The 451,460-nt window shown below is 66.1% G+C and carries 432 protein-coding genes, 4 tRNA genes, 2 pseudogenes and 3 riboswitches (1 of these 441 running past the window's edge); of the genes and pseudogenes, 198 read left to right on the top strand and 240 right to left on the bottom strand.

The genetic code is table 11. From position 1 onward, the window contains the following. A protein-coding gene (locus tag LFT44_RS02190; RefSeq protein WP_236800846.1) for a tripartite tricarboxylate transporter permease crosses the window boundary here: on the top strand, positions 1-1,432 show its 3' portion. 107 nt of this gene lie to the left of the window's left edge; only the last 1,432 of its 1,539 coding nucleotides appear in the window; its start codon lies off the left edge, out of view; it ends in the stop codon at positions 1,430-1,432. 36 nt (positions 1,433-1,468) lie between these two features. Beyond that, positions 1,469-1,861 (top strand): universal stress protein, encoded by a 393-nt coding sequence (locus tag LFT44_RS02185; RefSeq protein ID WP_236800845.1) that lies wholly within the window; start codon positions 1,469-1,471, stop codon positions 1,859-1,861. A 1-nt stretch (position 1,862) separates the two neighbouring features. Here LFT44_RS02185 and LFT44_RS02180 read toward each other — a convergent pair whose 3' ends face one another. Then, positions 1,863-2,753: a fumarylacetoacetate hydrolase family protein gene (locus tag LFT44_RS02180; protein ID WP_236800843.1), complete on the bottom strand. Its 891-nt coding sequence runs from the start codon at positions 2,751-2,753 to the stop codon at positions 1,863-1,865. A 192-nt stretch (positions 2,754-2,945) separates the two neighbouring features. Here LFT44_RS02180 and LFT44_RS02175 point away from each other — a divergent pair, with 192 nt between their 5' ends. Beyond that, positions 2,946-3,206, top strand: coding sequence for a hypothetical protein (locus LFT44_RS02175; protein ID WP_236800842.1), 261 nt, complete (start codon positions 2,946-2,948; stop codon positions 3,204-3,206). A 132-nt stretch (positions 3,207-3,338) separates the two neighbouring features. On the opposite strand, the gene LFT44_RS02170 is transcribed toward LFT44_RS02175, so the two are convergent. The 5 genes from LFT44_RS02170 to LFT44_RS02150 form a co-directional block, all read right to left on the bottom strand. Beyond that, entirely contained in the window at positions 3,339-3,584 is a 246-nt protein-coding gene (locus LFT44_RS02170; RefSeq protein WP_236800841.1) for a hypothetical protein, read from the bottom strand. 162 nt (positions 3,585-3,746) lie between these two features. Then, complete coding sequence (gene hutH, locus LFT44_RS02165; protein ID WP_236800840.1) at positions 3,747-5,339, bottom strand: histidine ammonia-lyase; 1,593 nt, start codon at positions 5,337-5,339, stop codon at positions 3,747-3,749. Positions 5,340-5,430: 91 nt separating this feature from the next. Continuing rightward, a complete protein-coding gene (locus tag LFT44_RS02160) occupies positions 5,431-7,137 on the bottom strand; it encodes a urocanate hydratase (RefSeq protein ID WP_236800839.1) in 1,707 nt (568 codons plus the stop codon). 125 nt (positions 7,138-7,262) lie between these two features. Continuing rightward, on the bottom strand, positions 7,263-8,105 hold the full coding sequence (locus tag LFT44_RS02155) for an IclR family transcriptional regulator (RefSeq protein WP_236800838.1): 843 nt from the start codon (positions 8,103-8,105) through the stop codon (positions 7,263-7,265). 138 nt (positions 8,106-8,243) lie between these two features. Then, positions 8,244-9,689, bottom strand: coding sequence for a hypothetical protein (locus LFT44_RS02150; protein WP_236800837.1), 1,446 nt, complete (start codon positions 9,687-9,689; stop codon positions 8,244-8,246). A gap of 421 nt (positions 9,690-10,110) precedes the next feature. On the opposite strand from LFT44_RS02150, the gene LFT44_RS02145 reads away from it, so the two are divergent. Beyond that, positions 10,111-11,622 carry an amino acid permease gene (locus tag LFT44_RS02145; RefSeq protein ID WP_442863759.1) on the top strand — a complete coding sequence of 504 codons (1,512 nt, stop codon included), beginning with the start codon at positions 10,111-10,113 and terminating at the stop codon, positions 11,620-11,622. Between the two features lie 34 nt (positions 11,623-11,656). Here LFT44_RS02145 and LFT44_RS02140 read toward each other — a convergent pair whose 3' ends face one another. The 3 genes from LFT44_RS02140 to LFT44_RS02130 form a co-directional block, all read right to left on the bottom strand. After that, a complete protein-coding gene (locus LFT44_RS02140) occupies positions 11,657-12,586 on the bottom strand; it encodes a hydroxymethylglutaryl-CoA lyase (RefSeq protein ID WP_236800835.1) in 930 nt (309 codons plus the stop codon). Continuing rightward, positions 12,586-13,908 (bottom strand): CaiB/BaiF CoA transferase family protein, encoded by a 1,323-nt coding sequence (locus LFT44_RS02135; protein ID WP_236800833.1) that lies wholly within the window; start codon positions 13,906-13,908, stop codon positions 12,586-12,588. Before LFT44_RS02135 ends, LFT44_RS02140 begins: the two co-directional genes overlap by 1 nt. A gap of 140 nt (positions 13,909-14,048) precedes the next feature. Next, the gene (locus tag LFT44_RS02130; protein WP_236800831.1) at positions 14,049-14,822 is read right to left on the bottom strand and encodes an IclR family transcriptional regulator; all 774 of its coding nucleotides are present in this window, start codon (positions 14,820-14,822) and stop codon (positions 14,049-14,051) included. 230 nt (positions 14,823-15,052) lie between these two features. Between LFT44_RS02130 and LFT44_RS02125 the strand changes: the two genes are divergently transcribed. The 3 genes from LFT44_RS02125 (at position 15,053) to LFT44_RS02115 (ending at position 17,904) form a co-directional block, all read left to right on the top strand. Further along, positions 15,053-15,892, top strand: coding sequence for an ABC transporter ATP-binding protein (locus LFT44_RS02125; RefSeq protein WP_236800830.1), 840 nt, complete (start codon positions 15,053-15,055; stop codon positions 15,890-15,892). Continuing rightward, entirely contained in the window at positions 15,889-16,755 is an 867-nt protein-coding gene (locus LFT44_RS02120; protein WP_236800829.1) for an ABC transporter permease, read from the top strand. Before LFT44_RS02125 ends, LFT44_RS02120 begins: the two co-directional genes overlap by 4 nt. 66 nt (positions 16,756-16,821) lie before the next feature. After that, complete coding sequence (locus LFT44_RS02115; protein WP_236800828.1) at positions 16,822-17,904, top strand: ABC transporter substrate-binding protein; 1,083 nt, start codon at positions 16,822-16,824, stop codon at positions 17,902-17,904. Between the two features lie 95 nt (positions 17,905-17,999). Here LFT44_RS02115 and LFT44_RS02110 read toward each other — a convergent pair whose 3' ends face one another. Then, positions 18,000-18,863 (bottom strand): SDR family oxidoreductase, encoded by an 864-nt coding sequence (locus LFT44_RS02110; RefSeq protein WP_236800827.1) that lies wholly within the window; start codon positions 18,861-18,863, stop codon positions 18,000-18,002. Between the two features lie 119 nt (positions 18,864-18,982). Here LFT44_RS02110 and LFT44_RS02105 point away from each other — a divergent pair, with 119 nt between their 5' ends. Then, entirely contained in the window at positions 18,983-19,357 is a 375-nt protein-coding gene (locus LFT44_RS02105; protein WP_236800826.1) for a winged helix-turn-helix transcriptional regulator, read from the top strand. A 166-nt stretch (positions 19,358-19,523) separates the two neighbouring features. Next, the gene (locus LFT44_RS02100; protein WP_236800825.1) at positions 19,524-19,787 is read left to right on the top strand and encodes a hypothetical protein; all 264 of its coding nucleotides are present in this window, start codon (positions 19,524-19,526) and stop codon (positions 19,785-19,787) included. An 18-nt stretch (positions 19,788-19,805) separates the two neighbouring features. Here LFT44_RS02100 and LFT44_RS02095 read toward each other — a convergent pair whose 3' ends face one another. Together LFT44_RS02095 and LFT44_RS02090 are read right to left on the bottom strand one after the other, a co-directional pair. Then, positions 19,806-20,555: a 3-hydroxybutyrate dehydrogenase gene (locus LFT44_RS02095; RefSeq protein ID WP_236800824.1), complete on the bottom strand. Its 750-nt coding sequence runs from the start codon at positions 20,553-20,555 to the stop codon at positions 19,806-19,808. A 124-nt stretch (positions 20,556-20,679) separates the two neighbouring features. Beyond that, the gene (locus LFT44_RS02090; RefSeq protein WP_236800822.1) at positions 20,680-22,059 is read right to left on the bottom strand and encodes an MFS transporter; all 1,380 of its coding nucleotides are present in this window, start codon (positions 22,057-22,059) and stop codon (positions 20,680-20,682) included. 127 nt (positions 22,060-22,186) lie between these two features. On the opposite strand from LFT44_RS02090, the gene LFT44_RS02085 reads away from it, so the two are divergent. After that, positions 22,187-23,104, top strand: coding sequence for a LysR family transcriptional regulator (locus LFT44_RS02085; RefSeq protein WP_236800821.1), 918 nt, complete (start codon positions 22,187-22,189; stop codon positions 23,102-23,104). Between the two features lie 28 nt (positions 23,105-23,132). Here the strand turns inward: LFT44_RS02085 and LFT44_RS02080 are convergent, their stop codons facing one another. The 11 genes from LFT44_RS02080 to LFT44_RS02030 all read right to left on the bottom strand — a co-directional run bounded on the left by LFT44_RS02080 (position 23,133) and on the right by LFT44_RS02030 (position 35,297). Further along, positions 23,133-24,062, bottom strand: a complete 930-nt coding sequence (locus tag LFT44_RS02080; protein WP_236800819.1) for a spermidine synthase — start codon at positions 24,060-24,062, stop codon at positions 23,133-23,135. Positions 24,063-24,137: 75 nt separating this feature from the next. Continuing rightward, complete coding sequence (gene rfaE2 / locus LFT44_RS02075; RefSeq protein ID WP_236800818.1) at positions 24,138-25,673, bottom strand: D-glycero-beta-D-manno-heptose 1-phosphate adenylyltransferase; 1,536 nt, start codon at positions 25,671-25,673, stop codon at positions 24,138-24,140. Then, positions 25,670-27,121, bottom strand: coding sequence for an aldehyde dehydrogenase family protein (locus LFT44_RS02070; RefSeq protein ID WP_236800817.1), 1,452 nt, complete (start codon positions 27,119-27,121; stop codon positions 25,670-25,672). Before LFT44_RS02070 ends, rfaE2 begins: the two co-directional genes overlap by 4 nt. A gap of 100 nt (positions 27,122-27,221) precedes the next feature. Next, complete coding sequence (locus tag LFT44_RS02065) at positions 27,222-27,938, bottom strand: SDR family oxidoreductase (protein WP_142131363.1); 717 nt, start codon at positions 27,936-27,938, stop codon at positions 27,222-27,224. Positions 27,939-27,984: 46 nt separating this feature from the next. Beyond that, positions 27,985-29,382, bottom strand: a complete 1,398-nt coding sequence (locus LFT44_RS02060; protein ID WP_236800816.1) for a PfkB family carbohydrate kinase — start codon at positions 29,380-29,382, stop codon at positions 27,985-27,987. Beyond that, on the bottom strand, positions 29,379-30,029 hold the full coding sequence (locus tag LFT44_RS02055) for a D-sedoheptulose-7-phosphate isomerase (RefSeq protein WP_442863778.1): 651 nt from the start codon (positions 30,027-30,029) through the stop codon (positions 29,379-29,381). Before LFT44_RS02055 ends, LFT44_RS02060 begins: the two co-directional genes overlap by 4 nt. Before the next feature lie 71 nt (positions 30,030-30,100). Further along, entirely contained in the window at positions 30,101-31,375 is a 1,275-nt protein-coding gene (locus LFT44_RS02050; RefSeq protein WP_236800815.1) for a glycosyltransferase, read from the bottom strand. Next, complete coding sequence (locus LFT44_RS02045) at positions 31,372-32,406, bottom strand: glycosyltransferase (protein ID WP_236800814.1); 1,035 nt, start codon at positions 32,404-32,406, stop codon at positions 31,372-31,374. Before LFT44_RS02045 ends, LFT44_RS02050 begins: the two co-directional genes overlap by 4 nt. Further along, entirely contained in the window at positions 32,403-33,491 is a 1,089-nt protein-coding gene (locus LFT44_RS02040; protein ID WP_236800813.1) for a glycosyltransferase family 9 protein, read from the bottom strand. The genes LFT44_RS02045 and LFT44_RS02040 overlap by 4 nt, the downstream gene beginning before the upstream one ends. After that, complete coding sequence (locus LFT44_RS02035) at positions 33,491-34,027, bottom strand: D-glycero-alpha-D-manno-heptose-1,7-bisphosphate 7-phosphatase (protein ID WP_236800812.1); 537 nt, start codon at positions 34,025-34,027, stop codon at positions 33,491-33,493. Before LFT44_RS02035 ends, LFT44_RS02040 begins: the two co-directional genes overlap by 1 nt. 313 nt (positions 34,028-34,340) lie before the next feature. After that, the gene (locus LFT44_RS02030) at positions 34,341-35,297 is read right to left on the bottom strand and encodes a sigma-70 family RNA polymerase sigma factor (protein WP_236800811.1); all 957 of its coding nucleotides are present in this window, start codon (positions 35,295-35,297) and stop codon (positions 34,341-34,343) included. Between the two features lie 147 nt (positions 35,298-35,444). Here LFT44_RS02030 and LFT44_RS02025 point away from each other — a divergent pair, with 147 nt between their 5' ends. Further along, positions 35,445-36,485, top strand: a complete 1,041-nt coding sequence (locus tag LFT44_RS02025) for an NAD-dependent epimerase/dehydratase family protein (RefSeq protein WP_236800809.1) — start codon at positions 35,445-35,447, stop codon at positions 36,483-36,485. A 51-nt stretch (positions 36,486-36,536) separates the two neighbouring features. Here LFT44_RS02025 and LFT44_RS02020 read toward each other — a convergent pair whose 3' ends face one another. Next, complete coding sequence (locus LFT44_RS02020) at positions 36,537-37,184, bottom strand: hypothetical protein (RefSeq protein ID WP_236800808.1); 648 nt, start codon at positions 37,182-37,184, stop codon at positions 36,537-36,539. A gap of 185 nt (positions 37,185-37,369) precedes the next feature. On the opposite strand from LFT44_RS02020, the gene LFT44_RS02015 reads away from it, so the two are divergent. From LFT44_RS02015 to LFT44_RS01995, 5 genes are all read left to right on the top strand, one after another. Next, positions 37,370-38,374 carry a hypothetical protein gene (locus tag LFT44_RS02015; protein WP_236800807.1) on the top strand — a complete coding sequence of 335 codons (1,005 nt, stop codon included), beginning with the start codon at positions 37,370-37,372 and terminating at the stop codon, positions 38,372-38,374. Next, a complete protein-coding gene (locus tag LFT44_RS02010; protein WP_236800420.1) occupies positions 38,374-38,805 on the top strand; it encodes a phage holin family protein in 432 nt (143 codons plus the stop codon). The genes LFT44_RS02015 and LFT44_RS02010 overlap by 1 nt, the downstream gene beginning before the upstream one ends. Then, positions 38,802-39,464: a DUF3618 domain-containing protein gene (locus LFT44_RS02005; RefSeq protein ID WP_236800806.1), complete on the top strand. Its 663-nt coding sequence runs from the start codon at positions 38,802-38,804 to the stop codon at positions 39,462-39,464. The genes LFT44_RS02010 and LFT44_RS02005 overlap by 4 nt, the downstream gene beginning before the upstream one ends. 104 nt (positions 39,465-39,568) lie before the next feature. Further along, a complete protein-coding gene (locus LFT44_RS02000; RefSeq protein ID WP_236800805.1) occupies positions 39,569-40,804 on the top strand; it encodes a YihY/virulence factor BrkB family protein in 1,236 nt (411 codons plus the stop codon). Between the two features lie 349 nt (positions 40,805-41,153). Beyond that, entirely contained in the window at positions 41,154-41,411 is a 258-nt protein-coding gene (locus LFT44_RS01995; RefSeq protein WP_236800804.1) for a hypothetical protein, read from the top strand. A 111-nt stretch (positions 41,412-41,522) separates the two neighbouring features. Here the strand turns inward: LFT44_RS01995 and LFT44_RS01990 are convergent, their stop codons facing one another. The 5 genes from LFT44_RS01990 to LFT44_RS01970 form a co-directional block, all read right to left on the bottom strand. Then, on the bottom strand, positions 41,523-42,317 hold the full coding sequence (locus LFT44_RS01990; RefSeq protein WP_236800803.1) for a glycosyltransferase: 795 nt from the start codon (positions 42,315-42,317) through the stop codon (positions 41,523-41,525). After that, positions 42,314-43,693: a bifunctional PIG-L family deacetylase/class I SAM-dependent methyltransferase gene (locus tag LFT44_RS01985; protein ID WP_236800802.1), complete on the bottom strand. Its 1,380-nt coding sequence runs from the start codon at positions 43,691-43,693 to the stop codon at positions 42,314-42,316. Before LFT44_RS01985 ends, LFT44_RS01990 begins: the two co-directional genes overlap by 4 nt. Further along, a complete protein-coding gene (locus LFT44_RS01980; protein WP_442863662.1) occupies positions 43,687-44,775 on the bottom strand; it encodes a hypothetical protein in 1,089 nt (362 codons plus the stop codon). The genes LFT44_RS01985 and LFT44_RS01980 overlap by 7 nt, the downstream gene beginning before the upstream one ends. 62 nt (positions 44,776-44,837) lie before the next feature. Continuing rightward, positions 44,838-45,521, bottom strand: a complete 684-nt coding sequence (locus tag LFT44_RS01975) for an O-methyltransferase (protein ID WP_236800801.1) — start codon at positions 45,519-45,521, stop codon at positions 44,838-44,840. Between the two features lie 61 nt (positions 45,522-45,582). Further along, on the bottom strand, positions 45,583-45,906 hold the full coding sequence (locus LFT44_RS01970) for a thiamine-binding protein (protein ID WP_236800800.1): 324 nt from the start codon (positions 45,904-45,906) through the stop codon (positions 45,583-45,585). A 122-nt stretch (positions 45,907-46,028) separates the two neighbouring features. Here LFT44_RS01970 and LFT44_RS01965 point away from each other — a divergent pair, with 122 nt between their 5' ends. From LFT44_RS01965 to LFT44_RS01955, 3 genes are all read left to right on the top strand, one after another. Continuing rightward, positions 46,029-46,652, top strand: coding sequence for a TetR/AcrR family transcriptional regulator (locus tag LFT44_RS01965; RefSeq protein ID WP_236800799.1), 624 nt, complete (start codon positions 46,029-46,031; stop codon positions 46,650-46,652). A 181-nt stretch (positions 46,653-46,833) separates the two neighbouring features. After that, entirely contained in the window at positions 46,834-47,058 is a 225-nt protein-coding gene (locus tag LFT44_RS01960) for a hypothetical protein (protein WP_236800798.1), read from the top strand. Between the two features lie 95 nt (positions 47,059-47,153). After that, positions 47,154-47,498 carry a hypothetical protein gene (locus tag LFT44_RS01955; protein ID WP_236800797.1) on the top strand — a complete coding sequence of 115 codons (345 nt, stop codon included), beginning with the start codon at positions 47,154-47,156 and terminating at the stop codon, positions 47,496-47,498. A gap of 95 nt (positions 47,499-47,593) precedes the next feature. On the opposite strand, the gene LFT44_RS01950 is transcribed toward LFT44_RS01955, so the two are convergent. The 6 genes from LFT44_RS01950 to LFT44_RS01925 all read right to left on the bottom strand — a co-directional run bounded on the left by LFT44_RS01950 (position 47,594) and on the right by LFT44_RS01925 (position 52,062). Next, positions 47,594-47,851 (bottom strand): hypothetical protein, encoded by a 258-nt coding sequence (locus LFT44_RS01950; protein WP_236800796.1) that lies wholly within the window; start codon positions 47,849-47,851, stop codon positions 47,594-47,596. 113 nt (positions 47,852-47,964) lie between these two features. Beyond that, positions 47,965-48,276: an AzlD domain-containing protein gene (locus LFT44_RS01945; protein ID WP_236800795.1), complete on the bottom strand. Its 312-nt coding sequence runs from the start codon at positions 48,274-48,276 to the stop codon at positions 47,965-47,967. Continuing rightward, positions 48,273-49,061: an AzlC family ABC transporter permease gene (locus tag LFT44_RS01940; RefSeq protein WP_236800794.1), complete on the bottom strand. Its 789-nt coding sequence runs from the start codon at positions 49,059-49,061 to the stop codon at positions 48,273-48,275. Before LFT44_RS01940 ends, LFT44_RS01945 begins: the two co-directional genes overlap by 4 nt. Further along, positions 49,058-49,564, bottom strand: coding sequence for a DoxX family protein (locus LFT44_RS01935; protein WP_236802758.1), 507 nt, complete (start codon positions 49,562-49,564; stop codon positions 49,058-49,060). The genes LFT44_RS01940 and LFT44_RS01935 overlap by 4 nt, the downstream gene beginning before the upstream one ends. A 246-nt stretch (positions 49,565-49,810) precedes the next feature. Continuing rightward, on the bottom strand, positions 49,811-51,154 hold the full coding sequence (locus LFT44_RS01930; protein ID WP_236800793.1) for a CoA transferase: 1,344 nt from the start codon (positions 51,152-51,154) through the stop codon (positions 49,811-49,813). 8 nt (positions 51,155-51,162) lie between these two features. Next, a complete protein-coding gene (locus tag LFT44_RS01925) occupies positions 51,163-52,062 on the bottom strand; it encodes a glycerophosphodiester phosphodiesterase (protein WP_236800792.1) in 900 nt (299 codons plus the stop codon). 49 nt (positions 52,063-52,111) lie between these two features. Between LFT44_RS01925 and LFT44_RS01920 the strand changes: the two genes are divergently transcribed. Both LFT44_RS01920 and LFT44_RS01915 read left to right on the top strand, forming a co-directional pair. Further along, positions 52,112-53,473: a DUF445 domain-containing protein gene (locus LFT44_RS01920; RefSeq protein ID WP_236800791.1), complete on the top strand. Its 1,362-nt coding sequence runs from the start codon at positions 52,112-52,114 to the stop codon at positions 53,471-53,473. A 208-nt stretch (positions 53,474-53,681) separates the two neighbouring features. Next, positions 53,682-55,415, top strand: a complete 1,734-nt coding sequence (locus LFT44_RS01915) for an HNH endonuclease signature motif containing protein (protein ID WP_236800790.1) — start codon at positions 53,682-53,684, stop codon at positions 55,413-55,415. Between the two features lie 90 nt (positions 55,416-55,505). Here LFT44_RS01915 and LFT44_RS01910 read toward each other — a convergent pair whose 3' ends face one another. From LFT44_RS01910 to cycA, 5 genes are all read right to left on the bottom strand, one after another. Continuing rightward, entirely contained in the window at positions 55,506-56,252 is a 747-nt protein-coding gene (locus tag LFT44_RS01910; RefSeq protein ID WP_236800788.1) for a LamB/YcsF family protein, read from the bottom strand. Next, positions 56,236-57,045 carry a hypothetical protein gene (locus LFT44_RS01905; protein ID WP_236802756.1) on the bottom strand — a complete coding sequence of 270 codons (810 nt, stop codon included), beginning with the start codon at positions 57,043-57,045 and terminating at the stop codon, positions 56,236-56,238. Before LFT44_RS01905 ends, LFT44_RS01910 begins: the two co-directional genes overlap by 17 nt. A gap of 124 nt (positions 57,046-57,169) precedes the next feature. Then, positions 57,170-58,003, bottom strand: a complete 834-nt coding sequence (locus LFT44_RS01900) for a methylenetetrahydrofolate reductase (RefSeq protein ID WP_236800787.1) — start codon at positions 58,001-58,003, stop codon at positions 57,170-57,172. A gap of 153 nt (positions 58,004-58,156) precedes the next feature. Beyond that, positions 58,157-58,256: riboswitch (glycine riboswitch) on the bottom strand. 91 nt (positions 58,257-58,347) lie between these two features. After that, positions 58,348-59,274, bottom strand: coding sequence for a formyltetrahydrofolate deformylase (gene purU / locus LFT44_RS01895; protein ID WP_373462140.1), 927 nt, complete (start codon positions 59,272-59,274; stop codon positions 58,348-58,350). Further along, positions 59,271-60,782 (bottom strand): D-serine/D-alanine/glycine transporter, encoded by a 1,512-nt coding sequence (gene cycA, locus LFT44_RS01890; protein ID WP_236800786.1) that lies wholly within the window; start codon positions 60,780-60,782, stop codon positions 59,271-59,273. The genes purU and cycA overlap by 4 nt, the downstream gene beginning before the upstream one ends. Positions 60,783-60,935: 153 nt before the next feature. Next, a riboswitch (glycine riboswitch) is annotated at positions 60,936-61,033 on the bottom strand. A 317-nt stretch (positions 61,034-61,350) separates the two neighbouring features. Continuing rightward, positions 61,351-61,450: riboswitch (glycine riboswitch) on the top strand. A 153-nt stretch (positions 61,451-61,603) separates the two neighbouring features. Here cycA and gcvP point away from each other — a divergent pair. From gcvP to lipA, 6 genes are all read left to right on the top strand, one after another. Next, the gene (gcvP, locus tag LFT44_RS01885; RefSeq protein WP_236800785.1) at positions 61,604-64,468 is read left to right on the top strand and encodes an aminomethyl-transferring glycine dehydrogenase; all 2,865 of its coding nucleotides are present in this window, start codon (positions 61,604-61,606) and stop codon (positions 64,466-64,468) included. A 9-nt stretch (positions 64,469-64,477) separates the two neighbouring features. Continuing rightward, positions 64,478-65,590 carry a glycine cleavage system aminomethyltransferase GcvT gene (gene gcvT / locus LFT44_RS01880; protein WP_236800784.1) on the top strand — a complete coding sequence of 371 codons (1,113 nt, stop codon included), beginning with the start codon at positions 64,478-64,480 and terminating at the stop codon, positions 65,588-65,590. A gap of 45 nt (positions 65,591-65,635) precedes the next feature. Then, complete coding sequence (gene gcvH, locus LFT44_RS01875; protein WP_236800783.1) at positions 65,636-66,019, top strand: glycine cleavage system protein GcvH; 384 nt, start codon at positions 65,636-65,638, stop codon at positions 66,017-66,019. Further along, a complete protein-coding gene (gene glyA, locus LFT44_RS01870; protein ID WP_272910878.1) occupies positions 66,016-67,338 on the top strand; it encodes a serine hydroxymethyltransferase in 1,323 nt (440 codons plus the stop codon). The genes gcvH and glyA overlap by 4 nt, the downstream gene beginning before the upstream one ends. A 291-nt stretch (positions 67,339-67,629) precedes the next feature. Continuing rightward, a complete protein-coding gene (locus LFT44_RS01865) occupies positions 67,630-69,072 on the top strand; it encodes an L-serine ammonia-lyase (RefSeq protein ID WP_236800782.1) in 1,443 nt (480 codons plus the stop codon). 46 nt (positions 69,073-69,118) lie between these two features. Next, the gene (lipA, locus tag LFT44_RS01860) at positions 69,119-70,132 is read left to right on the top strand and encodes a lipoyl synthase (RefSeq protein ID WP_236800780.1); all 1,014 of its coding nucleotides are present in this window, start codon (positions 69,119-69,121) and stop codon (positions 70,130-70,132) included. 9 nt (positions 70,133-70,141) lie between these two features. Here lipA and LFT44_RS01855 read toward each other — a convergent pair whose 3' ends face one another. The 3 genes from LFT44_RS01855 to LFT44_RS01845 all read right to left on the bottom strand — a co-directional run bounded on the left by LFT44_RS01855 (position 70,142) and on the right by LFT44_RS01845 (position 74,171). After that, complete coding sequence (locus LFT44_RS01855; protein ID WP_236800779.1) at positions 70,142-72,487, bottom strand: glycoside hydrolase family 65 protein; 2,346 nt, start codon at positions 72,485-72,487, stop codon at positions 70,142-70,144. 128 nt (positions 72,488-72,615) lie between these two features. Then, positions 72,616-73,353, bottom strand: coding sequence for an HAD family hydrolase (locus tag LFT44_RS01850; protein WP_236800778.1), 738 nt, complete (start codon positions 73,351-73,353; stop codon positions 72,616-72,618). 200 nt (positions 73,354-73,553) lie between these two features. Continuing rightward, entirely contained in the window at positions 73,554-74,171 is a 618-nt protein-coding gene (locus LFT44_RS01845) for an alpha/beta hydrolase (RefSeq protein ID WP_236800777.1), read from the bottom strand. Positions 74,172-74,342: 171 nt separating this feature from the next. Here LFT44_RS01845 and LFT44_RS01840 point away from each other — a divergent pair, with 171 nt between their 5' ends. From LFT44_RS01840 to LFT44_RS01820, 5 genes are all read left to right on the top strand, one after another. Next, complete coding sequence (locus tag LFT44_RS01840) at positions 74,343-74,600, top strand: DUF6458 family protein (protein ID WP_236800775.1); 258 nt, start codon at positions 74,343-74,345, stop codon at positions 74,598-74,600. A 307-nt stretch (positions 74,601-74,907) separates the two neighbouring features. After that, complete coding sequence (locus LFT44_RS01835; RefSeq protein WP_236800774.1) at positions 74,908-75,714, top strand: DeoR/GlpR family DNA-binding transcription regulator; 807 nt, start codon at positions 74,908-74,910, stop codon at positions 75,712-75,714. After that, the gene (locus LFT44_RS01830) at positions 75,711-76,733 is read left to right on the top strand and encodes a 1-phosphofructokinase family hexose kinase (RefSeq protein WP_236800772.1); all 1,023 of its coding nucleotides are present in this window, start codon (positions 75,711-75,713) and stop codon (positions 76,731-76,733) included. Before LFT44_RS01835 ends, LFT44_RS01830 begins: the two co-directional genes overlap by 4 nt. Before the next feature lie 2 nt (positions 76,734-76,735). After that, positions 76,736-78,829, top strand: coding sequence for a PTS fructose transporter subunit IIABC (locus tag LFT44_RS01825; protein WP_236800771.1), 2,094 nt, complete (start codon positions 76,736-76,738; stop codon positions 78,827-78,829). A 66-nt stretch (positions 78,830-78,895) separates the two neighbouring features. Then, entirely contained in the window at positions 78,896-79,174 is a 279-nt protein-coding gene (locus tag LFT44_RS01820) for an HPr family phosphocarrier protein (protein WP_015935750.1), read from the top strand. Between the two features lie 172 nt (positions 79,175-79,346). Here LFT44_RS01820 and LFT44_RS01815 read toward each other — a convergent pair whose 3' ends face one another. From LFT44_RS01815 to ku, 3 genes are all read right to left on the bottom strand, one after another. Further along, a complete protein-coding gene (locus tag LFT44_RS01815) occupies positions 79,347-79,799 on the bottom strand; it encodes an SRPBCC domain-containing protein (RefSeq protein ID WP_236800770.1) in 453 nt (150 codons plus the stop codon). A gap of 3 nt (positions 79,800-79,802) precedes the next feature. Further along, positions 79,803-80,645 carry a class I SAM-dependent methyltransferase gene (locus tag LFT44_RS01810; protein ID WP_236800769.1) on the bottom strand — a complete coding sequence of 281 codons (843 nt, stop codon included), beginning with the start codon at positions 80,643-80,645 and terminating at the stop codon, positions 79,803-79,805. Positions 80,646-80,788: 143 nt separating this feature from the next. Further along, entirely contained in the window at positions 80,789-81,955 is a 1,167-nt protein-coding gene (gene ku, locus LFT44_RS01805; protein WP_236800768.1) for a non-homologous end joining protein Ku, read from the bottom strand. Between the two features lie 40 nt (positions 81,956-81,995). Here ku and LFT44_RS01800 point away from each other — a divergent pair, with 40 nt between their 5' ends. Continuing rightward, positions 81,996-84,557: an ATP-dependent DNA ligase gene (locus LFT44_RS01800; RefSeq protein ID WP_236800767.1), complete on the top strand. Its 2,562-nt coding sequence runs from the start codon at positions 81,996-81,998 to the stop codon at positions 84,555-84,557. 158 nt (positions 84,558-84,715) lie between these two features. On the opposite strand, the gene LFT44_RS01795 is transcribed toward LFT44_RS01800, so the two are convergent. Next, positions 84,716-84,973, bottom strand: a complete 258-nt coding sequence (locus LFT44_RS01795; protein ID WP_236800766.1) for a hypothetical protein — start codon at positions 84,971-84,973, stop codon at positions 84,716-84,718. 435 nt (positions 84,974-85,408) lie between these two features. Between LFT44_RS01795 and LFT44_RS01790 the strand changes: the two genes are divergently transcribed. Together LFT44_RS01790 and LFT44_RS01785 are read left to right on the top strand one after the other, a co-directional pair. Beyond that, complete coding sequence (locus tag LFT44_RS01790; protein ID WP_236800764.1) at positions 85,409-86,998, top strand: MFS transporter; 1,590 nt, start codon at positions 85,409-85,411, stop codon at positions 86,996-86,998. A 270-nt stretch (positions 86,999-87,268) separates the two neighbouring features. Beyond that, entirely contained in the window at positions 87,269-88,405 is a 1,137-nt protein-coding gene (locus tag LFT44_RS01785) for an FUSC family protein (protein WP_236800763.1), read from the top strand. Here LFT44_RS01785 and LFT44_RS01780 read toward each other — a convergent pair. Further along, positions 88,373-89,146: an SDR family NAD(P)-dependent oxidoreductase gene (locus LFT44_RS01780; protein WP_236800762.1), complete on the bottom strand. Its 774-nt coding sequence runs from the start codon at positions 89,144-89,146 to the stop codon at positions 88,373-88,375. The two genes, LFT44_RS01785 and LFT44_RS01780, sit on opposite strands and share 33 nt — an antisense overlap. Before the next feature lie 324 nt (positions 89,147-89,470). On the opposite strand from LFT44_RS01780, the gene LFT44_RS01775 reads away from it, so the two are divergent. Further along, positions 89,471-89,794 carry a hypothetical protein gene (locus LFT44_RS01775; RefSeq protein ID WP_236800761.1) on the top strand — a complete coding sequence of 108 codons (324 nt, stop codon included), beginning with the start codon at positions 89,471-89,473 and terminating at the stop codon, positions 89,792-89,794. Between the two features lie 142 nt (positions 89,795-89,936). Here the strand turns inward: LFT44_RS01775 and LFT44_RS01770 are convergent, their stop codons facing one another. The 8 genes from LFT44_RS01770 to LFT44_RS01735 form a co-directional block, all read right to left on the bottom strand. Further along, complete coding sequence (locus tag LFT44_RS01770; RefSeq protein WP_236800760.1) at positions 89,937-90,902, bottom strand: NAD(P)/FAD-dependent oxidoreductase; 966 nt, start codon at positions 90,900-90,902, stop codon at positions 89,937-89,939. Positions 90,903-91,011: 109 nt separating this feature from the next. After that, the gene (locus tag LFT44_RS01765; RefSeq protein WP_236800759.1) at positions 91,012-91,344 is read right to left on the bottom strand and encodes a GNAT family N-acetyltransferase; all 333 of its coding nucleotides are present in this window, start codon (positions 91,342-91,344) and stop codon (positions 91,012-91,014) included. Positions 91,345-91,359: 15 nt separating this feature from the next. Beyond that, positions 91,360-92,634 carry an acyltransferase family protein gene (locus LFT44_RS01760; RefSeq protein ID WP_236800758.1) on the bottom strand — a complete coding sequence of 425 codons (1,275 nt, stop codon included), beginning with the start codon at positions 92,632-92,634 and terminating at the stop codon, positions 91,360-91,362. A gap of 119 nt (positions 92,635-92,753) precedes the next feature. Continuing rightward, positions 92,754-93,158 carry a DUF1304 domain-containing protein gene (locus tag LFT44_RS01755; RefSeq protein ID WP_236800757.1) on the bottom strand — a complete coding sequence of 135 codons (405 nt, stop codon included), beginning with the start codon at positions 93,156-93,158 and terminating at the stop codon, positions 92,754-92,756. A 116-nt stretch (positions 93,159-93,274) separates the two neighbouring features. Next, positions 93,275-94,126, bottom strand: a complete 852-nt coding sequence (locus LFT44_RS01750; RefSeq protein ID WP_236800756.1) for a class II fructose-bisphosphate aldolase — start codon at positions 94,124-94,126, stop codon at positions 93,275-93,277. After that, the gene (locus LFT44_RS01745; RefSeq protein ID WP_236800755.1) at positions 94,126-95,589 is read right to left on the bottom strand and encodes a GntP family transporter; all 1,464 of its coding nucleotides are present in this window, start codon (positions 95,587-95,589) and stop codon (positions 94,126-94,128) included. Before LFT44_RS01745 ends, LFT44_RS01750 begins: the two co-directional genes overlap by 1 nt. A gap of 187 nt (positions 95,590-95,776) precedes the next feature. Continuing rightward, a complete protein-coding gene (locus tag LFT44_RS01740) occupies positions 95,777-96,676 on the bottom strand; it encodes an NAD(P)-dependent oxidoreductase (RefSeq protein ID WP_236800753.1) in 900 nt (299 codons plus the stop codon). 39 nt (positions 96,677-96,715) lie between these two features. Beyond that, entirely contained in the window at positions 96,716-98,206 is a 1,491-nt protein-coding gene (locus LFT44_RS01735) for a four-carbon acid sugar kinase family protein (protein WP_236800752.1), read from the bottom strand. A gap of 168 nt (positions 98,207-98,374) precedes the next feature. On the opposite strand from LFT44_RS01735, the gene LFT44_RS01730 reads away from it, so the two are divergent. Beyond that, positions 98,375-99,079, top strand: coding sequence for a FadR/GntR family transcriptional regulator (locus LFT44_RS01730; RefSeq protein ID WP_236800750.1), 705 nt, complete (start codon positions 98,375-98,377; stop codon positions 99,077-99,079). A 132-nt stretch (positions 99,080-99,211) separates the two neighbouring features. Continuing rightward, positions 99,212-99,424, top strand: a complete 213-nt coding sequence (locus LFT44_RS01725) for a dodecin (protein WP_236800749.1) — start codon at positions 99,212-99,214, stop codon at positions 99,422-99,424. Positions 99,425-99,498: 74 nt separating this feature from the next. Here the strand turns inward: LFT44_RS01725 and LFT44_RS01720 are convergent, their stop codons facing one another. Then, the gene (locus tag LFT44_RS01720) at positions 99,499-99,705 is read right to left on the bottom strand and encodes a hypothetical protein (protein WP_056331347.1); all 207 of its coding nucleotides are present in this window, start codon (positions 99,703-99,705) and stop codon (positions 99,499-99,501) included. A gap of 151 nt (positions 99,706-99,856) precedes the next feature. Continuing rightward, positions 99,857-100,756, bottom strand: coding sequence for a helix-turn-helix domain-containing protein (locus LFT44_RS01715; protein WP_236800748.1), 900 nt, complete (start codon positions 100,754-100,756; stop codon positions 99,857-99,859). Positions 100,757-100,977: 221 nt separating this feature from the next. Between LFT44_RS01715 and LFT44_RS01710 the strand changes: the two genes are divergently transcribed. From LFT44_RS01710 to LFT44_RS01670, 9 genes are all read left to right on the top strand, one after another. Beyond that, positions 100,978-101,799 (top strand): aldo/keto reductase, encoded by an 822-nt coding sequence (locus LFT44_RS01710; protein WP_236800746.1) that lies wholly within the window; start codon positions 100,978-100,980, stop codon positions 101,797-101,799. A 53-nt stretch (positions 101,800-101,852) separates the two neighbouring features. Further along, positions 101,853-102,824, top strand: coding sequence for an aldo/keto reductase (locus LFT44_RS01705; RefSeq protein ID WP_236800745.1), 972 nt, complete (start codon positions 101,853-101,855; stop codon positions 102,822-102,824). Next, positions 102,818-103,840 (top strand): NAD-dependent epimerase/dehydratase family protein, encoded by a 1,023-nt coding sequence (locus LFT44_RS01700; RefSeq protein WP_236800744.1) that lies wholly within the window; start codon positions 102,818-102,820, stop codon positions 103,838-103,840. Before LFT44_RS01705 ends, LFT44_RS01700 begins: the two co-directional genes overlap by 7 nt. Positions 103,841-103,922: 82 nt before the next feature. Next, positions 103,923-104,648, top strand: coding sequence for a TetR/AcrR family transcriptional regulator (locus tag LFT44_RS01695; protein ID WP_236800743.1), 726 nt, complete (start codon positions 103,923-103,925; stop codon positions 104,646-104,648). A 134-nt stretch (positions 104,649-104,782) separates the two neighbouring features. After that, a complete protein-coding gene (locus LFT44_RS01690) occupies positions 104,783-106,039 on the top strand; it encodes an acyl-CoA dehydrogenase family protein (protein ID WP_236800741.1) in 1,257 nt (418 codons plus the stop codon). A gap of 30 nt (positions 106,040-106,069) precedes the next feature. Continuing rightward, complete coding sequence (locus LFT44_RS01685; RefSeq protein WP_236800740.1) at positions 106,070-107,266, top strand: acetyl-CoA C-acetyltransferase; 1,197 nt, start codon at positions 106,070-106,072, stop codon at positions 107,264-107,266. 24 nt (positions 107,267-107,290) lie between these two features. Beyond that, positions 107,291-108,847, top strand: coding sequence for a long-chain-fatty-acid--CoA ligase (locus LFT44_RS01680; RefSeq protein ID WP_236800739.1), 1,557 nt, complete (start codon positions 107,291-107,293; stop codon positions 108,845-108,847). 266 nt (positions 108,848-109,113) lie between these two features. Beyond that, positions 109,114-111,675 carry a rhamnogalacturonan lyase gene (locus LFT44_RS01675; protein ID WP_236800738.1) on the top strand — a complete coding sequence of 854 codons (2,562 nt, stop codon included), beginning with the start codon at positions 109,114-109,116 and terminating at the stop codon, positions 111,673-111,675. Between the two features lie 35 nt (positions 111,676-111,710). Next, on the top strand, positions 111,711-112,544 hold the full coding sequence (locus LFT44_RS01670; protein ID WP_236800737.1) for an aldo/keto reductase: 834 nt from the start codon (positions 111,711-111,713) through the stop codon (positions 112,542-112,544). Between the two features lie 57 nt (positions 112,545-112,601). On the opposite strand, the gene LFT44_RS01665 is transcribed toward LFT44_RS01670, so the two are convergent. Beyond that, a complete protein-coding gene (locus LFT44_RS01665; RefSeq protein ID WP_236798899.1) occupies positions 112,602-113,930 on the bottom strand; it encodes an ISL3 family transposase in 1,329 nt (442 codons plus the stop codon). A 199-nt stretch (positions 113,931-114,129) separates the two neighbouring features. On the opposite strand from LFT44_RS01665, the gene LFT44_RS01660 reads away from it, so the two are divergent. The 3 genes from LFT44_RS01660 (at position 114,130) to LFT44_RS01650 (ending at position 117,165) form a co-directional block, all read left to right on the top strand. Further along, positions 114,130-114,396 carry a GlsB/YeaQ/YmgE family stress response membrane protein gene (locus LFT44_RS01660; RefSeq protein WP_142131436.1) on the top strand — a complete coding sequence of 89 codons (267 nt, stop codon included), beginning with the start codon at positions 114,130-114,132 and terminating at the stop codon, positions 114,394-114,396. Positions 114,397-114,522: 126 nt separating this feature from the next. Beyond that, positions 114,523-114,939 carry a YtxH domain-containing protein gene (locus LFT44_RS01655; protein ID WP_236800736.1) on the top strand — a complete coding sequence of 139 codons (417 nt, stop codon included), beginning with the start codon at positions 114,523-114,525 and terminating at the stop codon, positions 114,937-114,939. Positions 114,940-115,167: 228 nt separating this feature from the next. Further along, positions 115,168-117,165, top strand: a complete 1,998-nt coding sequence (locus tag LFT44_RS01650) for an HNH endonuclease signature motif containing protein (protein ID WP_236800734.1) — start codon at positions 115,168-115,170, stop codon at positions 117,163-117,165. A gap of 293 nt (positions 117,166-117,458) precedes the next feature. Here the strand turns inward: LFT44_RS01650 and LFT44_RS01645 are convergent, their stop codons facing one another. Then, positions 117,459-118,214: a putative protein N(5)-glutamine methyltransferase gene (locus LFT44_RS01645; protein ID WP_236800732.1), complete on the bottom strand. Its 756-nt coding sequence runs from the start codon at positions 118,212-118,214 to the stop codon at positions 117,459-117,461. Positions 118,215-118,497: 283 nt separating this feature from the next. Here LFT44_RS01645 and LFT44_RS01640 point away from each other — a divergent pair, with 283 nt between their 5' ends. Together LFT44_RS01640 and LFT44_RS01635 are read left to right on the top strand one after the other, a co-directional pair. After that, the gene (locus tag LFT44_RS01640; protein WP_236800731.1) at positions 118,498-119,574 is read left to right on the top strand and encodes a lactonase family protein; all 1,077 of its coding nucleotides are present in this window, start codon (positions 118,498-118,500) and stop codon (positions 119,572-119,574) included. 229 nt (positions 119,575-119,803) lie between these two features. Then, a complete protein-coding gene (locus tag LFT44_RS01635; protein WP_236800727.1) occupies positions 119,804-122,926 on the top strand; it encodes an alpha-amylase family glycosyl hydrolase in 3,123 nt (1,040 codons plus the stop codon). An 84-nt stretch (positions 122,927-123,010) separates the two neighbouring features. On the opposite strand, the gene malQ is transcribed toward LFT44_RS01635, so the two are convergent. Together malQ and LFT44_RS01625 are read right to left on the bottom strand one after the other, a co-directional pair. Next, entirely contained in the window at positions 123,011-125,233 is a 2,223-nt protein-coding gene (gene malQ, locus LFT44_RS01630) for a 4-alpha-glucanotransferase (RefSeq protein ID WP_236800725.1), read from the bottom strand. Positions 125,234-125,428: 195 nt separating this feature from the next. Beyond that, positions 125,429-126,163: a GAF and ANTAR domain-containing protein gene (locus tag LFT44_RS01625; protein WP_236800723.1), complete on the bottom strand. Its 735-nt coding sequence runs from the start codon at positions 126,161-126,163 to the stop codon at positions 125,429-125,431. 177 nt (positions 126,164-126,340) lie between these two features. Here LFT44_RS01625 and LFT44_RS01620 point away from each other — a divergent pair, with 177 nt between their 5' ends. The 3 genes from LFT44_RS01620 (at position 126,341) to LFT44_RS01610 (ending at position 128,433) form a co-directional block, all read left to right on the top strand. After that, on the top strand, positions 126,341-127,384 hold the full coding sequence (locus LFT44_RS01620) for an aldo/keto reductase (RefSeq protein ID WP_236800722.1): 1,044 nt from the start codon (positions 126,341-126,343) through the stop codon (positions 127,382-127,384). A 119-nt stretch (positions 127,385-127,503) separates the two neighbouring features. Then, the gene (locus LFT44_RS01615; protein WP_236800721.1) at positions 127,504-128,028 is read left to right on the top strand and encodes a DUF488 domain-containing protein; all 525 of its coding nucleotides are present in this window, start codon (positions 127,504-127,506) and stop codon (positions 128,026-128,028) included. A 108-nt stretch (positions 128,029-128,136) separates the two neighbouring features. Next, positions 128,137-128,433, top strand: coding sequence for a DUF3040 domain-containing protein (locus tag LFT44_RS01610; RefSeq protein WP_236800720.1), 297 nt, complete (start codon positions 128,137-128,139; stop codon positions 128,431-128,433). Here LFT44_RS01610 and LFT44_RS01605 read toward each other — a convergent pair. Together LFT44_RS01605 and LFT44_RS01600 are read right to left on the bottom strand one after the other, a co-directional pair. Continuing rightward, complete coding sequence (locus LFT44_RS01605) at positions 128,344-129,393, bottom strand: DMT family transporter (protein WP_236800719.1); 1,050 nt, start codon at positions 129,391-129,393, stop codon at positions 128,344-128,346. The two genes, LFT44_RS01610 and LFT44_RS01605, sit on opposite strands and share 90 nt — an antisense overlap. Continuing rightward, entirely contained in the window at positions 129,390-130,010 is a 621-nt protein-coding gene (locus LFT44_RS01600) for a TetR/AcrR family transcriptional regulator (RefSeq protein ID WP_236800718.1), read from the bottom strand. Before LFT44_RS01600 ends, LFT44_RS01605 begins: the two co-directional genes overlap by 4 nt. Before the next feature lie 211 nt (positions 130,011-130,221). Between LFT44_RS01600 and LFT44_RS01595 the strand changes: the two genes are divergently transcribed. Together LFT44_RS01595 and LFT44_RS01590 are read left to right on the top strand one after the other, a co-directional pair. Beyond that, complete coding sequence (locus LFT44_RS01595; protein ID WP_018772148.1) at positions 130,222-130,521, top strand: DUF4193 domain-containing protein; 300 nt, start codon at positions 130,222-130,224, stop codon at positions 130,519-130,521. Between the two features lie 66 nt (positions 130,522-130,587). Next, positions 130,588-131,370: a MerR family transcriptional regulator gene (locus LFT44_RS01590; protein ID WP_236800717.1), complete on the top strand. Its 783-nt coding sequence runs from the start codon at positions 130,588-130,590 to the stop codon at positions 131,368-131,370. A 9-nt stretch (positions 131,371-131,379) separates the two neighbouring features. Here LFT44_RS01590 and LFT44_RS01585 read toward each other — a convergent pair whose 3' ends face one another. The 3 genes from LFT44_RS01585 to LFT44_RS01575 form a co-directional block, all read right to left on the bottom strand. Further along, a complete protein-coding gene (locus tag LFT44_RS01585) occupies positions 131,380-131,862 on the bottom strand; it encodes a hypothetical protein (protein WP_236800715.1) in 483 nt (160 codons plus the stop codon). Then, entirely contained in the window at positions 131,859-134,324 is a 2,466-nt protein-coding gene (locus tag LFT44_RS01580) for a molybdopterin oxidoreductase family protein (RefSeq protein ID WP_236800714.1), read from the bottom strand. The genes LFT44_RS01585 and LFT44_RS01580 overlap by 4 nt, the downstream gene beginning before the upstream one ends. Before the next feature lie 123 nt (positions 134,325-134,447). Further along, entirely contained in the window at positions 134,448-135,479 is a 1,032-nt protein-coding gene (locus tag LFT44_RS01575) for a bile acid:sodium symporter family protein (protein WP_236800713.1), read from the bottom strand. A 184-nt stretch (positions 135,480-135,663) separates the two neighbouring features. On the opposite strand from LFT44_RS01575, the gene LFT44_RS01570 reads away from it, so the two are divergent. Further along, on the top strand, positions 135,664-136,131 hold the full coding sequence (locus LFT44_RS01570; RefSeq protein ID WP_236802988.1) for a MarR family winged helix-turn-helix transcriptional regulator: 468 nt from the start codon (positions 135,664-135,666) through the stop codon (positions 136,129-136,131). A 31-nt stretch (positions 136,132-136,162) separates the two neighbouring features. Here LFT44_RS01570 and LFT44_RS01565 read toward each other — a convergent pair whose 3' ends face one another. The 8 genes from LFT44_RS01565 to LFT44_RS01530 form a co-directional block, all read right to left on the bottom strand. Further along, positions 136,163-136,987 (bottom strand): class I SAM-dependent methyltransferase, encoded by an 825-nt coding sequence (locus LFT44_RS01565; RefSeq protein ID WP_236800712.1) that lies wholly within the window; start codon positions 136,985-136,987, stop codon positions 136,163-136,165. 45 nt (positions 136,988-137,032) lie between these two features. Beyond that, positions 137,033-138,262, bottom strand: a complete 1,230-nt coding sequence (gene manD, locus LFT44_RS01560) for a D-mannonate dehydratase ManD (protein WP_236800711.1) — start codon at positions 138,260-138,262, stop codon at positions 137,033-137,035. Between the two features lie 57 nt (positions 138,263-138,319). Next, positions 138,320-139,360, bottom strand: a complete 1,041-nt coding sequence (locus tag LFT44_RS01555; RefSeq protein ID WP_236800710.1) for a sugar kinase — start codon at positions 139,358-139,360, stop codon at positions 138,320-138,322. Next, complete coding sequence (locus tag LFT44_RS01550; RefSeq protein WP_236800708.1) at positions 139,357-140,034, bottom strand: bifunctional 4-hydroxy-2-oxoglutarate aldolase/2-dehydro-3-deoxy-phosphogluconate aldolase; 678 nt, start codon at positions 140,032-140,034, stop codon at positions 139,357-139,359. The genes LFT44_RS01555 and LFT44_RS01550 overlap by 4 nt, the downstream gene beginning before the upstream one ends. 5 nt (positions 140,035-140,039) lie before the next feature. Continuing rightward, the gene (dgoD, locus tag LFT44_RS01545; protein ID WP_142131464.1) at positions 140,040-141,188 is read right to left on the bottom strand and encodes a galactonate dehydratase; all 1,149 of its coding nucleotides are present in this window, start codon (positions 141,186-141,188) and stop codon (positions 140,040-140,042) included. 10 nt (positions 141,189-141,198) lie between these two features. Next, positions 141,199-142,077, bottom strand: coding sequence for a carbohydrate ABC transporter permease (locus LFT44_RS01540; RefSeq protein WP_236800706.1), 879 nt, complete (start codon positions 142,075-142,077; stop codon positions 141,199-141,201). Continuing rightward, positions 142,074-143,027 carry a carbohydrate ABC transporter permease gene (locus tag LFT44_RS01535; RefSeq protein ID WP_236800704.1) on the bottom strand — a complete coding sequence of 318 codons (954 nt, stop codon included), beginning with the start codon at positions 143,025-143,027 and terminating at the stop codon, positions 142,074-142,076. Before LFT44_RS01535 ends, LFT44_RS01540 begins: the two co-directional genes overlap by 4 nt. 99 nt (positions 143,028-143,126) lie before the next feature. Further along, positions 143,127-144,425 carry an ABC transporter substrate-binding protein gene (locus LFT44_RS01530; RefSeq protein ID WP_236800702.1) on the bottom strand — a complete coding sequence of 433 codons (1,299 nt, stop codon included), beginning with the start codon at positions 144,423-144,425 and terminating at the stop codon, positions 143,127-143,129. A gap of 138 nt (positions 144,426-144,563) precedes the next feature. On the opposite strand from LFT44_RS01530, the gene LFT44_RS01525 reads away from it, so the two are divergent. Beyond that, entirely contained in the window at positions 144,564-145,313 is a 750-nt protein-coding gene (locus LFT44_RS01525; protein ID WP_236800700.1) for a FadR/GntR family transcriptional regulator, read from the top strand. A gap of 55 nt (positions 145,314-145,368) precedes the next feature. Here the strand turns inward: LFT44_RS01525 and LFT44_RS01520 are convergent, their stop codons facing one another. The 4 genes from LFT44_RS01520 to LFT44_RS01505 form a co-directional block, all read right to left on the bottom strand. After that, positions 145,369-145,833 carry a phage tail protein gene (locus LFT44_RS01520; protein WP_236800698.1) on the bottom strand — a complete coding sequence of 155 codons (465 nt, stop codon included), beginning with the start codon at positions 145,831-145,833 and terminating at the stop codon, positions 145,369-145,371. A gap of 62 nt (positions 145,834-145,895) precedes the next feature. Then, the gene (locus tag LFT44_RS01515; RefSeq protein ID WP_236800696.1) at positions 145,896-146,474 is read right to left on the bottom strand and encodes a hemerythrin domain-containing protein; all 579 of its coding nucleotides are present in this window, start codon (positions 146,472-146,474) and stop codon (positions 145,896-145,898) included. Between the two features lie 140 nt (positions 146,475-146,614). Then, complete coding sequence (locus LFT44_RS01510) at positions 146,615-147,052, bottom strand: universal stress protein (protein ID WP_236800694.1); 438 nt, start codon at positions 147,050-147,052, stop codon at positions 146,615-146,617. Positions 147,053-147,088: 36 nt separating this feature from the next. Continuing rightward, complete coding sequence (locus tag LFT44_RS01505) at positions 147,089-147,373, bottom strand: hypothetical protein (RefSeq protein WP_236800692.1); 285 nt, start codon at positions 147,371-147,373, stop codon at positions 147,089-147,091. Positions 147,374-147,566: 193 nt separating this feature from the next. On the opposite strand from LFT44_RS01505, the gene LFT44_RS01500 reads away from it, so the two are divergent. Further along, the gene (locus LFT44_RS01500) at positions 147,567-147,902 is read left to right on the top strand and encodes a hypothetical protein (protein WP_236800691.1); all 336 of its coding nucleotides are present in this window, start codon (positions 147,567-147,569) and stop codon (positions 147,900-147,902) included. Here LFT44_RS01500 and LFT44_RS01495 read toward each other — a convergent pair. After that, on the bottom strand, positions 147,887-148,639 hold the full coding sequence (locus LFT44_RS01495; RefSeq protein ID WP_236800689.1) for a GAF and ANTAR domain-containing protein: 753 nt from the start codon (positions 148,637-148,639) through the stop codon (positions 147,887-147,889). The genes LFT44_RS01500 and LFT44_RS01495 overlap by 16 nt on opposite strands. Positions 148,640-148,739: 100 nt before the next feature. Between LFT44_RS01495 and LFT44_RS01490 the strand changes: the two genes are divergently transcribed. After that, positions 148,740-150,299, top strand: a complete 1,560-nt coding sequence (locus tag LFT44_RS01490) for a carboxylesterase/lipase family protein (RefSeq protein ID WP_236800687.1) — start codon at positions 148,740-148,742, stop codon at positions 150,297-150,299. Here LFT44_RS01490 and LFT44_RS01485 read toward each other — a convergent pair. The 6 genes from LFT44_RS01485 to LFT44_RS01460 form a co-directional block, all read right to left on the bottom strand. After that, a complete protein-coding gene (locus tag LFT44_RS01485) occupies positions 150,277-150,717 on the bottom strand; it encodes an SRPBCC family protein (protein ID WP_236800685.1) in 441 nt (146 codons plus the stop codon). The genes LFT44_RS01490 and LFT44_RS01485 overlap by 23 nt on opposite strands. Positions 150,718-150,769: 52 nt before the next feature. Next, a complete protein-coding gene (locus LFT44_RS01480; RefSeq protein WP_236800684.1) occupies positions 150,770-151,018 on the bottom strand; it encodes a hypothetical protein in 249 nt (82 codons plus the stop codon). Positions 151,019-151,040: 22 nt separating this feature from the next. Continuing rightward, positions 151,041-151,532 (bottom strand): RpiB/LacA/LacB family sugar-phosphate isomerase, encoded by a 492-nt coding sequence (locus LFT44_RS01475; RefSeq protein ID WP_272910844.1) that lies wholly within the window; start codon positions 151,530-151,532, stop codon positions 151,041-151,043. Then, positions 151,532-152,323 carry a DAK2 domain-containing protein gene (locus LFT44_RS01470; protein WP_373462172.1) on the bottom strand — a complete coding sequence of 264 codons (792 nt, stop codon included), beginning with the start codon at positions 152,321-152,323 and terminating at the stop codon, positions 151,532-151,534. Before LFT44_RS01470 ends, LFT44_RS01475 begins: the two co-directional genes overlap by 1 nt. A gap of 134 nt (positions 152,324-152,457) precedes the next feature. Further along, positions 152,458-153,231, bottom strand: coding sequence for an SDR family NAD(P)-dependent oxidoreductase (locus tag LFT44_RS01465; RefSeq protein WP_236800682.1), 774 nt, complete (start codon positions 153,229-153,231; stop codon positions 152,458-152,460). A 147-nt stretch (positions 153,232-153,378) separates the two neighbouring features. After that, the gene (locus LFT44_RS01460; protein ID WP_236802987.1) at positions 153,379-154,203 is read right to left on the bottom strand and encodes a sugar phosphate isomerase/epimerase family protein; all 825 of its coding nucleotides are present in this window, start codon (positions 154,201-154,203) and stop codon (positions 153,379-153,381) included. A gap of 185 nt (positions 154,204-154,388) precedes the next feature. Between LFT44_RS01460 and LFT44_RS01455 the strand changes: the two genes are divergently transcribed. From LFT44_RS01455 to LFT44_RS01435, 5 genes are all read left to right on the top strand, one after another. Further along, positions 154,389-155,726 (top strand): MFS transporter, encoded by a 1,338-nt coding sequence (locus LFT44_RS01455; protein WP_236800681.1) that lies wholly within the window; start codon positions 154,389-154,391, stop codon positions 155,724-155,726. 36 nt (positions 155,727-155,762) lie between these two features. Further along, on the top strand, positions 155,763-156,674 hold the full coding sequence (locus LFT44_RS01450; RefSeq protein WP_236800680.1) for a transketolase: 912 nt from the start codon (positions 155,763-155,765) through the stop codon (positions 156,672-156,674). Beyond that, positions 156,671-157,702 (top strand): transketolase family protein, encoded by a 1,032-nt coding sequence (locus LFT44_RS01445; RefSeq protein WP_236800678.1) that lies wholly within the window; start codon positions 156,671-156,673, stop codon positions 157,700-157,702. Before LFT44_RS01450 ends, LFT44_RS01445 begins: the two co-directional genes overlap by 4 nt. 120 nt (positions 157,703-157,822) lie before the next feature. After that, positions 157,823-158,482, top strand: a complete 660-nt coding sequence (locus LFT44_RS01440) for a GntR family transcriptional regulator (protein ID WP_236802986.1) — start codon at positions 157,823-157,825, stop codon at positions 158,480-158,482. A 93-nt stretch (positions 158,483-158,575) separates the two neighbouring features. Further along, positions 158,576-159,025: a transferase gene (locus LFT44_RS01435; RefSeq protein WP_236800676.1), complete on the top strand. Its 450-nt coding sequence runs from the start codon at positions 158,576-158,578 to the stop codon at positions 159,023-159,025. 54 nt (positions 159,026-159,079) lie between these two features. On the opposite strand, the gene LFT44_RS01430 is transcribed toward LFT44_RS01435, so the two are convergent. The 5 genes from LFT44_RS01430 to LFT44_RS01410 are packed head-to-tail and all read right to left on the bottom strand — an operon-like array spanning position 159,080 to position 164,799. Beyond that, positions 159,080-160,132, bottom strand: a complete 1,053-nt coding sequence (locus LFT44_RS01430) for a LacI family DNA-binding transcriptional regulator (protein ID WP_236800674.1) — start codon at positions 160,130-160,132, stop codon at positions 159,080-159,082. Then, complete coding sequence (locus LFT44_RS01425) at positions 160,132-161,604, bottom strand: glycoside hydrolase family 1 protein (RefSeq protein WP_236800673.1); 1,473 nt, start codon at positions 161,602-161,604, stop codon at positions 160,132-160,134. The genes LFT44_RS01430 and LFT44_RS01425 overlap by 1 nt, the downstream gene beginning before the upstream one ends. Then, the gene (locus LFT44_RS01420) at positions 161,601-162,515 is read right to left on the bottom strand and encodes a carbohydrate ABC transporter permease (protein ID WP_236800672.1); all 915 of its coding nucleotides are present in this window, start codon (positions 162,513-162,515) and stop codon (positions 161,601-161,603) included. Before LFT44_RS01420 ends, LFT44_RS01425 begins: the two co-directional genes overlap by 4 nt. Beyond that, positions 162,512-163,504, bottom strand: a complete 993-nt coding sequence (locus LFT44_RS01415; RefSeq protein WP_236800671.1) for a carbohydrate ABC transporter permease — start codon at positions 163,502-163,504, stop codon at positions 162,512-162,514. The genes LFT44_RS01420 and LFT44_RS01415 overlap by 4 nt, the downstream gene beginning before the upstream one ends. Positions 163,505-163,506: 2 nt before the next feature. Then, complete coding sequence (locus LFT44_RS01410; protein ID WP_236800670.1) at positions 163,507-164,799, bottom strand: ABC transporter substrate-binding protein; 1,293 nt, start codon at positions 164,797-164,799, stop codon at positions 163,507-163,509. 296 nt (positions 164,800-165,095) lie between these two features. Between LFT44_RS01410 and LFT44_RS01405 the strand changes: the two genes are divergently transcribed. Further along, positions 165,096-167,030, top strand: coding sequence for an adenylyl cyclase (locus LFT44_RS01405; protein ID WP_236800669.1), 1,935 nt, complete (start codon positions 165,096-165,098; stop codon positions 167,028-167,030). Between the two features lie 69 nt (positions 167,031-167,099). Here the strand turns inward: LFT44_RS01405 and LFT44_RS01400 are convergent, their stop codons facing one another. The 12 genes from LFT44_RS01400 to arfA all read right to left on the bottom strand — a co-directional run bounded on the left by LFT44_RS01400 (position 167,100) and on the right by arfA (position 177,432). Next, complete coding sequence (locus LFT44_RS01400) at positions 167,100-168,158, bottom strand: HoxN/HupN/NixA family nickel/cobalt transporter (protein ID WP_236800667.1); 1,059 nt, start codon at positions 168,156-168,158, stop codon at positions 167,100-167,102. Further along, a complete protein-coding gene (locus LFT44_RS01395; RefSeq protein ID WP_442863788.1) occupies positions 168,158-168,988 on the bottom strand; it encodes an urease accessory protein UreD in 831 nt (276 codons plus the stop codon). Before LFT44_RS01395 ends, LFT44_RS01400 begins: the two co-directional genes overlap by 1 nt. Positions 168,989-169,140: 152 nt before the next feature. Then, positions 169,141-169,755, bottom strand: a complete 615-nt coding sequence (ureG, locus tag LFT44_RS01390) for an urease accessory protein UreG (RefSeq protein WP_236800665.1) — start codon at positions 169,753-169,755, stop codon at positions 169,141-169,143. 24 nt (positions 169,756-169,779) lie between these two features. Beyond that, a complete protein-coding gene (locus LFT44_RS01385) occupies positions 169,780-170,448 on the bottom strand; it encodes an urease accessory protein UreF (protein WP_236800663.1) in 669 nt (222 codons plus the stop codon). Between the two features lie 144 nt (positions 170,449-170,592). Next, positions 170,593-171,078, bottom strand: coding sequence for an urease accessory protein UreE (gene ureE / locus LFT44_RS01380; RefSeq protein WP_236800661.1), 486 nt, complete (start codon positions 171,076-171,078; stop codon positions 170,593-170,595). 33 nt (positions 171,079-171,111) lie between these two features. Continuing rightward, positions 171,112-172,842, bottom strand: a complete 1,731-nt coding sequence (gene ureC / locus LFT44_RS01375; protein WP_236800660.1) for an urease subunit alpha — start codon at positions 172,840-172,842, stop codon at positions 171,112-171,114. Next, on the bottom strand, positions 172,839-173,192 hold the full coding sequence (locus LFT44_RS01370) for an urease subunit beta (RefSeq protein ID WP_236800659.1): 354 nt from the start codon (positions 173,190-173,192) through the stop codon (positions 172,839-172,841). Before LFT44_RS01370 ends, ureC begins: the two co-directional genes overlap by 4 nt. Before the next feature lie 11 nt (positions 173,193-173,203). Next, positions 173,204-173,506, bottom strand: coding sequence for an urease subunit gamma (locus LFT44_RS01365; RefSeq protein WP_236800658.1), 303 nt, complete (start codon positions 173,504-173,506; stop codon positions 173,204-173,206). Between the two features lie 94 nt (positions 173,507-173,600). Then, the gene (locus LFT44_RS01360; RefSeq protein ID WP_236800657.1) at positions 173,601-174,158 is read right to left on the bottom strand and encodes a cysteine hydrolase family protein; all 558 of its coding nucleotides are present in this window, start codon (positions 174,156-174,158) and stop codon (positions 173,601-173,603) included. A 97-nt stretch (positions 174,159-174,255) separates the two neighbouring features. Further along, positions 174,256-175,260 (bottom strand): LacI family DNA-binding transcriptional regulator, encoded by a 1,005-nt coding sequence (locus tag LFT44_RS01355; protein ID WP_236800656.1) that lies wholly within the window; start codon positions 175,258-175,260, stop codon positions 174,256-174,258. Next, positions 175,260-175,847: an HhH-GPD-type base excision DNA repair protein gene (locus LFT44_RS01350; RefSeq protein WP_236800654.1), complete on the bottom strand. Its 588-nt coding sequence runs from the start codon at positions 175,845-175,847 to the stop codon at positions 175,260-175,262. Before LFT44_RS01350 ends, LFT44_RS01355 begins: the two co-directional genes overlap by 1 nt. Before the next feature lie 58 nt (positions 175,848-175,905). Beyond that, on the bottom strand, positions 175,906-177,432 hold the full coding sequence (gene arfA / locus LFT44_RS01345) for an arabinosylfuranosidase ArfA (protein WP_236800652.1): 1,527 nt from the start codon (positions 177,430-177,432) through the stop codon (positions 175,906-175,908). Between the two features lie 470 nt (positions 177,433-177,902). Here arfA and LFT44_RS01340 point away from each other — a divergent pair, with 470 nt between their 5' ends. Further along, positions 177,903-178,691, top strand: a complete 789-nt coding sequence (locus tag LFT44_RS01340; protein WP_236800651.1) for an ANTAR domain-containing response regulator — start codon at positions 177,903-177,905, stop codon at positions 178,689-178,691. 106 nt (positions 178,692-178,797) lie between these two features. After that, positions 178,798-179,274 (top strand): hypothetical protein, encoded by a 477-nt coding sequence (locus tag LFT44_RS01335; protein ID WP_236800650.1) that lies wholly within the window; start codon positions 178,798-178,800, stop codon positions 179,272-179,274. Here the strand turns inward: LFT44_RS01335 and LFT44_RS01330 are convergent. The 5 genes from LFT44_RS01330 to LFT44_RS01310 all read right to left on the bottom strand — a co-directional run bounded on the left by LFT44_RS01330 (position 179,264) and on the right by LFT44_RS01310 (position 183,511). Continuing rightward, entirely contained in the window at positions 179,264-180,073 is an 810-nt protein-coding gene (locus tag LFT44_RS01330; protein WP_236800649.1) for an anti-sigma factor, read from the bottom strand. The two genes, LFT44_RS01335 and LFT44_RS01330, sit on opposite strands and share 11 nt — an antisense overlap. Continuing rightward, positions 180,060-180,674, bottom strand: coding sequence for an RNA polymerase sigma factor (locus LFT44_RS01325; protein WP_442863787.1), 615 nt, complete (start codon positions 180,672-180,674; stop codon positions 180,060-180,062). Before LFT44_RS01325 ends, LFT44_RS01330 begins: the two co-directional genes overlap by 14 nt. A gap of 29 nt (positions 180,675-180,703) precedes the next feature. Next, positions 180,704-181,432 carry a class F sortase gene (locus LFT44_RS01320; protein ID WP_236800647.1) on the bottom strand — a complete coding sequence of 243 codons (729 nt, stop codon included), beginning with the start codon at positions 181,430-181,432 and terminating at the stop codon, positions 180,704-180,706. Positions 181,433-181,543: 111 nt separating this feature from the next. Beyond that, a complete protein-coding gene (locus tag LFT44_RS01315; protein WP_236800645.1) occupies positions 181,544-182,380 on the bottom strand; it encodes a DUF4397 domain-containing protein in 837 nt (278 codons plus the stop codon). Between the two features lie 111 nt (positions 182,381-182,491). After that, positions 182,492-183,511 carry a LacI family DNA-binding transcriptional regulator gene (locus tag LFT44_RS01310; RefSeq protein WP_236800643.1) on the bottom strand — a complete coding sequence of 340 codons (1,020 nt, stop codon included), beginning with the start codon at positions 183,509-183,511 and terminating at the stop codon, positions 182,492-182,494. Between the two features lie 148 nt (positions 183,512-183,659). Between LFT44_RS01310 and LFT44_RS01305 the strand changes: the two genes are divergently transcribed. Together LFT44_RS01305 and LFT44_RS22060 are read left to right on the top strand one after the other, a co-directional pair. Beyond that, entirely contained in the window at positions 183,660-184,001 is a 342-nt protein-coding gene (locus tag LFT44_RS01305; protein ID WP_236800641.1) for a YciI family protein, read from the top strand. A gap of 389 nt (positions 184,002-184,390) precedes the next feature. Then, a complete protein-coding gene (locus LFT44_RS22060; RefSeq protein ID WP_336885564.1) occupies positions 184,391-184,636 on the top strand; it encodes a M23 family metallopeptidase in 246 nt (81 codons plus the stop codon). Between the two features lie 292 nt (positions 184,637-184,928). Here the strand turns inward: LFT44_RS22060 and LFT44_RS01295 are convergent. Beyond that, positions 184,929-185,001 (bottom strand) — tRNA-Lys (locus LFT44_RS01295). Between the two features lie 210 nt (positions 185,002-185,211). On the opposite strand from LFT44_RS01295, the gene LFT44_RS01290 reads away from it, so the two are divergent. The 4 genes from LFT44_RS01290 to LFT44_RS01275 all read left to right on the top strand — a co-directional run bounded on the left by LFT44_RS01290 (position 185,212) and on the right by LFT44_RS01275 (position 188,403). Then, complete coding sequence (locus LFT44_RS01290) at positions 185,212-185,871, top strand: hypothetical protein (protein ID WP_236800640.1); 660 nt, start codon at positions 185,212-185,214, stop codon at positions 185,869-185,871. Between the two features lie 314 nt (positions 185,872-186,185). Continuing rightward, positions 186,186-186,803: a DUF47 domain-containing protein gene (locus LFT44_RS01285; RefSeq protein ID WP_236800639.1), complete on the top strand. Its 618-nt coding sequence runs from the start codon at positions 186,186-186,188 to the stop codon at positions 186,801-186,803. 1 nt (position 186,804) lies between these two features. Beyond that, positions 186,805-187,815 carry an inorganic phosphate transporter gene (locus LFT44_RS01280; RefSeq protein ID WP_236800638.1) on the top strand — a complete coding sequence of 337 codons (1,011 nt, stop codon included), beginning with the start codon at positions 186,805-186,807 and terminating at the stop codon, positions 187,813-187,815. A 180-nt stretch (positions 187,816-187,995) separates the two neighbouring features. Further along, positions 187,996-188,403, top strand: coding sequence for a hypothetical protein (locus tag LFT44_RS01275; protein WP_236800637.1), 408 nt, complete (start codon positions 187,996-187,998; stop codon positions 188,401-188,403). Positions 188,404-188,416: 13 nt separating this feature from the next. Here LFT44_RS01275 and LFT44_RS01270 read toward each other — a convergent pair whose 3' ends face one another. From LFT44_RS01270 to pstS, 5 genes are all read right to left on the bottom strand, one after another. After that, entirely contained in the window at positions 188,417-188,875 is a 459-nt protein-coding gene (locus LFT44_RS01270; RefSeq protein WP_236800636.1) for a hypothetical protein, read from the bottom strand. 91 nt (positions 188,876-188,966) lie between these two features. Then, on the bottom strand, positions 188,967-189,746 hold the full coding sequence (gene pstB / locus LFT44_RS01265; RefSeq protein ID WP_018770927.1) for a phosphate ABC transporter ATP-binding protein PstB: 780 nt from the start codon (positions 189,744-189,746) through the stop codon (positions 188,967-188,969). A gap of 71 nt (positions 189,747-189,817) precedes the next feature. Continuing rightward, on the bottom strand, positions 189,818-190,930 hold the full coding sequence (gene pstA / locus LFT44_RS01260) for a phosphate ABC transporter permease PstA (RefSeq protein WP_236800635.1): 1,113 nt from the start codon (positions 190,928-190,930) through the stop codon (positions 189,818-189,820). Then, the gene (gene pstC, locus LFT44_RS01255; protein WP_236800634.1) at positions 190,931-191,863 is read right to left on the bottom strand and encodes a phosphate ABC transporter permease subunit PstC; all 933 of its coding nucleotides are present in this window, start codon (positions 191,861-191,863) and stop codon (positions 190,931-190,933) included. Between the two features lie 103 nt (positions 191,864-191,966). Beyond that, complete coding sequence (gene pstS, locus LFT44_RS01250) at positions 191,967-193,088, bottom strand: phosphate ABC transporter substrate-binding protein PstS (protein ID WP_236800633.1); 1,122 nt, start codon at positions 193,086-193,088, stop codon at positions 191,967-191,969. Between the two features lie 250 nt (positions 193,089-193,338). On the opposite strand from pstS, the gene LFT44_RS01245 reads away from it, so the two are divergent. The 3 genes from LFT44_RS01245 (at position 193,339) to LFT44_RS01235 (ending at position 197,708) form a co-directional block, all read left to right on the top strand. Continuing rightward, on the top strand, positions 193,339-194,466 hold the full coding sequence (locus LFT44_RS01245; RefSeq protein ID WP_236800632.1) for an FUSC family protein: 1,128 nt from the start codon (positions 193,339-193,341) through the stop codon (positions 194,464-194,466). Positions 194,467-194,495: 29 nt separating this feature from the next. Beyond that, positions 194,496-195,869, top strand: coding sequence for a DNA repair protein RadA (gene radA, locus LFT44_RS01240; protein ID WP_236800631.1), 1,374 nt, complete (start codon positions 194,496-194,498; stop codon positions 195,867-195,869). 132 nt (positions 195,870-196,001) lie between these two features. After that, positions 196,002-197,708 (top strand): sensor histidine kinase, encoded by a 1,707-nt coding sequence (locus LFT44_RS01235; RefSeq protein WP_236800630.1) that lies wholly within the window; start codon positions 196,002-196,004, stop codon positions 197,706-197,708. 50 nt (positions 197,709-197,758) lie between these two features. On the opposite strand, the gene LFT44_RS01230 is transcribed toward LFT44_RS01235, so the two are convergent. Further along, complete coding sequence (locus LFT44_RS01230; protein ID WP_236800629.1) at positions 197,759-197,995, bottom strand: hypothetical protein; 237 nt, start codon at positions 197,993-197,995, stop codon at positions 197,759-197,761. A gap of 117 nt (positions 197,996-198,112) precedes the next feature. Here LFT44_RS01230 and LFT44_RS01225 point away from each other — a divergent pair, with 117 nt between their 5' ends. After that, positions 198,113-198,616: an NUDIX domain-containing protein gene (locus tag LFT44_RS01225; RefSeq protein WP_236800628.1), complete on the top strand. Its 504-nt coding sequence runs from the start codon at positions 198,113-198,115 to the stop codon at positions 198,614-198,616. Positions 198,617-198,673: 57 nt separating this feature from the next. Here the strand turns inward: LFT44_RS01225 and LFT44_RS01220 are convergent, their stop codons facing one another. Beyond that, entirely contained in the window at positions 198,674-199,909 is a 1,236-nt protein-coding gene (locus tag LFT44_RS01220; RefSeq protein WP_236802984.1) for a beta-ketoacyl-[acyl-carrier-protein] synthase family protein, read from the bottom strand. Between the two features lie 10 nt (positions 199,910-199,919). Further along, positions 199,920-201,533: a peptide chain release factor 3 gene (locus LFT44_RS01215; RefSeq protein WP_236800627.1), complete on the bottom strand. Its 1,614-nt coding sequence runs from the start codon at positions 201,531-201,533 to the stop codon at positions 199,920-199,922. A gap of 195 nt (positions 201,534-201,728) precedes the next feature. Between LFT44_RS01215 and LFT44_RS01210 the strand changes: the two genes are divergently transcribed. The 4 genes from LFT44_RS01210 to disA all read left to right on the top strand — a co-directional run bounded on the left by LFT44_RS01210 (position 201,729) and on the right by disA (position 205,139). Continuing rightward, the gene (locus LFT44_RS01210) at positions 201,729-201,959 is read left to right on the top strand and encodes a hypothetical protein (protein ID WP_236800626.1); all 231 of its coding nucleotides are present in this window, start codon (positions 201,729-201,731) and stop codon (positions 201,957-201,959) included. 60 nt (positions 201,960-202,019) lie between these two features. Beyond that, positions 202,020-202,535 carry a 2'-5' RNA ligase family protein gene (locus LFT44_RS01205; protein ID WP_236800625.1) on the top strand — a complete coding sequence of 172 codons (516 nt, stop codon included), beginning with the start codon at positions 202,020-202,022 and terminating at the stop codon, positions 202,533-202,535. Positions 202,536-202,725: 190 nt separating this feature from the next. After that, the gene (locus LFT44_RS01200; RefSeq protein ID WP_236800624.1) at positions 202,726-203,910 is read left to right on the top strand and encodes an acyltransferase family protein; all 1,185 of its coding nucleotides are present in this window, start codon (positions 202,726-202,728) and stop codon (positions 203,908-203,910) included. 152 nt (positions 203,911-204,062) lie between these two features. After that, positions 204,063-205,139, top strand: a complete 1,077-nt coding sequence (disA, locus tag LFT44_RS01195; RefSeq protein WP_236800623.1) for a DNA integrity scanning diadenylate cyclase DisA — start codon at positions 204,063-204,065, stop codon at positions 205,137-205,139. 93 nt (positions 205,140-205,232) lie between these two features. Here disA and LFT44_RS01190 read toward each other — a convergent pair whose 3' ends face one another. Continuing rightward, positions 205,233-205,928 (bottom strand): hypothetical protein, encoded by a 696-nt coding sequence (locus tag LFT44_RS01190; RefSeq protein ID WP_236800621.1) that lies wholly within the window; start codon positions 205,926-205,928, stop codon positions 205,233-205,235. A 256-nt stretch (positions 205,929-206,184) separates the two neighbouring features. Between LFT44_RS01190 and LFT44_RS01185 the strand changes: the two genes are divergently transcribed. Together LFT44_RS01185 and LFT44_RS01180 are read left to right on the top strand one after the other, a co-directional pair. Continuing rightward, complete coding sequence (locus LFT44_RS01185) at positions 206,185-207,021, top strand: A/G-specific adenine glycosylase (protein ID WP_272910843.1); 837 nt, start codon at positions 206,185-206,187, stop codon at positions 207,019-207,021. Between the two features lie 58 nt (positions 207,022-207,079). Then, positions 207,080-207,511, top strand: coding sequence for a DUF3592 domain-containing protein (locus LFT44_RS01180; protein ID WP_236800619.1), 432 nt, complete (start codon positions 207,080-207,082; stop codon positions 207,509-207,511). Between the two features lie 30 nt (positions 207,512-207,541). Here the strand turns inward: LFT44_RS01180 and LFT44_RS01175 are convergent, their stop codons facing one another. The 7 genes from LFT44_RS01175 to LFT44_RS01145 all read right to left on the bottom strand — a co-directional run bounded on the left by LFT44_RS01175 (position 207,542) and on the right by LFT44_RS01145 (position 215,960). Next, the gene (locus LFT44_RS01175) at positions 207,542-207,715 is read right to left on the bottom strand and encodes a hypothetical protein (RefSeq protein ID WP_236800618.1); all 174 of its coding nucleotides are present in this window, start codon (positions 207,713-207,715) and stop codon (positions 207,542-207,544) included. Positions 207,716-207,750: 35 nt separating this feature from the next. Beyond that, entirely contained in the window at positions 207,751-208,491 is a 741-nt protein-coding gene (gene dhaM / locus LFT44_RS01170; RefSeq protein ID WP_236800617.1) for a dihydroxyacetone kinase phosphoryl donor subunit DhaM, read from the bottom strand. Then, a complete protein-coding gene (dhaL, locus tag LFT44_RS01165; protein WP_236802982.1) occupies positions 208,488-209,120 on the bottom strand; it encodes a dihydroxyacetone kinase subunit DhaL in 633 nt (210 codons plus the stop codon). The genes dhaM and dhaL overlap by 4 nt, the downstream gene beginning before the upstream one ends. Before the next feature lie 2 nt (positions 209,121-209,122). Next, positions 209,123-210,124, bottom strand: coding sequence for a dihydroxyacetone kinase subunit DhaK (gene dhaK / locus LFT44_RS01160; protein WP_236800616.1), 1,002 nt, complete (start codon positions 210,122-210,124; stop codon positions 209,123-209,125). A gap of 248 nt (positions 210,125-210,372) precedes the next feature. After that, complete coding sequence (locus tag LFT44_RS01155; RefSeq protein WP_236800615.1) at positions 210,373-210,882, bottom strand: amino-acid N-acetyltransferase; 510 nt, start codon at positions 210,880-210,882, stop codon at positions 210,373-210,375. A gap of 101 nt (positions 210,883-210,983) precedes the next feature. After that, complete coding sequence (locus LFT44_RS01150; protein WP_236800614.1) at positions 210,984-213,107, bottom strand: S9 family peptidase; 2,124 nt, start codon at positions 213,105-213,107, stop codon at positions 210,984-210,986. A gap of 360 nt (positions 213,108-213,467) precedes the next feature. Beyond that, on the bottom strand, positions 213,468-215,960 hold the full coding sequence (locus tag LFT44_RS01145; protein WP_236800613.1) for an ATP-dependent Clp protease ATP-binding subunit: 2,493 nt from the start codon (positions 215,958-215,960) through the stop codon (positions 213,468-213,470). Positions 215,961-216,233: 273 nt separating this feature from the next. Here LFT44_RS01145 and LFT44_RS01140 point away from each other — a divergent pair, with 273 nt between their 5' ends. After that, entirely contained in the window at positions 216,234-216,809 is a 576-nt protein-coding gene (locus tag LFT44_RS01140) for a hypothetical protein (protein ID WP_236800611.1), read from the top strand. A gap of 128 nt (positions 216,810-216,937) precedes the next feature. On the opposite strand, the gene LFT44_RS01135 is transcribed toward LFT44_RS01140, so the two are convergent. From LFT44_RS01135 to lysS, 3 genes are all read right to left on the bottom strand, one after another. Then, positions 216,938-217,270 (bottom strand): histone-like nucleoid-structuring protein Lsr2, encoded by a 333-nt coding sequence (locus tag LFT44_RS01135; RefSeq protein WP_236800609.1) that lies wholly within the window; start codon positions 217,268-217,270, stop codon positions 216,938-216,940. A 139-nt stretch (positions 217,271-217,409) separates the two neighbouring features. Then, positions 217,410-217,583 carry a hypothetical protein gene (locus tag LFT44_RS01130; protein WP_236800608.1) on the bottom strand — a complete coding sequence of 58 codons (174 nt, stop codon included), beginning with the start codon at positions 217,581-217,583 and terminating at the stop codon, positions 217,410-217,412. Positions 217,584-217,585: 2 nt separating this feature from the next. Continuing rightward, positions 217,586-219,124: a lysine--tRNA ligase gene (gene lysS, locus LFT44_RS01125; RefSeq protein ID WP_236800605.1), complete on the bottom strand. Its 1,539-nt coding sequence runs from the start codon at positions 219,122-219,124 to the stop codon at positions 217,586-217,588. Between the two features lie 68 nt (positions 219,125-219,192). Between lysS and LFT44_RS01120 the strand changes: the two genes are divergently transcribed. After that, the gene (locus tag LFT44_RS01120) at positions 219,193-220,125 is read left to right on the top strand and encodes an alpha/beta fold hydrolase (protein WP_236800603.1); all 933 of its coding nucleotides are present in this window, start codon (positions 219,193-219,195) and stop codon (positions 220,123-220,125) included. Here the strand turns inward: LFT44_RS01120 and atzF are convergent. From atzF to LFT44_RS01095, 5 genes are read right to left on the bottom strand one after another with little or no spacing between them, the layout of a single operon-like run. Continuing rightward, positions 220,103-221,965, bottom strand: a complete 1,863-nt coding sequence (gene atzF, locus LFT44_RS01115; RefSeq protein WP_236800601.1) for an allophanate hydrolase — start codon at positions 221,963-221,965, stop codon at positions 220,103-220,105. The genes LFT44_RS01120 and atzF overlap by 23 nt on opposite strands. Continuing rightward, positions 221,962-225,687 (bottom strand): urea carboxylase, encoded by a 3,726-nt coding sequence (gene uca / locus LFT44_RS01110; RefSeq protein WP_236800599.1) that lies wholly within the window; start codon positions 225,685-225,687, stop codon positions 221,962-221,964. Before uca ends, atzF begins: the two co-directional genes overlap by 4 nt. Then, on the bottom strand, positions 225,684-226,361 hold the full coding sequence (locus LFT44_RS01105; protein ID WP_236800597.1) for an urea amidolyase associated protein UAAP2: 678 nt from the start codon (positions 226,359-226,361) through the stop codon (positions 225,684-225,686). Before LFT44_RS01105 ends, uca begins: the two co-directional genes overlap by 4 nt. Beyond that, on the bottom strand, positions 226,358-227,233 hold the full coding sequence (locus tag LFT44_RS01100; RefSeq protein WP_236800596.1) for an urea amidolyase associated protein UAAP1: 876 nt from the start codon (positions 227,231-227,233) through the stop codon (positions 226,358-226,360). Before LFT44_RS01100 ends, LFT44_RS01105 begins: the two co-directional genes overlap by 4 nt. A gap of 43 nt (positions 227,234-227,276) precedes the next feature. Further along, positions 227,277-228,779 (bottom strand): amino acid permease, encoded by a 1,503-nt coding sequence (locus LFT44_RS01095; RefSeq protein WP_236800594.1) that lies wholly within the window; start codon positions 228,777-228,779, stop codon positions 227,277-227,279. 239 nt (positions 228,780-229,018) lie between these two features. On the opposite strand from LFT44_RS01095, the gene LFT44_RS01090 reads away from it, so the two are divergent. Further along, positions 229,019-229,690, top strand: coding sequence for a TetR/AcrR family transcriptional regulator (locus LFT44_RS01090; RefSeq protein WP_236800592.1), 672 nt, complete (start codon positions 229,019-229,021; stop codon positions 229,688-229,690). 58 nt (positions 229,691-229,748) lie between these two features. Further along, positions 229,749-230,585, top strand: coding sequence for an alpha/beta fold hydrolase (locus LFT44_RS01085; protein ID WP_236800590.1), 837 nt, complete (start codon positions 229,749-229,751; stop codon positions 230,583-230,585). A gap of 78 nt (positions 230,586-230,663) precedes the next feature. Here the strand turns inward: LFT44_RS01085 and LFT44_RS01080 are convergent, their stop codons facing one another. Further along, complete coding sequence (locus tag LFT44_RS01080; protein WP_236800589.1) at positions 230,664-232,178, bottom strand: DHA2 family efflux MFS transporter permease subunit; 1,515 nt, start codon at positions 232,176-232,178, stop codon at positions 230,664-230,666. 122 nt (positions 232,179-232,300) lie between these two features. Beyond that, positions 232,301-232,867, bottom strand: coding sequence for a type 1 glutamine amidotransferase domain-containing protein (locus LFT44_RS01075; protein ID WP_236800587.1), 567 nt, complete (start codon positions 232,865-232,867; stop codon positions 232,301-232,303). A gap of 331 nt (positions 232,868-233,198) precedes the next feature. On the opposite strand from LFT44_RS01075, the gene LFT44_RS01070 reads away from it, so the two are divergent. Beyond that, the gene (locus LFT44_RS01070; protein ID WP_236800585.1) at positions 233,199-234,668 is read left to right on the top strand and encodes an HNH endonuclease signature motif containing protein; all 1,470 of its coding nucleotides are present in this window, start codon (positions 233,199-233,201) and stop codon (positions 234,666-234,668) included. Positions 234,669-234,701: 33 nt separating this feature from the next. On the opposite strand, the gene LFT44_RS01065 is transcribed toward LFT44_RS01070, so the two are convergent. Then, positions 234,702-235,349: a TetR/AcrR family transcriptional regulator gene (locus LFT44_RS01065; protein ID WP_236802981.1), complete on the bottom strand. Its 648-nt coding sequence runs from the start codon at positions 235,347-235,349 to the stop codon at positions 234,702-234,704. Positions 235,350-235,478: 129 nt separating this feature from the next. Here LFT44_RS01065 and LFT44_RS01060 point away from each other — a divergent pair, with 129 nt between their 5' ends. Further along, entirely contained in the window at positions 235,479-235,826 is a 348-nt protein-coding gene (locus LFT44_RS01060) for a hypothetical protein (RefSeq protein ID WP_236800584.1), read from the top strand. A gap of 7 nt (positions 235,827-235,833) precedes the next feature. Here the strand turns inward: LFT44_RS01060 and LFT44_RS01055 are convergent, their stop codons facing one another. From LFT44_RS01055 to dacB, 14 genes are all read right to left on the bottom strand, one after another. Further along, positions 235,834-236,754 carry a 4-phosphopantoate--beta-alanine ligase gene (locus LFT44_RS01055; protein ID WP_236800581.1) on the bottom strand — a complete coding sequence of 307 codons (921 nt, stop codon included), beginning with the start codon at positions 236,752-236,754 and terminating at the stop codon, positions 235,834-235,836. After that, complete coding sequence (locus tag LFT44_RS01050) at positions 236,755-237,648, bottom strand: Rossmann-like and DUF2520 domain-containing protein (protein WP_236800580.1); 894 nt, start codon at positions 237,646-237,648, stop codon at positions 236,755-236,757. Next, positions 237,641-239,254 (bottom strand): PH domain-containing protein, encoded by a 1,614-nt coding sequence (locus LFT44_RS01045; RefSeq protein ID WP_236800579.1) that lies wholly within the window; start codon positions 239,252-239,254, stop codon positions 237,641-237,643. Before LFT44_RS01045 ends, LFT44_RS01050 begins: the two co-directional genes overlap by 8 nt. Positions 239,255-239,286: 32 nt before the next feature. Then, complete coding sequence (locus LFT44_RS01040; protein WP_236800578.1) at positions 239,287-239,799, bottom strand: PH domain-containing protein; 513 nt, start codon at positions 239,797-239,799, stop codon at positions 239,287-239,289. Next, positions 239,780-240,325: a DUF3180 domain-containing protein gene (locus LFT44_RS01035; protein ID WP_236800577.1), complete on the bottom strand. Its 546-nt coding sequence runs from the start codon at positions 240,323-240,325 to the stop codon at positions 239,780-239,782. Before LFT44_RS01035 ends, LFT44_RS01040 begins: the two co-directional genes overlap by 20 nt. Further along, the gene (gene folK, locus LFT44_RS01030; protein WP_236800575.1) at positions 240,322-240,867 is read right to left on the bottom strand and encodes a 2-amino-4-hydroxy-6-hydroxymethyldihydropteridine diphosphokinase; all 546 of its coding nucleotides are present in this window, start codon (positions 240,865-240,867) and stop codon (positions 240,322-240,324) included. Before folK ends, LFT44_RS01035 begins: the two co-directional genes overlap by 4 nt. After that, complete coding sequence (gene folB / locus LFT44_RS01025) at positions 240,864-241,256, bottom strand: dihydroneopterin aldolase (protein WP_236800573.1); 393 nt, start codon at positions 241,254-241,256, stop codon at positions 240,864-240,866. Before folB ends, folK begins: the two co-directional genes overlap by 4 nt. 13 nt (positions 241,257-241,269) lie before the next feature. Then, positions 241,270-242,208: a dihydropteroate synthase gene (gene folP / locus LFT44_RS01020; RefSeq protein ID WP_236800571.1), complete on the bottom strand. Its 939-nt coding sequence runs from the start codon at positions 242,206-242,208 to the stop codon at positions 241,270-241,272. A gap of 10 nt (positions 242,209-242,218) precedes the next feature. Further along, a complete protein-coding gene (gene folE / locus LFT44_RS01015; protein ID WP_236800570.1) occupies positions 242,219-242,863 on the bottom strand; it encodes a GTP cyclohydrolase I FolE in 645 nt (214 codons plus the stop codon). 9 nt (positions 242,864-242,872) lie between these two features. Continuing rightward, complete coding sequence (gene ftsH, locus LFT44_RS01010; protein WP_159634414.1) at positions 242,873-244,936, bottom strand: ATP-dependent zinc metalloprotease FtsH; 2,064 nt, start codon at positions 244,934-244,936, stop codon at positions 242,873-242,875. Between the two features lie 185 nt (positions 244,937-245,121). Next, entirely contained in the window at positions 245,122-245,673 is a 552-nt protein-coding gene (gene hpt, locus LFT44_RS01005; protein ID WP_102977004.1) for a hypoxanthine phosphoribosyltransferase, read from the bottom strand. A gap of 30 nt (positions 245,674-245,703) precedes the next feature. Next, positions 245,704-246,762 (bottom strand): tRNA lysidine(34) synthetase TilS, encoded by a 1,059-nt coding sequence (gene tilS / locus LFT44_RS01000; protein WP_236802980.1) that lies wholly within the window; start codon positions 246,760-246,762, stop codon positions 245,704-245,706. Between the two features lie 105 nt (positions 246,763-246,867). Then, positions 246,868-248,043, bottom strand: a complete 1,176-nt coding sequence (locus LFT44_RS00995; RefSeq protein ID WP_236800568.1) for a zinc-dependent metalloprotease — start codon at positions 248,041-248,043, stop codon at positions 246,868-246,870. A gap of 90 nt (positions 248,044-248,133) precedes the next feature. Beyond that, positions 248,134-249,630 (bottom strand): D-alanyl-D-alanine carboxypeptidase/D-alanyl-D-alanine endopeptidase, encoded by a 1,497-nt coding sequence (gene dacB, locus LFT44_RS00990; protein ID WP_236800567.1) that lies wholly within the window; start codon positions 249,628-249,630, stop codon positions 248,134-248,136. A gap of 156 nt (positions 249,631-249,786) precedes the next feature. On the opposite strand from dacB, the gene LFT44_RS00985 reads away from it, so the two are divergent. The 3 genes from LFT44_RS00985 (at position 249,787) to LFT44_RS00975 (ending at position 252,505) form a co-directional block, all read left to right on the top strand. Further along, positions 249,787-250,275: an inorganic diphosphatase gene (locus LFT44_RS00985; protein ID WP_236800566.1), complete on the top strand. Its 489-nt coding sequence runs from the start codon at positions 249,787-249,789 to the stop codon at positions 250,273-250,275. A gap of 87 nt (positions 250,276-250,362) precedes the next feature. After that, positions 250,363-251,706, top strand: a complete 1,344-nt coding sequence (locus tag LFT44_RS00980; RefSeq protein WP_236800565.1) for a carboxylesterase family protein — start codon at positions 250,363-250,365, stop codon at positions 251,704-251,706. Between the two features lie 7 nt (positions 251,707-251,713). Then, on the top strand, positions 251,714-252,505 hold the full coding sequence (locus tag LFT44_RS00975) for a DUF429 domain-containing protein (protein WP_236802979.1): 792 nt from the start codon (positions 251,714-251,716) through the stop codon (positions 252,503-252,505). Between the two features lie 8 nt (positions 252,506-252,513). Here the strand turns inward: LFT44_RS00975 and LFT44_RS00970 are convergent, their stop codons facing one another. Beyond that, the gene (locus tag LFT44_RS00970) at positions 252,514-254,940 is read right to left on the bottom strand and encodes a phosphoketolase family protein (protein WP_236800564.1); all 2,427 of its coding nucleotides are present in this window, start codon (positions 254,938-254,940) and stop codon (positions 252,514-252,516) included. A gap of 185 nt (positions 254,941-255,125) precedes the next feature. Between LFT44_RS00970 and LFT44_RS00965 the strand changes: the two genes are divergently transcribed. Together LFT44_RS00965 and LFT44_RS00960 are read left to right on the top strand one after the other, a co-directional pair. Further along, complete coding sequence (locus LFT44_RS00965; RefSeq protein WP_236800563.1) at positions 255,126-257,363, top strand: catalase; 2,238 nt, start codon at positions 255,126-255,128, stop codon at positions 257,361-257,363. 152 nt (positions 257,364-257,515) lie between these two features. Continuing rightward, the gene (locus LFT44_RS00960) at positions 257,516-258,115 is read left to right on the top strand and encodes a hypothetical protein (protein WP_236800561.1); all 600 of its coding nucleotides are present in this window, start codon (positions 257,516-257,518) and stop codon (positions 258,113-258,115) included. Between the two features lie 52 nt (positions 258,116-258,167). Here LFT44_RS00960 and LFT44_RS00955 read toward each other — a convergent pair whose 3' ends face one another. Together LFT44_RS00955 and LFT44_RS00950 are read right to left on the bottom strand one after the other, a co-directional pair. Further along, positions 258,168-258,752: a histidine phosphatase family protein gene (locus LFT44_RS00955; RefSeq protein WP_236800559.1), complete on the bottom strand. Its 585-nt coding sequence runs from the start codon at positions 258,750-258,752 to the stop codon at positions 258,168-258,170. A 67-nt stretch (positions 258,753-258,819) separates the two neighbouring features. Continuing rightward, on the bottom strand, positions 258,820-259,707 hold the full coding sequence (locus LFT44_RS00950; protein ID WP_236800558.1) for an HAD family hydrolase: 888 nt from the start codon (positions 259,705-259,707) through the stop codon (positions 258,820-258,822). 275 nt (positions 259,708-259,982) lie between these two features. Here LFT44_RS00950 and LFT44_RS00945 point away from each other — a divergent pair, with 275 nt between their 5' ends. Beyond that, positions 259,983-260,978 (top strand): hypothetical protein, encoded by a 996-nt coding sequence (locus LFT44_RS00945; protein WP_236800557.1) that lies wholly within the window; start codon positions 259,983-259,985, stop codon positions 260,976-260,978. Positions 260,979-261,066: 88 nt separating this feature from the next. Here LFT44_RS00945 and serS read toward each other — a convergent pair whose 3' ends face one another. Then, complete coding sequence (gene serS, locus LFT44_RS00940; RefSeq protein WP_236800556.1) at positions 261,067-262,347, bottom strand: serine--tRNA ligase; 1,281 nt, start codon at positions 262,345-262,347, stop codon at positions 261,067-261,069. 88 nt (positions 262,348-262,435) lie between these two features. Here serS and LFT44_RS00935 point away from each other — a divergent pair, with 88 nt between their 5' ends. After that, positions 262,436-263,515: a diacylglycerol/lipid kinase family protein gene (locus LFT44_RS00935; protein WP_236800555.1), complete on the top strand. Its 1,080-nt coding sequence runs from the start codon at positions 262,436-262,438 to the stop codon at positions 263,513-263,515. A 58-nt stretch (positions 263,516-263,573) separates the two neighbouring features. Here the strand turns inward: LFT44_RS00935 and LFT44_RS00930 are convergent, their stop codons facing one another. The 3 genes from LFT44_RS00930 to LFT44_RS00920 form a co-directional block, all read right to left on the bottom strand. After that, positions 263,574-263,798 (bottom strand): hypothetical protein, encoded by a 225-nt coding sequence (locus LFT44_RS00930; protein ID WP_236800554.1) that lies wholly within the window; start codon positions 263,796-263,798, stop codon positions 263,574-263,576. Between the two features lie 94 nt (positions 263,799-263,892). Then, positions 263,893-264,873: a prephenate dehydratase gene (gene pheA / locus LFT44_RS00925; RefSeq protein WP_236800553.1), complete on the bottom strand. Its 981-nt coding sequence runs from the start codon at positions 264,871-264,873 to the stop codon at positions 263,893-263,895. Further along, entirely contained in the window at positions 264,873-265,199 is a 327-nt protein-coding gene (locus LFT44_RS00920; RefSeq protein ID WP_142131663.1) for a rhodanese-like domain-containing protein, read from the bottom strand. The genes pheA and LFT44_RS00920 overlap by 1 nt, the downstream gene beginning before the upstream one ends. Positions 265,200-265,401: 202 nt before the next feature. Here LFT44_RS00920 and LFT44_RS00915 point away from each other — a divergent pair, with 202 nt between their 5' ends. From LFT44_RS00915 to LFT44_RS00895, 5 genes are all read left to right on the top strand, one after another. Then, positions 265,402-266,808 (top strand): amidase, encoded by a 1,407-nt coding sequence (locus tag LFT44_RS00915; protein WP_236800552.1) that lies wholly within the window; start codon positions 265,402-265,404, stop codon positions 266,806-266,808. Between the two features lie 143 nt (positions 266,809-266,951). Continuing rightward, positions 266,952-267,179 (top strand): hypothetical protein, encoded by a 228-nt coding sequence (locus LFT44_RS00910; RefSeq protein ID WP_236800551.1) that lies wholly within the window; start codon positions 266,952-266,954, stop codon positions 267,177-267,179. A 79-nt stretch (positions 267,180-267,258) separates the two neighbouring features. Further along, on the top strand, positions 267,259-267,477 hold the full coding sequence (locus LFT44_RS00905) for a hypothetical protein (RefSeq protein WP_236800550.1): 219 nt from the start codon (positions 267,259-267,261) through the stop codon (positions 267,475-267,477). 212 nt (positions 267,478-267,689) lie between these two features. Continuing rightward, on the top strand, positions 267,690-268,166 hold the full coding sequence (locus tag LFT44_RS00900) for a LapA family protein (RefSeq protein WP_236800549.1): 477 nt from the start codon (positions 267,690-267,692) through the stop codon (positions 268,164-268,166). A 48-nt stretch (positions 268,167-268,214) separates the two neighbouring features. Beyond that, the gene (locus LFT44_RS00895) at positions 268,215-268,799 is read left to right on the top strand and encodes a dihydrofolate reductase family protein (RefSeq protein WP_236800548.1); all 585 of its coding nucleotides are present in this window, start codon (positions 268,215-268,217) and stop codon (positions 268,797-268,799) included. Positions 268,800-268,871: 72 nt separating this feature from the next. On the opposite strand, the gene LFT44_RS00890 is transcribed toward LFT44_RS00895, so the two are convergent. From LFT44_RS00890 to LFT44_RS00880, 3 genes are read right to left on the bottom strand one after another with little or no spacing between them, the layout of a single operon-like run. Continuing rightward, positions 268,872-270,389 (bottom strand): acetyl-CoA carboxylase carboxyltransferase subunit alpha/beta, encoded by a 1,518-nt coding sequence (locus tag LFT44_RS00890; RefSeq protein ID WP_236800547.1) that lies wholly within the window; start codon positions 270,387-270,389, stop codon positions 268,872-268,874. Position 270,390: 1 nt separating this feature from the next. Beyond that, a complete protein-coding gene (locus LFT44_RS00885; RefSeq protein WP_236800546.1) occupies positions 270,391-271,614 on the bottom strand; it encodes a CaiB/BaiF CoA transferase family protein in 1,224 nt (407 codons plus the stop codon). Between the two features lie 49 nt (positions 271,615-271,663). After that, positions 271,664-273,034 (bottom strand): SLC13 family permease, encoded by a 1,371-nt coding sequence (locus tag LFT44_RS00880; RefSeq protein ID WP_236800545.1) that lies wholly within the window; start codon positions 273,032-273,034, stop codon positions 271,664-271,666. A 134-nt stretch (positions 273,035-273,168) separates the two neighbouring features. On the opposite strand from LFT44_RS00880, the gene LFT44_RS00875 reads away from it, so the two are divergent. Then, entirely contained in the window at positions 273,169-273,867 is a 699-nt protein-coding gene (locus tag LFT44_RS00875) for a FadR/GntR family transcriptional regulator (protein ID WP_236800544.1), read from the top strand. Positions 273,868-273,902: 35 nt separating this feature from the next. Here LFT44_RS00875 and LFT44_RS00870 read toward each other — a convergent pair whose 3' ends face one another. Further along, on the bottom strand, positions 273,903-274,379 hold the full coding sequence (locus tag LFT44_RS00870) for a DUF4190 domain-containing protein (protein WP_236800543.1): 477 nt from the start codon (positions 274,377-274,379) through the stop codon (positions 273,903-273,905). 34 nt (positions 274,380-274,413) lie between these two features. Then, positions 274,414-274,986 (bottom strand): LysE/ArgO family amino acid transporter, encoded by a 573-nt coding sequence (locus LFT44_RS00865; protein WP_236800542.1) that lies wholly within the window; start codon positions 274,984-274,986, stop codon positions 274,414-274,416. 94 nt (positions 274,987-275,080) lie between these two features. Here LFT44_RS00865 and LFT44_RS00860 point away from each other — a divergent pair, with 94 nt between their 5' ends. Continuing rightward, complete coding sequence (locus tag LFT44_RS00860; RefSeq protein WP_236800541.1) at positions 275,081-276,007, top strand: LysR family transcriptional regulator ArgP; 927 nt, start codon at positions 275,081-275,083, stop codon at positions 276,005-276,007. Here LFT44_RS00860 and LFT44_RS00855 read toward each other — a convergent pair. Beyond that, entirely contained in the window at positions 275,967-276,815 is an 849-nt protein-coding gene (locus LFT44_RS00855) for a nuclease-related domain-containing protein (protein WP_236800540.1), read from the bottom strand. The genes LFT44_RS00860 and LFT44_RS00855 overlap by 41 nt on opposite strands. A 355-nt stretch (positions 276,816-277,170) precedes the next feature. Here LFT44_RS00855 and pgm point away from each other — a divergent pair, with 355 nt between their 5' ends. Next, entirely contained in the window at positions 277,171-278,835 is a 1,665-nt protein-coding gene (gene pgm, locus LFT44_RS00850) for a phosphoglucomutase (alpha-D-glucose-1,6-bisphosphate-dependent) (protein ID WP_236800539.1), read from the top strand. Here pgm and LFT44_RS00845 read toward each other — a convergent pair. Together LFT44_RS00845 and LFT44_RS00840 are read right to left on the bottom strand one after the other, a co-directional pair. Beyond that, a complete protein-coding gene (locus tag LFT44_RS00845; protein ID WP_236802978.1) occupies positions 278,832-279,374 on the bottom strand; it encodes a 2'-5' RNA ligase family protein in 543 nt (180 codons plus the stop codon). The genes pgm and LFT44_RS00845 overlap by 4 nt on opposite strands. 173 nt (positions 279,375-279,547) lie before the next feature. After that, positions 279,548-280,153, bottom strand: coding sequence for a malonic semialdehyde reductase (locus tag LFT44_RS00840; RefSeq protein WP_236800538.1), 606 nt, complete (start codon positions 280,151-280,153; stop codon positions 279,548-279,550). Positions 280,154-280,353: 200 nt separating this feature from the next. Between LFT44_RS00840 and LFT44_RS00835 the strand changes: the two genes are divergently transcribed. Then, entirely contained in the window at positions 280,354-281,706 is a 1,353-nt protein-coding gene (locus tag LFT44_RS00835) for a uracil-xanthine permease family protein (RefSeq protein ID WP_236800537.1), read from the top strand. A gap of 36 nt (positions 281,707-281,742) precedes the next feature. Here LFT44_RS00835 and LFT44_RS00830 read toward each other — a convergent pair whose 3' ends face one another. Together LFT44_RS00830 and LFT44_RS00825 are read right to left on the bottom strand one after the other, a co-directional pair. Further along, positions 281,743-282,651: an SGNH/GDSL hydrolase family protein gene (locus LFT44_RS00830; protein ID WP_236800536.1), complete on the bottom strand. Its 909-nt coding sequence runs from the start codon at positions 282,649-282,651 to the stop codon at positions 281,743-281,745. After that, positions 282,648-283,532, bottom strand: a complete 885-nt coding sequence (locus LFT44_RS00825; RefSeq protein ID WP_236800535.1) for a GAF domain-containing protein — start codon at positions 283,530-283,532, stop codon at positions 282,648-282,650. The genes LFT44_RS00830 and LFT44_RS00825 overlap by 4 nt, the downstream gene beginning before the upstream one ends. Positions 283,533-283,810: 278 nt before the next feature. Between LFT44_RS00825 and treS the strand changes: the two genes are divergently transcribed. Then, entirely contained in the window at positions 283,811-286,087 is a 2,277-nt protein-coding gene (gene treS, locus LFT44_RS00820) for a maltose alpha-D-glucosyltransferase (protein ID WP_236800534.1), read from the top strand. A 30-nt stretch (positions 286,088-286,117) separates the two neighbouring features. Here the strand turns inward: treS and LFT44_RS00815 are convergent, their stop codons facing one another. Continuing rightward, positions 286,118-287,335, bottom strand: coding sequence for an ROK family transcriptional regulator (locus LFT44_RS00815; RefSeq protein WP_236800533.1), 1,218 nt, complete (start codon positions 287,333-287,335; stop codon positions 286,118-286,120). Positions 287,336-287,527: 192 nt separating this feature from the next. Here LFT44_RS00815 and LFT44_RS00810 point away from each other — a divergent pair, with 192 nt between their 5' ends. The 10 genes from LFT44_RS00810 to LFT44_RS00765 all read left to right on the top strand — a co-directional run bounded on the left by LFT44_RS00810 (position 287,528) and on the right by LFT44_RS00765 (position 297,808). Further along, positions 287,528-288,625 carry a Gfo/Idh/MocA family protein gene (locus tag LFT44_RS00810; protein WP_236800532.1) on the top strand — a complete coding sequence of 366 codons (1,098 nt, stop codon included), beginning with the start codon at positions 287,528-287,530 and terminating at the stop codon, positions 288,623-288,625. Next, complete coding sequence (locus LFT44_RS00805) at positions 288,622-289,452, top strand: hypothetical protein (RefSeq protein WP_236800531.1); 831 nt, start codon at positions 288,622-288,624, stop codon at positions 289,450-289,452. Before LFT44_RS00810 ends, LFT44_RS00805 begins: the two co-directional genes overlap by 4 nt. 120 nt (positions 289,453-289,572) lie before the next feature. Continuing rightward, a complete protein-coding gene (locus tag LFT44_RS00800; protein ID WP_236800530.1) occupies positions 289,573-290,901 on the top strand; it encodes an ABC transporter substrate-binding protein in 1,329 nt (442 codons plus the stop codon). Between the two features lie 12 nt (positions 290,902-290,913). Continuing rightward, on the top strand, positions 290,914-291,876 hold the full coding sequence (locus LFT44_RS00795) for a carbohydrate ABC transporter permease (RefSeq protein WP_236800529.1): 963 nt from the start codon (positions 290,914-290,916) through the stop codon (positions 291,874-291,876). Further along, positions 291,876-292,766 carry a carbohydrate ABC transporter permease gene (locus LFT44_RS00790; protein ID WP_236800528.1) on the top strand — a complete coding sequence of 297 codons (891 nt, stop codon included), beginning with the start codon at positions 291,876-291,878 and terminating at the stop codon, positions 292,764-292,766. Before LFT44_RS00795 ends, LFT44_RS00790 begins: the two co-directional genes overlap by 1 nt. 42 nt (positions 292,767-292,808) lie before the next feature. Further along, positions 292,809-293,555, top strand: coding sequence for a sugar phosphate isomerase/epimerase family protein (locus tag LFT44_RS00785; RefSeq protein ID WP_236800527.1), 747 nt, complete (start codon positions 292,809-292,811; stop codon positions 293,553-293,555). After that, positions 293,552-294,670 (top strand): Gfo/Idh/MocA family protein, encoded by a 1,119-nt coding sequence (locus LFT44_RS00780; protein ID WP_236800526.1) that lies wholly within the window; start codon positions 293,552-293,554, stop codon positions 294,668-294,670. The genes LFT44_RS00785 and LFT44_RS00780 overlap by 4 nt, the downstream gene beginning before the upstream one ends. Before the next feature lie 46 nt (positions 294,671-294,716). Further along, on the top strand, positions 294,717-295,910 hold the full coding sequence (locus LFT44_RS00775) for a Gfo/Idh/MocA family protein (RefSeq protein ID WP_236800525.1): 1,194 nt from the start codon (positions 294,717-294,719) through the stop codon (positions 295,908-295,910). Between the two features lie 26 nt (positions 295,911-295,936). Continuing rightward, the gene (locus LFT44_RS00770) at positions 295,937-296,938 is read left to right on the top strand and encodes a sugar phosphate isomerase/epimerase family protein (protein WP_236800524.1); all 1,002 of its coding nucleotides are present in this window, start codon (positions 295,937-295,939) and stop codon (positions 296,936-296,938) included. A 3-nt stretch (positions 296,939-296,941) separates the two neighbouring features. Next, positions 296,942-297,808: a TolB family protein gene (locus LFT44_RS00765; RefSeq protein ID WP_236800523.1), complete on the top strand. Its 867-nt coding sequence runs from the start codon at positions 296,942-296,944 to the stop codon at positions 297,806-297,808. Here the strand turns inward: LFT44_RS00765 and LFT44_RS00760 are convergent. The 3 genes from LFT44_RS00760 to LFT44_RS00750 form a co-directional block, all read right to left on the bottom strand. Beyond that, a complete protein-coding gene (locus LFT44_RS00760) occupies positions 297,805-298,677 on the bottom strand; it encodes a glycosyltransferase (protein ID WP_236800522.1) in 873 nt (290 codons plus the stop codon). The two genes, LFT44_RS00765 and LFT44_RS00760, sit on opposite strands and share 4 nt — an antisense overlap. A 241-nt stretch (positions 298,678-298,918) precedes the next feature. Continuing rightward, the gene (locus LFT44_RS00755) at positions 298,919-299,281 is read right to left on the bottom strand and encodes a hypothetical protein (RefSeq protein ID WP_236800521.1); all 363 of its coding nucleotides are present in this window, start codon (positions 299,279-299,281) and stop codon (positions 298,919-298,921) included. Between the two features lie 53 nt (positions 299,282-299,334). Further along, the gene (locus tag LFT44_RS00750; protein ID WP_236800520.1) at positions 299,335-300,234 is read right to left on the bottom strand and encodes an SDR family oxidoreductase; all 900 of its coding nucleotides are present in this window, start codon (positions 300,232-300,234) and stop codon (positions 299,335-299,337) included. Between the two features lie 220 nt (positions 300,235-300,454). Between LFT44_RS00750 and LFT44_RS00745 the strand changes: the two genes are divergently transcribed. From LFT44_RS00745 to LFT44_RS00735, 3 genes are read left to right on the top strand one after another with little or no spacing between them, the layout of a single operon-like run. Continuing rightward, positions 300,455-300,979, top strand: a complete 525-nt coding sequence (locus LFT44_RS00745) for a DUF6328 family protein (RefSeq protein WP_236800519.1) — start codon at positions 300,455-300,457, stop codon at positions 300,977-300,979. 3 nt (positions 300,980-300,982) lie between these two features. Then, positions 300,983-301,645 (top strand): DUF6766 family protein, encoded by a 663-nt coding sequence (locus LFT44_RS00740; protein WP_236800518.1) that lies wholly within the window; start codon positions 300,983-300,985, stop codon positions 301,643-301,645. A gap of 56 nt (positions 301,646-301,701) precedes the next feature. Further along, positions 301,702-302,052 carry an LPXTG cell wall anchor domain-containing protein gene (locus tag LFT44_RS00735; protein WP_236800517.1) on the top strand — a complete coding sequence of 117 codons (351 nt, stop codon included), beginning with the start codon at positions 301,702-301,704 and terminating at the stop codon, positions 302,050-302,052. Here the strand turns inward: LFT44_RS00735 and LFT44_RS00730 are convergent. From LFT44_RS00730 to LFT44_RS00710, 5 genes are all read right to left on the bottom strand, one after another. Next, the gene (locus tag LFT44_RS00730) at positions 302,049-303,170 is read right to left on the bottom strand and encodes a glycerate kinase (protein WP_236800516.1); all 1,122 of its coding nucleotides are present in this window, start codon (positions 303,168-303,170) and stop codon (positions 302,049-302,051) included. The two genes, LFT44_RS00735 and LFT44_RS00730, sit on opposite strands and share 4 nt — an antisense overlap. Before the next feature lie 74 nt (positions 303,171-303,244). Next, the gene (locus tag LFT44_RS00725; protein WP_236800515.1) at positions 303,245-304,054 is read right to left on the bottom strand and encodes an SDR family oxidoreductase; all 810 of its coding nucleotides are present in this window, start codon (positions 304,052-304,054) and stop codon (positions 303,245-303,247) included. A 99-nt stretch (positions 304,055-304,153) separates the two neighbouring features. Beyond that, entirely contained in the window at positions 304,154-304,600 is a 447-nt protein-coding gene (locus LFT44_RS00720; protein ID WP_236800514.1) for a hypothetical protein, read from the bottom strand. Between the two features lie 89 nt (positions 304,601-304,689). Continuing rightward, entirely contained in the window at positions 304,690-305,139 is a 450-nt protein-coding gene (locus tag LFT44_RS00715; RefSeq protein WP_236800513.1) for a hypothetical protein, read from the bottom strand. 175 nt (positions 305,140-305,314) lie between these two features. Then, positions 305,315-306,091, bottom strand: coding sequence for a class I SAM-dependent methyltransferase (locus LFT44_RS00710; protein ID WP_236802977.1), 777 nt, complete (start codon positions 306,089-306,091; stop codon positions 305,315-305,317). Positions 306,092-306,317: 226 nt separating this feature from the next. Between LFT44_RS00710 and LFT44_RS00705 the strand changes: the two genes are divergently transcribed. From LFT44_RS00705 to LFT44_RS00695, 3 genes are all read left to right on the top strand, one after another. Further along, entirely contained in the window at positions 306,318-307,973 is a 1,656-nt protein-coding gene (locus LFT44_RS00705) for an ATP-binding protein (RefSeq protein ID WP_236800512.1), read from the top strand. A gap of 19 nt (positions 307,974-307,992) precedes the next feature. Further along, positions 307,993-309,540 (top strand): putative bifunctional diguanylate cyclase/phosphodiesterase, encoded by a 1,548-nt coding sequence (locus tag LFT44_RS00700; RefSeq protein WP_236800511.1) that lies wholly within the window; start codon positions 307,993-307,995, stop codon positions 309,538-309,540. A gap of 171 nt (positions 309,541-309,711) precedes the next feature. Beyond that, positions 309,712-310,773, top strand: a complete 1,062-nt coding sequence (locus LFT44_RS00695) for an EAL domain-containing protein (RefSeq protein ID WP_236800510.1) — start codon at positions 309,712-309,714, stop codon at positions 310,771-310,773. Between the two features lie 54 nt (positions 310,774-310,827). On the opposite strand, the gene LFT44_RS00690 is transcribed toward LFT44_RS00695, so the two are convergent. Next, complete coding sequence (locus LFT44_RS00690) at positions 310,828-311,064, bottom strand: DUF6480 family protein (RefSeq protein WP_236800509.1); 237 nt, start codon at positions 311,062-311,064, stop codon at positions 310,828-310,830. 135 nt (positions 311,065-311,199) lie between these two features. On the opposite strand from LFT44_RS00690, the gene LFT44_RS00685 reads away from it, so the two are divergent. After that, a complete protein-coding gene (locus tag LFT44_RS00685; protein ID WP_236800508.1) occupies positions 311,200-311,568 on the top strand; it encodes a hypothetical protein in 369 nt (122 codons plus the stop codon). Between the two features lie 33 nt (positions 311,569-311,601). Here LFT44_RS00685 and LFT44_RS00680 read toward each other — a convergent pair whose 3' ends face one another. The 4 genes from LFT44_RS00680 to LFT44_RS00665 all read right to left on the bottom strand — a co-directional run bounded on the left by LFT44_RS00680 (position 311,602) and on the right by LFT44_RS00665 (position 314,341). Further along, complete coding sequence (locus LFT44_RS00680; protein WP_236800507.1) at positions 311,602-312,429, bottom strand: glycerophosphodiester phosphodiesterase; 828 nt, start codon at positions 312,427-312,429, stop codon at positions 311,602-311,604. A 46-nt stretch (positions 312,430-312,475) separates the two neighbouring features. Beyond that, the gene (locus tag LFT44_RS00675; RefSeq protein ID WP_236800506.1) at positions 312,476-312,724 is read right to left on the bottom strand and encodes a hypothetical protein; all 249 of its coding nucleotides are present in this window, start codon (positions 312,722-312,724) and stop codon (positions 312,476-312,478) included. 121 nt (positions 312,725-312,845) lie between these two features. Next, positions 312,846-313,664, bottom strand: coding sequence for an HAD family hydrolase (locus LFT44_RS00670; protein WP_236800505.1), 819 nt, complete (start codon positions 313,662-313,664; stop codon positions 312,846-312,848). A gap of 119 nt (positions 313,665-313,783) precedes the next feature. Then, positions 313,784-314,341: a hypothetical protein gene (locus tag LFT44_RS00665; RefSeq protein ID WP_236800504.1), complete on the bottom strand. Its 558-nt coding sequence runs from the start codon at positions 314,339-314,341 to the stop codon at positions 313,784-313,786. A 137-nt stretch (positions 314,342-314,478) separates the two neighbouring features. Here LFT44_RS00665 and LFT44_RS00660 point away from each other — a divergent pair, with 137 nt between their 5' ends. Together LFT44_RS00660 and LFT44_RS00655 are read left to right on the top strand one after the other, a co-directional pair. Continuing rightward, entirely contained in the window at positions 314,479-314,910 is a 432-nt protein-coding gene (locus tag LFT44_RS00660; protein ID WP_236800503.1) for a LexA family protein, read from the top strand. 23 nt (positions 314,911-314,933) lie between these two features. Beyond that, positions 314,934-316,232: a Y-family DNA polymerase gene (locus tag LFT44_RS00655; RefSeq protein WP_236800502.1), complete on the top strand. Its 1,299-nt coding sequence runs from the start codon at positions 314,934-314,936 to the stop codon at positions 316,230-316,232. Between the two features lie 83 nt (positions 316,233-316,315). Here LFT44_RS00655 and LFT44_RS00650 read toward each other — a convergent pair whose 3' ends face one another. Further along, positions 316,316-316,462, bottom strand: a complete 147-nt coding sequence (locus LFT44_RS00650) for a lmo0937 family membrane protein (protein WP_236800501.1) — start codon at positions 316,460-316,462, stop codon at positions 316,316-316,318. A gap of 290 nt (positions 316,463-316,752) precedes the next feature. Here LFT44_RS00650 and LFT44_RS00645 point away from each other — a divergent pair, with 290 nt between their 5' ends. Continuing rightward, a complete protein-coding gene (locus LFT44_RS00645) occupies positions 316,753-317,931 on the top strand; it encodes an ABC transporter substrate-binding protein (protein WP_236800500.1) in 1,179 nt (392 codons plus the stop codon). 426 nt (positions 317,932-318,357) lie between these two features. Beyond that, complete coding sequence (locus tag LFT44_RS00640; RefSeq protein ID WP_236800499.1) at positions 318,358-319,140, top strand: matrixin family metalloprotease; 783 nt, start codon at positions 318,358-318,360, stop codon at positions 319,138-319,140. A gap of 87 nt (positions 319,141-319,227) precedes the next feature. Here LFT44_RS00640 and LFT44_RS00635 read toward each other — a convergent pair whose 3' ends face one another. Next, positions 319,228-320,184 carry a carbohydrate kinase family protein gene (locus LFT44_RS00635; protein ID WP_236800498.1) on the bottom strand — a complete coding sequence of 319 codons (957 nt, stop codon included), beginning with the start codon at positions 320,182-320,184 and terminating at the stop codon, positions 319,228-319,230. 42 nt (positions 320,185-320,226) lie between these two features. Then, a pseudogene (locus LFT44_RS00630) lies at positions 320,227-321,017 on the bottom strand (alpha/beta hydrolase). A gap of 146 nt (positions 321,018-321,163) precedes the next feature. Between LFT44_RS00630 and LFT44_RS00625 the strand changes: the two are divergent. From LFT44_RS00625 to LFT44_RS00610, 4 genes are all read left to right on the top strand, one after another. Then, positions 321,164-321,811: a cyclodeaminase/cyclohydrolase family protein gene (locus LFT44_RS00625; protein ID WP_236800497.1), complete on the top strand. Its 648-nt coding sequence runs from the start codon at positions 321,164-321,166 to the stop codon at positions 321,809-321,811. A 400-nt stretch (positions 321,812-322,211) separates the two neighbouring features. After that, complete coding sequence (locus tag LFT44_RS00620) at positions 322,212-322,865, top strand: hypothetical protein (RefSeq protein ID WP_236800496.1); 654 nt, start codon at positions 322,212-322,214, stop codon at positions 322,863-322,865. Between the two features lie 90 nt (positions 322,866-322,955). Next, the gene (locus LFT44_RS00615; protein ID WP_236800495.1) at positions 322,956-323,189 is read left to right on the top strand and encodes a hypothetical protein; all 234 of its coding nucleotides are present in this window, start codon (positions 322,956-322,958) and stop codon (positions 323,187-323,189) included. Positions 323,190-323,282: 93 nt separating this feature from the next. Further along, complete coding sequence (locus LFT44_RS00610) at positions 323,283-324,023, top strand: SDR family NAD(P)-dependent oxidoreductase (protein WP_236800494.1); 741 nt, start codon at positions 323,283-323,285, stop codon at positions 324,021-324,023. Between the two features lie 124 nt (positions 324,024-324,147). On the opposite strand, the gene LFT44_RS00605 is transcribed toward LFT44_RS00610, so the two are convergent. The 3 genes from LFT44_RS00605 to uriH are packed head-to-tail and all read right to left on the bottom strand — an operon-like array spanning position 324,148 to position 327,665. Next, complete coding sequence (locus tag LFT44_RS00605) at positions 324,148-325,110, bottom strand: ribokinase (protein ID WP_236800493.1); 963 nt, start codon at positions 325,108-325,110, stop codon at positions 324,148-324,150. Then, complete coding sequence (uriT, locus tag LFT44_RS00600; RefSeq protein ID WP_236800492.1) at positions 325,107-326,543, bottom strand: uridine transporter UriT; 1,437 nt, start codon at positions 326,541-326,543, stop codon at positions 325,107-325,109. The genes LFT44_RS00605 and uriT overlap by 4 nt, the downstream gene beginning before the upstream one ends. Next, a complete protein-coding gene (gene uriH / locus LFT44_RS00595; protein ID WP_236800491.1) occupies positions 326,544-327,665 on the bottom strand; it encodes a uridine-preferring nucleoside hydrolase UriH in 1,122 nt (373 codons plus the stop codon). A gap of 218 nt (positions 327,666-327,883) precedes the next feature. Between uriH and LFT44_RS00590 the strand changes: the two genes are divergently transcribed. From LFT44_RS00590 to LFT44_RS00535, 12 genes are all read left to right on the top strand, one after another. Continuing rightward, positions 327,884-328,873 (top strand): LacI family DNA-binding transcriptional regulator, encoded by a 990-nt coding sequence (locus LFT44_RS00590; protein ID WP_442863701.1) that lies wholly within the window; start codon positions 327,884-327,886, stop codon positions 328,871-328,873. A gap of 47 nt (positions 328,874-328,920) precedes the next feature. After that, entirely contained in the window at positions 328,921-330,027 is a 1,107-nt protein-coding gene (locus tag LFT44_RS00585; protein ID WP_236800489.1) for a GTP pyrophosphokinase, read from the top strand. Then, complete coding sequence (locus LFT44_RS00580) at positions 330,028-331,008, top strand: hypothetical protein (protein WP_236800488.1); 981 nt, start codon at positions 330,028-330,030, stop codon at positions 331,006-331,008. 259 nt (positions 331,009-331,267) lie between these two features. Next, positions 331,268-333,418 carry an amylo-alpha-1,6-glucosidase gene (locus LFT44_RS00575; RefSeq protein WP_236800487.1) on the top strand — a complete coding sequence of 717 codons (2,151 nt, stop codon included), beginning with the start codon at positions 331,268-331,270 and terminating at the stop codon, positions 333,416-333,418. A gap of 108 nt (positions 333,419-333,526) precedes the next feature. Beyond that, positions 333,527-334,579: a D-2-hydroxyacid dehydrogenase gene (locus LFT44_RS00570; protein ID WP_236800486.1), complete on the top strand. Its 1,053-nt coding sequence runs from the start codon at positions 333,527-333,529 to the stop codon at positions 334,577-334,579. 12 nt (positions 334,580-334,591) lie between these two features. Further along, positions 334,592-335,329, top strand: a complete 738-nt coding sequence (locus LFT44_RS00565; protein ID WP_236800485.1) for a fumarylacetoacetate hydrolase family protein — start codon at positions 334,592-334,594, stop codon at positions 335,327-335,329. A gap of 86 nt (positions 335,330-335,415) precedes the next feature. Beyond that, on the top strand, positions 335,416-336,213 hold the full coding sequence (locus LFT44_RS00560) for an IclR family transcriptional regulator (RefSeq protein WP_236800484.1): 798 nt from the start codon (positions 335,416-335,418) through the stop codon (positions 336,211-336,213). Between the two features lie 156 nt (positions 336,214-336,369). Next, positions 336,370-337,719 carry an MFS transporter gene (locus LFT44_RS00555; RefSeq protein ID WP_236800483.1) on the top strand — a complete coding sequence of 450 codons (1,350 nt, stop codon included), beginning with the start codon at positions 336,370-336,372 and terminating at the stop codon, positions 337,717-337,719. A gap of 71 nt (positions 337,720-337,790) precedes the next feature. Next, entirely contained in the window at positions 337,791-338,645 is an 855-nt protein-coding gene (locus LFT44_RS00550; protein ID WP_236802976.1) for an NAD(P)-dependent oxidoreductase, read from the top strand. Positions 338,646-338,703: 58 nt separating this feature from the next. After that, entirely contained in the window at positions 338,704-339,480 is a 777-nt protein-coding gene (locus LFT44_RS00545) for an SDR family oxidoreductase (RefSeq protein WP_236800482.1), read from the top strand. 1 nt (position 339,481) lies between these two features. Continuing rightward, positions 339,482-340,540, top strand: a complete 1,059-nt coding sequence (locus tag LFT44_RS00540; protein WP_236800481.1) for an L-idonate 5-dehydrogenase — start codon at positions 339,482-339,484, stop codon at positions 340,538-340,540. Between the two features lie 139 nt (positions 340,541-340,679). Then, on the top strand, positions 340,680-341,315 hold the full coding sequence (locus LFT44_RS00535; RefSeq protein WP_236800480.1) for an ANTAR domain-containing protein: 636 nt from the start codon (positions 340,680-340,682) through the stop codon (positions 341,313-341,315). Positions 341,316-341,335: 20 nt separating this feature from the next. Here the strand turns inward: LFT44_RS00535 and LFT44_RS00530 are convergent, their stop codons facing one another. From LFT44_RS00530 to LFT44_RS00510, 5 genes are all read right to left on the bottom strand, one after another. Further along, the gene (locus tag LFT44_RS00530) at positions 341,336-342,223 is read right to left on the bottom strand and encodes a helix-turn-helix transcriptional regulator (RefSeq protein WP_236800479.1); all 888 of its coding nucleotides are present in this window, start codon (positions 342,221-342,223) and stop codon (positions 341,336-341,338) included. A 30-nt stretch (positions 342,224-342,253) separates the two neighbouring features. After that, a complete protein-coding gene (locus LFT44_RS00525) occupies positions 342,254-344,593 on the bottom strand; it encodes a beta-galactosidase (RefSeq protein WP_236800478.1) in 2,340 nt (779 codons plus the stop codon). A gap of 12 nt (positions 344,594-344,605) precedes the next feature. Beyond that, entirely contained in the window at positions 344,606-345,925 is a 1,320-nt protein-coding gene (locus tag LFT44_RS00520) for a cellulase-like family protein (protein ID WP_236800477.1), read from the bottom strand. Then, on the bottom strand, positions 345,922-349,248 hold the full coding sequence (locus LFT44_RS00515; protein WP_236800476.1) for a DUF5107 domain-containing protein: 3,327 nt from the start codon (positions 349,246-349,248) through the stop codon (positions 345,922-345,924). Before LFT44_RS00515 ends, LFT44_RS00520 begins: the two co-directional genes overlap by 4 nt. A gap of 121 nt (positions 349,249-349,369) precedes the next feature. Then, complete coding sequence (locus tag LFT44_RS00510; protein WP_236800475.1) at positions 349,370-349,759, bottom strand: CBU_0592 family membrane protein; 390 nt, start codon at positions 349,757-349,759, stop codon at positions 349,370-349,372. Between the two features lie 220 nt (positions 349,760-349,979). On the opposite strand from LFT44_RS00510, the gene LFT44_RS00505 reads away from it, so the two are divergent. From LFT44_RS00505 to LFT44_RS00495, 3 genes are all read left to right on the top strand, one after another. Further along, the gene (locus LFT44_RS00505; RefSeq protein WP_236800474.1) at positions 349,980-350,429 is read left to right on the top strand and encodes a helix-turn-helix transcriptional regulator; all 450 of its coding nucleotides are present in this window, start codon (positions 349,980-349,982) and stop codon (positions 350,427-350,429) included. After that, the gene (locus LFT44_RS00500; protein ID WP_236800473.1) at positions 350,426-350,845 is read left to right on the top strand and encodes a VOC family protein; all 420 of its coding nucleotides are present in this window, start codon (positions 350,426-350,428) and stop codon (positions 350,843-350,845) included. Before LFT44_RS00505 ends, LFT44_RS00500 begins: the two co-directional genes overlap by 4 nt. A gap of 111 nt (positions 350,846-350,956) precedes the next feature. Further along, positions 350,957-353,326 carry an ATP-binding cassette domain-containing protein gene (locus LFT44_RS00495; protein ID WP_236802975.1) on the top strand — a complete coding sequence of 790 codons (2,370 nt, stop codon included), beginning with the start codon at positions 350,957-350,959 and terminating at the stop codon, positions 353,324-353,326. On the opposite strand, the gene LFT44_RS00490 is transcribed toward LFT44_RS00495, so the two are convergent. Further along, positions 353,323-354,285, bottom strand: coding sequence for an alpha/beta hydrolase (locus LFT44_RS00490; protein WP_236800472.1), 963 nt, complete (start codon positions 354,283-354,285; stop codon positions 353,323-353,325). The genes LFT44_RS00495 and LFT44_RS00490 overlap by 4 nt on opposite strands. A 105-nt stretch (positions 354,286-354,390) precedes the next feature. Between LFT44_RS00490 and LFT44_RS00485 the strand changes: the two genes are divergently transcribed. Continuing rightward, positions 354,391-354,972: an MOSC domain-containing protein gene (locus tag LFT44_RS00485; RefSeq protein WP_236800471.1), complete on the top strand. Its 582-nt coding sequence runs from the start codon at positions 354,391-354,393 to the stop codon at positions 354,970-354,972. A 243-nt stretch (positions 354,973-355,215) separates the two neighbouring features. After that, entirely contained in the window at positions 355,216-356,199 is a 984-nt protein-coding gene (locus LFT44_RS00480; protein ID WP_236800470.1) for a trypsin-like serine peptidase, read from the top strand. A gap of 136 nt (positions 356,200-356,335) precedes the next feature. On the opposite strand, the gene LFT44_RS00475 is transcribed toward LFT44_RS00480, so the two are convergent. The 8 genes from LFT44_RS00475 to LFT44_RS00440 all read right to left on the bottom strand — a co-directional run bounded on the left by LFT44_RS00475 (position 356,336) and on the right by LFT44_RS00440 (position 363,555). Beyond that, on the bottom strand, positions 356,336-357,316 hold the full coding sequence (locus tag LFT44_RS00475) for a cyclase family protein (RefSeq protein WP_236800469.1): 981 nt from the start codon (positions 357,314-357,316) through the stop codon (positions 356,336-356,338). Beyond that, positions 357,313-357,570, bottom strand: a complete 258-nt coding sequence (locus LFT44_RS00470) for a hypothetical protein (protein WP_236800468.1) — start codon at positions 357,568-357,570, stop codon at positions 357,313-357,315. Before LFT44_RS00470 ends, LFT44_RS00475 begins: the two co-directional genes overlap by 4 nt. Before the next feature lie 9 nt (positions 357,571-357,579). Next, the gene (locus LFT44_RS00465) at positions 357,580-358,917 is read right to left on the bottom strand and encodes a TRAP transporter large permease subunit (protein ID WP_236800467.1); all 1,338 of its coding nucleotides are present in this window, start codon (positions 358,915-358,917) and stop codon (positions 357,580-357,582) included. 79 nt (positions 358,918-358,996) lie between these two features. Continuing rightward, positions 358,997-359,776 carry an NAD(P)-dependent oxidoreductase gene (locus tag LFT44_RS00460; protein ID WP_236800466.1) on the bottom strand — a complete coding sequence of 260 codons (780 nt, stop codon included), beginning with the start codon at positions 359,774-359,776 and terminating at the stop codon, positions 358,997-358,999. Between the two features lie 37 nt (positions 359,777-359,813). Then, positions 359,814-360,443, bottom strand: coding sequence for a methyltransferase (locus tag LFT44_RS00455; RefSeq protein WP_236800465.1), 630 nt, complete (start codon positions 360,441-360,443; stop codon positions 359,814-359,816). Positions 360,444-360,474: 31 nt separating this feature from the next. Then, positions 360,475-361,488: a tripartite tricarboxylate transporter substrate binding protein gene (locus LFT44_RS00450; protein WP_236800464.1), complete on the bottom strand. Its 1,014-nt coding sequence runs from the start codon at positions 361,486-361,488 to the stop codon at positions 360,475-360,477. A gap of 58 nt (positions 361,489-361,546) precedes the next feature. Next, the gene (locus tag LFT44_RS00445; protein ID WP_236800463.1) at positions 361,547-363,049 is read right to left on the bottom strand and encodes a tripartite tricarboxylate transporter permease; all 1,503 of its coding nucleotides are present in this window, start codon (positions 363,047-363,049) and stop codon (positions 361,547-361,549) included. A gap of 2 nt (positions 363,050-363,051) precedes the next feature. Further along, positions 363,052-363,555, bottom strand: coding sequence for a tripartite tricarboxylate transporter TctB family protein (locus LFT44_RS00440; protein ID WP_236800462.1), 504 nt, complete (start codon positions 363,553-363,555; stop codon positions 363,052-363,054). A gap of 121 nt (positions 363,556-363,676) precedes the next feature. Here LFT44_RS00440 and LFT44_RS00435 point away from each other — a divergent pair, with 121 nt between their 5' ends. Then, positions 363,677-364,477, top strand: coding sequence for an IclR family transcriptional regulator (locus LFT44_RS00435; RefSeq protein WP_236800461.1), 801 nt, complete (start codon positions 363,677-363,679; stop codon positions 364,475-364,477). Between the two features lie 232 nt (positions 364,478-364,709). On the opposite strand, the gene LFT44_RS00430 is transcribed toward LFT44_RS00435, so the two are convergent. Continuing rightward, a complete protein-coding gene (locus LFT44_RS00430) occupies positions 364,710-366,089 on the bottom strand; it encodes an MFS transporter (protein WP_236800460.1) in 1,380 nt (459 codons plus the stop codon). Positions 366,090-366,308: 219 nt separating this feature from the next. Beyond that, positions 366,309-367,181 (bottom strand): NAD(P)-dependent oxidoreductase, encoded by an 873-nt coding sequence (locus LFT44_RS00425; RefSeq protein WP_236800459.1) that lies wholly within the window; start codon positions 367,179-367,181, stop codon positions 366,309-366,311. Positions 367,182-367,299: 118 nt separating this feature from the next. On the opposite strand from LFT44_RS00425, the gene LFT44_RS00420 reads away from it, so the two are divergent. Next, positions 367,300-367,560, top strand: a complete 261-nt coding sequence (locus LFT44_RS00420; protein ID WP_236800458.1) for a DUF3072 domain-containing protein — start codon at positions 367,300-367,302, stop codon at positions 367,558-367,560. A gap of 146 nt (positions 367,561-367,706) precedes the next feature. Here LFT44_RS00420 and LFT44_RS00415 read toward each other — a convergent pair whose 3' ends face one another. After that, a complete protein-coding gene (locus LFT44_RS00415; protein WP_236800457.1) occupies positions 367,707-367,910 on the bottom strand; it encodes a hypothetical protein in 204 nt (67 codons plus the stop codon). Positions 367,911-368,215: 305 nt separating this feature from the next. On the opposite strand from LFT44_RS00415, the gene LFT44_RS00410 reads away from it, so the two are divergent. Together LFT44_RS00410 and LFT44_RS00405 are read left to right on the top strand one after the other, a co-directional pair. Further along, positions 368,216-369,559, top strand: a complete 1,344-nt coding sequence (locus LFT44_RS00410) for a glycosyltransferase 87 family protein (protein WP_442863660.1) — start codon at positions 368,216-368,218, stop codon at positions 369,557-369,559. Between the two features lie 28 nt (positions 369,560-369,587). Next, positions 369,588-370,844, top strand: a complete 1,257-nt coding sequence (locus LFT44_RS00405) for a DUF2029 domain-containing protein (RefSeq protein WP_236800456.1) — start codon at positions 369,588-369,590, stop codon at positions 370,842-370,844. Here LFT44_RS00405 and mptB read toward each other — a convergent pair. Next, positions 370,841-372,472 carry a polyprenol phosphomannose-dependent alpha 1,6 mannosyltransferase MptB gene (mptB, locus tag LFT44_RS00400; RefSeq protein WP_236800455.1) on the bottom strand — a complete coding sequence of 544 codons (1,632 nt, stop codon included), beginning with the start codon at positions 372,470-372,472 and terminating at the stop codon, positions 370,841-370,843. The genes LFT44_RS00405 and mptB overlap by 4 nt on opposite strands. Positions 372,473-372,642: 170 nt before the next feature. Between mptB and LFT44_RS00395 the strand changes: the two genes are divergently transcribed. Next, the gene (locus LFT44_RS00395) at positions 372,643-374,226 is read left to right on the top strand and encodes a SulP family inorganic anion transporter (RefSeq protein ID WP_442863758.1); all 1,584 of its coding nucleotides are present in this window, start codon (positions 372,643-372,645) and stop codon (positions 374,224-374,226) included. Positions 374,227-374,300: 74 nt separating this feature from the next. Here the strand turns inward: LFT44_RS00395 and LFT44_RS00390 are convergent, their stop codons facing one another. From LFT44_RS00390 to LFT44_RS00370, 5 genes are all read right to left on the bottom strand, one after another. Further along, positions 374,301-375,422, bottom strand: a complete 1,122-nt coding sequence (locus tag LFT44_RS00390) for an NAD(P)/FAD-dependent oxidoreductase (protein ID WP_236800453.1) — start codon at positions 375,420-375,422, stop codon at positions 374,301-374,303. A 73-nt stretch (positions 375,423-375,495) separates the two neighbouring features. Next, positions 375,496-376,539, bottom strand: a complete 1,044-nt coding sequence (locus tag LFT44_RS00385; RefSeq protein ID WP_236800452.1) for a Gfo/Idh/MocA family protein — start codon at positions 376,537-376,539, stop codon at positions 375,496-375,498. Further along, positions 376,539-377,315 carry an amino acid ABC transporter ATP-binding protein gene (locus LFT44_RS00380; protein WP_272910877.1) on the bottom strand — a complete coding sequence of 259 codons (777 nt, stop codon included), beginning with the start codon at positions 377,313-377,315 and terminating at the stop codon, positions 376,539-376,541. The genes LFT44_RS00385 and LFT44_RS00380 overlap by 1 nt, the downstream gene beginning before the upstream one ends. Further along, a complete protein-coding gene (locus LFT44_RS00375; protein ID WP_236800451.1) occupies positions 377,312-378,100 on the bottom strand; it encodes an amino acid ABC transporter permease in 789 nt (262 codons plus the stop codon). The genes LFT44_RS00380 and LFT44_RS00375 overlap by 4 nt, the downstream gene beginning before the upstream one ends. Before the next feature lie 110 nt (positions 378,101-378,210). After that, on the bottom strand, positions 378,211-379,074 hold the full coding sequence (locus LFT44_RS00370) for an ABC transporter substrate-binding protein (RefSeq protein WP_236800450.1): 864 nt from the start codon (positions 379,072-379,074) through the stop codon (positions 378,211-378,213). Positions 379,075-379,246: 172 nt separating this feature from the next. On the opposite strand from LFT44_RS00370, the gene LFT44_RS00365 reads away from it, so the two are divergent. Further along, a complete protein-coding gene (locus LFT44_RS00365) occupies positions 379,247-380,350 on the top strand; it encodes a LacI family DNA-binding transcriptional regulator (protein ID WP_236800449.1) in 1,104 nt (367 codons plus the stop codon). Positions 380,351-380,383: 33 nt separating this feature from the next. Here the strand turns inward: LFT44_RS00365 and LFT44_RS00360 are convergent, their stop codons facing one another. Further along, positions 380,384-381,109, bottom strand: a complete 726-nt coding sequence (locus LFT44_RS00360) for a polysaccharide deacetylase family protein (protein WP_236800448.1) — start codon at positions 381,107-381,109, stop codon at positions 380,384-380,386. Positions 381,110-381,229: 120 nt separating this feature from the next. Then, the gene (locus LFT44_RS00355; protein ID WP_236800447.1) at positions 381,230-382,258 is read right to left on the bottom strand and encodes a LacI family DNA-binding transcriptional regulator; all 1,029 of its coding nucleotides are present in this window, start codon (positions 382,256-382,258) and stop codon (positions 381,230-381,232) included. A gap of 186 nt (positions 382,259-382,444) precedes the next feature. On the opposite strand from LFT44_RS00355, the gene LFT44_RS00350 reads away from it, so the two are divergent. After that, positions 382,445-383,611 carry an endo-1,4-beta-xylanase gene (locus tag LFT44_RS00350; protein ID WP_236800446.1) on the top strand — a complete coding sequence of 389 codons (1,167 nt, stop codon included), beginning with the start codon at positions 382,445-382,447 and terminating at the stop codon, positions 383,609-383,611. Between the two features lie 199 nt (positions 383,612-383,810). On the opposite strand, the gene LFT44_RS00345 is transcribed toward LFT44_RS00350, so the two are convergent. Both LFT44_RS00345 and LFT44_RS00340 read right to left on the bottom strand, forming a co-directional pair. Continuing rightward, complete coding sequence (locus tag LFT44_RS00345) at positions 383,811-385,019, bottom strand: mandelate racemase/muconate lactonizing enzyme family protein (RefSeq protein WP_236800445.1); 1,209 nt, start codon at positions 385,017-385,019, stop codon at positions 383,811-383,813. A 42-nt stretch (positions 385,020-385,061) separates the two neighbouring features. After that, entirely contained in the window at positions 385,062-386,105 is a 1,044-nt protein-coding gene (locus tag LFT44_RS00340) for a LacI family DNA-binding transcriptional regulator (RefSeq protein WP_236800444.1), read from the bottom strand. Between the two features lie 236 nt (positions 386,106-386,341). On the opposite strand from LFT44_RS00340, the gene LFT44_RS00335 reads away from it, so the two are divergent. The 8 genes from LFT44_RS00335 to LFT44_RS00300 all read left to right on the top strand — a co-directional run bounded on the left by LFT44_RS00335 (position 386,342) and on the right by LFT44_RS00300 (position 394,742). After that, complete coding sequence (locus LFT44_RS00335; RefSeq protein ID WP_236800443.1) at positions 386,342-387,670, top strand: extracellular solute-binding protein; 1,329 nt, start codon at positions 386,342-386,344, stop codon at positions 387,668-387,670. Continuing rightward, a complete protein-coding gene (locus tag LFT44_RS00330; RefSeq protein WP_236800442.1) occupies positions 387,667-388,602 on the top strand; it encodes a carbohydrate ABC transporter permease in 936 nt (311 codons plus the stop codon). Before LFT44_RS00335 ends, LFT44_RS00330 begins: the two co-directional genes overlap by 4 nt. 1 nt (position 388,603) lies before the next feature. Continuing rightward, positions 388,604-389,509 (top strand): carbohydrate ABC transporter permease, encoded by a 906-nt coding sequence (locus tag LFT44_RS00325; RefSeq protein WP_236800441.1) that lies wholly within the window; start codon positions 388,604-388,606, stop codon positions 389,507-389,509. Between the two features lie 31 nt (positions 389,510-389,540). Then, positions 389,541-390,731 carry a Gfo/Idh/MocA family protein gene (locus LFT44_RS00320; protein ID WP_236800440.1) on the top strand — a complete coding sequence of 397 codons (1,191 nt, stop codon included), beginning with the start codon at positions 389,541-389,543 and terminating at the stop codon, positions 390,729-390,731. Positions 390,732-390,764: 33 nt separating this feature from the next. After that, positions 390,765-391,769 (top strand): sugar phosphate isomerase/epimerase family protein, encoded by a 1,005-nt coding sequence (locus LFT44_RS00315; RefSeq protein WP_236800439.1) that lies wholly within the window; start codon positions 390,765-390,767, stop codon positions 391,767-391,769. Positions 391,770-391,815: 46 nt separating this feature from the next. Then, entirely contained in the window at positions 391,816-392,514 is a 699-nt protein-coding gene (locus tag LFT44_RS00310; protein ID WP_236800438.1) for a ThuA domain-containing protein, read from the top strand. After that, positions 392,499-393,614, top strand: coding sequence for a Gfo/Idh/MocA family protein (locus tag LFT44_RS00305; RefSeq protein ID WP_236800437.1), 1,116 nt, complete (start codon positions 392,499-392,501; stop codon positions 393,612-393,614). Before LFT44_RS00310 ends, LFT44_RS00305 begins: the two co-directional genes overlap by 16 nt. Before the next feature lie 150 nt (positions 393,615-393,764). Then, entirely contained in the window at positions 393,765-394,742 is a 978-nt protein-coding gene (locus LFT44_RS00300) for an IS481 family transposase (protein WP_236800436.1), read from the top strand. Here the strand turns inward: LFT44_RS00300 and LFT44_RS00295 are convergent. Continuing rightward, the gene (locus tag LFT44_RS00295) at positions 394,739-395,890 is read right to left on the bottom strand and encodes a GGDEF domain-containing protein (protein WP_236800435.1); all 1,152 of its coding nucleotides are present in this window, start codon (positions 395,888-395,890) and stop codon (positions 394,739-394,741) included. The two genes, LFT44_RS00300 and LFT44_RS00295, sit on opposite strands and share 4 nt — an antisense overlap. Before the next feature lie 147 nt (positions 395,891-396,037). Here LFT44_RS00295 and LFT44_RS00290 point away from each other — a divergent pair, with 147 nt between their 5' ends. From LFT44_RS00290 to LFT44_RS00230, 13 genes and pseudogenes are all read left to right on the top strand, one after another. Further along, positions 396,038-396,274, top strand: coding sequence for a zinc-ribbon domain-containing protein (locus LFT44_RS00290; protein ID WP_236800434.1), 237 nt, complete (start codon positions 396,038-396,040; stop codon positions 396,272-396,274). A gap of 126 nt (positions 396,275-396,400) precedes the next feature. Then, on the top strand, positions 396,401-397,762 hold the full coding sequence (locus LFT44_RS00285; RefSeq protein ID WP_236800433.1) for a hemolysin family protein: 1,362 nt from the start codon (positions 396,401-396,403) through the stop codon (positions 397,760-397,762). Continuing rightward, positions 397,755-398,795, top strand: coding sequence for a hemolysin family protein (locus tag LFT44_RS00280; RefSeq protein ID WP_236800432.1), 1,041 nt, complete (start codon positions 397,755-397,757; stop codon positions 398,793-398,795). The genes LFT44_RS00285 and LFT44_RS00280 overlap by 8 nt, the downstream gene beginning before the upstream one ends. 295 nt (positions 398,796-399,090) lie before the next feature. Further along, positions 399,091-400,250, top strand: a pseudogene (gene rsgA, locus LFT44_RS00275) (ribosome small subunit-dependent GTPase A). Positions 400,251-400,293: 43 nt separating this feature from the next. Then, positions 400,294-401,010, top strand: coding sequence for an alpha/beta fold hydrolase (locus tag LFT44_RS00270; RefSeq protein ID WP_236800431.1), 717 nt, complete (start codon positions 400,294-400,296; stop codon positions 401,008-401,010). Between the two features lie 42 nt (positions 401,011-401,052). Beyond that, complete coding sequence (locus LFT44_RS00265; protein ID WP_236800430.1) at positions 401,053-402,156, top strand: agmatine deiminase family protein; 1,104 nt, start codon at positions 401,053-401,055, stop codon at positions 402,154-402,156. Continuing rightward, on the top strand, positions 402,153-403,925 hold the full coding sequence (locus LFT44_RS00260; RefSeq protein WP_236800429.1) for an amidase: 1,773 nt from the start codon (positions 402,153-402,155) through the stop codon (positions 403,923-403,925). Before LFT44_RS00265 ends, LFT44_RS00260 begins: the two co-directional genes overlap by 4 nt. A gap of 30 nt (positions 403,926-403,955) precedes the next feature. After that, a complete protein-coding gene (locus LFT44_RS00255) occupies positions 403,956-404,846 on the top strand; it encodes a pentapeptide repeat-containing protein (RefSeq protein WP_236800428.1) in 891 nt (296 codons plus the stop codon). 59 nt (positions 404,847-404,905) lie between these two features. Then, complete coding sequence (locus LFT44_RS00250) at positions 404,906-406,156, top strand: D-arabinono-1,4-lactone oxidase (protein WP_236800427.1); 1,251 nt, start codon at positions 404,906-404,908, stop codon at positions 406,154-406,156. A gap of 63 nt (positions 406,157-406,219) precedes the next feature. Beyond that, positions 406,220-406,564 (top strand): hypothetical protein, encoded by a 345-nt coding sequence (locus LFT44_RS00245; RefSeq protein WP_236800426.1) that lies wholly within the window; start codon positions 406,220-406,222, stop codon positions 406,562-406,564. A gap of 105 nt (positions 406,565-406,669) precedes the next feature. Next, positions 406,670-406,885: a hypothetical protein gene (locus tag LFT44_RS00240; RefSeq protein WP_236800425.1), complete on the top strand. Its 216-nt coding sequence runs from the start codon at positions 406,670-406,672 to the stop codon at positions 406,883-406,885. Further along, a complete protein-coding gene (locus LFT44_RS00235) occupies positions 406,882-408,018 on the top strand; it encodes a baeRF2 domain-containing protein (protein WP_236800424.1) in 1,137 nt (378 codons plus the stop codon). Before LFT44_RS00240 ends, LFT44_RS00235 begins: the two co-directional genes overlap by 4 nt. Positions 408,019-408,064: 46 nt before the next feature. Further along, positions 408,065-408,352, top strand: a complete 288-nt coding sequence (locus LFT44_RS00230; protein WP_236800423.1) for a hypothetical protein — start codon at positions 408,065-408,067, stop codon at positions 408,350-408,352. Positions 408,353-408,421: 69 nt separating this feature from the next. On the opposite strand, the gene LFT44_RS00225 is transcribed toward LFT44_RS00230, so the two are convergent. Further along, on the bottom strand, positions 408,422-408,955 hold the full coding sequence (locus LFT44_RS00225) for a MarR family winged helix-turn-helix transcriptional regulator (RefSeq protein WP_236800422.1): 534 nt from the start codon (positions 408,953-408,955) through the stop codon (positions 408,422-408,424). A 273-nt stretch (positions 408,956-409,228) separates the two neighbouring features. Here LFT44_RS00225 and LFT44_RS00220 point away from each other — a divergent pair, with 273 nt between their 5' ends. Genes LFT44_RS00220 through LFT44_RS00210 form a run of 3 tightly spaced genes read left to right on the top strand, consistent with a single transcriptional unit; the run spans position 409,229 to position 411,209 of the window. Next, positions 409,229-410,119 carry a hypothetical protein gene (locus LFT44_RS00220; protein WP_236800421.1) on the top strand — a complete coding sequence of 297 codons (891 nt, stop codon included), beginning with the start codon at positions 409,229-409,231 and terminating at the stop codon, positions 410,117-410,119. After that, positions 410,119-410,550, top strand: a complete 432-nt coding sequence (locus tag LFT44_RS00215) for a phage holin family protein (protein WP_236800420.1) — start codon at positions 410,119-410,121, stop codon at positions 410,548-410,550. Before LFT44_RS00220 ends, LFT44_RS00215 begins: the two co-directional genes overlap by 1 nt. Then, positions 410,547-411,209 carry a DUF3618 domain-containing protein gene (locus tag LFT44_RS00210; RefSeq protein ID WP_236800419.1) on the top strand — a complete coding sequence of 221 codons (663 nt, stop codon included), beginning with the start codon at positions 410,547-410,549 and terminating at the stop codon, positions 411,207-411,209. Before LFT44_RS00215 ends, LFT44_RS00210 begins: the two co-directional genes overlap by 4 nt. A gap of 96 nt (positions 411,210-411,305) precedes the next feature. Here the strand turns inward: LFT44_RS00210 and LFT44_RS00205 are convergent, their stop codons facing one another. After that, entirely contained in the window at positions 411,306-412,091 is a 786-nt protein-coding gene (locus tag LFT44_RS00205) for a LysR family substrate-binding domain-containing protein (RefSeq protein WP_373993138.1), read from the bottom strand. Between LFT44_RS00205 and LFT44_RS00200 the strand changes: the two genes are divergently transcribed. Further along, entirely contained in the window at positions 412,090-412,494 is a 405-nt protein-coding gene (locus LFT44_RS00200; RefSeq protein ID WP_236800417.1) for a DUF5997 family protein, read from the top strand. The two genes, LFT44_RS00205 and LFT44_RS00200, sit on opposite strands and share 2 nt — an antisense overlap. Before the next feature lie 90 nt (positions 412,495-412,584). Here LFT44_RS00200 and LFT44_RS00195 read toward each other — a convergent pair whose 3' ends face one another. Continuing rightward, positions 412,585-412,965 (bottom strand): VOC family protein, encoded by a 381-nt coding sequence (locus LFT44_RS00195; RefSeq protein ID WP_236800416.1) that lies wholly within the window; start codon positions 412,963-412,965, stop codon positions 412,585-412,587. A gap of 161 nt (positions 412,966-413,126) precedes the next feature. Between LFT44_RS00195 and LFT44_RS00190 the strand changes: the two genes are divergently transcribed. Both LFT44_RS00190 and LFT44_RS00185 read left to right on the top strand, forming a co-directional pair. Next, entirely contained in the window at positions 413,127-413,756 is a 630-nt protein-coding gene (locus tag LFT44_RS00190; protein WP_236800415.1) for a hypothetical protein, read from the top strand. A 54-nt stretch (positions 413,757-413,810) separates the two neighbouring features. Beyond that, entirely contained in the window at positions 413,811-414,419 is a 609-nt protein-coding gene (locus tag LFT44_RS00185; protein WP_236800414.1) for a DUF6919 domain-containing protein, read from the top strand. Positions 414,420-414,445: 26 nt separating this feature from the next. Here the strand turns inward: LFT44_RS00185 and LFT44_RS00180 are convergent, their stop codons facing one another. Both LFT44_RS00180 and LFT44_RS00175 read right to left on the bottom strand, forming a co-directional pair. Beyond that, entirely contained in the window at positions 414,446-414,928 is a 483-nt protein-coding gene (locus LFT44_RS00180) for a pyridoxamine 5'-phosphate oxidase family protein (protein ID WP_236800413.1), read from the bottom strand. A gap of 62 nt (positions 414,929-414,990) precedes the next feature. After that, positions 414,991-416,385, bottom strand: a complete 1,395-nt coding sequence (locus tag LFT44_RS00175) for a flavin monoamine oxidase family protein (RefSeq protein WP_236802972.1) — start codon at positions 416,383-416,385, stop codon at positions 414,991-414,993. Between the two features lie 135 nt (positions 416,386-416,520). On the opposite strand from LFT44_RS00175, the gene LFT44_RS00170 reads away from it, so the two are divergent. Further along, positions 416,521-417,243 (top strand): TetR/AcrR family transcriptional regulator, encoded by a 723-nt coding sequence (locus LFT44_RS00170; protein WP_236800412.1) that lies wholly within the window; start codon positions 416,521-416,523, stop codon positions 417,241-417,243. A 3-nt stretch (positions 417,244-417,246) separates the two neighbouring features. Here LFT44_RS00170 and rlmN read toward each other — a convergent pair whose 3' ends face one another. After that, complete coding sequence (rlmN, locus tag LFT44_RS00165) at positions 417,247-418,482, bottom strand: 23S rRNA (adenine(2503)-C(2))-methyltransferase RlmN (RefSeq protein ID WP_236800411.1); 1,236 nt, start codon at positions 418,480-418,482, stop codon at positions 417,247-417,249. 149 nt (positions 418,483-418,631) lie between these two features. Here rlmN and LFT44_RS00160 point away from each other — a divergent pair, with 149 nt between their 5' ends. Beyond that, positions 418,632-419,759, top strand: coding sequence for an L-talarate/galactarate dehydratase (locus LFT44_RS00160; protein WP_236800410.1), 1,128 nt, complete (start codon positions 418,632-418,634; stop codon positions 419,757-419,759). Between the two features lie 23 nt (positions 419,760-419,782). After that, complete coding sequence (locus LFT44_RS00155) at positions 419,783-420,487, top strand: FadR/GntR family transcriptional regulator (RefSeq protein ID WP_236800409.1); 705 nt, start codon at positions 419,783-419,785, stop codon at positions 420,485-420,487. Positions 420,488-420,661: 174 nt separating this feature from the next. Here LFT44_RS00155 and LFT44_RS00150 read toward each other — a convergent pair. Next, positions 420,662-420,744: transfer RNA gene (locus LFT44_RS00150), tRNA-Leu, on the bottom strand. 395 nt (positions 420,745-421,139) lie between these two features. Here LFT44_RS00150 and LFT44_RS00145 point away from each other — a divergent pair. The 7 genes from LFT44_RS00145 to pknB are packed head-to-tail and all read left to right on the top strand — an operon-like array spanning position 421,140 to position 430,681. After that, positions 421,140-421,880 (top strand): FhaA domain-containing protein, encoded by a 741-nt coding sequence (locus LFT44_RS00145; RefSeq protein ID WP_236800408.1) that lies wholly within the window; start codon positions 421,140-421,142, stop codon positions 421,878-421,880. Further along, complete coding sequence (locus LFT44_RS00140) at positions 421,877-422,359, top strand: FHA domain-containing protein FhaB/FipA (RefSeq protein ID WP_236800407.1); 483 nt, start codon at positions 421,877-421,879, stop codon at positions 422,357-422,359. Before LFT44_RS00145 ends, LFT44_RS00140 begins: the two co-directional genes overlap by 4 nt. 2 nt (positions 422,360-422,361) lie before the next feature. Continuing rightward, positions 422,362-424,077 carry a PP2C family protein-serine/threonine phosphatase gene (locus LFT44_RS00135; protein WP_442863659.1) on the top strand — a complete coding sequence of 572 codons (1,716 nt, stop codon included), beginning with the start codon at positions 422,362-422,364 and terminating at the stop codon, positions 424,075-424,077. Continuing rightward, positions 424,074-425,471, top strand: a complete 1,398-nt coding sequence (locus LFT44_RS00130) for an FtsW/RodA/SpoVE family cell cycle protein (RefSeq protein WP_236800406.1) — start codon at positions 424,074-424,076, stop codon at positions 425,469-425,471. Before LFT44_RS00135 ends, LFT44_RS00130 begins: the two co-directional genes overlap by 4 nt. Beyond that, positions 425,468-426,928, top strand: a complete 1,461-nt coding sequence (locus LFT44_RS00125; protein ID WP_236800405.1) for a peptidoglycan D,D-transpeptidase FtsI family protein — start codon at positions 425,468-425,470, stop codon at positions 426,926-426,928. Before LFT44_RS00130 ends, LFT44_RS00125 begins: the two co-directional genes overlap by 4 nt. Continuing rightward, complete coding sequence (locus tag LFT44_RS00120) at positions 426,925-428,679, top strand: serine/threonine-protein kinase (protein WP_236800404.1); 1,755 nt, start codon at positions 426,925-426,927, stop codon at positions 428,677-428,679. Before LFT44_RS00125 ends, LFT44_RS00120 begins: the two co-directional genes overlap by 4 nt. A 16-nt stretch (positions 428,680-428,695) precedes the next feature. Further along, positions 428,696-430,681 (top strand): Stk1 family PASTA domain-containing Ser/Thr kinase, encoded by a 1,986-nt coding sequence (pknB, locus tag LFT44_RS00115; RefSeq protein ID WP_272910818.1) that lies wholly within the window; start codon positions 428,696-428,698, stop codon positions 430,679-430,681. Between the two features lie 27 nt (positions 430,682-430,708). On the opposite strand, the gene LFT44_RS00110 is transcribed toward pknB, so the two are convergent. Genes LFT44_RS00110 through LFT44_RS00100 form a run of 3 tightly spaced genes read right to left on the bottom strand, consistent with a single transcriptional unit; the run spans position 430,709 to position 432,314 of the window. Beyond that, positions 430,709-431,350: an aminodeoxychorismate/anthranilate synthase component II gene (locus LFT44_RS00110; RefSeq protein WP_236800403.1), complete on the bottom strand. Its 642-nt coding sequence runs from the start codon at positions 431,348-431,350 to the stop codon at positions 430,709-430,711. Beyond that, positions 431,347-431,517 (bottom strand): hypothetical protein, encoded by a 171-nt coding sequence (locus tag LFT44_RS00105; protein ID WP_236800402.1) that lies wholly within the window; start codon positions 431,515-431,517, stop codon positions 431,347-431,349. Before LFT44_RS00105 ends, LFT44_RS00110 begins: the two co-directional genes overlap by 4 nt. Positions 431,518-431,519: 2 nt before the next feature. Then, positions 431,520-432,314, bottom strand: a complete 795-nt coding sequence (locus LFT44_RS00100; RefSeq protein WP_236800401.1) for a class E sortase — start codon at positions 432,312-432,314, stop codon at positions 431,520-431,522. Between the two features lie 192 nt (positions 432,315-432,506). Between LFT44_RS00100 and LFT44_RS00095 the strand changes: the two genes are divergently transcribed. Next, entirely contained in the window at positions 432,507-432,758 is a 252-nt protein-coding gene (locus LFT44_RS00095; protein ID WP_236800400.1) for a cell division protein CrgA, read from the top strand. A 52-nt stretch (positions 432,759-432,810) separates the two neighbouring features. Further along, a complete protein-coding gene (locus tag LFT44_RS00090) occupies positions 432,811-433,395 on the top strand; it encodes a DNA-3-methyladenine glycosylase I (RefSeq protein WP_442863658.1) in 585 nt (194 codons plus the stop codon). Between the two features lie 265 nt (positions 433,396-433,660). Here LFT44_RS00090 and LFT44_RS00085 read toward each other — a convergent pair whose 3' ends face one another. The 3 genes from LFT44_RS00085 to LFT44_RS00075 all read right to left on the bottom strand — a co-directional run bounded on the left by LFT44_RS00085 (position 433,661) and on the right by LFT44_RS00075 (position 436,097). Then, a complete protein-coding gene (locus LFT44_RS00085; protein ID WP_236800399.1) occupies positions 433,661-434,128 on the bottom strand; it encodes a carboxymuconolactone decarboxylase family protein in 468 nt (155 codons plus the stop codon). Positions 434,129-434,663: 535 nt separating this feature from the next. After that, a complete protein-coding gene (locus tag LFT44_RS00080) occupies positions 434,664-435,542 on the bottom strand; it encodes a rhomboid family intramembrane serine protease (protein ID WP_236800398.1) in 879 nt (292 codons plus the stop codon). Between the two features lie 9 nt (positions 435,543-435,551). Continuing rightward, the gene (locus tag LFT44_RS00075; RefSeq protein WP_236800397.1) at positions 435,552-436,097 is read right to left on the bottom strand and encodes a peptidylprolyl isomerase; all 546 of its coding nucleotides are present in this window, start codon (positions 436,095-436,097) and stop codon (positions 435,552-435,554) included. Between the two features lie 155 nt (positions 436,098-436,252). Between LFT44_RS00075 and LFT44_RS00070 the strand changes: the two genes are divergently transcribed. Together LFT44_RS00070 and LFT44_RS00065 are read left to right on the top strand one after the other, a co-directional pair. Then, a complete protein-coding gene (locus LFT44_RS00070; protein WP_236800396.1) occupies positions 436,253-437,194 on the top strand; it encodes a hypothetical protein in 942 nt (313 codons plus the stop codon). Between the two features lie 137 nt (positions 437,195-437,331). Next, positions 437,332-438,207 (top strand): glycosyltransferase, encoded by an 876-nt coding sequence (locus LFT44_RS00065; protein WP_236800395.1) that lies wholly within the window; start codon positions 437,332-437,334, stop codon positions 438,205-438,207. Positions 438,208-438,210: 3 nt separating this feature from the next. Here LFT44_RS00065 and LFT44_RS00060 read toward each other — a convergent pair whose 3' ends face one another. From LFT44_RS00060 to dnaA, 12 genes are all read right to left on the bottom strand, one after another. Continuing rightward, complete coding sequence (locus LFT44_RS00060) at positions 438,211-439,149, bottom strand: DMT family transporter (RefSeq protein WP_236800394.1); 939 nt, start codon at positions 439,147-439,149, stop codon at positions 438,211-438,213. 83 nt (positions 439,150-439,232) lie between these two features. Then, positions 439,233-439,308 (bottom strand) — tRNA-Ala (locus LFT44_RS00055). A 71-nt stretch (positions 439,309-439,379) separates the two neighbouring features. Further along, positions 439,380-439,496 carry a DLW-39 family protein gene (locus LFT44_RS00050; protein WP_229748488.1) on the bottom strand — a complete coding sequence of 39 codons (117 nt, stop codon included), beginning with the start codon at positions 439,494-439,496 and terminating at the stop codon, positions 439,380-439,382. Positions 439,497-439,566: 70 nt separating this feature from the next. After that, positions 439,567-439,640, bottom strand: a tRNA-Ile gene (locus LFT44_RS00045). 97 nt (positions 439,641-439,737) lie between these two features. After that, positions 439,738-440,409, bottom strand: a complete 672-nt coding sequence (locus LFT44_RS00040) for a DUF3566 domain-containing protein (protein ID WP_236800393.1) — start codon at positions 440,407-440,409, stop codon at positions 439,738-439,740. Continuing rightward, entirely contained in the window at positions 440,402-443,080 is a 2,679-nt protein-coding gene (gene gyrA / locus LFT44_RS00035) for a DNA gyrase subunit A (RefSeq protein WP_236800392.1), read from the bottom strand. The genes LFT44_RS00040 and gyrA overlap by 8 nt, the downstream gene beginning before the upstream one ends. A 55-nt stretch (positions 443,081-443,135) precedes the next feature. Beyond that, positions 443,136-445,223, bottom strand: a complete 2,088-nt coding sequence (gene gyrB, locus LFT44_RS00030; RefSeq protein ID WP_272910817.1) for a DNA topoisomerase (ATP-hydrolyzing) subunit B — start codon at positions 445,221-445,223, stop codon at positions 443,136-443,138. A gap of 379 nt (positions 445,224-445,602) precedes the next feature. Beyond that, positions 445,603-446,157, bottom strand: coding sequence for a DUF721 domain-containing protein (locus LFT44_RS00025; protein ID WP_236800391.1), 555 nt, complete (start codon positions 446,155-446,157; stop codon positions 445,603-445,605). Then, positions 446,147-447,352: a DNA replication/repair protein RecF gene (recF, locus tag LFT44_RS00020; RefSeq protein ID WP_236800390.1), complete on the bottom strand. Its 1,206-nt coding sequence runs from the start codon at positions 447,350-447,352 to the stop codon at positions 446,147-446,149. The genes LFT44_RS00025 and recF overlap by 11 nt, the downstream gene beginning before the upstream one ends. Before the next feature lie 45 nt (positions 447,353-447,397). Beyond that, entirely contained in the window at positions 447,398-448,282 is an 885-nt protein-coding gene (gnd, locus tag LFT44_RS00015; protein WP_236800389.1) for a phosphogluconate dehydrogenase (NAD(+)-dependent, decarboxylating), read from the bottom strand. Positions 448,283-448,375: 93 nt separating this feature from the next. Next, positions 448,376-449,500, bottom strand: coding sequence for a DNA polymerase III subunit beta (gene dnaN / locus LFT44_RS00010; protein ID WP_236800388.1), 1,125 nt, complete (start codon positions 449,498-449,500; stop codon positions 448,376-448,378). A 538-nt stretch (positions 449,501-450,038) separates the two neighbouring features. After that, on the bottom strand, positions 450,039-451,460 hold the full coding sequence (gene dnaA, locus LFT44_RS00005; protein WP_018769876.1) for a chromosomal replication initiator protein DnaA: 1,422 nt from the start codon (positions 451,458-451,460) through the stop codon (positions 450,039-450,041).

Below are 451,460 nucleotides of genomic sequence, written 5' to 3'. Positions count from 1 at the left end.
CCCCGGCCTCGGCCCGGCCATGACCGTCGCCCTGCTGCTTCCGGTCACCTACGCCCTGGAACCCACCAGCGCCTTCATCATGTTCGCCGGCATCTACTACGGCGGCATGTACGGCGGCTCCACCACCTCCATCCTGCTCAACACCCCCGGTGAATCGTCCTCCGTGGTCACCGCCATTGAAGGCAACAAGATGGCCAAAGCAGGGCGGGCGGCACAGGCGCTTGCGACGGCGGCCATCGGCTCGTTCGTTGCCGGCACCATCGGCACCGCGCTGCTGGCCGTCTGCGCACCAATTGTGGTGAAGTTCGCCGTTAGCCTGGGCGCCCCCAGCTACTTCGCCATCATGGTCCTGGCCCTGCTGGCCGTCACCGCCGTGCTCGGTTCGTCGCGGCTGCGCGGCTTCGCCTCCCTGGGTCTTGGCCTGGCCATCGGCCTGGTGGGCATGGACTCGGTCACCGGACAGCGCCGCCTGACGTTCGGCCAGCCGCTCCTGGCGGACGGCCTGGACATCGTGGTGGTGGCCGTGGCCATCTTCGCCGTGGGCGAGGCCCTCTGGGTGGCGGCGCACCTGCGCCGGACCCCGATGCACATTATTCCGGTGGGCCAGCCGTGGATGGGCAAGAAGGACTGGCAGCGGTCATGGAAACCGTGGCTGCGCGGCACGGTCTTCGGGTTCCCTTTCGGCGCGCTGCCCGCCGGCGGCGCCGAGATTCCCACCTTCTTGTCCTACGTCACCGAAAAGCGCCTGACCAAGCACCCGGAGGAATTCGGGAAGGGCGCCATCGAGGGCGTGGCCGGTCCGGAAGCTGCCAACAACGCCGCAGCAGCCGGTACGCTGACCCCCATGCTGGCACTGGGCCTGCCTACCAACGCAACGGCCGCCGTCATGCTTGCAGCTTTCACCAGCTACGGCATCCAGCCCGGCCCGCAGCTGTTCGAAAGCGAAGGGCCCCTGGTGTGGGCGCTGATCGCCAGCCTGTTCATCGGCAACCTGCTGCTGCTCCTGATCAACCTGCCGCTTGCCCCGCTCTGGGCCAAGTTGCTGCAGCTCCCGCGGCCGTACCTGTATGCAGGCATCCTGTTCTTCGCCACGCTGGGCGCCTACTCGGTGAACCTGCAGGCGTTCGACCTGGTGCTCCTGCTGGTGCTGGGCGCGCTCGGGTTCATGATGCGGCGCTTCGGGCTGCCCGTGCTGCCGCTGATCCTCGGCGTGATCCTGGGCCCGCGGATCGAAGGCCAGCTCCGCAAGACCCTTCAGCTGAGCGCGGGCGATCCGGCAGGGCTCTTCAGTGAGCCGATCGCCGTCGTCATCTACGTCATCATCGCCCTCATCCTGCTGTGGCCCTTTGCGTACAAGCTGATCCGGCGCAGCCGGGCGGAGCGCAAGCCCCTGGTTCCGGCCAATTCCGGCGCCGCGGACTACAGTGACTGAACAGCCGCCCAACCACCAGCAGAAAAGGAGACGAGCATGACCGTCGTTGTGGGATACGTCCCCACCCCTGAAGGCGAAGCTGCCTTGACCCAGGCCATCACCGAAGCCCGAAAGAACAACACCACCCTGGTGCTGATCAACTCCTCGAAGGGCGAGGCAGCGGTGGACAGCCGTTTCGCGCCCGAAGGCGAGATCCAGGACATTGAGCAGCGGTTGGCCAGCCAGGGCATCCAGTACCTGGTCAAGCGGCCCGTTCGGGGCCACGACGCCGCGGCCGAGGTGCTGGACGCCGCCGAAGAACACAAAGCCGAACTGATCGTGATTGGCCTGCGCCGCCGCACCCCCGTGGGCAAGCTGATCATGGGCAGCACGTCCCAGCGCATCCTGCTGGAGGCGGACTGCCCGGTCCTGGCCGTCAAGGCCGGGTGAGTCAGGCCAGTTGGGCTTTAGTGGCCGCCGGCGTCCGGAACAACTCCTGGCGCTGGCGGCCCAGGCCCTCCACCTCTACTTCCACCACGTCGCCCGGCTGGAGGTAGGGGAAACGGCCGCTGAGGGCCACGCCCTGCGGAGTTCCGGTGAGGATCACGTCGCCCGGTTCCAACCGCATGTACTGGCTGCAGTGGTGAACCAGTGTGGCGGCGTCAAAGATGAGTTCAGCCGAGGTGGAATCCTGCCGCGGGTCGCCATTCACCCAGCTGCGCAGCCGCAGGTTTCCGCCGTCGATCTCATCTGCCGGAACCAGCCACGGCCCCAGGGGCGTTGACCCGGGAAGCGACTTGCCCTTGGTCCACTGCCCGGCGGCCCCGGGCAACTGGTACTCACGCTCGGAGTAATCGTTGGCCGTGACGTAACCGGCAATGCAGCCTGCCGCTTCGTCAGTGGAGTGGAGGTAGCTGGCTTCCCTCCCGATAACGATGCCCAGTTCCACTTCCCAGTCGTACTGGGTGGAGCGCGGGGGCATCGGGGCGGGGTCGCAGGGGCCGGTGACGGTATTGCTTGGCTTGAGGAACACGACGGGTATGGTGGGCGGCTCTGCCCCGGATTCCGCGGCGTGGGCGGCGTAGTTCATTCCGATTCCCACCACGGAGCCCGGCCGGGCCACCGGTGAACCGATGCGGAGCACAGCGGCGTCTTTGATCTCCGGCAGCTCCCCCGACTCCAGCGCCTTCCGGGCCTTGTCCAGGCCGCCGGAACCAAGGAATGCTGCGTCCACATCCCGCGTTACGGGCAGCAGGCTGAAGTACCGGTCGGTTCCGTCCGGAGAGGAAACCAGCACGGCGGGCTGCTCACTGCCGATATCGCCCAAGCGCATGATCTTCATACCGAATTCTCCTCAAGGTCTTGGTGGGACTTCCGGGCCGTGGAGGGCCATCTCCATGGTCCTTGATCGCCCTCCGGCACCGCGAATGAACGGTTTATGACCGGCAGCCAAAGGACGGACATCTGACATCTATCCGGAGCAGCCGGTAGAATGTTGGAGCCATCTTGGCACGAAACACAGAAAGTTCAGTACATGACTACAGCCACTTTGGAGCGCACCCCCGCCGCTGCCGAGACCACCGAAGGGCCTGCTCCGCGGTCCATCAGCCTGGAGTTCTCCAGCGCCAGGGAGGTCCACGCCGGACTCGAAGAAGCCGTCGCCCAGCTGATCGAGGTTGCGGCAAAGGACGCCGCCTGCGGCATCCTTGTTACCAGGCTGCACCCTGGAAGCTACACGGTAGCCCTGGATGAAACGGTACCCTTCGGCGAAACCTACGAGTCCTTCGCCGCCTGATCCAGGCCTGATCACTTACGCGTCGGCGGCCGCCGGCGCCTCCATCCCCGCCGCCTCCATCAAGGGGCGGCGGGAGCAAAAAATCCCCGCACGCCGTCTGGGCAGTGCGGGGATTTTTCGCTGCTGGCGGGACTACCCGCGGCGAACCTGGACGCCGTCGGACTTCAGGAAAAGCTCCTTCTCCGCCGGACCTGACGGGCCGGCGGGAACCAGCCAAAGGACGTTGCCGCTCTGCGATACCTCTTCCACTTCCCCGGCTGCCACCACATGCGCATGCTTGATGATCTCGACGCGGTCCCCGGCCTGGAGTGACTTCCAGTTGGACACAACAGCGGAATGGGCATTGCGCCTCGACAGGACTGCCCCACGTGCTTTCATTTGAACTTCTACCCCTTTGTATCGTTCTGCTGCCACAGCTTCTTTGATGTGACTTTCACTACACCTTCAGTTCTACTACACTCCCGGCGCCACGGCAGGCCATGGCGCCGGAAATTCCGCCTTTCGGACGGGAGTGCGGCAGGGGCTGAAGATCCTTCGGCGTCAGGCGAGGGGTCCGACGGCGGATTCGGCCGCCCGGAGCACGTCCCCTGAGGCCACCAGCCGGTCAGCCGCTTCCAGTTCGGGGGACAGGAACCTGTCGGTCCCCGGTCCCTCCACCACTTCCCGGAGGGCGGCCACGACGGCGGCCCCTGCAGGTCCTGGTGTCAGGACCCCTCCTGACAGCTGGGTCCGGATGTCCAGGGCCCGGGCCGAGGTCACCAGTTCGATGGCCAGGACCCTGCGCAGGTTCTCCACCGCCTTCCGCAGTTTCCGTGCGGCGTGCCATCCCATGGACACGTGGTCCTCCTGCATGGCGGAGCTCGGGATCGAGTCCACGGATGCCGGAACGGCAAGCCGTTTGTTGTCCGAGACCAGGCCGGCCTGGGTGTACTGGGCGATCATGAGCCCGGAGTCCACCCCCGGATCCGCGGCGAGGAAGGCGGGCAGGCCGTGCGAGCGGGCGGGATCCAGCATCCGGTCCGTGCGGCGTTCTGCAATGGAGGACAAGTCTGCAACGGCGATGGCCAGGTAGTCCAGGACGTAGGCCACCGGTGCGCCGTGGAAGTTGCCGTTCGAGCTGACCCGGCCGTCGGGCAGCACCACCGGGTTGTCGATGGCTGCCGCCAGCTCGCGGGTGGCCACCAGCTCCGCGTGGTCCACGGTGTCACGCACAGCGCCGGCCACCTGCGGGGCGCAGCGCAGCGAGTAGGCGTCCTGCACCCGGGAGTCCCCCACCTTATGCGAGGCGACGATCGGCGAAGCCGAAAGCACGCGCAACATGTTGTCCGCGCTGGCCGCCTGGCCGGGATGCGGCCGGAGGGCGGCGTGCAGCTCGGGCAGGAATACCTGGTCGGTGCCCAGCAGCGCCTCGACGCTGAGCGCGGCGGTAATGTCCGCCGTCGTGAGCAACTGCCGGAGGTCCGCGATGGCCATCAAGAGCATGCCCAGCATGCCCTCCGTGCCGTTGACCAATGCCAGCCCCTCCTTTTCGGCGAGGGTGACCGGCTCGATGCCGTGCTCTGCAAGCAGCTCAGCGACAGGCCGCTCTCCCCGCCCGCCGTACGTGACGCCGTCGGGCCCTTCCGCTTCGCCTTCACCCATCAAGACCAGCGCACAGTGCGACAGCGGGGCGAGGTCCCCGGAACAGCCCAGGGACCCGAACTCGCGGACGATGGGAGTGATGCCGGCGTTGAGGACGTCCACCATGGTCTGCAGGACCACCGGGCGGACACCGGTACGGCCGGAAGCGAGAGTCTTGGCGCGCAGGAACATGATGCCGCGGACCACCTCACGTTCCACCGCCGGGCCCATGCCTGCCGCGTGGCTGCGGATCAGGGACTTCTGCAGCTGGGTGCGCAATTCGTTGGGGATGTGCCGGTTGGCCAGGGCGCCGAACCCGGTGGAAATGCCGTAGGCGGGGATGTCACTGGAGGCGAGGTCATCGATATGGGCCCGGACCTTGGCGACGGTCGCCAAGGTTTCGGGCGCGATGGTCACCTTGGCGTCGTGGCGCGCGACGGCGAGCACATCCCCGGGTGTGACGCCCGCCGGGCCAAGGGTCACGGTGAGCGGTTCGTGGGTAGTCAGGGTCATGATTCCTACTTTTTGTGGGCTTATGGGGATCGATTGCTCCGCACCTGTCGTTTTCGGAGTCCATAACGACAGGTACGGAGCAATCGATGGGCTATTTGGTCGCGGAAGGCTCTTGCATGGGGATGCGGACGCCGCGTTCCTTGGCGACGTCGAGGGCTCGCTCATAGCCGGCGTCGGCGTGGCGGATGACGCCCATGCCGGGGTCATTGGTGAGGAGGCGCTCAAGCTTCTGCGCGGCGAGGTCGGTGCCGTCGGCCACGGAGACCTGGCCGGCGTGGATGGAGCGGCCGATGCCTACGCCGCCGCCGTGGTGCAGGGACACCCAGGTGGCGCCGGAGGCGGTGTTGAGCAGGGCGTTCAGCAGCGGCCAGTCGGCGATGGCGTCCGAACCGTCCGCCATGGCCTCGGTCTCGCGGTACGGGGAGGCGACGGAACCCGAATCCAGGTGGTCGCGGCCGATCACGATGGGGGCCTTGACCTTGCCGTCCTTGACCAGCTGGTTGAAGAGCAGGCCGGCCTTGTGCCGTTCGCCATAGCCCAGCCAGCAGATGCGTGCCGGGAGTCCTTCGAACTCCACCCGCTCCTGGGCGGCGTCGATCCAGCGGTGCAGGTGCTTGTTTTCCGGGAAGAGTTCCTTGATAGCGTCGTCGGTGACGCGGATGTCTTCGGGGTCGCCGGAGAGGGCAACCCAGCGGAACGGGCCGAGCCCCTCGCAGAACAGCGGCCTGATGTAGGCCGGGACGAAGCCGGGGAACTCGAAGGCACGGTCGTAGCCGCCTTTGCGGGCTTCGTCGCGGATCGAGTTTCCGTAGTCAAAGACCTCGGCGCCGGCATCCTGGAACTCCACCATGGCCTGGACGTGCTTGGCCATCGATGCCTGGGCCTTCTTGGTGAAGCCTTCCGGATCGGATTCAGCCTCGCGGTGCCATTCCGCAACTGAGATGCCCTCGGGCAGGTAGGACAGGGGGTCATGGGCGGAGGTCTGGTCGGTAACGATGTCCACCGTCAGTTCGCCGGCCTTGTGGCGGCGCAGGATCTCGGGGAAGACCTCGGCAGCGTTGCCAACATAGCCCACGGACCAGCCGCGGCGCTCCTCCTTGGCCTTGAGCACCTTGGTGATGGCGGCGTCGAGGTCTGTTTCCACCTCGTCCAGGTAGCGCTTGCCGGCGCGGCGGCGGAGGCGGGACTCGTCGACGTCGACAATCAGGCAGGCGCCCTCGTTCAGGGTGACGGCGAGCGGCTGGGCCCCGCCCATGCCGCCGCAGCCGCCGGTGAGGGTCAGCGTGCCGGCAAGGGTGCCGTTCTCGTCTCCGGTCAGCTTGCGGGCGATCGCCGCGAAGGTTTCGAAGGTGCCCTGCAGGATGCCCTGGGTGCCAATGTAGATCCAGGAGCCTGCGGTCATTTGGCCGTACATCATCAGGCCCTCTGCCTCGAGGCGGCGGAACTCGGGCCAGGTGGCCCAGTCGCCCACCAGGTTGGAGTTGGCCAGGAGCACGCGGGGGGCCCATTCATTGGTGCGGAAGACGCCGACGGGCTTGCCGGACTGGACCAGGAGGGTTTCGTCCTTTTCCATGGTTTCCAGGGTGCGGGTGATGGCGTCGAAGGCGGCCCACGAGCGAACGGCGCGACCTGTGCCGCCGTAGACCACCAGGTCATCTGGGCGTTCTGCCACTTCGGGATCCAGGTTGTTCATCAGCATGCGCAACGGCGCTTCAGTCTGCCACGACTTTGCGGTGAGCTCGGTGCCGCGGGCTGCTTTGACCGGGCGGGCACCGGTGGTGAAATCGGCGGGTGCCATGGTGGGCTCCTTCGGGTGGTGTCTGTTGGAGGAAAGAAGTTCTGTATCAACTAAAGCCTCTGGAAGAGCACCGTCACAGGGCTTTTGACCCTGCGGTGTCCGGTATTCCAGACGACCCCCGAAGGCTATTTGACGGGGCGTCCGTGGATCCGGGCGGAGAGCTCATCCGCAACCTTCTGGACGTGGGCGGCCAGCACCGCCCACTCCTCCGCGGGCAGCTTGTCCTCCAGGAAGGTCACGGCAACGGCGGCTGTCGGCCAGCCCAGGTGATCGGTGACCGCTGCGGCGATGGAGCCGAAGCCGGGTGTCACTTCGCCGTGCTCGGTGGCATACCCGCGCTGCCGGACGTGGTCCAGGTGCGACGACAAGGCCGAGTACTTCATGATCGCTCCCTCCACCTCATGGCGCGCACTGAAGGCCGCGGCGTTCGGATAGAGCGCACGCACCTGGGATTTGGGCAGCGCGGCCAGGATGGCGCGGCCGCTGGCGGTGAGGTGGCTGGGAAGGCGGACGCCGACGTCGGTCACCAGGGACGGGCGGTTCTTGGCCCGCTCCTCCACGATGTAGAGCACGTCCCGCCCGTGCAGCACGGCAAGGTGCGCGCTTTCGCCAATAGCGTCCACGAGGCTCGCAAGCAGGGGCCGGCCAAGACGCGACAACGGCTCCTGTCGGGAATAGGCAGAACTGAGCTCGAAGGCGCTGATGCCCAACCCGTACCGCTGCTCCTCATGGAGATGGAGGACGAAGCCGTTGGCCTCCATCACCCCAAGCAGGTGGTAGACGCTCGACCGCGGCAGGTCCAGGCTGGACGCGATCTGCGACGCGGCCATGGGACCCCGCCGCGATGCCAGCAACTTGAGGATGCGCAGGGTATTTTCCGCGGCGGGAACTTTTGACGTTGCCTTGGCCGCGGCGCGCGGTGCTGGCGTTTCGGCGCTTCTTGCGTCGTCGCTTAATGCAGTGCTCATGGGGTGGAAGGGTCCTTCTGGGTAGCTGTGTCCGGTATCCCGTACTTAAGCTTGCGCCCTCCCTCGGCCCTTTGAGGCCTGCGCAGCCGGCGTTGCTGTCTGGAATTCCGGACAGTCGCCGCAGGGGTTTGTTCCGGCCTAGCCGCCGGACCTGGGTGCGAGGAGGATCTGTACTGCCTCAACCCGCTTGCCCATGCCCGTCGTGCCTGCCGTTCCGCCGTCGGCGACCCATGGCTGCCAGCCCACATCCTGCACGTGGGCGCGATAGTAGATCCGGTAATGGGTCGCCATCGCCCCGCTCAGCCTGATTTCAAAGGCTTCCAAACGCAGCCCCTGCCCTATGGTGCCGATGGGATTGGCCGAGGACGTCCATGGCTGCCAGCCGATGTCCTGCACATGCCCCCGCCACTGGATGTCGCCGGAGTAGGCCGTGCTGGACACGTTGAGGCGCAACGCCTCCAACCGAAGAGCCTGACCAGTGGTCCCGGCGACGGTCCCGTCCGAGACGTTGGGCATCCAGCCGAGGTTCTGGACGTGGGCGGCGTACACGGCGGTGAATGCCGGCTCGACCTTCGGAACCAGCTCGATCGTCACGGCCTCCATCCGAAGACCTTGGCCGACCGTGCCGGCCGTCGCGCCGTCGAGCGCGTACGGCTGCCATCCGACGTTCTGGACATGGGCGCGATACCTGATGCTGTACTGCGAGGCCAGATTCCCTGTCAGCCGCACTTCGAACGCTTCCAGGCGCAGACCGAGCCCGCTCGTTCCAACCGGGGATGCCGACGTCGTCCATGGCTGCCAGCCGATGTTCTGCACGTGCCCCCGCCACAGGATGTCACCCGACAGGCGGTCTCCTGCCACGGACAAACGCAATGCCTCCAGCGGCAGTGCCCGGCCGGTCGTTCCTGCGGTGGCGCCGTCCGAGACGCTCGCCTGCCAGCCGATCATCGCAACGTGGGCCTGGTAGACCCCGATGCACGTCATGTCGTGATCGTAGGTCCCGTCGGTCCATTGCGCGAGGTGGACTGTGCCACCGGAGAAGCTGGGGTTCACGCAGAGGTCCGATGCTTCACTTGGGAAGTCGAGACGGCCCGCCGGTGACCAGACGGGCTCGTCGGGAAGCTGCCACGAACCTGTGATGGCCTCCCAGGCGCTCGCATAGGAGTAGATCCCGTGCGGGTACCCGGCATCGGCCAGCGCGGCCAGGAGCCCGGAGACGACGTACCGGTTCTCCTGCCGCTGGGCTGCGGTGGAGCTGGGCCAAGGCTGTTGCGGACGGGGCTCGACGTCCACCCAGATCCGCTCCGGCCGCCATCCCACTTCCGCGAGGGACGCGAGAGCCGCGCGGCCCTCGGCGTATCCGACGTTGTACAGCCGGTCCGGCCTGGTGTTTGCAGGCAGGGGGCCATCGTCGCCGTAGGTGTCGTATTGTTCGGGGGTCGGGAATGTACCCATGGCGTAGGCCTGGGCCCGGACACCGTGGTCGCGCACCCACTGGTACTGGCCGTCCAGGCAGGGGTTTTCAGTGAACGCGAGTCCCCTGGTCAGCCCCACGACCACGAACCCGGTGCCCTCCGGAGGCATCGGAAGACCGCCGGGACACTGGGGCCACGAAACGTCATGTCCATAGTCCACTGCCCGGGAGGGTGGAGCGAGCAGCACACTGAGCGCGAGTACCAGTAACACCGCCAGGAACCGGGCCATGGGTGCCCGGGAGCGGCGGCCACGTCGAAGAGCACCAAGGCCGGCCATAATGGCCCCCTACTCGAAGGATGACCAAAATTATCCCACCCGGTCATCCTCGCCGCCAGCCGGGAGTGCAGCACTGGCCCGTGACCCCAGCTTCCAAAACCGGGTTCCCGGAACTCCTTGCGGGGAGGCCCCAAGCGGATCCTGCGGCCAGTCTGGAACCGAAGACACCAACCCAGCGTGAACCTCATCACGGCAGGGCCGAAAATGGTCTGCTGGTTACCGGCTCCCCTCCCAAAGACGAGAAGGTAACTCTGTGCAACCCATCCCAACCCGGACCGACAGTCCTCTGGAAAAGCAAAAGCCGGCAGCCGTCGCCGGACAAACCCTTAACCGTGGCCTGAATGTGCGGCACATCCGCTTCATGGCCCTCGGCTCGGCAATCGGCACCGGCCTCTTCTACGGCTCAGCCTCGGCTATCCAGAAAGCCGGTCCGGCAGTGCTGCTGGCCTACATCATTGGCGGCGCGGCCGTGTCCATGGTGATGCGCGCACTCGGCGAAATGGCGGTGCGGCATCCGGTCTCCGGCTCCTTCAGCCAGTATGCGAGCCGTTACCTGGGCCCCCTTGCCGGCTTCATCACCGGCTGGACGTACGTTTTCGAGATGGCGATCGTCGCCATCGCCGACGTCACCGCTTTCAGCATCTACCTGGGTTTTTGGTTCCCGCAGGTGGACCGCTGGATCTGGATCCTGGCCGTCATCTGCTTCCTGGCGGCACTGAACCTGCTCAGCGTGAAGGTCTTCGGCGAGCTCGAGTTCTGGTTCTCGCTAATCAAGGTCGCTGCAATTATCGCCATGATTGCCGGCGGCGCCGCGATCATCGTTTTCGGCTTCCAGACCGCCGATTCCCCGGTCGCCCCAGGCCTGGGCAACCTGGTTGGGCACGGCGGCCTGTTCCCCAACGGCTTCGAAGGCCTCCTGGCATCCTTCGCTGTGGTGATGTTCGCCTTTGGCGGCGTGGAGACGCTGGGCATCACTGCGGGCGAGGCTGCCGATCCCAAGTCGGTCATCCCGAAGGCGGTCAACACCGTCCCCGTTCGCGTGCTGCTGTTCTACGTACTCACCCTGGGTGTACTCATGAGCCTCTTCCCGTGGGACCAGGTGGGCACCAGCGGCAGTCCGTTCGTTCAAATCTTCAGCAGCCTGGGCGTCCCGGCTGCACCGCACATCCTCAACGCGGTGGTCATCACAGCCGCCCTCTCGGCCATCAACAGCGACATCTTCGGCGCCGGACGCATCCTCTTCGGACTCTCCAACCAGGGCCACGCGCCCGCCGCCTTCGGCAAGGTCTCCCGACACTGCGTCCCCTGGATGACCGTGGTCATGATGGCAGGCATCCTGCTGGTGGGCGTGGTCCTCAACGCCGTCATTCCGGAAGACGTATTCCTGGTGATTGCCTCGATCGCCACCTTCGCCACGGTCTGGGTATGGGTGATGATCCTGGCGTCCCACGTGGCCATGAAGCGGGAAATCGCGCGGAAGGGCCTTCCTGCGTCGGAATTCCCGTCACCGTGGTGGCCTGCCGCTTCCGCGCTCACCATCGCCTTCATGGTGCTGGTGATCGCCGTCCTGGGCGCTTTCGAGGACACCCGGATCGCCCTCTATGTCGGCGCGGCGTGGCTGGGGCTGCTGGTCCTGGCTTACCGCCTGTGGGTCAAGGGTGACGGACGACGCCGGGCCTACCTTGAGGACGAAACGTCGCCGCTGCCGGCGGTCGGCACAGCCGGAACAACGGCTGCCGCCTGGAGTAGGCGGAACCAGGTTTAGGACTGCTGTTGCCCAGCCCGCAGCACCGCTGGGCCTATGCGGCCTTGGGGAACACCCCTGCTCCGGCGAGGCCGGAGCGGGGCGCAGTCTCTACCTTGGCGCAGATCCACCGGCCCAACTCTGTGGCAGCCAGAGGGTCGATCGATGTGGAGAACCCGGCCCGCTCCAGCATCCAGGCCAGATCCTCCGTGGAGATGTTGCCCGCAGCACCGGGGGCAAACGGGCACCCGCCCAGCCCTCCCACCGCACTGTCGAAGACCCTGACGCCCGCTGCCATCGCTGCATAGGTATTCGCGAGGGCAGTGTGGCGGGTCTCGTGCAAGTGGGCCCGCAACTGCACGTCCGTTTCAGATGCCACGGCGGCAAAGACCTCATTGACCTGCCATGGGACGGCGCAGCCGATGGTGTCGGCAAGGGCAACTTCGGCCAGCTCACTCCTTTTCAGGGCGCTGCGGACGACACTGAGGACCTGTTCCTTTGGCACGTCACCCTGGTACGGACAGCCAAAGGCGACGGCAGCAGTCACCGTGAGGGGGATGGAAGCACCAGCGGCAATCGTTGAAACTTCCTCCAGGGCATCGAGGGCGGCGTCCACCGTGGTGTTCTGGTTGGCCGCCGCGAAGGCATTCGTGACGGGCAGGACGTAATTCATCTCGTCCACCCCGGCTTCGAGAGCCCTGCGTGCTCCCCGGGTGTTCAGCACCAGTCCGATGTAGCTGGCACCTGTATCCCGCGGCACGCCCGCCATCACGGCGTCCGCATCGGCCATTTGCGGAACCCTCTTGGGATTCACGAAGCTCACCGCCTCGATCCGTTTCGCACCCAGGGCGATGAGGTCGTTGATGAGACGCAACTTATCGTGCGTACTTACTGGGACCTTCTCATTCTGGAGTCCGTCGCGGGGACTGACGTCCACAATAGACACTGCACCCCCGGGCCTGCCGGTTCCCGCAATTCCGTTCATTAGATCGCACCTTCGTTCTTGGCATCCTGCAGTTCTTCGGCACTGAGCTTGAGCAGGCCAGCGTAGACGTCGCCATTGTGGGAACCTGGCACCAGGGGCCCGTTCCATGCGATGCCGCCGCCGGTGCGGGACAGCTTGGGAACAACGCCCGGCTGGACCACCGCTCCCAGCTGTTCATCAGGCACTTCCAAAAGCATTCCCCGTGCCCGCAGCTGGGGGTCCTCGAAGATATCCTCGATGGTGCTGACGGTGCTGTTGGGAACAGCATGCTGGTCAAGGCGCGCCACCAAGTCCCCGTGGTTGAATCCCGCGGCCCATTCGGCAATCAGTTGTTCCAGCTGGTCCTGGTTGGCACCGCGGGAAGCGTGGTTGCTGTACCGGGGGTCGGAGGCCAGCTCCGGCATGTCCATCGCACCGGCAAGCCGCACGAACACCGAGTCCTGGTTGGCAGCGATGACCACCCATTTCCCGTCACTGGAGCGGAAGATATTCGACGGCGCTATCCCCTTCAGTCCTGAGCCACTGGGTCCGGGGACGATCCCTGCGGCCGCGAAGTCCGGCACGGCACTTTCCAGGAGGGAAAAGCATGCCTCCACGAGGGAAACGTCCACGACTTGCCCTGTCCCTCCCCTGGCGTCCCGCCAATACAAGGCCAGCAGGATGCCCTGCAGCGCATAGAGCGACGCCAAGCTGTCCCCCAACGAGATGCCTGTCCGTGGCGGGGCCTGGTCCGGATATCCATTGAGGTGACGCAGGCCGCCGCGGGCTTCGGCCACGGAAGCGTAGCCCGGCTTGTTCGCGTCGGGCCCGGTCTGGCCGTAGCCGGAGACCCTGGCGATCACCAGGCCGGGGTTGCTCTGCCAGAGCACCTCAGGGGAAAGGCCCAGTTTCTCGAGTGTTCCGGGGCGGAAATTCTCGAGGATGACATCGGCTTCCCTACAGAGTTCCAGGAACAACTCCCGCCCGCGGGGCGACTTGAGGTCCAAGGTCACGCACTTCTTCCCCCTTGACTGGACTGACCACCAGAGCGTGTGGCCCTCGATCCGGGCCCGGCCCCATTCGCGCATGGGATCGGGACGGTCAGGAGACTCAATCTTGATGACCTCAGCACCGAAGTCCGCCATCTGCCGTCCCGCAAAGGGGCCCGCTATGAGTGACCCGAGCTCCAGAACACGCACGCCGGCCAGGGGCCCGCCAACCGCTCCCACGGCAGCACTGGGGTCAGGGACAGCAACCGTCCGGGTTTGAGTGTCAGCGCCGGAGCCTGGGTTCTGACGACCGCGCGTTCCGTCAGGTGCTGCGGTCTGTGAAGTTTCCACCATCTTTGGGACTCCTGTTCTGCCGGCAGACAACACCGGGCCGCCCTGCCCGGCCTGCCGTGGATCGCGAACTATCGTTGGCTCGATAACTCATATTGTGGACCCAAATTCACCATGTGGATAGAGACGGGACCAAAACAGCATCATTGCGGAATGGTGCCCCCGATGACCCTGGTGGATTCCTCGGCCGCAGCGAGGACCTGTTCCAACCAGGACGCGCAGACGTCATAGGGCATCCTCAGGGCGGGGCCCATCACCGTAAGCGCCCCGAAAAGTTCACCCTGGGGTCCGAAGATAGGCGCCGAAATACCACTGGCGCCGGATACCCGCTCGCCGGTGGTGATGGCGAAACCGTCTGCGCGGGCTTTGGCGACTGCCTCCTCCAGGCTCGCGGCATCGGTAATCGTCTGGTTGGTCAGGGATTTCAGGCCCGACCGGTACACCCGCTCCGCAACCTCCGGATTCCAGGCCAGGAGGACACGCCCTGCCGCCCCCACGTGCAGCGGCATGATTTCACCCACGCTCACAACGCGCCGGAGCATGCGCCGGGTTTCGGCCAAAGCGATGCAGACACGCTTCCCTTGGGATTCTCGAAAAATGCACGCCGTCTCACCCAAGTCATCACGCAGCCGGCGCAGCACCGGCGTTAGCAGCTCCAGGAAATCCAGCCCCTGGGTTGCCGGTGCCGCCCAGTGGGCCATCCGCACCCCCACCCGGTACCGGTCCCCGTGCCGGTCCAGGATTCCTTCCTGCACCATGTTCGCAACCAGCCGCTGGACCGTGGAGTGCGGGACGCCGGTGCTGGAGCGGATCTCGGCCAGTGACAACTCGGGCCGGGCAAGGGAGAAAGCATCAAGGATGGCGGTGATTTTCCGCAGGACCAACAAGGGTGTGGCCGACGTTTCGCTGGAGCTCATGGGGAAAGTGTATGAGTCACGGAGGCGTTGAGTGTGACCGAAGTAACTGTTAGCATCAGGTCCACATCATGATGGAGAACCCACGATGTGGCAGGTGCACTACCTGTTTTGAGCAATAACACCGGAGCCCGCAAGCAGGTCTCCGTTCGCGGACCGATGCACCACTTCGTTCTGCAAGCGTGAACCAGCAGGGGGAACAAGCGGCCGGAGCAGGCCGGGAAGAGGCAAAGATGCCAGCTGCACAGCCAGGCACGTCCGGATATGCGGTGGAGCTCACCGGGTGCACCAAACAATTTCCAACATCCGGAGGCGAGACCTACTTCGCCGTTCGGGACATCGACCTGAAGGTCGAGCCCGGCCGCTTCGTCTCGATCGTTGGCCCTACGGGATCCGGCAAGTCCACCATTCTCAACATGGCAGCGGGCCTGCTGACTCCCAGCTTCGGGGAGGTTAAGAGCTTCGGAGAACCCGTGACCGGAGTGAACCGCCGGGCGTCGTACATGTTCCAGCAGGATGCCCTGCTGCCGTGGAAGACCGTCATCGACAATGTGAGCCTGGGCCTGACCATGGCAGGCGTCTCCAAAACGGAGGCGCACGCAGAATCGCGGCGCTGGCTCGAAAAGGTGGGCCTAAAGAATTTTGCGGACCGCTACCCGCACCAACTCAGCGGCGGCATGCGAAAGCGCACCGCCATCGCCCAGGCGTGGATCGTGAACCCGGACATCCTCTTGATGGACGAGCCCTTCTCTGCCTTGGACGTCCAGACCCGCCAGATCATGGAGAACGAACTTTTGCAGCTTTGGCAGGAATCCGGCAAGGCAGTGGTCTTCATTACCCACGACCTCGACGAAGCGATCGCACTGTCCGATGAAGTGGTCATTTTGGGGGCGGGACCTGGAAGCACGGTGGTGGGAAGCTACGAAATCGACATTCCACGCCCCCGCGATCTGCTGGACATCCGGGACGATCCCCGCTTCGTGGCGCTGCACCGGGAAATCTGGGGTCGACTGAAAGTCGAAGTCTCAAAGACCTACGAAAGCGCCATGGCAGAGGAGGGTGAGGCAGCATGACCATCCTCGGTTCCAGGAGGCCGGGCTCCCGCGGAAACGGCTCTCCCGGCGGTGCCCAGGACCGCAGCCCCGCCAGCCGGTCCTCCCGCCGCGGAGAAATGTCCCCCCTGGCAATGCGGAGCATTCAACTCCTTCTCACGGTTGTCGTCCTGGCAGCGTGGGAGGCTTTGGGGCGCGCCGGGGTGATCGACGAATTCTTCTTCCCCCTTCCCTCGGACATCTTCCAGACCGTGTGGCTCTGGGTGTCCTCGGGGTTCGTGTTCCCCCATCTTTGGGTGACCATGCAGGAAGCCATCCTCGCCTTTTTAGTGGGGGCCGCCGTCGGACTCCTCCTGGGCTTCATCCTTGCCCGGGTCCGTTTCCTGGAACGACTGCTGGACCCCTTCCTCCAGATGTTCAACGCGCTCCCGCGCGTAGTCCTCGCTCCAATCTTCCTGCTCTGGTTCGGCCTGGGTATCTGGTCGAAGGTCGCTTTCGGCTTCACCCTTGTGTTCTTCATCGTTTTCTTCAACACGTTGGAAGGCGTCAAGAGCGTAGACCGGGTCCTGGTGGACAACGCCAAAATGCTGGGCGCCAGCGAAAAGCAGCTCCTGCGCCACGTCTTCATTCCCAGTGCCCTCACCTGGATCTTCTCCAGCCTGCATATCAGCGTGGGCTTCGCCATCACCGGCGCAGTGGTGGGCGAGTACCTGGGTGCCTCGGGTGGCATGGGCTACGCCATTGCCCAGGCCCAGGGCGTATTCGATACAAAGGGCGTCTTCGCCGGGATGTTCATCCTCATGATTGTGGTGCTGATCATCGACCTCCTCGTCAACCGCCTGGAGCGGCACCTCCTCAGATGGCGCCCTGTCCGGTCCTCCTGACCAGGTGCCACAGCCCAAAGCCGCCTACCAGCGCCAACTTTCCGTAACCGCCTGAAAGGGATACCCATGACAGACAAATCAACCCGGCGCCGTGGCCGGGTCCTCCTCCGGCCGCTGACCCTGATTGCTGCAGTTGCCCTGGCACTCTCGGCCTGTGGTGCCCCCGCCGCAGCCCCTCCCGGCCAGAGCGGATCAGCCGCGGCCGGCGGAGGCGGCGGGGGCGGCAAGGTGGTTATCGGCGTGGGCGGCCAGACCCTCCTGACCTACCTTCCGACGACGCTGGCCCAGCAGCTTGGGTACTACAAGGATGAAGGCGTGGACGTCGAACTCCAGGACCTCCAAGGCGGCTCGAAGGCCCTGACCGCCATGGTTGGTGGCAGCACCAATGTGACCAGCGGCTACTACGAGCACACCATCCAGATGCAGGCCAAGAACCAGCAGATCAAGGCCTTCGTGGACATGGGCCAGTCTTCCGGCCTTGCCCTGCTGGTGGCGCCGAAGAACGAAGGCCAGATCAAGACAATTGCCGATCTCAAAGGCAAGAACGTGGGGGTGACGGCGCCGGGCTCCTCCACGGACATGTTCGTGAAGTTCCTGCTGGCCAAGAACAACATGCAGCAGTCCGATGCAGCGGTGTCCGCCATCGGCGCGGGATCTTCCGCCGTTGCCGCTGTTGAGCAGGGCCAGGTTGACGCAGCCGTAATGCTCGAACCGGACGTATCGGTCCTCACCAAGCGCATTGGCCACAATCCTGTAGTCCTGGAGGACGTCCGCACGGCCGAGGGGCTGAAGGAAGTGTTCTCCACTGATTCCTGGCCTTCCGCCTGCCTTTACGCCAAGACGGACTGGCTGAACCAGAACAAGGACACGGCCGCCAAGCTGGCCAAGGCCATCAAGCGCACCCTTGAGTACATCAACGGTCACTCCGGTGCCGAAATCGCGGCCAAGATGCCGGAAAGCTTCGCCGGCGGCGACAAGGATCTCTACGCGAAAGTCATCGACGACCTCAAGAAGACCCTGAGCAAGGACGGTACGTTCACCGAAGACGGCGTCCAGGCTGTCCTGAAAACCCAGCAGGTAGCCAACCCGGACGTGGGAAACAAGGACATCAAGCTTGCCGATACGTACACCAACGACCTCGTGAAGTAGCTGCTGCCGACGGCAGCGAACCACGCCCGGGGAGCAGCTTAAAAACGAAAGGTGCCCGGTCCCCCAAAGGGGCCGGGCACCTCGCCGTTTCTGTCCTAGGCGGAAGCAGCGGCGGAGCTGACCGCCTGGCCCAGCGACGTCGTCGGGCGCCCGATCAGCCGACGCAGGTCGCCGGTGCTGACCAGGAGATCGCCGCGCGCGATGCCAAGGTCGGAATCCGCAAGGATTTCAGCGAAAGCCTCCGGTACGCCAACACCAGTGAGCACGCCAACGTATTCCTCCGCGGGCAGGTCGTTGTACTTAATGACCTTTCCGGTTGCGGCGCTGATCTCCGCCGCCAGGTCCGCCATGCTGAAAGCGTCATCGCCGCCCAGTTCGTAAACCTTGCCGGCCTGGGCGTCGGCCACCAGGACTGCAGCGGCCGCGTGCGCGTAGTCCACCCTGGCGGCCCCGCTGACCTTGCCCTCGCCGGCACTGCCCGCGAGAGCGCCCTGGGCAAGGGTTCCGGGCAGCTGCTCCGTGTAGTTCTCCAGGTACCAGCCGTTGCGCAGCAGCACGAAGGGCACTCCGGATTCGCGCAGCAGCGCCTCGGTTGCCTTGTGTTCATCGGCCAGCTTCATGGCCGTGGTGTCCGCGTTGGCGATGCTGGTGTAGGCCAGCAACTCCACGCCCTCCGCCTTGGCGGCTTCAATGACAGTCCGGTGCTGCTGGACCCGCTGTCCCACTTCGCTGCCGGAAATGAGCAGCACGCGCCGCGCACCCTTGAGGGCGGCTGCGACCGAGCCTGCATCGGCGTAGTCCATGGGCTTGACCTGCAACCCGCGCCCGGCGAAGTCCGCGAGCTTGTCCACCGAACGGCCGGCCGCCACGATTTCCTCCGCAGGTACTCCCCGCTCCAGGAGGGCTTCCAGAACGTGCCGGCCCAACTGTCCAGTGGCGCCTGTAACAACAATGCTCACGATGATTCCTTTCGGGATTTTGCTCTGTCGAAGAGCACAACCGCCGCCCGCGGACAAAACTTCCCAAAAGGGAGTACGCACTTCTAAGTAAGGTACTGACCTTTAGGTAAGCTACCGGTATGAAAGCAGCTCCCCTGCCCTTGGCGTTTGACGACGGCGTGTTCCCGGCAGGGTGCCCCAGCCGTGTGGTGCTGGACCACATCACCAGCAAATGGGGTGTCCTGATCCTGCTTGCGCTGTCCGAGGGCGAACAGCGCTGGAGCGATCTGCGACGCCGGGCCGAGGGCATCAGCGAGAAGATGCTGGCACAGACGTTGAAGACACTCGAGCGTGACGGCCTGGTGAGCAGGAACGCGCAGCCCGTCATTCCGCCGAGGGTGGACTACAGCCTCACCGAGCGGGGCTACGAGTTGAGCGCGCTCCTGGTACCACTGGTGGCGTGGGCATTCGAGAACGCGGAGGAGATCGTCAACGGGACCGGAGCGGGCAAGTAGCGGGTCTTCGAAACGCGAGTACCTGTTACTGGTGTGACTGGTGTGAATAGCACCTAGCGTAGGAGTACGGTGGCGGCCGGAATGGGAGGACCATCCTCTGCTGAGAGCGTTCCGCCGACCAGCACCGTTAGCAGGCGGCGGGCTGCCGCTTGAAGGAGTTGGTCACGTGGCCAAGGACTATGCGCAGGATCTTTCGGAGATGGGACAGCCCGTCAGCCTCGGCACTGTCCTCGCGGCAGCCTGGGGCCGGACGGTGGCGGCCCTCGGACCCCGTTGCCCTTACCGGGTTGGGGACACGGTGATAGGCGACGACCCCTTCAGCGGCAGGCGCGAAGGGGTCGTCGTATGGCAGGACCGCCGGTCGGTGGGAGTCAAGACGCCGTACGGTGTCTTCTTTTTCGACCACCGGATGGTCAAGCCCCTGGACTAGGGTGCCAGGGGGCCTGCGCTAGCGCGCGGACCAGCCGCCGTCCATGGTGTAGCTGGCGCCGGTGACCATACCGGCGTCGTTCGATGCCAGCCACGCCACCAAGGACGCCACCTCTTCCGGTTCCACCAGTCGCTTGATGGCGGCTTCGGTGAGCATCACCTTGGACAGCACCTCGGATTCGGGGATGCCGTGCACTTGGGCCTGGTCCGCCAACTGCTTCTCCACCAGCGGCGTGCGCACATACCCGGGGTTAATGCAGTTGGAGGTAACACCGCGCGGGCCGCCCTCCAGCGCCGTCACCTTGCTCAGCCCCTCCAGACCGTGCTTGGCGGAGACATATGCGCTCTTGAACGGGGAGGCCCTGAGACCGTGCACTGAGGAGACGTTGATGATGCGGCCGAACTTGTTGGCATACATGTGCGGCAACGCGGCCCGGATCAGCAGGAACGGCGCCTCCAGCATCAGGGTGATGATCCGGCGGAAGTCCGCGGGGTCGAACTCCTGGATGGGGTTGATGCGCTGGATTCCTGCGTTGTTGACCAGGATGTCGCAGTCCAGGCTCCGGGTGGCCAGCGCATCCACGTCCAGCAGGTCTACACCCCATGCGCTGCCGCCCACCTCGTCGGCGAGGGCCTCCGCAGCGGCGGTGTCGACGTCGGCCACCACCACCTTCGCGCCCCGCGCCGCGAACGCGCGCACGCATGCGGCGCCGATTCCGCTGGCACCGCCGGTGACCAGTGCCTTGCGTCCATTCAACGTGTTGTCCATTTCAGTTCTCCTCTACCCCCACATGGTTTGTGCGGCGGCCTCATGGTTTGTGCACCCACACGATCCAACTGCTTCACCTATCCGGGGCGGCTGGTTCAACCCCGCCGCCCCGGCAACTGACGGTTTAGCGGCGTGCTGCAGTCAGCAGCCCCTCACGGGCCGCGTCTTCCTGGTCCACGTCCTCCAGGGCAACGCCCTTGGTCTCCTTCAGGCTTAGCACGGCCACGGCGGTGATGGCACAGGCCACCACCAGGTAGATGGCGGTGGGCACCCACGAACCGGCGTCCTTCAGCCACTGGGTGGCCAGCAGCGGAGCCAGCGAACCGGCGAAGATCGAGGTTACCTGCGAGCCGAGGGAAGCGCCGGAGTACCGCATGCGGGTGGGGAACATTTCGGCCATGATGGCCGGCTGCCCGGCGTACATCAAGCCGTGCATCATCAGGCCGATGGTCACGGCCAGGACGATCACTACGGCGTTGCGGGTGTCGAACATGGGGAAGGCAAAGAACGGCCAGGTGGCTCCGAGGATGGTTCCGGCCAGGTAGACGGGCTTGCGGCCAATGCGGTCCGCCAGGCGGCCGTACTGCGGAATGATGGCGAAGTGGATGACGTGCGCGATCAGCAGTGCCAGCAGCAGCGATGAGGTGTCGTACTTGTGCACGCTCTTGAGGTAGACGATCGCGAAGCTGACCACCAGGTAGTACATGATATTCTCCGCGAACCGCAGGCCCATGGCCTGGAAGATGCCCTTGGGGTACTTGCGGAGGACCTCGAACACGCCATAGCTGACGGCCTGTTCCTTTTCGACCAGTTCCTTGGCCTCAAGGAAGATGGGCGACTCGCTGACGTTGGTGCGGATGTAGTAGCCCACGAAGACGATTACGGCGGAGAGCCAGAAGGCCACGCGCCAGCCCCAGCCGAGGAACGCCTCGCTGCTGAGGGTGGTGGACATGATGTACAGCACCAGGGTGGCCAGCAGGTTGCCCACGGGGACGGCGGCCTGCGGCCAGCTTGACCAGAAGGCGCGGGTCTTGTTGGGGCTGTGCTCAGCCACGAGGAGCACTGCGCCGCCCCATTCGCCGCCGAGTGCGAAGCCCTGGATGAAGCGCAGGACCACCAGCAGCGCCGGGGCCAGGTATCCGATGTCGGCGAAGCCGGGGAGGCAGCCCATCAGGAACGTGGACACGCCGATGATGATGATGGTGAGCTGCAGCGTTGGCTTGCGGCCCAGCTTGTCGCCGATCTGGCCGAACACGATGCCGCCCAGCGGGCGTGCGATGAAGCCCACCGCATAGGTCAGGAAGGCCTGGATGATCCCGTCCAGGTCGTTGCCTGTGGCGGGGAAGAAGTACTTGCCGAATACCAGGGTGGCGGCAGTGGCGTAGAGGAAGAACTCGTACCACTCCACCACCGTGCCCACCATCGAGGCGGCGACAATCTTCTTAAGTCCTGATCCTTTGGGTGCATGCCCGGCATCGTTTGCCGGGCGTTGCTCTACGCTCATGGTTTCTCCTAGTGTCCACATTGACACGCGCTGTGATCTCCAGCACAAGTGACTCAGATGAGTATTGCTGCACAAAGGTGCCGCTTCAATGGCCAAAGCAGCACGAAGCCTGTGCATAATTGCAGATATGAACGCGAACCCCGACGACCTGTTGGTCCTCCTTGCGGTCTCCCGCTCGGCGAAATTTACGACGGCGGCCCAGGCCCTGGGCTTGAACCACACCACGGTCTCGCGCAGGATCGCCGGGCTGGAAAAGGCGCTCGGCGGCAGGGTCCTGTCCCGTGCCGCCGGGGGCTGGGAATTGACGGAACTTGGCGAGCAGGCGGTGCGGGCGGCGGAACAGGTGGAGGCGGTGCTGGGAACGCTGGGACCCACGGGCCAGGCACCCGACGCGATTGCCGGCGTCGTACGCATGACCGCAACGGATGGCTTCAGCGCCTATATTGCCGCGCCGGCCGTGGCCCGGCTGCGCCGGGAGCACCCGCGCCTCAGCGTGGAAGTGGTGACCATGACCCGCCGGGCCCTGCAGCAGCGGTCCGGTCTGGACATCGAGGTGGTGGTCGGCGTACCCCAGGTGCACCGGGCGGAGGCCATCAGGCTGGGCGACTACCGGCTCGGAATGTATGCCTCCCGTGCCTACCTCGAGGAGCACGGGACGCCGGCCACCGTGGCCGAACTCAACCAGCATCCGCTGGTCTACTTTGTGGACTCCATGCTGCAGGTGGACGACCTCGACGCGCCACGGCGGCTGGTCCCCGCCATGCGCGACGGCCTCACCTCCACCAACGTTTTTGTCCATGTGGAAGCCACCCGGGCCGGTGCGGGCGTGGGCTTCCTGCCGTGCTTCATGGCCGACCTCCACGATGACCTGGTCCGGCTGCTGCCCGACAACATCGGCGAGCTGCTCCCGTACTGGATGGTCCTGCGCCCGGACTCGCTGCGCCGTCCCGCGGTGGCCGCCGTCGTCAAGGCGCTCCAGGAGCGGATGGCCGAGCACCGCGGAGCGCTCCTGGGGAAGGACAAAACCTCATCCGTTGCTGAGTAACTGTCGTTTTCAGGGTCCAAAACGACAATTACCCAGCAATCGATGGGGGTGGGTCGGGGTCGTGGCGGACCGGCGCGCCGGCGGCGAAGGCCCGGACCTGCGCATCGTCCCAGAGGTGCGCAGGGACGGCACCGCCCAGGAGCCGGCGGCGCAGCTGGGGGTCGTCGCCAAAGGGCACGTCGCTGCCTGCCATCACCATGTTCCCGTAGCGCCGGCCTTTGAGCATGGCGGGGTCGGCGATGATCACGGTGTGCTTGAAGGCTGCCGCGATGGTGGCGGCATCCTCCCGTGCGTTCTTGAGGTCCGGGGCATCGCCGGAGTTGGCCACGTACAGGCCGTCGGGTGCCAGGACCCGCTTGGCGTGGGCGGTGAACTCGGCGGTGGTCAGCGGGCGCGGGGTATGGGCGCCGGCGAACACGTCCCGGATGATGAAGTCACGGGTCTGGGCGGTGAGGGTTTCGGTCACGGCGCGGGCCTCCCCCACGCGGATCCGCAGCAAGGGCGCCTTGGGAAGGTCGAACCAGCCGCGCACGTATTCGGCCAGCTTCCCATCCAGTTCCACCACCACCTGCCGGGCATCGGGGTAGGCGGCGGAGAAGTAGCGCGCCATGGAGCAGGCCCCGCCGCCCAGGTGCAGCCCACGGAGTTTGTGAGCGCCTCCAGCAGATGAACCGGCGGAGGACGACGGCGGCCACCGGGACTCGATGAGCGCCGCCATCCACCGCATGTACTCGAAGTCCAGGAACAGCGGATCTGCCAGGTCGATGTGCGAGCTCATGACACCGTTGATCTTCAGGAGCCAGCCGGTGGAGTTGTCCTGGTCCGCCACGAGCTCGCAGTCACCGGTGTCAATGTAGTAGACACCCTCCACCGGTCCAGTCGGGGCGGCACCCTTGGGCACCTCCACCACACCCGGCGCGGGCCGGCCCCGGGCGCCTGACTTTCCGCGTTTGCCCATTACCCGTGCCCCGCTCCAGTCATGCCTCAACCCTAGTTGACCGGGCCGGCCGCCCAGTCCCTGCTTGACCGGACCCTAGTTGACCGGGCTGGCCGCCCCCTTGCCGTCCCGGATCCGGTTTACCACGGCCGTGGTGGACCGCTCGGCCACGTAGTCCAGGATGGCAACGCGTCCCCCGTATTCCTCCACCGCCGGGGTTTCCTCCAGCATTTCCGGTGTGTAGTCCCCGCCCTTCGCGTACACCTCGGGCCGGAGCCTGCGGATCAGCGGTGTGGCCGTGGGGGTGTCGAACACGGTGACGTAATCGACGCAGCTAAGGGCCGCCACCACCGCTGCCCGGTCCACCATGTTGTTGATGGGCCGGCCGGCACCCTTGAGCCGGCGCACGGAGTCGTCGCTGTTCAGTGCCACCACCAGGACGTCACCCAGCTGTTTGGCCTGGTTCAGGTAGCGGGTGTGGCCGCTGTGGAGCACGTCAAAGCAGCCGTTGGTCAGCACGATCCGCTGGCCCTGGGCCCGGTGCAGCTCCATCTGCCGCTCCAGTTCCTCTTCGGTCAAAGCAGTGTCCGCGAAGGCCTCCAGGTACCGGCTGAGCTGGGCGGTGCTGCATACGGATGTACCGGGCTGGTGGACCACCACGTCGGCGGCCGACTGGGCCAGGTCCAGGCTGGCGGTCAGCGGCAGCCCGGCCGCGCGGGCCAACGTCAGGGCCGCCACGAAGGTATCGCCCGCCCCGGATGCCTGTTTCTCCGCTGCCGGCCGTGCCCACGTTCGGTGCCGCACGCCGTCGGACGTCAACAGCACGGTGCCGTCCCGGTCCAGGGTGACCACCACGGCGCGCGCCCCAGTGCCCTGCAGCAATGCCGCCGCCTCCGCGCCCACCGCGTCAACCCGTTCCTGGCCTTCCGGCAGTTTCCGGTCCAGCAGCTGCGCGGTCTCCTGCGCATTCGGGGTCACCAGATCAGGCTGCAGGGCTGCCCACGGGCGGGGGTCGTGAGCGTCCACCACCACCAGGGGACGGTCAGTCCCGGCAGTGCCGCTGCCCAGGGCATCGGCCAGTGCGGTGCGGACGGGGTCCGCCACCACGCCGGTTCCGTAGTCACATACCAGGACAGCATCCTGGCGTTCGACGGCGGCACCCACCGACGCGGTGAGCGCAGCGAGGGCTTCAGCGGGGACAGTCCGGGCTGAGTCGTCGAGGCGCAGCATCACCTGCCCCCCGCTGCTGATCCGGATCTTGGTGGTGGTGACCATGTCCGGGTGCGTGAGCAGGTGCTGGACATCGATGCCCGCGGCGGCAAGCTGCCCCCGCAGGTCCTCGCCGGCGTCGTCGGCGCCGACGATCCCCGCAACGGAGACTTTCGCACCCAAGGCGGCCAGGTTCATGGCGGTGTTTGCCGCCCCGCCCGGGACCGATTCGCGGGTCTGGATGTCCACCACCGGCGCGGGGGCTTCCCGGCAGAGCCGTTCAATACTGCCGCTCCACCAGCCGTCCAGCATGACGTCGCCGATCACCAGGATCGACGGCTGCTCCGCGGCCAGGCGCCCCGGCAGCCAGTTGGACAATGCCCGCTGGGTGGAGAGATCCACAGGTTCCGGGGACGCGCTCATGGCAGGTCCTGTTCCTCGGGGACGGAACCGGCTCCGGAGCCTGCCGGCGCCGGCGGAGCTTCGATATGCACCACCTTGACCTGGGTGAACTCGTCCAGCAGTTCGGGCCCGTAGCCGAACCCCGCACCGCTCTCACCGCGGGGCTGGGCCGCGCCTCCGGGGGCGCCGCCAAAGACGGCATTGATCTTTACGGTGCCCACCGGCAGCGCGGCCACTGCCTGCTGGATGTGCGCGATGTTGCTGCTCAGGACGGTGGCGGCCAGGCCGTACTTGCCGCTGCACGCCAGCCGCAGGCCGTCGTCGAACGTGTCCACCACCTGCACCGGGGCAACCGGACCGAACGTTTCCTCCGTCATCACCTGCATCCCGTCCGTGCAGTCGAGCAGGACGGTGGCGGGGTAGAACGAGCCCGGCCCGTCCGGCACCGCACCGCCTTCAACCGCCCGCGCGCCCTGCGCCAGGGCATCGGCAACGTGGGCGTGGACGGCATCCCGCATCCGCAGGTCCACCAGTGGCGCCACCGTCCCGTTGCTGTTCCGGAGCGCCGCCTCTGCCTCCAGGGCACTGCAGAATTCCTTGGCGATGTCGCGGTGGACGTAGATCCGTTCCACAGAGGTGCAGATCTGCCCGCTGTTGGCGAACGCGCCGATCGCGGCCTGCCCGGCGGCCCATGCGGGGTCCACGTCGCGGTCCACCAGCAGGGGGTCGTTGCCGCCGTTTTCCCTGATGACGTGGGCACCCGTGAGGGCGCCCGCCCGGGCAATCCGGGACCCAGACGCGCTGGATCCCACGTGGGCAATCACGTCCACTTCCGCCTGGGACAGGGCCGCACCCACTCCGGCCCCGCCGGAGATAGTCAGGAAGACGCCCGCGGGGAAGGCTGGGGCCAGGACCTCGCCCAGCGCCTCCCCCAGGCGGGGGCAGCGCTCACTGGGTTTGTGGATCACCGTGTTGCCCGTGACCAGCGCTGCGCCGATCAGTCCGCAGGCTACGGCTACGGGGTCGTTCCATGGTGTCAGCAGCACCGCCACTCCGCGCGGTTCGGCAACGGTGTAGTCCGTGGCTGAACGGCTGCCGCGGAGGCTGTGGCCCCGCTGGACCGGGCCCAGTTCCGCATACTGCTCCAGGGTGGAGACACCGGCTGCAATGCCTGCCAGCGCCTCGGCCTCCGGCCGTCCGGTTTCGCTCGCGTTCAGGCCGGCGAGCTCCTCCGCAGCTGCCTCGAGCGCCCTGGCTGCGGCCCGGAGGGCGGCGCCGCGTTCGGCGGGGGCGGTTCCTGCCCAGCCGGGCGCAGCCCTGCGGGCCACGCTCACGGCATCGTTGACTGCGTCCGGTCCCGCTTCAGGCACCGTCCAAAGCACCTCTCCGGTTCGCGGGTCCTGGATGGTGACGCCGGCGCCCCGGGTTGTTTCATTGCCTGCGGTTGTTTCGATGGCTGTGGTGGGCATGGTGTTCCTCCCGCCTTTCGGTGCTGGGTGTGTTGCTGCTGGTGGTCCTGCTGCGGCCACGCGAGGTGTGGCCGCAGCCGGTGGTGTAGCCGGTTCCGGTTTAGGGCCAGGAACCTTCTTCCTCGTGGCAGATCAGCATTTCGCGGACTTCGCAGCCCGTGGGCTGGTTGAGGGCGAACAGAATGGCTTGGGCCGTGTTGGCGGGGTCGTTGAGCCGGGAGTCATCCTGCGGCTTGTACTGCTCCGTCCGGTCATCGAAAAAGCGCGTCTTCATGCCGCCGGGAATCATGGTGGTCACGCCGATTTCGCCGCCGGTTTCCGCGGCCAGCGCGTGGCTGAAGCCCACAACGCCGAACTTGGACGCGCAGTAGGCGGTGGCGTCGGCCACGGCGCGCTTGCCCAGGGTGGAGGCCACGGTGACTACCCGGCCGTGGGTTTCCTTGAGGTAGGGCAGGGCCGCGCGCACGGTGGAAACGGTGCCCATCAGGTTGACCCCGATGACCTTCTCCCACTCGGTGGCTTCGACGTCGGCCAGCTTGCCGCAGCGGTCGATCCCGGCCGCGGTAACCACCGCGTCCAGGCCGCCCAGGGTTTCCGCGGCTTCGCGGACGGCGTGCTCCACGGCGGCGCGGTCGGCCACGTCCACTTCGAAGGCCTTCACGCCGGAGACGCTGCTGATGTCGCGGTCCAGGACCACCGGAGTGCCGCCTGAGCGAAGGACGGCTTCGACGACGGCGGCGCCCAGTCCGGAGGCACCTCCCGTCACCAGGACGCGGCCGGGCGTGGTGGAGGCAGTTGCAGTAGGTTCTGCAGTCATGGTGTTCCTTTCAATGGGGAAAACAAGTTTGAAGGGGTAAGCAGGATCAGCTGACCTTGGCGAGTGCGTCCGCCAGGCCTGTGGTGGAGCGGGCGGGGTGGAAGGGCACGGTCAGGCAGCGTCCGCCCCAGCTTTCCACCAGGTCCGATTCGGGGAGGCGGGCGCCCTTGTAGTCGTCGCCCTTGACCCAGATATCGGGGCGGAGCCGGTCCAGGACGGCCTCGGGGGTGTCCTCGTCGAAGACCATCACCGCGTCCACGCATTCCATGGCCAGGAGCAGTTCCGCCCTGTCGTGCTGGCCGATGATGGGCCGCTCGGGGCCTTTGAGCCGCCGCACGGAATCATCGGAGTTCAGGCATACGATCAGGCAGTCGCCCAGTTCCCGGGCTGCCGTGAGGGACCGGATGTGGCCTGCGTGGATCAGGTCGAAGCAGCCGCCGGTGGCCACCACCTTTCCACCGCTTTCGCGCACCGAGCGGGCCAGCAGCAGCGGCTCCGTGGTCCGCCGGGCCGGCGCGGGGCGCGGACCCGCGGCATCACCGGTCTCACTGGTCTCCGGCAGTGCCGCCACCCCGCCGGCAGCCAGGAAATCCGCGGCGTCATGGACAGCCAGGGCCGCTGCCTCCGGCAGGTCGCGGCCGGCCAGGAGGTGCACCGCAAGGCTTGCGGCCAGGCGGTCGCCGGCGCCGCAGGGATCGCCCGCTTCCACCCGCGGCGCGGGAACGGTGCGGGAAGTGGCCTCCCCCTGCTGCAGCAGGACGGCCCCCTCCTCGCCCTTCGTCACCAGGACGGCCTGGCTGCGCCAACGCTCCAGCAGGACCTCCGCAACGGCGGCCGCAGGGTCATCCCGGTCGGTAAGGTTGCCGGCTCCGGACTGCACTGCCTTGGTGGCTTCGGAAATGTTCGGCGTCACGACGGCGACGCCCGGCACGGGTTCGGGCCCGGAGGGGTGCGGATCCCAGATGATGGGCACCTCGCCGGCAAGCCGTGCGAGCACGTCCCGCAGCTGTTGGTTGGCCGCCAGTCCCCTGCCGTAGTCGGCAACGATGACCACGCCGGCTTTCTCCACTGCACGGAGCATGGCGGGGCTGACGTCGGGGACCGGTGTCTTTTCGCAGCCCTGGTCGAAACGGACCACCGCATGGGACCCCGCCCGCACGCGGGTCTTGACCGGCGAGGGGTAGCCGCTCGCCCCCGCCACGAGCCGCACCCCGGCGAGGTGCGCACGGAGCTGGTTGCCGGCGTCGTCATCCCCCAGGACTGTCACCAAGGTGACAGGCCAGCCGTCCTGCGCGAGCATGCGCGCCACCAGACCCGCGCCTCCGGCTCGGCGGCGAACGCCCGAAACGTCCACCACGGGAACCGGCGCGTCAGGGCTGAGCCGGGTTGCTTCACCGGAAAGGTCGACGTCGAGCATCACGTCGCCCACCACAACGATCCTCATCGCGGGCCTCCTTTTGCCTGCCCGGCGCCCAGGGACGGAGTGTGCCGGGCAACCTCAAGGTCGAAGGCACGGCAGACGGCGTGGAGCGCGATCAGGTGCCCTTCCTGGGCGTTGGCGTTCAGGGCGTCGACCATGACGGCCTCATCGCAGGCATCGGACAGCGGGTTGGGTCCGGAGCCGGTGAGTGCCCAGGTGGTCACGTTCAGGCGGGACGCAGCTTCCGCCGCGCGGAGCAGGTTGGGGCTCTTGCCGCTGGTGGACAGCAGCATCAGCACGTCGCCGGAGCGGCCGTGCGCCCGCACCTGCCGGGAGAAGACCTCGTCGTACCCGTAATCGTTGGCGATTGCGGTGACGGCGGAGGACTCCGAGTGCAGCGAAATGGCGGAGAAGGGCACCCGCTCGGTGTCGAACCGGCCCACCAGTTCGGCGGTCAGGTGCTGGGCTTCCGCCGCTGAGCCGCCGTTTCCTGCCGCCAGGAGCCGCTGCCCGCGGAGCAGGCGCTGGGCCAACTCCACACCCCAGGCGGCAAGCCGCCCGGACTGGCTGCGCAGCGATTCCAGCGCCGGGACCACGTTGTCCAGGTGGGCGCGGACCGCGTCCGCACTGGCCGGGTCAACGAACGTGGCGCCCGGGAGCACGGCAGGCAGTGGCGGTGAGGCGACCAGGGTGCGCAGGTCCGCTTCGCGCAGGTTCGATTCGCGCAGGGTCGATTCGGCAGTCACAGTGCGGCTCCTTCCATCGGTACGACGCCGGCCGGAGCGCCAGCCTGGGCGCTTTTTTGGAGGCCGGCCACGGCCAACTGGTAGGCCTTTTCGGTTTCCGCGGCCACGCGGTCCCACGAGTAGCGGGTGCGGGCGCGCCGCTCGCCGGCCTGGCCGAGCCTGGCCCTGAGGCCGGGGTTTTCCAGAAGCAGCGACAGGGCCGACGCAATGGCTTCAGGGTCCTTGGGCGGCACATGCAGGCCCGTGGCATGGTCCACCACCGTGTCCCGGAGACCGCCCACCGCGGCTGCCACCACGGGCACACCGCAGGCCATGGCCTCCAGCGGGACGATGCCGAAGGGCTCGTACCAGGGTGCGCACACCACTGCGTCGGCGCTGCGGAAGATGCTGGGCATTTCAGCCCGGGACACCTGGCCCTGCAGCGTTACCTGCTCGGATACGCCCAACTGGGCCGCAAGGTCCATGAGGCGGCGGATTTCCGGGTCGGCGTGCATCCCGTTCGAGTCGCCGCCGCCCACGATCAGGAGTTCGACCTCCTCGAATCCGGCCGCCTTGAGGTACGGGAGCGAACGGATGACCAGGTCCACGCCCTTGCGGGGCACCAGCCGCCCTACGGACAGGATCCGGTAGCGGCGCTTGCGCGCGGCGGCCGGACCCTCCGGTGAGAAGAAGCCAAGATCCACGCCGCAGGGCGCGATGGAGATCTTGCCGGTGGCGATGCCCATGGCCTTGAGCTCGAAAACCTCGTCCGAACAGGTGGCGATGATGCGGTCCGCAGAGCGGCCCACCCCTGGTTCCAGCCAGCGGCGCGCCTCGGGGCTGGTGTCCTCGGCACCCTGGTGCCTGCGCTTGACGGTTCCCAGCGCGTGGAAGGTCTGCAGCATTGGCACCCGGTAATTGGTGTCCGGCCGGCGGGCCGCGTCGAGGGCGGCAAGGCCGGACATCCAGAAGTGCCCGTGCACCACGTCCGGCGGCCGCTGGCCCCAGTCGGCCGCCACACCGTCAGCGAGTTCACCCATGTAGGGCAGCAGCTCGTCCTTGGGCACGTGCCGGGCAGGGCCGGCGTCGACGTGGACCACCTCGAGGCGCCGTCCCACCCGCACCCTCCCGGGGAGCTCCGTTGCGTCCCTGCGCGTATAGACGGTGACGTGGTGGCCACGCTTGGCAAGGGCTTCCGACAGCGCGGCAACGTGCACGTTCTGCCCGCCGGCGTCCACCCCGCCAAGTGCCGCCAGCGGACTGGCGTGCTCGGAAATCATGGCGATCTTCATGGGGTCTTCCTCTCCCGCGCCGGAACGAGGATCCGCTCGTCCGGACGTCCGTTGTCGGAGTGCCGGGGCCGGGTCCGCAGGTCCGCCAGGAGCTCATCCCAGCGGTCCTGGAACTTGCCCAGGCCGTAACGCTCCAGCGCCGCCTCACGGGCGGCAAGTCCCCGCCGTCGGGCTTCATCCGGATTGGCAACCAGCCGCGCTGCGCAGCGGAGCAGTTCGTCGACGTCCGCGGAAACAATGCCGGCTTCCTGCGGCACCGCCCGGGGGGCCTCCGTGGCCGCCAGCACCACCACCGGCATGCCCAGATGCATGGCTTCCAGGAGGGACAGGCCCAGCGAGGTCCAGCGCATCGGATGGACGTAGACCCGGCAGCGGGCCAGTTCCCGGTGCAGCTCAACGGTTTTCAGGTCGCCCCGGGCTGTCAGCAGTGAAGGTTCGATTCCGGTGGCTTCGGCCAGGCCGTCCGTCTTCATGCCGAACACCTGCAGCGGTGCCACAGAGGCAAAGGCGGGCAACAGGTCCGTACCAGTAACGCGGCCGCGGCGGACGGGTTCGTTGATCACGACGCCCAGTTCGGGCAGCTCGCCGGTGTAGAGCTGCCCCGGGTCGGGGATGCCGTGCTCGATCACGGTGGTGGGAGCGGAGCCGTTGTCCCAGGCCAACCGGTTGAAATGGGTCACGTGGACAACGGGGATGCTGTTTTGGCCAGCGAGCGGATGGCTGATGTTCGGGAAGTTGCCCTTGGGGGTGTTGTGTTCGACGAACACGGCCGGAAGGTCGACGCCGGGCATGCGCCCCAGCGTGCGGACCACTTCGTCGATCTCTTCGGGCCGCTGGAGGACGACGGCGTCCACGGCGTCGGCGTCGAGCGTCGCCAGATCCACCTCCCGCGCGGAGTCCGGCCAGTCCCTCCCGGCGCGGCCCAGTCCCCAGGCCCCACGTTCGGGCAGGACGGGGAGCAGGTACTCATGACGGCCGCGGACAAACGCGTCCGTCCAGGAACCGTGAACATGCCAGAGCAGGATTCTCATCTGTTGCGGGCCTTTCTACGGGTACTCACATGGGTGCTGAAGGAGCTCACCCCGCTGATCAGGCGCTCCACCGCGGCCACCACTTCTTCCGGCGGGACCGAGTCGAGGCAGGGGTGGCCGAGGACGGGGCAAACCCGGGCGCGGGACATGCGGCAGGGGGCGTTCTGGTCCCCGAGGAGTTCCAGGGGCACGCCGTAGGGCGCCCAGCGGATGGCCGGGACCACGGGGGAAAACAGGCATGCCACGGGGGTTCCCACCGCAGCTGCCAGGTGGGCAGGCCCGGTGTTGCCGCTGACCACGGCATCGGCGCCGGCCATCACGCCAGCCATAGTGGAAAGATCGGTGCGTCCGCCCAGGTCCAGGGCCGAGGGGCCGGCCACCGTGGCGGTCAATGACTTTTCCGCCGGGCCCCCGGTCACCACCACGCGGTACCCAGCGCCCTGGAGGAGTTCGACGGCGGCTGCATGGTGCAGCGGGGGCCACGCCCTTGCGGGGACGGCCGCTCCGGGGTGGACCACAACGTAGGGCTCGTCGCCTACCAGGTCGGTTACGTCGGGGACGGAGTCGACGTGCAGCTTCCCGTCGTCCCCGGCTGGCAGCCGGAAACCGGCGGCCTCGGCAATGCCCAGCGCCCGTTCCGCCTCGGGTTGGTCTTCCGGAAAGTCCTCACCGGGCTTGAGGCGTACGTCCAGCAGTGAACCTGCGTAGTCAGTTGAGGCCCCCGTGATGCGCTCCACTCCGGCCAGCCGAAGCAACAGCGCCAGCGGCAACGGTGACTGGTGGAAGGACGTAAGGATGACGGCTTCGGTGATCCGGGAATTGCGGACATATTCGATCAGCCGGTCGGCATGCGGGCCGGTCATCCTGGGCGCCGGGTTCATGATCCAGGGGCTGTCCCAGCTGTAGACCTCTGCGGCCCCGGGGAGCATCGCGGCCGCAGCTTCACCCTGCCGGCCGCACAGCATGACCACGTGGTTGGTGCTGCCGCCGTACTGTGCCCGCCCGTTTGCCACTGCCCGGACAGCGGGACCGGCCAGCAGGACGTCGCCCATGCTGTCCAGCCGGGCCACCAGGACGCGCCCCATCAGGCGGTCCCCTGCAGCAGTCCGACGGCGGAGGCAAGATCAGGGGCGACCAGCCGCGCAGCGGCTACCTCTTCGACGCGTGTCACGGGGGTGGGCACCAGTACTCCGGTGGCCCCTGCCGCTTCCGCGGCACCCACGTCGGCACCGATGTCCCCGATCAGGGCGGCTTCGGATTCTGTGATACCAAGTTTGCGGCAGGCGCTGTGCACCATCCCGGGAGCAGGTTTGCGGCAGTCGCAGCCATCCTGTTCGGCATGCGGACAGACCTCCCACACGTCGAACGGTCCCAGCAGTTCTTCCACGCGTGCATTGACCTTTGCCACGTCCTCGGCCGTAATCAGCCCGCGGGCAATGCCCGACTGGTTGCTGATCACGCCGGTGGCAATGCCGTCCGCCCGCAGGCTGTCCAGCACAGCCTTGGCGCCGGCCATGGGCCGTACTTTGCCGGGGTCCCCGTTGTAGGGCACATCGACCACCAGGGTCCCGTCCCGGTCGAACAGGACAGCCCGGAGCTTGGAGGTTTCAGAGCTTCCCATAAACAACCTGTTCCCTCCTGCTCCTGCTCCTAAACAGCGCCGCAGGCTTTTTCGGCTGCAGAGGCTTGTTCTGATACCCGTTTGAACAGGCAAGATAGGGGGCGGGGCCGCTGCAGTTGCTCCTTTCAGGGCTCTTTCCAGCCTTTCCGCCCAGGCCCGCACCGGCGCCTTCGAAACGGCCTAGCGCCGTCGCAACAAGCTGCTCTGTCCCCAGAAACTGCACTGTCCTCAGAAACTGCACTGTCGCCGGAAATTCCGCCGTCGCCACACTCCCGAGGGCGAGCTGGGGGGACTCCTGCTACCTAATCCCCTGCTACCGGGTCCGCGTGCCGCCAAGGCGGCGGCCGCCAGTGCGGGCAACGCCCTGGTGCCCTGCGTTCCGGGCCTGGCGGAACGGCGCAACCGGACTGCCCATACCGCCGGCTTGCCCGGCGTGGGTTGAGGTTCCATTGCCGGCCATGTCCTCAGCCCGGGAGAACTGGGCGCTTGTCTCCAAGCGCCGCTGCAATTCCACCAGCACCTTCGCCAGGCGTCGGGATACCTGCATCTGGGACATCCCCAACCGCTTCCCCAGCTGCACCTGCGTTTCCTCGCAGAAGTAGCGCCGGTACAAAAGCTCGCGGTCCGAGTCGTCCAGGTCCTGCATGGCGTCCCGCAGGCATGCCAGTTCCTCAAGCCGCTCGAGTGGCGTGTCCGGGCATGCCAGCACTTCTCCGATGGAGGGTGCGTCGGAGTTCGGGTTCACCGCGTCCAGGGAATCCGGATGCATGCTGCTCGACGCCGAAATCGCTTCCTGCACTTCCGCGGGATCAGTCCCCAGCTCGCCGGCCAGTTCCGCAACGCTGGGGTTCCGGCCCAACGACTGGGTCAGCTCGGGCTCCGCCCGGAACAGCCGGGTCCTCAGGTCCTGGATATGGCGCGGCGGGCGAACAACCCACGTCCGGTCCCGGAGGTACCTCTTGAGTTCCCCCGTGATGGTGGGAGCGGCATAGGCGGGGAAACTTTCGCCCTTGGCCTGGTCAAAGCCGCGGGCCGCTTTCACCAGGCCCAGGTAGGCCACCTGGTTCAGGTCTGCGCGTTCCCTTCCGCGGGCTTCAAACCGGGCAGCGAGGGCTTCGGCGAGGTCCAGGTAGCGCAGGACCAGGTCGTTTTCGAATGTCTCCCGCAGCCGCCCTGAAGTGGCGGGAGGACTTGGTTGTTGTGCCGGTTCCGGCTGTTGGCGATGGACAGGCGCAGCATCCATGGCAAGTGCGGCAAAGGATTCGGGCATGAGTGTTGGTTTCCCTCGGTCTGGTTCCGAAAGCCTGCGGCAAGACTTAGAAGCAGCAAATCATAAGGTTGCTTATAAAACAATCCTTCTCCGCTGTAGGCTCGGAATATAAGCGGCGACCGGACCAACCCGCCAAGGAGTTTTGCCATGCGCATCGCCATCACCGGAGCAAGCGGAAACGCCGGAACAGCACTGCTGCGCAACCTGCAGGGCCAACTCGCCCGGAAGCCCGGCAGCCTGCAGCTTGTGGGCATCAGCCGCAGGCTCCCCGACACCTCACTGGCGCCCTACGCCGGCGTGGAGTGGCACACCCTGGACGTGGGCCTGGAGCAGGACGGGCAGAAGCTGGAAAAGGCCCTCGCGGGCGTTGACGCAGTGGTCCACCTGGCGTGGCAAATCCAGCCGAACCACAACCTGGACCTCCTGCACCGGACCAATGTCACCGGCACGAAGAACGCGCTGGAAGCTGCCGGCAGGGCAGGCGTGAAGCAGGTTGTCTGCGCGTCCTCCGTGGGCGCCTACAGCAAGTCAAGCAAGGAGCCGCGCAGGGACGAGTGCTGGCCGGCAACCGGAATGGCAGGCTCCCACTACAGCCGGCACAAAGCCGAGCAGGAAAAACTGCTGGATGAATTCGCCGCCGCACATCCGGACGTTTCGGTGGCCCGGCTCCGGCCGGGCCTCATTTTCCAGGGCCGGGCGGGAAGTGAGATCGGCAGGTACTTCCTTGGGCACATTTTTCCGCGGCTCGTCCCGCGGAAACCTTGGCTCCCGCTGCTGCCGGCCCCGGACAACCTGGTTTTCCAGGCAGTTCATGCGGACGACGTCGCAGAGGCTTACTGGCGGGCCGTGGACCAGCGGGCCAGTGGCGCCTTCAACATCGCCGCAGAGCCCGTCCTGAATCCCCAGGAACTGGCCCGCATCCTCGGGGCGAAGAGAATATTGCCCATCCCCATGCGGCTGCTCCACGCGGTGGTGGACCTGACGTGGCGGGCAAGGATCCAGCCCACCGATTCAGGCTGGGTGGAGATGGCCGCCGGCGCACCCATTATGGACACCAGCCGGGCCCGGCGCATCCTGGGGTGGGAACCGCAGGTGTCCTCCATCGACGCCGTCAAGGAACTCCTCCAGGGCATGGGAACGGGGGAAGGGGCAGCCCCTTCCCCCGTCCTGAAGCCGCGCAAGCCTTAGCTACGCCGCAGCGACTATCCCGCGGTTGATTCCACCACCGGGACAGCCGGACTAGATGCGCGGATTTTCCTCTCCCCGTACATCCCGCCCGGCGGAAGTGTTCCCGGGGCCAGGCTGACGCCTCAGCCCGGATTCATCCTCAGGAATTTCCGCATTGGCACCTGCAGCTGTCGCTTCCCGGTGTGCGCCGCGGCCAGGCTCGACGTCGGACTGTCCGATGTTCGATTGTCCAGCGTTCGTCTGGCCGGCATCTGGATTTCCAGTGTTCGGATGCGCGGTGCCGTCAGGTGTATTGTCCACGTACCGCCTGTCGCTGCCGGCAGGAGTATCGTGGCGCCGGCTGCGGTCCACTCCGGCGTCGGGGTCGATCTCGTCCGCCTTGCGGGTATGGCTGGCAACATCGCCGCGCAGGGACTGCGCCTCGTGGCTGCGCTGTTCAGCTTCTTTTTGGAGGCGCGCCGCGTCAACCTTGGCCTGTTCGGCGTCCGCACGGGCCCGGATGGCCTTGGCCTCCCGTTCGCGGGCATCAATTTCCATATTCTCGGCTTCGCGCCGGATCTCGGCAGCCTTTTCCCGGTGCTCCTGGTCCCGCTTCTCCTGCATTGCTTTCCGGCGCCTTCCTCCGGCCAGAAGCAGCACCACGATGAGCACCACCACAACAACGGCAATTATCACCCATACCCATGGAGCTGTGTCCATTTTTCCCACCACTTTCCACTTCGCTGTGACCGGGCAGGCATGGCCATTCCGGCTGACATTTTTGGAACGGTTATAACTCGCTTAGCAAGGGTTCTTACCTTTTATTAGTAATCATGCTTATCATTTTACGGCCAGTATTGCTGGTTCTTGATTCAACAACCGGCCTTCTTGGAAAGAGAGCGAAGATGACAGAGAACCAATGGTCCGAGGATCCCGCTTACACGGCCCCTCCGGCCAGCACAGGAATTCCTGGCGAGCGGGAGCCCGCCACCTTCCCGTCCACCGCCACTCCCCTCACCGGCGAGAGCCAGACCGGCTACGCCCAGGCCAGTGACGCCCAGGCCGGGGACGCCGCTGGTTCATCCCGAAGGGATGCAGCCAAGGAAGAAGCAGCCGACGTAGCCCGGACCGCCAAAGGATCGGCGCAGAACGTGGCGGAGACGGCCAAGAGCGAGGCCGCGAACGTGGCGCAGGAGGCGAAGTCCAATGCGCAGGATTTGCTGCACCAGGCCAAGTCGGGGCTGACCAGCCAGGCCGGCACACAGCAGCAGAAAGCGGCCGAAGGCATCCGCAACATTTCCAGCCAGCTCCACAGCATGGCCAGCGCCCCGGACCAGCAGGGCATGGCCAGCGACTTGGTCCGGCAGGCAGCTGAACGCACCTCCTCAATAGCGTCCTGGCTGGAGAACCGCGAGCCCGGTGACCTCCTGAACGAGGTCCAGCGCTTCGCCCGCAACCGCCCCGGCACCTTCCTGCTCCTCGCAGCAGGCGCCGGCGTCCTGGCCGGACGCCTCACCCGCGGCCTCACCGCAGGCGCGCCGGAGGCCTCCCCCTCGTCTGCCGGCACCAGTGCCGCAGGCCTGTCCGGACAGTACTCCGGCAGCACGTACGGGGACCAGTACAGCCAGTCCTACCCCGTTGCCGGTGGAACCGTCCCTCCCCCGCCCGTGCAGCTCCCCGCCCCGGCCACCACCACGGCAGTCTACGACGGCGGCGCACCGGGCAGCGGCTACTCCGAGTCCGCCGGTCCGGCCAGTGGGCTCGACAGCCCGCAACTGGTGGAGGAACCCTGGTCCGGCAACCAGCTGTCCGACGACCCGCTGCGGGACCGAGCGCTTGCTGACGATCCCATGGCGAACGATCCCCTCACCCAGGACCGCACCCGGGGTGGCCAGACGGGTGGTCTGTGATGAGTAGCCAGATTCCTGAGCCGCCGCCCAGCGCGGCGCATGTGAAAGCGGACAACGCGTCCCTGGGCGATCTGCTCGGTGATGTGACCCGGGACCTGTCCACCCTGATGCGCCAGGAAGTGGAGCTGGCCAAGGCCGAACTCAAACAATCCACCTCCCGGGCCGGCAAGGGCGCAGGCATGCTCGCCGGCGCCGGGGTAGGCGGACACTTCGTCCTGCTCTTCCTCTCCCTGGCCCTGATGTGGGCCCTGGGCGCCGTCATGGCCCTGGGCTGGGCCGCGCTGATCGTCGCCGTGATCTGGGCGATCATCGCCGCAGTCCTGGCCTCGATCGGCCGCAAGGAACTCAAGCAGATCAAGGGCCTGCCCCAAACAGGCGAAACCCTCTCAGAAATTCCCCCAACCCTAAAACCAGGTGAGGTAAACCGATGAGCGAAAACCCTGACGTCATCCGAGCAGACATCGAAGCGACCCGGGCACGCCTGGGCACCAACGTCGACGCCGTAGCCGACAAAGTCACCCCGTCCAACATCGTGCACCGCCAAACCGACAAAGTCCGCGATGCCGTGACCGGGGTGAAGGAGAAAATCATGGGAGCAGCAGACACCGCCACCACCAAGGTCCACGACACAACCTCCGCCGGCGCCGGACACACCAGCAACGCCATGAGCTCGGCCGGGGACAGCCTGCACCAGGCCACCGACACCGTCTCGGCCAAACTCTCCGACGCCGGCCACACCGTCAGCGCCGCCCCGGACCAGGTCAAAGCCAAAACCGCCGGCAACCCGCTGGCCGCCGGACTCATCGCCTTCGGCGCCGGGCTCCTGGTCTCCTCCCTGATCCCGCCAAGCCAGAAAGAACGCGAAGCCGCGGACCAACTCAAAACCGCAGCCCAGCCCCTGGCAACCCAGGTCACCGACGCCGCCAAAACCGTCGCCCAGGACCTGAAGGAACCCGCCCAGGAAGCCATGGAAAACGTCAAGGCCACCGCCACCGACGCCGCCCAAAACGTCAAAACCGAAGGCCAACAAGCCGCCACCGACGTCAAAGACCGCGCCACAGACGCCAAAGACAACGTCCAAAACACCTAGCCCGCCTGGCTAGGCACCGCAAAGGCAATAGCCCTGTCCAACAGGCCGGCACCGTCTCCCGGGGTCGGCCTGTTGGCTTCGCCCCCTGATTGAGAGGACGCCCCATGGCCACTCACGACGATTCCGAGACCAGTACCGCGAAGGCGGCCCAGGCTCCGGCACCCGACGACGCAAGGAAGCCCGACAGCCCCAGGGATCTCTACAAGCCGTCCTGGAAGTACATCGCTAAGAAGACCTTGCGCGAGTTCAGCAAGGACCAGTGCCCGGACCTGGCTGCGGGTTTGACGTACTACGCGGTCCTTTCCCTGTTTCCCGCCCTGCTGGCGCTGGTCTCCCTCCTTGGCCTTTTTGGTGATCCCCAGAAGACCACCAATGCCCTGCTTGAGATCGTGCGCGGCTTCGCCCCGGCAGAGACGGTCAGCACGATCAGCGGCCCCATTACTGAACTGACAAGCGCGCCGGCGGCCGGGTTCACCCTGGTGATCGGCATTGTCACCGCCCTTTGGTCCGCTTCAGGCTACGTGGGTGGTTTTGGCCGGGCCATGAACCGGATCTACGAGGTGGATGAGGGCCGGCCGTTCGTTAAGCTTCGGGGCACGATGCTTGCCGTCACCCTCCTCGCCGTGGTCATCGTGGCGCTTCTGGCCGGCATGCTGGTCCTCAGCGGCCCGGTTTCCGAGGCAGTGGGCGGACTGATCGGACTCAGCGGCGCCTTCCTCGCCGTCTGGAACATCGCCAAGTGGCCGGTGATGGTCATCCTGATCATTGCCATCATTGCGGTCCTCTACTACGCCACCCCCAACGTCAAGCAGCCCAAGTTCCGCTGGATGAGCATGGGCTCGGCCATCGCCCTGGTGATCTTCCTGGTCGCCTCGCTGGCTTTCGGCTTCTACGTTGGCAACTTTGGAAACTACAACAAGACCTATGGAGCCCTGGGCAGCGTGATCATCATGCTCCTGTGGCTCTGGATCCTGAACATGTCGCTGCTGTTCGGCGCAGAGTTTGACGCCGAGGTGGAGCGGGGACGCGAACTCCAGGCCGGCATCAAGGCGGAGGAGACCATCCAGCTGCCGCCACGCGACACCAAGAAGAGCGAAAAGCTGCAGCAGCAGATCGAGGATGACATCAAGCACGGCCGTGACCTGCGGGAGAAGTACGCCGCCGAGAACGGCCAGCAGGGCCAGAACGGTTCCGATGGGGACCAGGACGGACAGTCCGATGGCGACGGGCAGAACGGCCAACGGCCCGGGGAGAGCCACCGCGACAGGATCCGCGAGAAGGTGCAGCACCGTGCCGGCAACACAGGGTCCGACGGCGGCCCAAGGGGCGGAAGCGCCTAGGAGGACAGGTGTACGCCCCGGCTAAAGGGGCCAACAGAGGGACTAGGCAGGACCTTCAGGATGGAGGAAAATTCATCTTGAAGGTCCTGTTCAGTTTTCCGGGTTGCACCGAACCCGGGGCGAAGCGGGGTCGGCGGTGAGATGGCCTCTTCTGAGACCGAGGCCAGTCCCCCCAGTCGCCGTCGGCCCCCTCAAACTCCCATGGCTTGAGGCCGCACTGGACAGGTTCGACTGGACAAATCGCAGCGAGCTGCAATACTTTCTTGAATACCTCGCCGGGATCCTCTGGATACCGGCAGGTCCGCTGAAGCAGACGGCGGCATCTCGGTCAACCCTTAAATGAGCGGACATGCCTGCTACCCATTTTGAACAGTTTCTTGCCGAAGCAGTTATCCCCGATAAGGAGCCCGGCCTGGGCCTGGGACGCGACGAGCTATACGGCCTTTATACCAGTTGGTGCCTCCTGCAGAAGGTTGAACTCCATGAGCCGGCCGCCCTTTGGGAGGCCATGCACGAAGCCGGTATCAACCCCGACAGCAACAACCTTTCCATGACCGGGCCAGCCGCGGCTGACTACATCGTTTCCAGCGCTCCCGATTTGGTCTAAACCGGGGAATGACGATTCAGTCGTGAGATTGACTTTTTGACCGCAAAAGGGCTGTTGCCTACAGGCAACAGCCCTTTTGCGTGCCCCGATCCGGGCTTCCTGTGGCAAGGGCTACGATCGGGCCAACGACAAAAGATAGGCGGCAAAACCCTTGGGCGCCCGTCCGGAGATCCGTCCAGACGTAAGAATGCGCGTCGTATCTGTAGCAGTAATGCCGGCGCCGCTGGCACGGAGCCGGTTCACCAAGCCGCGGTCTTCATCGAATGCGACACCGGGGAACCCGCCCGCGGCGAGGTAGGACGAGGCGCGAACCCCGAGGTTGGCCCCATACACGTGCGGATGGTCCTCCCCATGGTCGTGCCGTGCACGCCATCGGGCAATGAGTTCGTGGGGCATACCGTGCGGGTCCGGGTGCACAGTGCCAACGACAGCGTCGCTTCCGGCTGCGGCCAGTTCCAGCTGCCGGACCAGCCAGTGCCCGGGCACCGACGAATCGGCGTCGGTGTTCGCCACCCAAACCCGCTGCATTGGATCACCCGCAGCGGCGTGGCCGTCGTGGGAACGGGCACGCAGGCTCTTCAGCGCTGCATTGACGCCGGCCTGCCGGCTCTTTCCGACACTGCCGAAGCTGACGGGCAGGAGCCGGAATCGGGTGTCGGCTTCCGCCATTGCCGCGGCTATGGAAGGTGACCGGTCTGTGCAGCTGTCCAGGACAATCATCACCTGCACCTCAACACCTGGACGTTGGGACCCAAGCAGGTCTGCGGCGCAGCCCACGGCGGCAAGCGCGGGCCGGAGGTGTTGCTCCTCGTTGTGCACCGGAATTACCACTGCCACCTGCTGGATGCTGCGTGGATTGAAGCCCACTGAATCCGCTTCATCCCCCACCGGGGGCGACACCGTCATGCCGGTGCCTTCTGTCCGGGGGCAATCAAGACTTCCAGCACAAAGTCGCGTTCCTGGTAGAGCCCTGCCGTTCGCCAGCCCAACCTCTGCCGGGCCAGCGAATGGACTGTGTCGCCGTCGAGTTCCCAGCCGCTGATCGGGTGCCGCCAATGGCACAGGAGCAGGGTTCCCCCCGGTTTCAGGGACGCCTCCACCCGGTCCCACAGTGCGGCGAGTTCCCCAGGCGCCAGGTAGTAGCCCACTTCGGAAACCACCACCAGGTCATAGTTATCCTTCGGCCAGTCGCCCGGGAGGATGCGCTGTTCCACCTGGACACCGGGGCTGCCCTCCAGCAACTGCCCGGCTTGCCGCACCGCGGACCCACTGGCGTCCACGGCCAGCAGGTTTCGGCACCGGGCGGCCAGCTCGGCCGTAAGGGTTCCGATGGAACACCCCACTTCCAGGCCGTTTTCGTAGGAAGCATCGGGAAGTGCGGCAAGGGTGAGTGCCCGTTTGCGGCGCTCGTACCAGCTTCGGGTGTAGTTCCACGGATCTGTGGAGCCGTCGTGGACCCTGTCAAAGACCACCTCGGCATCACTGCTGGAGTGCATCTGTTCCGAGGTATTTACCGGGGGTGTCCAGGCAAACACCTCGAAGCTGCGCGAGAAGTGCTCCAGGAATTCTTTGCTGAGCAGTGTTTCGTCCCCGCGCAGCGGTGATAGCGGCCGCACCTGTGTTGTGTGCTCAGCCATGGCCCGCCCTTTGGCTTGGCGAGCGGATTCGGCCAGGTGGTACCGGGCCCAGCCCCGCCACTCCTGGTCCTGGGTGGTCGCCCAATGCCAGAACCAGATGGGATATTCCAGCAGCGCGTGCCCATCCTCCCGGGCTACCTCCGCGGCCACCGCGCCTACCGCGTCATGGTCCCCGTGCCCGTCTGCCCGGTACGGCGCAACGAGGACCAACGGTTGGGCTGCACCGCGCAGCCGCCGCGCAGAGTCGCGGACAGCGCGGGCGATCGTTTCTGACTGCCCGGCAAGCCCGCGGTCCGGCAGGTCGAGGAACGTCCAGTGATTCTTCAACCCGAGGACTGTGAGGGCTTGTGAAAACTCAGCCAGCCGGACCTGCGCCAGCTGTTCGGGAGTGGTGGTGGGTGAATCCGGGTGTGACCCCTCCCCCGCGGTGCAGAGCAGGACTTCCACCTTGGCCCCCAATGCCACCAGCGAGGCCATGAACCCTCCGGCGCCGAGTGTTTCGTCGTCGGGATGTGCCGCGAGCACGATAAAGCGCATGGCCGCCAACTCAGTGGGATCGAGCGGCAGCTCGGGCATTGCGGACAGGCCGCTGGCAGCCCAGGCGGCCTCGCTGGTTCCTGCGTCTGTGTGCGAAAAGGTCACCACGGGCAGTCTCCCTTGAGCGTGAGCCGCCCCAGCTGGGCGTCATCGCGTGCGCCATGATGCTGGCGTACGTAGAGTGCCAGGTCCGCCATTCTCTTGGCATACGTTTCGTCGAAGGCGAGCGGGCCTGGACCCCGGTTGGACCCCACCAGGTTGAGGACACGTTCGACGGCGGCGGCTACAGTTCCACGGACCCGCTGGGCCTCGCTCCACGTGCTTTGGTTTGCCCCGCCACCGAGGGTCCCGTCATCCAAGCGGGCGGCAGTCCAGGCAAGATACTGCAGCGCGGCAGTAAGGGTGCGGTCAACCTCCCCAAGTGCGGCGAGCGCCACCTGGTCAGGTTCCCGGCCCGTGCCGGAACCCGCCTGCAGGCTGTCACGGTAGTCCCGCGCCACTCCTACTGCGCCGCCCAACCAACAGGCTGCGACTCCCATCCCGCCCCACGCGAAGCCCGGGCGACTGTGGTACCAGCCGGTTCCACCTAAAGGGAAGGCCGGGACCTGCTCGAAGCGGACACTTCCACTCGGTATCTCCCGCAACCCGCGCGCAATCCACTGCGGTTGCTCGCACGCCACCCCGGGGTGGCGAAGGCTGACCGCAAAAGCCGCCCGGCCGCCGTCGTCCGTGTGGGCGGTGACGACGGCGCGGTCCAGGTGCGCTGCAAGTGAACACCAGGGCTTGGACCCGGTGAGGACCGCACCGGTGCCGGCGGGGAGCGCCTCAAGCTTGGCGCCGGGGGCTTCCGCGGCGAACACACCCCAGGCTTCGTCTTGGGAACCCTCCGGCCCGGGCCCAAAATCAGGGTACGGCTGTCCGGCTTGGGCGAGAATCGCCGTGGCATCGAGGTGCGGCTCGAACACGCGGGCGGCGGCCACATCAATGGCAGCCACCGAGGCAAGGAGTTCCCACAGCACCGCAGTCCGCCCTCCCCCGGGTTGCGGCCAAGTCCGGCCGGCCTGAACAGCCAGCGACAGCAGGCCAGGGATGTCACCTGCGGCAGCAGCGACGGAATCGAGGGTCGAAATCCAGGGGGACAGATCGGCGGGGGTGGAGCTAAGGAGCACAGGGGTAGGTGCCGCGCGCAAGAATTTCCTCCATTAATGATGGCCGGCAGGGCGCCGGTCTCATCTCCACAGCTTACTTACTGTTATTGCGGAAGAATGCGGGCCAGCGCGAAGCCATCCCAACCTTTTGACCCGACGGTCTGGATAACAGTGGCATCCAACCGTGGATGGTCCCCGAGCATCTTGAGCGCATCGATTATGCCCGGCGCATTTACGGGATCGATGTCCGGGTCCAGGACAGCCCCTTCCCAGATGGTGTTGTCCAGGACCACCACCGCACCCGGCCTTCCGAGCTTCACCGCCCAGTCAAGATAGCGGCTGTTGTTCTGCTTGTCGGCGTCAATGAAGATGAAGTCGAACGGCTCCCGCTCCTCTTCCTCGAGGGCAGCGAGCGTCTCCAGCGCAGGACCCAACCGGATCTCCACCCTTTCACCCAGACCGGCGGCATCGATATTCGCCCACGCCACCTCCGCGTGCTGGGGCAGGTACTCGCAGGTGACCAATGTGCCGCTGCGCGGAAGTCCCCGGCCCATCCAGATGGTGCTGTAGCCAGCCAGCGTTCCGATTTCCAGGATCCGGTGCGCGCCGGACAGCTGGACCAGGAGTTTCAGGAGCTTCCCGGCGTTCGGGGCCACCTCAATGGCCGGCATTCCCGCTTCCGCAGCCGTCCGGATGGCCTGCTGGGCCGCGGCGTCCGGATGCACTACGGCACTGGACAGAAACTCCTCAGTGGCAACCCACTCCGGCCGGGGCTTGTGCTCGAACATGGGCACAGTTTGGCACGCGGCGCTGCGGGGGGTCCAGATACTTTAGCCCCTCCGGGAAGGCTTAGGGCTCCTGCGCCAGGGCGTTCTCCAGGCGATCCACTTTCGCCGTCAGCTCGCCGCTGTACCCGGGCCTGATGTCTGCCTTGATCACCAGTGAGACACGGCTGCCGTAGCGGCCCACGGCCTCGGTGGCGCGTTTAACGACGTCGAACACTTCGTCCCACCCGCCCTCGATGGTGGTGAACATGGAATCTGTCTGGTTGGGGAGCCCCGACTCCCGGACGATCTTCACGGCGGCGGCTACGGCGTCGTGCACTGAGGCGTCGTTGGGCCGGGAGCCTTCGCTGGGAACGCCTGACGGAGCTACAGAAAATGCAAGCAACATGCCCCCAGTCTCCCACGCGGCTGCCGGCAACTACTTAGGGAGACGCAGCGGCCCTCCGTCACATAAGCGCCTACCCCGGAGTAACCGTGTCGGGCGCAGGCTCCGTTGCTACCCTTTTGGGCATGAGCCTCGCAGTCGCCCGAAAGCCCCTCCGCGCAGACGCAGCGCGGAACGTGGACAAGATCATCACGGCGGCGCGCCGGTGCTTCCGCGAGTTCGGCCCGGAAGTGCCACTCCAAACCATCGCCACCACCGCCGGCGTTGGCCCGGCAACCCTGTTTCGCAACTTCGCGGACAAGGAGGAACTGGTGCTTGCGGCGCTTAACCGGCAGCTCCGGCTCACGGTGGACCCGGTCATGGACGGGGCGCTGGCAGATATCGACGCGGCGGCCGGTCTGCTGCGCGTCCTCGAGGCCCTGATGGCAGCGGCAAGTGACGACGCCAACCTGTTGTGCGCGGTGGCAGGGCGGCGTGAACTCCTCACCGGAATCACGGGATCGCTCATGGATTCCATGGGTGTCTTGCTGGTTCGGGGACAAGGCCAGGGAAGCCTGCGCACGGACATTTCCATGACGGACATGTTCCGGCTGCTGGCCATGCTGATCGGAGTGGTGGACACCATGGAACCCGGTTCGGATGCCTGGCGCCGGCCGCTGGCGCTTGTCGAGGACGCCATCCGCACCGTGCGCCCGTCGCGGCCACTTCCCGTGCTGGTGCCAGTCCCGGCCGCCGCGCCGAGTCTGTAGCGGGCCCGCCCGCAGCAGGCCCGCCCGCTGTTGGCCGAGTTCGTTGTTAGCGCCGATTTCGTTGTTAGCGCCGGGAAGGTGCAATAGACTGCCACTTGGGGTTAGGCAGCCAGCCTCGGTACTTCCAGCGGGAGCGACCCATGCACTCTGTGCCTATCCGCCGTTCGACGGCTGCGCTGCAATGAATCACTCGAAGCTTCTCCACTACCTCACCGATCCCCGCGGGCCGGAGGAAGTCCTTCCTACACTGGAGGCCGGGGAACTCGTCGAACTGCTTGACGCCCTGTACCAGAACCTCGATACCCCCGAGCCTGAGTTCGGCGCGCAGGTTTGGTATGAAATGGGTGTGGAAGAAACGTACCGCAGGGCCGTCTCGCCTGGCGGCACCGCCCACGGAGTCGCTTAGCCAACTGCCGCTCCGGCAGCACCTCGCCGTCGGAGTTATTCCCTACCCTTGTTCGCTTCCTCAGCCCCGCCGTGTTCAGGCTGGCCTGGGCCTTGGTGCTGGGTTTGCATCTCACGCTGTTCATCACTGTGCTGTTCATGACCGGCGTGTTCATGGCCCGGGTACCCATGTCCTTCATGCCCGTGGTGTTGCTCATGGAACTCGTTGGGAACGTGATCCTTCGCTTCCATCAGGTGTTGCTGGAGTTTTTCTTCGGCATCGCGACGCCTCCTTGCCGTGTCCCGCAACTCCCGGGTCGACTCCGAACCCCGGGGATCAAGGTAGGCGGCCCGATGCTTTCCCGTCTGCTCCGCCGCCGGCACTCCGGCGCCCTGTTCTTCCCTGGCGTTCCTGCCGGCATCCTCGGTGCCCTGGCCGTCCTGCGGCTCAAGCGGCCGTGACTGTTCGTCCATCTCGATTCCTCCTTTAGTGGCCGCCTGGGTGTGGGCTGCCTCTCTTCCAGTGCACCACACATGGCACCCGGAGGGTGCCTGCGCTAGGCGTTGCCGGGGTCTCCCCGCCTGCGGATTTCCTGATGCACCAGGGCCTGCAGTGTCGGCACGGACGACGCCGGATCGATGTCGAGTGCCTCACGCAGCCTTTGGGAAAGAAATTCAAGGTCCTCTTGCGGAACGTCCGAAAGCCTGGCGAAGCGCCTGAAGAAGCGTTTGGCAGGCAGCCCCGCCCGCCGTCGGGCATTCTTCTGGCGGGGCTTGCCCGCCAAGCCGCCTGCAGGATGCAGCTGATTTTCCATGGTCGCCGTTCATAGGGAATGCCATGGCCAACTGCATAAGCCGATCTCATAGTACAACCGGCACCGTATGGTTGAAGTGACCTGAGTCACTATCCGGCGCGGTTGGTGTGCGGTTAGCTCCAGCCGAGGAACCGCAACAGGGCCGCGGTGACGGCTCCGGCGATGACCACCAACAGGAAAGGGGCCCGGAGCGCCAAGGCGATTGCGGCTGCGGCAAGCGCGCCCAGCCTCGCGTCGGCAGCAAGGCCCTGGCCTGACACCACCGCGTTCACCACAGTCAGTGACGCGAGCAGTCCTATGGTCATGGTGCCCGCGATGCGTGATGTGCGCGGATCCTCAAGGAATCTGGCCGGCACAAAGTACCCAACGATTTTCCAGGCGTAGGCAAGGGCGCAGGCAATCAGCAACCACATCCACAAGCTCACGAGCCTGCCTCCGGATCCGTGGCTTCGCGGCGCTTCGCTCCCGGGTGCGTGCCGGCAGCATCCTGGTGATGGCCGGCGTGATGCGTGTAAGGCTCGACGTCGGGCTCCAGGCCTTCGTCGCGGCGGCCATGGCTGAACCACCCCACGAGTGCCGCCACCACGGCGGCAACGAGGATGGGTACGCCCGGCGGCACGAAGGGAACCGCCACGACTGTAGCCACTGCGCACACGGCCGCGATGGCGATGGGCTCCCGGCCCTTGAGCCGGGGCCACAGCAAGGCCAGGAAAGCGGCGACGGCAGCACCGTCGAGTCCCCATTGTTTGGGATCGCCCAACCCGCTGCCGGCGAGCGCACCCACGGCCGTGAAGAGGTTCCACAGCACGTACACACCAATTCCGGCCGTCCAAAAACCGCGGCGCTGCTCCGCAGGGTCCGTCTGGCCCGTGCTGGTCGCCGTGGATTCGTCGATGGTCAGCTGGGCCCCGACGTACTTGCGCCAGCCGGTGGGCCGCAGCAGCGCGTTCAGCTGCATGCCGTAGATGCCGTTGCGCATGCCCAGGAGGGTTGCGGCGCTCATGGCCGCGATGCCCGATCCACCGCCGGCCACAACGCCAATGAAGGCGAACTGCGAGCCACCGCTGAAGAGGAGCAGGCTCAGGGCCATGGCCTGCCAGAAGTTGAGGCCGGACGTCACCGCGAGCGCGCCGAAAGAGATCCCGTACAGGCCGGTGGCAACGCTGATGGAGAGGCCTACCCTGGCCGCCGGCGAGGCCAGCAGCTTCACGCCCGGCCTCCGCGCCGGTTTATGGGCAGGGATTTCCGCAGGCTCCAGGCCCACAGGATCAGGGGTGCCTGCAGCGGCAGCCGCACGGTATGGATCTTCCGACGGCGGGACGTGCCTGCTGGCCCGTACGCCCGCTTGAGGGCGTCCACGTGGCCGGCCAGGAACGCGGTGAACATGGCAGTGAGGGCCGTGGCCGTTAGTTTGCGGGTAGGCGGCAGCAGGATTCCGACGGCGGCCGCCAGCTCCAGCAGGCCACTCACTGCGATCCACTCGTCCCGGGACAGGAGGGCCAAGGGATGCTGCACTCCGGCGCCCTGGTCCCCGTTGCTTTGGTCCCCGGCGCCTGGGTTCCTGTTGCCCTGGTCCCTGCTGCTATGGTCCCTGTTGCTTTGACTGGCGCCCGGCGCGGCATCCCTGCGGCACAGGTAGTCCGGAACTACCTCCCGGTAGAAGCCGGGATCCCGGAAATGCTTGCTTGCGCTGGCCAGCAGAAGGGCGGCCATGGCAGCGGCGGACAGGTTCTGGACTGTTGGGCCGTGAAGCGACGGGCGCGAAAAGGACGAGCCCGGCGTGGACAAACCGCGCATGGACGGGCTCCGAAATGCGGGGCCGGGCCAGGGAAAAGACATGGAACCACTCAATCACAGCACATGCGGCGGCCAGAAACCGGCGGCTGCCACCTGGCGATGACGGGAGGAAAAGCGCTTGCCCAGCTATCTCACCGGGGCAGCTGTCACACAGGGCACCCTTCATGCCCACGCGAGCGGAGTTCCTCCATACGGCGGTGGCGGGAACGGATAGTCCAGGGGCTGGTCCCCATCCATCAGCGGCGGCCCAACATAGCGGAGTTCGCCGTATGTGCTGTCCCTGGAGCGGTAGTCGGGGGCGGGCAGTTCTGAAGGCAGCTCCGCGTTCCTTCCCAGTGCGAAGAGTTCCTCGGCGGTCCGGGCGAGCGACAGGTGCGCGGCGCCCCCGGTCCCCATCCAACGGCGTCGGCCCAGCAGGTGGATGGCAGCCGCAGCAACGCCGTAGCCCGTGGCGTGGTCCAGCGCCTGGACGGGCAGGGCACCGGGGCGCCACTCGCCGTCGTCATTTTCCTTGCCGTAAACGTGCGCGATTCCGCACGCGGCCTGGACAATGCTGTCGAAACCGCGGAGTCCGCTCCAGGGACCAGCGCTCCCCCAGCTGTCCAGGGTGACCACCGCAAGCCGGGGGTACAAGGCCAGCAGTTCCCGGGGGTTGAGCCCAAAGCGGTCCAGGGCGCCATGCCTGTACCCGGCCACGACCACATCCGCAGCCGCCAGGAGTTGCCGCAACTTGTGCTGGATATCCGGCACACTGAGATCTGCCTCGGCGCTGCGCTTGCCGAATGCCGTGTCCACGAACTGGTCTTCAATCTCGGGGAAGGCGGGCGGGTCGATCCGCAGGACATCTGCTCCGAGGGCCGCGAGCAGGCGGGTGGCAACGGGCCCCGCGATCACCCGGGTCAGGTCCAGGACCCGCACTCCGTCGAGCGGCGAGCCGTTGTGGGACATGCCGGTGCTGGCCTCGGTGCCGTTCGCGGCAACTGTTGCCGCTGCAGACTCCTCCAACCCCAGGCCGGCCGTTGCACCGTCGGCAAAATCGAAAGCAATCCAAGGGCCCAGTCCCGCTGCCCGCCCCATGTCCGAGTCAAGCCATTCGCTGCGCGTCCTGACAGCCGCGGCTATGCCGCCCTTGCCCTGGATGGCAGCCTCGGCTTCCAGTGCGGCCATGGAGTGGAGTTGCCGCTCCGCCTCCTCAGGCGAGGCTGCGCCCAGGGCCTGCAGCAGCCGCTGCTCATGGTGGGGATAGTTGGCGTGGGTACGGATCCATCCATCGCTGGTGCGATGGAAGCCCGAAAGGGGCGCAAAGCCCTGCGGTTTGCGCCCGGCGATGCGCAGATGGCCGAAGGAGTCGAAAGCCGCCGCGGTGAGGGCCGGCGTGGTCCTAAACCGACCGGGCGTACCTTCAAACAGGTTGAGGGCGGCCGCCGCGGCCTCCACCGAATGCAGCGCAAGGCCTTCGACATCGAGCGGGCCGGACCACCAGTGGCGCGGCGAATACGCGTCCACTTCAGGCCCTACTTGCCCTGCGGCGAAGCCAGTTTGAGCTGGTCAAGGACACGGCCCGGAACGTTGGTGGTGATCTCCTGGATGCCCAGGTCCTGGCAGAGGGCCACATCTTCCGGCGAGTCCACCGTCCAGACGCGGAAGCGCCGTCCGGACTCCAGCCAGCGGCGGACGGTGGCAGGGCGCTCCCGGACGTAGTCGATGCCGGGGCCGGCCATCCCTACTTCCCGGTCGTCCAGGATCCGTTCGCCCTCCAGTTGGGTCGCCTTCATCAGGTTGGCGATGGCACCGCCGGCAAGAGGTCCAACTCCCAGTCCACCCCGGATCTCGTGAATGGTGAGGTCGTCCACGAGCTGGCAGATGTACTGGGGCGGAACGGAAAGGAGCAGGTGCCGGACGGAATCGGGGCTGAAACTCATGAAGGTCACAGCCACGTTGTCCACGGTGGAGCTTTGCGGGTCCCAGCCCTCGCTGCGGAGCACTTCGAGCACCCGGTCCTCCAGTTTGAGCTGGTACGGGCTGGGGTGTTTGAGCTCGATGGCGAGCTTTACGGGACGGCCCGCTCCCCGAAGGATGTCCAGCAGCTCCGGCAAGGTGAGGAGCTGTTCCGAGCGCGCCCCGTACGTGTCGGGGATCCGGACACCCTTCCAGGACGAAAAATCCAGCTGGCGCAGTTCACCAAGGGTCCGTTCTGCCACCGGCCCGGTTCCGTCCGATGTGCGGTCCAGGTTGGCGTCGTGCAGCAGGACCACATGCTGGTCGCGGGTCAGGTGGACGTCGCACTCCACCCCGTCGGCCCCATCTGCCAGGGCCTGCAGGTAGGCTGCGCGCGTGTGTTCGGCATAGGCGCCGCTTGAACCGCGGTGTGCAAAGACCAGCGGCCGCTGCGGCACTGACTCGTCAGTTGTCATGGTCACACGGTAGCCGACCGGCCCCCGCCTTCGGGGCTAGGCTTGGCACATGCAGGTGAACTCTGAGGCAACTACCGGGCCAGCCACGCAGGAAGCCCCCACCGAACCCGCGCAGCAGGTGAGGCCGGGCACCATGGCCGCAGGCGCCGTCGTAAGCCGCCAGCTTGGCGCCGGTGACGCCGAAAAGGCGGCAGCGCTGCGGAAGATGAAGCTGCTGGCGGTGAGCCTGCTCATTGCCATGGCGGTGATTTTTGTCTTCGCGTTCGCGCTGCAAAAGGAATATCCATGGCTGCAGTATGTTCGCGCGGCCGCCGAGGGCGGGATGGTGGGTGCGCTGGCCGACTGGTTCGCCGTCACTGCCCTATTCAAGTACCCCATGGGCATCAAGATCCCGCACACCGCCATCATTCCCCGGCGGAAGGACCAGATCGGCGCCTCCCTGGGCGAATTCGTGGAAACCAACTTCCTTTCCGAGCAGGTGGTCCAGGACAAGCTGGCCAGCGTCAACATCGCCCGCCGGGCAGGTGAGTGGCTTTCCGCGCCCGGCGGTGCCGACCGGGTGGCCAAGGAGGGCGCAGCGGTGATCCGCGGCGCCTTCAAGGTGTTGAATGACGACGACGTCCAGGCGGTCATCGAGGGCATGGTGCGCAAGCACCTGCTCACGCCGCCGTGGGGACCTCCGGTGGGCAGGCTTGCGGAGCGGATCTTCCACGACGGGCACCACCACACGCTGGTGGACCTGTTGGTGGACCGCGCGGCGGATTGGGTAGACGAGAACCACGACACCGTGACGCACCTGGTGTCCGACCGCTCCCCCACCTGGGTTCCGCAGTTCGTGGACGGGCTGGTGGGCGACAAGGTCTACCTTGAGATCCTCAAGTTCGTGCGGGCCGTGCAGGCAGATCCGCGGCACCAGGTGCGCCAGTCGATCGACAAGTACCTCAACGACATCGCGCAGGACCTGCAGCATGACCCGGCAATGATCGCCCGCGCTGAGGACATCAAGGCGCAGGTGCTCGGGGATCCCGAGGTGCGCGAATTGGCGTCCCGGACGTGGGGCACCGTGAAGAACGCGCTGCTGGGTGCCGTGGACGACCCGGACAGCGAGCTCACCATCAAGTTCAAGGCAGCTGTGCGCGATTTTGGTTCGAGGCTGGTGGACGATCCCGAACTGGCAGGGAAGGTCAACGCCTGGATCGGTGACGCCGCGGGCTACCTGGTCCGGACCTACCGCTCAGACATCGCCGGGGTCATCACGGACACCGTGGCGCGTTGGGACGCCGAAGAGACCTCACAGAAGATCGAACTCCAGGTGGGCAAGGACCTGCAGTTCATCCGCATCAACGGCACCGTGGTGGGGTCTCTTGCGGGCCTTGCAATCTTTACGGTGGCGCAGCTGATTTTTGGGTGACGCGTTAGGCCGGGAGCTTTTTCGCGGCGGATAGATACTGCCGCGGCGCACATTCCTGTTCGCGGCGGATATTTGGGGTGCGAGAGGGAACCTGACGGCGGAAATACCTACGACGACGGCACGCCGGCTCGGGTGCTCCGGCTTTACCCAGGCGGGTGGGGGCAGCGGCACAACTCATAATGTCAGACCCTCGATAGATGATTCTTCTATGGGAATCGGCTGTGGTGTCGGGGTGGCTTTGGAGGGTGTTCATGCCTCTGTGGCCGCCCTTGATGCGCTCACTGCCCTTGGTGCGCTGGATGCCATAAGTGCGCTGGAGCGGGAGGATGCGTTCCTGGCCTCCGGGGTTGCTGTTGGTTCGGGCGCTGCTCTCGGTTCCGGCGTTGTTATTGGTCCGGGTGTCGATGTGTTGCGGCGGCGGTACGAGATCCGGCTGGAACGGCTCGGACTAACGGCCCGCCTGGAAGCGCAGCTCGCGGCGATGAAGGCGCGGGATGCAGCCGAGGCGATCGGATTTCAGCAGGCCATGACCCCGCCTGACGCTTCGGTGCAGGACCGCACCTACGCCGAGATGTCCGTGCTGGAGGAGATCGCAGGGGTCCTGACCGTCAGCTCCGCCGCCGCCGGTGCCCTGGTGGAACAGTCCCGAAAAATCTGCTCCCTCCCACCGGTGTTCCAGGCCCTGGCCACCGGCGCCATGTCCTGGCAGCACGCAACGGTTATCGCCGATGAAACCGAGGGCCTCGATCCGGCCGGTGCCGCCGCGCTGGTGGCGCACTTCTTCGACCCCGACACACCCCACCCCGCCCGCGGCGCAGCCCCTGGCGGACTCGTCCCCTCCCGGTTCCGGGCCAAAGTCCGTGCCTGGCGCGAACGACACCACCCCGAGACACTGCAGAAACGCCACGCCAAAGGGGTTACTGACCGGCGGATGGAATACACCCCGGACCGGGACGGCATGGCCTGGGTCTCGCTCTACCTCCCCGGCGACACCGCCTGCGCCATCTGGAACCGCACCACCGCCACCGCCCGCGGCCTCCAAGGCCCCAACGAACCACGCACCATCACCCAACTCCGCCCCGACATCGCAGCATCCCTGCTCCTCAGCAATGGCGCCTCCAGGAGCGCGGGTTCCCGGCCCGGCACGGAGATCGACAAGGTTCCCACCCCGCGGGCCGACGTCCTGGTCACGGTGCCGGTGTTCTCCCTCCTCGGACTCACGGATGAACCCGCAACGCTGGACGGGTTAGGGCCCATCCCGGCATCCATGGCCCGGAAACTGGTCGCCGACGGGGCGGACTCCTTCTACCGGGTCCTGGTTGACCCGAGGGACGGGGCATCCTTGGAGATCGGCCGGAAGAACTACCGGCTCACCGAAACCATCAAACGCTGGATCAGGATGCGCGACGCCAAATGCACCTTCCCCGGCTGCACCAACGGCACCCCGGACAACGACACCGACCACCTTCAGGCCTGGGAACACGGCGGAACCACCGGGGCCAGCAACCTGGCACAGCTCTGCCCGAAACACCACCGGCTCAAACACCACACCCAATGGACACCAGAGCCGGCAACAGAAGACAGATCACCCGGCTGGACCTCACCCACGGGCCGCCACTACAAACCCGAACACCCAGACCCAGAACCCACGTACTGGCCGCAATGGCTGATGCCCACCGAACTGCAGTCTTCGGACATCCCGAGCCTCGACGCCAGATGTAAGGACGCCAAATGTACGGACGCCAAATGTCAGGATGCCGGGTGTATCGATGTCCCCTGTCTCAATATCCCCTGTCTCAATATCCGCTGTCTTGAGGCGGGGCCTGAAGACCTCCCGCTATGGGAACCAGACGATGACAACTTCATAGATCCCGATGACCTGTCACCGGACGATCCCCTCTGGGCCGAGCTCCTCGCAACCCCGCTCGTACCATCCGGATGACGTAATTCTAGGGTTCGGGCAACATCGTCCATGGGGCTGGAGCAATGTATGAACGGTTCGGCAGGGCCAGTGAGTCCCGCTGTACATCCCCTACACGAAGGCCTCAGGCTCCACGCCTGCGGCCTCAAGCCCAGCACGAATACGGGCCGCCAATTCCACTGCGCCTGGACTGCCCCGGAGGCGCAGGGAGTCCGGCCGGACCTTGACCGCCGTCCCGTCCACGGCCACCACTTCCCCTTGCGTTGCCAGTCGAACAGCGCGCTCAACTACCACATCAACGTCGTGCAGGACCGCGTCCTCGTCGGAAAGCGGCACCAAGCTGCCGTCGGCCAGGTACGCGCGGTCCGCGAAGGCCTCGATGAACACCGGGTGCCCGGCCTCCTTTGCCTGCTTCAGCAGCTCGGAGCCCGGGAAGCCCAGGATGGGAAGGCCGGGGTCATAGGCATTAACCGCGGCAACCACGGCGGAGGCCTGTTCGGCGTCGGAAATCAAAGCGTCGTACAGCGCTCCGTGTGCTTTCACGTAGTCCACGGAGGCACCCACGGCATGCGCGACGCCGTCGAGCGCCCCCAATTGGTACAGCACGTCGCCGAACAGCTCGTCGAAGCCCATCCCCAGCGCGCGCTGGCCATAGCCCGCCAGGTCGCGGTAGCCGAGGTGCGCCCCCACAGTGACGTCGAGTTCGTATGCTGCGCGGCAGCTGTCCAGCATGGTGACGGGGTCGCCCGCGTGCAGGCCGCAGGCCACGTTGGCACTGGTGATCAGCTGGAACATGGCCGGGTCGCCTCCTGCCGTCCAGGAGCCGAACGATTGGCCTACGTCAGCGTTGAGATCCAAGTATGTTGCCTTCCAGCGTCAGGTGGTCCGGTCCGGCAGCTGCGGTCAGCTCCCCGGGAATGGTGTCCGGCATCGGCCCGAACGCCTCACGGGCATTCTTGGCCACCGCACGGCCCATCACGAGGTTACCGGCTCCACCCACAACGGCCCCTATGCCGAACGGGAGCGCCCTGCCGAACAGGGCGGTACCCTGCCGCTTGAGCAGGTTCTTTAGGAAGGCGTGCTGGATTCTCTTTCGGACACTGCCGAAGCCCGGACCCACCATCGATTTGGAGAGCACATTGCCCCAATTATTGGCGGCGCTGTTGCCGCTGCCGGAGGCCTGGCCACTCAGCGTTCCCAGCAGGGCGGTACCCTCCTCGCCGAGCATGATGGCCATGACCATGGTGCCGGCCTTTTCCGGGTTGGTGAGGCGGATGCCGTGAAGTTCGGCCAGCGAGGTTGCGTAAAGCGCTGTTGCCTCCAGGAAGCCTACGGTGGCAGCGGCTGAGAGTCCCAGCGACGCCACTGTTCCAACCCCGGGAACGACGGCGGTTGCGCCCACCAGTGCGCCCCCTCCGGCGACGGCACGCAAGTAGTCGCGCTCTGCAATGTCTGCCAGTTGCGCGGCGGTGGCACGGGGATGCTTCTTCTGGAGCCGCCGGATGTAGGCAACCACCAGGGGCCGCTGGATCTGTACTGCCTTCAGGAGCATGTTGTGAACGCCGGGCTTGGGCTTGCCGTCAGCGTCAAACATCGCATTGTGGGCGGTTTCCTGTGCGATGCGTAATGCGGGATTGCTGCGCCGGGCCATGGTCACCTTCATTCAATCGACCTGCAGCGGGTTAGCTGCCGTGCACTTTCCATCCTATGTGGATAAACACTAAGCATGCTTAACTTCCCGCGTCCCGTACCTCTGCCCTCCTGGCAACCGCCCGTTAGCTGGCGTCCGCCAGATTATTGAAGGTGAAAACGTGGGCACCCTCCACCACTCCGCCGTCCTCCAGTTGGGTCAGGATCGTCGTGGGCGAGTAAAGACCGCCTTTGAGCAGGCGGCGGCCCAGGGGGCCACGCCGGTTCAGGAGTTTCAGGGATGGGCCCACGCCAATTTTCAGGGCGGCCCGAATCAGCTGCGCCCGGGGAAAGGCGCCGGATACCCCTGCCCACACAGGCAGCCGCACACCTTCCCGGCGCAGCGTTTCGGCGTACCACTGGATGCGGGGAGCCGAGAAGCACAGCTGTGTCACCACCCGCGAGGCCAGATGCTGCTTCTCCAGCAACGCATCAAGCATGTGCAGTTCAGTTTGGCTCGGATGTCCTTCCGGGTAGCCCGCCACGCCGGCCCGGATCCGGCCACCGGACAGTTCAGCGAGGTCTTCCAGCAGCCGAAGACTGCTGTCGTAGGGCCCGGCCGGTTCCCCTGCGTCACCACCGACGGCGAAAACCTCGGCGATACCGGCATCGTGGCAGTTTCGGACTACACCGGCCAGCTGCGCCCGGCTTTCGATGCTTCGTGCGGCCAGGTGCGGAACAACCTCAAAGCCGAGGTAGGCAAGCTCGATGGCTGTGCGAATGCTTGCCCCTACACCTTCGCGGGGCAAGCAGGACACCGTCAGCGCCGTCCCGGCAGGTACGTGGGCCTGGACGCGGGCGGCAATGCCCTCAGCGGGAATGATTTGAATCTGGACCGGCAGCTCCCGCCTGAAACCGCCGGTGGGTTGGTCGGCAGGCACTGATGCGTCGGATGGTGCCGTAAGGGACTGAGGCGTCATGAGGAACTCCAGGTTCGGCCGGCCACGGGTGGCTCGGCATGGATCGGGTCCCTCCCCGCTCTGTATTGGACCTGAGAGATTCCGCAAACCCAGCCAGGGCCTGCTTGCACCGTCGGTGAGCGCTGCCGGAGCAGCACTGCTTTCCAGAGTCGCCTCGCCGTGACGGTACATGGGCCTGAGAGATTCCTGGGGAGGATTTGCTCCTACGGCGCCTGCCCGGTGATGGCCGGGAGAACTCTCCCGCCACAGCTCGAAAGGCTGTCTTCAGATGTAGTGGTTCAACGGCCGGCGCCCGTCCCGTCACTGGATGGGATGCGGCGCCGGCCGCATGGATGGGCCGGCAATCAGCGCAGAATGACCGTCCGGTTGCCGGACAAAACGATTCGTCCTTCAGCATGCCAGCGCACCGCATTGGTAAGTGCCTTGCATTCAGCGTCGCGGCCAACGGTGACCAGGTCAGAGGCGGAATACGTATGGTCCACCTCGATCACCTGCTGAGAGATGATGGGTCCCTCGTCCAGCTCCGAGTTGACGTAGTGGGCAGTCGCGCCCACCGTTTTGACGCCGCGCTCGTACGCCTGGTGGTAGGGCTTTGCACCCTTGAAGCTGGGCAGGAACGAGTGGTGGATGTTGATGGCCTTGCCACTGAGTCGGGTAGTGGCTTCGTCGCTGAGTACCTGCATGTAGCGGGCCAGCACCACCAGTTCCACGGCGTAGTGGTCTACCAGCTCCAGCAGGCGCTCTTCAGCATCCGCCTTGGTATCCGGGGTCACGGGAATGTGATGGAACGGAACACCGTGCCAGGCGGCAAGGGGTTCCAGGTCCGGGTGGTTGGACACCACGGCGGCAATTCGGACGGGCAACTCGCCACTGCGGGCACGGAACAGGAGGTCGTTGAGGCAGTGGTCGTACTTGGACACCATCACCAGGATGGGCTGCTTGCGGCCATGCCGTTCCAGGCGCCAGTCCATCCGCCATTCCCGGGCCACTTGTTCAAAACCGGAGCGGAGGCGGTCGAGTTCCATCTCTACCTGCGAGGTGACGTGGATGCGCATGAAAAACCGGCCGCTTGCCCTGTCGCCAAACTGCTTGATGTCCACGATGTAGCATTCCTGCTCCAGCAGGTATGCCGCCACCGCCTGGACAATGCCAAGGGCATCCGGGCAATGGAAGGTCAGCACGAATTCCTTGCCGGTTTCGGGAACCATGGCCTGGCGCTGTCCGGCCGCGGCCGTGCCCGCCTGCGATGTGCGGGTTTCCGTGCCGATCACCGCTTGACCCGCTCTTCCCCCACTTCTGCGGCGGCACCCGGACGGGAAGCCTTGCCGGATGCGGCGTCGGCGAAGTCCTGGTCTGCCTGCAGTTCAGCCTGGAACGTGGCAAAACGGGCCTGGTGTGCGGGCCGGCGGCGGAGGACGAACCATGCGGCGCCCAGCAGGATGAACCAGACCGGGGTGACCAGCAGGGCCACCAGGGTGTCTGGCTGGGTGGTGAGGGTCCAGATCACGAAGCCGAAGAAGGCGAAGACCACCCAGACCATGGCAATACCGCCGGGCATCTTGAACTTCGATGCGTCGTGCAGGCGCGGCCGGCGGCGGCGGAAGGCGATGTAGCTGGCCAGGATGATCGACCAGACAAAGACAAAGCAGACAGCGGACACAGTGGTCACCATGTCGAAGGCCTTGCCCACGTCCTGGCCCGCATACATGAGGACGACGCCGGACAGCAGCAGCACGCAGGAGAGGAACAGTGCGTTCTGGGGCACCTTCCGCCGGGACAGTTTGCCAAAGACGTCCGGAGCGTCGCCTTCCTGTGCAAGGCCGAAGACCATGCGTGAGGTTGAGTAGATGCCGGAGTTCGCGGAGGACATTGCGGAGCTCAGCACCACGAGGTTGACCACGGTGGCGGCGGCACCCAGGCCCGCCAGGGAGAACATGGCGATGAACGGGCTGTGGCCTGCCCTGAACTCGGTCCAGGGGGTGACAGCCATCAGGATGATGAGGGCACCTACATAGAAGAGCAGCACGCGGATGGGGATGGAGTTGATGGCCTTGGGCAGGTTCCGCTCAGGGTTCTTGGCCTCGGCCGCGGTGGTGCCCACCAGTTCGATGCCCACGAAGGCGAAGACTGCGATCTGGAAGCCGGCCACGAAGCCCATGAACTCGTTCGGGAAGAATCCGCCGTGGCTCCACAGGTTGGTGAAGGTGGCAGGGCCGGCGTCGGACTGGAAACCGGTGAAGATCATGAACAGGCCAACAATGATCAGAGCTGCAATGGCAATGATCTTGATCAGAGCGAACCAGAACTCCGTCTCGCCAAAGGCCTTGACGGTGGTGAGGTTCAGCAGGAGCAGGATGGCCACGGTGGCCAAGCCGGGGATCCACAGGGGCACCCCGGGCCACAGTTCACGGGAGTAGCCCGCGATGGCAATGACATCAGCGATGCCGGTGATGACCCAGCAGAACCAGTAGGTCCAGCCCGTAAAGAAGCCGGCCCAGGGGCCCAGCAGGTCTGCGGCGAAATCGCTGAACGACTTGTAGTTGAGGTTGCTGAGCAGCAGTTCGCCCATGGCACGCATAACGAAGAACAGCATGAAGCCGATGATCATGTACACGAAGATCACCGAGGGGCCGGCTGCCGAAATGGTCTTTCCGGAACCCATGAACAGGCCGGTGCCGATTGCGCCGCCAATGGCGATCAGTTGGATGTGGCGGTTGCTGAGCTGCCGCTCCAGGTGCGGGGCTCCGCTTCCGGGGGACGTCGGGGAGTGGGTCGTCATTGAGGAACTCCATCGTTCGAGCGGCACCCGGGGTGTCGCAAAGATTGGATTTCCTCCCCGCTCTGTCTGGGACCTGAGAGTTTCCACGCGCCGGGATGGCGTGCTTGCACCGTCGGTGAGCCAGGACAGGGCCTGGCTGCTTTCCAGAGTTGCCTCACCGCGGCGGTACGTGGGCCTGAGAGTTTCCTGGGGAGGGTTTGCTCCTACGGCGCCTGCTGAACGTACCGGCAGGGCTCTCCCGCCGCAGGTCAAAAGCGTTAATTGGTAAATCAGTGTTCAGTTATCGGAGTGCATCCGCTGTGGACTTCAAGCCGCACGGTGCATTTCGGGGCCTCCAGTAATCACAGCCGGCGACGGAGCGCCCAGCGTTCTTTGGGCCAGTTCCGCTGCCCGGCCGGATCACGGGGTTCAGTGTGGCGTCCGTCACGAACAAAAGTCAAGCCCGGCATTACGGTCGCCGCGTAACGCACCTGTACTTGCCAGCGCGCTGCATGGCGGACCGATTTGCTCTCCGGGGGCGCCATCCTGTAACTTGTGAGCCGAATCACCCATATTTCAATAAGCCTTTCGAGCTGTGGCGGGAGAGTTCTCCCGGCCATCACCGGGCAGGCGCCGTAGGAGCAAATCCTCCCCAGGAATCTCTCAGGCCCATGTACCGTCACGGCGAGGCGACTCTGGAAAGCAGTGCTGCTCCGGCAGCGCTCACCGACGGTGCAAGCAGGCCCTGGCTGGGTTTGCGGAATCTCTCAGGTCCAATACAGAGCGGGGAGGGACCCGATCCATGCCGAGCCACCCGTGGCCGGCCAAACCTGGAGTTCCTCATGACCATTCAATCCCAACCGTCTGTCTTTGCGGACCGGCACATTGGTGCACGCCGCCAGGCTGACGTCGACACCATGCTCAAGGCCGTTGGCTATGACAGCGTTGACGGCCTGGTGGACATCGCTGTCCCCAGTTCGATCCGCCAGTCCAAGCCGCTCGCGCTCAAGGGCGCCCTGAGCGAGGTTGAGGTGCTTGCGGAACTGCGCAGGCTCGCCGCCAAGAACAAGACTGCCGTGCAGATGATCGGCCAGGGCTACTACGACACCATCACCCCTGCCGTCATCCGACGGAACATCCTGGAAGCCCCTGCCTGGTACACCGCCTACACGCCGTACCAGCCCGAAATTTCCCAGGGCCGGCTGGAGGCGCTGCTGAACTTCCAGACCATGGTCCAGGACCTGGTGGGCCTGCCCATCGCCAACGCCTCGCTGCTGGATGAAGCCACCGCCGTGGCCGAAGCCGTACTGATGATGCGCAGGGCCAATAAGGCCAGCGGCCAAAACGCTGGCGCCCGCGACGGCAAGACCGTGCTGGACGCCGACGTCCTGCCGCAGACCATCGCCATCGTCAAGGGCCGCGCCGAGGCGCTCGGCTTCGAGGTTGAGGTCGCCGACCTGTCCAAGGGACTCCCTGAAGGCGCGATCAACGGGATCGTGCTCCAGCAGCCCGGCGTCTCCGGCCGCGTCTTCAACCACGCCGGCGTCATCGCCGAAGCGAAGGAGCGCGGCGCGCTGGTGACGGTGGCCGCTGACCTGCTGGCCCTGACCCTGATCACCCCTCCGGGCGAGCAGGGTGCCGACATCGCCGTCGGCTCCACCCAGCGTTTCGGGGTGCCGCTGTTCTTCGGCGGCCCGCACGCCGCCTACATGGCCGTGGCCAAGGGCCTGGAGCGTTCCATGCCCGGCCGCCTGGTGGGTGTTTCCAAGGACGACGCCGGCCTCCCGGCCTACCGCCTGGCGCTGCAGACCCGCGAGCAGCACATCCGCCGCGAGAAGGCCACGTCCAACATCTGCACGGCGCAGGCGCTGCTGGCCATCGTGTCCTCCTTCTACGCCGTCTACCACGGCCCGGACGGCCTGAAGGCCATCGCCGAGCGCGTCCACAACAACGCCCGCGTCCTCGCCACCACCCTCAAGGCCGCCGGACGGGAACTGGCCACCGAGACGTTCTTCGACACTGTCACCGTCTCAGTTCCCGGCAAGGCCGCAAAGGTCATCACCGCAGCTGAAGCACGCGGCATCAACCTGCGCTACATCGACGCCGACACCATCGGTGTCTCCACGGATGAAACCACGACGCCGGAAATCCTGTCCGCGATCGCCGTCGCCTTTGGTGCCGGCCCGGTGGTGGACGCCGAGGGCTTCGACCTCCCCGCAGAGGTACTCCGGACCTCCGAGTACATGCAGCACCCGGTGTTCAACACCCACCGGTCCGAGACGCAGCTGCTGCGCTACATCCGTAAGCTCTCAGACCGCGACCTGGCGCTGGACCGCACCATGATTCCGCTGGGCTCGTGCACCATGAAGCTGAACGCGACCGCCGAGATGGAAGCCATCTCCTGGCCCGAGTTCGCCTCCATCCACCCGTTCGCCCCGGACTCCCAGACCGAAGGCTGGCGCGAACTGATCAGCGGCTTGGAAGCCGACCTGGCGGAAATCACCGGCTACGACCAGGTGTCCCTCCAGCCCAACGCCGGGTCCCAGGGCGAGCTCGCCGGCTTGCTGGCCATCCGCGGCTACCACCGTGCCAACGGCGACACCCAGCGCAACGTCTGCCTGATCCCCGCCTCCGCCCACGGCACCAACGCCGCCTCCGCCGTCCTGGCCGGCATGAAGGTCGTCGTCGTTGCCACGGCCGCCGACGGCACGATCGACCACGAGGACCTGTACGCGAAGATCGAGGCGAACAAGGACGTCCTCTCGGCGATCATGATCACCTACCCGTCCACCCACGGCGTCTACGACGCGGACGTGACCGAGATCTGCGAGGCTGTCCACGCGGCCGGCGGCCAGGTCTACGTTGACGGTGCCAACCTGAACGCCCTTGTGGGCCTGGCCCAGCCCGGCAAGTTCGGCGGCGATGTGTCCCACCTGAACCTGCACAAGACCTTCTGCATCCCCCACGGCGGCGGAGGACCCGGCGTCGGCCCGGTTGCAGCCAAGGCGCACTTGGCGCCCTTCATGCCCGGCGATGCCAATAAGGCAGCGCACCAGGAAGGCCACGGCGTGGCCATCAGCGCCTCCAACTTCGGGTCCGCGGGTGTCCTGCCGATCTCCTGGGCCTACGTGAAGCTCATGGGCGGCGAGGGCCTGACCGAGGCCACCAAGGCAGCCTTGCTCGCAGCCAACTACGTTGCCGTTCGTTTGAACGAGTACTTCCCGGTTCTCTACACCGGTGAAGGCGGACTCGTTGCGCACGAATGCATCCTGGACCTGCGCGAGCTCACCGCCAAGACGGGCGTCACCGCGGAGGACGTCGCCAAGCGTCTCATCGACTTCGGCTTCCACGCCCCCACCTTGGCCTTCCCGGTCGCCGGCACCCTGATGGTGGAGCCTACCGAGTCCGAGGACCTGGCCGAGATCGACCGCTTCATCGAGGCCATGATCACCATCCGCAAGGAAATCGACCAGGTGGCCAACGGCGACTTCACTGTCCAGGACTCACCGCTGCGCAACGCACCCCACACCGCGTCCGCCGTCGTCAACTCCAACTGGGACCGCGCCTACCCGCGCGAGCAGGCTGCCTTCCCCGTCCACCACCTCAAGCAGGACAAGTACTTCCCGCCGGTGGGGCGCATCGACGGCGCCGGTGGAGACCGGAACCTGATCTGCTCCTGCCCGCCGCTGTCCGAGTTCGAAAACTAAGGATTCCCCATGACTGAGAACTACACGGCTCTTTATGAAGAGCACAAGAAACTGGGCGCCTCCTTCACCGACTTCGGTGGCTGGCAGATGCCGCTCAAGTACGGCTCTGAACTGGCCGAGCACCACGCCGTCCGCAAAGCCGCGGGCCTGTTCGACCTCTCCCACATGGGCGAAGTCTGGGTCACCGGCCCCGAAGCCGGCGCTTTCCTCGACTACGCCCTGGTGGGCAAGTTGTCCGCCATCGCGGATGGCAAGGCCAAGTACTCGCTGATCTGCAACGAGGACGGCGGCATCATCGACGACCTCATCACCTACCGTTTTGGCGACGAAAAGTACCTGGTGGTGCCCAACGCCGGCAACGCCCCCACCGTGGCGGCCGCCCTCGCCGAGCGGGCAGCCAACTTCGATGTGAAGGTGGAGGACGCTTCCGCGGCCACCTCCCTCGTCGCAGTCCAGGGACCCAAGGCCGAGGCGATCCTGCTCAAGCTCACGGATGAATCCCAGCACGCCCTGGTCACCGACCTGAAGTACTACGCCTTCAATGAGCTGACCATCGCAGGCCAGGACGTCATCCTTGCCCGCACCGGGTACACCGGCGAAGACGGCTTTGAGCTCTTCCTGCCGAATGAAGGCGCCGCTTCCCTGTGGGAGTCCGTGGCCCAGGCCGGCGAAGAGTTTGGCATCATTCCGTGCGGCCTCGCATCGCGCGACTCACTCCGCCTTGAGGCCGGCATGCCGCTGTACGGCAACGAGCTGTCGCTTGAGCGTTCACCGTTCGACGCCGGCCTTGGCCCCGTAGTTGCGCTCAAGTCCAAGGAAGGCGACTTCGTCGGCCGGGCTGCACTCGAGGCGGCCAAGGAGTCCGGTTCCAAGCGCAAGCTCGTCGGTCTGAAGGGCCTCGGCCGGCGCGCCGGCCGGGGTGGCTACCCGGTCCTCAAGGACGGCAACGTGGTGGGCGAAGTGACCTCCGGCCAGCCCAGCCCGACCCTTGGCTACCCTGTTGCGCTTGCCTACGTCGACGTGGAGCACGCCGAGCTGGGCACCGCGCTGGACGTGGACCTCCGTGGAAAGGCCGAGCCCTTCGAAGTTGTTGCCCTGCCGTTCTACAAGCGCCAAAAGTAGCTTCGGCGCTTCCCACTCTTGAACACCAAACTTAAGGAAAACACCATGGCTAAAGTTGCCGCTGAACTGAAGTACTCCGCCGAACACGAATGGATCGCCACTGACGGCTCCGGCCCGTCCGTGGTTGGTGTGTCCGCTGTTGCCGCCGAAGCACTGGGCGACATTGTCTACGTGGACCTGCCCGAGGTTGGCTCCACCGTGACCGCAGGTGAGACCTGTGGCGAAATCGAGTCCACCAAGTCCGTTTCAGACCTGTACTCCCCCGTTACGGACGAGGTCACGGAAGTCAACGACGACGTCGTCAGCGACCCCGCCGTGATCAACAACGACCCGTACGGCGCCGGCTGGCTCTTCAAGGTCACCGTCACCGAAGAGGGCCCGCTGTTGTCCGCAGAGGAATACGCCGAAGCAAACGGCGGCGAACTGTGAGCGCGGCCGCTGACACCGCAGTGTTCGAGCAGGTAGTCTCCCCGAGCCTCAACGCGGACCTTTCCGCGTTGGACCCGGAGGTCGCAGCCAAGATCGACGACGAACTGGTCCGCCAGCGCGATGGCCTGGAGATGATCGCTTCGGAAAACCACACCGCCGTGGCCGTGATGCAGGCACAGGGTTCCGTGCTGACCAACAAATACGCCGAGGGCTACCCGGGCAAGCGCTACTACGGCGGCTGCGAGCACGTGGACGTCATCGAGCAGCTGGCGATCGACCGGGTGAAGGCCCTGTTCGGTGCTGGCTACGCCAACGTCCAGCCGCACTCCGGGGCCCAGGCCAATGCCTCGGTGATGCACGCGCTGATCAAGCCCGGCGACACCATCATGGGCCTGAACCTGGCCCACGGCGGCCACCTGACCCACGGCATGCGGATCAACTTCTCCGGCAAGCTCTACAACGTGGTTCCGTACCAGGTCCGCGAGGACACCCACACCATTGACATGGCAGAGGTGGAGCGGCTTGCGCTGGAAACCAAGCCGCAGCTCATCGTTGCCGGCTGGTCGGCCTACGCCCGCCAGCTGGACTTCGCGGAGTTCCGCCGGATCGCTGACCTCGTGGGTGCCTACCTCATGGTGGATATGGCACACTTCGCCGGCCTGGTGGCAGCCGGACTGCACCCGAGCCCGGTCCCGCACGCCCACGTGGTTACCTCCACCACGCACAAGACCCTCGCCGGTCCGCGTGGCGGCATCATCCTCTCCAATGACGCCGACATCGCCAAGAAGATCAACTCGGCTGTGTTCCCCGGCCAGCAGGGCGGCCCACTTGAGCACGTCATTGCAGGCAAGGCCGTGGCCTTCAAGATCGCAGCGTCCCCCGAGTTCAAGGAGCGGCAGGAGCGCGTCCTTGCCGGTGCCCGGACCCTGGCCGAGCGCCTGGTCCAGCCGGACGTCACCGCAAAGGGCATCAGTGTGGTGTCCGGCGGCACCGACGTGCACCTGGTCCTGGTTGACCTGCGCAACTGCGAACTCGACGGCCAGCAGGCAGAAGACCGGCTCGCCGCGATCGACATCACCGTCAACCGCAACGCCGTGCCGTTCGACCCGCGTCCCCCGATGGTCACCTCGGGCCTTCGCATCGGCACCCCTGCCTTGGCCACCCGTGGCTTCGGAGAGGACGCCTTCCGCGAGGTTGCGGACATCATCGCCGAGGCATTGATCGCCAACGCCGACGCGGACCTTTCCAGCCTGCGTCACCGCGTCGAGGCCTTGGCTGCAGCGCACCCGCTCTACCCCTCAATCACCAACCTCGCCTGAGTGCTTCACCCTGGTTGCGTCCGCGTCGGCGGACCGGACATTTTCACGCCTGCTGCTCGTTCCTCGCTTTGACGCAGGCTTTCGAAAAGTCCGGCTCCGCCGACGCTCGCGGGGTCCGTCTAGGTGTGCGGCCTTGACGACTGGACGGATTCCGGAGACGTGCTACCCACCGTCCCCCTAACCTCGCAAGCTCGGCCAGGGAACCCGGACGGCGTGGGCCCCGGGCACGCGGAGGAATTCGGCCAGGCGCACCCAACCCCGCCACGAACTTTCTAGTTAGGAATCCCCGTCATGGCTGTTGGCGTTTTTGATTTGTTTTCGATCGGTATTGGTCCGTCGTCGTCGCATACTGTGGGGCCGATGCGGGCTGCTGCTGTGTTTGCGGAGGAACTCAAAAGCCTTGGGGTCCTGGCTGACGTGGCGTCTTTGCGGGTGGATTTGTATGGTTCGCTGGCGGCGACGGGGCATGGGCACGGGACCATGACCGCGGTCCTGTTGGGGTTGGAGGGGTTCCATCCTGAGTTGATCCTGCCCGTGGAAGTGGAGGAGCGGCTGGCCTCGATCGCGGAGACCGGGACCCTGAACCTGGCCGGTGCCGTGCCGCTGCCGTACGGGGTGGAGGATATGGTGCTGCGGCCGTTGACGGTGCTGCCGCGGCACACGAACGGGATGACCTTCACGGTGACGGATGCTGGCGGGGAGGTGCTGCACGCGGCGACGTTCTTCTCGGTCGGTGGCGGGTTCATCGTCCGCGAGGGCGAGGAGGACGCCGCGCAGCAGGAACTGGACGCGTCCAAACAGGAGTTGCCGTTGCCGTTCCGGACCGCCGCGGAACTGCTGGAACACTGCCGGAACACCGGGCTGGGCATCGCGGACGTGATGCTGGTCAACGAAAAGGCCGCCCGGTCCGAGGAGGAGATCCGAACCGGTTTGCTGCACATCTGGTCCGTCATGGCCGACTGTGTCCAGACCTCGCTGAAGCGGGAGGGGGTGCTGCCGGGCGGGTTGAAGGTCCGCCGCCGCGCCCCGGACTGGTACGACCGGCTGAAGAAGGAATGCGCACGCCCCGGCGAGGACAACCAGGACCTGGATTTCCAGGACTGGGACTTCCACGACCCGCGGTATTGGCAGGAGTGGGTTAACTTGGTGGCGTTGGCGGTGAACGAGGAGAACGCCTCCGGCGGCCGGGTGGTCACCGCGCCCACGAACGGGGCGGCCGGGATCATCCCCGCGGTGCTGTACTACGCGCTGCACTTCGCCCCCGGCATGGATAAGGCCACGAAGGAAGACCGGGAGGATGTGGTGGTGCGGTTCCTGCTCGCCGCCGGCGCCGTCGGGGTCCTCTACAAGGAACAGGCCTCGATCTCCGGGGCCGAGGTCGGTTGCCAGGGTGAGGTCGGGTCCGCGTCCTCAATGGCCGCGGCCGGTTTGGCGGAGGTCATGGGCGGCACCCCCGCGCAGGTGGAAAACGCGGCCGAGATCGCGATGGAACACAACCTCGGCCTGACCTGTGACCCGATCGGCGGGCTGGTCCAGGTCCCCTGCATCGAACGGAACGCGATCGCCGCCGCCAAAGCGATCAACGCCGCGAAAATGGCCCTCTGGGGCGACGGCACCCACCGGGTCTCCCTCGACGAAGTCATCATCACCATGCGCGAGACCGGCAAAGACATGTCCTCCAAATACAAGGAAACCGCCATGGGCGGCCTCGCAGTCAACGTCGTCGAATGCTGACACCCGGCACACCTCCGATCCCCCAAGCAAACAAAGGAAAACGATCATGACTTTGGCACCTGAAGGCCGGAAGATGCTGCGGATCGAGCAGCGCAATGCTGCGGTCCCGGTGGAGCGCAAACCGGAATGGATCAAGGCCAAGGTCCAAATGGGCCCCGAGTTCGTCGGGCTGAAGAACCTGGTGAAAAAGGAAGGCCTGCACACCGTCTGCGAGGAAGCCGGCTGCCCCAACATCTTCGAATGCTGGGAAGACAAGGAAGCCACCTTCCTGATCGGCGGTTCCGAATGCACCCGCCGCTGCGACTTCTGCCAGATCGACACCGGCAAACCCTCACCCATGGACCGGTTCGAACCCACCAAGGTGGCCCGCTCCGTCCAGTCCATGCAGCTCCGCTACGCCACCGTCACCGGCGTCGCCCGCGACGACCTCGAAGACGAAGGCGTGTGGCTCTACGCCGAAACCGTCCGCAAGATCCACGAACTGAACCCCGGCACCGGCGTCGAACTGCTCATCCCCGACTTCTCCGGAAATCCCGAGCACATCAAAGCGATCTGCGACTCCAAACCCGAAGTCTTCGCCCACAACGTCGAAACCGTGCCCCGGATCTTCAAGCGCATCCGGCCCGCGTTCCGCTACGACCGCTCCCTGGACGTCATCACCCAGGGCCGGGCCCATGGGATGGTCACCAAATCCAACCTCATCCTGGGCATGGGCGAAACCCGCGAGGAAATCTCCGAAGCCCTCCGCGACCTCCACGAAGCAGGGTGCGACCTGATCACCATCACCCAGTACCTGCGCCCCTCCGAACGGCACCTGCCCGTGGACCGCTGGGTCAAACCCCAGGAATTCGTCGACCTCCAGCACGAAGCCGAAGAAATCGGCTTCCTCGGCGTCATGTCCGGACCCCTGGTCCGCTCCTCCTACCGCGCCGGCCGCCTCTGGGCCACCGCCATGCGCAAAAAAGGCCGCGACATCCCCGCCGAACTCGCCCACATCGCCGACGGCATCCAGGACTCCGGCACCACCCGCCAGGAAGCCGCCACCCTCCTGGCGGGCTAGCAGCCCGCGTCAGCTGTTGCCGCGCACCACCGGGATGCTCGCCGTCGGCAGTCCGCTGGGAAAGACCGTTGGCTCCGGCTCCACGGCCGGTTTAAGCGGCACCTGCATAGGCGTACCGCCCACCGTGAAGTGCTGGCCGCGGACATCTACCTCCAGCGGCTCACCCTCCTGCACCGTGAGCGTGATGGAACCGGCGGCAAGCTGGACCAGCAGCAGGCGGCCGCGGATCTTCAGGTGGAAGGCCAACCCGTCCCATTCGGCGGGCAGGCGTGGATCGAAGTACGGCACCGGGCCCTGGTCGCGCATGCCGGCGAACCCGCACACCAGCGAACTCCACACTCCCCCGGTGGAGGCGATGTGCACGCCGTCGATGGTGTTGCCGTGGGTGTCGTCCAGGTCGATGAACGCGGCGTTGGTGAAGTGCTCCAGCGCTTCCTTCGAATAGCCCACCTCCGCCGCCATGATCCCCTGCACGCAGGCGGACAGCGTGGAGTCGCCGGTGGTGAGCGGATCGTAGAAGTCGAAGGCACGGTGCTTTTCCTGGGCCGTGAAGTCCTGCCACTGCAGGAACATGGCCAGGACCGTGTCCGCCTGCTTCAGCACCTGGTGGCGGTAGATGACCAGAGGGTGGAAGTGCAGCAGCAACGGGTACTTGGACCGCGGAGTGGTCCAGTCCCAGGCCTCCAGGGTCATGAAGTCGTTGTCCTGCGAGTGCACCTGCATGCGTTCGTCGAACGGCAGGTTCATCCGGCTGGCCGCAGCCTCCCACAGCTGGCGCTCCTCCAGGGTGATGCCGGCGTGCTCAAGGGCAGCGGCCGCGCGAAGGTTGAAGCGGGCCATGACGTTTGTGTACAGGTTGTCGTTGACCACGGCGGTGTACTCATCAGGGCCGGTCACGCCGTGGATATGGAAGAGCCCGTCCTTCCCGAAGAAGCCAAGGGAGATCCACATCCTGGCGGTCTCGATCAGCAGCTCGGCGCCCATCCCATCCCGGAAGGCGGTGTCACCGGTTGCCCAGAGGTACCTGTTGGTGGCGAAGGCGATGGCTGCGGCGATGTGGAACTGCGCGGTGCCGGCAGCGTAGTAAGCGCTGGCTTCGAGCCCGTTGATGGTGCGCCACGGGAACAGCGCACCGTCCACGCTCAGCTCCTTGGCGCGGATCCTGGCTTCGGGAAGCATGCTGTGGCGGAACTCCAGGACCTGCCGGGCGCCGTCGGGATTGGTGTACGTAAGGTAGGGCAGCAGGTACACCTCCTGGTCCCAGAAGTAGTGCCCCTCGTAGCCCGATCCGGTCACGCCCTTGGCGGGGATGCCGGCAACATCGGCACGCGCGGTGGCCTGGGCCAACTGGAACAGGTTCCACCGGATGGCCTGCTGCAGCCCGGGCCGGCCGCCCTCCACCAGAATGTCCGAGGTGGCCCAGTAGCTGCGAAAGTGCGCCTCGCTCTCGGCAAAGATGTCACCCACCGGCCGCAACGTTCCTTCCGCCACCGCGGCTGCATCGATCTCCGGGTCCTGCATAGTCCGGCCGGCGGCGTAGCTAACGCTCTTCTCCAGCCGGAACGGCTCATCAGCATCCACCGCAAGGACGTACCGGACGCTGCTGTCGTCCTGGTCCACCAGTGTCTCGAACGGCTGGTGCCCGGGTGACGTCCAGTGGTCCACGGCAATGCCCACGCGCTGCTTGGACTCCGCAGCCTCCCATGACAGGCGCAAGGAGCCGTCGCCGCCGTCGAGCCGCAAGGGCAGCAGCACGCGCCCCGCGTGGCGTCCGGCGCGGCGGGGATCGTGCACGGAGTGGTCTTCCACCGGCTGGTCCTGGCGGTTGATCACGGACGAGGTGACATCCAGGGAAACCTGCCGGTTCGTTGCCACCTCCAGCGAAATGCCCAGGCCGCCACGGGACTCGAATCCCACGGCCCGCCGCTCCGTGGTGGTCACCATAGCGCCGGACCGGCATTGCCAGGTGATGCGGCATTCATAGATTCCAGTGCAGAAGTCCACGGTCCGCCGGTAGTCCAGCACCTCGGACTCCGCCAGGCTGAGGCTTTCCCCGTCCACCACCACCGTGAAGTTGTTGGCGTCAGGAATGTAGAGGATGCGCTGCCCGGTCCGGGCGAAGCCAAACGCATTCTCGGCGTGCTTGATGTCCCAGATTTCGTGGAACCCATTGATGAAGCTGCCCGGCAGTTCGGCATCGGCCGCGGCACAATGCGCACCCCGGATGCCCAGGTGCCCGTTACCCAGCGCAAACAGGGTCTCAAGCGTTCCGGCGCCGTCGGTCTGGTACCGGGTTTCGACGAGCTGCCAGGGGGTATCGGGGAACCGCTCGCGGTCCTCGGTAATCAGTGCCATGGTCGGGGTCCTTTTGGCCTTGCTGTGCTGCCGGCGGGGCCGGCATGGAGTATTGGGGGGGGGAAGTGCGGTACTGGGATTGGTGCTGCCGGGGAAGCAGCGGGGTTGCCCGGGGAGGCAACGGAGGTTTAGGGGATAAGTTCCTGGAGATCGCTAACCACCAGGGTGGCACCGGCGTCCAGGAGCGTCAGCCGCCCTGCACCCCGGTCCACCCCGATAACGGAGTGGAAGGACCCGGCATGTCCTGCCTGCACGCCGGACACGGCGTCTTCCACCACCACGCACTCGAAACTGGACAGGTCCAGCAGCTTGGCGGCGTATTCGTAGGTGGCCGGGCTTGGTTTGCCGGGCAGGCCCTGCTCCGCGGCCACCACCCCGTCCACCACGACGGCGAAGTGCCGGCTGAGTCCGGCGGCCTTCAGTACGGCAGGGGCGTTGCGGGAGGAAGAGACGACGGCGACCTTGAGTCCGCGGTCCAGTGCGGCTTGGAGGAAGCGGACAGAGCCTTCGAACGGTTCGACGCCGGCGCTCACGATGCCATTGAAGACCGCGTTCTTCCGGTTGCCCAGGCCATGGACAGTGTCGTGGGCGGGATCGTCATCCAACGGGCCCTCCGGCAGCGTGATCCCGCGTGAGGCGAGGAAGTCACGTACCCCGTCAAAGCGCGGTTTGCCGTCGATGTGGTCGAAGTAGTCGCTTTCCCGGTAACCGGAAACACCTGGCTGTGAGGCGAGGTAGCCATCGAAAAGTTCCTGCCAGGCCCGCTCATGCACGCTGGCTGTGGGCGTCAGCACCCCGTCCAGGTCGAACAGGATTGCTTTGGCGCCGGTCCAGGCGGCGGTATCAGCTGCAGTTTCTTGTGTCATCGGCGGTGCGGTGTCCTCTCGGTTTGTGGACAGCCGGCCCCGCCGGGCAGCCTGAAGGAGGTTCTGCTGCGCGGCGTGCGCGCAGCATCACTTCCTTGTCCGCCCACTGCAGGACCGATCATGGCCGTAGACGAGTGTAAGCGCTTGCAAATTTCGCTGGCAACTGTTTTTTCTTACCCTCTACTGGAGCGGATACACAGTTAGCCCAGTACGTAATGGCGGAGGAAAGCGCTGACATCCACCATCTCCGTCTTTGACATGGCGTGCCCCATCCCCGGGTAGGTCCGGGTCGTCAGCAGCGTGTTCTGTTCCAGCCACTCGGCTGTATACGCGATGGCGTCCTCGTTAATCACCAGATCAGCCTTGTCCCGCCCCCAAAAGAACGGCGGCTTCACTTCAAAGGAGTCCATGACCGAGAGGAGCTCGTTCTTGAGGACGAAGCCGGACAACCCCACAACAGCCTTGTAGTCCTCCGGATGCAGCCGCAGGAGCGTGGTTGCCATGGCCATGCCCTGGGAATAGCCCATAAGCGTGACACTGCTGTGCTGGTCCCTGACGGAACTGATCCACGCCCGCACGGAGTTCGCTGCGGAAATCACGTCGGCGAAGTCATTTGCCAGGAAGTAGTCCAGCAGGAACCAGCCCCAGTGGTCGCCGATTGGCATAGGAGCACGGAGGGCGGCGCAGGTGAACTCCTGCGGCAGGTAGTCGAAAAGGCGCACCATCCGTGCCTCGTCCGTGCCGTACCCGTGCATCATCACCAGCAAGGGAGTGCCGGAGCGCTGGCCTTCGGGCTTGGACCACACAACTGTTTCCACCGGAACAGCCTACGAGACATGCCCGCCCTAACGGCGCGGTGATTGAATCACGAATCCCCGGAAGGTAGCCTGACGCCTGACAGACAGCAGGCTTAGCTTTTGGCAGTGACGCACCACCCTTCCGTAACGCCCTACCAGCGCCGCGCAGCACGCGGCTATAAGGAGCAAGTCATGAGAATCGGCTCGTCAATCTTCCTCATCGCCCTTGGCGCCATCCTCGCCTGGGCCGTGGCTCCCGGCCTGATCCCCTTCGTGGACCAGCAGCTGGTGGGCTACATCCTCATGGCCGTGGGCGTCATCGGGCTGATCGCTTCCCTTATCCTCGCCTCACCCGGACGCAGCCGCCGCGTAAGCGAGTCCCGCTCCGTCATAGATCCAAACACCGGGGAGCGGATCACCCGCCACGAAAGCCGGGACGGCGGACTCTAACCATCAGCGGTACCGGGGACGGGATTCCGGGAACCCCGGGAACGGCCCCAAGTAACCCGAAGAGCCGGGCTGGACCATATGCGTCCGGCCCGGCTTTTTCGCGCCCCGGCCCTGGTGCCGGGTCCAGATCCGCAGGCCCTGGCGTCCTCCAAGCCTGGAACCGGGGAGAGGAACTCCAGCCCTTACCATATTCGCATCTTGTTTCATGTTGGTTTCCATTGACAAACCAACATAAGCAAAGATAAAGTCAAGTAACTCAACATCAGAGTGATCCAAGTCACGACAGCCACTACGCAACGGAGGGTACGTGTTCGCCGAGGAGCGCCAGCAAAAGATTGCCGAGCTTGTGGCCGGCAACGGCCGGGTCAGCGTGACCCTGCTCGCTGAGCGCTTCAGCATCACCACGGAAACTGTCCGCCGTGACCTTGCCGCTCTGGAGAACGCCGGCACCGTACGGCGGGTCCACGGTGGAGCGGTGGCGGCAGACCGCTTCAGCACCACCGAGGAAAGCGTCACCGAACGGGCCATCCAGCGGCCGGACCAAAAGGTCCGGATCGCCCAGGCCGCCCTCGCCCTGATCCCCCGGAACTCGCCGGCCAGCGTCCTCATGGACGGCGGCACCACCACCGAAGTGCTGGCGGACCTGCTGGCGCGACGCACCGCCGTCGAACCTTCCGACGGAACCGGGCCGCAGCACGAACTAGTGGTTATCACCCACGCTGTGCCCATCGCCAGCAAGCTCTCCAACGTCCCCGGAGTCGCCCTGCAGATCCTGGGCGGCCGGGTCCGCGGACTTACCCAGGTGGCCGTGGGCCAGGCGACGGTGAACGCCGCTGCCCGGATCCGCCCGGACATCGCGTTCATCGGCACCAACGGCATCCATGCCACCTTTGGCGTCAGCACTCCCGATCCTGAAGAAGCAGCCGTCAAGGCAGCCTTCGTCCAGTCGGCCCGCCGCATTGTGGTGCTGGCCGACTCCTCCAAGCTGGACACGGAAACCCTGGTCCAGTTCGCCTCCCTGAAAGATCTGGACACCTTGATCACAGACAGTGAACCCGGACCTGAACTCGCGGCCGCCCTGGAAGAGGCCGGCGTCGATGTGGTGATCGCATGATCGTCACCTTCACGGCCAATCCAAGCCTCGACCGCACGGTGGCCCTCCCCGGCCCCCTGGCACGCGGCGAAGTACAGCGCGCCGTCTCCGTCCGCCAGGAGTCCGGCGGCAAGGGCGTCAACGTCTCCCGCGCCCTGGTGGCATCCGGACTCGAATCCCTGGCCGTCCTGCCAGGCGCGGACAGCGATCCCGTCCTGGCCGGCCTGCGCGAAAGTGCAGTCCCCTTCATATCCCTTCCCATCGACGAGCCGCTGCGCACCAACGTGGCGCTCACCGAGCCCGGCGGCGTGACCACAAAGATCAACGAACCCGGGCCCGTCCTTGCCGCGGACCAGCAGGAAGCCCTCATCAAGCTGCTGCTGGAAAGCTCCCGTGGCGCCAGCTGGGTAGTCCTGGCCGGCTCGCTGCCGCCCGGATTCCCGGACAACTTCTATGCAACGGTGGCCCGTCGGATCCGGGAGGCGGGCAACGGCAATGCGCCGCTGATCGCCGTCGACTCCTCCGGGACGCCCCTCGCCGCTGCCCTCACCGACGCCGGAACCCCCGACGACGGCACAGGCACCAGCGGAACAACCACGGGTTCCGGGAAACCGGACCTCCTCAAGCCCAACGCCGAGGAACTGGCGGAACTGGCCGCAGCCGCCGGGTTTGCCCCGGCATCCGGTGACGAGCTGGAAGCGGACCCGGCGGCTGCCGCCGCCGCTGCAGCCGCCGTCGTACGTTCCGGCGTAGGTGCTGTGCTGGCAACTCTCGGTTCCAAGGGAGCTGTCCTCGTAACGGCCGACGGCGCGTGGCTGGCCACGCACCCGCCGGTCGCCGCGGTCAGCACGGTAGGTGCGGGCGACTCCGCACTTGCCGGCTACCTGCTTGCCCACGGCCGGGGCGCCGCCCCCGCCGACTGCCTTCGTCAGGCGGTGGCCCACGGTGCCGCCGCTGCCTCGCTGCCCGGATCCACTGTTCCGGCAGCAGACCAAACCACCCCGGATGCCGTAACCATCACGGCCCTTCGAAAGGATTGACAGTGACCCAGCTCATCACCACGGACCTGGTCGAGCTCGACCAGAACCTGGGCAACGCCCCCGAGACGGTGATCCGGCATCTGGCAAGCAAGGTAGCTGCCACCGGACGCGCGTCGGAAGTTGACGGACTCTTCGCCGACGCCTTCGCACGCGAACAGAAGACCGCTACCGGCATCCCCGGCGGCATCGCCATCCCGCATTGCCGCTCCGCCGCCGTCACGGTGCCCACCCTGGCCATGGCACGCCTGGACCCGAAGGTTGACTTCGGTGCCAAGGACGGCCCGGCTGACCTGGTGTTCTTCATCGCCGCTCCGGACGGCGCGGACCAGGAGCACCTGAAGCTGCTCTCCAAGCTGGCCCGCTCCCTCATCAAGAAGGACTTCACCGCGGCCCTGCGCAACGCCTCCTCGCAGGCAGAAATCGTGGAGCTCGTGGAAGGCGCCCTGGCCGACAAGCCAGCCGCACACGCCGCAGCCGCCCCGGTTGACGCCGTTCCGGTGGGCGCGAGCGTTGGCGCCGCAGCAGGTGCCGGTGCAGCAGGTTCTTCAGCCTCTGCAGGCGCAAGCGCCGGCAGCACTGCCACGGGTTCAACACCTGCCCGTCCCAAGCGCCTCGTCGCCGTGACCGCCTGCCCCACCGGCATCGCCCACACCTACATGGCGGCCGACTCGCTGGTGGCAGCTGCCAAGGAAATGGGCGTCGACCTGCAGGTGGAAACCCAGGGCTCCTCCGGGGCCAAGGCATTGGACCCCGCCGTCATCGCAGCAGCTGACGCCGTGATTTTCGCCGTGGACGTGGATGTGCGCGGCAAGGAGCGCTTCGCCGGCAAGCCGGTCATCAACGCTCCGGTCAAGCGCGGCATCGACGAGCCGGACAAGATGGTCCAGGAAGCACTCGCCGCGGCAGAGAACCCCAACGCCCACCGCGTCCCCCACTTCGGTGCCGAGGAACAGGCCGAGCACGAGGCTGAGGAAAAGGGCGAGCACATCGGACAGAAGCTCAAGAAGGCCCTGCTCACCGGCGTCAGCTACATGATTCCGTTCGTTGCCGGCGGCGGCCTGCTGATTGCGCTGGGCTTCCTCCTGGGCGGCTACGACATCACCGGCGTCGCTGACAAGGTGGTGGTGCAGAACAACTTCGGCAACCTGCCCGAGGGCGGCCTGCCCATCTACCTGGGCGCCGTAGCCTTCAAGATCGGCGCGCTCTCCATGGGCTTCCTGGTCCCCGCGCTGGCAGGCTACATCGCGTACGCCATCGCTGACCGGCCCGGCATCGCCCCCGGCTTCGTTGCGGGTGCCGTGTCCGGATTCATGGGTGCCGGCTTCCTGGGCGGCATCGTGGGCGGCCTGCTGGCCGGCTACGTCGCCCACCTGATCGGAACCTGGCAGGTTCCCCGCTGGCTGCGCGGCCTGATGCCTGTAGTCATCATCCCCCTGCTCGCCTCGATCGTTGCCTCCGGCCTGATGTTCCTGGTCCTCGGTGGACCCATCGCCGGACTCACCACGGCGCTCAACAACTGGCTGTCCGGCATGACCGGTGCTTCCGCCGTCGTCCTTGGAATCATCCTTGGCCTCATGATGTGCTTCGACCTGGGCGGCCCCGTCAACAAGGTTGCCTACGCGTTCGCCGTTGCCGGCCTGAGCGCCGGCAGCGCCACCAACCAGGCCCCGTGGCAGATTATGGCGACGGTGATGGCAGCGGGCATGGTTCCGCCGCTGGCCATGGCACTGGCCACGGTCCTGGACAAGAAGCTGTTCAGCCTGGCCGAACGCGAGAACGGCAAGGCAGCCTGGCTGCTGGGCGCATCCTTCATCTCCGAAGGCGCCATCCCGTTCGCCGCGGCCGATCCCCTGCGCGTCATCCCCGCCTCCATGCTGGGCGGCGCCCTTACCGGCGCACTCACCATGGCCTTCAACGTGACCTCCCAGGCCCCGCACGGCGGCATCTTCGTCTTCTTCGCCATCGGCAACCTGCTGATGTTCGTCGTCTCGATCATCGCCGGCACCATAGTCAGCGCGCTGGCGGTCGTGGGCCTCAAGCGCTGGGCAGTCAAGAAGACCGTTGATACGGTTGAACCGGTTCCCGCAACCGTCTGAGCCGGCCTAGCCACACACCTCACCGGCCGCTGAACCCTCAGCACGCCGAAAGACAAAGGAGCAAAAATGCCAGAACGCACAGCAACCGTCGCCAGCCGCGTGGGCCTGCACGCCCGCCCGGCCGCCATCTTTGCCGAGGCAGCCGGAGAGTTCGACCTGGACATCACCATCGCCCGCGAAGGCGAACCGGCTGACGAAGCCATGGACGCTGCCAGCATCCTGTCCCTCATGAGCCTGGGTGCCTCGCACGGTGACGTGGTGGTCCTCCGCGCCGAAGGTGCCGGCGCAGACGATGCGCTGGAGCGCCTGGTGCAGATTCTGGAAACGGACCACGACGCCGAGTAGCAGCAACGCTGCCCCAACGCACAAAGCCGGCGGCCGCCGTCGGGCTTCCCCAAGCGGGAACGTCCGACGGCGGCCGCTTGGCTTTAAGCGCCCGGCCCACCTTCAGCGCGCCTCACCCAAGTAGGTCGCATTTGTTGTCGTTTTGACCCCTCAAAACGACAACAAATGCGAGTCAGTTGGGAGGGGCGGGGCGTTGGGTTCGTTCGGCGAGCGCCTTCACGTCCGCCAGGAGCTTGTCCCACATGCCCTTGGAGTGCGCGGCGGCGTCCTCGGTGGGGTTGTTGTCCTGTGCTAACGACAGGCGGGTGGCGCCGCCCAGGTCCTCGAAAGTCCATTCGAGCTTGTGGTAGTTCTCGGGCTTATCCTCCTGGCCGGACAGTGGACTGAAGTGGGTATGGACCAGTTTCCGGCCCGGTTCGACCTGAAGGATCCGGCCTTTGTCCTGGTACGTCTTCCCGTCCCATTCGCCCTGCCACGTAATGGGGCTGTCCACCTTCCAGTCCGTCTCCAGGACGGCCCCGAACATGAACTCCTTCACGGCCGCCGGGTCCGTGATCACCTCCCACACGCGCATGGGATTGGCGTTGATGGTGGTGACGGAGACTGCCACGTGGTTCCCGGCCATGGGTCAGGCCTTCTTTGCCGTGAAGAGCAGGTATTCCCATTCCATCTGGAACGGGACGTCGCCGTGGGCGTCGCCAAAGGAGTCAGCCAAATCGGTGAGGGCCTTGTCCAGCGCCTTGACCCTGTCCTGATCCTCGGCGAGCGACTTATACACCGAAATGATGGGGCCGTAGTGGGACTTGAAATACCTCACGAAGTCCGCGGGCTGGTGGAAGCTTTTGACGGCCAGGTTCTGCTTGCGGGTGCGGACATCAGTGATCCTGTCCCCCAGCAGTTCGCGGACATGGTCCTCGCTCCCCCACAACGGGGCAGGCTGCGCACCGGGCGGGGGCGGCGGCGCGAAAGGCTTCATGACCGCAAACATCTGGCCAATAAATCCTTCCGGCGTCCAGCACAGCAGCCCCAGGGAGCCGCCAGGTTTACAGACCCGAACCAGTTCGTCCGCGGCCGCCTGGTGGTGCGGTGCGAACATCACCCCGATGCAGGACATCACGGCGTCGAACTCCGCATCACCGAAAGGCAGGGCTTCCGCGTCACCTTCCTGCCAGTCCAAGGTGACACCGCGGTTCGCGGCTTCCCGCCGCCCTGCCTCGAAAAGCTCCGGGGTGAGGTCGCTGGCAACCACTTTGGCGCCCATCATCGCGGCCGGAATGGCGGCGTTGCCCGTTCCCGCCGCCACGTCCAGCACCCGCTGGCGCGGCCTAATGCCCGTGGCCTCCACCAGGACGGCGCCCAGTTCCAGGAGCATCTCGTCCGCGAGGGCCGGGTAGTCCCCTGACGCCCACATGGCCCGGTGCTTCTTTTTGAGCTCCCGGTCCGCCTCCACTGCATCGGTCTGCTGGCTCATGCCCGTGCCCCTCTACGTGTCTGGTCCAAATGGGTGACAGCACGCTGTTGGCACAGCGGAGGCTGTGATGCGACTCATTGTGGACGCGATGGAGGCAGCTGTAAAGGTGGGACTAAAGGTGGGCAGGTCAGGCGGGCTTGCGCTCAGGCGGGCTTGCGGGCCCTGGTGGTCTTGGCGGCGGGCTTGGCTGCGGTCTTCGTTCCCGTGGACTTGCTGTCCGCCGACTTGGTGCCGGTGGACTTCGACCCGGCTGTTTGGGAGGCGGCAGGCTTTGACGCGGTCGATTTGGCGGCAGTGGACTTGGTGGCTGCCGTGGACTTCGCGGACGACTTGGCGGGTTTCGCGTCATCCGTGCCGGTCTTCGCGGCCGCCGCCCTGGTGCCGGAAGCCTTGGTGCCGGAAGCTTTGGTCCCGGAAGCTTTGCGGGCCGGCTTGGCTCCCTCGGCTTCCCCGTCCCCGGTGTCGGCTTCATCGGTGTCAGCTTCGTCGTCGGAACTTCCGCCGGCGGAGGCGGCCTCCCCGCCGCCGCGTTTCCGGTCCAGGCTCCGTTTGAGGGCCTCCATGAGGTCGATGACTTCGCCCTTGCCGCCCTCGCCGGCTTCCACGCCGAACGTCTCCTCCGTGTCCAGCGATTCGCCCTGTTCGAGCTTGGCGTCGATGAGCTGGCGAAGCTGCACCTGGTACTCATCGGTGAAGGAGTCGGGTTCGAAGTCGGCAGCCATGGACTCCACCAGCGCCGCGGACATGTCCCGTTCCTGCGCTGAAATCCTGATGTCGGCCTCCAGGGAAGGGAAGTTGGCCTCCCGCACCTCATCCGGCCACAGGAGGGACTGCAGCACCAGCACGTCGTCCTTGATCCGCAGGGCGCCCAGCCGGGTCTTCTCCCGCAGCGCGAACTGGACGATGGCCACCCGATCCGTGTCCTCCAGCGCCCGGCGCAGCAGCACATAGGCCTTGGGCGACTTGGAGTCCGGTTCCAGGTAGTAGCTCTTCTCGAACATCATGGGCTCAAGCTGCTCGGACGGGACGAACTGCACCACTTCAATCTCGTGGCTGTTCTCCGCGGGAATGGACTTGAGCTCATCCTTGGACAGCACCACGGTGCGGCCGTCCTCATCGAACGCCTTCTCGATGTCCGAGTAGTCCACCACCTCGCCGCACACCTCGCACCGGCGCTGGTAACGGATCCTGCCGCCATCGGCATTGTGAACCTGGTGCAGACTGATGTCATGATCCTCAGTGGCGCTGTAGACCTTCACGGGCACGTTGACCAGGCCGAACGCGATGGCACCTTTCCAGATGGCTCTCATTCCTACAGTCAACATCAGAGCGGGCCGGAGGTGAAGCCCCATGGCCGCTAGCAGGGAGCGTGTCCGGGTGGCGGGACGGGAACTGACCCTCACCAACCTGGACAAAATCATCTATCCGGAGACCGGCACCACCAAGGCGGACGTCCTGGCGTACTACGCCGCGGTGGCCCACGTCCTGATTCCTGCGGCTGCCAACCGGCCGGCCACCCGCAAGCGGTGGGTCAACGGAGTGGGCACAGCGGAGAAACCCGGCGAGGTGTTCTTCCAAAAGGAGCTGGAGGATTCGGCCCCGGGATGGCTGCCGCGAGCGGCGATCACGCACAAGGACCGGACCATCCACTACCCACTGGTCAACGACGCGGCCACCTTGACCTGGTTCGGCCAGATCAACTCGTTGGAAGTCCATGTGCCGCAGTGGCGGGTGGACTCGCACGGCAACCAGCTGAACCCGGACCGGCTCGTGCTGGACCTGGACCCGGGCGAGGGAGCCGGCCTGCAGGAGTGCCGCGAGGTGGCCCTCCTGGCGCGCACCATCCTGCAGGACGTGGGCCTGGATCCGGTGCCGGTGACCAGCGGCAGCAAGGGCATCCACCTTTACGCAGCCCTGGACGGGAGCCAGACCTCCGAGCAGATCTCCGCGTTCGCACGGGAACTTGCCCGCGCACTCGAGGCCGACCACCCCGACCTCGCCGTCAGCGACATGAAGAAGTCCCTCCGCAAGGGCAAGGTGCTGGTGGACTGGAGCCAGAACAACGCTGCGAAAACCACCATCGTCCCGTACTCACTCCGGGGCCGGCCGACCCCATTGGTGGCTGCACCCCGGACGTGGGGGGAGATCGACTCGCCCAACCTGAAGCACCTGGACTACCAGGAGGTACTGCGAAGGGTGCGGGACGGCAAGGACCCATTCGCCGCCGTCGTCAACGCTGCAGGTGGTGGGGATGGAGCCGGAGCGCCCAGCGATGACGCCGCCCGGGAGGAAGCGCACGACGGCGATCCGCGCCTAAGCAAGTACCGCTCCATGCGCGATCCCAAGGCCACGCCCGAGCCGTTCGCCGGCCTCCCCGCCGCCGGCAACAGCTTTGTCATCCAGGAACACCACGCCAGCCGGCTGCACTGGGATCTGCGGTTGGAGCATGAGGGCGTCCTCGCCTCCTGGGCCCTGCCAAAGGGCGTTCCCGAGTCCGGCGGGAAGAACCATCTGGCGGTCCAAACCGAGGACCACCCCATGGACTACCTCACCTTCCACGGGACCATCCCGAAGGGAGAGTACGGCGCGGGTGTCATGACCATTTGGGACACCGGCACCTACGAACTGCATAAGTGGATCAACGGCAGGGAAGTCATCGCCACGCTGACCGGCTCCGAAGGCGGCGGGCTGGGCGGCACCAGGAAAATCGCGCTGATCCACACCGGACGGGGCCAGGGCAAGGACGCTGAAAGCCAGTGGCTCATTCACCTCATGGACCAGGAGCAGGCAGGCGGGCGACAGCTGCATGCGGCTCCGGAGGCACAGGCTCAATCCGCTTCAGCGTCCCGGGCGGCGCAAGCGGAGGAGCAGGAAGAGGACGACGGCGGCGCGGTGCCTGGGCAGGAAGCCAAGCCCAAGGCGTCGGCCGGGTCCGCCGCCGGTACCGTTGCGGACCCTTTGGAATACCAACCCATGATGGCGACGTCCGGCACTACGGCCGACCTGCAGGGCAGCTCATGGCAGTACGAACTCAAGTGGGACGGCGTTCGGGCCATCCTGGTGGCCGACAGGGAAACGGTGCGCATCTTCTCGCGCAACGGCAACGATGTGAGCCGCACCTATCCCGAGTTCACGGGCCGGTCCTGCTGGCCGGATCAACCGTTCGTGGCGGACGGTGAGATCATCGCCGTCGGCCCCGGTGGGCGGCCGGACTTTGGCCTCCTGCAGGGCCGGATGAAGCTCACCCGGGCCGCCGACGTCGCCAGGGCCCGCACCGCGATTCCAGTCCAGTTGATGCTGTTCGACCTCCTTTTCGACGGCGGCAAGGATCTCCGCCGCCTGCCGCTCAGCAAACGCCGGCAGCGGCTCGAGGAGTTTTTTGAGCCGTCCGACTGCCCGGTGGACCTGTCCATGGTGCTGGCGGAGTCCGTTGAACTCCTCATGGAAAGCGCGCAGGAGCTTGGCCTTGAGGGCGTGATGGCCAAGAGGACCGACAGCCGCTACGTCAGCGGCCAGCGGACCCGGACCTGGATCAAACTCAAGACTGAACAAACCCAGGAAGTGGTGGTGGGAGGCTGGCGTCCGGGAAAGGGAGGCCGCCAGGAGACTGTTGGATCACTGCTGGTGGGCATTCCCGATGGCGACAAGCTGCAGTACGTGGGCCGCGTCGGCTCCGGCTTCAGCACCCGCGAACTCACGGAACTGCGGCAAACCCTGGAGCGGCTGGGCCGGAAGAGCTCACCGTTCCACGAGGTCCCCCGCCCCGACGCGGCCGACGCCCACTGGGTGGCACCGGAACTGGTGGGCGAAGTGACCTACAGCGAATGGACTGGACCTGGACGGCTGCGGCATCCGCGGTGGCGGGGCTGGCGTGTGGACAAGGACCCGGCGGACGTGGTCCGGGAAAGCTGACAGCAGGGTTTTCGACGCGGACGTGGATCGGCGACGCGCAAATTACCTGGCGCGCTCATATTCTGAGGGCGCCAGGTAATTTCAGTGTCGACACGGCCGGTGCCCGTCGCCATGCTGCATCCAAACGCTCGTTGGCAGCTGCGCCCGCACCCCAGTACCTATGAGGAGTGCGGCATCTGCGGGCGGCCGGTGCGGTGCACCGCCGTCACGGCTGCCTCGTGGCCCATCCGCCCATGTCCGGAAGCGCGGTCCTTGGGATGGCGCCGCTTCCCCAGGCCATCCGGCCATCCGCCCTGCTGCGGCAACTGAACGCCGCCGACTGCTGCGGGGCCCGGGGCTACCGGCACATCCATAGCCGCCGCTAGGTGGTCCGCGACCTCGGGCTTGATGTGGAACTGGTTGGACTCTTCACCCATTGTGGTTCTTCCCTTCTTCCCTCGTTCTTCCTTGAAACGGAACGCCAACGAAAACGCCCGGGCGCGCGCAGGTTACTGCCCGGAAAGAAGTGTGTTCATCGCTCTACCATAGGCACCCCCGAGGCGCCTGTGAACCCCCTCCGAGTACGGTGGCCGCAGTCACTTTCCCGGCTGCAACCGCCGCAAAACCGGCGCCGGAAGGAACCAAAAACAAAAATTTTCGGTAACGATGCCTTTGATCAGCCTGCTTCCCAGTAATGACGCGGGAAAAGCCGGGGAAAAATATCCAGGATGGAACCGGTTCCGGGGGCCTAAACGGCCGTATCCTAGGCCATTTGGCGAGCCGACGATACCGATCTCCCGTAAAATTGAAGGCCTGCCCAGAGCGGGGCAGCTACAAGTCGCAAGCAAATGACCTCCACAGGAGTTGCCCAAATGCCCACAGACCGAAGCAGGACCGACTCTTTCGCAGGCGCCACAAACGCCGGCGGAACCTACCCCGCAGCCGCCACGGCTGCCAAGAAGCCCAGGCTGCTCCCACGCCGCCGGCTCAAGGAATCCGATGTCAACGTGGTTGACCAGCCGATGCTTAAAAAGGCACTCGGCGGAACCATCGTGGGCAACACCATGGAATGGTACGACGTAGGTGTCTTTGGCTACCTCATCACCACCATGGGGCCAGTGTTCCTTCCCGAGTCGGATCCCACCACGCAGACGCTGTTCCTGCTGGGGACCTTTGCCGCCACCTTCATCGCCCGTCCTTTGGGCGGCGTCATCTTCGGTTGGCTGGGCGACAAGATGGGCCGCCAAAAGATCCTGGCCACCACGCTGATGATCATGGCAGCGAGCACCTTCGCCGTCGGCCTCCTGCCCGGGTACGCCCAGATCGGCCTGTGGGCAGCTGCACTGCTGGTGCTCCTTAAGGTCATCCAGGGCTTCTCCACCGGCGGCGAGTACGCCGGTGCCACCACTTTCGTCAGCGAGTACGCCGCCGACAAGCGCCGCGGCTTCTTTGCCAGCTTCCTGGACCTGGGCAGCTACCTGGGCTTCGCCATCGGCGCCGCCCTTGTGTCCGTCCTGCAGCTGACCCTGGGCCAGGACACCATGGAGGACTGGGGATGGCGCATCCCGTTCCTGGTGGCCGGCCCGCTGGGCCTCATCGCCGTCTACTTCCGGAGCAAGATCGAGGAATCGCCGCAGTTCCAGGCCACCCTTGACGCCCAGGAAGAGCACGCCAAGAACGCGTCCGCTGGTGAGACCGCCCAGGCCAAGGGACCTGTGGGAATCGTCAAGGCCTACTGGCGCCCCATCATTGTCGCCATGGTTGTGGTGGCCGCCGCCAACACTGCCGGTTACGCACTGACGTCCTACATGCCCACGTACCTGACTGAATCCAAGGGCTACGACGAGGTGCACGGCACGCTGCTGACGATTCCCGTGCTGGTCATCATGAGCCTCTGCATCCCGCTGACGGGCAAGTTGTCCGACCGGATCGGCCGCCGTCCCGTGCTCTGGATCGGCGCCGTGAGCACCATCGTCCTGGCCATCCCGGCCTTCCTGCTGATCGGCATCGGACAGATCTGGTCCACCCTCGCCGGGCTGACCCTGGTTGCCTTCCCCGTGACGTTCTACGTGGCCAACCTGGCCTCCGCCCTGCCGGCCCAGTTCCCCACGTCCAGCCGCTACGGCGCCATGGGGATCGCCTACAACTTCGCCGTGGCCATCTTCGGCGGCACCACCCCCTTCATCGTGGCCGCGCTGATCGGCGCCACCGGCAACGACATGATGCCCGCCTACTACCTGATGGCCACCTCCCTGGTAGGTGCCATTGCCATCTACTTCCTCAAGGAATCGGCAAACCGTCCCCTCCCCGGATCGATGCCGAGCGTTGACTCCGCGGCGGAGGCAAAGGAACTGGTGGCAACCCAGGACGAAAACCCGCTCATCAACCTGGACGAACTGCCGTTCGACACCCACGACGGCAACGATCCCCAGGCACACCGCGGGGTTCCGGCCGGCGCCTAGTTCCAGCTGGACACAGTTCCATCGGGACACAGTTCCAGCCGGGCTTAGTTCCAGCCGTCCGCCGGGCGCTCTTGTAGCCCACGCTCACGGGCCCGTCCCGCGTGCCTCCTTGGGGGAAGCACGGGGGACGGGCCTTTGCGTGCCTGCCGGATGTCAGAATATGACCGCCCTCAATGGAACTCTGCCCGAGGCCGGTGATACGTTCCGAAGGGCACAGCGGCTGCGACAGGCCACGAATGGCGCCACAACAAAACAGGACAGGTCAGGTACATGAAGCGCGTAGTGGAGCAGGTCCGTGCGCTCCACCGGCTGGAACCCGCCACCGGTGACCACCTTGCCGCACTCCGCGTGGCAATCAGCGTCGCCGTTCCCTCGCTGCTCCTGCTGGTACTGGGCCGCACAGACCTGATGATCTACGCCGTGTTCGGAGCCCTCACCGGCATGTATGGCCGCTCCGAACCCCACCAGTTGCGCCTCCGCCACCAGGGACAGGGCGCCTTGGTGCTGCTCAGCGGCGTGGCCGTGGGAGTGACGCTGTCCATCAACCACATCCACTCGTGGTGGCTGGTGGCCGTGGAAGCCACCCTGGCAGGAGTTGGCTCGGTCTACGCTGACCGCGTGCGCCTGAAACCGAACGGTCCCTTCTTCGGAATTCTTGCCCTTGGCGCCTGCGCTTCCGTTCCCACCGTGGTCCCCTGGTATGCCGCCATGTTCATCGCCTGCGCATCGTCCGTGTTCTCCATCCTGATCGGCTTCAGCGGCTGGGTGCGGCGGAGGTCCTGGGAACCCGGCGCAACCAGGAGCGTGCCGTCCCGTTCGTCGGCCCGGCGGCGGGAACTGTCCGTCCACGCTGCCCGGTACGTGCTGGCGGTGGGTGCCGCGGGGACGGCGGGTGTCATCAGCGGCACCGGCCATCCGCATTGGGCCATGGCGGCAGCGGCAGTGCCGCTCGCCGGCGCAGACCTCCCCAGCAGCGTCCGGCGGGGCGTCCACCGCATCGTGGGGACGTTCGTGGGGCTTGCGGTCACCGCCGTCGTCCTCCTGCCGGAGCCCTGGGCACTGGCCGGCCTCTACCCCCCACTCCTCGAGCCCGTACACCGGGCCGCTGTGCTGGCCCTGCTGGTGATCCTCTTCCAGTTCGCCACCGAGTTGTTCATGACCAGGCACTATGGCCTGGCCATGGTTTGGTTCACGCCGGTCATCCTGCTGATGACCCAGCTGGCCGCGCCCATCGAGCCGGGGGTCCTGATCCTTGAGCGGGCGGTGGAGACGCTGGTGGGCGCACTGCTGGGGATCCTGGTGGTACTGGCTGTGCGACGCCCCGGCTCCCGCACCGGAAAGGCCCTGCCGGGGCTTAAGCGCGGCTCCGCGTCCTTACTTAGGCTTCCGGGCCGGTCCGGCCAGTAGGCGCGCCGGAGCAACTCTGGCCACGGCGGCCACCGCCTTGTAGCGCTTGGACGGGATGGAGACTGCCTTCCCGCGCTCGTTGTCCGCAAGGCCTTCGCTGACCACCCGCTCGGCCCGAAGCCAGGTCCAGGAGGGGGCCACGGACTTGTCCATCCCCATCCGGTCGTGGAACTCGGTGTGTGTAAAGCCGGGGCAGACAGCCGTCACCTTGACGCCATGCTTGCGGTAGGCGAGGTTTGCCCACCGGCTGAAACTCAGCAACCAGGCCTTCGCTGCCGAGTAGGTGCCGCGCGGCAGGAACGCCGCCACGCTGGCCACGTTGATGATCCTGCCCTCCCGGCGTTCCAGCATGCCCTTCAACGCTGCGTGGGTAAGCAGCATGGAGGTTTCGGCATGCAGCTTCAGGTGCTTTTTCTCCTCCGCCGGATGGTTGTCCTCAAAGTTGTGCAGCAGGCCGATCCCGGCATTGTTCACCAGGATCCCCACCGGCCGCGTTGCGTCCTCAAGGCGTTCGACGACGGCCGCCACGTCGTCGTCCCGGGTCAGGTCGGCGGGAAGCACCTCAACCGTGATGCCGTACTGCCGCCGGAATTCTTCTGCTGCTTCTGCAAGCCGGGACGCGTTGCGTGCCACCAGGACGAGGTCATGCCCCTGGGCCGCAAGCTGCTTGGCGAATTCATGGCCGAGCCCTGCGCTGGCCCCGGTGACGAGTGCTGTTGTTCGGGTGGTGGATGGCGTCATGCTGCAAGCCTAACCAGCAAGGCGGCAGGATGGACCGTCGCTCGCGCACCATGACCGCTACGCCGGAACCCCTGGGGCCCAGGTTGCCATGAAGGGGAAAAGGACCAGCAGCAGGTTGTTGCCGGTTTTGCCCGTGGTTTTCCTGCTTTTCTGGCTCGCCTGGCAGTGGCAGCGCTATGGCGGATGTTGCGATTCCCCAAACGTAACTTGTGCAACATTTAGTAAGCATGCTTTGCTTACGGGGATAGATGAACCTCCGCAAGCAGTTCGCGGCGGGGTTGCCAACGCTGGCGGCTCCGTGAAAGAAGCCCAAGGAAGAACATAATGACCACCGCATTGGAAGACCAGCTGGCAGCGTTTGGGGAGCGCACTGAGGCAGCTGGAAATGTCATGACCGCCACCGTACCCGTGGACGCAGGGCTGCTGTTGACCCTCAACTCACGCATGCATTGCCGCACGCCGATGCAGCGCGTTGACCACGACGAGCTGCCTGTCCGGCAGCCCGTGTACGTTGACGGAAACTCCATCGTTGCCCTGCGGCCGGGATCCGTCCCGGAGAGCGTGGTCACCTACCGCTGCGCCTGCGGCTTCACCATCGATGACCCCGGGACCGCCATGGCGGTCAGCGGCGAGGCCCTCGCCAGCTAACCGGCCCCTGCATGGCCCTGAGGGCCCCCGCCAGCTCACAGCCGGCGGGGGCCTTGCCGGTTGCTGACGGCAGCCGCACTGGCAAGGCCCGCAACCCCAAAGCCTGGGGCGGCCAGGGCCCGAACCTGGCAAGCCCGGCGACCTACTGCCCCGCAGGCACCCTGGCTGCTTCAACCTCCCGGCGCGTGTCCGCCAGGACCAGGTCCGCATTGATGGCCTCTGCCGCGCGAAGGCCGGCGGCAGCGGCGGTCATCACCTGCGCTGAAACATCCGTGGCGTTGCCGGCCGCCCATACGCCCGGGCAGGATGTTCGGCCACTGTCATCGGTTTCCAGTCGGGTCCCCGGGCCTTCCTGGAGGGCGGCCGGCTCCAGCCCCAGTCGCTGGAGCATGTTGGCCTTGCTCACGGTGGCGGGGCTGACCACCAGCACGTCCAGGCCCACCGTGGCGCCGGAGTCCAGGATGGCGCCGCTGAGCCGGTCGTCGCGGACATCCAACTCCCGGACCTTTCCCTCCACTACCTGGATGGAACGGGCTGCCAGCTGTTCTGCCTGGCCCGCGCTGAGTTCCAGGGCGTCGTTGAGCAGGATGGTCACGTCTGCGCTCCACTGCCGGAACGTCAGGGCCTGCAGGACGGAGTGGGAATCCGCGGCCAGCACGCCGATCTTCTTGTTCCGGATTTCCCATCCATGGCAGTAGGGGCAGTACAGCACGTCCCGGCCCCAGCGGTCGGCCACGCCCGGAAGCTCCGGCAGCTCATCCACGATTCCGGAGGCGATCAGGAGGCGGCGCGCAGTCCGCGTGGAGCCACCGTTCATGGCCAGGATGAACTGGTCTTCTCCACGGCTGGCCTGCCGGACGAAACCTGAAGTCATCGCCCCGCCATACCGCGCCAGCTCTTCGCGGCCGGCGGCAAGCAGGTCCCGCGGGCTCATTCCCTCCCTGCTGAGGAATCCGTGAACGCTCTCCGCCCCGAGGTTCCGCTGTTCGCCGGCGTCGATCACCACCACCGAGCGCAGTGCCCGCGCCAAGGCTACCCCGGCACTCAACCCCGCCGGTCCCCCGCCGATCACTGCCACATCGAATACGTCGTCCTGGTGTTCCGCCATTCGTAAGGCGTACCCGGGGCGGCCCGGGGACTAACCGTTTCGGGGCACCACGGCTCAGGAAATAAGGCGTGGGAGATAAGGAAGGCCCGATGGGGTCACCCGGCGGACTTCAGCTATCCGCCGGCCAGTCAACGAACTGTTCGTAGCCTTCATGCTTGCGGAGGTAGCCGGAAATGAACGGGCAGTGCGGGATGATTCGCTTGCCGGTGGCCACTACATCGTCCAGGGCGAAGTGCGCCAGGACCTTCCCCAGGCCTTTGCCGTCAAAGTCCTGGCCGGTCTCGGTGTGGGTGAAATCAATGTGCCCGGGAAGGTCGCGGAAAAAGGCCTGCACCGCAAGCCGGCCATCCACGAGGAGTTCGTACCGGTGCTGGGCGTCATTGCGCCGCAGCGATACATTGGCGGTGAACTTGTCCTCCGCGGACGCGGTGTTCTCGGTCATGGTTCGACACTGGCACTACTTCACCCCGCTGGCAATGCCCCTCCTCCCCCTCTTCCGCCGGTCACCCAGCGGGACGCCACCGAGCAGAAGGGTCGCCACGAAGAAACAGACAGCGCCTGCTGCGAGCAGTCCCAGTGACAGTCCGTTAAGGGCGGCGTCCGCAACGGGGATGAAGACCACCACGACGCCGGCCCCCGCCAAGGCGGGCCGGCAGCGGAAGGCGTGCATCGCCGTCGTCCGTTCCTCCAAATGGCCAAAGGCCGCCACCACCGGCAAAAGCAGGAGGACCAGCGCAAGGACAACCAGGGGCCGGGACCACCACCAGGCGGCCGTGCCGGAACCGGGTTTGGGGATCGGGGCCAGGAGCAGCAGCCCGGACATGCCTGCCAGAAGCGGCAGGTGCCACAGGTACACGGTCAGGGACCTCGCCCCGGCCAACGCCAGCAGCCGGCTGATCCAGCCCACTTCGGCCAGCTGCACCAGGAACGGCCGCGCCAGTTCCATCACGGCCAACTGCGCGACACCCAGGATCACCAGGGTCAGGTTTGGCGGGTTGAGGTTGACCAGCATGTTTCCCCGATACAGTCCCAACCCGGTCACCAGGCCCAGCAGCAGGTGTGCCGCCATGGCGACGCCCAGCAGCCCCGAGCGGGAAAGGCGGGAAAAGCAGCCGTCGGCAGCCAGGAACCCCAACTGCTGGACCGCGCACCACACGAAAACCAGGTTGGCGTTGGCAAGGTCAGGCAGGGCGCCCCGCAGGCAGTCCACAACAACCACCAGCCCGGCGAGCAGGCCGAAGGTCAGCCAGGGGGCCCGGGCATGCAGCGCCGCCAGGACCGGGATGTTCAGCTGCGCCGCGAGGTACGCAGCGAGGAACCACAGGGGCATGGCTGCGCCGGCGGCAATCAGTTGGATTACCTGCTGGTCCACGCCGAGCACGCCTGCCACGGACAAGCCCGCTACCATCGTGGCAAGCAAGGCTGTTGCCGGGCGGACCAGGCGCAGGAGCCGGGCGCGGACGAACTGTGCCGCCGTGCCGCCGCATGCCTTAAGCCGGCGCCAGGACTGCAGTCCGGTGATGCCGCCGGTGACGAAGAACAGGGGCATGACCATAAAGATCCAGATGACGGGCTCGAACCAGCGCTGATCACCCAAGGTGTTTTCTGTGGTCACCGTGCCGTCCGGGTGCAGGACCGGGCTGACCATCATGGAGTGCCCCACCACCACCAGCGCCAGGCAGATCAAGCGCACAAGGTCGATGGCCGGATCACGGTTCGCCGTGTCCGGCACTGAATCTGACCCCCGCCTGCCGCTGTTGTGCACGGGTCCTACAAGCGCTCGAGGCTGCCCACGGCACTATTGTGCCCCCGTTGCCCGTGCTGGCTAAGGACCTTGGGCCCCTTCTGCCGCTATTGCGACACGGCCAGCAGGCCCAGAACGACGGCGAGCAGGGGCGCGCTGCCCTGGGTCACGGCTGCGCGGAGGTACTTGCGCCCGGTGATGGCCAGGACCGCGGCCGCCAGCAGCATGGACCCGCAGCAGCTGAAAACCAGGGTCCACCCCGCCACGGACTGCGCCGACCCTTGGCCGCCAGCGGCTGCGAGCCCGATGCCGGCAAACGCCCCAACGGCCAGGAACAGGTTGTAGAAGCCCTGGTTGTAGGCCATGGGCTTTGTGGTCTCGGCATCGGACTGCGAGGCGATCCCGAAGCGCTTCCAGGTTGCCGGCCGGGTCCAGGTGAGCGACTCCATCGTGAAAATGAAGACGTGCAGCGCCGCGGCAAGGAAGGCAAAAAGAAGGGAGGCCAGGACCATTGCTCGATCCTAGCCTCCTGTTGAACCCCGGTGCCGCCCCGCAATCCGGCGGAGGCACAAAAAAGGAGGCCAGGACCGGCTGCTTGATCCTGGCCTCCCGCTTGTGGAAGATTCAGCTACCGTGCCAGCGTGGCCAGCGTGGTGGCGGCAAAACCCTTCGCCGACTGGTTCCACAGCGACAGCAGGCCCTGCAGGTTTTCCCCGTCCGCGCGGTGCGCCGGAAGCTGGTCCTGGAGGGTGGCCAGCACGCCGGTCCGCAGTTCGGTGTTGAAGTTGACCTTGCCAACGTTCATGGCCGCTGCCTTGACCAGCTCCTCCGTCGGAATGCCGGAGGCGCCGTGCAGCACCAGGGGGATGTGGATCCGCGCCGCGATGTCCTGCAGCACGTCCCAGCGCAGCTTCGGCTCGCCCTTGTACTTGCCGTGGACGTTGCCCACCGCGACGGCCAGCAGTTCCGCGCCGGTGCGGGAGACGAAGTCCTCCACCTGCGCGGAGTCCGTCAGGCCGGCCACGTCCACGCCGGACTGGTCTGCTCCGAAGGCGCGGTCCTCGTCCCCTGCCAGGCCGCCGAGCTCTGCTTCGAGCACCACCTCGGCACCCAGGAGCGCACGGGCTGCCTGGACCAGCGCAATGTTGTCCCCGTAAGGAAGAGACGAACCGTCGGCGAGGACGGAATCCGCCCCTGCCTTGACGGCGTCGGCCATGACGTCCAGGTCCGATGCGTGGTCAAGCTGCACCGCGACCGGTACCGAGGCAGCATCGGCCAGGCCGCGCAGCGCGTTGATGAGGCGGAGGCCGTTGGCGGAGGCTGCGGTCTTGGGTGCCACCAGCAGGATCACGCCACGGCCGGCTTCCTCTGCCGCGCCCACCACCGCCAACGCGGTGGTGAAGTCGTAGCAGGTGAAGGCGGGTACTGCTGAACCCTGCTGCAGGGCGGAGGTGACCAGGTGGTCCAGTCGGGTATGCATTAGGCGCCCAAGCCTCCTACCAGGATCCACGCGACGAAGGTCAGCAGGAAGCCGGCCACGCCCAGGATGGTGGTCAGGACGGTCCAGGTCTTCAGGCCGTCGGACACTGTCAGGCCGTAGTAACGCACCACCACCCAGAAGCCGGCGTCCGTCACGTGGGACAGGCCCAGGGCGCCGAAGCCGATGGCGATGACGATCACTGCGATCTGCGCCGGGCTGTAGCCGCCGCTGACCGCTGCGGACAGCAGGCCGGTGGTGGTTACGATGGCCACGGTCGCCGACCCCTGGGCCGCACGCAGCGCCAGCGAGATGATGAAGCCGAGCAGCAGCAGCGGCACGCCAAGGGTGTCCAGCGTCTTGGAGAGCGCTCCACCAATGCCGGACACCTGCAGCACGTTGCCGAACACTCCACCTGCGGCCACCACCATGAGGATGGAAGCGATGGGCGGCAGCGAGCCCTCGAAGATCTCACCGGTTTCCTTGAAGGACCAGCCGCGGCGGACGGCCAGCAGGAAGAAGGACAGCGCCACGGCCACCAGCAAGGCCAGGAACGGGTTGCCCACGAAGGCCGCGAGGCCGTACAGCGGATGGGACTTGGGGAGGATGAGGGTGCCAACGGTGCCGAGCAGGATCTGCACAATGGGCGCTGCGATGAGGAAGATGATCAGGCCAGGCCGCGGCGGCGCAATGGCGGCGGCACCGGGTCCGTCGTGGCCAACCTTCACCAGCGACTTGGAGCCGAATTCCTCCACCTGCGTCTTCACGGCCGGCAGCAGCTCGTAGTCCTTGCGGTTCATGATGGACGCAACCCAGTAGGACAGGAAGCCCAGCGGCACGCAGATCAGCAGCGAGATCAGGGCGATAAGTCCAATGTCGGCACCCAGCACGCCGGCGCCTGCCACGATTCCGGGGTGCGGCGGGACTGCCACGTGGATGGCGAGCATGATGCCGGCCATCGGCAGGCCGAACTTGACCGGGTGGACTTTGGCGATCTTGGCGAAGGCGTACACGATGGGCACCAGCACGATGATGCCCACCTCGAAGAAGACGGGGATGGCCACCAGGAAGCCCACGGCGGTCAGCGCCACTGCCACACGGCGGGCACCCAGCTTGCGGGTGAAGTGGTCGGCCAGTGACTGGACGCCGCCGGACACCTCGATCATGCGGCCCAGGATGGCGCCGAGCGCGATCAGGATGGCCACCTTGCCCATGGTGCTGCCCACGCCGCCGGAGACCACGGTGAAGATGTCCTGAAGCGGGATGGTTGCCGCCACGGCCACCAGGATGCTGACGGTGAGCAGGGCCACGAAAGCCTGGATCTTGAAGCGGATGATCATCACCAGCAGGATGGCGATGCCCACTGCTGCGATAGTGAGCAGCAGCGGGGTGCCCAGCTCAACGGCGGGTTTGATGGCCGGGGCGTCGGCCGCCCGCTGTATCAGCGGATTCAGAAGGTGGTTCACGGGGAGGTGTCTCCTTTGACGTGCCGGCCTGGGGGCAGGCGGGCAGCACGGAATGGCGGGGTGGGGATAAACGTTGCGGGACTGCGCCGGCAACGCTGGGAGGTAACGACGACGGCGGAGGGGGGACCGCCGTCGTCGTACCTTTTTTGCCGCAAGGGCAGGAGGATGGCTTAGTTGGCGCGCTGGCTTACTTGGCGCGCTTGGTGGGGGCGACCACCTTGATGACCGCGGAATCATCGGCGGCGGCGAGGCCCTGCGCCTGGCCCAGCAGGTAGAGCTGCTCGGCGGCGGCGGCAACGGGGGCTGCCAGGCCGGCGGCGCGGGCGGCCTTGCCCACGATGCCCATGTCCTTGACGAAGATGTCCAGGCGGGACAGGACCTCGGCGCCCTCCTCGTTGTAGGCCTCAAGGATGCGCGGGCCGCGGTTGGAGAGCATGAAGGAGCCGGCCGCGCCGGCTTCCAGGGCGGCGAGGGTCTTGGCCTGGTCCAGTCCCAACGCGTCGGCCAGGGCAAGGGCCTCGGCGGCGGCGGCGATGTGGACGCCGCACAGGAGCTGGTTGACGGTCTTGAGGGCCTGGCCGTCGCCGGGGTTGTCACCCACCACGGTGAGCGTGGAGGCCAGCAGCTCCAGGGCGGGGGCTGCCTTTTCGCGGGCCTCGGGGGAAGCGCCGACGACGATCAGCAGGTCACCTTCACCGGCGCGCTTGGGCCCGCCGGACAGCGGGGCGTCCACCAGGTCCACGCCGTATTCGGCGAGCTTGGCGACCGTTGCGGGGATGGCGTCGGTGCCCACGGTGCTGCCGAGGATGACGACGGCGCCAGGCTCCAGTACCGGGGCCACGCCGTTCTCGCCGAAGAGGACATCGTTGAGCTGCTCGCCGTTGCGGACGGCCAGGAGCACGGCATTGGCACCCTTGGCGGCTTCACGGGCGCTGGAGAAGGTGGCGATGCCGGCTTCTTCGGCAAGCTTGAGGCGGGCTTCGGCGATGTCGAAGCCGTGGACGGTCAGCTGGGTGGCCAGGCGGGTGGCCATGGGCAGGCCCATGGCGCCGAGGCCCAGGACGGTGACGGTGTAGTTGCTGGTCATGGTGTTTCTCCGTTGAAGTCTTGCGGGCTGGGGCGGGGACTAGAAGGTTGTGCTGAGTTTGCGGGTGACCTGGGCCAAGGAGTCGTCGTCGCCTACGTTGCCGGCGAAGACGATGTAGGGGATGCCCTTGGCGGGTCCGTCCACCGGTTCCCAGAGGGAGACGATGCCGGGCAACATGGGGCCGCGGACAATCGCGTGGCGGATTTCCAGGCCGTGCGCTGCCACGTCGGAGGACGTGATGCCGCCCTTGGCGATGACGAACCGGGGCGGGAAGGTCTTCAGGGTGCGGTTGACGACGTCCACGACGGCGGCAGAGACCGTGCGTGCAATGCGGAGGCTTTCGGCGGGGTCGTCGGTCTTGATGAGCAGCCGGCTGGTGTGGACGATGACGTCGCCGGTGCGGAGGGCTTCAACCACTGCGTCCACGGTTTGGTCCAGGTGGGCCTTGGCTCCCGCCTCATCGGCGAGGAGCTTTTCGACATCGATCTCGATGATGCGTGCTGAGCTGTGTTCCGCCGTGAGGATATTGAGCTGGCGCGTTGTGAGGCCCACGTGCGATCCCACCACGATCAGGCCGCCGGCCTCTGATGGGGTGTTGCCCTCGTATGCTTCTTCCCCGGTCAGTGCAGCGCGGACTTCCTGGCCGATGCGGCCGCGGACGAAGGGCGGGCCAACGCGGTACAGGAGTTTCTTGCCGCGGCGTTCTGCTTCTTCCAGGCCCAGGGCCAGCGCGCGGAAGTCATTCTCGGTGACGATGTCCGCAACGATCGGAGTGGAGTTGGTGGCCGGCTCGATGGCGTCGGCGATGGCCTTCGCGGAGATGGCGGGGTCCTGCGCGGAAGCACCGGCGCGGATGATGTTCAGGTCCAGGACGATCACGGAGTCGGCGGGGAACCGGCCTTGGGACTTCTCTGCGATGTAGTCGGCCATGACGGAGGTGCTGAAGCCGAAGGATGCGTCCTTGGCAAACTCGGTTTCGGAGACCGGGACCAGGGTGCCGTCAGCGCCGCGCATGTAGTGGACCCCGCCAATGGTGACGCGGCCGGCGTCCGGGAACGCCGGAACCAGCACAACACCGTCGGTCTTTTCCCCGCTGGCCTCGGCCACCGTCGCCGCGATGACGTCCGGTTCCAGGGGATAGTGGCCGCGGAGGGTGGAGTCGCTGCGGCTGACGAAGCCGAGGCGCAGCTTTTCCTGCTGCCCTGCTGCGGCCAGCGCATTGCGGACCACTTCCTCATTGCGGGCTGCCGCTTCTGCCGGGTCGAGGCTGCGCGTGTTGGTCAGGACGTAAACGGCGGGCTTGGCGGTGCTCTGCGCAATGTGCGCAAAGGCCCAGGCGAAGTCTTCCACGTCCCAACGGGTGAGCACAGGCAGGTCTGCGACGGACTGCGTGCCGGTGGGATCGTCGTCGAGCACTACCAGAACGCGGGGAACCTCCGCATTGGAAGCGGCAAGCGTGCCGGCTACGAGCCCAGTTTGGATCTCGAGGTCTGCCGGATAGGCGGCCAGAACGTCTGCTTCATACGTCACAGTGCACTCCGTTGTGTAGCGATCCAGGGTGGCGGATCCAGATGTAAAGGTAACTGTAAGATGTCTGACATCTTGCATTTGAAGTTAGTGTGGCACACGGCATAGAGACGCGCAAGTACACTTGTCTGACATATCCGCCGGAAGCCGGAAGCAGGAATCGGGGGCAACATGGCAAGGAAGTCGCTGGTCGGCGTGGTGGCCGACGAACTGCTGGACCGCATCATCGAAGGCGAGTTCCCGCCCGGCTCCACCGTTCCCGGCGAGCACGAACTCAGCGCCCGCCACGAGGTCAGCCGCATGACGGTCCGCGAAGCGATGAAGACCCTCCAGGCCCAACGCATCCTGAGCGTGGAGCGCGGCCGCGGAACGTTCGTCAATCCCCTGAGCCGCTGGGCCTCACTCGAAGCCGTCCTGCGCGCAGCATCGGAGGGCAAGAACGACGCCGATGCCTCCATCCAGCTCATCGAACTCCGCCGCATGCTCGAAACGGGCGCCTGCGAGCTTGCCGCCGGACGGATTGCCGAAGAGGACATCACTGCCCTCTTCAATTACGTCTCGGCAATGAAGGCCGCGCACAGCATCAACGACGTCGCGTCCTTTGTGGAGGCGGACCTCGCCTTCCATGACGTCATCCTGCGCGCCTCCGGCAACGTCTTCGTGTCGGTCCTGTTTGAGCCGCTGCATCGGGTCCTGGAAAAGCGAAGGACCGAAACTTCCGCCGTTCCTGAAATCCAGGAGCACGCCATTGGCCATCACCAGAACATCGCCGAAGCCCTGCAGTCCCGCGACGCAGTGCGGTCCCGGGAGGCCATGGACGCCCACATGCAGCAGACCCTGGACGACCTCAAGCAGCTGGTGCTGGAAACCAAGTAACCCCTCCCCTCGAGGTCCGGGGCGGGAAGTGGGTCCCCTAATTGCCCTTGACCCTGTTCAACGCTCCAAGTGTCCTACTAGGCTTCAGGGACGGCCCGCAACCGGGAGCATCGACGATCACGAGGAGCGAAGTTGTCCAACCACACGTACAGCATTTCTGAAATTGTCGGCACCTCCACCCAGGGCGTGGATGACGCCGTCCGCAACGGCATTGCCAAGGCGTCCCAGACCCTGCGGAACCTCGACTGGTTCGAGATCAAGGAGGTCCGCGGCCACCTGGAGGACGGGAAGATCGCGGACTGGCAGGTCACCATCAAGATCGGTTTCCGCTTGGAAGAGCACTAGTTAAAGCAACCGGCCCGCAGCCAATACGTCCGTGTCGACGTTGGCCGCGGGCCGTTTTCGCTTTTAAGCAGGCCTCAGTTTGCCGTGCCAGGGCTGCGTCGTCGCCAGACCGTGGGGACGCCGTCGAACGCGGGAAAAACGTGGCCCTCGAAGAAGGACAGCACCGTGTGGGGATCGAGGTCCGGGCTCCAAAGACCGGAGGCAGGGCAGTGCGAACCGGTGGCGGTGGAGGCGGCGCCGGCGGATGCCTGGCGTTCCTTCAGCAGGGCGATGCGTTTCATCGTTGAGACCATCCTGGGGTGACAAAAAGTGGGCGGGAAAGCACGTACTCCCACCCTAGGAAAGGGCGCACGCCGCACCAATGGGCGGCTGGCCAGAATCAACCCCTCCTGCTGGACGAATGTACAGTCACGCGCCGCCCTGACCGGCGGATCAGCCCACCTCGCCGCTTTCCGCAACGACGGCAGCGTCGTGTTCCATGCCGAGGTCCGGGCCCGCGCCAAGGCTGCCCAGCAGGGCCAGGGCGTCCGACGACGGCGATCCCGGCCGGGCCGAGTACACCCGGAGTGTCTGGTCGGGGTCCTCCGGCAGGACAAGGTTTTCAAAGTTCAGTTCCAGGTCGCCCACCGAGGGGTGGTGCAGCCGGACGGTGCCGGCAGCGCGGGTTGCCACCCGGTGTCCGGCCCACCACTGGCGGAAGTGTTCACTGTGGACCGCCAGCTCACCCACCAAGTGGTTCGCCTGGGGATCGTTGGGGTGCCGGCCCACGTCCAGGCGGAGAGATCCGGCCGCTTCGGCCGCCACCGTTTTCCAGTCCCGGAACAGTTCCCGGGCGGCGGGATCAAGAATGGTCCAGCGGGTGAGGTTACGCTCCGCGGGCGGCAGCGCCGGGAAATCGGTGAACAGCAGGAATGCCATCCTGTTGCCGGCCAGGACGTCGTTGCGGCGGCCCAACACCAGAGCCGGCACTTCCCCCACCGCGTCAAGCAGTTGGCGCAGCGCCGGCCGGACACCCTGTGCTGCAGCGGCACCGGGTTCACGGGGAGCACTGGCGCAGTTCTCAAGCAGGTCCAGCATGTGCGCGTGCTCGCTGCTGTCCAGGCGCAGCGCCCGGGCCACCGCGTCCAGGACAGTCCGGGACGGGTGGATATTGCGGCCCTGTTCCAGCCGGACGTAGTAATCCGTGCTGACGCCGGCCAACCGCGCCACTTCCTCGCGCCGCAGGCCGGGGACCCGTCGGGCACCCGTGCTGGGGCCCGTCCCGGCGACCTCCGGACTCAACCGGGACCGCATGGCTTTGAGGAATTTTCCGAACTCGGCGCTTTGACCCATGCAGACCATTCTGCCTGCGTTGGGGTCCCCGCTCTACAACGAAGGTAGGACTGGCAGTCCTAGGAAAAACAGGAACAGCTTTGCCTGCTGACTTGGGGGCCAAAAGTGCATAGGCTCAGGAGTGAGCCGGTGGAAACCGCTTTCTCATCTGTCGAGCAGCCGGCACCGATTTTCCAGCACCTCATCTTCCAGCCACACCCTCCCAGAGAAGGAGCACACCCATGTCAGAGCTGACACTCAACAATGGCGTCACCATCCCGCAGCTTGGCTTCGGCGTTTTCCAGGTCCCGCCGGAAGACACCCAGCGGACCGTGGAGGATGCGCTCGAGGCAGGCTACCGCCACATCGATACCGCCGCGGCCTACCGCAACGAGGCAGGAGTGGGGGCAGCACTGGCCGCCACCGGCATCGCCCGCGAGGAAATCTTCGTCACCACCAAGCTCCGCAACGGCGAGCAGGGCAGGGCACAGGAAGCATTCCAAAACAGCCGCAAGGCGCTGGGCCTGGACTTCATCGACCTCTACCTCATCCACTGGCCCGTCCCCTCCCAGGGGCTTTTTGTCCAGGCCTGGAAGGAGATGGAGCGGCTGTACGAGAACAAGGAGATCCGTGCCATTGGCGTCTCCAACTTCCTCTCGGACCACCTGGACACCCTGCTGGAATCCGCCGAAACTGTGCCGGCCGTGAACCAGATCGAGCTCCACCCCAGCTACCAGCAGGCAGACCTGGCGGCCAAGTGCCGCGGCCTGGGCATTGCTGTCGAGGCCTACAGCCCCCTTGGACAGGGCGGAGACCTCAACGGAAACGCCGTCACCGAAATCGCTGCTGCGCACAACGCCACCACTGCCCAGGGGGTGCTCGCCTGGCACCTTGCCAACGGAAACATCGTCATTCCCAAGTCGGCCAACCCGGACCGCATCCGCGAGAACTTCGCGGCTTCATCCCTGACGCTCTCCCAGGACGAACTGGCCGCCATCACGGCGCTGGAGTCCGGCGCCCGCATTGGTTCCGATCCCGCCGTCGCCTCCTTCACCCAGATGTAGGGACCTGCAGGCTCAACCACTGCCTGCCGGCTCCCCCACCGAAAGGATTTTCCATGCAGTACACTCACTTGGGCCGCTCCGGCCTGAAAGTCTCCCGCCTCTGCCTGGGCACCATGAACTTTGGGCCGCAAACGGAAGAAGCGAACGCCCACAGCATCATGGACTCCGCCCACGAGTCAGGCATCAACTTCTTCGACACCGCCAACGTATATGGCGGCGTTGACCACCGCGGCTGGACCGAGGAAATTATCGGACGCTGGTTCGCCAAGGGCGGCGAGCGCCGCGAGCACACCGTCCTGGCCACCAAGCTCTACGGCACCATGACGGACCGTCCCAACGAGTCCAAGTTGTCAGCACTGAACATCCGCCGGGCCCTGGACGCAAGCCTGAAGCGCTTGCAGACCGACTACATCGATGTGTACCAGTTCCACCACATCGACCGCGACACCCCGTGGGACGAAATCTGGCAGGCCATCGAGGTGGCAGTGCAGCAAGGGAAGATCCTGTACTCAGGCAGCAGCAACTTTGCAGGCTGGCACATCGCACAGGCCCAGGAAGCCGCCCGACGCCGCAACTACAACGGCCTGGTCAGTGAACAGTCCATCTACAACCTGTTCCGCCGCGAGCTCGAACTGGAGGTCATCCCGGCGGCACAGCAGTACGGCCTGGGCCTGATCCCCTGGTCACCGCTGCAGGGCGGGCTGCTGGGCGGCGTGCTGAAGAAGGAACGCGAGGGCGTGCGGCGCACCGAAGGACGGGCCGCCGAAACGCTGAAGAAGCACCAGGACCAGATCCGCCAGTACGAGGACTTTGCCGACGAGCTGGGCCACGAACCCGGCGACGTCGCCCTGGCGTGGCTCCTGCACCAGCCCGCGGTCACGGCTCCGATCGTGGGCCCCCGCACCCAGGAACAACTGGATGCCGCCATCCGCGCCCTGGACGTCTCGCTTGACGAAGACGCGCTTAAGCGCCTGGACGACATCTTCCCGGGACACCGCACGGCGCCGGAAGACTACGCGTGGTAACCCAATTCGCTGCCGATACGGTGGCGCCGAGGAGCATCCTGTTCATCGGTGGCACGGGAGTCATCAGCGCGGCGGCGGCAGAGCGTGCCGTCGCGCTGGGGCACCGGCTGACCATCCTGAACCGCGGCCAGTCCACCCGGCCTGTCCCGGAGGGCACGGAAGTGCTCCATGCCGACGTCCGTGATGCAGCGGCCGTCCGGGAGGTGCTGGGCGGCAGGGAGTTCGACGCCGTCGCGGACTTTATCTCCTACACCCCCGACCAGGCGCAGGCCAGCATGGAGCTGTTCCGGGAGCGGACCGGGCAGTACGTCTTTATCAGCTCCGCCTCCGCCTACCAGAAGCCGCCCACCAGGCTGCCGATCCGTGAGTCCACGCCGTTGAAGAACCCCTTCTGGGAGTACTCCCGGAACAAGATCGCGTGTGAGGAGCTGCTCTTCCGGGCCTACCGGGAGGATGACTTTCCCCTGACGGTCATCCGGCCATCGCACACCTACGACCGCACCAAGATCGCCATGGTGGGCGGCTGGACGGACATCCACCGCATGCGCAACGGCCTTCCGGTCATGGTCCACGGCGACGGCACCTCGCTGTGGACGCTGACGCACAGCAAGGACTTCGCCAAGGCCTTCGTCGGCCTGCTCGGCAGGCCGCAGGCGGTGGGCGAGAGCTACGCCATCACCTCGGACGAGTACCTGCCCTGGAACCAGATCTACCAACTGTTCGCGCGGGCAGCGGGGGTCCGGGAACCCGAACTGGTACATGTGGCATCCGAAACCATCGCCACCCATGACGAGGAACTGGGTTCCAACCTCCTGGGCGACCGGTCCCACTCGGTGGTCTTTGACAACACCAAGATCAAATCGCTGGTGCCGGACTACACCGCCACCATCCCGTTCGCGGACGGCGCCCGGGAGATTATTGAGTGGTACGACAGCCACCCGGAACTGCAACAGGTGGACGAGGCCTACATGCAGCTTTCCGACAAGCTCACCGGCTGGGCGCGCCAGGGAGCCTGAGCCCACGGACTCCGCCGCAACTGGCCTGCCACCCTCCGATGGCAGGCCAGTTGCGCAGGGCGGCTGTGCTACATTTCGGCGCATGACTTCGCCCCCTTCCAACCAGCCCGCGGACGGGCATCCCGCCGACGGGCCTGTCGCCGCAGCCATCGGGCTCCTGGCGAAGCAGGGCTTCGATGCCACGTCGGTCGAGGAGCTCGCGGAAGCGTCGGGGATGAGCCGCAGCACGTTCTTCCGCAGGTTCGGGTCGAAGGAGGACGTGGTCTTCGCGGATCATGAGCGGATCCTGCGCCAGGTGAATGACCGGCTCGCCGAATCAAGGCTTGAGCCGCTCGCCGCCGTTGCGGACGCCGCCCTGTTGGTCTTCGAGCACCACCTGCGGAATCCGGCAACGTCCAGGGCCCGCTACGGGCTGCTGCAGGCAGTCCCGGCCCTTCGCGACCGGGAACTGGTCACGTCCCACCGCTACGAGCGGGCATTCCTGCAGTTCCTCAATGACCGGCTGCCCGGGAAGGGGCGGCACGAGTACAAGGCCGTCGCCTTCGCCGCGGCCGTAGTGGCGGTGCACAACGCCTTCCTCCGCCAGTGGCTGCGCACCACCCCGAAGGCCGGGGACACTACTGCGGCAGACAAGAACAGGGCGGCAGCCCTCGCCGCGGAACTCCAGGTCCTGTCGGATACGTTCCGGCCTGCGCTCCTCGGTTCCCCCGCCCCCTCCCAACCAGCCCCGACCGTCGTCGTGACCGTCCTTCCCGGCCCTGCCGACAGGGAAGCCATCGCCCAGGCGGTCCGGGACGCCCTGCCCTAGCAAAATTCCCTACCAGCCCTCGTGGTACGCAGTTTCTTGACGTGGAACTCCGTTTCATTGCATCCTTATTGAGTGTGGCGCGAGCCACACTGCCCGGCAGTTCCGCCGCCGCTGATTCAAAAGGATGCAAATACATGACGACGACGTCCCCCACCCGGGTGCCCGCCAGCGCCAAAAGTCCCACCAGCTTTCCCGGCGGCACGGTGGAACCGGACTACATCCTCACCGAGGCGCTGGGCACCGACCCGGCATCCGTCCTTACCGGCGTCACCGATGGAGACCGTGCCTACTGGGACCGCGCCCGCAGCTTTGTCCAGAATGAGGTCCTCCCCGTCATCGATGGCTACTGGGAACGCGGCGAGTACCCACTGCATCTCCTCCAGCGCCTTGGCGAACTGGACCTGCTGCGCGACGGCATTGCGGTGGAGGGGTACGCACCCATGAGCAGCATGGCCGCCGGCCTGGTGAACATGGAGCTCAGCCGCGGCGATGGCTCCGTGGCCACGATGGTGGCAGTGCAGGGCGGCCTTGCCCTGCGGTCCGTCGCGGAATGCGGGTCCCCGGAGCAGAAGGAGCGCTGGCTCCCGGCGATCGCCGGCGGCGCGGAATACGCAGCCTTCGCCCTCACCGAACCCACCCACGGCTCCGACTCCGTCGCCCTCGAGACGACGGCCACCCGCACCGGGGGCGGGTTCCTGCTCAACGGTGAAAAGAAGTGGATCGGCAACGGCTCAGTAGGCGGCGTCAGCATCGTCTGGGCCCGGGGCGAGGACGGCCAGGTCCATGGCTACCTGGTTCCACAGGACTCCTCCGGCTACACTGCCACCAAAATCGAAGGCAAGCTGGCCCTCCGCGCCATCTGGCAGGCGCACATCCGGCTGGAGGACGTCTTCGTCCCGGAAGAGAACGTCCTGCCTGGCGCCCGCACCTTCAAGGACACGGCCCGCGTCCTGTTGGCGACCCGGCTGGGCGTGGCCTGGTCCGCCGTCGGGCATGCCACCGCGTGCTACGAAACGGCCGTCCAGTACGCCAAGCAGCGCAAGCAGTTCGGCCGGCCCCTGGCCGCCTCCCAGATCGTGCAGGAACGGCTGGCCCGGATGCTCAGCGAACTGGCCACCATGCAGCTGATGGTGGTTCAGATGACCCGGCTTGATGAAGCCGGAACACTCACGCCCGAGCAGGCGTCGCTGGCCAAGTTCACCTGCACCCGCACCGCGCGCGGTATTGCTTCCAACGCGCGCGACCTGCTGGGCGGCAATGGCATCCTGCTGGAAAACCGCGTGGCGCGGCACCTCGCCGACATCGAGGCCATCCACACCTACGAAGGTACCGAGACCATGCAGGCCCTCATCATCGGGCGCGGCATCACCGGCACTTCCGCCTTCGCGTAACCCCGCCCAACACTTTCGAAAGGATTGTTCTTGAACCAGAACGCCAACATCCCCGTCATCCTGGGCGGCGCCCGCACCCCGTTCGGCCGGTTCCGCGGCGGCCTCACGCCCTTCTCCTCCAGCGGCCTCGGAGCGCACGCCATCCGGGCCGCCCTGGAACGGACCGGCGTGGCACCGGAGCAGATCGGTGCCGTCATCGTGGGACAGGTCATCCAGGCCGGTGCCGGACAGGGTCCCGCCCGCCAGGCCAGCCTGGCCGCGGGAATCGGCTGGGACGTCCCCACCATCACCATCAACAAGCTTTGCCTGTCCGGATTGACTGCCGTCATCGACGCTGCGCGGATGATCCGGACCGGGGAAGCGGACTTCATTGTGGCCGCCGGCCAGGAGTCCATGACCAACGCACCGCACCTGGTCCCAGGCCTCCGCGCCGGCGTGGTCATCGGCGATGCCCCAATGCTGGACTCGCTGAACCATGACGGACTGCAGGACCCGGTCACCGGCAAGCTGATGGGCGAGGCCACCGACGCCGGGAACACCGAACGCGGCATCACCCGTGAGGAGCAGGACGCCGTGGCGGCACGCTCCCACCAGCGCGCCGACGCTGCACGCGCTGCCGGGGTGCTGGCCGATGAGATCGCGCCGATCCAAGTGCCGCAGCGCAAAGGTCCGGCCGTCACCCTTGAGCACGATGAAGGCATTCGCCCCGAAACCACCGCGGAGTCCCTGGCGCAGCTGCGCCCGGCGTTCTCCAAGGCGGAGACGGCCACCATCACCGCGGGTTCGTCGTCGCCACTCTCCGACGGCGCGGCCGCCCTGGTCATTGCCAACAAGGCGGCGGCTGAAGCCGCAGGCCTGGAATGGATCGCCGAGATCGGCGCCCACGGCCAGACCGCCGGCCCGGACGGATCGCTGCACTCCCAGCCCGCCAGGGCCATCGAGCGGGCGCTGAAGGTCCAGGGACTCACGGTCCAGGAGCTGGATTTGGTGGAAATCAACGAAGCCTTCGCCTCCGTCCTCATCCAGTCCGCCAACGACCTCGGTATTGAAGCCGAAGCCGTGAACGCCGAAGGCGGCGCCATTGCCCTGGGCCATCCAGTGGGAGCATCGGGGGCGCGGCTGGTGCTGCACCAGGCGCTGGCCCTGAAGCGCCGCGGTGGCGGCACCGGCGTCGTGGCCCTCTGTGGCGGCGGCGGCCAGGGTGACGCCCTGATCCTCACAGCATGACCCACCCCGACGAAGAAGCAGGCCATGACAAACACGAACTCCGCTGACGGCTTCGCCACCATTTCGGTGGCAGCCGTGCTGGCTGAATCAGCCAAAAGGACTCCCGACAGCATCGCCCTGGTGGTGGGTGAGGAGCAGGTCAGCTACGGCGACCTGTGGCGCCAGACCCGCGCCTATGCCGGCGCACTGAGGGCGCGCGGCGTCGGCCCTGGAGACGCCGTCGCCGTCCTGATCCCGAACGTTCCGGACTTCGCCCGGGTGTACTACGCCATCCTGTCGCTCGGTGCCATCGTTGTGCCCGTGCATGCCCTGCTCAAGGCGCGCGAAATCGAGTACGTCCTGCAGGACAGCGGCGCCAAGCTGCTGATCTGCGCCGCTCCGCTGCTCGGGGAGGGGGCAGCGGGTGCCACGGCCAGCGGAATCGACGTGCTGACGGTGATGGCTCCCGACGACGGCGGGTTCCCCCGGCTGGAAGCGGAAGCTGCGGACGCGGAGCCCATCCGGACGTACGAACCGTGCCGCCCCTCGGACACGGCCACCATCCTTTACACCTCGGGCACCACCGGGAAACCGAAGGGCGCGCTGGGCACCCACTTCGCCCTGGTGGAACAGACCAGCACCCTGCTGACCAGCGTGATGGACTTCCAGCCCGGCGATGTCCTGTTCGGCGGCCTGCCGCTCTTCCACACCTTCGGCCAGACGGTGGTCCTCAACACCGGGCTGCGCGCCGGCGTCACCATCGTCCTGATGCCGCGGTTCACCGGCGAGGACGCCCTGAAACTGCTGGCCAAGCACAACGTCAACATCTTCATCGGGGTGCCCACCATGTACGTGGCGCTCCTGGAAGCCGCCAAGACCGTACCGGACCGGCCGGCCGCCCTGCGGTACGGCATCTCCGGCGGTGCATCCCTTCCGCTGGCCGTCATGGACAGGTTCCGCGACGTCTATGGCGTGGAGATCCACGAAGGCTACGGCCTGACGGAGACGTCGCCGGTGGCCGCCTTCAACCACGTTGGCACCGCACCCCGGCCGGGCACCATTGGGATCCCGATCTGGGGTGTTGATATCGAAATTGCCAGGCCCGAGGTGGTGGACAGCATTGAGCTGCTTCCCAACGGCGAATTGGGTGAGCTGGTCATCCGAGGCCACCTGCTGATGAAGGGCTACCTGAACCGGCCCGAGGCAACGGCGGAGGCCGTGGTGGACGGTTGGTTCCGCAGCGGGGACCTTGGAACAAAGGACGACGACGGTTACCTCACCATCGTGGACCGCAAGAAGGACATGATCATCCGGAACGGCTACAACGTCTACCCGCGGGAAGTGGAGGAGATCCTCCTGACGCATCCCGCTGTGGTCAGTGCCGCCGTGTACGGGATCCCGGACGAGGTGCACGGCCAGGAGATCGCGGCAGCCATCGTGCTGGACGCCGGAGCAAGTGTCACCGAGGCGGAGTTGATCGACTTCGCCAGCGCACAGCTGGCCGCCTACAAGTACCCCCGGGTGGTCCGCATACTCTCCGAACTCCCCCTGGGGCCCAGCGGAAAGATCCTCAAGCGCAAGCTTGCCGAGGACCCGGCCTAGTAGGTACGGCTGCCGTACCGGGCCCGACAAGTCCAGGCATTGCCCGCCAGGCGCGGGACACCTGGCTGGCACGAGTGGCACCGCGCGGCGTGGAGGTGGGGCGCTTGATCCGGAGGGCCGGCCGCAAAAGCAGCAGGCCCTCCGGACTTCTACAACGTTCTAAATACCCTCTCCGCGCCAGGAAAACAAGGCTTCCCCTACCCCTCCCCCCACCGCTAGATTGCTGGGGAAGCGTTTTCCGGTCTCAAAATTGAAAGGATTCATTGATGAATCCACGCCTTACCCCCGTTCGCCTGCTCTCCGTGGGCGCCGCCGGCCTGGCACTTACGGTCGGTTGCCTCGCAGCCCCGGCCTCCGCCGTCGGCCCCTCCCCCAAGCCGGATAGTCCCGGCATCCAACTGGACCATCTTGACCGTGGCCTGGTCGCCGCCGGCACCTCCGAGGGCGTGTTCCTCAGCTGGCGGCTGCTGGGCACCGAGGCAACCGGCTCCTCCGCCACCGGCCTTACCGGCACCGACTTCAACGTCTACCGGGACGGCCAAAAACTGGCCACCGTCACGGACAGCACCAACTTCCTGGACCGGGCTGGAACGGCGGGGTCGGCCTACCAGGTGCGGGCCGTCGTCGGAGGCGTCGAGGTGGACCGAAGCGCCACTGCCACGCCGTGGGGCAGCAACTTCAAGGACATTCCGCTCAAGAAGCCTGCCGACGGCCTCACCCCGGCCGGCCAGGCCTACGCCTACTCCGCCAATGACACCTCCGTGGGGGACGTGGACGGCGACGGGCAGTATGAGTTCATCGTCAAATGGGACCCGAACAACTCCAAGGACGTCTCGCAGGTGGGCTACACGGGCAACTCCTACGTCGACACCTACAAGGCAGACGGGACGCTCCTCAGCCGCATCGACCTGGGCGTCAACATCCGCTCGGGCGCGCACTACACCCAGCTGCTGGTGAACGACTTCGACGGCGACGGCCGGGCGGAGATGATGATGAAGACGGCCCCGGGGACCAAGAGCACCAGCTTCAACGCGGACGGCAGCGTGGCGGCCAGCTCGTTTATCTCCCTGCTTCAATCCGATATCGAAGCCGGCTACTCCAACACCGACGACTACCGCATGAGCGCGGCGGATTACTACCAGCACATGGTGAAAACCTTCCAGGGCTGGACCGGGCACCCGGAGGTCAAGGCAGGCCGCTGGCCTGCCACCCTTGAGGAAGCCTTTGGCATCGCCCCGCAGTACAAGTACCCGCTCTCCCAGGCTGACGCGGAAAAGCTCACCGACTACTTCATGGACGTCTACGCCCCGTCCCGCAGTGCACGCAACAACCTGCGCGCATTTGAGGGCTTCATCGTGTCGGGACCGGAATACCTGACCGTGTTCGAAGGCGCCACGGGCAAGGAACTTAAGACGGTGGCCTACACCCCGGGGCGCACGGACGACGGCCTGGTGTGGGGCGACTATGCCATGGCGCGGATTGAGCCGGGGAACCGTGTGGACCGGTTCCTTGCCGGCGTTGCGTACCTGGACGGGCAGAAGCCGGCGGCGGTCTTCGCCCGCGGTTACTACACGCGCACCACCCTCGCCACTTACACCTGGGACGGATCCAACCTTTCGCCTGTCTGGAACGTGGACTCAGGCTGGACGCCCATGACCAACCCGTTCAACGACTCTCCGCACGGCCGGGACGGAACAGACCCCACGTACGGGAAGCTCACCACGCAAGGTTTCCATTCCCTGAGCGCCTCCGACGTGGACGATGACGGCAAGCAGGAGATTGTGTACGGGTCGGTAACGCTCGACGACGACGGCTCGATTTTGTACACGTCCTTCGACACCCTGCCGGCAGGCAGTGCGTCACCCGGCCAAGAGGACCGGCTGGGCCACGGCGACGCCATGCATGTGACCGACATCGACCCCAACCGGCCCGGCAAGGAAATCTTCACCGTCCACGAGGGAGCGGCGTACGCCCCCTACGGCTACGCCATGCGGGACGCGGCCACCGGGGAGGTCCTGTTCGGAGCCTACTCCGGCAAGGACACGGGCCGCGGCATGATCGGCGACGTGGACCCGTCCGTCCCCGGCATTGAAAACTGGGCCATCGGCATGCAGTCCGCCGACGGCCGGAAGCTGTCCAGCAGCGCACCGGGCACCAACATGAGCATCAAATGGGCCGCGGACATGACCACCCAAATCATCAACGGCTCCGGGGACCAGACCCCCACCATCGATGACTGGAAGCGCGGCCGGCTGCTCACGGCGGACGGTACCCGCACCAACAACAGCACCAAGGGAACTCCCAGCCTGGTGGCGGACATCATGGGCGACTGGCGCGAGGAAATGGTGGTCCGGACGGCGGACAGCTCGGCCCTGCGGATCTACCTGAGCACAGAAGTGACCAACCACAAGCTCTACACCCTGATGCATGATCCGCAGTACCGCGCCGAGGTAGCGCGCCAGAACACGGCCTACAACCAGCCTGCCTACACAGACTTCTACTTCGCGTCCGACATGAAGTTCGGCAACGTCCCGCTGCGCAGCGCGTGGCTTCCGGGCAGCATTAAGGCCCTGCAGGACATCCTGGCGGACCTGGTGGAGTCAGGGGACGTTTCCGGTCCGGTGGCGAGCCAGCTTGGCACCAGCGTGCAGCAGGCGGCAAAGGCGGTCCAGGACCGTAACCCGGCCAAGGCGGGCCAGGCCGTGCAGCGGTTCGTGGACTTCCTTGCGCAGCAGAAGAACCCGGATACGGTATCAAATACGGCCCGGGTGTCGCTGGAGTACAACGCCGGCAATATCCTGAGGGCATTCTCGAATGCCGGGCAGTGAGAGCCGGGACCGCCGATACAGGGGAGACTGATGGCATGACACTTGCACCGCTCATCGAACTCAATGACGGCAACAGGATTCCGCAGCTGGGGCTTGGCACCTGGCCGCTGGACGACGAACAGGTGGCAGCCGCCGTCGTACAAGCCGTGGAAGCCGGGTACCGGCACATCGATACCGCTGTGAAATACGGCAACGAACGCGGGGTTGGCAACGGCATCCGCGCCAGCGGCGTGGACCGCAGCGAGCTGTTTATCACCACCAAGCTGGACGGCGAGTTCCAGGGCCACGACCGCGCCGTGGCCGGCCTGGAGGGATCACTGAAGCGCTTGGGGCTTGACTATGTGGATCTGCTGCTGATCCACTGGCCGCTCCCCGGCCGGGACCAGTACGTTTCCACCTGGCAGACGTTTGAACGGCTGCAGGCCGAGGGGAAGGTCCGGTCCATCGGGGTGTCCAACTTCAAGCCTGCCCACCTTGAGCGGCTCATGGCGGAAACCGACGTGGTTCCGGCGGTGAACCAGATCCAGCTCAGCCCTGCAATCACCCGGACTGCTGAGCGCGAATTCCACGCCCGGCATGGGATAGTTACGGAGTCCTACAGTCCTTTGGGCGGCTCGGGAGCAGATTTGCTCAGTGCTCCCGTCCTTTCCCAACTGGCCGAAAAGCATGGAAAAACGCCTGGCCAACTCGTCCTGCGATGGCACATACAAAACGGATTGGTAACGATTCCCAAGACCGCTTCTCCGGAGCGTATGGCCGAGAACCTGGACGTGTTCGATTTCGCCCTGGACCCGCAGGATCTAGCGGAACTTTCGGTCCTGGACGAGGGTCCCGGCGCGGGCAACGACTCGGAGAAAACGGGGCACTAAAACGGGCCTAAACAGGCTCTTCGCGGTTCGTGGGGAAACGGGTCCCTGGAATGAGCGTCATGCCGCCGTCCGGACGGCACTTCGTAAGAGAATAACGGATTTGTAGTTGGCTGCGTTGCGGTACCCGCGGGCGGTTCGCTTGATGTTCTTGATAGCGGTGTTGTTGGCCTCGACCTTCCCTGTTGTGGCGCCGGTAATGATCAGCACCTCTATCTCTTTCCACCATCTGCAGACGGTTCGGTAGAGCCTGTTCGTCTCCGGCCGTGCGGCTGCCCTGACCAGTTCCTCGAGTACCGTCTTGGCCGTCGCGGCGTCTTCGAGCGAGCCGGTGCGGAGTAGTGCCCGGAGTTGTTCCTTGACGTTCCAAACAGCCTGGAGGGTTCCTGTGGGATCGTCCAGGGTGAATACTTCCTCGAGTCGGCGGCCGGCCCTGCAGCTGAGGGTGTCGCCGCCCCGGAGGAGCAGCATGCGGTGGGCCCAGGCCTTGTCGATGGCCCGGCCGCGGCGGCCCTTGACCTGTTGCGAGAGGTTCTGCCGGGTCTCCGTCATGGCCTGGTTCGCCAGGGAGATCAGGTGGAAATGATCAACGGCGACTGCCGTGCGCGGCAGCCACATCCGGAGCGCTTTACGGAATGCCGCCGAGGGGTCGATCGCGACGACCTGCACGGCCAGGCGCCACTCCAGGGGCCGGGCGAACAGCCAGTCCCCGACGCCCTTGTGGTCCCGCCCGTCGACGACACCGAGGACCTGGCCGGTGTCGAGATCAACGATGGTTGTCATCCAGGGTTCGAACCGGGTCCACGCCTTCGTTGACGGGTCCTGGAAGTAGCGCACGGACCGGAACCGGTGTTCGTCGATGCCGAGCATCCGCGGGCTGAGCTTGTCCACGTCGGGCAACCGCAGCAGGCAGGCTTCGGTCACCGCAGCCCGGACCATCCACCAGGACACGGAGAAGCCGGCAGCGGTCTCCGAGACGGCCCGGCCGGAGCGGATGACGGCGTCCACGAGCTGGTCCCGAAGGCGGCTCGTGGACCGGGCATGGCGCGGGACCTGGGGCGTGGATTCGAAGAACGAGAGCCGGTCGCAGGCCGGTTCCTCGCAGTACCAGCGGTACTTGGACCAGAGGACCTCCACGGGCCCGGCGACAGGAATATCACGGAGCCGTTGAAGGCGGCGCTCTTTCCGCCGGGAAGCGATGACCCCGCAGCTCGGGCAGCCCGGTAGCTGGTCCGTTTCAACGATGACCTGCCTCCGGCCGGCAGTGATGGTGGTGGAGATGACATGGTAGTCGGGCAGGTTGAAGAGGATAGTGGCAGCGTCGGCTGCGACCCCGGTAGGCTCGTTCAAAGGCTCGTGGTCCTGTTCCAGGTTGAATGCTAGACACACTCATCCCAGCAGGGCCACGGGCCCTCTTGTCTTCAACGACACGAACTCAATTCCCCACCAACCACGAAGAGCCCCTAAACAGCACTTTTTTCCTAAAACAGGGTTGGCAAAAAGATAGTAAGCATGATTACTATTGAGCCAGAAGGACGAAGTGCCTCCCGAACATGGGGGCCTCCTTTACTTTGGAAGAGAGCGACAAATGGGATTTATTGCATTTCTGATTCTCGGACTTATCGCCGGCGCGATTGCTAAGGCAATCCTTCCGGGACGTCAGGGTGGCGGCTGGATCATCACCATGGTGCTGGGCGTCGTAGGCGCACTGCTCGGTGGTTGGATCGGTGGCGCCCTGTTCGGCGGCGGACTGCAGGAGTTCTTCTCGCTGCAGACCTGGCTGCTGGCCATTGTTGGCTCGCTGATCGTTCTTGCGATCTACGGCATGGTCACCAAGCGCGGCGCACGCGGCTAATAACTGCAAACGCCAGGAAGCCGGCCTGGGGACACCATCCCCGGGCCGGCTTTCACTTTCTCCGGCAGGGGCCATCATGGCTCCTCCGCCGGGACTGACAACCTTCTCGCAGAGCAGGAGTTCATCGTGAAAAACAAGCTTCTTTTGGGTGTAGGCGTTGCCGTCGGCTATGTCCTCGGCTCGCGGTCAGGCCGTGCTGCTTACGACAAGCTGAAGGCCCGTGCGGCCGGCGTCTGGGACAGCAAGCCGGTCCAGGACAAAGTTTCCGTAGCTACGGAGGCCATCAAGGAAAAAGCACCTGAAGTGGCGGGCCAGCTAGGCGAAGCCGCACGCAGGGCAGGGACAGTGCTTGGTTCTGCCGTGAACCGGGATGGCTCGTCCAGCGGCGACTCTTCCGCTGCGGCCAGTACTTCTGCCGGTACCTCCACTGGTACCTCTACAACAGCCGCGGGCGGCCTTGGCGAAGACCACATCCCCGCGCACAGCACCCACCCGGAAACCACCAATCTTGGTACCTCCGATGGGACCGGCGCAAAGGCCTGATTCCCGTTTCATTACTCGGTCACCGCCGCTTGACATGGGACTGAGCAGGCTTTGTGCTACAACTGAATCGCCTTGCCGGCCGTCGCGATCCTTGGGGGACGCGGCGGCCGGCAGTGTTTAATCCAGCACCTTCCGGAAAAGATTCCCGGACGCTGCCGTAACTCCATGTTTTCCACATAGGGGTTTTGGGGTCTCTTGATTGTCGGTGGTGGCTGGCAGAGTGGGGTCATGGAGGCCATTGGGGAAGATCTTGGGAGGGCGTACGACGCCGGCTGTCGGCTGCCGCGCCCGGCCCACCTTCACCCGGTCCCCAGCGAGGAACCTGTGCAGCCATCAGCTTCGGGGCCCGGTGAGCAGGACGTGTTGGACGGGCTGGGCGCACAGCTGGCAGCCGCGGCCTTGGCCGCCGCCGGCCTGCTGGCAACCGCCAGCCATGCCGAAGCTGCAGATTTCGCCGCACGGGTCGAGGGCCTTGCCCGCTCCATCGAGTACCTCCAACTCCTCGCAGCCGGGGCTGTGGACCGGGCCCGAACCCAAGCCATCAACGACGCCGCAGCCGCCAAAACCCGGGCAGGCCGGTCCCGCGCAGCCCAGTCCCGCGCAGCCTCGTCCTCCGCAGGCCGGTCCACGGGCTGGATCACCGGGTCGGACGCCAACAGTGTTGGAACCGTGAACACCGACACCCCCAGCACCGGCGCCCTGGACCAGACCGTGGCGGCGTGCGTGACCGGGACACTCACCGGAACCGGTTCGGTGCGCGAAACCGACGCCAACTGGCCCGGCCCACCCTCCAGGCCCGGCCGCCCACTGGTGGTCTCCCCGGCCGATGATGGGTGCCGGAACACCGCAGAGTTCCTCCGCCTGCGCCTGCAGATCCCCATCCGCGAAGCCCGCCGCCGCCTCACCCTCGCCCACCACGTCCTGCCCGGCACCAGCCTCACCGGCGAACCACTCCCACCAACCCGGCCACACCTCGCCGCCGCCCTCACCCCCACCGGGAACAACACCGAAACCGCAACCACCGTCGAGGGGACCACCATCGAAACCGGGCCGGGCCCGGCGGTGTCCTCACACGCAGCGACCATCATCACCGCCACCCTGGACCGGCTCCACCACCACACCACCCCGGAAACCCTGGACCGGATCGAACACCACCTCACCACAGCCGCCACCACCACCGACCCCGACTTCCTCACCCGCCTGGCCCAACGCTGGACCGACACCATCGACGCCGACGGCACCGAACCCATCGAAGAAGCCCTCCGCCACACCCAAGGCGCCTTCATCCGCAAACCCCGCCACGGCCTGCACCACCTCGAAATCTTCGCCACCACCGACCAATACGAACACCTCCTCACCGTCATGAACACCGCCACCAACCCCCGCACCACCACCGGCAACACCAGCCCAAGCACAGGGAATGACACAGCCGACAGGGCGGGCACGGGAACTGAAGGCTGCACAGGCACGGGCACGGGCACAGGCACCGAGGGGAGCACGGCAGCGGGCAGCGCAACAGAGCCCACCAACCTGCCGGACCTGGACCGGCGCACCCGCGCCCAAAAACAACTCGACGGCCTGGTCACCGCCGCCAAAGCCGCCCTCACCACCAACACCCTGCCCACCACCGGCGGCAACCGACCCCAAATCATCGCCACCATCCACTACCAAGACCTCTTCCCAGCCAACGCCACCACCCCCGCCGGAAAATCAGGACCAACAACAGCAGAACCCGGAACGAACACAACCACCGGGACAGCGGCACGTACAGGCGCCGGGACAGGAACCGGGACCGGCACGTTCATGTTCACCGGGCCCGTCGCCGCCGCCACCCTGCGCAAAACTGCCTGCGACGCCGACATCATCCCCGCCCTCCTGGGCACCAACAGCGAAATCCTCGACCTCGGCCGCAAAACCCGCCTCTTCACCCCCGCCCAACGCCTGGCCCTCACCGCCCGCGACCAAGGCTGCGCCTTCCCCAACTGCACCATCCCCGCCCCCTGGTGCGAAGCCCACCACATCACCTACTGGTCACACGAAGGACCCGCCACCATCAACAACGGCGTCCTGCTCTGCAGCCACCACCACCACCTCATCCACAAAGAACAATGGACCATCACCACCGTCCACCACACACCCACTTTTATCCCCCCACCCCACCTCGACCCCAACCAAACACCCCAACAAAACCACTACTTCAAACCACCACCCCACCCACACAAATGAAACCTGCCCAAAGCAGTTCCCGCGCTACTTCGGTCGTCGGTTGGTTGGCCCCCACCTCGCGGCGGTGGCCAGGCCGTCATGGAAGATCCATTCTGATGGGCGCGTACGAACAGTTGGGCCTCCTTCCGCCTTTGATTGGGTGGTTCTCTGTGTGAGGCTAAGCTGCAAAGGGAGAAGCTAATGCCGTCCAGGATTTGAACGGCTCCTTGGTCTGGCACTGAGCTTAAAGGCGGGAAGCTAACGCCGCCTCGTATTGACGGGTCTCGGTCTGGACTGTGCTGGAACGGTGAGACCTAACGCCGCATACGCGCCGGAATCGGGCGTCCGATAACCACGGTCCCATCCAGTTCCTCCGCACGAGCCGTCCGTATGGCGAACCCGGCTGCGGCCAGGATTTCGGAGGTGCCGGCTGCCTGCCGCCTACTGGTTTCGATGAGGACATGACCGCCTGCAGCCAGCCATCGGATGCTTTCAGCAGCAATCCGTCGGTGGAAGTCCAGGCCATCAGGACCGCCGTCGAGTGAAACCGCAGGTTCATAAAGGCGCGCTTCCGGCGGCATGGTGCGGATGGCTACCGTGGGCACATATGGAGCATTAACAGTCAGGATCCGGATCCGGCCACGCAGTCCAAGTGGAAGAGCCTCGAACAAATCCCCGGCATGCACCCGGCCACCGCGGGGTTCCAAGTTACGCCGGGCACACCGCACCGCTGCCGGCTCGATATCCGCCGCATGCAACTCCGCCTGCGGGGCTTGACGGAGAATGGCAGCTCCCACCGCACCGGAACCGCAACAGAGGTCGACCACAACCGGGGATGCCGGCAGCGAATCGTCCCGCAGCACGCTCAAGGTTTCGCGCACCAGCAACTCCGTGCGGCGCCGTGGCACGAAAACGCCGGGCTCAACCGAAACCCGGGCACCTGCAAAATCCACCCAGCCCAAGATGTGCTCCAAGGGAACCCCCTCCATCCGGCGCTGGATATTCCGGGAAAGTTCCGTGGTGGTGGTCGCCTCGGCAAACAGGAGCGCGGCTTCCTCTTCAGCAAACACACAACCCACCGACCGCAGCAGGGAGACGACATGGTCGAAGCCAGGTGATGTGGACAGGGTGTGAACAGCCCGCGATTTAGGAGGAAGCAGAGCGGCGCTCTCCGGTGAGGCTGCGGGCAACTCCACGCCGGCTAGGCCCAGTTCTCCGAACGGCGCAGGGATGGCACGATCGAGATGAATGCAGTCGTCATGCCACCCACCTCCTTTGCCGCTGTCGGAAATCCCATGCTAATCGGCGGCCTGGTATCAGGAAATAGTGGCCAACTGTTGGCAGGATGGAACTATGACCAACGGGGCAGCCAGCAACATCATTTGGATCGGCACCTATACTCCCGACGGCGGCGGCCGCGCGGACGGCATCGGTGCCGCCCGCGCGCACCAGGACGGAAGCCTCGAATGGTTAGGGACGGCAGTGGAGGCCCAGTCGCCATCGTTTGTGGCGGTGCACCCCAAACTGCCAGTGGTGTACGCGGCGGCCGAGCAGCGCAGGAAGGTGCAAGCGTACCGGCGACTGGGGGACTTCGGCCTGGAACCGTACGGGGAACCACAGGCTGCCGGTGAAGCCACCTGCCACGTTGCCGTCGACCCCGGCGGCCGCTTTGTCACCGCCGCGTGTTGGGGCGACGGTCAGGTCCTCCTCTACGAGTTGGATGCCGACGGCGGCATGACCGGTCGGTTCCCCGCTGCAGCGTCGGTTGACCCCCACAGCGCCCTTTCTCCTGGAAACCCGAGGCAAAGCCGGGCCCACGCAAGCCTTATGTTGCGTGACGGCCGCGTCATGACCACGGACCTGGGCCACGACACCCTCCGCATCTGGAACTACGAGCCGGGAACCGGACTGGTGGCCGACCACGAGGTGGTCCTCCCCTACGGCAGCGGCCCCCGCCACATGGTGGAGCACCCCTCCGGCAGCGTCCTCATCGTGTCTGAATACTCCGTGGAAGTCTTCGTGGTCCGCCCCGAAGCGGGCACCTATGAACTGGTATTCCGTGGACCGGCAACGGCGGGCGGCAGCCAGGAAGGCGACTCCGCCGCCGAAATCTGCCTTGACCCGCAGGGAAACTTTGCCTACGCCGGCGTCAGGGGCTCGAACGTCATCAGCGTCCTGGAAGTTGCAGCAGACGGCACCGATCTGATCCCCGTCAAGGACATCGACAGCGGCGGGAACTGGCCGCGGCACCACCTGGTCCGGGGAAGCTGGCTGCACGTGGCCCACGAACGGTCGGACAACATCGCCACCTTCGAGTTGGATCCTGCCACCGGCCTCCCAGGCCCGATGCTGCATAACCTGCCCACCCCATCGCCCACGGCCCTGGTGCCTGCAACCGGGCCTGCAACCACTCCTGCCACTGCCAGCTAGAGCGCCGGGCAGCCCCAACCTAACTGACCTTCCCTAAACACTGGAGTAATCCAGTGCAAGCGCTTACAGTTGTGACTCGGTTCACACGACAGTGTGCTGTCTTGTGCACCCTCCTGCCGCATCCCCATGTCAACGGCAAGCCTGTACAGCAGCGCTGCTTCCCAGGAAGGTCTCACCCTTGTTATTCCGCATCCCTCCCGGCGCGCCCCCACGCGCCCAACTGCCGGCAATGCCGGCAGGAACACAATCCGCCCCCGGCCGGCGAACCTGCGCACGTGCCGCCGCCGCCCGATCGGCAGCCGGCCTCCTGGCAGCCGGCCTCGCCCTCTCCGTTGCAATCCTCCCGGCCCATGCCGTGCCGAGTCCGGATGGCCCCGGCACCAACAGCGCTGGTTCCAACGGCACCGGCATAAAAGGCAACGGGTCCGTGTCCGGCCTCCACTCGCTCCGCGGCCCGGTAACTGACGAGAACTTCTACTTCGTCATGGCGGACCGGTTCAGCAACGGCAGCACCGCCAACGACCAGGGCGGCCTTGGCCCCGACCCCATGGTTTCAGGCTTCGACCCCACCAAGAAGGGCTTCTACAACGGCGGTGACCTGGCCGGCCTGCGCAGCAAGATCGACTACATCCAGGGCCTCGGCACCACGTCGATCTGGCTGACCCCCAGCTTCAAGAACAAGGCAGTCCAGCCGGAGGACAAGTCGGCCGGCTACCACGGCTACTGGGTCACCGACTTCACCCAAATCGATCCGCACCTTGGCACCAATGACGAACTCAAGGGCCTAATTGACGAGGCCCATGCCCGCGGCATGAAGGTGTACTTCGACATCATCACCAACCACACAGCGGACGTTATCGGCTACCAGGAAGGCGACCGCAAGGGCTACGTGTCAAAGGACGCCGTCCCCTACAAGACGGCCTTCGGCGAAGCGTTCGACGACCGCGACTATGCCGGCACCGGAACCTTCCCGAAGCTGGACGCGAACACCTCATTCCCCTACAAGCCGGTCCTGGCCCCCGGAGAAGAAAACCTCAAGGTTCCCGCCTGGCTGAACGACCCCACGCTCTACCACAACCGCGGCGACACCACCTTCACTGGTGAGGACTCCATGTACGGGGACTTCTACGGCCTGGACGACCTCTTCACCGAGAACCCGAAAGTGGTGCACGGCATGGAGGACATCTACAAGTCCTGGATCGGCGACTTCGGCGTGGACGGTTTCCGGATCGACACCATGAAGCATGTCAACAACGAGTTCTGGCAGGAATTCGGCCCCAATGTCCTCAGCTACGCCAAGGAACACGGCAAGGACGAATTCTTCATGTTCGGCGAGGTCTTCGACACCAGCAAGAGCTTCACCTCGCAGTTCACCACCCGCAACAAGATGCAGGCGGTCCTGGACTTCCCCTTCCAGGACGCCGCCCGCAACTTCGCCTCCAAGAGCCAGGACGCCCGGGCGCTGCAGACCTTCTTCGCGGGTGATGACTGGTATACCGACGCCGACTCCAACGTTTACGAGCTGCCCACCTTCCTGGGCAACCACGACATGGGCCGCATCGGCAGCTTCATTGCCCAGGACAACCCTGCCGCCACCGATGCCGAGAAGGTGGCCCGGGATGAACTGGCCCACGAGCTGATGTACTTCTCCCGCGGCAACCCGGTGGTCTACTACGGCGACGAGCAGGGCTTCACCGGACCGGGCGGCGACCAGGACGCGCGTCAGACCCTCTTCGCCAGCAAGGTGCCCGAGTACCTTGACGACGACCTGCTGGGCACGGACGCCACCCACGCCACCGACAACTTCAACCCGGGCCACCCCCTGTATGCCAAGATCAAGGAGCTGGCTACCCTCACCAAGGAGCACCCGGCACTGCGCAACGGCGCCCACCAGCACCGCTACGCCTCAGACGGGCCGGGCATCTACGCCTTCTCCCGCACCGATGTGCAGGACCAGCGCGAATACGTGGTGGCCCTGAACAACAGCGCCCAGCCGCAGACGGCGCAGGTTCCCACCTACATCGCCAAGCGCAGCTACACCCGCATCTATGGCCAGGGCGCAGACGAGGTGAAGACGTCAGACGACGCCAAACTGGCCGTCACCGTGCCACCGCTCTCCGCCGTCGTCTACGAATCCTCCGGCCGGATTTCGCACTCCAAAGCAGCCCCCGCCGTCGCCCTGCAGCAGCCGGCCGCCGCCCAGGGTGACAACGGGCGCATCAACGTGACGGCCGACGTCGACGGTACTTCGTTCTACGAGGTCACCTTTGAAGCAAGGACGGCAGGCGGACAGTGGCAGCAGATCGGTACCGACGACACCGCGCCGTACCAGGTCTTCCACGACGTGGCGGCGCTGGACGCAGGCACTCCGCTGGAGTACCGCGCCACCGTGCTGGACAACGGCGGGCATACTGCCACGAGCCAGAGCCAATCGGCAAGCGTCCCGGCGCCCGTCCTAACCCTGCAGAAGCCCACCGAGGGCAGCAGCGTGGAGGGCAAGGTCGAGCTGAGCGCCACCGCCGATCCGGAGAAGGCCAGCCATGTGGTGTCCTTCGAGCGCAGCGTCAACGGCGGGGACTGGGCCGCGGTGGGCAGCGACTCGTCGTCGCCCGTGTACACGGCAATCGATGACGTAACCGGGCTCGCCGACGGCACCAAAGTCCAGTACCGGGCTGCCATGGCGGGCGCCGGCTTCAGCGTCACCAGCGAAACCAGGACCGTCACGGTGGGCCAGGCGCCCCAGCCCGACTCAGTGACCGTTGCCGGCTCGCTCAACCAGGCACTGGGGTGCAGCGCGCAATGGGACCCGGCCTGCCCGCAGGCGAAGATGGTGCTGGACCCGGCGGACCGGATCTGGCGGCTGACCGTAGACCTGCCGGCCGGGAAGTATGAGTACAAGGCTGCGCTCAACGGCGGCTGGGACGAGAACTACGGCGCGGACGGCCAGCTCAACGGCCAGAACATTGTGCTGGACCATCCCGGCGGCCGCGTCACTTTCCGCTACGACAACAGCACGCACGTGCTCAGCGCCGTGTACGCGGCGCAGCAACCGGCCGCGGTGGCGGCAGCGGGAAGCATGGACAGCGAGCTCGGCTGCGCAAGCGACTGGGAGCCCTCCTGCACGCAGGCCCAGCTGGTGCTGGATCCGGCGGTCCTGGTCTGGAAGCTGACGGTCCCGGACCTGCCGGCGGGAAGCTACGAGTTCAAGGCCGCGCTGAACAAGTCATGGGACGTGAGCTACGGGGCGGGCGGGGCATCCCCGGGCGCCAACATCGCCTTTGAGCACGACGGCGGCCCGGTCACCTTCCGGTACGACCACTTCACGCACGTGATCACCGCGGGCCGGGGTTAGCCCCGGAAACGAAAACCGTGGCCCCGCCGCTTCCAGGAGCGGCGGGGCCACGGCTTTTTCATGTCCGGTTAGGGGCGGTGCCAATTATCGGCGGTGCATTGCTCCCTCGACCGCCGCGAGCAGGGAATTGAACCGTTTGTTGCCGGGAAGGTCATCGAGGTAGACCGGCCTTCCGTCCGGGCCGCCGAGCGGAACCTGCCAGTTGGGGTACAGCTCCTCCGTGGTGCCGGGCTGGTTTTGGACCCGCCGCTCCCCCACCGCGTCCACCAAGGCCACACCCAGCAGCACCGACGGCGCCTGGGCCAGCAGGAGATGCAGCGCCTCGATGGTGTGCTCCTCGGTTGTGGGCCGGGCCCCGTCAATGGCACTGCCCTCGGCAAGGTAACCGCGCTCCCGCAGCAGGGCGAACATCTTCTCCAGCGATGCATTGTGCTCCGCCCGCTCTTCGGACTCGGAGCGTTCCAGCAGCCCCAGCCGGCTCCGGAGCCCCACGTGGTCCCCGGCAATGTAGCCAGCCGTGGGCGGGAGGTCGTGGGTGTTCACGCTGGCCAGCGCCTGCGTGCGGTACTTTTCCGGCGCAAGGGGTGAATCGCCGTCGTACTCAAACCACAGGATGGACGTGCCCAGGATGCCGCGTGCCGCCAGGTAATCACGCACCCACGGCTCGAAGGTGCCCAGGTCCTCGCCGATCACCACGGCACCGGCCCGGTGTGCCTCAAGGGCAAGGATGCCGATCAGGGCCTCGTGGTCGTAGCGGACATAGGCACCGTCTCCCGGGGCGTTCCCCATGGGAATCCACCACAGCCGGAACAAGCCCAGGATGTGGTCCACCCGGATGCCGCCGGCGTGCCGGAGCACGTTGGCCAGCATGTTGCGGAACGGCTGGTAGCCGGCCTCCGCCAGCCGCGTGGGGTGCCATGGCGGTTGCCCCCAGTCCTGGCCCTGCTGGTTGTACATGTCCGGCGGGGCGCCCACGCTGGTGTCCGGGGCCAGCACGCCGCGCAGCGTCCAGGCATCGGCGCTGCTGTGGTCCACGCCGACGGCGAGGTCGTGCACCACGCCGAGGCGCATTCCGGACTGCAGCGCGGTGCGCTGGGCGTTCTCCAGCTGCTCATCGCAGATCCATTGCAGCCAGCGGTGGAACCCTATACGGTCCGCCAGCTTCTCCCGGAGCGCTTCCGCCTCCGGTGTGCCGATGGCATACGCAGGGTCCTTCCAGAGCGGGTCGCCCGGCGGGAGGTCCTCCCGGATGGCTGACCAGAGGGCAAAATCCTCCAGCCCCTTGCCGGAGAGGCGGCAGAACTCATCGAAGGCGGCCTGCCTGGCCGGTGATCGGCGGGTGTGGTAGAGCATCTCCAGCGCCTGCAGCTTCGCCGCGTACACCGCGTCGCGGTCCAGCCGGGCGCCTTCCTTGTTCAACCCTGCCACTTCCTCGTGGAGTTTTTCCAGCGCCGCCCTTTTCCGTGGGCGCAGGTAGGCCAGTTCCGGGACGGCTTCGATGCGGATGTACAGCGGGTTGAAGAACCGCCGGGTGGACGGCGAGTAGGGCGAGGGCTGGACCGGCGGAACCGGCTCCGCCGCGTGCAGCGGGTTGACCAGGACGTAGTCGGCGCCGCGGGCCCCACTGATGGCGGCCAGGTCCGCCAGGTCGGCGAAGTCACCGATGCCCCACGACCGTTTTGAGCGGACGGAGTACAACTGCGTGGCCAGGCCCCAGCCGCGACGCTCCTCCAGCGGCTTGGCAGTGGCCAGCCGCGCGGGCGTCACCACCAGGGTTGCGGTGGAAGTGGCGCCCTCCGACTCCGCGTGGAGGGTGTGCCAGCCCAACGGCAGGTCCTGGGGAAGGGAGAACGTGGCACGTCCCGTGGAAACGCCGTCGACCTCCCGGGGCTGCACCCAGACGTCCTGCTGGAGGGCCTCCCGGGACCCTGCGCCCCCTTCAAGGGTGATGGTCAGGCGGGTTGTGGCCCCGTCCCGGACGTGAACCGGAACCTGCGCGGGCTCGCCCTGTTTGATGACGACGGCGGGCGGCAGCATCCGCCGCCAGGGCGCAAGATCCGCCTCGGCCAGGGCAGCCTCGATGTGCCGGTTGGTGTGGGCGTCAACGCCCAGGGCGGCTAGCACCTTGACCAACGTCGATTCCGCAACGGAATGCGGGAGCCCGTCCCAGCCCTGGAAGGAGGTGCCCACGCCGTGCGCGTCGGCCAGTTGCTGCAGCAGGTGCGGATCCACGGGTTCAGGGGCAGCGGCGGGAGGGTCGGCGGGCATAGCTGGCCGTGGTGCGTGCTGCTGGTCTGAAGCCGTCATGGGTGTCCGCCTCGTCTGTGATGGTCCCGGAACTTACAGTGCTGCTCAGGTTGTACCCGGGCGGTGACACCCCATGCACAACCGTTGGTTCAGATTATTGCAGGGCTGCTCAGAGGCGAAACCCGGGCTGCATGCAGGCGGGTCGGGACAGGTGCACGCAGGTCGGGACAGGCGGGTCGGGACAGGTGCAGCGAATTACGGATCGAAGTGCGTGTTCACCGCGCCGTCGCTGACGCGGCCAATGATCTCGCCGGCCAGGTCCCGCAGCTTCTGGTTCCGGTGGCTGGACGCCTTGGTGAGGAGGGCCATGGCTTCCTCCTGGGAACACCGGTTCTGCGCCATGATCACCCCGCAGGCCATGTCGATGGTGGTGCGGCTTTCCATCGCTGACTTCAGGTCATCCGCCAGGTTCTGGGCGTCCGCAATCCGGAGCGCCAGCCGCAACGCCCGTCCGGCCAGGTCCGCGAACCCTTCGGCACGGTGCACGACATCGGGGCCAAACACATCCGGCTCCGCTGCGAAGAAGTTCAGGGCGGCCGACTGATGCTCATCAAGGGCAAGCGGAACGCCAAGAGCGCTGCGGCAGCCGTTCTCGGCCAGGACTATCTGGTACGCGGGCCAACGGGTATCGGTTCGCACATCGGACAGGACCATCGGCTTCATGGCGTCCAGTGATGCGATGCACGGCCCGTCCCCCAGAACCTGTTCCAGCTTGTCCAGGACGACGGCCCGTTCACTGCTGCCGGCAATGGTGGCTGTGCGCTTGCGGCGCCGGAGCGTCACCCCGCACTCGATCAAGACACCAGCAGATTCACTGAGCGTTGAAGCGGCCACCGTGGAGAGCTCAGTCAGGAAGTCAGCCACGTTGCTGCTGCCAATGATGAGGTCGTGCAGTTGGACGAACTCATCGCCACTTGTAGGGGTGCTCATGCCTCAATATAGGCGCTCTTCCCCACCGCATGCGCGCCATAAAACGTCATTACCGCTGCCTGCGTTACTCTCTGCGACGAAAAGCGAAGGACTAAGGCGGCATTCTGCAGCGGCCTGCGGAATCTGTGTAGCGTCGTGACGACCCAAGGCATGGCAACCAGATGGAGGAGACCGCGGATGAGCCTCAGCGAACTGCGGGTGTTCGGCAGGTCGGGAACCCCCATCAGTCCCCTCGCCCTGGGCACCATGAACTTCGGCGAAGGAACCGGCAGCCACAGCGCCCCCACCGGCGCGGAGGAGAGCATCCGCATCATCCATGCCGCGCTGGACGCCGGCATCACGGCGATCGACACAGCGGACGTCTACTCCCAGGGCGAGTCTGAACAGGTGGTGGGCCGGGCGCTCCGCGGCCGCCGGGACGAGGTCTTCCTGGCCACCAAGTTCCATGGCCAGATGAGCCCCAATCCGGCGCACTCCGGGAACTCCCGGCGCTGGATCACCCAGGCCGTGGAGGGCAGCCTGCGCCGGCTTCAGACAGACCGGATCGATCTCTACCAGGCGCACCGGCCGGACTACAACACCGACGTCCTGGAAACCATCACCACCCTCAATGACCTGATTCGCCAGGGCAAGATCCTCTACTACGGCACCTCGGTGTTCACCCCCGCGCAGCTTGTGGAGGCACAGTGGCTGGCTACCACCAACCACCTGATCCCGCCACTGGGCAACCAGGTCCCGTACTCCATGCTGGTCCGCGGCAACGAGCGGGACGTCCTGCCCATTGCCCAGCAGTACGGGCTGGGGGTTCTTGCCTACGGCCCGCTGGCGGGTGGCTGGCTCTCCGGTAGCTTCGTCCTGGAATCCGGCCAGCCGCCCACCCGGGTCCACACGCTTCCGGGCCGGTACGACATCTCCGGGCCCTCCAGCGAGCGGAAACTGCTTGCCGCGGACTCGTTGGCCCGGCTGGCGGACAAGCTGGAACTGTCCCTGGTGGACCTGGCCGTGGGCTTTGCCCTGACCCATCCCGCCATCAGCAGCGTGATCATCGGCCCGCGCAGCGAGGAACACCTTTCCGCCTACCTCCGCGCCGCGGACGTCCGGCTGGGCGAGTCCGTCCTGGACGCCATCGACGACCTGGTGCCGCCGGGCACCAACTTCGTGGAGCGGGACGCGGGCGCCATTGTCCCCTCGATCGAGTTCGCGGAACTACGACGGCGGTAGCCGGGTTGGCGGGGACGGCACCCAAGGAGCGGCGAACCGCATAGCCGCCGGCCGCCGTCGTACCCTGCCTGCCACAGCCTGCCTGATCCCTCGCCATCCGCCTGCCTATGATGGCTGGGATGGAAACCCTGTTCACGGTAGGTCACGGCACCGCCTCCCAGGCGGACTTCACCGCGCTGCTGGGGAGCGCGGGGGTGACATCGCTGGTGGACGTGCGGATTGGGCCCGGCAGCCGCAAGCATCCGCACTTCGGCAAGGACATGATGGCGGAATGGCTGCCCGACGCGGGCATCGGCTACCGCTGGGAGAAACGGCTGGGCGGGTTCCGGAAGCTGCTCCCGGACTCACCCGATACTGCCCTCCGGAACGAATCGTTCCGCGCCTACGCCGGTTACATGCGCACAGGGGACTTCCTGGCCGCCGCTGCAGAACTCGTTGCCGGCTCGCAGGCGGCGCGGACCGCGATCATGTGCAGCGAAACAGTCTGGTGGCGCTGCCACCGCCGGCTCATTTCCGATCATTGCCTCCTGCTGGCCGGCCTGCCCGTCGAGCACCTGATGCCGCCGGGCAAGGCGGTTCCGCATGTACCCACCAAGGGCGTGCGGGTAATGGGGGATGAACTGCGCTACGACGTGGCCGGGTAACACCGGCGCGCGGGGGCCCGGCTCACTGCCTCTGGTGCTATTGACTAACCGGTAGAACACTCCTACGGTCAATATCGATACCGCCTCCCAGGGAAACAGGGGCCTGCCATGCCGATGTCCGATGAGGAACGACGCCTGCTCAAGGAACTGGAACTGGGACTGATCGCGGATGATCCCCACCTGGCCATGGAGCTGCTGTCCGGCTATCCCGCACGCCGTTTTCCCTCCGGACTGTTCCCTGGAATGGCAGCGGCCCTGATCGGCGTGGTGCTCATCATCGCCGGGGCGGGGCTCCCTGCGCCCGGAGCGGTGGTGCTAGGGATTCTGTTGCTGGGGCTCGGCGCCTGCCTGCTGCTGGGCCCCACTGTGCTGGCCCGAAGCGCTGGGCGCCAGCCCACCGGCTGACAGTTTTGGTCCAACGCGCCCCGGCCCCGGGCGGGGCCTCTTCCGCCGCGGCGTGAGGATGAACAGGCTGGCCAGGACAACGGCGGCGCCAAGCCAGCCAAGTGCCGGAAGCCGTTCGCCCACCACGAGCACCGCCAGGACGGCGGCCACGACCGTTTCGAGCAGGGAAATGCTGGTGGCTGTGCTCGCCCCGACCTGCGCAAGGCCCCAGCCAAACAAAAGGTACCCGGCAAACATCGGGACCACCGCCATGTAGGCACCCACACCGACGCTGCGCCAGGACTCCAGCAGCGGGCCGCCCGTTGCCGCGAGGACCGGCATCAAGAGGAGCCCGCCCAGCCCGAACACCGCACCCATGGCGGCCCTGGCGGTGAGCCCTTGGCCGGTCAGCCGGTGGGCGGCCCAGGAGTACAGGGCATAGGTGCTGCCGGCCAGCAGCCCCAGGAGGATGCCCGCCGTCGAGGTCCACGGATCGCCGCCCGCCCCTGTGGAGGCTGATTCCGCCGGTGCGTGCCCGGCGAAGGACAGCAAAGCCGCCCCGCCGACTCCCAATAGGGCTCCGAGAACCCATTGCCGGCTCAGGGGTTTCCGGTCCCCGAAGCGTTCGATGAGGGCCGCCGCCACCGGAGCGGAGCCAATAGAGACAACGGTTCCCACGGCTACGCCGGACAGGTGCATCGAGGTGTAAAAGGCCAACGGGTAGACAGCCACGGCCACCGCACCAAGCGACACCAGGCGCCACCGCTCCAGCAGGGCGGCCGAATGGCGCGCTAAATGACGGGCCGCGTAAAGGGCCTGCAGCAAACCGCCCAGGCCCATCGCCGCAGCGCCGATGGCCAGCGGGCTCACGCCTGGGGCGAAAGTAGCAGCGGTACCAGTGGTGCCCCAGAGGACCGATGCGGCCACTACGGCCAGGGCACCCCAGAGTTGGGCCTTCGGGTGGTTTTGCCTGCCGCTCACAGGGCATCCAGCAGTTGCCCGGCGATGTGCCGCGCCTCCTTCAGGCGTGCGCCGGTTCCTTCCAGGCCTGCCCTGGCCATGGCGCCTTCGAGCAGGAACGCCAGGTGAGCGGCGGTTACCCGCGTCCGTTCCTGCTGTCCGGGCAGCAGGGTGGCCACATTTTCCGCGAGGAGTTGCTGCACCTCCTCCTTGTGGCGGCGCACCGCGACCCTGCCCGGATCCCCGGCGGGCAGCTCCGCTGCGGCATTGAGGAGCCCACAGCCCCGGAACCCGTGCTGGTATGCGACGTTGGCGTGGTCCAGGTACGCATCGAAGATTGCCAGCACCTGTTCACGCGGGGTGTGGGCCGATTCCAGCCTCTTGCGGTAGAGCCCCAGCCATTCCCCGTGCCGGGCTTCGAGGTAACCCGCCACCAGGTCTGCCTTGGAGCTGAAGTTGTTGTAGAGACTCTTCTTGGCAACGCCCGCTTCGGCGGTGATGGTATCGATTCCGGTAGCGGCCACGCCGTTCGCATAGAAAAGGCGGGCAGCCGCCTCAAGCAGCAGCTCCCGGGCGGGGCGCCGCGGCCGTGCCGCAACGCCGGTGGAAGGGGTGACCGGAACGCCTGCAGCAGTCACGGGACTCCTTGGGTAGTAGGTATACCAGTCTACCTACTACCCGGGATCGGGGCGCGGTCACCACCACGCGGCGGCCAACCACCGTATTCATTTTTAGAATGAGGTCCTCGGAAATCCACCCGCGGCCATGGGAATTAGTTGCGCGCGTCCTGCGTTGTGGATCTGTTCAGAACAATCTGGGCACCGAATCCTGGACAGGAGAACACACCACATGTCAGTTGACTACGACGCTCCGCGGGTGACTCCCGAGGAAGAGCCGAACGTCGCCCTGGAGGAGCTCAAGTCCGATAAGTCCGGCCGCCGGGAGGCCGCTCCCGACATGGACGAAACGGACCTCGCGGACAGCTTTGAGCTGCCCGGCGCTGACCTCTCCAACGAGGAGCTCCTCATCCAGGTGGTCCCGGTGCAGGCAGACGAATTCACCTGTATGTCCTGCTTCCTGGTCCACCACCGCAGCCAGTTGGCGCGGGAGAAAGACGGCAAGAAGTACTGCAAGGAATGTGAGGGCTAGCAGGGGGACGGCGGCTTGCCGGCAGAGGTTGAACCTGACGCCGCGTCAGGTCCTACGGTTGGCGGTATGGAAGATCGGGACGAGCGCATCTGGAGCATTGGCGAACTGGCTGCCGCAACCGGCGTCACCGTCAGGGCGCTGCACCACTACGAAAGCATCGGCCTCCTCCGGGCAAGCGTCCGGACCTCTTCAGGCCACCGCCGCTACACGGAGCAGGACCTGAGGCGCCTCTACGGCATCCGAACCCTGCGGAGCCTGGGGGTGCCGCTTGGTGGGATCGCTGCAGCGTTGGACGGGGCCGACGGCGGGGACGCGGAGTCGCTGCCAAGGCTGTTGCTGCGCCAGCTCAACGCCTTGGGCGAGCAAGCCCTGCAGCTGGAGCAGCTCCAGCGGACCATCAGGGATCTGCTGGGACGCCTTACCGATCACGGGGATGCCGGCCCCGCCTACTTCACCACTGTCTTGGAAAGGATGAACATGTTTGAGAACTACTTCACCGAGGACCAACGACGGGAACTCGACGAGCGGCGCGGCCAGCTCGGGCAAGAAACAACCGATCAATCAAGAACCGAGTGGGTGGGCCTGGTCGACGAAGGCCTGCGCCAGGTCGACGGCGGCGTCCCGGCCAACAGCCCGGAGGCCAGGGAGCTGGTTCACCGCTGGGATGAACTGGGTTCCAGGTTCCACAGCAGCGAGGGCACCAAAGCCGCCGCCCGCAGCATGTGGAACGGGAACAGCGCCGAACTGAGCCGGCCGCTTCCTTGGAGTGCGGACCAGCTGCAGGCACTGATGGCACACCTGCAGGAAGCCCGCGCCGCCGGCCAGGCCGCCGCCGGGTCCGTCAGCTGACGGGTTCCCCTAACTGACCAGGACCTGCGTGGCGGATTCCTTCAGCTTGCCATTGGCCCACTTCATCTGGCGGATGGTCTGGGGGTGGCACTTCCCGGCAAGTCCCAGCAGCTTCTTGTCCTTCATTCCCTGGGCAGCCTGGGCCAGCAGCTCCCAGTCTGCCGATACGCCGCAGGCCTTCAGGTAGAGCTCCCTGAGGTCCCGCAGCAGCAGCATGCCGGTCTCGGGGCGCCGGCCCACCATTTCGCTGCCCTTTTCGCGGATGGTTTCCATCAATCCCATTTCGTCCCGCGGCTCAGGGTCAAGGTCCAGCCCGTAGTTCTTGCCCATGGCGGCGATGTCCCGGACATGCTGCTGTGACCAGCGCGCCAGGTCCCGGGCCAGGTGATAGACCTCGTGGTCCACCTTGTGCCGTTCGGAGATGGTCAACAAATGGTGCGCCAGGTCGTTTTCGGACCGGTGCATTTCCTCAAGTACAAGCCCGAATTTCATCGTGCACCTCCCGCGATCTGCGGAGCCTCATCGGCCAGCGCGGACGGAATTCCCTTGGTCGAGGCCCCTTCCGGAAAACCGCCCACCGGAGCCGAGGCTGTGGTGGTGGGTGCCGGGGACGGACCGTCGCCGGCGGAAACCCTGGTGACGCGCGCAGCTGCCGTCTTGAAGATGGGCTGCTTGGACGCGGCGTCCCAGTCGGTAATGGTCAGCTCGTTCGCCGCCCGGCCCGCCCCGTCCGGCTGGTGGCCGCCGTCGGTGTCCCAATAGCCGTAATGGAACGGCAGGAAAAGCACGCCGTTCCGGATGCCGCTGATCCGCACCTTGGCACGGACGGAACCACGGGGCGTCGCCACCTCCGCAAGGTCGCCCTCGGCAATCCCGTACGCGCCGGCGTCGTCCGCTGACAACTCAACCCAGACGTCCGGTGCCGCCGCGTTCAGCTCCGGTGCCCGTCCCGTCTTGGTGCGCGTGTGGAACTGGTAGAGCGTGCGGCCCGTGATGAGCTGTAGTGGAAAGTCCTGGCTGGGCAGCTCGTGCGGCGGCATGTACTCGGCGGCCTTGATGATGGCCTTGCCCTCCGGGTTGAGGGCCTTGTACTCGGACGGGTCCACGGGTGCTCCGGTGATGAGGTCGCGGCCGTAGGTTTCGCAGTACTCCGGGTGCGCCCAGAACTTCCCGTCGGCGTAGATCCGCTCCGTGCCGTCCGGGTTCTCCTCATTGCACGGCCACTGGATGCCGGATCCGCCCCGCAGCTTGTCGTAGGTGATGCCGGTGTAGTCGCAGGGCCGCCCCCGGGTGCATTCCTTCCAGGCTTCAAAGGCGGACTCGGAATCATTCCACTTGATCAGCGGCTGCCCGTCCTTGTCCTGCAGGCCCATCCGGTGCGCATAGTCGATGAAGATGTCCAGGTCGGGCCGGGCCTCGCCGGGCGGGTCGACAGCTTTCTCCGAAAGGTGGACGGTGCGGTCCACGTTGGTGAACGTACCGGTCTTCTCACCCCACGTGGCCGCTGGGAGCACCACGTCGGCCAGCTGGGCGGTCTCGGACAGGAAGATGTCCTGGACCACAAGGAACAGCCGCTCCTGTTCCAGGATTCCGCGGATACGTGCCAGCTCTGGCAGCGAGACGGCGGGGTTCGTGCCGCTGACCCACAACATCCGAATGGAGCCGTCCTCCGCGTACCGCATCATCTGCATGACGTGGGTGGGCGGAGAATAGTGCGGGATGGACATAGGGTCGATGTTCCAAACCCTTGCGAGGTCCTTGATGTGTGCGTCGTTGGACCAGTTCCGGAAGGCGGCCAGGTCGCCGTCGGCCCCGCATTCCCGGGTATTTTCTGCCGTAGGCTGGCCGTTCATCTGCAGGATGCCGCAGCCGGGCTTGCCCAGCATGCCCCGGATGATGTTCACGTTGTTGACCTGGACCGCAGCCGCGGTGGCCTGGTTGGACTGGTAGAAACCCTGCAGGACGGTGGACAGAAGCCTTTCGGCGTGGCCGATGATGCTCGCGGCCTCGGAGATCAGCTCCGCGGGGACGCCGCAGATTTCTGCCACCAGCGCGGGCGGATAGTTCTTGACCTCTTTTTCGAGCTCGGCAAAACCCACGGTGTGCGCGTTGATGTACTCGTGGTCCACCCAGCCGTTGCTGATGATCTCGTGCAGGATGCCGTTCATCAGCGCCACGTTCGTGCCCGGACGCGGGGCCAAATGCAGCGTGGCAGCCTTGGCCACGGGTGTCATGCGGGGGTCCACGCAGATGATCTTGGGCGGGTTGGGCCCGGCCAGGCGGTCCAGCATCCTGGTCCACAGGACGGTCTGGGTCTCCGCCACGTTGTGCCCGTAGAGGGCGATCACGTCCGCATGGTCGACGTCGGTGTAGGAGCCGGGCTGGCCGTCGCAGCCGAACGACTCCTTGAGCGCTTCACCCGCCGTGGCCGTGCAGAGCCTGGTGTTGCCGTCCACGTGATTGGTGCCGATCCCGCCGTGTGCAATCGCGCCCAGGGTGTAGTACTCCTCCGAAAACAGCTGCCCGGTGGTGTAGAAGCCGATGGCGCTGGGGCCCTGTTCCGCGAGCAGCGCCTTGGAACGGTCCACCACGCGCTGCATGGCGGTGTCCCAGTCGGTTTCCACCAGTTTTCCGCCCTCGCGGACAAGGGGTTTGGTGAGGCGGTCAGGGGACGCGTTGGCCTGCCAGCCGTACAGGTCCTTCGGGCCCAGCCGGCCGTGGTTGACGCGGTCCACGGCCCGGCCGCGCACCCCGACGATCCGGTTGTCCTTGACGGCGATATCCATGGCGTCACCGTTTGAGTGGAGGAGCGACGCCGTCTGGACCCACCGGTCCACGTCCTCCGGAGCCACCCCCTCGGCCAGGTGCGTGTCCACCCTGACCGGCCAATCACCGCCGCTGCCGTACGGCGTCCTTGTCCCCCATGGTTCAGCTATTCGGTCAATCCGAGTCATCTGTCCATCTCCTGTCCGGAACTGGCGGGACCGCGTAAGACGACGTTGTCCCACCCGATTCTGTACCCACAATCGGGGAGGGGAAACGGGCTTTTCCTGTGAGTGGACAGGTGATCGCGGTGGTCAGGCCTGTTTTGTGAGGCTGGCGCTTGTCCTGTCTTCGCGCTTGTCCTGGAGCGGACGCCGGGCCAGCCAGGCAGCCACGATGGCGCCGGAGATGTTGTGCCACAGCGAGAACACGGCGGACGGGAGTGCGGCCAGCGGGGTGAAGTGCGCAGTGGCCAGCGTGGCGGCCAGGCCCGAGTTCTGCATGCCCACCTCGAAGGCAAGGGCACGCCGGGCCTTGTCGTCCAGCCGGCCCAGCTTGCCGGCCAGGTAACCCAGGCCCAGCCCGAAGCCGTTGTGCAGCACCACGGCGAGGAACACAATGGCCCCGGCGCTGATGATCTTGCTGGCGCTGCCGGCCACCACGATGGCCACGATCAGGGAGATCACGACGGCGGACGCCCACGGCAGTGCCGGCAGCACCTTCGCGACGAGCTTCTTGAGGAACAGCCGGGCGAGGAGGCCGGCAACCACCGGCAGCAGCACGGTCTTAACGATGTCCCCCACCATGCCGGCCGCATCAATCTGAAGGTACGAACCGGCCAGGAACAGGACCAGCAGCGGGGTGACGATCGGTGCGATGATCGTGGAAACGGAGGCAACCGCTACGGAGAGGGCAACATCGCCCTTGGCCAGGAAGGCCATCACATTGGAGGCCGTTCCGGAGGGGGCGCAGCCCACCAGGATGACGCCGACGGCCAGCTCGGGCTCAAGGTTGAGGGCCCCGGCGATCAGCCAGCCGGCTCCGGGCATGATGATGTAGTGGGCAACGATGCCCAGGGCCACCGCCCACGGGCGCTTGGCCACCGCGGCGAAGTCGGGTGGCGTGAGCGTCAGGCCCATGCAGAACATGATGATGCCCAGCAGGTACGGAACGCTGGGGGCAATGGGCTTGAAGACTCCGGGGAGCAGGAAGCCGATGATGCCTGCGGCCACCACCAGGATGGGGAACACCGTCACGGCGATACGGGCGATCCTGCTTTCCGCTTCCAGCGCAGGGTTGACGGGTGCCCCATCCGGGGAATTCTGGGGTTTAGTTGCCTCAAGCATCCAACCATGCTGGCACCGGCTGGGATGGTTCCGCCAATTGATGACCGTGAACGGTAACAACGGCGGGCCCCATCACATGCTGCCGCCTGCCCGAGATTCTGCCGATGTCGGTTCCCACCCGCGATTCATGAAAATTTGGATCCTTCGATAAGTCGACGATTGTTTTACCAAAACCGGAGTTGTGATGGCCGCCTTGGGCACCGAAATTCAGCCCCCGCGCCTCGCGGCATCCAGGATGGGCAGCGACATGGGCGTCCTGCTCGCCCGGCTGCATGAAAGGGGAGCAGGACTCAACAAACGGGCACTGGCAGACTTTGCACTCCGCGAGCGTTCCTTCTCCATCCTGGCGCTGGCTTGCAGTGGACTTGAGCCGACTCCGCGCGAGGTCGCCGAGTTCCTGAACCTTGAGCCGGGCCAAGTGTCCACGCTGGTGGACGACCTGGAATGGCGGGGCCTTGTGGAGCGCGCGCAGGGAAAGCAGGACCGACGGGCCAAAATCATCGTCTCCACCGCGGAGGGGCGGAAGATGCACGCCAAGGCCCGCGCTGCCATGGATGTTGCGGAGCTGAATCAGCTTGCGGTGCTGTCCGGGGAGGAGTCGCAGGAGTTGAAGCGACTGCTCCGTAAAGCGCTGTGGGGTGCTGCGGAGTAGACGCCGCCCGGCTTCAAAGGTTTCCAACCCGTCAGGACGGCCTTGAGCACACGAACATGACGGTCCGGATGCGCCGTTCGGCGAGGTTGGCTACCTGATTGGCAGTCATCTGAGCGAAGCTCTCGCCAAGGAAGGTCGCGAAGGTCACTGGTGGCGGCCCGTCCCGCTGGATTTTGGCGAGCATCTGCTGGAACCAGGCAAGGCTCTCGTCCGACGAGTCGACTTCCGAGATCACATCAAAACCTGCCGCGGGGAGGAGTTCGAGCATGTCTTCCAGGGTCGCGGGAAAGCTTGTCGAGGGGCCAGCAGCCCACGGCACCGGGTAGTGCACTGCCCCGCCTTCACCCTGCAGAACGTCATAAACCACGAACCGGCCGCCCGGCCGAAGGACCCGGAAGGCTTCCGCATAGAGCGCGTGCTTGTTGGGGATGTTCATGGCCACATGCACACTTAGTGACGCGTCGACGGACCCGTCGGGAAGACCGGTGGCTGTTGCGTCCCCCACCTGGAAACGGGTGCGGTGGGACAGGCCTGTCCATTCCGAGAGCGCGGCCGCCACCTGGCAGAATTCCGGGGTGAGGTCGACACCGGTGACGGTGCACCCTGTCAGCTCGGCGAGCGTCCGCGCGGGACCTCCCAGTCCGCTGCCGAGGTCAAGCACATGGGACTGGGCTGTGAGTCCGAGTGCTTCCACGATTTCCAGGGTTGCCCTGCGGCCACGGATGTGGAACTCGTCAACAGCAGCGAGATCGGCCGGCCGCAGCGTTGCGCGGTCCACACCGGCCGCGTCCAGGGCAGCGCTGATGGCCGCTACAAGCCTCCCGGGGCCGGTGTAGAAGGCGGCGATCTGGTTCATGGCGCCATCCTCACACCGGCTGGCGGCGGGGTCAACGGGAAGGGCCTACCAGTCGTGGACGGTGCCGTCGACGAGGCGGTTGTAGGGCAGGTAGGCCTGCTGGTACGGGTAAGCGGCGGCGGCTTCTTCGTTGAATTCCACGCCGATGCCCGGCTTGTCGCCCGGGTGCAGGTACCCGTCCACGAACGTCATGGACTGCTCGAACACCTCGTTGGTCTTCACCGAGTGCTGCATGTACTCCTGGATCCCGTAGTTATGGATGGCCAACCCCACGTGCAGCTGCGCCGCGAACCCCACCGGGGAAATATCCGTCGGCCCATGGAAACCGGACTTGATCTGGTACTGCGCCGCGAAATCCATCACCTTCTTCAACGGGGAGATCCCGCCAAAGTGCGTGGACGCCGCCCGCACATAATCAATCAGCTGCTCCTTGATCAGCGTCTGGTAATCCCACACCGTATTAAAGATCTCCCCGATCGCCAGCGGCGTAATGGTGTGCTGGCGCACCAGGCGCAGCCCTTCCTGGTTCTCCGCCGGCGTGCAGTCCTCCAACCAGAACAGGTCATACGGCTCCAACGCCTTGCCCAGCTTCGCCGCCTGGATCGGCGTCATCCGGTGATGCCCATCATGCAACAACGGGATCTCCGGACCGAACTCATTCCGCACCGCCTCAAACACCCCCGGCAGGTGCCGCAAATACGCCCTGGTGTCCCAGTCCTCCTCCACCGGGAACGCACCGCGCCCCGCCGGCTCATAGTCATACCGCTCCCCCGACGCCTGCGCCTGCGCCGCCACCCCATACACAGCCTTGATCCCCGGCACCGCCGTCTGGATCCGGATCGACTTATACCCCAACTCCAAATGCTCGCGCACCGAATCAAACAACGACTCAATATCGGCCCCCGACGCATGCCCATACGCCCGCAACCCACTCCGGGAAGCACCACCGAGGAGCTGATACACCGGCATCCCCGCCAGCTTGCCCTTGATATCCCACAACGCCATATCCACCGCAGCGATCGCCGCCATCGTCACCGGACCCCGCCGCCAATACGCACTCCGGTACAGGAACTGCCACGTATCCTCAATCCGATGCGGATCCTTCCCAATCAACAACTGCGCCACATGCTCCCGCAGATACGCGGCAACCGCCAGCTCGCGACCGTTCAGCGTGGCGTCACCAATACCGGTCACCCCATCCTCAGTGGTGATCCGGAGGGTGACGAAGTTCCGTGAGGGACTGGTCACAAACACATCAGCGGCGACAATCTTCATGGCTGGCTTTCGGGTTGGAGTTGGCAGGACCTGTGGGAATTATGTGCCCGGCGGGGGTCAGCGCTGGGTGCTGCCCCTGGCGGCATCGAGCAGGGCAAGTTCATCGGGACGGGGCAGCCCTTCCCAGTCGCCGCGGGTGCTGACTGCGAAGGCGCCGGCAAGGATGCCGCGGTGCAGGCGTTCGGGAACTTCTGCACCGCCGAGCAGAGCCGAAAGGTAGCCGGCGGTGAATGCGTCGCCGGCCCCGACGGTGTCCAGGCAGGTCACGGCGAGGGCGGGCACTTCGAGAAGGCCCTCGGCTGTATAGACGGCGGCGCCCGCGGCGCCCCGCTTTACCACCACTTCCCGGACTCCGGCCTCCAGCAGCCCCCTGGCTGCACAAGCCTCTACGTCGGCAGTGGCTTCGTCGCTGGCGCCGGTATCGCCCGGACGCCCTGCCGCGCCGCTCCCCGCCTGGGGTGGGGCAATCAGGTCCAGTTCGTCGTCGGACGCCACAACGATGGTGGCGTGCCGCGCCAAGGGTCCCAGCACCGCCCGTGCCTGGTCCCGGGACCAGAGCTTGCTGCGGTAATTGACATCGAGGGAGACCACCATCCCTTCGGTGGCAGCTCGTCCGGCGGCGTACTCCGCGGCGTCCCGCGCCTCGGCACTAAGTGCAGGCGTGATGCCGGTCAGGTGCAGGATCCGGGCGCCCTGGTCCAGCGCGGCGGCCACATGATGACGTGAAATGGTGGCCCCCGCCGAACCGGCACGGTAGTAGAAGGCCCTGCTGAGGTCGGCGGTGCGCTGTTCCAGGAACATCACCCCGGTGCTGCGCTCCGCATGGACGCCGTGGTGCAGCCGGACGCCCTCGCCCCGTAACTGCTTCACGATGAATTCGCCGTGCGGATCAGCGCCGACAGACCCGGCCCAGGCGGAAGTGTGGCCAAGGCGTGCGACGCCAATGGCAACGTTCGATTCCGCCCCGGCCACCTGCATGTTCAGCGTGCCGCCGTTGGCCAGGGGCCCTGTTGATCGGAGCGAGACCATGGATTCGCCGAAGGTCAGCAGGTCCACCGGAGCGGGGCGGTCCGGGGCGGATTCGGTACCAGCAGTCATGAGCCGGTACCGGTCCTGGCTGCGAATTCGGCAGCAAGGCCCAGGAAGCTGCGCGCGCGGTCCCGCATTTCCGTCAGGTCCCCACCTGACGCTGACGTGCCGAACAGGGGCCCGCCCAGTCCAACGGCGATGGCGCCGGCTTCCCAGTAACCGGTGGCTTCACTGAGCCCCACCCCTCCCACTGCGATGAACGGGATGTCCGGGAAGGGATCCCGCACGGCCTTCAGGTAGCCGGGCCCGCCGATGGACGCCGGGAACAGCTTGATGGCGGTGGCGCCGCGTTCCATCGCCTCATAGGCCTCGCTGGGCGTCAGCGCCCCGGCCAGGACCGGGATGCCGGCGGCAGCTGCCTCACTGATCGAGGGTGCCAGGGAGGGCGTAACGATGAACTGGCCGCCGGCTGCGGTGACACGTTCGACGTCGGCCTCGCTGAGGACGGTGCCGGCGCCCACCAGGCAGCCGGCCGGGGCAGCCGCGCGGACCTCACGGATGGCCTCCAGCGCGTTGGGCGTGGTGAGGGCAATCTCCACGTACTGGAAACCCTCCTCCATTGCCGCCAGCGCGGCCTTGGCGGCAGCACCGCCGTCGTTCCCGCGGACAATGCCGACAAGGCGGGCCTGCCGGATGCCGGCCAGCAGGCTGGCAGGGGTAACGGCTGGATTCTGGGATGTCATAGGGTTCACCATTCTGCGAAGGATCCGTCGGGGTGGCGCCACACCGGACCGCGCCAGGCGTGGCCGCGCTTGTCCGCTGCCCGGACCACGGCTTCATCGATTTCGATGCCCAACCCGGGTCCGGTGAGCCGTTCGATGTGGCCGTTCACGAACTTGAAGGGGGTCTTGTCCACCACGTAGTCGAGGACTTCGGCGCCCTGGTTGTAGTGGATGCCGATGCTTTGCTCCTGGATGAGGAAGTTGGGCGTGGCAAAACCGACCTGGAGGCAGGCGGCGAGCGCCAGAGGTCCCAGCGGGCAATGCGGTGCCAGCTGGACTTCGTAGACCTCGGCCAGGGCGGCGATCTTGCGGACCTCGGTGATGCCGCCGGCGTGCGAGAGGTCCGGCTGCGCCACGGCAATACCGGCCTGCAGGGCGGGCAGGAACTCCTGCCGGTTGTACAGCCGCTCCCCTGTGGACACCGGCGTGGTGGTGGAGGAGGTGAATTCCCGCAGCAGGTGGGTGTTCTCCGGGACCACCGGCTCTTCGAGGAAGAAGGGCCGGAAAGGCTCCAGCAGGGGTGCCACCCGTTTGGCGTTGGCCAGGCTGAAGCGGCCGTGGAAGTCCACGGCCACGTCCCGGTGGTCGCCCAGGACCTGGCGCGCCGCGGCAACACGGCGGATGACGCCGTCGATCTCCGCCACCGAGGCCACCGGGCTCATCCGGCCGCTGGCGTTCATTTTCACGGCCGTGAGGCCCACCTCCAGCTGGGCGCTGATCTGGTCGGCCACCTCATTCGGTTCGTCACCGCCCACCCAGCCGTACATCCGGATCCGGTCGCGGACGTGGCCGCCCAGGAGCTGGTGCACAGGGGTGTTGAAGTGCTTGCCGGCGATGTCCCAGAGGGCCTGGTCCAGGCCGGAAACGGCGCTGGCCAGGATGGGTCCGCCCCGGTAGAAGGACCCCTTGGTCATCACCTGCCAGTGGTCTTCAATCCGGAGGGCGTCCCTGCCAATGAGCAGTTCCGAGAGTTGCTCGACGGCGGTGCGCACAGTTTCGCTGCGGCCCTCGCAGGTTGCCTCGCCCCACCCCACGATGCCGCTTTCGGTCTCCACCCGGACAAAGAGCCAGCGGGGCGGGACCAGGAATGTTTCGATCCGGCTGATGACGGTCACGCGGCGGTTCCTAACCCTTGGTTGCGCCGGCCGTCAGGCCGGAGACGATGTACTTCTGCGTGAAGAGCGCGATGATCATGATGGGGATGGTCACGACTGTCGCCGCGGCCATCAGCCCGCCCCAGTCGATGCTGGCGTAGGAGACGAAGTCGAAGATCGCCACCGGCAGCGTCTTGGTCTTGGCACCGGAGAGCACCAGCGCGAACATGAAGTTGTTCCACGAGAAGATGAAGGACAGGATGCCGGCCGTGGCGATGCCGGACACCGCCAGCGGAAGCGTGATCAGCCGGAACGCCCCGATCGGCGTAAGGCCGTCCACCTCTGCCGACTCCTCCAGCTCCAGCGGCAGGGAATCGAAGTAGCTCATCATGATGTACACGATCAGCGGGAGCGCCACGAACATGTGGCTGAGGATCAGCACCTCGAACTTGCCAACCATCCGCAGGTTGGAGAAGACGTAGTACCAGGGAACCAGGAGTGAGACGCCCGGGATGACGCGGGCCATCAGGACCACCAGCGCGGAGCGGTGCATGGTGAACCGGCTCATCGCGTAGGCAGCCGGGACGCCCAGGACGATCGACAGCGCAGTGGAGACGAAAGCCACCCAGAAGCTGTTGACCACAAAGACGAAGTAGTTGTTGCGCTGCAGCACGTTGGCGTAGTTCTCGAAAGTGGGCGAGAAGATGAAGGCCTTGGCGGTGTCGTAGATGTCCACGTTGGTCTTCAGCGACGCCAGGAGCATCCAGAACAGCGGGGCCAGCAGGAACAGCACCACCAGGACCAGCGCCACCACGCGGAACACTTTGTAGGCGCGGGTGGCCAGGGGCTTGCGGCGGCGGCGGGGCTGGTTGTCCGCGGTGGTGGCGGCGGAGTCTGTCATGACGGTCATTTGCTTACCGCTTTCTTGCGCATGGTGAGCAGCCACATGGAACCGATGATGATCATGAAGAACAGGATCAGCACCGCCGAGGAGAGCCCGTACTGGTTGTAGTCGAAGCTCAGTCCGTAGGCGTAGACGTTCAGCGTTTCCACTTCGTGGAACGAGCCGCCGCCCTTGCCCTTGGTGGCGTAAAGGATGTCGAAGGTCTTCAGGGCATCGATGCCGCGCAGCAGGATGGCCACGATCACGGTGGGCATCATGAGGGGCAGGGTGATGTAGAAGAAGCGCTGGAAGGCGTTGGCACCGTCCACGCGTGCGGCCTCGTCCGGTTCGTCGGACAGCGAGGTCAGGCCGGCCAGCAGGATCAGGACCACCATGGGGGTCCACTGCCAGACGTCCATGAAGATGGTGGTGCCCAGGGCAGTGTCCTGGCCGGACAGCCACGGCTGGGGCGGGATGCCCACCATGCCCAGGAGCTGGTTGACGAAGCCGATGTTGGGGTCGAAGATCAGCCGCCACATCATGCCGACGGCCACAGGGGTTGCCACCAGCGGCAACAGGATGGCCACGCGGACCCACTTTTCACCCCGGAACGGCCGCCAGAGGAGCAACGCGATGCCCATGCCCAGCACCACTTCAAAGGCCAGGGCTACGCCGGTGAAGGCCAGGGTGCGGCCCACCGCGGGCCAGAAACGCTCGGTGTCGCTGAGGACCGTGAGGTAGTTCTGCAGCCCGATGAACTCGGTGGCGGCCCGGACGGAGCCTTGGGAGTCGGTAAGGCTGAGGTAAAGGGTCCAGGCAAGCGGAAAAATGATCAGCACACCGACGAAGATCATGGCCGGGGCCGCGAAGAGCCATTTGCGGTGCCGGTTGGCCCAGGCGGAGAAGTTCCCCCCGGCGCCTGCGGGGCCACCGGCCCGGCGTGTGCGGGCACTGCGGGGAGGGTTCAAAACAGACATGGTTCACCTAAGAGTTTGAGGGTGAAGTGGGTCCGCGCCGGGACGGCCATTGAGAGCCGTCCCGGCGCGATGGTGTGGGGCGCTTCTGCGCCCGGCGTCCTACTTCTTTTCGCTGTCCAGGAAGGTCTGGAAAGCAGTCTGGGCGTCGTTGGCCGCGGCTGCGGTGTCTGCGCCGGTAATGGTGGCGACGATCGGCGCACCCACGATTTCACGTGCCTTGCCTACCGTGACAACCTCCGGCCGGTCGTGGCCCACGCCGTTCTTGGCGCTGGCGGCGATCGCGTCAGCCAGGTCCTTGGGGTAGGTGGAGGTTCCGTCAGGGTTGGACCAGACGGACGTGCGGGGACCGGGGACGCCGGCCTTCTGGGCTGCCAGGGTGCGCTCCTTGCTGGTGGCCCACTGGATGAACTTCCAGGCGTTGTCCTGGTTGCTGGAGTTCTGGTTCACGCCCAGCGCCCAGGAGGGGATGTTGTAGGGCTTGGAACCGGCGGGGCCGGCGGGCAGCGCAGCGAAGCCAACTTTGTCCGCAACCTTGGACTTGGCGGGATCGGTGGCGTTCTTGTAGAGCGAATCGGCCTCGGTGTAGAAGGCGGCGCCGCCCTGGGTGAAGATGGCCATCGCCTCAGGCCAGCTCATGTCCGTGCTGACGTTGGCGGGACCGTAGTTCTTGATCAGGCCGCCGTAGTAGGCGTAGGCCTTCTTGGCTGCGTCAGTGTTGACGGAGGCCTTGCCGTTGGAGTCCATAAAGTCTCCGCCGAAGCTGTACAGGAAGCTGGAGAACTGGGTGACCGCGGCGGACTTGCCTGTGCGGGCCACGAAGCCGGCGGTGTCAGGGGAGGAAGCCTTGATGGCCTTGGCCGCCGCTTCGAGTTCCTCCATGGTCTTGGGGACCTGGAGCCCGGCAGCCTGGAGCAGGTCCTTGCGGTAGTACAGGACTTCGCGTTCGGTGATGATCGGAACGCCAACCACCTTGCCGTCAACGGTGGTGGCCTTGACGGGACCTTCCTGGTAGTCCTTCCAGTCCCAGCCCGAGTCCGAGGAGACGTTCTTGGTCAGGTCCGCCAGGTAGCCGTTCTTGGCGAAGGCCTTGCCTTCCTGCAGCGGCCGGTACATCATCACGTCGATCTCGTCGCTGCCTGCGTTGAGCTTGACGTTGTACTGGTCCGAGAGCTGGTCCTCGCCGAGCTGCGTGAGCTCGACCTTGAGCCCGCTGGACTTCTCGAACTCCGGAATGGCGGCCTTGATGCCTTCAGTCCATACGTGGTTGGCCAAGGTGACCCGCACCGTGCCGGACTCCTTGGCCTGGTCGCTGCCACCTCCGCCACCGCTGCAGGCTGTCAGCCCCAGCGACATCGCTGCGGCAACTGCCGCGTACTTCACAATTGAACGTCGCTTCATTACGACTCCCTTTGCCTCCAGGGCCCGCAACTCCGCGGACCGTTTACAAACGCCTCGTTACGTCTGTTGTGTTCAGCGAGCATAAACAAATAAGGCAGACATATACAAGAGCTTGGTGTGTCCCCATATGATTTATTCATGACCATCCCAAAGGCGGCGTTGTCCCCGGACCTGCATTCATCGCTGGTCGAGAACCTGGGGCTCGCCATCGCGGAGGGAACACTGGCACCGAATTCCATCCTGCGGCTGGATGAGCTGGAGGCGCAGCACAAGGTGTCCCGCTCCGTGATCCGGGAGGCCACCCGGGTCCTGTCCTCCATGGGCATGCTTGAGTCCCGGCGGCGCTTGGGAACGGTGGTCCAGCCGGAGGCCAGCTGGAACCTTTACGACCCGCAGGTGATCCGGTGGCGGCTGGCGTCGGCCAAGCGGCTGGAACAGCTGCGGGCCTTGAATGAATTGCGCGGCGCCATCGAACCGCAGGCTGCCCGCTTGGCTGCCGAACGCGCGTCCCTGGATGAGGCAAGCGATCTTGTTTCCATGGCGGCGCGCCTGTGGGCTGCCGGACAGCGCGGGAACCAGGAGGAGTTTTTGCGCCTGGACATTGAGTTCCACGCTGCGGTCCTCAATGCCTCCGGCAATCTGATGTTTTCGCAGTTGCATAAACTCGTTGCTGAAGTGCTGGCGGGGCGCACCCAGCACGGCCTGATGCCCCATCTTCCGGACCATGAGGCGCTGCAGATGCATGTGGACGTAGCGAGCGCCATCCAACGCCGCGACGCAGGCGCAGCCCACGCGGCCATGAGCAGGATCGTGGAGCAGTCCACGGAGGAAATGGGCGATATCTGGTCCAGCCACCACGCGAAGGGGGAACGTCCCCGGACGGAGTGAGCCGCTGTTCGGTGGTGGGCTGAAGTACGCGGGCCACCCGCGCAGATGCCAGTGCTCAGTACTGGCCCTTGACCACAAAGTAGGAGCCGCGGATGGTGCCGGCGAGCTTGGATTTCTGGCGGGCAAACTTGAAGCTGGATGCCAGTTCCTCGGGGACCTCCATGCCGTCGGAGAGCTTGAACCCGACCGCCCGCTTTGAACCCTCCTCGATTCCGTACATGACGTTGATGGAAAGGCCGGATTCGTAGAAGACGTACGTCATCCGCAGGCCGTCCACCTCGAACCTGGAGACCTCAAGGGGCTTGGACCCGATCACCAGGTTCCGCTCTGTGGCCAGGATGTTGTTCACGTAGTCCACCAGTTCCGGTGCATCAGCTGCCGGAGTCACAGTGAAGTCGTGGCCATACTTGTTCTTGTAATAGCGAGCCTCGTTCGCCCGCAGCCCGGCCAGCGCCTCCGCTACCGGTGACGATTCCAGTCCGACAGTCGATACGTCCTTGAAATCAACGGTGTTGGGCAATGGGTCCTCCTGGAAGTGATGTTTCGACTCATCCTCGCAGACCCAAGCCGTGGTCTACCGTCCTACGAGCCCGTATGCCGGCCGGTGAGCTTGTCCAGGATCCGATCCACCATCCCCACGCCCGGCCCCACGGTCTTGTGGAACAACTCGGAATGCGGTGCACTCGGGTGCGGCCGGGTGGGTGCCAGCTTCTTCGCCTTCTCCACCTTTTCGCCAATCTCGATGAGTTTCTCGCGTGGAATGTGCTGGCGGAGCTTAGGAAACTGTTCGGTCTCCTCGTCGTTGGCGTGGTGGCCCAGCTGTGCCTCAAGCTCATTGACCAGCTCCATGAAGGACTGGCCAGACGGTTCCTCTTTTTCCAGCCGCTTCATCAGCTTGACGATCTCTGCGTGCTCCTTCTTGTCGTGCTCCACTTCGCCCTTGCCGTCGGGCACATGGTCTTCAACGGCCGGGTACACGTACATTTCTTCGGCGACGGCATGCCGCATCACCTCGGCAATCAAAGTGTCCGCGAGGTCCCTGCGCTCACTTTCACCGGGCGCGCCCTTGATCTGCCCGATCAAAGCAATCATGTCCTGGTGGTCGCTGGTCAGGATGTCCACGACGTCGACGTTGGTTCCTGCGGAATTGGTATCACTCATGAGCCGGCCTTCCTCCTGGATCGCTTCGGGTAAGCGACGCGAGACGGTCAAACTACCACGCACCAGCAAAGCGATCCATGGCAAAAAGCCCTAAACAGGGCCCCATCTGGAAGTCAGGTAGGGCACCCAAGAGCACGGCTTCACTCAGCTGATGGTTCCCGGATCACCAGCACCGGGCAGTGGGCGTGGTGGATGGTCTGGTGGGACACTGAGCCGAGCAGCATTCCGGTAAATCCACCGTGACCGCGGGAACCGAGGGCCACGAGGTCAGCGTCCCGGGAAGCGTCAATGAGCGCCGACGCCGGGTTGCCCTCCACGATCTTTCCCGTGACGGATACGCCCCGGTCCTTGACGCGTTCGAGCTCCGCTTCAAGGATGGCCTGGGCGTCCTTCTCGAAGATCTCATAGTCCCAGGCTGTTCCCATGGCATCACTGACGTAGGGGAAGCTCCACGCCGTCAACGCCTGGACCTCACCAATGCGCAGCCGCCCTTCCTCAATTGCCCAGTCCATTGCCGCCTTGGACTGGTCGGAACCGTCCACCCCCACAATGATCCTGAAGCTTCCGTTACCGGGCACGACTCCCCTTTTCCTGTTGGACGGTTACCGGCGGGACTAACCCTGGTCCGTCGTCGCGCCCTGCGCCGGCACAGCCACCGTGGAATGCTCCGGCTTGGCGGCCTTGTGTGGATTTCCCGCTTCCCGCGCACAGTGAAGGCAACAGTAGATACCGGATTCGCTCTCAACCGGATGGCCCAGGATGCGGCAGCCGCAGTGCTCGCACGCGGGAGCCATCATGTGGATGGCGCATTCGAAGCTGTCAAACGTGCCGGACTGGTTTCCCATGCTGACGGTGAACATCCGGCCCTCGCTGCTGCCGCAGACATCACATGCGCCCATGGTCCATGCCTCCTGTTGTTAACCCCTGCTCCAGACACTCAGGTTGGCTGCTTTCCCATGTGCTTGCCTAGGGGCAAAGGTCCTTCGGACGCCGGCAGCGGCGCGGCAGAAGGAATTTCGCGGCGCACCCATCCTCCGGCCAGCACATTCCGAATTCCGGATGTAGTAGTTCAAGCAAAGCTAGGACGGGACTATGGAAGCCGTGGACCAGCGGGCCCTGACCGGTGCCGTTATCAAGGAGCACCGGCTGGACCTGGCACAGCTGTGGCTGGAATTCGTTGGACTGGGCGGGGATGCCTCCGAACAGCTCATCCGGGATTACTGTGCAGGCGAAGCCACCCTTTCGCCCAAGGAGCGCGACGCACTGGCGCAGGCAGTCAACGAGCACTGCGCTGCCGAGGGACTGCCGCTGCGGGCCCCCTTCAGCAACTCCGCACTGTTCCTTCCGCAGCCGGAGCAGCGTGGCCCGGAACCGCATGACCCTGGACGGCACGACCCGGAACGGAAAGACCCTTACTCGTCGAAGTAGGTGAAGGTACCGGCCGCCCCGGCCACCGACGCGACGACGGAGGCCGCAACCTCGCGGAGCTTCATGTTGCGGGTGTTGGATGCGTCCTTCAGCAGCTTGAAGGCGGCGGCCTGGCTGCACCTGTTCTGCGCCATAATGGCGCCCGTGGCCAGGTCGATCACTGTGCGGGTCTGCATGGCAGCGCTCATGCCGTCCCTGATCTCCTCCAGCTTCAGCATGCGCAGGGCGAGCTTCAGCCCCTTCGAGGCCTGCCGCACGAACGCTTCGGCTGCAAAAACTCCGTCGTTGTCGGCCGCGAGCGGCTGCGGGCAGTAAAGCGTCACCACACCGCGCACATCGACTTCCAGGGCTGCCGGAACGCTCAGCACCGAAAGGAACCCGTGCCCCTGGACAGCCTTGGCGTATTCCGGCCAGCGCCGCTCGCGCCGCAGGTCGGCCACCAGGACAGTTTCGGCGGTCCGCATGGCCAGCAGGCCGGGGCCGTCCCCATGCCTGGACTCCAGCTGGGTGAGCGGCGCCAGGCCGGGGTGGCTGCCTGCACTCGCCACGGGCTTCTTTGGCCGCAACACTGTTATGTCGCAGGAGCATTCGTGGCCCGAAGACCCAAGCCTGGAGGCCGCATAGGCCGCCAGGCCCTTGAGGAAAGCCTCAACCTCCGGGTTTTGCAGGAATGATTCCTGGAGGTGCAGGGCAACGTCTGCGAAGTCCTCGCCTTCAGGGACGCCGGCCTTGAGCACGGGTCATACCTCCCGAACAGTAGTTAAAAGCCACACCATGTGGGCGCCCACTGCCGAACGGTTATGCCAGCCTACCTGCGCCACGCCGTAATCTGTCACCATGACGTGCTTGTCCACCCCCTCCGGCTCGGTCCGCGGCAGCTCCGTGGAAAGTGAGGGGATCACCATCCAACGGTTCCTGGGCATGCCGTACGCGGAGCCACCGTCGGGTGCCAACCGCTTCCGGCCGCCGGTCCCGCTGGTGGGGTGGCAGGGAGTGCGGGACTGCACCGCTCCTGGCCCCGCCGCGCCCCAGAACCCCGAATCCCCCGCTCCCCCGGGGACCAAGCCACGCAGTTGGAGCGAAGACGGATGCCTCAACCTGAACATCTGGACGCGGGGGACGGATGGCCCGGCCAGGCCGGTGATGGTGTGGATCCATGGCGGCGCGTACCTTTTGGGCGCCAACAGTGATGCGATGTACGACGGCGGCAGGCTCGCCGCTGCATCGGGCGCTGTGCTGGTGTCCATCAATTACCGCCTGGGTGCCCTGGGCTTCCTGCACCTGGCGGAGCTGCTGGGTCCCGGCTACGAGGACTCCTCCAACCTTGCCCTGCTGGACCAGTTGGAGGCCCTCCGCTGGATCCGCAGGAACATCCGCGCCTTCGGGGGCGACCCGTCCAACGTGACCGTTTTCGGGGAATCGGCAGGCGCTGCAGCCATCGGCACCCTGCTGGGCGTGCCGGCATCGGAAGGACTCTTCCGCCGGGCCATCATGCAGAGCGGCACGGCGGAACGGTACCGCCAGCCGGAGGAATCGGCGCGCATCAGTTCCGCATTCCTTGAACTGTGCAGCTTGGACCGGTCCTCAGCCACACAGCTGCTGGCCCTCCCGGTGGGGCGGCTGCTCGAGGCCCAGGCAGCCCTGGAACAGCGGGTTGCCGCCGAATCCTTTGCTGTCCCGCTGCCGTTCCAGCCCACAGTAGGCACTCCATCGCTGCCGGTGCCGCCGCTTGAAAGTATCCGCAACGGCGTCAACCGCGGGGTTGACCTGCTGGTCGGAACAAACCTCAACGAGGGATCCTTTGCCGTGGAAACGCGTCCACCCGCTTCGGATGACCCGGGCTATCCGGACCGTGCCGCCGCGGTGCTGGCCGGAGCGGGAGTCCCGGCGGAAGAGGCCCCGGGCTACACGGACGCGCTCACCCGGGTGCTGTCCCGCGAGCCGGCGGGAAAGGAACTGATCGAGGCCGCCATCGCAGACTCCATGTACCGCCAGCCGAGCAACCGGCTGCTCGACGCGAGGCTGCCGGGCGCTGCCCGTCCGGCCGCCGGCGGCAAGACCTTTGCCTACCTGTTTACCTGGCGCAGCCCGGCAATGGGCGGGAAGCTCGGTTCCTGCCACGCCCTGGACATCCCCTTCGTCTTCCGGCACCTGGACATTCCCGAGGCTGCCTTCCTCACCCGCGGCAAGGCGCCGCAGCCCCTCAGCGATGCCATGAGCGGCGCCTGGGCGTCCTTTGCGCAGAGGGGAACGCCACGCATAGCCGGACTTGGCTGGCCGGAGTACGGGCAAGAGCGCAACACCATGGTGCTCGACGCCGAACCAGGCCTCGAAGCCGACCCACGGCGGGAGATCAGGGAATTCTTCGAAGCAGTCAGTCCGCTGCCATCGCGTTGAGGGTGTCCCGGATCCCGTTGAGGGCCGGATCCCGCAGGGAATTGAAGGCCGGCTTCAGGAGCGGCTGGATGATCTTGGCCGGGCCGTTGATGCTGAACTCGGCCGTATATGTCACCACCGAACCGGTGCCGTTGGGGCGAACGTCCACCGAGTCGAAGGCCGTGACGGTCTTGTTCTCGCCGCGCAGCTTGATGTGGTTGTCCGTCAGCTCGATGACCTCATAGACCAGGGTCTGGCGCTTTCCCCGGAACTCGGACTCGGCATGGTACTTGTGCCCCACAGCCACCGGTCCGGGGGTGAGCTTGTCCATGACAGGGGTGTTGGGGTCCCACTTGCTGGTGTTCTCGAACTCACTCATGAAGGCAAAGGCCTTCTCCGCGGACAGGTTGGTTTCCACACTTCCGGTGACTGTGATCATCGTCCCAGTCTAGGGTGCCGCATCTGGCCCAACCCCAACCCCCGCGCTGCGCCTACAGCTGGGCGGCTGCCATTTTGTAGCATAGCTTTCCGGCCAGCTCCTGTGGCTTGATCCACGCCTCGTAGCCTTCGTCGGCAGTAAAGAGGGTCCTCCCACCGGCCGCATCGGCGGCTAGCCACAGGGCGGCGGGGCGGGTCATGGCGTCATCCACCACGCCCGCGCGTACCACCCGCGAGTCCTTCCGGATTTCCACGGGTACCCCGATCAGTCGGATCCAGTCGTAGTAGGGGAACGGTTTCATGGCACTCCTTTAGGCCCGGGGGCTAGCAGCCCTCGAAGTCCGTGAGGACCTTGACCTTGCCCGCGGAGGCCGAGGAAGGGTCGAACGTATAGCCGATCCATTTCCGCGCAAGCCGGCGGGCGAGTTCGATGCCCACCACGCGCTGGCCCATCGTCAGCAACTGGCAGTCGTTGGACAGGATGGAGCGTTCAACGGAGAAGGAGTCATGCGCCGGGGCGGCGCGGATGCCGTCCACCTTATTGGCGGGAATGGCGACGCCCATCCCGGTGCCGCAGAAGAGGTTGGCGTGGTCGGCCTTACCGTCCCGGATCATCTCCCCGGCAGCGATGCCCACATACGGGTAAGGCTTGGTGAAGTGGCCCGGGGCGTCGGTGCGGTTGACCCCGATGTCGATGACCTCACTGACGCGGGAGTCGTCGCGCATGTCCGCCAGGACCCTGTCCTGGTAGTCGACGCCCGCTTCGTCCGCGCCGACAATGAGCCGCAGCCCCATGGCTTGTCCTTCCGTCGTCATCATTTTGCCGCCGCCGTTGCCGCTGCAGCCTGGCTTCCGTTGCCTGCTGCGGTACCTGTGACATGGGGGCCGATCACGGCGAAGACCATGGCCAGCGAGGTGGCTCCGGGATCGGGCGTGCCCAAGCTCTTTTCGGCCAGGGGGCGGGCGCGGCCCTTGAGGGGCAGGAGATCGGCAGTGGCTTCCGCTGCTGCGGCGGATTCCCGTGCCGCCGTTTCCCAGGCCTGCACAGGCGCCACGCCCTTGGCTGCTTCACGGCTAAAGGCGGCGACGAAGGGCAGAAGGGCGTCCACCATCGTCTTGTCACCGATTTCGGCTTTGCCCAGCTGCACGATCCGGTCTGCGAACGCTGACACCCCTGCCGCGAGGGCCGCCCCGTCCGACCCAGTGCTGTTGCCCACCGTTTCGCCGAAGGCCCGCAGCCCCGCTCCCCAGAGGATGCCGGAAGTGCCGCCGGCCTTGTCGGCCCAGGCGTCCCCGGCTGCAGCCAGGACGTCGCCTGCCCCTGCACCGTCACCGAGTGGCGAGGCTGCCGCGGCAGTTGCCGCGTCCACCCCGCGGACCATGCCGCGGCCGTGGTCGCCGTCGTCGGCGATGGCGTCCATCCGGCCCAGCCGTTCTTCGGCGTCGTGCAGTGAAGCCCGGGCGGCCGCAATGGCCTCAACGCACGCGGCTGCGTACCTGCGGGAGGCGTCCGTGGCAACGAACGCCGCTTCGGAGGCGCCGCCGTCGGACATTTCCTCTCCGGACGGCGCCGCCGGGAACCTGCCGGACCAGGTCCGAGTGGGCATCGCAGAAACCGGCCAGGGCTTCCTCGGCGAACTCCCAGGGGTCATTGAAGATCTTTGTCACGGTGAGCTCTCCGGCATCCGCGGTGTTGTCTGGGCAGAGTTAGTCAGGGCAAGCGCTGTTGCAGGCCGGGCTGCTAGTGGATGTGGCTGCCGCCGTTGATGTCGATGGTGGTGCCGGTGAGGTACGCGGAGTCCTCGGAGGACAGGAAGGTGATCACGGAGGCAACCTCTTCGGTGGTGGCGTTCCGGCCCAGCGGGATGCCGGCGTTGATGGCAGCTTCCTGTTCCTCGGTGCTGCCTACGCGGATGTTGGTGTCTACGGCTCCCGGGGTGATGGCGTTGACGGTGACGCCGGTTTCGCCGATTTCACGGGCGAGTGCCTTGGTGAAGCCAAGGATTGCTGCCTTCGCCGCGGAGTAGGGGACCTTGCCGAAGACGCCGCCGCCGCGCTGGGCGGACACGGACGACATGTTCACGATCCGGCCCCAGCCGTTGGCGATCATGTCCGGCAGGAATGCCTTGGTTACCAGGTAGGTGCCGGTGGCGTTGACGTCCATGACCTTGTGCCACAGCTCAAGGGTGGTTTCCAGGAAGGGGATGGGTGAGGTGATGCCCGCGATGTTGGCCAGGGCGCCGACCGGGGGCAGGTTGCCGGCAGCGACCTCGGCGGCAACGGCAGCCTGGGCAGCGGTGACGGAGACTTCGTTGGCGACGTCGATCTCGTGGCCGAAGGCGGGGACGTTATATTCGTTGCCGATTTCGGCTGCGACCTTGGCGGACTTCTCGCCGTCGAGGTCCAGGATGACGATGCCCCAGCCTTCGCGGGCGTAACGGCGGGCGGTGGTGATGCCGATGCCGCGATCGGAGGTGGCTCCGGTGAGGACGGCGGTGCGCTGGATGGTGGCCATGGTGGTACTCCTTGAATTGTTTTGGTGGATCGATTGCTCCCTACCGGCTCCCAACCTTCGCAAGCTCAGGTCGGGACCCTTGCCGGCAGGGGCCCACGTAGCTGCCGTTATGAAGCGTCAAAACGACAGCTATGGAGCAATGGATGGTCAGAGAAGGTCGGTGATGAAGCTGGCCGCCTTGGCGGCAGCGGCCGGGCGTTCGTCGTTGGTGACGTCCCGGGTTTCCAGTTCGAGCGAGAAGTGCCCCGCGTACCCGTCGGCCGCGAGCCGCTTCAGGCCGCTGGCAAAGTCGGCGTTCCCGTTGCCGATGCTGAGATTGATGTTCCCCGGCACGGCGTCGCGCAGGTGGACGTGGCGGACCCGGCCGGAGTGCCGGTCCAGGTACGCGTCGATGTCCTCGCCGGCCGCCACGATGTGGCTGAAGTCCATGACGATTCCGACGCCGGATCCCGCCAGGCGGTCAGCCAGCAGTCCTGCACGCTCCAGGTTCCAGCAGAACCGGAGGAAGTGCAGCGATTCGGTCCAGATTTCGACGCCGAATTCGGCAGCGCGCCGGCCGGCACCAATGAGCTGGGCGGCGACGAGGTCCAGGTCCGCCTCCTCGCTGCGGACGGGGGCGTGGTCCAGGCCGCCGCAAGGCAGGACGAGTGCCTTGGCACCGATGTTGGACGTGAGCGTCAGCAAGGCGTCGAGGTGGCGTCCCCGGGCGGCCTTCGCTTCGGCGTCGAGGACTGCGTTCAGGTCCCCGATGTCCCCGTTCACAGAGCGCACGCGCAGGCCGGATGCATTTACTTCCGCCGAAACCGCTGCTACTGCCGCCGGGTCGAGTTCATAGGGAACGTGGTTGCAAACCCCCGGGAGGGCGCCCAGGTCGATTTCTTCGAAACCCAGTTCCTTGATGGTGCGCAGGGCGTGGCCCAGGTCCTGATGCCGGAAGCTGATGGATGAGCAACCGAGTCTGGAATGGAACATCATTGATCCTCTGGTTCGTGCCGGGCTTTAGTAATGGGCACCACAGTAAGCAGGTAGACTGTCAACAGTCAACTCCGGAAGTTGACTGTTGACAGTGGAAATGATCTGGGTCACACTGGGACGTACCATTTGTTAACAGTCGACAGCGGCGACCGCCTACAGCCGCTTTTCGAAAGGGAACCACCATGAGCAAAGATGCTCTGACCATGCGCGGCCCGGTCCACGGCACCAAGGACGCCCGGCGAGTTGCCATCGGATCCGGCGTGGGGGCCGTGATTGAGACGTATGACTTCATCGGCTTCGGCACCGCTGCCGCACTGTATTTCGGAACTGCATTCTTCCCCGGAAGCGATCCCGTTACGGGCACCCTCGCTTCCTTCGCCACCCTTGGCGTCGGCTTCGCGGCCCGTCCCCTGGGCGGCATCATTGGCGGCCATCTGGGCGACAAGGTGGGACGGAAGCCCGTACTGGTGGCTTCCCTCATCCTGATGGGCCTGGCCACCTTCGCCATTGGCCTGCTCCCCACCTACGCGGCGGTTGGACTGCTCGCTCCGGCACTGCTGGTCTTCGTCCGCATTGTCCAGGGCTTGGCCTTCGGCGCTGAATGGGGTGGCGCAATCCTGATGAGCTACGAGCACGCGCCATGGAAGGCCAAGGGCAAGTTCACCGGCATCGTCCAGGCCGGCTTCCCCGTCGGCCTGCTGCTGGCAAACCTGACCTTCCTGTTCAGCGTCCAGCTCGGCGGCGAGCTCGCCTGGCGCATCCCGTTCCTCGCCAGCATCCTGCTGGTCATCGTGGGGCTAGTCATCCGTTCCAAGGTTCCCGAGTCCCCCGTTTTCGACGAGGTCAAGGACAGTGGCGCCATCGTAAAGGCCCCCATCGTCGAGGTCATCAAGACCGACTGGCGCAACATCGTCAAGGGCATCGGCCTGCGCATCGCTGAAACAGCCGGCTACGCCGTGTCCATCACCTACATGATTTCCTACATCAACAGCCAGCACCTGGCCGACAAGAGCCAGACGCTCATCGCCCTCTGCATCGCCTCTGCCATCGGCATTTTCGCCACCCAAGCCTGGGCTGCCCTCACGGACCGCATCGGCCGCCGCCCCCTGTACGTGTGGTCCACCGCCTTTGCCGCCCTGTTTGCCATCCCGATGTTCCTGCTGGTCAACACCGGTCTGTTCATCGCCATCATCCTCACCATCGTGATCTCCTACGCGGTCTGCCAGAATTCTCTGGCCGGTGCCCAGGGTGCCTGGTTCCCGGAGCTTTTCCAGGCCAAGACCCGCGCCTCCGGCGCCAGCCTGGCCTACCAGATCTCGGCCATGGTGTCCGGCTTCACCCCGTTCATCACCACCCTGCTGTTCGTCAGCTTCGGCTGGATGGGCCCGGCACTGCTCTTCGGCGCCTATGCCCTGATCGGTCTCTGGGCCGCCGTCGCCACCCGGGAAACCTGGGGCAAGCGGGAACGCGAGCTGGCCGACGAAGCCACCAAAAGCACCCCCAACACCGTCAACGCCTGAATGACAGCCCCGCACGAAACAACCACGGAGCAACTAATGCCTACAGACACCGTCCATGACGCCGCCCCGCAGGGAGAGATACTGCAGACTGCAGTGTCCCCGGAACGGGTGGACAAGATCAGCGCCGCCGCGTACCGCATCCGGCACCACGCCCTGACCATGGGTGAGGTGCAGGGCCAGGGCTATGTAGGCCAGGCCCTGGGCGCCGCCGACATGCTCGCTGCGGTGTATGGAGACCAGCTCCGGTTCCGCCCCGAGGACCCGCGCTGGGAGGCACGCGACCGGTTCCTGCTCTCCACCGGCCACTACGCGATCGGCCACTACGCGGCCCTTGCCGAGGCCGGCGTGGTGCCGGTGGAGGAACTCGAAACCTACGGCTCGGATTACTCGCGACTGCCGATGTCCGGGATGTCCACCTACACCCCCGGTATGGAAATCTCCGGCGGGTCCTTGGGCCACGGCCTGACCATCGCCGTCGGCTTGGCATTGGGCCTGCGGTACCAGGGCTCGGACGCACGGGTGTTCAACTTCCTCTCGGACGGTGAACTGGACGAGGGCTCCACGTGGGAGGCGGCCATGGGTGCGCACCACCACCAGCTGGGCAACCTCACCGCCATGGTGGACATCAACGCCCTGCAGGCCGACGGCAAGACGGATACGGTGCTGCGCACCGAGCCCGTGACCGAGAAGTGGGAATCGTTTGGCTGGTACACCCAGCGTGTTGACGGGAACGACGTCGTAGCGCTGCTGGCAGCGTTCGACAACGCAGCTGCCCAGGCCGCCGCCGTCGGACGTCCCTCCGTGATCCTGTGCGACACGAAGGTGGGCCGCGGCGTGCCGCTGCTGGAAAACCGCGAAAAGGCGCACTTCATGCGCATCGAAGAACACGAATGGCAGATCTGCCGCGAGCAGCTCACCGCCGGATATGAAGGAAAGGCTTCAGCATGAGCACCACCACGGAGGCCCCCGACACCGCAGCAGCCGCTGCAACACCCGCGAAGCCGAAGCTGAAGACCTCGGCGATGATCGCATCGTTCGCCGACCCCGGCCAGAAGACCTCCAACGCCCCGTTCGGGCATGCCCTGGTCAAGGCCGCCCAGGAGAACGACAAGATCGTGGGCCTGACCGCGGACCTGGGCAAGTACACGGACATGCACATCTTCGCCAAGGCCTTCCCGGAGCGGTTCTTCCAGATGGGCATGGCTGAGCAGCTGCTCTTCGGCGCCGCCGCCGGACTGGCCGAGTCCGGGTTGGTGCCGTTCGCGTCCACCTACTCGGTGTTCGCCGCCCGCCGCGCCTACGACTTCCTCTGCCTGGACGCGGCGGAGCCGAACCTGAACGTCAACATCGTCGGCGGCCTGCCCGGCCTGACCACCGGGTACGGCCCCAGCCACCAGGCCACCGAGGACATGGCGATCTTCCGCGGCATGCCCAACCTGACCATCGTGGACCCCTGCGACTCGATCGACATCGAACAGGCCGTCCCGCAGCTTGCTGCGTCGGAAGGTCCTACCTATCTGCGTCTGCTGCGCGGCAACGTGCCCACCGTGCTGGACGAGTACGACTACACGTTCGAACTGGGCAAGGCCAAGGTCCTGCGCGGCGGCAATGACGTGGTGTTCATCTCCTCCGGCCTGATGACCATGCGCGCCCTCCAGGCAGCCAAGGCGCTGGAGGCACACAACGTGGACGTCGCCGTCGTGCACACCCCCACCATCAAGCCGTTCGACGCCGGGACCGTCCTTAAGGAGATCAACACGGATCGCCTCACCGTCACCCTGGAGAACCACTCCGTGGTGGGCGGTTTGTTCGAAACTGTTGCCTCCGCCGTCGTCACCGCCGGTGTGGGCAAGCGCGTGGTGCCCGTGGCGCTGCCGGACCAGTTCCTGGACGCCGGCGCCCTTCCCACCCTGCACGATCGGTACGGCCTGGCCGTGGACCGCATTGTGGCCAAAGTCCTCGCCGAACTCGGCTAAGGCAGGCAACCAATGGAGATAGCACGGCACTGGTCCTAAGCCGGTGCCGTGCTTTCTGCCGTAATATCGAATCCACTACCGACTGTAAACAGTCGACTTATGACATTGAGGACAGAAGCCATGGCCGGACTGACCGCCCCGCTGCTGGGACTGGAAAAGAAAAGCCTGCGCGAGCAGGCACTCTCCGCGCTGCGCACCGCCATCACCAGCGGGGAGCTGGAACCCGGCCGGCATCTGGTGGAGACGGAACTGTCCGAGATGCTGCAGATCAGCCGAGGCACCCTCCGCGAGGCACTGCGACAGCTGGAGCAGGAGGGGCTGCTGTCCGCCGGGCCCCGGGGCAGGCTGTCCGTCCGCCACCTGGATGAGAAAGAAATCCGGGACATCTACGCCGTCCGCGCCGCGTTGGAGTCCCTGGCCGCCCGGACGCTCTGCGAGCTCCCCGACCGGAAGCACGTCACCGAATCACTGCACAAAGCGATCGACGCCATGACGGACGCCACCAACGGAAGCCTGGAGGAACGGATCGAGTCCGACCTCGAGTTCCACCGCACCCTCTGCCGGCTTACCGGCAACGAAACGCTCCTCCACTCCTGGGAGTCGCTGGAGGGCTCCATCCGGATGTCCATCATGTTCGCGGGCCTGGAAAAAGGCGTCAGCAACATGAGCGTGGACCGCCACAAGGACATCGTGGCCGCCATCGACACCGGGGACGCCGGCCTGGCCCGGAAGACCATCCTGGAACACATGGACACCGCAGCCGCCAACCTGGTGGCGTAACCCCGTCCCACCTGCCCATTTGGGAATCCCAGCGCCCTCCCGCCCGTTAACTTACTGAGCGGTAAACAGCCGCAGCGCTTAACGAGGGATGGTATGACCGCAAAGTTTGTGTCAGTTGAGGACGACGCCGGGAAGGTCACCCGGTATGCCCGCCATGACAACGGCGGTGGGCTCATCGCTCCGGGAGCCAGGGTGGCGGACAGCGCCCGCGTCGGCCCCATGACGTACGTGGAACATGGCGCCCAGGTGGGTCCCGGCTGCCGTATTGGGCACGGCAGCTGGATCGATCGTGACGCCACCATCGGGGACCGGACGGTGATCGGCGACGGGGTGCGGATCGGCCGGGGCACGGTGATCGGCAACCGCGTGCATATTGGCAGCCATTCACGGATCGGCTCCAGCGTTCTGATTGAGCACGGTGTCCACCTGGACACCGACAGCACCGTGCCCGATGGCAGCGAGGTCCTCGCCGGCGCGCACTCCCGCCTGGCACCGGCAAAGCACCGGCAGCACCGCAAGCACAAGAGCGGGATGGCTGCCTGAGCCGGGCCGGTTTTCAGGGGCGGCCTGAAGTGCGGCGGCAGGAACTCCGGTAGATCAGCAGGCAGTGCTTCCGCGCACCACCAGTTCCGCGGGATAGATGACCGGTTCCAGCTGCTCCCCCGGGTTCTCAATGGCGCGGATCAATAGTTGGCCTGCTTGCTTGGCAATCTCCATCATCGGATGGGCCACCGTGGTGAGCCCAAGGCCGTTTGCTGCCTGGATGTCGTGGTTGTCGAACCCCACGACCGCTACATCCTCCGGCACCCGTCGCCCTGCGACGCGAAGAGTGTCCACGACGCCAAGCGCCATAAGATCGGATGCAGCGAAGACCCCATCCAGCTCCGGCGCCTGGGCGAAGAGGTTGCGCGCCGCCTCGGCGCCGCCCGCCGTCGTGAAATCCCCGTGGACAACGGGTGCTGCCTGCAGCCCCGCTTCCTTGAGCCCCTGCAGCCACCCTTCCAGACGGTCGACGGCGGCTGTCATGTCCGTAGGTCCAGCAACGGTCGCGAGGTGGATGCGCCCTTTGCCGGCCAGGTGCCGCGCCGCCAGCCGTCCGCCTTCGAAGCTGTCGAGGTCCACGAAGGGAAGGCCGGAACCGGTATTCCAGGGCCTGCCGATGAAAACCGTGGGCAGGCCGATGGTTCCCAGGGTCTCAACCCAGTCGTCCGCTCGGTGGTGGGACACCACGATGGCGCCGTCCACGTGCCCGCCGCGCAGGTACCGCAGGGTCCGTGCCGAGTCATCCCCTGCCCTGGACATCAGCAGCACCAACTGCATGTCCGTATCGCGGAGCGCATCATTGACTCCGGTGATCACGGCTGCGAAGTACGGGTCCATCATGACCCGGGCGTCCGGCTCCGGAATGACCAGCGCCACCGACGCCGTGCGCCGCGTGACCAGGCTCCTTGCAGCCTGGTTGGGCGTGTACCCCAAAGCCACGATTGCGGCTTCAACGGCGGCTTTGGCTTCCGGGCTCACCTTCAAGCCGCCGTTGATTGCACGGGAGGCAGTGGAGCGCGATACTCCGGCGGCAGTGGCCAGATCCTCCAGCGTTGGACTTTGCCGCCCCGCCTTGGCAAGGACGGGGCGACTGGTCTTTTCGTTCATTACACAGACAATACGACACCCGGCTCCGAAGATAACCCATCCACGTTTTCAGCTGTTACCTCGTTGGAATCGGCAACTTCGGAGTACCACAATGCGCTGGCTTTCGGTGTGCGCTCCTGGGTCTGGTAGTCCACCCGGACCAGCCCAAAACGCTGGTGGTAGCCGAAGGACCATTCAAAGTTGTCCAGCAGGGACCATGCCAGGTAGCCGCGTACGTCCACGCCGTCGGTGATGGCCCCATGCACTGCCTGCAGGTGGGCGGCGAAGAATGCGAGCCGGTCCTGGTCGTCCACGTAACCCGCCGCATTCGGCACATCATCGTAGGCCGCCCCGTTCTCGGTGATGTAGACCGGAACTCGCGCCGGGCCGGTGTACTCCGCCTGCAGCCGGTTCAGCAGCCGGCGCAGCCCTTCGGGCTGGACCTCCCAGCCCATCCCCGTGACGGGAAGGCCGCGCGGCACCGAGCGTGCACCATCGGCGGCCACGAACGGCGAGGACGTGGGCCTGGCGGCCGCCGCCGGCTTCTGCCCTTCCTGCAGCACCGCCTCTTCAGGATCCTTGGTCACGGACTCCCCGTGGTAGTAATTCACGCCGAGCAGGTCCAAGGGAGCGGAGATGATGTCCAGGTCCCCCTCCCGCACCACGTCAGCGAGGCCAAGGTGGGCCACATCCGCCAAGAGATCCGCCGGGTACTCCGCCTTGAACAGCGGGTCAAGGAAGATCCGGTTGAACTGGCCATCGATCCGCCTGGCGCCGTCACGGTCACTGCCGCTGCCGGGATCCCGGGGATCTGCGACCGTCAGGTTCAGGGTGATGCCCAGGGAGGCGTCCGCATCCCTCCGGCGGAGCTCACGGGTTGCCAGCCCGTGGCCAAGCATGAGGTGGTGGGCCGCGGCAAGTGCGGCCCGGGGTTCCTGCCGTCCGGGAGCGTGGATGCCGGCCGCGTAGCCAAGGAATGCCGAGCACCACGGCTCGTTCAGCGTTGTCCAGAACCGGACCCGGTCCCCCAGCGCCTCGTGCATCACTGCGGCGTACTCGGCAAAGCGGTAGGCAGTGTCCCGGTTGGCCCAGCCGCCCTTGTCCTCGAGCGCCTGGGGCAGGTCCCAGTGGTAGAGGGTCAGCCAAGGGGTGATTCCTGCCGCGAGCAGTTCATCCACCAGGCGGGAGTAGAAGGCGATGCCTTCCGGGTTGGGGGTGACGCCGTCGGGCATGCATCGCGCCCATGAGGTGGAGAACCTGTAGGCCTTCATGTTCAGGTGCTGCATGAGCGCTACGTCCTGTTCGTAGCGCCGGTAGTGGTCACAGGCCACGTCGCCGTTGTGGCCGTCCGCCACGGCGCCGGGCACACGGGCGAAGGTGTCCCAGATCGAGTCCTTCCTGCCGCCGTCGTGGGCGGAGCCTTCGATCTGGTAGGCGGCCGTTGCCGCCCCCCAGAGGAAGCCTTGGGGAAACGGAAGTGCGGTGGAACTCATCCTTTTACTGCTCCTTGCATAATTCCTGATACGAGTTGCCGGCCTGCCGCGATGAACAGGAGCAAGAGTGGGACGGTAGCGAGGACCGCGCCGGCGAGAACCACTGAATAGTCAACGAAGTGGGCCGCCTGGAGCAGCTGCAGTGCCACCGGGAGGGTGGGGTTTGAGGGGTCGAGGACAATGAAGGGCCAGAAGAAGTTCGTCCAGGTGGCCACGAACGTAAACAGGGCAAGCATCGCCGCGGCGGGCCGCGCCGCGGGAAATCCGACGTGCCAGAAGGCCTGGATCATTGATGCGCCGTCCATGCGGACCGCCTCGATCAGCTCGTCCGGCAGGGCGTCGCGAAGGTACTGCGTCATCCAGAACACCCCGAAGGCCGTGACGAGGCCCGGAATGATGACAGCCCACAGCGAACCCGTCCAGCCGAGCTTGGACATCACGATGAACAGCGGGACAACGCCCAGCTGGGTGGGAACCGCCATGGTGGCGATCACGAAGACCAGCAGTGCCTTGTTGCCGCGGAAACGAAGCTTGGCGAAAGCGAATCCGGCAAGGGTGGAAAACACGACGACGGACGCTGCCGTCACACCCGAGACGATCAGGCTGTTGCCCATCGCCTTCCAGAACGGGATGCTGTCAAAGACTTTCGCCGCATTGGCCAGGAAGTTTCCACCGGGCAGCAGCGGGATGCCGCGGCTGAGGACGGTGTTGTCGTGGCTGCCCACCAGGAAGGACCAGTACAGCGGGAAGACCGAGGCGAGGAGGACTGCCCCCAGGAAACCGTAGGTGAGGAAGCCCGGCCGCCGGGCGCCGCCGAACCCGGCCCTGCCGTTCCCGCCCTTTCGGCGCCGGGCCGCCGCGCGGGCGGCACCCTTGCCGGCAGTCTGTTCGATCATGGGAATGGAGCTCACTTGCGGCCTCCCTGGCTGGCTATGCGCTTGGTGATGACGAAGTTGAGCAATGCAATCAGCACGATGATCAGGAAGAGCAGCCACGCCACGGCGGAGGCCCTGCCGAAGTTCCGCTGGCCCCAGCCGAGCTCCCAGATGTACATGGTGAGCGTCTGCCACTGCCGGTCCGCGCCGCCCAGGCCGGACTGGTCGAAGACCCTGGGCTCGTCGAAGATCTGGAGCCCGCCAATGGTGGAGGTGATCACGACGAAGATGGCGGTGGGGCGAAGCATGGGCACGGTCACCGAGAAGAACTGCCGCAGCCGGCCGGCACCGTCGATCGTTGCCGCTTCGAACACATCGCGGGGGATCGCCTGCATGGCGGCCAGGAAAATCAGGGCGTTGTACCCCGTCCACCGGAAGTTGACCATCGTGGCAATGGCCGCATGGCTCGCCAGCGAGTCGGAGTGCCACCGGACCGGGTCAAGCCCTACTGCCTTCAGCATCTCGTTGATCAGCCCGAACTGGTCTGCAAAGAGGTTGTTGAAGATCAGCCCCACCGCCACCGGCGCGACGACGAACGGCACCAGGACCCCCATCCGCCAGAACGTCCTGGCCCTCAGGTTCGCGTCCAGCACCGCCGCGATCACCAGTGCGAGGAAAACCTGGGGAACCGAGGAAAGGACGAAGATGCTGAAGGTGTTGCCCACAGCGTTCCAGAAGTACGGCTGGGCTACGACGAAGGCGTAGTTGTCCAGCCCCGCGAACTTTCCCTGCCCGCCGATGAGGTTCCAGTTGTGGAGCGAAACCCATGCCGAGTATGCCAGCGGGAAGAGGCCCGTGACCGCAAACAGGAGGAAGAACGGGGAGATGTAGAGGTAGGGGGACAGCTTGACATCCCATTTGGAAACCCGCCGGGAGAGTGCGAGCCGCCGGACGTTCTTCCCGTCATTCCCGGCGTTGGGGCTGCGCCCGGCTGGGGGCGTTATGACCCGGTCGGTGACAGCCATGGTTAGAGCGACTTCACTGCGGTGACGAACTTCTCCCAGGAGGAAGCGGCGTCGTCCGTCTTGTCAACGTCCACACGGGTGAGGGCCTGCTGCATTGCATCGTTGATTGCGAAGAACTTGGTGCCCTTGAAGGGGGTCACTTCAACAGCCTTGGCGCGCTCCGCAAAGATCTCGCCTGTCGGTGCACCGTTGAAGAAGGCATTGGTCTGGCCCAGCAGTTCGCTGCTTTCAAGGGCCTGCTTCTGGCTGGGGAACGTGCCTTTCGCGGTAAACGCCTTGATCTGCTGCTCGGGGGCGGTCAGCCAGCCCGCCAGCTTCTTGGCCTCGGCCTGGTTCGCGCCCTGGGTGGGGACGGTCAGGTAGGACCCGCCCCAGTTTCCGCCGCCGCCCGGGAAGACGTTGGCGACATCCCAGCCGCTGACCCCCGCGGCGTTGCCTTCGATGACACCGAGCATCCAGCCCGGGCAGAGGGTGGTGGCGAAGGCGCTGGTCTGGAAACCGGCGGCCCAGTCGTCGCTCCACTGCTTGAGATGGGCGGACAGTCCGTCCTCGCTGGAAGCCTTCAGCACCTGGTTGTAGATGTCCTTGACCTTCTGGTTCCCGGTGGCGATGACGGCGCCGTCCTCCTCCTCATAGGCCTTCTCGAGCTGATTGCTCATGCCCTGGTAGATGGCACCGGCGGAATCGAACCATGCAGCCTTGGGGTTGGCGGCCTTGAACTTCCGGCCGGCATCGAAGTAGCTTTCCCAGGTGCCGCCGAGCATCTTGGCAACCTCACCGCGCTCCGTGGGCATCCCCGCTTTCTTCAACAACTCGGCGTTGTAGCAGATGGCCTCAGGGCCGGAATCGGTCCCGTAGCCCACGAGCTTGCCGTCGGCCGTGGTGGCGGCTTCGGTCTTCCAGTCCAGCCAGCGGCCCTCCACTGCGGGGTCGCTGAGGTCAGCAAATTGGTCTGGGTACTGAAGCAGTTCCGGAAGCCAGTCCACCTCGACGGCTTCGATGTCCGACAGTCCGGAACCTGCCGCCAGACGAGTGGTCAGGTTGTCGCGTGCCTCATTGCTGGTAGCCGCCTTTTTGTGCTCGATGGTGACGTTCGGGTTCAGCTCCTCATATTCCTTAAAGAGCTTTTCGTAGCCAAATTCGTTGAAGGTACCCACCGTAAGAGTGACCGGCTTGGAACCGGTGGATCCGTCAACACCGCCCTTCTCTGAGGCGGATGTTCCGCAGGCTGACAGGGACAGTGCCAGGCACGCGGCAGCAGCCGAGAGCACTGAGAGTTTGCTGGGTTTTTTCACAGGGAAGACTCCTTTGTCAGAAAAAGGGTTCGCTCCGGACGCCCGGAAGACGCGGCGCACATTGCCCAGGACTGGGCAGAAGCAGGAACGAGGGGGAATAGCTCCTGGTGGGAGCGCTCTCACAACATGGTGCTTTATCTCACATCCCACTGTCAAGGGTCGTGGGAGCGCTTCCAAAAATCTCTTGCCCAAGGGCGGGCGTGATGTTACGCTTCCCCGACGAGAGCGCTCCCACCCCACATCTTGCCTGCTCAAAGAGGGACCGCCGCCCCAGCCCAACAACGACAGGACCAGCAATGCCGCTAGCCCCACGCCCACATCCTCCTCGTTCCGCTGCCCGGTCCAGGCACCGGCACCGTTCCGGCCGCATCACTGGCGCCACTACTCTCCTTATCGGGCTTGTCATCGCCAGTGGCGGTGCCGGAGCACAGGCTTCGCCGGGGGCTGTTCCCGAAACGTCACCGCAGCTGGTCCCGGCCGCACCACAAGCCCCATCGCAGGCAGGGCAACATCCGTTCGGCCCCAATGTCTACGTTTTCGACCCCAGCATGCCGGTGGCGCAGATCCAGTCCACGGTGGATTCCATTGCCGCGCAGCAGGTGGACGACGAAATGGGGACCAACCGGTACTCCCTGCTGTTCAAGCCGGGCACCTATGGCACCCCTGAGGAGCCGCTGATCGTGCAGGTGGGCTACTCCACGGAGGTAGCCGGCCTGGGTGCTGCCCCCACGGATGTCACCATCAACGGCCACGTGGACGTTTACAACCGCTGCCTGGCCGCCGATAACTGCATCGCACTGAACAACTTCTGGCGTTCGCTGTCCAACCTCACCATCAATGTCACCGGGCTTGAGGGCTGCCGCAGCTCTGCGAATTTTTGGGCCGCTTCGCAGGCTTCCCCGATGCGCCGGGTCAACATCACCGGCGGCAATCTCTCCCTGATGGACTACTGCACGGCAGGCCCGCAGTATGCCAGTGGCGGCTTCATAGCGGATTCCAAGGCGGGCGCAATCATCAACGGGTCACAGCAGCAGTACCTCGTGCGTGACAGCAGCATCGGCAGCTGGTCCAACGGGGTCTGGAACCAGGTGTTCTCAGGCGTGGCCGGGGCACCTGCGGATTCCTTCCCCACCCCGCCTTACACAACCTTGGCCAACACCCCCATCAGCCGGGAGAAGCCTTACCTCACGCTGGATTCGGAAGGCCAGTACAGCGTTTTCGTTCCTGCCGTCCGTCAAGACTCTGCCGGGACCACATGGGAAAACGGTCCTACGGAGGGCCGTAGCATTCCCTTGGCCGACTTCTACATCGCCACCCCGGGCGATTCCGTCCAGGCCATCAATTCCCAACTGGCCCGTGGCAAGAACCTGCTCCTTACCCCCGGGGTTTACGACGTCGACCGCAGCATCGAGGTCAAACGAGCCAACACCGTTGTCCTCGGGCTGGGCATGACCACCCTGACGGCCGTGAAGGGGGCAGTTCCCCTGACCGTGGCTGATGTCCCCGGAGTTGATATCGCTGCAGTGACCGTGGACGCCGGCGAGGTAAATTCCCCTGCCCTGATGCGCCTCGGCAAGGCTATCCCGGGCGAAGGGGGCGGACCGGCCAACTCCGGCATCCGCAGCGATCCGGCCAACCCCACCACGCTCCATGATGTCTTCTTCCGCATCGGCGGCCCGCACGTGGGCAAGGCCTCGGTCAGCCTGGAAGTCAACAGCGACAATGTCCTCCTGGACCACATCTGGGCCTGGCGCGCGGACCACGGGAATGGTGTCGGCTGGACAACCAACACCGGCAGGAACGGCGTGATCGTCAACGGCAACAACGTCACGGCCACTGGCCTGTTCGTGGAGCACTACCAGCAGTACAACGTCATCTGGAACGGTGAAAACGGCAGAACCGTCTTCTTCCAGAACGAGCTGCCCTACGACGCCCCGAACCAGGCAGCATGGCAGCACGATGGCGTCCTGGGCTGGGCGGGCTATAAGGTGGCAGGCTCCGTCAGGACCCACGAGCTGTGGGGCGGCGGCAGTTACGTCTACAACAATGTGGACCCCACCATCCATGCCACCAGGGGTTTTGAAGTTCCGGTGACCCCGGGAGTGAAGCTGCACAGCCTGCTGACGGTAAACCTCGGTGCCGGGACACTGGACCACGTGGTCAATGACACTGGAGCGCCGGTCTCCACGGCCGCCGTCGGGGTCCCCAGCTACGTGGCAGATTTCGGCTAGGCCGGCTGGGTATCAGCCAGTAAGAGGCGGAGGGGCGCGGTGTTGGCTATCAGGGCCGGCACCGCGCCCCTATGTGTTGGTGGACTGCACGACTTTGTTCCGGGACCGCAACGAGACCAGTGACGCTCCGCCCCAGACGGCCAGCAGCAGCGCCACCAGCAGCAGGCCGGCGTCGCCCAGGTCGATCGATGAAAGCCATGCCGTCACCGGATCATGCAGGCCGAATGCGGCGTGAAAGAAGCCGGCCAAAGTGATCACGGCAATGAACAGGGCCGAGGCGGCAGAGATGCCCGTCACCACAGCATTGAAGCCAAGCTTCCGCCGCGGGTCAGCCAGTGCCGAACGGTACATCCGCATCATCGCCATGCCGTTCACCGAATCACACAGCGTCATCGCGGCTGCGAAGGCGAGCGGGAGGGCGAGCAGGGCGAACGGGGGCACCCCGGCCAGGGACGCCGCCGTCGCCATCATCAGCAGCCCGATGGTGGTGGCGGTATCGAAACCCAGCCCAAAGAGGAAACCGATCACGTAGATGTTCCGCGGCCGGCGCACCCTGGACAGCGGCCGCGAAAGCAGCCGCGCCATCAGTCCCTGCGGTTCCAGGTCGCGGGGATCGATGGCTGCTCCGGTCCGGGAACGCCGGAAAGCAGCGGCCGAGCGGGTGAAAGCCGAGCCGTTGAACAGCCCCATGGCCAGCAGGAACAGCCCGGATACACCGCTGCCGATCAGCCCCAGCACCAGATTCCCGGCCGTTTCGTCCGCCATCAGGCCGCCAACCAGGGATGCACCGGCGATCACCAGCACCCCGGCCAGGGTCACCACCGAACTATGGCCCAGGCTGAACGCGAAGCCCACGCTCACCGGATGCTGCCGCTGTGCCACGAACTTCCGGGTGGAGTTGTCGATGGCGGCAAGGTGGTCCCAGTCGTAGCTGTGCTTTACGCCGGCCAGGTAGGCGGTGAGGACAAGTCCCCAGGAGAGCGCCCCGCCGCCCCCGGTCCGGGTTCCGGCAAGCAAAAGGACGACGGCGGCAGCGTGCAGCGCGGCCACGGCACCAAAGGTGAAGAGCGCCCGGGTCCGTAGCGGCAGCGAGTCCCGGTCCCGGTAGACAGCAGCGATGCCGGCCATCAATGCTTCCTCAGGTCCAAGGGCCCCTGGCCGAACCAGCGTTCCCGGAGGAGGTTGGCGCAGGCGCCGAGCAGCCGGTTGAGTTCTTCGGTGCTGTTCGACAGGCTGCGCAGCACCAGCCCGGTAGTTCCGCCGATGGTGCGGGTCAGCGAGAGGCCGGTCCGGGCGTCGAACGGCTGCGTCAACTGGTGCAGTTCGTCGGCGAGCGCCTGGTCCACCCGTGGATCCACCACCACCAGCGAGCCCAGGTGGCTGAAGCCCTCCATAAATCCCAGCCCGGCGACATCGCCCAGCGGCGGCCGGATCAGCAGGTTGTCCAGCGCCAGCAATTCGGTACCGGTCCCAGTTTCGACCCGGATCTCATTCCGCAGCCGGACTTCCTCGTACCGGAAGACGGCACCGTCCGGCGACCAGCCCGGAGTCACCACCTCGGCCACGACAAGGCACGACGACGGCCGGAGGGTCACGGAGGTCCGTTGCCGGTAGCGGGCCTCCCGGTACGCAATGAGCTGGTCCGGCATCAGCTCCACCCGCGCCCCCTCCCCCAGCCGGACAGCCATCCTCTGCTCGGCAAAAGACCCGGGAGTCCGATAAACCTTGGTAGCGGACTGGGTAGTCAACAACAACGAAGCAGAGTCCCCCACCTCCACATCCAGCACAAAGAGATCCGCCCCAAGATAAGCCCCGCCAGGATTCACGACGACATAACAAACCTGCCCCGAGTCATCGAGATAATGCGGCCGGAGCACCCTCAAGGCACCCCGATGGTACTGATGCGTTGCGACGGAGCGCTGCCCACGCAAGGCGACCCGAAGCTCAAGCTCGCCCATAGGTGACGTACGCACTGAGGCGGCGAGGCCGGATTTTGGGGCCGCGGCGTGGTGGGCACCGCGAAGCGGGCACGGCCCAAAATCCGGCGAAGCCGCCGGAGCCAACCCGGCGCCCGGTGAGGCGAGCGCTGAACCCAAGTCCGCCGTCGTGCTCATGCCAAATCAAGCATCAGGACGTCGTGCCGGATCCAGTCGATGACCTTATCGAGCCCTTCGTCGGTTTTCAGGTTCGTGAAGCAGAACGGTTTGTTGCCGCGGAACTCTTTGGAATCGCGCTCCATGACGGCGAGGTCGGCCCCGACATGGGGTGCGAGGTCGGTTTTGTTGATGATGAAGAGGTCGGACTTGATCATGCCCTGGCCGGCTTTGCGGGGGATTTTTTCGCCCTGGGCCACGTCGATGATGTAGATGGAGAAGTCGACGAGTTCGGGGCTGAAGGTGGCGGAGAGGTTGTCGCCGCCGGATTCAACGAAGATGACCTGCAGGTCCGGGTGCCGGGCCTTGAGTTCCTCGATGGCGGCCGTGTTCATGGAGGTGTCTTCGCGGATGGCGGTGTGGGGGCAACCGCCGGTTTCGACGCCGATGATCCGGTCCGGGGGGAGGATGCCGTTGGCGGCGAGGATTTTGGCGTCTTCGATGGTGTAGATGTCGTTGGTGATGGCGGCCATGGAGATGCCGCCGCTCATGTGCCGGGTAAGCCGTTCCACGAGCTGGGTCTTGCCGGCGCCGACGGGTCCGCCGATGCCGATTTTGATGGGTTCAGTCATGGTGTTCCTCCTACTTTGAGCCAGTCAGCTCATGAACATCCGGGCACGCTGGCGTTCGTGCCGCATTTGTGAAATTTCCAGTCCGGGGCTGACGGCCCCAAGGTCGTCCGGCGTGAGGCGGGCGATCACTTCGATGGCGGCAGCGACGTCGTCGTGCGCTTTCCGCAGGACCCGCTGCCCGGCGTTCTGGCCCAGGGGGATAGCACGGACGGCGTTCTGCGTCAGGGACGTGACGGTGGCGAAGAGGTAGGCGGCGAGCGCTTCCTCGAGCGGCACGCCCAGGGAGCGGACGACGACGGCGAACGCCAGCGGCTGGTGCCCGGCGGCCCGCCCAGTGGCCACCAGGTCCCGGTACAGTCCCAGCGCAGGTGAGGGAAACACCTCCCCGCCAATCTCGAGCAGCCGGGACCCCATCTTGAAGGAAGCCTCCCGAACCTGCCGAGGCAACAGGCAAGCAGAAAGAAGAGAATCCAGCTCCCCGAGATCAGCCCCCTCATACAAAAGCCGAACCGCCAACCCATCCGAATACGTCAGCGACTGCGAGATGAACGAGGACAACCAAACCCCAAAGGACACCTCATCAAAAACGAGCTCCCGATCGATGTACGTCTCAAACCCAAAGGAGTGAGCAAAAGCCCCAGTAGGCAAGGCGGAATCAACCAGTTGCTGGAGGGCAAGCTGATACCCGCTCACGAAAGGCGCACCCAAGCCGAGGCAAGCAAGCGACGCCCGGGGATGGGGGCCGCGGCGTGGCGGGCACCGCGAAGCGGGCACGGCCCCCATCCCGGGGCGGCGCACCCACCCAAGGAATTGTTTGAAGCGCCTAGCGCTGAAGAGTTAGTGCGAGTGCTCAGCATGGCGGAAAGGTACAGGGAGGACGCGTTCCTGGCGGGTGTATGGCACACCGGCATGGATGAGGTAGTCCTCGACGGTGTGGTCGTAAGCGCACACCATGACTTCGGCTTTGTACTCACTCTCGGCGTCAAATAACTGCGCCTGGAGGTGACGGTTGCCGAGGGAGTGTGCGGTGACGCCCATTTCGGTGATGGTGCGGGGTGCGATGACCAGGACGTCGGTGGGCAGGACGGACACCACGATCATGTTGGATTCTTCGACGTGGAGGATGTCGCCGTCGCGGAGGTCGCCGGCGCCGGAGGGGAGGCGGATGCCGATTTCCTTGCCGTGGTCCGTGGTGGCGCGCTGTATGCGTTTGACCAGCTGGGCGCTGGGCAGGATGACCTTCTCGCGGTGCAGCCCGGCATAGGCGGCGAGGTCGGTTTCGGGCAAGTCATGGAGGTTGCCGAGGACTCGTTCGATGATCACGTGGTTTCTTTCAGGGGTGTGGAGTTCGCGGGACTAGAAGAGGAAGTACCGCTGCGCCATGGGGAGCACGTCGGACGGCTCACAGGTGACGTCCTCGCCGTCGACAGTCACCTGGTAGGTTTCCGGGTCCACCTGGATGTCCGGGGTGGCGTCGTTGTATTTGAGGTCGGCCTTGGTGAGGTTCCGGATGCCGGAGACGGGCCGGATGACCTTTTCGAGGCCGAGCTCCTCGGGCACGCCGGCGTCGATCGCCGCCTTGGACAGGAAGGTGATGGAGGACTGCTGTACGGCTTTTCCGAAGGTGGCGAACATGGGCCGCATGGTGCGCGGCTGTGGGGTGGGGATGGAGGCGTTGGCGTCCCCCATCAGGGCGTAGGCGATTTGGCCGCCCTTGAGGACGAGCTCCGGTTTGACGCCGAAGAACGCCGGGTCCCAGAGCACCAGGTCAGCGAACTTGCCCACCTCCACGGAACCGACGGAGTCCGCGATGCCCTGGGCGATTGCCGGGTTGATGGTGTATTTGGCCACGTAGCGCTTGAGCCGGAAGTTGTCGCTGCCGGCACTGCCGTGCGTCCCGCCGTCGTGATCCTCCAACACCCCGCGCTGCTTCTTCATCTTGTCCGCCACCTGCCAGGTGCGGGTGATGACCTCACCCGCCCGGCCCATGGCCTGTGAGTCGGAGGACGTGATGGAGAAGATGCCCAGGTCCTGCAGCACGTCCTCGGCGGCGATGGTCTCGGCCCGGATGCGGGAATCGGCGAAGGCCACATCCTCGGGAATGTCAGGGTTGAGGTGGTGGCAGACCATCAGCATGTCCAGGTGCTCTTCGATGGTGTTGCGCGTGTACGGCAGCGTGGGGTTGGTGGAGGCGGGCAGGACGTTGGGCATTCCCGCGATCTTGATGATGTCCGGGGCGTGCCCGCCGCCGGCACCTTCGGTATGGAAGGTGTGGATGACGCGGCCGTCGATGGCGCGGATGGTGTCCTCCACGAAGCCGCACTCGTTGAGGGTATCGGTGTGGATGGCCACCTGGACGTCGTACTCGTCAGCCACCTTCAGCGAGGTGTCGATCGATGAGGTGGTGGCGCCCCAGTCCTCGTGGACTTTCAGCCCGATGGCGCCGGCGCGGATCTGCTCGGCCAGGGGTTCGACGGCGGATGCGTGGCCTTTGCCGAACAGGCCGATGTTCATGGGGAACGCCTCGGCGGCCTGCAGCATCCGCTGGATGTGCCACTTGCCCGGCGTCACCGTGGTGGCCTTGGTGCCTTCGGCAGGGCCGGTGCCGCCACCGATCATGGTGGTCACGCCGCTGGCCAGGGCCGTGGGGATCTGGTCCGGGGAGATGAAGTGGATATGGGTGTCGATGCCGCCGGCGGTGAGGATTTTCCGTTCCCCGGCGATGATTTCGGTGCTTGCGCCGATGACGATCTCCACGCCGTCGGTGATCTGCGGGTTTCCGGCCTTGCCGATCCTGAAGACGTGGCCGTCCTTCAGTGCCACATCAGCCTTGTAGATGCCGGTGTAGTCAAGGACGACCGCGTTGGTGATCACGGTGTCCGGGACGTCCTCATCCCGGGTCGCCTGGCCGTTCTGGCCCATGCCGTCGCGGATCACCTTGCCGCCGCCGAACACCACTTCCTCGCCGTAGACGGTGAGGTCCTTCTCGATCTCAAGGAACAGCTCGGTGTCGGCCAGGCGGATTTTGTCCCCGGTGGTCGGTCCGTACAGGTCGGCGTACTGCCGGCGCGGAATCTCGAAGCTCACTTGCTGTCCCCTTCCGCGACCGGACCACCCTGGCGGATACCGCCGTCGAGCTTTCCGTTGACCGCGTTGCTGAGCCCGTAGACCTCGCGGCGGCCGACCAGCTCGATGAGCCGGACCGTGCGTGAGTCTCCCGGCTCGAACCGGGCAGCCGTCCCCGCCGGGATGTCCAGGCGCCGGCCGTAGGCTGCCTCCCGGTCAAAGGCCAGGGCCGCATTGGCCTCGGCAAAATGGAAGTGGGAACCCACCTGCACGGGCCGGTCGCCGGTGTTGGTCACGGCAACCTCGATGGCCTCCCTGCCCGCATTCGCGGTCACGGGCTCCGGCCTGAGGACGTACTCGCCTGGAATCATTGCCGCACTCCTTACCGGATGGGGTTGTGGACGGTGACCAGTTTGGTGCCGTCGGGGAAGGTGGCCTCGATCTGGACGTCGTGGATCATCTCCGGCACGCCCTCCATCACGTCTTCGCGGCTGAGCAGCGTGGTGCCGTAGCTCATCAGGTCGGCAACGCTGCGGCCGTCGCGGGCCCCCTCAATCAGTTCATAGCTGATGATGGCCACGGCCTCGGGGTAGTTGAGCCTGAGGCCGCGGGACTGCCTCCGGCGGGCGAGGTCGGCGGCCACCACGATCAGGAGCTTTTCCTGCTCACGCGGCATCAGATGCATGGGGTTCCCTTCGACGGCCTGGGGCGTGCTGCCAGCGTAAGCCCGGCACGTTTCCACCAGGTTTCGGGAGTATCAGTACAGGCTGGGCGCCTGCCTACTTCGTTTCGCTGAGCCGGGCGAGGATGTCATCACTGGACTGGATGGGCTGGCGGTACGTGGCGGAAAGGATGCGGAGCATGTCGGCAGCGTCCTGGTCAGCCTCCGAGGCCATGGCATCCCTGGCGTAGGTAACCCGGATGTTGTGCGCGAAGGCGTCCGCGGCGGTCTGGGCGATGCAGTTGTGCGTGGAGACACCGGCGAGCACCACTTCCCCGGCGCCCCAGTTCCGCAACCGCGCCAGCAGGTTGGTGCCCACGAAGCCGCTGTCCCTTGTCTTGTTCAATTGGGGCAGGTCCTCCTTCAAGAGCCCCGGCACCGACTGGGCCTGCTCGCTGCCGCGGAAGATGAACCCCTGGTCGTCGTCAAGCATGCTGAGGGTCCAGGTGGACTTGTCCCGTTCGTGTTCGGTGCCCACCAGGAGCGCATTGTGTCCGGCTGCCTTGAACCCTTCAATCAGCCGGTTGCACTCACTGACCACCCGCTCCTGCTGGGCTGCCAGTTCGGGTGTTTCGAAGAATGCGTTCTGCATGTCGATGACCAGGAGGGCAATCATGGGGCACCTTTCCTCGTTGAGCCGGTTTCGGAAAGATACCCGTGTGCGGGGCACGTGAAACCCCCTGCTTCGAGGCGGCATGTGCCGTGCGGTTCAGTTAGGGTGCGGACTCCCGGACCTTCAGCTCGAACCCGGCCTCCACATGCACACCCTGTTCCGATGTCTCGCGGCCGGCGATCCGGTCCAGCAGCAGGCCGATGGAACGCTCGGCGATCTCGTCCATGCCCGGTGAGACGGTGGTCAGGGACGGGGACGCGAACCGGGCCTCGTCGATGTCGTCAAAGCCGGCCACCGCCACGTCCTGCGGCACCTTGACGCCGCGGATCAGCAGTTCGTGCATGGCACCGAGTGCCAGTACGTCATTCAGTCCGAAGACGGCGTCGAACTCCACACCGGACTCCAGGAGCCCGGCAACGGCGGCGGCGCCGGTGTCACGGCGCCACTCGGCGGGGGCGATCAGCGCGGCGTCGAACGGAACTCCCGCCTCCTCCAGCGCCTTCCGGTAGCCGTTCAGGCGCAGGCCCGAGGTCCCGGCAGACTCCCCGGTGTTGGCGCCGACCACGGCAATACGACGGCGGCCGCCGCCAAGCAGGTGCCTGGTCAGCGCAGCCGCGGCTTCCTCGTTCTTCATGGTGACCAGGTCGAAGCGCGGGTCCATGATGTGCTCGCCGAGCATCACCAGCGGCTTCTTGCCTGCACGCTCGGCAATGGCATCTGCGTCCACCACCAGGGGCGTGAACAACAGCCCATCGGTGAGCTGGCGGAAGGTCCCCTGCAGGGCGCCCAGCTCAACCGACGGCTCGGCGTCGGACTGCTCCACCATCACCCGGTAGCCGTGGCGGGACGCGGCCTTCATCAGCTTGGACGCCAGCTCGGCGTAGTAGGGCGCGGAGAGGTCGGACAGGACCAGGCCCAGCATGGAGGTCTTGCCGGACCGGAGGCTGCGGGCGGTGAGGTTCGCCTCGTAGCCCAGTTCCGCGATGGCATCCTGCACGCGCTGCTTGGTGGCAGGCCGGATGAATTCGTAGTCGTTCAGGACGTTGGAAACGGTCTTGAGGGAAACACCTGCGGCCCTCGCAACGTCGTTCATGGTGACAGCCATTAACGCTCTTTTCCTGCCTTCGCCGCGGCCTTGGCCGCCTGCTTGCTGGCGCGGACCTTGGCCAGGGACTCCGGGTCCACAATGTCCGCTACGGAGAGGTAGGAGCCTTCCTCGCCGTAGTGGCCCGCTGCTTCCCGCCACCCCGGCGCCTCAAGGCCGCGTTGCTTGCCAAGCAGGGCCAAAAAGATCCTGGCCTTCTGCTCCCCGAAACCGGGCAGGGCCTTGAGCCGGCGCAGCACCTCGGCGCCGTCCGGCGATCCCTTGGTCCAGATGGCTGCGGCGTCGCCGTCCCACTCGCTCTGGACTGCCTCGGCGAGCGCCTGCACCCGCGCGGCCATGGAGCCGGGAAAGCGATGGACGGCGGGGCGCTCCTTGAACATCTCCACGAACGCAGCCGGATCATGTGCGGCAATGGCCCCGGGCTCCAGCGACCCGATGCGGGTCCGGATTTTCTCCGGCCCCGCGAAGGCGGATTCCATGGTGACCTGCTGGTCCAGCAACATGCCGGTCAGCAGGGCGAAGGCGTCCTCACTCAACAACTTGTCCGCGGCGGGATCCCCCGTGATGTGCAGTTCCATGCCGTCCATCCTCCCACCTGGGGCCCGCCGTCGTCATAAGGACGCCCCCGCCTTCCCAGCCGCCGTGTCAGGCGCTGACGGACAGCCGGATCATGGACCAGGACACGGCCGGAAGCTCGGCGGTGAGGCGGCCGCCGTCGACCTTTACTGTTCCGTTTTCGGAGGGCAGGACGGACGTGGAATCGTCGGCACTGGCCTGCCAGTAGGGATCCTTGTTGGCGTAGGTCACCGCCTCAACCACGCGGACGTTGCCCAGCGCGGCCACGGCAGCATCCAGGGTAAGCGCGGAGTCTGCCGAGCGGTTTACCGCGAACACCACTGCCTCGCCCTTGTCCGCGTCATACGTGGCGACGGCGGACAGCGCGGTGAAGTCCGGCGTCTTGCCGCCGCTGACCAGCGGGGATTCGACGGCGAGCTGCAGCACCGTGCCGGACGCGTGCCGGGAGGTCAGCGCGAACGGGTGGAAGGTGGTCTGCTTCCAGGACCGCCCACCGGGCTCGGTCATGATGGGCGCGATGACGTTCACCAGCTGCGCCAAGCTGGCCGAGTGGACGCGGTCCGTGTTCCGGAGCAGCGTGACCAGCAGGTCCCCCACCACCACGGCGTCGGCCACCGTGTAGGTATCCTCCAGCAGCACGGGGGCCACCGGCCAGTCCTTGCCGGTGGGCACCTTGGATTCGTCCCGGCTCATGTGCCAGACATTCCACTCATCGAAGGAGATGTTCACCTGCTTGGTGGACTTCTTCACCGACTTCACGTGGTCGATGTGGCTCACGAGGTCCCGGATGAAGGCTTCCATCTTGTGCCCGGCAGCGAGGTGTTCCTGCAGGTCGCCGAAGTCCTCGAAGTACTGGTGCGCGGAGATCAGGTCCACCAGTTCATAGGTTTCGGACAGCACTACCCGCTCCCACTCACCGAACGTGGGCATGGTGGGCCCGGAGCTGCCACACGCAACCAGCTCCAGGTCCGGCTCCACCATGCGCATTGCCCGGGCGGTGTCCTCGGCGAGCCGGCCGTACTCCAGCGCGTTCTTGTGGCCGATTTGCCACGGGCCGTCCATTTCGTTGCCCAGGCACCACATCTTGATGCCGTAGCCGTCCGCCGCCCCGTTGGCGCGCCGCCGCTCCGAAAGGGCGGTGCCGCCGTCGATGTTGGTGTATTCCAGCAGGTCCAGCGCCTCCTGGATACCACGGGTTCCCAGGTTGACGGCCATCATCGGTTCCACTCCGGCCTTGGCGGACCACTTGGCAAACTCGTCCACACCCACGGTGTTGGGGTCGGTGGAGTGCCAGGCCAGATCCAACCGCACAGGGCGCTGGTCCACCGGACCCACGCCGTCCTCCCAGCGGTAGCCGGAGACAAAGTTGCCGCCCGGATAGCGGACGGTGGACACCCCCAACTCGCGGGTCAGCGCCAGGACGTCCTTGCGGAAGCCGTCCTCGTCGGCGTCCGGGTGGTCCGGCTCGAAGATTCCGGTGTACACGCACCGGCCAAGGTGCTCAACGAAGGCCCCGAAAGTACGACGGCGGACGGGCCCCACAACGAACGAGGGGTCAAGGGTGATTTTTGCTGCAGCAGGTTCTGGCTGGGTCACGAACGTATCCTCGGTGTAGTCATATACAACGTTATAGAAATATTGTTGGGGGTGCCGCTCCGCGCGTCAAGGGGTGTACCAAACCCAATGGCGCAGGGCATTTCTGCGGTGCGGCAGGAGCGGAAGGCAGGGTGGCCTGCGGCAAGACCCCGAGCCCGGCCCCGAACCCCGGGCTCCCAAGTACCACCTAACCGAAAAGACAGGTACCAGCTACGCATTCACGGGGGGCCGGAGGGCAATTAGGTTTCTTTACCAGAGACAAGACCCGTTCTGGTTCTCGGTACTTGGCTCACTAGGGGGTTGTGAGACTGCCAATGCACGCACGACATGTAGGCCCAGGCTTCCCGGTCCACAGGACCCGGGTAATAGGCGGGGCCGGCGACGAGGAGTCCTTCGAGACCAAGGACTCTCCCCCAGCCGTCGCCGGCCCTTTCGCCCCTTCGGACCTCCAAAGGGGCCGGACCCCACTGTTGAAGGCCAGCCATGACCAGGTCGCGGCCACTAACCCGGGCCTCCTGCTGGACCTGGTCAACGGCGCACAGACCCTGTCCGATTCCCTGGATCTGCTGGTGGCAGCGTCCGCAGGGCACGTGGCCAGGACCACCAACCTGGACGTCGGCTGCGGACTGGTGCTGCGCCAGCCCAAGCGCAGCCCGGCCATCACCGGCACCTCGGGGGAAGTGGTCCGCCTGCTGGACTGGGAACGCGAGATGGCCGAGGGGCCGGTGACCGATGTAATGTCCGGCGGCCACCCGGTAGCGGTACTCCAAAGGAACGGCGACTTCCGGTGGAAGCAATATTCCACCCAGCTGCAGTCTGCCGGTTTCGGAAGCGCCCTTGCAGTGCGGCTGCGCCTTGACGCGGACGTTCCGGCTGACGACGGGATCCCCGGCAATACTGAGCTCGGTGAGTCCAGCGCCGCGCTCGCCTTCTTCGCCCAGGACGCAAAGGCCTTCCCGCTCCAGGCCATCGCGGAAGCACGCACCTTCGCCGCCCTGGCGACCAAAAGCCTGCAGATGGCCATCAACCTGCACGCCGCCCGTTCGCTGGCCACCGATCTCCGGTCAGCCCTGGACAGCCGCACCTCCATCAATGTGGCCTGCGGAGTGATCATGGCCCAGAACAGGTGCTCCTACCAGGAGGCGTTTTCCATTCTGGCCAAGGCATCCAGCCACCGGAACATCAAGGTGCGCAAGGTGGCCGAGGACATCCTTGAACGCTTGCCGGAAGGCACGCCGCACTCCCACTTCGGCCGCTAGCCACGCCCGCTGGCCACTCCTGCTGGCCACTCCTGCCTGCCTCTTCGGTTCACTCCCACCGGGATGGGTAGGGAACAATGAGGACCGGCGGCGGAAGGGCAGACCGATGGAGAGCATTCAGGCAGCCGTCCCGCGTACCCGCGGGAGCGCCCTGACTTGGCTGGCAGGACCGCTGGCCACCGCACTGGGACTGGCAGCTCATGTCGCGGGAGGAGGCTCGTCACCCGCCGTGGGCATCGTGGTGGCACTGGCAGCGCTGCTGGGCCTGGGCGCCGTGCTCTTTGAACGGCTGGCGCCCCCGCAGCTTCCGGGCTGGGCTGTCCTGGCGGCATCCGCCGTCGCCCAGCAACTGCTGCACCTTGCCTTGGCAGCCTTCTCAACGGCCACCGCCGTCCCATTGCCGGGCCATGACCATGGCGCCGGCAGCACCGCGGACGTGCCGTCGTCGTCGGCCGTTGCTCCGGCCGCGCACTCACTCCACCTGATGCTGTACCTGCACGCGGGCGCTGCGCTGGCAGCCGCTGCCGTTGTTGCCCAGTGGGGCAGGACCTCCGCATGGGCCCGGGCGCGCATCAGGACGTAAGCGTGCCCCTGGCGATGCTCACGGTGGAGTGTGCGGGGTTGCCGTCCATGGGCTCGTCGGACACATCGACCACCGGGTACTGGGACAAGTCCAGGCCGGCGGGCACCGGGAACGTTCCCGACGTGGAGTTCATGACGCCAAGGCTGACCAGCTTGGAAAGGTCGGGGGCGATCAGCCACACCTCCTGGTAGCCCTTGGCTTCATCCTTGTTCAGGCTGACCTCGAGGCTGCGTGAACCATCGGCAGCTGCCACCACCTTGGCTGATCCGGCGGCGGAGTGCTGTGCCAACGGGGTCAGCTGGGCCTCGGCCAGCTCCCGGGGCTGCGCCGGCCGGTTCAGGGCCCAGACTGCGCCGGCAACCACCAGGACGGCAGCGGCCGCTGTCGCCAGCCACGCACCGGGTCGCTGCCACCAGGCGGCCTTCGCCCGGTCACGTTTTGTCCGGGCACCTTCCGTGCGGGCGGGCATGGGAACAACGTTCGACGGCGGCGCGGTCCCGGGTGCCGGCGTGGCGGCGGGCGGTGCGCCGCCTTCCTTTTGGGCTTCCGCAGCCAGCGGGTCCTCCCGGACGGACTCCCCCAGGCCAAGTTCCCGGTGGATTCCTGCCCAGACCTGGGGGCCTGGGACGGACAGGCGGCTGGTGTCCGGCGTCGTCTTCACCGCCTCCACCGTGCGGCGCAGGGCAGCGTAGTCGGCCGCGCATTGTGGGCAGGCCCGGAGGTGCTCGCGGCCTGCCGGGTCCTCCCAGTCGTCATACAGCGCCAGGAGGCTCAACTGTTCCGGATCAAGATGCGGCATGGTCTACCTCCAATCGGCTTCTGAGGTGGGTGAGGCTGCGGCGGATATGGCTCTTGACGGTACCAAGGGGCAGGTCCAGTTTCCGCGAAATCTGTTCGTGCGTCAGATCCTCGTAGAAGGCAAGCTTCATGATGGAACCCTGGGGCTCGCCGAGCCTCTCCAGTTCGCCGTCCAGGAGCAGCCGGTCCGCCAGGGTTTCCGCGGCCTCGGTTCCCGCCCCGGGGTCCGCAGCCAGTCCGGCCCCTGCAGCGGCGTGGGCCTTGCGTACTTCGCGGGCCGATGACTGCTGGGCATCTGCGATGGCGTTGCGCGTAATCCCCACGATCCACGCCGGGAGCCGGGCGACCTGCGGGTTGAAGGTGCCCCGCGAGCGCCACACCCGGATGAAGACTTCCTGGGTCACGTCGTCCGCCGCCGCCCGGTCCACCAGGGACCGGAGAGCCAGGGTATGCACCACGGGCGCGAACTCGCGGTAGGCCGCCGCCAGCGCATGCTCATCGCCGGACAGGAAGGATGCGGTCAGTCCGTCGTCCCATCCTGGGGAGGCGCGGCCGGGGAGCGTCACAGGCGGCTCCCTCCCGGCTTCGGCGACGAGATACATGGCGGGCCACCGCTTATCCAGGAACTGTTTCATCCGGGGACCGCGGTGACAATGACATTGTCGCTGTAGTCCATCCGCGCGTCCAGCCATTTGCCGCCGCAGGTGACCAGCTTGAGTTCATGCGGGCCGGAGCGGCGGAACAGGGAGGCGCCGTCGAACTTGTCCTTCGCCATCAGCTCCACGCCCACTACGCGGTACGTGACCGCCGGGGCGCCTTCCCGCCCCACGCTGATAACGGTTCCCGCCGCGAGCGACTTCAGCGCGGAAAACGGCGCCCGGTCCGACTTCGTGTCAATATGTCCGGCGATGACGGTCGCGCCTTCGGCGGCCCCGGGGGCGGGGCCGAACTTGTACCAGGCGGCGCGGTCGAACACGTCTGGAATCTCCATCGCTCCCCCGGCTGACACTCCCCCGGGCACCACCGGCATGTCGATGGCCGTGCCGGCGACGGTGAGCGAGGTGGGTGGAGGCGCGGCAGCAGCGGCCGGTGGAGTCGCCGGCCGGACCGGAATGGCCTTTTCCAGCGCTGCGGCCGGGCCGGAAGGTGCCGCTTCAACGGCAGCCGGGGGCGGCAGCGGGGTGTTGGGCGCGGCCGGCGCACCGGTGACCGCCGCAACAGCCGGCGGTTGCCCGGAAGTGGCGGGATCACCGAAGGCGCACCCGGAAAGAACCAGCGCAGCAGCCACCAGCGCCGCTGCGCCGGCACCAAAGGAATGTCGATGGCGGTGGCCGCCTGCCGTCGTCGTACCTGCCTTCATGCCTGCCGCCTCCCTGAAACACCGTGCGTCGAACAATTGGAAGACCCGGCAGGGGCCCGTCCGCGGGTGCGCGGCCGGGCCCCTGCCTTCTACCGTCCTGCCAGAGGAGCGTCAGAGCTCCGCGCGCCGGGCGCGGACCGCCCGGCTTACGCCCACCGCCCCGGCCAGCAGGGCCAGGGCTGCCAGGCCGAATCCGGCAGTGGCAACCGTGGAGCCCGCACCGGCAGAACCAGCGGCACCATTGAGGGCGCCCGGCACCGAACCCGGAGCAGAGTGCAGGCCCTCGATGGTCTGCACGGCGAGCTTCAGGTTCTGGTCCGCCAGGCTGCCCCAGGCGTAGACGATGGTGTGCGTCCCCTCGGCCACCGCCACGTCCGCCGGGCCGATCACCGGGGTGGTAGTACCGGCAGCGGCGACTGCGGCCGGGACGGTGCCGGGATCGAGGGTCAGGGTTTGCTCGTTCGGGTTGGCCAGGTTGGTGACGACGGCGGTACCGCCCGCCAGGACATCGACGGCGGGTGCAGCGGCGGCGTGCCGGACGGTCAGTTTGCCCTTGCCTGCCGGGATCTGGGAGACATCGTTGGTGAACAGGCTGGCGGTGGGCTTGCCGTCCGCGCCCAGGTGGGCCGCGGCGGTGTAGTTTCCGTTGGCGGCCAGGTTGACGCTGACCGGGCCAATGGCGGGCGCGGACGCGTCGGCGGCGTCGGCGGCCGTGATGGCGATCTGGTAGGAACCCGCCGGAAGCGCCAGTGGCCCGGCAAGGGTTCCCGGGGCGAAATCATCAAGCGTGCGCTCGCCGTTGACCCAGACGTCCACGGTCAGTCCGGGGACCCCGTGCAGGACGGAAAGCTGGGCGTCCCCCTCTGCTGCGTTCGCGGGACCGGCCAGAGCGATTGCGGCTGCAATGGCTGCCGCACCGGCACCTGCGGTGAAGATTGTGTTGCGCATGTCCATCTCCTTGAACGGCCCGGCTGCCGGGCGTTTTTTGCTGACACCCCTACTACCGGCGCAGGGCCGGATTTGGATGCACATTCATGGAGATTTTTTTGGGCGGAGCTCCTACGCGGAGGCCGGAGCGGCGGTGCTGGCGCGCAGGACCAGTTCGGGCGGCACCACGGTGGAGCTCACCGGGGCGCCGGACTCGATTTCCTGAAGCATGATGTCCATGCAGCGGCGGCCCAGCTCCTCGAAGTCCTGGCGGACGGTGGTCAGCGGGGGCGTGAAGTACCCCGCCTCCGGCTGGTCGTCGAAACCCACCACGGAGACGTCGTCGGGCACTTTGACGCCCGCCTCCGTGAAGGCGCGCAGCAGGCCCAGGGCCATCTGGTCGTTCCCCACGAAGATGGCCGTCGCAGTGCGCGCGGAAGCCAGCCCGCGGCCGATCGCATAGCCGCTGCCAGCGCTCCAGTCGCCTTCCACCAGCAGGGAATCGTCCAGCCCTGCTTCCCGAAGGGCGGCGCGCCAGCCCTCCGCACGCTCGGCACCGTCGGTCCAGTCCGGCGGGCCCGCGATGTGCCCGATCTGCCGGTGGCCTTCCTTGATGAGATGTTCGACGGCGAGCCGGGCGCCCGCGCGCTGGTCCACCATGGCGCCGCTCACCAAAGCACTGCCTGCCGAGCCCACGGCCACCACGGGCACGGGGAGGTTCATCTGTTCCAGTACAGCCAGGGTTTCCGAATGCGGCACCAGCACGGCGATTCCGTCCACGGCCTGGTCCATGAAGTGGCCAACAGCGTCGGAGATGGCGTCCCTGCTGACTTCCCGCAGGGCGGCGATGCTGACAAAGTAGCCGGCATTGCGGGCGGCATTTTCGACGCCCACCAACGTGTTGGCCGGGCCATATTGGGAGAGCTCGCTGGCCAGCACTCCGATGGTCTGCGATCGCCGCGTAACCAGGCTCCGGGCAGCGGTGTTGCGCCGGTACCCCAGTTCCGCAATGGCCGCTTCCACCTTTTCCCGCGTCGCCTTGCTGACGTTGGGGTGGTTGTTCACCACGCGGGAGACGGTCTGGTGGGAGACCCCGGCGATCTTGGCCACGTCTTCCAGGCGCGGCATCCGGCCCTTGCTGGTTTTTGCCATGTGCCTATTGTGCCTGTTGCGGCCGCTGGGCTCGGTGTCTCGCGGGTGCAAATCGTGTCCAGCGCAGATTGTGGATGGGTGCTTGCACTGCCCCTGCCCGATGGGAAGGATGGGGGTCATCCGCGTCTGCAAAGAAGGAGCCGGCCCAATGACCAAGTACCTGATCTCGTTTCCCAGTGGCGTCATGGACATTCCCGACGGCGGCCTGCAGCAGGTTGCCGACGCGGCCCATGCGGTGGTCCGGGAGGCAAAGGACGCGGGTGTCTGGGTGTTCGGCGGCGGCATCGACGAGAGCGTCCCGCCGGTCATGGTGGACGGCGGCGGAACCGTCACGGAGGGCACCTACCCCCAGACAGCGCAGATCGAGGGCGGCTACACGGTGCTGGAATTGCCCAGCTACGACGCTGCGCTGCACTGGGCCGCGAAGATCGCCGCCGCCTGCCGCTGCGCCCAGGAAGTGCGGGCGTTCCAGTACGATCCAGCCAGCTGAACGCTGAACCCGGCCGCCTGGACCTGGAGTAATGGTGGAACTGCAGTATCCGTTCACCGGCTCCTGGCGGGTGCAGAACTCCCCCGCGGACCGGGTTCCCAGCCACGGGACGCCGTTGTTGGGCACCAGCTACGCCATCGACTTCACGCCGGTAGACGGGAACGGGCGGTCCGCGCGGTTCACCCTGGCGTCGTTGTTCCGGCCCGAGCCGCCGGAACACTTCGTGGGGTTTGGCAGGACTGTCACGGCGCCGGTGTCCGGCATGGTGCGCGCCGCGCACGACGGAGAGGCTGACCACGCCGCTTTTCCGCGGGTTTCCGTCGATCGGCTATGCCGCAACCCAGGCCCGGCGTGTCCGGGAAGGGTGGCTGGGCCTGGCCGGCAACCACGTGATTGTCGAAAGCGCGGGCTTGTTCGTCGCTCTGTGCCACCTCAGGCAAGGAAGCGTCAGGGTCCGGCCTGGGCAACGGGTTGAGTGCGGCGAAGTGGTGGGAGCGTGCGGCAACTCCGGCAACAGCACGGAGCCGCATCTGCACGTGCAGGCCATGGACTCCCCGAACCCCCAACAGGCATCTGCGGTTCCCGTCACCTTCCCCGGAGGACTGCCGCGGAACGGGACGGTGTTGTCACTGTGAACGCCGCCAGCGTGAAGGCTGTCCGCTTGACTCTGCTTGCCTGAAACAGAAGGGGCCCGCCTGAAACAGAAAGGCCCCCACGTCCTTGACTCGATCCGTGAGGGGCTTCCCTTTAGCTGCTCCGCACATTGGGGGGACGTGCGTTCTTGCTTCCCTAAAAGTAGTAGGGCAGATGCTGCTTTTCCAGTCGACACTCCGGCTGGGTGGACCGCCCCACAGGCGCAGCTTGCGTTGGTTGGCTCTTAAAACACCTGCAGGCCAGAACCAACATGGCTCTGACCTGCGTAAACGGTGGGCCCTGTGGGGCTCGAACCCACGACCCACGGATTAAAAGTCCGATGCTCTACCAACTGAGCTAAAGGCCCCTGCCGGCCGGTCAACACGTTGTGTCCGCCCGTCCGGCCCAATCCATTTCTGGACGTTAATACTCTAACCCATGGTTCCCGCGTCTTTCGCACCCGGTCCGGGAGCCGCCGTCGTGCGCCCAAACCAACTGGTGAAGGCCCTTTTCCGCCGGAGCGGGACGAATGCAAACATGCTCGATTTCCGCTCCGGCACAGGAGTAGCGTGGGGGCATGAGCGAGCAAGCAGGAAACAGTCCGTACGGCGGCAGCAACCGGCACCACAAGCCCAAGCCTTTCGCGCCGATGGATTTCGAACCGTTCGCCGGCGGGGCTGATCCCGCCCGCGTGTCCGAGGCCGCCCACCTCGCCGCCCAGGCCCTGGTCCGCCACGGCCGCGACAGCGACGACCCCCAGATCACCGAACGCCTGGTAAAGCTCGCGGACGAGCAGGGCCTGGAGGCCATTGCCGAGATGTGGGCCGAAAGCCCCGCCCGCTCCCTTCCCGGCGCGCTCTGGCGCCTCTACGCCCTCCGCGCCGCCACCGTCCGGGACCCCGAGCGCATCTCCGTCTACTTCCGCGCCGGAAGGGACACCGCCCAGGTTTCCAATGTGGTGGCCGGCGCCGCGGAGCCGCCCGGTGCCGATGAAATGCGCAGCATGGCGGACGCCATCCTCTCCGGCGCCTTCGACGGCGATTTCGACGTCGCGCTGGAACGTTCCGCCGCATTTTGCCGCGTGGTGGCGCTCGGGCAGGCCACCCTCGCCGACGGCGCCGAGCACGCCAACGAGGCACATGCCAGCAAGCTGACGCGGAACTCGCACCAGTTGGTGAAGACCGCCGAGGACCTGGAACACGCCGCCAACGCGTGGCGCCTGGGCGAGTTGGACTGAGTTCCCTTTTCCTCCGGCGGCCCGCATTTCAGGGACGAAGCGGGCGCCCGCTGTCAAGATTGACTTGGGACGGGTGAAGTAGAAGACTGAAACCGGTGCCGAGCCGCGAAACCCCCGGGCTTCAACAATTAGCCGCCTAGAGCGGCCTACCGCCGAGAGGCGTATCCGGTTCGGCACCATTTTTCTGCCCTCATCCAGGTGGCGAATTCAGAGGCTGCTGTTACGGGCCGGTAGAGTAGGCGACAGTTGCCCGCCGGCGTCAAGTCACACCGCAGCAACCCCGCCTTGATAAGTCCCCGGAGACCGGTAAATACGTGAAGCTGCGCCTTTTTCCCCAGGAGCCCGCAGGGCTGAAGCTGCTCTCGCAGATGGCACAACAGATCGTGCTGGCCAGTGCCACCCTGGCCGAGATCCTTGGCGTACCCGCGGATGAGCACGGCAAGCTCGTGGAGGATATGCACAACATCGAGGCCAAGTCCGCCGAACTGCACTTCGCCCTTTTGACCCACATGCGCAGCAGCTTCGTGAACCCCCTCCCCCGCGAAGACATGTACGCGTTGTCCCGGTACCTCAACGAGGCCATGGAGAAGATGGATGCCGCCGCGGAGTTGGTGGCCCTGTACAAGCTGGACCGCCTGCCCAAGCGCGCCGCCGACCAGTTGGAGATCATCAGCCGGCAGGCCGAGCTGACCGTTGACGCGATGCGCAGGCTCAATGACCTGGATGACCTCGAGGACTACTGGATCGAAATCCTGCGCCTCGCTAAACGGGCCGAGCGGACCCACCGTGTCTGGGTGGCGGACATGATTGCGGACATGAAGTGGGCCCAGTACTCCCGCAACCGGGACATCGCCAACCAGCTGGTGGAGGTCACCAAGGACATGCGGCGGGTGGCCACCCAGGTAGGCAGCATCATCGTCAAGGAATCCTGAGGTGGCGGCAGCCATCTTCGGCGCGGTGGTCCTCCTGGCCGCGGCATTCGCCTTCCTGAACGGCTTCCGCGACGCGTCCACCTCCGTCGCCCTGGCGGTGCGGAACCGTGCCCTTACCCCCAGCGTCGGCGTGCTCCTTGCCGCGTTCTTCAACTTTGTCGGCGCCCTCCTGAGCGCCCTGCTCGCCGTCGCCGCCAGCCAAACCTGGATCAACCTTCCCAGCGGCGCTGATGGCCTCACCATCCTGGTGGCCGGGCTGGCCAGTGCCTGTGCCTGGGGGCTGCTGATGTGGTGGCGCGGCATTCCGGCCTCCTCCACCCATGCGCTGGTGGGCGGGCTTGCCGGCGCTGGCCTGGCCAGTCTCGCGATCGGGGGCCCGGGAGTTGAGGGGGTGGACCAGTCACTGTTGTTCCAGGTGGTCCTGCCGCTGGTGCTGTCACCGCTGGTGGCCTACAGCGGCTCCTTCCTCCTGGTGTACCCGGCCACGTGGGTGGCCCGATACACGCAGCCCAACGTGGTGAACCAGCGCTTCCGCCGGGGCCAGGCTGTTGCCGCCGGCGCGGTCGCGTTTGGCCACGGCCTGCAGGACGGGCAGCGCGTCAGCGCCGTGCTGCTGCTGGCCCTCCTGGCGGCAGGCTATTCCGACGGCGGGATCCCCACCTGGGTGGCCGCGCTCTCCGCCGTCATGATGACGGCGGGGACACTTTTTGGCGGCTGGCGGATCTCCCAAACCATCGGCTACAAGATCACCAGGATCGATCCCCTCCGCGGCTCGGTGGCGCAGACCTTCAGCGCACTGATGCTCTTTGTGGGCGCCATCGGGCTGCACTGGCCGCTGTCCACCACCCATACCGTCACCGCCGGGGCCTTGGGCGCCGGGGAAAACCAGCACTTTTCGGTGACCAACCGGAAGCTGGTCATCCGGATCCTGTGGCTCTGGGCCCTTACTCCCCTGGCCACCTGCGCCCTGGCTTTCGTGCTGGCCCTGGCGCTCTCCCCCATCCCCGGATAGACAGGGTTACCCGCGGGTGCAGATCCCCTGTACAGGGAATCCGCCGTGACGTACATTCGAAAGTGCGCCCCCGGTCAATGTTGCCGGGGACCGGCGTCCGCGCCGTGTGCAGGGCTGCGGATGAGCGCCGCTGCAGCAACACGGCGGCTTGGATGCACCACGCGGAAATGAGCACGCGTCATGTCTTTCCCGTATTCCCGGCGCCCCCTGCCACAGCCCCGGCAGCCCCAGTGCGAGGCCTGTGGAACTGAGCACCAGCTGACCATCCACGCCATCACGGCCATCGGAGCCGCGGGCGGAGACCTGGTGACAGTCTCCTACACCTGCAACGACTGCAACCTGTTCCAGGAACACACCGCCTACGCCACCGACGTCGCGGCAGCGCTCAACCAGGTCCGGTGGATGGCGAAGGTGGTCATCTTCGGGGACGACTACATCCACTGCGGTTTTCCCATGGAGGAAGCCGAGTTCGAGGTTGAGCGGCTCTGCTACCGCAGCAGCAGGACCGGCCGCAGCCTCAACGCCGTGTCCCTGCCCACGCGCGTGCTGCGCTGCCAGTGCGGATTCCAGCTGGAAGTCCCGGAGTAGTCCCGGCGCCTTACTACAGCTGGATGCCCGCGGCACCACCTGGCGCGGACTGAAGGACGGCGGCCAGCTCCTCCGCCGTCAGGTTCGCGGCTGAACAGAGCTCATCCTGCGTGATTCCGGCAGTAGAGGCTGCGCGGACTGCCTGCCGCAGGGACTCCTGGGCGTTGTCCAGTTCCCACTGCATGCTTTCAACGAGCGAACTGGTGCGCCAGACCACGGACAGGACGTCCTCCTCCTCGGCAGCCACCGCAAGGTGGGGTTCGAGTTCCGGTGCCAAGGGTCCGGCCGCGAGGGGCCCGGCCAAACCGGCGGCGGCGGCAAAACCCTCCGCCGGCAGGACAGGGTCGGGCAGCACGATTTCAGGCAACACGGGATCCGGGAGGACCGCATTCTGCACTGCTGCACCTGCGCCTACTGCGGGTACGGAAACCGTAAGCTGGGGGCCCAGAGGGCTGCTGGCCGTCTGCGTCATGGCAAAACTCCTTAAGCTGGCTTACTACTAGTTCCGTAAGTATCTAGATGAGCGTACTAAACGAACTCCCAGAGCGCCAACGGAAGCGGGCTTATCCAAAGCGACCGGAAACGTAGTCCTCGGTGGCCTTCTGGACAGGGTTGCTGAAGATGGTGTGGGTGTCGCCGTACTCAATCAGCTTGCCCGGCTTACCGGTGCCCGCGATGTTGAAGAAAGCGGTCCGATCCGAGACACGTGCAGCCTGCTGCATGTTGTGGGTAACGATCACCACCGTGTACTGGTCCTTGAGCTCATTGATGAGGTCCTCAATGGCCAGCGTGGAAATGGGGTCCAGGGCGGAGCACGGCTCGTCCATGAGGATCACCTGCGGCTCCACGGCGATGGCGCGGGCAATGCAGAGCCGCTGCTGCTGGCCGCCCGAAAGGCCGGAACCGGGCTTCTCCAGCCGGTCCTTGACCTCGTTCCAGAGGTTGGCGCCCTTGAGCGAGCGCTCCACCAGGACGTCGGCCTCACCCTTGGAGATCTTCTTGTTGTTCAGCTTGACGCCGGCCAGCACATTGTCGCGGATGGACATGGTGGGGAACGGGTTGGGGCGCTGGAAGACCATGCCGATCTGGGAACGCACGGTGACGGGGTCCACGCCGGGGCCGTAGAGGTTGTCGCCGTCCAGCAGGACCTCGCCCTCGACGCGCGCGCCGGGGATGACCTCGTGCATGCGGTTCAGGGTGCGGAGGAAGGTGGACTTTCCGCAGCCGGAGGGGCCAATGAACGCGGTGACGGACTTGGCCTCGATGTTGATGCTGACGTCCTCCACGGCAAGGAAATCGCCGTAGTACACGTTCAGGTCCTTGACGTCGATGCGCTTAGACATGGAGTTCCTTCACTTACTGGTATGGATTGAAGTCTAGGATCCGCCGCGGTATGGCGGAAGGCAGGGCCTGGTTACCGGCCGGCTTTGGGGGCGAAGATCCTGGCGATCAGGCGGGCCACCAGGTTCAGGACCATCACCAGGATGATCAGCACCAGCGCCGCGCCCCAGGCCCGCTGCGAGGACGGGTCCGGGTTGGAGGGCGAGGTGGGGTTGAGGATCTGGGTGTAGATGAACGTGGGCAGCGAAGCCATCCAGCCGCCAAAGACGTTCGAGTTGATGCTGGTGGCAAAACCGGCGGTGACCAGGATGGGCGCCGTCTCGCCGATGACCCGGGCAATCGCCAGGGTGACGCCGGACGCGATGCCTGAGATCGCCGTCGGAATAACCACCTTGAGGATGGTGCGCCACTTGCGCACGCCCAGGGCGTAGGCGGCCTCGCGGAGTTCGTTGGGGACGATCTTGAGCATTTCCTCGCTGGAGCGGACCACCACGGGGATCATCAGCACCGACAGCGCGACGGCGGCCACCGCACCGGTCTTGGTGCCCGGGCCCACCACCACGAAGAAGAACGCGGCAGCGAACAGGCCCGCCACGATGGAGGGGATGCCGGTCATGACGTCCACGAAGAACGTGATGGCCCTGGCCAGGCGGCCGTCGTGGCCGTACTCCACCAGGTAGATGGCGGTGAGCAGCCCTACCGGAACGGAAATTACGGTGGCAAGCAAGGTGATCTGCACCGTGCCCAGGAGGGCGTGGTAGATGCCGCCCATCACCGGGGCGCCGCTTTCCACGGCCTTGTTGTCATAGGCGCCCGTGACGCCGTTCATGGAGGTGGTGAGGAACCCGGGGTCCATAAGACCCGGGATGCCGTTCACCAGCACCGTCCAGATCACCGAAACCAGGGGCAGGAGGGCCACCAGGAACGAGCCCACCACCAGGCAGGTGGCCAGCTTGTCCTTGGCCTTGCGGGACCCTTCCACCACTGCGCTCCAGGACACCAGGCCGATGGCGAACAGGATCGCGGAGACCAGTCCCCAGCCGAACGCATTGAAGCCGACCAGGGCCAGGATGGCGGCGCCAACAATCAGGGCCGCAGCCAGGACGGCGTAGGGGGCATACTTGGGCAGCTGGCCCTTGGTGAGCGCCGACCGCTTGCTGCGGACGGGGGTAAGCGTGGAGGTCATTTAGTTGGCTCCCGAGAATTCTTTGTGCCGGGTGATGACCCAGCGGGCGATCATGTTCACGGCCAGGGTGATGACGAACAGGACCAGGCCGGCGGCGATCAGCGTGCTGACCCTGATGCCGCTGGCTTCCGGGAAGTTCAGGGCGATCTCGGCAGCGATGGTTTGGTTGCCGGACTGGATCAGGCTGGCCGTCAAAGCGCCGGAGGACAGGACCAGGGCAACGGCCATGGTTTCGCCCAGCGCGCGGCCCAGGCCCAGCATGACGGCGCTGATGATGCCCGGCCTGCCGAAGGGCAGCACTGCCATCTTGATCATTTCCCAGCGGGTAGCGCCCAGGGCCAACGCAGCTTCTTCATGCAGCTTGGGGGTCTGCAGGAAGATCTCGCGCGACAGCGAGGTGATGATCGGCAGGACCATGACCGCCAGGACGATGCCTGCGGTGAGGATTGTCTTGCCGGTCGTGGAGGCCGGACCCTCGAAGATGGGAAGCCAGCCCATGTTGGCCGCCAGCCAGACGTACGCCGGAGAGATTTCCTTTGCCAGGAACGCTGCACCCCAGGCACCGTAGACCACGGACGGAATGGCGGCGAGCAGGTCAACCACATAGCCCAGTCCGGAGGCAAGGCGGCGCGGTGCGAAGTGTGAGATGAACAGCGCCACGCCAATGGCGATGGGGGTGGCGATGACCAGTGCGATGACGGCCGCGATGAGAGTGCCGATCACGATGGGCCAGATGTAGGCGAAAAAGCCCTGGCCGCCCTGGATCTTGTCGGCGGGCGCGGTCAGGGCGGGAACTGCCTGGACAACCAGGAACAGTGCGACGCCGAAGAGGACGGCAAGGATCAGGCACCCGGCTGCCAGCGTGGCGCCGGAAAAGACTTTATCCCCGGCGCGTCCGGCGCCTTGGGTACTTGTCAGGGGGGTGGCGGTCATTCGACGGCCCTTCGATTCGTTGCTGGATTGAGGAGGCGGGGTGCAAAGCCAAGTTCCCCGCACTGCCTTCCGGCAGGCGGGGAACCCGGTTTTGCAGCGTTGGCTAGGACTTGACCTTGATCGAGTCGACGGCCTTGGCAGCCTTTGCGGCGAGGTCCGAGGACAGCGGGGCGGACTTGGCCGACTCGGCTGCGGCCTTCTGGCCCTCTGCGGAAACTACGTAGTGCTCGAAGGCCTTGACCAGGTCAACGGTCTCCTGCTTGTCGTAGGTGGTGCACAGGACGTGGAAGGACACCAGGACGATCGGGTAGGCGCCGGCGATGGTGGTCTTGCGGTCCAGCTTGATGGAGAGGTCGTTGGCGGCGCGGCCTTCAACCGGCTTGCCTGCGTCCACGGCCTTCGCAGCGGCGTCAGCCGAGATCTTGGTGAAGGAATCGCCCACCTTGATCTGGGCCACGCCGAGCTTGCCGCTCACTGCGGAGTCGTCAGCGTAAGTCACGGCGCCGGGGGTGTCCGTGACGGTCTTGACCACGCCGGAAGTGCCCTTGGCATTTTCACCCTGAAGGCTGGCGGGCCAGACACCGGCGGCCTTGTCGGTCCAGACCTCGGGTGCCGCTGCGGCCAGGTAGTCGGTGAAGTTCTGGGTGGTGCCGGAGTCGTCGGAACGGTTCACCGGGGTGACCTTCAGGTCGGGCAGGGAGACGCCGGCGTTCAGGGCGGCGATGGCGGGATCGTTCCACTTGGCGATCTGGCCGCGGAAGATCTTGGCTACGGTGGTGGCGTCCAGCTTCAGGTCGGTGACGCCGGGAACGTTGAAGGCCACGGCGATCGGGGAGATGTAGACCGGGACGTTGATGGCGCCCTCGGGGCCGCAGACGGACTTGGAGGAGGCGTATTCGTCATCCTTCAGGTAGGCGTCAGAGCCGGCGAACTGGGCCGAGCCGTCCAGGATGGCCTTGCGGCCCGCGCCGGAGCCGTCCGGGGAGTACTGCACGCTGGCGCCGGAATTGGCGGAAGCGAAGTTGGTCTTCCAGGCGTCCATGGCAGCGCCCTGGGCGGAGGAACCAATGCCGGTCAGGGTGCCGGTGACCTTGGTGCCGCCGGCGGACTGGCTGCCGGCAGGAGCGGTGCCAGTGGCGTTGTCTGAACCGCAGGCGCTGAGCGCGAGTGCGCCGGCTGCGATAACAGCGATAGCCGCGTGGCGGCCGAAGCGGAGTGCCTTCACTAGATGTACCCCTTCCAGGGTTATTCAGGTGCGGGACAGGGACGGAGAACCCTGCTGCGCGATGCGTACGTTGTGTACCTTCAAGAAAGTTATGGGCCGCAGGTAACGGGATGGCCTGTCCAAAGTGAACGGAGGATTAACGACGGCGGGATATTGGCTGACAAATGCCGGGTCACCATTGCGCGGATCACAGGTGGGGCCGTAGTGGCGGCACGAAGTGCAGCACCGAACAGCAAATAGACTGAACGGCATGGCTCCAGCAGCAGGACTTTCAGCAGGCAAACGGTTCCTGCACGGCCGCATCCGCACCGGGTTGATCCGAAGCCGGAATTCGCTGGTTCCGGCAATCCAGATGACCGTCTGCGCCGTGGCGGCCTATGCCTTCGCGGAGTACGTCCTGGGGCACAGCGGCCCGCTGTTCGCAGCCACGTCGTCCCTCATCGCCCTTGGCTTCTCGCGTGAGCCACGGCTGCGGCGGGTCGTGGAGGTGGGCCTGGGCTGCACCATCGGGATTGCCGTGGGTGACCTGCTCCTGCACTGGCTGGGCAGCGGAATCTGGCAGGCCGCCGTCGTCCTTCTCTTCTCCATCCTCCTGGCCCGCTTCCTGGACAGCGGAACCATCTTCACCACCCAACTGGGGCTGCAGTCGCTGCTGGTGGTGCTGCTTCCGGCGCCGGCGGGCGGGCCGTTCACGCGCAGCATCGACGCCGTGGTGGGAGGCCTTTGCGCGCTGCTGGTGACCATCCTCATGCCCAAGGATCCGCGCCGGGAGCCGCGCCGCGATGTCCAGAAGCTGCTGCATGAGCTTGCCGAGGTCCTGCGCGAATGCGCCGACGCCCTGGTGAACAGCGATTCCACCCAGGCCTGGCATGCGCTGATCCGCGGCAGGAACTGCCAGCCGCTGGTCGACGCCATGCGACAGTCGCTCCGTGCGTCCGGTGAGGTTGCCACCCTGGCGCCCGCCTACCGCCGGCACCGGGATGAGCTGGACCGGCTCAAGCAGTCGCTGGACTTTATCGACCTGGCGCTGCGCAACAGCCGCGTTTTCGCCAGGCGGCTCACCAGCGCCATCAACCATGCCGCACTCTCTGATGAGGCGACGGACAGCATCGCCGAAGTGCTGCAGGAGACCGCTGCCGCGATTGACGAGCTTTCGCTGGGCCTTGCGGAATCGCACGACGGCGTCCGGCGCGCCCACCTGCGCACGGCGCGGCGGGACCTGAGCGAGATTGCCCTGCGCCTGCATCCCAAGCTGCTGGAGGTGCAGCGGCTCGAGGGCGAGACGGTGGTCATGTTGTTCCGGCCGCTGATGGTGGACTTGCTGGAGGCCACCGGGATGGACGCCGACGAGGCCAGGGACGTGTTGCCCGCACTGTAGTGTCGGTGCCCGCCGCTAGGGTTGAACGCATGGCAACGAAGACTTCCCGGGCGTCAAAAGCGCCTGCATACAAATGCGCCGAATGCGGCTGGACCACGGCCAAGTGGGTGGGCCGCTGCGGTGAGTGCCAGGCCTGGGGCACCGTTGAGGAAACAGGCACTGCGGTGGCGCGGACCACGGCGGCCACAACAGTTGTGGAACCGGCCCGGAAAATCGCGGACGTGGATGCCACCACGGCTGCCTTCCTGCCCACCGGTGTGGACGAACTGGACCGGGTGCTGGGCGGCGGCCTGGTTCCGGGCGCCGTCATCCTGCTGGCCGGTGAGCCCGGCGTGGGTAAGTCAACGCTGCTGCTGGATGTTGCGGCCAAATTCGCACGGACCGCCCAGGACGTCCTATATGTCACCGGCGAAGAGTCGGCGGCACAGGTGAAGCTGCGCGCGGAGCGGATCGACGCCGTGGCCGAATCCCTGTACCTGTCTGCGGAGACCGACCTTGGCCAGGCGCTGGGGCAGGTGGAGAAGATCGAGCCGCGGCTTCTGATTGTGGATTCGGTGCAGACGCTCAGCAGCGCGGACGTGGATGGCAGCGCCGGTGGCGTGTCCCAGGTGCGGGAGGTGGCGGCTTCCATCATCGCGGCCGCGAAACGGCGCAACATGACCACGTTGCTGGTGGGGCACGTGACCAAGGACGGTTCCATCGCGGGGCCGCGGTTGCTGGAACACCTGGTGGACGTGGTCTGCCAGTTCGAGGGCGAGCGGCATTCACGGCTGCGGCTGCTCCGGGCGGTTAAGAACCGGTACGGGCCCACCGACGATGTTGGCTGCTTCGACCTGAACGAGAACGGAATTGAGGGCCTGGCCGATCCCAGCGGACTGTTCGTCAGCCGCACCAAGGACCCGGTGTCAGGTACCTGCATCACTGTCACCATGGAGGGGCGGCGTCCCCTGCTGGCGGAGGTGCAGTCGCTGCTGGCCGAGAGCCCCAACTCGCAGCCCCGGCGCGCCACCAGCGGCCTGGACAGTTCCCGGGTGTCCATGCTCCTGGCCGTCCTGCAGCAGCGGGCAGGAACCCTGCTGCACAAGGACGATTCCTACGTGGCCACCGTTGGCGGGGTGAAGCTCAGCGAGCCCGCCACTGACCTTGCAGTTGCCCTTGCGGTGGCGTCTGCCAAAGCCCGCAAACCCCTGCCCATCCGGCTGATCGCCTTTGGCGAAGTGGGACTGGCCGGCGAGGTCCGGCCGGTACCGGGCATCAACCAGCGCATCCAGGAGGCACACCGGCTGGGATTCACCCACGCTGTGGTTCCGGCCAGCCACACCGGGCCGGGCCCGGTGCCGCCGGGGTTCTCCGTGCGTGAAGTGGAACACCTGACGGAGGCACTCAGCCTTTTGATTGGTTAGCAGTCCCGGTTGAATATGCAGCCGCCGGCTCCCGCCCTGACCGGTGGCGATCCATCGCCGGATTCAGTGGGCGGTACGGTGGATGGGAGCCTTCTCGCAGACGGAGGTTTTTATTTCTGTGCTGGGGGAAGCTTGGTAACCAAGGAATGGCAGGGCACTGCCGAAGGGGCTGCCCACGCGGGCAGGGCACCGGCGCAGCCGGTTGTGTCGGACCGTCTTGACGGACTGTTCGGAGGGCTGAGCGCGCGGAAGCGCGTGATTGCCAGCCAACTGCCGGTCAGCATGACCATTTTGCTTGTGGTGCTCGCCGCCGCAATTTTCAGCCCGGAAACGTTGGCCAACAACTTGTTCCTGGCGGCGCTGCTGTTCCACGTAGCAATCGCCGTTGCGTGCATTGCCACCCCGTGGGGGCGTCTTCCCATGGGGGCCTTCGCGGTGATCCCGCTCCTGGACTGTGTCGCCATCGGTTTCACCCGGGAGGCTGGCGGCCCGGCCTTCAGCGTCCTGAGCATGATGCTTGTGTTCCCTGTCATTTGGCTCTCGGCGCAGGTGCGGCCGTACATGCCGGTACTCGCCATCTCGGGGACCATCCTCGGTGTAGTGGTTCCCGCCGCCTTGCATGGGTCGCCGCCCGCAGGGGGGTCGATGATCCGCACCCTGATACTCCCCTTGGTCATGTCCGTCATTGCGGTTACGGCGCACGTAGTGGCAACCACCATCCGCCGCCAGCGCATGACTTTAATCGAAAACGAGCACGAAATGGCACGGACCCTCGACGAGAGCGTCCGCCGGCAATGTCTCCTCGACGCCGTACTCAAGGCCGTTGGGGTGGGTGTTTGGGTGGTGGATGCCAAGGGAAACACCGTCCTGGCCAACAGGGCCATGCGGTCGGACCCCGTCCTGGCAGACGTCATTGGGTCCACGGGTGGAAGCGGCGCTGCCGGCGGGCCGGGGCTGCTGATGTCCGCCGATCGCTCCACCCCTGTCATGCTCCACCAGCTTCCCGCAGCCCGCGCCGCCGCAGGGGAAGCGTTCACTGACGAGTTGTACTGGGCCGGTCCTGCCGACCGCCAGCGCGCCTACTCCGTAAGCTCGCAGTCTTTCCCTCCGTCCGGCGGGCAGGAGGGCGGTGCCGTCATCACTTTCGTGGACGTGACCAGCCTGATTAACGCGCTCGCGGCGAAAGACAACTTTGTTGCCACCGTCTCGCACGAACTCCGGACCCCGCTCACCTCAATCCTCGGCTACCTGGAACTGGTCCTGGACGAACCCGGGCACGAGGAGATCCAGGAAGAGCTCCTCGTGGTCCGCCGCAATGCAGGGCACCTGCTGAACCTGGTCAACGACCTGATCGCCGTGGCGTCGGAGCGGGTTGACCTGTCCTTGGAGGAGACGGACCTGGCCCGGCTGCTCGCCGTCGAGGTCGACGCTGCCTTGCCCAAGGCGGCCAGCAGCGGGCTGCAGCTGGCGCTCGATGCCGAGCAGCCGCTGCCCGGCAGGATGGATCCTAAGCGGATCGGCCAGGTGATCCAGAACCTGCTCTCGAACGCCATCAAGTACTCCCCGGATGGCGGTTTGATCACTGTCACAGGCCGCCGTAGGGACGCAGAGTTGGTCTGCACCATTTCGGACACCGGCTCGGGGATGACCGGGGAGGAGCAGGAACAGGCGTTCACCAAGTTCTTCCGTTCGGCGCGCTCACGCGAAACAGCCATCCCGGGCGCAGGCCTGGGATTGTCGGTCAGCAAGACGATTATCGAGGGCCATGGAGGATCAATCACCCTCGACAGTGAACCCGGCGTGGGCACCACCGTAACCTTCATCCTGCCGGCATCCTGAGCGGTTCCGGCTGGACCTTGGCTGCGGCGCAGTTGTTTAGGGGGCAGCCGTCAGGAACCCTCGGTCAGCCAGCGGGAGACATCGCTGCGCAGCACCAGCAGCGGGCCGCCGGTGGCGCTTACGTTACCGTTGGCCACGTAGTACCCGCGGCCCGAGCCGGCTCCCCCGGCTGCCCGGTCCAGGGCGTCCACTAAGTGCCGCGGCAGGTGCCCCTGCGGGCCAAGGCTGCGCAGCTCATCCACTTCTTCCGGCGTCAGCCGGCCCAAAACTTCAGCTATGTTGGCCATCAGCGGTCCCTTCGAGGAGTGCCTGAAGGAATAACCTAGAGCAGCGCCGTGAACTGCACGTTAACGGTGGACGGCAATTTTGCACTTCGCTTGGGAAGTGCCCTGTTTGGAGGATCGATGCCCATTCGAAGCGCAGGCATACTGTTGTACCGGCAGGACCTGCCCATACCCGCCGGCGCCGGCACCTCCGGCGGCCACCATGGGCTGCAGGTCTGGATCGCCCACATGGGCGGCCCCTTCTGGGCGCGCAAGGACGCGCACGCATGGTCCATTCCCAAGGGCGAGTACGTTGACGGTGAGGACCCACTTGCCGCCGCCCTGCGCGAGTTCGCCGAGGAGATGGGCACTGAAGCTCCTGGAGTTGAGTACAGGCTGCTTGGCGAATTCCGGCAATCCTCCGGAAAGCTCATCACTGTCTACACCGGGGAGGCGGCTTTCGATCCGGAGGCCATCAACAGCAACACGTTTCCGCTCGAGTGGCCCAAGGGCTCCGCCAGGATCCAGCACTACCCCGAAATCGACGACGCGCGCTGGTTCCCGGAGGAGGAGGCACGGCTCAAGCTTGTAAAGGGTCAGCTGCCCATCCTTGATGCCCTGGTGAAAGTCACCGCCGTGACGTGACGCAGCCGCCCGAACGCCGTCAGCTCTCCCCGCTCCAGGACCGCCGGAACGGTGCCGTTAATTTCCGGTCATCACCAAAGCCACACTGTGGCCGCCGAAACCGAAGGCGTTCACCAGCCCTGCCCGGCGATGGCCCGGCGGAAGCTGGTGGGCGCTTTCGGTGATGACGTGAAGGTCCACTTCCGGGTCCAGCGTCCCGACATTCAGGGTCCCCGGCAACTGGCCGGTGCGCAGGGCCTCAAGGACTACGACGGCTGCCAACGCACCGGCCCCACCCAGCAGGTGGCCGGTATGCCCCTTGGTGGAAGTGACGGGGACGCCAGGGCCGAAGACTGCGTTGATCGCCTGGCCTTCCAGCCGGTCACCCACAGGGGTGGACGTGGCGTGGGCGTGTACGAATCCAATGTCCGCCGGCTGCAGGCCTGCTGAGTCCAGCGCCTTTTGCATGACCCGGCGCTGCATTGCGGGATCCGCCGCCACGATGTCGTTCGCGTCGGAGGTTACCGCTCCGCCGGCTACGGCACCGAGCACGGCCGCGCCCCGCGCATGGGCATGCTCTTCACTTTCCAGCACCACCACCGCGGCACCTTCCGCCAGCACAAAGCCGTCCCGGCCGGCGTCGAACGGACGGGACGCCCGCTGCGGATCGTCCGCGCGCGTGGACAGTGCGCGGATCTGGGCAAAGCCACTGATCACCAGGTCATTGACCGAGGCGTCAACGCCACCGGCAATTACGACGTCGGCAGCACCTGAGTGGATCAGCTCCGTTGCCTGGACAATCGCCTCAGCTCCCGAGGCACAGGCGCTGACAGGAGTCCGGGCGCCACCGCGGGCACCGAGATCAATGGACACCCAGGCCGCGGGGCCATTGGCCATCAGCCGCGTGAGGGTGTGCGGCGAGACTTTGCGCGGGCCGGACGCCGCCAGCACCCGGTCCTGCTCGATGGTGGAACCCAGCCCACCGTAGGCGGAGCCGATCACCACAGCGAACCGCTCCGGGTCCACCTCGGGGGCACCTGCCTGCACCCATGCCTCGCGTGCCGCGATCAGGGCAAGCTGGCCGCAGCGGTCCATCCGCTTCATTTCGCGGGTGCTGAGGTGCTCCGAAAGATCCGCCGTGACCTGCCCGGCGATCTTGACCGGCAGCTGCTCAGCCCAGCCCTGCGAGAGTGCCGCTATTCCGGACCGCCCATCGAGCAGGGCCTCCCAGGTTTCCTTGACGGTGGAGCCGAGCGGGTTGATGGTTCCGGCCCCGGTCACCACGGCCCGCGGCTGTGCCGGGCCTGCCGGCAGGTTGACCACCTTACTTCGCCGGGTTGTGCGTGCCGATGGGCACGAGGGTGAGGTCCGGGTGGTTCTTCTCAATGCGCCGCAGCGCCCAGACGTCATTGAACAAGGCGAGGTATTCGCCGTCGGACCGCAAGAGCACCTCCGCGCCCGGTACGTTGGCCAGCGCAGGCATGGCGTCCGCCGTCGTAATTCTTGCCAGGGAGTACGGCAGGCGCTCCAGTCGCATGGGGGCGCTGAAGTCGTGTGCCATGCGGTCCTCCACCACTTCGAACTGCATGGGTCCGACGGCGGCAAGCACCGGTGCCTGGTCGCCGCGGAGGTCGGAGCGGAGCAGCTGGATGACGCCCTCGTGCTCCAGCTGCTCGATACCGCGGCGGAACTGCTTGAACTTGCTGGGGTCCTTGGAGCGGGCCACCTGGAAGTGTTCCGGGGCGAACAGCGGGATGGCCGGGTACTCCACCGCTTCGTCAAGGAACAGGCTGTCACCGACGCGCAGCGATGACGCGTTGACCAGGCCCACCACATCCCCTGGGTACGCCTCGTCGATGACTTCGCGTTCGCGGCCGAACACCTGCTGCGCGTACTTGGTGGCGAAGGACTTGCCCGTGCGGGTCTGGGTGACCACCATGCCGCGTTCGAAGATGCCCGAGCAGACGCGGATGAAGGCCACGTGGTCGCGGTGTGCCTTGTTCATGCCGGCCTGGACCTTGAACACGAAGCCGGAGAACGGGGATTCCACCGGGCGGGTGTTGCCGTCCACGTCCGGACGCGGCGATGCCGGCGGCGCGAAGTCCACCAGTGCGTCCAGCAATTCCTTGACGCCGAAGTTCAGTGCGGCGGAGCTGAAGAGGATGGGGGTCGCCTTGCCGGCGTGGAAAGCCTCGACGTCGAATTCGAGGTTGGACTCGATCACCAGTCCCGCCTCGTCCACGGCGTCGGACCAGTTGCTGCCCTGGTCTTCCGCAGCTTCCTCAGGGCTGAAGTAGTCGGTGATGGCGATCTGGGCGCCTGCGTTGTTGCGCTGGAAACGGGCGAAGCGGTCGTTGCGCAGGTCCCAGACGCCGCGGAAGTCACCGGAGATGCCCACGGCCCAGGTCAGCGGCATGGGCTGCAGGCCGGTGCGTTCGGTGATCTCGTCCATCAGGGCAAGCGCGTCCAGGCCGGGGCGGTCCCATTTGTTGATGACGGTGATGATGGGCAGGTTGCGCTGCTTGCAGACCTCGAACAGTTTCATGGTCTGGGTTTCCAGGCCCTTGGCGGCGTCCACCAGCATCACGGCGCAGTCGACCGCGGCCAGCACGCGGTAGGTGTCCTCGGAGAAGTCGGCGTGGCCGGGGGTGTCCAGGAGGTTGATCACGGTGTCGCGGTAGGAGAACTGCAGGGCGGCGGAGCTGATGGAGATGCCGCGGTCCTTTTCCATCTGCATCCAGTCGGAGACGGTTTCCCTGCGGTTGGCCTTGCCACTGGAGGCGCCCGCGGTACCGATCACTTTTGCGTGCAGGGCCAGCGCCTCGGTGAGGGTGGACTTGCCGGCGTCAGGGTGGGAAATGACGGCAAAGGTCCTGCGGCGGCCCGCCTCCTTGTGAATCTCGGAGATCCGGGCGGGGGTCAGGACATCTTGGGACACGGTGCTACTTTCGCTGCGGTTGTGGCTGCCCAGGGCCTGTCGGGCTACTGCTGTGCGACTCAAGGGCGGGGAATGTCATTGGCAAACGGCCAAAGTATAAGTTTATCGCAGGGCTGCAACTGGCACCGGCGGCGCTTAACGCAGGCGAAACCAGACGTTCAAAGCAGCGAAATGCCGGGACGTTAGCTTGGGCGCATGATGCATGGCGCCACTTTCACCGGCAACCTTTTCTTCGACCCGCTGGCCACAAACCTTGCCAACAATTGTGGTCCTGCCGCGACGCAGGATCCCGATCCGGGCATTCCCTCCGGCTCATCGCGGAAGCGGGGAGTCCAGACGGCGGAGGAACACAAGGCGCTGCGGGCTGCGTCCCTTTCGAAGGTCAGCAGGGACCTGGAGCGGATGCTCAGGGACCTGAAGCGCTGAGTCTGCACCGGAACGCGCGCGCTGAGCGGGCGGCGGCAGCCGTAACGGCATGATGGGTTCATGCGCAGCATCGAGTTGGTCTTTGACGGCTCCACCGATTCCCTGATCAGGGCCGACTGGGCCCGGCTGCAGGCTGCGGACCTTCCCAGCCTTGCAGCGCACACCTCCTTGAGCAACAGCCCCCACATCACGCTTGCCGCCGGGGCGGACCTGCAGGCCGGCCAAGAAAGTCCGCACCAACAAGGCCTGTGGCAGGCGTTGCCCATGAACATCACGTTCTCCGGCGCCATTGTTTTTCCCGCAGGAGCGGGCAAGTATGTCCTGGCCAGGGCGGTCCTGCTGACCGACCCCCTGCTTGACCTGCACAGGCGACTCCACCAGGACCTGTCCGGCGCGCTGTCACTGACGCTGCCGGGGGCGTGGACGCCGCACGTCACCATCTCCCGCCGCGTCCCCGCGCACCAACTCGGAGCGGCCATGGACCTGCTGGACCTGCGCCTTGAAGGCCAGTGCACGGGGGCCCGCCTTTGGGACAGCGACAGCAGAACCGTCACGCCCCTCATCGAATGCCCTTAGGGCGCCTGAGTCCAGCACTAAAACGCGAGGGCTCTGGTGCTGAAAATGCTGCCCTGATCCTTGCGAAGTCCTTGGCTATTCCTGCGCCGTTTTCACGTCGCCGGTGTCGTCGATTCCCATAGGCTGGTTGGACGTAGACGAACACGACGCTCCGCAGAGATTGCGGTTCTCCCTCTGAAGGTCTCCACTAATGCCCTCCACCGCCAGCACGGCGGCCGCTGCCATGTTCGACGGCCCTAGCTCATCCGCCAACCGCCAAGCCGAAACCGATGGAAGGCGGCTCCATTCCTTGACGGGCCTGAGGTTTGTCGCAGCAGTGGCCGTGGCGCTAATGCACGGACTCGCCCTCTACAACCTGCCCATTGTCGACCTCGGTTTTATCGGCGTAAGCTTCTTTTTTGTCCTCTCCGGCTTCGTACTGACCTGGGCTGGCGCCGCGGAAAAAGGCACTGGTGTCTTCCTGCGGAACCGTATCGCTAAATTGTTTCCACTAAGCGCAGCTACGTTGGCCATCGCAGCATTAGTACCCGTGGCCCAAAATTCGAGCGCGGTTTCCTTCCTGCAAAGCCTGACCTTGACTCAAGCCTGGTGGCCCTGGTCTGCTTCTTCCTTCAACCCTGTCGCTTGGTCGCTGTCGGCAGAAGCTTTCTTCTATCTCCTGCTGCCCCCGCTTGTCTCGGTAATGCGCCGTTTCAGCACAAAGGAACTTGTCGGTACGGTTATATTCCTCGGAGTCCTGCAACCTGTACTGGGCGTCGCCTGCCAATTAACTTTGGGAGCGCAGGTCAGCCATTTCATCACCTACAACTTGCCGCTGTACCGGCTACCCGAGTTCGTCATCGGCGTCGCCCTGGCGCTTCTACTGAAGGCTGGTTATGTACCGCCACACAGTACACAGTTGTCGGCAGCCGCTTTCACCACCGCTGGCGCCACGCTTACACTCTTGGTGGACCTTTTGCATTCCATTCCCTGGTGGATCAGCCAGACGCTCATGCTGCCCGCGATCATCACCCTCATTTGGACGGCTGCCCGCCGCGAGCTCGCAGGCAACCGTGACTTTCTCAGCAACCCCGTCCTAGTAAGGCTCGGAGATCTGTCATTCGCTTTCTACATGGTCCACTATCTTGTGCTGGGTACGTTCGGCCTTCTTGTCGGCCGGTGGGCCCAGGGGCTTCCCTGGTGGCTCGTGCCGCCTGCCCTGCTCTGCGCGGCAGCCGTAGCTTGGGTCGCAAACAGGTTTATCGAGAAACCCTGCGAACGGGCGGTACGGGACATATTCCGGTCTCGAGCGGGACAGCAGCACGGGTCACCAAAAAATGCCCTGCCCGCACCCGCCATCGAGCACGCTTTTCCGGCACTTTCGGAAACTCCCTAATGGGGCACTTTGGGGCTTGCCCGTGCGGAACTTGGGTTTCTTACCCCTATCATTGAGCTTGCGGGAATTACAGCACTTTTTGATCCTGCCGGCGAACTGCAGATGCCGGCATTCCTGCGGGCGGCGGTCCGCACCTTTGAAGGGAAATACCTATGGCGCGGAGCCCCGAAGAATCGCTGAGGGCCACTCTGGGCAGGGTTGCACCCGGAACTCCCCTTCGCGACGGCCTGGAACGGATCCTCCGCGGACGCACCGGCGCCCTGATCGTCCTGGGATCTGACCGCACCATTGACTCCATCTGCTCCGGCGGGTTCGATATCGGCATCGAGTTCTCGCCTACCCGCCTGCGGGAACTGGCCAAAATGGACGGCGCCATCATCTGCGACAAGGACGCGGGCAACATCCTCCGCGCCGCGGTCCAGCTGGTCCCGGACTCCAGCATTGAGACCCAGGAGTCCGGTACCCGCCACCGCACCGCAGAACGGGTGGCCAAGCAGACGGGCGTTCCGGTCATCTCCGTCAGCCAGTCAATGCAAATCATCGCCCTCTACGTCAATGGACTGCGGCACGTCCTGGAGGGCTCGGAAAACGTCCTGGCCCGCGCCAACCAGGCCCTTGCCACCCTGGAGCGCTACCGCGCCCGCCTTGACCAGGTCACCAGTTCGCTCTCAGCCTTGGAAATCGAGGCCATGGTGACGGTGCGCGACGTGGCCGTCACCCTCCAGCGGCAGGAAATGGTCCGCCGCATTTCCGAGGAAATCTCGCAGTACGTCCTGGAACTGGGCGAGGACGGCCGCCTCCTCTCCCTCCAGCTCGATGAACTCACCGTGGGACGCGGTCCGGGCAGCGACGTGATCATCCGCGACTACGCCAGCCCCCATGCCTCCGCCGAAGACATCGAAAAAGCCGTCAATGAACTGGTCAACCTGGGCCCCACCGAACTGATCGACCTGGGCAAAATCTCGGCGATCGTCGGGTTCGCTGGCGGCGAGGCGAACCTGGATGCAGTGGTCCAGCCCCGCGGCTACCGGCTGCTGTCCGGCCTCAAGGCAGTCCCCAAGGCCGTTGCAGACCGCCTGGTGGACCACTTCGGGGGCCTGCAGTTCCTGATGGCGGCCACCATCGACGACCTCATGACGGTTGACGGCATCGGCGACCAGCGCGCCCGGACCGTACGCGAGGGCCTGAGCCGCATGGCAGAAGCCAGCCTCCTGGACCGCTTCCTCTAAGCCCCGGCCCAAAAGCATCATCCATTGCTGCCCACCTGCCGTTTTGAACCCTGAAAACGACAGGTGGGCAGCAATCGACGGGGATTGAGGAGATCAGTTCAGCTGGAAGACGGCCTTCGGGCTGGCCCGTGAGCCCAGCTTCGCGGTGAAGATGTAGTACGCCCCGCCACCGCCCGGAGCTGCGGCCACCGCTTTGCAGCCCTCGGCGCTGCGGTTCCGGCTCCACGGGAAGTTAGCGGTTTCGCTGGCACCGGGTGCAATGACCTTCACCAGGTCCTCGCTGGACGCCTGGCAGTCCTTGGAGGAAAAGATCCGGTCCGAGCCGCTGGTCACCAGGAATTCCATCTGCGACGTTCCGATGTTGACCTCACAGGGCACCTTGCCGCCGTTGGTCACCTTCAGGGTGAGCATCGGGTTTTCGCCGGGGCCGTAGGCGGGCTTGTCCGTGGAAGCAGTGACAGTGACCAGGTTCTGGTTGCAGGTGGCGGTTGCGGAAGCAGTGGGCGACGGCGTGGCCGGAGCAGTTGCCGAGGCGGAAGCAGAGGGTGTTGCTGAGGCAGCCGGGTTCGCCGAAGCAGGGTCGGTGGAAGAAGGCTGGGTGGAAGAGGCCTGCCGGGAACCGCCCTTGAAGGCACCCGCCAAGGCGAACCCACTGACCACCAGTGCGATCACCAGCAGCAGGGCACCGCCAGCAAACAGCCGACGGCGGCGGTAGACAGCGGCGCTCGGTTTCCGGACGCTGCTGGAACCCGACGTGCCGCGTGCTGATGAATTGCCTTGCCTGCCCATCCTCCTAGGCTAGGGAAAGCCTCCGGATCTGCACCGCCACCACGCCGCCGCGGGCCCATTGCTCTGGTCACACCGGGTTTTCCACACTGCGCAACCCATCTACTACAGTGTTGGCATCGACACTCAAACCTCCCCCAAGACGGATGCCCCGGTCGCCTCCGCGGATCTGGAGCTGCTCCACAGGCGGGTCAACGACTGGTTCGCCGGCATTGCCCGCGACCTGCCGTGGCGTAAGCCTGAATGCTCCCCCTGGGGAGTGCTGGTCAGCGAAATCATGCTGCAACAGACCCCCGTGGTCCGGGTGCTGCCCGTCTGGCACGAGTGGCTCAAACGCTGGCCCACTCCCGCGGGCCTGGCAGGCGAACCGGCAGGCGAAGCCGTCCGTTCGTGGGGCCGGCTGGGCTACCCCCGGAGGGCCCTGAGGCTGCACGCCGCGGCCACCGCAATCGTGCAGGAGCACGGCGGCAAGGTCCCGGACACTTACGCTGAGCTGCTGGCCCTTCCCGGCGTGGGCAGCTACACCGCAGCAGCAGTGGCAGCATTTGCGTATGGCCGCCGCGAAACGGTGGTGGACACCAACATCCGCAGGGTGCACGCCCGGCTCATCTCAGGCACCGCGCTACCCGCCCCGGCCCTGACGGCGGCGGAGATGCGCCTTGCGGCGGCCCTGCTGCCGGAGGACGACGACACGTCCGTGCGCTGGAACGCCGCGGTCATGGAACTGGGTGCCCTGGTGTGCACGGCCCGCGCGCCCAAGTGCATCGACTGTCCAGTGAGGGACTCCTGTGCCTGGCTCGCCGCCGGTGAGCCCCCGCCGTCGTACGTTCCCAAGGGCCAGTCATGGCACGGCACCGATCGCCAGGTCCGCGGCGCCGTGCTGGCCGTGCTCCGGCTGGCGGATGCACCCGTGCCGCCGGACATGTTCCACCGCGAACCGGCCGATCTTGGCTACGCGCCGGAGGGGATCAGCGTGCCCCTGGCCGCGCTGCACCGGCTCAACTCCGCCCCCGAACAACTGGACCGGGCGCTGGCAGGGCTGCTGGCGGACGGGCTGGCGGAGATGCACGACGGCGGCCTCCGGCTACCAGCCTGAGGCACCGGCGGCGCGGGCCGGGATGGCATACTTCTTGGTGACCGGAACCGGGGGAACCATGAAAACCATCCTGTACATCGTGTGGGCCCTGTTTGTTGCTGCCGCCATATTTTCACTGGTCTACGCGGCGCGCAGGACCAAGCGCCAGCAGCAACAGATGGCGGCGTGGCCCAGGGCGCAGGCAACCGTCACCGGCAGCGCCACCGGATGGACCAGCGGCGCGGGCGGCTCAAGCCGGAACCTGCGCTACTACCCCACCTACCAGTTCACGGGTCCGCAGGGCACCCTCTTCATGGGCAAGTCGGAGATCTCGGCGGTGGAGCAGCCGGCGCCGGGCTCGCTGATCGAGGTTGCCTACAACCCCGCCAACCCCAATGAGTCGCTCCAGGTTTCCTCGGAACCGCGCACCGTGATGGGCTGCCTGATTGCGTTCTTCGCGGTCTTTGCCGTTGTTTCGTTCTGGTTTATCGGCGTCTTTCCGCTGGGTTAGCGGACCCTGGCCGGGCCCGAAAGGGGCCGGCTAGAACAGCGCGGGCTGGCTGAATGTATCGCCCTCGGCATCGCCGGCTTCCGCGCCGCCGCCAGCGGGTTCTGCCGTCCAGTTGAAGCCGAGCTCGGCGAGCAGTTCCTCCATGGAGATTTGGCCGTCCAGCACTTCGATTTCCTGGGAGTTGTCTGTAAGCGGCCGTTCCATGCCACCGAGCTTATTCGCAGGAACGGGCGGGGTGGTCAGGGCTCGCCGAAACCAGCCTCCACCAAGCCGCCCACATACTCCACGGCCCGTTCCGCATCAGGTCCCCACGCTTCAACGTGCAGCACGCTGCCTTTGCCGGCGCCGAGGGTCATCAGCCCGGTCATGGACGCGCCGTCCACGCCGTTGATGGTGACTTCGGCGTCCAGGGAGGCCAGGCCCCCGGCCACTTTCGCGGCAGGCCGCGCATGCATGCCTGCCTGGTTGACCAATTCGAAGTCGCCGGTGCTGTCAGGCGCGGCGCTGGTGACAGGCTCCAGCTCCTCCGGCGCGGAAGCCTGCTCCGCCTGATGCGTCCCGCCCCCTGCAGCTTCTGCCGCGTTCCGCACGGCCTGCACATCGGCTCCGCCCTGTGCCGCGACGGCTGCGGCCACCAGGCCTTCGACCAGCGGTGCATCGGCGAGCAGGACGCCGGCTGGGTTTTCCAGGAACTCGAGGGCAGATTCCGCGGTCATCACTGCTGATCCCAGGTCCGTGATGACTACTGTGCCGTTCGCCGCAACGCCATCCCCGTCGGCTTGTCCGCCTGCCTGGCCGCCATCCTGCCCGCCCGCCTGTTCCAGGGCGGCGAGGACCTTCTCCAGGCTGGTGCCGATCCTGCCGTCGTCGGTGCCGCCGGCGGGCAGGATGATCACGTCCGGTGCCATTTGGGCGGCAAGCTCCACGGCGCCGTCGGCAATTTTTTCGCTATGGGACACCACAACGATGCTGACGGTCACGCAGCCGCCCCAACGGCGGCGCGGAGGATCAGCGCGCTGGATACGGCGCCGGGGTCCCGGTGGCCGGCGCTGCGTTCGCCGAGGTAGCTGGCCCGGCCTTTCCTTGCGACCATCGGATCCGTTGCCACCGCCCCTGCTTCGGCAGCCTCGGCCGCCGCCACCAGGACGCCCAGGACATCGGCGCTTCCGCCGTCCGCTGCTGCGCGGGCAGCGTCGACAGCCGGGGTCCAGGCATCCACCATGGTCTTGTCCCCTGACTCGGCCTTCCCGCGCGCCACAATCCCGTCCCGCGCAGCCGCCAGGGCCCCGGCCAGGGCGGCTGCATCAACTTCAGCGGAATCGCCGAGTGCGGTGGCGGCGCGAAGGAAGGCAGTGCCGTAGAGCGGCCCTGCGGCGCCGCCCACCTTGGACATCAGCGTCATGGCGGTCATCTTCAGCGCAGCCCCGGGCGTCTCCGGCGTCGATTCGCCGAGCTTGGCCAGGACGGCCTGGAAGCCCCGGTCCATGTTCTCGCCGTGGTCCGAGTCGCCAATGGCCCGGTCCAGTTCGATGAGTTCAACGCGGTGCTCTGCCATGGCCTGCGCGCACAGGGTCAGCCACTTCACGGCCCAGTTGACGTCCAGGATCACGGTCACACGCCCCACCGCAGCGCGGGGGTGTGCACGGGCGCGTCCCAGAGTTCCGTCATCTCGTCATCGAGCCGGAGGACCGAAATGGAGCAGCCCTGCATTTCGAGGGCCGTAATGTAGTTGCCCACCAGCGAGCGTTCCACCGTGGCGCCGGCATCTCCGAGTACCTGCACAGCCCGCCGATACACGATGTACAGCTCGCTCAGTGGCGTGCCGCCCATGCCGTTTACGAAAAGCAGCACCTTGTCCCCGGAGGTGATCTTCAGGTCCGCCAGGACGGGTTCCAGCAGGCGGTTGGTGATGTTGTCCGCGGTCTCCATGGGAATCCGGTGCCTGCCCGGCTCGCCGTGGATGCCGATGCCGATCTCGATCTCATCCTCGGCGAGGTCAAAGCTGGGTGTGCCGGCGTGCGGAACCGTGCAGGCGGACAGTGCCACCCCCATGGTCCTGACGTTGGCGTTGACCCGCTCGCCGATGGCGGCGACGGCGTCGAGGTCGTCACCGCGTTCGGCAGCTGCGCCCGCAATCTTCTCCACCAGCACGGTGCCGCCCACACCGCGGCGGCCTGCGGTGTACAGCGAATCCTCCACCGCCACGTCGTCATTGACCAGTACGGTGCGGACACTGACGCCTTCGGCCTCAGCCAGTTCGGCCGCCGTCTCGAAGTTCAGGACGTCGCCGGTGTAATTCTTGACGATATGCACGACGCCGGCACCGGAGTTCACAGCGAGGGTGGCCGGAAGGATCTGGTCCGGCGTAGGCGAGGTAAACACCGCCCCCGGCACCGCGGCGTCGAGCATTCCCTGCCCAACGTAACCGGCGTGCAGCGGCTCGTGCCCGCTGCCGCCGCCGGAAACCAGCCCCACCTTGCCGGCCACAGGCGCGTCCTTGCGCGTGATGTAGATGGGGTCTTCGCTGACCGTGACCAGTCCGGCGTGTGCCAGGCCAAACCCCTGGACAGCTTCCTGGACAACGGATTTTGGATCGTTGATGAGTTTCTTCATGGCGTTGCTCCTGGCTGTGCTCCTGAAGGATGTGTGTCTGACCCTACTACCGGGATCGCGACTGGCGGTAGGCTCCTCCACCCCACTTTTCCGCACTTATCCCACAGGTTTGCGACCCGGACGCAGCAAAGGGACAGCCCCCAATGACTGTCCCTTTCCTGAGGCCCCCCACATATCGGCCTTCAGCAGTTTATCCATCAATTCGAGTAAAGCCAAGAGGGGTTTCTGAATGCCGTCTGCGGACGCCTTTAGAGGGTGCGGATCATCCGGGTGTTGCCAAGGGTGTTGGGCTTGACGCGTGCCAGGTCCAGGAACTCCGCCACGCCCTCGTCATGGGAGCGCAGCAGCTCCGAATAGACTTCCGGATCCACCGCCGACTGGTCCGCCATGACTTCGAATCCGTGACGCTTGAAGAAATCCACCTCGAAGGTGAGGCAGAAGACGCGGGATACCCCCAGGGCCCGGGCTTCTTGCAGCAGGCTCTCCACCAGGACATGCCCCACCCCTCTGCCGCGCCACTCCCCCGACGCTGCAAGGGTGCGGATTTCGGCCAGGTCCTCCCACATGACATGCAGGGCGCCGCAGCCGATCATCTCGCCGTCGCTGGACTCGGCGATGCGGAACTCCTGGAGGCTCTCGTAATAGGCCACCGTCTCCTTCGCCATCAGGATGCGCTCCTCGGCCAGGGGTGCCACCAACCTCTTGATGGCGGGGACGTCGCTGGTGCGTGCTGGGCGGATGTGGAAGGAGTCGGTCACACAGCCATCCTACGAGGCGAAGGGCTCTCGGCTGGTTGCGGACGGGGCGGGGCGTTCCGGTGCCGGCAAATGCCTCGGCCGACGGCGCAAAGCCGACCAACCTAGAGCCCCAGCTCGGCCGGCAGCTCGAGGTCCTGGCCCAGGACGTTCTTTGCCAGGAACCACTCCACCACCTGGTACCAGACCTTGGCGTGTTGCGGCTGGAGGACCCAGTGGTTCTCGTCCGGGAAGTAGAGGAACCGGTGCGGAGTCTGTCCGTCCTGGTCCGCCGCCAGCTGGGACTTGGACAGCAGTTCATACCAGAGCCGCAGGCCTTCGCCGATGGGCACCCGGTAGTCCTTGTCACCGTGGATCACCAGCATGGGGGTGCTGATGTTCTCGGCATGGAGGTGCGGCGAGTTCTCCAGCGCCATTTCCTCGGTCATTTCCTTCAGCCAATACTGAGAGGCGTCGGTGGTGGGCCCGAACTGGTCCAGGGCCCAGAGGCTCGCATGGGTGACAACCGCCTTGAACCGGTCTGTGTTGCCCGCCACCCAGTTGGCCATGTAGCCGCCGAAGGAGCCACCCATCGCCGCGGTCCGGGCCTCGTCGATGTCGGGCCGCCCTACGGCGGCATCGGTCACTGCCATGAGGTCCGTGAAGGGCGCTCTCCCCCATGATCCCCAGCCGCGCTGGATGTACGACTGCCCGTAGCCGGTGGACAGCGCCGGATCCGGCAGCAGCACCGCGTACCCCTTCGCCGTCAGGAGCCAGGGGTTCCAGCGCCAAGTCCACGCGTTCCACGATCCCAGCGGACCGCCGTGGATCCACAGGAGCAGCGGTGCCGGTTGGTCCGCGGAAGCACCCTCCGGGAGGGCCAGGTAGGCGGGCACGCGCGAGCCGTCCGCGGCGGTTGCGGCGATGCGCTCCAGCCGGCCAAGGTAGGACGGCCGCTCGGCAGGGGCAGGAAGGCGGGTGGTTTCCCCAGTGGCCAGGTCGATCCGTACGGCCTCAGCCGGGAACTCGTACGAGCTGCGCAGGGCATAGGCGCTGCGCCCCTCCGGCGAAATTACGACGTCGGAGTAGGCCGCAGCGTCCTGCGTCACCCGGGTGACGCCCACCTCAGCGGCAGCCGACGGAACGCTGACCCGAAAAACCGGCGACGCGCCGTCGTCGTCCGCTGTAACCAGGAGGCCGGAACCGTCCGGAAGCCACGCCGCAGGCTTGGGCCAGCGATCCCAATCGTGGGCCAGTGGCTGCAGTCCGCCGCCCTCCTCCGGCGCCTGGCCGGAGACGTCGAGCAGGTACATCTTGATTTCAGGGGCCCGGTGAGGGGTGGAATCACTCTCGCTGACCACCACGAGCGTGCGGCCATCGGGGCTGACGGGTCCCGGGAAGTAGCTCATGCCTTCCTGGTCCAGCAGCACTTTGAGGCTGCCGGACGCCACATCGACAGCCACCAGGATGGACCGGCTGTCCGCCTTCGCAAGAGGCTTGGTGTAGCCGCTGTAGATGGTCTTCCCATCGGGGCTGACCACGGTCTCCGCCTCCCTGAGCCGCGGGCCGGCGTCGGGCGTCAGGTTGCGCAGGACCAAGGGAGCGGTGGCATCAACCGTTGTGGGCTTGCCGGCTCCTTCTCTTTCCCCCGCTTCCACAGCGAAGATCCGCGGCTGGCCGGGCCCCAGGTCCGCGTCCCAGTACCGGACCGGATACTCGCTGTGCAGGATGGCAGAGACCTTCTTGTCCTTGCGGGACTTGCGCCGTTCAGCGTCGTCCTCCTCGTCAGCGGAACCTGCCAGGACCTCGGCCGTCACGAACGCCGCACCGGCGCCCCTGGCCGTGATTACCCTGCTGACGCCGCCCGGCCGGCTGAGGACCACCCTTGCTTCGCCGCCGTCTGCCGGGAGCAGCCACAGCGCGCTCACCGGATCCTCGTCGGGGCTGTCCGGATCGGGACGGGCGGACGTGAAGTAGACGTCCCCATTGGCTGCGAACGCGGCACCGGCCTCGCCCTTGGCGCTGCGGGTGATGCGCCGGGCGTGCTTCTGCCCGGCCGGGTCCAGCTCCCACAGTGCGGTGGCGAATTCGGTGCCTTTACCGTTCAAGGTGCTCACAGTGCTGACCAGCCGCGAGCCGTCCGGGCTCAGTGCCAGGCCGCTTACCCGAGGGATGGACAGGTAATGGTCGAGGTCGTGGAAAGGGGTCAGCGGTTGCTCGTCCGGGATCGCCGGATTCTGATTAGCCATGCTCCCGATTCAACACGTTTTGTGTCCGCCATCACAAACCCCCCGAAGCCGACACGCTGATGGGTTGGGTCCGGCGTGCTTGGGGCGCGCCGCCACCGGCGCCATTTGCCGCTTGCTGCTCGTTCCTCGCTTTGACGCAAGCTACACAAATGACCCCGGCACCTGCGCTTCGCCTAAAGCCCACCAATGCACGAGGTGGCGGACGACAGGGATTTATGTAGGCGCCGTCAAAGCGAGGAACGAGCAGGCGCCGGTAAATCTCTGCCGTCCGCCACCGTACTGAACCACTGAGGGGGTGGAGAGGGCAAAGCAACAGCCCCGCCGCTCCTTTGTGGAGTGGCGGGGCTTTGGCTGTGGAGCTTAGACGCTGGGGGCGATTTCCGGGATGCGCGGCTTGGCGTTGCCGGCGAAGGTGAACTTCGCGTCGTCGCCTTCGCCTTCGACATCCACCACGACGATGTCGCCGGTGTGGATCTCGCCGAAGAGGATCTTCTCGGAGAGCTGGTCCTCGATCTCGCGCTGGATGGTGCGGCGCAGCGGCCGGGCACCCATGGCGGGATCGTAGCCCCGGGTCGCGAGGAGCACCTTGGCGGCCTTGGTGAGCTCGATGCCCATGTCCTTGTCCTTGAGGCGCTTCTCCAGGCGGGTCACGAACAGGTCCACGATCTCGATGATCTCGTCCTGGGTGAGCTGCGGGAACACCACGACGTCGTCAACACGGTTCAGGAACTCGGGGCGGAAGTGCTGCTTGAGTTCCTCCGTGACGCGGGCACGCATGCGGTTGTAGCCGGTCTGCGTGTCGGTGCCGGACTGGAAGCCGGTGGCGACGCTCTTGGAGATGTCCCGGGTACCCAGGTTGGTGGTCATGATGATCACGGTGTTCTTGAAGTCCACCACGCGGCCCTGGGAGTCGGTCAGGCGACCGTCTTCCAGGATCTGCAGCAGCGAGTTGAAGAGGTCAGCGTGGGCCTTCTCAACTTCGTCGAACAGCACCACGGAGAACGGACGGCGGCGGACCTTCTCGGTCAGCTGGCCACCCTCTTCGTAGCCCACGTAGCCCGGAGGGGCACCGAAGAGCCGCGAAACGGTGTGCTTCTCGGAGTACTCGGACATGTCCAGGGTGATGAGGGCGTCCTCTTCACCGAAGAGGAACTCCGCAAGTGCCTTGGCGAGCTCGGTCTTGCCGACGCCGGTGGGGCCGGCGAAGATGAACGAGCCACCGGGGCGCTTGGGGTCCTTGAGCCCTGCACGGGTGCGGCGGATGGCCTGGGACAGTGCCTTGATGGCCTCGTCCTGGCCGACAACCCGCTTGTGCAGTTCGTCTTCCATCTTGAGCAGGCGCGAGGATTCTTCCTCGGTCAGCTTGAAGACGGGGATGCCGGTGGAGTTGGCCAGCACCTCGGCGATGAGATCCTCATCCACCTCGGAGATGTCGTCCATGCCGCCGGACTTCCAGTTGCGCTCCTTCTCCGCCCGCTCGGAGATCATCTTCTGCTCCTTGTCGCGGAGCGAAGCTGCACCTTCGAAGTCCTGGGCGTCGATGGCGGATTCCTTCTCCATCTTCAGCTTGGCGATGCGCTCGTCCATGGCCTTGAGCTCCGGCGGAGCGGTCATGCGGCGGATGCGCAGCCGGGCACCGGCTTCGTCGATCAGGTCGATCGCCTTGTCCGGGAGGAAGCGGTCCGAGATGTAGCGCTCGGCGAGGCTTGCAGCGGAGGCCAGGGCACCGTCGGTGATGGTGACGCGGTGGTGCGCCTCATACCGGTCGCGCAGGCCCTTGAGGATCTCGATGGCGTGCGCCACGGAGGGTTCCTTGACCTGGATCGGCTGGAAGCGGCGCTCCAGGGCGGCATCCTTCTCGATGTGCTTGCGGTACTCGTCCAAGGTGGTGGCACCGATGGTCTGCAGCTCGCCCCGGGCCAGCATGGGCTTCAGGATCGAGGCTGCGTCGATGGCGCCTTCGGCGGCACCGGCACCCACCAGGGTGTGGATCTCGTCGATGAACAGGATGATGTCGCCGCGGGTGCGGATCTCCTTGAGGACCTTCTTAAGGCGCTCTTCGAAGTCACCGCGGTAGCGGGAACCTGCCACAAGGGAACCGAGGTCCAGGGTGTACAGCTGCTTGTCGCGGATGGTCTCCGGGACGTCGCCGCGCACAATGGCCTGGGCAAGGCCTTCGACGACGGCGGTCTTGCCGACGCCGGGCTCGCCGATGAGGACAGGGTTGTTCTTGGTGCGGCGGGAAAGGACCTGCATGACGCGTTCCATTTCCTGCTCGCGGCCGATGACCGGGTCCAGCTTGTTCTCGCGCGCAGCCTGGGTCAGGTTGCGGCCGAACTGGTCCAGGACCACGGAACCGGCAGGGGCGCCTTCGGGCTGTCCGCCGCCGACGCCTGCGCCGGTGGTTTCCTTGCCCTGGTAACCGGAGAGGAGCTGGATGACCTGCTGGCGGACCCGGTTCAGGTCGGCGCCAAGCTTGACCAGGACCTGGGCGGCAACGCCTTCACCCTCCCGGATCAGGCCGAGCAGGATGTGCTCGGTGCCGATGTAGTTGTGGCCCAGCTGCAGGGCTTCGCGCAGCGAGAGCTCCAGCACCTTCTTGGCACGCGGGGTGAAGGGGATGTGGCCGGAGGGAGCCTGCTGGCCCTGCCCGATGATCTCCTGCACCTGCTCGCGAACGCCGTCGAGCGAAATGCTCAAGGACTCAAGAGCTTTGGCGGCAACACCCTCACCCTCATGGATCAGACCCAAGAGGATGTGTTCGGTACCGATGTAATTGTGGTTCAGCATGCGTGCCTCTTCTTGGGCAAGCACAACTACGCGACGGGCACGGTCCGTAAATCGCTCAAACATTTCGCCACACTCCTAGCTACGACGTACTTTGATGCTACGTGGCCCGCCCGGCGATGTGGAGCGTGTTCGCCACAGGGGAAACCGCAGTGTTTACGGAATATCCGCCACGTCCTCCGGCGCGGACTTCCTGCCTTGGTCTCCGGGCAATGGGAAAGACCGCCAAAATGCCCTTGTCCGTGGCCCTGCGGTGGCCCATCCTTGGCCTTAATGGCGGGCAGGGAGCGGCATCCGTACGGAACGCGCCAGCCGGGAAAATGGCGGGAGGCGGGGAATATGTCGAAGGTGGACCTGGAACGCGTGAAGCGGCCGGCCCGTGTTGCGCTTATTGCCGGAGCAGTGTGGCTGGTGGGCATCAGCCCGGTGCCGGGGGTATACCTCGAGCCTGACGCCGCCCAACGACTCGAAATGCTCCGAAAGGGGCGGCGGTGGTGGGTGGCGGGACAACACGTCGCTGCGGCAGGAACCGCCGCCATGCCCGCGGCGTTCGCCCGACTGGCCCTTGCCCTCCCGGAGGGGCGGAGCCGGTCACTCGCCGGCACGGCCGCCGTCGCGCTTGCTGCAGGCGCCCCGTTGTTCGTGTCCGAACTCGCGATGCGCGCAACGGATCTGGAGCGTTTCGCGGCCCGCCGCTTCCCGGCTTGGCCATTCCTTACCTACGCATGGCTGCACGTCCTCGCGCTTGGATCCCTGTCCGGAGCCCTGGCGGGCCTGCACCGGGAGAAAGAAGCGGCAGCCCTGGCCCTGGCCACCGTCGGTTGCGGAGCAGCGCTGGCGAAAACCGGCGATATTCCGCCCTTCGTGTTCTACCTTGCCGAACAGTTCGCTGCCGGCAGCCTCTTGCGGAGGTAATCGCACGGCCATCAAACTGCTGCAGCCCTGCAGGGATAATTGCTCCTCCGCCGCGGAATTCGTGGTGCACCAAAAAGCCCTGCCGCCCAATATGGGAAGCAGGGCTCTTTAGTCGAGCTATCGCCGTCCTACGAATTTGCCTTTTGGTAGGCTTCCTGGATTTCGGCCTGAATTCGGCCGCGGCTGTTAACCGTGTAGCCGTTATCCCGTGCCCATTGGCGGATTTGTCCTGAATCGTGGCTGCGGCCCGCGGTGGACGCCTTGGTGGCCCGCTGACTGCGGCCTCCGGACGCCTTGCGCGCAGCGTTGATGAACCTCTCCAATGAAGACCGAAGCTCAGCGGCATTGGCTGCCGACAGGTCAATCTCGTAGCTGACCCCGTCGAGGCCAAACTTAACATTCTCGTCTGCGGATCCCCCATCCAGATCATCAACAAGGATGATGTTTACTTTCTGTGCCATTAAGGTCTTCCTCTTGCTGGAAAGTCGGTTTTCAGAAAAGCAGGATGTTTCCCAAAAAAAGTATGACTCTTATCTTGGCAACGCGTCAAAGCGCCTAATGGTTCCTTGGGGATAAAGCCTGGGAATAGGGGGCTTTTACCTATTTGGATTCGGGGCCCTGCTGCTCGGAGGGTGCCGGAAGGGAATCGGCTTCGGCCTGGGCGCGGGCTTCCGCCTGCCGCTCGGCCTTGTCAGCGTTAAAGATTGCCTTCATGGCGAACCAGAACAGCAGGCCCACCACCAGGGAGGGAAGAAGTACTGCTACGTATTCCATGGTCAGTGCCCTTCGGGCTTGAGCAGGGGGAACAGGATGGTTTCGCGGATACCGGCCCCGGTGAAGAGCATCACCAGCCGGTCGATGCCCAAGCCGATACCGCCCATGGGGGGAGCACCGTATTCGAGGGCGCGCAGGAAGTCTTCGTCAAGCTGCATGGCTTCGACGTCGCCGGCGGCAGCGTGCATGGACTGCTCCGTGAGCCGCTCGCGCTGGATGACGGGGTCGATCAGCTCGGAGAAGGCGGTGCCGCGCTCCATGCCGCCGATGATCAGGTCCCAAGCCTCGATCAGCCGGCCGTCCTCGCGGTGCGGGCGGGCCAGCGGCTGGGCGGAGGGCGGGTAGTCGTAGACGAAGGTGGGGTTCAGCAAGGTGGGCTCCACGATTTCACCGAAGAGTTCAACCACCAGCTTCTCGGCGTCCCACTTGGGGTCCACCTTGACCTCGTGCTTGGCTGCAAGCTCCCGAAGCACCTCAACCGGGGTGTCCGGGGTGATTTCCTGCCCAACGGCGTCGGAAAGTCCGGGGTAGACAGGCAGCCAGGCCCAGTCGCCGTCGAGGTTGATCTCCCCCGCCTCGGTCTGCAGGACGCGGCCGGCACCCACGGCGTCGGCGGCGTCAAGGATGATCTCCTTGATCCGCTGCGCCATGACGAACTGGTCGGCCCAGGCCTCGTAGCACTCGAGGGTGGTGAACTCGGGGCTGTGGGTGGAGTCAACGCCCTCGTTGCGGAATACGCGGCCCATGTCATAGACGCGGTCGATGCCGCCCACCACTGCGCGCTTGAGGTACAGCTCGGTGGCGATGCGGAGGGTCATCTTCTGGTCGAAGGCGTTCATGTGGGTCTCGAACGGCCGCGCCAGTGCCCCGCCATGGACCAGCTGCAGGATGGGCGTTTCCACCTCCACGTAGCGGTGGCGGAACAGCGTTTCGCGGATGGAGCGCGTAATGGCGGCACGCGTGTAGACCATTTCACGGGCCTCGTCGCGGACCATCAGGTCGACGTAGCGCTGGCGGACGCGGGTTTCCTCGTTGAGTTCCGCGTGGAGCACGGGCAGGGGGCGCAGGGCCTTGGAGGCCATTGACCAGGACTCCGCCATGATGGACAGTTCTCCGCGGCGGGAGGAGATGACCTCACCCTTAATGAACACGTGGTCGCCGAGGTCAACCAGGGCCTTCCAGTCAGCGAGCGCTTCCTCGCCGATGTTGGCCAGGCTCAGCATCGCCTGGAGGCGCGTTCCCTTGCCGTCAGTGCCGCCTTCCTGAAGGGTGGCAAAGCAGAGCTTGCCGGTGTTGCGGACGAAGACTACGCGGCCCGTGACACCCACGATGTCACCGGTCGTGTCGTCCGCCTCGAGGTGGGCGTACTTTTCCCGGATCTCGGCAAGCGAGTGCGTGCGTTCCACTCCCACGGGGTACGCCTCCGTGCCGCGCTCAAGAAGTTTGGCGCGCTTTTCCATGCGGATCCGCATCTGCTCGCTGGCATCGACGGGCTCTGGGGCATTCTTGGGCGCGGGGGTGTTTTGGGAAGTCACAATCATCAAGTTTACCGGGCATTGGCCACCCCGGTTCCCAGCTGCCGCGCAGGCTTGCTGCCTAGGATGGGCTGGTGAAAGAACGGGTCCTTCCAACGCACGACGGCGGCAAGCTGGCTTTGTACAGCTACGGCGCCGAGGACGCGCCGGGCGAAAAGCGTGTGCTGCTGATTGGCGGCGCATTCCTCACGGCCCTGATCTACCGCCCATTCTCGATTGCGCTGGCGAAGGGCCTGGGCGACGGCTGGGCGGTTGACGTCTATGACCGCCGCGGCCGGGGCAACTCGTCCGAACAGCCGCCTGACTACAGCATGGCCACCGAGATCGAGGATGTCCGGACCGTCCTCGCCGCCACCGGCGCACGGAACGTCCTGGGCCACAGCCTGGGCGGATCGGTGGCGATGAACGCGGTCCAGGAGTTCACGGGCACCCCGTTGGTCCCGGACAAGCTGGCCGTGTACGACGCTGCCGTGAATATTGACGGCAGCATCGACACCCTCTGGCTGGACGCGTTCGAGGCCGCCGTCAACGATGGCAGGGTGGGACTCGCCCTGGCCCACATGAAGAAGGCCACCAGCCCGGGCTCAACGATGGCCAGGATCCCGGAGCCGGTCCTGGCCGGCCTGATGGCGGTCCTGTCCCGGACCAAGGTGAACACAATCTTCCGCCAGGTGATGCCCAGCGGCGTGGGTGAGCTGCGCGCGGCCTACGACGAGAAGGATCACGCCCGGGACTTCAGCGTGCTGCCGCCGGGCACCCACTTCATGGCCGGCGGGAAGAGTCCCAGTTATTACAGGGAGACTGCCGAACGGCTCCACGCGGCCGTACCGGGCAGCACCTACCAGCTCTCCCCCAAGTGCTTCCACGGGTCTGTCCCTGCAGCGGTCAAGGAACTGGTGGAGGCCATCGCAGCGTATTTCAAGGACGAACGTCCGGACGGGGAGGCCCGCCCGGACGATGATTCCCGCCCGGACCAGGCCGGCGTTATCCCCGTTCCCCGCGGCTGAACCCCGCAAGGGCAGCTTCCCCCAGGTTCCGCCACACCGTACGCGGCTTCGGTTCCACGCTCCGGTCCGCCAGCCAATCGCCCCAGGCAGTGATGTCCTCCCCGCCCGCAGCGGCGACGGCATCACAGGCGAACCCGACGGCGGCGGACCCATCCGACAGCTGCACGGACCCCAGCAGCATCGGCTCGGGAAGGCCCGCCAGGAACGTCCCCAAAGCTGCCGGGGACACCAGCCACCGCTCCCCCACCAACTCGGCGCCGTCGTCGGACCGGTAGACGCCGGGTTTGGCCGGCACGGTGTCCAGCGCCACCATCCGGTAGCGCGCCGCCGTCCGGACCGGGCCGTCCCAGAACGCCCCGAGCTCCTCCAGTTGCGGCGCGAGTGGCTGGTCCTTGCGGTGGGCCCCGACCACAACCAGCGGCACGGCCTGGGCACCTGCGGCCAACGGCCAGGGAGCGGACGACGACGGCCTGCCGCCTTCCGGACCGGCCCCGCCTACGGCGCCGGGAACCGTAGCTCCCTTAGCAAAGAGCGCAGGCGGCGCGGGAGTGGTTTCGATCCGGCGCGCGATGTCGGCAGCCACGGCGTCATCGAAAGTGCGGCCCACTACCGTGAGTCCAAACTGGGCGCCGTCCACCTCCCCGGCGGGAACGGCCACTGCGCACAGATCGAACAGGTTGCAGAAATTGGTGTAGGTGCCCATCAACGAGTTCACACCCACGGGGTCGGCAGCTACTTCTGCCAGCGTGGGATGGAACGGCGCGGTGGGAACCAGCAACGCGTCGAAGCCTTCCAGCCGGGCCATGGCCCTGGCCTTGAGTTCCTCCAGCCGCCCGGTATCAGCGACGTACCGGTGGGCGGGCACTGTGCCGGCCGCGCGGACGATGCCCCGAACTGTCGGATCGATTCCCGCCTGGCCGTCCGTGCCGCCGTCGTGGTTCTCCAGGAAGCTGCCCACCGCGGCGTACCGTTCGGCCACCAGACCACCGTCGTACAGCAGCCGGGCAGCCTGGAGGAAGTCGTCGAATTCGACCGGTTCGGCGGCCACCCCAGAGGATCGCAGCCGGTCAACCTGCCGGTCAAACTCCGCGGCCCATTCCGGCGGCAGCGCAGGCAGCGCCGCGGGGTATGCCACCCGCGGCCGGGACGGCGCGGCGAGCCGGATGTCCGCCGGCCAGGCCCGTGAATTGCCGGCCATGATGCCCATGGCCAGTTCGGCGGTGGACAGGTGCCTCGCAAAGATGGTGACTGCGTCCCAGGACCGGCAGGCCGGCACCACCCCGGCTGTGGAGACCACGTTGAGGGTGGCCTTGATCCCGACGATGCCCTGCAGCCCGGCCGGGACGCGGCCCGATCCCGCCGTGTCCGTGCCGATCGCGATGTCCGCCAGCCCCAGCGCCACCGCAACAGCGGAGCCCGAGCTGGAGCCGCCGGAAATGTAGCCGGGGCGGCGGGAATCCCGGACCGCACCGTAGGGACTCCGCGTGCCCACCAGCCCGGTGGCGAACTGGTCCAGGTTGGTGGCACCCAGGACCAGGGCACCGGCTGCGCGGAGCCGGGCCACGGCTTCGGCGTCCTTCTCCGGCGTGTAGGCGAAGCCCGGGCAGGCGGCCGTGGTGGGGATGCCTGCCACGTCAACGTTGTTCTTGACGGCGAGCAGGAGTCCAGCCAGGGGGAGGTCCGCGCCGCCGGCCACAGCCGCGTCGATTCCGGCTGCTTCGGCCAGGAGGTCCTCGGCGGCGCGCAGCGTGATCCAGATTTCTGGCCGGTCCACCGTTTCAATCGTCGCGAGTGCTGCCTTGACGCGGCGGGTCGCGCTGCCGGTGGTTGTGGTGCTCATACTGCCGCCTCCTCCAGGTCCTGTGCCCCGAGGTCCAGGACTTCATCAACGGGTTCCAGGTCGCTGCCGCCCAGGACCACCACCGCCTCGCCGGACACCACCTGCGATCCGGCGGTTGGCAGGACACGAAGCACGATTCCGTCAGAGGGTGCCTCCAGGACGGTTTCCATTTTCATGGCCTCCAGCGACACCAGCGGCTGGCCCTTGACCACGCGGTCGCCTTCCGCCACGTCCACCTTCCAGACGCTGGCGGCAAAGGGGGCGGAGACGAGTGCGCCGCCCTCGGGCACCTCCACGTCGTCGGCCACAGGGGAAACGACGGCGGCGAGCGCCTCCGCCCGGTCGAACTCGCCGGCGTCGGCCCAGGCCTGCCGTTCCACCGCGAAAGCGGCGCCCTGCTTTTCCCGGAACGCGTCGATGGACGCACGGTTTTCGGCCAGGAATGCCTCATGCTCGGCCAGGGAGAAGGTGCCGTCCTCGATCTCCACGCCACGGCCGCGCCCGGCGGCCATGTCGGCCCGTAGGTCCAGCAGTTCCTCCGGGCTGACGGGGTACCAGGAGATCCGGTCGAAGAAGCGCAGCAGCCAGGGCGATCCCGGCTCGAACGGGGCCGAATCCGCGTAGCGGGACCAGACCTGCGTGGTGCGGCCCACGAACTGGTAGCCGCCGGGGCCTTCCATGCCGTAGATGCACATGTAGGCTCCGCCGATGCCCACGGCGTTCTCCGGCGTCCAGGTGCGGGCCGGGTTGTATTTGGTGGTGACCAGGCGGTGCCGCGGATCCAGCGGGGTGGCCACGGGCGCGCCGAGGTAGACGTCGCCCAGGCCCAGCACCAGGTACTCGGCGTTGAAGACTGTGTCGAACACGTCGTTGACGGAGTCCAGGCCGTTGATCCGGCGGATGAACTCGATGTTCCACGGGCACCAGGGGGCGTCGTCGCGGACGCCTGCCATGTAGCGCTCGATGGCCTCCCGGGTGGCGGGATCATCCCAGGACAGCGGCAGCCGGACGGTGCGGCTGGGAACCACCAGTTCGGAACTGGCGGGCAGCGCGGCCTCGATTTCCTGGACCAGGTCCAGCAGCCGCGTGGTGGACAGGACGGACGGGTCCACCTTGATCTGCAGTGACCGGATGCCCGGGGTGAGGTCCACGATGCCGGGGACGCGGAGCGCCTCGATCTGCTGGTGCAGGGCGTGGACGCGTGCGCGCAGGCCAAGGTCCAGCACCATCTCGCCGTATTCGACCAGCAGGTTGTCATCGCCGGAGCGGCGGTAGGTAACGGCGGGACGGCCGGAACCTTCGGAAACCCGGCCCAGCACGCCGTCGTCGCCATCGCCCCGGAACGAACGTGCGGGGGCGGCCATGGACGGATCCGACGTCCAGTCCGCGTCGCCCGGGAGCACCAGCTGGCGTCCGGGTCCCAGGTCCTTGGCCGACGGCGCCTGGCTGGCTTTGATGGGCACGAACCGGACCTTGTCCCCCGGGCGGAGCTGGCCCAGCTTCCAACGCTCGGCGGTGACCACGGTGGCCGGGCAGACGAAGCCGCCGAGGCTGGGGCCGTCCGGGCCGAGCAGGATGGGCGTGTCGCCGGTGAAGTCCAGGGCGCCCACGGAGTAGGCGGTGTCGTGGATGTTGGACGGGTGCAGGCCTGCCTCGCCGCCGTCGGTCCGGGCCCAGCGGGGTTTGGGTCCGATGAGCCGGACTCCGGTGCGGGCGGAATTGAAGTGGACCTCGTATTCCGCGGCGTAGAGCTCTTGGATGTCTTCCCTCCGGAAGAACTCGGGGGCGCCGTGCGGGCCCTCAGCAACGGCCAGTTCCCAGGTGGCGGTGAGCGCGGGGCGGCTGTCGAGCGGCACTGCAGCGGCGGGAATTTGTTCGACGCCGGATTTCACCGTGCGGAGCACGTCACCGGCGCGAAGGACGCGTCCGGCGTGGCCGCCGAACTGCCCCAGGGTGAAGGTGGAGGCGCTGCCCAGGTACTGCGGAATGTCCAGGCCGCCCTGGAACAGGATGTAGCCGCGCAGGCCCGTTCCGGCGGCCGTGCCGGCGTCGAGGGTTCCTCCGGCGGGGACCGTGACGGGCGTCCAGGCGGGCACCTCCGTTCCGTCCACTGTCACCACCACTTCCGCGCCGGTGACGCACACGGTGGTCTGATGCGTGAAGGTCAGGCTGGGACCGGTCATGGTGAACTCCAGGCCGGGAGCGCCTTCCTGGTTGCCGAGGGCGGTGTTGCCAAGCCGGAAGGAGAGATCGTCCATGGGGCCGCTCGGCGGGACACCGATCTGCCACAGCCCGGTGCGGCCGGGCCAGTCCTGCACGCTGGTCTGCAGGCCGGGGCGGCCCACGGTGATGCGCGGTTCAGGATCCCCCACGTTGTCCAGGGTGCTGGTGGAGTGCAGGACGCTGCGGACCACGTCCATCCCGCTCACGGCCCGAAGCATGCCAAGGTTGGTCTCGATGCCGTCGATGCGGGTGTTGTCCAGGGCGGACGCGAGCCGGTCAAAGGCGTCCGCACGGCTTTCGCCGGCGGTGATGATCTTGCCCAGGAGGGGGTCGTAGTTGGTGGCAACCTCGGTGCCGGTTTCCACCCAGGCGTCCACGCGGGCTTCATCCGCTGCAGGGTAGACGGCGTTGGTGACGGTTCCCGCGCTGGGCTGGAAACCGCGGGCCGGGTCTTCGGCGTAGAGGCGGGCTTCCACGGCGTGGCCGGAAACCGGCAGTGCGTCCGGAACGTTTTCCAGCACTGATTGTGCTTCGCTCCCGCCCTGCGCCAGGCAGAGCATCCATTCCACCAGGTCCACGCCGGTGACGGCTTCGGTGACGGGGTGTTCCACCTGGAGCCGGGCGTTGACTTCCAGGAAGGAGGCTTCCTTGCGGGCGGCGTCGTAGACGAACTCGACCGTGCCGGCGGAGCGGTAGTTCAGCGAGGCGCAGAGAGCCCGGGAACTGCGGTGCAGTTCTTCCCGCAGCTCCGCCGGGAGGTCCGGGGCCGGGGCTTCCTCAAGGACTTTCTGGTGGCGGCGCTGCAGCGAGCAGTCCCGGTCGCCGAGGCTGACCACCCGGCCTTCGCCGTCACCAAAGACCTGGACCTCCACGTGCCGGGCGTTCTCGACGTACCGTTCGGCGAAAACGCCCGCGGTGCCGAAGCTTGCGCTGGCCAGCCGGGCAACGCGGGGGAAGCTTTCGGCCAGCTCGGCCTCGGAACGGCAGACGGTCATGCCGATGCCGCCGCCACCTCCGGTGGCCTTAAGCATCAGCGGGAAGCCGATCTCCTTGCTGGCCGCCACGGCGGCGTCCACGTCCGCAAGCAGCCCGGACCCGGCGATCATCGGCACCCCGGCCGCCCGGGCGGCGTCGCGCGCTGTGTGCTTGGTGCCGAAGATGCGCAGCTGCTCCGGGGTGGGACCCACGAACACGAGCCCGGCCGCTTCCACGGCCTCGGCGAAGGCTGCATCCTCTGACAGGAAGCCGTAGCCGGGGTGGATGGCGCCCGCGCCGGTTGCCTTGGCCGCGGCCAGGAGCGCGTCCACCCGGAGGTAGGACTCCTTGGCAGGGGCTGGTCCCAGCAGCACGGCTTCGTCGGCGAGCCGGACGTGCTTGGCGCCGCGGTCCGCCTCCGAGAACACGGCAACGGTCCGCAGGCCCAGCTTCCTGGCTGACTCGATGATGCGGCAGGCGATCTCGCCGCGGTTTGCGACCAGCAGGGTATGGAATGTGGTCATCGTGCTGCCTTCGGCCGGGTGACGATCATGCGGACGGGGGTGGGGTTGAAGCCGTTGCAGGGGTTGTTGATCTGCGGGCAGTTGGAGACGAGCACCAGGGTGTCCACCTCCGCGCGGAGTGCCACGCGCTTGCCCGGGGCGGACAGGCCGTCCACAATGCCCAGGGCGCCGTCCGGATCCACCGGGACGTTCATGAACCAGTTGATGTTGGACACCAGGTCCCGTTTGCCCAGGCCCCAGCGGGAGCCCTCGATCAGGAAGTTCTCCACGCAGGCGTGCTGTTCGCGGGTGTGCTGGCCGTAGCGGAGCGTGTTGGATTCCTGCGAGCAGGCGCCGCCGACGGTGTCGTGCACGCCCACTTCGTCTGCCACCACGGTCATGAGGGGTGCGCCGGTGTCGGCCCGGAGGACTGAGCCGGTGGTGAGGACGATCGACTGCTGGGCGGCGATGGTTGCCGGAGCGGAGTAACGCACAGTGGTGTCGGCTGCTGAGTACAGCAGGCAGTCCACCGCCTGGTTGCCTTCCAGGTCCACGATGGTCAGGACGTCGCCGGCTGCCACTACCGCTGACCAGGGGCCGCGGGCCTCGACGAATTCGTCCAGGATCACGGTGCCTGCGGCGAGCGCGGTTTCGGCGGCGTCCGGGATGGGCTTGGTGTCAGTGGCGGTGTTCATCGGGCATTCCTTGCGGTGAGGTCGTGTTCGGTGTTGCGGAGGGCCTGCCGGTGTTCGGGCGCCAGCGGGCCGGTGAGCGAGCCGGCTTCCAGCTCCTCGAGGTCCTGCGGTGCGTGCCAGGCAAGGATGTCGATGGCGGTCCCGGCGAAGTCCGGGCGGGGGTCCAGCGGGTGGGCGGTGTTGGCCAGCACCAGCACAGCGTCCATCTGGAGCAGGAGTTCGACGGCGGCACCCGGCCCGGCACTTCCGGTGAAGGTGATGCTGCCGGCGGGGTCCACGGTGATGCCCTTGAAGAAGGAGAGCGACGGCGCCACATCCCTGGTGCCGAGGCCGTTCTTGAGTGCGCCCAGGGTGAGCAGTTCGCGCGCTGCCGGGGAGGAGCTGTGCGCGGCTCCGGCGCCGTACTTGGCTGTGTTTCCTGCCAGCGTGGTGGCGCCGGTGAGGGTGTCGTGGCGCGATGAGGAGTCCGCGACGATGGTGGCCATCAGACGGCCGGCGTCGGACAGCAGCGGGTGGCCCGTGCCGGGGTAGGCCTGCCAGGGAACCTTGACGGTGTCCGCGATGTTCAGCCGTTCGTGCAGGCTGCCCGCGCGGTACAGAAGGGCGTGCACACACGCGTCGCCGGCAGTGTCGGTGAGGCGGATCCGGGTGCCGCGGGCCAGGACCATGGTGGTGTAGCGGCCAAAGGCGAGGGATTCGGCCCAGGTGGGGATCACGCCGTCGGGCATTCCGGCCAAAAGGCGGGCCGGGGCGGACGCTGCCGGCACGTGGCGCATGCTCTCGGCTGTCTTGCCGTGCTGCTCGCGGGCGTGGGCGCGGGCGCCGGCCGTCGTGGCCGTGCCGGTTACTGGTGTTTCGAGGGTCTGTGTCATGTCAGTCCTGTAGTTGCTGGAATTTTCGGAAGATCTGCGCGTGTCAGGCTTTGGCGGCCAGGTTCCGCTGCCGGACCCAAACACCCAGGAGCAGGACGGCCGTGACCATCAGTGGTGCGGACCAGAGGAGGAGCCCGTTTTCGCCGGAGGGGTCGTAGACCTCGGGCCGGGGCCAGGCGAGGTTGACCACCATGACGCCGCCGTAAAGGACTGCCAGGATGTTGACCGGAAGGCCCCACCGGCCCAGGGAGAACAAGCCCGCCGGCATGGTCTGTCCCACCCGGTCCCAGTCGCCGCGCAGGCGGTTGACCAACTGCGGGACGGTGACCAGGAGGTAGGCCAGGTAGACCATCACGATGCAGACGCTGCAGAGCGTGGTGAACAGGGCCGCGTTGCCCACGTTGATGGCCAGCACGGCAACTGCCAGGGCGCCGATCACAATGGAGGGCCACATGGGCGTGCCGCGGGTGGGGTGGACAGAGGAGAGAAGGGCCGACGCCGGGAGCTTGCCGTCGCGGGCCATGGAGAACACCAGCCGGGAACCGGCGGTCTGGATGGCCAGGGTGCAGACGAAGATGGCGATGGCCACGTCGACCAGCAGGACCTTGCCCCAGAAGGTGCCCAGGACTGCGGTGAGGACGTAGGGAAGGCCTTCGGTGGCCAGGCGGCCGTCATCGAGGCTGGGTGCGGCCATCAGGGCGGTGATGATCATCAGGGCGCCGCCGATGCCGGAGATGAGCAGGGCGGAGAGGATGGTCCGCGGGGCGGTGCGGCGCGGGTCCTTGGTTTCTTCGGACAGTTCGCCGGCGGAGTTGAAGCCCACCATGACGTAGGCGGCCATCAGCCCGGAGACCAGGAAGGCTCCCACGGCGCCGAGGTCTGATCCCTGCAGCACGGTGGTGTCCGCCACGACATCCGGTCCGCGCTGCGCGGCGCTGACCAGGGCCAGGATCACGGCCACGACGCCCACGATCTCGCAGGTGACGCCCACCGAGTTCACGTGCGCCATGAGCTTCACGCCGAGGGAGTTGATGATGGTGGTGGCCACCAGGAGTACGGCGCCCAGGACCACAGCGTTGCTGGCGCCAGTCACCGTGTTGAGCCCCGGGTCGCCGCCCACTACCTGGAAGCCGTCCCAGAGCTGGGGAAGGACCACCTGCAGGGCGATGGCGGCGGCAGCGGCGGTGACCACCTGCGCGATGGCCATGAACCAGCCCGCGAACCAGCCGACGCCCTCTCCCCCGACGCGGCGTGCCCACTGGTACACGGCGCCGGAGAGGGGGTAGCGGGCGGCAAGCTCGGCGAAGTTCAGCGCCACAAGCAGTTGGCCCACCAAGACAACAGGCCAGGTCCAGAAGAACGCGGGCCCGGCGAAGGAGTAACCGAACGCGAAGAGCTGGAAGATGGTGGTGAGGATCGAAACGAAAGAGAAGCCAGCGGCAAAGGAAGCGTAGCGGCCGAGCTTTCGGTGGAGGGTGGGCTGGTAGCCAAGGGACGTCAGGTCTGCATCGTCCTGGTGGACGGTGGGGAGAACGGTTGAGGTCATCGGGAATCTCCGGGCTGGAAAGGGATTGGGGGGCAAAGCCTCCCGGCACTGCAGCGCTCGGCCGAAGGCTGCTGATTACCGGTCAATTGATAGTTTTCCAGCGGGATGTCCCCAAACAGTTTCACCTCTGTAAAAGGCGGATAGACATCTTGTTTCGCGCAGATTTCCGTCCCCTCACCATTCCTGCCGGCCGTTTTCGGGCTGCCCACTGGTCCATCCGCCAGTGCAACAATGGGGCCGTGACTTCAGCCGGACCGGGACGCCCCCGCCACCAGCAGCCCTCGCGGCCAGGGGCTACCGCCCGCGACGAGATCCTCGACGCCGCGGCGGAGCTTTTTACCACGCAGGGCTTCGCCAGCACCTCCACCCGGTCCATCGCGGACGCCGTGGGAATCCGGCAGTCATCCCTCTACCACCACTTCAAAACCAAGGACGACATCCTTGAGGACCTCCTGGAGGGGACGGTGTCAGGGGGCCTGGAGTTCGCGCGCGCAGTTGCCGCGTTGCCAGCCGACCGACACGGAAGAGAAGGCCCGGCTGGAAGCCGGCTTCACGCCGTCGCGCTTTACGACGGCACCCAGCTGTGCAGCGCCCGGTGGAATCTTGGCGTCCTGTACCACCTGCCCGAGGTGCGCACCACGCGCTTCGCCCCGTTCCTCAGCCACCGCCAGGAGCTCCGGCGGCTGTACGGGGAGCTGGGCGGCGGGCTGTCAGCAACCGTGACCGGCCCGGACGGCGGCGACTTCACGTTCCGCCTGGTCGAATCCCTGATCTATCTGCGGGCTGATGGTGCCGTGACGGCGGAATCTGCAGTGCAGGCGGCGGACGCGGGATTGATCCTCTGCGGCCTCGGGGACCAACTGCCGGCCATCCGCGCGGCGAGCCAGGCCCTCATTCAGCAGCTGGCCTGAGCCGGAGACGCCCGCGTCCGTGATGCCTCCACCCGGCTTGCTCGGCTAGGCTCGGAGCATGACGCGAGAGAACATCAGGACCCCCGACGGCGGCACTGTGGAGCTCTTCTCCACTGGCGCGGAACTGGCTTCGGCCGGTTCGGGTGTGGTGGTGGTGCCGCCCTCCATGGTGACGGCCGCTGACTACACCAGGTTCGCCCAAAAACTGAGCGCGGCCCTGGGCCGGCCCGTGCACACGTTCAACCGTCGAGGCCGCGGCTCGTCGTCGCCTCAGCCTGAGGACTACACGCTGGACGTGGACATCCGGGACCTCGACACCGTCATGAAGCACACCTCCAGCACGGACGTCTTTGGGCACAGCTTCGGCGGGGCCGTTGCCCTGCATGCCGCGCGGACCCTCCCCGTGGAACGGCTCGCAGTCTACGACCCCGCGGTGTCGGTGAACGGCAGCGTCAGCGCGGACTGGATTGCTGAGTATGAGCGGGCCATTGCCGCCGGTGACGATGACCGCGCCCTCGCCGTGATCCAGCGCGGCCTGGAAGCCGGGGGATCGTTCTCATCGCGCATGCCGCTGTCCATGCTGACCCTGGCCAACAAGCTGACCGCCGGCACCACGGAAGGCAAGCAGCAGCGCGAACTCATGCGCGCCGGCGTCCGTGAGATCAAGGCCATCATCGCCGCGGACATGCCTGCCGAGCCGTTCCTGGACCTGCCGCTGGAGACCCTGATCGTGGTGGGCGAAAAAAGCCCGGCCTACTTCGGCATCGCCTGCGGCCAGATCCACGACGTACTGTCCGGCTCCAGCTACACCATCCTGCCCGGCTTCGGCCATGACGGCGCCATCAAGGCCCCGGACAAGCTCATCAAGGAACTGAGCGACTTCTACGCCGGCTGACCCATGTAGCTCGCAGTAGTTGTCGTTTTGGACGCTCAAAACGACAACTACTGCGAGCTAGTTGGGCTGGTGCCAGGGTTAGTGCTCTGCGCCGTGGCCCGGACCGGCACCTTCGGTCTTGCGCATCATGGCGGAAAGCACGACGGCGGCAAAGGCTATGACGGTTGCCGTCATGAACGCGGCGCTCATCCCGGCGACGAGTCCGGACGCCGCACTCACCACCGCGAAGATCGACACCAGCAAGGCCGTGCCGGCGGCACCGGCCACCTGCTGCGTGGTGCTCATGATCGCAGACCCGTGGGAGTAGAGGTGCGGCGGCAGCGGGTTCAGTCCCGTGGTGAAGGCGGGGGTGAACAGCAGTGCCAGGCCAAAACTCAGCCCCACGTGCAGGGTGACGATCCACCAAACGGCCGTGCCGGCGTCGAGCATTGAAAACTGCCAGAGGGTGACGACCATCAGGATGGATCCGGTGACCGTGAGGGGCAGCGGACCCACCTTGTCGAACGCGCGGCCGATGACCGGGCCCAGCAGGCCCATGGCCAGGCCGCCGGGAAGCAGGGCAAGGCCGGTTTCGAGCGAGCCCAGGCCGCGGACCTGCTGGAGGTAGAGCGGCAGCAGGATGACGCCGCCGAAGAGGGCCATCATGGCCACCACCATCAGCAGGACCGAGACGGTGAACATGCGGAAGTTGAAGGCGCGAAGGTCCAGCAGCGGCGCGGCGGTTTTCTGCAGCCGGACCTGTCGCAGCACGAATACCGTGAGCGCAGCGACTCCGATGACCAGGGCCGCGATGGCGCCGGCGCCCGGACCAGCCTGGCCGCCATGGCCGCCGCCGATTTGGCTGAGCCCGTACACCAGGCCACCAAAGGCCGGGACGGTGAGGATGACGGACAGCGCGTCGAGCCGCCCCTTTTCAGTCTCGCCCACGTTGGTGAGGTACTTGGCACCAATGGCCAGCGCGGCGAGGGCTACGGGCAGGACGAAGACGAACATGAAGCGCCAGGTGAAGTGCTCCAGGATCAGGCCGGAGACGGTGGGACCCATGGCCGGTGCCACCGAAATGGCGATGCTCACGTTGCCCATGACGGCACCGCGCTTGGCCAGCGGGACCAGGGTAAGGATGGTGGTCATCAGCAGGGGCAGCATGATGGCGGTGCCGCCCGCCTGGACGATGCGGGCCAGCAGCAGGATCTCGAACCCGGGGGCCACCGCGGCAAGCGCTGTTCCGCTGGCGAACAAGCCCATGGCCAGCAGGAAGACGGCCCGCGTGGAGAGTCGCTGGAGGATGAAGCCGGTAGTGGGGATGACCACGGCCATAGTGAGCATGAAGCCGGTGGAGAGCCACTGGACGGTGGGCGCATCCACGCGCAGGTCCACCATGAGCCGTTGCAGGGCGACGTTCATGATGGTCTCGTTAAGGATCACCACGAACGTCGCCACCAGCAGCGTGCTGATGATAGTCACCGATTCCCGGGACATCTTTTCCGGGGCAGCGGGCTGGGCTCCTTGGCGGACTCCACCGCGGAAATCGTCGCGGTTTCCTTCGCCCTGGACGGGCTGGCCGCCGGCGTTCGGAGAGACTTCGGTAGACATGGGTGTTCCCTCAGGGGTGTTTTATGAGTGATGCGCGGTGGACGCCGCTGCAGGTTCCAACACTCTACCCGCTGGAGTAATTCCTCCATACGGGTTTAAAAACCCTGAGGGAACTTTAGGGGTTAGGCAGTCTGGCCTGCGTGCTGCCCTTCGGAGATCTCCTCCACCAGCTTGTTGTTGAAGGCCGGGAGGTCGTCCGGGTTGCGGCTGGTCACCAGGCCCTGGTCCACCACCACTTCCTCATCAGTCCAGTTGGCGCCTGCGTTCTTCAGGTCCGTTTCCAGGGTGAAGTAGGACGTGACGTTGCGGCCCTTGATCACGCCGGCCTCGATCAACAGCCAGGGACCGTGGCAGATTGATGCCACCGGCTTGTGCTGCTCGAAGAAGCTGCGGGTGAAGTTCTGCGCATCCTTGTCGACACGCAGGTGGTCCGCGTTGACGACGCCGCCCGGAAGTACCAGGGCGTCGAAGTCGGAGGCGTTTGCGTCGGCGACCGTGAGGTCCACGTCGAAGGTATCGCCCTTGTCCGTGCCGTTGTAGCCCTGCAGCTTGCCGCTCTTGGGAGCGATCAGGGTGGGCTCGCCGCCGGCATCCTTCACTGCCTGCCAGGGGCTGGTGAGCTCTACCTGCTCCACGCCGTCAGTCAGCAGGAATGCCACTTTCTTGCCTGCGATGCTGTGCTCTGCCATTGTTCCTCCTCGACTGAGGCGGCCTGCGGCCTTGAGGCGCGCAGCAACCGCCCAAGAGTTGATTGCCTGACATGTTCCAGCCTAGGAAAGCCGAAAGTAATAAGCAAGCTGACTATCTTATTACGCCGCGGGTGTTTTCGCTGCGCTGGTATTTGGGCTGCCAAAAGGTACCTGCGCGCGAAAAACGTACGACGACGGCACGCGGCTGCCGTGCGTGCGTCATCCTTGCTGCCACATGACTTAGGCCCGTGGAATGCTAGTCGGTGCGGCAAGTCCAGACGACCGCTACACCTCAAGTTCGAATGTCACACCCTCGTCGGATGATGTGTTTATGGGAATCGGCAGCGGTGTTGGGGCAGGTGCGGAGGGCGTTCATGCCTCTGTGGCCGCCCTTGATGCGCTCACTGCCCTTGGTGCGCTGGACCAGGAGGACGCCTTCCTGGCTTCCGGGGTTGCTGTTGGTTCGGGCGCTGCTCTCGGTTCCGGCGTTGTTATTGGTCCGGGTGTTGATGTGCTGCGCCGGCGGTACGAGATCCGGCTGGAACGGCTCGAACTGGCGGCCCGGTTGGAGGCGCAGCTGGCGGCGATGAAGGCGCGGGATGCAGCGGAGGCGATGGGGTTTCAGCTTGCCATGACCCCGCCTGACGCGTCGGTGCAGGACCGTACCTACGCCGAGATGTCCGTGGTGGAGGAGATCGCAGGGGTCCTGACCGTCAGCTCCGCCGCTGCCGGCGCTCTGGTGGAACAGTCCCGGAAAATCTGCTCCCTCCCACCGGTGTTCCAGGCCCTGTCCGCCGGTGCCATGTCCTGGCAGCACGCCCGCATCGTTGCGGACGAAACCGAGGGCCTCGATCCGGCGGGCGCTGCGGCGCTGGTGGCGCACTTCTTCGACCCCGACGCACCCCACCCCGCCCGCGGCGCAGCCCCTGGCGAACTCGTCCCCTCCCGGTTCCGGGCCAAGGTCCGTGCCTGGCGGGAACGACACCACCCCGAGACACTGCAGAAACGCCACGCCAAAGGGGTGGCGGACCGGCGGATGGAATACACCCCGGACCGGGACGGGATGGCCTGGGTCTCGCTCTACCTCCCCGGCGATACCGCCTGCGCCATCTGGAACCGCACCACCGCCACCGCCCGCGGCCTCCAAGGCCCCAACGAACCACGCACCATCACCCAACTCCGCCCCGACATCGCAGCATCCCTGCTCCTTGGATCAGCGAGCGAACCCGGCAAGGTCCCCACCCCGCGGGCCGACGTCCTGGTCACGGTGCCGGTGCTCTCCCTGCTCGGACTCACGGAGGAACCCGCCATGCTCGACGGGCTCGGACCCATCCCGGCATCCACCGCCCGCAAACTCGTCGCCGACGGTGCGAACTCCTTCTACCGCGTCCTGGTCGACCCCCGCGACGGGGCACCCTTGGAGATCGGCCGGAAGAACTACCGGCTCACCGAAACCATCAAACGCTGGATCAGGATGCGCGACGGCAAATGCACCTTCCCCGGCTGTACCAACCGCACCCCGGACAACGACACCGACCACCTCCAGGCCTGGGAATGTGGCGGACCCACCGGGGCCAGCAACCTGGCACAACTCTGCCCGAAACACCACCGGCTCAAACACCACACCCAATGGACACCAGAGCCGGCAACAGAAGACAGATCACCCGGCTGGACCTCACCCACCGGCCGCCACTACAAACCCGAACACCCCCACCCAGAACCCACACACTGGCCATCGGCTATCCATCCGGGACAACGAAGCCTGCTGGAAGAAGTTCTCCTGCAGCGATTGGCTAACTAACCCTGCCCAGCACCATTGCTACGGCCCGAACTGCTATGGCCGGTGGTGCTCAATAAGCCAGCGCGCCATCTCCTTGGCGCGCTGGGCGGCCTGCAGGTCACCCTCGGTTGCGGAAATGATGGAGCCCTTCATCAGGATGTGCCAGGACCGCGCGAATTCCTCGGCGCGTACCAGGCCGGCTTCTTTGGCCAGGGCCTCCACATGGCCGCGCATCTTCGCGAGATAGTCGATGCTGGCCTTCCCCAGCGGGTGCGACGGCCCCATCTCCAGCAGGACGTTGATGAAGGCGCTGCCTTCGAAACCGTCCTGCCGGAACCAGTCGCTGAACACGTCGAAAATCGCCAGCAGTTGCTCTACAGGAGTATCGCCCCGCGATCTCGCCTTCGAAATGACGGCGTCCACCGTCCAGTGCTTGTCCCGCTGCTCCAGGAAGGCGAGGACCAGCGAGTCCTTGGACGGGAAGTGCCGGTAGAAGGTAGCTTTCGCTACACCCGATCGCTCAATGAGCTCGTTGACGCCGACATCCCGGATGCCGCGACGTGAGAACAACCCGTACGCCACGGACAGGATCCGCTCCTCCGGGTTGGCGTGGCCGCACGGCCACTCCGTGGAAGGCGGGACTGCCGTTGACGTTGAACCCCCTGGCGCGGGAGACGATGAAATCGAAGGATCTGGATTCATCACGGTTTTAGTCTAATCCTCCGGCGAGACAGACTTGTCTCTCTCGTTGTAGGGTTTGTCCTACGTGCAGTGCATTCGAACGTCGCACGGGTCTATGTGGCCCCTGCGCCTTGATGCAAGGAGGCCGCCATGACAGCAGAGCAGCTCGCCCCGGTACCCCCCGACCCGGAGCCATGGCTTCCCAGTGACACTCCTGCCGAAATACGCCAGTTTGCCATCGAGTCCCTCCGGTGGCAGGCCCAGGAGATTATCGATGAACTGCTCTCCAGCACCGATCCCTCCGAAGAACTGTCAAGGGCACGGCTCCGCCGCTCCGTAGCGCGCAATCCCGGCCGGCCGGAGAAGGCACTCCTGGAACAGCTCACGGCAAGTGAGGACGGGCTGGGCCTCCAGGCCCACGGCCCGCATCCACAAACTTCCGCGCCCCCGCAAGGCCTGCCGACCCTGCACACTTCAACAGATTGGATCGGAAGCTAACCCGGCGTCAGGAACTCAGCGGGACGTTGTCGATCAGCCGCACCGGACCCACCTTGGCTGCAATGAGCGCCAGGGCCTCGCCACGGAAAGGGGTCTCCCGGCAGTTCTCCGCCAGGGGTTCAAGGGTTCGCGAGTCCACCACGTCGAAGTAGTCGAGTTCCACCAGGGGCTGGGACTCCACCATCGCCAGGGCAGAATCAAGATCCAATGGCTCGTGCGCGTTCGCCCGCTCTTCCAGCAGCCGCAGCGCCCGGGACAGGACCAGCGCGGCGTCCCGCTCCTCGTCGGACAGGAAACGGTTCCGGCTGGACAAGGCCAGCCCGTCGTCAGCACGGACCGTGGGAACGCCCACGATCTCCACCGGGAAATTGAGGTCGGCAACCATGCGCCGGACCAGGGCCAACTGCTGGGCGTCCTTTTGGCCAAAGTAGGCCCGGTAGGCCGGGACGCTGCCGGACGGTCCCGCAGATCCGGCCGGAAGGCCAGCCGCCGGCATCCCATAGTGCAGCAGTTTGGCAACAACAGTCAGGGCGCCGTCGAAGTGGCCGGGCCGGGAGGCGCCTTCCCACTTCTCCCCCAGGCGCCCGGACGTAACCCGCACCAAAGGCTCCCCGCCGGGGTAGACCTCCTCCACGGAGGGGGCGAAGGCGAGGTCCACGCCCTGCTCCTCCAGGAGCGCAAGGTCCGCCTCAAGCGTCCGCGGGTAGCGGTCCAGGTCCACAGCGTCGCCGAACTGCAGGGGATTCACGAAGATGCTCGCCACCACCACGTCATTATTTTCGACGGCGGCGCGGGCCAGGGCGGCATGTCCTTCGTGGAGTGCGCCCATGGTGGGCACCAGCCCCTGCGAGGTCCCCTGCTTCGCCGCGATGAGACGTGCGCTTTCGGCGTGCAGGCCGGCCACGGTGGTGACGAGTTGAATGGACATTCAGTCCTCCTTCGGATCGAGGGCCTCGTGCAGCCCCTTCAGCTGGTCGGGTTTCAGCAGTCCGCGCCCTTCGGCGCGGAGGGCTGTGGCGCGTGCCATCGCAAGGTAGGCCTCCAGCACGTCGCCGTGCCCGCCGGCGTCGAACTCCCGCAACGCCTCGGCGTGCGCGCTGACCGTTCCCACGTCCCCACGTGCCACGGGACCGGTCAGCGCAGACTCCCCCGAGGCCAGTGCGTTCTCCAGGGTGGCCCGCAGCAGCGGCCCCAGCATGCGTTCGGGCGATTCGACGCCAACCTCGCGCAGCAGCTGTGACGCCTGCGCCACCAAGGTAACCAGGTGGTTGGACCCGTGGGCCAGGGCTGCATGGTAGAGCGTCCGGTCCGCCTCGGCGATGGCCACGGGTTCGGCCCCCATCTCCACCACAAGCGCCTGGGCGATGGGCAGCATGGGCGCATCGGCCGTCACCCCGAAGGTGCAGTCGAGCAGCCGGGTGAGGTCCAGGCTCATGCCGGTGAAGGTCATGGCCGGGTGCAGCGCCAGTGGAACGGCCCCGGCGGCGCGGACGGGATGGAGCACGCCCACGCCGAAGCGACCGGAGGTATGTGCGACCAACTGGCCCGGCTGCCACGCGCCGAGCTTTGCCAACCCTTCCACCAACCCGGGCAGTGCGTCGTCCGGCACCGCCAGCAGCACCAGTTCCGCGCGCTCCACGACGTCCTGCACGTCCAGGATGGGCACGCCGGGCAGCAGGGTCTCGGCCCGCTCCCGGCTGGCGTCGGACACCGCTGACACCCCGACGACGGCGTGCTCGGCTGCGCGCAGGGCGGCGCCTAGTACCGCCCCTACCTTGCCGGCGCCGATGATTCCGACGCCGAGGCGTCCGGGCTTAGCCATGCTGCTGGCCTTCCTGTTGGTATTGGGTGCGGGGCGCTGGGGCAGCCCCGGGCTCAACGGCCGGCGTGGATTCCGGAGCTGATTCAACTGCCGGAACAACCTGCCGCAACCATTGTTCGGTGGTTTGCCGCTTCCGTGCCAGCCGGGCGCGTGCGGACTGCTCGTCGAAGAGTTGCCGGGCCTCGTCAAGCCCCGCCTGGGTCAGCCGCGGGGCCACCGGACCGGCAGTGGTGTGCAGCACCAGGTCCGCCACGCGGAAGCGGCGCGCCAGGGGCCCCTGTTGAAGCGCCATCGACTGCGTCCGCTGGTGCGGCACGACAACAAGTTCCCGCCACCAGCGGCCGGAGCGGATCAACAGGGCAGTGTCCGTGGCCGCAAAGCCGTTCCGCCGCCATGCAAGTGGTGCCAGCAGCCACGCCCGCCGCGGCGTGGTGACAAAGCCACCGTCGGTATCGAAACCACCCAGCCCGGCAGAAAACACCGCCTCAGGATGGTTGGTTCCGGGGTCGGGCAGGACCAGCGAGAGCATGGCAAGGACATCGGCGAATTTACCTACCGGCAGCAGGATGGTCCTGGTATTGCCTTCGACGGCGTTGCCCGACGTCCCGTAGCCCGCCACATTCACCTGCATCCGGTACCAGCCGAACGGGCGCCACAGCGGAGGCTGGGCAACCTTCACTGCCTGGATCCGGCCCGGCGGCAGCGTCTGCGCCTGCGTGTCCAGCAGCCCGTACCGCAGCCGGATGCCGTCCGGGGAAATGGCGGCGGTGAAGTTGTACCCCTTGTTGAAAAAATTCCAGTAACTGGCTGCAAGGCCAAGGGCAGCCGGCACCAGGTAGAAGTAGAAGGCCCGGTTGTCCGTCAGCGCGGACAGGACCACCGAAGCGGCGCCTCCCACCACGATGAAGAAGCTTTGCTCACTCAGCAGCAACGATCCGACAAGGCGCGACGGCGGCACGGCAAGTACCGTAAACTCCGGCGCCTCGGACGCGTGCTGGGTGGGATGTTGCCGGCCAACCGCGCCTGCTGAACCGGTGCCCGACGGGCCGCCCGAACCGCCCACGTACCCAGTGCTTGACCCGGCGCCGGCAACAGCACCGGAAGCGTGCGCCAGGATGGTGGCCCGCAGTTGGCGGGCGTCAGCAATCTTCAGGTAAGCAAGCCGCACAGCTGATTCGCCGGCGTCTGCGACCTCGAACTTGAGTTCGGCCAGGCCGAAGATCCGGGCCAGGAGGGGCTGCACGATGTCGATCGCCTGCACGCGGTCCAGCCGCGCCTGCCGGTGCTGGCGGAAGAGGAGTCCGCTGTTGACGCGGACATAGCCGGCGGACACCTGGTATTTGGTGAAGTACCAGGTCAGGACGAATCCCAGCACCGCCACGGCCAGCACCACGGCACCGCCTCCCAGGAGCCACGGCGCGCGGCGGGAAAACCCTTCCTCGAAAACTGGCTGGCCCTGCAGGGACCGCTCAAACAGCTCCCTGCCAAAGAAGAAGGCGATGGCAGCCAGGGCCACCCAGCCGCGGATGAATGGCGAGGCGGGATGGACACGCAGCCACTCGCCGTCGGCCACTATGGTTTCCGGGCCGGCCGCCGCAGGAGGCACGACTGGCCGTCTGGGCAGCTGGCCGTCAGCCGTCACAGCCCTGCCAGCCTGGCTTCGCCGCGGGCGGCCAGCTGTTCCCGGAGCCGCGCACCCTCCGCAGCCGGCAGGCCGGGGAGGCGGGCGTTGGTGCCGGGCGATGCTGTGTGGAGCTTCACGGTACACAGTCCCAGGCCGCGCTCCACGGGCCCCACCGCGATGTCCACGTATTGCATGCGCCCGTACGGAACGGCCATGGTGCGCTGGAAGAAGATGCCGCTCCTGACCAGCAGGTCGTCGTCGCGCTCGGCGTAGCCGATGGCCCTGACCTGCCGCGGGATGAGCACCAGCCGCCATACGGCAATCAGCATCATGACGGCCGGAACAGTAATGGCCAGCCACAGTGGAGGCCACCGCCACCAGCCCAGGAGGACAAACGCCAGCGGAACGGAAAGGATCAGGACCGCGGCCAGGTTGCCCAGGGCCCATTCCACGAGGCGGACTGTTATGTATTTTGGCGACACCCGCTGCCAGGCGATACCCGGGGGGTCAATCGCCTCGGTATGCATATTCGCCTTCCCCAGCAGCCTCCCCGCGGGCAGGGCGGCCCTTTTTCCCGTCCAGGTTTGAATCGCTGTCCTCGGGCGGAATCTTGCAGAACCGCTCCACGATGAGCCCAACGATGATCATCACCAGGCCGCCGCCGGCCATGGCCAACGCCAGCCAGGTGATTCCCTGGTCGCTGCGCATGCTCCAGATCCGCAATTGGTCCAGGAAGATGCCGACGTGCCAGCCGAGCAGCACTGTTCCGGCATACGCGCATGCCTGGGCCAGGACCAGGGTCCGGGCGGCCAGGAGGGGGTCCAACTGGGTCTTCTTTACGGTGCTGTTGGGTTTGAGGCTGTTACGCCACCTCAGGATGCGGATGCCAAGGATCAGCGTGATGATGACGATGACGCCCATGGTGGCAAGCGCGGTAGCAGGCAAAACAGGCGTGGCAATGCTGTAGCGGCTGGTCACCACCGTGGCAGACCAGCCTGCGATGGCGAGGATGACGCCGATCAGCAGCAGGCGCAGGGGGTTGATGGGCTTCATCGCTCCTCCACCGCGCCGGCCGTGGGCATCCCGTCGAAATCGCCGAAGCCGTCGAACGGAGCCAGATCGGGAAAATCGTCCGCCTGGGCGGCCAGCGCGCTGATCCTTTCGCCCTCCAGGGTGGCGGCGGGTTCGATCAGCGACCAGGGGTAAAGGACGAACGCACGGGAGGCAGCGCGGGGGTGCGGGAGCGTCAGGGCGGGATCGTCGCTGCGGAGGTCCCCGTAGGTGATGATATCGACGTCGAGCGTCCGCGGTCCCCAATGCACCTCGCGGACGCGGAGGTGCTTGTTTTCGACGGCCTGGCAGTGTTCCAGCAGTTCCTTGGGGGTCAGGCTGGTTTCCACGGTGATGACCATGTTCAGGAAGTCGGGCTGGCCGGCGGGGCCGCCCACGGCTTTCGTCTGGACGATGGGTGAGACGGCGAGGAGGCGCACCTCCGGCGGATCCACCAGGTCCGCCACGGCCTCAGTCAGAGTCTCGTTCCGTTCACCAAGGTTGCTGCCGAGCGCGAGGACGGCCTTGGTGTAGATGCCGTTCATCTGCCGGCCCCGGCCAGGGCATTGTCCGCGGGGACCCGCGTCCTGTGGACGGTGACGGCCACGTCGCCGAAAGGAACCTCGATGGGGGCCTGGGGTTTGTGGACGGTGATCTCCACGGCCTGAAGCTTGAATTCGGCCAGGAGGCTGTCTGCGATCCGTACCGCCAGTGCCTCGATGAGGTTCAGGGGTTCCCCGGAAATCCACTCGGTTATACGCTGCGCCACCTCGCCGTAGTGCGCCGTGTCCCGGACGTCATCGGACTGCGCCGCTTCGGTGAAGTCCAGGTAGAGCACCGCGTCCACCACGAAGGGCTGGCCCTCCCGGCGTTCGAAATCGAAGACACCGTGATGACCAACTGCGGTCACTCCAGTCAGCGTAATCCTGTCCATGGGTCCCCCGGCCCTACTGCGTTTTGGGTACGGCTGGTGCCGTAGGTACGGCCGCCATGCGCGCGGCCACCTTGACGGCGTCAAGGCTCGAGCCGACGTCGTGGACCCGGACGGCCCAGGCCCCACGGTAGGCGCTGATGGCCGTAATGGCCGCCGTGGCACCGTCCCGCTCCTCGGGAGCGGCGGCCTTTCCTGCCACGGTGAGCAGGGTGCCCAGGAAGCGCTTGCGGGAGGCGCCCACCAGGACCTTGTGGCCCAGGGTGTCCAGCTGGTCAAGGTTTTGCAGCAGTTCCCAGTTCTGGGCATCGTTCTTGGCGAAGCCCAGGCCCGGATCGATAATGATCCGTTCCGGGCTGACTCCGGCGGCATAGAGCTTGTCCCGCACTCCTGCCAGTTCCGCCACCACTTCCCCGGCAACATCGGCGTACTCTGCAAGCGAGTTCATGGTGCGGGCGTCGCCGCGGCGGTGGGTGAGGACGTAGGGCACCTTGGACGCTGCGACGAACTCGGCCATTTCGGGCTCGATGCTCAGTCCGGAGATGTCATTGACGATGGCCGCGCCTGCCTTGACGGCCGCTTCCGCCGTAGAGGCGTGGGTGGTGTCGATGCTGACCAGCGCCCCGGCCTTCACCAGGGCCTCGATCACGGGCAGGACCCGGCGCTGTTCCTCGTCGGGGCTGACGTCGTCTGCCCCCGGGCGGGTGGATTCCCCGCCCACGTCGATGATGTCCGCACCTGCGTAGAACATCCGCAGGCCGGCCGCGATGGCGGTGTCCGCCGTGGCATGCTTTCCGCCGTCGCTGAAGGAATCAGGGGTCACGTTCAGGATGCCCATGACCAAGGTCCGGCCGGTGGGCAGGTCTTCAAAGCGCGCGGCGGGGCGGGGCTTGCGGAGGATGGGCAGCGGGGAGGTTGCGGGCCCCGTTCCGGGGGCTGCAGCGAGTGAATCCATGGGTCTGTGGTTACCTTCCGAGGATGAGGCTCATGGCTTCGGCACGGGTGGCCGGGTCATGAAGCTGCCCGCGGACCGCACTGGTGACGGTCTTCGCTCCGGGCTTGCGGATGCCGCGCATTGACATGCACATGTGCTCGCATTCGACAACGACGATGGCGCCGCGGGGCTTGAGGTAGCGGACCATCGCTTCGACGATCTCTGTGGTGAGCCGCTCCTGCACCTGCGGCCGCCGTGCGTAGATGTCCACCAGCCGGGCCAGCTTGCTCAGCCCGGTGACCCTGCCGTCGTGCGAGGGGATGTAGCCAACGTGGGCCACCCCGTGGAACGGCACCAGGTGGTGCTCGCAGGTGGAGTAGAACGGAATGTCCTTGACCAGGACCAGTTCCTCATGGTCCAGGTCGAAGGTGGTGGACAGGACTTCCGCGGGGTCATGGTGCAGCCCGGCGAACACCTCGGCATACGCCTTCGCCACCCTTTTGGGGGTGTCGAGGAGGCCGCCGCGGTCCGGGTCCTCGCCGATGGCAAGGAGGATTTCGCGGACGGCCGCCTCAATCCGTGGCCGGTCCACCTTTTCGCTCTTGGAGTGGTGGGAACCGTCCTCCGCCGGGTAGGCGGCGGAGGCGGAAACGTCGTCGTCGTCGAAGGAAGTCACAAGGAAAGCTTAGCCGCGAAGGGTGTCAGGCCCCGAGTCGGGGGTGCCTCCGTGAAACGGAGCATCCTCCGAGACGCCCTGCGGGTGCGGGGGCTGGGCGTCCAGCGGCTCGTCAAGGCGCGCCTTCTTCGCTTCCTCCTGCGCTTCCCGTTCAGCCCGCTCCTGGCGGCTCTCCACCGGTCCGGTCAACTGGACGGGACGGGTTTCCTTGGACAGCCACACCTCGCGGAAGTCCCGCTTGCGGACGTCACGGAAGATGTCGGCAATCTCGGCCTGGTTGAGGGTCTCCCGCTCCAGCAGCTCCAAGGCGAGGTAGTCCAGGATGTCCCGGTTCTCGGTGAGGATTTCGTAGGCCTCGTCATGTGCCTGCTCGATCAGGCGGCGCACTTCCTCGTCCACGACGTAGGCGATCTGGTCAGAGTAGTTCCGCTCGTGCCCTGCGTCGCGGCCCAGGAACGGTTCACCGCCGCCCTGGCCCAGGCGGACAGCACCGACGCGTTCGCTCATGCCGTATTCAGTGACCATCTTGCGTGCGGTGCCGGTGGCCTTTTCGATGTCATTGGAAGCACCGGTGGAGGGGTCGTGGAACACGATCTCCTCGGCGACACGTCCACCCATGGCGTAGGCCATCTGGTCCAGGAGTTCGTTGCGGGTCACGGAGTACTTGTCGTTTTCCGGGACCACCATGGTGTAACCAAGGGCGCGGCCGCGGGGAAGGATGGTGATCTTGGTGACCGGAGCGGAGTTCCGGAGGGCCGCCGCCACCAGGGCGTGGCCGCCTTCGTGGTAGGCGGTGATCTTGCGCTCGTGTTCCTTCATGACGCGGCTGCGCTTCTGCGGGCCGGCCATGACGCGGTCAATGGCCTCATCCAGGGCGCGGTCGTCAATGAGGTTGGCGTTGGAACGCGCGGTGAGCAAAGCGGCCTCGTTGAGGACGTTGGCGAGGTCGGCGCCGGTGTACCCGGGCGTCTTCTTCGCCACACCCTTCAGGTCCACCCCGGGTGCCATCGGCTTGCCCTTGGCGTGCACCTGCAGGATCTGGTCGCGGCCGATCAGGTCCGGCGCTTCCACGGACACCTGGCGGTCGAAGCGGCCGGGGCGCAGCAGGGCCGGGTCCAGGACGTCGGGGCGGTTGGTGGCCGCAATGAGGATCACGTTGGTCTTGACGTCGAAGCCGTCCATCTCCACCAGCAGCTGGTTGAGCGTCTGCTCGCGTTCGTCGTTGCCGCCGCCGATGCCGGCGCCGCGGTGCCGGCCGACGGCGTCGATCTCATCCACGAAGATGATGGCGGGCGAGTTGGCCTTGGCCTGTTCGAAGAGGTCGCGGACACGGGATGCACCGACGCCGACGAACATTTCCACGAAGTCAGAGCCGGAAATGGAGAAGAAGGGTACGCCTGCCTCACCGGCAACCGCGCGGGCCAGCAGGGTCTTACCGGTACCTGGCGGGCCGTAGAGCAGCACACCCTTGGGGATCTTGGCGCCGACGGCCTGGAACTTGGCTGGTTCCTGCAGGAATTCCTTGATCTCCTGGAGTTCCTCCACGGCCTCATCGGCACCTGCAACGTCAGCGAAGGTGACCTGCGGCATGTCTTTGCTGACCATCTTGGCCTTGGACTTGCCGAACTGCATGATCTTAGAGCCGCCGCCCTGCATGCGGGTCATGAGGAACCAGAAGAGTGCGCCCAGCAGGATGACGGGGATCAGGAGGGAAAGCAGGCCGGAGAACCAGTTGCTTTCAATCGGCTGATCGGTGAAACCCTGGGCCGGCTTGGCGTCGGTGACAGCCTTCACCACGTCCTGTGCGCGGGCATCCACGAAGAAGAACTGGACGCTCTTGCCTTTGTCCTGCCCGTCCACCTGCAGGTTGTCCTTCAGCGTGAGGTCAACGCGGTTCTCGCCGTCGAAGATCTTGGCCTGCTCCACCTTGTTGCTGGAGAGCAGTTCCAGGCCCTTGTCCGTGTCGATCCGGGCCGCACCGCCGGGGGCGAGCGTTGCAAAAGCCACAAGGAGCAGACCGACCACAACGACGATCCAGATGCCCGGGCCTTTGAAGAAGTTCTTAGCTTTCATCTGTTCGGGGGCTGGCCCCGTCCCTTCCGGTAGTGCTTCACGGCGAGTACTCTGCGCACGTGATGGTGCTGCGTCAGCTTCTAGCTATACACCGTCCGGAGTACATCACGCATAGCGAAAAGCAAAAGTTCCCTGTGGGCTTAGCGGGACAGACAGCGCACCGAAGGCGTCGGAAGGGCCTGGGGTTACTCGTAGACGTGCGGGGCCAGGGTGCCGACGAAGTCCAGGTTGCGGTACTTCTCGGCGTAGTCCAGGCCGTAGCCCACCACAAACTCGTTGGGGATGTCATAGCCGACGTACTTGACGTCGATCTCCACCTTGGCGGCAGTGGGCTTGCGGAACGCGGTGCAGATTTCCACCGAGGCGGTGCCGCGGGATTCCAGGTTGGTCTTGAGCCAGGACAGGGTGAGGCCGGAGTCGATGATGTCCTCGACGATCAGCACGTCCTTGCCCATGAGGTCAGTGTCCAGGTCCTTCAGGATGCGCACCACGCCGGAGGACTGGGTTCCCGAGCCGTAGGAGGACACGGCCATCCAGTCCATGGAGATGTGGCTGTGCAGTGCCCGCGCCAGGTCCGCCATGACCATCACCGCGCCCTTGAGGACGCCCACAATGAGGATCTCGCGGCCTTCGTAGTCCTTGTCGATCTGCGCTGCGAGTTCGGTGATGCGCTGCTGGATCTGTTCCCTGGTGTAGAGAACGTGCTTGAGGTCTGCCTGGACGTCGTTTGAATCCACCAATGGCTCCTGTTTAGATGCGGGGTGCGACTATTTTGCGGGCGGTTTTTGAGGCCGGAATACTAGCTTCCCACAGCGCGCGCGTTCGCGGGGAACGGAAGGGGCGTCCCCCGCGGCGCCGGTGCCCGCATCGTCCTTCGATTCCTCCAGCTGCGCCAGCGACAAGCGGTACACACTCACGCCGCCCGGAAGCTCAACCGGACCGGCCGAACCCTGCCGCCGCAGCAGCGCTTCCGCCGCCAAAAGGCGCTCGTAACTGGGCTGTTGGCCGCCGACGTCGGCCGCTGCCTTGGCGATCACCCGGAACCTAATGGCAGGGGCCAGGGCGCGCAAGGCCTCCTCCGGCAGGCCCAGCCCGTCGCCGTCCTGCTCCACCAGGGAGGCGTAGGTGCTTTCCGCCACATCCTCCAGGTAATCGGCGTCCAGCTGCAGGATGGCGGCGGTGCGGGCCAGGGATTCGGCCACTCCGGGGCCGAGTTTGTCCTCAAGGTGCGGGAGGACCTCCACGCGGGTCCGTGAGCGGGCGAACGCGGGATCGGTGTTGGTGGGGTCGTGCCAGGGGTTCAGCTCCTCCACAGCGCAGATTTCCTCCGTGTCCGCGCGCCGAAGCCCCAGGAAGGGGCGCAGCAGTCTGCCACGGGCTGGCCGCATGCCGGCGAGCGAGCGGGTGCCGGAGCCGCGGGCCAGGCCCAGGAGTACCTGTTCGGCCTGGTCGTCAAGGGTGTGGCCCAGCAGGATTGCCTCCGCACCCTGCTCCGCAGCGGCGGCTTCGAGGGCTGCGTGACGGGCCTCGCGCGCAGCAGCCTCCGGACCCATGCCGGTACCGGCCACGGTGACGGTCCGGACTTCCACCGGCGCCAGGCCCAGCTCCTCCAGCGCCTGGGCGGTGCTGGCGGCGATGTCAGCGGATCCATCCTGCAGCTGGTGGTCCACCACCACGGCGCCCACGGTCACCGGATGTGCGTTCACGTGGCCCCTGCGGGCGAAGTAGGATGCGACGGCGGCGAGCGCCAGGGAGTCGGGGCCGCCGCTGCAGGCGACCAGGACGTGGCGGGGATAACCGGCGTCCCCCAGGGCGTCCTGCAGCATCTTGCGCGCAGTGCCGACGACGGGCGCCAGCCTTCCGGGCCGGCGTCGTCCGCTGGGAACGGCGGCAGGCGCGGGCGCCGCTTCAGGCAACTTGGCGTCAGGCAATCAGAGGCCCATCCGCTCAAGCCACAGCTTGGCGTCATGGATCTCGGGCTCGGTGGGCAGGTGGTCCGCCGACTCCCAGACCTTGTTGAATCCGTCCATGCCAGCCACATCCACCACGGCGCGGACGAACCGGGCGCCGTCGGAGTACTGGCGCATCTTGGCGTCCAGGCCCAGGAGGCTGCGGATGAACTTCTCCACCACGCCGCGGTCCTTGCCACGGTCGTTGAAGCGCTGCCGGATGGTCTTCACCGACGGAACGATGCTGGCATCCACGGCGTCCATCACCACGTTCGCGTGGCCCTCCAGCAGGCTCATCACCGCGGTCAGGTGCGAAATTGCGGCCTTTTCCTCGGGGTCCTGCAGCAGGTCAAGGATGGCACCGCGGCGCGGCGCGTCCCCGGATGCAGAGCGGTCCTTCAGGGAGCGGGCGGCAGCGGAGGCCCGCTCCATCAGGGAATCGACGTTGCCCAGGAGGTGGCCGCTGAGGCTATCGATCTGCTCCAGCATGTGGTGGCGCAGCCAGGGTGCGGCCGCGAACTGGACGCGGTGGGTTTGCTCGTGAAGGCACACCCAAAGCCGGAAATCCTCCGGAGTAACGTTGAGCTCGCGCTCCACGGAGATGATGTTCGGCGCCACCAGCAGGAGCCGGCCGCCGGCGGGAGCCGTGGAGTTCTCCGCGAGCGCCGCGAAGGGATCGTACTGGCCCAAAACCTTGCTGGACAGGAAAGCCAGGACGGCACCCAGCTGGCTGCCGGTGATGGCACCACTGACACTGGCCGCAGAGGGGCTCAGGGACCCGCGCCGGCTGTCCAGCATCTTCTGCATGGCAGGCTTGAGCATCACCGCGAAACTCTGGGTGTTGGCCTTGGCCCACGATGCCCGGTCCACCACCAGCACGGAGGAGTCGCGCAGGTCCCGTGCAGCCTCCAGCCCGGTGATGTCATGGACGTGCGAAACAGAGGCGTCCGCCAGGCGGCGCAGGCTGTCCACCGCCTCGCCGATGGCCTTTTCGTCAAGCACGGGGCCCGCCGGAGCCAGCCGCGCCGCGGTGGAGGCAGCGAGGTCCCAATTTATCAGGGCCTGCGCCTGGTCGGACTGGACCCCATTGGATTGGGCCCCGTTGGACTGGGCAGCTGAGGACAACGTCGATGCGGACTCGCGCGCAGTGGACTCCATGAGTCCCATCAGAACACAGCAGGCTGGGGATCGTCCTTAAGTTCGCTCACCGGCGAACTTCCACAGCCGCTGAACAGCCGCTGGACAGTGCTAGCGGCAGCCGCAGCCTGCAAGCGCCGTGGCCGCCCGGTCCAATGCTTCCTTGTTGCCGGCCGCCCCTGGAACCAGGCCGTTGCCGAGGAACGAGAACACCAGGAGCCTGCCATCGGCGTCCACCACATAGCCGCTCAGGGCCAGAACCGTGTTCAAAGTCCCCGTCTTGGCGCGCACCAGCCCGGCGCCGCCGGAGGTGGTGGCGTCCCCGTACCGGGTGTCCAGGGTGCCGGACAAGCCCCCAACCGGGAAGCCGTCCAAAGCGGCGCGAAGGCTGGCATCGGCACCGGTGGTAATGGCGCGCACCACGTCCGTGAACTGCCGGGCCGGAACCTGGTTGCCCATGGCCAGGCCGCACACATCCACGAGTTTCATGGTGTCCGAGGACAAGCCCGCGGCTCCGAGTTCGGCAGCAACCACCGCAGTGGCGCCGTCGTTGCTGCCCGGCCGGCCAGTGGCCACCGCGGCCATCCGGCCCATGGTCTCGGCCAGATAGTTGTCCGAGACCTGCAGCATGAGGTTCACCTGCTCCGCGACCGTGGCGGAGTCAGCGGCGGCGAGAACGGCAGCGTTGGCTTGGGAGTCTCCGGGTGAACGTTCGACGGCGGGTGCCACGGTCAGCCCCGCACCGGCACCTGCCGCACCGAGCCGGGCGGCGAATTCCTGGCCTGCGGCCATGGCGGAGTCCTGCGGACGGGGGCCGGTGGTGACGGCGGGGTCAAAGCGCGCGGAGTTGAGGGCCAGCGGGTACAGCGGGGCGATTTCGCCGGCTTCGACGTCGCCGGACTGCCAGTTGGGGTTCAGCACGGGTCCCGTAAAGAGGGAGTCATCCACCAGCACCTTGATCTCGCCCGTGGTGCCGGTGGCCTGCAGCGCCTGCACGGTGGCTGCGGCAAGAGTGGCGAGGCCGGCGCGGCCCATCGCCTGTTCCGGCTTCGACTCCCCGGCGCCCAGCAGGACGTCGCCGCCGCCCACCAGCACCACCTGTCCCGGGGCAGGGCCTTGAATCACCTTTGTGCTGAACCGGTGGTCGGGACCCAGAGTTCGCAGCGCCGTGACCGCCGTCAGCAGCTTAAGGTTCGACGCCGGCACCCGGCCGTCCTCGCCGCCGCGGTCAAAGAGGACCTGGCCCGTGAGCGCGTCCTGCACCATGCCCGTGAAGGTTCCGCCGCCGTCAGCCTTCAACACCGGGTCTACCTGGGCGCTCACCGCTGAGGGCACCGGCACCGGGGCGGAGGGCTGGAGCGGGGCAAGCACCTGGGGGGCGGAAAGCGTCGCGGGTGGTTGTTGCCAGGCGGGCGGCGCCGGGGCGGGTGCGGGAGCCTCGGGGCCTTTGAAGCCCGGGGCCACCAGCAGTGCTCCCGGGATGGCAAGGACGATCAGGATCAGGGCCGCCAGCGCCAGCGGCCAGGGCTTGCGCGGACTTTGGCCCGGGCCTCCCCCGCGGCTGGACCGACGGCTGCGCAACGGTTCCCCGCCGGTTGATTTGGTCATGCTGGTGCTGGTCCTCAAGTCCTGAAATTTCCCCACAAGTTCCTGATTCCAGGGCCTCTCGCTATATCCTCAATTGTAGTCGGCGGCACCGACACTCTTTTTTGTGGGCCCGTCAAGTGTGCCGCGCACCCCCTGCAATTGCCGAGGAGCATTCCCATGAAGCACGACGTGACCATCGAGATCCCCAAGGGATCGCGCGTCAAGTACGAAGTTGACCACGAGACCGGCCGCGTCCGCCTGGACCGCGTCCTCTTCACCTCCATGCAGTACCCCACGCACTACGGGTACTTCGAGAATACCCTCGGCGAGGACGGCGATCCGCTGGACGCACTGGTGCTCCTGCAGGACTTCGACCTGCACCCCGGCGTCATCGTCGAGTCCCGCCCCATCGGCGTCTTCAACATGACGGACGACGGCGGCGGAGACGCCAAGATCCTCTGCGTCCCCGTGGATGCCCGCTTTGACCACATCCAGGAAGTCAGCGACGTCAACGAGTTCCTGATCAAGGAAATCGAGCACTTCTTCACCCGTTACAAGGACCTCGAGCCGGGCAAGTGGGTCAAGGCCGAGGGCTGGGGCGACCGCGCCGCCGCGGAAGCCGAACTGGAAGCATCCATCAAGCGCTACGTGCCCAGCGGCCACTGATCTACACCAGTCCGACGGCGGGTGCCTGGCTTTTCGAAGCCGGACACCCGCCGTCGTTGTTTCAGGAAGTTGTGGCATGGTGGGGCTGTGAGTTCCGAGCCCGCGCTGACCTCCCAGCTTCTGTTTCATCCCCCCTGCGGCCCCGTCAGCGGATGGCGCGACGACAGGGTTGTTCGTGCCACCGGTATCCCCTACGCCAGGGCACAACGGTTCCAGCCGCCGGCGCCAGTGCCGGACTGGACCGCCGAATTCGCCGCCACGTCCCTCTCGCCCGCCTGCCCGCAGGCGCCGGTCCCGTTCCTGGACGATGTCCTGGGCACCAAGTACGGCGAGCTTCCCGGCAGCGAGGACTGCCAGAACCTGTCGATCACCATGCCCGGCGACCTCTCTCGGGACGAAAAGCTGCCCGTCATGGTCTGGATCCACGGCGGCTCCTACACCACGGGATCGGGTGACCTGGCGATCTTCGATCCCGCCCGGATGGTGGCCGAGAACCGGGTGATAGTGGTCTCGGTGACGTACCGGCTCGGTTTGTTCGGGTTCCTGGCGACGCCTGCCGGGCGTCCCGGCAACCTGGGGCTCCTCGACCAGCTCGAGGCATTCCGCTGGGTGCAGCGGAACATCGCTGCCTTCGGCGGCAATCCCGGCCGGGTCACCGCGTTTGGCCAGTCCGCCGGGGGCGATGCAATCGCCCACCTGATGGCCACCCCGGAGGCGCCCACACTTTTCCAGCGCGCCATCATCCAGAGCGCGCCACTGGGCATTACCCGGGGCCGGGCCAAGATGAACCACGCCATGGGCATCGCGGCCGACGGCGTCACGGAGCAGACGCCCGCCATGGATGTGGTGGCTCTCGAAGCACAGGTTACGCAAGTGGCCAAGAAGTTCGGCATGTTGGCGGCCATGCCGTTCGGCACCCAGTACGGCCACGATCCGCTCCCCGAGGAGTCCGAAATAGAGGCGGCCTGGAACCGGACTGCCCCTGCCATCGAAGTCCTGATCGGACATACCTCGGAGGAGGCCCGATTGTTCCTCCCCCGCAGTCCGCGCCTGATGCGCTTGGCGGGCGCTCCCGTGGTGGGTCCCGCGGCCGTCCGGGCCATCGACTGGCTGGTGACCGAGACCGTGTACGGTCGGGCAACCCGGAAGTTTGCGCGCCGGCATGCCAAGGCGGGCGGAAAAGTGCACCGCTATGTCCTGGACTGGCATGCGCCCGGCAACATCTTTGGCGCCGCCCATACCGTGGACCTGCCCCTGCTGCTCGGCAGCAAGAAGACGTGGGACGGCGTGGGACTGATCGCCGGGGCCGACTGGGCGAAAGTGGATATGACCGGGCGGGCAGTGCGCTCATTGTGGGCCGGTTTTGCCCGCGGGGATGACTTGGGTGAAGCCGGCGCAGTGGACGACGCGCTCCACTACCGTCGTGTCTGACAGGCCGATGAGGACCCTCGGCGTGGATCTGGCCGCCGCAACGAAGAAGACGGCGGTCGCCGTGATCGAGTGGGACCGGCACCCGGAGGCCAGGGAGGCCGCGGAGGCCGGCACGCAGCCGTCCGCCAGGCTCGCCCACCTGGCTCTGGACGTGGACGACCAGGAGATTGTGGACCTGTTCGGCACCTGTGACATGACCGGCGTCGACTGTCCCGTCGGCTGGCCGGACGCACTGATCCCCTTTCTGACCGGGCACCTGAACTTCGATGCCGCACCTGTCCTGGAACACGACGGGATCGCCGGCCGGCGGTTGCTGGCTTACCGGGACACTGACCGCTTCGTCACCCGGGAAGCGGGGTTGATCCCGCTCAGCGTGTCCGCCGACCGCCTGGCGCATCCCGCCATGCGCTGCGCCGTGATCCAGGCGAAGATCGCCGGGCTCCATGGCCCGCAGCCGCGCGACGGCTCAGGCCGGCTCGCCGAGGTGTACCCCGCGGCATCACTGAAGATCTGGGGCCTCAATGGCCGCGGCTACAAGGGCCGCGGCATCCCCGAAGCCGAGCGCCTCGGTGTCCTGCTCGCTTCGCTGGAAGAGCAGGCACCATGGCTGGACCTGTCAGGTCACCGGGACAGGCTGGCAGCCTCGGACGACCTGTTCGACGCCGTCATCGCCGCCCTTGCCGCCCGGGCCGTGGCCCGCCGTCGTACGCTCCTGCCGGATGCCGCCCACGCCGCCGCAGCCCGCAGCGAAGGCTGGATCCACCTGCCGTCCTGCACCCTGGACGAACTGCCCTGCTGAGGGGAGAACTAGCCGCCCAGCTTCCAGTTCCGGATCTCCTCCGGGTCCTCGCCGTGGGTGCGGGTGTGCTCGCGGGCGCGGGCCCTCCGGTCCTGCAGGTCCTGGCGCAGGAGTGAGTGTTTCTCGGCCATCCCCGGCACCCGGTCGATCGCGTCGATGGCCAGGGTGAAGCGGTCGATTCCGTTGAGCATGGCCATGTCGAACGGCGTGGTGGTGGTCCCCTCCTCCTTATAACCGTGCACGTGCAGGCCCTGCTGGTTGGTGCGCTTGTAGGCCAGCCGGTGGATCAGCGCCGGGTAGCCGTGGTACGCGAAGATGACGGGCTTGTCCGGCGTGAAGATCCCGTCGAAATCGTGGGCGGGCAGGCCGTGGGGGTGCTCGCTCTCGTCCTGCAGCCGCATCAGGTCCACCACGTTGACCACGCGGACTTTGAGCCCAGGCGCACCTTCGCGGAGCAGTTCGGCGGCCGCCACGGTCTCCACGGTGGGGACATCACCGGCGCAGGCCAGGACGACGTCGGGCTCCTCCCCGGGCACCTCGGAACCGGCGAACGTCCAGATCCCCAGGCCGCGGCGGCAATGGTTGGCGGCGTCAGCCGGGCCAAGCCAAGTGGGCGAGGGCTGCTTGCCGCTGACCACGATGTTCACGTAGTCCGTGGACGCAAGGCAGTGCTCCATCACCGAAAGCAAGGTGTTGGCATCCGGCGGCAGGTAGACCCGGATGACCTCCGCCTTCTTGTTCACGGCGTGGTCGATGAAGCCCGGGTCCTGGTGCGAGAACCCATTGTGGTCCTGCTGCCACACGTGGGAGGACAGCAGGTAGTTCAGCGACGGCACCGGCTGGCGCCAGGGCAGTGCGCGGGATACCTTCAGCCACTTGGCGTGCTGGTTGAACATGGAGTCCACGATGTGCACGAACGCTTCGTAGCAGTTGAACACCCCATGCCGCCCGGTCAGCAGGTAGCCCTCCAGCCAGCCCTGGCACAGGTGCTCGCTCAGTACCTCCAGGACCCGGCCGGAGCGCGCAAGGTGCTCGTCGACGTCGTCAATCCGGTACTGCCACACCTTGTCGGTGACCTCGTAGACGTTCTGCAGCCGGTTGGACGCCGTCTCATCCGGGCCGAACAGCCTGAAGTTCTCCATGTTCTGGGCGATGACGTCCCGCATCCAGGAGCCCAGCGTCACCATGGGGCTGACGCGCTCGACGCCGGCAGTGGGGACCTCGACGGCGTGGTCCTGGTACGCGGGCAGTTTCAGCGCGCGCCGCAGCACGCCGCCGTTGGCATGGGGCGTGGCACTCATGCGGAAGTCTCCCGTGGGCGCGCCTTCGGCGACGTCGGGCCGGAGGCGGCCGTCGCCGTCGAACAGTTCGTCCGGCCGGTAGGACTCCAGCCACTCCTCCAACTGCTTCAGGTGCTCGCCGTTGGTGCGGACTTCGGACAGCGGCACCTGGTGGGCGCGCCAGGTGCCTTCCACCTGCAGCCCGTCCACGGTGCGGGGCCCGGTCCAGCCCTTGGGGGAACGCAGGACGATCAGGGGCCAGCGGTGCCCGCCCTCCCCCGCCTTTTCGGCGGCCGGATCCTGGCGGTGGGCGTCCTGGATGGCCTTGATCCGGGCCAGGCAGCGGTCCAGCACGGCGGCGAAATCACGGTGTGCCTGCTCGGTATCGTCCGGATCGGCCACGGTGACGAAGTACGGCTCATGGCCGTAGCCGCGCAGCAGTTGCTCCAGCTGGCCCTGCGGCATCCGGGCCAGGACGGTGGGGTTGGCGATCTTGTAGCCGTTCAGGTGGAGGATGGGCAGCACGGCGCCATCCACGGCGGGGTCCAAAAAGTTGTGCGAGTGCCAGCTGGCGGCGAGCGGCCCGGTTTCGGCCTCGCCGTCGCCGATCACGACGGCGGTCACCAGCTGGGGGTTGTCGAACACCGATCCGTAGGCGTGGGCCAGGGAGTACCCGAGCTCGCCGCCCTCGCTGATGGAGCCGGGGCTTTCGGGGGCCGCATGGCTGGGGATGCCGCCGGGGTAGGAGAACTGGCGGAACAGCTCATGCAGACCCGCCTCGTCGTTGCCCACGTGCGCATAGATTTCGGAGTACGTTCCCTCCAACCAGGCATTGGCGACGACGGCGGGGCCGCCATGGCCGGGACCGGCAACAAAGAGCATCTCAAGGTTGTCGCGGCGGATCACGCGGTTCAGGTGCGCGTAGACAAAGTTCAGCCCGGGAGTGGTGCCCCAGTGGCCCAGCAGGCGGGATTTGGTGTCCTCTGCCTGCAGCGGCTCGCGCAGCAGCGGGTTGGAGCGGAGGTAGATCTGCCCCACCGAAAGGTAGTTGGCCGCCCGCCACCACTTGTCGACGAGGTCCAGTTCCTCCTGCGGAAGGTCCTCCTGCTGCGTCTCGTCCTGCGGCTTTACATCGTGCCCTGCGCTGCCGGCCATAACCATCCTCACCTCGGGTGTGCCGCTGCAGGCGGCCGTTCCCCCATCGCAACAGATGAAGGGGCAGGCAGGCAACCCCCGCCGTCGGACCTTGTCTTGCTGCCCCTGACCACCTGTAGGGTAGTAAGCAAGCTTAGCTTCCGCTGCGGCGGGGCTGGGACCATCGAATGCGGGGAGATCGAAACATGCCAGCCGAAGACGACGTTGTAATTCCCGGAGTTCCGTCCAGTGAACCTCCGGCGTTTGAAGAGCCCACCACCCCGCGGGAGCCGTTGCCGCCGAAACCGGACCAACGGGGTCCCGAAGCCGTGTCCCCAACCGGCAGCCCGACCGGTGCCCCAGCCACCGCCCGCGCCCAGTCGGGCCAATACCTGACCACAGCCCAAGGGCTCCGGCTGCCGGACACGGATCATTCCCTCAAGGCCGGTGCCCGCGGTCCCATCCTGCTGCAGGACCATCATCTGCGTGAAAAGATCACCCATTTCGACCATGAGCGGATCCCGGAGCGCGTTGTCCATGCACGCGGCGCCGGGGCGCACGGCGTGTTCCGTTCGTACGGGACGGCTTCGAAGGTCACCCGCGCCGGTTTCCTCGCCCCGGACGTCGAGACGCCGGTGTTTGTCCGGTTTTCCACCGTGCTTGGCTCGCGGGGCTCTGCGGACGCCGTCAGGGACACCCGCGGGTTCTCCACGAAGTTCTACACGGATGAGGGCACCTACGACCTGGTGGGAAACAACATCCCTGTGTTCTTCATCCAGGACGGCATCAAGTTCCCGGATGTGGTGCACGCGGCCAAGCCCCACCCGGACCGCGAGATTCCGCAGGCCCAGAGCGCCCACGACACCTTCTGGGACTTTGTGTCGCTCCACACCGAGGCACAGGCCCACACCCTGTGGAACATGTCCGACCGCGGCATCCCCCGGTCCTACCGGACCATGGAAGGCTTTGGCGTCCACACCTTCCGGCTCAGCAATGCCGCCGGGGACACCACGCTGGTGAAGTTCCACTGGAAGCCCAAGCAGGGCGTGCACTCCCTGGTCTGGGAGGAAGCCCAGATCATCAACGGCATGGACCCGGACTTCCACCGGCGCGACCTTGCTGACGCCATCGAGGCGGGGGCCTTCCCGGAGTGGGAACTGGGCATCCAGACCTTCCCGGATACCGAAGACCAGATGTTCCAGGGCATCGATCTCCTGGACCCCACCAAGTTTGTCCCCGAGGAACTCGCGCCGGTCCAGCCCATCGGACTCATGACCCTCAACGCGAACCCCAACAATTTCTTCGCCGAGACCGAGCAGGTGGCCTTCCACCCCGGCCACTTGGTGCCGGGCATCGACGTCACCAACGACCCCCTGCTGCAGGTGCGCCTGTTTTCCTATCTGGACACGCAGATCTCACGCCTGGGCGGACCCAACTTCGCGCAGATCCCCATCAACCGGCCGCATGCTCCGGTCAACGACATGCTGCGCGATGGCATGCACCAGACTGCGGACCACGCCGGTGTTGCACCGTACCGGCCCAATTCCCTGGATGGCGGGTGCCCGTTCCTGGCCAGCCAGGACATGGGCGCGTTCGTGGACGTGCCGGAGGCAGTTGCGGAATCCATCAAGGAACGGCGCAACCCTGCATCCTTCGATGACCACTACAGCCAGGCCCGGCTGTTCTTCCGGAGCCTGAGCGCGGTGGAGCAGGACCACGTGATCCAGGCGTACACGTTCGAGCTCGGCAAGTGCTTCGAGACCGCCGTCCGCGAACGCCAGCTGCAGGCCCTGGCCAACATCGATGCCGGGCTTTGCGCCGCCGTCGCCGCGGGCCTGGGAATGCCGGCCCCCGATGCGACGGAGCAGGTCCCGGACCGGGAACCAAGCCCGGCTGTGTCCCAGGTGGGCGAAACGTGGCCGGTTGCCGGCCGCGTGGTGGGCATCCTTGCCGATTCCTCCAGCGACCTGGCCCAGGTGGAGGCGGCCCGCAAGGCGCTCGACGGCGAAGGCATGGTCCCGCTGGTCATCGCACCAACAGGGGGCGTGCTTTCCTCCGACGGGCTTTCGGTGACGGTGCAGCGGACCTTCCTTACCGCGCGGTCCACCGAGTTCGACGCGCTGATCGTCGCCGGAGGCAAGCAGTCCGCGCCTGACGCCACCGCCGGGCGCGACGCCAAGGCCGGGGAGCCTGTTGACACCCCGGATCCGCGCGTCGCGCTCATGCTGTCCGAGGCGTACCGCCACGCCAAGGCCATTGGCGTGTGGGGCTCCGGCTCTGCCGTCCTCGAGGCGATCGGCATTCGGCAGGAAACGGTTGGCATCGCTGCCGGGGACAGCGCGGCCGAAGTCACCGCCGAGGTCTCCGGGCTCCTTGCCGCGCACCGCGCGTGGGACAGGTTCCCGGCGACCGGGGTAGGCGCGTCCGCTTCCGCGGCGCAGTAGGCCTGCACCGGCCTTCCGCTCCGTTGGTTTTGGCTGGGGCCCGCATCGAACGTGATGCGGGCCCCTCGTCATTTCCGCCAGTGCCCGGCGAGGCGCCTGCGCGCGAAACAGGCCGTTTCGCAGTTCCTACTTCCGGGTAGTGTGGACCCAGAATGTTCACCCTCACCATCAACCAGACGGACAGCCGGCGCGACGGCGACCAGGTTCCGCAGCTGCTCAAGGCACTGCGGCACATCCCCGCGCGCCTGGATTTTGACAGGTCCGTCGAGGACGAGGTCCAGGGGATTGTCGACTGCCCGCACCAGGCGGTGGACGCCGCCCTGATCGCGCTCCGCAGCGGGCATTGGTACGTGGGCATCGGGGCCGGGCCGGTGGATGAACCGCTGCCCAACCAGATCAAGGACGCATCCGGCCACGGCCTGGTCTACGCCCGCCGGGCGGTGGACCGGCTCCGCAACAGCAAGGAGCGGGTACCGGTTGCGGTGGAGGGACCGTTGGCCGATGTTGCCCACGATGCCGAGGCTATCCTCCGGCTGCTGGGCCACATCGTGCGGGACCGCTCCGGGGCGGAATGGCGGGTACTGGACCTGCTGACACCTGGAGTCCGCGGCCAGCAGAAAGCGGTGGCGCAGGAACTGGGCATCACCACGCAGGCCGTCAGCAAGGCCGTCGCGCGGGCCCAGTGGAATGAGGAACATGCCGCCCGGCCCGCGGCTGCCCGGTTGCTGGCGCTGATCCTGGCGGTGGTCTGACCGCCCCCGCCGGGGGCCGCCGTCGCAATCTGTTTTTGGGGCCCTTGGACCTTTAGCTGCCGGTTGCCGCCATCACGGGCTCGCCGTTGAAGTACTCCAGCTTCCACCCGTCGATCGCGTGGTGGTGCGCCAGGTTCAGTACGGCGTTGTCCACGCTGGCCAGGGTCTGGCCGATGGCGCGGCTGAGGGTGACACGCAGCAGGGTTCCGTGGGTGACCACCAGGAGCCGCTGTCCGCGGAACTCCTCCGCCAGGGCTTCCAGCGCCGCGATTCCGCGGTCTGCGGCCTCGTCTTCACTTTCGGCGCCCTTGAACCCGCCGGGTACCCGCAGGGCGTCCAGCTCCGGTCCGGCCTGCATCCCTTCGGCCGGGCCGAAGCTGCGCTCCGTGAGTTCCGGGACGCGCCGGGATACTGTCAGCCCGAGCCCTTCGGCAATGAGGTCCGCGGTTTCGGCGGCGCGGCTCAACGGCGAGGAAACGATGGCGTCCCACTCGTACGGGGCAAGGACGGCGACGGCCTCACGTGCCTGGCCACGTCCAACGTCGTTGAGGGGAATGTCGGTGGCCCCCTGCAGCCGGCGCTCGGCATTCCAGTCGGTCTGGCCATGGCGGACGAGGGCGAACGTCGTAAGGGTCATGCCCCTATTCTGCCTTGGCCCGGGGCTGTGCCCGGAATCGCGGCAGCGGGCCTCGTCGGCGGGCGACTCAGAGGAGGCTGCGCAGCACGTGGGCGGCGCCGTCGTCGTGCACTGAGTGGGTGACCTCATCCGCTGCGGCCACCACCTCCGCCGGGGCCTGACCCATGGCCACCCCGCGGCCGGCCCAGGTGAGCATCTCGATGTCGTTCCGGCCGTCACCCACGGCAACGGTGAGGTGCTCTTCGAAGCCGAGCCGGACCCGGAGGTTTTCCAGGGCGCTGGCCTTGGTCACGCCTGCGGCCGCGATGTCCAGCCACGCGGTCCAGCCCACGGAGTAGGTAACTCCCGCAAGGCCCACGTGGTTGATGGCCTCGGTGAACTCCTCGGGCGTGTTCTCGGTGCTGAACACGACTACGCGGACGGCAGTGGACTCCAGCATGGTGTGGAAGTCCACGCCCACCGCCTCGACGCCGAAGCTGGCGTCCTGGAACCGCTCCGTGGAGAGGAAATTGCCGTCGGCGTCCTCCAGCGCATACTTGGCGGACGGGAGGCGTTCGCGCAGGGCGCGCAGGGCCGGGGCCGGATCAAAGGTGGCCTTGTGGATCACCTCGTAGCCATTCTCCAGTTCGGGGTGGAGCCGGAGGGTTACGCCGCCATTGCAGCAAACCGCATATCCGCGCTCGATCCCGATCTTTTCGATAATGGGAAGCGTGGCATTCAAGGAGCGGCCCGTGGCGATCATCACCTCGTGCCCGGCGGCCACCACTGCCTGGGCGGCCTCCCGGACACCCGGGGACATGTGGCCGTCGTGGTTCACCAGTGTGCCGTCCACGTCCAGCGCGACCATGAACTTCTGGTCGATAGCGGTGAACTCGATGTTGTTCAGGGCGTTGTTCTCGTTGTTCTCTCGCCGGTCATCGTTGCCGGCGACTGAGGTTTCAGTCAGCGTTGTCATCCACATAGTGAACCAGACGTAACTGACACGCGCTAGGACGGGGACCACAGGTTCACTGAACTGTTGGTTAACTCGGCGGGTTTCCACATGCGTGCGGCTGCGCGGACCACTCGCGGAAGCGCCGTCATCTGCGGTACGCACCCGCCCGCGGACACCACACCCCCGAACGCGCCGGTGCAACGTCCATCAGCCGGTGCGAATATGAGCTGCCTAGTTGTCCACATGCACCAACCGGCCCCTTCAACGGCCACTCATTGACCGGTGACGATAAGGGCATGCACCTGATCTCCGCGCAGGACCTCCGCCGCACCACTGGGGACGCCCGTTCACTCAGTAGACGCTACGCGCAGGGTGAACTTGTCCGTGTCCGCAAAGGTGTTTATGCCGAGAAACGTGCATGGGTGTCATTGCCGCCATGGGAAAGATACGTCCAGACCGTCCGCGCGGTGGATCTGGAGCTCCCGCAATCGACATTCTGCCTGCACACGGCCGCTGTCATATGGGACCTGGAACTTCTCGCCGTGCCTGCGTACATCCACCTCTCCGGGGCAACCAGAGGCCACACGGGCCGCAGGAAACCAACAACGTCCGCGGCACGTGACAGGTCCGGACAAACAGGAATCGAACACATCACCGCCTACGGCATAAACCGGCATTTCGCGAACGCAGCAGCAGTCCAACGAGGAGGGCTGCTGGTAACCCCTCTTGCGGAAACAGTCATTGGCGTCATTGCGACGGAGGACTTCGCGGCAGGAGTGGTGTTGGCGGATCATGCGATCAGCAGTCGGCGAGTATCCGGGGCCCCACTTGGCCAGGACGAACTGTTGAGAACGGCCTTCACGCTCGAATCAGCGGCCCGTCGGAACTGGGTGGCACAGGTGCTCGACTTCGCATCGCCGCAGTTAGAGTCGGCTGGTGAATCGCTCAGCCGCGCCCAGATGCATCTGCTCGGCTTTCCGGCCCCCATGCTCCAGGCAAAGTTCCTGCAGGAAGGTTCACTGCTCGCCCGTACCGACTTCTTCTGGCCCAAGTACCGGCTCATTGGCGAGTTCGACGGCGACGCCAAATACCTCAATGATGAATATCTGGGCACTCAAACAGCCCGCCAGGCCGTGCTGGCGGAAAAGAAACGCGAGGACAGGCTTCGGGCGGCAGGTTTCAGGGTTGTCCGGTGGGACTGGGCAACCGCGTCGAACCCTGTCCGCTTTGCAGCATGCCTCCGGCAGGCAGGGCTGCCAAGCAGCCGGAGCAGGCAACCGGGCACCCGCTAACGGACAGTGCACCCCCGAACTCGGGGGTGCACTGTCCGTTCAAGGGTGCACCGTCCAGTTGCGGGTGCACCGCGAAGAAGAGACCGCCCTACAGGACCGGCAGCACCTCGAGGCCGCCCAGGTACTTCTGCAGCGCCTTGGGCACGTTGACCGAGCCGTCCGCGTTCTGGTGGTGCTCCAGCAGGGCCACGATCCAGCGGGTGGTGGCCAGGGTGCCGTTGAGGGTTGCCACGGCGCGGGTGCCCTTGGAGACGCCCTCCGCGTTGACGATGCGTTCACGGATGTTCAGGCGGCGTGCCTGGAACGTGGTGCAGTTGGAGGTCGAGGTCAGCTCGCGGTAGGCGCCCTGGGTGGGGACCCAGGCCTCGCAGTCGTACTTCCGGGCCGCAGACATGCCGAGGTCGCCGGCGGCGGTGTCGATCACCCGGTACGGCAGCTCGCACTTGGCCAGCATCTCCTCTTCCCAGGCAAGGAGCCTCTGGTGCTCGGCGGCAGCCTCTTCAACGGTGGTGTAGATGAACATCTCCACCTTGTTGAACTGGTGCACGCGGATGATGCCCCGGGTGTCCTTGCCGTGCGACCCGGCCTCGCGGCGGTAGCAGGAGCTCTGGCCTGCGTAGCGGATGGGACCGGCGGAGAAGTCGAGGATCTCGTCCGCGTGGTAGCCGGCGAGTGCCACCTCTGAGGTGCCCACCAGGTAAAGGTCGTCTTCGGCGAGACGGTAGATCTCGGCGTCGTGCTTCACGTCGAAACCCGTGCCCTGCATTGTTTCCGGACGCACCAGGGTGGGCGTGATCATCGGGACGAAGCCGGCCTCGATGGCCTGGTCCATGGCCATCTGCAGCAGCGCCATCTCCAGCCGGGCACCCACGCCCTTGAGGAAGTAGAAGCGGGCGCCGGAGACCTTGGCGCCGCGTTCCATGTCGATCGCGCCAAGCAGCTCGCCGATCTCCAGGTGGTCGCGCGGTTCAAAGTCAGGGAATTCGCGCGGCGTACCGACGGTCTTGACCACCACGTAGTCGTCCTCGCCGCCCTCGGGAACGCCGTCCTCAACAAGGTTGGGGATGGTGCGGAGCAGTTCTTCCTGCTTGGTCTGGGCCGCATCGGCCTCGGCGGAGGCGGCCTTGACGGAGTTGGCCAGCTCCTTGACCTCGGCCAGCAGGGCCTGCTTCTCCTCGCCCTTGGCCTTGGCCACCTTCTTGCCGAACACGTTCTGCTCGGCGCGGAGGTTCTCGAAGCGGAGCAGTGCCTCGCGGCGGGCGGAATTCGCGGAGATGATCGCGTCCACCACTGATTCGTCCGCGCCACGGGCACGCTGGCTGGCACGGTACTTGTCCGGGTTTTCGCTGAGGTCTTTTACGTCGATCACCAGACAAGGGTATCCAATTCACTGCACGACGGCGGGCGGCCGGCTCCATGCCCCCTCCCGCCGCGCGCCGGGCTACTGTTGAAACACCATGAGCGACTGGATTCTCTACCTGCTGATTGCGGTGGCGCTTGCCTTCGCCACCTCCAGCTGGTGGGGGGTGCGGCGCCTCAAGGCCCTGCACGTTCGCAGTACCGTGGCCGGCGAATCTTATGACTCGGGACTGGCGCAGCAGCGCGTGGCAGTAGTCCTGAACCCCATCAAGGCGCGGGCTGGCGAAGCCCGGGAAATGATTCACAGGGCCTGCCTTGCCGCCGGGTGGGACGAGCCCGTCTTCTTCGAAACGACGGCGGAGGACCCCGGATTCTCCCAGATGCAGGCGGCACTGGCAGGAAAGCCCGACGTCGTCCTGGTGGGCGGCGGGGACGGCACGGTACGCGTGGTGGCTGAGGCCCTCGCACGCACCAACGTTGCCATGGGCCTGATTCCACTGGGCACCGGCAACCTGTTGGCCCGCAACGTGGACCTGGACGTGAACGACCTCCACGGCAACGTCCAGACAGCGCTTTTCGGCCGCCAGCGCTATATCGACACTGCCCGCATGGCCATTGAGAACTCGCGGACAGGGCATTACTCCGAGCACGTGTTCCTGGTCATCGCAGGCATCGGCATGGATGCGGAGGTCCTGGCCGACACCAACGCGGGACTGAAGAAAGCGGTGGGCTGGCTGGCCTACACGGAGGCCGGAGTGCGGCACCTCCCCGGCCGGCGGAAGAAGGTATCCATCGCCCTGGACGGGAGCCCCGAGCAGATCCGGAACATCCGTAGCGTGTTGTTCGCCAACTGCGGCCTGGTACCGGGCGGCATCGATTTCATCCCGCAGGCCATGATCGACGACGGCATGCTGGATGTAGTGGTGATGAGCCCGCGCAGCGCCATTGGCTGGCTCCTGATGTACGTGAAAATCATGTTCAAGCACAGCGGAAAGCTGCCCGTCATGACCGTGTACCGGTCAACCAGGGTGGTCATCAAGTGCCCCGAGCCCATGCCCACACAGCTCGACGGCGACACATCAGGGGAAGCGACGCAGCTTACGGTTCAGGTGGAGCCCCGGTCACTCCTGATCCGGGTGAAACGGCAGGTACAGGCCACCGGTGCAACCGCGCGGTAATAAGGGGTAAAAGCGGCGCCGGCTGGAATGCCGGCATGACGCAGCGCCGGGATCCGGCTCAGGCCCCGGACTCCTTCTCCGCGTCAGCGGCCTGCTTGGCAGCGGCATGGGCTTCTTTGGCAGCGGCGTGGGCTTCGGATTGCTCGCGGATCATGGCCTGCTCCTCTTCGAAGCGCAGGCGGTCGGCGCGGTCAGCGTCGTCCCCGTCCCAATCCTGGTTGTCGGCCGTCGGCTTGGGGTTGACGATCATCCCCTGGCCGTCGTTGTCATTGCTGCTGGTCATGACCCGCTCCCTTCATCAGGGGCCATACCCCATGTGGATCAAGCAAGCATACGCATTGTCCACAGCCCGCGGAAGTACCTCCAGAGGCATTTGCCTACGCTGTGCGCGAAGCCTGGGAACCGCTTTCACCTGCGACGGATTCCGCGGCGAGTATGGATTGGACCCAGGTGTGCGCCGCCGAGAAGGCCGCATCGGAGGTATGCGCCGCCACCGGCGTGGCCTGCCCGTCAGCCCTGGGGTACGAGCCCAGGAAGCGGGTTCCCGGGCTGATGCGGTGCAGCCCGGCGAGCGCATCCGCCACCCTCGCTTCGCAGGCATGGCCATCCGCGTCAATGCTGAAGAAGTAGTGCCCCAGGTACTGCCCGGTGGGCCTGGATTCAATCCGGCTGAGGTTGACGCCGCGGCTGGCGAACTGGTCCAGGATCTCCATCAAAGCGCCCGGACGGTCCTCCGGAAGCGGGACCACAACGGTCGTCTTGTCTGCTCCGGTAGGCGCCGGCAGCGCACCGGGCCGGCTGACCAGGATGAAGCGCGTCACGGCGCCGGGGTTGTCGCCGATGTCCTCTCCCAGCACAGACAGCTCCGGGTGCTCCCGGGCAACGAGCGGGGCGCAGATCGCGGCGTCGTAGGTGCAGTCCCGCTCCAGCAGTCCGAGTGCCGCTGCAGCTGTTGATGAGCCGGGAACATATTCCGCTTCAGGTATATTCTTCTCCACCCACAACCGGCACTGGGCCCACGCATGGCCGTGGGTGGACACCTGCCGCACGTCTTCCACTCCTACTCCGGGCCGGGACACCAGGACAAAGCTGATGGGAACCAGGACCTCGCGGATGATGCGCAGTTCCTGGCCGGAGGCGATCGCGTCCAGGGTGGCAGTGACTCCGCCCTCCACCGAGTTCTCGATGGGGACCATGGCGCCGTCCGCTGACCCGTCGCGCACCCTGTCCAGGGCGGCATTGACGTTGGCGGCCGGGAGCCTGACGGCCTGGAGTGCATCAGCCACCTGCAGGAGGGCCGCCTCGGTGAAGGTGCCCTCCGGTCCCAGGAAGGAGTAGGTTCGGGGACTGCCGGGCACTAAAGGACCAGCGGCTTAAGTCCGTTGTCCGAGACCAGGGGCTTGCCGGATTCCAGCCACTGGTCCATGCCGCCGGAGACGTTGATGGCGGTGTAACCCTGGCCGGTAAGCCATTGGGCAACGCGGAAGGACCGCCCGCCCGTGCGGCAAATGACGTAGAGGTCCTCGTCCGGGTCGAGTTCGCCGAGCCGGGCCGGGATCTGGTCCATGGGGATGTGGAGTGCGCCGTCGGCGTGACCGGCAACCCACTCGTAGTCCTCCCGGACATCCAGGATCACTGCGTCAGCGGGGACGTCGTGGACGGGGACGGTATCGAAATCGCTCATCGGAGTCCTGTCTTGGCGGATCGGAGTTCGCTTTAAGCCTAGCCCTTCCCCCCTTGAAGAAGCTGGAAAAAGCCGCGGGTTAGGCTGGAGGAACCCAAGGAGGTTTCCATGTCCCGACAGATCGCCACCCTCACCGGGGCGCTGGCACTCCCCGGCCGCAACATGGAACCGGCGGCCGGACGACGAACGGTGGCGCGATTGCATGGCTGAACTCCACGAACTCCCGGCCCTGGACCTGCGGGATCTCCTGCGGAGCGGAACGGTGTCCGCGGTGGAGGCAGCCGAGCATTTCCTGGCAAGGATCGAGCAGCAGAACCCCCTCCTGGGCGCCTTCATCACCGTGACTGCGGACCAGGCCCTGGAGGAGGCCCGTGCAGCGGACGTCCGGCACTCGCGGACAGTCGCCGCGGACCTGCCCACGCTGCACGGCATGCCGCTTGCCTTCAAGGACCTTACCGACGTCGCGGGCGTGGTGACCACACACGGCAGCGCCGCACTGGAGCACAAACCTGCCCCCGTCGACAGCCCGCTGGTCGCCCTCTTTAGGGATGCCGGCGTGACCGTCCTGGGCAAAACGCAGGTGCCCGAATTTGGACTGACCGCGTACAGCGAGAACCGCATCGCACCGCCGTCGCGCAATCCCCACGCACCCAGCCGGAGCTCTGGAGGCTCCTCCGGCGGCAGCGCCGCCGCGGTGGCGGCAGGGCTGCTGCCTTTCGCCCCGGGGACCGACGGCGGCGGGTCAGTCAGGATTCCGGCGGCCGCGTGCGGCCTGGTGGGGTTGAAGCCGGGACGGGGCCTCGTAACGGCCGGGGAAAGCGCGGGCGACCCCGCCCGGCTGGTGGCGCCCGGTCCCCTCGCCCGGAGTTCAGGGGACACAGCATTGATGATGGACGTCCTGGCCCCGGGGCACGCCTACCTCCAGGCGCTGCAGCAGGAGCCACCGCGGGTAAGGATTGGTGTCACGCTGGACAGCCCGTGGTCGAGCACTTTCCCCTTCACCCTGGAGCAGGAGGCCCTGGACGCGCTGCGCGCAGGCGTTGCCCTCCTGGAGCAGGCCGGCCATGCTCTTGGTGATGCCGACATCCGCTACGACAACCGCTATCCAGATGCCTTCACCACGGCCTGGACCGCGGGGGTGGGTGCCGCCAGGATCAGCCCCACGCGGGAGGCGCTGCTGGCACCCCTCACCAGGACCTTCCGGCGGCGGGCCCAGCAGCGCAGCCCGGCCAAGCTCGCCGAGGCGCTGGCCTTCCTGCGGCAGTTCCAGCACGACACCCTGGCACAGTACGGGCAGTGGGACCTGATGCTGATGCCCACGCTGGCACAGACTCCGCGGCCGGTGGGCTGGTTCACCGGGACGGCCCATGGAAGCGACCGCTGGCCGGCCGCCGAGTGGCCCGGGGATGCCGACGGCGACTACCGGAAACAGTGCGAATACGCGCCATGGTCCTCCATGGTGAACGTGTGCGGACTGCCGGCCATCACCCTTCCCGTGCACTGGACGGGAGGAACCGCCGGCAGCGGGCTTCCCATGGGCATCCAGCTGGTGGGGCCCATGGGATCGGAAACCCTCCTCCTGCAGGTGGCGCGTCAGCTGGGCTTCTAGGAAAGCCGGCCTGTTAGGCGGCCCCCCGAGGCTGTTGACCTGGATCTAACGCCGCCTTAACCCGCTGGTAACCGTGGCCGCGCAAACTGGAAATGCACGTTTCTGCACCTGCATCCGTCCTCCCCCGACCAGGAGTTGCCACCATGAACGCTGAACAGGCTGCGGCGAGCGCCGGGCCCACCGAGACAGTCGACGACGAACGGCCGGACCTGAGCAACGCCAATGTCAGGGAGGACGTGGCTTTAGCCGGCAGGTGCGGACTGGTCCACCTGCCCACGGGCCGGACCTGCCTCCTCCCCCTCCGCCATCAAGGGCCCTGCGAGTTCCACCGCCCGCAGGAGGCGGAGGACATGGTGTCCAGCGGCGACTGACAGCTTCCTGCGCTGCTCTCTCGACTCCCACGCCCGGCAGGAGGACGATTAAAAGGCAGTCACCATAAGGAGGTCTGTGATGTGCTACGCATCGAGCAAGGACTTCGGGTGGGGCGCAAAGAAAGAAACCACGCGCCGGCCTGAAGCGGAACCGGAAACCCCTGCGGAACCTCCGGAGGAGCCGGTCAAGGCACAGAATTTCACGTTCTGGGCCTTCCCCAACTGGCGCAGGACCCCTGCGCCGCGCACCCCCTCCGCCGACGGGGACAAGACCCAACGGAGCAGGGAGAGGGTCTGACGTCCGGGCACCTGCCCGCGCAAAAGTCAGCAATCAACGGAGGGGTCCTCATGGAGGGCCCCTCCGCGGTCTTCCCTGCAGCCTGCCCCAAATGCAGCAGCTTACGGCCGCAACTCACGGCGCCGCCGGCCCGGCCGGTCGTTGTGCTGTCCCAGCAGTGCGTCTATGGTTGAACAATAAGCATGCTTAGCATTCTGGGAAAGGGGATGAGCATGAGCGCAGGACAATACACTCCGGGGCCCGACCGTCGGCCGGAAACGGACACCGACATGACGCCGTCGAACGCAGCACCCTCAAACATGACGCCGTCGAACACAGCCCAGCCGGCAGCAGACCGCGCAACCTACGGCAACGCGCCATCCTACTCAGCGGGTGAGCCGGGAACACCTGCCGCCGGAACCACCCCAAGGGCCGGCGGCGCTCCGGAACGCAAAGTCACGCGCACCGGTGTCATCTGGGCGGCCGTGGTAGCAGCCCTGGTGCTGCTGATCCTGCTGATCATCTTCATCCTCCAGAACCAGGAGCTGGTACTGGTGAAGTTCCTGGGCTTCGAAGGATCCGTCCCGTTGGGCATGGCACTGTTCATCGCCGCCGTGACCGGCGCCGTCCTGGTGGCCGTGGCAGGCGGCGCACGGATCCTGCAACTGCGCCGGAACGCCCACCGGTCCAGGGTCCAGCAGCGCAGGTAGAGGCACGGCCAATACAGAAAGCCGCCCGGCAAGGAGAGGCTGCTGGCGATGGGCAAGGTTGTGGTGATGAACCACGTGACGCTCGACGGCGTCATGCAGGGTCCCGGCCGGCCGGATGAGGATACGCGGGGCGGATTCAGCGACGGCGGCTGGGCGGTTCCCTACGCCGACCAGGCCACGGTGCAGAAGATGGGCGAACGGATGGGTCCGGACCATGCCTTCCTGTTCGGGCGGCGTACCTACGGGCAGCTCCTCGCGTCATGGAACGCCCAGGGCGGCCCCTTCAAGGAGGCCCTGAACAACACGCCGAAGTACGTCGCTACCAGGGATCCGGCAACCAGGCTGGAGTGGCCGAACTCCATGCTCCTGCACGGTGACGTTCCCGCGGCCGTGCAGGAACTCCGGGAAAGCTTCGCCTCCAACCTCGTCATCATGGGCAGCGGAGTGCTGATCCGCGCACTCATGGCTGCTGGCCAGATTGACGAATACCTGCTGATGATCCACCCGGTCGTCCTGGGCAACGGGCAACAGCTTTTCGCGGGCGGCACCAAAACCCCGCTGCGGCTCATCGAAGCCGACCATACAAGCACCGGCGTCCTCATGGCTTTGTACACCCCGGACAAGCCTGGTTAGGAACGCCGGCCGGATCAGGCGGCCAGAGCGTGGGGCACCGGGAAACCCCGCGCCCCTCGGCGGAACCGAGCGTCAGCGGGAGCCCAGGCTGGCGAACTTGCGGGCCCGGGCGGCCACCAGCTCAGGCACGGGAACACCGGCCACGGAAGCCAGCTCGTACTCAATGGCCCTGGCCATCCGGCTGCAGAACTCGCGTGGTTCCACAGAAGCATCGCCGCGCTCATCCACGATGTGGTCCACCAGGCCGTTGGCATACAGTGCCGTGACGTTCACACCCTGTGCCTGCGCCATGTCCGGGGCGAACGCGGTGGTCCGGTGCACGATGGCACTGGCACCCTCCGGGGGCAGCGGCGAAAGCCAGCTGTGCTGCGCCGCGATGGTCCGGTCGGCCGGGAGCAGCGCAAGGGCGCCGCCCCCTGCGCCCTGGCCCAGCAGCACGGAGACCGACGGCGATTCCAGCCCGATCAGTTCGTGCAGCGAGCGCGCAATCTCACCCGCAAGCCCGCCTTCCTCCGCCTCCTGCGACAGGGCTGCGCCCGCGGTGTCGATGACCGTGAGCAGGGGGAGGCGCAACTCCTCCGCCAGCTTCATCCCCCGGCGCGCTTCCCGCAGCGAACCTGGCCCCATGCCGACCGCGTCCTTCCGCAGCGGACGCGCATGCCCCAGCACGATGCATGGCTGGCTGCCAAAGCGCGCCAGGGCCAACAGCAGCCCCGGGTCCTTCTCGCCCTGCCCGGTCCCGTTCAGGGGCAGCGCGTCGGTGGCACCGAACTTCAACAACTGGCGGAGGTCGGGCCGCCGCTGCCGCCGCGAGATCTCGATGGACGTCCAGGCATCAACGGTCGAGGGGCGGACGTTGAGGGTCTCGGGCGGAGCGGGAACCCCTGCAGCGGCACCCTCCTTCATGGCCAGGATGTCCAGCGCCCGGCCCACCAGGTCGGCCAGGTCGCCAGGTTCCACGACGCCGTCGATCAAACCCTTCTGGAAGAGGTTCTCCGCCACCTGTACGTTCTCAGGGAACGGTTCGCCGTACAGCGCCTCGTACACCCGCGGGCCCAGGAATCCCAGCAGCGCGCCGGGCTCGGCCACGTTGATGTGCCCCAGCGATCCCCAGGATGCCATGACGCCGCCGGTGGTGGGGTGTCGCAGATAGACAAGGTACGGAAGCCCGGCCTGGCGGTGCGCCCGGACGGCACCGGTGATCTTGACCATCGACAGGAACGCAAGCGTCCCTTCCTGCATCCGCGTCCCCCCGGACGCGGGGCCGGCCAGCAGCGGCAGGCCCTCCGCAGTGGCACGTTCGACGGCGGCAACGATCCTTTGCGCCGCCGCGTGGCCTATCGACCCGGCCAGGAAGGAGAATTCGCTGACGATCAGCGCCACCCGGCGGCCCCGGATGAAACCGGCACCGGTGATGACCGACTCGTCCGCGCCGCTGCGTTCGCGGGCCCTGGCCAGGTCGCGGGCGTACTCAGAGGACAGGGCCGGCTGTTCCGGCTCCGTATCCCATGAGATGAATGAACCCGGGTCCACCACCGCATCCAGCAGTTCGGTCGCTTTCAAGTGCCGCACCTTCTCCGCCGTCGCCATGCTATTCGGCCCCGGGAGCCGTGCCGTTGCCGGCCGCAGAAGCGAAGCCCAGCCACTCCCGGATCGCCGGCCCGTCCTCGTTGAGCAGCGGCGGGGCATCATGGTGCTTCCCGGTGGTTTCGGCGGCGTCGCCGGGGGCGAAGAACCGCAGCGGCGGGCCGGGCAGGCTGACTTTGCCGAGCAGGGGATGCTCCACATCCACCACCAGGCCCTGGGACGCCACCTGCTCCCAGGCGTACACCTCGTCCAGTGAGCGGACCTTCCCGGCCGGGATCCCGGCGTCGTTCAGTTTTTGCAGCAACTCCTCCGCGCCGAACGCCGCAAAGGCCCGTTCGACGGCGGCAATCACCTCTGCGCGGTTCCGCACCCTTTCGGCATTGCTGGCAAAGCCCGGGGCGGCCGGGTCCAGGCCAAAGGCCGCAGCGAACGACTGCCACAGCTTCTCGCTGCCGACGCTGATCTGCACGCTGCCGTCCTTGCACTTGAACAGGCCGTAGGGGGCGATGGACGGGTGATGGTTGCCCTGGGCCTGCGGAACTTCGCCGGCGACGGTGGTCCTGGTGCCCTGGAAGGCATGGACCCCGATCAGCGATGCCAGCAGCGACGTGCGCACCACCTTGCCCTGGCCTGTTCGGTTCCGCTCCACCAGGGCGGCCAGCACGCCGGCAACCCCGTTCATCCCGGAGAGCAGGTCGGCAATGGGAACCCCCACCCGCTGGGGATCGTCCGGGCCCGACCCGGTGAGGGACATCAGGCCGGCTTCACCCTGCAGGATCTGGTCATAGCCGCTGCGCTGGGATTCGGGCCCGTCATGGCCAAAGCCGGTGATGGACAGGATCACCAGGCGCGGGTTGATCTCGTGCATGGCGCCGGTTGAGAAGCCCAACCGGTCCATGACGCCCGGCCGGAAGTTCTCGATCACCACGTCTGCCCGTTCCAGCAGGCCGCGGAGCACCGCCTTGCCGTCGTCGCTTTTCAGGTCAAGGGTGATGGATTCCTTGTTGCGGTTGCAGGACATGAAGTAGGTGGATTGCAGGTCGTCCTCCGGGCCCACGAAGGGCGGGCCCCAGCCCCGGGTGTCATCCCCCGTGCCCGGGTTTTCCACCTTGATGACACGGGCGCCGAGGTCCGCCAGCATCATGCCGGCGTGCGGTCCGGCCAGTGCCCGGCTGAGGTCGACGACGGTGTGCCCGGCCAGGGGGCCTTGGCGGTTCTCGGTGCTCATGTTCTGGTTTCCTCTCTAAAAAACAGGCTGGGTTGGGGTGCGGTGGCCGTTAGAGCCAGCCGGGGACCACCAATGCCAGCCACGCCAGGACGGGTCCGGCCACGATGACGATCCCGCTGTAGCCGAGGATCCGCTTGTAGAACTGGTCCTTGTCCACGCCCTCGGGGGCGTTGGCGAGCACCAGGGCGCCGTTGGTGGAGAACGGCGAGACGTCCACGATGGTGGCGGAGACGGCGAGCGCGCAGATAACGCCCACGGCGCCGATTTCGCCGGTGGAAAGGAACGGGACGGCCAACGGGATGAGGGCCGCAAGGATGGCAGTGGAGGACGCAAAGGCGGACACCACGGCGCCGATGAAGCAAATGATGAGGGCTGCAAGGAGCGGCATTCCCATGTCGGCCACGCCGCTGGACACGAACTTGATGGTGCCGGCTTCCTCCAGCACTCCAACGAACGTCAGCATGCCGCAGATCAGCAGCACTGTGGACCAGCTGATCTTGTTGATGGCGCCCTTCTGCGCTGCGGGTGACACCAGGGCCAGCACGATGGCGATGGTGATGGACACAAAGCCGACGTCCATCTTGAAACCGAGGGCCACGACGGCCAGCACAATCAGGCCGGCAATGGTGACCAGCTGCGGGATTCGGTCCTTGCGCTCCTTGGTGGCAGCGATACCGTCTCCGGCGGGGTCCCGGGGGCCGTACATGCCGGAGCCGAAGCCCTTGAACGGGACGTCGCCGCCGGCGGCCTTGGCACCGACGCTGACGGACATCCGGGCCTCGGCCGCCTGCTCCACAAAGTGGCCCACCCTGGAGGACAGGAGGTTCTTGCCGCCCAGGACCACGAAGAGCACCATTGCGATGACCAGGTTGAAAATGAGGCTCGAGAGGAACAGTGCGGTGGGGCTGAAGGCGAGATCGGTCTTGGCAAGGATGCCGTTGACGGTAACGCCGTAGACCGCGATGGGTGAGAAGCCCCCGGCCTGGGCGCCGTGGATCACCATCATGCCCATCAGCAGCGGGCTGATCTTGTACTTGCCGGCAAAGCTCAGGGCAATCGGGGCAATGATGGCGACGGCGGCGGGAGACAGTGCGCCCACGGCGGTAATGACGGCGGTGATGGCGAACATGACCCAGGGGATGAGGGCCACGCGGCTGCCTACCAGCTTGACCGCGCCGCGGACCAGCAGGTCGATGGTGCCGTTGTTCTGCGCGATGGCGAACAGGTACGTGACGCCGACGATGGTCAGGAAGAGGCCACCGGGGAAGTTGGCCAGGATCTCGTTGGTGGACATGCCCAGCACCAGGGCGCCGAGCAGGAACGCGCCGACGAAGGCAAGCGCCCCCATATTCAGGGGCAGGACGGTGGCGAGCAGGAACATCGCCGCCAGGATGATGATCGATAAGACAGGAGCGGACATCGTTGGTTCTCCATTGGGGGTGCGAGGAGTGTGACGTGAGTTACTGGCTCACTGGACTAGCCTCTTAGACACTGAGTCTATCTGTCAATAGACGAAGCAGGTATCCTGATCCGGTACGTCCGAGGGAGGGCTTTGTGGAGAAGACAGCACGGCTGGGCCTGGAGCGGGTCTCGCGCCCGCGGCTTTACGAGCAGCTGGTGGAGCAGATCCTTGCGTACATTGAGTCCGCCCAGCTGAAGCCCGGCGACCTCCTCCCGGCGGAACGGGACCTCGCGGAGCGGCTTGGGGTTTCCCGCGCCACGCTGGCCCAGGCCCTGGTGGCCCTGGAAGTACTGGGCGTGATCGATGTGCAGCATGGCACCGGCGCCGTCCTGGCCCGGCGGCCCAGCGTCGCCTCGGTGGTCAAGGGCCTGCGCGAGCACCAGAGCCGGCTGCCGGAAATCGTGGAAGCCCGCAGCACCCTGGAAGTCAAGCTTGCCGCCCTCGCGGCGGAACGCCGGACCGACGCAGACCTGGCCGCCATCGACAACGCCCTGGACGTCATGTCGAAGGAAATCGACGACGGCGACCGCGGCGCCCAGGGCGACGAACTGTTCCACCAAGCCGTCACCGCCGCAGCCCACTCCTCGGTGCTCGCGCAGCTGATGGCCTTCATCGCCGAGATGATCCTGGAAACCCGGATGGAGTCGCTGGGCCAGCCCGGACGCCCCGAGCAATCCCTCGCCTCGCACCGCAAGATCACCGACGCAATCCGCGCGCAAGACGCGGATGCCGCCGCGAAGGCCATGCTGGCGCATATCGAGCTGGTCTCGGACGTGGAACTGCTCCGCTAGGTCAGCCAAGGGCGTAGGCCCGCGGGAACCTGCTGCTAGAAGGTGCCGGTGTTCGACCCTGTGGTGGCGGCGACGGCCAGGCCAATGATGAACAGCAGCCAGATGGCGCCGTAGCCCAGCAGGCAGAGGTAGCCCAGCACCAGGCCGGTGATGGACATTCCCTTGCCCGAGGGTTCGCGGCGCAGGGCCAGGTGGCCGGTGATGATGGCGGCGAACTGGGGCAGCAGCAGCCAGCCCATGATCACCGACGCGATGCCGCAGACCATGCTGGCGATGCTCAGGGTCTTCGGTTCCACCGCCCTGCCGTAGTACGGCTGGCCGAAGTACTGGGGCTGGCCGTACTGGGCGTTGTTGTACTGTCCTTGGCCGTACTGCCCCGGGTTGTACTGGGACTGGCCGTACTGCGGCTGCCCGTAGGAGGGCCCCTGGTTCTGCGGCGGCGGCTGGTAGCCGGGCCAGGGCGAAGAACCGCTGCGCTGGTAGTCAGGTCCCTGGGATGGCTGGTTGCTCATGATTTCTCCCCTATGAATCTGGCTACAGCCTACTTCAGTGCAGCGCCAGCCGGATGGCCAGGATTACCATCAGCACGCCGATGGCTCCGTCGATCCACCGCCAGGTGCGGGGACTGCTGAGCACGCCTGCCAGCGCCCTGGCCCCGTACCCCAGGCCAAAGAACCACAGCACGCTCCCGGTGACCGCGCCTGCGGCAAAGATCCAGCGCAGGTCGGGGCCCTGCTGGTTGGCCAGGCTGCCCAGCAGCACCACGGTGTCCAGGTAGACATGGGGGTTGAGGAAGGTCAGGGCGGCGGTGGTGGCAATCACCGAATTCTTCGACCGGGGCGCCTGCCCTGCCAGGGCCGAGGGCTTCATCGCAGCCATGAAGGAGCGCAACGCGAACCACAGCAGGTAGGCGGCCCCGGCCCAGCGCAGGACTTCCAGCGCCCCCGGGAAGTGGGTGACAATCGCACCGATCCCCGCCGTCCCGCCGACAATCAGCACGGCATCCCCCGCCATGCACACGGCCACCACCGCACCGATGTGCTCCCTGCGGATGCCTTGGCGCAGCACGAAGGCGTTCTGCGCGCCGATGGCCACGATCAGTGCGAGGCCTGTCAGCATTCCGGTTATTCCTGCGGTCCACATAAGGACGACGGTAGGATCCAGGCGAAGTTCAGGCAAATAAAGGATCTTGGGGAATCATTAGGATGTCTTTATGAACCTGGAACACCTGAAAGCCCTCGTGGCGGTTGTCGACGAGGGAACGTTCGAGGCAGCCGCGGACCTGCTTCGAATCACCCCTTCCGCGGTGAGCCAGCGGATCAAGGCCCTGGAAGCCTCGGTGGGCCAGGTCCTGGTACGCCGCCGACTGCCCTGCACCGCCACCGACGCCGGTGCGCTGCTGCTGCGGATGGCCCGCCAGGTGCAGGTACTGGAGGCGGAGACGGCGGCAGCGCTTGGTTCAGGAATGAACGCGCGGGCCCACCTGCCGGTGGCCATCAATGCGGATTCACTGGCCACCTGGTTTGTCCCCGTCCTGCATCAGGCCGCGCAATGGGAGGACACCACCCTCGATCTCCACGTGGAGGACCAGGGCTTCAGCAGCCAGTTGCTCCGCGAGGGGGACGTCATGGGGGCTGTGACCTCGGATCCTGTTCCCGTGAGCGGCTGCCGGGTGGACCTGCTGGGCTCCATGCGGTACATCCCGGTGGCTGCCCCGGGGCTGCGGCGCCGCTTTTCCGCATCCGGGCGCTTGGATTGGGCCGCAATGCCGGTCCTGAAATTCAACACGAAAGACACCCTGCAGCAGCAGCTGCTCGCCGCAAAAAACGTGTTGCAGCTTCCGCCCACGCACCTGGTGCCTTCCTCCCAGGGATTCCTCGCCGCGGTCACAGCCGGGCTGGGCTGGGGCATGATCCCGGAACTCCAGCTCACCGATGAGCTGGCCGACGGCGTCCTGGTCCGGTTGGATGACACCGCCTACCAGGATGTGGCGCTTTACTGGCAGGCCTGGACGCTCGATTCGGAACGGCTCAACCGGGTCACCGCCGCAGTGCGCAGCGCCGCCAAAGACCAGCTGCGGCCGGGTGAATCGGGGGAAGCTACCGGCCCAAGTAGGGCAGGATATAGACGGCAAAAATGACGAAGGCCGCCAGGAGGGCGAGCTTTCCTCCACTGGTAACGCCCTGCTGCTGCGCTTTGCCGTTCCGGCCGTGGCGGATTGGTCGCCCCGGCGTTCCCGCCTGGTGGCCCGGGACTGCCTGCCGGTCTCCCGTGGACTTTCTTGCCGGCGTTCCTTTTGCCGCTCCCTTCGCAGGCAGGGCACGGCCGGCGGGGTGCCTCGACACACTTCGGGTCCGGTCCGCGTCCTCGTCTGAACTGGACTTTCGCTGCGGGCCGGCCGAGGGGCCGGCGGGGGGAAGTGCTCCAGCCGGCCGCACCACGGTTCCCGGGCGCACGTTCCGAAGGGCAGTGATGCCGGGCTCCTGCTCATGGGTGAGCTGTTGGCCGAGTTGGGCGTACAGCCCTACAACTGCCTGCTGGTCGAGCACTGCCGGGAGCGCCTCGATGGCCGCCACCACCCGCTGGAAACCGGCCACGGCAACGTCCGAGTCGGTCACCCCGAACAGGTCCGGCTGTGCGGCCATGCAGATGAGCGGACGCACCAGCCTGCGGTGCGGCGGAGACAGCACGGAAGCCACGGCAGCGCACTGGGCCAGCGCACCTTCCACCGCCTGGGTCCGGGCATAGCGGCCCTGCCACAGCACACCCGATGCCACCCGGACTTCACCGGTCCAGTTCTTGGAATCGACCACCACTACCCCGCCGGGACCCACAAGGACGTGGTCAAGGCTGGCCTTGGGGCGGCCCGGCCAGTGGACATCGTGCAGCACGTACCAGCCGCGCGGGACCAACTCGCTGAGCTTGTCGGCCACCACCCGCTCCCCCACGGCCGCGGCATCCCACGACTTTGTGGCGCACTCGGCCTGGTCGAGCCGGCGCTTCAGGCGGGCAACTCGCTCGGCCGCCAGCCTGGACTGCTCCGCTGCCCCGTCTCCTGCCCCATTGGACGTCCCCGTTTCCTTGCCGATGGGATGACGCCGGCGGCCCGCCGTCGTCCGTTCCTTCCGGTTTTCTTCCTGGAATTTTTTCGAAATTAGCAGGACGGGAAAGCGCGGGTATATAGGTACTTTCCGGGCCGTGTACTCAGATGGACTACTTGGGTGTGGGCGTCATGGCGTGTCACAGGGTCCGGATTTTGGGCGGGTCGTTTTGACTCCTGCCAGGTTCTGGCATGCTGGAGCCATGGCTAGCCGCGCGGGCACAGTTGCCCAACCCCAGGACCTTGTTGACATCACTGCGCTCCTTGACGCGTATTACGACATCGCACCGGACCTTGGTGATCCCGGGCAGCGCGTGGTGTTCGGAACATCCGGGCACCGGGGGTCCAGCCTCAAGGCCTCCTTCAACGAGCAGCACATCGTGGCCATCACCCAGGCGATTGTCGAATACCGGGCAGCGCAGGGCGTCACCGGCCCGCTGTTCCTGGCCAAGGACACGCACGCGCTGAGCGAGCCGGCACAGAACTCGGCCCTGGAGGTGCTGGCAGCCAATGGAGTCCAGGTCATGGTCGACGCCCGCCACGGCTACACCCCCACCCCGGCGCTGAGCCACGCCATCCTCACGTACAACCGCCAGGCGGCCCAGGGTGCACCGCAGGCTGACGGCATCGTGGTCACGCCCAGCCACAACCCACCGGCCGACGGCGGCTTCAAGTACAACCCTCCGCACGGCGGCCCCGCTGACTCGGACGCCACCGGCTGGATTGCCAACCGCGCCAACGAACTGCTGGAAAACGGACTGCGCGGCGTGAAGCGGATCCCGCTGGCGGAAGCCCAGTCCGCGGACACCACCGGAAAGTTCGACTTCCTGAGCAGCTATGTGGACGACCTTCCGTCCGTCCTGAACCTGGACGCCATCCGCAACGCGGGCGTCCGGATCGGCGCGGACCCCATGGGCGGCGCCTCCGTTGACTACTGGGGCGAGATCGCCGAGCGCCACCACCTGGACCTCACCGTGGTGAACCCCACGGTGGACCCGCAGTGGGCCTTCATGACACTCGACTGGGACGAGAAGATCCGCATGGACTGCTCGTCGCCGTCCGCCATGGCCTCGCTGATCCAGCGCATGTCCGACGCCGCAGCTTCCGGGCAGCCGGCCTTCGACGTGGCCACCGGCAACGACGCCGACGCCGACCGGCATGGCATCGTAACCCCCGACGGCGGCCTGATGAACCCCAACCACTACCTGGCCGTGGCCATCGACTACCTCTACCGCAACCGCAGCGGCTGGAACCCGGCCTCGGTGGTGGGCAAGACCCTGGTGTCCTCCTCGATCATCGACCGCGTGGCCGAGAGCCTGGGCCGGAAGCTTGTTGAAGTTCCGGTGGGCTTCAAGTGGTTTGTCCCCGGCCTGCTGTCCGGCGAAGGCGCATTCGGCGGCGAGGAATCCGCCGGTGCCTCCTTCAACAAGCTGGACGGCAGTGTGTGGACCACGGACAAGGATGGCATCCTGCTGGCCCTGCTGGCCTCCGAGATCACCGCCGTGACCGGCCAGTCCCCGTCCCAGCTCTACAAGGGCCTGACGGACCAGTTCGGCGCCCCGGTCTACGCACGGATCGACGCGGCCGCCACTCGCGAGCAGAAGGCGAAGCTGGGCAAGCTTTCCGCTGCGGATGTCACCGCTACCGAACTTGCCGGGGAGACCATTACGGCCAAGCTCACCGAGGCCCCTGGCAACGGCGCGCCCATCGGCGGCCTGAAGGTGGTCACCGAGAACGCCTGGTTCGCTGCCCGCCCGTCCGGCACCGAGGACGTCTACAAGATCTACGCCGAGTCCTTCAAGGGCGAGGAGCACCTGAAGCAGGTGCAGGCCGAGGCCAAGGCACTGGTGGACAGCGTTATCGCCTAGCTTCCACCTTCGAGGCGCCAGAGGCGGAGGATCCGCCTGATGGTGTGGTCGCCTTCGGGGGCCATGTCCACCAGGGCAATACGGTCAAGCACGACGGCGTCACCCGGGTGGAGTCGCTTGGCCTCAGTTTCTGCGGTGGCCGGGCTGGTGCTGGTTTGGTTCGTGACCGCCTGGTGGGAGACGTGCGGGCGGTAGCCGGTCAGGGTGTGGTGCGGGGTGAGGATCCTGCCGCCGGCATCCGTCACCACCTGCACCAGCCGCTCGTGCAGTTCCTGCAGGGCTGGGTGCGGTTGCACGAGGTTGACGGGGACGGAGCCGTTGCGGCCAAAAGCGGCGTCCTTCCCCACTGTCAGTCCGGCACCGAGCGCCGCGGCGGCGGCAGCGTGGGCCAGCCCGGCGATGCGTTCGGCGATGTCGGCACTGTCCTGGCTGCCGGCGTCGAACCTCACCAGGGTGATGTGCAGCGGCCAGTCAGTCCGCGGGAAAACCTGGCCCTCAGCCACGGGCTCGACGAAGGCCACAAAGATCAGGTTCCGCATCGCCATACCCCAGTCTCCCACCCGCCCCTTCGACGCCCGCTCACTTTTGGCAACGGATATTCCAACGCCCGCTCACATGTGACGGTAAAACAACGAACGCCCGCTCACCATCGTGAGCGGGCGTTCCCTAAAAGACCGTCAAAAGTGAGCGGGCGATTGTTGGGGGGCAGACCTTAGACGGTGCGGACGGCCTCGTCGTAGGAGAACTTCGGCTTTGCCTCGCCCCAGGCCTCTTCACCGGGCTGGCCGATGTTGACCACCAGGAAGCTCTTCTGGTCGCCGGCCGGGAAGAAGGCGGCGTCGATCGCGTCGAAGTCGGCGCCCGTCATGGGGCCGGCGGCGAAGCCGAGGGAGCGGACGGCCAGGATGAAGTAGCCGGCCTGCAGGTGCGCGTTGTTGTTGCCGGTGGCGGCAGCCAGGTCAGGATCGGCGTCGTACATGGCCTTGGGGGCGTTGTATCCGGGGAGGAAGTTGTCCCATTTGCCGGCCCAGTCGGTGTCATAGCTGAGGATGGCCACCAGCGGTGCGGAGGCCGTCTTCGCCTGGTTGCCGCGGGACAGGGCGTCCACAAGCGTGGCGCGGGCCTCGGGCGAGCGGACGTAGGTGACCCGCATCGGCTGGGAGTTGAAGGCGGTGGGGCCGAACTTGGTGAGCTCGTAGATGGCCTGTGCCTGCTCCTCGGTCACCTCACCGGTAAAGGAGTTGGCGGTGCGGGCCTGGGCGAAGATGGCGTCCACGGCTGCCGAGTCGATAACCGCTTCGTCATGGGCAATGGTCATTGGCTTACCTTTCGCTGTGCCGCCCGCCTGCCGGGGTGGCCTCTGTTGCTTTCCATAGTTGCAACTTCAAGTGCTTTCCTCCTCTTCCCGTGACGCCGGGTGACCTTGGACACAGCAGGGCTGCGCGAAAAACTTGGCGGTATTCTTGAGCGAGTTGATCTTCGCCCCCTCGCGGCACCCCCTGAAAGGCATCCCTTCCCATGAGCATGCTCGGAATCAAATGGAAGCTGCACGGCACCGGCAAAAACATCAAGCCCGGCCAGGTGGTGGCCCCGGACGAGCGGTTGGCGTGGCCGCTGACCATTGGCGTGGGCATGCAGCACGTGGTGGCCATGTTCGGCGCCACCTTCCTGGTTCCCATCATCACCGGGATGCCGCCAGCCACCACGCTGTTCTTCTCCGGCATCGGCACGCTGCTGTTCCTGGTGATCACCAAGGGCCGGGTGCCCAGCTACTTGGGTTCAAGCTTTGCGTTCATCGCGCCCATCACCGCGTCCCAGGCGCAGTTCGGCATCCCCGGAGCGCTTGGCGGCGTGGTGCTGGCCGGCACCACCCTGGCCCTGGTGGGCGCAGTAGTGCAGAAATTCGGCGCCGGGTGGATCAACCGACTGATGCCGCCCATCGTCACCGGTGCCATCGTGGCGCTGATCGGCCTGAACCTGGCTCCCGCCGCCAAGCAGAACTTCGACGCTGCCCCCATCACCGCCTTGGTCACGCTGGTCACCATCATCCTGGTCAGCGTCCTGTTCCGCGGGATCCTGGGCCGGCTCAGCATCCTGGTGGGCGTGGTGGTGGGCTACGTCGTGGCCATGCTCCGCGGTGAGGTGAAGTACGACAAGATGGACGCCGCTGCCTGGGTGGGCCTGCCGCACTTCCAGACCCCCGAGTTCCACATCGGTGTCCTGGGTTTGTTCGTCCCGGTGGTCCTGGTGCTGGTGGCGGAGAACATCGGCCACGTAAAGTCGGTTGCGGCCATGACGGGACAGAACCTCGACGGCGTCTCCGGACGCGCGCTGATGGCTGACGGTGCCGCCACCATGCTGGCAGGCTTCGGCGGCGGCTCCGGCACCACCACCTACGCGGAAAACATCGGCGTCATGGCGGCCACCAAGGTGTATTCGACGGCGGCCTACTGGGTGGCGGGCATGTTCGCCGTCCTGCTCAGCTTTTCGCCGAAGTTCGGCGAACTGATTGCCACCGTCCCGGCAGGCGTGCTGGGCGGCGCGGCCACCATGCTGTACGGCATGATCGGCGTCCTGGGCGTGAAGATCTGGGTGCAGAACAAGGTCAACTTCTCCAACCCCGTCAACCTGACCACCGCGGCCGTGGCCCTGATCATCGGCATCGCCGACTACACGTGGACCATCGGCGACCTGAAGTTCACCGGCATCGCCCTGGGCTCCGCTGCCGCGCTGGTGATCTACCACGGCATGAAGGCGGTGGCGAAGGCACGGGGAACGGTGGCCGAACCCGAAACCGAGCAGGGAGTGCTGCCTCCCGCGGCCAAGGCCGCGATGAAGGCCGCCGCGAAACGCGCACCGAAGAAGCGCTAAGCCACCCTGCCCGTCCGCACGCCAGTCGGGTAGCAGCTAGGCCGCATGTCCTTCCGGTGCCGGGCCGCCCGCCATCCCGGCGTGCAGGCCCGCGACCGGGTGGCCCGGCGGGAACGGACCTGGACGGCCAAGGCCGAACATCGGAACCGGCAGCGGCCGCTTCGCCGCCAAAGAGCCGTCGGACTGGTGCGGGCGCAGCCGCTTCAGCACCCACGGCACGAAATACTGCCGCGCCCACACCAGGTCCTCGGCCCGGGCCTGCGTCCACCCGTGGGCCGGAAGCGGCCGCGGCTGGAGCGGCTTGAGCGCGTGCGCCACGCCCAGGGCGTTGAGGGTGGCCACGGCAACAGAGTGATGGCCCAGCGGGGACAGGTGCAGCCGGTCCGGGTCCCACATCAGCGCGTGCTGGAGCTCGGGCAGGCACCACAGATCAACCATGATGGCGTGGTGCCTGGCCCCGATCCGGTGCAGGTGCTCGTTGTAGATGGCCACGCGGCCACGGATCTTGCCAAAGACCGGCGTATTCCCCCAGTCGGGCCCGGCGTACAGCAGCACGGTGGCACCCGTAGCGGTCACGACCCCCACGGCCTCGTCGATTTTTTCCGCCAGCTTGTCCGGATCCCCGTGGCGGAACACGATGTCGTTGCCACCGCCGGACATGGCTACCAGGTCGGGTTTGAGTGCCAGGGCCGGTGCCAGTTGCCCGTCCAGGATCTGTTTCAGCAGCATGCCGCGGATGGCCAGGTTGGCATAGGCGAAATCAGGCTGGCCGGCGGCCAGTTCCTCTGCCACCCGGTCTGCCCAGCCCCGCAGGCCGCCCAGGCTCTGCGGTTCGGGGTCGCCAATTCCTTCGGTGTAGGAGTCCCCCAGTGCGACGAACCGGTGCCAGGGGTGCTTGGCCGGTCCTCCCGCAATGGAGCGCAGCTCCTGCTTCGCGATGGTCATGCCGTCCTCCCTTCTGCAGCGGGCGGGGGTTCCTTCCCCGCCGCAGCGTCCTTGCGGGGCGACGACCCGGTTGGAAAGTCACGCCCCGCCGCCGACGGCCGCGGGAGCTCCGACACGCCGTCGTACGTTTCCTGCCGCAGCCCGGAAGGCTGCCCGGCCCCACGGTCCATGCCGCTGGGGGCTACCACATTCAGTGCCGCGTCCCGGAGGTCCAGTTCGTGGTGCAGCGCCTGCGTCTGCAGGAACCGAAGCGCCCCCTCACGGGTGAGCCCGTATTCGTTCATGAGGCTGCGCACCGCAAGGTCCACCAGGACCAGGGAGCTTTGGACGACGGCGAGACCCGCCGTCGTTTCCGCACGCTCAGCCACCCGGACCACAACACGCAGGGCCCGCGCCACCTGCCGCGCGTAGCTTTGGCTGTGCACCAGGTCATCACTGGTGAAGGTGTGCGGTGACGGTGAGTAAAGGTTGATGGCGGCGCTGGTGGCACCCTCGGTGAGGATGGGGACGGAGAGCAGGGACTGCACGCCGTGGACGGCGGCAGCACTGGAATACCCAGGCCAGCGGCGATCCCGGCTCAGATCTGACAGCAGGACGAATTCCCCAGTGCGCACGGCTTCCATCACCGGTCCATCGGCGAAGGAACATTGCTCACGGTCCGCTTCGCGCGCCTGCTCGGTACTGGCCGCGAGGGTGCGGGCCTTGCCCAGGCGAAAGAGGGTGGCCGCCCAGCTGATGCTGCGGCGCTCACTTTTGATACCCGTCATGAAGTCGCGGGTCACTTCCCAGAGGTAGTCTTCAACGTCCTTGCTGTCGAAAACGGGCTCCGTGGTAACTGGAAGCGGTCCCCAGCCAACCTGCCCCGTGGGATCAGCGGCCATGCTCCAGCCCTGCTATCAGCGCTTCGGCCCACTGCAAAACCTCTGATTCAAGAATACGACCCCATTGCACCCCGGTGGGGAATAGCGGGGAAACAAGGGGGATTCGCCCCGGTTACCGATGAGCGGCGCGCCGGTGTCCCCTTCCGCCGGCCCCCTGCGCAGTAGCATCGGGAGAGGGAACGCCGAATACTCCCTGCTCGCTTGGGTACCTGTCCTTGAGCAAGGGGTCGTGGAGCATCCATGCCAGCACGGAAACGAGCAATGGAAAGAGGAGCTTTATGCAGGAGCCGGGCACCAGCGAGCACACTTCAGAAGCGGATACAGCCGCAGGCAACGGGGAAGTGGAAGCGGGCGCTGCGGAGCAGGCAGCGGAACTGGACGTCAACTTCGACGAGCAGTTCTTTGCCGCCCGGCCGAAGGCACTGCGGCCCATCGCCCGCCGGCGCCAGTTCGTCGGCAGCAGGCCATCCTTCGAATTCGACGGGCGCAACGCCGCCTATGTGGAGTGGCTGCGCAACCAGGCCATGCTCGGGGACGCGAACACCTTGGCCCGGCAGCTGTCAGGCCAGGCCAGCATGTGGCAAAACTCGTACGCGCACCCAAACCCGCGTGCCGCTGTCGAACGCGCCTCCGTGTGGTTCACCGCCTACCCGCTGTCCTTCATCACCCCCACCGGCCAGTCGTTCCTCTCGGCACTGGGGGACCCGCAGATGTGGAAGGCCTTCCGCGAAATCGGAATCCGCGGCATCCACACCGGACCCGTGAAACTTGCCGGCGGCATCAGTGGCTGGTCCCACACGCCCAGCGTGGACGGGCACTTCGACCGCATCAGCATGGCCATCGACCCGGTCTTCGGCACCGAGGACGAGTTCCGCAGGATGTGCGAGGTGGCTGCTGAGCACGAGGGCACCATCATCGACGACATCGTCCCCGGCCATACCGGCAAGGGAGCCGACTTCCGGCTCGCCGAAATGAACTTCCGGGACTACCCCGGGATTTACCACATGATCGATATCCCGGAAGAGGACTGGAACCTGCTCCCGGACGTCCCCGAAGGTGCCGATTCGGTCAACCTCAGCCCCGACGCCGAGCAGGCGCTGCAGAAGGCCGGCTACATCATCGGCCGGCTGCAGCGGGTCATCTTCTACGAGCCCGGGGTAAAGGAAACCAACTGGAGCGTCACCCGGCCCATCGTGGACACCACCGGCCAAACCCGCCGCTGGGTCTACCTGCACTACTTCAAGGCCGGGCAGCCCTCCATCAACTGGCTGGACCCCACGTTCGCCGGAATGCGGCTCGTGGTCGGCGATGCCCTGCACTCGCTCGTGGACCTTGGCACCGGAGCGCTGCGCCTTGACGCCAACGGCTTCCTGGGCGTGGAAAAGAGCGCAGAGGAACAGCCCGGCTGGTCCGAAGGCCACCCGCTCTCCGAGGCCGCCAACCAACTCATCGGATCCATGATCCGCAAGGTGGGCGGGTTCTCCTTCCAGGAACTGAACCTGACCATCGACGACATCAAGGCAACCTCGGAGTCCGGCCCGGACCTGTCCTACGACTTCATCACCCGGCCGGCGTACCACTATGCCCTGGTCACCGCGGACACCGAGTTCCTGCGGCTGACCCTCCGACTGTCCCTGGAAATCGGCGTCGACCAGGCCTCGCTGGTGCATGCCCTGCAGAACCATGACGAGCTCACCTACGAACTCCTGCACTTCGCGGCCGGGCACCGGGACGAGATGTTTGAGCTCAACGGCGAAGAACTTACCGGCGCACAGCTGGCCGAGCAGGTCCAGCAGACCCTGCGGGACCGGCTCACCGGCGAAAACGCGCCCTACAACGCCGTGTTCACCACCAACGGCATTGCCTGCACGTCGGTCAGTTTCATCATGGCCGCCCTGGGAATCCAGGACCCGGACGCCGCCACCCCGGAGCAGGAAGCCCAGATCCGGGACGTCCACCTGCTCCTGGCCATGTACAACGCCCTGCAGCCCGGCGTCTTCGCGCTTTCCGGCTGGGACCTCACCGGCATCCAGGCGCTGGACCGCAGCAGGGTCCGGGAACTCACGTCCCAGGGCGATACCCGCTGGATCAACCGCGGTGCCCACGACCTCATGGGAACCAGCCCGGACGCAACCACGTCATCGGCCGGGATGCCGCGGGCCCGCAGCCTCTACGGGCCACTACCAGAACAGTTGAAGGACCCGGACTCGTTCGCGCGCAGGCTGCAGCGGATCCTTGCGGTCCGCGAGGACAACGGGATCGCCACCGGCACCCTGCTGGACGTGCCGGACGTCTCCAACCGCAGCGCACTGGTGCTGGTGAACCGGCTGACGGACGGCAGGCTGCAGGTCACGGCGCTCAACTTCTCCGGGCAGGACATCGCCGGCAGCATCCAGTCCAACGAGCTGCCATCCGGCGCCAACGTCACGGACCTCTTCAGCGGCGAGACAGTGGGCCAGGTGGACGACCTGCACAGCTTCTTCCTGGAACTGCCCGCCTATGGCGGCACTGCACTGCTGTTGACCGAGGCACCTGAGCCGGAGGCCGAGGCCTAACGCCGGGGGTGGCGCCGGAAAACCCCGGCGCTACCCGACTGCTGCGGCCGTCAGCGTCGCTTCGATAATGGCCGGCGAGAGGACGTACTGGGTGACCAGCTGGCTGGCCCCAAGCACGCCCGCATGGGCGCCGGCCCGCGAAACGTTAATGCGCAGGTGCGAGGTGGCCAGCGGCGGAGAGCGCCGGTACACCACCTCGCGGATTCCGGCCACCAAGTGCTCCCCCGTCTCGCCGACACTGCCGCCCACCACGATGACGGACGGGTTGAGCAGGTTGACCACAGTTGCCAGCACCTCGCCGATGTCCCGTCCGGCCTGCCGCAGGGCCTGGATGGCCTGCAGGTTGCCGTCGGCGGCGAGCCGGAGCACGTCGGCGCCTATTGCCACGTCAAGTCCCTGCTCCTTCAAGGAGCGCGCGACGGCGGGACCTGACGCGAGTGCCTCCAGGCACCCAAAGTTTCCACAGGCACACAGGACATCCGCGCCCCGTGCCACCTGGACGTGCCCCAGGTCGCCCGCCGTGCCGTTGGCGCCGCGCTGCAGTTCCCCGTTGCTGATGATTCCGGAGCCAATGCCGGTGGCCACCTTCACGAAGAAGAAGTTGCTGTGCTCGGGCCAGTGCGCGGACTGCTCCCCCAGCGCCATGATGTTCACGTCGTTGTCCACCAGCACGTGGACCGGCAGGGACCGCTGGACGTAGCTGACCACGTCGAACCCGTCCCACCCCGGCATGATGGGCGGCTTCACCGGCTTGCCGGTGTCGTGTTCCACCGGGCCGGGCAGCCCGATACCGATGCCGGCGAGTTCCCCCACGCTGCGTCCCACGGACGCCAGCAGCTCCTTGCCCTGCGCCACTACCCGGTCCAGCACCACCTCCGGCCCGTCGGCCACCTGCTGGGCCAGCCGGTGTTCGGCGAGGATGGTTCCGCCAAGGTCGGTGACCGCCACGATGACATGCGTGGCGCCCACGTCCACCGCCAGGACCAGGCGGGCGGAAGGGTTGAAGGCAAAGCGCGACGGCGGCCTGCCGCCACTGGAGAGCGCCTCCCCTGCCGGACCCACCAGGCCGGACAGCATCAAGGCGTCGATCCTGGAAGCGACGGTGGAACGGGCCAGCCCCGTGGTCAGGGCCAGCTCCGCACGGGTACGGGCCCTGCCGTCCCGGAGCAGCTGGAAGAGGTCGCCCGCGCGCGACAGGCTGCCGACGTCAGCGTCTTTCGCGGCCTGTTTCCCCGTGGCTTGAGTCATGTCTAAGTCATAACACTCTTACTTACTACTGTCATCACGGCAGAAGAATGACGCGCAACAAACAACTTTTGCTTGACGCGTGTCAAAAGTAGTCCTAGGTTGTGACTCACGGCACATTTGCGAATCCGATGCCTGGCATCGGCCGCAGTGATGGCCCAGCATCCCGGAGTCCGCTTACAAAGAGGTAGGAACTTGTCCCAGCACGCAGCGCCCGCAGGCCGCCCCCTCGGCGTCGGCATCCTCGGCGCCGGACCGGTCACCCAAGCCATCCACCTCCCGGCCCTGGCCCGCCTCCAGGACATCCTGGAAGTGCGGCACATCATGGATGTGGACGCTGCCGTCGCTTCCTCCGTGGCCGCCCGTGTCGGCGCCGTGGCCGGTACCAGCATGGAGGCCCTGCTGGCGGACCCCGGCGTAGACATCGTGGCGATCTGCAGCCCGCACCAGTTCCACGCAGACCAGGTCATCGCCGCCTGCAGGGCCGGCAAGAAGGCAGTCCTCTGCGAAAAGCCCTTCGCCATGAATGCTGAAGAAGCAGCCCGCATCTCGGCCGTCAGCACCGAAACCGGCGTTCCGATCGTCGTCGGCGCCATGCACACGTTCGATCCCGGCTGGCTGGCGGCTGAACAGAACTGGGGTGACCTCCCGGAGCAGGTCCACACCATCCGCTCTTCGATCGTGTTGCCGCCCAATGCGCGGTTCGAGGATTTCGCAACGGAAATCATTACCCGGCCCACCGCAGGCAACCCTGACTACTCGGACATCGAGGTCATCAAGGGCGCACTGCAGGGCGGAATCATGGGCCTGGCCATCCACGACCTGCCCCTGGTCCGCCGGTTCACGCCCGACTTCGCCGACGTAGAGGTCCTCCACGCGTTCCACGTCCGCCCGTTCGGCTACGCAGTCTCGCTCCGCACTCCCACCCGCGTTATCGAACTGCGGGCCGTCATGAACAGCACCTGGAAGCCGGAATGGACCTTCGAGGCCATCGGGGATGATGCCGCCCTGCACATCGACTTCACGCCGTCCTATATCCAGGCCGGCTCCGCCGTCGCCACCATCTCCCGTGGCAAAGGGACCGAAACCACCGGCTTTGGCCCGTACGGCCACAACGGCTACGAGGGCGAATGGCGTGAACTCGCCGGGCTCGCCACGGGAACCCGCCGGGCCCCCTCCGCCCAAACCCTGATCGACGACCTCACGTTCGCCCTGGCCATCGCCGAAGCAACGGTGGCAAGCGCCGCGGCAGCACACGCCGGCGCCGCAGAAAAAGCAGGAGTTTCGGCATGAGCGGCCAGTACACAGTTTCAGCGGGCACCGGGGCCCGGGAAGCCGGCGCTGTCACCCAAACCATGGCTTCACTGCCTGAAACCTTCGGTCCCGCCCAGGACAGCCGGCAGGGCACCGCGGATGTGCTGGTGATCGCGGGCGAGCCCGGTTGGACCGCCGAGGCCGCCAATGCCGTCGCGGCGGGCGCCCGCGGGATCGTGGTGGCCAACCCTGCTCCCGAAGACACCACGCAACTGGCCGCAGCGGCAGGCGCCGCAGGAACCGCCGTCGTCCTTGACCTCCGCTGGGCCTCCAATCCGGCCCTGGTGGGTGATCCCACGGAACCCGACGCCCGTGATGCGGTGCGCAGCGCCGCCGGTACCGCCTCACTGCTGGACAGTGTGGCGACGGCGGCTCCCGGCACGGATCCGCAGCGGCTCCTGGTCGACCATCTCGCCGCATTGCTGGCCGTTTGCGGGCCGCTCGACGGCGTGCGGGTCCTGCACAGCGGCGCCACCGGGTACGCGGTGCGCGGCAGGCTGGCCAATGGAGCCCCGTTCACCGCCCAGGGCGTGCTGACCTCCGCCCGAATGGCCGGCGTCGATATCCGCCTCTACACCGCCGATGGCGGAGTCAGCGTCCAGGTTCCCGATCCGGACGCCGCCTGGCCGGCGAAAGTCCGGGTCACCGGGACCCAAGGCGAACTTTTGCTTCCCACGCTTTACGAATCCGCCCACCGGTCAGCGTGGCGGCGCCTGAAGGACCATCTTCGCGCCGGCACCAGCCCGGACGATCTGGCCGGGTTCGCCCAGCTGACCGACCTCTACGCAACCCTCGCTGCCACGTAACCAGCCCACCGATACGCAACCGAACAGCACAACCGAACAATCCAGTCCCACCTCCACTCTCAACGATGAGCAGGACCGCACCAACGGCGCTCAGCGCAAGCGGTCCCGAAAGGACACATCATGAACGCAACTTCCGAACAGCGCCGCTCCTTCTCCCGGCGCGGTTTCCTGGGCCTGACGGCTGCCGCTGCCGCAACACCCCTCCTCGCGGCCTGCGGCGGCGGTTCGGCGTCACAGGGCGGCGGCGGAGGCGGAGCCGGCGGGACCGTGAAGTTCTGGGACATGCCGTGGGCAACACCGGCCTACAACGACGCCGCCAAGGGCATCGCGGAAGGTTTCAACGGTGCCAACGGCGCCAAGGCGAGCTACCAGATCATCCAGTGGAACAACTTCTACCAGACCTTCTCCTCGGCGATCGCCTCCAAGACCGGCCCGGCTGTGTCCACGGGCGGCGGCTTCCAGGCGTTCCAGTTCGAGCAGCAGGGCCAGATCGCCTACGCGGACAAGGTTATCGAGAAGCTGAAGGCCAACGGCCAGTTCGACGATTTCCTGCCCGGCGTGCTGGACCCGTTCAAGTCGGACAAGGGCTACGTCGCCGTCCCGTGGCAGCTGGACATGCGCGTTTTCTGGTACCGCAAGTCCCTGTTCGAGAAGGCCAACGTGGCACTTCCCACGGACTGGCCCTCCCTCCTTGAAGCGGGCAAGGCCCTGAAGAAGGTGGGCGCGTTCGGCTTCACCACCGGCGCCGGCGCCGGCAACAACTACGCCAACCACTCCATGATCATGATGATGGTCAACAACGGCGGCGGTGTCTGGAACAAGGACGGCGAGCTGGACCTGATGAACGACCGCAACGTCGAGGCCATGGAGTTCGTCCTGGAACTTGTGTCCAACGGCATCATTGATCCCGCCGCAGTCAGCTACACCACGGACAACATGTCGGCGCAGTGGAAGGATGGAAAGGCAGGCTACGGCCTGTTCCAGGTGAACGTCCCGCAGCGCGTCGGCGACACCTCCGGCGACCTCCTGGTGGCAGACCCCATCACCGGACCACACGGCGACAAGGCCACCATCGTCTTCCCCAACAACATCATGATGTACACCAACACCCCCTCGCAGGAGGCCTCGGAGGAGTTCCTGGTGTACTACCTGGGCCAGCTCAAGCAGCTGTGGCAGAAGAAGCTGATGTCCGCCCTGCCGGTCTTCAAGTCGATCACCGAGCTTCCCGAGTTCGCCAACGACCCCAACAACGTCAAGATCGTCAAGGACTGGCAGCCCATCGCCAAGACCTTCGCTGCCCAGGGCAGCAAGCTGAACGCCAACCTTGCAGCACTCGACGGCGGGCAGGCACTGAACCAGTTCAGCCAGACCATCATCACCGGAAAGGCAGACGCCAAGACTGCCCTGCAGACCTTCCAGTCCGGCCTCGAATCGGTCCTGAAGAAGTAGGACGAACCGCCCATGTCCAGCACCACCACCCAGTCCGGCCTGTCCCGGGCCCGCCGCGGGATTGCCCCCGGCGGGTCCGGGGCCGTCCCCGGAAAACGCAAGAGCAAGCTTTCGGCGCAGGCCACCAGGACATTCTTCTGGCTCCTGCTCCCCTCCGTCGTCCTCCTTGTCCTGATCCACGGCTACCCGCTGATCTACGCCGCCGTCCAGGCAACGCACGACGGAAACCTGCTCCAGACCGGCAACTTCGTGGGCGGGCAGAACTTCGCCACCGTCCTGACCTCGCCGGCGTTCTGGAAGGCTGCCCAGTTCACGCTGTGGTTCACCATTGTGGGCGTTTTCGGCTCCTGGCTGGTGGGGCTGGGCCTGGCCCTGCTCCTGCGCACCAAGATCCCGGCCGGCGGCACGTTCAAAGTCCTGTTGCTCCTGCCCTGGGTAGTTCCCATCGTGGTCTCATCCACTGCCTGGAACTGGCTGGTGGCCACCCCGGACAGCCTGATCCCGTCGCTGTTCCGGAACCTGGGCATGGGCACCCCGCTCTTCCTGGCCGACCCCACCCTGGCCTCCATCACGGTGATGGTGTTCAAGGTCTGGGTCAGCTTTCCGTTCATGATGATGATGATCTCGGCTGCACTGGCGTCGGTGGACACCACTGTCTATGAAGCAGCGAGCATGGACGGCGCCAGCCGCTGGCAGCAGTTCACCCAGATCACCCTGCCGCTGATCGCCCGCTCCACGTACATCAGCTGGATCCTGATGACTATTTTCTGCGTCAACGACTTCCCCACCATCTACCTGCTCACCGGCGGCGGGCCGGTCAACGCCACCACGTCCCTGGTGGTCCTGGCCTACCGGACCGTGTTCCAGGACTTCGCCACCGGCCCCGGCGTCGCCATCGCCTTCCTCATGACCATGACCCTGGTGGTCATCTCGGTCATCCTGTACCGCCAGATCCGAAAGTCGAGCGTCGAATAATGAGCGCAGTCCTCCACGCCCATCCCGAATCCGGCCCGTCTCTTGGCATTGATGCCGGCAAGCGGCGCAGGGCCCTGTCGGAAGCCGGCCAGCGCGGCCGCTGGTGGCGGTTCGCGGCGATCCTGATCATCACCGGAATCGTCCTGGTGCCCATCATGGTCACGGTGCTCCTGGCCTTCACGCCGGGACCCAACAGCACTGCCACCGGCTTCACCTTCGAGAACCTCAGCAATGTCTTCTCCAAGACCCTGGCCGCTACCTGGCTCAAGAACAGCCTGGTCACCACCCTCTCCACCGTGGTGGTGTCCGTGGCCGTCGCCGCGCCCGCCGGCTACGTCCTCTCCCGCGGCCGCAGCAAGGCAGTCTCCGGCTACTCGCTGCTGCTGTTCGTGATGCAGTCGCTGCCCATCATCACCTCGGTGGTGCCGCTGTTCATCCTGTTCGCCGGCATGGGCCTGGTGGACAACCTCCTGGGCCTGACCATCATCTACGTCGGTTCCACCATGACCGTGGCCACCTGGATGATGGCGGCGTACTTCGATTCCATCCCCATCAGCCTGGAGGAAGCGTCCTGGATCGACGGATGCTCCGTCTTCGGGTCCTTCACCCGGGTGGTCCTGCGGAACTCACTGCCCGGCGTCCTGTCCACCGCGATCTTCGCCTTCCTCCTGGCCTGGAACGACTATCTGGTAGCCATCGTGTTCCTGCGCTCCAACGAAATCTTCACCCTCCCCATGGGTGTGCAGTCCTTCTTCCAGCAGAACGCAACGGACTGGACTTCGGTCATGGCCCTGGCAGTGGTCATGATGCTCCCGCCCGTGATCGTCTTCGCCACCTTGAACAAGTACTTCAGCGTCGGCGGCATCGGCGGCTCGCTCGCCGGACGCTGACACCCCAACTTCCCCTGAACAACCACTCCACAAAGGAAATTTATGTCCTACTCACTGCAGCTTTACACCCTCCGCAACGCCATTTCGGAGGACCTCCCGGGAACCATCAGGAAGGTGGCCGAAATCGGCTACACCCAGGTTGAGCCGTACAACTTCGTGGCCACCGCCAAGGAACTTGGCGCGGCCCTGAAGGAGAACGGACTCACTGCCCCGTCCGGCCACGCACCCCTCATGAGCCAGGACCAGGACGAGATTTTCTCGGCAGCCAAGGAGCTGGGCATCACCACCGTCATCGACCCGTTCCTGCCCGCCGAGCACTGGCAGAAAGCCGAAGACATCCAGGCCACGGCAGCGAAGCTTAACGCCGCCGCCAGGAAGGGCGCCGAATACGGCATCCGGGTGGGCTACCACAACCACGCCTGGGAGCTGGAGTCCACCATCGAGGGCCGCACCGCCCTGGAGTACTTCGAGTCCCTGCTGGATCCGGAACTGGTCCTGGAAGTGGACACCTACTGGGCAGCCGTCGGTGGCCAGGACCCTGTTGAGCTCCTCCAGCGGCTCGGCGACCGGGTGAAGTTCATCCATATCAAGGACGGCCCGCTGACCAAGGACAACAAGGCCCAGCAGCCGGCAGGGCAAGGCAAGGTCCCCGTCATGGACGTCATCGCAGCCGCGAAGTCCCTCGAGGTGGGCGTCGTGGAGTTCGACGACTACGCCGGCGACATCTTCGAGGGCATCACCCAAAGCCTGTCCTTCCTGGACGCCGCAGGCGAAGGAGTCAAGGCATGACCACCACAGCATCCCGCAAGGGACCCGTAGGCGTCGGCGTCATCGGCGCCGGCGTGATCAGCAAGCAGTACCTGGACAACCTCACGGCGTTCCCGGACCTGAAGGTCCACGTCATCGCCGACCTCTTCGAGGAAGCAGCCGAGGCCCGCGCCAAGGAGTACGGCATCGCCGAGTGGGGCGGGGTAGACAAGGCCCTGAACCACCCCGACGTCGAAATCATCGTCAACCTCACCATTCCCGCCGCGCATGTGGAGGTGGCCACCGCCGCCGTCAACGCCGGAAAGCACGTCTGGACCGAAAAACCGTTCTCCCTGGACCGCGAATCCGGGCTGGGACTGCTCAAGACCGCCGACGCCGCAGGTATCCGCCTGGGCTGTGCCCCGGACACCTTCCTGGGCGCGGGCCTGCAAACCGCACTGCGGCTGATCCGGCGGGGTGACATCGGAACCCCGCTGACGGCCATGACCACGTTCCAGACCCCCGGCCCGGAGTCCTGGCACCCCAACCCGGCGTTCCTCTTCCAGCACGGTGCCGGTCCCCTGTTCGACATGGGCCCCTACTACCTCACCACCCTGGTCCAGGCCTTTGGATCCATCCGCAAGGTGGCCGCCGTCGGGTCCAAGGCCAAGGACGTGCGCGTGATCGGCTCCGGGCCCAAGGCGGGCGAGGAGTTCACGGTCGAGGTGCCCACGCACGTTTCGGCGATGGCGCAGTTCGAGTCCGGTGCCTCCTCGCACAGTGTCTTCTCCTTCGAGTCTCCGCGCACCCGCATGGGCTTCGTGGAAATCACGGGCACCGAGGCCACCATTTCGCTGCCGGACCCCAACTACTTCACCGGTGACATCAAGCTCTGGCGCGCCGGTGACGAGGACTGGACCACCGTTCCTGCCACCGGGCCGGCCAACGGCCGTGGAATGGGCGTGCTGGACATGGCCCGTTCCCTCCGCGCCGGCGTCCCGCACCGCGCCACCGGCGAGTTGGCCTACCACGTCCTGGACACCATGGTCTCCATCTCGGAATCCATCGACTCCGGCACGTTCATCAACGTCGAAAGCTCGGCCCCGGCATCCCCCGCCCTCCCCGAGGACTGGGCACCGGAAACCGCAACGATCTAACCCGGCAAGACCAGTCCAGCAAGCAGGAAGCACCCAGGAACGCATCATGACCATACCCGCTCACCCGTCCGAATCCCCGGCCTCCCGGCCGGCTTCCCGCCCGTTGGGGGTGGCTGCCATCGGTTATGCCTTCATGGGCAAGGCCCACTCCAACGCGTGGCGGAATGTGGCCAGCTTCTTCGACGTCCCGGCCTTCGAGCAGAAAGTCCTCGTGGGCCGGGACGCCGACGCCGTGGCGGAGGCGGCGGCCAAGTATGGCTGGGCCGAGTCCGCAACGGACTGGCGGACGGTCATCACGCGGGAAGACATCGACATCGTGGACATCTGCGCGCCGGGCTGGATGCACGCCGAGATCGCCATCGCCGCACTGGAGGCGGGCAAACACGTGCTGGTGGAAAAGCCGCTGGCCAACACCCTGGCCGAGGCCGAACTCATGACGGCCGCCGCTGCCAAGGCCCGTGCCAAGGGAGTGCAGTCGATGATTGGCTTCAACTACCGCCGCGTCCCGGCCCTGGCCTTGGCGAAGGAACTGATCGCTGAGGGCCGGCTCGGCACGGTCCGGCACGTCCGTGCCGCCTATTTGCAGGACTGGCTCAGCGACGCCCAGGCCCCCATGACGTGGCGGCTGCGCAAGGAAACTGCCGGTTCCGGCGCCCTGGGCGACATCGCCTCCCACGCCATTGACCAGGTCCTCTTCCTCCTGGGCGACCAGGTCACGGAGGTCAGCGGCCGGCTCAATACCTTCGTCAACCAGCGTCCCGCCGGAAACGGCGCCGGCTCCGGGTCCAAAGAGGACGTAACGGTCGACGACGCCGCCTGGGCCACGCTGTCCCTCACCTCCGGGGCCATCGCCTCAGTGGAGGTCTCCCGGGTGGCCACCGGCAGGAAAAACAGCCTCCAGATCGAAATTTATGGCGACAAGGGCAGCCTGTTGTTCGACCTGGAGAACCTCAACGAACTCGGTTTCCTGGACGCCACCCTTCCGGTCCGCGAACAGGGTTTCCGCAGGATCCTGGTCAACGAACCCGAGCACCCCTACCTCGAGGCGTGGTGGCCGCAGGGCCACATCATCGGCTGGGAGCACACCTTCACCCACCAGATCCGCGACTTCCTCGCCGCGATCAAGGACGGAACCCAGCCTTCGCCCTCGTTCGAAGAAGGCCTGAACGTCCAGTACGTCCTGGACGCGGTGGAGCAATCCGCAGCCAACAAAAGCACCCTCACCGTCGTCCGCCAGTAGCACCGCCCACCAGTTAAGGACCCCTCATGCCCCGCCCTTTCACCCTGTTCACCGGCCAGTGGGCCGACCTGCCCTTCGAAGAAGTCGCAAAGCTTGCTTCCGGCTGGGGCTACGACGGCCTGGAAATCGCCGTCTCCGGCGACCACCTGGACGCCTGGCGCTGGGACGAACCCGGCTACGTCGAGTCCAAACTCGAAATCCTGGACAAGTACAACCTCAAAGTCTGGGCCATCTCCAACCACCTCAAAGGCCAGGCCGTCTGCGATGACCCCATCGACTTCCGCCACCAGGCCATCGTCGGGTCCAAGGTCTGGGGCGACGGCGACCCCGAAGGCGTCCGCCAGCGCGCCGCCGAGGAGATGAAGCACACGGCCCGGCTCGCCAAGGCCCTCGGCGTGGACACCGTCGTCGGGTTCACCGGCTCCTCCATCTGGCAGTACGTGGCCATGTTCCCGCCGGTCCCGGACAAAGTCATCGATGCCGGGTACCAGGACTTCGCCGACCGCTGGAACCCCATCCTGGACGTCTTCGACGAAAACGGCATCCGCTTCGCCCACGAAGTCCACCCGTCCGAGATCGCCTACGACTACTGGACCACCGTGCGCACCCTCGAAGCCATCGGCCACCGCGAAGCGTTTGGCCTGAACTGGGACCCGTCCCACATGATGTGGCAGGGAATTGACCCCGTCTCCTTCATCTGGGACTTCAAGGACCGGATCTACCACGTGGACTGCAAGGACACCAAGGTCCGCCAGACCGGCCGGAACACCGTCATGGGCTCCCACTTGCCCTGGGGCGACCCCCGCCGCGGCTGGGACTTCGTCTCCGCAGGACGCGGCGACGTCCCCTGGGAAGCCTCCTTCCGCGCCCTGACGGCCATCGGCTATGACGGCCCCATCAGCATCGAATGGGAAGACGCCCGCATGGACCGCCTCCACGGGGCCCCCGAAGCCCTCGCCGCCCTCAAGAAATACGACTTTCCCGCCTCCCAAACCAGCTTCGACGCCGCGTTCAGCAGCAAGGACTAGCGCGTGCGCGGGCTTCGGCCGGGCCAGCGCTGCGAAGTATGGGTTGCCCCGGGCTCAGGGGAAGCGGAACGGGCATACTCCACGGGGAATATGCTCCTTGAGGCACCTAACTGGACACTGGACGGCCGGGCTCTGATCCTCAACGGGGCTGGCAGGCTGTGGCGGTTCGATCTGAGGGAAAGCTCCCTCAGCGAGGTTCCGCTTACGGGTATTCCGGAACTCAACAACGACCACGTCCTGGACCCTGACGGTGGCCACATCTTCCTCTCGGGCGAGGACGGCCATATCTACCGGGCACCCCTAGCGGGCGGCCCAGCCGCCAGGATCACGGACGATGACGGCTCCTGGCACTTCCTGCACGGCGTCAGCCCCGACGGCCGGCACTTGGCGTACGTGGACATCGCAGCAGGCGACTTCAGCAAACCCGGCCGGCTGCGGACCATCCCGGCAGCAGGCGGAGCTCCCCACGATGTGGAGGTCGGCCCAGGACACTGCGACGGGCCCGAGTACGCGCCCGACGGGAACTGGCTGTACCTCAACACCGAGTCCTTCAGCACCATTCCCGGGCATGCCCAGCTTGCCCGGGTCCGTCCGGACGGCAGCGGGTTCGAGCGGCTGCTGAACAGCAGCACCGTCGATTGGTTCCCGCACCTGTCCCCTGACGGCAGGCTGGCCAGCTACGTCCGCTTCCCCGCCGGAACCCAAGGCCACCCCGCTGACCTGCCGGTCGACGTCGTCCTTGTGTCCACCAGTGACTGGACCGCGCCGCTGCACACGTGGCCGCTATTCGGTGGCCAGGGCACCCTCAACGTCAACAGCTGGTCGCCGGACTCCCAGCGCTTCGCCTACGTGGCATACCCGCTCGACTAGGGCGTGCGCGCCGACTCCTGGCCAAGGACGACGTCGTACGCCTCCACGGCGCGGTCCGTTACGGTGGTGGGTGATTCCAGGTGGACCGCGCCAGAGGGCAGGATGCCTGCGCCGCCGTCCCGTTCCATGACCTGCCACTGGGCCACTACGTCCTCCCCCGCGTGCCCGTCGGGAAGGCTGGTCCAGAACCGGAACCCGCCGGCGTCGTTCAGTGCTTCCCTTCGGTACAGCACGCACCCGCCCAGCCATGCGACGTGGTACGGCACCCACTGGCCGGGCTGCAGCGACAGTTCGGCGCTGAGGTGGCTGAGGTTGGCGGCGCTGTGCAGCGGCCACTGTTCGAATTCCGGGGTTCCCGGCCGGACGCGCTCCGGCGTCACGGGGCCGTCCCAGGCCTTGAAGTTTGCCGTCTGGTGTGGCCGGCGGTCGTCCAGGAAGGACAGGCCCTGGGGCGCCATTCCGACAAAACCGCACTGCAGTTCGTCAAGCGCCCGGCTCAGCCGTGCCAGAGCGCCCGGTTCCAGCCAGACGTCGTCGTCAAGGAAGAGGCACTGGTCCGCGGTGGACTGGTCCAGCAGGAACTGCCGGTGCTCTGCCAGTCCCCGGCGCGGGAGGTGGCGCAGCAGCATGACGGGCCGGCCCTGCGCCTCAAGCACCCGCACCATCGCGGCGGCAGCGGGGTGTTCCCAGGCAGGTTGCCCCGCTGACTGGTCGCTGACCACGACGGCGAACGCGGGTTCCTGCTGCGCGGCCAGTCCGGCGAGGGTGACGGCGAGTTCGGCCGGCCGGTTGCAGGTGGGCACCAGCACATCCACCACTGCCTCGTCCGGCCGGTCCTGCTGCTGCGCCCACCGCTCCGAAAACCTCATGCCCACGGTCCACCTTCCTGGCGTCGAAGTTGGCGCCGGCAGGGCAGCCCAACGTGCTGCTGCTGCCTGTTGCCGGCGAGTTGGTTTCGTGTAGTCCGTACCCAGCCGTGCGGCATGTATTCGCGTAGCCGTACCGCGCCACAGCTCCATGGGTCCGGACCCGGCCCTCGCGGAACGGCAAAAACCCCCGCCTCCGCTGCCGGGCGGCAGGGAAGCGGGGGCATTAGTGGATCAGGATGGCTTATCCGGCGTCGAAGCTCTCGTCGTCGTCATTGGGCGATTCCTCCTGCGGAAGGTCGTTGCCGCTTCCGTCGGGGATGCCGGCTGCTTCCCGGCCGGACTCGGATGAGACCGGCGCCGACCCCTGGGAATCGTCATTCGCCTCATCGATGTCCGCGGCGCTGGAGGGAAGGTCCATGTCGTGCGGGACGGGGTTCTGGCCTGTGCCCGACTGCGGCTCGTTGGTGTCCGCGCCGCCCGAAGAAGTGCCACCGCCGCCGGACTGCTGCCCGCCCTGCGTGCCGGCCGCCTCCTGCTCGGCGGTGGGGGTGCCGTAGCCGCCGGGAGCGGTCTCGGGTTCAGCCTGCTGGTTTTCCTGCGTCATGGTTCCTCCTGTTGTGCTTTGCCGATGGTGCTGGCCTGGTGAACTTTTGGGGGCTACAGCCCCTTACCGCCGGTGACCGGCAGGACTGCCCCGGAAATGTACGAGCCGTCTTCGGAGGCAAGCAGCACGTAGGCCGCCGCGAGCTCCGCGGGCTGCCCCGCGCGTTCCAGGGGTGTGTCCTGCCCGAAGGACGGGAGCTTGTCCGGCCACTCGGTGGCGGGGATCAGCGGCGTCCAGATGGGACCAGGGGCCACCGCGTTGACGCGGATCCCCTTGGGTCCCAGTTCCTGGGCCAGGGCCTTGGTGAAGGCCACCTGCGCCGCCTTGGTCATGGCGTAGTCGATGAGCCCGGGCGAGGGGTTGAAGGCCTGGATGGAGGCCGTGGTGATGATCGAGGCCCCCGCCTTCAGGTGTGGGACCGCAGCCCGCGCCGACCACAGCAGCGAGTAGAGGTTGGTCCGGAAGACCCGGTCAAACTCCTCGGTGGGAAGCGTCTCCAGGCTCTCGCGGTTCTTCTGGTATGCCGCGTTCAGCACCAGGACATCGAGGCGGCCGAATTCAGATACGGTCTCCTCAACGATGCGGGTGCTGAATTCCTCTTCGCGTCCGTCGCCGGGAAGGAGGAGTGCGCGGCGGCCGGCTTTCCGGATCCACTCTGCGGTGTCCTGCGCGTCGTCTTCCTCCTCTGGAAGGTAGGAAATGGCGACGTCGGCCCCTTCGCGGGCGAAGGCGATGGCCGCGGCCTTGCCGATGCCGGAGTCCCCGCCGGTGATGAGCGCGGCTTTCCCTTCGAGCTTGCCGTTCCCCTTGTAGCTGTGCTCCCCGTGGTCCGGTTTGGGGTCCATGGGCGCAGTGAGTCCGGGCTGTTTCTGTTCCTGCTCCGGGAACGGACCCGAGTGGTAGCCGCCGCGCGGATCTTTTGGCTGGTCTGTCTGCTTGTCCGTGTCGCTCATAGTCCGCCTGCCTGTGTCGGTTGACCTGTTCGGTCGGGAAGAGCACCGCCGCGCTCCGGCCCTTCGAAGCTATCGGGAGTGGCGGAACAAGTCCACCACTCCAAGGTAATAATCAGTAAACTTATCAAATGTCGTCGCAGGCGCAACGGCCGGCCTTGTTTCTGGGTATGGGAGGAGTAGAAAGAAGGCCTGGACGTGGCCGGAGTGGAAGGAGAGCCGCATGTCTGAAGTTGAGGACTATACGGGCCGGACGGGGCGGAATGAGACCCGTGAAGAGCAAATGGACCGTAACTGGGCGGAACTCCTGCAGGAGTTGCGCGTGCTGCAGACCGGGGTGCAGATCCTGGCCGGCTTCCTGCTGACGCTGCCGTTCCAGCAGCGCTTCGAAAAGCTGGACGACTGGGAGGTTGGCCTCTACCTCACGAACGTGGTGATCGCCGCGCTGACCACCGCCTTCATCCTCCTTCCGGTCAGCGTGCACCGGCGGCTCTTCCGGAAGCGGCTCAAGGAGATGCTGGTTTCCAGCGCCGATACCATCACCAAGATTGCCCTTGGCGGCATCGCCCTGCTGAGCGCCGGCACTGCCGCCCTGGTGTTCGATGTCGCGGCCGGCCGGTCCGCGGGGGTCGCCGCAGGCGGGGCGCTGCTGGGCGTCATGGTGGTCATGCTGGTGTTCGTCCCGCTTCGGCTGAACAAGCTGGCCAGCGGCAGGGCGCTTCCCCCGGCCGCCGCGAAGGAGGGTTAAGACATGCGTAAATGGGCGAAAGAGCACGGACTGCTGGTTGCGAACCTGGCCTGCTTCCTGGTGTTCTTCGTGGGCATGGTCCTCTCCGGCGCCGCATCGTACAGCGAGGACCAGCAGGCCCACGGCGAACCCGCGGTGTCCGTGCTCCAGTTCCTGGGCACCGGCGCTTTCGTCGAGGCTACGTTTGAGAACTGGGAATCCGAGTTCCTGCAGATGGCCATGTACGTGGTCCTCACGGTTTTCCTGTTCCAAAAAGGATCAAGTGAGTCCAAGCCGATAGGAAAGAAAGCAGCGCAGGACGAGGACCCGCAGCAGGCGGCGATCAGCAGGGCCACGCCGTGGCCCGTGCGGCGGGGCGGTGCAGTGCTCAAGCTGTACGAGAACTCCCTGTCGATCCTGCTCTTCGCCCTTTTCCTTGGATCCTTCGTCCTGCACGCCGCCGGAGGCGTGGACGAGTACAACCAGGACCAGCAGAGCCACGGCCAGCCCGCCATAACCTTCCTGCAGTACTTGGGCAGCAGCCGCTTCTGGTTCGAGTCCTTCCAGAACTGGCAAAGCGAATTCCTGGCCGTGGGCGTCCTGGTGGGCGCCTCGGTCTACCTGCGGCAAAAGGGGTCCCCGGAATCAAAGCCCGTCGCCGAACCCCACTACGAAACCGGCGCCTGAAGACCCCAACAAATCCAGCACCAATCCAACCAGCCCCACCCAAAAGGAGAGACTGTATGCGAACCTTTGTGCGAACCACCCTTCTGGCCCTGCTGCTCCTGGCCGCCCCGGCCCTGCCGGCCGGAGCGGCAACTGCGGCGGCACCGGCATCCGCCGCCAGCCAGGCAGTCCCGGAACAGGTGGCCTCGGGATCAACAGGCGCTGCGTGGGCGGCAGGCACTTCTCCCACGCCTTCTCCCGGGGATACCGCGTCCACCGGCCCGGCCAACCCCGGCACCGGGGAGTCGGCCCAGAATGAGAACACGCGCCTTAACTACACCCCGTGGGTGATTGCGGGCGTGGCCGTCCTGGTGGCGATCGCCATCCTGATCTTCCGGCGGCGCCGGAACACCACGATCGTCGGCTAGGCGCCCTCGAGTACCTGGCTTGTAACCCAGGCCAGGTACTTGCCGGCGTTCGCCACGGCGTCTTCCGGGCTGGATGCCACGTCCAGCAGCTGGGCAGCCGCCTCCACGCCGTGACCGGCGAGTTCCTCAACGGTCACCAGGATCCTGCCCGCCACCACGATCACAGGGATTCCGCGGTCCCGGGCGGCGTCGGCGAGCGCGATCGGGGCCTTGCCGGTGAGGGACTGCGAGTCCATGGATCCTTCCCCGGTGATCACCAGGTCCGCCTGGCCCAGTTGGTCCGCCAGTCCGGTGAGGTCGGCCACCAGCGCGAAGCCGCCTTCCAGGGTGGCGCCGGTGAAGGCAAGGAACGACGCCGGGAACCCGCCGGCGGCGCCCGCGCCGGGTACGTTCACGTCCCGGCCCGTCGCCTCCCGCAGCACTGACGCCCAGTTGCGGAGCCCGGCGTCGAGCATTTCCACGGCGTCCTGGTCCGCACCCTTCTGCGGCCCAAAGACGTGCGCGGCGCCGGTGGGACCGTACAGCGGGTTGCGGACGTCGACGGCGATGCGGAAGGTGGTGGCGGACAGCCGCGGGTCCAGCCCGCTCGTGTCCAGGGCAACCACATCGGCCAGCGAACCGCCGCCCAGGGGCACCACGTTGCCGGCGGAATCCAGGGGCTTCAGGCCCAGGGCGCGCAGGGCGCCGCTGCCGCCGTCGGTCATGGCCGAACCGCCCAGGCCCAGGACGATCTCCGTGGCTCCGGCATCCAGCGCCGCCGCGATCAGCTGGCCGCAGCCGTAGCTGTGGGCGCGCAATGAGTTGGCCGGTATCGGTTCCATGTCGGCCAGGCCCGACGCCTGGGCCGTCTCGATCACGGCGGTCACCTTGCCGTCACCCTTGTGGATAGCCCAGGCGGCACCGAGCGGGGCCAGGATGGGGCCAACCACCGCGTTCAGCCGCTCCTCATAGCCCGCCGCCACGGCCGCTTCCAGGGTGCCTTCCCCGCCATCAGCGATGGGAAACTGGGTAGCCACGGCGTCCGGGTACACCCGCAGGGCCCCTTCGGCGATGGCCGCGGCTGCCTCGGCTGCCGTCAGGGACCCCTTGAACTTGTCGGGAGCGATAAGAATGCGCATGCGGTCCATCATGCCAGCACGGCACGGGAAAGCGTTTGCCAAATCCGGGATGTGGACTTTCCCGCAGGGGTCGCTTAGGCTTCGCGCCAGTCGTGGCTGGTGATGTGCGAACCCGCCTGCGGTCCCATCTGCAGCATGCCACCGTCGACAACCCAGCCTGCGCCGGTGACATAGCTGGAGGCCGGCGAGGCGAGGAACGCGATGACGTTGGCGATCTCCCAGGCGTTTCCCGGCCGGCCCAGCGGCACCCCGGGCCGCTCCGCCGTCGTCGGGTCCTGGTCCTCCTGCCCGGTCATCGGGGTGGCAATCTCGCCGGGGGCCACCGTGTTGGCCGTGATGCCGTACTGTCCCAGCTCAAGGGCAAGCGTCTTCATGAGGCCGCCCAGTCCGTGCTTGGAGGCGTCGTAGGCGGATGAGCCCACACGCGGCTGGAACTCGTGCACGCTGGACACCGCTACAAGCCTTCCGCCCTTGCCTGCCTTGACCATGCGCCGTGCCGCAGCCTGCAGGCAGACGAACGCGCCGTTGAGGTTCGTGTCCAGGATCTGCATCCAGTCGTCGATTTCCATGTCCAGGAACTTGGTGCTTGCCCCCGTCCCCGCGTTGTTGACGAAGACGTCCAGTCCGCCCAGCTCCTCGGCAAGTTCGTCGATGACGCCTGCCGCGTGGCGCAGTTCAGTCGTGTCCAGCTGCCGGACCACAGCCTTGCGCCCCAGGCCCCGGATTTCCTCAGCAGTTTCCTCCGCCCCCTCCTTGTCCGACTGCCAGGTGACGCCGACGTCCATCCCGGCGCGGGCGAGTGCCACGGCAGTGGCCTTGCCGATCCCGGAATCGGATGCGGTAACGATGGCGGTGGTGGGGGCAAAGTTGCTGGTATCCGGCATGGCAGGCCTTTCGTTAGGTCGAGCGGTGCGTTCGGTTAACGGTCGTCGGGTTAGGCGGCGGGCGGCTCAGGCGGGCGGGCGGGTCAGGCGGGGGGTGGCTCAGGCGGGCCGGCGCATGTCCGGTTGATAGGACTCGCTGGCGGCTTCGGCCGCGTCCTCGCGGCCCGCCGCCTCCGAATCATCAGCGGTTTCCGGCACGGCCATCAGCGGGACGGCGAAGGTCACCACGGGACGGCCGTCAGAGTCGTCTGCGGACCTGATGGTCAGGCTCCGGGTGCCCGGCGGTACCGACGGGCTGAACACCTGAAGATTGCGGGAACCGATGGCGGCCGATTCCCGCAGGGTGTATTCGGTACCAAAGTGGTCCTGCAGGATGAGCCGCGGTTCGGGTGCGTTGTCCGAGGGCAGATGGATGTTGACCACCAAGCCGGAGGCCCACACCTCCACGGAAAGGACGGTGAACTCGGTGGCGGAGGTGACATGCCGTCCGTAGGTGGGGGGCAGCAGCATCCGACGCAGTGCGCCGGATGGAATCAGGTTGCTCATGATATGTCCTGTAGGTCTTGCGCTGGCGGTTGGCGGGTAGCGCCGGAGGATGATCCGGCGCGCGTCAAGCGCTGGGGCGCGGGTGCGGCTTAGGCGTCTTCCCGGTTGGGGTTTTCCAACCGGAAGAAGTTCGATTGGGTGCCGTCGCTGCGCTGTTCCTGGTAGATGAAGTTGAGTTTTCGGGAGTCGAAAGTGTCAAACCATTCCTCCCAGCTAACGTGGCGGAGCTTGTCGTCCTTGCCACCGAAGTCGATCCGCAATACGCCGAGATGGTCGCCGTGTTCCGTGCCCTCCACTGTGGCGGGCACGCCATCGCGCTCTTCCGCCCACTGCTTGATGACTTCGTGGTGCGTTGTGGCCAGGCTGCGGCCTTCACGCTCCGGCTCATCCTCGGTTGAGGTGACTTCCTGCGAGTACTTCAGGGACTTTGCGGAGTCCGGTCCGCGGCGTATCTTCCCGCCCTCCGGGCCGGCCCCCAGGCCCTCTTCGTCCCCGCTTCCATCCGATTCACGGTTCTTGCTGCCTTTGTCTTCTGCCATGCCCGCCTTCCTTTCACCCCGGGCTAACTAGTAAGTCTACTTACCATGGAGCCTCCGGACAGGACCCGCTGTCAAGGGGACGGAAGACACTCTGCGGCCTGCCTGCGGAAGATGGGCAAAATCTGCGGGACCGGCGAAATGCTGCCGCTGGTGGGCTGCTCTACTTGCAGGGCGACTACCGGAGCGGGCGGACCACCGCGTAGTAGCCGGGCACCCGGTCCTGTCCCGGGACGCCGGTCACGGGGTTGGTTTCAATGGCCACGTGGCCATCCTCCAGCAGTTCCCATGCCGACGCCGGGAAGGCACGTTCGCGCTCTTCGGGCCCGAAGTGCCCCGGCATGGGGAGTCCGCGGATGGCGAGTTCCAATGGCGCCGGAATGCCGCGGGTGGTGGCTCCGAGGTGGGACACGTACTCCACCGGATTCCCCTGGAAATTGGTTTCGGCCATGAAGACCGTGCCGCGGCGGCCGGCAAGGTGCCGCAAGTTTTCGACGAGTGCCGTTTGGTGCTCCGGGTCGAGGACGTGCAGTACGCCGCGGATGAAAACATTGGCCCCGTCATCGCCGGCGCCAATGGACCGTGCCAGGGCTGTACCGGCACCATCCGCCGTCATGTCCCGTGCTTCAAATGCTGCGGTGCTGCTGCCTGCCGACTCCGCGCGCGCCCTGGCAATGGCGTGCCGCGACACATCAACGCCAATGACCCTGGGAAAGATCCCGGCGAGTGCGCGGGTAAAACTGCCGTGCCCGCAGCCGGTGTCCACCACGGGAAGCGCGGGATCGAGGTAGCGCAGGAGACCGTCCTTGTAGCCAAGGAACTCATGGTCGCTGCCGGAGTCCCACAGGACCTGCCCGCCCGGGCCCGTGGCGGTGATGCCGGCCCAGTAGGTGTCCCATGCCTTATGCCGGTCCTTCGGGGCGTTCCGCGAGAGCCTGACGAGTTTGGGGATCATCAGGTACTTCTGCCAGGCCGAGGAGGATGACTTTGTTGGGGACACGGCTCAAATATATGTTCCCTTGCTGGGAGCCGCGGCACGTTGGGCTGGATTACGGCGCGCCACGCCGCACATCGCGCGAACCGGGACGGAAACGGCAGAGGTGGGACGGGCGTCCTCCCTGGTAGACCCGCCAGGCTGCCATCCCCCTAGAATGTACTCAACTGGGAGGGAAGGGAGCACTGTGACGGCTGCGCCGAGTGACGTCCTCCTGCCCCGCACCGCCGTCGTCGCCGATCCCGACGCCGGCCGGCTGGCCATCAACGCCCGGGCACTGCGCGAAGCCGGATACAGCGTCTTCGAAGCAACCGACGCCGATGGCCTCGCCGCCCTGCTGGACACCACCGAACCCTCCGTCATCGTCGCCGATGCTGTCCTGTCCACAGCATTGCCAAACGCCCCCTCCGCCGCGCCCGTCCTGGTAATGGTGGACCTGGACAACCCCCAGGAGATCGGCGCGGCCAACGCGTCAGGCGTCCACGACTGCATCACCAAGCCGCCGGCGCCCAGGGAGTTGGTCCACCGCGCCTCCGTCCTGATCGAGCAGGTGTCCCGGCGCCGCGCCTCCCGGCAGGAGGCCGAAGGGCTGCGCGGGCAACTGCGCGAGGTCTCGGCTGCGGTGCGCGCCACCAACGATCCCCAGGAGATCGCAAACCACGTCGTCGCCGGATTCGGGCGGACCTTCAAGGCGGACCACGTTGTCCTGGCCACCTTCGAGGACCACCGGGTCCCGGCGATCACTGCCGAGTGGCACCGACCCGGCCTGGCGGCCCTGCCCCCGGACGCCCTTCCCGGCGAAGACGAAGCCCGCGCCATGGCGGACACGCTCTGGGCGGGGACCGAGACCCTCTCTGCCGAGGGGAACGAGGCCGAGCCCAGGACGGATGACAAGCCAGCGGCGGCCGTCGCCGGAGCCGCCTCCACCCTTGCTGTGCCCATCGGCGAAGGAAATTCCTCCCTGGGCATCATCTGGATCGCCACGATGGACCGGCCCCGCACGTGGTCCAACGCCGAGCTGGGGCTGATCCAGCACGTGGCAGGCAACGCCGCCTATGGGCTGATCCAAAGCCACCTGATCAGCAGCCAGCAGCAGGTGGTGAAGCAGCTGCGCGAACTCGATAAAGCCAAGACAGACTTCCTGGCCACCGTGAACCACGAGCTGCGCACGCCGCTGACCTCGATCATGGCGTACCTGGACATGATCCAGGAAAGCACCGAGCACCCCGTGTCCAGGGAAGTCCACCAGATGCTGGACATCGTGGTCCGCAACACCGAACGGCTCCGGACGCTCATCGAGGACATGCTCAGCGTCTCGCGCGGCGGCCTCGACAACACGGAGATGCACCTGGCACCGGTCCGCCTGGGACACACACTGGACCTCGTGGCCGCGGCGCTCCGGCCGTTGGCCACACTGCAAAACGTGACCATCGACGTGGACCCGGTGCCGGAGGATCCGGAAATCCTTGCCGACGAGGTGCAGCTGCAGCAGGTATTCACCAACCTGGTGTCCAACGCCATTAAGTTCACGCCCAAGGGCGGAAGGATCGAGGTGGGCAGCGAATCCCACGCGGCGGAAGACGGCTCCAAGTGGGCCACCGTGCGGATCGCTGATACCGGCATTGGCATTTCGAGTGATGAAATCAACCACGTCTTCACCAGGTTCTACCGCGCCTCCAACGCCATGAATGGCGCCATCCCGGGGACGGGGCTGGGCCTTGCCATTTCCAAGGACATCGTGGACCGCCACGGCGGGCGGATCGACGTCGACTCCACCTTGGGCGCCGGGACCACGGTTACCGTCTGCCTCCCCCTTGGGACCGACCGCGTGCAGGCCAACTAGGCGCCGAAGGAGGACTGCCATGTTTGCCGACGACGACCCCCGGCTTTCCCAGCTGCTGGAAGGCATTGTCCGGCTTGCCTCCGGCGACCTCAATTCCCGCATCGAGGTCTCACCTGCCCGGGATGAGCTGGATGCCATCATCATGGGCACCAACCTGCTGGCCGAGGATCTGCAGGTCATTTACGAGGAACTCGAGCAGCGGGTCCAGGTCCGTACCCAGCTCCTGCACGAGGCACACCTCGAGATGCAAAAAATGGCCATGCAGGACCCGCTGACAGGCCTGGCCAACCGTTCGGCGCTGATCGAAGCCCTTCGCACCGCCCTGGAGGCGCGCCCGGGGCCGGAGCGGGAACCGGCAGAAGGTCCGGCCATCCTGCTGATGGACCTCGACGCGTTTAAGTCGATTAACGACAGCATGGGGCACACCGCGGGTGACCAGGTGCTGGTGACCGTGGGCGAAAGGCTGCGGACCGCCGTCCGGGCATCCGACGTCGTTGCCCGCCTGGGCGGGGACGAGTTTGCCATCGTCATGCCGTCGGCGTCGGCGGACCAGGCTGCGGTGGTGGCACACCGGATCCTGGCCTCGCTCAATGACCCGATTGAACTGCCCGGCCGCAGCGTGCGCTGTGGTGCCAGCATCGGGCTCAGCGTGGGCAGCGAAGGCCAGACCCCGGAGGACATGCTGATGGAGGCCGACGTCGCCATGTACGCCTCCAAGGCTGAGGGGCAGAACAAGCTGCACAGGTTCGAGCCGGCCTTGCTGCTGATGCGGCGGCTCCGGAGCCAGTTGGTGGACGACCTGCGGGCCGCCATCAAGGACGACGCGCTGACGCTGCACTACCAGCCGGTGGTGGAGCTTGGTACCGGACGGATTGAAGGCGTGGAGGCGCTGGTCCGCTGGAACCACCCCACCCGCGGCTTCATCATGCCTGACGAGTTCATTCCCCTTGCCGAGGAAGCCGGGCTGATCTCGGAACTGGGCCTGTGGGTGCTCCAGACCGCGGTGAAGCAGCTCCGGTGCTGGACAGACGCCGAGTTGGTGGACAGCACCTTCTCGGTGCGCATCAACATTTCCGCTACCGACCTGCAGAGCCTGCAGTTCATTGAGGACGTGCGGAACACCCTCCAAGACACGGGGGTCAAGCCGGAGCAGGTGGTCCTGGAACTGACGGAAGTGGCCATCGTCAAAGGCAACGAGTTGGACCGGTATTCGCTGGGCGGGCTCCGCGGCCTGGGCGTGGGCATTGAAATCGACGATTTCGGCACCGGCTACTCCTCCATCAGCTATCTCCGCCGGCTGCCGGTGGACCGGGTCAAGGTGGACAGATCGCTGATCACTGGCCTTGAGAGCGACCCCAGCCAGCCCGCCCTTGTGGCAGCGGTGCTGCAGCTGGTGCGAGCCTGCGGACTGGAGGCGGTCTGGGAAGGCGTTGAGACGGCGGAGCAGGCGCAGATCCTGCGGGACCTGGGCTGCCGCAGTGCCCAGGGCTACTACTTCAGCCGTCCCGTTCCGCCGGAGCAGATCCCGGATCTGCTGGCTGACCAGCAGGAAAGCGCTAACCAGTAGCGCAAAACTACTGCGCTTTTGGAGCCGCCGTTATACGATCAGCGTGCGGTGTCCGGTTCGTCGCTGCCGCGGAATTCAGGGTCGTTCGGCACCGTACTTTTATAAGGCGTTTGGAAATTTGAACATAATTGGGCCATTGGGTCATTACTTCGTCAACTGGGGGCGTTGCTAATGTCGGTTCGGGTACAGGCATGGGGAATTATCGCCGCTGTCCTGGCGGATACGGATCCTGCGGGAGCGGCTGTCCGGCAGCGGTTGAGCAACAGCCTCGACGAAAATCCCGGCGTGCCGGAGCGGGCGCTGCTGGAGTATCTGCTTGAGACCAGGCGCAGTGATGCCAATACGGTGGAGACGCTGCAAACGGCCAGGGAAATGCGCCTGACCCCGCCCGCCCTGCCACCGCAGTTCGCAGAGCAGTTGGACGCCATCCGCAGCATGTCCCGGATAAGCGCCCTGCTCGATAACCAGATGCTGATGACCGCCTTCCAGCCGATCTATGGGCTCGAAGGAAAAACCGTGGTGGGTGCAGAGGCTCTCTCCCGTTTCGTCAGCGACGACGGAGCCGCCGCTGAATTGTGGTTCGCCGAGGCAGCCGCCGTGGGCCTTGGGGCAAACCTTGAGTTTTCGGCGCTCGGCTCCGCTGCCGCGGCGGCCCGCACCCTGCCGGAAGACCTATATGTTTCGCTGAACATTTCGCCCACGTCCTGCACGGACCCGCGGCTGCCGGAGCTGTTCGACCACATCGAGCTTCCCATCGACAGGGTGGTTCTCGAATTGACCGCGGATATTCCGGAAGAGGAATACCTGCAATTTATTTCTGCGATTAATCCGCTGCGCGAAAAGGGGCTGCGGATCGCCGTCGACGACACCCACACCGGCGCAGGGGCACTGAGCCGCATGATCCACCTGCGGCCCGACTTCCTCAAGGTGGGCCGCAACGTCATCGCCGATGTGGACAAGGACGGGCTGCAGCACGCCCTTGCGTCGTGCCTGGTGGACTTCACCGAGCAGATTGGTGTGACTCTGGTGGCGGAAGGCATCGAGACTGTGGGCGAACTGAAGGCCCTCACCGAGCTTGGCATCAGCGCCGGCCAGGGCTACCTGCTGGGCCGGCCGTCCGTTCGGCCCGAGGACTGGGCCAACTGGAACACGCGCCTGGACATGGACGGCCTGGAGCGACACCTCGCCGGCCCGGGCAAGTCGCAGAAGAAGCGGGGCACAACGGCGTCGTGACGATGGACCAGCGGCCGGCGGACCGAAAGCCGCCAGCCGCTGCCCACCCAGGCACTATTCGGAGTGGCCCTGGTCCCTGCTCATTTGGTCCTCGGCGGGCGGGGTCTCCCCGGGAGGAACTCCCCCGCCCGGCTCCAGGCCGGTGACGTTGCCCTCCGCAGGGTCGGGGTTCGGCGATCCGCCCGACTCTTTGCTGCGCTGCTCAGCGAGGTGGGGCTGGGCGGCGCCAACATCGTCCTTCCCGGGACGGTCGGGATTCGCGGGGTCATTTTCCGGATGGTAAGTGCTCATGCTGCCATTCCTTCCTCTCCGGCTGCGGTTCGGTTCCCCAGCACTGGACTAATTGTAAGCATGCTGATAATTCTGGAGGAGTAGGGCCGGTTAGCCGCTGGGGCGCCGGCATACGACGTCGGAAGGAGCAGTCAGATGGGAATCGGCGACAGCATCGGCAAGGCAGCGGAAAACGCGATGGAGGACCTGGCCGGGACATCCAAGCCGACGGAAAAGATGGATGTTCCGAATCCGGCGGACCCCAATGACGACGTTGAAGTGCACTCTTCCCTGAGTGAGGGTTCGAATGCGATGGAGGCGGAGAAGCAGAAGGCTCCAGGCCTCAAGACCGGGGCCGCCCCGGCCCCGGTGTCCAACAGCCCGTTGGGCGGGGACATTGATGAGACGGACAACGACAGGGCGCACAGCGACATGGCCCGGAACGACCAAAAGCAGAACGAGGCGTCGGACGACGGCGGCCTGGCCGGCGATGCGACAGCGCCCACCGAAGCGGACCGCGGCTAAGTCTCCCGACAGGTTGGATAAGCCGGGTGCGCTTCAGCCGGCCGGGTCCTCCGGCCCGGGCGCATGCCGCCACTGGCCGCGCGCCCGCAGCACGTCGCGAAGCAGGTCCGCCCGGTCCGTGACAATCCCGTCCACGCCAAGGTGGAGGAGCCGGCGCATTTCCGCCTCCTCATTGATGGTCCATACGTGCACCACCAGGCCCAGCTCATGGGCGCGCCGGATGAAGCCGGCAGTGACTACAGGTATCCGTCCATAGCGGACGGGTACCTGCAGTGCGTGCACGTCGCGCAGAGTCCGGCGCATCAGCCGCTGGAACACCGGGCGTGGCAGTACCGGGCCCAGCAGCGTGAAGAGGGCATTCGAGGCCACTCCGGCGGACGAAGCCACCGGTTGGCTGAGCAGCTTGAGCACCGCCCGCCGTCGGCGGTCCGAAAAACTGGTGACCAGCACCCGGTGGTGCACCTGGTGCCGCTCGATGGCGGCCGCAGTGCTGCGGACCGAGCCCCAGTCCTTGACGTCGAGGTTGAGCCGGGCGTCGGGAAGCTGGGTTACCAGTTCGTCGAAGGTGGGGATGGGCTCGCGGCCGTTGATCCGCGCCTTTGCCACCTCCGCCGCGGGCAGCTCCGCCACCCGGCCCTTGCCGTCCGTCACCCTGTCCAGGGTTTCGTCGTGGAAGAGCAGCAGCACGCCGTCGGACGTGGTGTGGACGTCCGTTTCGAGGTACCGGAAGCCGAGTTCAACGCCGGCGCGGAACGCGGCCATGGAGTTTTCCAGACCCTCGCCCGAGAACCCGCGGTGGGCCATGGCGATGGGCAGCTGCCGCCCGGCGTCGTCCGGGTGCTCGAAGAAGGGCAGGGTCACACTGCGAGCGTACCCGAGGCCCGAGGCCTTCAGTCAGCGCGGCAGTTCAGCCATCGCAGGGAAGGATGTCCACGCCGTCACCGCAGTGCAGCAGGGTCCGCCCGCGGCCGCCGTCGAGGTGGACCCAGACCGCCGTGTGGTCCGGCGTGATGGTGTCCACCACGCCGCCCGATTCAAAGCCGGGCGAAAAGAGGACCCGGACCCGGTCGCCCTGGCGCAGCTGCTTCCAGTGCGGAGCGGGCGTTGCTGCGCGGAGCGGCGCCTCAGCTGCGTGCTGCTTGGTGCTTCTTGCCATCGTTACCCCCTTTGAGCCGGCGGAGGTGCCTGCTCTCCACGCTTGACGCTACGGCGGGAAGGTAAACGCCAGGTGAGCGGAAGCTGGGAAAACGGTGGCGCCGGATGCGGCAGGCTGGGGTTCAGGAAAACTGGACGCCCAGGGAAGCGAGGCGGGCCTCCAAAACCTGGGCCACGCCGTCGTCGTCAAAATGCGGTGCCTGCTGCCCCGCCGCGCGGATGGCCTCCGGGTGGCCGCTGGCCATGGCATAGCCGTGGCCGGCCCACCGGAGCATTTCAATGTCGTTGGGCATGTCCCCGAAAGCCACTACGTCGGCGGCCCCGATGCCCAAGGCGGACGCATACTCGGCCAGCGTGACGGCCTTGTTCACGCCGGGCAGGGACAGTTCCAGCATCGCGACGCCGGGCGAAGAATGGGTGGCCGCGGCCAGGTGTCCGACAGCGGGAGCCACCTCGGCGAGGAAGTCGTCAGGCGTGCCGTCGCGGACGATGGCGAGGAATTTCACCACAGAGTCCTCGCCGGTGAGCGTGTCCTTCAGCGGCGCCGGGGTGAATTCGGCGAGCAGCTCGCTGGACTCGTTCTCGATGAAGCCCGGTTCCAGATGGAAGCCGGTGAGCGTCTCCGCGGCGAACAGCGCAGCCGGGCGGAGCTCCTTGATGATGCGCCGGACTTCCAGGACAGTGTTGATGGCCAGGGTACGGGCGGAGACCAGGCGGTCCGCTTCCAGGTCCCACACCACGGCGCCGTTTGAGCAGATCACGCGGCCGGTGTGGCCCAGTTGTTCTTCGAGGGGGTGCAGCCACCGGGGTGGCCGGCCTGTAACAAAGACAAGTTCGACGCCGGCATCACGGCAGGCGTGGAAGGCGCGGACGGTGCGGGGGCTGATTTTTCCGTCATGCCCGAGGATCGTTCCGTCGATATCGCTTGCTACCAGCCGCATCCTGCAAGTCTACGTGGGTCATTGGGCAGCCGGAGTGCGCTGGAAGGCGGCAGGGCGTCGTCGTACTTCCCCGCAACGCACCTCCCGCGTCTGTTGGATCACGGACGTGCCCCCTTCCATCAGGGGATGATGGCAGCCGATTCCACGGAGTAGAGCCGGGCATAATTCAGGCACATGCTCAGGCTTTCATCGGCGGGGACCCGGTTGCCGGTGAGGGCTACCGGGTCGCGGTTGGCAAGCCGGGGGCCGGCGGGCAGGAGGAGTGTTTCGCCATCGAGGCTGGTTCCTTCGGGGAAGATCAGCGTGTAATCATCCCCAGCCTCCGACTGCAGGATGACACAGCCTGCCCCGTCCTTGGCCAGCGTGCCTCTGAGCTCCGCCTCAGGCCCGGAAGCGGAAGGCTGGCCGGAATGGACCGCCACTTTCAGCCCGTCCGCGCCCTGCAGCATGCCGGTGGCAAGTTCCGGGGAGGCCGGCACCGGCCGGAAGGCGTAGCGGCTGGCGGCGCCGTCCGCAGGGTTCATGAGGAACTCCACTCCCCGCGCCTGGTCGGTGTCCAGGTTCCGAGGTGCCGTTGTCGGCGGGGCTGACGGCTTCGCCTGCCCCTCCGGCGGGCCGCTGTACTCGCAGCCCGTCAGCGCGGCGAGTATCGCTGCAGGAACCAGCCAAAACCGCACGAACCGCATCCGCTTCCCCCAGAGCTGACAGTGCTCCCAGCCTAGCCTCTCCGCGCCCTGGACCGTGAGGAGTGCCGGTTGTCAGCCTCCGGGGCTACACTGAAACTATCGAACATATTTTCGAATAAAGGTGTGTTGTGGGCGTTATTGTCGGTCCCCGCGTGATAGACGCGGGTGCCTCGTTGTTCTCGGTGCTGATCTCACCCGTGGCGGTGGCGGCGGGCTTTCCGTCGCCCGCACAGGACTACTTTGACGGCCGGATCGACCTGAACGCGCACCTGATCAAGGACATCACCAGCACCTTCGTGGTCCGCGTGACCGGTGACTCCATGGAGGGAGCGGGCATCAGTGACGGCGACGAACTGATCGTGAACCGGGCGTTGGAGCCCAAGGACGGATCCGTGGTGATCGCGGTGCTTGACGGCGAACTGACGGTCAAGCGCCTCCGCATCACCCGCACCGGGGTGCTGCTCCAGGCGGAAAACCCCAAGTACCCGGACATCCATGTGCCCGCCCTGTCCGAGCTGACCGTCTGGGGCGTTGCCACCAGGTGCCTGCACCATGTTTGAGGCCGTGATGGCTGGGAAGTCCCATGGCTAAGCCTATGGTGATGCGGCAGATGCCGCAGATCGCTCATGTGGACGTCAACTGCTTCTATGCCTCGGCCGAGCGCGCGTTCGACCCCTCCCTGGAGGGACGCCCGCTGGTGGTGCTGTCCAATAACGACGGGTGCGCGGTGACCCGCTCCCCCGAGGCGAAAGCCCTGGGCATCACCACCGGTGAACCCTGGTTCAAGCTCGCGCCGCGGGCCAAGGAGTGGGGCCTGGTGGCAAAGTCGAGCAACTATGAGCTGTACGGGGATATCAGCGCCCGTGTGATGGAACTGCTGGGCAGGTACTCGGCTTGGCTGGAGGTCTACAGCATTGATGAGGCATTTCTGGGCGTGAAGGGCGGCCCGGGAGAGCTGCTGGCCCTGGGCCGCAGGATGAAGGAGGCAGTCCGGCGGCACGTGGGCGTCCCGGTCTGCGTGGGCATTGCGCCCACCAAGACCCTGGCCAAGCTCTGCAATAAGTGGGCCAAGAACAATCCTGCTTTTGGCGGGGTCTGCCTTTGGGAGTCGGTCCCGGCAGACATGCGGGAGGCGCTGATGGGCCGCCTGCCCGTGGATGAGATCTGGGGCATCGCCGGCCGGCTCACCAGGCGGTTGAACGTCCTGGGGATCTTCACCGTCCTGGACCTGGTCCGCGCGGACCCCGTGGTGATCCGCGACAGGTTTTCCGTGGTCCTGATGCGCACCGTCCTGGAGCTCCGCGGCACCCCCTGCATCCCCATGGAGGAGGAACGGATTGGACGCGACCAGTTGATCTTCTCCCGCTCCTTCGCCACGCCTGTGACCACCACCGCAGGCCTTCGGGAGGTGCTCAGCATCTACGGGCAGCAGGCAAGCGCCAGGCTCTCAAAGCACGGGCTGCAGGCGAAGGTCCTGACGGCATTCGCTGCCACCTCCCCGTTCAGGGACAACGAGCAGGCCTACCCCTCGGTATGCGTCTCACTGCCCATGCCCACGGCGGATCCGCTGCTGCTCACCAAGGCCGCGCACGCCCTGTTGCCGCACACCCGCGAAGGGCTGAAGTATGCCAAGGCGGGCCTGATGCTCACCGACCTGCGGCCCACGGGAAACCAGCCGCCGCTGAAGCCGTTCGAGAACCGGCATGAGGAACGCGGGATCGGGCCGCTGCTTGAGGACGTGAGCAGGCGTTTCGGGCGGGGTGCCATCGGATTGGGGCACGCGGGCATCAAGTCCGGTTTGGACTGGACCATGAAACGGGACATGCGCTCCCCCCGGTACACCACGCACTGGGACGAACTCCCCCTGGTCAAAGCGGCCTGAAAAGCGGCAGGTCCCGCCGCCGGCACAGTGCCAGCGGCGGGACCTCATTCCTGCATGGAAGTCTTAGTCCGGACGTTGCCCGCCTAGACGCGCTTCCGGGCTGTGACGAAGTGGAAGATTAGGACGACTACTGCAACGACCAAAAGAATGTGGATAAGGCCGCCGCCGATGTTCGCGAGCAGTCCGAGAAGCCAGAGAACAGCGATGATAATGGCGATCCAAAGCAACATGAGAGTCTCCTTGACTAGTTTTTCAAAATCCCCATGCGGGCCACGTACCCACCAAGGCGGCAGCTGAATCAATGCAGGCGAAACAGGAAAAGCAAGCGTTGATCGCATCCGCCGCCGATACCGGCTGCCTATCAGCCCAAACCAAGACGTCGCGCTACGAATTTTGACTTCCCGCTACGCCGCGTTGAGCCTGCGAGTCGCCCCGTGAACGCCTGCTACATGATCGATTGTCGGGCCGCCGGGCGCTCCGTAATCTCGTCTCAGCATCCGCCCGCAGCAAAGGATTTCCCATGGCAAACCCGCAGGACAACAGTCCGCAGAACCAGCAAGGCTCCACCCGCATCGTCGCCGGCCAGTCCGCCAAACCCAACCGCTCGGTAGGCCTGAAGATTGGGATCGCGGCAGCCGTCCTGGCCCTCATTGGCGGGGGTGCCGCCGTCGCCTCCTCCGTTAACAGCGCCACCCCTGCCGCCACGCAGGAGACCGTCCCGTCCGGCAACCCCGCCGCCGAACTGAAGCTGGGCTACTTCGGGAACGTCACGCACGCCCCCGCACTGGTGGGCGTCAGCAAGGGCTTCATCGCCGATGAACTCGGCAGCACCAAGCTCAGCACGCAGGTCTTCAACGCCGGCCCCGCAGCCATCGAAGCGCTGAACGCGGGCGCCATCGATGCCACCTACATCGGACCGAATCCGGCCATCAACTCGTTCGTCAAGAGCCAGGGCGAATCCGTCAACATCATCGCCGGCGCAGCCGCCGGTGGTGCGCAGCTGGTGGTCAAGCCGGAGATCAACTCCGCCGCGGACCTGAAGGGCAAGACCTTGGCTTCGCCGCAGCTTGGCGGCACGCAGGACGTGGCGCTCCGCGCCTGGCTTTCGTCCCAGGGATACAAGACAAACGTCGATGGCAGCGGCGACGTCGCCATCAACCCCACGGAGAACGCCCAGACCCTCAAGCTGTTCCAGGATGGAAAGCTCGACGGCGCGTGGTTGCCTGAGCCATGGGCCTCACGCCTGGTACTGACCGCCGGAGCCAAGGTACTGGTGGACGAAAAGGACCTGTGGGACGGTTCGCTGTCCGGCAAGCCGGGCGAGTTCCCCACCACCATCCTGATCGTGAACCGGAAATTCGCCGCGGACCACCCGGACACCGTCAAGGCCCTGCTGAAGGGCCACGTGAAATCGGTTGAGTGGCTGAACTCAGCGTCCACCAGTGAGAAGGCCACCGTCATCAACGCGGCACTGAAGGAAGCTGCCGGCGCCGAGCTCAAGCCCGACGTTATTGACCGCTCCTTGAAGAACATCGTCTTCACGGTGGACCCGCTGGCCGGGACCTACCAGAAGCTCCTGGCCGACGGCGTGACTGCCGGCACTACCAAGCAGGCCGACATCAACGGCATCTTCGACCTGCGGGCGCTCAACAGCGTGTCCGGCGACAAGACCTCGGCGGCGGGACTCGGCAAGGAGTAGCTCTCACCCCCATCCATTGCTGCGTGTGGGCGGCGCCACCTGCACCCCGCAGCCGGGCCTACCTGGGTCCACTACGCCTCGGTGCCGGCGCTGATTTCTTGCGCAAATCCTGTGCTTTTGCGGCGCCAAGGCTGGAAAGCCCGCCGCTAGGCTGAGGGGGTTGCCCTGCGGCGGGCGGCGAAGGATTGGGGGTTGCCGGTGCACGGTTTCGGGACAAACAGGGATTCGCTGTCGAAGGTCCCAGGCGGTTTTCTCCCACCCAACGTCCGCCGTTCCGCCAGCGGACGGATCCCGCAGTGGGCCATCGATGAAGCTCTTGGAAAGGCCGAGCCCCCGGCACCTTGGCGCAGTCCTGACCCTTCCCCGCCTGGCCGGCGGAAATTCCGGCGCCGGCCAAGGAAGCAAGAGCGCCGGCCGAAGCGGTCGGTGCAGTTCAGGACGATGCTGGGAATCGCCGTCGTGGTCTGCCTGTACTTCACACCGACGCTCTTCGACCGCGTGGTCCTCCCTGTCGCTGCCCCGTACCTGCCCGGCGCGAAGGTGCCGCCGCCCGGCGTCGAGGCCGCTCCTTCTCCCCTCGGGACGCCACCGGCAAGCACCGGTTCCACTGCCTTCGTGCTGCAGGAGTCGCCCAGGGCGGGACAGTCCCTAGTAGCGTACGATCCGTGCCGCCCCGTGCACTACGTTGTGCGTCCGGACAATGCCTTGCCGGATGGAGCCGCCCTAATCAGCGAAGCGGTGGCATCAGTTTCCCGCGCCTCCGGGCTGCAGTTCGTCTACGACGGACCCACTACGGAGGCGCCGGCCGATCAGCGGCAAGCTTTCCAGCCTGACCGCTACGGGAAGCGCTGGGCCCCAGTGCTGATCGCCTGGTCAACGCCGACGGAAACCCCCGACCTCGCCGGAAACGTGGCAGGCCTCGGCGGGAGCGGGTACGCGGAAGCCGTGGGGCAACCGCTGGTCCTCGCCGCCGGACAAATCAGCCTGGACGCCCCTGACCTCGCCGGCATCATGGCCAGCCGGCCGGACGGCGCCGCGGAAGTGCGGGCCATCATCATGCACGAACTCGGACACGTGCTGGGCCTGGCCCACGTCAACGATCCCACCCAGCTCATGTACGCCGAGAACAAGGGCGTGCAGGACTTCGCCGCCGGCGACCGGGCGGGGCTTGCGCTGCTGGGAAGCGGCCCCTGCGTGCCGCAGTTGTGACGCCCGCCCGAAGAAGAACCCATCGATTGCCGCGTACATGCCCTTTTGAACCCTCAAAACGGCACTTAGGGAGCAGTCGATTCCGGCTTAGGCTTCCTTTTCGGCGCCGCGCTTTTCAACCCCGTGCAGCTCGGCGCGGGTGGGCGGGTTCGCGCCGGGACGGGAGACCGTGACCGCTGCCGCACGGGCAGCGTGCTCCAGGAGCTCAGCCAAGGCCTCGACGGGGAGTTCCCGCGGGTCCTGCCGGTTCTGCGCCCCGTCCAGCTCGCGGTCCACCAGGCCCGACAGCAGCGCCGCCATGAACGAGTCCCCCGCACCCACCGTGTCCGCCACTTCAACCTTGGGCGCGGGAACGGATGTTTCGCCGGCGCGGCATACACCCCAGGGGCCCTCCGCGCCGCGGGTCACCACCACCATTGCCGGTCCTTCGTCACCGCCCAGCGCCAGCCACTTTCGCGCCGAATCCAGCACGTCCTCCCCCGGGTACAGCCAGGCCAGGTCCTCGTCGGACGCCTTCACCACATCCGAAAGCGTGACGAACTTCTCCGCCTGCCCCCGCGCATAATCCACGTCCGTGATGATGCTGGGCCGGCAGTTCGGATCGAAGCTGATGGTGGCGGACGGGTGGGCGTATTCGACGGCAGCCAGCACCTCGGTGGCGCCCGGCTTCAGCATCGTGGCGATGGACCCCGTGTGCAGCAGCGTGGTGCCCTGCAGCATGAAGCCGAGCCGGTCCCCCATGCCGGGAAGCTCCCAGGCGAGATCGAACGTGTAGGTGGCCGCGCCGTCGTCGTCAATCAGCGCAGTGGCCACGCTGGTAGGCAAGTCATCCGGGGGTACCGGCAGCATCACCGAACTCGCCCGCAGGTGCGCTGCCACCGAATCCCCGTAGGCATCCCGGCCGTAGCGGCCGATGAACTGCACCGGATGGTCCAGCCGGGCCAGGCCCACTGCCACGTTCAGGGGGCTGCCGCCCACGTGGGCCTGGATTCCGGAGGCGCGCTGGACAACGTCAACAAGGCCTTCGCCGATCACTGTGAGCATGCTCATACTCTGCCAGAAATAGGCCGCTGCCAGCAGTTCGTGTCAGCGGAGCAGCCTGCCCACCAGTTCCCGGCACGTCACATAGGCTTCCGCGGTGACGTCGATCAGGGAGAAGTGATCGCCCGGCACCATGACGAGCTCCGCTGGCACAGGGCTCACGCTGCTGGCATCCACGTACGTTGTGGACATGCTCAGCGGCACGTCCACATCCTCCGCTGCGTGGAGGGCAATGACCGGGACGTCCAGCGGCAGGGCGGCCATAGGGTCAGCCATTCGGTGCCGCACGGGGAAGTCCGACGACGGTCCGCCCATCAGGTTGGCCACGGCTCCGTTGCTGAGGTTCAGGCGTTCGGCCTCGGCCAGGTTGAGGACGCCGGACTGGCTCACCACGCCGGTGAGGCGGACGCCCTCATTCTCCATCTGCAGGCCGTCCGCAGGCCCAAGCCCGCGCAACCGGTCCCTGCCTGCGGCCCACACTGCCAGGTGGCCGCCGGCCGAGTGGCCCAGCGCCACCACTTTGCCCAGGTCCAGTGCGTGCGGTTCCGCGAGCGCGGCGAGCTTGTCGATCCCAGCGAGGATGTCCTGGAAGGTGCCGGGCCAGCCCCCGCCGTTCCCGGCCCGCCGGTATTCCAGGTTCCAGGCGGCCATGCCGTGTTCGGCGAGGTCCTTCGCCAGCGGCTCCCCCAGTTCTGCCCCGTACTGCGAGCGCCAGTAACCGCCGTGAATCACCACCACTACGCCTCGGTGTTTCCCACCGGGTGGAAGGTCTGGCAGGAACAGTTCGCCCCACTGGTTGGGTCCTGGCCGTAGTCATAGCGGTGGCGTTGCGTCACACTGGCCCACTTTAGCTGCCCGGTTCGGCGGAGATGCCGCGGACTTTCGGGGCCACGGCCGTGAAAAGTGGGCCAGTTTGTGCGGTCCGCGGTTCCGTTGCCCTTGCATCGTTTAGCCTGAGGCCTTTGTGGGCACGCCTCCTGGTATGGAAAAGCCTGAAGTGACCACCCAGGAATCGACGGTTGAGGAATGGACGCGCGCGCTGGCGGAGTCAACGGGTTCGCCCGGCGGCGGGGCGGGCACGGGGCTGATGCTGGCGGTGGCGGCGTCGCTGACGTCGATGGTCGCCGGCTACAGCGGGGACGAGGGCGGCGAGCCGGACAGGATCCGGGAGCGCGCCCGTGCGCTGCGGCAGGAAGCCCTTCGACTGGCAGATGACGACGCCTCGGCGTCCAAGGCATTCGGTGCTGCCTTCCGGCTGGAGCCGGGGGACGAGCGGGACGAAGCAATCCGCCGCGCATCCGTGGAGGCCGCGGCTGCTTCCGCCGTCCTTGGCGAGCGGGCCATCGAAGCGATCGACGACCTCGCCTGGCTGGCGACCAATGGCAACCGTGCACTGGTAGCGGATGTCGTCGTCGCGTTCGGTGCCCTCCGCGCTGCCGTGGCGGGTGCACGCACCAATGTCAGTTTCGATCTCGGATCGCTCCGATCGGCCGGCACGGACCTGGAACAGGTTCGGGAGCAACACCCGGACCTGTGGGCGGCCGTCGAAAAACTCAACGCCGGGATGGACCGGATTGACGAACTTACCGCAGCCATCGATAACCGCGCTGCCCCTACGGATGCCATCTGACGCTGCCGCACCGCATTTGGACCTGCCACCTGACCTGTGCTTATGGTGGACAGCATTGCTTGCCGAAGCGCACCTGTGGGGAGGGGTACCAAGTGAAGTCCGAAAGCATTGCTTGGGCGTTCCTCCGGCCCCTCCTGCTCGCTGTGGCGGCAACTGCAGCCTGGATTGCCCTGTCGGCCGCGGGCGCGTCGGCTGACTCCTCACCCTCCCGCGACTTGCTTCCGGGGGTTTTGGATTCTGCCGCCGCCAACCTTACCCACCAGGGTAAAGATGCCCCGGAACCGGTGGTGGCAGGGCCGGACGGCGGGCCACGGCCACGGCTTCCACGGTTGCTTCACTTGTTCCGGCGCCGTCCCTCCGCCCCGCCGCGGAGGAGGTCTCCGGCCTGGCCGAGGATGTTGTGCAGTCGGTTCCGGCGGCCAACGAGCTTGTGCCCTCGGGAACGGTAGCGGCTGTGGTGGATCCTGCAGTGGTTGCCGTGGATGGCATCGTGGACGGGACGGTGGGGGCTGCTGTTCCGCTGGCAGTTACCGTCCTGGCACCCCTGGACCCGGTCCTTGAACCGGCCCTTGAACCGGTCATCGACGCAATGCCCCTGCCCATCGCTGCCCCGGAAGCAGAGCCCGTCGCGGTCCTTCCCGTCACTGCGGATGTCACCGCGGCTCCCGCTCCGGAGCCCGCACCTGCCTCTCCCCCAGCTGCTGAACTGCCACAGACCACCGGGGGCGTGACGGGTCCCGCGCAGTCCCCCGGATTGTTGCAAAGCACCAGCCCGGAAAGCCGCGTCCAGATGAAGCTTGCGGCCGTAACGCCGGCGCTTTTCAAGGCCGGCCCCGAAGACGCGCCATTCCGCACGCCGTGGGATGTTCCCCCTGCCGTGCCAAGTGCTGCCACGAGCGGAAGCAGCCTATCCGGTGGCGACGACCCGGCGGCTTCGGGCTGGACCAGCTCACCTCACTTCCCAGCCCCGGCAGCTGGGACGTCTGCCATCGGGGGCCATTTGCTTACCGCCCCCTCTCCGGTGTCCTTCGACCCCGGCTCTTCACCTGACTAGTTAAGGCCCTCCCCGCGTCGCTTTCGCGCGGGCACGCGCCAGCTTCCGGGGTAAGCAGTAGCCCCAATTCAACTTTCAGGAGAATTCCCCATGATGCACCGCACCTTCCGCAGATGCCTGTTCGGTACCGCTTTCGCCGGCGGACTCTTGGCCTTCGGCGGTGTCGCAGCCAATGCAGCCGCTGCGGCAATGCCAGTGGGCTACTCCTCAACTCCATCAACGCTGGCCAACACGGGCGTGAACAGCGGCCTTTTGATAGTGGGCCTGTTGTTTCTTGCCTTTGGTGGACTGCTGACGCTGGTCCTGAGCCGCAAACGCCGCTGAGCGCACCCGCTGCTGCCGGGCGCGGCCTGCGTCATGAACTAAAGCCGGCAGAAGTAGCGTAGGGACAACACCCACAAACCAGGGAGGTCCCGCATGGCACGCGTCTTCATTACCGGATCCACCGACGGGCTGGGCCGGGCCGCCGCCGCCTCGCTCCTGCAGGACGGCCACGAGGTGATCGTGCACGCCCGTTCCTCCCACCGGCTCCCCGCGGTGCAGCACCTGCTGGACCGCGGGGCACTGTGCGTTGTCGGCGACCTGGCAGTGGATCAGGAAGTTCGGGGGATCGCCGACCAGGTCAACGGGATCGGCGGCGTTGACGCCGTCATCCACAACGCTGGTGTCCTGAACGGCCCCGCGCTGCTGCCAGTGAACGTGGTGGCACCTTACCTATTGACGGCCCTCATTTCCGGCCCCCGCCGGCTCATCTACCTGAGCAGCGGGATGCACCGCGGCGGCGACACCGGACTGGACGGCCTGGACTGGTCAGGACGGACGACGACGGCCTCCTACTCCACCACCAAGCTCCAGGTCACTGCGCTGTCGGCAGCCGTGGCCCGGCTTTTTCCGAACGTCACCAGCAACGCGGTGGACCCCGGCTGGGTGCCCACGAGGATGGGCGGCCGGTCGGCACCGGACAGCCTGGAACTGGGCCACCGCACGCAGGAATGGCTGGCCACCAGCGACGACCCGGCGGCGCTGGCCAGCGGCGGCTACTGGTACCACCAGCGCCGGCAGACCCCGCACCCCGCCACCCAGGATCCCCAGTTCCAGGACGCCCTGCTGGACCGGCTCGCCGAGCACACCGGTGTCACGCTGGACGCTCTTACTTAGTGCGCCGCCCCCTCATCGATTGCTGAGTACTTGTCGTTCTCGAGCCTGAAAACGACAACTGCTCAGCAATGGACGGGTGTAAAAGGTGCGGAGCGCTCAGACAAGGATGGCGAGGGGTGGGGGGTTAGGGCGTGCGGAGGCGGCGTTCGACGTCGGCCGCCTCCGGGTAGGCCGCCTGGGTGCCTTTGCGGGTGGTGGCCAGAGCCGCGGCGACCGAGGCGAAGGCTGCAGCGTCCGCGAGCGCATCACCGGCCGCCAGCCGGACTGCAACCGCACCGGTGAAGGCATCACCCGCCCCGGTGGTATCCACGGCCTGCACCTGCATGGGCTGGACAAATGCCACCCGTGAACCCGCCGAAGCCAGCGAGTCCAGCACAACGGAACCCTGCGAACCCAGCGTCACCAATACCTGCTGGATTCCCCGCTCAGAGAACCGAGATCGCACCTCATCCCACTCAGAGGCAGCGGCCCCGGCACCGGGAACCGAAGAACCCAGGAACAGCGCGGCCTCATGCGCGTTCACCAGCAGGATGTCGGCCAACCCGGCCAGGGCTGACGGAATCTCCGCATACGGCGAGAGGTTCAGCAAAACCGTCGCGCCGACGTCGTGCCCTGCCTGGGCGGCCGCCAGCACCGTGTCCATGCTGACCTCCAGGCAGAGGCTCACCACGGCGGCGCCCTCCATGACATCCGCGGCCTCGGCGACGTCCTTCGGAGACAGCGTGCCGTTGGCGCCTGCCGAGACAATGATGTTGTTCTCACCGCGGGCGTCCACGGCGATCACGGCAACACCGGTGGGTTCGCCCGAGGTCCGCACATGCCCCACATCCACGCCGGCCCCGGCCACCGAGGCCTCGAGCATGGCGCCGTTGGGGTCCTCCCCCACTGCACCCACCAGGCTGACGTGGCCGCCCAGGCGCGCGGCTGCGACGGCCTGGTTGGCGCTCTTGCCACCCGGATTCACCGCGAACCCGTGGCCCTGGACCGTTTCGCCGGGCTGCGGGAGGCGGTCGCAGTAAATGGTGAGGTCGGCGTTGAGGGAGCCGACGACGACGATCCGGCCCACCCCGGCGGCAGCGGCACTCATGGTGCCACCTCGGCCTCAACCGGTTTGGGGATCAGCAGCGAGGCAGCGAACGCGGCCACGGTCAGCGCCAGGCCGACCACCACCACGGTCAGGTACGACGCCGCCGCATCGCCAAGGGCCGACGTCGCCACCAGCACGGCCGGCAGGATCAGGAAGCTCAGGCCCGCGCCCAGGTTGAAGGCGCCGGCGTTCATGCCGGGCAGGAAGCCGGGGTTGCCGGCGGGCGAGAGGACAACGCCGAGTCCATTGAGCATGATGTTGACCGTACCGGCGTACATGATGCCCAGCAAGACCGTACCGGCGATCATCATCGGCAGGCTGTGAAGCCCAAGGAACCCGATGATGGCGAGCGCGGCGATGCTGCCGAGCAGGCCGATGCGCAGCACCTTGGTGTAGCCAAGGACCGGGGCCAGCTTCCCGCTCAGCGGTCCCACCACCCAGCCGAGCAGGGCGTACGGGGTGAGGATGATCAGCGACATCTCGGTGGGTCCCACGCCAAACCCCGGGGAAGCGGCCTGGACGTAGGCGGGGACAATGCCGTTGATCACGGCGAAGATGCCGGTCATGGTCAGCGTGGTGGTCAGCAGCGGCGCCCAGGTGGCGCGCTGGCGCAGGTGGACCGTTTCCACCATGGGCTGGGCCGCACGCTGCTCGGTTCGCCAGAAGGCAAGGAACGCGACGGCGGCCACGAGCACCAGTGCCAGGCTCAGCACCAGCACCAGCACGCCTGGGTTAAATCCGGCGACCAGCTTGGAGCCTTCGTTCAGGGCGGTCAGCAGGGCGCCCACGGCCACCACGATAAAGAACACGCCCAGCCAGTCCATCCGGGTGCCGGCGGCAGGTTTGCTTTCGGCGGCGAGGAGCAGGATGAGGGCGGTGGCCGCGACGGCGAGGACCACCATGAGCCAGAAGATGCTGCGGAAGCCGAAGTGCTCTGCGAAGTAGCCGCCCACGAAGGAGTCCACGCCCGCCACGCCGCCGTTGACGGCAGTAATAAGGCCCATCAGCGTGCCGTACTTGCGCGGGTTGCTGACGGCCGAGCGCAGCATGATGAGGCAGAGCGGGACGGTGGGGCCGCTGACACCCTGGATGATGCGGCCCACGAACAGCCACGTGATGTCCGGGGCAAGGGCGGCGATGACAGAACCCACCGCCATGAGCACCATCATGCCCACCAGGACCTTCTTGCGCCCCACGATGTCGCTCAAGCGCGGCAGGAACAGGGAGAAGAGCGCGGCAGCGGTGAAGAACCAGGTCTGCGAAAGCCCGATCAGGGCCTGGTCCGCCTTGAGTTCCTGGCCCATGGTCACCAGGGCGGGACTGAGCATGGAGGCGTTGAGCTGGAACGCCACGCAGGCGGCCAGCAGCGCGGTCATGAGGGCGGCGATGTTGCCGCGGCCGGTCTTGGTTTCAGCCAGGGTTGCGGTCGTCATTTACTTGACCCCTCCGGCGGTGAGGTGGGCACTGTCCGGGCGTACGACGTCGACTGCCCCGTCTTGGGTGCGGGCCGCACCAACGTGCGTGCCGCCGTCGTCCGCGTTGCCTTTGTTGGTTTTGTCGCCGGCGCCCGGCTCGCCGATCCTGACCAGCGCGTCGGTGACGAGGTCCCAGAAGCGCGCGTGGTCCAGGTCCACGGCCACGCTGGTGTGGCAGTCGGCGGGGGCGGGGGCGCGGAAGTCGGCGACGGTCATGCCCAGGGTGAGCGTTCCGGTCAGTTCGATGTTCACGGGGACCTTGCGGGTGCTGACGATGCTGGGGTTGATCACGTAGGCGACGGCACAGGGATCGTGGACGGGCGGGTAGTCGAAGCCCTGGGCGTCCTTGTAGGCATGCGCGAAGAAGTCCATCAGCTCGGTGACGAACTTTGCAGGCTTCGTGCCGATGGCGGCGATCTTCTCCACCACGTCCGGGGTGGCCAGCGCCTGGTGGGTGAGGTCCAGGCCCACCATGACCACCGGCCACTTCTCGTTGAAAACGATGTGCGCGGCCTCGGGGTCGATGATGATGTTGAACTCGGCCACGGCGCTCCAGTTGCCCACGTGGTAGCCGCCGCCCATGAGGACAACTTCCTTGACGCGTTCGACGATGCGCGGTTCCTTGCGGGCGGCCATGGCGATGTTGGTCAGGCCGGCGGTGGGGACGAGTGTGACGGTGCCGGGCTCGTGCGCCATGACGGTGTCGATGATGAGGTCGACGGCGTGGCGCGGGTCCAGTTCGAGGGTGGACTCGGGCAGGGCGGGGCCGTCCATGCCGGAGTCGCCGTGGATGTCCGGCGCGGTTTCGATGCTGCGGACCAGGGGGCGCGGGCAGCCGGCGGCGAAGGGGACGCCGGTGATGCCGGCGATGGTGCCGACGGCCAGGGCGTTGCGGGTGACTTTTTCGAGGGTCTGGTTGCCCACCACGGTGGTGACGGCCAGCAGTTCGATGTTGGGGTTGCCGTGTGCCAGCAGGAGGGCCACGGCGTCATCGTGGCCGGGGTCGCAGTCCAGGATGATCTTCCTGGGTTCTTGCTGGTTCGTTTTCGGATCTGGTTCCACGATGGTTCTCCACGTCATTGGGGCCTGCCTTCGGGGCAGGGGCTTCTGTCTTCCGGGAGCGATCATGGCAGGGTTGTGTGGTCTGCGTCAAACGCTTAACGTTGGTCGGGTATCAGCGCGCGTCAAACGCTTGACGCCTTGCCCTCCCTAGTCAGTCCGCCGGCGGATAGGATCGAGGTATGGATTCCGGGAAACAGGTGCAGCAGCGCGCGCGGCCGAGGCGGGTGACGGCGGCGATGGTCGCCGCCCGGGCCGGGGTGTCGGTGGCAACGGTGTCCCTGGTGGCCAACGGCAAGACGGCGGGCCGCGTGTCGGAGGACAACATTTCCCGGGTGCGCGATGCCATCTCCGAGCTGGGCTACGTGGTGGATGGGATCGGCAGCTCGCTGGCCAAAGGCGTCAGTTCCATCGTGATTTTGGTTGCGCCGGATATTTCCAACCCGTTCTTCGCCAAGGTGATCGGCGGGGTGCGCGAATCCTTGGGGCCCAGTTACCAGCTGCTGCTTTCCGTCACGGATTCGGGCGAGTTCCCCAAGGCCGACGACGTCCGGAAGCTGATGTCCCTCCGTCCCGCCGGGCTTTTGGTGGACGCGCCGAACGCAGGTTTCCTGGCCGATCTCTCGGTTGCCGGGCCGCTGGTCCTGCTGGACGCGCCCGGCCTTGAATCGCTGGCCCCGGCCGTCAACCTTGACGTCGCGCAGGGGGCCCGGGAGCTGGCCTCCCACCTCGCCGCCGCTGGCCACCGTCGGGTGGCCTACCTTGACAGTGTCACCGGGACGGAAACCTTCGCGATCCGCCGCGAGGCATTCCTGGCCGAGGCCACTGCACTGGGCATGTCTGTGGATGCGGACCACATGCCTGCCACCACCATCGACGTCGGCGAGGCGGCGGCCGCCTTCGCCGCAGCGTGGCCGGACTGGCAGAGCGAGGGGGTGACCGCCGTCGTCTGCGCCACTGATACGCATGCCTATGGCGTGCTGCAGGAAGCACGCGTGGCGGGGGTCCGGATTCCGGAGGAGCTGGCGGTGGCCGGGTTCGACGACCTCCCGTACTCCGCCACCAGCAGCCCCGGCCTGACCAGCGTGCACCTGCCGGCCAAGCTGCTGGGCCTCAAAGCCGGGGAACAGCTGCGCCGGCTAATGGAGGGCCAGGAGCTGGAGCAGGAGGAGCTGACGCTGGAAAGCTCGCTGGTGGTGCGCGGGTCCACATCGCCGGCCGCAACGTAAGGGCTTTTTGACCGGCTCGTGTCGGACCCCGGCCGTAAGCTGGGATCATGCCGAGTAACTGGGAAAGCCTGGACGCCCCGCTGCGCGAGTCTGTGCAGCACAACGTGGAGATCTATGAACGCGTCCGGCCTGCCCTGAAGCTTGTCACCCGCGACGTCCTGCTGACCCTGCGCGGCATGCTGAAGGACAGCGAGGTGACGCCGCTGTTCGTCACCGGCCGCACAAAGACGGTGGAGTCCTTCAAGGAGAAGATTTCCCGCACCGAGGAACCGCTGGAGCCGGGCGGCCGGCGGCTGCTGAAATTCCCGGACCCGTTCCGCACGCTGAATGACATGGTGGGCATCCGGGTCATCACCAAGCTGCCCGCGGAAAACGCCGTGGTGGCCAACATCATCAAGCGGCAGCGCCAGGTTTTCGACTGCCGCGGGGACCGCGAGAAGGACATCGGTTCCATCGAGTCCGGCACCTACGGTTACTCCAGCCGGCACCTGATCCTGCGGAGCATCCAGAACGAGGCCGTCAAGGAATACCAGCAGGTCTTCAACCCGGACGCGCAGCCCAACGGCAGCTACTTTTTCGAGTGCCAGATCCGCACCATCTTCGCCCATGCCTGGAGCGAGATCGAGCATGACATCCGCTTCAAGGCCGAGGATCCCCGCGCCTGGACGCCACACTTCGACCGGCAGTTCACCGCCACCGCTGCCATGCTGGAGACGGTGGAGACCGCCTTCGCTGACCTACACGAGCGGTATGAGGAAGTCCGCAGCTACTGGGATATGGACGGCGAGGGGGCAGCCCCCCTCACGCCCAACCGGATCCGCGACGTCTGGCGAACGCTGCTCCCCCACGTTGACCGGAAAGTGGACGATGACTGGGGCTGGGCCGCCGAACTGCTCGCTGCACACGACCTGAACCAGACCATGCAGCTGGCCGGGCTCCTGAATGCCAACCGGATCACCGAGGTCCGCAAGGCCCTGGACCACCGCTACTCCCCCGGCCCGGACCGGCTCCTGGACGACCTCCTCCTCTGGCAGTACGGCACCAGGCATGTGGACCTCACCGCAGAAGCGCCCGACGTCGTCCCGCACCCGCGGCGCGACAGCCTCCTGCGGCGGCTGCGGCAGATCGAGCGGTACCGGATGACGAACAAGTAGATGGCTTTGGGCGTGCGCCTGGTCCTGTCCGGGTTCGGTGCCGTGGGACGGGCGTTTGTTGACTCCGTTTTGGAGCAGGATTCCTTGTTGCAGGTCGCCGCGGTCCGGGGTCACGGGACGGAGGTTCTCCTTGCGCCCGGCCGCCCACTGCCGGAGCGCTCTTCCTGGGGGCCTCTGCGGCCAATCGAGGAGACTCTTACCCTTACCCGGGCTGACATCCTGGTCCAGGCGCTGCCTTCTTCACCCGAGGCCCACGCGCGTGTCCTGCACGAGGCGATTGCTGCGTTGAGGAGCGGCGTCGATGTGGTGACGGCGACGAAGAGCCATGTACTCAGCCATTGGCGTGACCTTGAGCGCGCTGCGGAGGAAGGCCAGGCCCGAATCCGGATTTCCGGGGCAACCGGAGCTGCACTTCCCGCTGCCGACATGGCCCGCGTCGCGCTGAGGGGGATGGGCTGTACCGGCGTACGGGCTTGCCCCAACGGCACGTCAATCTTCATCCTGGATGAGCTTTCCGCTGGCACCGGGCTTGACGCGGCGGTGTCGGAAGCACAGCGGCGGGGCATTGCGGAGGCCAACCCTTCCGCGGACCTGTCCGGACAGGATGCAGCCACCAAGGTGCGGCTGATCGCCGGACTCCTGTGGGACTGGGACGTTTCCCGGATTGCGGTGGAAACGGAGCCAATCGATTCTTCCACGCCCGACAGGGCGTTGGCTGCCACTGGGAACGGCCTGCGCCTCCGCGCCGTTGCCAGGGCGTCCCTGGACCGGCCCATGGTGGTCAGCGTGCAGTTGGAAGCTGTGCCGCCCGGCGACCCGCTGTTCTCCCTCACTGGTCCGGAAAAGGCCATGGTCTTCAGCTGCCCCGAGGCCGGGGACATCACTGTGCAAGGGGGCCGCTCCAGTCCGAAGGGCGCGGCGCTGGCGATGCTGAAGGACGTACTTAACTTGGCCGGGTCAAAGCTGGGCGGTTTCCGCTAGCCGTAGGTGCCCTTTTCATCAGCGACGCACCCCTGTCCCCGACGAACAGCCAAAAGGTCCAACAGCGCAAAATGTAGTGCCTCGGTTCTGTCGTCGGAAATGTTATCGACGAGATGGCCCCGGGTTCCAAAATCCCGGCATGGGACTCTGGCGGCCAAACCGCAGCAAGCGTAGCGTCGAGCAGAGAGCCGCCATGGTCAAGAAACAGGGGCCCGATGGCCCCTGGCCAGCGGTTGTCGAGTTCCCAAGGAGACAGGTAATGGCGGGGTGGAACGCTGATACGGCAGCCGGACCTTTAGGGGCCGGAACTGTCACCCTGGTGGAAGGTTCGTCCTTCTGCATCTCCATGCCCAACGGAGATATCAATCCAGCGCATCCCCATGGCCTGTTCGTCCAGGACACCCGTTATGTTTCCAAATGGGCCCTGACAGTGAACGGGCTGCCGCTGGAGCCGCTCACTGCCGAGCTTAAGGAACCCTACCGGGCGCTTTTCGCCTGCCGTATTCCGCGTTCTGACGGCTATGCGGACAGCCCCCTGATCGTGGAACGGCTGCGTGAGGTGGGTGAAGGCATCCGGGAACAAGTCACCATCCGCAATTTCTCCCTTGAACCCATCGAATGCACTCTGCAGCTGGTGGTTGGCTCGGACTTCGCTGACCTCTTCGAAGTCAAGGAAGCCAGGATCCAGAGGCAATGGGAAGAGCTCCGGCACGCTGACGCGGGCATGCTGGCGATCCGTGGCAGGTGGAAGGACGTCCAAAAGGACATCGCATTCAATGCTCCCGGTGCGGACGTGACGCCGGAAACCATCACATACCGGACCATCGTCCAGCCAAGGTCGGAATGGTCCACACTTATCAGCGCCGTACCGGCCACCGGGAAGTCAGGTCCGGCAAGCTTCAGCCACTCGGGGGGCGGGCTGTCCCCAAGTGACCGGCGCCGCCGGGAGTGGGTGGCAAGGATCCCGATGCTGCGGATGGGAAACCCGGCTATCGAGCGCACCCTCCGTCGCAGCTATGACGATCTGGGCGCTCTCCGGATCGAGGACCCGAACCATCCGGACCGGGTGGTGGTGGCAGCCGGGGCGCCATGGTTCATGACCATCTTCGGCCGCGATTCGCTCTGGGCCTCAGAGATGGCGCTTCCGGTCGACCCCTCCCTTGCACTGGGCACCCTGCAAACCCTTGCCGACCGCCAGGGAAGCGTGGTTGATCCAGTAAGTGAAGAGGAACCGGGGAAGATCCTCCACGAAGTCCGGCTGGATGTCTCCAGTGGGCTGTCACTCGGAGGAAAATCCACGTACTACGGCAGCGTGGACGCCACCCCTTTGTTCGTCGACGTTCTGGGCGCTGTCAGCCGCTGGGGCTTCGCAAAGGAAACCATCAACGCCCTGCTGCCCCACGCGGACCGCGCCCTGGACTGGATCCGCGACTTCGGCGACAAGGACGGTGACGGGTTCGTCGAATACCAGCGGCTCAACCCCAACGGGCTGGTCAACCAGGGGTGGAAGGACTCGTGGGACGGGATCAATTTCGCGGACGGACGGCTGGCCGAACCTCCCATCGCGCTGTGCGAAGTCCAGGCATATGTCTACGCTGCATACCTGGCCAGGGCCTGGATGGCATACGACGACGGCGATGATGGGCTCGGAGCCGCATATGCGGACCGCGCAGCGGTCCTGAAGAAGCGGTTCAACGAGGAGTTCTGGATCCCGGAGCGGGGCTATTACGCCATTGCCCTCGACGGTCACAAGCAAAAGGTCGACGCGTGCGCCTCCAACATGGGCCACTGTCTGTGGCTGGGCCTGGTGGACGACGACAAAGCTGCGGAAGTGGCCGGGCACCTGATGTCACCCGAAATGTTCAGCGGCTGGGGCGTCCGCACGCTGGCAAGCAACATGGGCGCCTATAACCCTGCCAGCTACCACAACGGCTCAGTATGGCCCCACGACAACGCCATCATCCAGGCAGGCCTGGTCCGCTACGGGTTCGTGGAAGAAGCGCAGCGGATCTCCACCGCGCTGCTGGAGGCAGCTGAATTTTCCGGTGGCCGGCTACCGGAGCTTTTTTGCGGGTTCAGCCGCGATCAATTTGCCGAACCCGTCCCCTACCCCACCGCCTGCTCGCCCCAGGCATGGGCGGCGACCTCGCCGATCCTGCTGCTGACCAGCCTGATGCGCTACGACGCCCATGTTTCCCGCGGCGGAGTCTGGATGGACCCGGTGCTGCCAAAATCCTACGGCGACCTGCAGATCACCAATGCACCGCTGGCTGGCGGACGCGTCACGATCAACATCAGGGACTCTGTCCCCAGCATGGACGGGCTTCCGGAGGGCATGGCGTTCCACCGCGGCCACCGCCCCTGGATTACCGAACTCGTAGAACAAGCCGACCACCGCAGCAAGAGCTGACCAGGCCGCGAGGTCAACCCTGAAGGAAGTCCTATTTCACGAACCGGGCCCCTGAACACCGGCCCATGCAGGGACATTTTTTCGAACGCCGTCCACTATACTGAACTCATGACTTCACGTAAGACCGTGGCCATCGCCGTCCCGCTCGAAGCTGAGCTCGTGGAACGGATCCGTGCCGTTGACCCGTCCATCACCGTCCTCTACGAACCGGACCTCCTGCCTCCCGAACGTTTCCCGGCGGACCATGCCGGTGATCCCGCCTTCAAGCGCAGCGAGGAGCAGGAGGAATGCTACTGGGCCATGCTCAACAGCGCCGAAGTGCTGTACGGCTTCCCCAACGAGAGCCCTGCGGGGCTGGCCCGGATCGCACGCGAAAATCCAAAGCTGCAATGGGTCCACGCCATGGCGGCGGGGGCGGGCGGGGCCGTCAAGGCTTCGGGTCTAAGCCAGGACCTCCTGCAGAAGTTCAAGATCACGACCTCGGCCGGAGTGCACGCCCTTCCCCTCGCGGAATTCGCAGCGATGGGAATCCTGAACGGCTTCAAGCGGAGCGCGGAACTCGCGCAGGACCAGTCGGCAAAGGTCTGGCCCGAACTCCGGGTCCCCACCCGGCTGGTCAACGGATCCAACCTGGTCATTACCGGCCTGGGTGAGATCGGACTGGAAACCGCCCGGATAGCCAAAGCGCTCGGCATGAAGGTCAGCGGCACCAAACGGACCGTTGAACCCATTGACGGCATCGACGAAGTGACAGACAACGAAGGCCTGCCGGGCCTCCTGGCCGCGGCAGACGCCGTCGTCAATACACTGCCCGGGACCGCCTACACGGAGAAACTGTTCAACCGTGAACTGTTCGCCGCCATGAAGCCCGGAACCACCTTCGTCAACGTGGGCCGCGGAACCGTGGTGGATGAGGAGGCGCTGCTGGAGGCGCTGGACAACGGCCAGGTGGGCTACGCGTGCCTGGACGTCTTCGCCGTGGAACCGCTGCCGCAGGACAGCCCCCTCTGGAACCACCCGAAGGTCATGGTCTCGCCGCACACTTCCGCGCTCAGCGCGGCGGAGAACAGGCTGATCACCGAGCGGTTCTGCAGCAACCTCCGGACGTTCCTGGACGGCGGGGATCTCCCCCACCTCGTGGACACCGTGCATTTCTACTAAGCCGGAGCACCCATGCGTATCGCCAGAATCAATACAGCAGCAGGTGCCCAGCATGCCGTCGAACGGGACGGCACGTGGCACCACGTCAGCGACCCCTTCGAGGCCCCCCTTTGCTACACGGGGGACGCCACTCCACACGAAGAGGCCGTATTCCTCGCCCCGGTGGCACCCGCCGTCGTCATCGGCATTGGCCATAACCGGACCCTGAATGACCATCCCCTGCCCATTCAGGCATGGCACAAGTCCGTCCACACGGTGGCGAGCCCCGAGGATGCCATTGTGGCGGCCCGCGATCGCGGCATCGTCCATGCGGAGGGTGAACTCGCCGTCGTGATTGGCAAAACGGCCACGGACCTCACAGCGGAGAACGCCCTGGAGCACGTCCTGGGCTACACCTGCGTCAACGACGTCACCAACGTGGACCAGAACGCCGTGGACGAGCGGAACTTCCAGGGCAAGGCCGGCGTCAACTACACCCCCCTTGGCCCCTGGATAGAGACTGAACTCCCGGACCCCGAGCAGGCGGCCATCGACGTCCACGTCAACGGCACCGCAAGGGCCAGGTCCGGCACGTTCAACCTGCCCTCCAGCGTGGTCGAGTGCCTCACCTACGTCACGTCCTGGCTGACCCTTGAACCGGGTGACGTCGTGATGACGGGGGCACCCGGCACCGCCGTTCCCGTGGAACCCGGCGACCGGGTAGACATCGTGGTGGAAGGCATCGGCACGTTGAGCAGCACCGTAGCCTGACGTCGGCGGCGGCCTCGACGCCTTTATGATGGATAGCGTTCAGTTGACTGAACGCTCAGCCATCGTCCGGCGACCTAAGGAGAATCATGGTCGATTCCCATACCCCCGCTTCATCCGAAAAGCCGGGAGCCTCCTCACCGGCACCGGCAGTCACCCGGGCAGCAGCCGTACTGGACGCCCTCGCTGCCTCGGCTACCGGACGGCTGACCCTGAGCGACCTCTCGCGCGAGGTGGGAATTCCCAAGTCCTCCACCTCCAACCTCCTGCTGGCCCTGGAGGAAGCACGCCTGATCAGCAGACAGGGTGCGGAGTTCACCCTGGGCCGCAAGCTAGTGGAGCTCGGCGCGGCCTACCTTGGCCGCATGGATGAGGTGCAGGAGTTCTACCGCTACTGCGAACAGGCCTCCGTCCTCTCCCGCGAGACGGTCCGGATCGCCATGCTGGACGGCGCGAACGTGATTTACCTTGCCCGATACGAAGGCCATCCCGCCGTACGGCTCACGTCCAATATCGGCGACAAGATGCCCGTTTCCCTCTGCGCAGTGGGCAAGGCGCTGATCGCCCGGCTCAACTGGCATGACATCGAGGAGATGTTCCCGGACGACGCCGAACTCCCCGTCCTCACCCCCAAATCCCTGCGCACTGGCGCGGAACTGAAGGCACAGCTGAAGGAGATCCGCGAGCAGGGCTTCGCCTTCGAAGATGAGGAATCGACCACCGGGGTGGTGTGCCTCGCCGTCTCCGTCCCCACCCGCGGCGCCCACGGTCCCAGCCTTGGGCTCTCCGTCACGGCACTCAAGGCCACCTACACCCCCGAGCAGGGATCCCAGATGGTCAAGGAACTGCAGGAACTGGCCCACTCCCTGGGCAACCCCATGGGATAGGCGCGGCCCGCCCCCGCCTAACCCCTTCGCAAAACTGAAAACTATTGCCAGCCGTTCAGGATGCTGTATTGTGTTCAGCATAGTGACCGGCACAACAGGTGTTGTCGCTATCCCACCAGGCCAACGGGGGCCTGGAGTGCATTAGAGGGAGTTTTCGTGACAACTCGTACTAACTCACCGCAGGCCATCACGGACGGCGCCGTCGTCGATCCGGACCAGCTGCGAAGGGCAACACTTGCCAGCTCCGTAGGCTCCGCCTTGGAGTACTACGACTTCTACATCTACGGCCTTGCCTCGGCCCTGATCTTCGGACCGCTGTTCTTTGCCCCGCTTGGGGAGAGCGGAGCGGTCATCGCCTCCTTCGCCACCTACGGCGTCGGGTTCGCCGCCCGGCCGTTCGGCGGCGTGGTGTTCGGCCATATCGGCGACCGGTTCGGCCGCAAGATGGTGCTGATCCTGACCATCGGCCTGATGGGCCTGTCCAGCTGCGCCATCGGCCTGCTGCCCACCTTTGACCAGGCGGGAATGCTGGGCGCAGTGCTCCTGGTGACGCTGCGCATCCTGCAGGGCCTGGGCGCCGGCTCCGAGCAGGCAGGCGCCACCACCCTCATCTCGGAGGTGGCCCCGCGCCGCCGTCGCGGTTTCTTTGCTTCCCTGCCCTTCGTGGGCATCCAGCTGGGCACCCTCCTGGGCGCAGGCACCTTCGCCCTCATGGCGCTGGCTGACAAGGAAGTCCTGCACGGCTGGCTGTGGCGCGTTCCCTTCCTGGCAAGCATCATCCTGATTGCGATCGCGGTGTTCATCAGGCTGCGGCTCAAGGAGACCCCGGTCTTCCAGGAACTCGAAAAGCACAAGGCCGTGGTGAAGAACCCGGTGGGCCAGATCTGGAAGCACTCGAAGAAAAACGTACTGATCGGCATCGGCCTGCGGATGGGCGAAAACGGCAACTCGTCCATCTACTCTGCCCTGTTGGTCTCCTTTATCAGCATGCCGGCGGGGGTCTTTGCCGGGGACAAGTTCATCGGCCCCACGGGCCTGCTGATTGCCGCCGGCTTCGCCGCGGTGCTGGTGGTTGCCTTCGGCGCCCTGTCCGACCGCTACGGCCGGGTTCCCGTTTACCGCTACGGCGCGCTCTTCCAGGCCGTCATCGCCCTGCCCGCGTTTTACCTGGTCACACTCGGCAACGTCGCCCTGGTCTGGGTGGTCATGGTGGTGGGCATCGCCCTCGGCGTGCAGGCCATGCTCGGCCCGCAGTGCGCGCTGCTGCCCGAACTCTTCGGTTCCCAGCACCGCTTCACCGGCGTGGCCCTCAGCCGTGAACTCTCCGCGGTACTCGCCGGCGGCTTCGCCCCGATGATCGGCGTGGCACTGCTGGCCGCCACCAACCACTCCTGGCTCGTTCCGGCGCTTTATTCGCTGGTCCTGGCAGCAATCTCCTTCGTCACTACGTTCTTCACCCCGGAGACAAACGGCCGTGACCTGGTGCTCGTGGAGGATGCCAGGTGAGCAGCGGCACCACCGTGCCCGCCCCGGCGGATCCTGCGCCCAAGCGTGCAGGGTTCGTCGGGCTGGGACTCATGGGTGCCCCCATGGCGGCCAACCTGCTCAAGGCAGGCTGGCAGGTCAAGGGATGGAACCGCTCCCCCGGTGCCGTCCGGGCGCTCGAGGGGCTGGGCGGGACCGGCGTGGACAGCGTCACGGACCTGCGTGATGAACCCGTCCTTATCTTCATGCTCCCCGACCTTCCATTCATCGAAGAGGCCGCGGCGGGGCTTCTTGAGGCGTGGCGGGAGGTGCCGCCCGCCCCTGGAACGCTCGTAGTGGTTATGAGCAGCGTGTCGCCGGTTGGTGTGCGGGCTTTCGCCAGCACTGTTGCGGACGCGAGTAATGGAAACGCCTCCGTGCTCGACGCGCCGGTCAGCGGCGGCACGGACGGCGCGCGGCGGGGAACCCTCGCCATCATGACGGGCGGATCGGAGCAGGACTTCCGCCGGATCCTGCCGGCCCTGGAAGCCATGGGCTCGTCAGTCCGCCTGCTCGGGGACCTGGGCGCGGGATCGCTGGCCAAGGCATGCAACCAGCTGATCGTAGGAACCACGACGGCGGCACTCGCCGAGGCTGCCGAACTCGCCGATCGTTCCGGAATGGACGTCCACGCCCTCTTTGAGGTCCTGTCCGGCGGCCTGGCAGCCAGCCGGGTGCTGGAGCTCGTGGGCCCCCGGCTGGCGGCAAAGGACTACACTCCGACGGGGCCCGCGAAGTTCATGTACAAGGACCTCTCCTTTGTCCTCGAAAGCGCCGGCACTGCCGGCACGGCCGCTCCCATGGCTTCGGCCGGCGTCAACCTCTACGCGGAGGTGGTGGCCCAAGGCCTGGGCGACCTGGACCTGGCCGCGGTGCGGCAGGCCATCGCCACTATGGGCACCGCGTAAAGTGCCACTGACCACCACCACGTAATCCCGCAGCGCACATCGAGAAGAGGCCCCCTCCATGGACCACGCATCACCATTCGACCTGACCGGACGGACGGCCCTGGTCACCGGATCAAGCAGGGGCATCGGGAAGGCTTTGGCCGCGGGCCTCGCGCAGGCCGGTGCCACGGTCGTACTCCACGGACTGGACGCGGCACGCCTGGAAGCCAGCCGCAAGGAACTGGCAGCCATCTTCGGTGACGACAAGGTGGGCGCGGTCTCTTTCGACATCACAGCCGAAGGCCAAGTGGCGGCGGGGGTAGCCGAGGCCGAGGCAACCTTCGGCGCGCTCGACATCCTGGTGAACAACGCCGGCATCCAGCACCGGGTGCCCTTGCTGGAACTGGAAGTGGCGGACTGGAACCGGGTGCTCGCCACCGACCTCACCAGCGCCTTCCTGGTGGGCCGCGAGGTGGCCCGCCGGATGCTGGAGCGCAAGCGCGGGAAGATCATCAACATCGGCTCGGTCCAGTCGGACCTGGCCCGGCCAACCATCGGCGCCTACACGGCCGCCAAGGGCGGGCTCCGCAACCTGACCCGGGCCATGACGGCCGAATGGGCCTCCCAGGGTCTGCAAATCAACGGCATCGCCCCGGGCTACATCCACACCGAAATGACCCAGGTCCTGGTCGATGACGAGGCCTTCAACTCATGGATCCTCGGCAGGACACCGGCCGGCCGCTGGGGAACCGTGGAGGACCTGGCCGGGCCTGTCACCTGGCTGGCCTCGGACGCCTCCAACTACGTGAACGGCCAAACAATCTTTGTCGACGGCGGAATGACGACGGTGGTCTGACATGGCAACGGCAACAAGCAGCGCACTGTCAGGACAGGCCATCGTGGTCCATGGCGTCAACGACCTCCGGATCGAAACCGTCGAACAGGCCGCCCCCCGGCCGCACGAAGCCGTGGTGGACATCGCCTACGGCGGCATCTGCGGATCGGACCTGCACTACTGGCTGCACGGGGCAGCCGGTGAATCGATCCTGCGCGCACCCCTGGTGCTGGGCCACGAAGTGGTGGGCACAGTTGTCCAGGCCGCGGCGGACGGCTCCGGCCCCGCCGTCGGCACCAACGTCGCCGTTCACCCTGCCACCCCGGGCGGAACGGGCGTCCGGTACCCGCAAGACCGGCCCAACCTTTCGCCGGGCTGCACCTACCTGGGCAGCGCCGCGCGCTACCCGCACACCCAGGGCGCCTTCAGCCGCTATTCAGTCCTGCCCGCCAGGATGCTCCGGCCGCTCCCCAGGGGCCTGGACCTGCGCGCCGCCGCCCTCACCGAACCGGCCAGCGTCGCGTGGCATGCCGTCGCCCAGGCCGGCGACCTTGCCGGCAAACGCGTCCTGGTGATCGGCAGCGGTCCCATCGGCAGCCTCGTCGTGGCCGTTGCCAAGCGGGCGGGCGCCACGGAGATCATCGCCGTCGACATGCATGAGGAGCCCTTGAAGATCGCGACGGCGGTGGGCGCCACCGGGACCATCCTCGCCACCGACACAGACGCCATCGCAGCCGTGGAGGCCGACGTGGTGCTGGAATCTTCAGGCAACCACCGCGGCCTGGCGTCGGCGCTTCGCGGCGCCATGCGCGGCGGCCGCGTGGTCATGGTGGGGCTCCTGCCCAGCGGCGACCAGCCCGTCCCGATCTCCCTGGCCATCACCCGCGAACTCCAACTGGTGGGCTCGTTCCGCTTCAATGCTGAGATTGACGACGTCCTGGCCGCCATGGCCGACGGATCCCTGTACGTGGAGCCGGTGGTCACCCACGAATTCCCATCCACCCGGGCACTTGAAGCCTTCGAGGTTGCCAAAGACCCCACCAGGTCCGGCAAGGTGCTGATTTCGTTCCGCACCGGGTAAAGCCACCACGGAATCACGTGGCCGGTGAACCTGGCTGCGCCGGGACTGGACACCTAACTGGCATTCCAATTGCTATATTCTGGTGTTTTCGCGCCGGGCAGGGGGTAGCCCGCGTACCGCACGTAGGAATGGCCCTTTATTGACAGCCAGCAGCAAGGATCCAGGACCCGTGCAGGGGAGGGTCCACCAAAACGACTTCCTCGACTGCCCCACCGGCCTTGTCGAGTACTACTTCGAGGACGGCATCTTCCGCTGGTCTGACGGGCTGTACCGCATGTACGGGTATGAGCGGGGCGAGGTGGTCCCCTCCATGGACATGGTTATGCCCCATCTCGAGCCCGAAGACCGCCCAAGGGTCCAGGCGTATTGGGAGCACGTGTCCAAGAACGGCGGGCCGTCATCCATCTATGTGTCCATCCGGGACCGCAAGGACCGGCAGCACAAACTGCTTTACTCTGCCGACTACATCCTGGACGGAACCACCCCCATCGGTGTCTGGGGCGTAATCGTGGACCTGACCACGTCAATCCATTCGGACCGGCACCAACTCGCCACGGAGGCGGTGGCCGCGTCCGCCGTGAACCGGGCGGTCATTGAGCAGGCCAAGGGCATCCTGATGGGGCGCACCGGCATCACGGCCGACGAGGCCTACGGGCTCATGAGCCAACTGAGCCAGGATACGAACCGCAAGGTGTACGCGATCGCGCAGGAGATCGTCGAACGCACCACCGTCGGGGCCGGCAAACAGGGCAACCAGGACCATCCCCTGCTCTAGCTGCAGGACTGGAAGATGAACTACCCCTTCCGCTCCGCCCGGTAGACACTGGGGCTGACCCCGTGCAGGCGCCGGAACTGGCGGGAAAAGTAGAACTGGTCCTGCAGGCCCACTTCCCGGCCCACCTGCGCAATGGTCAGGTCGGTCGTATCCAGCAGATGCCGTGCGCGCGCCATCTTCAGGGCTGTGTGATGGGCCAGCACTCCCCCGCCGGTCGCCTCGCGGAACAGCTTGCTGAGGTGCGACGACGACACCCCCACCAGCGCGGCAAGCTCGGGCAGCCGGATGGTCCCGTCCGCCCGTTCCTCCAGGTAGTTCATCGCCTGCTGCAGCGGTGTCCCCTTCTCAGGGACGCGACGGTCCACCGCCAGCGTGGCCAGCAGCTTCCACGCCATGCCCGCCGTAACCACCAGCCGCGCCGGTGACTGGTCCTTCTCCAGTGCCGTGATGATCTCATCCAGCATGGCCGTCAAACGGTCCACGGCCAGCAGCGGGATGATGGGTCCATCGGGGCGTATCCCGGCCTCCGTAACCAGCTCGGGGACATCGCTGCCCCGCACGTGGCACCACCAGATCGTCCATGGATCATGTGTCGCGGCACCGTATGCATGTGCCTGGCCGGTTCCGCCGGGAAGCACCACGGCGGTTCCCTTGCCTACGTCGGTCCGGGTACCGGCGGTTTCCACCCAGCCCCGTCCGGCCACGCAGAGGATAATGATGGTTTCCTCGGCACCCCCCGGACGGTAGCGTCCATGGTCCTCCGCGGCCGGGAAGACGCCGGCGTCCGTGACCACGAGGTGCCGGGTGATGGGACGGGCAAGCGCCTCACGGACCAGCGGACGTGGCACCACCACCAGCCGCTGGTTGGCGAACCCGTGTGCCCGCTCCACATCCGCTCCCTCCGTCACGAAACGTCCATCCTATGCCGGAGGGGCGCCTCAGGCTCGGGCTTCCCGCCATTCAGTCCAGTGCACCATCTGCACGCTGTCCAGGGCGAGCAGGTCCCCGTCCACGGCATCCCTTCGGAGCTGGGCCGGTGCGGGCACGCCCACCTTGGCTGCCTTGGGCAGCGGCAGGACCTGAAGGACGACGTCGGAACCTGGCTGGATGCCCACGTCACTGGTTTCGAGGATCCACGGGGAGCCGTCCCAGAAGCGGTCCGCCACCACCCTTCCGTCCACCACAAGGCGGGCGACGTCGCCCGCCCAGGCCACCTCCAACTCAGCCAGACCTCCCCCGGTGGTGGGTCCCGCCGTCGGAAGTTCCAGCCGATACGCCGCTGCGAAGTGGCTGACGGCTTCATCGTCCGGGACTCCGGCCCGGCCCGCCAGTGAGCCGAAGGACGCAGGAACGGCCTGCGCGGAGCGGACAAGCTCCACCGGCACCGCCTGGGTTGCGGGCTCCAGTCCCTCCGTTTCGACGGCCACGTCCTCAAAGCAGCCAGGCTCCGGGGAGTACCGCCGGACTGGCGGCGTTCCCCCAGACCTTCCAGACAGCCGGCCTCCGGCATCCAGCCAGACTGGATCTGCGGACAGAACCAGCTCCCGGCCGCACGAGGTATCCAGGACCCAGGCTTGGTCCGCCAATGCGGCGGGCAGCACCAATATTGCCAAGGAACCTGTGGGGGTAGCCGCAGCCAGCGTCACCGGAGCAGAGGCAGCAACCACATAGGCGTCGCCCCCAAGCGCAGTTGCGGGGCCCTCCAGCACCGTCCCCTCGTGGAAACACAGCTGGGGCTCGATGCCCTCTTCGGCTGCAAGGACCAGGGTGGCCGAACCGTCGGCATCGAGAACGGTCAACGGCGTTGCCGTGGCCCACAGCAGCCGCACACCCCCAACTTCCAGGTTCACCGGCCACGCCGCGATGGTGCCGGCGGGAACGTCCACGGGCGCGGCAGGAAACGTCACCGTCTCCACGTCGAGGTCCAGCCGGAACTGCGCACCGGAATATTCCGGAAGGGGCATATGCGGCTGGTGCCAGGTGATGAAGACAAATCCGGAGTTCCCATCGGAGCGAAGGGCCCAGCGGAGGGTCGCCGAATCCTCCACCCCGGAGGGCACCCGGCCCGGCAGCGTGGAGGGCATCGGCGCCAGAAGCTCTCCGAACGCGGCCAGGAACGCGTGCTGCCGGCGCAGCAGCCCGAAACTCTGCGCCAGCCGGCCCGAGGCGCCGATCGGAGCGTGGAAGTCGTAGTCGAATGCCGGAAGATCGTTGGGGTAACCCGTCGCCTGCGATTCCTGCAGCTCCGGCCCCGGGTTCATGCCGCCGGCGAACATGTAGTAGCCCTGCCAACTGGAGCCGCTGCCGATCTTGTTGTTCGCCACCGCCGCCACATCCTTGCCCGAAGGCCAGGGCCGGCGCTGGTACGCAGTAGCCATGCCGCCGGTCAGCTCGCAGGTGGCAGGCGGGTAGAGTTCGGATGGCGAGCGCGGAGCGGAAGCCTCCGCCCCGGAAAAATGCTCGCGCAGATCCGCGCCGATGCCGGGATCGTCCCACTGGTGGCTGAAGAGGTAGTGCTGTCTGAAGGTGGGGTCCCAGGGAGCGTCGGCGTCCACCCAGAACCCGTCGCCGTAGCCCCCGAAGACCGGCAGCACCTCCTCCAAGGGAAGATCGGCACCGCCCCATGCAGTCGCCGTCCAGATCGGGGCAGTGATCCCCGACGCACGCGCCAGCCTCTTCAGCTCGGTGATATGCCCGGGCTGGTCGTACAGCTCGTTCTCCAGCTGGATGCCGATCACGTTGCTGCCCGGCCCGGTCAACCCGTTCAACTGGGCACCAATGAGGTTGAACCAGCGCTCTACCAGTGCCAAGTACGCGGGATCGTTGGTGCGGTGCCCGACGTCGGCGGCCTGCACCCAGTCCGGAAACCCGCCGTTGCGGGCCTCGCCGTGGGCCCAAGGCCCGATGCGCAGGACGACGTCCAGGTCCAGGGCCGCGCACAGCCGGACGAAGGCAGCGACGTCCAGGTTGCCGTCAAACCGTGGCTCCCCCTGCACCGGCTCGTGGTGGATCCAGAAAATGTAGCAGGCCACCACGGTGATGCCGCCGGCCTTCATCAGCCGGAGTCGGTCCTCCCAGCGGTTCCGGGGAAGCCTGCTGAAGTGGATCTCGCCCGACACCGGAATGTACGGGCCGCCGTCGCGCTCCAGATAGTGGCTGGTAAGCCGCCAGCGGTTGTGCACGTCCTCGGTATTGCTCATGGCAGGCAGTTGCCGCCGCCCGGCGAAACGCCGGTGGACGGCAGTCAGCAGCTCAAGGGCGGTGTGTTGGCCAGTCAATGCGGGAGTCCTTCAGTTCGCAGGGGCGGTAAGTATCAGCTTGTTGACGCGGCGTTGCCACGCCTCGTCGGCCCACAGGGGATGGTGGGGAGCCGCGTTGGAGCAGGGCACCATACCCCATACGCCATGGTCCAGGGCTGTGCGGATGCCGTGCTCGGCCAGGTCCCGCCCCACCGGCCCCTCCTCGAACGTGCCCAGGAGCGGGGTGTACCCGATCCAGCCCTCACCCACCAGGGCGGGCACGTTTTTCCACCGCGCCCAGGCGGCGATGGCGATGACGCGGGACTCGATCTCGCGCCGCATCACCTCCCGGTAGGGACCGTAGTTGTTGTACAGCCAGGTGTCCCACGCGTCCGGGTCGATCCAGTCGTAGCCGTAAAACATCTGGTCGGTCACCACGGTGGCGCGGTATTTCCAGGCGGCGAGGCGGCCGTAGTCCGGAAAAGGAGGTGCGTCGGCCCGCAGCAGCGCACGCAGTGCCGGGTTGGGGAAGCCGTCGGTCCCCTCGGACCGAATGTCGATCTGCTGCTGCAGCGCGTCCAGCACGCCATAGCTGTAGACATGGAACTGCGCTGCACCCAGGCCGTCGGTCACCGTGTGCATGGCCAGGTGCGGGGGTTTTCCGTAGCTGGCCGTCACCAGCAGGTCGGGATGCAGCCGGCGCAGGCGCTGCACCTGCTCGCTGCCGCCGTCGGCCAGGGCCGGCAGGATGGAAAAATCCACCTCGTTGTGCAGTTCCACGAGGGCGATGCTGTCCCGGTGCCCGGCGTCGGAGACCGCCCGGATCAACCGGTCCCAGGCGTCGGCCAGGACCCCGTACCGGTCCGCCAGCGGGACGGCATCGATGGCTTCGAACCACTGCGGCGACGCGGCAAACACCGGCGACTGCTGGTACTCCCAGCTGGCCAGGACCACCACCAGGCCGTGCCGTTGGGCGGCGTCGAACAGGTCCAGCAGCCGCTGCCGCAGGTTCAGCCGGTAACCGCCCGGGGCGTCATACCAGCGGGTCCCGCGGCCGTAGATTCCGCCGTCGGGCGCCGTGCCCAGTCCCTCGATCTCCAGATCCTCCGCCAGCGCGTCCAGGCCCAGGCCTCCGAAGAGCAGCAACGGCACGGCGCAGATGCGGATGGCGTTGTACCCGAGCTCCGCTGCCTTGGCACACGCCTTGTCCAGGTCCGCGTACGGCCCGCCGTCCTCGGCGCGGGTGTACCAGGAGAAGTCCCAGAGCGAGATGGCCAGGCGTGAGGGAACGTGCGACGGCGGCGCCCCGGTCAGGCTGCGCGTGTCACCTTCCAGGGTCCCGGACCCGAGGTATCGCGGTTCTTCAGTCACAGGGAGACCTCTTCCTTCGTTGACAAGCGTCCTGCCAGCCGGCCGCGCCTGGCCAGTTCCCGAAGCGAGGCCGCCGCAGCGCCACGCGACGCAGCGGTATCAGTGGTGAACAGCAAAAGCTCCGGCAGCGAGGTGGCGAAATAGTCGGCTTGCGCGGGCGCCGCCTCCAGTTCGGCTGCCCGGTTTTCCAGGCTGTCCCAGATCCGGTCCGCTTCCTGGCGCCTCCCCAGACGGATGAAAGCCACACCCCTCCAGTAGTCGGCCGGCCCGGCCGGACCCCGATCCACGGCCAACGCATTCCCCCCGCCGCAGGCTGCAGCCCAGGCCTCCCTCGCAGCCACGCCGCCACCCGACCGTTCCAGCGCATCGCCCAGCGCCACGAGCCGTTCAGCCATGCTGTCCCCCGGATGCCGCCCCTCGCCCAGGTTCGCCGGTGCTGCGATGCCCTCGCGCAGCAGGGTGATTGCCGCCGTCGGCTCCTGCTCCATTAACGTCCGCGCCTGCTGGACCGCGGCCCGGTCGTAGGCGGCGAGCGCCAGCCCCTCGCCGCCTTCAAAGGGCTGGAAGGTGCGCGAGGCCAGGAGTGCCAGGGCGTCCTGGGCGCGTCCGACGTCGGTCAACAGGTTGGCGTAGAGGACGGCGAGATCATCACGGGCCAGGACGGCGGGCCCCTGCTGTTCGATGTCCGCGATACGCTGCTCGGCAGGCAGGCCGCGCAGCCCCGACAGCACGGCCCGTTCAAAGACAAGCCGGGCGTCCCCCGGACTGAGGTTTAAAGCCCGCGCAAGGCAGCTGTCGGCAGTGGCGGGGTCGCCGCCGGTGTTGGTCACAGCCAGGGCGCTGTTCCGCCACACCACAGGGTCTGTGCTGCCGTGTGCCATGGCCTGCTCCAGGTGGCCCAGAGCGTCGGCGGTCCGCCCGCTGTCCAGCAGCCAGCAGCCCAGGAGTCCGTGGGCCACGTGGTCGCGCGGGTCGGCTTCGAGGGCGCGGAGCAGCGCGTCATAGTCATCCAGGCCGTAGGGGAAGGCGTAGCACGAGTCCGCGCACCGGGCCTTCGTGCGCTCGGCAGCCGCGGCCCGGAAATCCAGGAGTTCCTCCAACCAACAGGCACGCAGATAGTGGCGGAGCGGACCGGGGTTGCCGAACGCCGGGTAGTCCGCGGCTTCGGCTTCGGCTTCGGTCAGGTCCAGGGCACGCTGCCACTGCCCCGCCCGGGCCAGCCAGCAGGCCACAGTCAGCCCGGTCTTCGGATCCGCCACGTCCAGGGCCCCCGCGAGCGCCAGGGCCACGGGATCCAGCGGGTCGGCGGCCACGATGTCCTGCAGCAACTGCCCACTCTCCGTCCTGCACCCCAGCTGTTCCAGCGCCAGGTACCGGAGGTGCCGTGCTTCGGGGCTGGTGGTTTCCAGGGACGATGCGGCGTCAGCGTGCTGCAGGGCACGGGCTGGGTCTTCGCCGCGCAGGGCCAGCCGGGCCAGCGCAAGCTGCGCCGGATGTGCCCATGCCCTGTCCCAGGCAGCCTTCCCAAACCGTTCCCGGGCTTCGTCCATGAGGCCAAGGCGTTCCAGGACGAGGCCCAGCCGGTAGCTGGCCTCCCCGCTGGGCGGGTTAAGGTTCCGCCGGGTCAGTCGTGCCAGTGCATTCGCCAGCAGGTCCCGCGCCTGGCCGTAGCGGCCTTCCCGGTACCTGGCTGCGCTCAAGGCGATGGACGCGCGGGAGTCCAACGGATCCCGGCGGATCATCTCCTCGAAGTAGGGCAACGGCGACCGTGTGGGGTGCCGGTTTTGCGCCAGGTGGGTTGCGGTGACAAACAGCTCGTCCTGGCTTTCCATATCCCGCGGCTGCGCGGGTTCGGTGGCCACCGAGGGCCCGGCCGCATTATCGACGGGCTCCCGGGGCGTCCAGGTAATGAGTTCGCGCCCGGCATCGAGGACCTGGAGCGTCAAGTCCGTTGCCCTGGCCGGCGAGGGCAGGTCAAAGGTGGCGGTAAACGGATGCGCTGGCGAGAGAAGGACAGTCCAGCTCCGGACCGTTTCGCCGGAGCACTTCAGGACAACGGCCGCATGTTCCCTGGGGGTGGTGCCGGAGACGCCAACGGTGGCGGTCCTGCCGGAACCGTCCAGGGAAAGCGCGACGGCGGCGTCCAGGTTCGCCTGGTGCGCTGGCCCCATCTGCCGGATGGGGTACCAGTACTGGCTGAAGGTGCGCGTCTCGCCCGGGGCGAGGTAGCTGAAGTCCGGCTGGTTGTCCGTGAAGACGCCGGCCATCAGCTCAACGTACGGGCCGTCGTCGTCCGTTAAATGCCCGTCCCATGCCTGGCCCACCGGACCGTTGCCCCACGTCCACTGCTTCTTGCCGGGCGCGATGCTGCGGTCCGCCCAATGGACGAACCCGGCATCCGCCTGGTGGTCGTAACCGCCGAAGAAGCTGTCCGCCGTGTCCGTAACCATGTAGGAGGTGGGGACGGGGATGTTGGCGTAGAAGTCGAGCCGGTCCGCGTCCGGCCGGCCCTCGGCAGGGCTGCTTGCGGCGGCCAGCGCGGGATAGTCCACGCCGTAATAGGGCCGGTCAGCGCGCGGAAAAGCGGTGATGGCCCGGCGGGCGTGGTCCGCCACGTACCGGACGTCGGTGGGAAAGAAAGACTGGTAGCTGTCATGCGCCCGCGCGGCCACGTTGGCCCACCAGAGGAAGGTCTGCGGCTCATCGGTCCGGTTATGCAGCCGCGCATCGACCTCGATGAGTGAACTGCCGGGCCGGAGCCGGACGCCGTGGGTGCCCCGCATCCGCTGCAGCGGGTCCAGGTCGCTGTGCCAGACGGTCACGTCACCGTTGCCGGCGCGCTCAACGGCCGTTTCCACCGGCAGGAACGTGGCGGGCCGGTGGTGCTGCGGCCAGTTGAACTCCACCCCGCCGGAGATCCACGGCCCGGCCAGGCCCACCAGCCCGGGCTTGATCACGTTGTTCCGGTAAAAGAAGTCGTAGCCGGTGGTCTTGTCGTAGCCGACGTGGATGCGGCCCCCGATCTCCGGGAGCAGCATCAGGCGGACGTACTCATTCTCCAGGTGGATGGCCTGCCACAGCCTGGGCTGTTTCACCGCCTCGATGCTGTCGATGAACGGCATCGGATATACCTTGCCGCTGGATCCCTGGTAGACGCGCCGGTCCAGGAACAGCGGATATCTGTCCGGCTTACCGGGTGCGTAAGTGTCGATCCATACCGGCTCGCTCCAGCAGGCCACGCCGCCTGCCGCCAGGAGGTCCTGCTGGCCAGCGGGGGCGTCGGGCAGGAGGATCATGCTGGGGTTTTGGGGGTCGCTGGTCACCCCTCAAGGCTATGGAGCCCTGGAACCGGTTCCCATGGCAAAAACGATCAGCTATATGGACGATCGTGTACCACGCGGGAGTGGACGCCGGCGATTCCCGCGGCGCCTGTCCGCCGGATTGCTACAGAGCCAGGCGCGGCCCGTCCGCCACTACCGGCGCCGAGGACACCACAGGCAGGGCGTCGGTGAGGGCCTCGACAATGGCCATCTGGCCTGTGGAGTCCGGAACGCCCGGGTACTGGACATGGGCAGCTTCCGCAGGCTCGGCGGCCGCCTCCTCCGAGCGCATCCGGACCAGCGCCACCGCGGAGATGAGGAACCACGCAACGTTAGTGACCACGGACGGCCAGGCGCTGTGCAGGGTGCCGTTGATGATGAAAGCCACGGAACCGAAGAGGTTCGCTGTCTGGAAGCCCTTCCCTGCCTTCAGCCAGCCCATGGAAACGGCGAGGTACGCACTGAGAATCGCAACCGCGCCTGCCCAGCCGGCGATTTCCCACAGCAGATTCATGGCGTCCTTTCAAGGGTCCCGAGCAGTATTCGGGCAGGGTTTAGGAGGGGGTGAAACAGGGTTGGTTTGCCGGTGCCGGGTTTCTCGAGCCCTGTTCGGGCGAGGACCTCATGCTGGTCAGCGGGATAATCATACCCTCCGCCGCAGGGTCAAAATGTCCACCGGAACCCCGCTGTCCGGACTCTGGACAACCCCTCCCGGACGTAGCACGATCGGAGCTGTGACCAGCACACCCGCCAATGATCCGTACCTGCGCGAACTCTTCCAGCTGAGGCGCGTCAAGGACCGGATGGACCGCGAGTACGCCCAGCCGCTCGACGTCGAATCGCTCGCCAAGGACGTCCACATGTCCGCAGGCCATTTCAGCCGCCGCTTCAAGCTCGCCTACGGCGAATCGCCCTACAGCTACCTCATGACGCGCCGAATCGAACGGGCCATGGCACTGCTGCGCAAAGGTGACCTCAGCGTCACGGAGGTGTGCTTCGCCGTCGGCTGTTCCTCCTTGGGGACTTTCAGCACCCGCTTCAGCGAACTGGTGGGAATGCCCCCGAGCGTATATAAGCAAGAAGCGGGAGGATCGACGGCGGGGATCCCCGCGTGCGTGGCGAAACAGGTCACCAGACCGGTCAGGAATCGAGAAGCGCCCACCCCCGAGCCGTTACTAGCATGACTGCCATGGACATCAACATTTCCTCAACCTTCCTTCCCGCAACCGATCCCGATGCTTCGCTGGCGTTCTACCGCGACGCTTTGGGCTTCGAAATCCGCAACGACGTGGGCCGCGGCACCATGCGCTGGATTACCGTTGGCCCCGCAGGGCAGAAGGACGTTTCCATCGTCCTGCACCCGCCTGCGGTAGACCCTGGAATCACCGAGGATGAGCGCCGTACCATCACCGAAATGATGGCCAAGGGCACCTACGCCACCATCGTGCTCTCCGCCCCCGACGTGGACGCCGCCTTCGCCAAGGTGGAGGCGACCGGGGCCGACGTTGTCCAGGAACCCATCGACCAGCCGTACGGCATCCGCGACTGCGCCTTCCGCGACCCCGCCGGGAACACCGTCCGCATCAACCAGCAGCCTTAGGCATATAAACAGCCACGTATATAAGGGACGACGCGGGTCGGAGACTCACAGTGCAGCCTCCGTCCCGTGCCGCTCCACGAGAAGGGGGACACCTTGAGCACGGACGCCGACATGGAGACCAGGCAGGCGCTGCACATCGCCGACAGCCACGACCGGATCCGGGTGCAGGGCGCCCGGGAAAACAACCTGAAGGACATCAGCCTGGAGCTGCCGAAGCGCCGCCTGACCGCCTTCACCGGCGTGTCCGGCTCCGGCAAGAGCTCGCTCGTGTTCGCTACCATCGCCGCGGAGTCGCAGCGGATGATCAACGAGACCTACAGCGCGTTCGTGCAGGGCTTCATGCCCAACCTTGCCCGGCCGGATGTGGACCGGTTGGAGGGGCTGACCACCGCCATCATTGTGGACCAGGAGCGGATGGGCGCCAACCCGCGCTCCACCGTGGGCACCGCCACCGACGCGAACGCCATGCTGCGGATCCTGTTCAGCCGCCTGGGTAAACCGTATGTCGGGCCGCCCACCGCCTTCTCCTTCAACGTGCCCACCCGCAAGGCCAGCGGCATCATGAGCACCGAAAAGGGCGGCCGGGTGGAAAAGAACGTGGTGCGCCAGGTGACCTACCTCGGCGGCATGTGTCCTCGCTGCGAGGGCATGGGGAACATCAGCGACATCGACCGGACTGCGCTGTACGACGATTCCAAGTCCCTGAATGAGGGCGCGCTCACCGTCCCCGGCTACTCGATGGACGGCTGGTACGGACGCCTGTTCGGGGGCATGGGCCTGCCCATGGACAAACCGATCGCCAAGTTTACGGCGAAGCAGCTGGACACAATGCTGTACGCCGAACCCACCAAGATCAAGGTGGAAGGCGTCAACCTCACGTTCGAGGGCATCATCCCCAAGATCCAGAAGTCCATGCTGTCCAAGGACGTGGAGGCCATGCAGCCGCACGTGAAACGCTTCGTGGAGCGGGCGGTCACCTTCGCCACCTGCCCGGACTGCGGCGGAACCCGGCTCACCCCGGAAGTGCTCAATTCGAAGATCAATGGCAGGAACATCGCGGACCTGTGCACCATGCAGATCAGCGACTTGGCGCAATGGATCCGTGACCTGGACGAACCCTCGGTCCGGCCGCTGCTGGCCGGGCTGCGGGACCTGCTGGATTCCTTCGCCGAGATCGGCCTGGGCTACCTGTCCCTGGACCGCCCGGCGGGCACCCTTTCCGGCGGCGAGGCGCAGCGGACCAAGATGATCCGCCACCTGGGCTCCTCGCTCACCGATGTCACCTATGTCTTCGATGAGCCCAGCATCGGGCTGCATCCGCACGACATCGAGCGGATGAACACGCTCCTGCTGCAGTTGCGGGACAAAGGCAACACCGTGCTGGTGGTGGAGCACAAACCGGAGATGATCGCCATCGCCGATCACGTCGTCGACCTCGGCCCCAAAGCCGGCACGGGCGGCGGCGAGATTGTCTATGAAGGCGACGTGGACGGGCTCCGTTCCAGTGGGACCATCACCGGCCGGCACCTGGACGACCGCGCCCGACTCAAGGAATCCGTCCGGAAGGCAACCAGCGCGCTTGAAGTCCGGGGCGCCTCCACGAACAACCTGCAGAATGTGGACGTCGACGTCCCTCTCGGCGTGCTGTGCGTGGTGACGGGCGTGGCCGGCTCGGGGAAGAGCTCGCTGATCCATGGCTCGCTGGCCAAGCGGGAGGGCGTGGTGGTCATCGACCAGGGCGCCATCAAGGGGTCCCGCCGCAGCAACCCGGCCACGTACACCGGCCTGCTGGAGCCCATCCGCAAGGCCTTCGCCAAGGCCAACGGGGTGAAACCGGCGCTGTTCAGCTCCAACTCCGAGGGCGCCTGCCCCACCTGCAATGGCGCCGGGGTGATCTTCACCGAGCTCGGCGTCATGGCCACCGTGGAGTCCACCTGCGAGGACTGCGAGGGCCGCCGCTTCCAGCCCGCCGTCCTCGAATACACGTTGGGCGGGCAGAACATCGCCGACGTTCTGGACATGTCAGTGGACGCGGCGCTGGCGTATTTTGCCGGGGGTGAGGCGAAGACGCCCGCCGCGCACAAGGTCCTTGAGCGGCTGGCGGACGTCGGCCTCGGCTACATCACCCTGGGCCAGCCGCTCACCACGCTGTCCGGCGGCGAGCGCCAGCGGCTCAAACTGGCCACGCAAATGGCGGAGACCGGGGACGTGTACATCCTGGACGAGCCCACCGTGGGCCTGCACCTGGCGGACGTCCAACAGCTGCTGGGCCTGCTGGACCGGCTCGTGGATGCAGGGAAGTCGGTGATCGTGATCGAGCACCACCAGGCGGTGATGGCCCACGCGGACTGGGTCATCGACATCGGCCCGGGAGCAGGGCACGACGGCGGCAGGATCGTTTTCGAGGGAACGCCGGCTGAGCTGGTGGCCGGGCGGGCAACGCTCACCGGGCGGCACCTGGCAACGTATGTGGGGGCCTAAAGCCGCCCCAGGAAGGCGACGGTGGCGGCGGCGATCTGCTGCTGGGCGGCCTGGCGGCTGACGCCGGGTTCGCCGTCGCCCGGCTGGTTGCCGTAGTCGCCAAAGAACGCGTGCACTCCGCCCCTGACAGCCGCAAATTCCGTGTCGGCGGGCAGCAGTTGGCGGGAGGCGTCGATTTTTGCCGGGGTGCTTAGTCCGTCGCTACTGCCGGAGACGGACAGGATGGACAATCCGGTCCTTCCCCGCAGCGACTCCACAGGGTAGGAGGCGTACAGGACCAGGCCCTTGATGTCGGCGTTGTGGAGGGCGAACGAGGATGCAGAGACACCGCCGAGCGAGTGGCCGCCCACGGCCCAGGTGGTGATGTCCGGGTTGTCCCCGATGGCGCCGCGGGCCTGGTTGCCGTCCAGCAGGCTGAGCCCCAGCGGTTCCTTCAGGATGACCACCCGGTACCCGGCGCCTACCACCGGCGCAAGAATGTCCTGGTAGGCCCGGGCATCCACGCGCGCGCCGGGGTAGAAGACCAGGCCCTTGGCAGTGGCGCTCCCCTCGGGTGACATGGTGACGGCGGCGTTCGTTTCGGTGACGCTGAAGTCCGACGTCGGGCCCGCCTCCGCCGTCGCTCCCGGCTGGTAGGCAAAGGGGTTGAGCCAGGCAAGCCCGGCAGCGAACTCCAGAACGGCCAACCGGCCCAACCATGCGCCAACAATCCTGGGTAGGGAGCGGGGCCGGGGAACATCCCGGCGCAGCCACAGCAGGACCGCCCAAGCCACGCCCGCGGCGCCGGCCGCCAGCAGGATTCCCGGCAGCAGCGGATGACCGGCCAGGACGGCGGGGTTCCCGGCCAGCATCCACACGGCAACCCCCGAGAGGGCCGCGGCGCAGACCACTGATACCCAGAAAATGACCGTCCGCCGTCTGGGCGGCGCAACGGCGGCCGGGGAGGATGAGGTGTCCATGGTTCCTGATCCTGCCACCGAAGCGCGGGATTTCAATGCCGGCCTGCCCTACGCTGGTTTTACCAGGGCCCCGCGGCCGCAGGGTTCCCTGGCCGAGCTTGCGAGGTGAGGGAACGGTTGGGGACCTACCGGTACGACGTCGAGATCCTGCATCTGCTGGTGTCCCCCGCGCATGCCTATTTCGGCCGCGCCCGGGACGGTGCCGCCGACGTTCCCACCACTGATGCAGACCAGGCGGAGGTGGTGGCCGGCAAGGGCATCGTGGGTGACCGGTTCTTTGGCAAGGCCGCGCACATGGACGCGGCGGTGACCCTGTTCGCCGTCGAATCCCTCGAAGCCATCGCCGCCGAGCTGGGCGCCCGGCCGTTCGATCCCCTGCTGACCCGCCGGAACGTGGTGCTCCGCGGAGCCCAGTTGGCGCCCCTGCTGGGGCAGGACTTCACGCTGGAATCCGGCGGGTCTGCGGTGTCCATGCACGTCGGCCGGCACGCCCAGCCTTGTGCGTGGATGAACGAGATGCTGGCGCCCGGCGCGCATCCGGCCATGCGGGGCCGCGGGGGCATCCGCTGCCGGGCCGTCTCCAGCGGCTTCCTGCACCGGGGCCCTGCGGTGCTGGTCAGTCCGGTACCGCTGCACCCGGACCGGGCCGGCGAAGCGACCCTGCTGCGGCCATCCCGCCTGCCGTAGATCCGGGCGCCCCGCGGCGGGGGACCTGCATCCTGTTGGTCCTGAAGCTCCACGGCAGTCCGGCGGACCGGCTTGAGGAACTCACCGGCGAGCCCCACACCCTGCGCCGCAAGCCTGGGATTACAGATTAGTTGAGCGAATAACTGATTTAGGAATCTTATTTACAACTTTGTCATACCGGGATAGGTTCATCCCCAGCGAACCACATCAGGTCCGCTTCACCCGAACCTACCGAGGACAGCTATGACATCACCCAGGACTCTGGCCACAAGCCTCATGAGCCTCACAACAGCAGCACTGTTCGCCCTTTGCTCAGCGGGTCAGGCAACGGCGGCGCCCGCATCGCCGGACACCAAGGACGTTGCCGGCGTCAGCAGCATGGCCCTCGCCGACACAACCGGCGCCGACTACTGGACGCCCGAACGCATGCGCTCGGCCATCCCGGCGGACGTTCTGGCGAAAAAGGCTGTGGACCGGCAACAGTCCAGCCCGGCCGTCCTCCCCGAGCAGGCTAAGGGCCCGGAGACCAAGGTCCAGGGCTCGGCACCCCAGATCCAGACCAAGGCCAACGCCAGCGAAAGCCCCGTGTCCCACATCGGCAAGGTGTTCTTCACCCTCGGCGGCACGAACTATGTCTGCTCGGCAAACTCGGTGGCATCGGCCAACCGGAACACCGTGTCCACCGCCGGCCACTGCCTCAATGAAGGACCCGGAGCCTTTGCCACCAAATTCACGTTTGTTCCTGCATACCTGAATGGCTCCGCACCCTACGGAAAGTGGACTGCCAAGGCGCTTTACGCCCCAACCCAGTGGAGCTCGTCCGGCAGCATGGAGTATGACACGGGCTTTGCCGTAGTAAGCCAGCTCAACGGCCGCAACCTCGCCGATGTCGTCGGGGCCTCCGGGGTGAGCTTCAACGCCGCCCGCGGCCTCGCCTACAAGGCATTCGGCTATCCGGCAGCCTCACCGTTCAACGGCGAATCCCTGAAAAGCTGCTCCGGCACCGCCACCAACGATCCCTACAACCCCCAGTTCAACAGCCAGGGAATTCCCTGCAACATGACGGGCGGTTCCTCGGGCGGGCCGTGGTTCATCGGCACCAGCTCCAGCGGCTACCAGAACTCGGTCAACAGCTACGGCTACGGCAGCAACTCCACCAAGATGTACGGCCCGTATTGGGGTTCAGTGATCCAGCAGGCGTATAACGCGGCGTCCTCAGCCCCTTAAAGCGGACGACGGCGATGCCCGGCATCTTCCGCTGATCCACGCCAGCTTCACAATGAACGCAGAAAGGTCCGGTCGGTGACTCACACCGGCCGGACCTTTCTGTGGCGTCACGGAGGGCCCTCCCTAGTGGTCGGGGTCAGGTGATGGCTGTGGCGTTGGCCGGGGAACCGGTAGCCCCGGTGATGTTCAGGGGCTTGATGCTGATGAAGGCATCCCAGCGGCCGGTGGTCTTCATGTGCCGGGCCAGGGGCGTGAGTTTCCAGAGTTCGCCCAAGGGCAGGCCGAGTTTGGCCAGGAGTTGCTGGTGCATCATGCCATGGTCGTTGGTGGCCGAAGACCGGTACGGGCTCTCAGGTACCGCCGGCAGGCATTCGAACGCGAAGTTGTCCGCGGCGACAAGAGCGAACTGGCTGTCCCACGCCCAGGCCACGAACTCCTCCGACTGTGCCACACCGGACGCCTTGCGGCTCTCGCGGATGCGTTGCTTCTCCTCCGGACCAAGCGCAAGGAACCATTCGCACCAGCCGGTGTGGAGCATGAGGATGTCGCCGGGACGGGTGGTGATGGATTGCGCCGCCATGGCTGCCTGGACCAGGCCCAGGGTGAGAGGTTCCCCGGCAGTGTGGTCGATCGGCTCTCCCGCAGCGTTCCGGTACCCCTCCACGTCGACGAGCACGGCCCGGCCGGTGATCGGGTGTTCCGCCCATTCCTGGATGCCGAGGTCCGGGGTGCCTTCAGTGATCCGGTCATCCGCGGTACCGTTGTAGAAGCCCACGTCGTCTGCCCGCCGGTGCCGAAGCCCGTCAACCTGGCTCGACCCCTGCAGGTAGTACCCGTCAAGGTAGTCGTCGCGGTGGGCCGGATGGGAGGAATAGATGGTGTGCCGGGGCGCCCGGCGCTTAAGCGACATGCCGGGATCGAAGGCATCAGCCGGATAGTCCAGGCCGAACACCGTCCCGGTCCGAATACTGTCCCTGGCCTCCAGGACAATGTCAGGCGTGATGAACGATGGCGTGCCGCGCTCCGGTTCGGGAAACAGTCCCCAGGATGTCCCTGACAACCCGCCTTCCCGCTGCAGGAGATCGGCGAAGCGCGGAAACTGTTTGTGCCCGGTCATCGGGTGGTTGCTTCCTGTTGCTGCGGCGACTGCTTTTGCAGGCGCTTGTAGCTGAGCAGGAACCCGGCCACCGCGCAGACGGACGCCGCAATGCAGATGGGGGGCTTGATGAAGTTATTGAAGAAATCGAGCCATCCGCCCTGGCCGGCCACCAGCCCGGCGGCCTGCCCTGCCACAAACAGAACGCCGCCGATGAGGAGCGCTCCGAGGGTGATGACGAAGACGGTTTCGGTGACTCTTCGAGATGTGTCCATGGTGGTTCCTTAGATCGGCAGGACGCCGAGGATGATCAACACGCCGATGACCAGCAGGGGCAGGGCGTAGTGGGTGAGCAGGCGCGCGAAGGTCGTGATGGGGTTGACGTCCGCTATGCCACAGGCAACATAGAGCGGGGCGCCGCCGGGCGGGACCGCCGCTTCGCAGGAGGAGAAAACCAGGACGGCGACGGCGGCCGTGGTGGCCGGAACACCGGCCGCGACGAGGGCTGCGACGCCAACCGTCCCGACGGCGGCCATGGTGGCCGTGGCGGACAGCGGGGCCGCGACGGCGATGACGATCAGGCCGATCAGGATGGCGAGCAGCCAGAGGGGGAGGTTCATGCCGTTCAGGAGTGCCGTCATCTGCTTGGGAAGGCCGGTGGCGGCGAGCGCATTGGCACCGGCGAAAGCGAAGACCACCGTCACGCCAACAATTCCGAAGCGCGGTGCAGAGCCTTGGAGCAGTTCGACCCAGGCGCGGCCGGTGCGTGGCAGCTGTTTCCGGCCCAGCAGGGCACCTGTGATGAGCAGGACCACGGGGATCCAGACGATCACGCTGACGGACTTGCTGACGTCACCACCGGTCCAGTCCGAGAGCGCCGACGTGAGGAATCCCGAGGTGATGACCAACGGGATGGCGACGACGACGAACAGCAGGAGGGTGGCCCAGCCCTGGCCGAAAGCGGCCCGGACGGACATCCGGTGGGCTGCATCAAGGGGTGCCATCCCGCTTTTGCGGATCAGCAGCCAAGTGACGATGAGCCGGTGCAGGAAGCACCACAGGCCTCCGAAAAGCAGTGGCAGGACCAGCGCGTTGATGTTCAGGAGGGGCCCCACCGTGGCTGAACCGACCAGGACGAACATGGAGGCGCTGAACGGGAAGGTAATGCCCATCCCGGCGTTGCCTGCCACAAGGGTGGCGGCCGCGGGCTTGTCCAGCCGGGACTTCTCCATCCAGGGGATGGTGACCGACCCCACGGTCGCGGCGATCGCAGCCTGGTTGTGGACCACGCCGCCCAGGCCCGCTGAAGCCACTGTCGAAACCCATGCCGGCCCGCCCTTCACGCCGCCAATCAGGGAGTTGAGCAGGTCGATCAACCTGTCCAGGACGCCGCCCTTGTCGAGCAGGTAGCCCATGAAAACGAAGGCCATGGTGGCGTAGACAATTTCGTCAGTTGCAGCCGAATAGAGTGCCGACCATCCAACTTGCGCCGCGGCTGCGCCGGTGAACGGGAGGACCACCAGGAATCCCAGGATCATCGCTTCCCCCACGCTGCGCTTGATCAAGGTGGTCCAGAGCAGGATGACGGCCAGATAGGCGCCGAGTGCCCAGATGCCGATCATGCTGCTGCTCCTGACGGCGGAATGCCGGTTGTTGTGGAAATCATGTGTTGCCTGTTCCTGATTGTGCCCGACCGGGCGGTCAGCGCAAGGCCGGTTCCGTTGCGTGCGCGATGCGGGTCAAGGCATTGGCGGAAGCGGTTGTCATCTCTGCGGGGACGCCAAGGTCCGAGAGGTAGCCGGCGGTGTCCTGCATCTCCCTGGACCGGCGGGCGGCATGTTTGGCGGTGCCGGTGAGGAACCTGTCGATAACGGCCTGGCCGTCACCGGCAAGCTGCCCGGCAATCTGGGCGCGGATCCAGTCCTCGAGGCCTGCGGCCTTGCCTGCCGTGACGGCCTCGACCACCACGGAGGCCAGGCCCTTCATGAGGACGCTGCGCAGCAGCTTGTGCGCCATGGCCGCCCCGGGGCCGCCGTCGGCGATTTCCACCTGGACGCCCAGGGGTTCCAGCAGGGCGGCGACGGCCTGGGCGCCGGGGCCACTGACCATCAAGGGCGTCTTCTCCCCCAGCGCTGAGACCGGGCCGAGGATGGCGACGTCGGCGAAGGCGGCCTGGGTGGGCAGCTGCCCGAGTTCCTGCATGACGCCGGGCGATGAGGAGGTGAAGTCGGCGTAGCAGCTGCCGGGGGCCAGGACCGGCAGGCACTCCTGGGCTACACTGCGGGCAGCTGCGGCTCCGGTCATCACCAGGACGATATCGGCCCCTTCACAGGCTTCTGCAGCGGTGGCGGCGCGGGTGACGCCGGCGGGGGTGGACGCTGCCACGGGGTCGAACCCAGTGACCGCGTGGCCGGCAGCGGTAAGTGCCGCGGCGTAGGTGGCGCCGGCTTCGCCGAGGCCAATGACGGTGCATGCTGTCATGGAATTGGTGTCTTTCTTGCTTGGAAAGGTGCGGCGGCTAGGAGCGTGCCGCGACGATGGTTTGACGGCGGTTGGTTTCGTCCGCGAACACGGCCTCCGCTGCTTCGGCGACGGCGTTTGCCTGTTCGCGGGGAACCACCACCACGCCGTCGGAGTCTCCGATGATGATGTCGCCTGGCAGGACAGGAACACCGCCAAAGGCGACGGCGGTGCCCATTCGGAACGGACCGTCCTTGTAAGGACCTGCCGGCGAAGTAGCCCGGGCAAAGACCGGCATGCCGATCTCACCCAGCGCCTCGGCGTCGCGCGCTGCTCCGTCCAGCGCAAAGCCCGCGACGCCGAGGTTGATGGCGCGCTCCCCTATTAGTTCCCCCAGCAGGGCGCGGGACTCATCGCCGCCGCCGGCAACGACAATGACGTCCCCGGGCCGCACCTGCTGCAGGGCGGCGTGGATTCCCTTGTTGTCTCCGGGCCGGGTCCACACCGTGAAGGCCGGTCCTGCGAGCTTTGCACCGGGCCAGACGGCCTGGATGGCCGAGTCGGCTACGCCGAGCCGGTCCATGGCATCGCCGATGTTCGCGGCGGGCAGCTTGGCGAGGCGGTCCACTACGTCCCGGTCCGGCCGGGCGAAGTCAACGTCAACAGTGTCAAGGGCTGGGGTTGTCATAGGGGTTCTTTCGGTGGGTGGGGCGGGTGGATCAGTCTTTTTTCTGGACCAGCGGGAGGACCTGCTTGAAGTCGCCTTCCTGGCCGGCCCACATCTGTTCGTAGTCCTTGGCCGTGAGGTAGCTGGTCTGCAGGCCCAGGTCCTTCATCTTCTGCACTACGGCCGGGTCTTCGATGGCCTTCTCAAGGGCAGCTTCGAGTTTCTTGGCAACGGCATCGGGGAGTCCGGCCGGTGCGGAGTAGCCACGGGCGGTGCCCGCTTCGACGTCGTATCCGGATTCCTTAAAGGTGGGCACGTCAGGCAGCGCCGGAGAGCGTTCGGCGCTCATGACACCCAGGACGCGGGCCTTGCCCTGCTTGGTGAGGTCGTTCACGTCGCTGACGTTGGCCACCAGGACGTCCACGTGCTTGCCGAGGAACGCGGTGGTTGCCTGCGAGGCCCCTTCGGAGAAGTGGACCGGGGCAAACTCGGAGCCGGTGACCTGCTGGATCTGGGCCAAGGCGAAGTGCTCGCCCGTCTGGATGCCGGTGGTGCTGGCGGTGAGGGACTTGGGGGTGGCCTTCTCGGCGTCCAGGAGTTCCTTCAGCGTCTTGTAGGGACTGTCCGGCTGCACGGCGATAACGGCGGGGTCAAAGACCTGCCGGCCCAACGGCTTGAAGCTGTCCCGGGTGTACTTTGCGCCGCGGGCGGGATCGAGCGGCGAGACGACGACGGACGGTGAGCCCGTCGCGCCGATGGTGTAGCCATCCGGCTTGGCGCTGGTCAGCGCTGTGTAGCCGATCTGGCCGCCTGCGCCGGGCTTGTTGACCACTTCGACCTTGGTGCCGAGTTCCTTCTCCAGGACGGGCTGGATCAGCCTGGCGGCCGTGTCCACGGCGCCGCCGGAGGAGAACGCGACGATCAGGTCGATGGACTTCCCCTTTTTCGGGAAGTCGGTGGCACCTGCGGTCGAGTTGGAGGCGCCGGCGTTGGCGTTGGCGCCGCAGCCGGTGAGGGCGATCAGGGATGCTGCTGCGAAGGCAGCAATGATTTTCTTGCGTGACAAGGGTCTTCTCCTTTGAAGTGATGCGGATGGAGCGGGGATGGGTGTTTGTTGGGGAGTCTTAGGCTTCGGGGTCCTCGGTGAGGGCTTTGGGCTTGCGGATTTTCAGCAGCGGGCTGCAGAGGATCAGCAGGCCGACGGCGATCAGCACGGCTGAGATTGGCCGGCTGAGGAAGACGCTGAAATCGCCCTGGGAAATCTCCAGCGATTCGCGCAGCGAGCGTTCCATCAGGGGGCCCAGCACCAGGGTGAGGACCATCGGGGCCAGCGGAATGTCGAGGTTCCGCAGTGCAAGGCCCAGGAGGCCGAAGCCGACCATGACGTAGACGTCGAAGACGCTGAAGTTGATGGTGTAGGCGCCGATGACCATGAACAGCAGGATCACGGCGGTCAGGATGGGGGTGGGGACGCGCAGGATGGAGGTCCACAGTCCCACCAGCGGAACGTTGAGCAGGAGCAGGATGACGTTTCCGATGAAGAGGCTGGCGATGATTGCCCAGGCAATATCCGAGTGCTCGGTGAACAGGCTGGGCCCCGGTGTGAGGCCCTGCTGGAGGAAGGCTCCCATCAGCACCGCAATGGTGGGCGATGCCGGGATGCCCAGGGTGAACAGCGGGATGAGTGCCGCGTTGGCGTGGGCGTTGTTGGCGGTTTCGGGGCCGGCCACACCTTCCACCGCGCCCTTGCCGAGCTCGTGGCGGAAGCGGGAAAACTTCTTCTCGGCGGCGTAGGACAGCAGGGAGGACACCGATCCGGTCATGCCCGGGATCAGGCCAAGGCCGAAGCCGACGCCGGTGCCGCGGGCCATGGACGGAGCGCTTCGCCGCCACTCGGTCCGCGATGGGAACAGCTGCCGGAAACCGGGAGCGTGGACGATGGGGGTTACGTCGTTCCGGCGGAAGGAGAGGATTTCCGAGAGCCCGAAGACACCCACGATGACGGCCACGAAGCTCACGCCGTCCAGAAGGTTGTCGATGCCAAAGGTGAAGCGGGGGGCGCCTGCCACGGGGTCGATGCCCACCATGGAGATCAGCAGGCCCAGCGCGCCGGAAATCACGGCCTTGACCAGGGATTTTCCGGCCAGGGCCACCAGCAGCGAGATCCCGACGACCATGAGCGCGAAGAACTCGGGCGGGCCGACCAGGAGTCCCATTTCACCGAGAGGCTTGGCCGCCGCCACCAGGCCTACGGTGGCGATGGTGCCGCCGATGAAGGACCCGACCGCGGCCAGCGTCAGCGCGGCCCCTGCCCTGCCGATCTTGGTCATGGCGTAGCCGTCGATGGTGGTAATCGCGGACGACGCTTCACCGGGGGTGTTCAGCAGGACGCTGGTGATGGTGCCGCCGTACTGGGTGCCGTAGAAGATGGCGCAGAGCATGATGATCGACCCCGCAGGGTCCAAATTCAGCGTGATCGGGATCAGCAGGGCCACGCCTGCCACTGGTCCTACACCGGGCAGGACCCCGATGATGGTGCCCAGCAGGCAGCCGAGGAAGGCAAAAATCAGGTTCTGCCAGGTCATGGCGGTGGCAAAGCCGCCAAGGAGTTCATTGAGGGTTTCCATGCCTAAAGTCCGATCAGGTTCAGCGGAGCGAGTGACGAAACCGGGAGTGCCACGTTCAGGCCGTAGTTGAAGGCGTAAAAGGCGCCGACGCTCCCCGCCAGGGCGATGATCAGGGAGGGCACCCACGCCCGGTGTCCGCGGATTTTCAGGTGGTAGAGCAGGAACGCGAACATGCTCAGCTGGAAGCCCAGCAGGTCCATCACGGACGCCAGGATGACCAGGCTGGCCACGACGGAAATGACCACTCCTTTGTCCACACCTTCACCTCTGGCGCTCGGCCGGCGGAGTTCCTGGAGGAGCCAGACTGCCGACATCGCCACCAGGAGCGTCCCCATCGCGAAGGGGAACAGTCCGGCGCCCGGGCCCAAGGACGTCCAAAGGCCCAGGCCCAACGAGCTGACCAGGACGTAGATGCCGACGGCGGCGAAGGCGCCAATTCCCGCCAGCACACCGGGAGCAATCCGGATGGTGCTGCCTGCTTTCGTCGTGACTGACTCCGTTGTCATGAGCTTCCTTTTCACAGCGCGTCATTGCGTTTCACAGAATGAAACTATATTGCGTACTGAGAAATAGTGACAGGAGACACAGATGCTGTCAAGCGCAAGTAACCTTACATACAATGAAAGAATGGAAACCACGACTTCCACCCCGGCCAGCACGGCAGAAGAGAGCCCCAAGTCCTCGAACATGCGCTCCCTTTCGAGGGCCATGGAGGTCTTTGCCGAGCTGCAGCGGGCCGAGCGGCCGCAGCGGCTCAGTGATCTGGCGCGGAACTGCGGCATGAGCCTGCCCACCACGCTGAGGATCCTCCGGGTGCTGCAGGATTTCGGAATGGTGAGCCAAACGGACAAGTCCTACCGGATCGGCCCCGCCGTCCTGCCGGCGGCAAAGAGTTTCCTGGAAAACGATCCCTTGGCGGTCGCGGGACGTCCGGTTCTGCAGCAGCTCGCGACCCAGACCGGAATGTCTGTTTCCCTGCACACCCGGCTCGGGTTTGAGCGGATCCTGGTGGCACGGGTTCAAGGCGAAGCGCCCATGCAGTATGACCTGCCCCTGGGTAAACGCCTCCCCCTGACTCGTGGCGCGGCCGGAAAGATCCTGATCGCGGGCGCCTCCGATGCCGAACTCCAGCAGGTGGTAGCGGCCGCCATCGCCTCCGGTCACGAGGAGCAGGGATTCACGGTTGAGGAACTGAAGTCACGGCTGCCCGAACCTGGTTGTGACTACGCCTATTCTGCGAATGAGCGTGTGGTTGGCGTGCTCTCCGTAGGGGTGGCATTGACGAACAGAGCCGGCCGCGCCAACGAATCAATGGCGTTGAACTGCCCAGCGGAGGCGACGACCGAGGAGAAGATCAAAGCCAACGTTCCGGAACTGCGCCGTGCCGCCAGGCGACTCTCCGAACTGCTCGAGGGCTCCGTCTACTGAGCGGCAGCCCTCCGGCCCCACTGCAGGAAGGCGGACGACGGCGTCACGCACGGCACGCCTTCGGCCCACCCTTGGCGGGGGTACCCCGGAAACCCGGGCCACCGCCGTCGTACGCTGACTGAAAGCGTGCCCAGCGTGACGGACCTGCCGGAGAAGGGGGCTCCATGGGCAGGCGCGGGAAAAGGAGGAGACAGCCACCGGCTGTCCCCTCCTTTTCAGGTCGATGGTGAAGTTATGCGTGCAGGTTTCCGGCCCGGCCGGCCCTCGGCGCCTCAAGGTCCTCCAGCGAAGTGCCCTTGGTGTCGCTCGACATCAGGGTGGCCACCGCAGAGACCAGGCAGATGCCCAGCGTGGTCAAGCCGATCGTAAGCGGTACGTTGGCGGATCCTGGAGGCGCGATCGCCGTGAAGATGCTGGGAAAGAACGAGGCAATCATGAGCCCGATGTTCTGCGATACCGCAAAACCGGTCACCCGGATCCGCATGGGGAACTGCTCCTGGAAGAACGTGGCGAACGTGGCGTTCCACATCTGGAAGAAGATGCCCTGCACGATCACCACGCAGACGAAGACCAGCGGAAGGCTTCCCTGCTCGATGGCCCACAGGTAAACGCCCACCAGCAGGCCTCCGACCATGCCGCCGGCCGCCATGAGCATCCGCCGGCCAACCCGGTCGCTCAGCGCGCCGAACAGCGGGATGGTCGCCACGGCCGCGATGTTGGCCACCAGCGTGACCCACAGGAACTCACTGCTTGAGAAGCCATTGCCGTAGCCCTTTTGGGTGGCGTAGGAGACACCGAAGATCAACGTGGCCATGCCGATGACGTTGGTGAAGGTCATGAGGACGCAGCGGACCAGGACCCCGGGGCGGGTGCGCAGGAGTTCCACGAGGGGAAAGCGGCGCTTGGTTTCACCGGCACCGGACTGCGCCACATACGTGGGCGGTTCCTGCACGCGGCGCCGGATGAAGTACCCGGCCAGGATCACGACGGCGCTGAGCAGGAACGGGATGCGCCAGCCCCAGCTGCCGAACTGGTCGGCCGGGAGGACTGCGGCGAGAGGGAGCAGGACCGCGGTGGCAAGGATGGAGCCCACCTGGGTGCCCTGCAGGCTGAAGCTTGCAAAGAAGCCGCGCTTGGCATCGGGAGAGTGCTCGACGATCATGGCACTGGCGCCACCCAATTCCCCGGCCACGGCAAAGCCCTGGATCAGGCGAAGGATCACCAGGAGCGCCGGTGCCAGGAGGCCTACTTGGCCGTACGTGGGCAGCAGCCCCACAGCGAAGGTCGCGAAGCCCATAAGCAGCATGGCGAAGACGAGCACCTTCTTGCGTCCGTGCCGGTCACCGTAGGCACCCAGGACGACGGCGCCCACCGGACGGGACACGTAGCCCACGGCATACGTGGCAAGGGAGGCGATGATCCCGACGGTTGGGTTCTCCGAAGGAAAGAAGATGGAGGGAAAGATCAGCGTTGCCGCCAATGAGTACAACGCGAAGTCGTAGTACTCCAGGGCGCTTCCGATCCAGCCGCTCATCGCCGCTTTCCGCGGATCCCGCGAAGGGGCGTCAACACCCCGGCTGGGAACGGCGACGCGGGTGGGGGTGGTGCTCATGTGCTTATGTCCTTCGTCTTCATTGGCAAGGAACCGGAACCGCTGGGTTCAGCAGGTGTTCTTGGCTGTGTCTGCGCCGGAATCGGTCCAACCGGACCTGAAGCGACAGCTCTTGAATCGATTCATCCAATATAGAAGGTGACCCCCGTTACGTCAACGGGCAAGCGTTATCCCCCATCTCTCCGGGGTCCCGGCCGTTCCTCGGAAGGACCCTGCCTGCTACCGGCTGGCGTAATAGGCCGCAGCCATGTCCTGCTTGGCCCGACCCTGCTCCGACACCCGGTCCAACCTTGCGGCGAAAGCTTCAGCGCCGTCGAGCTTCACGCCCTGCTCAGCAGCCGCATCGACGATGAGGTGGGCATCCTTGCACGCCGTATCCACTGCGAAGGAGGCGGGGTCCAGGCCGTCTTCCATGATGAGGCCCATCTTGGTCCGCAAGTAAGGAAGGTCAAGGCCGCCGCCTTCGATCACGCCGAGGAACTGCTGCGGATCGACCCCAAGGGCTTCGGCGAGCGCAACCACTTCCCCGGCGGCGTTGGAGGCGGCGATGACCCAGCTGTTGACCACGAGCTTGAGGCGGGCTGCCGATCCGGTTGAGGCGTCTTCCCCAGTCCAGATGGTGCGGGCGCCGATGGCGTCGAGGACTTGCTCCACGCGCCGGCGCACAGCTTCGGGCGCGGCGGCAAGGACCAGCAGCTGGCCGGCTTCGGCAGGACCGCGCGTACCTGAGACCGGCGCCTCCACCAGGTCCAGGCCAAGCTCGCCGGCCAGGCCAGCCAGGACGGGTACGTCCCGCACGCCCACGGTGGTGGACTGAACCCAGGCCGTACCGGCCTTGAGCCCCGGGGCCGCGGAGCGCATGACCTGCTCCACCGCGGCGGCGTCGTACAGCATGGTCAGGACCACATCAACATCTGCCACTGCTTCGGCGGGGTTGGCGGCCCGGTGTGCGCCGTCCGCAGCCAGCGGTTCGGTTTTTGCCGGGTCCCGGTTCCACACCGAGACGTCGTGACCGGCACGCAGGAGGTTGCGGGCCATGGCCGCCCCCATGATTCCGGTTCCCAGCACAGCCACTTTGAGCTTCGTATCCATTGAGCAGTCCTCCTGGTCCAGTTTGGCTTTCCCTACCAACTCAACGTCTCCAGGATTCAGTTACTTATGCAAACCGGGTTCCTGCGGAATGTCAGCGCGCCCACCTAGACTCGTACCCATGAGCGACAGCAACCAGGAAACAATCGGCAGCCCGGAACCCGAACCCAATGCAGGCCTCAACAGGGACCCGGAAGACTGGGTGACTGGGGACGAACCCATGACGGCGGCACAGCGCAGCTACCTCGACACGCTGGCACGCGAGGCCGGGGAGGAACTGCCTGCAGACATGAGCAAGGCTGAGGCGTCAAAGCACATCGACCGGCTGCAGCAGCACAGCAACCGCGTGGCCGGCAACGGCGGCGACGGGGCCGGCGCCTAGGCCGCCGGAGCCGCAAAACGCTGACGACGGCGGCAGCACAGGACGGTGCCTAAAGACAGGATTGTGCCACAAGCACCTATGCGAAAGGCGGCTGCCCTGCGGCGGCTACCGGAGGTGGGTTGACGAAGGCCTGCTGAAAAGGAGCCTTACCAGGCCTGGCACTCGCGGGTTACGCCGAAGGGAACCGTCTCGCTGAGGTCAACGGTGAACTGGTTCACGCCGTGGCGGATTACCAGGATGCCGTGGCGCTTGCCGCTGAGCGCGTGGGCCTTAGCGGCTGCGACGGCGGCGTCGAGTTCGCTGTCCATGCTTTGGCGGTCGGACACGGTGAGGGTCAGGGGGAAGTTCAATGTCTTGCCTTTATGTCTTTGGGGGCCGGGGTGGGCAGGCGCCGCCCAGCGCTCCCCCTGGCTGCATAGGCGGTGGGCACTTTCGTGCCTCGCACTATGGTGCCCGAGCAGATAAGGGCCAGCAACTTTAGATAAATGACGCAGGTCAGCGGGCTGTCTGCCTTGCTTTGTCTTGACAATTACTGGCCGCAGGCCACCGTCAATTAGAGTTGGACAGGAGTGGAAGCTGATTTTTCCGGCTTCCGGCTGCCCCTGAAACCCCGCCCCGCGGCCTGACCCCGGGCCACATTGTGCCACCGCTGACTGTGCAACGACCTGACAAGGATTCCGCCATTTCCACCGACGCTCTCTTCGGCAATCTGACCAGGATCCGCAACGTCCTCCTCCCCACCCCGGTGCGGAGCGTGCTGAACACCGGGCGCGGCCTGCTGGGCGGCTTCATCGTGGTGCACCTTGTCTTCCTCATCTTCGCAGCGTCGCTCTCCCTGCGTGGCGAGGCGTTCAGCGACACCTTCATTTACCGTGACTGGGCCATGGCGGGGTTCAATGAAGCCAACCTCCGCGGCGGCCCCAGTCCCTGGGTCTACCCCATCCTGGCCCTCATCCCCATGGCCATCGCGGGCATGGCCGGACCCGCACCGTTCTTCTTCCTGTGGGTCCTCATGACCACGGTCCTCAATGGCTGGGCGCTGCTGAAACTCACTGCCCGCGGCCGCAACAGCAGTGCCATCCCCGCGGGCTGGTGGTGGCTGGCCTTCACGTTCCTGATGGGCTGGCTGGGATTCGCCCGCGTTGACGGCCTCACCGCCCCGCTGGTCCTGGTAGCCCTGGCCTACGGCGTCAACCGCCCGTTCATCGCCTCGGTCCTGCTGGCCATCGGCACTTGGGTAAAAGTGTGGCCGGCGGCCATCATGCTGGCCCTCTTCGCCGTCGTAAAGAACCGCCTGCTGGTGGTGCTGGCAGGGATCTCGGTGACGGCCGGCGTCGTGGCGCTGGCAGCCGTGCTGGGCAGCGTTCCCAAGCTGCTGAACTTCCTCACGCAACAAGGTGACCGCGGAATGCAGCTCGAGGCCACCTTCACCACCCCCTGGCTCTGGCTTTCCGTCCTGAACGTGGGCGGCTCCCGCATGTACATGAATACGGACATCAACTCGATGCAGGTGGACGGGCCGGGCACCGCCATCCTGTCCGTCCTCATGCAGCCGCTCCTGGTCCTGGCCGCCGTACTGGTGGCCGGGCTGACCTTCTGGGCCCTGCACAACGGCAAGCAGCACAGGGTGGCCGGCGGTGTGGACCGCACCGAACTGCTCCTGGCCGGCGCGCTGACCCTGGCCACCGCCTTCGTGGTGTTCAACAAGGTGGGCTCCCCGCAGTTCATGGTGTGGCTGGGCCCCGCCGTCGCCGTCGGCCTTGCCCACAACTGGCGGGAATGGCGTGTCCCGGCACTGATGCTGATCGCCATCGCCGTGGCCACGTACTTCATCTACCCCCTCTTCTACGATGCCCTCAGCCACAACAACCCCTGGATGGCGCTGGTGCTGACCATCCGCAACGTCCTGCTGGTGGTGCTGTTCCTGTGGAGCGTCCGGCGCCTTTACTCGCTGGGCAAGAAGACGGCCGCACCTGCCCCCGCGCTCAAGGAGACCTAAGATTTCCACGAGGTTCTTTGACCGCCTGGTGACGGTCCGCACCAAACTGCTCCCGGCAAAAGTGGTGGACTGGTTCGCCCGCCCGTCCAGTGTCTGGTGGGGCTTCGCCGTCGTCCATCTCTATTTCCTGGGCTGGATGGCGTCCTTCTTCCTGAACGGCGATACGTTCAGCGACACCGAGCAGTACCGGCAGTGGGCCATGGACGGCTACAACCCGGCGGACCTGACCGGCAAGATCAGCCCCTGGGTCTATCCGGTGCTGGCGCAGATCCCCATCTTCCTCGCCAATCTTGCCGGGCCCAGTCTCTACCTCCTGGTCTGGTTCCTGATCATCGCGGCGCTCAACGCCGTCGGCCTGCTCTACCTCACCCGGGGCCCTCGGAAAGTGACGGGCGTTGCGCCGGCCTGGTGGTGGCTGTTCTTCACCGTCTTCATGGGCTACCTGAGCTTCGCCCGGGTGGAAGGCATCACGGCCCCGATCGTGCTGATCGCCCTGCTCTACGCCGCCGAACGGCCCGTGGTGGCGGGCCTTCTGCTCAGCATTGCCACGTGGATCAAGGTGTGGCCGGCCGCCGTCCTGGTGCCCATCGTCATCGCAAGCCACAAGCGCCTCCAGGTGGTGCTCGCCGGCGTTGCCGTCACCGCCGCCGTGGGCCTGGGGACGTGGCTGTCCGGCGGGCTCCCGCACATCATGGACTTCCTCCTGAACCAGGGCGAGCGCGGCATGCAGCTCGAGGCAACGTTCTCCACCCCCTGGGTCTGGCTGAGCGTGTTCCATATCGCCGGTTCGAAAATGGCGGACAACACGGCCATCAACTCCACCGAGGTCTACGGGCCGGGAGCCAGTACCGCGGCGTTCCTCATGCAGCCGCTGCTGATCCTCGCCGCCGTCACCGCGGCCATCCTGCTGGTGCGCGCCATGCGCCGCGGCGCGGAGCGTGAGGAACTCTTCCTTGAGGGTTCGCTCATGATGGTCACCGCGTTCATTGTGTTCAACAAGGTGGGCTCGCCGCAGTTCATCATCTGGCTGGCCCCGGTGATCATTGCGGGCCTGACGCACGACTGGGAGCGGTGGAAAGTCCCGGCGGCCCTGCTCATGGGCATCGCCATGACAACCTTCGTGATCTACCCCCTGTTCTACACCCCGCTCATCCACGCCCACCCGGTCATGGCCGCCATCCTCACCACCCGCAACGTGCTCCTGGTGGTGCTGCTGTGGTGGTCGGTGAAGCGGACGGCCGAGCTGGGACGGAAGACTGCAGCGACGGTTCCGGCGGGAGCCTAAGGGGCTTCGCGGCGTTCGACGGCGGCGCTGTCGCCCTGGCGGGCGGCCGCTGCCCGGCGCTGGGCCCGGCGTTCCAGAGCCCACTCCCAGCCCCGCCGGGCCAGGTCCAGCGGCTTGCCTTCGATGAGCAGTTTGCGCGTGTGGACGTCCAAAACCAGCAGGTAGAACGTGAACGCCAGGGCGGTGAAGAACGCCAGGGACGAGGCGTCGACGGGCAGTTCCACGAAGGACCAGACCGAGAGTTGGTCCTGGGCGCCGAACACGACAAAGAACGTCACGCCCACGTACAGCGACCGGATCTGCCAGTCGTCCCGGATCCCGGTGACGGCAAGGAACGGCAGGAACCACAGGATGTACCAGGGCTGGATGATAGGCGAGAGCATCACGACGGCGGTGAACGCCAGGGCCATCCGGCGCACCGCCCGGGAGTAGTCGCCGCGGAACATCAGCAGCAGGACCAGGGCGATGGCGGCCCACTTCATGGCGGTCCGCAGCCACGTGGCCAGCGTCCCGCCGGGCAGTCCCAGCGCGTTGGCGAGCATCTCCACCTGCTGGCCCAGGAAGCCTGACGGTGAGTAGCCGGTGTAGCCGGGGGTGGGATCCATGATGGCCCAGGTCCATCCGATGCCCAGATTGAATGGGATGCCGCTGAGGACCAGGACGCCGAAGCTGATGCCCGCCGTCGCGGCCCACATCAGGAACTTGCGCGGCCAGGTGGCGGAAGGACCGGCCCACATGATGCCGATGAACGGCAGCAGCAGCACGGTAATGGGCTTGATGCCGATGGAGGCGGTGACCAGGAGGATGCCAAGCAGGTAGCGGCGGGTGGCGGCGAGGTACACGCCCGCGACGGCGAGACCCACCATCAGGGCGTCATTGTGGGCGCTGGCGATGAAGCTGATCAGGAAGAGCGGGTTGGCCACGGAGATCCAGAGGGCGCGCGCACCGTTGATGCCGTGCAGTTCGGCCAGTTTGGGCACGTAGATGACGCACAGCAGCACCCCGACGCCGGCCAGCAGCCGGAAGAGCAGGACGGACGCGTCCGGCTGGGCTCCCGTCAGTCCCACCACCGCCCGCGCCAGCCACAGGAAGTAGGGGCCGTAGGGGGTCCGGTTTTCGGCCCAGGCGGGATCGGCGCCCAGGGCGAACCAGTTGTTGAGGGTGGAAATGCCCACCTCGTACGGGTTCTGGCCCTCCATCACCAGCCTGCCTTGGCCCGTGTACGCGTAGACGTCGCGGGAAAAGACCGGCACGCAGAACAGCAGGGGCAGGGACCACGCGGAGATGGCCACCACCACGGAACGCAGGGACGACTGTCCCCAGTCCCCCAGCCGCTGGCCCAGGCGCAGCCACGAGCGCATCAGCAGCATGGCGCCGGCCGTCAGCAGCACAGTGGACACCGCCACCCCCCAGCCTTCGGTGCGGAGCGCGATCACCACAGGCTGGCGGATCATGGGGGAACCGTTGGCGATCCAGCCCGTTCCGATGGAGCCGACGAACATCATGAGGGCGCCGATGAAACCCTCGAGGGTTGCCAGGTAGGCACGACCCTTGGCAGGCATGGAAGCGTCGGCCGAGGTGCCCGGCCTGCTTTCCGATGTCCTGAGGTGCGACCCGCCTGCCGTCATGATTGTGTGGTCCCCTACTTCGTTACGGCACTGCTCGCCCCAGCTTCACAAGGCCGCCCTGCAACCCGGTCATTTTATCAGCCATACTTACTGCCTCTTCAGGGCCCCGGGGTAGTGTTGCATGCGCAGCCGATATCACCGGCGCATTCCCTCCACCCCCATTGTCTTCCATGGCAGGGCGGGACCCGGCGCACCGTGGCGCACAGAAACATTGCACACCGCTCTCCCAGAGCCAAGTCCCCTGGAGCCGCTCCTTGGCCGTCGCTGACCGCACCCGTCCCCTTCGGCAACCGATCACAGTCCTCACCGCCCTGCGTTCCCCGCGGCAGCTCAGCCGCGAGGTCCTGGCGGGGATGGTCACCACGCTCGCACTGGTTCCGGAAGTCATTTCATTTTCGATCGTGGCCGGTGTCGATCCCATGGTGAGCCTTGTCGCCTCCATCGTGCTGGCCCTGGCCATGTCCATCCTGGGCGGACGCCCTGGTGTGGTGACCGCGGCCGCCGGTTCCGTCGCCCTGGTGATCGCTCCGCTGGTCCACGGGCACGGCGTCGAGTACGTCCTGCCCACAGTGCTCCTTGCCGGCGTGATCCAGGTTGTCTTTGGCCTGGCCGGGCTGGCGAGGCTGATGCGGTTCATTCCACGGTCGGTGATGATCGGGTTCGTCAACGCCCTGGGCGTGCTGATCTTCATGGCGCAGGTGCCCCATGTCCTCAACGTCCCCTGGCTCGCCTACGCCCTGTTCGCCCTGACGTTCGCCATCATCTTCATCCTGCCCCGGTTCACCAAGGTGGTCCCGTCGCCCCTGGTGGCCATCGTCGTCGTCACCGCAATCGTCATCATCGCCGGACTGACCGTGCCGAACGTCTCGGACGAAGGCCCGCTCACGGGCAAGCTGCCCGGGTTCACGGCATTCCTTTTTCCGGTAAACCTTGAGACCTTCCAGCTGGTCCTGCCCACGGCGCTGAGCGTGGCCTTCGTCGGACTCATGGAAACCCTCCTCACGGCGAAGCTCGTGGACGACATCACAGAGACCCCTTCGCACAAGGGCCGCGAGTCCTGGGCACTGGGCGTCTCGAACATCCTTGCCGGCTTCTATGGGGGCATCGCCGGCTGCGCCATGATCGGGCAGACCGTCCTCAACGTGAAGACCGGCCAGGCCCGCACCCGCATTTCGACACTCGTGGCCGGGCTGTTCCTGCTGGCACTGGTGACCGGGCTCAGCTCGATCATGGGCCAGATTCCCATGGTGGCCCTTGCCGCGGTGATGATGGTGGTTGCCGTGACCACCGTCGACTGGCACAGCGTGAAGCCGTCCACCCTGAAGCGGATGCCGGTGCCCGAGACGCTGGTCATGGTGGTCACCGTCGCCGTCGTGGTCTTCACGGGGAACCTGGCCTACGGTGTGCTGGTGGGCGTCATCCTGGCGATGGTGCTGTTCGCCCGCCGGGTGGCCCACGTCATCACGGTGGATCGAACCCTGGCGGACGACGGTGGAACCGTCCGCTACGACGTGGTGGGGCCGCTGTTCTTCGGAAGCAGCAATGACCTGGTGGAGCAGTTCGCGTACGCCGACGATCCCGCCTCGGTGACCATCGACCTCAGCAGCGCGCAGATCTGGGACGCCTCAACCGTCGCCGCGCTCGACTCCATCGAAACAAAGTACGCGGACCACGGAGCCACGGTGGCGATCGAAGGCCTCGACGAACGCAGCACCGGCTTCCACCGACGCCTCACGGGACACCTGGGCGCCTGAGCGGAACCTCACCCCCGGCATGCGGAAGAGGCGGGGCTGCAGACTGCCGCCCCGCCTCGTTTTTCCAGGCGTGCCTAGGAGAAGCGGCCGGGCCGGAACGTCGCCAGCATGGGGTGCTTCCTGCCCGTCAGGATCTCACCGGCCAGCAGTTCGCCGGCGATGAGTCCCAAGGTGGCACCGGAGTGCGTAAAGGCGACGAAGCAGCCCGGTACCTGGCCCAGTTCGCCCAGGACCGGCTCGCCGTCGCCCGGGATCGGCTTGTAGCCCATCTTCCAGGAGGCCGGCTTGAGTTCCGGGTTGCCGGCCACCAGCTTGGACGCCTCGTCGGCCAGTTCCTGCACCACGTCGTCCGGAATGGTGAAGGAGCCGTCTGCGTGCTCAGTGATGTGCTCCTCGTACCAGTCGTGGTCCAGGGCGAACGTGCCGCCCGGGTTGGGCCGCAGCGCGGCGCGGGGGGTGTTCATCACGGCGGTGACCTCGTGCTGCACCTGCTTGGTCACCACCAGCATGGAGACGGGCGAACCGTTGGGAATGTGCACACCCAGGGGTTCGACGACGGCGGGCGTCGCTGCGCCGCAGGCCACCAGGACGGCGTCGGCCGGGTACGTCCCGCCCGCCGCGGTTTCCACCCCGGCGGTCCTGCCACCCTCCACCACGACGGAGGCCTTGCCGGCGTTGAGCACCAGCTCGCCGCCGCGGGCGTGGAACTCCTCCATCAGGAAGTCGATCAGGTCCGGCAGGCTCACCCAGCCTTCGCCGGGGTTGAAGATGGCCTTGTCCGTCACGGCGCTGGAATCGACGCCGGGGGTAGCCGAGGCGATCTCCTCCGGGGCAAGCAGCTTCGAGTCATAGCCAATGGACTTCTCGTAGGCATGCCGCGCCTCCGTGGCGTCGGCCTGGCCGGCCGCGTTCCACATGAGGCCGCCGCCGAACTGGAGCCACTCCCGCTTGGGGTCCGAGGCGAAGAGGGTGCGGTAGCGGTCCACGCCGGCAACACGCAGCTGGTGGTACGGGCTGGACCGTTCGCCGGCGGAGTTGAGCCAGGACAGCGAGCGGCCGCTGGCTTCGCTGGCGAGTCCGCGCTCGGTCAGCAGGATCACGGAGGCGCCTTCGCGGAGCAGGTGCACGGCAGTGGAAACGCCCAGGATGCCGCCGCCGATGATCGCGACGCGCTTGGAAGCTGGAGCAGAGGACATTGGTGTCCCTTTCTGTGGAATTCGTGGTTGGGATGGACGCGAACGGTGCGTCAACGGAACAGAGCGCGGGCAGTCAGGCCAGGGCGTGGATGCCCTCGATGACCTTCAGGACTTCGAGCGGACCGGCGGGATCCACCGGCAGCGGTCCGTTCCCGCGAAGGGCGGCGGCCAGCTGCACGTAGAACTGCGGGTAGTCGCCGCGCTCGGCAGGAACGGGACGCGTTGCTCCATCGACCCCCAAGAGCCCCCAACGCTCCTGGGGATCGATGCCATAGGCCGGGTCCGACGGCGGGATCCCCGCTGCGAGGGCAGGTTCCTGCCCGTCGAGTCCCCATTTGGTGTAGGCGGCCTGCGAGCCAAGGATGTGGAAGCGGGCGCCCGCCTGGGCAGCCATGCCGTTCATCCACAGGCGTGAGCGGACGCCGGATGCGTGCAGCAGGGACACGAAAGCCTCAGTGTCGGCTGCGTCCGGATGCGGGCCGCGGTTGGCGGTCTCGCCGTAGCTCTGATCCACCGGGCCGAACAGCTGGATGGCCTGGTCGATCAGGTGGGCGCCCAGGTCGTGGAGGATCCCGCCGCCTTCGGCCAGGGATACCGTGTCCCGCCAATTTCCAAAGCCTTCCGGCCGCCACCATTCGAAACGTGACTCGAAGCTGCTGACCTGGCCCAGCGCTCCGGAGGCCAGGACCTTCCGGAGGGTCAGGAAGTCCGCGTCCCACCGGCGGTTCTGGAACACCGTAAGCCGCACCCCGGCGTCGTCCGCCCTGCTGATCAGCTCCTCCCCCAAGGCGGACGTGGGCACGAAAGGCTTGTCCACCACCACGTGCAGGCCATGGGCAATGGCCGCTGCCGCCAGCCCGAAGTGGGTGTGCGGCGGGGTGCCAAGGATGACCAAATCCAGGTCTGCGGACAGGACAAAGAGCTCCTCCGGAGTTCCGACAATCCGCGCCTGCGGGTAAAGGCGTGCCGCCTCCGCAACCCGTTCCGGCTGCGCCGTCACGATCACGTCAAGCGAGAAATCCTGGTTGGCCGCAATCAGCGGCGCGTGGAACACCTTGCCGGAGATCCCAAAGCCGACGACGGCGGTCCGGATGGGTGCCGCTGCAACAGTGCGCATCAGAGCACCTCGGAGAGGAAGCGTTGGAGGCGTTCGCTGCGGGGGTTGTCGAAAAGTTGGGTGGGAGTTCCTGCTTCGACCACTTCGCCTTCATCCATAAAGACCACCTGGTCTGCGACTTTGCGGGCGAATCCCATTTCGTGGGTGACCACCAGCATGGTCATACCGCGGCGGCCCAGGCCGGCCATGAGGTTCAGGACGCCTTTGACCAGTTCGGGGTCCAGGGCGCTGGTGGCTTCGTCGAAGAGCATGACTTCGGGTTCCATGGCCAGGGCCCGGGCGATGGCGACGCGCTGCTGCTGGCCGCCGGAGAGGTCGCGGGGGCGGTGGTCGGCGCGTTCGGCGAGACCTACCTCGGCAAGGCGCTGGCGGGCTTTGGCCATGGCCTGGGCTTTGGGCATCCCCTTGACGGCCCAGAGTGCCAGGGCCACGTTTTCTTCGGCGGTGTGGTCCGGGAAGAGGTTGAAGTGCTGGAAGACCATGCCGATCCGGGTGCGCAGCGTGTCCGGGTTTTTGCCTAGGGTGCTGTCCCCGGCCAGGAGCACATCGCCGCCTTTGGGCTCGTGGAGCCGGTTGATGCCGCGCAGCAGGGTGGACTTGCCGGAGCCGGAGGGGCCGATGATGCAGGTGGTGGTGCCCGGGGCGACCGTGAGGCTGACGTTTCGCAGGACCTCGATGTCGCCGTAGGCCATGGTCAGGTTGCGCAGTTCCAGGGACGAGCCGTGGAACGTTGGGGCTTCCTGGCCGCTGGTGGTGTCTTTGGTGGGGGTGGTCATGTGTTGCTCCCGGTGGTGAGCGGCGAAGCGGAGGCGAGTTCCTTGACTTCCTTCAGGCCGCTGGTGGGCGGTGCGGGGCGGCGGCGGCCGGTGCGGAACTTGTTGTCGAAGTAGTTGACCAGGTGGGTCAGCGGGACGGTGATCACCAGGTAGAACAGGCCCGCGGCGACCAGGGGTGAGAGGTTGCCGGAGAGCACGGCGGCGTCCTGGCCCACGCGGAACAGTTCGCGTTCGCTGACCAGCAGGCCCAGGAAGTAGACCAGGGAGGAGTCCTTGACGATGGCGATGAACTGGTTCACCAGGGCCGGGAGGACCCGGCGGACGCCCTGCGGGACCACCACCAGGGCCATGGACTTGGCGTAGCTCATGCCCAGGGCGCGGCAGGCCTCGCCCTGGCCCTTGTCCACGCTAAGGATGCCGGCGCGGAAGATTTCGCCGATGTAGGCGCTGGCGATCAGGCTAAGCGCGATGATGCCGAGCGGGTAGGGGGACGGGCCGAAGATCGACTGGCTCAGGCGTGCGAAGCCCTGGCCGATCAGCAGGATGGTCAGGATGGCCGGCAGGCCACGGAACAGGTCGGTGTAGATCCGGGCCGGGATGCGCAGCCACTTGGACGGTGAGATGCCCATGACGGCCACCACCATTCCCAGCACCGTGCCAAGGACGGTGGCGGCAATGGAAATGATCAGCGTGTTCAGCAGGCCGACCGCCAGCAGTTGGGGCAGGACCTCGGCCATAGCGCCGAAGTCAAAGAAAGTTCGGATGATGGTGTTGAACCAGTCCATGATTGCTCTCAGACGTTGATTGGGTGAAGGTGCCGGGCGCGCCGCGGGCTGCAGCCCGCCCGGCAATGTGCTGAAGCCTTGCTGGCTCCGGCGCCTATGTGCTTACTTGCCTACTTGCTCGGCGTGGGCGACGCGGAGGCGCCCTGTTCGGCCTTGGGCAGGTACTGCTCGGGCATCGGGGAGCCCGGGAACCACTTCTGGTAGAGCTTTTTCCAGGTCCCGTCCTCCATCGCAGCTGCCAGTCCCTTGTTCAGGGCTTCCTTGAAAGCGGTCTTGCCCTTGGCCACGGCGAACCCGGCCGGGGCGTCGAAGGACGGAATGTCCGCGGCGCTGACCAGGCCGTGCTGTTCCTCGTAGGCTTTCGCTGCCTCGTAATCCAGGAAGTGCGCATCCACCGTGCCGCTGTTCACTGCGGCAATGGCGGTGTTGTTGTCCGGGAACCGGACCAGGCTGGCAGAGGTGAAGTTCTTCACCGCGTAGGCTTCCTGCAGCGTGCCCTGCACCACACCCAGGCGTTTGCCGGCCAGGCCGTCCACACCGGTGATGCCGGAATTCTTGGTGGTGATCACTGTCAGGTAGCCGGCCAGGTAGCCGTCGGAGAAGTCCACGGTTTCCTTGCGCTTGTCCGTGATGCCGATCGCGGCCACGCCGGCGTCGAACTGCCCGTTGGCAACTGCGGCAAGGAGGCCGGAGAAGTCCTGTCCGGTGAAGACCACGTTGTCCACACCGGCCCGGTGGGCCACATCCTTGAACAGTTCCACGTCGAAGCCGGTGAAGTTCCCGGAAGCGTCGGCGAAGGTGTAGGGCTTGGAGTCGCCCAGGCTGGCAACGCGGACGGTGCCGGGCTGGATCAGGCCGTAGGGGTTGTTTTCCGTAGTCAAAGCTGCGGAGGTGGAGCTGCAGCCGGAAAGTGCCAGTACCGCTGCAAGTGCGGCGGCGGCAAATCCGGCCGGGCGGAGGTTCTTTTTCTTCACAGCGTTGTCCAATCGTTGGGAGGGAGGCGGTGCTGTCAGGGCCGCCGAAGAAAGTCGCCGATGCTCTTGTTGAGTCCGGTCTCACACCCTAGGATTGAGACCGGACTCACATCGATGGATAGAAATGTAGCTGAAGTCACAGGGGCCGTCAACAGCCCCTCGAAAGGTGAAGATGAAGGCTGAAGGAGCACGACGGCGGGACGTCACCGTTGCCGACGTCGCCAAGGCTGCCCAGGTTTCCAAGGCCCAGGCCGCGCGGGCACTAGGGAATTACGGGGCCGTCAGCGAGGATGTCCGCGAACGCGTCCTCGCTGCTGCCGAGGCGCTTGCCTACCGGCCTAATGAGCTTGCCCGCAGCATGAACACCGGGAAGTCACACACCATCGGGGTGGTTGTGGGTGATATCGAAAACCCGCACTTTGGCTTGGCCACGCGGGGAATCACGGACACCGCAAAGAAGGCCGGCTACAACGTCATCCTGGTCAACACGGACGAGGACCGGGCTGCCGAAGTGGATGCGGTCCGGGTCCTGCTGGACAAGCGCGTGGACGGTCTCATCGTCGCTCCTGCGTCATCGGTGGACACCGGACACCTCCAGGAAGTGCACCGGTCGGGACGGCCCTTGGTCTTCATTGACCGCACGGCCGGTGACATGCCGGTGGAGACCATGGCCGTGGACATGGCACGGATTTCCCGGGAAGCCACCCAGTACCTGCTGGATGCGGGGCACCGCCGCATCGCCTTTATTTCAACGCTGACGACAGACGCTCCCTACACGGCCGGGATGGCGCTTGGGTCTTCCCAGATCGCTGACCGCATCGAGGGCATGCGGGAGGCTTACCTTGACTCCGGGCTGGATTTTCCGGAGGACCTGGTCCGGCTGAATGCAGGCGACGAAGACTCCATTCGGAGCATTACGCGTGAGGTGCTGCGGGGGCCGGACCGGGCCACCGCCGTGGTGGCGTCCGACGGTCTGATCGCCCTGAGCGTGGTGGAGGCCATCCAGGAACTGGGCCTGTCCATTCCGGGCGACGTGTCATTCCTGATGTACGACGACTTTGCGTGGACCAGGCTCACAAGCCCGCCCCTGACCGTCATCGCCCAGCCGGTCTACAACATGGGGGTGGCAGCAGCCAAGGCACTGATTCGGCAGATGGAGGGGCTGCCTTCCGCCGCCCCCGCGCAGTTCACGGCCACCCTGGTGCGGCGGGGGTCGGTGGGGCCGTGCCCGGAAAGGTCGGCGAACGAGCCGGAGTTGGAAGCTGTGGATCGTTAGCTCCCGATCCACAGCTTCCTCTTGTTGTTTCAGTCAGCCCCGGCGGGCGGGCTTGTCGAAGCGCCACCCCTCTGACCTGAGTTCGGGAATGATCTGGTCGACGGCGTCGACTGTTTGGCTCCTATCGCCGCCGCCGTCATGCATGAGGACTACCGCCCCGGGGGTGATGCCCTCCCGGAGGCGGCGGACCAGTTCCGGCGTTCCCGGCGGCTCCCAATCTCCGATGGCCAGGCGCCACCCGAGAGGCTGCATCCCCATGTCAGCGGCTACCTCCGGCGTCTGTCCCCAGCTGCCGTAAGGGGCCCGGAAATAGTTGATGGTGGCATTCGGAACGGCCTCGCGGATGACGGCACTTGTCTCTTCCAGGTCCGCCCTGATCGCCTCGGTGCTCCACGTGGACATGTCGTCGTGGTGCATGGTGTGGTTGCAGAGCGTATGCCCGGCGTCAGCTATCTGCCGGACGATTTCAGGGTGCTGCTTCACGTGGTCACCCCAAAGGCAAAAGGTCGCCTTCACGTGGTGCTTCTCCAGCACGGCGAGCAGCTTGGGTGTGTTGACAGGATCGGGGCCGTCGTCGAAGGTCAGGCTCAGGTAATTGCCGTCGTGCCGGGTGGAGTCGACAACGGCCGGCGTTGCCTGGTCCGCAAGGGCAGGAGCCGCAGTTGCAAGCCCCGCCGGAACAGCGGCGGCTGCCGCCAGGGCGATGGCAGCCAGGGGCGGGACAGTCTTTGGCATCAGATCGAGAAGTCGTGGTGGCATCTTCATTGCTACCTCTTCAGGTCACAGGAACTTCCGGAAACTTCCGGAATGCGAACAGCGTAGGGAGCTGTCCGGAGCCACGTCAAGGGTTATTGGGGGAACTGAGCCGAAGAGGAGCAATCACTGCCGGCGTGGCGGCGCCGTGCTCTCCCGTGGGACGAGCCTCGTGGCCAACTCCACGCGTGGACTCTCCACGCCTTCACCCTGCAGCATCCTGAGGATGGTGCGCGCGGCGAGCTTGCCCATTTCTGCCAGCGGTTGCCGCACGGTCGTCAGCGGCGGAGAGGCCCAGCGGGCTTCCGGAAGGTCATCGAAGCCCACCACACTGATGTCTTCCGGCACGCGGAGCCCGTTTTTGCGGACCGCCTCATACACACCCAATGCCATCTGGTCACTCGCAGCGAACACGGCAGAGGGCCGGTCGGCCAATTCAAGGAGCCTGCAGCCAGCGCGGAAACCCGACTCGTAATCGAAGTCCCCCTCCACTACAAGGGCAGGATCAAAGGCAATGTCGGCAGCATCAAGGCCTGCCCTGTAGCCGTCCAGCCGGGCCCGGCTGCACCACAAGCCCGGCACACCGGCCACGAAGCCGATCCGCCGGTGGCCCAGACCGGTGAGATGCTCGGTGGCACCGACAGCCCCCATCCAGTTGGTTGCGCCGATTGTGGGCACCTCCAGGTCAGGGACGCCGGCAGGATCGACCACCACAACGGGCACGTCCAGGCGCTGCAGTTCCGCTTGCAGGAAGGGATCGAGGTCGGTAGTGACGAGTATGGCACCGTCGGTCGCCCTGGCGCTGAGGTTGTCCAGCCATTGCCGCGTGGACGTTGTGCCTGCCCTGCGGTGGATGGCCGACACCACCGTGGATGCCCCGGCTTCATTGGAAGCTTCCTCCACACCACGGATGATTTCAACGGCCCAGGGGCTGTCCAGGTCGTTGAAGACAAGGTCGATAAGGCCCGACCGTACCTCCGGACGAACGCCCCTCCGCTTGTAACCGTGGTCGCGCAACAAGTTTTCCACCCGTTCGCGGGTACGTGGCGAAACGTCTCCACGCCCGTTCAGCACGCGGGAAACGGTGGGTACCGAGACGCCGGCTTCCGCCGCGATCGCGGAAATTGTGACTGCCGGGCGTTGGGTCTCGCGCACGCATTTCCTCCTGCTTTCGCTGCAAGTATAGGCCTTCACAAATACGCGGATCCGAAACTTTCTGCGAAAACCCTTGACGCAGCGCTGGGAAGATTCCTAAGTTACAACGACGCGGTTCCGGAATTTTCCGGAACCGCGGGTCGGCTTCCCCACCCGATCCACTCGTACCTCAAAGGAGAGCTCTCAATGAAGGTTGCCAAGACTCTCGCCGCTGCAGTGCTTGCCTCGGCGTTCGCCCTTCCCACGGCACTACCTGCCCTGGCCGGCGGGAACGACACCCCGCAGCCGCCGGGACTGGCCAAGCAGGACACCCTGCGCTGGGCCGCGCCAAAGGATTTGCGCATCGGTACCGCCGTCGCCGGCGGCGGCCACCACGAGACCATGCCGTACCCCAATCCCTTCACCTTCGACCAGCAGTACCGCAGCGTCCTGGCCTCCGAGTTCAGCTCGGTCTCACCGGAAAACCAGGCAAAGTGGGAATTCATCCACCCGCAGCGGGACCAGTACCGTTTCGCAGAGATGGACGCGATTGTGGAATTCGCCCAACAGCACGGACAGGTGGTCAGGGGCCACACGTTGTTCTGGCACAGCCAAAACCCGGCCTGGCTGGAGCAGGGCAACTTCAGCAAGGAGGAACTCCGGTCCATCCTTAAGGACCACATCACCACTGTTGTTGGCCGGTATGCGGGCAAGATCCAGCAGTGGGACGTCGCCAACGAGATATTGAACGGTGACGGCACATTGCGGACCTCGGACAATATTTGGATCCGCGAACTTGGCCCGGAGATCATCGCCGACGCCTTCCGGTGGGCGCATGAGGCTGATCCCGCCGCCAAACTTTTCTTTAACGATTATGGCGTAGAAAGCATCAACCCGAAAAGCACCGCGTATGTGGCCCTCATCTCCAAGCTCCTCGCAGAGGGCGTGCACGTGGATGGCTTCGCGGTCCAGGGCCACCTCAGCACGCAGTACGGCTTCCCGGGTGACCTGAAGGCGAACCTCCAGCGCTTCGATGACCTCGGCCTGGAGACGGCTGTGACGGAAATCGATGTCCGCATGAACATCGCTGCCGGGACCAAGCCCACGGAGGCGCAGCTGGCAAAGCAGGCAAGCTACTACCAGCAGGCGCTCGAAGCATGCCTCAATGTCGAAGACTGCAAGTCCTTCACAATTTGGGGCTTCAACGACAAGTACTCGTGGGTTCCCGTCTTCTTCAGCGGTCAGGGTGAAGCTACGGTGATGTGGGAGGACTACACGCGCAAGCCCTCGTACTACGCACTGCAGTCCACCCTTCTTCAGGCGAACCCCGGCGGCGGCGCCCGCGACGCCCACCACCCCGCCTACCAGCAGTAGCGATTCCCGGAAGAGCTGGAGCGGTCTGGGAACACCTGTTTCCAGACCGCTCTGCTGTTCCTGTTACCAAGCTTCCGAAGCCGGTGGCGGTAACTCTCGAATCCCTGAAAGGAAACCCCATGGAAACGTTGCAGTCCCTCATTGTCGAGGCCACCACCCGCTCGGAGGTTGATGAGAAGCTCAACGCCTCCTGCAACGGTTATCGATGCCCGCCAATGGCGGGGCCCGCGGCTGCAGTGGCCAGGTTGAAGTAGGAGCGGGCATCCGGCGGGCGGATGTCAGCGACCGCATCAGTGAAGATCCGCATCGGGTGCGGCGTGTACGGATGCTCGGCGATGGCGTCCAAGTCCAATTCGATGCCCAAGCCAACGCCCTCGGGAATGAGAACATCACCCTCGTCCGTCAGTTGGAGGCGCTCATTCGAGATCTCGCTGCGCCAAGGCACGTCCGTCGCCATGATCTCCAGGTAACGGAAGTTGGGCAGGGTGGCCCCCAGTTGCAGGGTCGCCGCAGTACTGAGCGGGCCGCTGGGGTTATGCGGTGCGAACGGAACGTAATGCGCGGCCGCGAGGGAGGAAATGAACGAGAGCTCCAGGAGGCCGCCGGCGTGGGTGACGTCGGGCTGGACGTAGTCAACGGCGTTGCGGGCCAGGGCAGGGATGAAAGTGTTGCGTCCCATCCACCGTTCTCCCGCTGCAATGGGAACGGGGGATTTGCTGCGAACCTCAATAAGCGCATCGATCCCATCAGGCGGGCACGGCTCTTCGAAGAACACCGGCTGGAACTGCTCGATTTCACGCGCCACCCGGATCGCTGTGGGCACATCGAACCGGCCGTGTCCTTCGATGAAGAGTTCAACATCATCACCGACCGCCTCCCGGACAGCGGCGACGGGTTCGAGCATGCGCCGCAGGTCCCGTGGCTCCAGGATGAGGTCGGCCGCCTCGAAGGGGTCCCACTTGAGTCCCCGGAAGCCTTGCGCAACTGTCTGGACGGCCGCCTGGGCAAAATCTTCAGGGGTTTTGGCGCCGGAAAACCAGCCGTTGGCGTAAGCGCGGACCCGGTCACGGACCTGTCCGCCCAGCATGCGGTGGACTGGCACATCCAAGGCGCGGGCTGAGACGTCCCACATCGCCATTTCAAGGGCACTTAGCGCGGTCATCGACACAGGTCCGCCGCGCCAGTACGCGTCGCGGTTTACCTCGTAAATGGTTTGCGTGATTCGAGTCGGATCCTTGCCCCGGACCGCGTCGGCCAGGACCGCCACGGCTCCGCGGACTGCATGTTCCTGGCCCTCAAGGGTGGCCTCCGCTATCCCGGTAAGGCCCTCATCGGTGCGCAGCCGGACGAAGACCAGGTTGGTCCGGTAAAAGTCCACGACCACAGTGTCCAGGTTGGTGATTTTCATATGTCCGCGTCTTTCGTTGGAGGCAGGGCTCAGTGGGTTCAGTCAGGCCGCCGGCGGGGCGGTGGATTCGCGGACGATCACTTGGGTGGCCAGCTCCACGCGGTGGGAATCCAGCACCTCGCCCTGGGCCTGGCGCAGGAGTGACCTCAGTGCGGCCCTGCCCATCTCTTCAAGGGGCTGGGCCACCGAACTCAACGAGGGGACGGACTGCTCGCCCTGGTTCGTGCCGTCAAAACCGATGAGGCTCATGTCCTCCGGAACCCTGATCCCGTGGTGCCGCGCCTCGCTGAGGACACCCAGGGCAATGGAGTCGCTGCCGGCAAAGATGGCCGTTGGGAGGGAGTCCAGCTTCAGCAGCTCTTTGAATCCGCTAACTCCGCCCTCGGTGCGGAAATGGCCTCCGGACACCACGTACTGAGGGTCCACCGCGATGCCTTGCGCCATCAGGGCAGCCATGTACCCATGCAGCCGCGCCTGGTTGCACTCCGAGCCCTCGATTCCGCCGATGTAGGCGATGCGGCGGTGACCGAGTTCCAGCAGGTGTTCGGTGGCCGCCTTGCCGCCCGCCCAGTTGGTTGCGCCAACACTGACCACGTCCGCGGAGGGCGGGTTGAGCGGGTCGATCACCACAACCGGGATCTGGCGCCGGCGGAAGGCATGCAGTTGTGCCTCGCTGAATGCCGAGGTCACCACGATCATCCCCGCCCTGCCCTCTTCGAGCATGCGCTGGGCCCGGCGTTCCGGGGTCTGCCGGCCAGGTGTGGACCTGCCTGTCACACTCACCAGGATTTCGACGTCGGCACCGGCGGCGAACTGCAGGATGCCGTTCAGTACCTGGATGGTGTAGGCGGAATCGAGCACGTCGATCACCACTTCGACCACGGTCCCGCTTTCCGCGGCCGCCCGGCGCTGCACCGGCGACTGGTAACCCGCCTGCTCAAGCACGGCAAGGATCCGCGCCCTGGTTTCAGGTGCTACATCGTCACGGCCATTGACCACCTTGGAGACAGTGGGCGCTGAGACTCCTGCTTGCCTGGCCACGGTTGCGAGCGTGGGTTTGGTCCGCTCCGGCAATTTGGTCGTCATGGGTTCGCAATCTTTCGAAGGTGGGAAGTGCATTCATTCTGAGGAACAGGCACTTCGTCCGTCAAGGTTTGGTCAAATTAGGCTGTTTCTCCAAAAATATCCTCTACGATCCCTTGACTACGGGGGTTTTTGCCGCTTTAGTTTACAGCGTGACTTATATCACCGTTCGAAATGTTTCGAACGAACGTCGGAGCTGACGCCCCGTACCTCGACAGCAAATTCACAATGGAGAAGCAATGAAGCAACCCCAGACCTCACGGCGCTCTTTCCTCGCCCTCGCTGCCCTTACTCCCTTTGCCGTTGCCGCAACCTCTGCCTGCGGCACGTCAGGTCCGGGTGCCTCCAGCGGCAATGGTGGCGCCAGCATGTGGTTCCTGTCCGGTGAGCCGAACCAGACCAACATGCAGAAGGCTGTCGATGCCTTCAACCAGGCAAACCCGGACAACAAGATCGCGATCACGTTCTTCCAGAACGACGCCTACAAGACCAAGATCAAGACCGCGATTGGCGCCAACCAGGCACCCACCATCATCTACAACTGGGGTGGCGGCACGCTGAAGACATACGCCGAGGCAAACCAGGTTGAAGACCTCACCAGCTGGCTGGATTCCGAACCGGACTTGAAGAAGAAGTTTTTCCCCTCCACCTTCAGTGCCGCCACGGTCAACGGCAAGATCTACGCCCTGCCCAACATGTACGTCGGTCCGATCGTCCTGTTCTACAACAAGGAACTTTTCCAGAAGGCCGGCGTCACGCCGCCCAAGTCCTGGGACGACGTCATGTCCCTGGTCAAGACCTTCAACGGCATGGGGGTGGCACCCTTCTCCCTGGGCGGCCAGTCGCGCTGGACTTCCATGATGTGGCTCGAATACCTGCTGGACCGCATCGGCGGACCCGACGTGTTCAAGGCAATCTTCGAAGGCAAGCCCAATGCCTGGATGGACCCGGCTGTGATCGAAACCGGCACCAAGATCCAGGAACTGGTCTCCGCCGATGGCTTCATCAAGGGCTTCTCCTCCATTACGGCCGACTCGAACGCGGACCAGGCCCTGCTGTACACCGGCAAGGCCGCCATGATGCTGCATGGTTCCTGGACGTACGGTCCGATGAAAAAGGACGGCAAGAACTTCGTCCAGGACGGCAAGCTGGGCTTCGTCCAGTTCCCCTCAGTTCCCGGCGGCAAGGGCGACCCCAAGAACGGCGTCGGCAACCCAGCCAACTACCAGTCAATCTCCGCGAAGGCCAGCGACAAGGAAAAGGAGTCGGCCAAGAAGTTCCTCAAGGACGGCATCATGACGGACGCGATGATCGACGCGTACATCAACTCCGGTTCGGTCCCCATTGTCAACGGCATCGAGAGCAAGCTGAACACGTCCCCGGACAAGGATTTCCTCAACTTCGTTTACGACCTGGCTAAGAACGCCCCCAGCTTCCAGCAGTCCTGGGACCAGGCACTGAGCCCCACCGCCGCCGAGGCCCTGCTGAACAACATCGACCAGCTGTTCCTGAAGTCGATTACGCCGCAGCAGTTTGCCGAGAATATGAACGGCACCCTCGGGAAATGAGTAACGCCGTCTCCACCGCCCCGGGGCCCAGCGTCGGCGTCAGGAATTCCAAGCAGACCGAACAGCGCAAGGCCGCGCTGGCATGGCTGACCATTCCTGCACTGTTCTTCTTCCTGGTGTTCGCCGTCATCCCGCTGGCTGGTGTGCTCATCCTCAGCTTCACCAGCTGGGACGGCATCGGTGCCATCGGGGCGGCGGGACTGGACAACTGGTTCTCCGTGCTGGCAGATCCGGGGCTGTACAACGCCCTGGGCCTGACCTTCCTGATCATGATCGTCTCCTGGCTGGTCCAGACGCCCATCAGCCTCCTGCTGGGCGTCTTCACCGCGGGAAGCCAGCGCTACCGGGCGGTCCTGGCCGTGCTGTACTTCCTGCCCCTGCTGCTGTCTTCAGCCGCCGTCGCCATCGCTTTCAAGGCGCTGCTGGATCCCAACTTCGGCCTGGCAACCGGCCTCGGCCTGCCGTTCCTTGCCCAGGACTGGCTGGGTGTCCCGCAGTTGGCCCTCGGCCTGGTCATCTTCGTCATCGCCTGGCAGTTCGTGCCGTTCCACACGCTCATCTACCAAGGCGGTGTGCGGCAGATCCCGAAGTCTTTGTACGAGGCGGCCCAGATCGACGGGGCCGGGACCATCAAGCAGTTCTTCCACATCACCCTTCCGCAGTTGAAGTACACGATCATCACCTCCTCCACGCTGATGGTGGTGGGTTCACTGACCTACTTCGACCTGATCTTCGTCCTCACCGGCGGCGGGCCCGGAAACTCCACCCGCATCCTGGCCCTGGACATGTACCTCCGCGGCTTCCGGGCCAACCTCATGGGTCCGGCCAGCGTCATCGCCGTCATTCTCGTCATCATCGGCCTTGCACTCGCTTTGTTCCTCCAGCGCCTTGGGGGCAAGGACAAGCAGGGCAGCCAATTGGAAGGTTTGTAGGGTGAGCACCGTCCTGAAAAGCAATACCCAGGAAGCCCGCACCGGGTCGCTTGGCAGCACTGCAGCCGCCAAGCGGGGACTTGGCACCAAGCTTCGGGGCCTCAATATCCCCGGTGGCCTGGGCGGCTGGATCTGGCTGGCCATCATCATCCTGCCCGTCTACTACGTGGTAATCACCAGCCTCAAGACGCAGGCCGGCTACTTCGGCCAGAATCCGCTGGCCATCCCCACCGAGCCCACGCTGGAGAACTACCAGCTGGTCCTGGAGGCGGACTTCGCCCAGTACTTCATGAACAGCGCCATCGTCACGCTCGGTTCCGTGATTCCCACGGTGCTGATCTCATTTATGGCATCGTTTGCCATCGTTCGCGGCGCCGGCAGGTTCCTGAAGCTGGTCAACGGTATGTTCCTGATGGGGCTGGCCATCCCGCTGCAGGCCACGATCATCCCCATCTACCTGATGATCATCCGGCTTAACCTGTATGACAGCCTGCTGGCGCTGATGCTGCCGTCCATTGCCTTCGCCATTCCGCTGACGGTGCTGATCCTGTCCAACTTCATCCGCGACGTCCCGAACGAACTGTTCGAGTCCATGCGGCTGGACGGCTGCAGCGAGTGGCAGACCATGTGGCGGCTGGCCCTGCCCCTGACCCGGCCGGCCATTGTGACGGTTGCCATCTACAACGGGTTGCATGTCTGGAACGGGTTCCTGCTTCCGTTGGTTCTTACCCAGAGCCCCAGCCTGCGTGTCCTGCCCCTGGGCCTGTGGACCTTCCAAGGTGAATTCAGCGTCAACATTCCTGCCGTTCTCGCCTCCGTGGTGCTTAGCACACTGCCCATCCTGGTGCTTTACGTCGTCGGCCGGCGACAGCTGCTCGCAGGCCTGACCGCCGGCTTCAGCAAGTAACGCCCCGGAATTTACCGAAAGGACTTTCAACATGACCACCGCCAAGCCCCTGCGGGTCGGAATGGTGGGCTACGCCTTCATGGGTGCAGCCCACTCCCACGCCTGGCGCACCGCGCCCCGGTTCTTCGACCTGCCGCTGCAGCCACAGCTCACCGCGGTGGCCGGCAGGAATGCCGACGGCGTCCGTGCCGCCGCGGACAAGCTGGGCTGGGACTCTGTTGAGACTGACTGGCGCCGCCTGATCGAGCGCGACGACATCGACCTCATTGACATCTGCACTCCAGGGAACACCCACGCCGAGATCGCCATCGCCGCCCTGGAAGCCGGCAAGCACGTGCTGTGCGAAAAGCCGCTGGCCAACTCCGTGGACGAGGCTGAGCGGATGACGCTCGCGGCGGAAACGGCCGCAAAGAACGGCGTCTTCTCCATGTGCGGCTTCAGCTACCGCCGCACCCCGGCACTGGCACTGGCCAAACGGTTCGTGGAACAGGGCAGGCTCGGCGAGATCCGCCACATCCGTGCCCAGTACCTGCAGGACTGGCTCTCCGACGCCAACGCCCCCATGACCTGGCGGCTGGACAAGAGCAAATCCGGGTCCGGCTCCCTGGGTGACATCGGAGCCCACAGCATCGACGCGGCGCAGTGGGTCACGGGCATGAACATCAACGGGGTATCCGCAATGCTGGAGACCTTCGTCCGGGAACGCCCGCTTGCGGGCGACATGGTGGGCCTGGGTGGCCACGGCGACCTGAGCGACGACGCCCCGCGCGGGCAGGTCACTGTGGATGATGCGGCCATCTTCAGCGCAAAGTTCGACGGCGGCGCTTCCGCAGGTGCCATCGGCGTCTTCGAAGCCACGCGCTACGCCCTGGGCAGGAAGAACGCCATGCGCCTGGAGGTCAACGGCACCAAGGGTTCCCTCGCCTTCGATTTCGAGGACATGAACGTCCTGTCCTTCTATGACGCGGCGGAGTCCCCGGATGCGGGCTTCCGTCGGATCTTCGTCACCGAGCCCGAGCATCCCTACGTGGGGAACTGGTGGCCCACCGGCCACGGACTGGGATATGAACACGGCTTCACCCACCAGGTGGTGGACCTCGTCACGGCCATCGGTGAAGGACGCCAACCGGAACCATCCTTCGCCGACGCCCTGCAGGTGCAGCGGGTCCTCGCCGCGGTGGAGTCCAGCGCCGCCAACTCCAGCCAATGGCAAAAAGTCTGAGCAACGTACGGCTTCGATCAAATAGGAACTCACATGACACGACCAATCACGCTCTTTACCGGCCAGTGGGCCGACCTGCCCTTCGAGGAGGTGGCGCGGCTTGCCGGCGAATGGGGCTTTGACGGGCTCGAAATCGCCTGCTGGGGCGACCACCTTGACCCCCGCCGGGCCGCCGAGGACGACAACTACCTCCAGGGCCGTCTGGACATCCTCGAAAAGAACAACCTCAAGGTGTTCGCCATCGCCAACCACCTGACCGGACAGGCCGTGTGTGACGATCCCATCGACGAGCGCCACCGGGACATCCTGTCGGCAGAGACCTGGGGCGACGGCGAGCCCGAAGGGGTGCGCCGCCGGGCAGCGGAGGCCATGAAGGACACCGCACGGGCGGCTGCCCGCCTCGGGGTGAAGACAGTAACGGGTTTCACCGGCTCCTCCATCTGGAAAGCCGTGGCCATGTTCCCGCCGGCCTCGCAGGCAATGATCGACGCCGGCTACCAGGACTTCGCCGACCGCTGGAATCCCATCCTTGACGTCTTCGAGGAAGAGGGTGTCCGGTTCGCCCTGGAAGTCCACCCGTCCGAAATCGCCTACGACTACTGGACCGCCAAGCGCACGCTTGAAGCCATCGGGCACCGCGAGAGCTTCGGCCTGAACTTCGACCCCTCCCACTTCATCTGGCAGGACCTGGACCCGGTGATGTTCCTGCAGGACTTCGCAGACAAGATCTTCCACGTTCACGTGAAGGAATCCGTCCGCCAGCTTGACGGCCGCAACGGCCGCCTGGGCTCGCACCTTGCCTGGGCGGACCCCCGGCGCGGCTGGGACTTCGTCACGGCAGGGCATGGCGATGTGCAGTGGAACCGCATCTTCCGGACCTTGAACGCCATCGGCTATGAAGGTCCCACCAGCATCGAATGGGAGGACGCCGGGATGGACCGGCTCATCGGCGCCCCGCAGGCGCTGGCCATGGTCCAGGAACTGGCCCGGATCGCCCCGCCGGCAGCTGCCTTCGACGCCGCCTTCGCCAGCCGCTGACCATGCTTCGCCGGCACCAGCCGGCAACCAAACAAAGGAAACTTTAATGACAGATCGCAAGCACGCGCTGGTCGTCCGCGGCGGCTGGGACGGCCACCAGCCCTACGAGGCCACCGAGCTCTTCATTCCCTACCTCAAGGACAACGGCTATGACGTCCGGGTAGAGGAATCGCCCAAGGTCTACGCCGACGCCGAATACATGGCCGGGGTGGACCTGATCATGCAGTGCATGACCATGAGCACCATCGAAAAGGACGAATTCGCCGGACTGCGGACGGCCGTGGAAAACGGCACCGGCCTGGCCGGCTGGCACGGTGGCATCGCCGACTCCTACCGGAACACCTCCGACTACCTGCACCTGATCGGCGGCCAGTTCGCCTGCCACCCCGGCAAGCACCCGGACGAGTGCATCGGCGAACAGTCGGACAACTACGTTCCGTACACCGTCAACATGCTGCCCGCCGCGGCGGAGCACCCCATTACCAAGGGCATCAAGGACTTCGACCTGGTCACCGAGCAGTACTGGGTCCTCGCCGATGACTACATCGATGTCCTGGCCACCACCACCCAGAAAGTCCGCGAGTGGGATCCCTGGCACCGCGAAGTGACCTCCCCGGCCATCTGGACCCGCCAGTGGGGCAAGGGACGCATCTTCGTCTGCACTCCCGGCCACCGCGTCGAAATCCTCCAGGACCAGAACGTACGCACCATCATCGAAAGGGGCCTGCTGTGGGCAAGCCGTTGAACGTCGGAATCATTGGCTGCGGAGCCATCATCGCCCAGTACCTCACCAATTTCCGGCGGCTGGACCAGGTCAACCTGGTGGCCGTGGCGGACCTGGATCCGGCACGTGCCCGGGCCGTAGCGGATGATTACGACGGCGTCCGCGCCCTCTCGGTCGAAGAACTGCTCGCCGCTGACGATATCGACCTGGTTCTGAACCTGACCATCCCCGCCGCGCACGCCGACGTGGCACTGAAGGCGATCGCGGCCGGCAAGAACGTCTACGGCGAAAAGCCGCTGGCGGCCACGACTGAAGAGGCACGCCAGGTGCTGGACGCGGCACGCCAGGCAGGCGTCGTCGTCGGCTGTGCCCCTGACACCGTGCTGGGCACCGGAATCCAGACCGCCCGCAAAGCCATCGACGACGGGCTCATCGGCGCCCCCATCTCGGCATCGGCCACCATGGTGACCCCCGGCCATGAACGCTGGCACCCCAACCCGGACTTCTACTACCAGCCCGGTGGCGGCCCCCTCCTGGATATGGGCCCCTACTACGTCACCGCCCTTGTGACATTGCTGGGTCCCGTGGTGTCGGTACTGGGCGCGGCCAGCCATACCCGCAACGAGCGGACCATCGGCTCCGGGCCGCGGCAGGGCGAAAAAGTGCCGGTTACCATCGACTCCCACGTCACGGGCATCCTGGTCCACGCCTCCGGGGCGCTTTCCACGCTGTTCATGAGCTTCGACGCCGTGAAGTCCAAGTCGCCGAACATCGAGATCCACGGCGAACGCGGATCCCTGGTGGTGCCCGACCCCAACCACTTCGACGGCGACGTCCAGCTGTTCTCCCTGGGCGCCGAGGACTGGGAAACCCTGCCTGTCTCGGCGGGATACGTGGATGCCGGCCGCGGGTTTGGCATCGCCGATCTCGCTTCCACCCCCCGGGGCAAGGAACCCCGGGCAGGCGGAGCCCTTGCCTACCACGCGCTGGAGGTCATGGAATCTGTCCTCAAGGCCGCGCACAGCGGCATGACCGTAAGCATCCAGAGCACTGTTGAGCGGCCGGAAAGCGTGGCACTCACCGTCCTCGCCGAACAGGCAGACGCCCTCCAGGCGAAGTAGCCCTCTCCGGAACCGGAACCGCGCCGCCCGCCGCAGTGGAGCTAGTTGTAATTCCCGCGGACGTTGTGAACAGCGTGGCGTGATGTAAAGGGCGAGGGCCTCCGGTATCGATTTGGGTTACCACACTCATATCGACGCCAGGAGGCCCTCGTGTCCTACGTTACCCATGCCAACGCCGACCTGACACCCAAGGCCAGGGGTAAGCTCGCCCGTTTAGTCATCGAGCAGGGCTGGACGTTGCGCCGAGCCGCAGAGCGTTTCCAGTGCTCGCCCGCCACCGCAAAGAAGTGGGTAGACCGGTACCTCGTCTGTGGTGAGGACGGTATGGCTGATCTGTCCTCACGGCCTCGGCGGAGCCCGAACCGCACACCGGTACGCGCCGAACGGCGGATCGTCGCGTTACGTTTCAACCGGCAGTGGGGACCGCACCGGATCGCGGCCCATCTCGGTCTTGCCCGCTCAACCGTAGGCAAGGTCTTGGCCAGGTACCGGATGCCCCGGCTGGCCTGCCTGGATCAAGGCACTGGCCTGCCCGTTCGTAAACCGGCGCCGCAGCGCTACGAACACAACAACGCCGGAGACCTCGTTCACGTGGACATCAAGAAGCTCGGCCGTATTCCCGATGGCGGCGGGCACCGCGCCCTGGGCCGGGCGCTGGGCCGTAGGAACCGAAGGGCCGGGACCGGGTACGCGTACCTCCACCACGCCGTCGATGACCACTCACGGCTCGCGTACTCGGAAATCCTCGGCGACGAAAAGAAGGAAACCGCTGCCGCTTTCTGGATCCGGGCAGCAGGGTTCTTCGCCGCCCACGGCATCACCGTCAAAGCCGTACTGACCGATAACGGATCCTGCTACCGCTCCCGGGCCTTCGCAGCTGCCCTGGGCCCACACCTCAAGCATCGGCGGACCCGCCCCTACCGGCCGCAGACCAACGGCAAGGTAGAACGCTTCAACCGCACTCTCGCTACGGAATGGGCCTACGCCCGGCCCTACACTTCAGAAGCCGAACGCGCCGCCACCTACGACCAGTGGCTCCACCACTACAATCACCACAGAACCCATACCGGCATCGGCGGCACAACCCCCATCAGCCGCGTTCACAACCTCAGTGGGAATTACAGCTAGTGCAGCTCATCGCTGCGGGCGGCGCGGTTCCTTCCCAGTGACTTGGCCCTGTACAGGGCCGCATCCGCTGCGGCGATGAGGCGGTCCACGTCGGAGGTCCCGCCGTCGTAGGTCGAAATGCCGTAACTGGCGGTGGGCATCTCCATGCCGTCCGGCGCTTCGGCGCCTGCCAGCCGCCTGCTGATTTCCTCGGCAATCGTCTCTGCCCGTTCGGCGTTGGCCCCGGGGACCAGGATCACGAATTCTTCCCCGCCATACCTGCCGGCCAGGTCGGTGGAGCGGACCGTGGCAACGCAGGCGTCAGCGAAGGCCTGCAGCGCCAGGTCGCCTGCGGCGTGGCCGTGGGTATCGTTGACCACCTTGAAATGGTCAAGGTCGGCCAGGATCAGCGCGCCGGAGCCACCGGTGATGGTGCGGTCGGCCAACTGTTCCGCAGCCAGGTCCAGGAAGGCCTTGCGGTTCAGGAGTCCGGTGAGGTCGTCCCGGGTGGCAACCACCCGCAGGGCGCGGGTCTGCTGTTCGGTGCTCAACCCGGCCATGCTGAAGGACACCACCACCAGCAGCACCATGGTCACCATGGTGGTGACGGCGGATCCAAAAACGGTAACGAAAATGGCCCCGTCCGGGCCCTCCACCAGGAACGCCAGCCAACGGAAGAAGTAATAAGCGGACAGCCCGCCCGCGGCCACTGCCATGGGAATCCGCACCCGCGAGTAGCCCGGCTCGAGCCGCCACAGCTCACGCGACGCCAGTCCGATGGTCAGGCTCATGGCGGCGAGGAACACCGGACCGCCGGACCAGGTGTTGGTGGCGGGATGGTCCAGCAGGGACGCCACCAGGGTGGCAAGCGGAATACCCGTGAAGGCCCACCGGGGCCGGGGCACCGTGCGCAGCGAGCGGGCGCCCGCCCACACGGCAACTCCGCCATGCACCAGCAGCGTGTTACCCACCGGGTTGGCCCACCACTGGTGCGGCGTGCCGTCCAGCAGGAAGCAGGCGGAGCCGGAAAGGAAGAAGAGCAGGGCGCCGCACCACCAGGCGCTGTAGGGCGAGCGGGTTACCCGGTAGGCGGAAAAGTAGAAGAGAACCACCAGCACCAGGGCCATCAGGCCAAACGCGATGCGCAGGGTTGCCGTATCCAGAACCATGTGCCAGAAGTCCCCCCAGAAGCCCGAATGCTGCCCACGCCAGTATCGCACCCGCCCATATGGCGCAAAGCATCCCTACCCCGGATGGGCACCCGTCAAACTCGCCTAGGGTGGGAGGTTAACCATCCGGACAACGTAAGGCCGCCAATGCTCCTCCTCTTCGGGTTCAAGACCGTGTTCAAGGCGCTGCCGGGCAGGACAGCAACCTGCCCGCACTGCGGCGCTTTCATCCACCACCTCCTTGAAGAACAAGCCACGAAATTCACCCTGTTCTTCATTCCGCTGCTCACGGTGTCCCGGAAGTTCCGGATTACCTGCACTAACTGTGGCTACGTTTCGTCCATCAGCGGGCGTCAGAAGCGGGCCTTGGAGCTGCGCCGGTAGGAGGCAGCGGGAACTTCGCCGGTGCCAGCGGAGTTGAACCACATATGGACGACCCTCCTTCACACATGCCCTGGCCCCTCTGCCAACTGACCGGACCACCGGCCACCACAGGAGAGGGGCGCTCCAATGTATGAATGGATCATGTTGGGCATCGGCCTGGTCCTGACCGTCGGCACCGGCTTCTTCGTCGCCTCGGAGTTCGCCCTGGTGAACCTGGACCGGCACGATCTCGAAGCACGCCAGGCCCGCGGCGAGAAGCGCCTGGGCCCCACCATCAAGGCCCTTCGCATCACCTCCACCCACCTCTCGGGTGCCCAGCTGGGCATCACGCTGACCACGCTCCTCACGGGCTACACCTTTGAACCGGCCATCAGCCGCATGCTCAGCGGCCCGCTGCAGTCCGTCGGCGTCCCCCAAGCCCTGGTGCCCGCCGTCGGCTCCGTTGCCGGCATCTTCCTGGCCACGGTCTTCTCCATGGTGGTGGGCGAGCTGGTGCCCAAGAACTTCGCCCTGGCCCTGCCGCTGGCCACCGCCAAGGTGGTAGTCCCCTTCCAGGCACTCTTCACGGCCGTGTTCAAGCCCGTGATCCTGCTCTTCAACAACACCGCCAACAAGATCATCCGCGGGTTCGGCATCGAGCCCAAGGAGGAGCTTTCCGGCGCCCGCAGCGCAGAGGAGCTAAGCTCCCTGGTGCGCCGCTCCGCCGTCGAAGGCGTCCTGGACCTGGACCATGCCACCCTGCTGCGCCGCACCCTCCGGTTCTCCGAGTACAGCGCCGCGGACGTCATGACACCCCGCGTCAGGATGGCCGCCGTCGGCCTGTCCGACACCGCAGAGGACATCGTTTCCCTTGCCACGGCCACCGGCTACTCCCGGTTTCCCGTGATCGGGCGGGACCGGGATGACGTCCTGGGCCTCCTGCACGTGAAGCAGGCGTTCGCCGTCGCCCTGGAGCATCGGGCGGACACCACCGCGGCGGAGCTCATGATCGAGCCCCTGCGGATCCCGGAATCCATGGGCGTAGACACCCTCCTGGGCCTGCTGCGGCGCCAGGGCCTCCAGGTGGCCATCGTTTCCGACGAGCATGGCGGGACCGCCGGGATCGTCACCCTGGAGGACTTGGTGGAAGAGATCGTTGGCGAGCTGGAGGACGAGCACGACCGGGCGCGCGCGGGCGTTGTCCGCGTGGGCCGGTCCGTCACGTTCGATGCCGCGCTGCGGCCGGACGAGCTGCTGGACCGCACCGGAATCGAAGTGCCGGACGGGGACGAGTACGACACCGTGGGCGGGTTCGTCACGGACCGGCTGGACCGCCTGCCCGAGCTGGGCGACGAGGTGGAGGTCGACGGCGGCACCCTCCGCGTGGAGCGCGTGGCAGGCATGCACGTGGAGCGGCTGCGCTTCACCCCCGCCGCGTCCGGCGAACCACCCCGGAGCCCGCACGACCGGATCATCGACGGCCTGACCAGGGAGCTGACCCATGAGTGAATACCTTCCCGGCATCATTTGGCTGGCAGTGCTCCTGGTGGTCAACGGCTTCTTCGTGGGCGCAGAATTCGCCGTCATTTCCGCCCGCCGCTCCCAGATCGAGCCAAGGGCCGAGGCCGGCAGCAAAGCGGCAAAAACCACGCTGTGGGCCATGGAACACGCCACGCTCATGTTGGCCACCAGCCAGCTGGGCATCACAGTCTGCTCGTTGGTCATCCTGAACGTCTCCGAACCGGCGATCCACCACCTGCTGGAGATCCCGCTGGGCCTGACGTCCTTGTCCTATGAGGCGATCAGCATCATCGCGTTCATCGTGGCGCTGCTGCTGGTGACCTTCCTGCACGTGGTGGTGGGTGAAATGGTGCCCAAGAACATCTCCTTTTCGGTCCCCACCCGTGCAGCCCTCCTGCTCGCCCCGCCGTTGGTCATGGTGGCCAAGGTGTTCAAGCCGGTGATCTGGACCCTGAACGGGATTGCCAACTCCGTCCTGCGGCTGTTCGGGGTTGAGCCCAAGGACGAGGCCACCAGTGCGTACACGCTGGATGAGGTGGCCACCATCGTGGAGCAGTCCACCCGGGACGGCATGCTGACAGACACCACGGGCACCCTGACCAACGCGTTCGAATTCACCGCCAAGACGGTTGCGGACGTCCAGGTGCCCATGGCCGACATGGTGCTGCTGCCCGAATCCGCCACGCCCGCCGACATCCAGCAGGCCGTGGCAGGGCACGGCTACTCCCGCTACATCCTGACCAACAGTGCCGGCGAGCCGGACGGCTACCTTCACCTCAAAGACGTCATGGACCTCACCGCGGCGGAGAAGTTCCACCGGCCGGTTCCGGCCAAGCGGGTCCGGCGCCTGGCGTCGGCATTTGCGGGTGCCGACCTTGAGGATGCATTGGCGTCGATGCGGCGGACGGGCGCCCACGTGGCCCGGGTGTTCGACTCAGACGGCAGGACCACCGGGATGCTCTTCCTCGAGGACATCATCGAGGAACTGGTGGGCGAGGTGCAGGACGCCACCAGCGCGTAGTCTGCTTCCTGGGATTGGGTGCGGTTTCCTTCGGGGGCCGCACCCTTTTTGCGCCCGCACCCTAGCGCCCGACGGCGGCGGGAACTAAGGTGGGATCGGTTCTCCCCTGCCGTCCCCGGCAGGAGGACGAAAACCCGCACGAGGGAAGGGAGGTGGTTTTGATGACTGCTGTTGCCGCGCGCCCGGAGCGCCCCGCACCCACCCCATCACCCATCCTCCCGGCTGCCCACGATTGACCGACGGCACCTGCCCGCCATAGCACCGCGGCACCGGGGACCCTCGCAAGGAAACCAACGTGCACAATTCTTCAGGCAACGCCCTGGACAACACCCCCAGTACCACCCAACCAACCCGCACGCTAGCCGCGTACGGCTACACCCCTGCCGTCGCCCGCCACTTCGACCATCACCCCTGCCCGGGCGCCACGGGACGCGGACGGGTGGTCCGCGTGGACCGAACCCTGCTGCTGGTTGCAGTCGACGACGGACTGCTCCACCTGCCCTATCCGCTGTCCGGCGAGCCGGCGGTCACCGGCGACTGGGTCTGGACCGGTCCCAACCGCGCCGGAGGGTGCCAGATCCTGGCAGTCCTCCCCCGGCGTTCCGAGCTCACCCGCAAGCGCGCGTTCGAGGACTCCTCCGAGGAACAGGTCCTCGCCGCCACATGGACACCGTGGGGGTCGTAGTTCCCGTGGACCGGCCGCTCACCCACAACAGGCTTGAACGAACCCTCGTTGCCGCCTGGGACTCCGGCGCCACCCCGCTGGTGATCATCACCAAGGCGGACCTGGCCCAAGTGGCTGACGACGTCGTCGGGAAAGTCATCCTGCAGGCGGCGGGCGTCGACGTTGTGACCACGTCGGCCGAAAACGGCGACGGGGTCGACGAACTGATGTCCCGCATCCCGCCCGGCGGCACCATCGTGCTCCTGGGACCGTCAGGCGCCGGCAAGTCCACCCTGATCAACGCGCTCGTGGGCCGGAAGGTGCAGCAGACCGCGGAGGTGCGGGCCGGTGACTTCAAAGGCAAGCACACCACCACCTCCCGCGAGCTGGTGCCGCTGTCCAACGGCACCGTGCTGATGGACACTCCCGGGGTGCGCGGCTTCGGGCTGTTCGACGCCGGGGAAGGCCTGGGCGGGATGTTCGGCGATGTGGAGGAACTGGCCGCCGGCTGCCGGTTCTCAGACTGCGCGCACGGGAACGAGCCGGGCTGTGCGGTCCGTGAGGCGATCGACAGCGGTAACCTTCCCGAGCGCCGCTGGAACTCCTATCTGAAGATGCAACGGGAGCTTGCAGCGCTGGCACGGCGGTCCGACGTCGCGGCCCAGCGCGCGTACCACCGCGAGTGGCACCAGAAGGTGGTGGCGGCGGGAAAGTCGCAGCGCTGGGCGGAGCGGGAGGCCACTGAGCGCGGCAACCGGAGCGAAGGGAAGGACCGGAAGCGGAAGCGGTAGGAATGCCGTATTCCGTGTCGGGGGTGGGGAGTAGGGTTCGGTCATGGACATCATCCTGGTACCCGGTTTTTGGTTGGACGCCTCATCGTGGGAGGGAGTGGCACCGGCCCTGGAAGCGGCAGGGCACCACCCCCACCCCCTCACCCTTCCCGGCAAGGAGTCGGCGGACGCCAGCCGCGCGGGCATCAACCTGCAGGACCACATCGATGCGGTGGTGGAGGTGATGGACGGCCTGCCCGGCAAGGTGGTCCTGGTGGGGCATTCCGGCGGCGGAGCCATCATCCATGGAGCCGTGGACGCCAGGCCGGACAAGGTGGAGCGCGCCATCTACGTGGACAGCGGCCCCCTGGGCGAAGGCGGCGTGATCAATGACGAGTTGCGGGTTGTCGGGGACGATGTGCCCTTGCCTCCCTGGGAGGATTTTGACGACGCCGACCTGGTGGACCTCGACGACGGGCTGCGGCAGGCACTCCGGGCGCGGGCAGTACCGGAGCCCCGCGGCGTGGCCCGCGGCAGGCAACAGCTGCACGATGAGCGGCGTTACAACGTGCCCGTCACCGTGATCACCTGCGAGTTCCCGTCCGCCATGCTCCAGGAATGGGTCGCCGCCGGCAATCCTTTCGTTGCAGAGCTGGCCAGGATCCGGGACGTGGAGTACATCGACCTGCCCACCGGGCACTGGCCGCAGTTCACCAAACCTGGCCAACTGGCCAAGGCCATCCTGGCGGCTGTGGACGGAACGGAGGCGGATGAAGCCTGAAACACTCTTGCGTGCGGCCTTAGCCGTCCCCATAATAAATGAATGGCATTCATTTATTCGACCACCGTCACGGGCAACGCCGCCCCTGGCCACGCGGTAATCGGCACCGCAACCCACATGCCCGCAGAGTGGGAACCGCACCAGCGCACCTGGATGGCCTTCCCGCCGCCCAACGACACCTTCGGCCCGCTGGGAAGCTCCACCCTTGACCAGGCGCGGGCCGCGTGGACCAGGGTGGCGCGCACCATCGCCCGCTACGAACCCGTCACCGTCATCGCCGATCCCCGGGACGCCACCGCCGCCAGGGAATGGCTTGGCAGTGGCATCGACGTGCTGGAGGTGCCGATCGACGACGCCTGGCTGCGGGACAGCGGCCCCACGTTCGTCCACGCGGCCGACGGGTCGCTGGCCGCGGTCGACTGGACCTTCAACGGCTGGGGCGCCCAGGACTGGGCCGCCTGGGGCAAGGACCAGGAGGTGGCCCGGACGGTCGCGGCAAGCGCAGACGTGCCCGTCCGGGCGTCCGCCCTGGTGAATGAGGGCGGCGGCTTCCACGTGGACGGTGCAGGAACCGTGCTGCTGACCGAAACAGTCCAGCTTGACCCCGGACGCAACCCCGGCGCCACCAAGGAATCTGTCGAGGCAGAAGTCCACGCGGCCCTGGGCACCACCAAGGCCATCTGGCTGCCGCGCGGGCTCACCCGGGACTACGACGAATTCGGAACCCGCGGCCACGTAGACATCGTGGCCGCTTTTGCCGGGCCGCGCACCATCCTGCTGCACCGCCAGGACGACCCCGCGCACCCGGACCACGCGGTCTACCTCCAACTGAAGACGGTCCTCGCCGGACAACTGGACGCCCAGGGCCGGCCGCTGCGCATCATCGACGTCCCCGCACCCACCACGCTCAAGGATGAGGAGGGCTGGGTGGACTGGTCCTACATCAACCATTACGTGGCCAACAACGTGGTGGTGCTCTGCAGCTTTGGCGATCCGAACGACGCCATTGCGGCAGGCATCCTGGAACGGGCCTATCCCGAGCGCAACGTGGAACTGGTGGACGCCCGGGACATCTTTGCCTTCGGCGGCGGCATCCACTGCATTACCCAGCAGCAGCCAGCCCCGCGGGAAGGCGATGCGGCATGAAACTGGCAGAGCACATGCGGCAGCCGGTGGCAGCGGAAACGTTCGACGTGGTGGAAGCCAGTATTAGCCAACTCCGGGCTGCCCTGGAGGGCGGTGACGTGACCAGCGAGGAACTGGTCCGTCTGTATCTTGAGCGCATCGAGAAGTATGACTCAACGGGCATATGCCTGAATGCACTGGTCGTCATGAACCCTTACGCCATTGCCGAGGCGCAGGCGTCCGACCGTCGCCGCGCTGCCGGGTTCACACTTGGCCCGCTCGACGGCATCCCCTACACGGCAAAGGACAGCTACCAGGTTAAAGGCCTTACCGTGGCTGCGGGGTCGCCGGCCTTCAAGGACCTGGGGGCGCAGCAGGACGCATTTACCATCGAGCGCCTAAAGGCCGGCGGGGCAGTCCTGATAGGACTGACCAACATGCCGCCCATGGCCAACGGAGGTATGCAACGCGGAGTATATGGACGGGCGGAAAGTCCCTACAACGCCCGCTTCCTCACGGCGGCGTTCGCCTCGGGATCGTCCAACGGGTCAGGAACCGCCACCGCGGCCAGCTTCGCTGCCTTTGGCCTGGCGGAGGAAACCTGGTCCTCGGGGCGCGCGCCGGCGTCGAACAATGCCCTCTGCGCCTACACGCCGTCGCGCGGCGTCATCTCCGTCCGAGGCAACTGGCCGCTGGTCCCCACCATGGACGTGGTGGTTCCGCACACCCGGACCGTGGCGGACCTGCTGGAAGTCCTGGACGCCGTGGTGGCGGACGACACCCAAACGCGCGGTGACTTCTGGCGCACCCAGCCCTGGATCCAGGTGCCCAAGGCATCCGCCGTCCGCCCGCCGTCGTACCTTGAGCTGGCTGTCCAGGACGCAACCGCCGCCGCAGCCGTCCTTGCGGGCAAACGTCTGGGTGTCCCCCGGATGTACATCAACGCCGACCCAGAGGCCGGAACGGCGCAGGCCCCGGGCATTGGCGGCCCCACCGGCCAACGGATCGAGACGCGCGCGTCCATCCTGGACCTGTGGGCTGCGGCCCGCCGCGACCTGGAAGCCGCCGGCGCCGAGGTGGTGGAGGTGGACTTCCCGGTGGTGTCCAACTACGAAGGCGATCGGCCCGGCGCGCCCACCATCGCCACCCGTGGCCTGGTGTCCCCCGAGTATCTCCGACGTGAAATCGTCGACCTCTCCGCTTGGGCCTGGAATGACTTCCTGGCCGCCAACGGCGACCCCCAGCTAAGCACGCTTGCCGACGTCGACGGTTCAATGATCTTCCCCGCTCCCCAGGGCGCTCTGCCGGACCGCTATGACGGGTTCGATGACGACATCGCGGACTATCCTGCCTGGATCCGGGAGCACGGCGTCCCTGCCCTCACTGACATCCCGCAGCTGCCCGAAGGCCTGGCGGGACTCGAGGAAACCCGCCGGGTGGACCTGGAGCAGTGGATGGACCAGCTGGGACTGGACGCCGTCCTGTTCCCGGCGGCCGCCGATGTCGCCCCGGCAGACGCCGACACCAACGAACGCTCGGCGGACATCGCCTGGCGCAACGGCGTGTGGGTGGCCAACGGGAACCTGGTCCCGCGGCACCTGGGGATTCCCACGGTGACCGTTCCCATGGGCCTCGCCGCGGACATCGCGATGCCGGTGGGACTCACCATCGCGGGCAAGGCCTACGACGACAACGCGCTGCTCCGGTTGGCAGCGGCGTTCGAAGCCACAGGCCGACGCCGTGTACCACCGCCCCGCACTATGCCGCGAGGAGCTGTAGAAAGCCCCTGACCCAGCAAGCCGCATGGGTAGTCTGGAGGCATGGCACCGCCCCTTGCCACCCCGGCTGCCCTGCGGCCTGACTGCTCGCAATGCTTTGCCCTGTGCTGCACCGCGTTCGGCTTCACCCGCTCGGCGGACTTCGCTATCGATAAGCCGCCGGCCCGCCCGTGCCCCAACCTGGCCGCGGACTTTTCCTGCACCATCCATGACAGGCTCAGGCCGCGCGGTTTTGCCGGCTGCACGGTGTTCGACTGCTTTGGCGCCGGGCAGGCCGTCAGCCAGCGGCTGTTCCACGGCACCAGCTGGCGGGACAACCCGGGTTCGGCGCCGGACATGTTCGCCGCGTTCAGGGTCATGCGCCAGCTGCATGAAATGCTGTGGCACCTGGCGCAGGCGGAGGCGGTTGCGTACAGCCCGGACGCCGCCGACGAGGTCCGCCTTCTCCAGGTGAAAGTCCGGGAGGTGGCTGAAGGCAACCTGGGGAAGGTCTTTACTGCCGACGTCGGGAGCCTCCATCTGCAGGTGGGTGAAGCATTGCGCTGGGTCAGCGAGGAGGTCCGCGCGGGGTATTTCTCCGATGGGCCGCAACGCCACGGCCTGGCACCGGGCGCGGACCTGGCAGGAGCAAACCTGAGCGGGTCGGCCCTGTGCGGCGCCGATCTTCGCGGCTCATACCTGATCGGTGCCGACCTCCGCGGTGCAGACCTGACGGCGGTGGACTTCCTGGGCGCAGACCTGCGCGATGCAAGGCTCGACGACGCCGACCTCAGTCATTCCCTCTTCCTCACCCAGGCACAAATCACCGCAGCCCGCGGCAACCTGTCCACGCGGCTGCCCCCAGGGCTTGAGGTGCCCGCACATTGGATTCCATCACCGCCACGCCCGGCCTCCAGCCCGCCGGGTTCGGCCCACCCAGCGGAAGCGCCTTGACAGTCCCGATTGTTAGCGCTGACAGTGGGAGGAAACCGACGCCAACCGAAAGCCACTTGATGAAGAACTGGGCAGGAAACCTCGAATACTCCTCCGCGGATGTCCGGCGGCCGGAATCTGTAGCGGAGCTGGCCTCCATCGTGGTTGATTCGCCGCGCGTCAAGGCCCTGGGGTCCCGGCACTCGTTTAACCGGGTGGGCGACACGGGCGGCGTCCACGTGCTCCTCGATGCCCTTCCCCAGCAGGTCGAAATGGATTCCGCCCGTGGCACGGTGCGCGTCAGCGGCGGAGTGAGTTACGGGGCACTCTGCCGGACCCTCGAGAAATACGGCGTTGCCATCCATAACCTCGCCTCGTTGCCGCACATCTCGGTGGCAGGCGCCGTGCAGACCGGAACGCACGGCTCCGGGGTCAACAACCCTTCGCTTGCCGGTGCCGTGGAATCCATCGACCTGGTCCGCGCCTCCGGCGAGCAGGTCACGCTGACCAAGGCGGACGGGGACGAGTTCCTGGCCAGCGTCGTGGGCATCGGGGCCCTGGGCATTGTCACCGGCCTGGACCTTGCGGTGCGCCCGAGTTTCCGGATGCGGCAGCGCGTCCTTGAGGACCTGCCCTGGGACAACGCCCTTGCCGACTTCAAAGCCATCGTCTCTGCGGCCTACAGCGTGAGCCTTTTTACCGACTACGCCGGTAACACCGTCAACCAGGTCTGGCTCAAAGCCCTTGATGAGGAGCCCGCGCTTCCCAGCCTGTTCGGGGCAACCGCCGCCCTGCGTCCGCGGCACCCCCTGCCGGACATGTCCGCGGAAAACTGCACGGCACAGCTGGACGAACCGGGATTGTGGCTGGACCGGCTGCCGCACTTCCGGCACGAATTCACTCCCAGCAACGGCGATGAACTCCAAAGCGAGTTCATTCTTCCCCTGGAGCACGCCCCCGCTGCCCTCCAGGCAGTCCGCGGGATGGCCGGACAGCTTTCACCCCTGCTTTTCGTCTCGGAAGTGCGCACCGGGGCCGCCGACGAGTTCTGGCTCAGCCCGTTCTACCGTCAGCAGAGCGTGGCGCTGCACTTCACCTGGAAGCCGATGCAGCCGGAGGTTGAGGCATTCCTTCCGGTCCTGGAGGAGGCCCTGCGCCCCTTTGGCGCCCGCCCGCACTGGGGCAAGCTGTTCACCCCCGGCGGGCACGACTGGGAAAAGCTGTACCCGCGCTTCGCCGACTTCCGTTCCTTCGCCGCAGGTCACGATCCTGAGGGCAAGTTCCGGAACGGGCTGCTGGACAGCATTCTGGGTGTCCCGGCCCACCGCTAGCCGCAGCCGCTCCCGGAAGCTTCGGCCGGCCGGAGCGGAGACGTCCGCCGGTACGCTGGAGCCATGACCTTTCGTACCGCCACCACCCGCGCCGCTGCCCTGTCCACCGTATTGATGCTGCTGACCGGTTGCGGCGCTGTCGGGGAAGCGGCGGGCACCGCGGCCAGCGATGCCGCGTCCAAGGTCGCCTCCAGTGCCGCCCAGGAAATCAACCGGCAAATATGCGCCGTAGTGGAAGACGGCCTGGTCAGCCCTTCAGACCGGCAGGCATTGGCCGGCTTGGTCTCGGCAGCACGGACGGCAGGGGTCCCGGCGGAAATCACGACGCCGCTGGGCAAGATCGCCGAGGCCGGGGACCAGGTGCCGGAAGACTCCGTCCGGGCATTGCAGGACGCCTGCCACGCCTGAGCAGGAAGCCCCACCGAACCCCTTTAGCCGCCTGCCCGTTGGTGCTACGGTGAAGTGACGAACTAGTAAGCCTGTGATACTAAATCGCTCGCGAAGGAGATCGTCATGGCAGAACGCGGCAACACCACCCACGGCCAGAATCTGGACGACCAGATGAAGCATGAAGCGCAGGGGGTGGTCCAGGGAAACCAGCCCGCCCATGCCGAGGAATGGCGCGAAACAGAGCCTTTTCCGGATGCCACGGACCCGGCGGAAGTCCGGGAGGCGTTGAATCCTGTCGCCTCGCCGGATCCCCTTCCCACCGAGGAGGGGGAACAGTGACCACCAGCCTGCAGAAATACGCCGACCTGTACCGCCGCCCCGGACCTTGGTGCACCGCCTACGTGCCTGCCGGGACCGGAACGGTGGACTCACTGGAAGCCGGCGATGTCCGCCCGGGCAACGCGCAGGCCCAGCTCGAGGCGCAGGGGGCAGCCGCAGCTGACATTGAGGCAATGGAGCAGGCACTCCAGCCGGCAGCAGGGCTGCCCTCCCCCGTCTCGAGATTCGTCCTGGTCCACAGCGGGAAGGCCGAAATCAACGAGGTACTTCCCGGAGACCTCGTCCTCCCCGAACGGGTGGCCATGGAGTCCATCCCGGACCTGCTGCCGCTGGTCAAGCACCGGCCGGAAGAACTGCCGTATGTTGTGGCGGAAGTCAGCCGGGAACACGGCGAGATCCGGTTGTACCGGGCGGGCGCCGGGGCTCCCAGCAGCGTCCAGGAAGTGGAAGGCGAGTCCGAGAACATCCACAAGTTCCACGGCGGAGGCTGGTCGGAACTGCGGTTCCAGCACCACACCGAAGACATCTGGCGCCGCAACGCGGATGAAGTGGCGGGTGAGATTGACCGGGTGGCCCGTGCCAGCGGTGCACGGCTCATCGTCCTCGCCGGTGATATCCGGGCCCGCGGCCTGGTGAAGGACAACCTCTCCGAGGCCAGCAAGGCGCTTGTATCCGAGGTGGATTCGCACACCCACACCGGCGGGGCGGACAGCGCAAACCTGGAGGATCGGGTCAACCAGCACGTTGCAGAGGTATGGGCAGAAGAACAGCGCAGCGTGATGGACAGGCTGGCGGTCCAGGAGGGACAGGCCAACCCGGAAGCAGCCCACGGTGTGGGAGCCGTGGTGCACGCGCTGCAGCAGGCGCAGGTGGACACCCTGATCCTGGATGACGACGCCCTGTCTGAACGCACCATGCTGGCCCTGGACGCGGAACCGTGGATCGCCACCGCCAAGGAGGAGGCCCTGGGTGCGGAAATCCTGGGCGAAGTCCCCGCTCCGGCGGCGCTGCTTCGGGCCGCTGCGTTGACTGACGCCCGCGTTCTCCTCGTCCCGGGACCGGTCCTGCCGGAGGGCGTCCATGTCGCGGCACTCCTGCGCTGGTCCTCGGGGCCGGGCGTCCCGTCGTCGTAAAGCCCTGCTAACCCTTTTCGCCGAACCATGTATTGGAAGGTGCGCCATGAGCACTGCAGATGAAAACCCGGATGATGTCCTCGACAGCGTGATGGTCCCGGAGGAGGACGCGCTTCCGACTCCTACCCGCACGGGCCACGGCAAGATGCCGGAAGACGTTGACGACGACGATTACCAAAAGGCCGTCGAACAGGAGCGGGTGGCGGCCGGGCTGGCCGATTACGCCCCCAGTGACGTTCCGCCGGCCACGGATCCATTGCCGCCGGAAGCGGCTGATGCCGCAGACCTTGCCCAGCGGGGCCTATTGGAAGAGGAACCGGACGACAACAGTTAAACCAAAAAGCAGTGGCCGGCCCCACTGGGCCAGCCACTGCTTTTGGTTTAGGCAACAACTTCTGTCAGCTCAGTTCTGGCCTGGCTGCTCCCAACCCCGCATGCCCGCCGCCCGCCCCGCCTGGGGACGGTGCCCGGTCCGGTGCTCCGGTGGGGCAAACGGGACAACCCCGGCATCGCGCGTGAGCGGCACCGCACGGACAAACTTCGTCAGTTCATCCCGCAGCACCTTCCACTCAATGTCCGGATCGTCCGGGTAGGCATTGATCTCAGCCTGTCGCGCCGCGTCAACGGCGGCAGCCCCGGCATCCGTCAGCTCAACCTTCAGCTGCCGGCGGTCGGAGGCGTGGCGGGTCCTGGTGATGAGTCCGGTAGCTTCGAGGCGGGTAAGGACCCGCCCCAGCGTCTGGCTTTGCACCCTGATCGCGTCTGCGAGCTGTTCCTGGTTCAGTGGGCCCCCCGTCAGGCCTTCCAATGCAATAACTGCCGCACGGGTGAGGCCAAGGGGGGCCAGTGCATCGTCCTGCCGCCGCTGGATCAGCCGGGCCGCCAAAGTGATCAGGCGGTAGCTGCTCCGGGCGTCCGGATCGAGATTGCTGGTCATCGGCCGCGGCCTTCCTGTAGGTGGCGAAGTGCTGGTCACCCTGCGTCGCTACACCTCTACAATAAGCATGCTTAGCAACATATTCGCAAGTAGGCTTACTATCCGATTGGCAAGCGGCGCCGGCGCCGGCCATCTTCCGACCCAAAAACCGGCACTGCCCCTTGCATTCGAAATGGGAAGTGTGCTTAGTATCTAATTAGTAACCTTGCTTACTAAGTCGCCAGCACTGCTGGTTCTTGATCGCCAGCTAACCCTTTCTGAAAGAGAGCGAAGATGACAGAGAACCAATGGCCCCAGACCCCGCACACCGGCGCCGACCCGGCCATCACTGATCCGTACGGAGCAACAGAGGTGGCTCCCGGGCAGGCCTCCTATGCTGCAGAGGGCGATACCTCGAAGACCCAGGCAGCCAAGGACGAGGCTTCCAACGTGGCCGGCGAGGCGGCATCTGCCGCCCAGGGAGTAGCGCAGACTGCCAAGAGTGAAGCCGCGAACGTGGCGCAGGAGGCGAAGTCCAATGCGCAGGACTTGCTGCACCAGGCCAAGTCGGGGCTGACCAGCCAGGCCGGCACACAGCAGCAGAAAGCAGCCGAAGGCATCCGCAACATTTCCAGCCAGCTGCACAGCATGGCCAGCGCCCCGGACCAGCAGGGCATGGCCAGCAACCTTATCCGGCAGGCAGCCGAGCGCACCTCCTCGGCAGCATCCTGGCTGGAGAACCGCGAGCCCGGTGACCTCCTGAACGAGGTCCAGCGCTTCGCCCGCAACCACCCCGGCACCTTCCTGCTCCTCGCAGCAGGCGCCGGCGTCCTGGCCGGACGCCTCACCCGCGGCCTCACCGCGGGAGCCCCGGAATCACAGGGACAGGTGCAGGCAGGATCGGCCCAGGGCACGGGCCAGTACCGGGCCGTGCAGTCGCCGCCGGTTGCGCCGCTGCACCAGGAGACCGTGTACGCCGCGGGCACCGATGACCTCTTCGATGAGCCGGTAGTGGGCGGAGCCCCCGTTTCCACCAGCACCCTGCCCTCGGGCACCGCAGAGGAGTCCCCACTTCGGTTCGAGGACGACCCCTACCGGGCCGAAAATGGCGCATACACCGGTGAAGAAACCTTCGGCAGCGAAGGCACCTCCGGCAGCGGCCGCCACCAGACGGGTGGTCTGTGATGAGTAGCCAGATTCCTGAGCCGCCGCCCAGCGCGGCGCATGTGAAAGCGGACAACGCGTCCCTGGGCGATCTGCTCGGTGATGTGACCCGGGACCTGTCCACCCTGATGCGCCAGGAAGTGGAGCTGGCCAAGGCCGAACTCAAACAATCCACCTCCCGGGCCGGCAAGGGCGCAGGCATGCTCGCCGGCGCCGGCGTAGGCGGACACTTCGTCCTGCTCTTCCTCTCCCTGGCCCTGATGTGGGCCCTGGGCGCCGTCATGGCCCTGGGCTGGGCCGCGCTGATCGTCGCCGTGATCTGGGCGATCATCGCCGCAGTCCTGGCCTCGATCGGCCGCAAGGAACTCAAGCAGATCAAGGGCCTGCCCCAAACAGGCGAAACCCTCTCAGAAATTCCCCCAACCCTAAAACCAGGTGAGGTAAACCGATGAGCGAAAACCCTGACGTCATCCGAGCAGACATCGAAGCGACCCGGGCACGCCTGGGCACCAACGTGGACGCCGTAGCCGACAAAGTCACCCCGTCCAACATCGTGCACCGCCAAACCGACAAAGTCCGCGATGCCGTGACCGGGGTGAAGGAGAAAATCATGGGAGCAGCAGACACCGCCACCACCAAGGTCCACGACACAACCTCCGCCGGCGCCGGACACACCAGCAACGCCATGAGCTCGGCCGGGGACAGCCTGCACCAGGCCACCGACACCGTCTCGGCCAAACTCTCCGACGCCGGCCACACCGTCAGCGCCGCCCCGGACCAGGTCAAAGCCAAAACCGCCGGCAACCCCCTGGCCGCAGGACTCATCGCCTTCGGCGCCGGGCTCCTGGTCTCCTCCCTGATCCCGCCAAGCCAGAAAGAACGCGAAGCCGCGGACCAACTCAAAACCGCAGCCCAGCCCCTGGCAACCCAGGTCACCGACGCCGCCAAAACCGTCGCCCAGGACCTAAAGGAACCCGCCCAGGAAGCCATGGAAAACGTCAAGGCCACCGCCACCGACGCCGCCCAAAACGTCAAAACCGAAGGCCAACAAGCCGCCACCGACGTCAAAGACCGCGCCACAGACGCCAAAGACCACGTCCAAAACACCTAGCCCGCCTGGCTAGGCAAGGATAAACAACGAAGCCGGACCGCGTGAGCGGGCCGGCTTCGTTGCTGCCCGCCAATAAACCAGGCCCGTCAGGCCCGGCTAGCGCTTGCCCTTTTTGCGGGAACCCTTGCCGCGTCCCTTGTCCGGGTTGGGCGCGTAGCGCTGGGCCACCTTGGGCGCTTTCTTCGCTCCGGTGCCGCGGCGGTCCGGTTTGGGCTCCTTCTTCACCTTGGCAGGCTGGGCGGAGGGCTGCCGCGAGCTCTGGGCGGTGCGTCCGCGGACAATGCCGACAAATTCCTCCAGCACCTCGTCCGTGGCCTCGGTGGGCCAGGCCAGTGCAATGTCCGTCCCCTCCGCGCCCGTCAAACGGCGCGCAACAGTGTCCTTGACGTTGAAATGTCGGGCCACCGCCATGGGAAGGACCACCAGGCCCGCGCCGGAAGCAACCACCTGGAGCGCTGCCTCCGGTCCGCCCAGGGCGGCAACATCCAGGAACGATTCCTCAGCGAGGTCAGCAAACGGTACTTCCTCGAACACCGAGATCTCATGGCCCTTTGGGGCCACCACCACTGGCTGTTCCTCGTAGAGCGGGATCACGCTGAGGCCCTCCCGTTCGATGGGGAGGCGGACAAAGCCCATGTCCGCACTGCCGTCCTGCAGCGGCCCAAGCTGGGCAGCGTCCTCGACCATAAATGCCTGCAGGGGAATATGCGGCATGCGTTCTTCCCACCGGCGGATCCACTTGCCGGGTGTTACCCCTGCCACGTAGGTGATGCGCAGCACCCGCGGGGCCGCCTCTTCAGGGGCAACGGGGGCATCGGGCGTGGGGGTATCATCGGCTGGCACGTCTTCACAGTACCCGCCGCCCGGATACCCTTGAAGCATGACCTCTGCAAACTCCCAGTCCATGAAGCCGGCCACCGTTGCCAAGAAACTTGGCATCTACCTCCCGGCCACGCCGCAGGAGTTCCAGGATTCAACCATCACCCGCGAGCAGTTCGCCGAGCTCCAGGCCAACCCGCCCGAATGGCTGGCCGAGCTGCGCCGCAACGGCCCGCACCCCCGCCCGGTGGTAGCCCAAAAGTTGAACGTGTCCATCAGCGGCCTGGCCCGCGGCGGCGTGGAGGAGGCATTGACGACGGCGGAAATCACCGCACTGCTGCAGGCCCCGCCGCAGTGGCTGGTCGCCGAGCGTGCCACACACGCCGCCGTCCGGGCCGAAGCCCAGCGGGTCAAGGAAGAGGCCGCCAAGAAGCAGGCGAAAAAGGACCGCGCCCAGGCCGAGTAGCCTTTAGTCACGTCTCAGAAGCTTGTTCGCCGGCCTGGACCTTGAACGTCCGGATGCGCGGACAAGCTTCAGTCGCGTCCCGGGGCCTCGTCAGTCCTGGTGGATCTGGATGTAGTTGCCGCAGCCGTCGTCGAACACCGCGCTGGTCCCGAACGGGTCCGTGGTGGGCGGGATCTTGAAGCTGACACCAGCGGCCACCAGCCGGTCATACTCCGCCTGCACATCCGGGACCCCAAAGACGATGGCGGGCAGCCCCGCCTCGCGTACCGCGTTCATGTAGTCCGCGCCGATCGGGTTGTCACTGGGTTCCAGGAGCAGCCCGACTGAACTGTCGTCCGCTCCAGGATCCTTGATGATGTACAGGTTGTGCTCCGGCATCACCATGAGCGTGTCAAAACCAAGCGTTCCCGTGTAAAAGGCGTAGGCCGCGGCGGGGTCCTGGACATGGATGCTGCACATTTTGATTCGCATGGACCCACGGTACCTGCCAGGCCATGACCGTCTGCAGTGCCTTCTTTCCCTTCTCACCTGCCATTGACCCTGTGGACCGAACACGGTGCAATGGAAGGACCACCGCGGGCTTTTCGGCCCGGGGCGGTGTAGTGGGGAATGCCGGGCGCCGGAGGTGCAGGATGTCAGCCGCGGAATCGTTGATGCAGGGACTGCTTCATAGTGCGTGGGCGGTCCTGTTATGTGGCCCGTTGCTGGTTGCCGCCGTAGCCGCCACCGTTTTTGTCGTCCGGCGCCGGTCCCTTGCCCCCAATAACAGCGCGGCGGAGCGGACGGACCAGCTGTTCTGGGACCTGTTTTTGGGTTCCTGCGTGGCCCTTCCTGCGTTGATCATTCCGGCGCTGGTGTCGCCGTGGGCGGGTTTGGTGCTGGCAGGGGCGGCAGCCGCGTCAGGTATTGCCGCGCACCGCGCCACCCCGAAATTCCTGGCCCGGCGTGCAGCACGCACCGAGGAACGGCAGCGGATTGCCGCGCACCAGGAAGCCCGGCTGCAGCATGATGAAATCCTGCTGCGATGGCGGCGCTACGAGCTGGATCCGGCATGCGGCATCGACTATCCGGCGTTGACCGACGTGCGGCTTCCGGAAACGTCCGCGCTGATCAAGTCGATGCGGGCTGCGGACCAGCTGCGGACCGCCGCGCACAAGGGGTACCCGGATGCCGTGGACAGCCTGGCCGCGTCACTGGCAGCGGCGGAACGGGCAGCCGGCATTCCGGCCGGCCTGCCCGCAGAGCAGGCCGGCCGAGGTTAACTGCCGTGTCGCCGGCATTGGATCGGCCCGGAGGACCGGCGATAGCATCCAAAGATGAAGCCTGAGGAACTGCCTGCCCATGACGAGTACGGCCGGCTGCTGGAGGACCGCGGGGTCTGGCGGCAGGCCACCACCCTGGAGGCCGCCGGAGAGTTGACCGCCCGCTGGTTAGAGGGTGGGAGCTCGTACCAGCCGGGGCATTTCGCCCCCGGCTTCGACACCGAGACCATCCCGCTGGCCGCAGCCTTGGCGGAGCTGAACCGCAACGGGCTGTTCACCAAGGAGTCCCAGCCGGGCATCCTCACTGATAGTGCAGCACAACGGGAGTATGTCACGGGCTTCTGCAGCGCCGGCACCGCCCGCGAACTGCTGGCCCTTTCCACGCGCACCGAACTGGTCACCGTGGCCCACGCCCCGGGTGAGGCAAGCAATGCTGCGATTCCCGTGACGCTGGCGGGCACGGAGGTCACAACGGTGCTCGGTTCCAGCGAGAACCCTGTAGACGAGGCGCAGATCAGGGACTGGGCGGACGAAACCAATGACGCGCTGGCCCTGCTGCTCGCGGACTCCTGGTATGTGGAAGTCCTTGATCCGGTGTGGGGGCGCAACGACGTGCTGTTGCCGGCGGTCCTGCAGGCGTTAAAGGGGGCGGGGCAGCCCTAGCCGCCCCGCCCCTTCAACGTCCGGTACTACAGCTCCACGGTGCCGCTTTCGCCAACACTCATCCGGCTGTGGGTGACCTTGGCCTTCACCCACTGAAGCACCGTGGCGGCCGTGCCGCCGGGGCTGGTCCAGTATTCGGCGGAATCCGAGTCGACGCGCAACAGGCACACTTCGGGAGTATCCGGGCCATCCGGGAACCAGGCTTCAACAGCCTGGTTCCAGAGTTCGTGGATCTTGGCCCGGTCGGTGACCACTTCGGCGGTTCCGGCCACGGAAACCCATTCGGTGTTCTTGCCAAAGGCGACGTTGACGCGTGAATCAGCCCGGACGTGCGCAACCTGGGAGGTGCCGAGGCCGGTGAAGAACCACATGTCGCCGTCGTCCTTTACCTCCTGGACGGCCAGCGGCCGGCTGACGAGGGCGCCTTCTTCGTTGATGGTGGTGACCATTCCGATCCTGGAATCGTTGATGATCTCCGTAACCTTGCTGATGCTCTGGGCGTCAGTCATGCCTCACCTCGTTCGTCTGAAGTCGGGGACGCTCCCCGTCGCCAGCCTATTAGTAAGCATGCTTATTTACCAGCGGCAGCCACCGGCACCTTTGCCACTTCGGCGATCCGGGCAGCAGTGAGACGGCCCATGCGGATGGCGCCGTCCACGTGTTGGTAGCCTTCAGCAGCAAGGTCGGAGGAGGACCAGTAAATGGGGCCCACAGGGGCGTGCTGGTCCTTGCCGTAGCGGTGGAGGCCGCCCAGATCATAGCTGGAGGCATAGGCACCGCGGGTCCATTCCTCCGAACCCCAATCCGACTCGTAGTACACCTCCGGGGTGAGGGCCTCGTCGCCCAGGTAGCCGGCGATGGATTCCAGGATGGCCTTCCGGCGCTCTTCGGGGGACAGCTCGAACATGGCGTCTGCCTTCTCATCCGAAACGAAGCCCACCAGGGTTCCGCGCGGATCGGCGTGGTTCGTGTTGTCGTAGACCTCCTGCACCAGGGCATCGGCCCCGAAGCCGGTGCCGGAGAGCCCCTTGTCCCGCCAGAAGGGGGTGCTGTAGACGGCGTGGACCTTGATGACCAGGCCCAGGGACTGGTGCTGGTGCATCTGGTGCTGGCGGCGCGGCAGCGGCGGATTAAAGGAGACGCGGGAGTAGAGGTTGGGCGGTACGGCCATGATGACGAACCGGGCGTTCACGGTGGCGCGGTCGGATACAACGGTCACGCGATGTCCGCCGTCCGCGTCCGGCTCCCAGTTGATGGTCCGCACCGGAGAGTCAAGGACGACGTCGTCACCCAGCTCCTGCGCCTGCAGCAGCGACACCTGCTGCATCCCGCCCACCACCCGGCGGTCCAGGATGAAGTCCTCATCCGTGAGGTGGGTGAAGGAGCCGGCGGAGGCGGCCATCAGTACCGCCTGAAGGGCGGAGAAGGCGTGGGCCGGCTTGGTGAGCATGCCGCCGGCGATGAAGAGTCCGATGTTATTGCAGGCTTCCTCATTGGCGGAGTTCTGCCTCAGCCAGTGATGGAAGGAAATGGTGTCCAGCTCGCGCGCCTTCGGGTGGGCCCAGGGTTCGGTGGGGCCGATCTCGGCCGCCAGCCCGTCAAGGAGGGTCACCAGGCGGTCCATTTCGACGGCGGTGTCCGGGTCCACCGGGAAGGTGTCACCGGTGTAGCGCACGGGGCTGCCGTCCGCTCCAATGTAAATGGACTCTCCGTCCCGGTACCGCGGATAGGTTTCCAGATTCAGTTCTGCCAGGAGTTCCAGGAGGGCAGTCTGGTCCGGGGAGACCCATTGGCCGCCGATTTCGAGCATGGCGCCATCCACAGTGTCGGTCCAGGTCCGGCCGCCCACACGGTCGCGGGCCTCGAGCACAGCTACGGTCAGGCCGGATTTCTTCAGTTCACGGGCGGCGGTGAGTCCGGACGGCCCGGCTCCAACGACCACGACGTCGCGGTTCAGGTTCAGCATGATGTCCTCTCTGCGGCCCCTGGTGACGGGGACCACTAAATGAATGTCATTCATTTATTAGAACTATAGCTGCTGCCCGCTTTGAGCGGAAGTATCGGATGGAATAATGCAGGGGACACCGACGAAAGGGCAGGAATGCCGGCAGTATCAGCCGCACAGGCACGCTCCACCAACAACGGCGGCGCGCAGCGAAGGCGGGCCGGTCGCCCGTCCGCGGCAGTGCTGGACAAGTCCGGAATCACGGCGGCGGCGCTTGAGCTGGTCAGCCGCAAGGGCTACGACGGGTTGACCATGGCAGCCCTGGCCAAGGAACTCGACGTGGCACCGTCTGCCCTCTACAACCACGTGGCATCAAAGCAGGATGTGCTGCTCCTGGTGGAGGACCACCTGATGTCCCTCGTGGACGTCTCCGGTTTTGACGGCCGCAGCTGGGAGGACGCGGTCCGCACTTGGGCCCGGAGCTACCGCGACGTATTTGCCGAGCACACTCCGCTGATCCCCGTCATCGCCGTCCTGCCGGTCACCGACGCACCGCAGACCCTGGCGATGTACGAGACCGTGAGTAAGGGATTTTCCGACGCCGGATTTCCAGAGGAGCGCATTGTGCCGGCCATCGTGGCGCTGGAGTCCTTTATTTTCGGATCCGCGTACGACGTCACCGCCCCGGAGGACATCTTCGACTCCGGCAGCATGGCTGAGTCCACTCCGTATTTCACTGCAGCAGTGCGCAGTTCCTCTGCCGGCCAGGATGCATCTGCCGGCCAGGGCGGCCAGGAACGCGGCCGCCCGGCAGACACTGCCTTCCAGCTTGGGCTGGATGCCCTGATCGCCGGATTGGGAGCGCTGCGGAAGGGCTAGCGCCTAGTCCTCGGCGGCGGCCAGCTGGCCGCAGGCGCCGTCGATTTCCTTGCCGCGGGTGTCCCGGAGGGTGCAGGGCACGCCCGTGGCGCGGAGCCGCTCGATGAATTCCTGCTCCACCGACTTGTCCGAGGCGGTCCAGATGGAGCCTGGAGTTGGATTGAGCGGAATCGGGTTGACGTGCACCCAGCCGCGTCCGCGCTGGTTGAGCTTCTTGCCCAGCAGGTCCGCACGCCACGGATGGTCATTCATGTCCTTGATCAGCGCGTACTCGATGCTGACGCGGCGGCCCGTCTTGCGGTAGTAGTCGTAGGCGGCATCGAGCGCCTCGTCCACCTTCCAGCGGTTGTTGACCGGAATCAGTTCATCACGGAGCTCGTCGTCGGGGGCGTGCAATGACAGCGCGAACGTGACGGGAAGGTCCTCTTCCGCCAGCTTCCGAATAGCCGGAACCAGGCCGACAGTGGAAACGGTGATGTTCCGGGCGGACATCCCCAGGCCCTCCGGCGCGGGATCCACGAAGCGGTGCAGGGCGGCCATGACCCGCTTGTAGTTGGCCAGGGGCTCCCCCATGCCCATAAACACGATGTTGGTGACCCGCTCGTCGTCGTGCTCCTTCGGACCCAGCTCACCGGCCGCGATGGCCCGGTTGGCAGCAACCACCTGGTCAACAATCTCCGCCGTGGACATGTTGCGGGTCAATCCGGCCTGGCCGGTGGCGCAGAAGGGGCAGTTCATGCCGCAGCCTGCCTGCGAGGAGACGCAGAGGGTGATGCGGCCGGGGTAGCGCATCAGGACGGACTCCACCAGGGCACCGTCGAACAGCCGCCAGAGGAACTTGATGGTGTCCCCCTTGTCGGTGCGTTGCCGGCGGACCTCGGTGAGCAGCGGTGGGAACATCTGGGAGACAAGCTCCTCGCGGCCCGCCTTGGGCAGGTCGCTCATCCGCTCCGGGTCCACCGTCCAGTGTTGGAAGTAGTGCGTGGAGAGCTGTTTCGCCCGGAAAGCCGGCAAGCCAAGCTCCTTCAGCTTCTCACCGCGCTCGGCCAGGCTCAGGTCCGCCAGGTGTGCCGGCGGCTGCTTCACGCGGGGGGACGCGAATTGGAGCAGCGGCCGGCCTTCGACAGTACGCGCCTGCTCCCAGCCCTCGGCAGTGGGGCGGACCTGCGGCCGGGCAGTGCCGGCGGCTGCCTTGGAGGCGCGGACAGGAGTTTCAGGGGAAGGATTGGGGGAAGTCATCCCCTCTATCATCCCACGAGGGCAAAATAGGACGGGAATCGCCAAGAGACACGTAAATTGGATTCGCACGGAGCTACTTGTAATACAAGTTTGATACTTATATCCTAGGGAAGTGGGCGAAGGAGCCCGCCCGTCTTCCAGGAGAATCAATGAGTCCCGTCGACATGATCCGGCACGTCAGGCTATCCACCGCCTGCCTACCCCTCGCTGTCCCCATCAGCGACGCCAAGGTTTTCACCGGCCGGCAAAAGCCCATGAGCGAGGTCGTCTTCCTGTTCGCGGAGATCAGCACCGAACTGGGGCACTCCGGCATCGGCTTCAGCTATTCCAAGCGTGCCGGCGGTCCCGCCCAATATGCGCATGCCAAGGAAGTCGCCGAAGGCCTCCTCGGCGAGGACCCCAACGACATCGCCCGGATCTACACCAAACTCCTGTGGGCCGGGGCTTCCGTGGGGCGCTCCGGCGTCGCCACCCAGGCCCTCGCCGCCGTCGACATCGCTTTGTATGACCTGAAGGCCAAACGCGCCGGGCTGCCGCTGGCAAAGTTCCTCGGCTCCTACCGCGACTCGGTGCGGACCTACAACACCTCCGGGGGCTTCCTGAACGCCAGCCTTGACGAAGTTAAGGCACGCGCCACCCAATCCATCGAGGAGGGTATCGGCGGCATCAAGATCAAGGTTGGCCTGCCGGACGGCAAAGAAGACCTGCGCCGCGTCTCCGGGATCCGCGACCACATCGGCCCCGACGTCCCGCTCATGGTGGACGCCAACCAGCAATGGGACCGCGCCACCGCCCTGCGCATGGGCCGACGCCTCGAGGAATTCGACCTGGTGTGGATCGAGGAACCCCTGGACGCCTACGACTTCGAAGGCCATGCCCACCTGGCACAGGTCCTGGACACCCCCATCGCCACCGGCGAGATGCTCGCCTCCGTGGCTGAACATAAGGGACTCATGGCCGCCAGCGGCTGCGACATCATCCAGCCCGATGCCCCGCGCGTCGGCGGCATCACCCAGTTCCTCCGCCTCGCCGCCCTGGCCGACGAACGCGGACTGGGCCTGGCCCCGCACTTTGCCATGGAAATCCACCTCCATCTGGCCGCTGCCTACCCGAGCGAACCGTGGGTGGAGCACTTCGACTGGCTGGACCCGCTCTTCAACGAGCGCCTGGAAACCAAGGGCGGCCGGATGATGGTTCCGGACCGCCCCGGCCTTGGCATCACCCTGAGTGACCAGGCCCGAGCCTGGACCACCGAGAGCGTCGAGTTCGGCGCATAACCCCGAAGCCGTACTCTTTAGCCATGACCCGGAACCTCACCGCGGACCTAGCCGCCGACCTTCGCAACCGCATCGTCGACGGCGTCATCCAGCCGGGGGAAAAGCTGCCCAGCGAGAACACGCTGATCAGCGAGTTCGGTGTCAGCCGGACAGTGGTCCGCGCCGCCCTTACCCGGCTGCAGGCCGAAGGACTGGTCGAAACCGAGCGCGGACGCGGCAGTTTCGCCCTCACTCCCCCGGCGGACAGGCCCTCGGAGGGTGTGGGGATCCGTCCGGTGGCCAGCACGGAGGACAGGCTGCACCTGCTGGCCTTCCGCATGGGAGTGGAGACCGAAGCCGCAGCACTGGCAGCCCGGAACCGCACCGAGCGGCATTTAAGGGCCGTGAGCACTGCCCTGGACACCTTTACGGAAAGTTCCGGGCACCCGGCGCATGCCATGAAGGCTGACTTCGAATTCCACCGTGCGGTTGCCGCAGCCTCCGGCAACCCCTATTTCTCCGATTGCCTGTCGGCCCTCGGGCAGACCATGATCGCTATGCCGCGCACCCGCTTGATGACGGACGCCGAGCATTACGCCCGCGACCATTTCGACCAAGTCGTGTTGGAGCACAGGTCCATCCGGGATGCCATTGCCGATGGTGACGAGGCTGCCGCTGCGGCCGCCATGCGAACCCACCTGGCAAATTCACGACGCCGGTTCAAGGCTTCGGCGCGCCCGTCCACCTAGGCCCCGCCCCGCCGTCGTCCATTGCGGCCAGGTGCCCAAGCACCCGCCACCGGACGTATCACCAGCGAACGCGGGGGTGTGAAATCCGGACGTTGGTGCAATCCCCGGAACTTGGGTTTCACGGCAGGAACGCAAAAGAGCCCCGGTCCAAAGACCGGGGCTCTTCCAATTGCGTGCGCGAGGGGGGATTTGAACCCCCACGCCCTTTCGGACACTGGCACCTGAAGCCAGCGCGTCTGCCGTTCCGCCACTCGCGCGCAACTTCTTCCACTCAACCGGACCGGTTTCCCGTTTCCGCGTCTCGTAAAAGCAGCGAGATCAAGCATAACGGACACTTGCCGGAAATTACCAATTGGCCTCCACCCGCCCCTCACCTCCCGCACGCGCACGGCGCAAAACCGCTGCGAATCGGGCCGCATGCCGGTGCCGGAAGCCGCAGGAAGACAGCACGACGGCGGGTTGCTGCGGCCCGGAAACCGAACTTTCGCGGGCGCCCGGCCGTTGCGGATTAAGGTCATTCACAGGGGTGGCAAGTAGTATCGGATGTAGGAGTGGGCACTGCCGGCGGGCGAACCGTACGGCAGCGGACTGCCCTGCAGGTGCTGGTCAGCAGCAACTAATGCCCCGGAGCCGGGGGGAAAGGAGAAGAACCATGGGTCTGCTGGACAAGGTGGAACGTGGCATCGAAAAGGCCGTCCGCGGCGTCTTCTCCACCGGTTCCAAGGCGCAGGTGGAACCGGTGGAAATCGCCAGCAGGCTCCGCCGCGAAGTGGACCACAAAGCCCTTACAGTGGCGGCCGGACGCACGCTGGTGCCCAACGTGTTCGACGTGCAGCTCAGCGACGACGACTTCGCGCGGGCACAGGAATGGGGCACCCCGCTGGCCGAAGAACTCTGCGATGTGGTGATCAACCATGTCCGCGGCCAGGGCTACATACTCCAGGGGCCCGTGCGGATCTCCTTCCGCCGGGACAGCGAGCTCCGTGCCGGTGCCTTCGAAATTGCTTCAACCACTGAAAAATCCCAAGGCGCGGGCGCCGCCCAGCCAAGGCCCAACGTTCCCGCCGCACCAAGCCGGCAGCCCGTCAGGCTCCAGCCGGTCCTGGACATCGACGGCCAGCGCTATTCGCTTAACGCCCCGTCCATCGTCCTGGGACGGTCATCCGAAGCGGACATCCACATTGAAGATACGGGAGTTTCCCGGCGCCACCTGGAAATCCGCACGGCCAACGGCGTTACCAGTGCCGTGGACCTCGGATCCACCAACGGCAGCTATGTGAACGGCCAAAAGGTCTCCGGAAGCACCGAACTCACAGACGGCTCCACCATCACGATGGGACGGACAAAGATCATTTTCCGCCTGCTTCCTGCCAACCCGGGTGGCCACGCATGAGCGACCTGACCATCACCGCGCTGCGGTTCGGGTTCCTGCTGCTCCTCTGGGTACTCATTTTCAGCATCGTCTCCGCCATGCGGCGCGACCTCATGGTGGGACGCAAGGCCGCGGCCGGCGCGCCCACCGCCCGGCAGGTCCGGCGGAATCCGGAACTCGCCGAGGCACAGCCCCAGCCTGTGAAGCAGCAGGCGCGTCAGCTGGTGGTCGTCGAAGGCCCACTCAAGGGCCGCACCCTGCCGCTGGCCGCCAGCCCCATCCTGCTGGGACGCGCACAGGAAGCCACCCTCGTTTTGGAGGACGACTACGCCTCCGGCCGCCACGCCCGGCTCTTTCCGCAGGGCAGCCGCTGGTTCATCGAGGATCTGGGCTCCACCAACGGCACCTACCTGGGAGACCAGCAACTTACCCGTGCCCTGCCGGTTGAGCCAGGGGTACCCGTGAGAATCGGCAAGACGGTCATTGAATTGAGGCCGTAACCGTGGCCGTGCCTGAAAACCCCGCAACCGGCTCCAGCCCGGCGCAGCGGCCCCTCATCATGCGCTTCGCGGCGCGGTCCGACGTGGGCCGGATCCGGTCCAAGAACGACGATTCCGCTTACGCCGGCCGCCACCTTGCCGTCGTCGCGGACGGCATGGGTGGGCACGCCGGCGGTGACGTCGCCTCGGCGGCGACCGTCCTGGACATGATCCACTTGGATAGTCCGGAATATGGGGACGACGCCGGCACCGTCCTTGCCGATGAGATCCAGACTGCGAATTCGCTGCTCTCCGAGCTCGTGCACATCAACCCCAAGCTCGCGGGCATGGGCACCACGGTCACCGCGCTCCTGCTCGCTGACAACAAACTCCATTTCGCGCATATCGGCGATTCCCGCGCGTACAGGCTGCGGGATGGTGAGTTCAAGCAGATCAGTGTGGACCACACCTTTGTCCAGCGCCTCATCGATGAAGGCCGGCTCCGCCCGGAGGAAGCCGAAACACACCCACACAAGAATGTCCTGATGCGCGTCCTGGGCGATGTGGATGCCAGTCCGGAACTGGACCTGGACACCCTGGACGCCAAGCCCGGCGACCGATGGCTGCTGTGCTCCGACGGGCTGAACTATGTGGCCGCGCACGCCGTCGAGCGGACGGTCCGGGAAACCCACAACCTGCACGAGTGCGCCGAAACCCTGGTTGAACTGACCCTTGAGGCCGGCTCCCCGGACAACGTCACCGTGGTCATGGTGGACATCGTGGAGGAAACGCCCGACGACGTCAGCACCGCCGCCGTCGACATCGTCCCGCCGGTGCAAGGCAGCAAGCCGGCCGCGGCTTTGGCGGCTGGCGCACCCGCCGCCGAAGCTGCAGCCACCGGCCCTGCGGGTCCCGCCGAGGGCAAGGAACCCGCCGAAGGCGGTGCCAAGGATGGCGCCGCCGATGACGAGGCCTCCGACAATACGAATGCCGACGCCACGGAACCCGGCAGCACCGACCCGCATCTCGGTGAACACCTGTCTGCCGAAGTGCTGCGCGAAGAGCTTGCCTCGCGCCCGCACGAGCTGGTGGGTGCGGCCGCCGCCGCAGCGGAATCGGGATCCATCCCCACTGTTGCCGGACGAACCGTTGCCCGGCGGGCTGCCACGCTCCTTACCCACAAGGCAGAACCCGCCGCCGATCCCGGGGAAAACCTGGTGCCGCTTCGGCCACGCCGCTGGTTGGCATGGTCCGTTGCAGCTGCAGTGCTGGTTGTTGTGGCCGTTGGGCTTTGGCTGGGCTACGCCTGGACCCAGACCCGCTACTACGTGGGTGAGTTCGATTCCCGGGTGGCGATCTACAACGGTGTCTCCCAGAGGCTGGGTCCCATCCAGTTGTCATCCCTTGAAGCCGTGACCGATATCCGGATGGACTCCCTCCCGCCGTTCTCGCAGCAGCGCGTGCGGCAGACGGTTCCGGCCAACGACCTCTACGACGCGCAGCGGATCGTCAAGAACCTGGAGCTCACGGGGACCACTTCTCCGGAGGAGGCGTGCCCCAAGCCTTCGGGCTCCGCCACTGCCCCTGCCCCGTCCGGCAGCCCCGCACCGCCTTCCAGCGCCCCACCCGCGAGTGCAGCGGCTCCGCCGCCGGCACCGGGCGCCTCCGCCCCTGCCCCGGCACCGTCGGCAGCTTCCCCATCACCTACTCCCACCATTACTTGCGAGGCGGCCAAATGAGCCAGGTAAGCAGCATGCCCAAGCCTCGCCGCAACGTCGAACTCGCGTTGCTGCTGCTGGCCCTTGCCGTAGGAATTGGGGCCAACATGCTGGTGGGCGTGGACCAGGAGAAGGCCTTCGACTCCGACTTCTGGTTCCAGTCCAGTCTGCTGGCAGTCGCCGCCCTGGTGTTCCACGGTGTCCTGCGGTTCCGCGCAAAATATGCTGATCCGGTAATACTTCCCCTGGTGGTTGCACTGAACGGCCTGGGGCTGGCTATGATCCACCGGCTGGATCCGCCAGGCGGGGACACGGGAAACAACCAGCTCCGGTGGACGCTGATTGCCATGGCGGTGGCCATCGCCGTCATCTGGTTCCTGAAAGACCATCGTGTACTCCGCAGGTTCACGTTCATCTCGCTTGCAGCCAGTGCGGTCCTCCTGGTCCTTCCCCTGATCCCCGGGATCAGTGCCGGGGAGATCCTTGGTGCACGGGTGTGGATCCGTTTGGGCCCCATGACGTTCCAGCCCGGTGAAATCGCCAAGATCACCCTCGCCATTTTCTTCGCAGGGTATTTGTCCTCCAACCGTGACCTGATCCTGCTGGCGGGCCGGAAGATCGGGCCGCTGCAGTTCCCGCGCTTCAAGGACCTCGGGCCCATGGTGGCCGCATGGCTGGTGAGCATCGGCGTGCTGGTCTTCCAGAGCGACCTCGGGTCCTCCGTCCTGTTCTTCGGCCTCTTCATCGTCATGATCTATGTGGCTACCAGCCGGATCAGCTGGGTTGTCATCGGCCTGGCCCTCCTCCTGGGCGGCGGCTTCATCGCTTCACAGGTCTTCTCGCACGTGGGCCTGCGCATCGACGGCTGGCTGAATGCCTTCACCGACGAGGTCTACGGCCGCCAGTATGGCGGCAGCTTCCAGATCGTCGAGGGGATGTTCGGCATGGCCAATGGCGGCCTGGTGGGAACGGGCCTGGGGCAGGGCCGTCCGGACCTGGTTCCCTTTGCCAACAGCGACATGATCATCGCCTCCCTGGGCGAGGAACTTGGCCTGATCGGCCTCTTCGCCGTAGTCCTGATGTACCTGCTCCTGTTCACCCGCGGGTTCCGCGCCGCCCTTGGCACACGCGATGCCTTCGGAAAACTGCTGGCCTGCGGCCTGTCCTTCGCCGTGGCGCTCCAGTGCTTCGTGGTGATCGGCGGCGTCACCAGGCTCATCCCGCTGACCGGCCTGACCACTCCGTTCCTGGCCGCCGGTGGCTCATCGCTGCTGGCCAACTGGATCATCGTGGGACTGCTCCTGATGATCTCGCATACGGCACGGGGCCCGGTGGACACCACTCCCCTGCCGCCGTCAGCGGGGGCGGAATCCATAGGCATTGATACCCCAACCGAGGCGGTGAAGCACGCATGAACCAGGCAATACGGCACTCATGGGTAGCGGCCATCGCCATGTTCGCCCTCATCTTCGGTGCCATCAGCTATGTCCAGGTGATTGGTGCGGACGCACTGAAGGACAACCCCTGGAACAAGCGCGCCATCCTCCAGACCTACTGCAATGACCGCGGCTCCATCATCGTGGGCGGCACCCCGGTGGCGGAATCGGTGGAGAGCAACTCTGAGACGTGCAAATTCCAGCGCACCTACCCGCAGCCGGAGCTGTATGCCGGCCTGACGGGCTACTTCTCCCAGAACTACGGGGCCACCGGACTGGAGCAGTCCATGGGTGCTGAGTTGGCAGGCAACTCGGACCAGCTCTTCCTGGACCGGGTGGGCCAGCTCTTCCTGGGCAACCAGCCCAAGGGTGCCTCCGTGGAACTCACCATCGATCCCCAGATCCAGCAGCTGGCCTACAACCTGATCCCGGACGGCCAGCGCGGCTCGATCGTGGTCACCAATCCCAAGACCGGTGCCATCCTGGCCATGGCTTCCAAGCCGTCCTACAATCCGAATTTGGTGGCCACCCAGGATCCAAAGGCTGAAAGCGCCAACATCAATGAGCTGGTCAAGATCCCGGGCATCAACCTGAACCAAAATGTCAGCGGTCCCACCGGTGAGCTCCTCGCCCCGGGGTCGGTCTTCAAGCTCGTGGACACGGCGGCCGCCCTGGCCTCAGGGAAATACAACAAGGACAGCGTCCTGCCCAACCCCGCGGAGATGCCTTTCGACGGCATCCAGTACAAACTGCCCAACTACGCCGGCGGCAACTGCTACACCAGGGACACCGCCAGCTTCGCCTTCGCACTGCAGCAGTCCTGCAACACGCCGTTCGCCAGCATCGCGCTGGACCTTGGCCGGGACGCCATCGCCGCCCAAGCCAAGAAGTTCGGGTTTGGCGAGGACGTGGGGGACCTACTGAAGCTGGGCCATGCAACAGGTAATGGGTTCCCTGAAAACCTGGACGCACCCGGATTGGCCCAGTCCGCCATCGGCCAGAAGGATGTGCGGGTCACGCCGCTGCAGGTGAACATGATGACAAACGCCATCGCAAACGGCGGTGTCCAGATGGCGCCGAGCCTGGTCAAAACCCTGCGGTCCCCGGACCTGCGCGTCATTGATGAGCCCCAGCCGGCACAGCTCAGGACGTCCACCACCCCGGAAATCTCCAAGCAGATCACGGACTGGATGACCAGCGTCGTTATGGACGGTATCGCCAAAGGTGCCGCCGTTCCCGGCGTACAGGTGGCGGGCAAGACCGGCACGGCCGAACTCGGAAACGGAACCAACAATTCGTGGTTCACCGGGTTCGCCCCCGCTGACAACCCGAAGGTCAGCGTCACGATCGTCATGGAAGGCGTAGACATTTACGCGGGAGCAAAGCTGACCAGTCCTAACGCGAAGAAGATTTTTGAGGCGGTGTTGAATAAGTGAGGCCTACAACGGGAATCACCCTCGGCGGCAGATTCCAGCTGACCACGCGGATCGCCATTGGCGGCATGGGCGAAGTCTGGAAAGCCAAGGACCTGGTCCTGGGCCGCATCGTCGCCATAAAGGTGCTCAAGGAGGAATACACGGGGGACCCCGGGTTTCTCCAGCGTTTCCGTGCCGAGGCCCGCCACACCGCGCTCCTGAACCACGTGGGCATCGCCAACGTCTTCGACTACGGCGAAGAGGAAGGCTCCGCCTACCTGGTCATGGAACTGGTCCCTGGGCAGCCGCTGAGCAGCATCATCGAGCACGAGCAGGTGCTGTCGCCGGACCGTACGCTCTCGATCATTGCGCAGACCGCCCGCGCTTTGGCCGTGGCGCACGCCCAGGGCCTGGTCCACCGTGACGTCAAGCCCGGAAACCTCCTGATTACGCCCGACGGACGGGTCAAGGTCACCGACTTCGGCATCGCCCGGCTCGCCGACCAGGTGCCGCTCACCCAGACCGGGCAGGTCATGGGGACGGCGCAGTACCTGGCACCCGAACAGGCAACCGGCCAGACCGCCACCGGATCCTCGGACATCTACTCCCTCGGCGTCATCGGCTATGAGTGCCTCAGCGGCCACCGTCCCTTCTCCGGCGAATCGCAGATCGCCATTGCGCTGGCCCAGGTGAACGACGCTCCGCCGCCGCTTCCGGACAGCCTGCCTGCCCCGGTCCGGGCGCTCCTGATGTCGATGCTGGCCAAGGATCCCAAGGACCGGCCTGCCAATGCCATCAAGCTGGCCGAGGCAGCGGAAGCCATTCGCAACGGCGATATCAGCGCAGCCCGCGCCGCCGTGCCCGGAATGCTCCTCTTCGACGCGGACACCGGCCCCATCACCGCGCCCGTCGACACCACCACCGCCCCCACCGGCGTCATTGGCACCCAGCGGGATTCCCCCACCGCCACCTCCGCCCTGCCCGTGCTCGGTGCAGGTGCGGCCGGCGCCGCCGCCGCAATGGCTGCAGGGGCCCATGGCGCATCAGCCACTGAGGGCGACGCGCCCCAGGGTCCGCTTGCCCGCGCCAATGCGCTGGCTGCCCAGCGCAACTGGGACCAGCAGGACGAGGACACGTACGGCGGGGAAACGTACGACGACGACCGCACCGACGAGCCCCGGCGCAAGGGACGCAGTCCCTGGACATGGCCTCTGGTCGCCTTGATCCTGCTGCTCCTGTTTGCGTTGGTGGGTTTCCTCCTGAACCAGGTGGGGCTCTTCTCGCCGTCCGGCAGCCCCAGCGCCAGCGCCACCGCCAGCAGCGCGCCGCCGTCGTCCGCGACGCCAACACGGACCACGCAGTCGGCGACGCCCACGCAGACACGCAGCACGCCGACGCCCACACCTACCCCGGAACCCACCCAGGCAACGGTCAACGTCATTCCTGAGGCTTACCTGGGCAAGCCGTACCGGCAGGTGCAGGCTGCCCTCGCCGGACTTGGACTGCAGGTGACGGTGCTGCCGCAGGAAAGCAGTTCCGCGGCCCCCGGCACGGTCCTGGAACTGAACCCCACGGGGGTTATTCCCAAGGGATCAGCCATTACTGTCGTCTACGCAACGGCTCCGGCGCCGGCGCCGACTCTTACGCCCACCACGGTGGTGCCGACCCCGGCGCCCACAACGTCCTCCCAGGCCGGGCCCACGCCCATCTCGCCGCTTGCAACCTGCGCGGTGGGCCAAGCGCCCGGGACGCCCCCTACCTGCACGCCGTAAACGTCAGGAAACGCCAGTGAATGAGTCACCACGCGCACCGTTGCACCGGGAGGACAGCCTCCCGGTGGATAACCGGCGTGTCCTGAGCGGCCGCTACGAGCTGGGGAACCTCATTGGCCGCGGCGGCATGGCGGATGTCTACAAGGGGATGGACACGCGGCTGGGCAGGACTGTTGCCGTTAAGCTGCTCAGGCCGGACATGGCCAGGGACCCGCAGTTCCAGGCCCGGTTCAAGCGCGAGGCCCAGGCAGTGGCCGCCCTGAACCACCCGTCCATCGTTGCCATCTTCGATACCGGCGAGCACACCGTGCATGACGGCTCGGCCGAGGACGTGCGGGTGCCCTACATCGTCATGGAATACGTTGAGGGCAAGACGCTGCGTGATTTGATCCGCGCCAACGACGTCACCATCGACCAGGCCATCGACTACACCCTGGGCGTCCTTGGGGCCCTCGAATACAGCCACAAGGCCGGGATCGTGCACCGGGACATCAAGCCTGCCAACGTGATGTACTGCCCCGGCACAAACTCCGTGAAGGTGATGGACTTCGGCATTGCCCGGGCCATCGCCGACTCCTCGGCCACGATGACCCAGACCCAGGCGGTGGTGGGAACGGCCCAGTACCTGTCGCCGGAGCAGGCCCGCGGTGAAACCGTGGATGCGCGCAGCGACCTCTACTCGGCCGCCTGCCTGCTCTACGAAATGCTTACCTCGCGGCCGCCGTTCGTCGGCGATAGCCCCGTGTCCGTTGCCTACCAGCACGTCCGTGAAATCGCCGAGCCTGCCAGCAGCCTCAACCCGCAGGTGTCACCGGCGCTGGACACGGTCCTGGCCAAGGCCCTGCAGAAGAACCGGGCTGACAGGTTCCAGGACGCCGCCGCTTTCCGGCGCGCCCTGCGGGCTGCCAGGGCCGGGGTCGCAGTCCCGGCCGTGCCGGCGTCCGAGGCGCCCACCGACCCCAACGACCACGTTCCCGAAGCAGCGCCTCCCACGGAGGCATTCGCTGCCGGAGGGGCGGCGGGTTTCCTTGATAACGCGCCCACGGGGCGGCTGGCCGCCACCAACCTATTCCATGACGACGGCGGGCCGGCGGTTCCGCTGGAACTTGCGGATGAGCACCGGACTAATGGGTACGACGGCGGCGGGTACAGTCCAGCTGGCGCCTTGCCGTTAGGCCTCCCTCCGGAACGTGAGCGGACCGCACGGCAGAAGTCCCGCCGTCGTGCGTGGATTGCCACCCTGGTGATTTTCACCCTGCTGGTCCTCGCCGGGGGCGGCCTCTGGCTGTACCAAACCGTCAACCGTCCGGCGCCCGCTCCCGCCAAAGTGCAGATCCCATCGGTGGCATCCTTGTCGGAAACTGCCGCGCTGCAGGAGCTGTACAACTCCGGGCTTCGGCCCAGGATCGCGCGCGCGGCGAACGACACGGTGCCTAAGGGGACAGCCGTCGGGACCGATCCTGCCGCCGGCGGTGCACTCGACCCGGGCGCCGAGATCATCCTCAACATCTCCGACGGGCCGAGCTCGGTGAAGATCCCGGACAGCCTCCCGGGCAAGACAGAGGCCGCTGCACGGGACATCCTGCGCCAGGCGGGCCTTGTCGGCGCCCCGTCCACCACAACCGCCAACAGCGCCACCGTTCCTGCCGGAATCGTCATCACCTCCAACCCGGCGCCAGGGCAGAGCGTTGCCGTCGGCACCAGCGTGGAACTCATCGTTTCCACCGGCAAGGTGGTTGTCCCGGAACTTCGCGCCCTTACCCGGGACGAAGCCGAAGCCGCCCTGAAGCAGCTGGGCCTGGTGCCCTCGGTGATCGAAATGGAGAACTCGCAGGTAGAGCCGGGCAAGGTCACGGACCAAAGCGATCCAGCCAACACTGCCGTGGACCAGGGAAAGACCATTACCATCGTGGTGGCGAAGGCACCCCCACCACCGCCACCACCAACGGAAACCCCCACGCCTACGGCCACACCCAGCCCGAAGCCGACCAAAAAAGGCTGACGTTTCGCTGGCCGGGGACAGTTCCGGCTAGTGCTGGATCAGCGGGCTGAGCTTCGCGGCCCGGGCAGCCGCACCCTTCATGCCCAGTGATTCCAGCCAGTTGCCGAGCATCTGGTACCCGCCCTCGGTGAGCACCGACTCCGGGTGGAACTGCACCCCGCACAGCGGTGCCGTCCGGTGCTGGAGCCCCATGACCACGCCTGATGCGGTTTGCGCCGTGACTTCCAGGACGTCTGGAATCGATTCCTTGACGGCGGCCAGCGAGTGGTAGCGGGTGGCCGTGATGGGGGAGGGGAGCCCGGCGAAAACGCTGGTGCCAATGTGTTCTACCTGGGACGTTTTGCCGTGCATGAGCTCGGGAGCGTGCGTTACCTTGCCGCCGAAGGCCTCTGCCAGCGCCTGGTGGCCCAGGCACACGCCAAACATGGGGACGCTGTTTTCACCGCACCACTTGATCAGTTCAATGCTGACTCCAGCCTCCGCCGGGTTCCCCGGACCGGGCGAAATGAGAACGCCGTCACGGGTGCCGGCAAGTTCGATCGCCTCCGCCAACGTGACGTCGTCGTTGCGGACCACCGTGGTCTCGGCGCCGAGTTCCTGGAGGTAGCCCACCAGGGTGTAGACAAAGCTGTCGTAGTTATCCACTACAAGGATCTTGGTTGTAGTCATGGCTGGTCTGCAGAACCAATCGTTGAGTCGGTGAATTGGGTGAAATGGGACATCCAGGGGAAAAGGAACTGGACCATCAGGACCAGGGCAATGAAGACCAATGCCAGCGACATGATGATCCTGACCCAGAGCGGTCCCGGGAGGTGACGGAAAATCCAGGCGTACACGGTCAGCTCCTTCCGGTGGCTGCCGCAACCTGCGCCGCGATTTCTGCCGGCGGCCCGGCCGAGGCGGGGCGCCAACTGTCCAGCAGGGCGTAGGCAATGATGCGTTCTTCCGCGCCGAAGCGGGGGTTGCAGCTGGTCATGGTGAGGTAGCTTTCGGTGGGTGCGGCGCCGGGCTGGGTGGGTACCGGTTCCAGCACATCCGTGCGGGAGGGCATCACGATCTGGTTGTTCCGGAAGACATAGACGTAGTAGCCGTCCTTGGTCTGGACGTAGATCTTGTCGCCCGGCACCAGCGTGTGGATGTTGTCCAGCACGGCCCCATGGGTCTGGCGATGGCCGGCGACGGCAAAGTTGCCCACCGCCCCGGGCATCGCCGTGTTGCTGTAGTGCCCCAGGCCAAGGGTGTCCAGGACGTCCTGGCTGGTTCCCTCGACGATGGGGCGCGTGTAGGTAGGGCCGAACCGCGGGATGTATACGATGCCGATGGTGCCGGCGTGGGCGGGAGCAGTTCCCACCACAGGCTTGCCGAAGTCTTCGGGGGCAGCGGGTTGGGCAGCAAGCGCGCTGGTTGCCGGGGCAGGTGTGGCGGTGCCCAGGTCCTTGGCGAATTCCTTGATGACCTGGCTTTGTTTGGCGTCAGACTCCACGTTGGTCCACCACAGCTGCCATGCCACAAAGAGGAGGAGGATGACGCCTGCGGTGATCAGCAGCTCGCCAAGCACCTGGATAGTGCCGCGCAGCAGGGCACGACGGGGGGCGGTCGCAGTGGCGGGCCCCGCCTTCTCCTGCAAAACCACGCGTTCCCCTCCGGGCGTTTACCCTGGCAGTGCCCCGGCCACGCCCGCACGGGCGGCCCAGCAACTGCGGCTAGAATTGGCTGCTAGTAAGAATCCAGATTTGACCAAGATCGCGCAGACCGCTGGCAATTTCCTTCTTGCAGGATACCAAGCCCGGGCCGCCGAGCTTGCCCAGCCCGTCAAGGAGAGCCAGTGCCCGAGTCAAAGCCTCGCAAGAAGACCGCCAGCACCGCCCAGCCGGCTTCCCCACAGGCTTACAAGCCCAATCCCGTCTGGTTCAAGCCTGTCATGTTCGGCCTGATGATTATCGGCCTCCTGTGGATCATCACCTTCTACATCAGTGAGGGCCGGTTTCCGGTCCAGGCCTGGCAGTCCTGGAACATCGTGGCGGGTTTCGGCATTGCCATCGTCGGGTTTTTGATGACCACCCGCTGGCGTTCCTAGCGGCACGCAGCCTGAATCAGGGAGGACTGCACTGGCTGCCGGGTCCGCCGGGGTGATCGTTGGCGAGGATGGCCTCGCCCGGCCCGCCTGGGCTGCAACCGATCCGCTCATGCGGAATTACTACGACCAGGAATGGGGACTGCCCGTCACGGACGAGCAGGGCCTGTACGAACGGATCTGCCTCGAGGGCTTCCAGGCAGGGCTTTCCTGGGCAACCATCCTGCGAAAGCGCCCTGCATTCCGTGCCGCCTTCGCCGGGTTCGATCCCGAGCAAGTCGCCTTGTTCAGCGTCGCTGACGTGGAGCGGCTGATGCAGGATCCGGGGATCATCAGGAACAGGCTTAAGATCCTCGCCGCCGTCAGGAATGCCCAGGCCACCCTCGAGCTAAGGAACGACGGCGGATTGGTGGACTTCGTATGGAGCTTCCGCCCTGCCAGCACGCCCAGGCCGCAGGCAATCACCGACATCCCCACCCAGTCGGCAGAGTCCCTTGCCTTATCCAAAGCGCTCCGAAAGCGTGGCTTCTCTTTCGTGGGACCTACCACCATGTATGCGCTGATGGAGGCCGTGGGGATTGTAGACACCCATCTCCTGGGCAGCCACCGCCGGGGTTCCTCGGGCATCTGGCCTGAGTAGCCCCTTTCCCACCCCGCGTCCTGCAACTGCCTTTCTGTTCGTTGCGCGTCCTGCTCCGGCTATCCAGTTATCCCCAGCTGTTGGGAAAGTTATCCACACTGTGGAAAAGCGGTGTTTGCATGGCCGGGGAAACCAGGCGCGGCGGTGGGCAGCAGGGGTCCTGCGTCATCCCGCCCCTCAACCTGCTGTTATTAACAGTGTGGAATACCTGTGGATAAAGCGTTGGCCGGGCTGGGATCGGCTTCATGCACAGTAACGCCGGTGGCTAAGGACGCTCCCGCCTGACGGGATGATGGCTGGTGATGGAGACCCGATTAAATGCATTCATTGTCACGGCAACCCAACTCACGGCGGAAAATTCTTCAGCTGTAAGGCATTGCCGCGCGACTGCCTCTGCGTGCTCCCTGGCACGGTCGTCCGGGAGCTGCGTAATGCTTTCCACGAGCCCCAGTGCCGCCCGCTCCTTGTCCGTAAACAATGCAGTCTCACGCCATGCCGGCAGGACCGCCAGCCGCTGGGAGGTCTCTCCCGCCTCTCCTGCCCTCCGCACGTGCAGGTCCAGGCAGTAGGCGCAACCGTTGATTTGTGAAATGCGGACGTTGAGCAGTTCCAGCAGGCCCCGCCCTATTCCGGCCTCTTCCGCCGTTTCCTGCACCTTGAGGCCCAATCCGCTGATGGCCTTCCACAGGGCTGGATGCTGTTTGTCCAGGTACAGATGCTCGGTGACGCTCACGGGTGTCCTTCTCGCGGTAACGGCTGGCAGGCAACCATCATAGGCAGGATGGGAACCCTGCCCGGCTGCCTGTTATCCACTTACCAACATCGCAATACCCACAAGTTATCCACAGCTGTGGGAAACAGAGTGGAAATCCCCACCGCGAAGGGCTTTTGGCCCTACTCCCACGGGTTGATCCGGCTCGGGAACTACAACTCTGTGACTTATTAACACTGTGTATATCGCTGTCGATAACTCTGCGCCGGGATCAGCCGCGGGGGCTTTGGGGCTGGATATGGCCCGTTTTTCCACAGCAGCGTCCAGAATCCCCCGCTTATCCACTTACACACAGCGATATCCCCACAGGTTATCCACAGGTGTGGAGAAATGGCCGACCCACGAGGCAGGCTTGCCAGTACAAGCCGTCAACGCCGGGGTTGGTGCATGAACTACACCTTTGTAAGTTATTAACACTGTGGATAAGGGCTGTGGAAAAGAAAGCGACTCCGCACCTTCCGGTCCGGAGTCGCTGAGTACTGCACGCTCGAGGGGGCTAGAGAGACACGCGCACCCAACTCACGGCGATAAGCAGCGCAAACACGGCTGCGAGGCCCAATGCCTGGATGAGGCCCCGCCGCCGCCCGCGCGGAGCGTAGGCAAGGACGGCGGCACACAGAGCGCCGGTGATCAGGCCCCCCAGGTGGGCTTGCCAGGCGATGTGGGGGATCAGGAAACCGATGACGCCGTTGATGGCGATCAGGACCCACAACTGGCGGGTATCTCCGCCGCGCTGCCGCTGGACCAGGAGCATGGCACCGAAAAGGCCGAAGATGGCGCCGGAGGCGCCCACCAGCCCCACCAGTCCCTGCCCGGGCACCAGCAGGGGGTTCAACAGCAGGTAGCCCACAGAGCCGCCGAGCGCGGAGATAAGGTACAGCGCCAGGAACCTAACGCGGCCCAGGATCGGTTCCAGGGCCTGCCCGAAGATCCAAAGCGTGTACATGTTCAGGAGGATGTGCAGCAGCGAGTCCGGCGAGTGGAGGAAAGCTGACGTGATCATCCGCCAGGGTTCGAAGGCCCCGTACTGCGGGGCGGCAAAGATGTTGTTGTAGGCGAACTGCTTGTACACCCAGTCGCCGGGAATGAGCATCTGCAGCGCGTAGACAACAACGCACGCTGCGATGATGCCGAACGTCACCAACGGCTTGCCAGTGGCAACGGCACCGCCATAGACGGTCCGTACCTCCGGCGTCGCCCGTTGTGTTTCGTTGACGCAGTCAACGCATTGGAATCCGACGGCGGCCGCCCGCTGGCAGTCGGGGCATGCCGGGCGCCCGCAGCGCTGGCAGCGCACGTAGGACGGCCGGTCCGGGTGCCGGGGGCAGACCGGAACCTGGGCGGACGGCTCAGCCGACGGAATTCCGTAACTCATGGTGGAGCGTTACAGCTGTTCGATGTCGATGCTGTTGATGGTCACGTCTTCCACCGGGCGGTCGCCCATGCCGGTGCGCACGCCCTCGATGGCGTCGACGACCTTCCTGGATTCTTCGTCAGCCACCTCACCAAAGATGGTGTGCTTGCCCTGGAGCCAGTCCGTGGGAATGGTGGTGATGAAGAACTGTGAACCGTTGGTGCCCTTGCCCATCTGGATGCCGGCGTTGGCCATTGCGAGCTTGTAGGGCTGGTTGAAGTTCAGTTCCGGGTGGATTTCGTCGTCGAAGCGGTAGCCGGGCCCGCCGGTTCCACGGCCCAGGGGGTCGCCCGCCTGGATCATGAAGTCCTTGATGATGCGGTGGAAGATGGTTCCGTTGTACAGCGGGGTGCCGGTCTTGTCCTCGCCGGTCTCAGGGTGGGTCCAGGCCTGCTCGCCGGTGGCAAGGCCCACGAAGTTCTTGACCGTCTTGGGCGCGTGGTTGCCGAAGAGGTTAACCACGATGTCGCCGAGGCTGGTGTGGATGGTTGCTTTTGCAGTTGCGATGGCAGTCATAGGCCCCATTCTTCCATGCCGGTTCGGGCCGGCCACGGCTGCGCAGTCAGTTCCGCGCTGGGTGAAATCCCCCTAAAATCCGCAGAGTGAATAGCCCGTGAAGATCTGGGCACGTAGGCTAGCGACAGAACCGTCACATTAATCGGGAGGTAGTTGTGAAGAAATCGGATCGTATTGCCCGTGACCTTGAGCAGTCGGTCACCAGCGCGGTGGTAAACGCCAAAGATTGGGCGGCTCCCCGGGTGGAGGCTGCCGTGGACTGGGCTGTTCCCCGCCTGCAGCAGAGCCTTGATACTGCATCTCCCAAGATCCAGGAGGGCCTGAAGTCTGCCGCCCATAACCTGGCAGACGGTGTTGCCACCGTAACTCCCCGGATCCAGGACGGACTGGCCCAGTTGGCTCCCAGGATCAACGACGTTGTCGAAGGCGCATCCCCTAGGCTGCACGAAGCATTGGACAAGGCCACCCCGGTGGTCCTGAATGCGCGTGACCGGGTTGTGGTGGAGTACCTCCCCAAGCTCTCGGACCAGATCGGCGTGGCGTCCGGAGCGGTGCACCGCACCCTGGAAAGCACTCCGGCGCGGGTTGACGCCGTGGCTCAGAAGCTGGGGGACGTGGGACTCATCAACGCCATCCAGGAGCAGGCCCAGGCGACTGGAGCCCAACTCAAGGCCGCTGCGGCCGGCGCCGGCCGCGCGGTGGACGTCCAGTTGGCCCAGCCGGAAAAGCCGAAGAAGCGCGGCTGGCTGATCTTCGGCGTGGTGGCCGCAGCCGTGGCAGCCGGCGTTGCAGCCTGGAAGGCATCCAAGCCGGTGGAAGACCCGTGGAAGACTCCTTCGCCGGTCACGCCCACTCCCGCCCCCGTTCCCTCCACCACCGTCAGCGACGTCAAGGAAACTGCTGCAGACGCCGCTGGCAATGCTGCGGCTGCAACCGGTACGGCCGCGGAAGCCGTGGCGGACAAGACCGCTGATGCAGCAGAGGCCGTCAAGGAAAAGTCTGCCGACGCCGCCGAGAAGGCCAAGCATGTGGCCGACGACGCTGCCGAAGGTGCCCAGAGCGCCGCCAAGGATGACAAGGGCAGCAGCCAGGCCTAGCTTTCCCCGCGGCACAAAAGCCTGCACCTAAAAGGAGCTCCGTTTCACGCGGAGCTCCTTTTTTGTGCCTACGGTCCGGTTCCGGGACCGGCCCCTCGGTCCCCGGCAGGAAGAGGCCGGATGCTAGATTTGAGGTAATGCCAGCCAACCGATCCTCTGGGGATGCCGTGAACGACGCAGCCATACAGCTCCGCGTGTCCATCGTTATCCCGGCGTACAACGAGGAGAGCGTGATCCGCCAATGCCTCATCGCTGCCATCTATCAGTCCGTTCCTGCCCACGAGATCATCGTGGTGGACAACCTCTCGAAGGACCGGACCGCTGACATCGTCCGTCAAATGCAGCTGGAATATCCGGAAAGCCCCATCATCCTCCTGACCCAGGACCGGGAGCAGGGGCTTATCCCCACCCGGAACTTCGGGCTCAACTGCGCCACCGGGGACATCCTGGGACGTATTGACGCGGACTCCATCGTGGAACCGGACTGGGTTGAACAGGTTCAGAAGGCGTTCGCTGATCCGTCTGTCCAGGCCGCCACCGGCCCCGTGGTTTATTACGACATGCCGATGCGCCGCTTCGGGCTTAAGGCGGACGACAAAATGCGCCAGCTTATGTTGAAGCTGGCCAAGCACCAGTACCATTTCCTCTTCGGCTCCAACATGGCCCTGCGTGCCAGCGCCTGGGAGACCATCCGCGACGAGACCTGCCGGGACGAAAAGGACGAGATGCACGAGGACATCGATTTGTCCCTGCACCTGGCCGACCATGAGCTACCGGTGCGCTACTGGCCGCAGATGGTGTCGGGGATGTCGGCACGCCGGCTGGAGGACTCACCCCGCGACTACCGCTACTACGTCACCAGGTTTGACCGAACTTACAAGGCCCACAACGTCAAGAAGATGGCGCTGAAGGCTCCCATGGTGGTCTTCTTCTCGGTGTATTTCCCGGCCAAGCTCCTTAGGGCCATCCACACGGTGAACACGGCACAGCCGATGCGCCGCGGCGGCCAGTAGCGCTCAGTCAGTTCCCAGCTCGGCCAGGCGTTCCGACGGCGGCTCCTCCTGGGTCGCCGCCCCGCGCCTGCCGGCCCTGCCGTTCCTTTGACCCAGGACCACGACGGCGAGTCCCACCAGGATCAGCCCGAGCCCGGCGTAAGTGCCTGCAGGCAGGGTCTCGTGCAGGAACACGGCCGCCAGCAGGGCCGCGCCGGGGATTTCCAGCAGGATGATCATGGAGACGATGAGCGGGCTCATGGTGGCCAGCAGGTGGTTGAAGGCGGTATGCCCCACCAATTGCGCGCAGACGGTAATGGCGGCGATGCCGAGCCACCCGGCAGGTTCGAAGCCGGCGAGGGGCTGGCCTGCGATCAGGGCCAGCACGGCCACCAAAGCCGCGCACATGCCGTAACAGAGCGTGGTGTAGGTTCCAGTGGTCATGCTCTGCCGTGCCTTGCCTCCGGCCAGTGTGTAAAGGCCGGCCAAGGCACCGCCGGCCATGGCCAGCAGGTCACCCACGAGGGCTTGCGGGGACGATCCCAGATCGAAGCCGGTGATGGCCACGACGCCGCCGAACGCGATGCCCAGGCCAACCAGTACCTGCCAGCGGTGCCGGGTACCGCGGACAAGCTGGAAGACCGCAATCCAGGCCGACTGCAGGCACACCAAGGCCGTGGCCGCAGCCACGGAGGTGAGCTGCAGGGATGTGATGAAGCAGGCAAAGTGCAGGGCAAGGGCGACGGCGGCCAGTGCTGACCAGCGGAACTCGCGGCCGGTGATGCGGCCGAACTGGCGGGGCTGCCGGACCAGGGTGGGCGTGGCCATGACGGCTGCACCGATGGCATTGCGCCAGAAGGCGATGGCCAGGGCGCTGACGCTGGTGGCACCAAGGGTGGCCGCGATCAAGGGACCCGAGGAAGCGACACCCAGCACTCCCAGGGCCGCCAAGAGCAAGTTCACTGCAGCCCCCTGATACTGGTTTCCCGGCGACGATAAAAAGCAAAAGTCCCGGTCTGCGTTATACGCTGACCGGGACTTTCCTATGGTGGAGGCACGGGGACTCGAACCCCGAACCCCCTGCTTGCAAAGCAGGTGCGCTACCAATTGCGCCATGCCCCCATAAGAAGCAACCCGTCCATCATACCCTAGAACCGGGGAGCGTCTGACCGCTCCCGGAGCGGGTGTCCGGGCTAATCAACCGTATCGGTTGACTTGCTCCAGACTGTTTTCCGGGCTTCGGACTCCTGTGCTTTCCGGTAGACAAGGACGCCTGCGATTGCCGCTGCCAGTACAAGCAACTTCTTCACATGCTCCCCGTTCCGGCCAGGTACCGGACGAACCGGACCAAACCTCCGTTTGAAACCTGCACAGGTTCCGTGGGCGTACCAGGACTTGAACCTGGGACCTCTTCGTTATCAGCGAAGCGCTCTAACCGCCTGAGCTATACGCCCCGATCCCTCATCGGGCCGAGACATGACTTTACAGCACACCCCGGCCCGATCTCAAATCGGGCTTTTCCGTCGGGCCGCAGCCGCCGGAAGTGGCCTCCTAATCGTCCGTGAGGGTGACACCAATACCGCCCACCAGGGTGGCGGAGATGTTGTAGAGGACGGCGGAAAGCATCGACAGTGCCGTCAGCAGGACAACGTTGACCACGGCAATGATGGTGGCGAACGAGGCCACCTGTCCCAGCGAGGCAACCTTCTTCAGTTCAAAACCGCCGCTTTCAGAGCCGGCGAGCGTGCCGAGGAGGCTGTCCACCTGGTCGAAGATTCCGGTCAAGTCCAGGACAGTCCAGAGGACGATGGCGGCCACCACGGTGACGATGCCCAGTGCCACGGAGAGCAGGAACGCCATTTTCAGGACGGACCAAGGATCCACCTTGCTGACCAGAAGGCGCGCGCGGCGGACCTTGGCCTTGGGAGCCGGCTTGACCAGGCCGGGCGTCCCCTGGCCGGAGGATCCCTGCGCAGGGCGCTGTCCTGCCGGTGCCGGGCGCTGCCCCTGCTGGCCCTGGAGGGGGCGCTGGCCGGGCTGCACAGGGCGGTCACCCTGCTGCGGGCGCTGACCGGGGACGGCGGGCCGCTGGCCCGGCGCACCGGCGGGGGCCGCCGGGCGCTGCTGCGGACGTACGGGGGCGTTCACGCGGGGTGCCGCTGAAGGCCGGTTCCCGTCGGGAACAGCACTGTTCGGCTTGGGAAATGAGTCGGAATTACTCACTCGTTACCTCCGTGTTGTCTTCGTTCGGCTCAGCGTCGCCCGAGGCGTCCTCTGACTCTACGGCCGGTGATTCTTCTGCCATTGCTGGCGCGGCGGATTCCCCAGCGGTACCGCCATCTTCAGCCAACGTTACGTCATCACCGCCGGATTCTTCCTCCTCGAGGCCGCGTTCGCTGTTGCGTGCCACCTCGATGATCCGGTCATTCTTGTCCGGTTTTGCGAAGATGACGCCCATGGTGTCGCGTCCCTTTGCGGGAACACCGGCAACGGAAGACCGGACAACCTTGCCGCCCTCCATGACCACCAGTACTTCATCCTCCTCCTGGACGATGAGTGCGCCCACCAGGTGGCCGCGTTCCTCCTGGTACTTGCCTACCTTGATCCCCAGGCCACCGCGCCCCTGCAGGCGGTATTCCTCCACCGCCGTGCGCTTGGCATAGCCGCCCTCGGTGACGATGAACACGAACGAACCGTCGGTGACCACGTCGGCGGCCAGCAGTTCGTCGTCCTCGCGGAACTTCATGCCGGTGACGCCGGACGTCGCACGTCCCATGGGACGCAGCGCATCGTCGGTTGCCGTGAACCGGATCGACTGGCCCTTGCGGGACACCAGGAAAAGATCGTCGGTTTCCGAGACGAGCTGCGCGGAGACCAATTCATCGCCATCACGCAGGTTGATCGCGATGACGCCGGCCGAACGGTTGGTGTCGTAGTCCTCCAGCCTGGTCTTCTTTACCAGTCCCCTCTTGGTGGCCAGGACCAGGTACGGCGACTGCTGGTAGTCCTTCAGGTCCAGGACCTGGGCGATATGTTCATCGGGCTGGAACGCCATCAGGTTGGCAACGTGCTGGCCCTTGGCGTCCCTGCCCGCTTCCATCAGCTCGTACGCCTTGGCACGGTAAACGCGGCCCAGGTTGGTGAAGAACAACAGCCAGTGGTGGGTGGTGGTGACGAAGAAGTGTTCCACCACGTCGTCGCCGCGCAGCTGGGCACCCTTAATGCCCTTGCCGCCGCGCTGCTGCGACCGGTAGTTGTCGCTGCGGGTCCGCTTGACGTAGCCGCCGCGGGTGATGGTGACCACCATCTCCTCTTCGGGGATCAGGTCTTCCATGGACATGTCGCCGTCGAAGCCCATGAGGATCCTGGTGCGCCGGTCATCGCCATGCTTGTCCACGATTTCGCCCAGCTCGGTGCTGATGATCCCGCGCTGGCGCTCTTCGGAGCCAAGGATTTCCTTGTACTCGGTGATCATGGCCTCAAGTTCAGCATGCTTTTCCTGGATCCGCTGGCGTTCCAGGGCAGCCAGGCGGCGCAGCTGCATGTCGAGGATGGCACGCGCCTGAATCTCGTCGATGTCGAGCAGTTCCATCAGCCCGTCACGTGCGGCCTCGGTGGTGCTGGAGGCGCGGATAAGGGCGATGACCTCGTCCAGCATGTCCAGTGCCTTCAGGAGGGCCCGCAGGATGTGGGCCTCTTCCTCCGCCTTGCGCAGCCGGTACCTGGTACGGCGCGCGATGACGTCCATCTGGTGCGTCACCCAGTGGCGGATGAACGCGTCGAGGCTCAGGGTGCGCGGCACGCCGTCCACGATGGCCAGCATGTTGGCAGAGAAATTGCTCTGCAGCTCGGTGTGCTTGTAGAGGTTGTTCAGCACCACCTTGGGCACGGCGTCACGCTTCAACACGATGACCAGCCGCTGGCCGGTGCGGCCGGACGTCTCGTCCCGAAGGTCCGCGATGCCCTGGATCTTGCCGTCCTTGACCAGTTCGGCGATCTTGATGGCCAGGTTGTCCGGATTGGCCTGGTATGGAAGTTCCGTGACCACCAGGCAGGTGCGTCCCTGCAGCTCCTCCACGGCAACCACGGCGCGCATGGTGACGGAACCGCGACCGGTCCGGTAGGCGTCCTCGATGCCCTTGTGCCCCAGGATGGTCGCACCGGTGGGGAAATCGGGGCCCTTGACCCGAACCAGCAGCTCCTCAAGGAGCTCCTCACGGCTGGCCTCAGGGTTGGCCAGGTACCACTGCACGCCGTCGGCCACTTCCCGCAGGTTGTGTGGCGGGATGTTGGTGGCCATGCCCACGGCAATGCCGGACGAACCGTTGACCAGCAGGTTGGGGAACCTGGCCGGCAGGATGGTGGGTTCCTGGTTCTTGCCGTCGTAGTTGTCCTGGAAATCGACCGTTTCCTCGTCGATGTCCCGGACCATCTCCATGGCCAGCGGGGCCATCTTGGTCTCGGTGTACCGGGGCGCCGCGGCACCGTCGTTGCCCGGCGAGCCGAAGTTGCCCTGACCCAGCGCGAGCGGGTACCGCATGGTCCAGTCCTGGATCAGGCGCACCAGGGCGTCGTAGATCGCGGTGTCACCATGCGGGTGGTACTGGCCCATGACCTCGCCCACCACGCGGGCACACTTGTTGAAGGAACGGTCCGGGCGGTAGCCGCCGTCGAACATCGCGTAGAGCACGCGGCGGTGTACGGGCTTGAGGCCGTCCCGGACGTCGGGGAGGGCACGGCCCACGATGACGGCCATGGCGTAGTCCAGGTAGGAACGCTGCATTTCCGTCTGCAGGTCCACCTGCTCCACGCGGTCGATCAGAACGTCGCCTTCAAGAACGGTGTCCGGAGTTCCGGCCTCGGGGGCGGGATTCTCGGGTGTTTCGTCGCTCATTCTTTATTTTCCGTTTCAGGTATATGTCTGGTTCTGAATACTTTGGAGCTGGTCCTTAGATGTCCAGGAACCTGACGTCCTTGGCGTTCTGCTGGATGAAGTTACGGCGCGATTCCACGTCTTCGCCCATCAGGACGGAGAAGATCTGGTCGGCGGCAAGGGCGTCGTCCATGGTGACCTGCAGCAGGGTGCGGTGATCCGGGTCCATGGTGGTATCCCACAGTTCGGTGTAGTCCATCTCGCCCAGGCCCTTGTAGCGCTGGATGCCGTTGTCCTTGGGGATGCGGCGTCCTGCTGCCTGCCCTGCCACCAGCTTGGCGTCGCGTTCGCGGTCGCTGTAGACGTAGTCGTGCGGCGCGTTGGACCACTTGATCCGGTAGAGCGGGGGCTGGGCCAGGTATACGTAGCCGTTCTCGATCAGCGGCCGCATGTAGCGGAACAGCAGGGTCATCAGCAGGGTGGTGATGTGCTGGCCGTCCACGTCCGCGTCTGCCATGAGGACGATCTTGTGGTACCGCAGCTTGGCGAGGTCGAAGTCTTCGCCGATGCCGGTACCGAAGGCGGTGATCATGGACTGGACTTCGGCGTTCCCAAGGGCTTTGTCCAGGCGGGCGCGCTCCACGTTCAGGATCTTGCCGCGCAGCGGCAAAATGGCCTGCGTTTCAGGGTTGCGGCCGCGCTTGGCGGAACCGCCGGCGGAGTCACCCTCCACGATGTAGACCTCGCACTTTTCCGGGTCTTTGGAGGAACAGTCGGACAACTTGCCGGGCATGCCGAAGGATTCAAGCGGGCTCTTGCGCCGGGCATTGTCGCGCGCCTTCCTGGCCGCCATTCGAGCCTGTGCGGCGGAAATCGCTTTGCGGATCACATCGCGGGCGGGGCCGGGATTGCGCTCAAGCCAGTCGCCCAGCCCGTCGGTGACGACGCGCTGGACGAACCCCTTGACCTCGGAGTTGCCCAATTTGGTCTTGGTCTGGCCCTCGAACTGGGGCTCGGCCAGCTTGACGGAGATGACGGCAGTCAGGCCCTCGCGGATGTCATCACCCGTGAGGTTGTCATCCTTCTCCTTGATGATGCCCTTTTCCCGGGCGTACCGGTTGATCAGGGACGTCAGGGCAGCCCGGAAACCTTCTTCGTGGGTGCCGCCCTCGTGGGTGTTGATGGTGTTGGCGTAGGTGTGCACGCTCTCGGAGTAGGCACTGGTCCACTGCATGGCCATTTCCAGGGCGATCTTGCGTTCCGTGTCCTCGGTTTCGAAGGCGATGACGTCCTCGTGGACCACTTCCACTTTCTTGCCCGAGTTCAGGTGCTTGACGTAGTCCAGCAGGCCTTCGTCGTACTGGTACACCACGGTGCGGTGTTCCGCGCTGACCTCACCTTCAGTGCTGAGGTCGTCGAGGTCCAAGTCGCCGTCGGCGTCACTTGACGCGGACTCGCGCTCATCGGTCAGCGTGATGCGCAGGCCCTTGTTGAGGAAGGCCATCTGCTGGAAACGGGCCCGGAGCGTTTCAAAATCGAATTCGGTGCTTTCGAAGATTGTGGGATCCGGGTAGAACGTCTGGCTGGTACCGGTGGCATCCGTTTCTTCGCCCTTGACCAGGCTGCCCTGGGGCTTGCCGCCGTCGGCGAAAGACATCCGCCAAACGTGGCCCTGGCGCCGCACTTCGGTATCCACCCGGCTGGACAGGGCGTTGACCACGGAAATGCCCACGCCGTGAAGGCCGCCGGACACGGCGTAACCGCCGCCGCCGAACTTTCCGCCCGCGTGCAGGATGGTCATGACCACCTCGACAGTGGGCTTGTGCTCAGTCGGGTGCATGTCGACGGGGATTCCACGGCCGTCGTCAACCACTTTGACGCCGCCATCTGCCTGCAGGACTACCTCGATATGGCTGCAGTAGCCGGCCAGCGCCTCATCCACGGAGTTGTCCACCACTTCGTAGACCAGGTGGTGGAGGCCGCGGGGACCGGTGGAGCCGATGTACATGCCGGGACGCTTGCGGACAGCCTCGAGGCCTTCAAGGACAGTGATGTCACTGGCGCCGTATTCCCGTGGAGTGGCTGCCGCAGGTGGAGTATCAGGGGTGCGGCCATCCTCGACTGCTGTATCTGCTGCCAGAATATCTGTATTGTCGTTAGCCACAGGCGCTGCGACTCCTCTGTTCTCGATGATGGCCGGCCGGTTTCTCTTCCCATGGGAAAAGCCACCGGCCAACAGGCACAAACTTATGGCGCCGGTGACTTGCTGACGGTTGGTGATCCATGCTCCGCACACGGGAAGTGCGCGGAGAACGGACTGAAGTCAACGTCTCATCCGCGCCCAGTTATCTGCGTCAATTCTACCGCGAACAGGCTCATATCCCCGCATTCCAGGGCCTTCGCCCGCAGCGAATATGCCCATGCGAGGCTCTACGCCCCGCCTAGGGCGGCCCAGCGGTACGCCCTCCGGGTGCCTATACACGCTGCGGTCCCTACAGCGCCCTACACGGCCTTGGACGCAGTTTCAAGAGCTGCCGTCCGGACTATCCATACGTATCCCGCGGCCCGCGGCCGTTGACGCTGCGCCCGCCTTTGCGCCAACTAGGTGCCGAGGGGCCAAGCACCTGGATGCTGGTAACCACGCCGTCGCCCAGTTCGCGGCGGAATTTCTCGAGCAGGCTGCTGCTCAGAAGCCGAAGCTGGGTTGCCCAGGCAGTGGAATCACACCGCACGTGGAGAGTGGTATCCGTGAAGCTTTCGGGTGTGCAGTGGGCGGAAATTTCCGGCCCGACCAGGGTTGCCCACTCGGCCATGACGGATCCAACGGCCACAGGCGAGGTCCAGCCGCGCTCCGCGACAAGCCGGCCAACGACCTTTCCCAGGCCCAGCGGATCGCGGCCGGTGGCGTGGAACTGGCTGAAACCCCTGGTGTCCCGGATGCTGCCTTTGGCCTTTGCGGCACCCGGCTTCGCCACTTTCCGGCGGACTTCGCCTCTTGCGGCCGCCGCTTCGCGCATGCGGTTCAGCGCAGCCTGCGGGGCGTCGATGTTGTCAGGTTCGCGGCCTGGCTGCAGCCCGCCGCCCTGTTCACTGCTCATCGATACCTCCCGGGATGACTTTCACCCGCCGCCCGGACAGCTCTTCCGGAATATCGGCGTCGACGGCGGCGGTCACCAGGACCTGTTCCGCGCCGGAGACTATTGCCGCCAGTTTACGCCGACGCTGGACGTCCAGTTCGGCAAAGACATCGTCAAGGATGAGGACGGGAGCGGAACCGCCAGTCCGGGCATCGTCCAGCATGACGTAGTAGGAAGCGAGCCGGAGGGACAGGCACATGGACCACGTTTCCCCGTGCGAGGCGTAGCCCTTGGCGGGCGCCTGGCCGAGCATCAGTTCCAGCTCGTCGCGGTGCGGGCCAACCAGGGAGATCCCCCGTTCCAGTTCCTTCTTCCGGGATTCGGCGAATGCCCGGACATACCGTTCCGTGAGTTGTTCGACGGAGAGAAGCCGCAGGTCATCCTGTTCGTCTGGGGAACCTCCGTCCGTGGTGCGCTGGGCGCCGGAGGCCGGGACGCCGTCGTCGTCCATCTGGTTCTGGAGGGTTGAACGGTAGGTGGCGTCAGCGGGCTTTGATGCGTCGGTGAGTTCCGCATAGGCGCGGGCGAGGTGCGGGCGAAGCCGTTCCACCAGCTCCAGCCGCGCGTGCAGCAATTCCGCTCCGGCCCGGGCCATGTGCTGGTCCCACACGTCCAGGGTTGACTCATGCGCGGCGGTGAACCGCCCGGCCCGCGCCGACTTTAGCAGGGCGTTGCGCTGCTTGAGAACCCGGTCGTAGTCACTGCGGGTGGCGGCGTGGTGCGGCACGAGGCTGGCAAGCAGCTCGTCCAGGAACCGGCGCCGGTTGGACGGATCGCCCTTGACCAAGGCCAGGTCCTCCGGGGCAAAAAGGACGGTCTGGCAGATGCCCAGCAGGTCGCGGGCGCGGACGGGGTTGCTGCGGTTGATGCGTCCCCTGTTGGCGCGGCCGGCATTGATTTCCAGCTCGAGGACTGTGGTCTGGGTGCCCCGGACCAGCCGGGCGCGGACCAGTGCCCGTTCCGTGCCGAACCTCAGCAGTGGCCCATCGGAACTGACCCGGTGGGAGCTCAGTGTGGCCAGGTACCCGATCGCTTCCATCAGGTTGGTCTTGCCGATGCCGTTGGAACCCACCAGGACGGTAACGCCGGGGCCCAGGGCAAGGTCAACCTGGGCGTAACTGCGGAAGTCGGTCAGTGAAAGGTGTTCCAGATACACGCGGTTTTCGGCAATTCTGGGAACCCTGCAGGTTCCCGGTGGGTGCTACTTGGCGGGACGGGTTGCGTGGCCGCCGAACTGGTGGCGAAGCGCGGAGACCATCTTCATGGCGGGTGAAGTGTCCTCCCTTGATGCGAAGCGGGCGAACAGTGCGGCGGTGATGGCGGGGGCGGGGACGGCGTTGGCGATGGCCTCTTCCACCGTCCAGCGGCCTTCGCCGGAGTCCTCCACGTAATCGTCGATCGAGGCCAGGCCCGGGTCCTCGTCAAGGGCCTTGACCATGAGGTCAAGCAGCCAGGAACGGACAACAGTTCCCTTCTGCCAGGCCCGGAACGTGCCGGGCAGGTCGGTGACGATGTCCTTGGCCGCAAGCAGTTCGTAGCCCTCGGCATACGCCTGCATCAGTCCGTATTCGATCCCGTTGTGGACCATCTTGGCGTAATGGCCGGCACCGATGCCGCCCACGTGGACAAAGCTGTCCGCCCTCTCACCCTCCGGACGCAGAGCATCAAAAACCGGAAGCGCCCGTTCGATGTCGGCGGCGTCGCCTCCGGCCATCAGGCCGTAGCCGTTCTGCAGGCCCCAGACTCCGCCCGACACGCCGCAGTCGGCGAACTGGATCCCCCTGGCGGCGAGCAGTTCGCCGTGTTTCTGGTCTTCCGTGAACCTGGAGTTGCCGCCATCGATGACAAGGTCTCCCGGCTGCAGCTTCTCGCTGAGTTCGGTGACCACTGCGTCGGTGATGGGCCCTGCCGGCACCATGACCCAGATGATCCTCGGGGCCGGAACAGCAGCGATCAGGTCATCAACGGTGGCGGCGTCGGTGACATCGGGATTCCGGTCGTACCCGGTGACCTCCACGCCGCCCTTGCGAAGGCGTTCGCGCATGTTGAATCCCATTTTGCCGAGACCGATCAGTCCAATGTGCACGTGGAACTCTTTTCTGCGCGGGTGGGGACGGGAAATTTGACGTTGCTGCCAGCCGGCGTCCTTGGCTGGGCCGGTCTGGCAGCCGTCAGCCAGCTAGTTGGGCAGGCGGACGGGCATCACCAGGTAGCGGTAGTCGTCCTGGTCCTCGCCGTCGGCATCGGCCTGGGCCGTGATCATGGCGGGCTTGGGTGCCGTGGTGAAGGAGAACCGGACGAACTTGGTCTCTATGACGCTGAGGCCTTCGATGAGGTAGTGCGGGTTGAAGGCAACGGTGATGTCCTCGCCGGACAATTGGGCTTCGAGTTCCTCCGACGCCTGGGCGTCCTCACCGGTGCCGGCATCCAGGTTCAGCAGGCCGGCAGTGAAGGCGAGCCGGACAGGGGTGTTGCGCTCGGCCACGAGCGATACACGGCGGACGGCTTCCACCAGTTCCTGCGTATGGACCGTGGCGTGGATAGGCGTGGACTCAGGGAACAGCGAGCGGATCTTGGGGTAGTCGCCGTCCACCAGCAGGGATGTTGTGGTGCGGCCGCCGCTTTCGAATCCGATAAGCCGGCTGTCGTCGTTGGACAGTGCCAAGTTGATGTCTCCGCTGTTGCCAAGGGTCTTGGCAACCTCGTTGAGGGTCTTGGCCTTGACCAGGGCGCTGGTGGAGATGCCCGGCGTGACCGGCTTCCAGGGCACTTCCCGCATTGCCAGCCGGTAGCGGTCGGTGGCCAGCAGGGTGATCAGGTCATCCTCGATCTCCATGCGGACGCCGGTGAGGATGGGAAGGGTGTCGTCCTTGCTGGCCGCGATGATGACCTGGGAAACGGCCTGGGCGAAGGCATCGCCGGGGACGGTTCCGCTGATGGCGGGAAGGGCAGGCAACGGAGGGTATTCCGCCTCCGGCATGGTGGCCAGGTGGAAGCTGCTGCGGCGGCAGGTAAGGGTGACTTTGTTGCCGTCGGTCTCAACGTCCACGGGAGCGGAAGGCAGGCTGCGGCAGATATCGGCGAGCAGCCGGCCGGAGACCAGGATGGTGCCTTCATCGCTGATGTCCGCGGTGATTTCAAGACGTGCCGAGGTCTCGTAGTCAAAGCTGGAGAGGCTGACGGTTCCTGCTTCAGCCTTCAGGAGCAGGCCGGAGAGGACGGGCACAGGTGGCCGCGGAGACAAGGACCGGGCTGTCCAGGTAACGGCTTCTGCCAGGACGTCCCGATCGACTCTGAACTTCACGGAGGGGTGCCGCCTTTCATTGCTGCTGCCATGTAAACCCGGGAATTTCGTGCGGAAACTCCGGAAGAAGTTGGGCGCACCCCTGCTGGTGCATGGTCCGCGGAGACGGAAACCACACAGAAACCCAAGGACGGGAGCGCTGCTGACAGCTTAGCCGGAAGATCCGGGATTAACCCATCCCCCCGAAGTCCAGTCCGGCCCTTGAGGGGCCGGTAGGACCCGTTGGTGGACCTGCGCATCGATCTTGTTGTTTGAGGGACTTCGATTTTTTGGGATTCGTAGTGTTAATAACTGCTGTGGAAACTGTGGATAACCCGGTCCTGCCCCACGGTTCCGCGGTTAAGCCCTGTTCATGGAGTGTGCGTTACCTGGGTTTTAAACAGGGTGTGGATGGGGACAACGCAAAAGCGCATTTTTAACGATCCACAGGCGGCTTAAGGGTTTTAAGCCCATTAACCGCGCTTGTCCCCTTAACTATCCACAGGCTTATCCACATGCCCCTGTTAATAAGGTATAGAGTGCGGGCCGCGGTGTGGATTCAGGAGTCGCGCTGCTGCTGCTTGATCCGGTTGGTCAGCTCGGTCACCTGGTTGTAAATCACACGGCGCTCGGCCATCAGCTCGCGGATCTTGCGGTCTGCATGGATGACGGTGGTGTGGTCGCGGCCGCCAAGTTCCTGGCCGATCTTGGGAAGCGACATGTCAGTGAGCTCCCGGCAGAGGTACATGGCGATCTGCCGTGCAGTGACCAGGGTCCGGGTGCGGGACTTGCTGCAGAGTTCCTCCATGCTGAGCTTGAAGTAGTCCGCCGTCTGCTGGAGGATCTGCGCGGAGGTGATCTCCTGCGCACCGTCATCGGTAATGAGGTCCTTCAACACCATCTCGGCAAGGGCCACATCCACCGGCTGCCGGTTCAGGCTGGCGAACGCCGTGACGCGGATCAGGGCGCCCTCGAGTTCACGGATGTTGCTTGAGATCTTGGAGGCGATGTACTCCAAAGCGTCATCCGGGGCGGAGAGGCCCTCGCTCAGGGCCTTCTTCCGGAGAATGGCGATACGGGTTTCAAGTTCCGGCGGCTGGATGTCGGTCAGCAGGCCCCATTCGAAGCGGGATTTCATGCGGTCTTCGAAGCCCGCCAGCAGCTTGGGCGGCTGGTCCGAGGTGATGACCACCTGCTTGTTGTTGTTGTGCAGGGAGTTGAACGTGTGGAAGAACTCCTCCAGCGTCCGGTCCTTGCCGGCCAGGAACTGGATGTCATCGATCAGCAGCACGTCGACGTTGCGGTACGTGGTCTTGAAGCTGGCGCCTTCATCGTCGCGGATCGAGTTGATGAAGTCGTTGGTGAATTCCTCAGAGTTGACGTAGCGGACGCGGATACCGCTGTACAAGCGCCGGGCATAGTGGCCGATGGCGTGGAGGAGGTGGGTCTTGCCCAACCCGGAATCACCGTAGATGAACAGCGGGTTGTAGGCCTTGGCCGGAGCTTCAGCGACCGCGACGGCGGCAGCGTGGGCAAAGCGGTTGGAGGAACCGATCACGAAGGTATCAAAGACGTACTTGGGATTCAGCCGGCCGAACTCATGCGAGGTGCTGGGCAGCATGGGCTGCGGCTTCTGCTCGATGAGCTGGTCGGGTGCGTACGCGGGCTCGACGACGGGCTCAGGCTCTTCGTGGATGGGAACCAGATCCGTGTCGACGTCAATGGCGCAGCGGATGTCCTCGGAGAAGACGTTGTGCAGCGCGTCGTCCAGCGCGTCCTTGACCTGGGTCTGCAGTACTTCACGGGTGAGTTCGTTGGGAACAGCCACCAGGAGGGTGGAACCGATGAGTCCCTGCGCCTGGGCAAGGATGACAAAGCCCCGCTGCCGTGGGGAAACGCGGTGGTCCTGTTCAAGCAGGCTGACAACCCGGCGCCAGGAACTTCCGACAGTATTGGCGTGGTTGGCTTCGTCTACTGTCAT

The organism is Arthrobacter sp. FW306-05-C (assembly GCF_021801725.1).
Taxonomy (GTDB): Bacteria; Actinomycetota; Actinomycetes; order Actinomycetales; family Micrococcaceae; genus Arthrobacter.
The sequence above is the reverse complement of the archived record's forward strand: the minus strand, read 5'-3'. Positions and strand labels throughout refer to the sequence as shown.

Excerpts from the sequence above, each read along its gene's own strand:
- LFT44_RS00110 (WP_236800403.1), bottom strand. The coding sequence starts at position 431,350 with ATGACTACAACCAAGATCCTTGTAGTGGATAACTACGACAGCTTTGTC.
- ftsH (WP_159634414.1), bottom strand. The coding sequence starts at position 244,936 with ATGAAAGCTAAGAACTTCTTCAAAGGCCCGGGCATCTGGATCGTCGTT.
- LFT44_RS00900 (WP_236800549.1), top strand. The coding sequence starts at position 267,690 with ATGAGCGCAGGACAATACACTCCGGGGCCCGACCGTCGGCCGGAAACG.
- LFT44_RS01720 (WP_056331347.1), bottom strand. The coding sequence starts at position 99,705 with ATGAAACGCATCGCCCTGCTGAAGGAACGCCAGGCATCCGCCGGCGCC.
- LFT44_RS00375 (WP_236800451.1), bottom strand. The coding sequence starts at position 378,100 with ATGGACTGGTTCAACACCATCATCCGAACTTTCTTTGACTTCGGCGCT.
- LFT44_RS00260 (WP_236800429.1), top strand. The coding sequence starts at position 402,153 with ATGAAACTGGCAGAGCACATGCGGCAGCCGGTGGCAGCGGAAACGTTC.
- LFT44_RS02020 (WP_236800808.1), bottom strand. The coding sequence starts at position 37,184 with ATGGACACAGCTCCATGGGTATGGGTGATAATTGCCGTTGTTGTGGTG.
- LFT44_RS00285 (WP_236800433.1), top strand. The coding sequence starts at position 396,401 with ATGTATGAATGGATCATGTTGGGCATCGGCCTGGTCCTGACCGTCGGC.
- LFT44_RS00550 (WP_236802976.1), top strand. The coding sequence starts at position 337,791 with ATGGGTGCCCCCATGGCGGCCAACCTGCTCAAGGCAGGCTGGCAGGTC.
- manD (WP_236800711.1), bottom strand. The coding sequence starts at position 138,262 with ATGAAGATTGTCGCCGCTGATGTGTTTGTGACCAGTCCCTCACGGAAC.
- gyrA (WP_236800392.1), bottom strand. The coding sequence starts at position 443,080 with ATGAGCGACGAAACACCCGAGAATCCCGCCCCCGAGGCCGGAACTCCG.
- LFT44_RS01755 (WP_236800757.1), bottom strand. The coding sequence starts at position 93,158 with ATGGTCCTGGCCTCCCTTCTTTTTGCCTTCCTTGCCGCGGCGCTGCAC.
- LFT44_RS01370 (WP_236800659.1), bottom strand. The coding sequence starts at position 173,192 with ATGATTCCAGGCGAGTACGTCCTCAGGCCGGAGCCCGTGACCGCGAAT.
- LFT44_RS00745 (WP_236800519.1), top strand. The coding sequence starts at position 300,455 with ATGTCTGAAGTTGAGGACTATACGGGCCGGACGGGGCGGAATGAGACC.
- LFT44_RS00645 (WP_236800500.1), top strand. The coding sequence starts at position 316,753 with ATGGCAAACCCGCAGGACAACAGTCCGCAGAACCAGCAAGGCTCCACC.
- LFT44_RS00350 (WP_236800446.1), top strand. The coding sequence starts at position 382,445 with ATGAAGGTTGCCAAGACTCTCGCCGCTGCAGTGCTTGCCTCGGCGTTC.
- hutH (WP_236800840.1), bottom strand. The coding sequence starts at position 5,339 with ATGACCCTGACTACCCACGAACCGCTCACCGTGACCCTTGGCCCGGCG.
- LFT44_RS01650 (WP_236800734.1), top strand. The coding sequence starts at position 115,168 with ATGGAGGCCATTGGGGAAGATCTTGGGAGGGCGTACGACGCCGGCTGT.
- LFT44_RS01615 (WP_236800721.1), top strand. The coding sequence starts at position 127,504 with ATGGAAACCCTGTTCACGGTAGGTCACGGCACCGCCTCCCAGGCGGAC.
- LFT44_RS01670 (WP_236800737.1), top strand. The coding sequence starts at position 111,711 with ATGACACTTGCACCGCTCATCGAACTCAATGACGGCAACAGGATTCCG.
- LFT44_RS00720 (WP_236800514.1), bottom strand. The coding sequence starts at position 304,600 with ATGAGCAACCTGATTCCATCCGGCGCACTGCGTCGGATGCTGCTGCCC.
- LFT44_RS00225 (WP_236800422.1), bottom strand. The coding sequence starts at position 408,955 with ATGACCAGCAATCTCGATCCGGACGCCCGGAGCAGCTACCGCCTGATC.
- LFT44_RS00575 (WP_236800487.1), top strand. The coding sequence starts at position 331,268 with ATGGCGGGGTGGAACGCTGATACGGCAGCCGGACCTTTAGGGGCCGGA.
- LFT44_RS01200 (WP_236800624.1), top strand. The coding sequence starts at position 202,726 with ATGCCCTCCACCGCCAGCACGGCGGCCGCTGCCATGTTCGACGGCCCT.
- LFT44_RS02045 (WP_236800814.1), bottom strand. The coding sequence starts at position 32,406 with ATGAGAATCCTGCTCTGGCATGTTCACGGTTCCTGGACGGACGCGTTT.
- LFT44_RS01775 (WP_236800761.1), top strand. The coding sequence starts at position 89,471 with ATGACCACCGCATTGGAAGACCAGCTGGCAGCGTTTGGGGAGCGCACT.
- LFT44_RS00130 (WP_236800406.1), top strand. The coding sequence starts at position 424,074 with ATGAGCCAGGTAAGCAGCATGCCCAAGCCTCGCCGCAACGTCGAACTC.
- LFT44_RS01325 (WP_442863787.1), bottom strand. The coding sequence starts at position 180,674 with ATGTATCTCGTCGCCGAAGCCGGGAGGGAGCCGCCTGTGACGCTCCCC.
- LFT44_RS01530 (WP_236800702.1), bottom strand. The coding sequence starts at position 144,425 with ATGAAGCGACGTTCAATTGTGAAGTACGCGGCAGTTGCCGCAGCGATG.
- LFT44_RS00930 (WP_236800554.1), bottom strand. The coding sequence starts at position 263,798 with ATGACCAGCAGCAATGACAACGACGGCCAGGGGATGATCGTCAACCCC.
- lipA (WP_236800780.1), top strand. The coding sequence starts at position 69,119 with ATGACTTTGGCACCTGAAGGCCGGAAGATGCTGCGGATCGAGCAGCGC.
- ku (WP_236800768.1), bottom strand. The coding sequence starts at position 81,955 with ATGAGAGCCATCTGGAAAGGTGCCATCGCGTTCGGCCTGGTCAACGTG.
- LFT44_RS01555 (WP_236800710.1), bottom strand. The coding sequence starts at position 139,360 with ATGACTGCTGGTACCGAATCCGCCCCGGACCGCCCCGCTCCGGTGGAC.
- LFT44_RS01575 (WP_236800713.1), bottom strand. The coding sequence starts at position 135,479 with ATGCTTGAGGCAACTAAACCCCAGAATTCCCCGGATGGGGCACCCGTC.
- LFT44_RS01455 (WP_236800681.1), top strand. The coding sequence starts at position 154,389 with ATGAGCAAAGATGCTCTGACCATGCGCGGCCCGGTCCACGGCACCAAG.
- dnaA (WP_018769876.1), bottom strand. The coding sequence starts at position 451,460 with ATGACAGTAGACGAAGCCAACCACGCCAATACTGTCGGAAGTTCCTGG.
- LFT44_RS00740 (WP_236800518.1), top strand. The coding sequence starts at position 300,983 with ATGCGTAAATGGGCGAAAGAGCACGGACTGCTGGTTGCGAACCTGGCC.
- LFT44_RS00655 (WP_236800502.1), top strand. The coding sequence starts at position 314,934 with ATGGCTAAGCCTATGGTGATGCGGCAGATGCCGCAGATCGCTCATGTG.
- LFT44_RS00190 (WP_236800415.1), top strand. The coding sequence starts at position 413,127 with ATGTCAGCCGCGGAATCGTTGATGCAGGGACTGCTTCATAGTGCGTGG.
- LFT44_RS01795 (WP_236800766.1), bottom strand. The coding sequence starts at position 84,973 with ATGGGTGAAGAGTCCAACCAGTTCCACATCAAGCCCGAGGTCGCGGAC.
- LFT44_RS00065 (WP_236800395.1), top strand. The coding sequence starts at position 437,332 with ATGCCAGCCAACCGATCCTCTGGGGATGCCGTGAACGACGCAGCCATA.
- LFT44_RS01360 (WP_236800657.1), bottom strand. The coding sequence starts at position 174,158 with ATGATTGCCCTCCTGGTCATCGACATGCAGAACGCATTCTTCGAAACA.
- LFT44_RS01540 (WP_236800706.1), bottom strand. The coding sequence starts at position 142,077 with ATGACCGTCATGACAGACTCCGCCGCCACCACCGCGGACAACCAGCCC.
- LFT44_RS01625 (WP_236800723.1), bottom strand. The coding sequence starts at position 126,163 with ATGAGCACCCCTACAAGTGGCGATGAGTTCGTCCAACTGCACGACCTC.
- LFT44_RS01865 (WP_236800782.1), top strand. The coding sequence starts at position 67,630 with ATGGCTGTTGGCGTTTTTGATTTGTTTTCGATCGGTATTGGTCCGTCG.
- LFT44_RS01990 (WP_236800803.1), bottom strand. The coding sequence starts at position 42,317 with ATGACGGTGTCGCCCCCGGTGGGGGATGAAGCGGATTCAGTGGGCTTC.
- LFT44_RS00770 (WP_236800524.1), top strand. The coding sequence starts at position 295,937 with ATGCCCCGCCCTTTCACCCTGTTCACCGGCCAGTGGGCCGACCTGCCC.
- LFT44_RS00565 (WP_236800485.1), top strand. The coding sequence starts at position 334,592 with ATGCGTATCGCCAGAATCAATACAGCAGCAGGTGCCCAGCATGCCGTC.
- LFT44_RS00865 (WP_236800542.1), bottom strand. The coding sequence starts at position 274,986 with ATGCTGACAGGCCTCGCACTGATCGTGGCCATCGGCGCGCAGAACGCC.
- LFT44_RS01660 (WP_142131436.1), top strand. The coding sequence starts at position 114,130 with ATGGGATTTATTGCATTTCTGATTCTCGGACTTATCGCCGGCGCGATT.
- LFT44_RS02000 (WP_236800805.1), top strand. The coding sequence starts at position 39,569 with ATGGCCACTCACGACGATTCCGAGACCAGTACCGCGAAGGCGGCCCAG.
- LFT44_RS00625 (WP_236800497.1), top strand. The coding sequence starts at position 321,164 with ATGGAAAAGCCTGAAGTGACCACCCAGGAATCGACGGTTGAGGAATGG.
- LFT44_RS01320 (WP_236800647.1), bottom strand. The coding sequence starts at position 181,432 with ATGAAGGCAGGTACGACGACGGCAGGCGGCCACCGCCATCGACATTCC.
- LFT44_RS01550 (WP_236800708.1), bottom strand. The coding sequence starts at position 140,034 with ATGACATCCCAGAATCCAGCCGTTACCCCTGCCAGCCTGCTGGCCGGC.
- LFT44_RS01140 (WP_236800611.1), top strand. The coding sequence starts at position 216,234 with ATGTCGAAGGTGGACCTGGAACGCGTGAAGCGGCCGGCCCGTGTTGCG.
- LFT44_RS02025 (WP_236800809.1), top strand. The coding sequence starts at position 35,445 with ATGCGCATCGCCATCACCGGAGCAAGCGGAAACGCCGGAACAGCACTG.
- LFT44_RS00965 (WP_236800563.1), top strand. The coding sequence starts at position 255,126 with ATGCCAGCCGAAGACGACGTTGTAATTCCCGGAGTTCCGTCCAGTGAA.
- LFT44_RS00725 (WP_236800515.1), bottom strand. The coding sequence starts at position 304,054 with ATGCCGGATACCAGCAACTTTGCCCCCACCACCGCCATCGTTACCGCA.
- LFT44_RS00760 (WP_236800522.1), bottom strand. The coding sequence starts at position 298,677 with ATGAGGTTTTCGGAGCGGTGGGCGCAGCAGCAGGACCGGCCGGACGAG.
- pstA (WP_236800635.1), bottom strand. The coding sequence starts at position 190,930 with ATGACCTCCACGCTTACCCCCGTCCGCAGCAAGCGGTCGGCGCTCACC.
- LFT44_RS01175 (WP_236800618.1), bottom strand. The coding sequence starts at position 207,715 with ATGGAACGGCCGCTTACAGACAACTCCCAGGAAATCGAAGTGCTGGAC.
- LFT44_RS01580 (WP_236800714.1), bottom strand. The coding sequence starts at position 134,324 with ATGACTCGGATTGACCGAATAGCTGAACCATGGGGGACAAGGACGCCG.
- LFT44_RS00465 (WP_236800467.1), bottom strand. The coding sequence starts at position 358,917 with ATGATCGGCATCTGGGCACTCGGCGCCTATCTGGCCGTCATCCTGCTC.
- LFT44_RS00180 (WP_236800413.1), bottom strand. The coding sequence starts at position 414,928 with ATGACTGACGCCCAGAGCATCAGCAAGGTTACGGAGATCATCAACGAT.
- LFT44_RS02015 (WP_236800807.1), top strand. The coding sequence starts at position 37,370 with ATGACAGAGAACCAATGGTCCGAGGATCCCGCTTACACGGCCCCTCCG.
- LFT44_RS00140 (WP_236800407.1), top strand. The coding sequence starts at position 421,877 with ATGAGCGACCTGACCATCACCGCGCTGCGGTTCGGGTTCCTGCTGCTC.
- LFT44_RS02125 (WP_236800830.1), top strand. The coding sequence starts at position 15,053 with ATGCCAGCTGCACAGCCAGGCACGTCCGGATATGCGGTGGAGCTCACC.
- LFT44_RS01770 (WP_236800760.1), bottom strand. The coding sequence starts at position 90,902 with ATGGCGGAACACCAGGACGACGTATTCGATGTGGCAGTGATCGGCGGG.
- LFT44_RS01080 (WP_236800589.1), bottom strand. The coding sequence starts at position 232,178 with ATGTCTACCGAAGTCTCTCCGAACGCCGGCGGCCAGCCCGTCCAGGGC.
- LFT44_RS02130 (WP_236800831.1), bottom strand. The coding sequence starts at position 14,822 with ATGAGCTCCAGCGAAACGTCGGCCACACCCTTGTTGGTCCTGCGGAAA.
- LFT44_RS00280 (WP_236800432.1), top strand. The coding sequence starts at position 397,755 with ATGAGTGAATACCTTCCCGGCATCATTTGGCTGGCAGTGCTCCTGGTG.
- LFT44_RS01570 (WP_236802988.1), top strand. The coding sequence starts at position 135,664 with ATGGCCGCCTTGGGCACCGAAATTCAGCCCCCGCGCCTCGCGGCATCC.
- LFT44_RS00715 (WP_236800513.1), bottom strand. The coding sequence starts at position 305,139 with ATGGCAGAAGACAAAGGCAGCAAGAACCGTGAATCGGATGGAAGCGGG.
- LFT44_RS01595 (WP_018772148.1), top strand. The coding sequence starts at position 130,222 with ATGTCAGTTGACTACGACGCTCCGCGGGTGACTCCCGAGGAAGAGCCG.
- LFT44_RS00295 (WP_236800435.1), bottom strand. The coding sequence starts at position 395,890 with ATGGTTCTGGATACGGCAACCCTGCGCATCGCGTTTGGCCTGATGGCC.
- LFT44_RS02065 (WP_142131363.1), bottom strand. The coding sequence starts at position 27,938 with ATGACTGCAGAACCTACTGCAACTGCCTCCACCACGCCCGGCCGCGTC.
- LFT44_RS01465 (WP_236800682.1), bottom strand. The coding sequence starts at position 153,231 with ATGGCCACCATCCAGCGCACCGCCGTCCTCACCGGAGCCACCTCCGAT.
- LFT44_RS02105 (WP_236800826.1), top strand. The coding sequence starts at position 18,983 with ATGAAAGCAGCTCCCCTGCCCTTGGCGTTTGACGACGGCGTGTTCCCG.
- tilS (WP_236802980.1), bottom strand. The coding sequence starts at position 246,762 with ATGCTGCAGGACGCCCTGGGGGACGCCGGTTATCCCCGCCACGTCCTG.
- cycA (WP_236800786.1), bottom strand. The coding sequence starts at position 60,782 with ATGACGACCCACTCCCCGACGTCCCCCGGAAGCGGAGCCCCGCACCTG.
- LFT44_RS00730 (WP_236800516.1), bottom strand. The coding sequence starts at position 303,170 with ATGCGCATTCTTATCGCTCCCGACAAGTTCAAGGGGTCCCTGACGGCA.
- LFT44_RS00310 (WP_236800438.1), top strand. The coding sequence starts at position 391,816 with ATGACAGATCGCAAGCACGCGCTGGTCGTCCGCGGCGGCTGGGACGGC.
- LFT44_RS01440 (WP_236802986.1), top strand. The coding sequence starts at position 157,823 with ATGGCCGGACTGACCGCCCCGCTGCTGGGACTGGAAAAGAAAAGCCTG.
- LFT44_RS02090 (WP_236800822.1), bottom strand. The coding sequence starts at position 22,059 with ATGAGCGTAGAGCAACGCCCGGCAAACGATGCCGGGCATGCACCCAAA.
- LFT44_RS00455 (WP_236800465.1), bottom strand. The coding sequence starts at position 360,443 with ATGACAACCCCAGCCCTTGACACTGTTGACGTTGACTTCGCCCGGCCG.
- LFT44_RS01365 (WP_236800658.1), bottom strand. The coding sequence starts at position 173,506 with ATGCATCTGATGCCGCGTGAGCAGGAAAAGCTCCTGATCGTGGTGGCC.
- LFT44_RS02080 (WP_236800819.1), bottom strand. The coding sequence starts at position 24,062 with ATGGGCAAACGCGGAAAGTCAGGCGCCCGGGGCCGGCCCGCGCCGGGT.
- LFT44_RS01915 (WP_236800790.1), top strand. The coding sequence starts at position 53,682 with ATGGGAATCGGCTGTGGTGTCGGGGTGGCTTTGGAGGGTGTTCATGCC.
- LFT44_RS02155 (WP_236800838.1), bottom strand. The coding sequence starts at position 8,105 with ATGAGCACTGCATTAAGCGACGACGCAAGAAGCGCCGAAACGCCAGCA.
- LFT44_RS00210 (WP_236800419.1), top strand. The coding sequence starts at position 410,547 with ATGAGCGAAAACCCTGACGTCATCCGAGCAGACATCGAAGCGACCCGG.
- LFT44_RS01525 (WP_236800700.1), top strand. The coding sequence starts at position 144,564 with ATGACCATCCCAAAGGCGGCGTTGTCCCCGGACCTGCATTCATCGCTG.
- LFT44_RS01415 (WP_236800671.1), bottom strand. The coding sequence starts at position 163,504 with ATGGCTGTCACCGACCGGGTCATAACGCCCCCAGCCGGGCGCAGCCCC.
- LFT44_RS02175 (WP_236800842.1), top strand. The coding sequence starts at position 2,946 with ATGACTACAGCCACTTTGGAGCGCACCCCCGCCGCTGCCGAGACCACC.
- LFT44_RS00960 (WP_236800561.1), top strand. The coding sequence starts at position 257,516 with ATGTTCACCCTCACCATCAACCAGACGGACAGCCGGCGCGACGGCGAC.
- LFT44_RS01585 (WP_236800715.1), bottom strand. The coding sequence starts at position 131,862 with ATGAAATTCGGGCTTGTACTTGAGGAAATGCACCGGTCCGAAAACGAC.
- LFT44_RS01130 (WP_236800608.1), bottom strand. The coding sequence starts at position 217,583 with ATGGAATACGTAGCAGTACTTCTTCCCTCCCTGGTGGTGGGCCTGCTG.
- LFT44_RS00675 (WP_236800506.1), bottom strand. The coding sequence starts at position 312,724 with ATGGCAAGAAGCACCAAGCAGCACGCAGCTGAGGCGCCGCTCCGCGCA.
- ureG (WP_236800665.1), bottom strand. The coding sequence starts at position 169,755 with ATGACTGAACCCATCAAAATCGGCATCGGCGGACCCGTCGGCGCCGGC.
- LFT44_RS01330 (WP_236800649.1), bottom strand. The coding sequence starts at position 180,073 with ATGCCGCATCTTGATCCGGAACAGTTGAGCCTCCTGGCGCTGTATGAC.
- LFT44_RS01135 (WP_236800609.1), bottom strand. The coding sequence starts at position 217,270 with ATGGCACAGAAAGTAAACATCATCCTTGTTGATGATCTGGATGGGGGA.
- LFT44_RS01815 (WP_236800770.1), bottom strand. The coding sequence starts at position 79,799 with ATGGCCGGGAACCACGTGGCAGTCTCCGTCACCACCATCAACGCCAAT.
- LFT44_RS02095 (WP_236800824.1), bottom strand. The coding sequence starts at position 20,555 with ATGGACAACACGTTGAATGGACGCAAGGCACTGGTCACCGGCGGTGCC.
- LFT44_RS00695 (WP_236800510.1), top strand. The coding sequence starts at position 309,712 with ATGTCGGTTCGGGTACAGGCATGGGGAATTATCGCCGCTGTCCTGGCG.
- LFT44_RS00650 (WP_236800501.1), bottom strand. The coding sequence starts at position 316,462 with ATGTTGCTTTGGATCGCCATTATCATCGCTGTTCTCTGGCTTCTCGGA.
- LFT44_RS01920 (WP_236800791.1), top strand. The coding sequence starts at position 52,112 with ATGCAGGTGAACTCTGAGGCAACTACCGGGCCAGCCACGCAGGAAGCC.
- LFT44_RS00265 (WP_236800430.1), top strand. The coding sequence starts at position 401,053 with ATGGCATTCATTTATTCGACCACCGTCACGGGCAACGCCGCCCCTGGC.
- malQ (WP_236800725.1), bottom strand. The coding sequence starts at position 125,233 with ATGACGGCTTCAGACCAGCAGCACGCACCACGGCCAGCTATGCCCGCC.
- LFT44_RS00390 (WP_236800453.1), bottom strand. The coding sequence starts at position 375,422 with ATGTCCTCTGCTCCAGCTTCCAAGCGCGTCGCGATCATCGGCGGCGGC.
- LFT44_RS00345 (WP_236800445.1), bottom strand. The coding sequence starts at position 385,019 with ATGAAAATCACCAACCTGGACACTGTGGTCGTGGACTTTTACCGGACC.
- dacB (WP_236800567.1), bottom strand. The coding sequence starts at position 249,630 with ATGACCAAATCAACCGGCGGGGAACCGTTGCGCAGCCGTCGGTCCAGC.
- LFT44_RS00170 (WP_236800412.1), top strand. The coding sequence starts at position 416,521 with ATGCCGGCAGTATCAGCCGCACAGGCACGCTCCACCAACAACGGCGGC.
- LFT44_RS00470 (WP_236800468.1), bottom strand. The coding sequence starts at position 357,570 with ATGGACACATCTCGAAGAGTCACCGAAACCGTCTTCGTCATCACCCTC.
- folK (WP_236800575.1), bottom strand. The coding sequence starts at position 240,867 with ATGAACGGCATCTACACCAAGGCCGTCCTCGCGCTCGGCAGCAACCTT.
- LFT44_RS00160 (WP_236800410.1), top strand. The coding sequence starts at position 418,632 with ATGAGTCCCGTCGACATGATCCGGCACGTCAGGCTATCCACCGCCTGC.
- LFT44_RS01800 (WP_236800767.1), top strand. The coding sequence starts at position 81,996 with ATGGCCGCTAGCAGGGAGCGTGTCCGGGTGGCGGGACGGGAACTGACC.
- LFT44_RS00560 (WP_236800484.1), top strand. The coding sequence starts at position 335,416 with ATGGTCGATTCCCATACCCCCGCTTCATCCGAAAAGCCGGGAGCCTCC.
- LFT44_RS00220 (WP_236800421.1), top strand. The coding sequence starts at position 409,229 with ATGACAGAGAACCAATGGCCCCAGACCCCGCACACCGGCGCCGACCCG.
- LFT44_RS01995 (WP_236800804.1), top strand. The coding sequence starts at position 41,154 with ATGCCTGCTACCCATTTTGAACAGTTTCTTGCCGAAGCAGTTATCCCC.
- LFT44_RS01905 (WP_236802756.1), bottom strand. The coding sequence starts at position 57,045 with ATGGCCCGGCGCAGCAATCCCGCATTACGCATCGCACAGGAAACCGCC.
- LFT44_RS00330 (WP_236800442.1), top strand. The coding sequence starts at position 387,667 with ATGAGTAACGCCGTCTCCACCGCCCCGGGGCCCAGCGTCGGCGTCAGG.
- LFT44_RS00475 (WP_236800469.1), bottom strand. The coding sequence starts at position 357,316 with ATGACCGGGCACAAACAGTTTCCGCGCTTCGCCGATCTCCTGCAGCGG.
- LFT44_RS01710 (WP_236800746.1), top strand. The coding sequence starts at position 100,978 with ATGTCAGAGCTGACACTCAACAATGGCGTCACCATCCCGCAGCTTGGC.
- LFT44_RS02070 (WP_236800817.1), bottom strand. The coding sequence starts at position 27,121 with ATGCCCACCACAGCCATCGAAACAACCGCAGGCAATGAAACAACCCGG.
- LFT44_RS00700 (WP_236800511.1), top strand. The coding sequence starts at position 307,993 with ATGTTTGCCGACGACGACCCCCGGCTTTCCCAGCTGCTGGAAGGCATT.
- LFT44_RS00155 (WP_236800409.1), top strand. The coding sequence starts at position 419,783 with ATGACCCGGAACCTCACCGCGGACCTAGCCGCCGACCTTCGCAACCGC.
- LFT44_RS01435 (WP_236800676.1), top strand. The coding sequence starts at position 158,576 with ATGACCGCAAAGTTTGTGTCAGTTGAGGACGACGCCGGGAAGGTCACC.
- LFT44_RS00435 (WP_236800461.1), top strand. The coding sequence starts at position 363,677 with ATGGAAACCACGACTTCCACCCCGGCCAGCACGGCAGAAGAGAGCCCC.
- LFT44_RS00790 (WP_236800528.1), top strand. The coding sequence starts at position 291,876 with ATGAGCGCAGTCCTCCACGCCCATCCCGAATCCGGCCCGTCTCTTGGC.
- LFT44_RS00800 (WP_236800530.1), top strand. The coding sequence starts at position 289,573 with ATGAACGCAACTTCCGAACAGCGCCGCTCCTTCTCCCGGCGCGGTTTC.
- LFT44_RS00380 (WP_272910877.1), bottom strand. The coding sequence starts at position 377,315 with ATGACCACCCCCACCAAAGACACCACCAGCGGCCAGGAAGCCCCAACG.
- LFT44_RS00025 (WP_236800391.1), bottom strand. The coding sequence starts at position 446,157 with ATGAGCAGTGAACAGGGCGGCGGGCTGCAGCCAGGCCGCGAACCTGAC.
- LFT44_RS00545 (WP_236800482.1), top strand. The coding sequence starts at position 338,704 with ATGGACCACGCATCACCATTCGACCTGACCGGACGGACGGCCCTGGTC.
- LFT44_RS00910 (WP_236800551.1), top strand. The coding sequence starts at position 266,952 with ATGAACGCTGAACAGGCTGCGGCGAGCGCCGGGCCCACCGAGACAGTC.
- mptB (WP_236800455.1), bottom strand. The coding sequence starts at position 372,472 with ATGACGGCAGGCGGGTCGCACCTCAGGACATCGGAAAGCAGGCCGGGC.
- LFT44_RS00915 (WP_236800552.1), top strand. The coding sequence starts at position 265,402 with ATGGCTGAACTCCACGAACTCCCGGCCCTGGACCTGCGGGATCTCCTG.
- uca (WP_236800599.1), bottom strand. The coding sequence starts at position 225,687 with ATGACCACATTCCATACCCTGCTGGTCGCAAACCGCGGCGAGATCGCC.
- LFT44_RS01460 (WP_236802987.1), bottom strand. The coding sequence starts at position 154,203 with ATGTTCCATTCCAGACTCGGTTGCTCATCCATCAGCTTCCGGCATCAG.
- LFT44_RS01500 (WP_236800691.1), top strand. The coding sequence starts at position 147,567 with ATGGAAGCCGTGGACCAGCGGGCCCTGACCGGTGCCGTTATCAAGGAG.
- LFT44_RS00385 (WP_236800452.1), bottom strand. The coding sequence starts at position 376,539 with ATGCGCACTGTTGCAGCGGCACCCATCCGGACCGCCGTCGTCGGCTTT.
- LFT44_RS01505 (WP_236800692.1), bottom strand. The coding sequence starts at position 147,373 with ATGGGCGCATGTGATGTCTGCGGCAGCAGCGAGGGCCGGATGTTCACC.
- LFT44_RS00490 (WP_236800472.1), bottom strand. The coding sequence starts at position 354,285 with ATGGACACCTCATCCTCCCCGGCCGCCGTTGCGCCGCCCAGACGGCGG.
- LFT44_RS00685 (WP_236800508.1), top strand. The coding sequence starts at position 311,200 with ATGGGAATCGGCGACAGCATCGGCAAGGCAGCGGAAAACGCGATGGAG.
- LFT44_RS00315 (WP_236800439.1), top strand. The coding sequence starts at position 390,765 with ATGACACGACCAATCACGCTCTTTACCGGCCAGTGGGCCGACCTGCCC.
- LFT44_RS00835 (WP_236800537.1), top strand. The coding sequence starts at position 280,354 with ATGAGCATGCTCGGAATCAAATGGAAGCTGCACGGCACCGGCAAAAAC.
- LFT44_RS01270 (WP_236800636.1), bottom strand. The coding sequence starts at position 188,875 with ATGACGCAGACGGCCAGCAGCCCTCTGGGCCCCCAGCTTACGGTTTCC.
- LFT44_RS01730 (WP_236800750.1), top strand. The coding sequence starts at position 98,375 with ATGGCAAGGAAGTCGCTGGTCGGCGTGGTGGCCGACGAACTGCTGGAC.
- LFT44_RS00580 (WP_236800488.1), top strand. The coding sequence starts at position 330,028 with ATGGCTTTGGGCGTGCGCCTGGTCCTGTCCGGGTTCGGTGCCGTGGGA.
- LFT44_RS01785 (WP_236800763.1), top strand. The coding sequence starts at position 87,269 with ATGAAGCGCGTAGTGGAGCAGGTCCGTGCGCTCCACCGGCTGGAACCC.
- LFT44_RS01405 (WP_236800669.1), top strand. The coding sequence starts at position 165,096 with ATGCCGCTAGCCCCACGCCCACATCCTCCTCGTTCCGCTGCCCGGTCC.
- LFT44_RS01850 (WP_236800778.1), bottom strand. The coding sequence starts at position 73,353 with ATGACACAAGAAACTGCAGCTGATACCGCCGCCTGGACCGGCGCCAAA.
- LFT44_RS00175 (WP_236802972.1), bottom strand. The coding sequence starts at position 416,385 with ATGCTGAACCTGAACCGCGACGTCGTGGTCGTTGGAGCCGGGCCGTCC.
- rlmN (WP_236800411.1), bottom strand. The coding sequence starts at position 418,482 with ATGACTTCCCCCAATCCTTCCCCTGAAACTCCTGTCCGCGCCTCCAAG.
- LFT44_RS01740 (WP_236800753.1), bottom strand. The coding sequence starts at position 96,676 with ATGACCAGCAACTACACCGTCACCGTCCTGGGCCTCGGCGCCATGGGC.
- LFT44_RS01480 (WP_236800684.1), bottom strand. The coding sequence starts at position 151,018 with ATGAAACCGTTCCCCTACTACGACTGGATCCGACTGATCGGGGTACCC.
- LFT44_RS01050 (WP_236800580.1), bottom strand. The coding sequence starts at position 237,648 with ATGGCTAAGCCCGGACGCCTCGGCGTCGGAATCATCGGCGCCGGCAAG.
- LFT44_RS01830 (WP_236800772.1), top strand. The coding sequence starts at position 75,711 with ATGATCGTCACCTTCACGGCCAATCCAAGCCTCGACCGCACGGTGGCC.
- rfaE2 (WP_236800818.1), bottom strand. The coding sequence starts at position 25,673 with ATGAGCGCGTCCCCGGAACCTGTGGATCTCTCCACCCAGCGGGCATTG.
- LFT44_RS00510 (WP_236800475.1), bottom strand. The coding sequence starts at position 349,759 with ATGAATCTGCTGTGGGAAATCGCCGGCTGGGCAGGCGCGGTTGCGATT.
- folP (WP_236800571.1), bottom strand. The coding sequence starts at position 242,208 with ATGGATTCACTCGCTGCAGCCCCCGGAACGGGGCCCGCAACCTCCCCG.
- LFT44_RS00335 (WP_236800443.1), top strand. The coding sequence starts at position 386,342 with ATGAAGCAACCCCAGACCTCACGGCGCTCTTTCCTCGCCCTCGCTGCC.
- LFT44_RS00200 (WP_236800417.1), top strand. The coding sequence starts at position 412,090 with ATGACCTCTGCAAACTCCCAGTCCATGAAGCCGGCCACCGTTGCCAAG.
- LFT44_RS00735 (WP_236800517.1), top strand. The coding sequence starts at position 301,702 with ATGCGAACCTTTGTGCGAACCACCCTTCTGGCCCTGCTGCTCCTGGCC.
- LFT44_RS01035 (WP_236800577.1), bottom strand. The coding sequence starts at position 240,325 with ATGAAGCCCATCAACCCCCTGCGCCTGCTGCTGATCGGCGTCATCCTC.
- LFT44_RS01445 (WP_236800678.1), top strand. The coding sequence starts at position 156,671 with ATGAGCACCACCACGGAGGCCCCCGACACCGCAGCAGCCGCTGCAACA.
- LFT44_RS00710 (WP_236802977.1), bottom strand. The coding sequence starts at position 306,091 with ATGATCCCCAAACTCGTCAGGCTCTCGCGGAACGCCCCGAAGGACCGG.
- LFT44_RS01620 (WP_236800722.1), top strand. The coding sequence starts at position 126,341 with ATGAGCCTCAGCGAACTGCGGGTGTTCGGCAGGTCGGGAACCCCCATC.
- LFT44_RS00635 (WP_236800498.1), bottom strand. The coding sequence starts at position 320,184 with ATGCTCACAGTGATCGGCGAAGGCCTTGTTGACGTTGTCCAGCGCGCC.
- LFT44_RS01315 (WP_236800645.1), bottom strand. The coding sequence starts at position 182,380 with ATGCGCAACACAATCTTCACCGCAGGTGCCGGTGCGGCAGCCATTGCA.
- LFT44_RS01395 (WP_442863788.1), bottom strand. The coding sequence starts at position 168,988 with ATGGGCGAGCTTGAGCTTCGGGTCGCCTTGCGTGGGCAGCGCTCCGTC.
- treS (WP_236800534.1), top strand. The coding sequence starts at position 283,811 with ATGCAGGAGCCGGGCACCAGCGAGCACACTTCAGAAGCGGATACAGCC.
- LFT44_RS01305 (WP_236800641.1), top strand. The coding sequence starts at position 183,660 with ATGACCAAGTACCTGATCTCGTTTCCCAGTGGCGTCATGGACATTCCC.
- LFT44_RS01400 (WP_236800667.1), bottom strand. The coding sequence starts at position 168,158 with ATGGCCGGCATCGCTGCTGTCTACCGGGACCGGGACTCGCTGCCGCTA.
- LFT44_RS01790 (WP_236800764.1), top strand. The coding sequence starts at position 85,409 with ATGCCCACAGACCGAAGCAGGACCGACTCTTTCGCAGGCGCCACAAAC.
- LFT44_RS01960 (WP_236800798.1), top strand. The coding sequence starts at position 46,834 with ATGAATCACTCGAAGCTTCTCCACTACCTCACCGATCCCCGCGGGCCG.
- LFT44_RS00950 (WP_236800558.1), bottom strand. The coding sequence starts at position 259,707 with ATGACAACGCTGACTGAAACCTCAGTCGCCGGCAACGATGACCGGCGA.
- LFT44_RS01425 (WP_236800673.1), bottom strand. The coding sequence starts at position 161,604 with ATGAGTTCCACCGCACTTCCGTTTCCCCAAGGCTTCCTCTGGGGGGCG.
- LFT44_RS00590 (WP_442863701.1), top strand. The coding sequence starts at position 327,884 with ATGGTCGCCGCCCGGGCCGGGGTGTCGGTGGCAACGGTGTCCCTGGTG.
- LFT44_RS00860 (WP_236800541.1), top strand. The coding sequence starts at position 275,081 with ATGAACCTGGAACACCTGAAAGCCCTCGTGGCGGTTGTCGACGAGGGA.
- LFT44_RS00885 (WP_236800546.1), bottom strand. The coding sequence starts at position 271,614 with ATGAGCACCGAGAACCGCCAAGGCCCCCTGGCCGGGCACACCGTCGTC.
- LFT44_RS00755 (WP_236800521.1), bottom strand. The coding sequence starts at position 299,281 with ATGACGCAGGAAAACCAGCAGGCTGAACCCGAGACCGCTCCCGGCGGC.
- LFT44_RS00975 (WP_236802979.1), top strand. The coding sequence starts at position 251,714 with ATGAGGACCCTCGGCGTGGATCTGGCCGCCGCAACGAAGAAGACGGCG.
- LFT44_RS01810 (WP_236800769.1), bottom strand. The coding sequence starts at position 80,645 with ATGAGCCAGCAGACCGATGCAGTGGAGGCGGACCGGGAGCTCAAAAAG.
- LFT44_RS00320 (WP_236800440.1), top strand. The coding sequence starts at position 389,541 with ATGACCACCGCCAAGCCCCTGCGGGTCGGAATGGTGGGCTACGCCTTC.
- LFT44_RS00985 (WP_236800566.1), top strand. The coding sequence starts at position 249,787 with ATGAAGCACGACGTGACCATCGAGATCCCCAAGGGATCGCGCGTCAAG.
- LFT44_RS01095 (WP_236800594.1), bottom strand. The coding sequence starts at position 228,779 with ATGACCTCAACCGTTCTCCCCACCGTCCACCAGGACGATGCAGACCTG.
- LFT44_RS00245 (WP_236800426.1), top strand. The coding sequence starts at position 406,220 with ATGACCTTTCGTACCGCCACCACCCGCGCCGCTGCCCTGTCCACCGTA.
- LFT44_RS00995 (WP_236800568.1), bottom strand. The coding sequence starts at position 248,043 with ATGGAGTCCACTGCGCGCGAGTCCGCATCGACGTTGTCCTCAGCTGCC.
- LFT44_RS01190 (WP_236800621.1), bottom strand. The coding sequence starts at position 205,928 with ATGGGCAGGCAAGGCAATTCATCAGCACGCGGCACGTCGGGTTCCAGC.
- LFT44_RS00585 (WP_236800489.1), top strand. The coding sequence starts at position 328,921 with ATGCCGAGTAACTGGGAAAGCCTGGACGCCCCGCTGCGCGAGTCTGTG.
- LFT44_RS02050 (WP_236800815.1), bottom strand. The coding sequence starts at position 31,375 with ATGAAGATCGCCATGATTTCCGAGCACGCCAGTCCGCTGGCGGCACTT.
- pstC (WP_236800634.1), bottom strand. The coding sequence starts at position 191,863 with ATGACCGCCACCCCCCTGACAAGTACCCAAGGCGCCGGACGCGCCGGG.
- LFT44_RS02185 (WP_236800845.1), top strand. The coding sequence starts at position 1,469 with ATGACCGTCGTTGTGGGATACGTCCCCACCCCTGAAGGCGAAGCTGCC.
- LFT44_RS01475 (WP_272910844.1), bottom strand. The coding sequence starts at position 151,532 with ATGACGACGGAAGGACAAGCCATGGGGCTGCGGCTCATTGTCGGCGCG.
- LFT44_RS00540 (WP_236800481.1), top strand. The coding sequence starts at position 339,482 with ATGGCAACGGCAACAAGCAGCGCACTGTCAGGACAGGCCATCGTGGTC.
- LFT44_RS01290 (WP_236800640.1), top strand. The coding sequence starts at position 185,212 with ATGAGCGAGCAAGCAGGAAACAGTCCGTACGGCGGCAGCAACCGGCAC.
- LFT44_RS01310 (WP_236800643.1), bottom strand. The coding sequence starts at position 183,511 with ATGGCAAAAACCAGCAAGGGCCGGATGCCGCGCCTGGAAGACGTGGCC.
- LFT44_RS01970 (WP_236800800.1), bottom strand. The coding sequence starts at position 45,906 with ATGTTGCTTGCATTTTCTGTAGCTCCGTCAGGCGTTCCCAGCGAAGGC.
- LFT44_RS00805 (WP_236800531.1), top strand. The coding sequence starts at position 288,622 with ATGAGCGGCCAGTACACAGTTTCAGCGGGCACCGGGGCCCGGGAAGCC.
- LFT44_RS01350 (WP_236800654.1), bottom strand. The coding sequence starts at position 175,847 with ATGGACGGCATGGAACTGCACATCACGGGGGATCCCGCCGCGGACAAG.
- LFT44_RS01640 (WP_236800731.1), top strand. The coding sequence starts at position 118,498 with ATGACCAACGGGGCAGCCAGCAACATCATTTGGATCGGCACCTATACT.
- LFT44_RS01225 (WP_236800628.1), top strand. The coding sequence starts at position 198,113 with ATGCCCATTCGAAGCGCAGGCATACTGTTGTACCGGCAGGACCTGCCC.
- LFT44_RS01180 (WP_236800619.1), top strand. The coding sequence starts at position 207,080 with ATGAAAACCATCCTGTACATCGTGTGGGCCCTGTTTGTTGCTGCCGCC.
- LFT44_RS01675 (WP_236800738.1), top strand. The coding sequence starts at position 109,114 with ATGAATCCACGCCTTACCCCCGTTCGCCTGCTCTCCGTGGGCGCCGCC.
- LFT44_RS00270 (WP_236800431.1), top strand. The coding sequence starts at position 400,294 with ATGGACATCATCCTGGTACCCGGTTTTTGGTTGGACGCCTCATCGTGG.
- LFT44_RS01780 (WP_236800762.1), bottom strand. The coding sequence starts at position 89,146 with ATGACGCCATCCACCACCCGAACAACAGCACTCGTCACCGGGGCCAGC.
- lysS (WP_236800605.1), bottom strand. The coding sequence starts at position 219,124 with ATGATTGTGACTTCCCAAAACACCCCCGCGCCCAAGAATGCCCCAGAG.
- disA (WP_236800623.1), top strand. The coding sequence starts at position 204,063 with ATGGCGCGGAGCCCCGAAGAATCGCTGAGGGCCACTCTGGGCAGGGTT.
- LFT44_RS01515 (WP_236800696.1), bottom strand. The coding sequence starts at position 146,474 with ATGAGTGATACCAATTCCGCAGGAACCAACGTCGACGTCGTGGACATC.
- LFT44_RS00570 (WP_236800486.1), top strand. The coding sequence starts at position 333,527 with ATGACTTCACGTAAGACCGTGGCCATCGCCGTCCCGCTCGAAGCTGAG.
- LFT44_RS01490 (WP_236800687.1), top strand. The coding sequence starts at position 148,740 with ATGACGTGCTTGTCCACCCCCTCCGGCTCGGTCCGCGGCAGCTCCGTG.
- LFT44_RS01245 (WP_236800632.1), top strand. The coding sequence starts at position 193,339 with ATGGCTCCAGCAGCAGGACTTTCAGCAGGCAAACGGTTCCTGCACGGC.
- LFT44_RS02060 (WP_236800816.1), bottom strand. The coding sequence starts at position 29,382 with ATGAGGATCGTTGTGGTGGGCGACGTGATGCTCGACGTCGACCTTTCC.
- LFT44_RS00440 (WP_236800462.1), bottom strand. The coding sequence starts at position 363,555 with ATGACAACGGAGTCAGTCACGACGAAAGCAGGCAGCACCATCCGGATT.
- LFT44_RS00750 (WP_236800520.1), bottom strand. The coding sequence starts at position 300,234 with ATGAGCGACACGGACAAGCAGACAGACCAGCCAAAAGATCCGCGCGGC.
- uriH (WP_236800491.1), bottom strand. The coding sequence starts at position 327,665 with ATGACGTGGAGAACCATCGTGGAACCAGATCCGAAAACGAACCAGCAA.
- LFT44_RS02150 (WP_236800837.1), bottom strand. The coding sequence starts at position 9,689 with ATGCCTCCGGAGGGCACCGGGTTCGTGGTCGTGGGGCTGACCAGGGGA.
- LFT44_RS00495 (WP_236802975.1), top strand. The coding sequence starts at position 350,957 with ATGGAGACCAGGCAGGCGCTGCACATCGCCGACAGCCACGACCGGATC.
- LFT44_RS02035 (WP_236800812.1), bottom strand. The coding sequence starts at position 34,027 with ATGGGAAGCTCTGAAACCTCCAAGCTCCGGGCTGTCCTGTTCGACCGG.
- LFT44_RS02180 (WP_236800843.1), bottom strand. The coding sequence starts at position 2,753 with ATGAAGATCATGCGCTTGGGCGATATCGGCAGTGAGCAGCCCGCCGTG.
- LFT44_RS00775 (WP_236800525.1), top strand. The coding sequence starts at position 294,717 with ATGACCATACCCGCTCACCCGTCCGAATCCCCGGCCTCCCGGCCGGCT.
- LFT44_RS01610 (WP_236800720.1), top strand. The coding sequence starts at position 128,137 with ATGCCGATGTCCGATGAGGAACGACGCCTGCTCAAGGAACTGGAACTG.
- LFT44_RS00290 (WP_236800434.1), top strand. The coding sequence starts at position 396,038 with ATGCTCCTCCTCTTCGGGTTCAAGACCGTGTTCAAGGCGCTGCCGGGC.
- LFT44_RS00780 (WP_236800526.1), top strand. The coding sequence starts at position 293,552 with ATGACCACCACAGCATCCCGCAAGGGACCCGTAGGCGTCGGCGTCATC.
- LFT44_RS00125 (WP_236800405.1), top strand. The coding sequence starts at position 425,468 with ATGAACCAGGCAATACGGCACTCATGGGTAGCGGCCATCGCCATGTTC.
- LFT44_RS00615 (WP_236800495.1), top strand. The coding sequence starts at position 322,956 with ATGATGCACCGCACCTTCCGCAGATGCCTGTTCGGTACCGCTTTCGCC.
- LFT44_RS00215 (WP_236800420.1), top strand. The coding sequence starts at position 410,119 with ATGAGTAGCCAGATTCCTGAGCCGCCGCCCAGCGCGGCGCATGTGAAA.
- LFT44_RS01040 (WP_236800578.1), bottom strand. The coding sequence starts at position 239,799 with ATGCATACCGAGGCGATTGACCCCCCGGGTATCGCCTGGCAGCGGGTG.
- LFT44_RS01855 (WP_236800779.1), bottom strand. The coding sequence starts at position 72,487 with ATGGCACTGATTACCGAGGACCGCGAGCGGTTCCCCGATACCCCCTGG.
- dhaK (WP_236800616.1), bottom strand. The coding sequence starts at position 210,124 with ATGAAGAAACTCATCAACGATCCAAAATCCGTTGTCCAGGAAGCTGTC.
- LFT44_RS01075 (WP_236800587.1), bottom strand. The coding sequence starts at position 232,867 with ATGGCAGAGCACAGCATCGCAGGCAAGAAAGTGGCATTCCTGCTGACT.
- LFT44_RS02005 (WP_236800806.1), top strand. The coding sequence starts at position 38,802 with ATGAGCGAAAACCCTGACGTCATCCGAGCAGACATCGAAGCGACCCGG.
- LFT44_RS00880 (WP_236800545.1), bottom strand. The coding sequence starts at position 273,034 with ATGTCCGCTCCTGTCTTATCGATCATCATCCTGGCGGCGATGTTCCTG.
- LFT44_RS01965 (WP_236800799.1), top strand. The coding sequence starts at position 46,029 with ATGAGCCTCGCAGTCGCCCGAAAGCCCCTCCGCGCAGACGCAGCGCGG.
- LFT44_RS01085 (WP_236800590.1), top strand. The coding sequence starts at position 229,749 with ATGACGCGAGAGAACATCAGGACCCCCGACGGCGGCACTGTGGAGCTC.
- LFT44_RS00845 (WP_236802978.1), bottom strand. The coding sequence starts at position 279,374 with ATGCGGAACCTGATCTTTGTGGCCTTCGTCGAGCCCGTGGCTGAGGGC.
- LFT44_RS00395 (WP_442863758.1), top strand. The coding sequence starts at position 372,643 with ATGGCAGGGCGGGACCCGGCGCACCGTGGCGCACAGAAACATTGCACA.
- LFT44_RS01230 (WP_236800629.1), bottom strand. The coding sequence starts at position 197,995 with ATGGCCAACATAGCTGAAGTTTTGGGCCGGCTGACGCCGGAAGAAGTG.
- uriT (WP_236800492.1), bottom strand. The coding sequence starts at position 326,543 with ATGACGACCGCAACCCTGGCTGAAACCAAGACCGGCCGCGGCAACATC.
- LFT44_RS01210 (WP_236800626.1), top strand. The coding sequence starts at position 201,729 with ATGATGCATGGCGCCACTTTCACCGGCAACCTTTTCTTCGACCCGCTG.
- LFT44_RS01715 (WP_236800748.1), bottom strand. The coding sequence starts at position 100,756 with ATGGGTCAAAGCGCCGAGTTCGGAAAATTCCTCAAAGCCATGCGGTCC.
- radA (WP_236800631.1), top strand. The coding sequence starts at position 194,496 with ATGGCAACGAAGACTTCCCGGGCGTCAAAAGCGCCTGCATACAAATGC.
- LFT44_RS02085 (WP_236800821.1), top strand. The coding sequence starts at position 22,187 with ATGAACGCGAACCCCGACGACCTGTTGGTCCTCCTTGCGGTCTCCCGC.
- LFT44_RS00425 (WP_236800459.1), bottom strand. The coding sequence starts at position 367,181 with ATGGATACGAAGCTCAAAGTGGCTGTGCTGGGAACCGGAATCATGGGG.
- LFT44_RS01565 (WP_236800712.1), bottom strand. The coding sequence starts at position 136,987 with ATGAACCAGATCGCCGCCTTCTACACCGGCCCCGGGAGGCTTGTAGCG.
- LFT44_RS00825 (WP_236800535.1), bottom strand. The coding sequence starts at position 283,532 with ATGGCCGCTGATCCCACGGGGCAGGTTGGCTGGGGACCGCTTCCAGTT.
- LFT44_RS00605 (WP_236800493.1), bottom strand. The coding sequence starts at position 325,110 with ATGAGTGCCGCTGCCGCCGGGGTGGGCCGGATCGTCGTCGTCGGCTCC.
- LFT44_RS01590 (WP_236800717.1), top strand. The coding sequence starts at position 130,588 with ATGGAAGATCGGGACGAGCGCATCTGGAGCATTGGCGAACTGGCTGCC.
- LFT44_RS00255 (WP_236800428.1), top strand. The coding sequence starts at position 403,956 with ATGGCACCGCCCCTTGCCACCCCGGCTGCCCTGCGGCCTGACTGCTCG.
- LFT44_RS00230 (WP_236800423.1), top strand. The coding sequence starts at position 408,065 with ATGAGCACTGCAGATGAAAACCCGGATGATGTCCTCGACAGCGTGATG.
- LFT44_RS00935 (WP_236800555.1), top strand. The coding sequence starts at position 262,436 with ATGAGCGACTGGATTCTCTACCTGCTGATTGCGGTGGCGCTTGCCTTC.
- LFT44_RS00690 (WP_236800509.1), bottom strand. The coding sequence starts at position 311,064 with ATGAGCACTTACCATCCGGAAAATGACCCCGCGAATCCCGACCGTCCC.
- LFT44_RS01430 (WP_236800674.1), bottom strand. The coding sequence starts at position 160,132 with ATGAACGAAAAGACCAGTCGCCCCGTCCTTGCCAAGGCGGGGCGGCAA.
- LFT44_RS00830 (WP_236800536.1), bottom strand. The coding sequence starts at position 282,651 with ATGACCATCGCGAAGCAGGAGCTGCGCTCCATTGCGGGAGGACCGGCC.
- LFT44_RS00195 (WP_236800416.1), bottom strand. The coding sequence starts at position 412,965 with ATGCGAATCAAAATGTGCAGCATCCATGTCCAGGACCCCGCCGCGGCC.
- LFT44_RS02135 (WP_236800833.1), bottom strand. The coding sequence starts at position 13,908 with ATGGTGGAAACTTCACAGACCGCAGCACCTGACGGAACGCGCGGTCGT.
- LFT44_RS00185 (WP_236800414.1), top strand. The coding sequence starts at position 413,811 with ATGAAGCCTGAGGAACTGCCTGCCCATGACGAGTACGGCCGGCTGCTG.
- LFT44_RS00205 (WP_373993138.1), bottom strand. The coding sequence starts at position 412,091 with ATGCTTCAAGGGTATCCGGGCGGCGGGTACTGTGAAGACGTGCCAGCC.
- LFT44_RS00080 (WP_236800398.1), bottom strand. The coding sequence starts at position 435,542 with ATGAGTTACGGAATTCCGTCGGCTGAGCCGTCCGCCCAGGTTCCGGTC.
- LFT44_RS01535 (WP_236800704.1), bottom strand. The coding sequence starts at position 143,027 with ATGTCTGTTTTGAACCCTCCCCGCAGTGCCCGCACACGCCGGGCCGGT.
- LFT44_RS01750 (WP_236800756.1), bottom strand. The coding sequence starts at position 94,126 with ATGCATACCCGACTGGACCACCTGGTCACCTCCGCCCTGCAGCAGGGT.
- LFT44_RS01470 (WP_373462172.1), bottom strand. The coding sequence starts at position 152,323 with ATGCCCACTCGGACCTGGTCCGGCAGGTTCCCGGCGGCGCCGTCCGGA.
- LFT44_RS00500 (WP_236800473.1), top strand. The coding sequence starts at position 350,426 with ATGACTGCCATGGACATCAACATTTCCTCAACCTTCCTTCCCGCAACC.
- LFT44_RS00920 (WP_142131663.1), bottom strand. The coding sequence starts at position 265,199 with ATGAGCGATTTCGATACCGTCCCCGTCCACGACGTCCCCGCTGACGCA.
- gcvP (WP_236800785.1), top strand. The coding sequence starts at position 61,604 with ATGACCATTCAATCCCAACCGTCTGTCTTTGCGGACCGGCACATTGGT.
- LFT44_RS01150 (WP_236800614.1), bottom strand. The coding sequence starts at position 213,107 with ATGGCTAATCAGAATCCGGCGATCCCGGACGAGCAACCGCTGACCCCT.
- LFT44_RS01635 (WP_236800727.1), top strand. The coding sequence starts at position 119,804 with ATGCCGGCAGGAACACAATCCGCCCCCGGCCGGCGAACCTGCGCACGT.
- LFT44_RS00360 (WP_236800448.1), bottom strand. The coding sequence starts at position 381,109 with ATGCCACCACGACTTCTCGATCTGATGCCAAAGACTGTCCCGCCCCTG.
- LFT44_RS00445 (WP_236800463.1), bottom strand. The coding sequence starts at position 363,049 with ATGGAAACCCTCAATGAACTCCTTGGCGGCTTTGCCACCGCCATGACC.
- LFT44_RS02170 (WP_236800841.1), bottom strand. The coding sequence starts at position 3,584 with ATGAAAGCACGTGGGGCAGTCCTGTCGAGGCGCAATGCCCATTCCGCT.
- LFT44_RS00610 (WP_236800494.1), top strand. The coding sequence starts at position 323,283 with ATGGCACGCGTCTTCATTACCGGATCCACCGACGGGCTGGGCCGGGCC.
- LFT44_RS01820 (WP_015935750.1), top strand. The coding sequence starts at position 78,896 with ATGCCAGAACGCACAGCAACCGTCGCCAGCCGCGTGGGCCTGCACGCC.
- LFT44_RS01145 (WP_236800613.1), bottom strand. The coding sequence starts at position 215,960 with ATGTTTGAGCGATTTACGGACCGTGCCCGTCGCGTAGTTGTGCTTGCC.
- LFT44_RS01105 (WP_236800597.1), bottom strand. The coding sequence starts at position 226,361 with ATGAACACCGCCACTGACACCAAGCCCATCCCGGACGCCGCCGAAACC.
- LFT44_RS01950 (WP_236800796.1), bottom strand. The coding sequence starts at position 47,851 with ATGGAAAATCAGCTGCATCCTGCAGGCGGCTTGGCGGGCAAGCCCCGC.
- folB (WP_236800573.1), bottom strand. The coding sequence starts at position 241,256 with ATGGACAGGATTACGCTGACTGGAGTGACCGCAGTTGGTCATCACGGT.
- LFT44_RS00815 (WP_236800533.1), bottom strand. The coding sequence starts at position 287,335 with ATGACTCAAGCCACGGGGAAACAGGCCGCGAAAGACGCTGACGTCGGC.
- LFT44_RS00870 (WP_236800543.1), bottom strand. The coding sequence starts at position 274,379 with ATGAGCAACCAGCCATCCCAGGGACCTGACTACCAGCGCAGCGGTTCT.
- gcvH (WP_236800783.1), top strand. The coding sequence starts at position 65,636 with ATGGCTAAAGTTGCCGCTGAACTGAAGTACTCCGCCGAACACGAATGG.
- LFT44_RS01705 (WP_236800745.1), top strand. The coding sequence starts at position 101,853 with ATGCAGTACACTCACTTGGGCCGCTCCGGCCTGAAAGTCTCCCGCCTC.
- LFT44_RS01695 (WP_236800743.1), top strand. The coding sequence starts at position 103,923 with ATGACTTCGCCCCCTTCCAACCAGCCCGCGGACGGGCATCCCGCCGAC.
- LFT44_RS00075 (WP_236800397.1), bottom strand. The coding sequence starts at position 436,097 with ATGACTGCCATCGCAACTGCAAAAGCAACCATCCACACCAGCCTCGGC.
- LFT44_RS01055 (WP_236800581.1), bottom strand. The coding sequence starts at position 236,754 with ATGTCCATTCAACTCGTCACCACCGTGGCCGGCCTGCACGCCGAAAGC.
- LFT44_RS01975 (WP_236800801.1), bottom strand. The coding sequence starts at position 45,521 with ATGTTCGAGCACAAGCCCCGGCCGGAGTGGGTTGCCACTGAGGAGTTT.
- LFT44_RS01925 (WP_236800792.1), bottom strand. The coding sequence starts at position 52,062 with ATGACAACTGACGAGTCAGTGCCGCAGCGGCCGCTGGTCTTTGCACAC.
- gcvT (WP_236800784.1), top strand. The coding sequence starts at position 64,478 with ATGACTGAGAACTACACGGCTCTTTATGAAGAGCACAAGAAACTGGGC.
- LFT44_RS00955 (WP_236800559.1), bottom strand. The coding sequence starts at position 258,752 with ATGACCCTTACGACGTTCGCCCTCGTCCGCCATGGCCAGACCGACTGG.
- LFT44_RS00970 (WP_236800564.1), bottom strand. The coding sequence starts at position 254,940 with ATGGCCGGCAGCGCAGGGCACGATGTAAAGCCGCAGGACGAGACGCAG.
- LFT44_RS01355 (WP_236800656.1), bottom strand. The coding sequence starts at position 175,260 with ATGGCTGTCACCATGAACGACGTTGCGAGGGCCGCAGGTGTTTCCCTC.
- LFT44_RS01065 (WP_236802981.1), bottom strand. The coding sequence starts at position 235,349 with ATGAATCCAGATCCTTCGATTTCATCGTCTCCCGCGCCAGGGGGTTCA.
- LFT44_RS01840 (WP_236800775.1), top strand. The coding sequence starts at position 74,343 with ATGAGAATCGGCTCGTCAATCTTCCTCATCGCCCTTGGCGCCATCCTC.
- LFT44_RS01450 (WP_236800680.1), top strand. The coding sequence starts at position 155,763 with ATGCCTACAGACACCGTCCATGACGCCGCCCCGCAGGGAGAGATACTG.
- LFT44_RS01275 (WP_236800637.1), top strand. The coding sequence starts at position 187,996 with ATGTCTTTCCCGTATTCCCGGCGCCCCCTGCCACAGCCCCGGCAGCCC.
- LFT44_RS00785 (WP_236800527.1), top strand. The coding sequence starts at position 292,809 with ATGTCCTACTCACTGCAGCTTTACACCCTCCGCAACGCCATTTCGGAG.
- LFT44_RS00145 (WP_236800408.1), top strand. The coding sequence starts at position 421,140 with ATGGGTCTGCTGGACAAGGTGGAACGTGGCATCGAAAAGGCCGTCCGC.
- LFT44_RS02120 (WP_236800829.1), top strand. The coding sequence starts at position 15,889 with ATGACCATCCTCGGTTCCAGGAGGCCGGGCTCCCGCGGAAACGGCTCT.
- LFT44_RS00460 (WP_236800466.1), bottom strand. The coding sequence starts at position 359,776 with ATGACAGCATGCACCGTCATTGGCCTCGGCGAAGCCGGCGCCACCTAC.
- LFT44_RS02140 (WP_236800835.1), bottom strand. The coding sequence starts at position 12,586 with ATGAACGGAATTGCGGGAACCGGCAGGCCCGGGGGTGCAGTGTCTATT.
- LFT44_RS02115 (WP_236800828.1), top strand. The coding sequence starts at position 16,822 with ATGACAGACAAATCAACCCGGCGCCGTGGCCGGGTCCTCCTCCGGCCG.
- pgm (WP_236800539.1), top strand. The coding sequence starts at position 277,171 with ATGGCTAGCCGCGCGGGCACAGTTGCCCAACCCCAGGACCTTGTTGAC.
- LFT44_RS01690 (WP_236800741.1), top strand. The coding sequence starts at position 104,783 with ATGACGACGACGTCCCCCACCCGGGTGCCCGCCAGCGCCAAAAGTCCC.
- LFT44_RS00945 (WP_236800557.1), top strand. The coding sequence starts at position 259,983 with ATGCACCTGATCTCCGCGCAGGACCTCCGCCGCACCACTGGGGACGCC.
- LFT44_RS01060 (WP_236800584.1), top strand. The coding sequence starts at position 235,479 with ATGACAGCAGAGCAGCTCGCCCCGGTACCCCCCGACCCGGAGCCATGG.
- LFT44_RS00430 (WP_236800460.1), bottom strand. The coding sequence starts at position 366,089 with ATGAGCACCACCCCCACCCGCGTCGCCGTTCCCAGCCGGGGTGTTGAC.
- LFT44_RS00895 (WP_236800548.1), top strand. The coding sequence starts at position 268,215 with ATGGGCAAGGTTGTGGTGATGAACCACGTGACGCTCGACGGCGTCATG.
- LFT44_RS00250 (WP_236800427.1), top strand. The coding sequence starts at position 404,906 with ATGAAGAACTGGGCAGGAAACCTCGAATACTCCTCCGCGGATGTCCGG.
- LFT44_RS00480 (WP_236800470.1), top strand. The coding sequence starts at position 355,216 with ATGACATCACCCAGGACTCTGGCCACAAGCCTCATGAGCCTCACAACA.
- LFT44_RS02010 (WP_236800420.1), top strand. The coding sequence starts at position 38,374 with ATGAGTAGCCAGATTCCTGAGCCGCCGCCCAGCGCGGCGCATGTGAAA.
- LFT44_RS00905 (WP_236800550.1), top strand. The coding sequence starts at position 267,259 with ATGTGCTACGCATCGAGCAAGGACTTCGGGTGGGGCGCAAAGAAAGAA.
- LFT44_RS02040 (WP_236800813.1), bottom strand. The coding sequence starts at position 33,491 with ATGGGGCGCGTCCTGGTGGCCCGGCTGGACAGCATGGGCGACGTCCTG.
- LFT44_RS00795 (WP_236800529.1), top strand. The coding sequence starts at position 290,914 with ATGTCCAGCACCACCACCCAGTCCGGCCTGTCCCGGGCCCGCCGCGGG.
- LFT44_RS00240 (WP_236800425.1), top strand. The coding sequence starts at position 406,670 with ATGGCAGAACGCGGCAACACCACCCACGGCCAGAATCTGGACGACCAG.
- atzF (WP_236800601.1), bottom strand. The coding sequence starts at position 221,965 with ATGAGCACCACAACCACCGGCAGCGCGACCCGCCGCGTCAAGGCAGCA.
- LFT44_RS01100 (WP_236800596.1), bottom strand. The coding sequence starts at position 227,233 with ATGACACAGACCCTCGAAACACCAGTAACCGGCACGGCCACGACGGCC.
- LFT44_RS00420 (WP_236800458.1), top strand. The coding sequence starts at position 367,300 with ATGAGCGACAGCAACCAGGAAACAATCGGCAGCCCGGAACCCGAACCC.
- LFT44_RS02160 (WP_236800839.1), bottom strand. The coding sequence starts at position 7,137 with ATGGCACCCGCCGATTTCACCACCGGTGCCCGCCCGGTCAAAGCAGCC.
- LFT44_RS01070 (WP_236800585.1), top strand. The coding sequence starts at position 233,199 with ATGGGAATCGGCAGCGGTGTTGGGGCAGGTGCGGAGGGCGTTCATGCC.
- LFT44_RS01205 (WP_236800625.1), top strand. The coding sequence starts at position 202,020 with ATGCGCAGCATCGAGTTGGTCTTTGACGGCTCCACCGATTCCCTGATC.
- LFT44_RS01680 (WP_236800739.1), top strand. The coding sequence starts at position 107,291 with ATGACAAACACGAACTCCGCTGACGGCTTCGCCACCATTTCGGTGGCA.
- LFT44_RS00890 (WP_236800547.1), bottom strand. The coding sequence starts at position 270,389 with ATGGCGACGGCGGAGAAGGTGCGGCACTTGAAAGCGACCGAACTGCTG.
- LFT44_RS00840 (WP_236800538.1), bottom strand. The coding sequence starts at position 280,153 with ATGACCATTGCCCATGACGAAGCGGTTATCGACTCGGCAGCCGTGGAC.
- LFT44_RS01335 (WP_236800650.1), top strand. The coding sequence starts at position 178,798 with ATGGAGAGCATTCAGGCAGCCGTCCCGCGTACCCGCGGGAGCGCCCTG.
- LFT44_RS01765 (WP_236800759.1), bottom strand. The coding sequence starts at position 91,344 with ATGACCGAGAACACCGCGTCCGCGGAGGACAAGTTCACCGCCAATGTA.
- LFT44_RS01485 (WP_236800685.1), bottom strand. The coding sequence starts at position 150,717 with ATGATCACAGTCACCGGAAGTGTGGAAACCAACCTGTCCGCGGAGAAG.
- LFT44_RS00670 (WP_236800505.1), bottom strand. The coding sequence starts at position 313,664 with ATGCGGCTGGTAGCAAGCGATATCGACGGAACGATCCTCGGGCATGAC.
- pstB (WP_018770927.1), bottom strand. The coding sequence starts at position 189,746 with ATGTCTAAGCGCATCGACGTCAAGGACCTGAACGTGTACTACGGCGAT.
- LFT44_RS01900 (WP_236800787.1), bottom strand. The coding sequence starts at position 58,003 with ATGACGCCTCAGTCCCTTACGGCACCATCCGACGCATCAGTGCCTGCC.
- LFT44_RS00340 (WP_236800444.1), bottom strand. The coding sequence starts at position 386,105 with ATGACGACCAAATTGCCGGAGCGGACCAAACCCACGCTCGCAACCGTG.
- LFT44_RS01935 (WP_236802758.1), bottom strand. The coding sequence starts at position 49,564 with ATGGCCGCCCTTCTGCTGGCCAGCGCAAGCAAGCATTTCCGGGATCCC.
- LFT44_RS02030 (WP_236800811.1), bottom strand. The coding sequence starts at position 35,297 with ATGCCCGAATCCTTTGCCGCACTTGCCATGGATGCTGCGCCTGTCCAT.
- LFT44_RS00365 (WP_236800449.1), top strand. The coding sequence starts at position 379,247 with ATGAAGGCTGAAGGAGCACGACGGCGGGACGTCACCGTTGCCGACGTC.